The 323,416-nt window shown below is 64.1% G+C and carries 286 protein-coding genes, 1 tRNA gene and 2 pseudogenes (1 of these 289 running past the window's edge); 136 read left to right on the top strand and 153 right to left on the bottom strand.

All coding sequences use genetic code 11. The features are described 5' to 3' along the window. Nucleotides 1-531 precede the first annotated feature (531 nt). From AB0366_RS05010 to AB0366_RS04985, 6 genes are all read left to right on the top strand, one after another. Entirely contained in the window at nt 532-1,377 is an 846-nt protein-coding gene (locus AB0366_RS05010; protein ID WP_366242946.1) for a glycosyltransferase, read from the top strand. A gap of 48 nt (nt 1,378-1,425) precedes the next feature. Further along, on the top strand, nt 1,426-2,682 hold the full coding sequence (locus AB0366_RS05005; RefSeq protein ID WP_366242945.1) for an oligosaccharide flippase family protein: 1,257 nt from the start codon (nt 1,426-1,428) through the stop codon (nt 2,680-2,682). Beyond that, entirely contained in the window at nt 2,649-3,845 is a 1,197-nt protein-coding gene (locus AB0366_RS05000) for a glycosyltransferase family 4 protein (RefSeq protein WP_366242944.1), read from the top strand. The genes AB0366_RS05005 and AB0366_RS05000 overlap by 34 nt, the downstream gene beginning before the upstream one ends. Nucleotides 3,846-4,001: 156 nt before the next feature. After that, nucleotides 4,002-5,255: a hypothetical protein gene (locus tag AB0366_RS04995; RefSeq protein WP_366242943.1), complete on the top strand. Its 1,254-nt coding sequence runs from the start codon at nt 4,002-4,004 to the stop codon at nt 5,253-5,255. Between the two features lie 24 nt (nt 5,256-5,279). Continuing rightward, a complete protein-coding gene (locus AB0366_RS04990; RefSeq protein ID WP_366242942.1) occupies nt 5,280-6,311 on the top strand; it encodes a glycosyltransferase in 1,032 nt (343 codons plus the stop codon). After that, on the top strand, nt 6,308-6,820 hold the full coding sequence (locus AB0366_RS04985) for a DapH/DapD/GlmU-related protein (RefSeq protein WP_366242941.1): 513 nt from the start codon (nt 6,308-6,310) through the stop codon (nt 6,818-6,820). The genes AB0366_RS04990 and AB0366_RS04985 overlap by 4 nt, the downstream gene beginning before the upstream one ends. A gap of 799 nt (nt 6,821-7,619) precedes the next feature. Here the strand turns inward: AB0366_RS04985 and AB0366_RS04980 are convergent. Continuing rightward, nucleotides 7,620-7,736 (bottom strand): hypothetical protein, encoded by a 117-nt coding sequence (locus AB0366_RS04980; RefSeq protein ID WP_366242984.1) that lies wholly within the window; start codon nt 7,734-7,736, stop codon nt 7,620-7,622. Between the two features lie 1,102 nt (nt 7,737-8,838). Here AB0366_RS04980 and AB0366_RS04975 point away from each other — a divergent pair. Beyond that, nucleotides 8,839-10,467 carry a polysaccharide biosynthesis tyrosine autokinase gene (locus AB0366_RS04975; protein WP_366242940.1) on the top strand — a complete coding sequence of 543 codons (1,629 nt, stop codon included), beginning with the start codon at nt 8,839-8,841 and terminating at the stop codon, nt 10,465-10,467. A 435-nt stretch (nt 10,468-10,902) separates the two neighbouring features. Then, the gene (locus tag AB0366_RS04970) at nt 10,903-11,514 is read left to right on the top strand and encodes a Wzz/FepE/Etk N-terminal domain-containing protein (protein ID WP_366242939.1); all 612 of its coding nucleotides are present in this window, start codon (nt 10,903-10,905) and stop codon (nt 11,512-11,514) included. 7 nt (nt 11,515-11,521) lie between these two features. On the opposite strand, the gene AB0366_RS04965 is transcribed toward AB0366_RS04970, so the two are convergent. The 3 genes from AB0366_RS04965 to AB0366_RS04955 form a co-directional block, all read right to left on the bottom strand. After that, entirely contained in the window at nt 11,522-12,544 is a 1,023-nt protein-coding gene (locus AB0366_RS04965) for a hypothetical protein (protein WP_366242938.1), read from the bottom strand. Between the two features lie 76 nt (nt 12,545-12,620). Further along, nucleotides 12,621-13,385: a polyprenol monophosphomannose synthase gene (locus AB0366_RS04960; protein WP_366242937.1), complete on the bottom strand. Its 765-nt coding sequence runs from the start codon at nt 13,383-13,385 to the stop codon at nt 12,621-12,623. Beyond that, on the bottom strand, nt 13,382-16,492 hold the full coding sequence (locus tag AB0366_RS04955) for a glycosyltransferase family 2 protein (RefSeq protein ID WP_366242936.1): 3,111 nt from the start codon (nt 16,490-16,492) through the stop codon (nt 13,382-13,384). The genes AB0366_RS04960 and AB0366_RS04955 overlap by 4 nt, the downstream gene beginning before the upstream one ends. Nucleotides 16,493-16,639: 147 nt before the next feature. Here AB0366_RS04955 and AB0366_RS04950 point away from each other — a divergent pair, with 147 nt between their 5' ends. Next, a complete protein-coding gene (locus AB0366_RS04950) occupies nt 16,640-17,584 on the top strand; it encodes a glycosyl hydrolase (protein WP_366242935.1) in 945 nt (314 codons plus the stop codon). A 15-nt stretch (nt 17,585-17,599) separates the two neighbouring features. On the opposite strand, the gene AB0366_RS04945 is transcribed toward AB0366_RS04950, so the two are convergent. After that, on the bottom strand, nt 17,600-18,583 hold the full coding sequence (locus AB0366_RS04945; protein ID WP_366242934.1) for a glycosyl hydrolase: 984 nt from the start codon (nt 18,581-18,583) through the stop codon (nt 17,600-17,602). A gap of 215 nt (nt 18,584-18,798) precedes the next feature. On the opposite strand from AB0366_RS04945, the gene AB0366_RS04940 reads away from it, so the two are divergent. The 3 genes from AB0366_RS04940 (at nt 18,799) to AB0366_RS04930 (ending at nt 21,456) form a co-directional block, all read left to right on the top strand. Further along, entirely contained in the window at nt 18,799-19,131 is a 333-nt protein-coding gene (locus AB0366_RS04940; protein ID WP_366242933.1) for a type VII secretion target, read from the top strand. 73 nt (nt 19,132-19,204) lie between these two features. Further along, nucleotides 19,205-20,902 carry an alpha/beta hydrolase gene (locus AB0366_RS04935; protein ID WP_366242932.1) on the top strand — a complete coding sequence of 566 codons (1,698 nt, stop codon included), beginning with the start codon at nt 19,205-19,207 and terminating at the stop codon, nt 20,900-20,902. A gap of 8 nt (nt 20,903-20,910) precedes the next feature. Continuing rightward, nucleotides 20,911-21,456, top strand: coding sequence for an LppA family lipoprotein (locus tag AB0366_RS04930; RefSeq protein ID WP_366242931.1), 546 nt, complete (start codon nt 20,911-20,913; stop codon nt 21,454-21,456). Here AB0366_RS04930 and AB0366_RS04925 read toward each other — a convergent pair. From AB0366_RS04925 to AB0366_RS04910, 4 genes are read right to left on the bottom strand one after another with little or no spacing between them, the layout of a single operon-like run. Continuing rightward, entirely contained in the window at nt 21,395-21,886 is a 492-nt protein-coding gene (locus AB0366_RS04925) for a preprotein translocase (RefSeq protein ID WP_366242930.1), read from the bottom strand. The genes AB0366_RS04930 and AB0366_RS04925 overlap by 62 nt on opposite strands. Then, complete coding sequence (gene tatC, locus AB0366_RS04920; protein WP_366242929.1) at nt 21,874-22,650, bottom strand: twin-arginine translocase subunit TatC; 777 nt, start codon at nt 22,648-22,650, stop codon at nt 21,874-21,876. Before tatC ends, AB0366_RS04925 begins: the two co-directional genes overlap by 13 nt. Then, nucleotides 22,647-22,874, bottom strand: a complete 228-nt coding sequence (locus AB0366_RS04915; protein WP_366242928.1) for a twin-arginine translocase TatA/TatE family subunit — start codon at nt 22,872-22,874, stop codon at nt 22,647-22,649. The genes tatC and AB0366_RS04915 overlap by 4 nt, the downstream gene beginning before the upstream one ends. A gap of 31 nt (nt 22,875-22,905) precedes the next feature. Beyond that, on the bottom strand, nt 22,906-23,892 hold the full coding sequence (locus AB0366_RS04910; protein WP_366242927.1) for an intradiol ring-cleavage dioxygenase: 987 nt from the start codon (nt 23,890-23,892) through the stop codon (nt 22,906-22,908). 180 nt (nt 23,893-24,072) lie between these two features. Here AB0366_RS04910 and AB0366_RS04905 point away from each other — a divergent pair, with 180 nt between their 5' ends. After that, on the top strand, nt 24,073-25,104 hold the full coding sequence (locus AB0366_RS04905; RefSeq protein WP_366242926.1) for an ABC transporter substrate-binding protein: 1,032 nt from the start codon (nt 24,073-24,075) through the stop codon (nt 25,102-25,104). A gap of 170 nt (nt 25,105-25,274) precedes the next feature. Here the strand turns inward: AB0366_RS04905 and AB0366_RS04900 are convergent, their stop codons facing one another. The 7 genes from AB0366_RS04900 to AB0366_RS04870 all read right to left on the bottom strand — a co-directional run bounded on the left by AB0366_RS04900 (nt 25,275) and on the right by AB0366_RS04870 (nt 30,242). Further along, entirely contained in the window at nt 25,275-25,415 is a 141-nt protein-coding gene (locus tag AB0366_RS04900; protein WP_366242925.1) for a hypothetical protein, read from the bottom strand. Nucleotides 25,416-25,424: 9 nt separating this feature from the next. Beyond that, entirely contained in the window at nt 25,425-26,243 is an 819-nt protein-coding gene (locus AB0366_RS04895; RefSeq protein WP_366242924.1) for a hypothetical protein, read from the bottom strand. After that, on the bottom strand, nt 26,236-27,138 hold the full coding sequence (locus tag AB0366_RS04890) for an ABC transporter ATP-binding protein (RefSeq protein ID WP_366242923.1): 903 nt from the start codon (nt 27,136-27,138) through the stop codon (nt 26,236-26,238). Before AB0366_RS04890 ends, AB0366_RS04895 begins: the two co-directional genes overlap by 8 nt. Continuing rightward, nucleotides 27,138-28,070 (bottom strand): sporulation-delaying protein SdpB family protein, encoded by a 933-nt coding sequence (locus tag AB0366_RS04885; protein ID WP_366242922.1) that lies wholly within the window; start codon nt 28,068-28,070, stop codon nt 27,138-27,140. Before AB0366_RS04885 ends, AB0366_RS04890 begins: the two co-directional genes overlap by 1 nt. Beyond that, nucleotides 28,064-28,711, bottom strand: a complete 648-nt coding sequence (locus AB0366_RS04880; protein WP_366242921.1) for an SdpA family antimicrobial peptide system protein — start codon at nt 28,709-28,711, stop codon at nt 28,064-28,066. The genes AB0366_RS04885 and AB0366_RS04880 overlap by 7 nt, the downstream gene beginning before the upstream one ends. After that, nucleotides 28,698-29,420, bottom strand: a complete 723-nt coding sequence (locus tag AB0366_RS04875) for a hypothetical protein (RefSeq protein ID WP_366242920.1) — start codon at nt 29,418-29,420, stop codon at nt 28,698-28,700. The genes AB0366_RS04880 and AB0366_RS04875 overlap by 14 nt, the downstream gene beginning before the upstream one ends. Nucleotides 29,421-29,636: 216 nt before the next feature. Further along, a complete protein-coding gene (locus AB0366_RS04870) occupies nt 29,637-30,242 on the bottom strand; it encodes a GNAT family N-acetyltransferase (RefSeq protein ID WP_366242919.1) in 606 nt (201 codons plus the stop codon). Nucleotides 30,243-30,267: 25 nt separating this feature from the next. Here AB0366_RS04870 and AB0366_RS04865 point away from each other — a divergent pair, with 25 nt between their 5' ends. Then, a complete protein-coding gene (locus tag AB0366_RS04865; RefSeq protein WP_366242918.1) occupies nt 30,268-31,443 on the top strand; it encodes a GAF domain-containing protein in 1,176 nt (391 codons plus the stop codon). Nucleotides 31,444-31,550: 107 nt separating this feature from the next. On the opposite strand, the gene AB0366_RS04860 is transcribed toward AB0366_RS04865, so the two are convergent. Beyond that, nucleotides 31,551-32,240, bottom strand: a complete 690-nt coding sequence (locus tag AB0366_RS04860; protein ID WP_366242917.1) for a methyltransferase domain-containing protein — start codon at nt 32,238-32,240, stop codon at nt 31,551-31,553. Nucleotides 32,241-32,417: 177 nt separating this feature from the next. Here AB0366_RS04860 and AB0366_RS04855 point away from each other — a divergent pair, with 177 nt between their 5' ends. Together AB0366_RS04855 and AB0366_RS04850 are read left to right on the top strand one after the other, a co-directional pair. After that, entirely contained in the window at nt 32,418-32,849 is a 432-nt protein-coding gene (locus AB0366_RS04855) for a hypothetical protein (protein WP_366242916.1), read from the top strand. A gap of 112 nt (nt 32,850-32,961) precedes the next feature. Further along, nucleotides 32,962-33,774 (top strand): alpha/beta hydrolase, encoded by an 813-nt coding sequence (locus AB0366_RS04850; RefSeq protein WP_366242915.1) that lies wholly within the window; start codon nt 32,962-32,964, stop codon nt 33,772-33,774. 79 nt (nt 33,775-33,853) lie between these two features. On the opposite strand, the gene AB0366_RS04845 is transcribed toward AB0366_RS04850, so the two are convergent. Beyond that, entirely contained in the window at nt 33,854-34,252 is a 399-nt protein-coding gene (locus AB0366_RS04845) for a type II toxin-antitoxin system VapC family toxin (RefSeq protein WP_183130270.1), read from the bottom strand. Beyond that, complete coding sequence (locus tag AB0366_RS04840; RefSeq protein ID WP_121871152.1) at nt 34,249-34,482, bottom strand: type II toxin-antitoxin system Phd/YefM family antitoxin; 234 nt, start codon at nt 34,480-34,482, stop codon at nt 34,249-34,251. Before AB0366_RS04840 ends, AB0366_RS04845 begins: the two co-directional genes overlap by 4 nt. A gap of 159 nt (nt 34,483-34,641) precedes the next feature. Between AB0366_RS04840 and AB0366_RS04835 the strand changes: the two genes are divergently transcribed. The 3 genes from AB0366_RS04835 to AB0366_RS04825 all read left to right on the top strand — a co-directional run bounded on the left by AB0366_RS04835 (nt 34,642) and on the right by AB0366_RS04825 (nt 37,258). After that, nucleotides 34,642-35,586, top strand: coding sequence for a GGDEF domain-containing protein (locus tag AB0366_RS04835; RefSeq protein WP_366242914.1), 945 nt, complete (start codon nt 34,642-34,644; stop codon nt 35,584-35,586). A 214-nt stretch (nt 35,587-35,800) separates the two neighbouring features. Continuing rightward, entirely contained in the window at nt 35,801-36,127 is a 327-nt protein-coding gene (locus tag AB0366_RS04830; protein WP_121871150.1) for a hypothetical protein, read from the top strand. Nucleotides 36,128-36,289: 162 nt separating this feature from the next. Next, on the top strand, nt 36,290-37,258 hold the full coding sequence (locus AB0366_RS04825; RefSeq protein ID WP_366242913.1) for a diiron oxygenase: 969 nt from the start codon (nt 36,290-36,292) through the stop codon (nt 37,256-37,258). Here the strand turns inward: AB0366_RS04825 and AB0366_RS04820 are convergent. From AB0366_RS04820 to AB0366_RS04800, 5 genes are all read right to left on the bottom strand, one after another. After that, on the bottom strand, nt 37,231-38,451 hold the full coding sequence (locus tag AB0366_RS04820) for a Fic family protein (RefSeq protein WP_366242912.1): 1,221 nt from the start codon (nt 38,449-38,451) through the stop codon (nt 37,231-37,233). The two genes, AB0366_RS04825 and AB0366_RS04820, sit on opposite strands and share 28 nt — an antisense overlap. A 108-nt stretch (nt 38,452-38,559) precedes the next feature. Further along, the gene (locus AB0366_RS04815; protein ID WP_366242911.1) at nt 38,560-39,291 is read right to left on the bottom strand and encodes a TetR/AcrR family transcriptional regulator; all 732 of its coding nucleotides are present in this window, start codon (nt 39,289-39,291) and stop codon (nt 38,560-38,562) included. A 35-nt stretch (nt 39,292-39,326) separates the two neighbouring features. Beyond that, a complete protein-coding gene (locus AB0366_RS04810; protein WP_366242910.1) occupies nt 39,327-39,851 on the bottom strand; it encodes a copper resistance CopC family protein in 525 nt (174 codons plus the stop codon). Nucleotides 39,852-39,878: 27 nt separating this feature from the next. Then, entirely contained in the window at nt 39,879-40,235 is a 357-nt protein-coding gene (locus AB0366_RS04805; RefSeq protein WP_032396178.1) for a metalloregulator ArsR/SmtB family transcription factor, read from the bottom strand. 14 nt (nt 40,236-40,249) lie between these two features. After that, entirely contained in the window at nt 40,250-41,455 is a 1,206-nt protein-coding gene (locus tag AB0366_RS04800) for an MFS transporter (protein ID WP_366242909.1), read from the bottom strand. 27 nt (nt 41,456-41,482) lie between these two features. Between AB0366_RS04800 and AB0366_RS04795 the strand changes: the two genes are divergently transcribed. Next, on the top strand, nt 41,483-42,820 hold the full coding sequence (locus AB0366_RS04795) for a diguanylate cyclase (protein WP_366242908.1): 1,338 nt from the start codon (nt 41,483-41,485) through the stop codon (nt 42,818-42,820). Nucleotides 42,821-42,894: 74 nt separating this feature from the next. Here the strand turns inward: AB0366_RS04795 and AB0366_RS04790 are convergent, their stop codons facing one another. Further along, on the bottom strand, nt 42,895-43,188 hold the full coding sequence (locus tag AB0366_RS04790; RefSeq protein ID WP_366242907.1) for a hypothetical protein: 294 nt from the start codon (nt 43,186-43,188) through the stop codon (nt 42,895-42,897). A 93-nt stretch (nt 43,189-43,281) separates the two neighbouring features. Here AB0366_RS04790 and AB0366_RS04785 point away from each other — a divergent pair, with 93 nt between their 5' ends. Beyond that, nucleotides 43,282-43,494 (top strand): hypothetical protein, encoded by a 213-nt coding sequence (locus AB0366_RS04785; protein ID WP_366242906.1) that lies wholly within the window; start codon nt 43,282-43,284, stop codon nt 43,492-43,494. A 22-nt stretch (nt 43,495-43,516) separates the two neighbouring features. On the opposite strand, the gene AB0366_RS04780 is transcribed toward AB0366_RS04785, so the two are convergent. After that, nucleotides 43,517-44,398 (bottom strand): type IV toxin-antitoxin system AbiEi family antitoxin domain-containing protein, encoded by an 882-nt coding sequence (locus AB0366_RS04780; RefSeq protein WP_366242905.1) that lies wholly within the window; start codon nt 44,396-44,398, stop codon nt 43,517-43,519. A gap of 93 nt (nt 44,399-44,491) precedes the next feature. On the opposite strand from AB0366_RS04780, the gene AB0366_RS04775 reads away from it, so the two are divergent. Continuing rightward, nucleotides 44,492-44,914 carry a hypothetical protein gene (locus AB0366_RS04775; RefSeq protein WP_121871141.1) on the top strand — a complete coding sequence of 141 codons (423 nt, stop codon included), beginning with the start codon at nt 44,492-44,494 and terminating at the stop codon, nt 44,912-44,914. A gap of 131 nt (nt 44,915-45,045) precedes the next feature. Continuing rightward, on the top strand, nt 45,046-45,507 hold the full coding sequence (locus AB0366_RS04770) for an SRPBCC domain-containing protein (RefSeq protein WP_366242904.1): 462 nt from the start codon (nt 45,046-45,048) through the stop codon (nt 45,505-45,507). A 36-nt stretch (nt 45,508-45,543) separates the two neighbouring features. On the opposite strand, the gene AB0366_RS04765 is transcribed toward AB0366_RS04770, so the two are convergent. Beyond that, on the bottom strand, nt 45,544-46,029 hold the full coding sequence (locus AB0366_RS04765) for a hypothetical protein (RefSeq protein ID WP_366242903.1): 486 nt from the start codon (nt 46,027-46,029) through the stop codon (nt 45,544-45,546). A 240-nt stretch (nt 46,030-46,269) separates the two neighbouring features. On the opposite strand from AB0366_RS04765, the gene AB0366_RS04760 reads away from it, so the two are divergent. Together AB0366_RS04760 and AB0366_RS04755 are read left to right on the top strand one after the other, a co-directional pair. Continuing rightward, nucleotides 46,270-47,865 carry an ABC-F family ATP-binding cassette domain-containing protein gene (locus AB0366_RS04760; protein ID WP_366242902.1) on the top strand — a complete coding sequence of 532 codons (1,596 nt, stop codon included), beginning with the start codon at nt 46,270-46,272 and terminating at the stop codon, nt 47,863-47,865. Nucleotides 47,866-47,882: 17 nt separating this feature from the next. After that, nucleotides 47,883-48,317, top strand: a complete 435-nt coding sequence (locus AB0366_RS04755) for an SgcJ/EcaC family oxidoreductase (RefSeq protein WP_366242901.1) — start codon at nt 47,883-47,885, stop codon at nt 48,315-48,317. 44 nt (nt 48,318-48,361) lie between these two features. On the opposite strand, the gene AB0366_RS04750 is transcribed toward AB0366_RS04755, so the two are convergent. Then, entirely contained in the window at nt 48,362-48,694 is a 333-nt protein-coding gene (locus AB0366_RS04750) for a hypothetical protein (protein WP_366242900.1), read from the bottom strand. A 41-nt stretch (nt 48,695-48,735) separates the two neighbouring features. On the opposite strand from AB0366_RS04750, the gene lepB reads away from it, so the two are divergent. After that, complete coding sequence (gene lepB / locus AB0366_RS04745; RefSeq protein WP_366242899.1) at nt 48,736-49,473, top strand: signal peptidase I; 738 nt, start codon at nt 48,736-48,738, stop codon at nt 49,471-49,473. Here lepB and AB0366_RS04740 read toward each other — a convergent pair whose 3' ends face one another. Together AB0366_RS04740 and AB0366_RS04735 are read right to left on the bottom strand one after the other, a co-directional pair. Then, on the bottom strand, nt 49,474-49,845 hold the full coding sequence (locus tag AB0366_RS04740) for a PLD nuclease N-terminal domain-containing protein (RefSeq protein ID WP_094613338.1): 372 nt from the start codon (nt 49,843-49,845) through the stop codon (nt 49,474-49,476). Between the two features lie 217 nt (nt 49,846-50,062). Further along, complete coding sequence (locus AB0366_RS04735) at nt 50,063-51,400, bottom strand: glycosyltransferase 87 family protein (protein WP_366242898.1); 1,338 nt, start codon at nt 51,398-51,400, stop codon at nt 50,063-50,065. 286 nt (nt 51,401-51,686) lie between these two features. Here AB0366_RS04735 and AB0366_RS04730 point away from each other — a divergent pair, with 286 nt between their 5' ends. The 4 genes from AB0366_RS04730 to AB0366_RS04715 all read left to right on the top strand — a co-directional run bounded on the left by AB0366_RS04730 (nt 51,687) and on the right by AB0366_RS04715 (nt 53,758). After that, nucleotides 51,687-52,256 (top strand): cysteine hydrolase family protein, encoded by a 570-nt coding sequence (locus AB0366_RS04730; protein WP_366242897.1) that lies wholly within the window; start codon nt 51,687-51,689, stop codon nt 52,254-52,256. Nucleotides 52,257-52,268: 12 nt separating this feature from the next. Continuing rightward, nucleotides 52,269-52,823, top strand: a complete 555-nt coding sequence (locus AB0366_RS04725) for a hypothetical protein (RefSeq protein ID WP_366242896.1) — start codon at nt 52,269-52,271, stop codon at nt 52,821-52,823. Between the two features lie 191 nt (nt 52,824-53,014). Next, nucleotides 53,015-53,419, top strand: coding sequence for a hypothetical protein (locus tag AB0366_RS04720; RefSeq protein WP_366242895.1), 405 nt, complete (start codon nt 53,015-53,017; stop codon nt 53,417-53,419). 3 nt (nt 53,420-53,422) lie between these two features. Beyond that, on the top strand, nt 53,423-53,758 hold the full coding sequence (locus AB0366_RS04715; RefSeq protein ID WP_366242894.1) for a hypothetical protein: 336 nt from the start codon (nt 53,423-53,425) through the stop codon (nt 53,756-53,758). A 57-nt stretch (nt 53,759-53,815) separates the two neighbouring features. Here the strand turns inward: AB0366_RS04715 and soxR are convergent, their stop codons facing one another. Beyond that, the gene (gene soxR / locus AB0366_RS04710) at nt 53,816-54,319 is read right to left on the bottom strand and encodes a redox-sensitive transcriptional activator SoxR (protein WP_366242893.1); all 504 of its coding nucleotides are present in this window, start codon (nt 54,317-54,319) and stop codon (nt 53,816-53,818) included. A gap of 97 nt (nt 54,320-54,416) precedes the next feature. Here soxR and AB0366_RS04705 point away from each other — a divergent pair, with 97 nt between their 5' ends. From AB0366_RS04705 to AB0366_RS04695, 3 genes are read left to right on the top strand one after another with little or no spacing between them, the layout of a single operon-like run. Further along, the gene (locus AB0366_RS04705) at nt 54,417-55,049 is read left to right on the top strand and encodes a DsbA family protein (RefSeq protein ID WP_366242892.1); all 633 of its coding nucleotides are present in this window, start codon (nt 54,417-54,419) and stop codon (nt 55,047-55,049) included. Next, the gene (locus tag AB0366_RS04700; protein WP_366242891.1) at nt 55,046-55,978 is read left to right on the top strand and encodes an NADP-dependent oxidoreductase; all 933 of its coding nucleotides are present in this window, start codon (nt 55,046-55,048) and stop codon (nt 55,976-55,978) included. The genes AB0366_RS04705 and AB0366_RS04700 overlap by 4 nt, the downstream gene beginning before the upstream one ends. Beyond that, nucleotides 55,978-57,336 (top strand): MFS transporter, encoded by a 1,359-nt coding sequence (locus tag AB0366_RS04695; RefSeq protein WP_366242890.1) that lies wholly within the window; start codon nt 55,978-55,980, stop codon nt 57,334-57,336. Before AB0366_RS04700 ends, AB0366_RS04695 begins: the two co-directional genes overlap by 1 nt. 93 nt (nt 57,337-57,429) lie before the next feature. On the opposite strand, the pseudogene AB0366_RS04690 reads toward AB0366_RS04695, so the two are convergent. Further along, nucleotides 57,430-57,774 (bottom strand): annotated as a pseudogene (locus tag AB0366_RS04690) (helix-turn-helix domain-containing protein); the annotation flags it as partial. Nucleotides 57,775-57,848: 74 nt separating this feature from the next. On the opposite strand from AB0366_RS04690, the gene AB0366_RS04685 reads away from it, so the two are divergent. Both AB0366_RS04685 and AB0366_RS04680 read left to right on the top strand, forming a co-directional pair. Further along, a complete protein-coding gene (locus AB0366_RS04685; protein WP_366242889.1) occupies nt 57,849-59,276 on the top strand; it encodes an MFS transporter in 1,428 nt (475 codons plus the stop codon). Between the two features lie 238 nt (nt 59,277-59,514). Then, nucleotides 59,515-60,114 (top strand): putative glycolipid-binding domain-containing protein, encoded by a 600-nt coding sequence (locus AB0366_RS04680; RefSeq protein WP_366242888.1) that lies wholly within the window; start codon nt 59,515-59,517, stop codon nt 60,112-60,114. On the opposite strand, the gene AB0366_RS04675 is transcribed toward AB0366_RS04680, so the two are convergent. Both AB0366_RS04675 and AB0366_RS04670 read right to left on the bottom strand, forming a co-directional pair. Then, nucleotides 60,074-61,360: an alpha/beta hydrolase gene (locus AB0366_RS04675; protein ID WP_366242887.1), complete on the bottom strand. Its 1,287-nt coding sequence runs from the start codon at nt 61,358-61,360 to the stop codon at nt 60,074-60,076. The genes AB0366_RS04680 and AB0366_RS04675 overlap by 41 nt on opposite strands. Next, nucleotides 61,357-61,920, bottom strand: a complete 564-nt coding sequence (locus AB0366_RS04670) for a TetR/AcrR family transcriptional regulator (protein ID WP_366242886.1) — start codon at nt 61,918-61,920, stop codon at nt 61,357-61,359. Before AB0366_RS04670 ends, AB0366_RS04675 begins: the two co-directional genes overlap by 4 nt. Before the next feature lie 117 nt (nt 61,921-62,037). Here AB0366_RS04670 and AB0366_RS04665 point away from each other — a divergent pair, with 117 nt between their 5' ends. Continuing rightward, the gene (locus tag AB0366_RS04665) at nt 62,038-62,499 is read left to right on the top strand and encodes a GNAT family N-acetyltransferase (RefSeq protein WP_366242885.1); all 462 of its coding nucleotides are present in this window, start codon (nt 62,038-62,040) and stop codon (nt 62,497-62,499) included. Nucleotides 62,500-62,518: 19 nt separating this feature from the next. Here AB0366_RS04665 and AB0366_RS04660 read toward each other — a convergent pair whose 3' ends face one another. Then, nucleotides 62,519-63,664 carry a citrate/2-methylcitrate synthase gene (locus tag AB0366_RS04660; RefSeq protein ID WP_366242884.1) on the bottom strand — a complete coding sequence of 382 codons (1,146 nt, stop codon included), beginning with the start codon at nt 63,662-63,664 and terminating at the stop codon, nt 62,519-62,521. Nucleotides 63,665-63,753: 89 nt separating this feature from the next. On the opposite strand from AB0366_RS04660, the gene AB0366_RS04655 reads away from it, so the two are divergent. Then, a complete protein-coding gene (locus AB0366_RS04655; RefSeq protein ID WP_366242883.1) occupies nt 63,754-64,962 on the top strand; it encodes a citrate synthase in 1,209 nt (402 codons plus the stop codon). Here the strand turns inward: AB0366_RS04655 and AB0366_RS04650 are convergent. After that, nucleotides 64,956-65,594: a TetR/AcrR family transcriptional regulator gene (locus tag AB0366_RS04650; RefSeq protein WP_366242881.1), complete on the bottom strand. Its 639-nt coding sequence runs from the start codon at nt 65,592-65,594 to the stop codon at nt 64,956-64,958. The genes AB0366_RS04655 and AB0366_RS04650 overlap by 7 nt on opposite strands. Nucleotides 65,595-65,840: 246 nt before the next feature. Here AB0366_RS04650 and AB0366_RS04645 point away from each other — a divergent pair, with 246 nt between their 5' ends. The 3 genes from AB0366_RS04645 to AB0366_RS04635 are packed head-to-tail and all read left to right on the top strand — an operon-like array spanning nt 65,841 to nt 69,285. After that, on the top strand, nt 65,841-66,965 hold the full coding sequence (locus AB0366_RS04645; protein WP_366242879.1) for a DUF5938 domain-containing protein: 1,125 nt from the start codon (nt 65,841-65,843) through the stop codon (nt 66,963-66,965). A gap of 11 nt (nt 66,966-66,976) precedes the next feature. After that, nucleotides 66,977-68,533 carry a long-chain fatty acid--CoA ligase gene (locus AB0366_RS04640; protein ID WP_366242878.1) on the top strand — a complete coding sequence of 519 codons (1,557 nt, stop codon included), beginning with the start codon at nt 66,977-66,979 and terminating at the stop codon, nt 68,531-68,533. Next, nucleotides 68,530-69,285 (top strand): SDR family NAD(P)-dependent oxidoreductase, encoded by a 756-nt coding sequence (locus AB0366_RS04635; RefSeq protein ID WP_366242876.1) that lies wholly within the window; start codon nt 68,530-68,532, stop codon nt 69,283-69,285. The genes AB0366_RS04640 and AB0366_RS04635 overlap by 4 nt, the downstream gene beginning before the upstream one ends. 19 nt (nt 69,286-69,304) lie before the next feature. On the opposite strand, the gene AB0366_RS04630 is transcribed toward AB0366_RS04635, so the two are convergent. Both AB0366_RS04630 and AB0366_RS04625 read right to left on the bottom strand, forming a co-directional pair. Next, the gene (locus tag AB0366_RS04630; RefSeq protein ID WP_366242874.1) at nt 69,305-70,237 is read right to left on the bottom strand and encodes a TIGR01777 family oxidoreductase; all 933 of its coding nucleotides are present in this window, start codon (nt 70,235-70,237) and stop codon (nt 69,305-69,307) included. Then, the gene (locus AB0366_RS04625; protein ID WP_366242873.1) at nt 70,234-70,905 is read right to left on the bottom strand and encodes a TetR family transcriptional regulator; all 672 of its coding nucleotides are present in this window, start codon (nt 70,903-70,905) and stop codon (nt 70,234-70,236) included. Before AB0366_RS04625 ends, AB0366_RS04630 begins: the two co-directional genes overlap by 4 nt. Nucleotides 70,906-71,069: 164 nt before the next feature. On the opposite strand from AB0366_RS04625, the gene AB0366_RS04620 reads away from it, so the two are divergent. Further along, complete coding sequence (locus AB0366_RS04620) at nt 71,070-72,011, top strand: SMI1/KNR4 family protein (RefSeq protein ID WP_366242872.1); 942 nt, start codon at nt 71,070-71,072, stop codon at nt 72,009-72,011. A 67-nt stretch (nt 72,012-72,078) separates the two neighbouring features. Next, on the top strand, nt 72,079-72,489 hold the full coding sequence (locus tag AB0366_RS04615; protein WP_366242870.1) for an SRPBCC family protein: 411 nt from the start codon (nt 72,079-72,081) through the stop codon (nt 72,487-72,489). Here the strand turns inward: AB0366_RS04615 and AB0366_RS04610 are convergent. Continuing rightward, nucleotides 72,483-73,319, bottom strand: coding sequence for an aminoglycoside phosphotransferase family protein (locus tag AB0366_RS04610; protein WP_366242983.1), 837 nt, complete (start codon nt 73,317-73,319; stop codon nt 72,483-72,485). The two genes, AB0366_RS04615 and AB0366_RS04610, sit on opposite strands and share 7 nt — an antisense overlap. Nucleotides 73,320-73,528: 209 nt before the next feature. After that, nucleotides 73,529-73,924 (bottom strand): DUF1761 domain-containing protein, encoded by a 396-nt coding sequence (locus AB0366_RS04605; protein ID WP_366242869.1) that lies wholly within the window; start codon nt 73,922-73,924, stop codon nt 73,529-73,531. A 111-nt stretch (nt 73,925-74,035) separates the two neighbouring features. Here AB0366_RS04605 and AB0366_RS04600 point away from each other — a divergent pair, with 111 nt between their 5' ends. Beyond that, complete coding sequence (locus AB0366_RS04600; protein WP_366242868.1) at nt 74,036-74,884, top strand: helix-turn-helix transcriptional regulator; 849 nt, start codon at nt 74,036-74,038, stop codon at nt 74,882-74,884. A 66-nt stretch (nt 74,885-74,950) separates the two neighbouring features. Here AB0366_RS04600 and AB0366_RS04595 read toward each other — a convergent pair whose 3' ends face one another. After that, a complete protein-coding gene (locus tag AB0366_RS04595) occupies nt 74,951-75,361 on the bottom strand; it encodes a MerR family transcriptional regulator (protein WP_366242866.1) in 411 nt (136 codons plus the stop codon). Nucleotides 75,362-75,416: 55 nt separating this feature from the next. Between AB0366_RS04595 and AB0366_RS04590 the strand changes: the two genes are divergently transcribed. Then, nucleotides 75,417-76,283, top strand: coding sequence for an alpha/beta hydrolase (locus AB0366_RS04590; protein WP_366242865.1), 867 nt, complete (start codon nt 75,417-75,419; stop codon nt 76,281-76,283). 40 nt (nt 76,284-76,323) lie between these two features. Continuing rightward, on the top strand, nt 76,324-76,989 hold the full coding sequence (locus AB0366_RS04585; RefSeq protein WP_366242864.1) for a class I SAM-dependent methyltransferase: 666 nt from the start codon (nt 76,324-76,326) through the stop codon (nt 76,987-76,989). Here AB0366_RS04585 and AB0366_RS04580 read toward each other — a convergent pair whose 3' ends face one another. After that, a complete protein-coding gene (locus AB0366_RS04580) occupies nt 76,990-77,346 on the bottom strand; it encodes a hypothetical protein (RefSeq protein ID WP_366242862.1) in 357 nt (118 codons plus the stop codon). It lies immediately after the preceding gene. Nucleotides 77,347-77,491: 145 nt separating this feature from the next. Between AB0366_RS04580 and AB0366_RS04575 the strand changes: the two genes are divergently transcribed. Further along, nucleotides 77,492-77,956: a protein-tyrosine phosphatase family protein gene (locus tag AB0366_RS04575; protein WP_366242861.1), complete on the top strand. Its 465-nt coding sequence runs from the start codon at nt 77,492-77,494 to the stop codon at nt 77,954-77,956. 45 nt (nt 77,957-78,001) lie between these two features. Beyond that, nucleotides 78,002-78,304 carry a helix-turn-helix transcriptional regulator gene (locus tag AB0366_RS04570; RefSeq protein WP_032396143.1) on the top strand — a complete coding sequence of 101 codons (303 nt, stop codon included), beginning with the start codon at nt 78,002-78,004 and terminating at the stop codon, nt 78,302-78,304. Here AB0366_RS04570 and AB0366_RS04565 read toward each other — a convergent pair. Beyond that, on the bottom strand, nt 78,262-78,888 hold the full coding sequence (locus AB0366_RS04565) for an ATP-dependent Clp protease proteolytic subunit (RefSeq protein ID WP_366242860.1): 627 nt from the start codon (nt 78,886-78,888) through the stop codon (nt 78,262-78,264). The two genes, AB0366_RS04570 and AB0366_RS04565, sit on opposite strands and share 43 nt — an antisense overlap. Then, the gene (locus AB0366_RS04560) at nt 78,885-79,493 is read right to left on the bottom strand and encodes a ClpP family protease (RefSeq protein ID WP_121871106.1); all 609 of its coding nucleotides are present in this window, start codon (nt 79,491-79,493) and stop codon (nt 78,885-78,887) included. The genes AB0366_RS04565 and AB0366_RS04560 overlap by 4 nt, the downstream gene beginning before the upstream one ends. 99 nt (nt 79,494-79,592) lie before the next feature. Between AB0366_RS04560 and AB0366_RS04555 the strand changes: the two genes are divergently transcribed. From AB0366_RS04555 to AB0366_RS04535, 5 genes are all read left to right on the top strand, one after another. Continuing rightward, on the top strand, nt 79,593-80,060 hold the full coding sequence (locus tag AB0366_RS04555) for an SRPBCC family protein (RefSeq protein ID WP_366242859.1): 468 nt from the start codon (nt 79,593-79,595) through the stop codon (nt 80,058-80,060). Nucleotides 80,061-80,327: 267 nt separating this feature from the next. After that, nucleotides 80,328-80,816 (top strand): histidine kinase, encoded by a 489-nt coding sequence (locus AB0366_RS04550; protein WP_366242858.1) that lies wholly within the window; start codon nt 80,328-80,330, stop codon nt 80,814-80,816. Nucleotides 80,817-80,893: 77 nt separating this feature from the next. Beyond that, nucleotides 80,894-81,745 (top strand): DUF4097 family beta strand repeat-containing protein, encoded by an 852-nt coding sequence (locus AB0366_RS04545; RefSeq protein WP_366242857.1) that lies wholly within the window; start codon nt 80,894-80,896, stop codon nt 81,743-81,745. A 17-nt stretch (nt 81,746-81,762) separates the two neighbouring features. Then, nucleotides 81,763-82,701 carry an ATP-binding cassette domain-containing protein gene (locus AB0366_RS04540; protein ID WP_366242855.1) on the top strand — a complete coding sequence of 313 codons (939 nt, stop codon included), beginning with the start codon at nt 81,763-81,765 and terminating at the stop codon, nt 82,699-82,701. Then, nucleotides 82,698-83,498 (top strand): ABC transporter permease, encoded by an 801-nt coding sequence (locus AB0366_RS04535; protein ID WP_366242854.1) that lies wholly within the window; start codon nt 82,698-82,700, stop codon nt 83,496-83,498. Before AB0366_RS04540 ends, AB0366_RS04535 begins: the two co-directional genes overlap by 4 nt. Nucleotides 83,499-83,672: 174 nt before the next feature. Here AB0366_RS04535 and AB0366_RS04530 read toward each other — a convergent pair whose 3' ends face one another. Beyond that, entirely contained in the window at nt 83,673-85,136 is a 1,464-nt protein-coding gene (locus AB0366_RS04530) for a PLP-dependent aminotransferase family protein (RefSeq protein ID WP_366242852.1), read from the bottom strand. Between the two features lie 61 nt (nt 85,137-85,197). On the opposite strand from AB0366_RS04530, the gene AB0366_RS04525 reads away from it, so the two are divergent. Then, complete coding sequence (locus AB0366_RS04525) at nt 85,198-85,323, top strand: hypothetical protein (RefSeq protein ID WP_259468044.1); 126 nt, start codon at nt 85,198-85,200, stop codon at nt 85,321-85,323. Nucleotides 85,324-85,533: 210 nt separating this feature from the next. Here the strand turns inward: AB0366_RS04525 and AB0366_RS04520 are convergent, their stop codons facing one another. Genes AB0366_RS04520 through AB0366_RS04500 form a run of 5 tightly spaced genes read right to left on the bottom strand, consistent with a single transcriptional unit; the run spans nt 85,534 to nt 88,927 of the window. Further along, nucleotides 85,534-86,154 (bottom strand): TetR family transcriptional regulator, encoded by a 621-nt coding sequence (locus AB0366_RS04520; RefSeq protein ID WP_121871100.1) that lies wholly within the window; start codon nt 86,152-86,154, stop codon nt 85,534-85,536. A 10-nt stretch (nt 86,155-86,164) separates the two neighbouring features. Beyond that, nucleotides 86,165-87,373: an FAD-dependent oxidoreductase gene (locus AB0366_RS04515; protein WP_366242851.1), complete on the bottom strand. Its 1,209-nt coding sequence runs from the start codon at nt 87,371-87,373 to the stop codon at nt 86,165-86,167. Next, a complete protein-coding gene (locus tag AB0366_RS04510; RefSeq protein ID WP_027495558.1) occupies nt 87,370-87,543 on the bottom strand; it encodes a rubredoxin in 174 nt (57 codons plus the stop codon). Before AB0366_RS04510 ends, AB0366_RS04515 begins: the two co-directional genes overlap by 4 nt. After that, a complete protein-coding gene (locus tag AB0366_RS04505; RefSeq protein ID WP_128645885.1) occupies nt 87,540-87,704 on the bottom strand; it encodes a rubredoxin in 165 nt (54 codons plus the stop codon). Before AB0366_RS04505 ends, AB0366_RS04510 begins: the two co-directional genes overlap by 4 nt. After that, nucleotides 87,704-88,927, bottom strand: a complete 1,224-nt coding sequence (locus AB0366_RS04500) for an alkane 1-monooxygenase (RefSeq protein WP_366242849.1) — start codon at nt 88,925-88,927, stop codon at nt 87,704-87,706. The genes AB0366_RS04505 and AB0366_RS04500 overlap by 1 nt, the downstream gene beginning before the upstream one ends. A gap of 456 nt (nt 88,928-89,383) precedes the next feature. Here AB0366_RS04500 and AB0366_RS04495 point away from each other — a divergent pair, with 456 nt between their 5' ends. The 6 genes from AB0366_RS04495 to AB0366_RS04470 all read left to right on the top strand — a co-directional run bounded on the left by AB0366_RS04495 (nt 89,384) and on the right by AB0366_RS04470 (nt 95,248). After that, on the top strand, nt 89,384-91,213 hold the full coding sequence (locus AB0366_RS04495; RefSeq protein ID WP_366242848.1) for a DUF4012 domain-containing protein: 1,830 nt from the start codon (nt 89,384-89,386) through the stop codon (nt 91,211-91,213). Between the two features lie 34 nt (nt 91,214-91,247). Continuing rightward, nucleotides 91,248-91,916: a GDSL-type esterase/lipase family protein gene (locus tag AB0366_RS04490; protein ID WP_366242847.1), complete on the top strand. Its 669-nt coding sequence runs from the start codon at nt 91,248-91,250 to the stop codon at nt 91,914-91,916. Nucleotides 91,917-92,008: 92 nt separating this feature from the next. Beyond that, nucleotides 92,009-92,425 carry a hypothetical protein gene (locus tag AB0366_RS04485; protein WP_366242846.1) on the top strand — a complete coding sequence of 139 codons (417 nt, stop codon included), beginning with the start codon at nt 92,009-92,011 and terminating at the stop codon, nt 92,423-92,425. Between the two features lie 151 nt (nt 92,426-92,576). After that, nucleotides 92,577-93,440 (top strand): DUF559 domain-containing protein, encoded by an 864-nt coding sequence (locus AB0366_RS04480; protein ID WP_366242845.1) that lies wholly within the window; start codon nt 92,577-92,579, stop codon nt 93,438-93,440. A 387-nt stretch (nt 93,441-93,827) separates the two neighbouring features. Then, complete coding sequence (locus AB0366_RS04475) at nt 93,828-94,046, top strand: hypothetical protein (protein WP_037194183.1); 219 nt, start codon at nt 93,828-93,830, stop codon at nt 94,044-94,046. Nucleotides 94,047-94,138: 92 nt separating this feature from the next. Beyond that, the gene (locus AB0366_RS04470; RefSeq protein ID WP_366242844.1) at nt 94,139-95,248 is read left to right on the top strand and encodes a GGDEF domain-containing protein; all 1,110 of its coding nucleotides are present in this window, start codon (nt 94,139-94,141) and stop codon (nt 95,246-95,248) included. Nucleotides 95,249-95,311: 63 nt separating this feature from the next. Here AB0366_RS04470 and AB0366_RS04465 read toward each other — a convergent pair whose 3' ends face one another. Further along, nucleotides 95,312-96,028 carry a hypothetical protein gene (locus AB0366_RS04465; protein ID WP_366242843.1) on the bottom strand — a complete coding sequence of 239 codons (717 nt, stop codon included), beginning with the start codon at nt 96,026-96,028 and terminating at the stop codon, nt 95,312-95,314. 52 nt (nt 96,029-96,080) lie between these two features. After that, nucleotides 96,081-96,590: an alkane oxidation protein activator PraA gene (gene praA / locus AB0366_RS04460; protein ID WP_366242842.1), complete on the bottom strand. Its 510-nt coding sequence runs from the start codon at nt 96,588-96,590 to the stop codon at nt 96,081-96,083. Between the two features lie 446 nt (nt 96,591-97,036). On the opposite strand from praA, the gene AB0366_RS04455 reads away from it, so the two are divergent. Then, on the top strand, nt 97,037-98,251 hold the full coding sequence (locus tag AB0366_RS04455) for an EAL domain-containing protein (protein WP_366242841.1): 1,215 nt from the start codon (nt 97,037-97,039) through the stop codon (nt 98,249-98,251). A 144-nt stretch (nt 98,252-98,395) separates the two neighbouring features. Here the strand turns inward: AB0366_RS04455 and AB0366_RS04450 are convergent, their stop codons facing one another. From AB0366_RS04450 to AB0366_RS04435, 4 genes are all read right to left on the bottom strand, one after another. Continuing rightward, a complete protein-coding gene (locus AB0366_RS04450) occupies nt 98,396-98,614 on the bottom strand; it encodes an ANTAR domain-containing protein (protein WP_121871090.1) in 219 nt (72 codons plus the stop codon). A 120-nt stretch (nt 98,615-98,734) separates the two neighbouring features. Further along, nucleotides 98,735-99,043, bottom strand: coding sequence for a WhiB family transcriptional regulator (locus AB0366_RS04445; RefSeq protein ID WP_094613236.1), 309 nt, complete (start codon nt 99,041-99,043; stop codon nt 98,735-98,737). Between the two features lie 145 nt (nt 99,044-99,188). Further along, complete coding sequence (locus AB0366_RS04440) at nt 99,189-99,374, bottom strand: hypothetical protein (protein WP_366242840.1); 186 nt, start codon at nt 99,372-99,374, stop codon at nt 99,189-99,191. A 27-nt stretch (nt 99,375-99,401) separates the two neighbouring features. Next, the gene (locus tag AB0366_RS04435; protein ID WP_366242839.1) at nt 99,402-100,913 is read right to left on the bottom strand and encodes an AAA family ATPase; all 1,512 of its coding nucleotides are present in this window, start codon (nt 100,911-100,913) and stop codon (nt 99,402-99,404) included. Between the two features lie 207 nt (nt 100,914-101,120). On the opposite strand from AB0366_RS04435, the gene AB0366_RS04430 reads away from it, so the two are divergent. Further along, on the top strand, nt 101,121-101,489 hold the full coding sequence (locus AB0366_RS04430; protein WP_121871087.1) for a DUF5313 family protein: 369 nt from the start codon (nt 101,121-101,123) through the stop codon (nt 101,487-101,489). 8 nt (nt 101,490-101,497) lie between these two features. On the opposite strand, the gene AB0366_RS04425 is transcribed toward AB0366_RS04430, so the two are convergent. Beyond that, nucleotides 101,498-102,271 (bottom strand): sulfite exporter TauE/SafE family protein, encoded by a 774-nt coding sequence (locus AB0366_RS04425; RefSeq protein WP_121871086.1) that lies wholly within the window; start codon nt 102,269-102,271, stop codon nt 101,498-101,500. A gap of 131 nt (nt 102,272-102,402) precedes the next feature. On the opposite strand from AB0366_RS04425, the gene AB0366_RS04420 reads away from it, so the two are divergent. Then, the gene (locus AB0366_RS04420) at nt 102,403-103,782 is read left to right on the top strand and encodes a rhodanese-like domain-containing protein (RefSeq protein WP_366242838.1); all 1,380 of its coding nucleotides are present in this window, start codon (nt 102,403-102,405) and stop codon (nt 103,780-103,782) included. Between the two features lie 217 nt (nt 103,783-103,999). On the opposite strand, the gene AB0366_RS04415 is transcribed toward AB0366_RS04420, so the two are convergent. Then, entirely contained in the window at nt 104,000-104,878 is an 879-nt protein-coding gene (locus tag AB0366_RS04415) for a universal stress protein (RefSeq protein WP_366242837.1), read from the bottom strand. A gap of 259 nt (nt 104,879-105,137) precedes the next feature. Here AB0366_RS04415 and AB0366_RS04410 point away from each other — a divergent pair, with 259 nt between their 5' ends. From AB0366_RS04410 to AB0366_RS04390, 5 genes are all read left to right on the top strand, one after another. Further along, nucleotides 105,138-105,398, top strand: a complete 261-nt coding sequence (locus AB0366_RS04410) for a heavy metal-associated domain-containing protein (RefSeq protein ID WP_366242836.1) — start codon at nt 105,138-105,140, stop codon at nt 105,396-105,398. Then, nucleotides 105,395-107,401, top strand: a complete 2,007-nt coding sequence (locus tag AB0366_RS04405; RefSeq protein WP_366242835.1) for a cation-translocating P-type ATPase — start codon at nt 105,395-105,397, stop codon at nt 107,399-107,401. Before AB0366_RS04410 ends, AB0366_RS04405 begins: the two co-directional genes overlap by 4 nt. Then, a complete protein-coding gene (locus AB0366_RS04400; protein ID WP_366242834.1) occupies nt 107,398-107,823 on the top strand; it encodes a cupin domain-containing protein in 426 nt (141 codons plus the stop codon). Before AB0366_RS04405 ends, AB0366_RS04400 begins: the two co-directional genes overlap by 4 nt. 68 nt (nt 107,824-107,891) lie before the next feature. Continuing rightward, nucleotides 107,892-108,332, top strand: a complete 441-nt coding sequence (locus tag AB0366_RS04395) for a hypothetical protein (protein ID WP_366242832.1) — start codon at nt 107,892-107,894, stop codon at nt 108,330-108,332. A gap of 143 nt (nt 108,333-108,475) precedes the next feature. After that, the gene (locus tag AB0366_RS04390) at nt 108,476-108,841 is read left to right on the top strand and encodes a hypothetical protein (protein ID WP_366242831.1); all 366 of its coding nucleotides are present in this window, start codon (nt 108,476-108,478) and stop codon (nt 108,839-108,841) included. Here the strand turns inward: AB0366_RS04390 and AB0366_RS04385 are convergent. Together AB0366_RS04385 and AB0366_RS04380 are read right to left on the bottom strand one after the other, a co-directional pair. Next, nucleotides 108,809-109,681, bottom strand: a complete 873-nt coding sequence (locus tag AB0366_RS04385) for a universal stress protein (RefSeq protein ID WP_366242830.1) — start codon at nt 109,679-109,681, stop codon at nt 108,809-108,811. The genes AB0366_RS04390 and AB0366_RS04385 overlap by 33 nt on opposite strands. Then, nucleotides 109,678-110,088: a DUF1003 domain-containing protein gene (locus AB0366_RS04380; RefSeq protein WP_366242829.1), complete on the bottom strand. Its 411-nt coding sequence runs from the start codon at nt 110,086-110,088 to the stop codon at nt 109,678-109,680. The genes AB0366_RS04385 and AB0366_RS04380 overlap by 4 nt, the downstream gene beginning before the upstream one ends. A gap of 255 nt (nt 110,089-110,343) precedes the next feature. Between AB0366_RS04380 and adhP the strand changes: the two genes are divergently transcribed. The 3 genes from adhP to AB0366_RS04365 all read left to right on the top strand — a co-directional run bounded on the left by adhP (nt 110,344) and on the right by AB0366_RS04365 (nt 112,963). Then, a complete protein-coding gene (gene adhP / locus AB0366_RS04375; RefSeq protein ID WP_121872720.1) occupies nt 110,344-111,354 on the top strand; it encodes an alcohol dehydrogenase AdhP in 1,011 nt (336 codons plus the stop codon). A 139-nt stretch (nt 111,355-111,493) separates the two neighbouring features. Further along, complete coding sequence (locus tag AB0366_RS04370) at nt 111,494-112,225, top strand: GAF and ANTAR domain-containing protein (RefSeq protein ID WP_366242828.1); 732 nt, start codon at nt 111,494-111,496, stop codon at nt 112,223-112,225. A gap of 138 nt (nt 112,226-112,363) precedes the next feature. Continuing rightward, nucleotides 112,364-112,963: a hypothetical protein gene (locus tag AB0366_RS04365; protein WP_121871078.1), complete on the top strand. Its 600-nt coding sequence runs from the start codon at nt 112,364-112,366 to the stop codon at nt 112,961-112,963. Nucleotides 112,964-112,985: 22 nt separating this feature from the next. Here the strand turns inward: AB0366_RS04365 and AB0366_RS04360 are convergent, their stop codons facing one another. From AB0366_RS04360 to AB0366_RS04350, 3 genes are read right to left on the bottom strand one after another with little or no spacing between them, the layout of a single operon-like run. After that, a complete protein-coding gene (locus AB0366_RS04360) occupies nt 112,986-113,384 on the bottom strand; it encodes a VOC family protein (RefSeq protein ID WP_366242826.1) in 399 nt (132 codons plus the stop codon). Nucleotides 113,385-113,424: 40 nt separating this feature from the next. Further along, a complete protein-coding gene (locus tag AB0366_RS04355; RefSeq protein WP_121871077.1) occupies nt 113,425-113,868 on the bottom strand; it encodes a universal stress protein in 444 nt (147 codons plus the stop codon). Then, nucleotides 113,865-114,395, bottom strand: coding sequence for a flavodoxin domain-containing protein (locus tag AB0366_RS04350; RefSeq protein ID WP_121871076.1), 531 nt, complete (start codon nt 114,393-114,395; stop codon nt 113,865-113,867). The genes AB0366_RS04355 and AB0366_RS04350 overlap by 4 nt, the downstream gene beginning before the upstream one ends. Nucleotides 114,396-114,902: 507 nt before the next feature. Between AB0366_RS04350 and AB0366_RS04345 the strand changes: the two genes are divergently transcribed. After that, nucleotides 114,903-115,853 (top strand): carbamate kinase, encoded by a 951-nt coding sequence (locus AB0366_RS04345; RefSeq protein ID WP_366242825.1) that lies wholly within the window; start codon nt 114,903-114,905, stop codon nt 115,851-115,853. A gap of 16 nt (nt 115,854-115,869) precedes the next feature. Beyond that, the gene (locus AB0366_RS04340) at nt 115,870-116,766 is read left to right on the top strand and encodes an alpha/beta fold hydrolase (RefSeq protein ID WP_121872718.1); all 897 of its coding nucleotides are present in this window, start codon (nt 115,870-115,872) and stop codon (nt 116,764-116,766) included. Between the two features lie 45 nt (nt 116,767-116,811). Here AB0366_RS04340 and AB0366_RS04335 read toward each other — a convergent pair whose 3' ends face one another. Then, a complete protein-coding gene (locus AB0366_RS04335) occupies nt 116,812-117,723 on the bottom strand; it encodes a universal stress protein (RefSeq protein ID WP_121871073.1) in 912 nt (303 codons plus the stop codon). A gap of 193 nt (nt 117,724-117,916) precedes the next feature. Here AB0366_RS04335 and AB0366_RS04330 point away from each other — a divergent pair, with 193 nt between their 5' ends. The 4 genes from AB0366_RS04330 to AB0366_RS04315 all read left to right on the top strand — a co-directional run bounded on the left by AB0366_RS04330 (nt 117,917) and on the right by AB0366_RS04315 (nt 122,109). After that, nucleotides 117,917-118,582, top strand: coding sequence for a response regulator transcription factor (locus AB0366_RS04330; protein WP_094613350.1), 666 nt, complete (start codon nt 117,917-117,919; stop codon nt 118,580-118,582). Continuing rightward, nucleotides 118,575-120,278 carry a GAF domain-containing protein gene (locus AB0366_RS04325; protein WP_121871072.1) on the top strand — a complete coding sequence of 568 codons (1,704 nt, stop codon included), beginning with the start codon at nt 118,575-118,577 and terminating at the stop codon, nt 120,276-120,278. Before AB0366_RS04330 ends, AB0366_RS04325 begins: the two co-directional genes overlap by 8 nt. A gap of 107 nt (nt 120,279-120,385) precedes the next feature. Continuing rightward, a complete protein-coding gene (locus AB0366_RS04320) occupies nt 120,386-121,228 on the top strand; it encodes a universal stress protein (RefSeq protein ID WP_366242823.1) in 843 nt (280 codons plus the stop codon). Next, nucleotides 121,225-122,109, top strand: a complete 885-nt coding sequence (locus AB0366_RS04315) for a universal stress protein (RefSeq protein WP_121871070.1) — start codon at nt 121,225-121,227, stop codon at nt 122,107-122,109. The genes AB0366_RS04320 and AB0366_RS04315 overlap by 4 nt, the downstream gene beginning before the upstream one ends. On the opposite strand, the gene AB0366_RS04310 is transcribed toward AB0366_RS04315, so the two are convergent. The 3 genes from AB0366_RS04310 to AB0366_RS04300 are packed head-to-tail and all read right to left on the bottom strand — an operon-like array spanning nt 122,093 to nt 128,078. Next, entirely contained in the window at nt 122,093-124,777 is a 2,685-nt protein-coding gene (locus AB0366_RS04310; protein WP_366242982.1) for an HAD-IC family P-type ATPase, read from the bottom strand. The genes AB0366_RS04315 and AB0366_RS04310 overlap by 17 nt on opposite strands. 35 nt (nt 124,778-124,812) lie before the next feature. Continuing rightward, nucleotides 124,813-127,203 (bottom strand): phosphoketolase family protein, encoded by a 2,391-nt coding sequence (locus tag AB0366_RS04305; protein ID WP_366242822.1) that lies wholly within the window; start codon nt 127,201-127,203, stop codon nt 124,813-124,815. Further along, entirely contained in the window at nt 127,200-128,078 is an 879-nt protein-coding gene (locus AB0366_RS04300) for a universal stress protein (protein ID WP_121871068.1), read from the bottom strand. The genes AB0366_RS04305 and AB0366_RS04300 overlap by 4 nt, the downstream gene beginning before the upstream one ends. Nucleotides 128,079-128,229: 151 nt before the next feature. Here AB0366_RS04300 and AB0366_RS04295 point away from each other — a divergent pair, with 151 nt between their 5' ends. Both AB0366_RS04295 and AB0366_RS04290 read left to right on the top strand, forming a co-directional pair. After that, the gene (locus tag AB0366_RS04295; RefSeq protein ID WP_366242821.1) at nt 128,230-128,625 is read left to right on the top strand and encodes a DUF6153 family protein; all 396 of its coding nucleotides are present in this window, start codon (nt 128,230-128,232) and stop codon (nt 128,623-128,625) included. Between the two features lie 82 nt (nt 128,626-128,707). Then, the gene (locus AB0366_RS04290) at nt 128,708-129,328 is read left to right on the top strand and encodes a DUF305 domain-containing protein (RefSeq protein ID WP_366242820.1); all 621 of its coding nucleotides are present in this window, start codon (nt 128,708-128,710) and stop codon (nt 129,326-129,328) included. 83 nt (nt 129,329-129,411) lie between these two features. On the opposite strand, the gene AB0366_RS04285 is transcribed toward AB0366_RS04290, so the two are convergent. Both AB0366_RS04285 and AB0366_RS04280 read right to left on the bottom strand, forming a co-directional pair. Next, entirely contained in the window at nt 129,412-131,472 is a 2,061-nt protein-coding gene (locus tag AB0366_RS04285; protein WP_366242819.1) for a heavy metal translocating P-type ATPase, read from the bottom strand. 33 nt (nt 131,473-131,505) lie between these two features. Beyond that, a complete protein-coding gene (locus tag AB0366_RS04280; protein ID WP_310886825.1) occupies nt 131,506-131,742 on the bottom strand; it encodes a heavy metal-associated domain-containing protein in 237 nt (78 codons plus the stop codon). A 166-nt stretch (nt 131,743-131,908) separates the two neighbouring features. On the opposite strand from AB0366_RS04280, the gene AB0366_RS04275 reads away from it, so the two are divergent. After that, nucleotides 131,909-133,231 carry an NAD(P)/FAD-dependent oxidoreductase gene (locus AB0366_RS04275; RefSeq protein WP_366242818.1) on the top strand — a complete coding sequence of 441 codons (1,323 nt, stop codon included), beginning with the start codon at nt 131,909-131,911 and terminating at the stop codon, nt 133,229-133,231. Between the two features lie 79 nt (nt 133,232-133,310). On the opposite strand, the gene AB0366_RS04270 is transcribed toward AB0366_RS04275, so the two are convergent. Then, entirely contained in the window at nt 133,311-133,706 is a 396-nt protein-coding gene (locus AB0366_RS04270; protein WP_121871064.1) for a hypothetical protein, read from the bottom strand. A gap of 80 nt (nt 133,707-133,786) precedes the next feature. Here AB0366_RS04270 and AB0366_RS04265 point away from each other — a divergent pair, with 80 nt between their 5' ends. The 4 genes from AB0366_RS04265 (at nt 133,787) to AB0366_RS04250 (ending at nt 136,608) form a co-directional block, all read left to right on the top strand. Then, on the top strand, nt 133,787-134,401 hold the full coding sequence (locus AB0366_RS04265; protein ID WP_366242817.1) for a hypothetical protein: 615 nt from the start codon (nt 133,787-133,789) through the stop codon (nt 134,399-134,401). After that, nucleotides 134,368-135,063, top strand: a complete 696-nt coding sequence (locus tag AB0366_RS04260) for a hypothetical protein (RefSeq protein WP_366242816.1) — start codon at nt 134,368-134,370, stop codon at nt 135,061-135,063. Before AB0366_RS04265 ends, AB0366_RS04260 begins: the two co-directional genes overlap by 34 nt. Before the next feature lie 90 nt (nt 135,064-135,153). Continuing rightward, the gene (locus AB0366_RS04255) at nt 135,154-136,206 is read left to right on the top strand and encodes an alpha/beta hydrolase family protein (RefSeq protein ID WP_237669008.1); all 1,053 of its coding nucleotides are present in this window, start codon (nt 135,154-135,156) and stop codon (nt 136,204-136,206) included. Between the two features lie 105 nt (nt 136,207-136,311). Further along, nucleotides 136,312-136,608, top strand: coding sequence for a hypothetical protein (locus tag AB0366_RS04250; protein WP_121871062.1), 297 nt, complete (start codon nt 136,312-136,314; stop codon nt 136,606-136,608). A 460-nt stretch (nt 136,609-137,068) separates the two neighbouring features. Here the strand turns inward: AB0366_RS04250 and AB0366_RS04245 are convergent. From AB0366_RS04245 to AB0366_RS04235, 3 genes and pseudogenes are all read right to left on the bottom strand, one after another. Next, nucleotides 137,069-137,254 (bottom strand): annotated as a pseudogene (locus tag AB0366_RS04245) (CsbD family protein); the annotation flags it as partial. 143 nt (nt 137,255-137,397) lie between these two features. Continuing rightward, nucleotides 137,398-138,045 (bottom strand): TetR/AcrR family transcriptional regulator, encoded by a 648-nt coding sequence (locus AB0366_RS04240; RefSeq protein WP_366242815.1) that lies wholly within the window; start codon nt 138,043-138,045, stop codon nt 137,398-137,400. A gap of 71 nt (nt 138,046-138,116) precedes the next feature. Beyond that, a complete protein-coding gene (locus AB0366_RS04235) occupies nt 138,117-138,278 on the bottom strand; it encodes a hypothetical protein (RefSeq protein WP_366242814.1) in 162 nt (53 codons plus the stop codon). A 174-nt stretch (nt 138,279-138,452) separates the two neighbouring features. Between AB0366_RS04235 and AB0366_RS04230 the strand changes: the two genes are divergently transcribed. The 3 genes from AB0366_RS04230 to AB0366_RS04220 are packed head-to-tail and all read left to right on the top strand — an operon-like array spanning nt 138,453 to nt 141,606. Then, nucleotides 138,453-139,991 (top strand): NAD(P)/FAD-dependent oxidoreductase, encoded by a 1,539-nt coding sequence (locus AB0366_RS04230; RefSeq protein WP_366242813.1) that lies wholly within the window; start codon nt 138,453-138,455, stop codon nt 139,989-139,991. 20 nt (nt 139,992-140,011) lie between these two features. After that, a complete protein-coding gene (locus AB0366_RS04225; protein WP_366242812.1) occupies nt 140,012-140,833 on the top strand; it encodes an alpha/beta fold hydrolase in 822 nt (273 codons plus the stop codon). Next, nucleotides 140,830-141,606 carry a TetR/AcrR family transcriptional regulator gene (locus tag AB0366_RS04220; protein WP_366242811.1) on the top strand — a complete coding sequence of 259 codons (777 nt, stop codon included), beginning with the start codon at nt 140,830-140,832 and terminating at the stop codon, nt 141,604-141,606. Before AB0366_RS04225 ends, AB0366_RS04220 begins: the two co-directional genes overlap by 4 nt. Here the strand turns inward: AB0366_RS04220 and AB0366_RS04215 are convergent. From AB0366_RS04215 to AB0366_RS04160, 12 genes are all read right to left on the bottom strand, one after another. Next, nucleotides 141,543-142,661, bottom strand: a complete 1,119-nt coding sequence (locus AB0366_RS04215; RefSeq protein ID WP_366242810.1) for an endonuclease/exonuclease/phosphatase family protein — start codon at nt 142,659-142,661, stop codon at nt 141,543-141,545. The two genes, AB0366_RS04220 and AB0366_RS04215, sit on opposite strands and share 64 nt — an antisense overlap. Nucleotides 142,662-142,853: 192 nt before the next feature. After that, nucleotides 142,854-144,278 (bottom strand): AarF/UbiB family protein, encoded by a 1,425-nt coding sequence (locus AB0366_RS04210; protein ID WP_366242809.1) that lies wholly within the window; start codon nt 144,276-144,278, stop codon nt 142,854-142,856. Further along, entirely contained in the window at nt 144,265-144,864 is a 600-nt protein-coding gene (locus AB0366_RS04205; protein ID WP_366242808.1) for a hypothetical protein, read from the bottom strand. The genes AB0366_RS04210 and AB0366_RS04205 overlap by 14 nt, the downstream gene beginning before the upstream one ends. A 42-nt stretch (nt 144,865-144,906) precedes the next feature. Continuing rightward, nucleotides 144,907-146,064: an MCE family protein gene (locus AB0366_RS04200; RefSeq protein ID WP_366242807.1), complete on the bottom strand. Its 1,158-nt coding sequence runs from the start codon at nt 146,062-146,064 to the stop codon at nt 144,907-144,909. Continuing rightward, a complete protein-coding gene (locus tag AB0366_RS04195) occupies nt 146,061-147,209 on the bottom strand; it encodes an MCE family protein (RefSeq protein ID WP_366242806.1) in 1,149 nt (382 codons plus the stop codon). The genes AB0366_RS04200 and AB0366_RS04195 overlap by 4 nt, the downstream gene beginning before the upstream one ends. Beyond that, on the bottom strand, nt 147,206-148,303 hold the full coding sequence (locus AB0366_RS04190) for an MCE family protein (RefSeq protein ID WP_366242805.1): 1,098 nt from the start codon (nt 148,301-148,303) through the stop codon (nt 147,206-147,208). Before AB0366_RS04190 ends, AB0366_RS04195 begins: the two co-directional genes overlap by 4 nt. After that, nucleotides 148,300-149,310 carry an MCE family protein gene (locus tag AB0366_RS04185; protein ID WP_366242804.1) on the bottom strand — a complete coding sequence of 337 codons (1,011 nt, stop codon included), beginning with the start codon at nt 149,308-149,310 and terminating at the stop codon, nt 148,300-148,302. Before AB0366_RS04185 ends, AB0366_RS04190 begins: the two co-directional genes overlap by 4 nt. Then, nucleotides 149,307-150,332, bottom strand: a complete 1,026-nt coding sequence (locus tag AB0366_RS04180) for an MlaD family protein (RefSeq protein WP_366242803.1) — start codon at nt 150,330-150,332, stop codon at nt 149,307-149,309. Before AB0366_RS04180 ends, AB0366_RS04185 begins: the two co-directional genes overlap by 4 nt. After that, entirely contained in the window at nt 150,329-151,600 is a 1,272-nt protein-coding gene (locus AB0366_RS04175; RefSeq protein WP_366242802.1) for an MCE family protein, read from the bottom strand. The genes AB0366_RS04180 and AB0366_RS04175 overlap by 4 nt, the downstream gene beginning before the upstream one ends. Before the next feature lie 8 nt (nt 151,601-151,608). Continuing rightward, entirely contained in the window at nt 151,609-152,475 is an 867-nt protein-coding gene (locus AB0366_RS04170; RefSeq protein WP_366242801.1) for an ABC transporter permease, read from the bottom strand. 1 nt (nt 152,476) lies between these two features. Next, on the bottom strand, nt 152,477-153,217 hold the full coding sequence (locus AB0366_RS04165; RefSeq protein WP_366242981.1) for an ABC transporter permease: 741 nt from the start codon (nt 153,215-153,217) through the stop codon (nt 152,477-152,479). Nucleotides 153,218-153,297: 80 nt separating this feature from the next. Next, nucleotides 153,298-154,386, bottom strand: coding sequence for a ferredoxin--NADP reductase (locus AB0366_RS04160; protein ID WP_366242980.1), 1,089 nt, complete (start codon nt 154,384-154,386; stop codon nt 153,298-153,300). A 111-nt stretch (nt 154,387-154,497) separates the two neighbouring features. Between AB0366_RS04160 and AB0366_RS04155 the strand changes: the two genes are divergently transcribed. The 7 genes from AB0366_RS04155 to AB0366_RS04125 all read left to right on the top strand — a co-directional run bounded on the left by AB0366_RS04155 (nt 154,498) and on the right by AB0366_RS04125 (nt 160,635). Next, the gene (locus AB0366_RS04155; protein ID WP_366242800.1) at nt 154,498-155,502 is read left to right on the top strand and encodes an alpha/beta hydrolase; all 1,005 of its coding nucleotides are present in this window, start codon (nt 154,498-154,500) and stop codon (nt 155,500-155,502) included. Next, the gene (locus AB0366_RS04150) at nt 155,502-156,380 is read left to right on the top strand and encodes an SDR family NAD(P)-dependent oxidoreductase (RefSeq protein ID WP_366242799.1); all 879 of its coding nucleotides are present in this window, start codon (nt 155,502-155,504) and stop codon (nt 156,378-156,380) included. The genes AB0366_RS04155 and AB0366_RS04150 overlap by 1 nt, the downstream gene beginning before the upstream one ends. Nucleotide 156,381: 1 nt before the next feature. Then, nucleotides 156,382-157,302 (top strand): ferritin-like domain-containing protein, encoded by a 921-nt coding sequence (locus AB0366_RS04145; RefSeq protein WP_366242798.1) that lies wholly within the window; start codon nt 156,382-156,384, stop codon nt 157,300-157,302. Beyond that, nucleotides 157,299-158,822: an NAD(P)/FAD-dependent oxidoreductase gene (locus AB0366_RS04140; protein ID WP_366242797.1), complete on the top strand. Its 1,524-nt coding sequence runs from the start codon at nt 157,299-157,301 to the stop codon at nt 158,820-158,822. Before AB0366_RS04145 ends, AB0366_RS04140 begins: the two co-directional genes overlap by 4 nt. Nucleotides 158,823-158,988: 166 nt before the next feature. Next, nucleotides 158,989-159,726: a MerR family transcriptional regulator gene (locus AB0366_RS04135; protein WP_121871055.1), complete on the top strand. Its 738-nt coding sequence runs from the start codon at nt 158,989-158,991 to the stop codon at nt 159,724-159,726. Between the two features lie 76 nt (nt 159,727-159,802). Then, the gene (locus AB0366_RS04130; protein WP_121871054.1) at nt 159,803-160,009 is read left to right on the top strand and encodes a hypothetical protein; all 207 of its coding nucleotides are present in this window, start codon (nt 159,803-159,805) and stop codon (nt 160,007-160,009) included. Nucleotides 160,010-160,059: 50 nt separating this feature from the next. Next, nucleotides 160,060-160,635, top strand: coding sequence for a YdcF family protein (locus AB0366_RS04125; protein WP_366242796.1), 576 nt, complete (start codon nt 160,060-160,062; stop codon nt 160,633-160,635). A gap of 10 nt (nt 160,636-160,645) precedes the next feature. Here the strand turns inward: AB0366_RS04125 and AB0366_RS04120 are convergent, their stop codons facing one another. Together AB0366_RS04120 and AB0366_RS04115 are read right to left on the bottom strand one after the other, a co-directional pair. Continuing rightward, nucleotides 160,646-161,011: a CrcB family protein gene (locus AB0366_RS04120; protein WP_128644961.1), complete on the bottom strand. Its 366-nt coding sequence runs from the start codon at nt 161,009-161,011 to the stop codon at nt 160,646-160,648. Then, nucleotides 161,008-161,403, bottom strand: a complete 396-nt coding sequence (locus AB0366_RS04115; RefSeq protein WP_237669011.1) for a CrcB family protein — start codon at nt 161,401-161,403, stop codon at nt 161,008-161,010. The genes AB0366_RS04120 and AB0366_RS04115 overlap by 4 nt, the downstream gene beginning before the upstream one ends. Nucleotides 161,404-161,553: 150 nt before the next feature. Here AB0366_RS04115 and AB0366_RS04110 point away from each other — a divergent pair, with 150 nt between their 5' ends. Genes AB0366_RS04110 through AB0366_RS04100 form a run of 3 tightly spaced genes read left to right on the top strand, consistent with a single transcriptional unit; the run spans nt 161,554 to nt 164,181 of the window. After that, the gene (locus AB0366_RS04110) at nt 161,554-161,886 is read left to right on the top strand and encodes an STAS domain-containing protein (protein ID WP_032396377.1); all 333 of its coding nucleotides are present in this window, start codon (nt 161,554-161,556) and stop codon (nt 161,884-161,886) included. Nucleotides 161,887-161,907: 21 nt separating this feature from the next. Further along, the gene (locus AB0366_RS04105) at nt 161,908-162,363 is read left to right on the top strand and encodes an ATP-binding protein (protein ID WP_121871050.1); all 456 of its coding nucleotides are present in this window, start codon (nt 161,908-161,910) and stop codon (nt 162,361-162,363) included. 30 nt (nt 162,364-162,393) lie between these two features. After that, nucleotides 162,394-164,181 carry an ABC transporter ATP-binding protein gene (locus tag AB0366_RS04100; RefSeq protein ID WP_366242795.1) on the top strand — a complete coding sequence of 596 codons (1,788 nt, stop codon included), beginning with the start codon at nt 162,394-162,396 and terminating at the stop codon, nt 164,179-164,181. A gap of 16 nt (nt 164,182-164,197) precedes the next feature. Here the strand turns inward: AB0366_RS04100 and AB0366_RS04095 are convergent, their stop codons facing one another. After that, nucleotides 164,198-164,596 carry a hypothetical protein gene (locus AB0366_RS04095; protein WP_366242794.1) on the bottom strand — a complete coding sequence of 133 codons (399 nt, stop codon included), beginning with the start codon at nt 164,594-164,596 and terminating at the stop codon, nt 164,198-164,200. A 90-nt stretch (nt 164,597-164,686) separates the two neighbouring features. Continuing rightward, nucleotides 164,687-165,196 (bottom strand): low molecular weight phosphatase family protein, encoded by a 510-nt coding sequence (locus tag AB0366_RS04090; protein WP_366242793.1) that lies wholly within the window; start codon nt 165,194-165,196, stop codon nt 164,687-164,689. A 143-nt stretch (nt 165,197-165,339) separates the two neighbouring features. Here AB0366_RS04090 and AB0366_RS04085 point away from each other — a divergent pair, with 143 nt between their 5' ends. Beyond that, nucleotides 165,340-166,698, top strand: coding sequence for an Hsp70 family protein (locus tag AB0366_RS04085; RefSeq protein ID WP_366242792.1), 1,359 nt, complete (start codon nt 165,340-165,342; stop codon nt 166,696-166,698). A gap of 10 nt (nt 166,699-166,708) precedes the next feature. On the opposite strand, the gene AB0366_RS04080 is transcribed toward AB0366_RS04085, so the two are convergent. Beyond that, nucleotides 166,709-167,647: an endonuclease/exonuclease/phosphatase family protein gene (locus AB0366_RS04080; RefSeq protein ID WP_366242791.1), complete on the bottom strand. Its 939-nt coding sequence runs from the start codon at nt 167,645-167,647 to the stop codon at nt 166,709-166,711. A gap of 358 nt (nt 167,648-168,005) precedes the next feature. On the opposite strand from AB0366_RS04080, the gene AB0366_RS04075 reads away from it, so the two are divergent. Then, entirely contained in the window at nt 168,006-169,010 is a 1,005-nt protein-coding gene (locus AB0366_RS04075; RefSeq protein ID WP_366242790.1) for a DUF1839 family protein, read from the top strand. Continuing rightward, a complete protein-coding gene (locus AB0366_RS04070) occupies nt 169,007-171,412 on the top strand; it encodes a glycoside hydrolase family 2 protein (RefSeq protein WP_366242789.1) in 2,406 nt (801 codons plus the stop codon). Before AB0366_RS04075 ends, AB0366_RS04070 begins: the two co-directional genes overlap by 4 nt. 58 nt (nt 171,413-171,470) lie before the next feature. Here AB0366_RS04070 and AB0366_RS04065 read toward each other — a convergent pair whose 3' ends face one another. From AB0366_RS04065 to AB0366_RS04010, 12 genes are all read right to left on the bottom strand, one after another. Next, entirely contained in the window at nt 171,471-172,433 is a 963-nt protein-coding gene (locus AB0366_RS04065) for a glycosyltransferase family 2 protein (RefSeq protein ID WP_366242788.1), read from the bottom strand. Beyond that, complete coding sequence (locus AB0366_RS04060) at nt 172,430-173,287, bottom strand: glycosyltransferase family 2 protein (protein WP_128646749.1); 858 nt, start codon at nt 173,285-173,287, stop codon at nt 172,430-172,432. The genes AB0366_RS04065 and AB0366_RS04060 overlap by 4 nt, the downstream gene beginning before the upstream one ends. Before the next feature lie 213 nt (nt 173,288-173,500). Beyond that, nucleotides 173,501-175,753 carry a hypothetical protein gene (locus AB0366_RS04055; protein ID WP_366242787.1) on the bottom strand — a complete coding sequence of 751 codons (2,253 nt, stop codon included), beginning with the start codon at nt 175,751-175,753 and terminating at the stop codon, nt 173,501-173,503. Next, on the bottom strand, nt 175,734-177,020 hold the full coding sequence (locus AB0366_RS04050) for a glycosyltransferase (protein WP_366242786.1): 1,287 nt from the start codon (nt 177,018-177,020) through the stop codon (nt 175,734-175,736). Before AB0366_RS04050 ends, AB0366_RS04055 begins: the two co-directional genes overlap by 20 nt. A 48-nt stretch (nt 177,021-177,068) precedes the next feature. Further along, entirely contained in the window at nt 177,069-178,055 is a 987-nt protein-coding gene (locus AB0366_RS04045; protein WP_366242785.1) for a glycoside hydrolase family 16 protein, read from the bottom strand. Further along, nucleotides 178,052-178,747 (bottom strand): DUF998 domain-containing protein, encoded by a 696-nt coding sequence (locus tag AB0366_RS04040; RefSeq protein ID WP_121871039.1) that lies wholly within the window; start codon nt 178,745-178,747, stop codon nt 178,052-178,054. Before AB0366_RS04040 ends, AB0366_RS04045 begins: the two co-directional genes overlap by 4 nt. After that, complete coding sequence (locus AB0366_RS04035) at nt 178,744-180,024, bottom strand: hypothetical protein (protein WP_366242784.1); 1,281 nt, start codon at nt 180,022-180,024, stop codon at nt 178,744-178,746. The genes AB0366_RS04040 and AB0366_RS04035 overlap by 4 nt, the downstream gene beginning before the upstream one ends. Further along, nucleotides 180,021-181,718 carry a lipopolysaccharide biosynthesis protein gene (locus AB0366_RS04030; protein WP_366242783.1) on the bottom strand — a complete coding sequence of 566 codons (1,698 nt, stop codon included), beginning with the start codon at nt 181,716-181,718 and terminating at the stop codon, nt 180,021-180,023. Before AB0366_RS04030 ends, AB0366_RS04035 begins: the two co-directional genes overlap by 4 nt. Next, nucleotides 181,715-183,487 (bottom strand): alpha/beta fold hydrolase, encoded by a 1,773-nt coding sequence (locus AB0366_RS04025; protein ID WP_366242782.1) that lies wholly within the window; start codon nt 183,485-183,487, stop codon nt 181,715-181,717. Before AB0366_RS04025 ends, AB0366_RS04030 begins: the two co-directional genes overlap by 4 nt. A gap of 41 nt (nt 183,488-183,528) precedes the next feature. Further along, complete coding sequence (locus AB0366_RS04020) at nt 183,529-184,476, bottom strand: amino acid--[acyl-carrier-protein] ligase (protein WP_128646741.1); 948 nt, start codon at nt 184,474-184,476, stop codon at nt 183,529-183,531. Then, the gene (locus tag AB0366_RS04015; RefSeq protein ID WP_121871036.1) at nt 184,476-185,630 is read right to left on the bottom strand and encodes an acyl-CoA dehydrogenase family protein; all 1,155 of its coding nucleotides are present in this window, start codon (nt 185,628-185,630) and stop codon (nt 184,476-184,478) included. Before AB0366_RS04015 ends, AB0366_RS04020 begins: the two co-directional genes overlap by 1 nt. A gap of 4 nt (nt 185,631-185,634) precedes the next feature. Then, nucleotides 185,635-185,892, bottom strand: a complete 258-nt coding sequence (locus AB0366_RS04010) for an acyl carrier protein (protein WP_032396368.1) — start codon at nt 185,890-185,892, stop codon at nt 185,635-185,637. 268 nt (nt 185,893-186,160) lie between these two features. Here AB0366_RS04010 and AB0366_RS04005 point away from each other — a divergent pair, with 268 nt between their 5' ends. Together AB0366_RS04005 and AB0366_RS04000 are read left to right on the top strand one after the other, a co-directional pair. Further along, nucleotides 186,161-187,582 (top strand): hypothetical protein, encoded by a 1,422-nt coding sequence (locus AB0366_RS04005; protein ID WP_366242781.1) that lies wholly within the window; start codon nt 186,161-186,163, stop codon nt 187,580-187,582. 175 nt (nt 187,583-187,757) lie between these two features. After that, nucleotides 187,758-189,656: an Hsp70 family protein gene (locus AB0366_RS04000; protein ID WP_366242780.1), complete on the top strand. Its 1,899-nt coding sequence runs from the start codon at nt 187,758-187,760 to the stop codon at nt 189,654-189,656. Nucleotides 189,657-189,662: 6 nt separating this feature from the next. Here the strand turns inward: AB0366_RS04000 and AB0366_RS03995 are convergent, their stop codons facing one another. Then, entirely contained in the window at nt 189,663-190,187 is a 525-nt protein-coding gene (locus AB0366_RS03995; protein ID WP_366242779.1) for an Lrp/AsnC family transcriptional regulator, read from the bottom strand. 116 nt (nt 190,188-190,303) lie between these two features. Here AB0366_RS03995 and ald point away from each other — a divergent pair, with 116 nt between their 5' ends. After that, nucleotides 190,304-191,386 carry an alanine dehydrogenase gene (ald, locus tag AB0366_RS03990; protein ID WP_366242778.1) on the top strand — a complete coding sequence of 361 codons (1,083 nt, stop codon included), beginning with the start codon at nt 190,304-190,306 and terminating at the stop codon, nt 191,384-191,386. A 74-nt stretch (nt 191,387-191,460) separates the two neighbouring features. Here ald and AB0366_RS03985 read toward each other — a convergent pair whose 3' ends face one another. The 3 genes from AB0366_RS03985 to AB0366_RS03975 all read right to left on the bottom strand — a co-directional run bounded on the left by AB0366_RS03985 (nt 191,461) and on the right by AB0366_RS03975 (nt 195,270). Further along, the gene (locus AB0366_RS03985) at nt 191,461-192,819 is read right to left on the bottom strand and encodes a YibE/F family protein (protein WP_366242777.1); all 1,359 of its coding nucleotides are present in this window, start codon (nt 192,817-192,819) and stop codon (nt 191,461-191,463) included. A gap of 214 nt (nt 192,820-193,033) precedes the next feature. Next, a complete protein-coding gene (locus AB0366_RS03980) occupies nt 193,034-194,284 on the bottom strand; it encodes a pyridoxal phosphate-dependent aminotransferase (RefSeq protein WP_032396087.1) in 1,251 nt (416 codons plus the stop codon). A gap of 80 nt (nt 194,285-194,364) precedes the next feature. Beyond that, nucleotides 194,365-195,270, bottom strand: coding sequence for an SDR family NAD(P)-dependent oxidoreductase (locus AB0366_RS03975; RefSeq protein ID WP_347873272.1), 906 nt, complete (start codon nt 195,268-195,270; stop codon nt 194,365-194,367). A 52-nt stretch (nt 195,271-195,322) separates the two neighbouring features. On the opposite strand from AB0366_RS03975, the gene AB0366_RS03970 reads away from it, so the two are divergent. Beyond that, a complete protein-coding gene (locus tag AB0366_RS03970; protein WP_347873271.1) occupies nt 195,323-195,880 on the top strand; it encodes a helix-turn-helix domain-containing protein in 558 nt (185 codons plus the stop codon). Between the two features lie 41 nt (nt 195,881-195,921). After that, nucleotides 195,922-196,659, top strand: a complete 738-nt coding sequence (locus AB0366_RS03965; RefSeq protein WP_347873270.1) for an SOS response-associated peptidase — start codon at nt 195,922-195,924, stop codon at nt 196,657-196,659. Between the two features lie 7 nt (nt 196,660-196,666). Here the strand turns inward: AB0366_RS03965 and AB0366_RS03960 are convergent, their stop codons facing one another. Beyond that, nucleotides 196,667-196,894 carry a DUF3263 domain-containing protein gene (locus AB0366_RS03960; protein WP_347873269.1) on the bottom strand — a complete coding sequence of 76 codons (228 nt, stop codon included), beginning with the start codon at nt 196,892-196,894 and terminating at the stop codon, nt 196,667-196,669. A gap of 101 nt (nt 196,895-196,995) precedes the next feature. Between AB0366_RS03960 and AB0366_RS03955 the strand changes: the two genes are divergently transcribed. Continuing rightward, a complete protein-coding gene (locus AB0366_RS03955; RefSeq protein ID WP_347873268.1) occupies nt 196,996-198,909 on the top strand; it encodes a prolyl oligopeptidase family serine peptidase in 1,914 nt (637 codons plus the stop codon). Here the strand turns inward: AB0366_RS03955 and AB0366_RS03950 are convergent. Then, a complete protein-coding gene (locus tag AB0366_RS03950; RefSeq protein WP_128645592.1) occupies nt 198,902-199,171 on the bottom strand; it encodes a hypothetical protein in 270 nt (89 codons plus the stop codon). The genes AB0366_RS03955 and AB0366_RS03950 overlap by 8 nt on opposite strands. A gap of 293 nt (nt 199,172-199,464) precedes the next feature. Next, nucleotides 199,465-200,346, bottom strand: coding sequence for a LysR family transcriptional regulator (locus AB0366_RS03945; protein WP_347873267.1), 882 nt, complete (start codon nt 200,344-200,346; stop codon nt 199,465-199,467). Between the two features lie 96 nt (nt 200,347-200,442). Between AB0366_RS03945 and AB0366_RS03940 the strand changes: the two genes are divergently transcribed. After that, complete coding sequence (locus AB0366_RS03940; RefSeq protein WP_347873266.1) at nt 200,443-201,075, top strand: pyridoxal-phosphate dependent enzyme; 633 nt, start codon at nt 200,443-200,445, stop codon at nt 201,073-201,075. After that, a complete protein-coding gene (locus tag AB0366_RS03935) occupies nt 201,072-202,508 on the top strand; it encodes an L-lactate permease (protein ID WP_347873265.1) in 1,437 nt (478 codons plus the stop codon). Before AB0366_RS03940 ends, AB0366_RS03935 begins: the two co-directional genes overlap by 4 nt. 45 nt (nt 202,509-202,553) lie before the next feature. Here the strand turns inward: AB0366_RS03935 and AB0366_RS03930 are convergent, their stop codons facing one another. Next, entirely contained in the window at nt 202,554-203,537 is a 984-nt protein-coding gene (locus AB0366_RS03930; protein ID WP_347873264.1) for a hypothetical protein, read from the bottom strand. A 172-nt stretch (nt 203,538-203,709) separates the two neighbouring features. Then, entirely contained in the window at nt 203,710-206,955 is a 3,246-nt protein-coding gene (locus tag AB0366_RS03925; RefSeq protein ID WP_366242776.1) for a (Fe-S)-binding protein, read from the bottom strand. Between the two features lie 591 nt (nt 206,956-207,546). Between AB0366_RS03925 and AB0366_RS03920 the strand changes: the two genes are divergently transcribed. Together AB0366_RS03920 and AB0366_RS03915 are read left to right on the top strand one after the other, a co-directional pair. Continuing rightward, nucleotides 207,547-208,203, top strand: coding sequence for an ammonium transporter (locus tag AB0366_RS03920; protein ID WP_366242775.1), 657 nt, complete (start codon nt 207,547-207,549; stop codon nt 208,201-208,203). Nucleotides 208,204-208,475: 272 nt separating this feature from the next. Next, the gene (locus tag AB0366_RS03915) at nt 208,476-209,561 is read left to right on the top strand and encodes a GNAT family N-acetyltransferase (RefSeq protein WP_366242774.1); all 1,086 of its coding nucleotides are present in this window, start codon (nt 208,476-208,478) and stop codon (nt 209,559-209,561) included. Here the strand turns inward: AB0366_RS03915 and AB0366_RS03910 are convergent. From AB0366_RS03910 to AB0366_RS03885, 6 genes are all read right to left on the bottom strand, one after another. Further along, nucleotides 209,558-210,667 carry a S1 family peptidase gene (locus AB0366_RS03910; protein ID WP_366242773.1) on the bottom strand — a complete coding sequence of 370 codons (1,110 nt, stop codon included), beginning with the start codon at nt 210,665-210,667 and terminating at the stop codon, nt 209,558-209,560. The two genes, AB0366_RS03915 and AB0366_RS03910, sit on opposite strands and share 4 nt — an antisense overlap. 89 nt (nt 210,668-210,756) lie before the next feature. Beyond that, complete coding sequence (locus AB0366_RS03905) at nt 210,757-212,055, bottom strand: S1 family peptidase (RefSeq protein ID WP_366242772.1); 1,299 nt, start codon at nt 212,053-212,055, stop codon at nt 210,757-210,759. 75 nt (nt 212,056-212,130) lie between these two features. Continuing rightward, on the bottom strand, nt 212,131-213,786 hold the full coding sequence (locus AB0366_RS03900) for an Hsp70 family protein (protein ID WP_366242771.1): 1,656 nt from the start codon (nt 213,784-213,786) through the stop codon (nt 212,131-212,133). Beyond that, nucleotides 213,783-214,937, bottom strand: a complete 1,155-nt coding sequence (locus tag AB0366_RS03895) for a hypothetical protein (RefSeq protein WP_366242770.1) — start codon at nt 214,935-214,937, stop codon at nt 213,783-213,785. The genes AB0366_RS03900 and AB0366_RS03895 overlap by 4 nt, the downstream gene beginning before the upstream one ends. A 43-nt stretch (nt 214,938-214,980) precedes the next feature. Next, nucleotides 214,981-217,491 carry a helix-turn-helix transcriptional regulator gene (locus AB0366_RS03890; RefSeq protein ID WP_366242769.1) on the bottom strand — a complete coding sequence of 837 codons (2,511 nt, stop codon included), beginning with the start codon at nt 217,489-217,491 and terminating at the stop codon, nt 214,981-214,983. A gap of 7 nt (nt 217,492-217,498) precedes the next feature. Continuing rightward, nucleotides 217,499-219,268 (bottom strand): Hsp70 family protein, encoded by a 1,770-nt coding sequence (locus AB0366_RS03885; RefSeq protein ID WP_366242768.1) that lies wholly within the window; start codon nt 219,266-219,268, stop codon nt 217,499-217,501. A 261-nt stretch (nt 219,269-219,529) separates the two neighbouring features. On the opposite strand from AB0366_RS03885, the gene AB0366_RS03880 reads away from it, so the two are divergent. From AB0366_RS03880 to AB0366_RS03870, 3 genes are all read left to right on the top strand, one after another. Beyond that, nucleotides 219,530-222,013 (top strand): IniB N-terminal domain-containing protein, encoded by a 2,484-nt coding sequence (locus AB0366_RS03880; protein ID WP_366242767.1) that lies wholly within the window; start codon nt 219,530-219,532, stop codon nt 222,011-222,013. 148 nt (nt 222,014-222,161) lie between these two features. Then, complete coding sequence (locus tag AB0366_RS03875; protein WP_366242766.1) at nt 222,162-223,970, top strand: dynamin family protein; 1,809 nt, start codon at nt 222,162-222,164, stop codon at nt 223,968-223,970. After that, nucleotides 223,967-225,427 (top strand): dynamin family protein, encoded by a 1,461-nt coding sequence (locus AB0366_RS03870; RefSeq protein ID WP_366242765.1) that lies wholly within the window; start codon nt 223,967-223,969, stop codon nt 225,425-225,427. Before AB0366_RS03875 ends, AB0366_RS03870 begins: the two co-directional genes overlap by 4 nt. Here AB0366_RS03870 and AB0366_RS03865 read toward each other — a convergent pair. Both AB0366_RS03865 and treS read right to left on the bottom strand, forming a co-directional pair. Further along, the gene (locus AB0366_RS03865; RefSeq protein ID WP_366242764.1) at nt 225,416-225,976 is read right to left on the bottom strand and encodes a hypothetical protein; all 561 of its coding nucleotides are present in this window, start codon (nt 225,974-225,976) and stop codon (nt 225,416-225,418) included. The genes AB0366_RS03870 and AB0366_RS03865 overlap by 12 nt on opposite strands. A gap of 39 nt (nt 225,977-226,015) precedes the next feature. Further along, nucleotides 226,016-228,196: a maltose alpha-D-glucosyltransferase gene (gene treS / locus AB0366_RS03860; RefSeq protein ID WP_366242763.1), complete on the bottom strand. Its 2,181-nt coding sequence runs from the start codon at nt 228,194-228,196 to the stop codon at nt 226,016-226,018. Nucleotides 228,197-228,493: 297 nt separating this feature from the next. Between treS and AB0366_RS03855 the strand changes: the two genes are divergently transcribed. The 6 genes from AB0366_RS03855 to AB0366_RS03830 all read left to right on the top strand — a co-directional run bounded on the left by AB0366_RS03855 (nt 228,494) and on the right by AB0366_RS03830 (nt 234,553). Further along, complete coding sequence (locus AB0366_RS03855) at nt 228,494-228,994, top strand: Pro-kumamolisin, activation domain family protein (RefSeq protein ID WP_366242762.1); 501 nt, start codon at nt 228,494-228,496, stop codon at nt 228,992-228,994. Nucleotides 228,995-229,297: 303 nt separating this feature from the next. Beyond that, nucleotides 229,298-231,142, top strand: coding sequence for a molecular chaperone DnaK (gene dnaK / locus AB0366_RS03850; RefSeq protein WP_121871010.1), 1,845 nt, complete (start codon nt 229,298-229,300; stop codon nt 231,140-231,142). Then, nucleotides 231,139-231,786 (top strand): nucleotide exchange factor GrpE, encoded by a 648-nt coding sequence (gene grpE, locus AB0366_RS03845; RefSeq protein WP_121871009.1) that lies wholly within the window; start codon nt 231,139-231,141, stop codon nt 231,784-231,786. Before dnaK ends, grpE begins: the two co-directional genes overlap by 4 nt. Nucleotides 231,787-231,817: 31 nt before the next feature. Next, nucleotides 231,818-232,993, top strand: coding sequence for a molecular chaperone DnaJ (gene dnaJ, locus AB0366_RS03840; RefSeq protein ID WP_121871008.1), 1,176 nt, complete (start codon nt 231,818-231,820; stop codon nt 232,991-232,993). Next, entirely contained in the window at nt 232,993-233,409 is a 417-nt protein-coding gene (locus tag AB0366_RS03835) for a helix-turn-helix transcriptional regulator (protein ID WP_366242761.1), read from the top strand. Before dnaJ ends, AB0366_RS03835 begins: the two co-directional genes overlap by 1 nt. Before the next feature lie 397 nt (nt 233,410-233,806). Further along, nucleotides 233,807-234,553, top strand: a complete 747-nt coding sequence (locus AB0366_RS03830) for an FAD-binding oxidoreductase (RefSeq protein WP_366242760.1) — start codon at nt 233,807-233,809, stop codon at nt 234,551-234,553. An 11-nt stretch (nt 234,554-234,564) separates the two neighbouring features. Here the strand turns inward: AB0366_RS03830 and AB0366_RS03825 are convergent, their stop codons facing one another. Together AB0366_RS03825 and AB0366_RS03820 are read right to left on the bottom strand one after the other, a co-directional pair. Continuing rightward, nucleotides 234,565-234,969, bottom strand: a complete 405-nt coding sequence (locus AB0366_RS03825) for a MarR family transcriptional regulator (RefSeq protein WP_366242759.1) — start codon at nt 234,967-234,969, stop codon at nt 234,565-234,567. Then, nucleotides 234,966-236,381 carry an MFS transporter gene (locus tag AB0366_RS03820; RefSeq protein ID WP_366242758.1) on the bottom strand — a complete coding sequence of 472 codons (1,416 nt, stop codon included), beginning with the start codon at nt 236,379-236,381 and terminating at the stop codon, nt 234,966-234,968. Before AB0366_RS03820 ends, AB0366_RS03825 begins: the two co-directional genes overlap by 4 nt. Nucleotides 236,382-236,535: 154 nt before the next feature. On the opposite strand from AB0366_RS03820, the gene AB0366_RS03815 reads away from it, so the two are divergent. Next, on the top strand, nt 236,536-236,766 hold the full coding sequence (locus AB0366_RS03815; RefSeq protein ID WP_121871004.1) for a hypothetical protein: 231 nt from the start codon (nt 236,536-236,538) through the stop codon (nt 236,764-236,766). A 1-nt stretch (nt 236,767) separates the two neighbouring features. Here AB0366_RS03815 and rsgA read toward each other — a convergent pair whose 3' ends face one another. The 3 genes from rsgA to AB0366_RS03800 all read right to left on the bottom strand — a co-directional run bounded on the left by rsgA (nt 236,768) and on the right by AB0366_RS03800 (nt 239,605). Further along, the gene (gene rsgA, locus AB0366_RS03810) at nt 236,768-237,784 is read right to left on the bottom strand and encodes a ribosome small subunit-dependent GTPase A (protein ID WP_366242757.1); all 1,017 of its coding nucleotides are present in this window, start codon (nt 237,782-237,784) and stop codon (nt 236,768-236,770) included. 147 nt (nt 237,785-237,931) lie between these two features. Beyond that, nucleotides 237,932-239,380 carry a trehalose-6-phosphate synthase gene (locus tag AB0366_RS03805; RefSeq protein ID WP_314145796.1) on the bottom strand — a complete coding sequence of 483 codons (1,449 nt, stop codon included), beginning with the start codon at nt 239,378-239,380 and terminating at the stop codon, nt 237,932-237,934. Between the two features lie 51 nt (nt 239,381-239,431). Continuing rightward, nucleotides 239,432-239,605, bottom strand: coding sequence for a hypothetical protein (locus AB0366_RS03800; protein ID WP_008710019.1), 174 nt, complete (start codon nt 239,603-239,605; stop codon nt 239,432-239,434). 105 nt (nt 239,606-239,710) lie between these two features. Between AB0366_RS03800 and AB0366_RS03795 the strand changes: the two genes are divergently transcribed. The 4 genes from AB0366_RS03795 (at nt 239,711) to AB0366_RS03780 (ending at nt 244,330) form a co-directional block, all read left to right on the top strand. Next, nucleotides 239,711-241,459, top strand: a complete 1,749-nt coding sequence (locus tag AB0366_RS03795; RefSeq protein ID WP_366242756.1) for an ABC transporter ATP-binding protein — start codon at nt 239,711-239,713, stop codon at nt 241,457-241,459. Next, nucleotides 241,456-243,204: an ABC transporter ATP-binding protein gene (locus tag AB0366_RS03790; protein ID WP_366242755.1), complete on the top strand. Its 1,749-nt coding sequence runs from the start codon at nt 241,456-241,458 to the stop codon at nt 243,202-243,204. Before AB0366_RS03795 ends, AB0366_RS03790 begins: the two co-directional genes overlap by 4 nt. Nucleotides 243,205-243,273: 69 nt before the next feature. Continuing rightward, nucleotides 243,274-243,840: a TetR/AcrR family transcriptional regulator gene (locus AB0366_RS03785; protein ID WP_366242754.1), complete on the top strand. Its 567-nt coding sequence runs from the start codon at nt 243,274-243,276 to the stop codon at nt 243,838-243,840. Nucleotide 243,841: 1 nt separating this feature from the next. Then, a complete protein-coding gene (locus AB0366_RS03780) occupies nt 243,842-244,330 on the top strand; it encodes an FBP domain-containing protein (RefSeq protein ID WP_366242753.1) in 489 nt (162 codons plus the stop codon). Here the strand turns inward: AB0366_RS03780 and AB0366_RS03775 are convergent, their stop codons facing one another. Then, a complete protein-coding gene (locus AB0366_RS03775) occupies nt 244,331-245,098 on the bottom strand; it encodes an NAD(P)H-dependent oxidoreductase (protein WP_366242752.1) in 768 nt (255 codons plus the stop codon). A 71-nt stretch (nt 245,099-245,169) separates the two neighbouring features. On the opposite strand from AB0366_RS03775, the gene AB0366_RS03770 reads away from it, so the two are divergent. Beyond that, the gene (locus AB0366_RS03770; RefSeq protein WP_366242751.1) at nt 245,170-246,114 is read left to right on the top strand and encodes a helix-turn-helix domain-containing protein; all 945 of its coding nucleotides are present in this window, start codon (nt 245,170-245,172) and stop codon (nt 246,112-246,114) included. An 88-nt stretch (nt 246,115-246,202) separates the two neighbouring features. Here AB0366_RS03770 and AB0366_RS03765 read toward each other — a convergent pair whose 3' ends face one another. Both AB0366_RS03765 and AB0366_RS03760 read right to left on the bottom strand, forming a co-directional pair. Continuing rightward, nucleotides 246,203-246,835 carry a hypothetical protein gene (locus AB0366_RS03765; RefSeq protein ID WP_366242750.1) on the bottom strand — a complete coding sequence of 211 codons (633 nt, stop codon included), beginning with the start codon at nt 246,833-246,835 and terminating at the stop codon, nt 246,203-246,205. 51 nt (nt 246,836-246,886) lie between these two features. Next, nucleotides 246,887-247,414 carry a general stress protein CsbD gene (locus AB0366_RS03760; protein WP_366242749.1) on the bottom strand — a complete coding sequence of 176 codons (528 nt, stop codon included), beginning with the start codon at nt 247,412-247,414 and terminating at the stop codon, nt 246,887-246,889. A 92-nt stretch (nt 247,415-247,506) separates the two neighbouring features. Between AB0366_RS03760 and AB0366_RS03755 the strand changes: the two genes are divergently transcribed. Together AB0366_RS03755 and AB0366_RS03750 are read left to right on the top strand one after the other, a co-directional pair. Beyond that, the gene (locus AB0366_RS03755) at nt 247,507-248,316 is read left to right on the top strand and encodes an alpha/beta hydrolase (protein WP_366242748.1); all 810 of its coding nucleotides are present in this window, start codon (nt 247,507-247,509) and stop codon (nt 248,314-248,316) included. Between the two features lie 90 nt (nt 248,317-248,406). Continuing rightward, nucleotides 248,407-248,667, top strand: coding sequence for an MbtH family protein (locus AB0366_RS03750; RefSeq protein ID WP_008710007.1), 261 nt, complete (start codon nt 248,407-248,409; stop codon nt 248,665-248,667). A 10-nt stretch (nt 248,668-248,677) separates the two neighbouring features. On the opposite strand, the gene AB0366_RS03745 is transcribed toward AB0366_RS03750, so the two are convergent. Beyond that, nucleotides 248,678-250,141, bottom strand: coding sequence for a threonine/serine exporter family protein (locus AB0366_RS03745; RefSeq protein WP_366242747.1), 1,464 nt, complete (start codon nt 250,139-250,141; stop codon nt 248,678-248,680). A 92-nt stretch (nt 250,142-250,233) separates the two neighbouring features. Here AB0366_RS03745 and AB0366_RS03740 point away from each other — a divergent pair. Beyond that, nucleotides 250,234-250,308: transfer RNA gene (locus tag AB0366_RS03740), tRNA-Thr, on the top strand. Nucleotides 250,309-250,463: 155 nt separating this feature from the next. On the opposite strand, the gene AB0366_RS03735 is transcribed toward AB0366_RS03740, so the two are convergent. The 6 genes from AB0366_RS03735 to AB0366_RS03710 form a co-directional block, all read right to left on the bottom strand. Continuing rightward, nucleotides 250,464-251,462 carry a DUF368 domain-containing protein gene (locus AB0366_RS03735; protein WP_347873383.1) on the bottom strand — a complete coding sequence of 333 codons (999 nt, stop codon included), beginning with the start codon at nt 251,460-251,462 and terminating at the stop codon, nt 250,464-250,466. A 235-nt stretch (nt 251,463-251,697) separates the two neighbouring features. Beyond that, a complete protein-coding gene (locus tag AB0366_RS03730) occupies nt 251,698-253,014 on the bottom strand; it encodes a helix-turn-helix domain-containing protein (protein ID WP_347873382.1) in 1,317 nt (438 codons plus the stop codon). Then, complete coding sequence (locus AB0366_RS03725; RefSeq protein WP_347873381.1) at nt 253,011-254,444, bottom strand: NAD(P)/FAD-dependent oxidoreductase; 1,434 nt, start codon at nt 254,442-254,444, stop codon at nt 253,011-253,013. Before AB0366_RS03725 ends, AB0366_RS03730 begins: the two co-directional genes overlap by 4 nt. Further along, nucleotides 254,441-256,318 carry a DUF3556 domain-containing protein gene (locus tag AB0366_RS03720; protein WP_347873380.1) on the bottom strand — a complete coding sequence of 626 codons (1,878 nt, stop codon included), beginning with the start codon at nt 256,316-256,318 and terminating at the stop codon, nt 254,441-254,443. The genes AB0366_RS03725 and AB0366_RS03720 overlap by 4 nt, the downstream gene beginning before the upstream one ends. A gap of 94 nt (nt 256,319-256,412) precedes the next feature. Beyond that, the gene (locus tag AB0366_RS03715; RefSeq protein ID WP_347873379.1) at nt 256,413-257,897 is read right to left on the bottom strand and encodes an AMP-binding protein; all 1,485 of its coding nucleotides are present in this window, start codon (nt 257,895-257,897) and stop codon (nt 256,413-256,415) included. Nucleotides 257,898-258,106: 209 nt separating this feature from the next. Beyond that, nucleotides 258,107-259,021, bottom strand: coding sequence for an aldo/keto reductase (locus AB0366_RS03710; RefSeq protein WP_347873378.1), 915 nt, complete (start codon nt 259,019-259,021; stop codon nt 258,107-258,109). 116 nt (nt 259,022-259,137) lie between these two features. Between AB0366_RS03710 and AB0366_RS03705 the strand changes: the two genes are divergently transcribed. Further along, a complete protein-coding gene (locus AB0366_RS03705) occupies nt 259,138-259,560 on the top strand; it encodes a phosphate acetyltransferase (RefSeq protein WP_347873377.1) in 423 nt (140 codons plus the stop codon). Between the two features lies 1 nt (nt 259,561). Here AB0366_RS03705 and AB0366_RS03700 read toward each other — a convergent pair whose 3' ends face one another. Genes AB0366_RS03700 through AB0366_RS03690 form a run of 3 tightly spaced genes read right to left on the bottom strand, consistent with a single transcriptional unit; the run spans nt 259,562 to nt 262,645 of the window. Further along, nucleotides 259,562-260,830: an alpha/beta hydrolase gene (locus AB0366_RS03700; RefSeq protein ID WP_366242746.1), complete on the bottom strand. Its 1,269-nt coding sequence runs from the start codon at nt 260,828-260,830 to the stop codon at nt 259,562-259,564. Nucleotides 260,831-260,867: 37 nt separating this feature from the next. Next, nucleotides 260,868-261,842, bottom strand: coding sequence for a phytanoyl-CoA dioxygenase family protein (locus AB0366_RS03695; protein ID WP_366242745.1), 975 nt, complete (start codon nt 261,840-261,842; stop codon nt 260,868-260,870). Then, a complete protein-coding gene (locus AB0366_RS03690; protein WP_366242744.1) occupies nt 261,833-262,645 on the bottom strand; it encodes a class I SAM-dependent methyltransferase in 813 nt (270 codons plus the stop codon). The genes AB0366_RS03695 and AB0366_RS03690 overlap by 10 nt, the downstream gene beginning before the upstream one ends. Before the next feature lie 63 nt (nt 262,646-262,708). Between AB0366_RS03690 and AB0366_RS03685 the strand changes: the two genes are divergently transcribed. Next, a complete protein-coding gene (locus AB0366_RS03685) occupies nt 262,709-263,569 on the top strand; it encodes a class I SAM-dependent methyltransferase (RefSeq protein ID WP_366242743.1) in 861 nt (286 codons plus the stop codon). 87 nt (nt 263,570-263,656) lie between these two features. On the opposite strand, the gene AB0366_RS03680 is transcribed toward AB0366_RS03685, so the two are convergent. From AB0366_RS03680 to AB0366_RS03660, 5 genes are all read right to left on the bottom strand, one after another. Further along, nucleotides 263,657-265,303, bottom strand: coding sequence for an AMP-binding protein (locus AB0366_RS03680; RefSeq protein WP_366242742.1), 1,647 nt, complete (start codon nt 265,301-265,303; stop codon nt 263,657-263,659). A 28-nt stretch (nt 265,304-265,331) separates the two neighbouring features. Next, nucleotides 265,332-266,156, bottom strand: coding sequence for a sugar phosphate isomerase/epimerase family protein (locus tag AB0366_RS03675; RefSeq protein ID WP_366242741.1), 825 nt, complete (start codon nt 266,154-266,156; stop codon nt 265,332-265,334). 63 nt (nt 266,157-266,219) lie between these two features. Continuing rightward, nucleotides 266,220-267,998, bottom strand: a complete 1,779-nt coding sequence (locus AB0366_RS03670) for an ABC transporter ATP-binding protein (RefSeq protein WP_366242740.1) — start codon at nt 267,996-267,998, stop codon at nt 266,220-266,222. Continuing rightward, nucleotides 267,995-269,728 carry an ABC transporter ATP-binding protein gene (locus tag AB0366_RS03665; protein WP_366242739.1) on the bottom strand — a complete coding sequence of 578 codons (1,734 nt, stop codon included), beginning with the start codon at nt 269,726-269,728 and terminating at the stop codon, nt 267,995-267,997. Before AB0366_RS03665 ends, AB0366_RS03670 begins: the two co-directional genes overlap by 4 nt. Continuing rightward, nucleotides 269,725-270,588, bottom strand: a complete 864-nt coding sequence (locus AB0366_RS03660) for an ABC transporter ATP-binding protein (RefSeq protein WP_366242738.1) — start codon at nt 270,586-270,588, stop codon at nt 269,725-269,727. Before AB0366_RS03660 ends, AB0366_RS03665 begins: the two co-directional genes overlap by 4 nt. A 155-nt stretch (nt 270,589-270,743) precedes the next feature. Between AB0366_RS03660 and AB0366_RS03655 the strand changes: the two genes are divergently transcribed. Further along, a complete protein-coding gene (locus AB0366_RS03655; RefSeq protein ID WP_366242737.1) occupies nt 270,744-271,736 on the top strand; it encodes an ABC transporter substrate-binding protein in 993 nt (330 codons plus the stop codon). 84 nt (nt 271,737-271,820) lie between these two features. Here the strand turns inward: AB0366_RS03655 and AB0366_RS03650 are convergent, their stop codons facing one another. Continuing rightward, on the bottom strand, nt 271,821-298,172 hold the full coding sequence (locus AB0366_RS03650; RefSeq protein WP_366242736.1) for a non-ribosomal peptide synthase/polyketide synthase: 26,352 nt from the start codon (nt 298,170-298,172) through the stop codon (nt 271,821-271,823). A 250-nt stretch (nt 298,173-298,422) separates the two neighbouring features. On the opposite strand from AB0366_RS03650, the gene AB0366_RS03645 reads away from it, so the two are divergent. After that, nucleotides 298,423-308,019, top strand: a complete 9,597-nt coding sequence (locus AB0366_RS03645; protein WP_366242735.1) for an amino acid adenylation domain-containing protein — start codon at nt 298,423-298,425, stop codon at nt 308,017-308,019. Beyond that, entirely contained in the window at nt 308,016-308,252 is a 237-nt protein-coding gene (locus tag AB0366_RS03640) for a phosphopantetheine-binding protein (RefSeq protein WP_032403517.1), read from the top strand. Before AB0366_RS03645 ends, AB0366_RS03640 begins: the two co-directional genes overlap by 4 nt. On the opposite strand, the gene AB0366_RS03635 is transcribed toward AB0366_RS03640, so the two are convergent. Then, nucleotides 308,246-310,057, bottom strand: coding sequence for a siderophore-interacting protein (locus tag AB0366_RS03635; RefSeq protein WP_366242734.1), 1,812 nt, complete (start codon nt 310,055-310,057; stop codon nt 308,246-308,248). The two genes, AB0366_RS03640 and AB0366_RS03635, sit on opposite strands and share 7 nt — an antisense overlap. Nucleotides 310,058-310,186: 129 nt before the next feature. On the opposite strand from AB0366_RS03635, the gene AB0366_RS03630 reads away from it, so the two are divergent. Then, a complete protein-coding gene (locus AB0366_RS03630; protein ID WP_366242733.1) occupies nt 310,187-311,236 on the top strand; it encodes an iron chelate uptake ABC transporter family permease subunit in 1,050 nt (349 codons plus the stop codon). Next, on the top strand, nt 311,233-312,315 hold the full coding sequence (locus tag AB0366_RS03625; protein ID WP_366242732.1) for an iron chelate uptake ABC transporter family permease subunit: 1,083 nt from the start codon (nt 311,233-311,235) through the stop codon (nt 312,313-312,315). The genes AB0366_RS03630 and AB0366_RS03625 overlap by 4 nt, the downstream gene beginning before the upstream one ends. A gap of 28 nt (nt 312,316-312,343) precedes the next feature. On the opposite strand, the gene AB0366_RS03620 is transcribed toward AB0366_RS03625, so the two are convergent. After that, nucleotides 312,344-312,637 (bottom strand): hypothetical protein, encoded by a 294-nt coding sequence (locus AB0366_RS03620; protein ID WP_366242731.1) that lies wholly within the window; start codon nt 312,635-312,637, stop codon nt 312,344-312,346. Between the two features lie 137 nt (nt 312,638-312,774). Between AB0366_RS03620 and AB0366_RS03615 the strand changes: the two genes are divergently transcribed. Continuing rightward, nucleotides 312,775-313,953, top strand: a complete 1,179-nt coding sequence (locus AB0366_RS03615) for an acyl-CoA dehydrogenase family protein (RefSeq protein ID WP_366242730.1) — start codon at nt 312,775-312,777, stop codon at nt 313,951-313,953. A 19-nt stretch (nt 313,954-313,972) separates the two neighbouring features. On the opposite strand, the gene AB0366_RS03610 is transcribed toward AB0366_RS03615, so the two are convergent. The 7 genes from AB0366_RS03610 to AB0366_RS03580 form a co-directional block, all read right to left on the bottom strand. Then, a complete protein-coding gene (locus tag AB0366_RS03610; protein WP_366242729.1) occupies nt 313,973-315,478 on the bottom strand; it encodes a protein adenylyltransferase SelO in 1,506 nt (501 codons plus the stop codon). Nucleotides 315,479-315,539: 61 nt separating this feature from the next. Further along, nucleotides 315,540-316,361 (bottom strand): ABC transporter ATP-binding protein, encoded by an 822-nt coding sequence (locus AB0366_RS03605; RefSeq protein WP_366242728.1) that lies wholly within the window; start codon nt 316,359-316,361, stop codon nt 315,540-315,542. Continuing rightward, on the bottom strand, nt 316,358-317,323 hold the full coding sequence (locus tag AB0366_RS03600) for an iron chelate uptake ABC transporter family permease subunit (RefSeq protein ID WP_366242979.1): 966 nt from the start codon (nt 317,321-317,323) through the stop codon (nt 316,358-316,360). The genes AB0366_RS03605 and AB0366_RS03600 overlap by 4 nt, the downstream gene beginning before the upstream one ends. A 98-nt stretch (nt 317,324-317,421) precedes the next feature. Next, complete coding sequence (locus tag AB0366_RS03595) at nt 317,422-318,468, bottom strand: ABC transporter substrate-binding protein (protein ID WP_366242727.1); 1,047 nt, start codon at nt 318,466-318,468, stop codon at nt 317,422-317,424. Between the two features lie 211 nt (nt 318,469-318,679). Continuing rightward, nucleotides 318,680-319,207: a flavin reductase family protein gene (locus AB0366_RS03590; RefSeq protein WP_366242726.1), complete on the bottom strand. Its 528-nt coding sequence runs from the start codon at nt 319,205-319,207 to the stop codon at nt 318,680-318,682. Further along, nucleotides 319,204-320,622 (bottom strand): dienelactone hydrolase family protein, encoded by a 1,419-nt coding sequence (locus tag AB0366_RS03585; RefSeq protein ID WP_366242725.1) that lies wholly within the window; start codon nt 320,620-320,622, stop codon nt 319,204-319,206. Before AB0366_RS03585 ends, AB0366_RS03590 begins: the two co-directional genes overlap by 4 nt. Nucleotides 320,623-320,652: 30 nt before the next feature. Next, entirely contained in the window at nt 320,653-321,897 is a 1,245-nt protein-coding gene (locus tag AB0366_RS03580) for a hypothetical protein (protein WP_366242724.1), read from the bottom strand. A gap of 241 nt (nt 321,898-322,138) precedes the next feature. Between AB0366_RS03580 and AB0366_RS03575 the strand changes: the two genes are divergently transcribed. After that, nucleotides 322,139-323,098 carry a LysR family transcriptional regulator gene (locus AB0366_RS03575; RefSeq protein WP_366242723.1) on the top strand — a complete coding sequence of 320 codons (960 nt, stop codon included), beginning with the start codon at nt 322,139-322,141 and terminating at the stop codon, nt 323,096-323,098. On the opposite strand, the gene AB0366_RS03570 is transcribed toward AB0366_RS03575, so the two are convergent. Beyond that, nucleotides 323,071-323,416, bottom strand: the end of a protein-coding gene (locus tag AB0366_RS03570; protein ID WP_366242722.1) for a LysR family transcriptional regulator. The gene runs 599 nt beyond the window's last position; 346 of the gene's 945 nt are visible here — the last part of the coding sequence; its start codon lies beyond the right edge, outside the window — the gene reads right to left on this strand; the stop codon is at nt 323,071-323,073. The two genes, AB0366_RS03575 and AB0366_RS03570, sit on opposite strands and share 28 nt — an antisense overlap.

Below are 323,416 nucleotides of genomic sequence, written 5' to 3'. Positions count from 1 at the left end.
GTGTCCTCGGCTGGAAACCGAAGGTCGGGTTCCCGGAGCTGGTGAAGATGATGGTCCGCAGCGACCTCGACGAACTACGAACGGAAAACACGTGATTAAAATCCCGACGCAGGCCACTGCAGCTTGTCGGGGCAATTTTGGAACCGCGGGAGGTCGGTTGTGAACGGCCCGTATAGCACAAATTCCAAGCGAGCGGCCCGTGGAAGTGTGCCCATTGTGATCCTTTCTACAGCTGACTTTGATGCAGCAGTCTGGACCAACAAGCAACACCTCGCCCTCGGACTCGCGAACTACGCACCCATCTACTATGTGGAATCATTTGGCTTACGTGAGCCAGGCGTGAATCCAGTTGATTTGAAGAGAGCGCTCTCGAAGATTAAGTCGGCGACTAATACTCGGCGGAGGGCCGGACACGATCCAACTAAGAGTCACTCAACACGGTATCCGATTAAGATAATCACGCCACATATTCTTCCGCTTCACAGATTCCGCTGCGTTCGGTGGATCAATCAGCAAATTATCAACCATACAGTGCGTGCCAAGCTTAGGGATCTGGGCGAATACATATTTTGGACTTTTTCTCCCATAACCTACCGCCTCGAATCGGAAGCATCCTTGGTCGTTTACCACTCTGTGGACTTACTCCATGAAATTCCCGGGGTACCGAAACGTGCACTAGTCGAATCGGAGAAGTTGCTTATCGCGGATTCGGACTTCGTTGTCGCGAGTAGTATTGGCGTGGCGCAACATTTGAAAGATTTGGGAGGTGCGACACATCGTCTGTGGGAAAACGTAGCGTCCGTCGAACTTTTTGGTAGCTCCCGAACCGATCGAAAAAATCGAGCAATATTCGCAGGAAACTTGACTCCGACGAAGGTTGATGTGGAGCTGCTCAAGGGTATTGCGTCAGAAGGGATGGAATTGGCGCTAGCGGGCCCACTTTCCATTGACGGAATAGATTCGGATAAAGAGTTTACGGAGCTGTTTGACCTGCCCGAAGTTACTTATCTCGGAAATTTGGCACTTGATGATCTTGCGAGAGAAGTCGCAAATTCGACGGTTGGCCTCATCCCATACAACATCAATTCGTACACAGACGGAGTATTTCCGATGAAGGTATACGAGTACCTTTCAGCAGGTTTGCAGGTTGTCAGTACCCCATTGCCAAGCCTGCGAGAAAAAAAGATCGACGGTCTGAGTGTCGTTCAACGGGTGGATTTCGTCGCAACTGTCAAAGAGGCCTACGAGGGGTTCACCGAAGATGCGGCAACCGAACGGGCGAGGAGTGCGCAACCCTACTCATGGACACAGCGCATTTTTGATGCAGCAACGCTGCTCGGCTATGAGCCGAACAAGCAAGAATCAGGCAGAGTCTAGAGTGAGGCGCTCCAGTGGTGGGTGGCGTTCCACTGAGCGCACGGTCAAATGATTCGGAGCAGAATATCCTCCCCCAAAATTTTCGGAAAACTCGGGAATTCCGAAAATCTGGGGCGCCTACGCGGGGTAATCGCCTACAGTATGGGACCTGTCCTAGGACTGCTTAGTGGACCAATCCTTGCTCGTTCCCTCGGACCAGATGGACGCGGCCAGTTCGCAGCAATAATGCAACCGATCTCCGTTGCCTCGGCAGTTGCCAGCGTAGGAATTCCAACTGCTGTCACCTACTTCATAGCAAAAAAGTTTGACCGGAAACGCACACTCAAGTTGGGGCTGTTGTTGTGTGCGCCAATTTCAACGATTACCTACCTGGTCATGGCCTGGTATGCAACCGTAGTGAGCGCAAACCAAGGCGTCAATTTAGTGTTGCTCTGGTTCACGTGGTCCGCAGTAATCGCGTCAGCCTTTGTCCAGATCCTCAGGGCTTACTGGCAAGGTGTTGGAAATTGGCGCAAACTTGACTGGGAACGCGGTTTGTTCGCTGTTCTTCGCTTTGTCGCAGTGTGCGGAGTGGCAATTGCGGGGATTACTGTCGCCGGGCCATACGCCATTGCATCCCTGACCGCATTCGTAATTGCGGCTGCCCTGCTCTACGTTCCCCGTCGAAGCTTGACGAAAGAAGTTGAAGTATCACCGTCTGTTCGCGCTGTTTGGAAGTACTCTGCGAGTGCGTCAATCGGCACCGTCGCCGTCGTGGCAAGTAGTCGACTGGACCAAGTCGTTCTCCCCGCCGCCACCACATCAGTCGAACTTGGCTATTACGCTGTTGCCGTAACTGTGGCAGAGGTACCAGTTGTTTTTGGTACGCTTGCAGCACGAAACCTCCTACAAACTTCTGCTTCAGGGAAGTCACTCCGGGAAAGCTTTCTGGACGTTCGATTGTATTTGGTTGCAGGTGTACTGAGTTGCGGTGCCGCGGCCCTTCTGTCACCTTCAATTGTGCCTCTAGTTTTCGGAGAAGACTTTCGCGAAAGCGTCCTGTCTGTGCAGATTTTGGCAATTTCGTCGGTATATACGATACTGACAGTTTCCGCTATATCCTTGATCGCAGGGAAAGGGCATCCCCTGGTGTCGTCGTTAATTCCTCTTACTGGAGCAGTCCTTACGGCAGTCCTGTTCTGGTGGGAGTGGGAAGAGATGAGCAGCATTGTTGCAGCCAAGATATCGTTGATCAGTCAGCTTGGTACCCTGTTTGTGGCCACGATTGCCATATGCTGGATATGGAAGAAGAGAGCGAATCAGTAATGGCTAGAGTGCTGCTGATCTCCCGAATATCGCTCGGCCACGGGAATGGAGGGGGGATGGAGGTGTCTCTACAGAGCCTCGCAACTCTTTTGACACTTTCCGGTCACCGCGTGTCGTTATTGACGACCCCCGGAATCGTCCGACAAGACATGATGCAGGTGTTCGAGAACGCATGGCTAATTCGAGGAGCAAGGCCCGGCAAGTACTCGATGCGGTGGTGGCTTGGTTCATTCCGGCACAGCCAAGCTCACCTCTGGAAACCTGACATAGTTGTCAGTATCAGCTCTGCTGGCAGCGCATTCCTGCTTGGTAATTCATCTCTAACTCACGTTGCCCAGTGTCACGGTACAGCGCTGGCCGAAGTTAAGTCTTCCCTCAGGACCGGTGGACTGCGCGAATACGCGAAGGTAGCGTTAAACTGTGCGCGCATTGTACGTGAAGTGCTTGCGTACAAAGCGTTTCGTGAAGTTTGGGCGGTATCAGATGAAGTTTCCAAACAACTTTTGAACTTTCCGTATACGGTATCAAAAAGTCGTTTGGTAGTAATAAGTAATGGTGTTGACGTTGACCGATTTAAATTTGATCTCAATGCCCGAGCGAGTCTCAGACGTCAACTTGGTATAGATGAAGGCGTAAGTGTCGGGATCACACTGAGTCGTTTGCATTCGCAGAAGGGTGTGGACAAAGCTATACTTTCTTTGGCTCAGCCGGGCAGCAGTCACCATGTTCTGATTGTGACTGGTGATGGTGGTGAGCTCGTTTCCCTTGAACGGCTCGCGCGTGACGCAGGAGTGTCAGACCGTGTCCATTTCGTTGGCCATCTTGACACAGTCAGTGTATCGACTTACCTATCCGCCGCTGATATTCTCGTATTCCCGACTATGCGAGTGGAGGGACTACCGCTGTCCCTACTTGAAGCATTGGCCAGCGGGCTATCGGTGGTTACGAGCCGGGGATGCAATGTTCCGGTAGACTTACAGAAGTGTGTGTCAATTGTCGACACCACGCCCGCCGCAGTTGCAAAGGGTTGGCAGCAGGCGGTTTCTGAGTCGGCAGGTAGTCCGGCTGAGCGGCTTTCGTTGCTTCCAGGAAGGTTTGGTGCGGCGCATATGGCCGAAATGTATTTGGATGGTGTGGTTCGAGTTATCCGGCATTCAGTCTAGTGGCGGAGAAGAGAAGCGAGGTGGGAGATGGCAGGACATCTACTATTTCTATTAGTGTCAGCGGTCGCGATCATCCGAGTAGTTTCGGGATTTAGGTCAGGTAGCCTTGAGAGGTCGGTTTTGTCGGCTGCGGCCTTGTTTATTTATGGGTTCTGCATGTGGATTCCCGCGTATCTCCAGGAACGAGGCACGCTAGAAAGCAAGCTTCAGACCGCCGGATTTTTGGCACCGCCGACTTCAGCTGAGTTTGCTAGTTTGGCGTTTAGGTGGTCGCTCGAGCTCGGGGTGATTGTCCTGGCGGAAATTTTGGTGATTTGGTGGCTGGAGATCCGCCACAAGAAATACCACCAGAAAAGTGCCGATTTTGGTCTTGATTCCCGTCTCAAAGTGGACATTCAGTGGTCGAATGCGCGGACAATTGCGATAATATTGATTTTGGTTGGCTTCGTTTCGACAATTGTTTTACCTGCGCCCGGTCTTGAAAGCCGGGGGTTGGGCGGCCAAGGTATCCAGACTATGCTCCGAACATGTCTCGTGAGTGGTCTCGCACTATTAGTGTATTTTAGATGTTTTCAAAGCAAGCTCTACTTCGCGATACTGATCGGTGGGACGACAGTTCTAGTTTTGGCGAACGTCCGCAGTCCCTTGGTCGTCCTATTTTTGGCCTACATTGCCTCGGAAATATCAATACGAAGAAGTGGATTTTCGGGCCGAAGGTCTGCGGCACTGTTGATTTTGCTAGCTGCGGTAGCGCTGCTGGGTTCGTTTATGTCAACAATGAGAGCTAATATCACACGAAACCTAGGTCTGTCTTTTTCCGACGTCCTGTCAGATACATTCGGCAACCCGCTGATTGGTATTTACCAATCAGGTGTCGACTCGCTGGATGGCTACCGATTTTCATCAGCGATAGCTCAGTATGAACTGCCCCGCCCGTCGGACCTTGCTTTGGCCATAACAACCTTCATACCACGCTCGATTTGGACCGACAAGCCAAATGCAATAGGAGTCGATGTCAGCACCAAGTATCTCGGATATCAGTCAAGCGGGCAGTTCCTATCCCCGGTTGGCTATTTCAACTTGGTGTGGGGTAGTTACGCTATGGCGGTGCTGTCATTGTTTCTGATTTCTTTGATTTTTGCCGCCTTGATTGCCAAATATTACTCGTCTTTTTGGTTGTGCATCCTTTTGGTCGTAGTGTTCCGCTTCCTAATTGGTGGGTCCTCGTTTGATATCTACTACGGATTGGTTCTGGTAATTCCGGTTGTGCTGGTCAAATGTGTGGTTTCATGGGAAGCAAAGAGCGCTGCGTCGACTGCGATTTCGGGGAAAAGTCGGACCGGTGTTGAAAATCCGAAACGTATTGCGCTAACGCTGCGAACATCCACAGGTGCCCGGAGGTCTCGATGAAAGATGCTATGAAAGGTAGGGGAGTTGCGTTCTCTTAACATTATTGAGCCGGGCGGTCAGGGGGGCGTGTATCAAAGTGTACTTGGCGGAATTCAGCAAGGTGCCTACCGCGAGTATGACCGAGTGGTTGTGCACACCGCAAAGGACTGCGAGGCCGCGCCTGAAATTGATGGAGTTTCCTACTGCTTCTGCATGCGATACCAGCGAGGTGGTCCCCATGTGTTTCGGGCCGTCGTCTCATTGATGTGGGTGATGCTCCGATTGATCCCTCATGTTATCCGGGTGGCGTCGACCAGTCAGGGATGGGAGGTTCAGGGACTTTTCGGCAAGTATGTGTTTGTTCTTCTCATAGCTATACCCAGATTGTTGAGAAATAAGGTCACCTGGGTCCCCCATAACAGTTTCTCAAGGGCGGGTGGACGGCTTGAGGTTTGGGCGCAGCGTCTGTCATCGAGGTTGTGTAACGAGTTGGTTGTCTTCGTAGACTCTGAAGCGCCGAAATTCCCCTTTGCTAAGGCCGTGATTAAGCGAAGGCTCTTTATGTTCACGGTGGATGTTTCGTCGCAGGTGCGTGAGCGATGGCGGTTGGAGCTTGAGTCTGATCTAAGACCTGTTATTCTCTTTGTTGGCCAGCTGAGGTCTGACAAGAATCCGAGAATGCTACTTGAAGCTGTTAACGGTTTGGACTTCGCGTGCACTTTAGTCTTCGCTGGGCAAGATAAGGGTGCGTTAGATTCCATACATGCGTTTAGGTTGGCATCTATTCACACGCTTGTTGTCGAGAGTAGATATCTAGATATCAGTGACTTTCAAGGCCTGATGCGGATTAGCGACTTAATAGTCTGCCCATACGCAGTAGCGAGTCAAAGTGCGGTACTCGCCCTTGCATCGCAATTTGGTGTTTCTTCGATTGCGTCAGATGTGGGCGGGTTGTCTGAGCAGGCCGATCGTGTTTTCGAGTTGGACTCTGTTGATCCAGTTGGTCGATTGCGGGCGCTGATTTCTTCCAGTCTAGAGCCGAAACTGACTTTGCTTGCAAATGGCGATGAAAAATGAGCGCTACCTTGAGATCGTTAGTTGTTGATGTTCTTTTTTCGATGGTGAACGCTTTGTGTGCTGGCCACTTGGTTCCAAGTCGAATTAGAATCCTAGTTCTTAAGCTGGTAGGTGTAAGCATTCCGATAAGGTCTAGGGTTTCCCCCGGCGTTATCATTCGAACCAGACTGTTGTCAGTGGGACGTAACTCGACTATTAATTATCGTTGTCTTTTTGACAACCGAGCTCCAGTTACTATTGGGTCTCGGGTCGGGGTGGGTCCAGATGTCCTATTTTTGACGAGTAGTCATGACTGGCGCGATCCCAGGTGCCGGGCCGGTACCTCGGAGCTGTCGCCAATAACAGTTGAAGATGGGGTCTGGATAGGTGCCCGTGCCGTCCTTCTTGCTGGGGTAACTGTAGGACGCGGCGCAATTGTAGCGGCCGGATCGGTGGTCTCCAGAGATGTCGAGGCTAATGTTATGGTTGGTGGAATCCCTGCAAAGGTAATTAAGAGACTCGACTCCTAGTTGGCCGCGTTTGAAGTGGTGGCCGATCGGAATTTTGAGGATTGGCTTTGCAGTCTTATTCCAGAGGAACGGTTGAGCGTGTGGGTTTCAGCCCTTGATGAACGTGTGCATGTTGGCGGTGAGGTCGCGGACGTTGCGGAAGGTTCCCGTTCGACGATATCGAACCAGACCTCCACGAGGTTCATCCATGTTGCCCATATGGGACCGAAATGCGCTGTGATGCGAGCATTGTCGGCGAGTGAGTCTCGTACATTCTGCTTCTGGTGTTTGGCGTAATTGTCTATCGCCGGGTGTAGTTCCTGAGCCGGATACGCCTTTGCGACGCGTGTTAGGGCATAAGAAACTTCTGATGTCGGGCACGAGGCTTGCACATCCCGGTGACCTTGTCGGTGAAGACCTCAAGTACAGCGAACAGTGTGGTCGTGCCGTTGAGGACGTAGTCGTCGGTTTCTCTCGGGGATGCCGATCTGCATCGGCAGTGTCGGTTTAGTGCGACCCTAGGCCCGACATCTGCGACTTCTCTTCTGCACACAACACGATCGCGTTCTCCGGTGGTTCGAGATATACAGGCCGACGATGTCCGTGACTTTTGCGACCAATTGCGGGCGGTCGAGAATTTGAATGTCTGACTGCGCAAGGGCTGAACCCAGTGATCACGCCCCACTCGTGCCACGGTGGCGTGCCCGATCTGCAGACGTTCGGCGAGCAAGCTCGAGCTTCAGTGCTTACGCCGTACTTCGCTCGGTGTGATTCCAGTGTGACCCAGATTAGATTTTTACGGTCGAGAGTGCGATGGCGGTCATGTTCGCTCCTCGTCTAAGAGCCCGTTGACGCCGAACTGTTCGGACAGGGCGCGCCGAGCGATCACCGCTTGCCGTGAGATCGAGAAGCGTCGAGCGATCTCCGCATGCGCCACGCCATCGGCGGCAAGTAAGACGGTCCTCGCGCGCCGCACCAACCCGGCCTTTGCCGATGTGGATCGCCTCCAGTTCTTGAGCCCGGCAGGGTGGGAATCGGCGATCGACAGCGGCGAGGCGTTCTAGCTCGGCGAGCCGCACCGTTCACCCACCTGATCAGCGTTGTGACGTCCGGTGGCGGATCGGCTGAATCCCAAATCTGTGTGGCTGCAGATTCAGGTCTGCATCAGGTGTCACCGCCTTGATCGCGTCGAAGAGCGACGATTCAACCGCTCCAACGACGATTGCGGTGCTGACCTCGTAGTCGTTCCGGCCAGCGGGTACACAACGGTGTCCGGCTGCGCCGCCGCAATCCTTACGAGCCATGATTGCCGCCACCGGGCCCGAAACATGTAAGTTGCTCCTCGATCCCCGTACTTTGTCGGCAGTGCTTTGTCGATCGCGATGTTTATACAGCAACGGATTATTGCGCGATTATTGGAGTACCTGAATAGCCCTGTACAAGAAAAACTTTCGGCTGAGGGTCTGGGGCTCGGTGTGTCGACGCCATTCCAGGACTGTGCAAGGAAGCGTGCTGACATCCACACGAGCCGGTCCGAACTTTCTTTGAAATCGCTAGGCTTGGTTTGTGCCCACTTCGGGGAGTTTCACGGACGGCCGTATGTCGCGAGACGATCCGAACGAGGCCGGTTGGGTGGCCAGGTGTCAGCGCGTTCGAGAGCGGATTGGTGTACCGATCCGACGGTCCCGGCGGATCCGGCCTCACGAGTACTTAGGGTCGACGATCAGTCCGATGAGTGTCGAAAATCACCTCGGTTGTTGCGGGAGCTGCATCTCTGACTACTGTCCCTGTCCAGCGGGTCGAATCCAAAAGACGGGCCGAAGTCCAACAGTGTGGTTTGGATGCCGTAATCGGGTGCGGCTGATGTAGTGACACCTAACAACGGGGCAATCGCTTGATTGTGTTCGTTTATCGCTCGAAGGAATTGACTTGTCCTGCGCCCAGGCTCATCCGGTGCACGGAAAACAATCAGCTATGTAACGATTGAGCCACGCAGTAACACGTTGCGCGCTGGACAAAACGAACGAGGAGCTCGAAGCATGGAGATACAGGATTATCTGAAGATCCTGAAGGCGCGATGGATCATCATCGCCGTCACCGTGATCGTAGCGATCCTGGGGGCATTGGCTGCGTCCCTGCTGACGACGCCGCTGTACGAGTCGAGCGCCAGAATGTTCGTCTCCACGTCCGGTGGCACTTCGGTCAGTGAGACGTACCAGGGCAACTTGTTCTCTCAGCAGCGTGTGGCCTCGTACTCGGAGTTGGTGACCAGTGAGGCTCTCGCTGCCCGAGTTCTCGAAGTTCTGCCGCTCGGTCTGACCCCGTCGCAGCTGGCTGCAAAGGTCACGGCATCATCGACTCCCGACACCGTTCTGTTCGACATCACCGTCACCGACTCGTCCCCGGCGCAGGCTCGCGACATCGCCAATGCGATGGCATCGGAGTTGACCACGCAGGTACGCGATTTGGAGACCCCAGAAGACGGCGGCACTCCGTCGGCGGGCGTCAAGACATTCCAGGAGGCCGACGCATCCACATCGCCGGTCAGCCCGAACACCAAGCGAAACCTCGCCCTCGGTGCCGCCGTTGGCCTCTTGCTCGGTATCGCACTTGCAGTGCTGCGTGATCGTCTGGACAACACCATCAAGGACCGTCGAGAGATCGAGGCGATCTCCGGCAAAGCTTTGGTCGGCACCATTCCGTTCGACAAGGAACGCAAGACGCATCCGGCTGTCGACTTCCAGGACTTGGCGCAGTCGTCCAGCGCGGAGGCTTTCCGCGAGCTCCGCACGAACCTGCAGTTCCTCGAAGTCGACCATCCTCCGCGCGTCATCGTCGTCACCAGTGCAATTCCCAGCGAGGGCAAGACGACCACAGCGGTGAATCTGGCCGTCGCGCTCGCCGAGGCCGGACACCACGTCGTTCTCGTCGAGGGAGATCTGCGTCGTCCCCGCATCTCGAAATACATGGGTCTCATCGGTTCGGTCGGTCTGAGCACCGTCCTCGCCGGACAGGCCAAGGTGGACGAGGTGCTGCAGCCGACCAGGTACGAGGGTCTCCAGGCCTTGGCGTCCGGCCCGCTGCCGCCCAACCCGTCCGAGCTGCTGGGTTCGGAAGCATCTCGCGCACTGATGGTCGAGCTTCGCTCCAAGTTCGACTACGTCATCGTCGACGGCGCTCCGCTGTTGCCGGTCACCGACTCGGCCGTTCTCACCACCCACAGTGACGGCGCTCTTCTGGTAACTCGCTACGGGCATACCAAGAGCAACGAATTGTCCAGAGCCATCGGCAATCTCGAAACCATCGGCGCGCACGTCCTGGGGGTGGTGCTGGCATTGACACCTTCGAAGAAGGGCGATATGTACAGCTATTCGTACAACTACTCGGCCGACACCAGCTTGCCGCGGCAGACGGCACCGCCGGTTCCCGCGCCGCAGGCCCCGGTTGCACCGCCGGCTCCTCCGGTTGCTCCCCCAACCCCAGCCGCGGCACCTGCTTCGCCGCAGCCGGCGTCAGTGCACGGATCGATCCAGACTGCATCAGCTGCACCGAGCGCAGCTGCACGTACCGCATCCCCCACCACTGCGCCGCACTCTCGGGCACGTCGCCCCGAGGCACCGGGCGACGTGCCCAGAAATGGCGTCGAGAACCCCGGTCTGAGGAAGTAAGCGCTGGGCGATCGTGAACATTACGATCGCTCAGAATCCCGCTTGGTCCGTCCACTCGCGCCGATGACAACCCCTGCAAGGGTCATCGCAGCGAGCATGACTGCCGTCCAGGCCGAAGCTACACCCTGCGCACGCCATGAGAATCGTTCGGTTACAGCGCATTCGGGTGTTATGTGCCGCAGCGAAGAGGCACTCGACAAACGTTATGCGCCCATTTTCAGAGAGATGTTCGTAGATCTTCGGCCGGTCACGTCGAGTAGCGCAGTGGCTGAATTGGGGCGCATAACACGAGATATGCACCGCGACCGAGCCAGCCGATTCCAGGGCGAAAGTTCATTCGACTGAACGACGTCAGGGGGTGTCCAGGCAGGCCTGGTCGGTGCGTCGAGGAGTTCCATAGAGTGACGCGAGACGGGAAGGGGGAGAGGGCTCGGGATGTGGGTGCGTAGTTTCGGGAAGATCGTGATCGCGGGCTGGCGCGTCGTCGCCGTATCCATCGCGCTGTCGATGGCGACGGCGTTCGGAATCACCTTGCTGGTGACACCGGTGTACGAATCTCGCACTCAGATGTTTCTCTCCACCTCGGGGTCGACGTACAGCTCTGATACGTATGTGGGCAACCTCTACTCGGTACAGGCGATTCCGGCGTATGCGGAATTGGTGACGAACCAGTTGCTGACATCGAAAGTAATCGCCGACCTCGCGCTCGATCTCACACCGGCGGAGTTGGCCGACAAGGTGACGATGACCTACTCGCCGGAGACCGTGGTATTCGATATCGTCGCCACCGATACCTCGCCGGAGCTCGCGCGAGACATCGCGAACACCATGGCCACTGAACTGCGTGCAGTAGTTGCGGACCTGGAGGCCCCCGGGGATGGCGAGCCCCCATCGGTGACGTTGAAGGTGCGCAGTGTGGCCGAGGTACCGGATGCACCGATCAGCCCGAACACCGTCGCCTTACTCGCGTGGGGTGCTGCGGTGGGGTTGCTCATCGGAACTGCGTTGATGCTGGTCCGCCACCGCTCGCGTGGGAACGCACGGTAGTTCGGAACTACACCCGATCCATTCCCGCCTTGTGGGTCGGATCGATCAGAAACAGGCTGCTGCCGTCCAATCCGTCTCTGCGGTGGATGTTTCCGCGCAATCCGGCTTCGACCAGTCGTACCGCGATTTCGTAGATTTCCTCGAGACGATCGTCGGTGAGGTCGGGCCTGATCGCGAGATGGATTTCGTCGCCGATGTGGCGCAGTACCGCCTGAAAGGTCGGACTCACTGCGCTGTAGAGCTCTTCGCATTGGATCACCAACGCGTCGGACATCACGAAGTCGTCCTCCGCCCCGAGCAACGGCATCACACCGAAATCCTCGAGCAGATTGATCAGCTGCACGGCACTGCGGCCGGCTGCCGTCGATCGATCCGCCTGCTTGCCCGATTCCACTTCCTTGGTCGTGAAGATCAGTGTTGCTTCGGCGCTGGGATCGAGCAGACCCAGATCGGCGCGCATCGCCTTCAGCAGCAACGAGTGCATCCTGGTGATGTACGCGTGCTCGCTCTGCAGACGTTCGTGTGCCGGAGCAGGGATTCCGGTTTCGGGAGCCAGCGGAGCGAACACCCGACGATCGATGCCCGTCGACAACTCCAACGCCAACGGATGGACCCGTCTGCGCGCGACCACCAGTGCAGCAGTGAGCGCCAGATTCAGCTGGTCGTATGCCTTGTCCAAGGCCCGCGTCGCAGCTTTCAGGTCACCGACCGGCGTCGAGACCACCGCTGCCGAAATCTCCTCGGCCACAACCCGATCGACGTTGGAGAGCGCGAAGAGTAATTCCTGGTATCGCGCGGTCACCTGGTCGCGGTTCCACGAGTCGTTGTCGCTGGACTGGCGCACCTGACGATCGACGGAGGTGTGCAACGCCGCCAACTCCCGCGACATCACATCCTCGTTCGCGCCGACCCGTCGGACACTCATCGCCGCCCACGCGGCACCGAGCGCAGCGATGACGACGACGATCAAGGTCCATACCTGTATCGACGTCACACCCGACTCGGTAGCAGCTACGACGCTGGTAGTCATGGGCTACATCATGCACGAATGTGTTACTCATCGTTCTTCTTTCGCCGCTCTAACCGCCAGGTATGTGTTCGTACGGTTATCGGCTTTCGGATTCAGCGGTGCGTGCCGTGGGCTGCGACGATCTCTGTCGCCATCCCCAGATCGTCGTTTTCCACAGTGCTTCGACGACGACGGCGCGGCTCATCTTGCTCGTGCCGGACTCGCGTTCGCGGAAAGTGATGGGAACTTCGCTGATCTTCTTTCCGGTATCGGCCACCAGCAATGCCATTTCGATCTGGAAGCTGTACCCGCGCGAGGTGACGGAATCGAGATCCATCACTCGAAGCGCATCGGCGGTGAACACTCGATATCCCGCGGTGGCGTCTCGCACCGTCAACGGCGTGAGCAGTCGTACGTAGGTGTTTCCGGCTTTGGAGAGGATCTTGCGACTCAGCGGCCAACCCTCGGTGCGCCCGCCGGGTACGTAGCGGGATCCGATGACGAGGCCGACCTCCGGAGCGTGGGAGGCCGCGATCATCGCCGGCAACCGTTCGGGAGGGTGACTGCCGTCGGCGTCCATCTCCACCAGTCGAGTGAATCCGTTCTCGAGGCCGTATCGGAACGCATCGAGGTAGGCGGTGGCCAGACCCGATTTGGCGGGGCGATGCAGAACTCGCACGTCGGGATGCTCCGCCGCCAGTGCGTCCGCGATGTCCCCGGTGCCGTCGGGACTGGAATCGTCGATGACGAGAATGGTGGCACCGGCAACGGAATCCAATGCCCGACGCACCAGTGGAACCAGATTGGCGGACTCGTTGTAGGTCGGGACGCACACCAGGACGTCCGGGTAGGTGATGGTCATCGCGCCAACACCTTCGGGGTCCAGATCAGGTAGTAGCCCGCGAACTCGCCGTGCCGCGTGAAGGGCACCTTGTTCGACAAGCGATACGGCGTGTCTCCGGTGGTCAGATACTGATTGATCGATCGTCCGTTGTCGGTGTTCAGACTCAAGTAGATCGTCCCGAAATGTGATTGGTCGATCGCTTCGCGGTAGGCGTCCATGCCGTTCTTGTTTCCGTAGTTGAGGCTGAACGTGTCGGTCCACAAAATCGGTTCCACCTCACCGCGCAGGGCGTAGCGCTGCGCCGACGGCTCCTCGCCGAGGATGGCTTTGTTCGGCGAGACGGCGATCTCCTCACGCAGGGCCTCGACCACCGCGGTGTCGTCGACCCACGAGGTGAGGAACTCCTGCGATTGAGTCCAGCCCAGCACCAGCTGCATCGACAGTGCAGCGGCCGCGAACGGAACCCCGAACCACTTCGAGCGAGCGATGAACCAGGCGAGCAAGTACCCGGCCAGTGGGGCCGCGAACACCATGCCGAATGCGACGTGTTTGGACAGCGACGTTTCCTCGCCGATGCGAATTTGCTGCGCAGGCCCGATGACGCTGAACACCAACAACGTCAGGACCAGCGTCCAGCGACGCCACTGGAGGGCGGCCCCGAACACCGCCAGGATCAGAATCACCCCGATCCACATCGCAGCGTTGGTGAGCAGCAGCGACGCCGAGGCCGGAGAGATCGGTGTGCGGTTGGTGGTGGTCGAGACGATGCCGGGCACCAGATCCTGGGCCCAAAACACCAGAACGAAGAAGGACACCGCGACGGCGGACAACACCATCAACAAGGCCTGCCGAACGGCTCCCCATCGAATCCTGTTCCACGTCAGCAACATTCCGATCACGGCGATACCGGGAAGGTAGACCGCCGTGGCGTACTTGGTGAGGAAGGCCAGAGCCAGTACCGCTCCGATGATCGGAGCCCAGAGCAGTGAATCCTGTTGCGCACTGCGCACTGTGAGCCACAGTGCGACGGCGACCAGGCTCATGGCCATCGCATCGAAGGTCGCCATGTGAGACAGGAAGATCACCGAGCCGCACAGCAGGAAGACCGCGGCACCGAGCAGGCCCGCGAGCCGGCCGAAGAGCTGGCTGCCCACGCCGTACGTCGCGACGATCGCCACCCAGACGAACACCATGCTGACCATGCGTGCCGCCTCGAGGCCGCCGACGGAATCGGCCGCCGCAGCGAGGATCGGGAACAGGCCTGGGGCACCTGAGAAGTAGGCACCCGGATATTCGGTGACGTTGACGCCGTCGGTGATGTGCTCGATCATCCGGTGTCCGACGAACACGTAGAGGCCCTCGTCCTGGAAGGCCGTGGTGTTGGAACCGGGCCGAAGCGACAGAGCCGAGGACACCGCGCACATCAGAACCAGCCACGGCCACGACGACGTCAGCCAACTCCGGGGCGTCGAGGATGTGCGCCGTGTGGAGCGATCGGGTGGCATCTGGTGCACGAAGGTCGAGATCTCCGAGCGAAACAGCTTTCGCCGCAACGTCATCGGATCGAGGAGTGTGGGGAATTCGGTACGCCAGAACATCAGTGGATAGACCACGACGAGGTTGAAGACGGCGAACCCGATCATCGGTGCGTAGTTCGACCAGCCGTACTCGGGAGCCCGCCAGAAGATGCCGATCCACATCGCGACCTGGACGAGTATGAGCCACGTGGTCATCAGACGTTTGACGCGCAGAGCGGTGGTGGAGCGGGTCTTGATTCCCGTCGCCTGCCACGCGTCCGTGCGACCCCGGATGACGTCGAACACCGCCACGGAGTGGATGTAGGAATAGAACGTCTGCACGCGGTCGAGTCCGATGGCGCTCTCGCGGCCCATGGTGACGACGGGGACGATGGCGATGCGCACCACCATGGCCAGGAACACGAACAGGTAGTTGTTGATGGACACGTCCTCGGGGGCGAGGAAGGCCATCAGAATCGGCGGCAGCGCAATGGCATAGATGTTGATCGCCGTGTCGATGTAGTACATGAAGCCCGACCAGAAGCACAGGCGTTGGCGCAGTGAGAATTTCACCGCATGGAAGTCGCGAGACTTGAGCAGGCTCATCGACCCGTTCGCCCAGCGGTACTGCTGATTGGAGAACTGATCGAGCGTCTCCGGGCACAGTCCCTTGGATACGACCACCGGTACGTAGCGAGTTCGGTATCCGACGCGCATGAGATCGACACCGGTGTAGACGTCCTCGCTGTGTTCGATGGCCGAGAAGCCGCCGCCGACCTCGAGTGCGCTGCGCCGATAGACCGCGCAGGTACCGACGCAGATCGACGCATCGCTGCGATCACGCGCCGCCTGAATCCAGCGGTAGAACAACACCTGCGTCGCCCCTGCCGAGTACTCCATCCACTTCATCCGCAGCGTGGTGTCGAAGTACTGCGGACTCTGCACGATGGCCACGTCTTCTTCGGTGGTGTACGGCATGAGTTGATGCAGATAGTCCGGCCGCGGTACGAAATCTGCGTCGAGAATCGTGATGAAGTCTCCGCTGGACTCGTCGAACCCGAATCGCAGGTTGCCTGCCTTCTTCAGATATCCGCGATTGGGCCGGACGCGATACTCGTAGCCGAAGGCGTCGGCCAGTTCGCGAACGCTGTCCCGATCGGAATCGTCGAGCACGTAGACGGTCAGCTCGCCACTCCACTGGAGCTGACTCACATGCCAGAAAGTGTTGTGCAACACAGTGATGTCTTCTCCCGCGCTCGGCAGGAACACATCGACGCTCGGGTAGTGCACGGGCCGATACGCACGTACTCGCTCTCGGTGGCCGGCCAAAGTGTCGCGGCGCGGCTGCACGGAGGTCAGCAGTGAGAGGACCATCGCCGCCGTCGTGATGGCGAGTGGAACGAGCAACGGAATTGCCCACGCCTGCCCCTGCACCAGGTACAGCAGGCTGACCGTGGTGAGGAAGCCACCGAAACTCGACGCCAACGGAATCCAGCGGTGCTCGCTCTGCAGGTACGAGTCGCGTTCGATATCCGTTGGTGGAGAGGGCAGTTCGTCGGAATCCGGTGGGGAGAAGCGCACGGTATGGCTCTGGAAGATAGACGTCATGACGACCAATCGGCTCACGAGCGCGGCAGTGAAGATGGAATGAGGTCGTCATTGACCTGGTGTCCCCCGACCACCAAAACATACCTCGAGATTGCTTAGGGCGCCGTTTTCAAACTGTCCGTCGTTTGATCTAATCTGGGACCCCTTATGACCCGTTTCCGGACCTCGTTGCTCACGCTCATCACTGTGCTGTCCGTCGCGGTCGGAGGTTGCTCCTCAGCGCCCGATCGCCCGGAGCGCACGTTCGGTTTGTCCTCGGACGGCGAAAATGCCGGAGTGAAATCGGCTTTCGCCACCGGTGCGGAGCTGGGGCGAGAGCCCGAGGTGGTCAACTTCTTCGAGGCGTGGGCGTGGCAGCGTCCGCTACCGGTGGACACGCTCTACGAGATCCACAACCGAGGCGCGATTCCCGCCGTCACCTGGGAGCCGTGGGATCCGAACGCGGGCGAGTATCAGGACGGCTATTCGACGTCCCGTATCGCGGCGGGGGAGTTCGATGCCTACATCACCCAATGGGCCGACGCGGCAGCACAATTCGATCAGCCCATGCAGATTCGTTTTGCGCACGAAATGAACGGATCGTGGTATCCGTGGTCTGTCGACGGTTCGCGAAGTACCGCTGATGACTACCTCGACGCCTACCGACGCGTTCACGACATATTCATGCGCACCGGTGCCAACAAGGTGCAATGGGTGTGGTCCTTCGATGCCAGTAGTGGCCGAGCGGAAGGGTTGCCCGCCGCCGAGGCGTCGTACCCCGGCGACATGTACGTCGATCTGATCGGCATCGACGGATACAACGGAGGCGGCGAGGCGACGTTCTGGCAGACGCCGGACGAGGTCTTCGGCGGGGCGCTCCAGACAGCGAATGCAGTTGCGCCGGGCAAGCCGGTCTGGATCTACGAAACCGGAACCGGAGACCAGTTGGGCGACAAGCCCGCCTGGATCACCGACCTGTTCGAGTACCTGGACACGACCTCGGTCACCGGAGTGCTGTGGTTCGATTTCGACAAAGAGGGCGAGGCGAACTGGCGTCTGGACAGCTCGCCGGCCGCACTCGACGCAGCATCGGCCGCACTGTCTGCTTGGTAGTCAGTTTCTGGGCGCTCAGCTTCTGGGACGCGCGGCGAGAGCCGATGCCATGGCTGCGGCGGAGGCGGGACTGCTGTCGATGCGCCAGTCCACTTCCTTGTCCATGTGGAACCACAGGAACCCGGTGACGTCCGGTTGCGCGGCCAGGTACTCGATCAACCGGGTGATCCAGGCGGGCTTTGACCCACCGGCCTCGGCAGACGCGACCTCGCCGACGACGATGGGCTTGCCCGGGGCGAGTGCCCGCACCTGCGTCAGCCCGTCGCCGAACAACTGATCCGGGGTCTGCCATGCGCTCCACGACTGACTGGTTCCCCAGTTGTAGCCGTCGAGCCCCACCACGTCGACGTACTGGCTGCCCGGATAGACCACCGACATGGGAACCGCGTTGGGCACGTTGGGATTCCACACCCACTCGACGTTGACGGCACCGGCTGCGGTGAACAGATCGTGGACATGGCGATAGGCACGCACGTAATCACCGTCGGTGTTGCCGTTGACCCGATCTGCCCACGGATACCAATTGCCGTTCATCTCGTGCGCATACCGAAGCATCACCGGCTTCCCCCAATTTGCCAGCGACCGAGCCCATTCGGTGATGTAGGCGTCGTACCGACCCGAGGTGACGTCCGAGGACTGAAACTCGGGCTGTACGACGCCCGCACCCGCTGCCCAGGGCTCCCACGTGAGGAGAGTCGTCGACCCGCGTGCATCGGCGGCGTCGAGCTCGGCGATCGGAGCGGGCTGTGCGAAGTCCTTGTAGATCACCGCGAGCGACGCACGCTCACCGAGGACGGATTCGATCTGCTCCAACTCCCAGGTGGCGGACGGGCCGTTGGGATTGATGATGCCCAGACGCAGTGGTGCCGAAGAGATCTGTTGAGTTCGCGGAGTCATCGGAGACGACGATGCCACGACAGTCGAACCGAGGACGAGCGGGATGACGAGTGCGGCAGCTGCGACGCCGATCGTCCGCGCCAGCGACCTGGTGTTTGTCATGCTGTGACGGTAGTACTCCGGGCGTTGCCGCAGGTGGGAACCGATGCGTCAATTATGGCTCATAGCAACATGTTTGGCTGATTGATGGTTTCAGTCGGGCCGCGATACCGGTTTCGACGCACGAACGGTCGCAGGGACTGTTTGCCCGCACTCGTACGGACCGCGAGTATCTCGCCTGCCGTCTGTACTGTGGGCCCGGACATGATGGGGGAGTCATGACCGATGAGGTAACAGTCGATCCTGCGGTGCTATGGGCGGCCGCGTCGAACACCCGCTCTGTGGCCGACGACGCCGATCAGCGGCTCAGAGCCACCGAGGACGCGATGGCGGGATGCGGGCAGGGTTGGGGTCCGAGATCGCGTCCGGCATTCGTGGGGTTTGTCGACGAACTCGCGGTGCGTCGCCGCGCACTCGCGGATGCCTGCGAGAACCTGGCATCGGGCCTGGCGAGTGCAGCTCACGGCTACGAACAGGCCGACGATCTGACGCAGAGCAACGTCGTGGACGCGGCATCGGCAGGCCCGTCGGATTCGGGTTTGCGGTTGTAGACCCACACTCGCCCGGACGCGAATGATCTAATGTTCGGGGCCTGTGGGGACAGGCGAGGTGCTGGGGGGAGCCATGGATCTGACCGCGATCGACAACTGGGACATCGGCGCGCTCGAAGCAACCGAATCCTCGCTCACCACGCGAGTGGACGCACTGACCACTGTTCAGGCGGATCTGGCACACCTGTCGACGTTGCCCGGTTGGAACGGTGAGGCCGCCGCCACCGCCCGCGGCGCATACGGGATGACCCAGGACGAAGTGAACCGAGAAGCCGTCGAACTCGGTGCGTGTCGAACACTCGCCCGGCGGACTGCCGATGCCGTCGCCCACCTCAAAACGCAACTCGCCGCGCTGCGGGCCACGGCCACAGGCAATCTGATGCTCATCGCCGCAGACTGCTCCGTGATCGACGCGTCGTTCGCCGTGCTGCCGACCGACCCTGTGGCCCTCGCCGCTCGCGAGCAGATCAAACGAGAGTTGCACGACGGTGCGCATGCGATCGTGATGCAGGCCGCCGATATCGATTCCGATGGTGCACAGGTACTTTCGAGCATCGCAGCCGGGACGCTGCCGCCCGGCGGAACCGACCTGACCTCGAGTCTCGATGCGGGCTCCCGGTTGGGCGAGCTCTCCGCACCGTACCCACCGGAGGGTGCGAGTCCGCAGCAGATCGACGCGTACTGGGATGCTCTGCCGCAGGTGCAGCGCGCCGAGATGATCGCCGAACATCCCACTGTCATCGGCAATCTCGACGGCATCCCGTCGGCCGCGCGCAGTGAAGCGAACATCGGTCAGATTCCCGGCGATCGCGAGCAACTGCAGAAACTCGAAGCAGAGCTTCGGGCCAAGGTGGACGACAGCATCGGAGGCGGGCTGTTCTCCAACGACGACGCAGGCCTGAAGCTGGTGCAGAACAAGCTCGCCAGTCTCGACGCCATCGACCGGACGCTCCGCGATCACCCCGATGCATTGCTGACGGTGTACGACGTGAACAATCACGAAAGAGCCCTTGCCGCAATCGCTATCGGCAACCCCGATACGGCCGACCACGTCACCGTCACCACTCCCGGGCTGAACACGACGGTGAACGGATCTCTGACGTCGATGGTGAGCGAGGCGGATCTGCTCAACACCGAGATGACGACTCAACTCGACCGCGCGGGTCGCCCCGACGAGAGCGTCGCCACCATCGCTTGGATCGGCTACGAACCACCGCTGGGGCAGGGTCGTCCGGGTCTGTTCGACGCAGCCGACGGATACACCGACGTGATGTCCGACGACATCGCGACGCAGGCAGGTGCCACGCTGGCGTCGTACTATCAGGGCCTCGACGCGGCGTCCACGGTCGGTAATCCGCACATCAGCGCGTTCGGGCACTCCTACGGATCGTTGACCACCTCGGAAGCCTTGCAGCAAGGCGGTTCCGAGGTGGTGGACAATGCCGTGTTCTACGGCTCACCCGGCTTGAACGCGGCCGGCACATCGTCGATGGGAATGCCGTACGAGCACGTGTGGGCGATGGACGCCGACTCCGATCCGGTCACGTGGGCGGGCCACCTCGGCCCACTCTCACCCTTCGAAGCCGGACCGTACAACAACAATTACCAACAACTCTCGTCCGACGCCGGCGTCAGCGCAGACGGAATGCTGCGTGACGGAGCATCGGGTCATTCCGAATACACCAGATCAGGGGACAATGGCATGCTACGAACGTCGGGATACAACCTCGCGGTCATCGGAATCGGAAGACCGGATCTGGTGATGCAGTGAGAAGCGCAATGATTCGCGTCGCCGTGATGGCGCTGGCAATGGCCGGTCTCGTCGCCGGATGCAGTACCGATGTCGAGGAGCCGACGGTGAATGATCAGGACGTTGCAGCGATCAAGGACGCGTTGTATGCGAAAGGCACTGCAGAAGAGGAACTTGCGCGCCTCGAACCGCTGGTGATCGAGATGGCGGACGCCGTTGTCGGCGTGGTGCCGAACCTGACGTGGTTTCGCAACCGCGACGAGCGAAGGATTTCATGCGAGGCCGTTCCCGGTGACCCGAGCAGCGCCTCGGCCCTGACGCTACGCAACGTCGTGTTCGATGGACCGATCCCCGACGACGCATGGCCGCAAGCACTCTCGCGGGTACAGGACATTGCTGCGCGCGTCGGGGCAACCGAGCTGCAGGTGCGAGCCGATGGTCCGGGAAACCACGATGTGCTGATGGTCGGCGACGACAAGGTGCAGTTCGGTCTCGGGACCCTCGAGGCCGGTGTCATCTCCGCTCGAACCGGTTGTCATCTGACGTTGTCGGATCAGGACCGGTACTCGAAGTAGCGGCTTCGGGCTGCCGTTGTGCGGCGATGCGACGGGGATCGTCCTGGGGTAGTGAGTCGATGAGGATGCGTCGGGGATGCGACGACGGCCCGGTGATGAGGTATTTCTGGCCGGGTCGTACGCGGGCTGCTTCGGCGAGCACCTGTTCCGATGGGGGATCGGTGTCACGCAGGGGTTCGGTGTCACGCAGTGCGTCGTGGACGATGCGGCGAGGGTCGTACTGCCGCAGGTTCATCGATTCCCATTCGGAGCGTCGGAGCGGAACACCCATGTCTGCTTCGGCGGCGGTGCGGGTGGTGTCGACGAAGTGGCGCACGGTGCGGACGGCGCGAGTGAGTTGGTGGGCGTATCCGGGTAGTCGGGAGGGGCCGAGGACGAACCCGGCGATGATCGCGACCAGGAACAGTTTTTCGAAGGTCAGGCCGAACATGAGGTGAGCTCCGGTTTCGGTGATGTCAGGGCGCGTCTGTCGTGTACTTCGGTGATGACGATTGCTGCTCCGAACAGTGTTGCCATCGGAACTGCGACGAGGAACATCGACAGGACGTCGGCGGCGGGCGTGACGAGTGCACTGAACAGTGCGATGGCGACGACGCTGATGCGCCAGCTGCTGCGTAGCCTGCGTGCGGAGAGGATGCCGAGGCAGTTGAGCATCACCAGTAGGGCCGGGAGGACGAAGGCGATGCCGGTGGCCAGCACGATCTTCATGACGAAGTCGACGTAGTACGAGGCGTTGAGGATGGTGCTGTCCTGGTCGGAGGAGAAGCCGGCGAGGACGCTGACCATGCGGGGGAAGATGGCGAACCCGAACACGCAGCCGGCGACGAACAGCGGGGCTGCGGCGGCGGAGAATCCGTACACGTACTTCTTTTCCCGACGCGTCATGCCGGGGGTGAGGTAGGCGAAGATCTCGCGCAGCCATACGGGTGACGAGACGATCACGCCGGTGAACAGCGCGATCTTCAGTTCGAGATCGAAAGCGCCGGTGACGGTTTCGAAGTTGAGGCTGGCCTGGCGAGTGAGGGCGAGCTCTTCGACGGGTGCACGCAGGATGTCGAGGATCTGATCGGAGAGAGCGAATCCGATTGCAATGCCGACGAGCAGCGACACCGCCGCGCGTATCGCGCGACGACGTGCCTCGCGCGCATGCCCCGCAAGAGGCATCACTCCCGGCGCGGCGGTGGCTGTGCTCATGACGTGTGTCGGTACGGAACCGGCGTGGACGCAGCGTCGGCGAACACCGGTGCCGTCGTGTCGTCACGTGTTGCGGACTTCTTCTCCTCGCGCACTTCGTCTTTCAGGATTCGCAACGACTGGCCGACGCCCTTGGCGAGTGAGGGGAGCTTGGTGGAGCCGAACACGAGCAGCAGGATGGCGAGGACGATGAGAGCGTGCCAGCCGGTGAGGTTGTGCAACATGGTGATTCCTTCGATGGTGTGAGGTTTGTGATCAGTTGGTGGGTGCGATGCCGGCGGGTGGGCCGCCTGCCGGGGGTTGTCCGCCGTTGGCTCCGCCGCCGCCGGATGGGGCTGCGCCGGCGGTGGGTTCGGTGGTGGTGTCGATGGCGACGGCGAGCGATCCGACGTAGCCCGCGGTGGGGTCGCCCGAGAACGATCCCATCTGCAGGTCGTAGCCGTCGCCGAACACATTGTCGTTGTCGAGGCTGCCGAGCTGGGCGAGGTTCTGCGCCGATCCCGGGTAGGTGTCGAGCTGGTAGATCGCGTCGAGCATGTCCTGTGGAAATGCGATCTGGGAGGTGGCGATGGCATTGTCTGCGGTGGTCGCCGAGGCCGCGTCGGGATAGACCTCGAAGTGGATGTGGGTCCAGCGGCCGCTGTAGCAACCGGGGACGATGGTGTCGAAGGTGGCGGTGCCGTTGGCGTCGGCAGCTTGAATGCCGCGCAGGTACGTCTCGTCCTCGACCCCTTCGGAGTACATCGAATACAGGCCTGCCGCATCGCATTGCCACATGTACACGGCGGCGTTCTCGAAGGGGCGATTGTCGTTCGCCATGTCGGTGAGAGTGAGGCTGAGCGAGAGGGGCACTCCGGTGACGGTGGTGCCGCCGTCGAGGCTGGAGGTGATGTCGCGGCGAACGATGCCCGATTCTTCGAGCACGTTGACGCCGTTCGAGCCGTCGGCCGGGTAGGGGCCGTTGGTCTCGTCGGGGATCTCGCTCGTGGCAGCGGTCGTGGTGCTCGACGCGGTTGCCGTTGTGGCGGTGGTACTTCCAGAGCTCGACGTGCTCGAGCAGGCAGCCAGGGCGAACGCGCCCGCGCCCGCGCCGACGAGGGCAAGAACGCGGCGGCGGGTCACGAGGGTGGTGATATCGAATCCTGCACCCTGGTCGACGACCTCCTCGGTGGGGCGATCGAGCAGCCGGCCCTCGTAGGCGGGTCCGTCGGGTGTGGCGGTGGGCTCGGGGATACGGGTCATCGTCGTGGGTCTCCTTCGATGTGGCACTGAATGATTCGGTAGTGCCAATACTCTGGGACGTTGCGGTGAAGACCCTGAACCTCCGCTGCGAGGTTCCTGTGAGCGGTGTAGCCGGGTTTTGCTACGGAAGTAGCTAAGGCTAACCTGAGTACTAACTGCTCTCCGACTTACAGGACTTCGATGACTCACCGTGCAACCACACGCTTTGCTGCCGTGTTCACCGCAGTGGCCGCCGCCTCCATCGCGCTGTTCGGCTGCAGCTCCACCGATACTGCGGAGGACCCGGCCGACGCGTCGTCCAGCGGCTCGTTCCCATTGACCGTGCACCACATGTACGGAGACACCACGCTGGACGCGGTGCCCGAACGCGTTGCGACCTGGGGGTTCGGTACCACCGACGCGGTGCTCGCCCTCGGGGTCGTCCCGGTGGCGATGCCGTCGGCCGAGTACGGCGGAGGTGACGATCTGATCTATCCGTGGGTGTCCGACGCAATCGAGTCGTCGGGCGGTCCGGCCCCGGTTCTGCTCGACAACGTCACGGACGCACTGTCCGTCGAGAAGCTTCTCGCCACCGACCCCGACGTCGTACTCGCCCCGCACTCCGGACTGACGCAGGCTGAATACGACGCGGTGACCGCAGCCGGAGTTCCCGTCATCGCCCCGCCCGAGGAACTGTGGTCGACGCCGTGGCGCGATGTCATCACCACGACGGGTGACGTCCTCGGCGTGCCGGACAGGGCACGTGATCTCATTGCCGATCTGGACCGCAAGGTTCAGGACGCAGGCGCTGAGCATCCCGAATTCGACGGGCGCACAATCGCATACGTGTCCGAGGCTGCCGACGTCTACTACCTGCTGCTGCCGTCGGACCCGAGAGTGGAGCTGCTCGAGAACCTCGGCTTCGCCTCGCCGGCATCGGTGACAGGCCTCGCGACCGACGATGCCACCTATTCGACCACGGTCTCGGCCGAGAACATCTCGAAGATCGACGCAGATGTGGTGTTCACTCAGGTCGACACCGATGACGCCCTGCAGCAGTTCCTCGATTCGCCTGTCTCACGGCAGATTCCGGCAGTCGCCGCCGGTGCAGTGGCAGGATTCGTCGGCCAGGAAGCCGGAGCTGCAGTGGGCCCGACGGCACTGTCGATTCCGTACTTCCTGCCGACCCTGGTCGACGGACTTGCTGGGGCTATCGCGGTATCCGCGAACTGACCCGAACTACTGCGTCGCGCAACGTCTTCGAGTGCACACCGATACCGCAGTCGGTCCTGGAACGCTCGTGAGAGGTCGTCGCACGACGACACACTGCTCCTGCTGATGGCATAGGTCGGCGCGTTTCGTCGTGGCAAACCTGCCGTACTCGTGACGAATCAACTGTTTGCTCAGTTGAATACTGTCGTCGTGACAGTGACGATCGCGATTACTCCGATGACCAGAATCGTCCAGCCTTCCCATGTGTGTGGGCTGATGCCCCAGCCGACATTCTTTGCGCCGAACCATTCGCGGGGTGGGTTGAATTTCATTGTGCTCTCCTAGTTTCCGATGAACTTCTCTGATTGGAACCGTGTAGTCGCTATGAGGTATGCGGCTACGGTGACGGCAGTGAGGATGACGATGCCGACGATACATCCGGCTCTGATCGAGCTAGCGGGGACGATGAGGTAGACAACTGATGCGAGGATCCCCGGTGTCATTCCCACTGCTGCTACCGGCCCGCGTCCGCCGGTGACGTTTCCACCGCTGGGGAGGGCGAATGTAGGGGCGGCGCAGCACAGGGCGCAGGTTGTGGTTGCGCTGCATATGGCAGTGACAAGCGGTAGGACGATGAAAAGGACGAGATACCATGGGTCCGGCGCGATGGTGAGCGAATGTGCTGCCAGCGTTATTGCGATCAGCGCGGTGCCGAGGATCATTGTTGTTGTCCACAAGAGTGTCGCGAGTATGACCGAAAGCCCGATCACGGCCGTTGCTATGTCTTTGGTTCGATAGCGTGCAGCGAGCAGAATTTCGACTTCCCCCCGTGTCTGCTGGGTGGACAGGAACGTGTGAGTTACAGCAGCTGCTCCAATTCCGGCGAGAAACCCGGCCAATAGAGGCACCATCTGGATCGCGCCACCGATGTTTGCGGCGTAGGGCTCGGCAATGCCGTTCGCGTAGCCGGCTTCGGCCATCACTTCGAGACCGTTTGTTCCGGCGTCGTTTCCGTTGATTCGTGGCATGAAGACGAGCAGGAGAACGCCTCCATAGGGCAGTAGGAATCTGAGTAGCTGAAACTTTCTCTCCTTACTCGTTCTCCACAGATAGGCACGTGCGAGTGACCGGGTGGACGGGGCCGTGCAGGCGTCAGTCATGGAGGTTCCGGTGCTCGAGAAGGGCACTGAGCGCTTGCCCTGGGTCGACGCGGTACAACGGGAATCCCGACTGCACAGAGGCCTCGACGAGATCGGCCACGGCACTGCGTGTCTGGACTTCGACGGTGCAGGATGAACCGCTGTCGGAGCGTGTGATGAGCATTTGGTGTAGCTCGTGCTCGAGGAAGGACGCGAAACCTGGTACCGACTCGAATTCGACGATTGCCCCCACGGTCGGTGATGTCACGAGGATGTCCTCGAGCGCTTGGTGGAGCACAACGTGTCCGGCGTCGAGAACGAGGATTGTGCTCGCAATGCTCTTTATCTGATCGAGATCGTGAGAGGACACGATCACAGTCGCAGCGGCATCGGTTGCGATGCGGAGAAGAAGCCGGCCGATAAGTCCACGGGTGGGAGGATCGACGTTCGCGAACGGTTCATCGAGTACGAGCACGTGCGGATCGACGAGGAGCATTCTGGCCAAAGCAACCCTCTGACGCTGCCCTCGGCTCAATGTCGAGACCAGTTGTTCGGCGATGCCAGCCAAATCGAGGCGATCGAGTGCCGTTGCGATCGCCCCATCGGCAGTCGACTTCTCGATTTCTGTCGCTCTGGTCCAGTATCGGAGATTGTCGGTGACGGTGAGGGTTTCGCTGAGAGCCGGGCGATGCCCGAGGTAGCCGTAGCGAGTGTGCGTCGCACCATCGACCGTGACCGCTCCGGAGCTCGGTTGGAGGACCCCGGCAAGTATGCGCAGCAAAGTCGACTTGCCTGCCCCGTTGGGGCCGATGATCCCGTGGACGCCCGGCCCGAAAGAAGTAGTGAATCGGTGAAGTGTGTCGCTGCTGTTGGCGCGGTATCGGAATCGCGCGTCGCAGGCGGTGACAGCCGTCATCAGCGCACTCCTGTAGTCGAACAGGCCGAGGGTGCGATGCCGGTCGATGAGGTCGAAGGTTGCGGTAGTCGGCGTTGTCCGTAAGTTGCGACCACCACGGACCCGATCATCACCAAGGCGAAACTCCATAGCCCCAAGGTGACGATGATGCCGATGTGCAGGAACAAATCCAGCCCCAGAGCAAGTCCTCGATAGCGGTGAACGACCAGCAGTACACCGATTGCAATCTCGACCAACAGGCTTCCCCATGTCATTGCCACGGTCGCAGCTGCATTCATGGTGAGGGCGTGCCACAGACCAGCGCCGATTCCTTCTGCACCGAACAGTCTGTCTCGGACGTAGTAGTACTCAGCCGACCCGTCGGCCCATTCTGCGACACCGAATTTGGCTATGGCCGAGTAGATGTAGATGTAGCCCAACTGGAGCCGCAACAGCAGCATGCAGGCGTATGCGATCGATCGCACGGAGTCGCTCGAGGGTGCTTGCGTCGTGGTCCAGTGCCAACGGCGTCCGTCGATCAGGGCAAGCGGCACCAGTAGCGCGGTGACGATCTGCGCGATCGAGTCACCGCCGTCGGGTAGAGAGATGCTGGAGAGAATGGAGAGCGATATCCACGCATGGGGGATTCCGGTCAACCGCGGTCTCCAGCCCGACATGACGACGGCGAGTAGGGCCGCTGCAATGTACTGCTTCGCGACAAGGTGAGTGTCGCCAGCGACACAGAATAGCGACACGCTGTTCATCCCCGCGCAGTGTGGAGCTGGGGGCTGGTCGAGTAAGGATGCGAACAGCGCGGGCGTGGTCGTTCCGAGAAGCACCGTCAACTGTGCAAAGGCAACGAGAGAGCGTCCGATCCCGAACCCCAGCGTGCGGGAGTCGAATGTGTGAGCACGGGCACCGAGAGTCCTCAGCGTGTCAGCAGCGATCAACATTGGACTCGAACTCGTGCCGTACGGAGAACCCAAGGTTGATCTTGGCGCGACTGTTCGCGAAAGCTCCACGGAATCAATTTCTCCTCGGTAAGAAGCACTTCCCCGCACACCGTGCGCGTCCGTGTCGAACTGTCGATGTTCATCACGTCCGCTGCCTGGTCTATGCAGCTGTCGAGATAGTCGTTGCAGTCGGACCACGTTGCCTGGTGACCCAGGATCGCCAACTCCGCGCCTTGGGCACGTTGAGTGCGCGATAGCCCGAAAGCGTTGCGGGGCAGGGACTGCGGTGTAGAAAGCAGGCTCTCGGTTGAGCCTAGCCGGTAAGCGCCGTACTGAGACGATTGCGGGTCCTTGGTGAAGAAACCCCACTTCTCAGGTATCTGAGTTGCGAAGAAAGTACCCACCCCAGGGGCAGTGGTCGGTGTCCACAGCAGATTCGCTGGAAGCGAGAAGAACACCGCAGTGCCGAACAGAGCAGTCAGCACTGTCATCGACAGCACGAAGATCGAACCTGTACGTACCGAGCGGGTTGCGTCGCCGTGCCCGTACTCCTGCTCGCCAGCAATTGTCTCTGACGAGCAGGAGGTGTCGCGGGCAGTCTCGGGTTCGAGATCCGCGTGTTCAGAATCAGGCAAAGACATCAGCCACGGTGGAGACGGCTCGGCTCTGTTCGAGGTCACTGACGTTGCCGGTGAAGCGGTAGAAGACAACCCCGACGAGCTCGAGGGCTCCGACCACAGTGGTAACCACTGAGATCGCTTCCACCGCCTGGTTGGAAATTGCAACGTTGTCGTGGATGTAGAACGTACCGTCGGCGCGTGCTGCCTGGTCGGTACTGGCTGGTTGCTGTTCGGCCACCGCTGTCGTGTCGGTAGCGAAACTGCGCAGCGCGGCCTGTGTGCGCATGGGGTCATGCGACGTCAGTCCGGGTATGACCTTCGACTCGAAGGTTGGATCCACCTGTCGGAGAAGTTCAGTGAACGCGTCGACGTCTTCAGGGGAAGGGGTCGACGCCGGGGTTCGACCAAAAAGCGCTCGCACAGCATCGGGATGCTGATCGGCAAGGGGGCCGGAGCCGAACGCGAAAAGGTCGACGAGATCGTGGGTGCTGTACGGCGCGGCCGGTGCAGCGGACTGAGAAACATCGGTGTTTGCAGGACTGGCCTGTGCGGTTCCAGTACTCGCAGCGAAGGCTCCTGCGGCAGCGAGAATCGCCAATCCGGCCGCGGAGACGCGGCGACGGTTTTGTACTCGGATCATTGTGTCGTAGACCTTTCGTCGAAGCGATAAGGCACGTCGCAACTCGGGCTGGTCAACTGGTGTCACATTGCACCCGGTGGTGAAGTACACAGGGTGGGAGACAACAGCATTGACCCCAGGGCTGGACATACCGAACAATTCCGCAACGTCCGGGCCGTCTGAGACTGGATCCGGGAAACCCTTGATGGGCGCGTGGGCCAACCATACAAAAGACGATGACAGTTCGCAACAGTAAAGACTTGGTTTCGCTAAGCACAACGATAAGTCATATATGAGAACTCGACCTGGGTGGGAACGGTGATCCTTTTAACGAGGGCTTCGCCACATTGACGCCAAATTGCTTCCGTTGGGTAGTGAAAACCGTTCTGAGACAGTGAATCCAAACTTCTCATAGTAGGTGACATTGGCGGGATCAGTGCACACCAGATATGCCGCGAGGCTATTCTCGTCGCATTGGGCGAGCTTATCGGCGATCAGCTCTTTCGCTGCACCGAGGCCGCGATGGGCGGTGGCGCTACCCACGTTGGCAAGGTACCAGTGCCTCGCTACTGGATGGTGTGCATCGAGTATGGCCCGAATCCTCAATGCCATCGCAGTTCTCGCTCGGAGCGCTGCCACCAATCCGGGTAGTGCACGCAATGTCGTCGCTGTGGGCGGCTTCCACAGCGACGGGCCGTCCCACACCGACACCGCTGACACTTCGCCTGCCTCGGTCGACGCGTACCGAACACCGCCGCCGGACAGATGGAAGTGCCGGAGAGAGGTCGCGAAGTACGACGGCAATGCCGTATGGCGTGCACGCTCACGAGGCCAGATGCCGACCATCAAGGGATCGTCGCAGAACGCTTCTGCCAGGACGTGCGCGCACCGATCGATATCGTTGGGCCGGGCAGTGTAGATGCGGTAGACCATAGGCTCATATTGCCCGCGGACGGCAGTGGCCGCCAGATCGACGACGAACCTGTGCGAAACCCGCGCTGCAATGGTTCGAGATATTGTGGCGAACGTGACCGACCTACATGATGGGGACCAACCATGGCTACTACTGGAGACCTTGCAAGCGGGTCAGCCCACAGTCGTTGCCTCAGAGGGGCGTTCACGGTCCAGATCATCATTGGCCCGCGCGCTGAAGAGTCGGCTGGGGGGTAAGTCCGCTGCGCAGTTATGGAACGAGATCGTTGCCACCGTCGAACGTGTCCGAGTCCAGTCGACGACTGTGGAGGTAATTGTCGACATTGCCAACCGTGCAACCAGGATCGCTGCCCATCCGGTGACTGGAATCGACGGTGTCGTTCACGGAGTGCAGCTATTGGTCGCAGACGCCCGGTTGGTCTCTCCGCCCATTGGTCCCGAACGCGCGGTAGCGATCATCTTCGAGCCGCAGACCCGCTCGGTCGTCATCCGGCCCGACATCGCCGCCTCTGTGATCGACGCAGGTGAGCGAACTTCGTTCACCCTCCCAGAGCTGTTCAGGCACATCCATGTCGATGACTCTCTCGCAATGATCACCACATTGCTCGCCCGGCCCCAGAACACCGGCGACACCTGGGACGGTCTCATGACAGCGCGCATGGGCAACGACGACATAAGACTTCACGCCGTCCTGAGCGCCACGGATGACGCGCGCTGGCGAGGGCTTGTCCATATCGTGAACGACGATCACGGCGCCCCACCCACACTGGAAACCGCAGCCTTGACCGCCCTTGGAACAGTCACACCTCATACAGCTCTCGCATTGATCGACATCACCCATTCGCGGTTGGTTCGCTGGCTGACTGATCCGGTACCTGGAATTCAATGGAAAGGAACAGTCGACAACCGCGATACGCCACACCCGGCAGACGTCGAGCGCATCTTCGTGGCAGCTCGAGAAATCTATACAGACAGGGCCGCGCGCGTCGCAGTGGACAACATCAGACTTCGACGCGTGGATGGTGGCTGGACCGTCGTGGATGCCGTCTGCTCGATTCTGCCGTCCGCCGATGCTCGAGACAACGAGTCACCCTTGGCCCTGGTGCATTTCACCATCAAGGGTCATAGAGACGACCCAGACCCTGTCCCGTCGTCCGACCAAGGCCGACCCAGTCCTTTTCTCGCTTCCAAAGTCCAATGACCACGGACTGTCGCCTGGAAAAATTCTCCAAGGCGAGTAGTGCAGTCCAATGCTTGCATCGTGCAGTCGTCTTCTGAAACTTGCAGATAGCTTCGAGAATGTGGAAATCAGTAGTTTTTGTCACGTAAGACTGCTTTCGATAAAGATTTTGGAATCCCAAGCGATGCTGCTGGCCTTGTGTAAGGGGTGGTGCGCGTGACCCGAACCACCGCGTCGCGCAACGTTTTCGAGTGCACACCGATACCGCCGACGGTCCTGGAACGCTCGAGTGCGGTGTCGATGCGCCACGAGGAGGCGTCGAACAGGGCGGTGATGTCTTTCGTGGTGACGGTGGCCTCGTGCGGTGGTGCGCCCTCGTGTGAATGATGTTGTGCGCCATCGTGCAGATGCCCGACGATGAGCAGTGAACCGCCCGGCGCAACCCACTGCGCGATGTGTCGATAGAAGTCCAACTGCGGAATCGACGGATGCGCGTAGTGGGTCATCACCAGATCCCATCGCTCGGTCGGGTTCCATGACGTCAGGTCGGCTTCTATCCAGGTGACGTCGACACGAGCCGACTCGGCCTGCTTCGCGGCGGCGTCGAGGGCAGCGGCGGAGATGTCGGCACCGGTGACTTGCCAGTCCCGCTCGGCGAGCCAGATCGCTTCTGCTCCGGTGCCGCATCCTGCGTCCAACACGGTGCCGGGCGTCAATCCGGCTGTTTCCTCCACGAGATACGGATTCGCGGCGACGGTATTGGATGTTCTGTCATCCCAATGGTGCTGCCAATAGTCCTTGTCGAATGTGTGCGTCATTGCAGGGTCCTCTCGGTTCGATGTCCTCGAGTCGAGAGTGGCAGCCCATCGCTCATACGGCAAGCTACCTTGCCACTTCGGCAAATCGGTACGAATGTACGACTTTCGGGAACCATCCGTCGTCGCCGAGCGTCGAAGGGGTGGGGGTAGTCGGTCGACGATGGGGGACGTTCGAGCATGACGAAGTGGCGAGAAGTGACGAGCATCGAGTGCCAACAGGATTTCGACGACCTGCTCGACGTCTGTATCGACATCGCAGCCGAACGGATCAGTGAGAACTGGGGACTGCACCCGGTGGCCGTCGTCAACGCCATCTCCGGCGGGCAGCGGGTGCTCGCGCCGCTGCAGTCGGAGGGAGGCGGGGCATCGAACACGGTGATGCACGAGCAACTCGTGCACGACCTGCGAGCCGTCGCCGGAGATCTGCGGTCGTACGCCATCGTCTCCGACGTGACCGGCGAGGAGGCGTCGGGCACATATCTCGAGGTTCTGCTCGAACACCGCGAATACGCGATGCGGATACTCGTCCCGTACCTGATGCCCGACGCCACGACCTTCGATCTGGGTCCGACGAAAGCCTCGATGGGTCAACGGCTTCTGTGGGGCTGAGCGTGAAGATGGCGCAGGATCGAAGCCGGTCGAACCTGCAGGCATCAGCTCATCGGGATTGCGATACCAATCGGTATGCTCGGGCACATCGGGGCTCGAAGGGGCAGGCAGAATGCGGAGGCGATCGATGTCGAATCAACCCGTTCGGATTGTCGGCGACGGCGGTCCTTCGGTCGTTCTATTGGCCGGAGGGGCTGAATCGGTCTCGGATTTCTTCCCTGGTCTGGTCGACGAACTTGTGTCGAATCGTCGGTGTCGGGTTGTGCTGTACGACCGACCGGGAGTGGGTCGCAACACAACTCCTGGACAACTGTCCGGTGCGAGCGCTGCGCTGCATGCGATGCTCGAAACGAACGGTCTCGGTCCTGCTGTGCTGATCGGCCAAAGTCTCGGGGGTGCTGCCGCGCTGCTGCTCGCCAGGGATTATCCCGAGGATGTTGCAGGTCTCGTCCTGCTCGATCCGTCTTTGGTGAACGATGTGAACCTGGCGAAATCGACCGAACGTGCGGCCCGTGCGGCGGCCTTCCTCTGCCGCGTACCGCTGGTCGAGAAGCTGTTCGACGCCCAGTTCCGTTCGTACGGTGCCAAGTTGGCAGACCGACGCAACCTCAGTTCGGACGATCGGTCGGCGTATGCCCAAGCCGCCGCGGTCGATATCCCCAAACTTCGTGAGGCAGTGCAGGGCTTGGCAGAAATCGCACAGGACTTCCGCGAGAGCGATCTTCCGCGCGTGCCGTCGGCGGTCGTTACCGCCGATCGAAAGAAGTCCTCCAAAGTGTTCAGGGCGCATGCACGCTTGGCCGAGGCTCTCGGTGCCCACTTGCATCAGTGGCCGGGTGCAGAACACGCCGTTCATCTGACCAATCCTTCAGAGGTTGTCGACGTCTGCAGACAAGTTCTAGGAGAAGTCGATCTCAGGACCTGATGCCCGACGCCACGACCTTCGATCTGGGTCCGACGAAAGCCTCGATGGGACAACGGCTTCTGTGGGGTCGTGAGTGCTGTCAAGCGCGCGTATCGAGTGTCGACGTCAGTGCCCCGTCGAGGACGACTCGGTCGCTGGTAGCGATAGTGAGGTTTCGACGTAGTGCCTGGGCCACGATCATCCGGTCGAACGGATCGTTGTGAGCCCAGTCGAGTTGGCCGGCCGCCGACGCGTCTGCGGAGTCGATGGCGAGTTCGGTCGCGTTCATCCCGGTCAACCTTTCGGCCCACGTCGACAACAGAATCTTGCCGTCGAAGCGCCCGATTCGAGTCTTGATCGCGATCTCCCATGCCGAGGCCGCCGAGACCACCAGTTCGTTGCTCTGATCGGCGAGTGTGCTCCGCGCGTCGTCGGACATCCTGCTGGAATCGGTGACGAGCCACAGCAGTGCGTTGGTATCGAGAAGGAACGATGTCACGCCGGCGTTTCCCAATCGGACAGTTCTGTCGGGGGCAACGGTTCGTCGAACGATTCCGGTACGACGAGACCACGCAGCTGGCCGAAGACGCGAGGCTTGGGTCGAGTCGGTGTCAGTACCGCGACGGGTCGGCCGTGATTGGTGATCGTGATCGAAACGCCGGTTCGCTCCACCTCGGCCAGAATCGCATTCAGCCGCGTCTTGGCTTCTGTGCTGGTGATCGTCCTCATGTCGCGAGTTTAGACCAGTGCGACTGGTCCGAATAGTGTTGTCGTCGAATTCGACTTCTCGTCGGGTGCGAAATGTGTCACTCGATATACCTCGACGGGTAACGCGGTCGGTGTAACAGCGATGGACGGTCTGTGATCCCCCGGCGAGAGCGGCAAGCGATGCCGAATGCTGTCGCGTCGGTGATGGACGGACGTCGCCGAGTTCTCGCGTCGCTGCTCGCCTTGCTCATGGTGGTGTATCTCGTGGCAGTCTTCGCATCGAGGTTCGATACCAACGGGGCCGGTGCAGTCGGCGAGATGTGGGCCTCGGCAGTGGCCGCAATCGGATTGCTGGCGCTGGCAACTCAGCGGCCCAACCCCGTGCGGCAGGGAATTGCCATCGCGTGTGCAGCGGCGGCACCGGCCCTGACCATGGTCTTCCACGAGTACGTCGAAGGCCAAGTGTGGGCGCTGATACCGGCGATGTTCCTCGCGCTCTACCTGCGGGCGACCTACCGCGTAGTACTGGCTCGGGTGCTGTGCATCGCGCTCGCCGCGCTCTCGACCACAGCGCTGCTGCTCTCTCCGGCCCCGGTGCCGATTCTGTGGGCAATCCTCTACGTGGTGTGCATCCTCGGAGCTGCCGAGATGTTCGGTGCCCTCGGTGCCGACCTCATCGCCGGCGCTCTGCGAGACCCGCTGACGGCCACGTGGAACCGCGCAGGATTCACCTACGCGGCGGCGAACCTCGCTGACGGCGCTGCCCGTCGGTGGGAGAACATCGCAGTCATCGTGTTCGACGTGGACCACTTCAAAGCAGTCAACGACAGACAGGGCCACGCCGCCGGCGACCGCGTACTCACAGAAGTGGCCGAGCGACTGACGAACAAGGCCCCCGCCGGAAGTGTGGTCGCCAGACTCGGCGGTGACGAATTCGCCGTCCTCGTCGCCGGACACGACGCAGAGCAGGTCGACGCTCTCGCCCAGGAACTGATCGAGGGACACCCGGTGGGAGTCACCTACGGAGCGGCGCTCGGTGATCCGAACGCCGACGTCCTCGATTCCTTGCTGCCCCTCGCCGACGCCGACATGTATCGACGAAAGGCACTGCGCCGCAGTGGTTGATGTGTTCGGCCCGGATTTCCCGCAAACGCGCGCGCATTCGCCAGATGCGCGCGAACTAGGCCCGGATCGGTGGCGAATCCGGACGCGTTTCGGAAGTGCGCGCGCGTTTGCGGAACCGGGGCCGAGCGCGCCCATCGGCCCCATCCAGGGGATTGGCACTCTCAACCGCCGAGTGCCAAAATGGAGGCACATTCTCACTCGAAAGGAGTCCGCAGTGACCGTCACCTCTCCCCACTTCGATACACGTGATTCGGACGACGACATGCCACCGAAGTGGTGGAATCGGCGCATTCGTACCCGCGCACAGGTGACCGAATACGCCGTGATGTTCGGTGCGCTGTCGATCGTCTCGTTCTGGGCCGCGGGCCTCGGTATCGCGGCAGGACTGATTGCCGTCGCCTCTGCACTGTGGGCCGATCGCAGCCCCGACCTCTCCGGCCCGCCCGCCGATCGCAGCGACACTGCGCTGGCTATCGGCACCGGAATTCTCGGAATCATCGTCGGCGTGGGATTCGTGGTGATGGTGCTGCCGCACTGGTGATGGAGCGCCTGCCTCGAGGCCGGTCGACCGCAGTGCGGTCGGCCGGTTTCGTCGTTTCGAAGAACATTTCTCATGTATCTGCGACGGAGCGTTGCACCAACCCGTTTTATGTGTGACGCTGTGTTGCGTACACATTGTTCGGACGCAGGCGGAAGGACCACCATGACTGCAGTCGACGACGCACGGACGCTCTACCGAGACAGGCTGCACGCTCTGTCGACGGCATCGGTGCATCAGCACTTCGACGCCTTCCTCGACATCCCCTGGGATGAGCCCGAATACGCGATCGTTCCCAACGATCCACGCTGGGTGCTACCGGACGCGGACCCGCTCGGCCACACCGACTGGTACAAGTCGCTTCCCCTGGACCGACAGATTCACATCGGGATGTACCGCCAGGCCAGCATGGTCAAGGTCGGCCTGCAGTTCGAGCAGATCCTCATCAGCGGACTCATGCAGTACGCCCTCGCGCTGCCCAACGATTCACCCGAATTTCGGTACTCGACGCACGAGGCAACCGAAGAGTGCCACCACACCCAGATGTTTCAGGAACTGGTGAACCGCATCGGCATCGACGTGCCGGGTGGGCCCGCGTGGTTCCGTAAGGTCGTGCCGATGCTCACGGTGTTCGCCGCTCGATCGGCACCGTTCGGATTCTTCGTCGGCGTCCTCGCGGGAGAAGAGCCGATCGACCACATGCAGAAGGGCGTCCTGCGCGCCGGTAGCGTCGGACACCCCTTGGTGCAGCGCGTGATGCAGATTCACATCGCCGAGGAAGCCCGTCACATCGGCTTTGCGCATCAGTACCTCGAGCACAAGGCCCCGCGGCTCGGACGCTTCGAGAAGGCATCGATCTCGATACTCATGCCCGTCATCATGCGACTGCTGTGCGACGTGATCATGAAACCGAGCAAGCAGATGCGACGCGACCTCGACATCCCCGACGAGGTAGTAGACGCCGTCTGGTGGGACAGCGACTCCTCGCGAAAGGCATTGCGCGACACCTTCGGTGACGTCCGAATGCTGGCGGGCGAGCTCGGGCTGATGAACCGCGTGTCCCGACGCGTCTGGCGCGCCCTCGGCATCGACGGACGCCCCTCGCGCTACCGCAGTGAGCCGTCGTTCGGCTGAGCTGATTGTGGGGGGATCGAGCGTTTCCCGATGGTGAGGCTGAGCGCATCGAGTTCGGCCAGCACAGCCGTGGCAGCCCAGATCTGGTTGCGCTTGCTGGCTGTCAGTACCTCGAGCACGCCTGCCTCGGTCAGCCGAGCGAGGGCGCGATAGGTACTCGCATCGGTAGTGCCGGTGATCTGGCCGGCCGTGTCCGCGTTCAAGATCGGGGTGTCGAGCAGGGCGTCGATGATCTTCGCGTCCGCCGAATTGGCGCGGGGTCGCGCGGTGGCGCGCCAGTGTTCGGGAAGTTCGGCCAAGGCCTGGGCCGAGTCCTGGGCGGCGTAACTGGACACGGTCGCCGCGTGCGCGACGTACTCCACGAATCCATCTGCGTCACCGGCGCGGTAGTCGGTCAGTCTGTCGAAGTAGCGGCCTGTGTCCGCAAGCATCACCGATGCCAGAGGGACGGTCACTCGTCCGGTCAACCCGCGTCGACGCAGGATCGCGCTGATCAGAGCGCGGCCGATGCGGCCGTTGCCGTCGGTGAACGGGTGGATGGACTCGAACTGGGCGTGCGCGATCGCGGCCTGAGCGAGTATGGGCAGATCTGTTCGATTGGCAAAGGCGAGCAGATCGGTCATCAATTCGTGGACGAGTTCAGGCGGAGGTGGCACGTACAGGGCGTCGATCGGGGTGTAATCGCTGCCCCCGATCCAGTTCTGCACGTCGCGAACGATGCCCGAATCGCGCGCGGTGTAGAAATCCGGTGCCATCAATAATCTGTGCGCGGTCGTGAGATTGTCACCGGTGATCGGACCTTTGCCTGCGGCGTCGACCATCGCCGCCAATGCATGCACGGCCGCAAGTTGAGATTTCGCCTCGGCGTTGGATTTACCTCCTGCGAACGCCTTGCCGAACGCTCGCCAGCCGGCGTCGATGTGCTCGATCTTCGACGATGCCACCGACTCGCTTCGGAGCAAAAAATCGGACAGAGGAGCCAGGTGCTCGCCGAAACCCGCCTCCAGTCGTGCAACTGCAATGATCGCCTCTTCGTTGGCCCGAGCAACCGAGCCGGACAGATCGCAGTGCGTTTCGCCGATCATGGGTGGAATGGACACTTCGACGTGTTGCAGCGTGCGATCGGCCCGCGAACCTTGACGCCGACTCGGCTTCCAGGCCCGCGACTCGACGCGGTGTGGCGACCAGATCATTGCTGCCCCCATCGTCAGAAAACGCGATCAGTCCGGCCTTAAATATACTTTGATAATATCAAAGTATTCTATGCGGCCGAATGGTTGCGTTTCCCGCCGCTTTCGGTGCTACCGCAGTAAGCCGTCGTTCGGCTGAATCTCGTCGACGACGCTTTCGAGAGGCACCTGCGGGATCGCGATCCCGCGGGATGCTCCGAGGCCCTTGACCTGCAGCCAGATGGTGTCGGCCAGGAACGTCGCAAAATGATCGAGCCCGGTACGTGATTCGGTCTGCCCACTCCAACTGCGCACCGCACCCATGCAACCGGAAACGAGGCCCGCCACCCACGGCCGCACCAGCGACCAGTCGTCGGTGGTCAAGTCTGCGTGCACCAGCGACAGGAACGCGGCGACGCTCACTTCCAACTGCTCGGCCAGTAGAGCGTTGGTCTCCTCGAGGGGCGTGGGCGACTCGGCACTGACATCCTGCTCGACGAATCGCGTCCACGCGGGATGCTCGGCCACCCAGCGCACGTACGTGCTCACCACTCGATGCACCACATCGCGAGGCGTTCCGGTCAACGCGAACGACGTGACCAACGTGGCCGTCAACTCCGAGCAGATGGCCCGCTGAATGGCCGTGTCCAAGTCGGTGCGATCACGAAAATGCCGGTACAGCCCGGTGCGATGCACCCCGGCCTCGGCGGAAATCTGAGCGGTGGTGAGCCGCTCACCAGGAGCGATATCGCGCGCCAGAACCGTCATGGCCGCGTCGATGATATGGCGTCGACGATCGGTGTTGTGCTGTTCCCAACGCCGCTTGCGGCCATCGGACGTCGGGCGGGGGCCACCGTCACTCATGCTGCATGGTCTCACGTCCATATCGGATGAGGACGTCAGTTGCTGCGATTACGAAGCGCGAACAGAACCCCCGCTGCGGCGACCACGGCCACCGCTGCCCCGATGGGCCAGAGAGGGAATCCACTGTCGGTCTCTTCCACGGCGGTTGAGGTTGTTTCGGTTGTGGCCGGCGCTGCGGGTGCTGCCGACGTCGGGGACGATGAGGTGACTTGGAACGGAATGCTGCCGGTGATCGGATGCCCGTCGGCGGAGACCACTCGGTAGCCGATGGTGTACTCGCCGCCGGCACCGAGCCCGTCCAGATCGACGGTCACCGTGCTGCCGTCGACGACGGGATCCGATGCGGCCCAATTCATTCCGTCAGATCCGACGACGGTGACGGTGGCGAAGTTCTGTGAGACGGACTGGTTGAACGTCAGGGTCACCTCGTCCGGCGCGGCGTCGAGCACGGAGTTCTCGGCAGGGTTGCTGGACTGCAGAGTTGCATGCGCAGCTGCTGGGGCGATCGACAGTGCCGTCGCGGTGAGAATGGCGGCTGCGATCACGGCGAGGCGTTTCATCGGGTGCTTTCTTGTTGTGGTCCAGGGTTATTCGTGCGGGGGCTCGCCGGTGACCTTGTGGTCGGCGAAGTTGAGGCCCTCACGAACGAGACGGGCGAGGTGACCGTCGGCCAGGCGGTAGATGACGTTGCGACCGTCGCGTCGGGTCTCGACAAGTCCGGTGAACCGGAGCTTGGCCAGATGCTGACTGACGGCGGTGCGGGAGGTTCCGGTGGCTGTGGTCAGTGCGCTGACGTCCGCGGGGCCTCGGTCGAGTAGCCAGAGGATGTGCAGTCGGGTGGGGTCGGAGAGCATCCGAAAGGTGTCGCTGGCCGTGGCCAGGCGCGCGGAGTCCGGTTCGACGGCATGGTCGAGACTGATGCGCGGTTCCTTCTTCGGTGGCATCGAACGTCGTCTCCCTACGCGGAGGCGACCACCGACATTCGGGAGCGACTCCACAGGCGTGCTGCGGACAGTGCCGCAAGTGTAGCCAAGCCCGTGAGCGCCATCGCCGCGGCGAACAGTCCGAACTGCGCCCCGACCCATCCCGCTATCGGATAGGTGAGCAGAAACGCCGCGTGCGACAGCGAGAACTGCGCCGTGAAGATGGACGTTCGGGTGCTCTCGTCGGATTCACGACGCAGAATCCTCGCCGACGGCGTATTGATCATCGACGTCCCGACGCCCAGCACCGCCCACGTCGTGGCCAGTGCAACCCAGGCGGCCGACCCACCGTTCAGGGTCGTCACGAGTGTTGCTGCGGCAGTTCCCGTCACGGCTACCGCGGCCCCGGTGAGCATGAGGGTGTGATCGCTGATGGATCTGACGGCTCGCGGGATGAACAGTGCGGCCACCATCGAACCGGCACCGTAGAAGCCCAGAGCGATGGCCAGCTGGCTGTTCGATCCTCCGAACAGATCGCGGACGTAGACCACGGAGTTGACCACCACGAGAGCTGTCGCCGCCGCGACCACCGTGTTCAACGCGAGCAGTCCCTGCAGTTCGGGATTTCTGACGAACCTCGCGACGCCTGTTGTCGGTCTTTGGATCTTGGTTGCGACGTGTCTAGGTAGTGCGGTGTTGACCACCAACACCGCGGAGACGACGAACCCCAGAGCTGTGCCGACGAACAGCGTGTGGAAGCCGATGACCGTCAACAATGCAGCGGCGATCAGTGGGCTGAGCAGTGATTCGAGGTCGTAGGCGAGTCGCGAGAGCGTCAACGCGCGGGTGTACTGCTGCGCGTCGGGCACCACGGACGGAATGACGGCCTGGAAGGTGGGAGTGAAGGTGGCCGACGCCGCCTGTAGAACGAAGATGAGTACGTAGACCTGCCACACCTGATCGACGAAGGGCAATGCCAGCGCGGTGAGCGCCCTGACGACGTCGGCGGTAACGAGTACGAGCCGGCGGGGGAGCGTGCTGGTCAGTGACGAAACAATCGGAGCGACAAAAACATACGCGATCATCTTGATCGCGAGAGCGGTGCCGAGCACTGCGCCGGCGGCACTGCCTGCGATGTCGTACGCGAGCAGCCCCAGCGCCACCGTCAACAGTCCGGTGCCCAACAACGCGACGACCTGTGCGGTGAAGAGGCGTCGGAACGCGGGAATGTCGAGCAGCATGGCTTCAACATACACACGTGTGCGCAAGTGCGCACTCATAATGGGTTCGGGTGTCGGGTTCTTCGTGCCCGGTTCACTCGACCAGCCGCACGTGAACGGGCATTTTTCGGTACATTCGGGACACAATCGAGCATCCGGGGGTGGTTCACGGCCGACGCATTTGTGGAGAGTGCGTGCCGAGCCATCAATCAGTTGCCCTCGATGATCGGATACTGGGATCGCTCGCAGCAGAACGTTTTCGCCAATCGGGTCTACGCCGAGTACTACGGCATCGAGCCGTCACGAATGCTCGGCATGCACATCAGCGAACTGTTCGGCGAGACTCTGTACGGGCTGAACTCGCCCTACATAACCGCGGCGCTCGCAGGTGAACAGCAACAGTTCGACCGCACGCTCATCGATGTCCACGGCGCGGTTCGCGTCACGCAGGCCACCTACGTTCCCGACATCGTCGACGACACCGTAGTCGGATTCACCGAATTGGTGGTCGATATCAGCGCCCGTGCCGAAGTGGAACGGCAACGTGACCGAGCGATCCGGCTGTTCCAGATCGCGATGGAGAACGCCCCGATCGGCAAAGCCGTTCTGACAGTGGACGGACGCTGGTTGCAGGTGAACAAGGCCCTGTGCGAACTGTTGGGATACACCGCGGAAGAGTTGCAGCAGAAAACCTTTCGCGACCTCACTCATCCCGACGACATCCCCATCGCGGACGAACACCTTCGCGCGTTGGCAGAAGGAACCCTGACCACCGTCGCGTCGGAGAAGCGGTACGTCCGGAAGGACGGTGCAACCATCTGGGTGCAGCGAAATGCCACACTCGTACGCGACAGCGAAGCCGGCGACGTGATCATCGCGCAGATCCAGGACATCACCGCACGAAAAACAGCCGAAGCCGACCTCGAACGACAAGTGCTGATCGACGACTTGACCGGGCTGGCGAATCGTCGACGATTGATGGCCGAACTGCACTCGCTCAGGGAGTCGGCAGGCGACCGCCCCGTCGGAATACTGTTCGTGGACGTCGACGGCTTCAAGTCCATCAACGACCGATTCGGCCATGCAGTGGGGGACACCGTGCTGCAGGGAATCGGTCGGCGCATCCTCGACAACGTCCGCTCGGACGACGTCGCCTGCCGCATCGGAGGAGACGAATTCGTCGTCCTGCTGCGCAGTGCCCGCTCACTCGAAGGAGTCGAGCGACTGGCCGAACGAGTCGTCGGCCTACTCGCCGGGCCGTACGACATCGCCGGGGCCGCAATCCAGGTGACAGTGAGCGTCGGATGGAGCTGGGAGCCGACCACCAGCCCCGACAACCTTCTCCGCATCGCAGACGAACGAATGTATTCCTCGAAGCGCGCCTGAGATCGGGATCAATGTGGGTTTCAGTCGCTCAGAATGCAACAGAGTCGCATTGATTCGCTGGAGCGGGGCGCACTTCAGAGCCGTGTGGGCCGAGCACCCAGCGGCGACGCAGGGGTAGGCCCGCGGTTCTTACGTGAATCGACTCGATACGCGATGTAGAGATACAGGAAGCCGGTGATGGCACCGCCCAGACACCCTGCCGCAGTGTCGAGAGCCGTCGAACCCGAGTCGACTATCAACTGGATCAGAAGGAAGCCGATACCGACTGCGGGGGCAAGAGCCAGTGCATTGATGTAATCGGCTCGGGTTGCGCCGCACTTCTTGCTCAGAGCCCCGGTCATGACCCACTTGCGAAATGGCTTCTGCATCTCGGCCTCCGGTTTGGTGTGGTCCACTTTGCCCGTTTTCTCCACGGTACCGGATAGTTCGCGTCGCTGACGATGTCGTGGGAGGGTGCAGGTATGCGTGCTCTGGTGTTCCTCGCGGTCCTCGCAATTCTGTACAAGTGGCCTCTGTTCGGAGACAGTCCCGGCCAGTGGTCGGCACTGCTGCAGGGCGTCATGTTCGGCGCGATCATCAGCACCGCGGTGACGCCCGCGGGATGGAAGGCGATCCGACGCATCAAGGGTCGACTCGACGGGTCGTACAGTCCGCCACGGTCCCCGCGGCCATGAAATCGGGTGCAGCTGACCGCGCTCAGCGCGGCTGGCTGCACCGGATTCGATCGAGAGTGGCGACAATTTCGGCGATCACACGATCCATGTCTTCGGTCAGGTCGATCCAGGTGTAGCGAAGGATCGTCCAGCTCTGAATCATTCCGTTCTGCCTGGTCCGATCCCGTTGGAATGCATCGTGATCGGAGTGAAATGCCCAGCCGTCGATTTCGATGGCGACCATCTCGGCGAGGAACGCGATGTCGAGTTCGTAGTCGCCCCATCGATAGTTGACCACCCAGCCGCTGATCTTGCGGGCCCGGAACTCTCCGATCAAGAGTCGCTCTCCCTCGGAGCGGGCACCATTCGCTGCGATCTTCAGTAGCCGCTTCGCTTCGGGAGCACCGGTGCGACCGGGGTTTCGCGCATGGGCTTGCTGCAATCGCCCGAGGTCGGTGTGGCGCTGAAGTGCCCGATCCATGATGTGCGCCTTGCCGATCGAGGCTTCGAGAACAGTGAGTTCGAGAGACGTGACCTGAAGCCCGCGGCGCTCGACGATGTCCTTGCTGTGGATATCGCGGCGGCGGAGTCGGCATCCTTCGGCGCGGCTGCGCCCCTTGCGCGGGGTGGTGACCTCGATGATGTTCGGCATCTCGGCTATCACCCGATGCCAGAAGGCCGCGGCTTCCCCGCTGAGCACAGCGTTCTGCCCCGCACCCCACACCGCGCACCGAATGCGCGCGTCCGCAGTGAACGGGCGGTCGACGACGAAGTACACCGCTCGGTGAATCGTTCGCCACGCACCCGCGCGCACCAAACGGTCCACGGCATCGCCGCTCAGGCCGCAGAACCCCGCCTGCGCGCGAGTGATCACGCCGTCGTGCTGCGCCAACCATTCATCGAGCATGTCCACTTGGACGTTCACTGCGCCGGAGCGGTTCCGCGGAGCGAATCGGGTGCACTGGACCGCGCTCAGCGCGGCTGGCTGCACCGGATTCTGTGTGTTTGAGTTATCTGCATGGATTGGGTCGCCAAAGAGCTTTGCGTCGCAGCGGCCAGTGGTGCGTGTACGGCTGCGGCGCTCATCTGGTCGAGTGCCAACGGTCGGTGGTGGGACCTGACCCTTCCTGCTGTGATCGGCGCAGTGGTCGGACTGATCGTTGGCCTCGTCGCGGTCGCAGGTGGGCATTACGCAGCGCGGACTGCGGTGTTCTGGCCGCCGCGCACTCGCAACCGGTGGAGACATCGATTCGCGCTGTGTTCGGCAGCGGCCGTGATGCTGGTGGTTGGGGGACTGCTCGCCTGGGCCGAGGCGGCATCGGGAAATCCTTCTCTGCACCCGGAGTCGTTGATAATGCTCGCAACACTGACGTCTGTGAGCTATGCATTCGCGTACCTTCTCGCGCCTGCGGATCCAGCGAAGCTGGGGCCCACCGCTTGAACGTCAGACGCTTGCGGTCGGTCGGACTACTGTCATGCCTTGGTAGGCGCGCGGTCGTCGTGTCGGGTCGTACGCAACAAGGGCGGATACGGATGGAAGTCTCGGAGGAACTCGAGGATGCGGAGTAGCGAGTGAGCCCGGAGTTCGATTTCGAGCCGGATCTATCACGCGTCGAAGTGGGCAGTTTTTACGCCCAGCAACCGGAGGCTGTCTGGAACGCGATCACCGATCCGGCAGCGCTCGAGCGGTGGTTGATGCCGTCGACCGGGTACATGGGTGCCATCGTCGGTTCTCACTTCCTGTTGTCCGTTCCGTCGAGTTCGTCGGCCGAAATCGCGTGTGAAGTGTTGGCGACTACTCCCGACAGAGCCATGACCTGGAGCTGGATGGACCTGCGCTCGGTTCGCCCCGTGCGATGGTTCTTGAGCTGGGAGGTCCATTCACATGGGCGTGGTACTCGGCTGCTGTTGACACACAGTGGTTTCGATGTAGACGACAAGCGGCAGGTCATGGCGCGCAACGCATTTGCGCGAGGGTGGAATCAAGTCCTATCGACCAAATTGCCCGACGTCTTGGCTCGACCTCAGTTATAGCCCACCGCTCGCTCGGTCCGCGAAATCCACCTCGGCTCACGAGCAGGTGTCGGGGCCATCGAGCGCCCGGACTATTCCGCAGGCGTAGGCGCGGGAGACCTTCCACGCGTTGTCGAACCGCACGAAGGGAATGGGACCGACCGAATAGGGTTCGAGGCCGCGGAACGATCCTCTTCCGCTTGCATCGACGGTGTCCGGGCCGGTGACTTCGACTGTAGTGAAGTCGATGTGTTGTGGATTCGGCTGCGCACCCCAGGCGCGCGCGAGCGACACGTTGCGTTCGGTGGGACCGTCGAACAGTCGCGCCCGATCCTCCTCCCGTACCGAATAGTTCAGGCTGGCTGCAAGCAAGGCGGTCAACTGCTCGGCGCTGGGAAAGGCATCGGTGACAGGCGGTGGGGGAGCAGCAAACTGCGTCGACCGAACCGATGCGATCGGTAGTCGAGGTTCGTCGACTACGACAGGTGCGCAGGCGCAGCCGAAGACAACCAGGGTGATTGCTCCGAATCCGGCTCTTCTCACCGGAACAGTATGGACCGATGCTTGCCGAGGCCGCCAGCAGCTGACGAAAAAATCGATGGCGGACCGCCGACTCGGCTTGCTACCGTGCCGGCATGCATTTGATCTTCGAATGACGGTCTTCATCGGCGAGTCGAACGTGGGGAACTACCCGCGTTCGACCGTGCCGTCGATTCCGGACCTACCCGGTCCGTCCGTCATTCACGCGCAGTTATGTTGCTGCGCTTATTCTTCGGAGATCTCATGGCATATTCTGCAACTATCCCTGCGCGCGCCGACGCGCAACTCATCGCCTCCGACATCGCAGTCGCCTTCGGCGGCTCACCGGTGTTGACCGGTGTCGACATCGCTGTGACACCCGTATCTCGGTGGGCAATCGTGGGCGAGAACGGACGCGGAAAGTCCACCCTCCTTCACGTCCTGGCCGGACGGTTGACGCCCGACTCGGGAACCGTGTCACGCGTCGGGACCCTCGGTGTTGCCGAGCAAGAGATGGTCACCGCGGACGAACGCACTGTCGGAGAGGTCCTTCGCGAATCCATCGCCGAGTCGATATCGGCGTTGGCGAAGCTGGACTCGGCATCGAACGAATTGACCTCTGGCGGAGCAGAAGCCGAACAGAGGTACACATCAGCGTTGGAGCGCGTCGAGGCTCTCGACGCATGGGACGCCGAGCGGCGACTGGACATTGCGCTCGACGGACTCGGAGCAGTGACCGACAGATGCCGAGTTCTTTCCACACTGTCTGTTGGACAACGTTACCGAGTGCGACTCGCCTGCTTGCTCGGCGGAGATCACGACTTTCTGCTCCTCGACGAACCGACCAATCACCTCGACCGAGCCGGCCTGGACTATCTGACCGGACGGCTTCGAGATCGGGCCGGTGGCGTCGTAGTGGTCAGTCACGACCGAGCTCTTGTCTCCGATGTAGCGCAACAGATTCTGGATCTCGATCCGACTCCGGACGGTCGACCACGCGCCTACGGTGACGGCTATGCCAGCTATCGGGCCGGTCGCGCTGCCGAGCGGATCGCGTGGGAGCAGGAGTACGAACAGCAGTTGGCGATGACCGTCAAGCTCCGCGAGGATCTGAGCAAAGCACAGAACAAGCTGGTCAGCAGCTGGAGGCCGAGCAAAGGTACGAACAAGCATCAACGAGCCACGCGTGCAGGCGGTCTCGTACGAAACGTGCACCGCAGGCAGGAGGACCTGGAATCTCAGCTGCTCCCTGTTCCGGAACCACCTCAACAACTACGGTTTCCGAGGATCGTTGCAAGGCGGGGAACGTTTTTGGTTGCCGAACATGTGATGGTGGAGGGGCGACTGGGTGTGCCTGTATCGCTGACCCTGTCGGCAGGCGTCAAGCAGGTGGTGACGGGGCCGAACGGATCCGGGAAGTCCACACTCCTGTCCGTGCTCGCGGGACACGAGAACCCGACGGCCGGTCAGGTGCGGGCAGCGCACGACGCGCGAGTCGTTCTGCTGCGTCAGGAATCGGCACTACCGCCGGAAAGTCGAGCGGGAGAGTACTTTCGATCGCGCTTCGACGGGACGGTCTCGTTGTCTTCGCTCGGCCTACTGCGGTCACAAGAGATGAACAAGCGGATCGGCGAACTGTCGATGGGTCAACATCGCCGCCTCGACCTCGCACTGGCTCTCGCCCGCCGGCCGAGCGTTCTGCTGCTCGACGAGCCGACCAATCACCTGTCCATCGCGCTGGTCGACGAATTGACCCAAGCCCTCGACGCGACCGATGCCGCGGTGGTGGTGTCCACACACGATCGACAGATGTTGCGAGACACAAATTCCTGGGAAACTCTTGACCTCGAGTGCGGTTGATGTTGTGGAGTGTCGACATGACTATATCGATCGCACCTCCGCACCCGTCGGAAGACGATGTGGACGAACTCGTAGCCCGTGTCGCTGAACTGGAGCGGACCCAACGGACCGAAGACGTGGAGGGTTTTCTTGCGTTGTTCGACGCGGATGCTGTGTGGGTGAGCGCCGCGGGCGTTCGATTGATCGGTCGGCGACAGATCGAGGAATTCACCAGCAGGGTGCTTCCGGGGGCATTCGCAGACGGATCGGTTCGGTACGACGTCGAACACATCCGATTCATCACCGGCGACGTCGTGCTGACAGGGGTCAACCAGGAGTATCTGGATGCTGCCGGACGACCCATGTCGCCCCCGGTCAAAGGACGCCCGAGTTACATCTGGCGCAGGCAGGATGGTGAGTGGTACATCGCCAGTGGTCAAAACACACTTGTCCCGACAGAAGGAACCGACTGATTTTCGTCAGCTACGGGTAAACCTGGAACAAGGAAGCAGCCGACTCACCGTCCCGGGGCCGGCAAGTGTCGATTGTGCGTCAAGGCTATGACTATGACTGGAATTGCAACTGGCGCAACGAGAGTTGCGATGGTGAGAATGATCGATGGCCAGGGTGCGGTGTAATCCCACGTCGCATTCATGACGATCAGCGCAGCGACGAGAGCTGCAGTCTGAGCTCCCACTCGAAGCGCTGTGGCTGCGAACGGGGAACGGACTGCAAATCTCCCGATGATCATCGGGAGATGGTGGCCTTCGTTGACGCGCGACAGTTGTCTCGTCGCGACGGTCATCATCACCGCGCCGAGGACAGCGACCACAAGGCCCAGAAACAACATGCTCAGTACGTTACGCAACTGCCGGGCTCTAGGCTGCCAGGATGGCAACGGCACGCGATCCGCAGCGACGCAGAGTCCCGTCCTGGCTTCGCGAGATCGCAGTCCTCGTCGTCGTTGCGCTGGTGTTGAGCGTTTCTCTGCAGACTTTCGTCGGTCGCGTGTACTTCATACCGTCCGAGTCCATGGAACCGACGCTGCACGGGTGCGCGGGATGTACGGGCGATTGGATCGTTGTGGACAAGATGACCTTTCGCTTCGGTGACCCGGAGCCGGGCGATGTGGTGGTGTTCCGTGCACCGACCTCGTCGTGGAACGTCGGGTACAGCTCCGGGCGGTCGACCGACCCGATAGCGAAGGCGCTACAAGACGCCGGTTCGTGGGCTGGACTGGTTGCACCCGACGAGAACGACCTCGTCAAACGGGTCATCGCCACCGGTGGGCAAACCGTGCAGTGCTGCGATGCGCAAGGTCGCGTCGAGGTGGATGGTCAGCCGCTCGACGAGCCATACGTCGTCATGGACTTCCCGTTCGTCGAGAACACGCTCACCTGCGAGACCACGCCCCAATCCGGACGCTGCTTCGGGCCGGTGACCGTGCCCACCGGAAGTCTCTGGGTGATGGGCGACAACCGCAGCGGTTCAGCCGATTCCAGAGCTCACCGCAAAGACGAACTGGGCGGCACTGTCCCCGGCGGAGATGTCATCGGCAAAGCGCGACTGATCGTGCTGCCGCCGTCGCGGTGGGGCACCATCGAGTCGCCGTCGATTCGGCAACACTGATCAGAATCCGAGATCTCGCTTGCGACGCTCGCGCTCGAGTCGACGTTGTTCCTCAGCGCGCTCTCGGCATTGCCGAAGAAATTCCGCATCGGCATCCGGATTTTGCGCCGCCTGACGACCAGGGCGCGTCTCGTACTCCGGAAACGCAGAATTACTCGCCCGCCGGTTGCCGCCGCCGGAACCTCCCCAGATTCCGCCACCTATCGGACGCCCCGCGAACAACCATGCCAACGAGCCGGCCAACGGGAGAAACACCACCAACAGCAGCCACACGATCTTCGGGAGGAAGCGCACTCCACCGTCGTCGGCCGTGATCACGTCGATCAGACAGAACACCCACAGCAACATCACCAGCAGACCGAGATACGGCATGTGATCCTCCATGTTCAAGACCGTTCGGTCTGATGTACCGAGCATCGTAGCGGGGTTGTCGCGAATTCAACAGTTGTGGCCTCGACATGGTCGTACGGGGCTGTCCCCTCCCATCGGGGTGTGTAGTAGACGGCGCCAAGCTCGTTGGCGGTCGAAATCGGGTGCATCTGACCGCGGTGAGCGCGGTCAGATGCACCCGATTCGGCCTATGGTCGGTTCAGTGCAGCGATCGGTGCCGAGAGTGACGAAGGGTCGAGATCAGAGTGAGTGTCACTGTTCCCAGAAATACCGCCGGGTAGGTGAATTGAACGGCCGCCTCGAAGGCACGGGACCCCTCGAACATGAAGATTCCGATTGCCTTGATGCCGCGGTAGTCGGTGAAGTACCAGGCAATCATGGGCAAAGTGGCCGCTACTGGTGCCAGCCAGCTCCACCACGTGCGGTGTCGATTCGCGTAGTCGAGGGCGACGATGGTCAACGGTATGCACCACACCCAGTGATGCCCCCACGCGAATGGTGAGACCATCGGCGTTGCGAGTCCGCAGATCACCAACGCCAGCAACGTCTTACCCGCTCGGTGAGCCCGCGCAGCTGTCCACAATGCCAGGGCGGTGATGGCTGCGGCACAGAGAAGCCACACCAGGAACGGCGGCGTGTGGCCGGGCCACAACCGCGCCAGTGCGCCGTGGATCGACTGGTTCGCCGGTGATGCCAGTGCCCCGATCCGCTCGGAGTCGACCATGGTCGTGGTCCAGAACTTCCAGGAATCGGAGGGGATGACCAAGAATCCGGCTGCAACGGTGATCGTGAAAGCGGCACCCGCGGTGAACGCCGCACGCCACCGTCTGATAGTCAGCAGGTAGAGCACGAAGAAGGCGGGCGTCAGCTTGAGGCCCGCGGCAATTCCCACACCGGCACCGCGGAGACGACTACCTTCCCCCCGGCTGAGATCGAGCAGAACCAACACGAGCAACAGCAGGTTGATCTGCCCGAGCCAGATGGTCATCCGTACCGGTTCGAGCCATGTGAACGCAATTGCCATCGGTGCGCTGACGAGATACATTCCGCCGCTGCGATACCCGAGAGCACGCCAGCTCAGAACAACCGCGGCGTAGACCAGCAGAACATTGATCACCTGCAGCACGGTCACGGCACTCGTCACGGTGAGCAATGCCAGCGGGGTGAAGAACAAGGCCGCGAACGGCGGGTAGGTGAACGGCAATCCGATGTCGAACAACGCGAACTCGTACAGGGGCTGGCCTTGCAGAACGACGTCGCCGCCGTGTCTGTAGACAATGGTGTCGATTCCGTTGCCGAAAAGACCGAACGGAACCGTCCACCCCAGGAAGAACGCATGCGCTGCGATCGCGATGCACGCTGCAAGTGCCGAACCTGCCAGCCACCACCGACCGAAACGATTCGGTGTGATGTGCGCAGATGAGTCCGGTGCGCCCGGAACGACCTGTGCTCGTGCGTCTCCGGTGATCGATCGTTGCTGAGCGTGCGTGCGCTGTCCAGTTCTGGTCCGTAGCGGCGTGAAGCTGGACGACGTCATGCATGTGACGATAGAACGTGCCGGTTACAACAACGGATTCGACACGGACTGACTGGTCGCTTTATGGTCTCGTCTGCGCGGCGAGCTGAATGCAGACCCTGAATTGGAGCCGCATCCAGACCTTGGACTCGTTTCCAGCGGTCAAAAAGACACTCCGTTGGTATCGGTGATGGTTCGACGAGTTGCGTTTCACGTCAGCAGAATCGGCATTGGCGGCTTTGGGGGGGGCGTGCAACCCGTCGAGTTGGATATTCGGCAGTAGGCACCTCGTCGTATCCTTGGCCGCATGGGCGCAGCGCAGATCGACCTTCGAAGGCCCGCTCTGATCGTTGTCGATGTACAGGCGGGATTCGACGATGCCGAGTTCTGGGGTCCGCGGGACAACCCGTCGTGCGAGGGCAATATCGCTGCCCTCGTTCGCTTGTGGCGGTCCGAGTCATGGCCGGTGGTGTTCGTTCGACACGACTCCGACAACCCTCTGTCTCCGTTGTCACCGAGTAGTTCCGGGCATGCGTTCAAGGACGTTATCGAAGGAAGTCCAGATCTGCTGATCAACAAACGAGTCAATTCGAGCTTCTACGGCACCCCTGATCTCCATGCCTGGCTGGGTGCCGAGGGCATCGACCAGGTCGTCATCTGTGGGATCACGACAAATCATTGCTGCGAGACGACGGCTCGGATGGCCGGAAACCTTGGATACGACACGTACTTCGTCATCGACGCCACACACACCTTCGATCGCGTCGGGCACGACGGAACGACCGTGTCCGCCGCCACCTTGTCGGCCATCACCGCGACGAACCTGCACGGGGAATTCGCAACTGTTGTCATGACAGGAGACCTGCTCTCGGACTGAAGAAGGTGCGCAATGGAAGTGACAGGGCGACTGTCCCCGGACGAGTTCTGGGAACACACGAGCGAACTCGAGAGCCGAGTGCTTTCGGAAGCTCGGCAGGTTCGCGTGTTCGGGCTGAAGGAGTGGATCGGCCCCATCATGATCGGGGACTGGGGATGGGTGGACGACAGGCTCTCATCCGCCGGACTGGTGCACGGCACCCCTGACGGCGACCTGTCCTTGCAGATCAGCACGGTGGTCGGAGATCCTCGGCGGGAGGTGGTTCGAGCGATCGAACGCGCTACCGGAATTTCCCCGAGGGAGCCCGACTACGAGAACCGGCACCGGGCAGTCCGGGACTCGCCCGGGGTCGCTGTGTCGATACCCTGCGACGGCGTGAGCGTCGAGTTCTCGAAGTGGGGTGGACCCGACCGATGGTGGGCCGCCGGCGGGGTCGACGGCGTCTCGATCGTCATCGAAAGTCGAAACTACCCGGTCGAAGATGTCGCTCTGATCGAAACCGATGATGTGAAGCCCTATCTGGAGGGATGGCGAGACTACATGCGACGCGTTCGAGGTGGAATCTAGTCGGTCGTGCGTCTACTTCGATTGTGCACCAACGTGAGTCGAACCAGGTGGGTATCGCGAGGGCGGTCGAACGGCGAGACAGAACTGGCAGAATCGCGGCCCTCGGTACCAACGCCTGCCGACATTCGAGCCGTTTGATACCGTTCGGTATGGCGAATGGGCGGACGGCTGTGGGTCTGGCGGGACCAATCGTGTTGCTGTACCTGGGTTACTTTGCTTCGGTCCCCACCCTCCAGGCGTTCGTTCGCGGGCTGTTCGAGCCGCGGTTGAACTGGGCCGAGATCGGTTGGGGTGGAACGATTGTGTTCGCATTCATGGTCGTTGCAGGACTGGTTGCATGCGTCGCGGCGGTACGGATGCTCGTCGACTCGCCGCGATTTCCCGGAATCGTGGCGACCTCGGGTTCGTCTATCGGCCGAAAGATCGATTTGATTGGTGTCACTCTGATCGGGTGCGCAGTCGTCGTGATCTCGCTGATGGGTGGGGGCCTGACACTCGGATTCTTCGCTCCCATCGTCACTGCGTGGTTGTGCGTCAACACGATTCGAAACTATAGAGCGCTATCCAAGTCCGGCCGAGCTGTAGCGGGACGGTGATCCGTGAACACTGCGCTCGCTCTCGGGCTGATCGTGGGAATTTTCGCGTTCGGCTTCGGCTCGTCAGTCGGGTTGCGAGGCAAAGTTCTCTATCCGGACTACTACGGCAGCGACGTACCGGACCGGGTGAAGACCACCCCACACCTGCGTGCACGGGCGAACAGGCTGTTCGTGATCTGCGGTGTCGCTGCCGCCATTTGGCTGCTGGCTCCGTTGCTTTGGATATTCTCCGACTTCCAGCGCGAAATAACGACGTGGGAGTTGGCCGGGCTGGCAGCCTATGTGTTCGTCGCTGTGGTGATCGGTGGCTACCCGTTCGCCAAAATCAAGACCTTGTGACCATGTCGATTGGTGACTCTTGTTGCCGAAGGCACGTCGCTCGTTCCACGATCACGATCACGAAAACAGCGAGGTTTCGGTTCCTGTGCGTGTCGTCGATTGCGTCATCCGGGCTGTGAGGCGTCGTGCTCCCGTACCTTGTTGTCCGAGAATGTCATTGGGGTTCGAGTAGGGGCACGATGTCAGCGACAGGCATCCGCATCCGATGCAGTCGGAGAAGTTGTCTCGCAGCGCAGTCAATTCTTCGATGCGAGCAGTGAGTTCGTCGCGCCACTGTCGAGATATCCGCGCCCAATCGCGTTTTCCCGGTATGGCCTGTTCCGGCAGTTGGTCGAGCGCATCCTTGATCTTCTCCAGGGACACGCCGAGACGCTGAGCTGTTCTGATGAAGGCGATAACCCGCAGCACGTCGCGCCGGTACTCCCGACGGTTTCCGCTCGTGCGGCGACTGGAAATCAATCCAACCTGTTCGTAGTAGTGCAGGGCCGATACTGCGACCCCGGCACGTTCTGCGACCTGGCCTGGCTTGAGCCATACCGCGTCCGCATCCAGTTGTGTCATGACCTGCCCCTCCGGATTCGCTCACTCGCCTTGACGTCAAGTGCACTTGATGAAGTGCACTGTACATCGCAGTCTTCAGCGAGGTCAGGAGAGACAATTGACGACAACGATCACGAATTGGGCGGACCTACGGTGCCCGTGGTGCTGGATTGGGCATCGACAACTGGGCCGGGCACTCGGCCATCTCGAATCCGGCACGCGGGTCGAGTACAGGAGCTTTCTGCTCGAACCCGCCGGTCCAACTCGCTCCGGCATCACCGTTCGGGAAGCGGCGCTGTCCTCGTGGGGCTTCGACGAAGCACGATGGGCGGCTCACAGCAGGAAGATCGTGGCGGGCGGTACATCGGAATCGCTCACCATCAACATCGACACCGCGTTGGTAGTCGACTCACGCAATGCGCACCGACTGCTGAAGCTGGTGGCGGATCGAGAGTTGAGCAGATTCGAGGCGTGGGATTCCTTGTATTCGAGGCACTTCGAGTTCAACGACGATATCGCGGATTGGACGGTGCTCCGCTCGGTCGGCGAACAGGTGGGCCTGGCGGGCGGCGACATCACGATGCTCGTAGAGACCGACGAGTACTCGGCCGCTGTCGACGACGACATTCGCGATGCGGCCGCGCTCGGCATCAGCTCGATTCCGACTGTTCTTGCCGATTCGGTAAGAATCACTGGTGATCCGAGCGTCGGTCTTGATCGGATCGAAGGCCGCCCGGCGGTTGGCCGATGATCAACACGATGCGCGCCGTTGCGATCGACGAACACGGACCCGCATCGGTGCTGAAGACCAGAACGCTTGCCCGGCCGACTCCGAATCCTGGAGAGGTGTTGGTCAAGGTTCGAGTGGCCGGTGTGCAACTGACCGATGCGGCGATTCGGGAAGGGTGGGTACCGCCGGGCGCGAAGATCGAGTTTCCGCAGATTCTCGGCAACGAATTTGCGGGAACCGTCGAGGCGCTCGGTGCAGATGTCCACCAGTTCGCGGTCGGTGACGACGTCCTGGGATATCGAGTTCTCGGCTGCTACGCGGAGAACGTGAGCGTTCCGACCGACCAGATTGTAGCCAAGCCCTCTCACGTTTCCTGGCGCACGGCGGGGTCGCTGTCCGCGTCGGGTCAGACGGCCCACACCGCCCTGGAACGGTTGGGCGCGCGGGCAGGTGAAACTTTGCTGGTCCATGGGGCAGCGGGTGGGGTGGGTTCGATGGCGGTTCAGTTGGCGCTTCATCGAGGCCTGCGGGTGATTGGCACGGCAAGTCGAGACAACCACCCGTATCTGGAGCAGATGGGCGCAGTCGCAGTAACTTACGGTGAGGGTCAGATCGAACGAATCGTGGCAGCGGCTCCGGAGGGAGTCGATTTGGTGCTCGACGCGGCCGGACATGAGAACCTGGGCACCGCAGTCGATCTGACGTCCGACCGTTCCCGCATTGGAACGATCGTCGACATGGCACTGGCAAAAGAGCTCGAGTGCCAATGGATTTCGAGCGATCGATCGGCCGAGCGTCTGCGCGAACTCGTCGATCTGTGCGCTACCGGACAGTTGCGCGTCACAGTCAGGGCCGCGTACTTGCTCGACGAGGCCGGCCAGGCGCATCGTGACGTCGAGACCGGACACGGGCGCGGCAAGGTCGTGTTGCTCGTCGATGAAGGAAGCTGATGACCGACAGGGTGGACCGTCCTCCGAACCTGCTGTCGGGAGAGCATCGGCCGCTGATTATCGGCCTGCTGGGAACGATGACGTTCATTGCGTTCGAGTCGTTCGCAATCACCACTGCTCTGCCTGTGATCGTCGATGACTTTGGTGCCGATCGCTGGTATTCACTCGCGTATGCCTCGACACTGACCGCAGCTCTGGTGGGGATGACCATTGGGGGAAATTGGGCCGACCGACGCGGTGTCAGGGTCCCGATGGCAGTGGGCGGTACTGCCTTTCTCATCGGGATTGCGCTCTGTGTGGTGGCACCCACGATCGAGCTCTTCGTGGCAGGCCGGCTGCTGCAGGGATTCGGCGGCGGAATCAACTCTGTCGTCCTGTACGTAGTTATTGCACAATGCATCCCAGCCGAGCTGCATTCTCGAACCTTCGGGCTGTTGACGGCTGCGTGGCTTCTACCCGGAATCTCGGGACCGCTGCTCGCCGGTGTACTCGTCGAGTTCGTCGGTTGGCGAACGGTGTTCGCGCTGGCTTTGGTCGGATCCGGGGTGTCCTTGATATTGCTGCTTGTTGCGGTCCGTGGTTCGGTCCAGTTACGTAATGGCACAGCAGTATTCGGAAGTCGAGGAAGATGGGCCATGGTTGCAGCGGCGGGCGTGCTCGCGCTGCACCTCGCCGGTCAGCAAACAGTTCCCATTCTTGTCCTGGGCAGCTTGTGCGCCGTTTCGCTGATCGGGTTGTCGGCAACACGCCTTCTTCCCCAGGGCACGTTCAGGATTCGACCGGGCATTCCTCGAGCGACCGTGCTGCGCGGATTGCTGGGTGCGACCGTTGCGGCAACGGACATCTATCTGCCTCTCTACCTCCAGCGCCAGCTCGGCTACAGTCCCAGTTCGTCCGGCTTGATCGTTGCCCTCGGAGCGATCGGATGGATTTTCGGAGCCTGGCTGCAGGGTAGAAGCTCCGGCGGCGACGGTGGTTCCGCTCTGGTACCGAGAGCGGTAGTGCTGGTGTTCGTCGGTCCTGTCGGCGCGTGGCTGTTCGTCGCCGGAGCGATACCGGTACCTGCGCTGGTGGTCGCATGCATTGTCATGGGAACAGGTATGGGGCTGGCGTACCCGCGAATCACCGCCACTGTTCTGGCGGAGTCGACGGAGGCCGAATACGGTGCCAACAGTTCCGGTTTGCAGATTTCGGAGTCGATGAACCAATCGATCCTGATCGCGGTGTCAGGAGCGGTGTTGTCGCTCGCGATCGCGCACGAGTTCCTGATCGCCTACACGCTGATTGCTGGTGTCGGCGGTGCCGCCGTTCTCGTTGCGCGTCGACCCGCCTCGAACCTGAGACGGAGTCACTGCTGACGCGTCGTCGAATACTGCCCGAGCGTGGGCAATTCGTTGCTGATTGTGTTCGGTCCATTCGACGAGAGCTTGGATGGTTCCCAGCAACGTTCGGCCCAGGTCCGAGAGTCGGTATTCGACGCGCGGAGGAATTTCGGGGTACATGCGCCGGTCGATCAAGCCGTCGCGCTCGAGGTTGCGCAGAGTCACGGTCAACATGCGAGTGCTGATCCCGTCGATCTCTCGTCGAAGTTCGCCGAATCGAAAGGTTTGCTCGTCCAACAACGCGATCACCAGAAGGGACCACTTGTCGGCGACACGATCGAGAATCTGCCTGACGCCACAGTCCTCGCGGGCATCCCATTGGTACGCGTCACGGCCATCGCGGCAACATCCGTCGGCCACCTGGTCACTTCCCTGCGGGGAACCGACTGACTCCAAAGTGCCTTCTTGTGTCATGCACTCATGATGACCCAGGCTGCAGTCGGTTACAAGAAGTAACCAACTGATGTTTTGTCACCGAGGAGAGTGTTGTGACCGAATCCGAATCAGCAATCGAAGGCCATGTGTCGCTGCTGCCGGGCCGTGCGTGGGTCGTACTGAGTGTCGTGACCGGAGCGTTGTTCCTCGAAGGGATCGACATCGCGATGCTGAACGTGGCAGTGCCCAGCATTGCTGCCGATATCGGCCTCGGCACCGGTTCGGCCCACTGGGTGATCAGCGCCTATGTGCTCGCGTACGCGGGGTTCATGATTCTGGGTGGTCGCGCCGCCGACGTCCTCGGACGACGACGGGTGTTCTTGACGGCTCTTGCCGTGTTCGCGGCTTTCTCTGCAATCGGTGGGTTGGCGCAAGAATCATGGTTGTTGATCGTGGTCCGGTTCATCACCGGCGCAACTGCCGGTTTCATGACACCCGCTGGATTCAGTCTCCTTACCACGACATTTCCAGAAGGAGCGCTGCGCAACAAGGCCCTTGCCATCTACGGAGCTATCGGGGCCTCCGGATTTCTCCTCGGAGTGTTCGCCGGAGGCTTGCTCACGTCACTGGACTGGCGGCTGGTCTTCTTCGCCCCGGCTTTCCTGGGGCTCGGATTCCTCGTTGCAGGAGGGCTTTTCATCGTGCGCGACGCAGAAGAGACCGAAGATCGAGCCCGCGAATCGTTCGATTTTGTTGGAGGCGCGACGCTCACTGCAACGATGGTCAGCCTGGTGTACGGGATTGTCACCGTAGGAGAGAACGTGTCCAACGTACTGGGGCTCAGTGCATTCGGTGCCGCCGCTCTACTCGGGTGCGCCTTCGTCGCCATCGAGAGGCGAGCGGAAAACCCGTTGATCCCCGCAGGAGTGCTGACAGCCGGACTGCTGCCGTGGGCAACGTCGGTGGGATTGCTGTTCATCGGAGCCTTCTTCGCATGGCAATTCGTCCTGACGCTGTATCTCCAAGAATTGTTGGGTTGGACTCCGCTGCAGACAGGCACTGCATTCGCGGCGATGGGGATCGAGTTGGTCGTTGCACCGTTCCTGACACCGAAGTTGGTCGCCCGATTCGGCAACGTTGCAGTGATGCTTGCCGGACTCGGGGCGGTGGCACTCGGGTTCGTTCTGACCCTCCGGTTGGATCAGGGCTCGGGATTCGGCGACCTGCTGCCATCGCTGCTCCTGCTGGGCTTGGCATTCGCATTCATCTACGGCCCGCTGACTGCTGCTGCAGTAGAAGGCGTCAGCGATGACAAGCATGGATTGGCGGGTGGAGTTGTATACACCGGATTCCAATTCGGTGCTGCCCTGGGCGTCTCGATCGTGACGGTAGTGCTCGTCGGCGGAAGTCTCGGCGAGCCGTCGGTCGAGGACTACCAGCGTGCATTGATCGTCCCCGCCGTGGCAGCAGGACTCGCCCTGAGCATCGGAATACTGCTGTTCGTTCGTCAGCGAACGAGCGTGGGTCAGGACGCGGATTGACGTGCATCGGTGGCCGAGTCGCGACGGGCGATAGCTTCGGTGATATCGGCAATGGCCTCGCGGATGCCTACGCCGTACGAATCGTCCGGAAGGTCCTGGAGCGACGCATGATGGCATCGAACTCGGTTGTCGGTAAGGGCATTTGCAGCATCGAGAGCCCGAGTATTCCATGCCAAGGGATGCAGCTGTTGTCCAGGTAGTCTCGACCTTCGAGCGCACATCGATACGGAGTCCCGATATGACGATCGAGAAACACGACCTCCACGAACTTCCCGAGACTGCAGCGTGGCGGCACCGCGGATTGCGCGACGGCTTCGAGGTGGCGTACTTCGCTTCGAACCCTGCGGACGGCACGACTCGTATCTGGGGTAGCAGTGTCGCGGTGGAAGGATCCACGAGCTATGCAGTGTCCTATCGCGTGATCGTCGACGAACAGTGGGCAACGCGTGAGGCCACTGTCGAAACGCGGACCCGCCACGCGACGTGGAGCACTGACATCGCTCGTGACGAGAACGGCACGTGGTTCGTCGACGGTGAAGTGCGCACTGATCTGGCTGCATGCGTAGACATCGATCTCGAAGCTTCTGTCGTCACCAACACCATTCCAGTCCATAGACTCTGGGCAGAACCCGGTTCGCACGAGGTGCGCGCGGTGTATGTGCGCGCCACTGCGAACGTGGTCGAAGTGCTCGACCAGAGGTATGACATCCCCGCGACCGCCACATCACCGTTCTCGCTCGGCTACACCGCCCCGCAGTTCGACTTCTCCGCAGATCTTCGTTATGACGCTTCAGGACTCATCGTCGAGTACCCGGAGCTCGCCGTCCGAATGGACTGAGTCGGCTCACACGTCGAACAGCAGTCCAGGCCGTGTCGAGCCTGAGTCTTGCCGAAATAATATGCGGCAGAAAGCGTGTGGCAGAACCGCGAACGGCCAGTTGTCGGATGATCTGTGTGTCCGACGGCCTGGTCAACCTGTTGGACTGATTCTGAGCCATACGTTCGATGACGTGCAGAGCCACCAGCTGGTGCGTATCGAGCGCACTGTGGCCGTTGTCGATTCCGAGCAGAATCGAACCGGGGATCGAAGCGTGGGCGCGCTCGGCTATCGGTCGGGGAGTGCGTAGATCGCGACTTCCGGTGATGATCACCGTCGGCCACCGGAATCTCGAAAGATGCGCGGGAATGTCGAATGGCTCCTTGGAGAACGGTGGGTATTTGGCTGCAGCAGAAATGAATTGAGTTGCCGGATCGAACGGGCCACCGTCGGGCGGGGGTGCGTAGTTCAGTTCGGTGAACGCGATGCCGGCGACCGGCCCGAACTCCATCCAGAAACGCGTCGCGACCTCGTCTTCGATTTCGCTTCTTCCGAGATTCGACACGAAGGCCCAGGTTCGCTGCGCTTTTCCGGACGTCGCCTGCTTCAGAAATCGTTGCAGCAGTGCGGGTCCGCCGAATTCATAGGTGAGTCGCGCAACGTCGCTCGCGTCGTCCTTGGTGTGGGTACCCCCGGCGATCAGATCGCGCAGTAGCCGCGCACTGGACTCGGTGTCGGGGTGCTGTCCGTCCCAAAGCAGTGATCGCGCGTGTGACCGAACCGCATGGTGATCGTGCGCCGACAGCACTGTCGAATCGAGGATCATCCCGGCTACCGAGTGTGGGTGCTCGATACCGAAGCCACACGCGAGGTATGTACCGTACGAAGAGCCGTACAGCACTGCAGCATCGATGTTCTCGTGCTCGAGCACAGCTGCGATATCGCCGATCACCGCTGAGATCGTGATCGCTGCACGCGGAAGATCGTGTCCGGTGGTGTCGGCGCGGGAAAGGCCGATTCCCCGATGCTCGATCATGACGACGTCCAACCCACGTGCGGTTGCGCGCCGACGGAAGCGTCGATAGGGGAGAACCGAGGCCAACCCTGGTCCTCCAGGGAGAACGACGACAGGCCGGGGTGACGGCGGTCCGGTGCGGGTGTATGCCAGATCGAATTCAGGGCAGTTCGTGGTCGCTGGGCGGCGGAGACTGCGAAGCCCGGGACTTGTCGATGCAAGTCTGCGTAGTTTGTCTTGGTCTCTTGTCACTGCACTGCCTTGGCCAACAATTCTGAGAAGTGCTGTGCGAGCAATATTCTGCCGCGCTCGATGGTCATCGGGGATCCAGGAGTCAACGCTTCGAGGGTCAGGCCGACGGTCAACGCAATGGCAGTCTCGTTTGCATCGTCGATCATGTCGTCGGCCACGAGACCCTCGTTGGCGAAGTTCCGCAACCATCGGCGCATGTGCTGGTGCGACCGGCGTGCCGCAGCGGTAAGGAGTTGCTGGCTCGCCACGGATGGAGTTGGACCCAAGGCAGTGGAATAGTAGGCGAACCACAGACCCAGCGCTCCGGGCTTGTCAAGGTCGGCCGGCAGGAACTGCCTGACCATGTCGGCGATCCGTGCATCGATTGGTGCTGTCGAATCGAGCACGATCGAATCGTCTATCACCGCGTCGACCCGACGCTCGACGATCGCATCGAACAGATCCCTCTGTGTCGGAAAGTAGTGTCGCAGAGTTCCGATTCCCACACCTGCTTCGTGCGCAGCAGCTCGGACGGTGACTGCCTCGAGACCGTCACGGTCTGCCAGGGAACTTGCAGCCAAAAGAATGGCGTCCCGTCGGCTACTCCGTCTACTGTCAGGCACAGAACCCAAATTAGCACAACGTACTAGGACGATGTACCAGTAGTGGCGACCGTGGGCAGAGAAAGCAGGACGAATGTGAACGAGGTGACAGTTCGACGGGCACGCATCGGCGACGTGGATGATCTCGTCGAGTTGCGTACCGAAATGTTTCGATCGATGGGCAGCGCCACTGGCGGCGAACGTTGGCGTGCAAATGCATTCGACTGGTTCGTCGACCGATTGGACGATGCGGACTACGGCATTTTTGCCGTCGAACACGACGGTGTCATCAAAGCATGCGCCATGGGTGCCGTTCGCGACGCGGCACCCTCGCCGCTCTCGCCGAATGGGCGTGACGTCTTGATCAGCAACATATGCACTGCGCCCGACGCCCGAGGTCAGGGATTCGGTGGCAGAGCGTTCGATGCGGTGATGGACTGGGCTCGTCAGACTGGGATTGCGCGGGTGGAGTTGATGGCGACGCACTCCGGGCGCGGAATCTATGAGCGGAGCGGATTCACTGCCAACGCCTTTCCTGCTATGCGGGCGAGGTTGTGACTGCTCCGCAGTGGCGTGCTCAAGTGCCCTGGGCGGCACTTTTTCGCACCACTGCCGAAGACACTGGCCCGTCGTAGCGAGCGATCGGCCGGATGATCTTGCTGTCGTGCGACTGCTCGACGATGTTGGCGCACCACCCCACCATCCGACTGCACGCGAAAGTGGGTGTGAACATCGACCGAGGAATTCCGCAGAGCTCCATCACGACGCCTGCGTAGTACTCCACATTGGCGTACAGCTTGCGGTCCGGCTTGAGATCCGCGAGCGCAGCAGCGATGACCTTCTCGACCTGCACGGCCTTGTCGATCAGGTCACCGCCCAACTCCTGTGCCGTATCGCGAAGCATCACCGATCGGGGATCGTCGGTTCGGTACACCGGATGTCCGAATCCCATGATGCGTTCGCCTGCAGTAATTTTCGCTCGTGCCCACGCGTCTGCAGAATCGACGTCGGCAATCTCGTCCAGCCCGTCGAGGGCACGATCCGGGGCGCCTCCGTGCAGCGGTCCGGCAAAGGCACCGATCGCAGCGCACACTGCCGATGCGATGTCCGACCCCGTCGACGCCACGACTCGCGCCGTGAAGGTCGACGCATTGAACCCGTGATCGATCGTGGCGGAGAGGTATCGGTCGATCGCTCGGGCGTGGTCGGCCTCGGGTACCTGCCCGGTGATCATGTACAACCAGTTCTGAGCCGTCGTCAGATCATCGCGTGGATCGATGGGTTCCTTGCCGGCCCGAATCCTGTGTACGGCAGCCAGAATGGTCGGCGTCATCGCGCACAGACGCAGGGCGGTCGCACGTTTGTCCGATTCCGAAGACTCGTACAGCGGCACAGCACCTGCTATTCCCGACAACACCGTCCGCAGTGCGAAGAGTGGTTGCTCGGGACCCGACAACGCCACCGTCTTCACGTCCGCTGCGACGTCCTTCGGCATCATGCGCAGCGGGGCCACCGTACGCAGGAACTCGGCGCGCTCGGCGTCGCTCGGCAGCCGGCCTTCGACCATCAAGAACCAGGCGTCTTCGAACGTGCCCGTCAGGACCAGGTCGATCGCCGAGTACTGGCGGTAGTGATAGAAACCCTCGTCGCCTCGTACATCTCCGATCGATGTGGTGGTGACGACGACGTTGTGGAGCCCTCGTGGGGCGTCGAGAACGGTCATGGCTGCACTCCTTTGCGCTGGTCAACCCCTACGATCCGCGTTAGTGTTGATTCTTGTCAATGTTGATCGAGTCAATGTGAAAGGTGGACATGACGCACGCCGACGGTCGAAACATGCTCACCACCGTGCAGGCCGCCGCACGGCTGGGCGTCAAGCCGGAAACGGTGTACGCCTACGTCAGCCGTGGTCTGTTGACCAGTACTCGACTTCCCGGAGTGCGGGGGAGCGTGTTCGACGTGGACGAGGTGGAATCTCTCGCCGGACGCGATACCGCTAGGCGCACCGATATCGGTGCCGTGGAAAGAATTCGGACTCGGATCACGCTGATCGACGACGGGCATCTCTACTATCGGGGGCGTGATGCCGTCGAGCTCAGCTCACGCACTTTGGAATCGGTTGCACATTTCGTGTGGACAGGTGAGCTGGTGGACGGAACCCAGTTCGTCGCCGATCCCGTTGTGGTACAACGATGCCGAGATGCACTGGGGCTGATGGCACCGGACTGCCGGTCCATCGATCGGATCCGCATCGCCGTCGACATTGCCTCCACCTACCGACCGATGCGATTCGACACCGGGTCCACATCCGTTGTCCGCGAGGCAGGGCAGCTGCTGGTGACGGTCGCAGCAGCCCTCGGTTGTGGTTCCTCTGAGCTTCCGATCGCCGAATCGGTCTGGGAGGCAATCACGTCCGACGAGTCCGATCCGAACGGTCTTGTGGTGCTGCAAGCTGCGCTCGTCCTGATGGCCGATCACGGTCTGGCCGCGTCGACGCTCGGAGTTCGGGTTGCTGCGAGCACCCGAGCGAATCTGTACTCCATAGTCTCGGCGGGGCTCGGCTGTATCGACGGCCCCCTGCACGGCTCCGCCGCCGATCCCGTGTACCGGTTCCTGACGACGGCGATCGCCGATCCGATAGGCGCTCTCGCAACACATTTGAGGTCGGGAGAGCGGGTGCCCGGCTTCGGGCACGTCATCTACACCGACCGAGACCCGCGTGCCGAGGAACTACTGCGATTGCTTCGGGACCCAGCTCACGGTGCGGACCTCGTGGTGGTCGCTGCTGCGGACGTCATCATCGAGGAGGTGGGGAACAGATTCGATACGTTTCCCAACTCGGATTTCGCTCTTGCCACATTCACCCTCGCCTACGGGCTCAGAGCTGACACGCCGGAAACGGTGTTCGCCCTCGCCCGAATTGTCGGGTGGACCGCACACGCCCTCGAAGAGTACGACGAAGCGCCCCTGCGCTTTCGGGTTCCCGGCATCTACACGGGAACTCGGCCGGGAACCTACTGAGGCGTCGGGCAATCCAGTAATGCGAACGCTGCGAGTAGTTGGCGACGCGCGGCGGTGATCTCGGCTGTGTTGCCGGCCAGGTGGTGCAGTAGAGCGCGCTGAAAGATGCCGTCGAGAAGGATGTACGCGGAGGCCTTGTCGAGTGCAGGCGTGGTGCCGCGAAGTTCGCAGTACCGAGCCACCACTCGCCAGATCATGTCTTCGCGACGCTCCTCGATCTCGAGCACGTCGCTGCGGAACGAACCGTCGAACAGGGCCTGATTGCGGAGGTCGTACCAGAGACGGTGAATTCCGGCGTCCGCGGCCAGCGTGGCGAAATACTTCTCCTCGAAGTCCGCGTACAAGCCGGCGGCGTCCACCGCGTTGGCCACCACCTCGTCGTAACGAGTGACACAGATGGCCTCGTACTGGCGGACGGCGTGCGTGATCAGGTCGAGTTTGTCGGTGAAGTAGTAGTGGAGCACGCCGTGCGAGTACTCGGAATTCTGCGCGATCTCCCGCAGGGACGTGCGCGCATAACCCAATTCGGCCAATGTGTGCAGCGTCGCCTCGGCCAGCTCGGTCCGCTTGGACTCGAACTTGTTGCGGGCGCGCTCCTCGATACGCGCGCGCGGATCAGCGGTTTGGGTCATGGTCCGTGTCCTTTCCGCGCGTGGTCGTCACCTCAGTGTATGCCCGACGGCCGATCGAGGAACCTCGGCGTCGGCCAAATCCTGGGCAGTTGTCCAGAAAAAACTTGACGTCTGTACAAATTCTACCCTAGTGTGATCCACGGCACACGTCAGCAGGGCGGATGTTCCCTACGTCCCCTCCGGTGCCCGGAGTCTCAACCCATCTCGGTCCGCCGTGCGGACGGGCCGATCACGAGAGGACTTTTCATGCCAACCGACAAGCGCGTCGTCGTCTACGGAGCGTCGGGATACACCGGCCGACTGATCTGTGAATACCTGCGCGAGTACAACATCCCGTTCCTGGCCGCCGGACGCGACGAAGGCCGAGTCAAGGGCATCGTCGACGTGGTTCCCGGAATCGAGACCGTCGAGTACGACGTAGTCGAGGTCGACCACACCGCAGCGGCTCTCGCCGAAGCCTTCCGGGGCGCCGAGATCGTCCTCAACACGGTCGGACCGTTCTCGCGATACGGCCACGAAGTTGCGCAGGCGTGCATCGAGATCGGTGCGCACTACACCGACACCACGGGTGAGCAGGACTGGATGATCGACGCCGAGGCGAAGTACGGTGCCGAGTTCGCATCCCGAAACCTCGTACTCACACCAGGTTTGGCACAGATGTACAGCATCGGTGAAATCGCTGCGAACATCTGCCTCGAGACGCCGGGGCTGGACACACTCGACATCGAGGTGTTCTGGAAGGGACACCCGACGGTCGCGTCGACGAACACGATCCTCACCAACGCTGCGTTCTCCAAGGCCTACTACCTGGAGCAGAACGAGTACGTCGAATGGCCGGACGACGGCGTCATGCAGGTGGTTGTGCCCGGCCAGCACGACCTGGGCCTGGCTCTTCCCTGGGGTGGGACATCCCATCCGGTGTGGTTCAAGAACGATCCGCGCGTAGCGAATGCTCGGGCCCTGGGCGGTGTGATCAACAAGCCTCTGATGCTGGCAGTGCCTCAAATCATCTCTGCCGCAATGGCTCAGATGGAGGGCAAGTCCGATGCGGAGAAGTACGAGATCATCGACACGGTGTCGTCGTCGGTGCGCAGCGAGACGCCCCCACGGGAGAACCCGCGCATCAACACCTCACTCGACTCGGTCTACGCGTCGGGACCACTCGGTCGCGTGCACACCGTGATTCACGGCAACTGCAACTACAAGCAGACCGCACTGCTCAACGCCTACGCGGCGGCGCATCTGCTGCAGGGACCGCCGAAGAAGGTCGGATTCGCCTCGAGTTGCCAGGCATTCGGACATCGGGAACTGCTCGGCGTGCTCCGCGCGTTCGGACTGGTGCTCGAACCCATCGTCACTGCACACAGCTGAGGACAGGGCCGATGCGGCTGTCCGACTACCTCGACAAAGGTGTGTCACTGGGCCGAGACGCACCCTGTCTCACCATCGGTGACACCACCCGAAACTACGGCCAGGTGTACGACGACACAGTGGCCATCGCCGCTGCGTTGCAGCACAACGGGATCGAAGCAGGTGACCGGGTCGCCGTGCTCTCCGCCAACGACCCGCTGGCGTTGACCTGTGTATTCGCGATCTCGCGGGCAGGGGCGGTGTGGTGCCCCATCAATCCACGCAACGAAGCAGACGAGAACCGTCAACTGTTCGAGCTCTTCGGCTGCCGATTCCTGTTCTTCCAGAAAGCCTTCGCCGATGTCGTCGGTCGCATTCGCGAGCAGCTTCCTCGGCTGGAATGGCTCGTCTGCCTGGACGGCGACGTGCCGGGAGCGCTCTCGTACGACAGCTGGCTCGTCGAACACGGCTCCGATTCTGTTGCGGAGAGACGACCGGCGGACGGGTTGTGCATGATCGCCGGCACCGGCGGTACGACCGGAAAACCCAAGGGGGTGAGGCTGACCGAGGAGAACATGATGACCTCCACGGCAACGGCACTCATGAGCTACCCCTTCGGGGATCGACCCAGATACCTGGCTCTCGCGCCGCTGACTCATTCTGCGGGCGTGCTGACGTTTCCCATCCTCAGTCTGGGCGGACACGTCGTTGTCATGGGTGCTCCCGACGTCGGGAAATTCCTGTCGCTCATAGAACAACACGGGATCACCCACGCGTTTCTGCCGCCGACGGTGATCTACGGCGTGCTCGATCATCCGGATCTCGACGTCACGGATCTGTCGTCGCTGCGGTGCCTCTGGTACGGGGCCGCGCCGATGTCGCCGACTCGACTGGAAGAGGCGCTGACCCGCATCGGGCCGGTTCTCGGACAGCTCTTCGGGCAGACCGAGGCACCGAACATGATCGCAACACTCGCTCCGGCCGATCACTTCCGCAGCGACGGATCGATCGCCACCGAGCGACTGAGTTCGGCAGGCAAGCCGACTCCGCTGACAACGGTGGCGATCATGAACGACGACGGTGGACTGGTCGAGCGCGGCGAGCGCGGCGAAATCGTCGTTCGCGGTCCCCTCGTGATGCAGGGCTATCACGAGAATCCCGACGCCACAGTCGAAGTCGGTGCATACGGGTGGCACCACACCGGTGACATCGGGTACCTCGACGACGACGGCTACCTGTACGTGGTCGATCGTGCCAAGGACATGATCATCACGGGCGGGTTCAACGTCTACTCGGCCGAGGTGGAACAGGCCCTGCTGTCGCATCCGTCGGTGAGGGAATGCGCCGTCGTCGGCCTGCCCGACGATAAGTGGGGCGAACGAGTCACTGCGGCAGTTCTGTTACGGCCCGGCCGTGACGCGTCCGACGAGGAACTGATCACCCACGTGAAGGCGCGAATCGGAAGCATCAAGGCACCCAAACAGATTCAGATCTGGACCGACCTTCCCCGCTCGAAAGTGGGAAAGATCCTCAAAACCGAAGTACGCAGCACCATGTCTCACTCATCATCGAAGGGAAGCACATCATGACCGAGTTCGAGGGCAAGCGAGTATTCGTGACCGGATCCGGAGCCGGCATCGGAAAAGCCATCTCTCAGATGTTCATCGAGCGCGGCGCTCGTGTCGTCGTCAGCGACATCGACGAAGGCGCAGCAGCGAAGACGGCCGAGGAGATCGGTGCCGCCGGCATCGCGAACTGCGATGTGTCCGAGGAGAGTCAGGTGCAGAGTGCGGTGGCGCAGGCCGTGGAGATTCTCGGTGGACTCGACATCGTCGTCAACAATGCGGGAATCGAAGTGTCGTCGCCGCTGCTCCAGCAATCGACGGAGAGCTTCGACAAGATCTACGCCGTCAACGTCAAGGGCACGTTCCTGGTGATGAAGGCCGCGATCGGTGCACTGGTCGAGTCCAAGGGAAACATCGTCAACATCGCCTCTCTCGCCGGGGTGGGCGGCACCGCATTGCTCGGGTCCTACTGTGCCACAAAGGCTGCAGTCATCCAGCTCACGCGCGTCGCTGCCATCGAGATGCGCGCATCGGGAGTGCGGGTGAACGCCGTCTGCCCCGGATTCGCCGATACCGCAATGGTCGATCGATTGGTCCCGGACTTCGAAGCAGCGACCCAGATCCCGTTCGGTGACCTCGTCAAAGCCAAGCAGGGACGGCTGGGAACACCGGAGGACATCGCGGAAGTGACGCTGTTCCTCGCCTCCGACCGGGCGTCATGGATCACCGGAAGCCATTACATCCTGGACGGAGGTTTGTCTGCGTCGCTCGTCTAGGTTCGAGGGTGCCCCGTCGTCAGCCGAGGGCGACGGGGAGCAATCCCCGGGGCGTCTCGGACGCGATGTCGACAAGCGCATCGTCCAGCTTGGGATACTGGAACTCGAAACCACTGCCTGTCAACACATGTGGCTCCACCCATCGGCTCTTCAGCACCAGTTCGGCCTCCGTTCTAATCACCCGTGCACCGAACTGGAGCAGCCACGCCGGTGTCGGTAGACCGTGACTGCGGCCGAGAACATTCCTGACCTGCTGCATCATGTCCTCGTTGGTTACCGGGAAGGGAGTAGCAACGTTGACCGGCCCGGAGATACCAGTGTTGTCGTAGAGATGATCGAGGGCACGAGCGACATCGGCGACATGAACCCAACTGAACATCTGGCCACCGTCGCCCATCTTTCCGCCGAGCCCCACTCTGGCCAGGTCGATGATGGGGTTGATGGCTCCGCCGCCTGCGCCCAGCACGATCGACATACGTAGCGCCACTTTGCGAACGGCCACATCGGCGTCGAACAGCTCACGCTCCCAAGCGCGGGCGACCTCGACGGAGAATCCCGACCCGATGTCGCCGGATCGTTCGTCCATCGGCCTGTCGCGCGAATCGCGATAGATAGTGCCGGTGCTGGCGTTGACCCACAATCGAGGTGCGTTTTCTACGTCGGCGATGGCACGGCCGAGTTGCGCCGTCGTCTGGATGCGCGATGACATGATCTCGTCCGCGTTCGTCTTGTTGTAGCGACAGCTCACCGAGCGGCCCGCGAGATTGACGACCAGATCGGAACCGTCGAGTACATCGACGAGGCTGCGATGATCGGACCACGTTGCATCGCTGGATGTTCCGCGTCCGACGGTCCTGACGCGAATACCGCGATCTTCGTAGGAGCGACGCAGGTACCGCCCGATGTAGCCGGAGGCACCGCACAGGACGACGGTCGATGGTGAATCACTCATTGTTCGAGCCCTTCTGGGGACGTCATTCGTCTCAACAGGCCGGCCACGTCGGTGACCAGCCCCCGCGCCACCGGGAGGCGAGCGAGGCGTACGGCTTTGGCCACCACCGGCACGAGCCCGTCGACCAAGGTGCGGGTGCGCGCCTGGTTGTCCGAAGAATCGGTGACCCAATGGAGGGTGACACCCATGTAGATCATCCAGAGCAGCTGTGGCAGAACATCCTTCAGAGAGGCCGGAACCTTCTGTTTCGACGTCTCCAGGGTGATTTGCATGAGGTCGATGGCCATGGACCTGGCGTCGGACGATTCCTCCGAGAACGGACTGGAACTGGACCGGGTGGGCAACGCCAACTGCAGGAAGGATCCACCGAAGGCGTGATACGGCTCCATCACGTCCAAACCGGAATGCAGAACGGCAGCAAGGTTTTCGGACAGTGATCCGCCGTCGACGAGGACGTGGAGCGCACGCTCGCGATGATCGCGCTGAATCACGATGTACAACTCGTTGACCAGTTCGTCCTTGCCGGCGAAGTAGTAGTACGCATTCCCGAGAGAGATGCCCGCTTCGTCGGCGATACGACGCATCGTGGTTGCTTGAAACCCTTCCTCGCGAAAGAGGCGTAGAGCTACCTCGACCACCTTGTCGCGAGTCTCGGACGTGCGAGCCATCGATTCACCTCAATTCTGAACGTGTTCAAAATTGACCGTAGACCTAAATTTGAACATGTTCAAGGTCTCGCAAGCGGGTCGCAGCGGGAGGTGCTCAGTCGTAGACCCGGCCGCGTGTGCCACCGGGGCGTAATGTCGCACTCGGCGGGCTTTAGGGTGCACGCATGGTCTATTGGGCGATGTCACAGGTCGATTCGGCGGCTGTAGTCGTGATTCGAGACGGTTATGTCGACGGCGACGATGCCGCGTTCGGAGAGGTTGTCGATACTGCGTTGTCATCGCTCATGGAGCGGCCAGCGGCTGCCGTCTGGGCGACATTGAGCGCGACGCACGTCCAGGTACCCGAGTTCGGTGACGTGTCCAAGTCTCGCATGGACCTTATTGCAGACGTGAAGCGAAGAATCCGCGACGAGGAGAACCGTCGGCGAGCCAGTGGATCGGTGCCGTCGAGCAATCTGCATGAGACGCGACCAGGATCGGTGCGCGAGCAGTGGGCCCGCATCGCGACATGGCTGCACGAGCGTTTTCCGGAGAACTCGATCTCGGGGGCCGAAGCCGAATCGATCGAACAGGCGATATCCGCGACTGGGCAGAAGTGGCCTGCGGAGCTTGTCGAGTTCTTCGAGCTGGTCGACGGCGATACCTCAGGGCCCGCATTCGTCGCGATCTTGCCCAGCTACCAATTCCTGACTCTCGACGCGATGGTCGAGGAGCGAGCAGAGATGATTCAGATCTGGGCCGACGTGTGGAGCTCACGTGGGTTGGAAGTGCCGCCTTGCGCGGGGGAAATGTCATTCACCTTCGCTCCTGCCTTCGTTCCGTTTGCAGGCATGGACGGCAACTTCTTGTTCGTCGACACCCGTCCCGGCGAGCTGTATGGATGCGTTTCCGAATTCGACAAGTCGGGATCTGACGAACGCGGTCCACGTTGGCTGTCGATCAGCGCCATGCTGAGAGATCTGGCAGACAGTCTCACTCAGAACAAGGAGTTCGACGAGTGTTGGCAGTGGTCCATCGAGGGCGCTGCCCTTCAATGGGATTGGAGCCGCGCGAACTCTGTTGCGCGGGACATTCGGCGTGCGCTTCGCTCCGGCCGCAGCTGGTGAATTCACGATCTCGACGCCGGTCCGATTTCGGGAGAGCGCCGCGGAACCTTTGCGTATGGTCCCTGGTATGAATCGAGAACCCGTCGTGGCAAGTCGGCACGTCAGCCAAGTTATTGGGTGTACACCGGATCAGGTCTACGAGTTCGCAGCGAATCCTGCGAATTTGCCCCAATGGGCAGCAGGATTGGCGAACAGCCCCGTGACCATCGACGGTGATCGGCTTCTCGCTGAATCGCCGATGGGGCAGGTGACAGTACGTTTCGTGCCACACAATGACCTGGGCGTCCTCGATCATGACGTGACGCTGCCGTCAGGGACGATTGTGAACAATCCCGTAAGGGTGCTGAGCCATCCGAATGGCGCGGAAATTCTGTTCACGGTCCGCCAGATCGAGCTCAGCGACGAAGAATTCGAGCGCGACCTCGGTATGGTGGCCGAAGACCTGAGACGACTCAAAGACGTGTTGGAAGCTCACTGACCACTCGCGTTCATCAACATGGAGATGTACGCGTCCAACCGGTCCTCCACAACTCCTGGCGTCAAGTCGACACGGCCCGCTTCGCGCCACGGGGCAGCCCACGACTGCACCTCCTCGGAGCACGCTAGTGCATCGCGCACGCGCCAATACTGCCGCGTCCGAGTGCTTTCGGAGAGTACGCCCCCGGCCTCTTCGTATGCAGAGGCGAACCGCGGTCCCCACTGTGGCCCGTGCAGTAGAGCAAGATTGGTCGAGCAGTGCGCTACATCGAGGTCCGTTGGCCCCCACGATGCCCCCGCCCAGTCGACAACTCCGGTGATGCTGGGCGCGGCGTTCTGCGATACGTCGAACAGAACGTTCCCGGGTTGGAAGTCGCGATGCAGAACTCGTCCGTCGTATGTCGGTACAGGCCCGCGTAGTACGTCGATCGCGGCGGCCCATACTTCCGCGTCGGCTCGTGCGGGCACCACGACGGTATCGGCAGTCGTCATTGCCTGATACTCACGGGGCCTGGGCTCGGCCTTCACGGCATGAATCTCGACGAGTTGCCGAGCTAGGAGGGGGACCCGATCGTCCACGCCCGCGTCGGCGAGAACCGTCGAACCTGGGAGATGGGTCATCAGGAGCGAGGGATACTCGCAATGAGTGGCTGTGGAATCGAATGTCACTAGTTCGGGGACCGGTACGGCTGACCCCGAAAGCGTTGTCAAAGCGGTGCTTTCCCGCTCCAAGGAGTCCTCTGCGTGCTGCAAATTGGCTGGATCTGTATAGGTACGCAACACGAGGTTCCGGCTGAATCCATCGGCGGTCCAGATGGTCAGCTTTCGCATCTCTGCGGTGATGCCGCCGGACAGTGTTTCGGATTCGATGATTCGTTCACCGGCGTTCAGGTGTCGACTCACCCATGCACGAGTAGACGGACCCACTGCCGAGGGTGGTTCGGGTTCGGTCACCACGTCACTGCATCAGACGATCCGACCATGTGCAAGGTTGTTTTCCTGACGGGAAGGCAACGAATCGATATGGCACGGAATGAACGTCAGCGAACCACTCCGAGGATCGCGCCCGCTACTGTCGCTCCCGTGAGGTGGTAGCTCGCGGTCACGACTCCGAAGACGAATGGTTGCGGAGTATGGGGCGTCAGCGCGTTGGTCAATGATGCTGCAGCGGAGGCTGATCCAACGCCGAGTCCGACGAGCACGCCCGATGTCACGGCGTCGGCGTCGATGACATCGATAACGAGAGCGATCACGATGGTTGTCACCGCCGAGCAACAGAGCGGAACCACATAGTAGGACAACGGGAATCGGCCTCCCGTCTGCGCCCGCTCATGCCCGATCGAACGATCCCACGCGCGCCCGAACAGGGGGCCGAACCAGAGCGCGCCGAGGGCGTAGTACACAACCGCCGCCACGGCTACATACAGCCAGTTCACGACACCGTCCTTCGGCCCGGTTGAGTCGCTCGGTCGACAACGGTCCAAGAAGTGGTGGTCATGATGTGATCGTCTCGAGACTGGAGGCCGGTTGTATTGCAGAATTGCGACATGCAAGAAAGGCAGGTCGCGTCCAAGCCCATCGACGTTCACGAACGATCCGGCGTCATGGCTCCTTCTCTTCTTCGTCGCTTTGACGCAACCTGGCACGAACCGGCTGCAGAGGTTCGAGATGTCGTCGACGCGTACTGGAGTGTGCGATGGGAATTGGCCGCGGACGAAATCATCGAGCAGCGAGTCCTCGAGTTTCCGGCAGTCACGATCAGTGTGGAGACCGGTGCAGTGCCTGCGCCGTTCATGCTCACCAATGTTCAGCGCAGGGCGTGGTCCCGGACGATCGAAGGTCGAGGCTTCGTGTTCGCCGTCAGACTGCGTCCAGCTGGACTGGCTGTCGTGTCCAGCCTCGATCCCACGAGACTTCAGGCGACGCAACCGATCACGAGAGATCTCGATGACCGTCTATTCGGCATGCTCGGCGCCGTCTCCGGGCATGACTCGGCTGCCGACCATGCTCTTCGGGCAGATTCGGTGATCACCGAGATGCTGGCGAAACGACCACCCACTCCCGAACACCGTCTCGCGAACGCCGCAGTCGACGCACTGGCACAAGGGTCCGTCAGGAAATCCGGGCAATCCGTGGCAGCAATACTCGGGGTCAGCGAACGTGCCGTGCAGAGGGCACTGCGATCGACACTCGGGATGGGTCCCAAAGCAGTCGCCCGACGGGTTCGACTACAGGAAGTGCTGCAAAGACTCTCGCTCCCCGATGCCGACGCTGCCCACATTGCTGCGGACCTCGGCTACGTCGATCAAGCTCATCTGATCAACGACTTCCGCGGCGTCGCCGGAATTACACCGGGCGCGTACCTCCGTGAGCTCGCTGCACTTGCCCGCGCCTGAGTGAGGTTGTTTCAAAGGTCTTCTGCACATCGATACTTCAGCCTTCGTTGCCCTGTCGAATACCGGTTATTCGGAATCGACCGGCGCGCCGGCGTCCAGGGGTGACCGTATCTGCGTAATGGAGTATTCGCTGCACTGCGCGCATCGGGTGAGCAGATCATGTGTGCACGAGACGACGTGCGCGAGGAAGCGCTCGGCATGGTCGAGTTGGGCTTGTTGCCGTCGTATTCGCGTCAGTTGTTTTTCGATGACTGCTGTTCGTTCGGGCTCGTCTCGATGGAGTATCAGCCGAATATCGGCCAAGCTGATTCCAACGCCTTGACAGGCTCGCAACACCTGTAATCGTCGTACATGTTCCTCGCTGTAGTCGCGGTGGCCCGACGGTAGGCGCTCGGGCACAACAACACCGGCGTCATCCCAATGTCTCAAGACATGGGTCGGAACGTCGATCTCCCGCGCAACCTCTCCGATCTTCACCCGTCGATGCTCTCACGTTGACTTCAGGTCTACCTTAAGTTTTAAGGTCATCGTCATGACGACCGACAGATTCGATCTACCGGAGCCGATCTTCGTGTCCGTGGGCGGCGATCTGGTAGCGACCTACGAGCTGACCCCCGAGGTGGACGCGCCATCCGCGGACGTCGTGTTCTGCCATGGAACTCCTTGGTCGGCGCAGGTTTGGGCGCAGGCCGCTCGCCAACTCAGCGTTGGGCATCGGGTCTACCTGTGGGACATGCCCGGATACGGCCGCTCCGCGCGGGGATCTCAGGTGCGGACCGACCTGGCTACTCAGATGTCACGGTTCGCGAAGTTGCTCGACCACTGGAAGCTGGAACGGCCCTTCGTCGTCGCGCACGATATCGGCGGCGCAGTCGCCCTGGGAGCCCACCTGATACACGGACGCGACTACGGCAGTTTGTTCCTGTGGGACGTGGTGACCCTGGACCCGTGGGGATCTCCCTTCTTCCGGCTCGTTTCGGAGCACAGGGACGTGTTCGCCGCGTTGCCGGCTCCCCTGCACGCAGCACTGGTGTCCGAATACATTGCAGGAGCAGCACATCAGCGGCTGGACCGAGACATCGTGGCGACGTTGACCGAACCCTGGATATCCGACGAGGGGCAGCCTGCCTTCTACCGACAGATCGCCGAACTGCGGCCCGAGCACACGAGACCGATCGTCGACGCAATTCCCCGAGTCCGCTGCGACACCTCCATCGGATGGGGTCGACAGGACCCCTGGATTCCCGTCGAACAGGCACATCGACTGCGGGAGTTGTTGCCGGGGGAATCGTCTGTGATCACAGTTCCGGATGTGGGGCACCTGAGTCCGCTCGAAGCTCCATCACGCGTCCAACAGGCCTTGGATGTGTGGTTGGGAACTTCCGAGCAACTGTTGTAGCTGTGCTTGGTGGATACTGGGCTCCGTGGTGCTGAGACGAATGGGAACGTCCCTTATCGGAGGTCGAGGGGCCCAGTGGGTTCGTGAGCTGAACGCGCGACACCCATGGAGTCACAACGACTACTTTCACAGCTGGATTCTGGCGAATCTGCCGGACCGGCGTGGCCGTGCGCTCGATATGGGTTGCGGACGGGGTGGCCTGGTGCGAGCCTTGTCTCCTCATTTCGATCACATCGTCGGGGCCGACGCCGATGGGGAGATGCGCCGAATCGCAGAGGCAACTTCTGCCGCTGTGGACAACGTGTCCATCACCGATCGCCAACTCGACTCCTGGGCAGACGATTCGATCGATCTCGTGACCATGGTGGCAGTGCTGCACCACCTCGATATCGACGACGCACTGCGTCACGTCGAACGAATTCTTGCGCCGGGCGGGCGTGCGCTCATCGTCGGGCTTGCACCACCGCGAAGCGTACGAGACTTGCTGTGGGATTCGGTCTCCATCGTGACCAATCCCCTGATCGGTTTTCTGCACCACCCATGGCCGAGCCCGGTGCCAGCGCCGCCTCCACCGTTCCCGGTCAAGGACCCCGTGGTGAGCTTCGACGAGATCGAGGACTTGGTCGACCAGTGGCTACCGGGTGCGATGATGCGACACCGCATAGGTTTTCGCCACACCATCGAGTGGACGAAGCCGCCGCGGTAGTCACACCCACGGTGCTCGGCGTTCCCACCACGGCATCGTCCTGGACTTGTCGACTTCGACGGTCACGTCGCGATACCGCTGATCCAATCGAGCTACTGCCGCGCGTAATTGGTGGGCATGCCGTCCCTCGCGGCGCATGAGTCGTTCCAATGCATCGCGCGGTCCATCGCCATAGAAGTGGGCGTCGCATGCGGGGCAGCCGGTGAAGCCGGCCAAGATCGGCACCCGATCATCGAGCGTTGATCTGTGCTTGCCATCGACGCGTTCTTCGAGATACTCAATTCGTCGACGCCACTGCACCAGATAGTGCAGGGCCCAACCGTCGCTACGGGCCTTGCGCGGCCTGTGGGGGTTCATCGAACGAACGGGGGCGTTGCCCTCTCGTGCAGAATTATCATCATGTGCGCCATGTCGGAGGCGGGCCGGTGAGTGCTTCGGTTTGGTGGAGTGGACGATACCGCAGTATCGGTACTTTCAGAAGACGAGTGGGTACAGCATCGGGATGTCGGTCCCGGGGAAGGGCGAGTACGTGTGGGAAGTAGACAGCCCGGGCACACTGCAGTTGCCGTCGGGCAGCGTAGTTCGTGGACGTGCCTTGCGTGACCCGATGCCTGACGGACCTTCGCCAGATCTCGGGGTCTACCTGCAGGGCAAGGATCCCGGCGGGTTCGACTGGGACAGTCGATGGGTTCGCTGGCCGGATTTCTGGCTCCCGTCCAGCTCGACGGAGCTCGAGGTCGTATTGCGAGAAGCATTGCGCCGCTCTGCAACCGAGAGAGTCGAGATCGCGTGTACCGGCGGAGTGGGGCGAACGGGCACAGCGCTGGCGTGTCTCGTGGCGCTCGACGGTACGACCGGCAGAGCGGCCGCCGACTACGTTCGCCGTAACTACTCGCATCGCGCCATGGAGACGCCCTGGCAGAAGCGCTTTGCGAAGACATTCGCGAAACCAGCCTCTCTGCTCTGAGCAGAATTGCCGACCCGTCATGGATTCGAGGCCTAGGCTCCGATCATGGGCGAGGTCATACGAATCGACGAACGTCGAGCAGCGCGCGCCGTGGAACCGTTGTGGCGTGAGGTGGTCGGCCGACGGTTGCGCGAGCGCAGACATGCCCGCGGCGACACTCTGGCCGACACCGCTGCCCGCGCCGGCATTGCACCGCAATACCTTTCGGAGCTCGAACGCGGCCGCAAGGATCCGTCGAGCGAAATCCTCGCGGCCGTCGTCGGTGCACTGGGCACGTCGATGGCGGAGATATCAGGCCTGGCGCATCACGACCTGTCACGCGGCGACGCGACGTTGATGGCGGCCTGACGCCCTTCGAGTACCTGATCGACGACGCCGTACTCACGGGCAGCCGGTGCCGTCAACACCAGATCGCGGTCGGTGTCGTGGCGGAGTTTCTCGACGTCGCGTCCCGTGTGCTTCGCGAGAATTGCTTCCATCTCGGCCCGGACGCGCACGACTTCATCGGCAGCCAGAATCAGATCGGGGATGGTGCCGCGTCCCTGCGCAGCCGGCTGATGCAACACCACCCTGCTGTGGGTCAGTGCGGAGCGTCGCCCCGGTGCTCCCGCCGCGAGCAGCACCGCACCTGCCGCAACGGCTTGCCCCACACATGTTGTGGCGACGGGTGATCCGATGAACTGCATCGTGTCGTAGATTGCGAGCATGGCAGCGGTATCACCGCCCTCGCAGTTGATGTACATCGAGATTTCCTGGTCGGGGGCGTCGGCCTCCAAGTGCAGTAGCTGCGCGATCATCGCGTTGGCGACTCCTGCGTCGATACCGGTACCGAGGTAGACGATGCGCTCACTGAGCAAGTGCGAATAGACGTCGACGACGCGTTCGCCGCGCGAATCTCGCGTGATGACATTGGGGATCGTGTACGTACTCATCGCGCCAACTCCATTCCGAACGACACCCGTCGCGCAGGCATGACCTGATCGAACGAGTCGACGATCGCGTCGACGAACCCGTACTCGCGGGCAGCCTCCGCGGTGAACCAGCGATCGTGCAGAGAGTCGTCGAAAATTTGCTCGCGTGTCTGCCCGGTGTCGTCGGCGATGAGACCGAGCACCGTATCTCGGGTATGCCGCAGATCGTTGGCCTGTACTTCCACTTCGACAGCCGACCCACCGATGCCGGCTGACCCCTGATGCATCAGTATTCGCGAATGCGGCAGGGCATACCGCTTTCCGCGCGTGCCCGACGACAGTAGGAATTGGCCGGCGCTGCAGGCCAATCCGAGTGCGAGCGTAGACACGTCGCAGGGGACGAGTCGCATCACGTCGCGGATGGCGAGCATCGCAGGAACCGAACCTCCCGGTGAGTGAATCCACAGGGCGATGTCGGCGGAGGAATTCTCGGCCGCCAACGTCAGCAGATGAGTGGTGAGGACGGTGCCGTTGTCGTCGTCGAGGGCACCGTCGAGCACGAGAACCCGATGACGGAGAAGTTGGTTGCGGAGTTCGGGCGGGAACATTCGAGGCGATTCGCTCATGATTCGAGTGTGAATCCGAATACGGTTGCACGCCAGTGGTTCTGCTGTGGGCAGTGAGTCTGCTTACAGCTTCGTTGTGCCCAGGGTGACAATGGTGAGATGACTGCACTCGAGTTCTCCGAATCCATTGTCGTCGCTGCGTCGGTCGACGACGTGTACGCCGTTGTCTCCGACGTCACCCGAACGGGCGAATGGAGCCCGATCTGCCAGGAGTGCTGGTGGAACGAACCCGACGGCGGTGGCGTCGGATCGACGTTCACCGGCCGCAACGTGGTGCCGGGTCGTACGTGGGAGACCGTGTCGACGGTTGCTGCAGCCGAACCCGGCCGTGAATTCGCGTGGGTGGTGGGCGACAACTTCGTTCGCTGGGGCTACACCCTCGAGTCGGTGGACGGTGGCACACGCCTAACCGAGAACTGGAACTTCCTGCCCGACGGCATCGCCCACTTCCACCGCAAGTTCGGCGACGACGCGCAGAAGGAAATCGACACTCGTAGCCAGGCAGCACTCGATGGCATCCCGCGCACCCTGGCGGCAATCAAGCGAATCGTGGAAGCCGAGGCCTGACCGCGGGGGGTCGGCGAGGCAAACGCGCTCGCATTCGTCAGAAGTGAGCAGAATCGTGGGCGAATCCGCGCGCGACTGGCAAACGCGCTCGCGTTTGCGAAAGCCGCCGCCCTCGGTACCACCCGGATTCTGTCGGTTCGGTTCACCATCGGTGGCCAGGCGATACGTGGGCGCATCGGCCTTATGGGGGTCGGGCGAAAGCCCTCGTCAGAGCAAGTGACACCACTAGGCCTTGACGTGACACCATTGTGGTGTCACTCTTGATGCATGGAACTCGGGCAGTACGTCAACGACCTCCAACGCCGGTTGGTCGAGTCGGCAGCAACCGGAGACGAGAACACTCGCGCCGCTGCTGAACGACTCGTCGACGGGATGGATGCGGCAACGCGTCTGGTGATGCTCGACGTGCTGTCGGCCGCGGTCGGTGACATCAACCGCGACCTTGCCCCTGGTTCCGTGGACATCAGGCTCCGCGGACGTGAGATCGACTTCGTCGTGGCGGCACCCGAAGCGGGGCCGGATGATATCGAACAGCACTCTCCCGCTGTCGATCTCGATGACACGAGCACATCCCGCACCACTCTTCGGCTGCCGGACGCGCTCAAATCACGGGTGGACGAGGCCGCGGCATCGGACGGGATGTCGGTGAACACCTGGTTGGTGCGAGCCGTCGCTGCTGCACTCCAACCCAAACAACGCCGTGCCGCGCAACGCACGGTTCGCACCGGCGACAATTTCGCCGGCTGGGCGCGCTGATCGTCCGGTCTATCAACGCTTTTCAGTAACTCTGCGCCGAGCAGAGTGTCACAACCATGCCCATAGGAGGCTTCGCCATGCCCGAATTCGCTACCCTGTCGCCGATAGACCTGGCCATCGATCTGCAGGTCGGGAGCATCGAAGTCGTTGCGTCTGAACGTGTCGACACGCTCGTCACCATCGCGCCCACCAATGCGTCGAAAGCTGTCGACCGCAAGGGGGCAGAGAACACCAAGGTCGACTTCGACGGTCGACGGCTCACCGTAATCGGCCCCAAGGCGCGCATCAGCTTCTTCGGACCGACAGAGTCCGTCGAGTTGAAAGTCGAATTGCCGCAGGGATCTCGACTCACTGCGGAGATTGCAGCCGGCAGCCTACGCACCAAGGGCGATCTCGGTGCCGTGCGGATCAAGAGTTCGATGGGGCCGGTCGAACTCGACACCACCGGGGACCTGTGGGTGCGGGCGGGCCACGGCAACGCGACCGTCGGCACTGTGTTGGGCAATCTGGACATGACCGCCGACCATGGGCAGATTCGGATCGGCACCGTCGTCGGTGATGCGGCACTCAAGGCGTCGCACGGCTCGATCATGGTGCGGGAGTCGGGCACCGATCTCGACGCCAAGCTCTCTTACGGTGATCTCGATGTCGAGAGATCACTCGGGGGAGTGAGTGCGAAGACCGCCTACGGCAGCATCACCGTCCACGAAGTCAGTAGTGGTGCAATCCAAGTCGAGAGCGGATACGGCCAGATCACCCTGGGTGTGCGACGCGGCGTGCCCGCGTGGCTCGATCTGTCGTCGAAAGACGGGCACGTTCGCAACGAACTCACGCCCGAAAGCGCACCGGACGAAACAGAAGAAAGCGTGACTGTTCGTGCTCGAACGCGCTACGGCGACATCGCCATCCGTCATACACCGCACAGCTGAAAGCGAAGGCACAGTCAATGAGAACATCCGCAATCGATGTCCGCGGACTGCGAAAGTCCTATGGCAACAAACGTGTACTCGACGGCGTCGACCTCACCGTCGACGCCGGCACAGTCACCGCCCTGCTCGGCTCGAACGGGGCAGGCAAGACCACGGTGGTCCATATTCTGTCCACTCTCGTTCGGCCGGAAAGCGGTTCGGTAACAGTAGCTGGCTGCGACGTCGTCCGTGATCCTGACGGCGTACGTGCAGCAATCGGTCTCACTGGCCAGTTCTCGGCGGTGGACAACCTCCTGACCGGTGAGGAGAACCTGATGCTGATGGCCAGACTGCGTCATCTCGGGTCACGCTCCAAGCCGCGCGTCGCAGAACTGCTCGAGCAGTTCGACCTCGTCGAGGTCGGTCGAAAGCCGTTGTCCACGTACTCGGGTGGTATGCGCCGACGGCTCGATCTTGCAATGACTCTCGTCGCACCGCCACGCGTCATCTTCCTCGACGAGCCGACCACCGGTCTCGACCCACGGAGCCGACGCACCATGTGGGACATCGTCCGATCCCTCGTGGCCGACGGCACCACGGTGCTGCTCACGACCCAATACCTCGACGAGGCAGACGAACTCGCCGACAGAATAGCCGTGCTGAACGACGGCCGGATCGTCGCCGACGGCACCCCGGACGAGCTGAAACGTCGCATGCCCGGCGGTCACATCCGTCTTCGATTCGCCGACGCAGCAGCGCTCGGCAACGCAACCAGAGCCTTCGACGGCGCGGTGGTCGACACTGACGGCCTGGCGCTGTCGGTACCCACCGACGGAAGCGTCGACACCCTGCAGACCGTGTTGACCCGGCTCGATACGGCGGGCGTTGCAGCCGAGGATCTGAGCATTCACACCCCTGATCTCGACGACGTGTTCATGGCACTGACAGGCCGGACCGACAGCAAGGAGGCGTCATGACCACAGCGATGACGTACACAGTGGGCGACTCGATCACGATGCTGCGCCGAAGTCTTCTGCACATCGTGCGGTATCCAGGTCTGACGATATTCGTCATCGGAGCACCGGTGGTGTTCCTGATGTTGTTCGTCTTCGTGTTCGGAGGGACGCTCGGGGCAGGGCTTCCTGGTGTGAACCCGGAAGGTGGACGGGCCGCTTATCTGCCGTACGTGATGCCGGGCATCCTCGCCATGACGATCGCAGGCACCGCCGGTGGGACGGCGACCACCGTCGCAATGGACATGACCGAAGGCATCACCGCGCGGTTCCGAACGATGGCGATCTCGCGGGCTGCGGTTCTCGCCGGCCACGTGCTCGGCAATACCGTGCAGGCCGTTCTCGGAGTGGTGGTCGTACTGGCAGTGGGACTCGCCGTGGGATTTCGACCGAATGCAGGCTTGCTGGAATGGATCTCGGCGGTGGTAATGGTGGTACTCATCGCGTTTGCCATCAGTTGGCTGGCCGTGGCGATGGGAATGGCGTCGAAGTCGGTCGAGACCGCGAGCAATTTGCCGATGTTGTTGCTGCTGTTGCCGTTTCTGGGCAGCGGGTTCGTCCCGACCGACACGATGCCGTCGGGACTGCGATGGTTCGCCGACTACCAACCGTTCACACCGTTCGTCGAAACCCTGCGTGGACTGTTGACAGGGGAGCCGCTGGGCTCGAATCTGCCACTCGCACTGGGATGGTGCGCGGTGATCACGGTGATCGGGTATGCCTGGTCGATGGCGATCTACGAGAAGAAGTCGGTGCGCTGAGGCCGTCGGACATCGGAGGTTGGGTGTTGGCGTCGCAAACGCGCGCGCATTCGTCAGGTGCGCGCGATTCAGCAAGCGAACAGGTGGCCAATTCGCGAGCGTCTGGCAAACGCGCGCGCGTTTGCGGGCCGGGGGTTGGACGCGCGATCGGGGTAGACGGTGCGGCGCCGCCACTCACACCACCGCCGCGGGTCTGCTCGACGCGACGGCCGGCGTCGGGGTGTGCTCCGAAGACAGACGCGTGAGGATCTCGACCGCCGAGGTGATGTCGGGAAGCGAGCGGGTGAAGGGTATGCGCTGTCGATCGTCGAAGGCGTAGCCCGTTCCGAATCTGAGTCCGGGTGCCAGCAGTAGTCCCTGCGACTGGGCGTCGGCGACGAGATCGCTGGATCGAATTCCGTCGGGTAGAGAACACCACAACGCCAGACCACCGTTCGGTACTCGAAAGTGCCAGTCCGGCAGATGATCACGCATCAATGCGACGGTGTGGTCTCGGGCGATTATCGACGCCTCAGCGCGTACCCGACGGACCTCGTCGTATCGGCTCAGTAATTCGGTAGCGGCCAGCTGATCGAGTATGGAGACCGAAAGTTGGCGTCGCGCATAGGTTGCAGCGATTCTCGCCACCAGACCTGCCTCGGCCCGAACCCAGCCGACCCGCAACCCTCCCCACACCGTCTTGCTCGTGGACCCGATCGTCACCGTCGCCACATCCGGGGTTGCCGCCCCAAAGGGTTCGATGTCGGGTGACCCGTCGAGAGACAGGTCCGCTGCTACCTCGTCGACGATGGTCAGTACGGCATGGCGATGCATGGTGGCGGACAGCTGCCGGCGAGTGCGAAGGGGGAGTCGCGCACCGGATGGATTGGAGAAGTCGGGCATGAAATACGCAAGCGTAGGTGCACTCTGGCGTGCGGCCCTGTCTGCTGCAGCCACGAACTCGTCGGTGTTGTCGGGATCGATCGGCACCGGGATGCAACGACCACCGAGAGAGTGAACGAGTTCGACGACACCCGGATACGTGGGGTGCTCCACCAACACGCGGGCCCCGGGCTCGGTGAACGTGGCCAACACCGCGTGGATGGCGTCGGTGGCACCGGAGGTGATGAGGATGTTGTCTGCGGTGGTCGGTACGCCACGCCCTCGGTAGTACGCGGCAATGGATTCGCGGAGCTCGAACAGGCCGGACGGGGCATATCCGCCCAAGGTGAAACGGTCTCGAATCTTCTCTGCCGCAACACCGTACGCCTCGGACAGCAGGGGCGAGGCGGAGGGCGATGCGTTGACGAATTCCAGATTCGCAGTCTCACGGTCGCCGGCCAGCGAACCCCACGACGGCATCGAACCCGTCGGGGAAACGAAGGTGCCGGAGCCTCGCTGGGCGCTGATCCACCCACCCTCGCGCAGATGTCGGTACGCCGATGCCACCGTCACCCGACTGACGTCCAAGCTGATCGACAGCGCGCGCTCCGCAGGCAGTCGCGTCTGGGCCGAGACCTCACCGTTCTCGATGAGCCGACGCAGTTCGTCGGCGATCTCGAGGTAGAGAGGACCACCGGATCGGTTCCGCAACGTCGATGGGTCGATCCGTGCGGCCAGATCCGGGGCCGAGATCGCAGAAGCGTCGAACGAGTCCATGCATGCCACTCTCGCATACTGGACTGCGCAATTCCGGGTGAAAGCAGTCCATTGTTGGTCCATGATCGCAATTGGAGCTGTATTGGTCCTGTCCGTCATGGGCGCAGGGTGGACTGTGGTCGCACTGCGCGAAGGTGGAAGAAGCGCGCCCGCCGGGCCGCCGCGGAGTCGAATCGACGTCGACTGATCCGTCTGTACTTCGACAAACGCGCGCGCATTCGTCAGAGGCGTTCGGATTCGCCATCGATCCGGGCCTAGTTCGCGCGCACCTGGCAAACGCGCGCGCATTTGCGGGATCCGGGGGCGGCGGGATCCGGGGGCGGCTGCGGGATCCGCGGGCGTATGGGAGCGAGGGGGTGGAGAGCAGTGGAGCAGGGGAGTGCTGTGGACGTCGAGGTCAGTTGTCGCCGGTGATGGAATCGATGAACGGCGTCAACAGCAGCGCGATGTCGTCTGCGGCAGCGGCGATGTCGTCGGGCGGCTCGGGGATGTAGCTCAGGGCCAAGCGCACGATTGCCTTGCTGGCGATGTCGGCGTGTCGTGGACTCGCACCGACCCAGCCGTGTTGGAGTGTTTCTGCGAGACGGTCGCCCGCACGCTCGATGAGCACGGCACTGTCGGTGGTGATGAGTCGGAGCAGATCCTCTGGCGCGTCGTCGCCGTGCAGCGATCGCACAAGCGGATCGAGCACGCTCAATTCGAAGAACGCGGAGAAGCCCTGCTGCAGTGCTGCACGAGCATCATTGGGATGTTGGTACAACGCAGAACCGCACAGGTCCACGAACATGTCCGTCAGCCTGATCGCGTATCCCTGTGCGACTCCGCGCCGCGAACCGAACTCGTTGTACAGGCTCTGTCGGCTCAAGCCCGCGGCCTTGGCGATGTGACTCATGGTGACGGTGCGCCAGGTGCGCGCGTGCAACAGTTCACGCAGGGCATCGAGCGCGGTGTCGCGTGCGAGGGTGGAGGCAGCCACGCGGTATCGACCGGGGGTCGACGTCTGTTCGGCTGCGGGCATGAGCACGACTCTATCGAACGACGGCCTGTGGACCGTCCAACCAGGCCTCCGTCAATTGATCACGTTGGACGGGACTACCGGTCGCGATCGCCGCCCTGACCTGCCTGATGTCCTTCGGGTATCCCACTCCGATTGCCCCGACGAGTCGGCCGTCACGCAGCGCGCATGCGGTGAAGCGACGGTCGGCGATGCTGCCGCGGGCAATGACGTACTCGTCGTCGGGGCCGGTCCAACCCGCGAACTGGAGGTTGACGCCGTGTTGGGTGGACCAACCCCACGGGACATCGAGATCGCCGGGCTCTACGCCCATCATCGAACGGGCGGCCCGGGCGGCCTGATCCAACGCGCCGTTCCAGTGTTCGCTGCGATACGTCCCGCCGAGGATTCGATTGGGTACCTCTGCCACGTCGCCCGCCGCGTACACGTTCGGTGTCGAGGTGCGCATCCCCGCGTCGACCAGAACGCCGGATCCGATCTCGAGGCCCATGTCTGCGCCGAGTTCGACGTTGGGCACCGAGCCGACGGAGACCAGCACCGTGCCGGCCGACCACGAACGACCGTCCGCTGCGGTCACGAGAGTTGTTCCGTCACGTTGCTCGGTGAAGTCGGTGACGGCGACGTCGCTGTGGAACGCGATTCCGTTGTCTGCGTGCAGGTCGACGTACATCTGCGAGATCGCGGCCGGAGCGATCCGGTTGAGCGGTGCCGCTGCTGCTTCGAGGACGGTGACCTCTGCGCCGAGAGACCGAGCAGCCGCGGCCGCCTCGCATCCGATCAGTCCACCGCCGATCACCAGGAGTGATCCGGTGCGCAGAATGTCGGCGTGCAAGGGCTCGACATCGGCGACACCGCGGAGGGTGAACACGTGGCACGGCAGATCGAGTTGCCGTGCCCGAGAACCGGTTGCCAGCAACAGCGCGTCGTACGGAACCGGGTCGCCGGCGTCGAGCAGCACAGTCGAATCGGCGACGCCGACAGCCGTGACACCCGAGCGAACGTCGACGCCGTCGATGGCCGACCCGAGCTGGACTTGCTCGATCGACTTGGTTCCGGTCAGCAACTCCTTGGACACCGTCGGTCGTCGGTACGGCGCAGCCTGTTCACTCCCGATCATCGTGATGGACCCGGTGAAACCCTCTGCGCGTAGTACTTTGGCCGCGGTGTATCCGGTGGCACCCGATCCGATGATCGCGATCGCGTGCGGAGCGGACGTACTCACCCGCGTTCGACCTCGACCATCTCGAAATCGGCCTTGGCAGCGCCACAGTCGGGGCACGACCAGTCGTCGGGAATATCGTCCCAGCGAGTGCCGGGTTCGATCCCGTCCTCGGGCCAGCCCAGTTCCTCGTCGTACTCGAATCCACACTGAACGCAGCGGTAGAGCTTCATGCCTTACTCCTGAAGTCGATCTTCTCGCGGACACCGCAGTCTGGACACGGCCACTCGTCGGGTACCTCGGACCATGCGGTGCCGGCCGGGAAGCCCTCGCGCGGAGCGCCGTTGGTCTCGTCGTAGACGAACTCGCACACCGGGCACTCGAAGGCGGCCATCACTTGGCTCCGTGCCGGGCGAGGATCTTCTCCCGCTTGGACGGCTGGATGTTGACCTTCGTGATGTCACCGTCGTAGTGGTCGAGAACGCGGTGGTCCATCACCTTGCGCCACACCGGCGGGAAGTACGCCAGCGAGATCATGCTCGCGTATCCGCTGGGCAGATTGGGTGCCCCGTCCATGCTGCGCAAGGTCTGGTAGCGGCGGGTGGGGTTGGCATGGTGATCACTGTGTCGCTGAAGGTGATACAGGAAGATGTTGGTCACGATGTGATCGGAGTTCCAGCTGTGTTCCGGAGTGCACCGCTCGTAGCGGCCGTTCTCCTTCTTCTGACGCTGCAGTCCGTAGTGCTCGAGGTAGTTGACCGTTTCCAGCAGTGAGAATCCGTAGATGGCCTGAATCACCAGGAACGGCAACACGATCGGACCGAACACCGCGACGAGCACCGCGTAGAGAACCACGGACATCAGCCACGCGTTGAGCACGTCGTTCTGAATGCTCCACGTGCTCTTGCCCAATCGCTCCATGCGCGTCTTCTCGAGCTCCCACGACGACTTCAGGCTGCCCCAGACGCTGCGAGGGAGAAAGGCCCAGAAGCTCTCGCCGAACTTCGAGCTCGCCGGATCCTCGGGGGTGGCGACGCGAACATGGTGACCGCGATTGTGCTCGATGTAGAAGTGGCCGTAGAACGTCTGTGCCAGTGTGATTTTCGACAGCCAACGCTCCAGGCTGTCTTTCTTGTGACCGAGCTCGTGCGCAGTGTTGATGCCGACGCCGCCCATCACGCCGATGCTGATCGCCAGACCGATCTTGGAGATCAGCCCCAGCCCTCCGTCTGTCCCGAGCCAGGACAGGTTGTCGGCCGACCAGAGGTAGCAGGCGAACACCAAGCTCGCCAGCTGGAACGGAATGTAGGCGTACGTGCAGTAGCGGTAGTACTTGTCTTCTTCGAGTGCCTTCATCGCCTCGTCGGGCGGGTTGTCGCCGTCGGGACCGAAGAACCGATCGAGAATCGGGAGCAATCCGTAGACCAGCAGCGCGCCGATCCACCACCACACCGGAGACACAGCGTTCCAGCCGAGCTGGTTGAAAGCCCAGACCAGGCCGGTCGCCAGGAACACCGCCGTCGGCGGAATCAGGCCCATCAGCCAGAGGTATCGCTTGCGGTCGTGCCACGCGTCGACCGGCGCCTGCGCCTGATCGTCGACATTCGATGCGGTCATCGTCACTCCTTGTGTAAGGCCGATCACTATGGATTGGACAATACACGGAATTTGTCATCGTGTTGGACAAATTGAGAAATTTGTACAAACGGGTGCAGCGCTGTGGCTGCGCCCACAGCACCACCGTTCGGACAGATCCAGCTGCTACCTTCCGTCTCGTTGTGGCCGGTCACAAACGGCCGCAGCACTCGTAGGTCCGTCTGTATCCCGTCGGGGGTACTTCACAACAGGAGTAGCTATGGACGTATTCATCGCCAAGATCATCGCCGAGGTCATCATCCAGCTGATCAGCAGCGGAAGTGCCGAGAGCGGCACCACCGCGGTGAGCGCACTCCTCGGATCCTGACGTCGACGGCTGCGCCGGTCGTGCACCGGCGCAGCCCGCCCGAGAGTCGTGTCGCGGTGAGAGGACGTCGTTTGTAGTCTTAGCCGCAACGAAAGGGCACCCATCCAGCCATGAGCTACGACAACGACTACCCGTACGGCGACCATCGCAGCTCTCGTAGTCGCAGCAGGCGTCGTCGTTCCAAGAAGAAGACCGGTCGACGCATCCTGCTCGGTGTCGGTGTGTTCGTCGTCGTTGCGCTCGGACTCGGTGCCTGGCTCGCCTACACGGCCAATACCGCGTACACCTACCTCAATCAGGCTCGCGACTACGCCCAGGCAGCGAAAACTGCACTGCTGGCAGGGGATACGCAGAAGGCCGAGACCTCCGTGGACGACGCGGTGCGTACCTCGACCCAGGCGAAGGACGCCACCGATTCGCTGATCTGGAAGGCCGCCGCCGCGATTCCGTACGTGGGCCAACCGCTGGACGTCGTCTCGCAGATCACCGACGTCGTCAACGGGCTGACCGTGGACGTGCTGACGCCGTCGGTCGAGGTGGGGGCCACACTCGATCCGAGTCAGCTGCGCGGTCCCGACGGTGCCATCGACATCGCCGCCCTGCGCGACGCCTCGCCCGCGCTGTCTCAGGCAGCGGCTGCGGCGGACGTACTGAACGCGCAATCCCGGGCGATCGAAGAACCGACGTTCGTCGCGCAGGTCGGCGACGCTCGGATTCAATTGCAGGATCAGACGCACGAGCTGACGACCCTGTTGACCAACACCGACATCGCCGCCAAGGTGCTCCCCGCGATGCTCGGTGCCGACGGCCCCCGCAATTACTTCATGGCCTTCCAGACTCTCTCGGAATCTCGCGGAACAGGTGGATTGATCGGCGGATTCGGCATCGTGCGCGCGGTCGACGGCAAGGTCGCGGTCGACTCGCTGGCCAGCAATGCCGAGCTCCGAATTCCCTACGACCCAATCGATCTCGGGCCGGACTTCTTCAACTTCTACGAGAGCCGCTTTCAACCCACCCAGAACTGGCAGAACAGCAACGTCAGCCCGCACTTCCCGTACGCGGGTCAGATCTGGCAGTCGATGTGGGAGCAGGAGACAGGAGAACGTGTCGACGGCGCTCTGGCCACCGATCCCGTTGCCCTCGGCTACATCCTCGACGTCGTCGGCCCCATCACGATGGGCGACGGCGAGGTGATCGACGGATCCAACGTCGTGCAGATAACGCAGTCCGACGCCTACTTCCGCTTCGAGGACGACAATGCCGCGCGCAAGACCTACCTCCAGGACATCGCCGCCCGGGTAGTCGCGAAGATGCAGGGCAACATCGGATCTCCCAGTGCGCTGCTCGAAGCACTCGGCAAAGCCACCAGCGAAGGCCACATCGCCGTGTGGAGCGCGGACCCGGCACTGCAAGCGATCCTGGGTCCGACCAAGATCGGCCACGAAGTTCCCGACAGCCCCGACCCGTACGCCGCGGTGGTGGTGAACAACGGTGCAGGCGGCAAGCTCGACTACTACCTGCAGCGCAAGGTCACCTATTCCGCGCAGTCCTGCGACGGCCCGACTCGGACCACCCGCGTCGTCGCCGAGATCACCAACAATGCCGCACAGCAGGACTACACCACCTACATCGCCGGCCGACAGAACGACTCCACCCGGTACGACGGACCTCCGGGAACCAATCGATCGGTGGTGGCGCTGTACGCAACTCAGGGCGCAACGTTGACGAATGCCACCATCAACGGAACTCCCCTGTTCCTGCTGACTGCTGCCGAGCGTGGCCATCCGGTGTTCTACGTGCCGGTCGTCATCGAGCCGGGACAGACCAAGACCATCGAGTACAACCTCGTCGAACCGACCGTGGCCGGCGAGGCGCAGGCACCGGTTCAGCCGCAATCGGTCCCGGCAGCGACCGAAGTGGACTTCCCCGACTGCAACTGATTCCCCGCGTCACCCGTAGGGCAGAATCCCCGGCGTGCGAAGAACTCGACTGTGGATCGCCGGGGCACTCGGGTTGGCGCTCGCCGCCGCGCTCGTGGCAGGGCCACTGAAGAAGCCGGTGCTGACGGTCCGCAACGCGCACTGCTTCGGGTGGAGCGTCAACGACACCGGGCCACGGTTGGTGACGCTGGGAGACTCTATGGCGCAAGGTAATTCACGCGTCGACTGGGGAATTCACGGCAACACGTCGTGGTATTCGTACCTCGTGTGCGGAGACAATGCTCCCGCGGCCGACGGCGGCAACTTGGGAATCAACGGCGCGACGACGACGCAGATCCTCGCCCGAACCGACGACGCGCTGGCAGCGAACCCGGACATCCTCGTTGTCAACGGCGGCACCAACGACCTCGCCAGATCGGTACCGCTGCCCCGGATCATCGACAACCTACGCGCGATTTTGGACCGGGCCCACGAGGTCGGCACGGTCGTGATCGCCACGGTGCCGTCGTCGCGCAAGGTCAGCGCCGACGATCTGAACGACGAAATTCGAGCACTGGCCGCCGAGCGCGGCATACCCGTCGCCGAATTCGCGCCACTGCTCGATCGGCCCGGAGCCACCTTCGACGGCGTGCACCCCACCTCGAGCACCGCTGCAGCCATGGCGGCCGAGGTTGCTGCAGCGGTCGGCGCATCGATGCCGTAGCCGTGCTGATTCTCGGGCGAGCTGCTAGATTCGCCCGATATGCACCGAATGTCGGGGAGGTATTCGGTGGAATTGTAGAAAGCTGGCAATCGATGACCACACGTCGTCAAGACGCGTGCATCGATATCTCGTCGACGATGGCCGTTCAGGATCTCGCCCGAACGGTCGTCGACACCGCCGAACGTAGTTTCGGTCGATGGGGCATCGAGTATCTGGGACCGGACGGCACCCGCCTCTGGTTCGGAGTGCACCGTCTCGTATTGGGGAGAAAACGCGACACGGTGATGCGGTTCATCGTCACCGTCGACGCCGATTTCGATGGCGCACAGGCGCGTTCGCAGATCGAGCAGTTCGTTCGCAACCCGGCATCGGGCACGTTCGTGCCCATCGGCCCGCGACAACTGCGCGGGTACCCGACTTATCTCGCGTATCTGCGTGCGATGAGGACGGCGGTACTCGCTGCGGATCCGGGGGCACACGTGACGATGGTGCCCGAAGTGCGGACCTGAGCGTTCGGAAGCGTGCGAAGAACGCGGAATGCCGCCTCGCGGAGTCGATAGTGAACGCTCAGGTGCGGGCCGCCTGTGGATAACCCGCAACTATCCACAGGTTTCGAAAACGGCACTGGCGCAGTCGTCGTCGATCGTTCACCGTATCGGTATGGGGGTACACACGGCGGTCGATCTGATGGCTCGGGGGATGAGCCGCAGCACCATCACGCGCAGAACTGCCTCCGGGCAACTGATTCGAGTGCTGCCTGGAATCTATGCGAAAAACGAGCCCGACTACCTGGACCTGTGCACGGCGGTGACTCTGTGGAAGCCCGACGCTGTGCTGAGCCATCTGACCGCGGCGTGGGTGTGGGGATTGGTCGAGGAGGAGCCGCCGCAGGTCACGGCGACAGTGCCGCCCTCGGCCAGGCAGCAGGCACCGTCGTGGGTGAAGATCCATCGACGACGCCTCCCCGACTCGGACCGTTGCCGAGGTCTTCCGGTGGTGACGTTGGCGCAGGTGTTCGTCGACGTGGCGGCAACTCTGACGGGTGAGGAGTTGGAGAGGTTCTTCGACACGGCAATCGCGCGGCCGGCTCTGCGGCGTCGGATCGCGACGGTCTGCGAGCAATCTCGCGGGATGCACGGCATGAAAGCCGTACGGAGACAACTGCGTCTGTGCTGCCTCGGCACTCGATCCGAGGCCGAGCGAGTGGTGGCACGGGCACTGTCCGCTCGGCATTTCTTCATGGAGATCAATGCGCGGGTAGGGCCGTATTTCGGCGACCTCGTGGACTTTCGGGCTCGGGTGATCGTGGAGATCGACGGACGCGAGTTCCATACGTCCGGCCAGGCCTTCGACAGCGATCGTCGCCGCCAGAATCGGCTGGTCCTGGAGGGGTGGTTGGTTCTGCGCTACTCGGCTGTGCAGGCGATGGGCGATACGCGACGCGTGGTGGACGAGATCATCGAGGTGGTCAGGCGACGTCGACGTTCGATCGATGCCGTCGGCCGGGCATTGCCGCGGACCTGAGCGTTCGGAAGCGTGCGAAGAACGCGGAATGCCGTCGAATGCAGTCGATAGTGAACGCTGAGGTTCGTGATCAGAGGCGGCCCTGTTGGATCGCAACGACGACGAGAGCGATCACGGCAATCGTGAGGATTGCTAAGAGCGCCAAATGAATTGGATCGGTCGAACCCGGTGGTCGAACCCCGTTCGGACCCCTTTTCTGGAGCATGTCACAGACTGTAGGTCACTTTCTCGGATTGTGCACAGGGTAGGTGGTATAAACCGAGAGCTAGCCTTCAGAAATTCGCACATGTGTTCGATCGAGAGTAAGGTCGGGCTCGGCGGAGTTGGGAGGGAAGCCCGGCTCCGCCGCCCAAATTTGGTAGGCCCAGTGAAGTGGACGGTGATCCGATGGACGACGTACTGCGCAAGGTCGAGGAACTGAAGGCGTTGGTCGTCGAGCTCGAGGCCCTGGACCGACAACGCGTCGGACTGGGGGATCGACTGGTGGATCTGGAGCATTTCTTTCGCAGAGCCGGGTGCCCCGAACTGTCCCAGCAAGCCCTCGATGCGTTCATGGTGACCTACGCGGGCCGAGTGTTCGAGTTGGCCGACGGTATGCGGGGATAGGCGCAAGTTTTCCAGTTTGCGGACCAGGTGGTTTCGTCTGTGGTTGACTTGTCCATCCGCGTCGTGACCCTCAGGAAAGCTGCTCGAGACCTGTGAACAGTCTTCGCCAATGGTGGTCGCTCCCGGTCGACTACGGGTGGAACGTTGCGTATGCACGGTCCCAGCAAGCACTGCACGTCACCCGGATTCTCATCGGGATCTTCTGCTTCTTCTACGCGGCGGCTGCGGTGATCGCCCTGACGATCCCGGGTCTCGCAGACAGCGGCCCGGGGCAATGGGCGTTGTGGTCGACCATCGTCACAACGCCTCCGCTGGGGTTGGCCTGGCTGATCGGCGGCTGGCCGAGCTGGCGCATGTCGATCGCATTCGTGATGTACGCCGATATCGTGCTCGCCGCAGTACTCCTCACCCTCGACGAGTCGTCCGAGATGCTGCCGATGGCCGCACTGTTCACGGTGATGGGCAGCTACGTCGTGGGTTTCCACGGCCCCAAGGTGTTCACCGCTCATCACCTCTTCGCCTTCGTCACCCTTGCCGCCCTATACGTCTCGGCCATGGTCGAGGAACCGGCGCAGCGTCTGCAGACCAATCTCTACCTCGTGATGCTGATCCTGGTGATGTTCTCGGCCCCGCTGATCTGCCACTCGTTTCTGATGCTGTTGCGCCGCGACGCCACCGGCGCGTTCTACGACCCGCTCACCGGACTGCAGAACCGCCGGGGATTCGACGCGGCGATCGGCAACCTCGATTTTCGATCCGGGATCGAGACAGTGGTGGCCGCCGTGGTGATCGACATCGACAACTTCAAGGCCGTCAACGATCGATACGGCCACGAGCACGGAGACACGGTCATTCGCCTCACCGCGAACCGCATTCTCGATGTGTTCCCGGCGCCGGCCGTCACGGTTCGACTCGGCGGCGAAGAATTCGCGATCGTCTGCCTGGGCGAAGTCGACTCGGTGATCGATCGATCCGAGGAACTGCGAATCCGCCTGTGCGACGCGACCGACCGGTCCCCCTTGACGGCATCGATAGGCGTCGCCCACATGGTTGTCGAGGCGCGGGACATCGTAGGGGACGTCGATGTGCTGCTCGGCCGAGCCGATCGAGCCATGTATCGGGCCAAGCGGATCGGCGGCAACCGCGTCACGGAGTACGAAGACGGGGAGCCGTCCGTCCACCCGGTCGACGAACGGCAATGAACGACGGCGTCGACCGAGTTCCGCGATGGAACCGGTCGACGCCGCCGATCGAGGTGCGAACTGCTACGCCACCTCTGCCGCAATCGCGGACCGGGTGCCGATGTCGAAGACCGGGTCGGTCAGGTGCACGTCGAGAGTGTTGCCCGGACCGGCGATGATCGCGTTCAGCACCGAGGTGAACGCGCCACAGTTCTGGAACTGCGGAATCGTATACGTGCCCTTCACGTGTGCATCGGCCTGGTTGTTCTGAATCAGGTCGATCGCATCGAGCGAACCGGACAGGTTGGCGGTGGTCTCGGCGGTGACACAGTTGCTACCCGCCGGGATCAGATCGACCGCGGCCGATCCGGCCGACCCGGTGTCGATGCCCAACGGCTTCACCGAATCGATGCGGATCTTGAAGCTCTGCGCGACGTCGAGGTCCAACGTCGGTGCCTCGTCCGGTCCACCGCGGACGATGGTGCCGGAGACCGGCGTCGCGTCGACGATCGAGATCGTGAAGTTGGCCAGCGTCGCCGGTCCGAGTTTCAGGTCGGCCGATGCCTGCGGGAGTGCGAGTGTTCCGGTCACCGTGCCTCCGACCAGATCGACGTCCGTGGCGAGGTCGGTGGTGGGAAACACCACCGGCTGGCCGGTCTTGGCGATGATCGTCGTCGTGTCGGCCTGAAACGTGATGGGAAGCGTGTCGGCAGCGTTCGCCGGGGCGGCGACGAGCGTGCCCAGGGCGATGCTCGACGCCAATGCCGTCATCGTGACGACAGTCTTGTTGCGGATCTTCACGTGTTCTCCTTGTCGAGAATGGGTGGTGCGGAACGAGATGGGACGGGAGGAGTCAGGACAGGGTGAAGGCGGGGTTGGGCTGGACCGACAGGCTGTTGACGGTGCAGTTGCCGGACATCGGCTGGTTCGTCGCGGTGAGCGTGTTGGTCATGTTGTCGAACGATCCGGCCAGCGTGGCGGGCCCGCAGTTGTAGCCGACCAACGAGAAGCCCACGTTCGAGACCTCTCCGGTGGTGGCGCTGGTGGGGGTGAGAGTCCAGGGCAGGTTCTTCAGCTGGGGCAGGCCGCACAGACGGTTGGAACCGCTGATCTGGGCGTCGGTGATCGATGCCGAGGAGCCGTCGGCACTGGTGGTGCCGGACAGTGAGATGGAACAACTCACCGGCACTCCGAACGAAGCGGGTGTGCTCACGACGATCGTGCCGGGTGCCGTGAAAGCGGTGCCGGCAGGGGAGATGGTGGCGGCACCGGCGCTGGCGGCACCGAGTGTCGCTCCGGTGATGGCAAGAGCGGCAATTGCGGCGGAGAGCGTGCGTGAGCGGGTCGGCGGGTTGAGCGTCATCGATCGATCCTCCAAGTCGGAAAGCGGCTTCGGGCCCCCGCGAGGGTCCGGCGGTGCCGGTGTTCCGGCAACCGGGAGGGACGTTAGGGCGACGAAACTTCTGCAGAAATTGCTTCGAGGCAAGTCTGTGACAAGTCACAATCCGGTCGGTATGTTTGTTGTATGCAATGGTAACGGAATCCGGCGGACGTCTCGGAAATGCACTGCGACATCGGCTTTCGGACCGCTTTCGTGGCGACCGTGGGCCTTTCGTTCCGAGGGGTAGAGGCGGCCCCGTTGTTACCGTTGCGTTATACAAAGTTACCCAAACGAGATAGTTGTGATTGCGTCGATGACACCTCCGACGGCGAGCATGGGAGAAGCGAAGAGAAGAGCATGCTCGACAGGTTTGGAAATGGATGTGCCCCCGCGTGACGGGGGTCCTTTTTTCGTGTCAAACTTCAGGTGTGACGTTCGCGCTGGCCGAAGCAGGATCTGCAGTCGACACGGACACGGGAGAGCTGACGGTGCATCCGTATTTCGCCCCGGTCTGTCGACTGGACAACGGCGCGCTCGCAGCGATCGAAGTTCAACTTCGCGGTCCCGAGAACGGTCCGCTCGCCTCGGCCGACGCGCTCAAGCGTGCAGCCAGAGCAATGGACGCCAAGCGCGAACTCGACGCTCTCGCGTGGGGAGTGGCTCGAATCAACCAGTCGGTGCGGTTGCCGATGCTCGTCTCCATGGACGTCGACTCCCTGGCCGCACTCGATTCCGCCACCGAAGAACAATTGCGCCGAGACATCGTGGTCGTCACCGAAGCGGCACTCGTCGACAGTCCGGCCCGCACCCTCGCAGCGATCGACAAGGCCAGGCGCGACGGCAAAGTGGTGGCCGTCGACGACGTCGGTCGTCGGCCGCAGTCGATGACTCTCCTGCCGCTCATCGAACCCGACGTGATCATCCTCGCCGGATCGATGGTGACCCGGCGCCCCGATCTCGCCACTGCTCGCACCGCCCATGCCGTCTCGGCTCAGGTCGAACGAACCGGAGCGGTGGTGGTGGCCAGCGGAGTCGACACTGCACTCCATCGCACCCGCGCACTCGGACTCGGAGCGACCTACGGGGTGGGCGAGTTGTATCCGGCGGCGGAAACGACGGAGGAGCTTCCTGCCGACGCGGCCGAGGTGATGCCCCCGTTCCCGACCTGGAGCACACCTGCTGTCGCCGCCGAATCACCGTACGCCATCGCGTCCGCAGGCAAGACCGCCACCCGCAGCACCAAGCGTCTGCTGGTGGCGATGAGTACGTCTCTGGAGATGCAGGCCGCGGCCGCTGGTCCGGAAACGTTGGTGCTCGGCACTTTTCAGCGGGCGGAGCACTTCACCGCGACCACCCGTGGGCGGTGGGTCTCGATGGCCGAGCAAATCTCGTACGCAGGCGTCTACGGCGTGGGCATGGGATACGTGCAAGAGGGCGGCATCATGCACGCGCCCCTCGATCCGACGGATCCGCTCGTGGAGGAGTGGAACGTGGTGGTGCTCGGCCCGCACTTCTGTGGGGTGCTCGCAGCGATCGATCTGCACCGCGGCGAGGTCGACGCCGACCGCGAGTTCGATTACGTGATGTCGTACGATCGCGCAACCGTAGTGCGTTGTGCCCGAGCAATTCTGGCGCGCTTCTGAGCCCTTCGCCGAGGGTGACGAACGACGATGTTTCGGGTAGCCGCGTCAGGGCATACGGCACTCAAGCGATTGTGTAGTCCGGACTGCTCCATCGCCTAGGCCCCGCACGTTGAAAAAACAGCGTGTGGGGCCAAACCTTTTCGGCTACCCAGCCGATGCCCAACGCACGTGGTCGAGTGCCACCTCGCGAAGTTTGCGATTGGTGCGTTGCGACTGCTCGGCAAGCATGTCGAATGCCGCCTGCGGCCCGATGCGATGCAACGACATCAAGATCCCTTTGGCCTGCTCGATGGGTGCACGGTTGTCGAGAGCCTTCTGCACATCGTTCGGCTCGAAGCTGCGAAGAGCCTGACCTGCATCCATGCGCACTATTGTCACCCGAGGCGGAACGCCCCAGGTCAGACACTCGCAGACGCGCCGAAAACGCGTCGAACAGAGCTGTTGGCGTGACCTGATTCGTAGCGATCCGTTACTGTCCCGTGATCAGGCGGCAGGGTTGGCCAGCGGACGCCCGATGAGAAACTCGAGTGTGCGGTACGCGTCCGTGCGACGGCCGTTGCTCGCGTTGTCGTGATACGCAGCACCGGCGACAACCACTCCCACCGGAATGCGACCCGATTCGATATCGCGAGCCGTCTGCTCGGCGCAGTCCCGCAGCACCGGGCAGTCGGCGCACAAGCGCCATGCCCGCTCTGCTCGCTTGCGTCCGTGGCGGGGAAGTTGCTGCGAGTCGTAGGCATCCATATCGTCGATGCACGCACCCTTGAGGCGCCAGACCTGGTCATCCGTCATCGTCGTGATCCGTTTCGCGTCGTGCCGATCGTTCCACGACCTTTGTTCCCCGTCACGTGGTACTCGAAACACAAGTCCGAGTGAAAAATTCACCGGACTCGAGCGAAAAGCCCGGAGGCTCGGATCGGGGGTATTACCGCTTCGGCTACAGGAGAGCGGCGAACCGGGGTGCCGCGACGAGATCCCGGGGACGGGTGGCCCCCTGGACCCGCATCATCAGTCGGATTCGATCCTGCACGAACAACAGCTGCGCCTCGAGAGGACTGCGCATGATCTGTGCGTCGAACCTGTCGCCGAACGACGGGCCAGCGCTCGATACCAGAAGTGTCATGTCGATGTCTCCTGTCGGGTGGGTGAATCAGCCGATATCGGCGAGGATCCGGTGAATCGCGTTGATGCCATGATCGTTTCGGTCGATCCCGGTGTCGATCCCGGTGTCGATCACAGTGGCTTCCGGCCACGGCAGATCGTTGCGCGCCATCGCGTCGTACACGTCGGGTGAAGCGTCGGATGGACCCGGAGGGCGGGACTCGATGCGATCGAGTGCTATCCGTTCGGGCGCTCGGCACACGTACTCGCGCAGGTCGGTATGAGCTAGGGTTGCGAGTGTCCGCACACGCCTGCGTTCTTCCGGATCGGTCCACGACGCGTCGAGGATCACCGACCTGCCCATCGCGACGAATTCGCGGGCCCGACGGAGGAGTTCCGCGTACGTATGGGTGGTGACGCTGTGCGTGTATAGCCCGCTTCGGATATCGGCAGGACGGCGGTCGTGGGGGTCCAGGCCGGCGAGTTCCTTGCGAACGACGTCGCTGGAGAGCACCAGGGCACCGGTCTGCTTCGACAGCGCTGCTGCCAAGGTGCTCTTTCCGGTCCCGGGCAATCCGCCGATCAGTGTGACGGTGACCGACGAGGACTGCAGATGCGCGAGAGCGAGCCGCAGGTGGGCACGAGCGTCGTCCTTCGATGTGGTGTGGCCCTGGCCGAACCGTATGCACGCCACTTTGGCGCGAACGAGCGCTCGGTAGGCAATGTAGTGGTCGATCAGTGACCGTGGGGGACTGTCGGCAGCCGCCTCCACATACGAGTCGAGGAAGAACCGAGCGGCGTCCGGTCTACCCAGGTACTCGAGATCCATTGCCAAACAGGCAACGTCGTCGATTCCGTCGATGAAGCGCAAGTGATCGTCGAAGTCCAGACAGTCGAGAATTCGGGGTCCGTCGGGCAGGCAGAAGATGTCGTCGGCCAGGAGATCACCGTGACCGTCGACCACCCTTCCCTGAGCAATTCGGTGCTCGAACAGATGCGACCGTCCGCTGATGAAGTTCGACGCCAACCCGGCGATTTTCTCGATGAGATCCGTGTCGACGACGCCGATTGCGACCGTGCGCATTTCGTCGATATTGTCCTGCCAGCGTTGCGCAATTGCCGTTCGATGCCCCTCGTGGTCGATGCGGGCGCTCCTCGGCCCGCTTCGGTGGGCGGATGCGATGACCCTCGCGACTGCGTTCAGGTCGCTCGAGAGATTCTCGCCGGCGAGTGCGCGGGTCGACAGCCTGGTGGAATCGGGGAGTCGACGCATCTTCAGCAGTGGCTCGGCCGGACCACCTGCGAGGTCGGTGAGTTCCGCGATCCCGAGGTAGACGTCCGGTGCGAACCGGGAGTTCAAAGTGAATTCGCGATCGCATGCGACCCAACGTGAATCGACCGAGCGAAAGTCCAGGAAGTCGGTGCGGATGGGCTTCTTCATCTTGTAGGCAACATCGCCCACCATGAAGACATAAGCGCTGTGCGTCTCTCGGACCGTAGCCGGCATCGGCGGATCAGGGTCGATCGAACGAACACTGGTGGAATCGGCGACTGCGGTCATGAAGCGTCCTCGGATCGGCATTCGGTGAACGAGCCGATGTGGCCTCGAAATCACGACGCTACGGCGGCCGGCGGCGTATGGCTGGGGACCTTGTGCACCAGTGTCGATGACCAAAGGTTCGCATTCGGGCGAGAAGGGACTTTCGTCGACATGCCCGTTACCGATGGCACCTGCAGGCGTTGACCGTCACGCAATAGCGTCGTTCTCATGCTCGAGCCGACAGCACGACAATGGATTTCCTACAACCTGGGTGGAACGCTGCCCGCGGACTTGAATCCGTGGGTGCACCACGATCTCTTGGGACGGGGATCTGCTGTTCGGCACGTCCTGCGTTTCACGATCCCACTCGTTCCGCTACTGCTGCTGTTCCTTCTCTTTCCCGGACCGGTGTGGTTGCCGCTGCTGATGATGTCCCTGATTCTGCTTCCGGTGCTCTACTTCGCACTGGGTCTGATGAATGTGTACCGAGGATTTCGCCTACGGCAACACGGCATGGCGGACGACCCCGCGGAACGGAAACGCGAAGGCACCGAGGAGAAGCGCCGCGAGTACGAGGCACGCTTCGGGCGCGAATAGAGCGCCGATCAGCCGAGGAACAGCACGTCGACGACGACGTAGCCGGCGACCACGAAGACCAGGTAAGCGAAGAGTCGCTGCAGGCGGGCGGTATCGACGCGGGTGCCGAAGTGTCCGGCCAGTAGCGAACCGGCGATCGCCGTGCCCGCGAATGCGGCGGTGACGGCCCAGTCGATGCTCGTTCCGCTCAGGTGCGAGAAGAGGCCTGCAGCGGAGTTGGCGACGATGATGACCAACGAGGTACCGACCGCGACCGACATCTCGATACCCAGCATCAGCACCAGAACCGGAATGATGAGGAACCCTCCTCCCACGCCGAACAGTCCGGTCACGAAGCCTACGGCCAGTCCTGCCGGGATGGATCGCGGGGCGCATCGCCTCCAGTTGATCCCGGATCCCGATGTCCTACAGGCTGTTCCGGTGTCGCTCCGTTCGGCGAGCATGCGTGCACCAGCGGCCACCATCACCGCTGCGAACCCGAGCAACAGCGCTGTGTCCGGAAGCAGGCGACCCACGGCGCTCCCGGCGAAGGTGGCAGGAATCCCGGTCGCCGCGAACACGCCGGCCAGACGCCATTCGACCTTCCGTGCCCGCAGTTTCGGTAGCACCCCGACGGCCGAGGCAGCGCCGACGACGATCAGCGAGACGGCGACCGCCTCGGTGGGCGACATTCCCAGCGCGAACACCAACACCGGAACGGCCAGGATCGAGCCGCCGCCACCGAGAAGTCCGAGCAGGATGCCGATCACCACGCCGAATCCCAGCGCCAGTGTCAACGTCATCGTGGGTCCACCCCTATCAGCTGTTCTTCGTTGGATACCCCAGGGGGTACTTGACATACCCTAGGGGGTATTGCACACTGTGTCTACCACCCAGCGAAACTCGCCCGGAGACTTCTCAGACGGAGGAACCCATGATCCTCGAGCAGTACTACCTCGAATGTCTTTCCCACGCTTCGTACCTGATCGGAGATCAGAGCACGGGGCGCGCGATCGTCGTCGATCCGCGTCGCGACATCGCTGAGTATCTCGACGACGCCGCGAAGTACGGACTCACCATCGAAGGGGTCGTCAACACGCACTTTCACGCCGACTTCGTCTCGGGCCACCTCGAACTGGTCGACGCGACCGGTGCCTGGATCGGCTTCGGCGAGGCCGCCGAGACCGACTACCCGATCCGGCGACTGCGCGACGGGGAGCGGTTGTCCCTCGGCGACGTCGAACTCGAGATCCTCTCGACGCCAGGTCACACCTGGGAGTCGATCTCGGTGCTGGTGCGGGAGCGTCCCGGTGTCACGCCCACCGCGGTCCTGACCGGTGATTCCCTCTTCATCGGGGATGTCGGACGTCCTGACCTGGTCAATCTCGGGGACGGGTCCACCGCCGATCTCGCCCGTGCAATGTATTCGACGATCCACGAGAAGCTGCTGACGCTGCCCGACGAGGTCACCGTCATGCCCGCTCACGGTGCCGGCTCGTCCTGTGGAAAGAACCTGTCCTCCGAGCTCACCTCCACCATCGGTGAGCAGCGCGCGAGCAACCCGTCGGTGCAGCCGATGAGTGCGGACGCCTTCGTGGCACTCGTCACCGAAGGCCAGCCGGCAGCGCCGTCGTACTTCTCCGCCGATGCCGCCATGAACAAGCGTATACACCCGCTCCTTCCGCAGGGCCGGACAGTTCCTGAGCTGACACCCGAAGCGATGAGGGCCGAACTCGCCGCCGGCACAAGGGTGCTCGACGCAAGAAGTGTGGACGATTTCGCGGCCGCTCATCTACGCGGATCGGTCAACGTGGGATTCGACGGTCGCTTCGCCGAGACCGGCGGCATGGTCGCGGAGGTCGGTGGTCGCATCGTGCTCATCGCCTATCCGGGCGAAGAGCAGGAGGCAGCACTGCGGCTGGCCCGAATCGGATCCGACAACGTGACCGGTTACCTCGGAATCGGCCGTGACGGTGTGTTTCCAGCCGAGCTGGCGACCTTGGTCGAGACGGCACCGCGCACCACGGTCGAGCAGCTCGACGCGATGCTCGCCGCGGACGAGGTGACACTCATCGACATTCGCAACCCGGGTGAGCGCGACTTCGGCACGATACCGGGAGCGATCCCGATCCCGCTGGCCCAGTTGCGAACTCGACTCGATCAGGTGCCGACCGGCAAACCGATCGTGATGCACTGCGCCGGAGGATGGCGCTCGAGCGTGGCTGCGTCGCTGCTGCGTGCTCAGGGATTCGACGACGTCTCGGACCTGCTGGGCGGCTACAACGCCTGGGCCGACGCGCACGTTCCGGCCTGACTTCCGACCGACTCGTACCAGGAGGATTCTCATGTGTTACCCCGTCACCTGCAAGAAATGCCACAAGACCGGCTGGGGCGGTTGCGGCAAACATGTCGACTCCGTCATGCGGACGGTTGCGGCATCCGATCGTTGCACCTGCAGCGAGGATTCGACGCCACCCACGAAGGAGCGTCGAAGCATGCGGTCGTTGTTCGGTCGCTGAGCGTCCGGCAACTCACCGGTCGGTGGGGACGATGATCGCTGGGATGTCGACGGCGTGGAGAACGGCCATGGACGTCGATCCGAGAAGCAACGACGCCATACCGCCCCGTCCGCGGCTACCCATCACCACCAGTTGCGCACGCTCGCACTCTCGGGCGATTTCGCGAACAGGCTGATCGCGCGCCACTACACGTCGGATCGTCACATCGGGATAGTCGTCCGCGAGGCCTGCGAGGGCCTCGGCAAGCGAAACATTGGCGGCTACTTCGTCTTCCCACCAATCCACGATGAGATCGCGCGTCAGGGTGCTGCCCCGATCGGCGTCCTTCCATGCGTGAACCGCGACGAGATCGACGCCGCGCAACGATGCTTCCTCGAGCGCGAGGGCTACGGCGGGTTGGCTGTTCGGTGTGCAGTCGACACCGACCACGACCGGGCCGTCCCGGTCCGAGTCCGACTTGACCACGACCACCGGGTACCGGGAGTGCGTCACCACCGCGGTGCTGACCGATCCGAGCAGGGTGTCGGCCACCTCACTGCGGTCCCTCGCGCCGACAACGATCATCTCCGGACGCCGCGCGGTATCGGTCAGAACGGCTGCAGCCGAACCGTGTTCGCGTCGAGTATCGACGTGCGTTCGAGTCGGCCCGGCACCTTCGTGCACGACGCCCACCGCGTCGGCCAGAATTCGGTCGGCGGCTGCGTCTCGGTCGCCGAGAGCGTCGGTCAGCACATCGAGCGCCTCGAGGGGCGTGTGAGGCACGATCGAGGTTGCCGTCACCAATTCGATCGATGCCTGGCGGCGCGCTGCCTCGAACGCGGCCCATCGCACTGCGTCGAGCGATGCCTCGGATCCGTCCACGCCCACAACTATTCTGGCCGATTCGACCATGTGATTTCCTGTTCTCTGATTTCTCGACACTGCACGTTCACCTCCATGTTGGCCAGCGCCGGGTCGCGTGGACAGGGGCTGAAGTCACCGGAAACCGGGACGAAGTCACGACGAACGCTCCGAGTGGACATGGCATCGACGTACCAGGACCTTGTACCCCCGATTCGGGGCAGTCCGGCCGTGTGCCGCACCGGTCGGGAACGCGCATGCTCGGTTCGAACCCCGAGTTTCGAGGGCTCTGCAACCGAAACGAGTACTTGTGACGAACGAAAAGCAAGAAAACCCAGCATCCACTGCAACACTGACCCACACGGTCTTTCGCGCCGACGGCTTCAGCTGTCCCTCGTGCGTGGCGAAGGTCGAGAAGCAGGTCGGCCGACTCGCGGGTGTAGATAAGGTCCAGGTGCACTTCGCCTCGGCCCGCATCGAGGTCGACCACAACGCGGACATCACCACCGTCGGTGACATCGTCGCTGCTGTAGCGAAGGCCGGTTTCACCGCGCGTCCGTCGGCGTTGTGACCACGTTCAAGCGATGGGCACTGAGCCAGTGGGCAATTCCCACGGCCGCCGGTGCGCTCATCGCCCTGTCGTTGCTGCTCGATCACGTCTTCGACGCGACACTCGATCCGATTCTTCTCGACCACTGGTGGATCGATACCGGCGATGACCCGAGCGTGGATTCATCGATCACGCTGGCCAGCGTCTTCATGCTCGCCGCGGCTGTCCTCGCGGGCTACCGGATCGCGATCGCAGCCTATCGGGCTCTGATGGTCAAACATGTGGCCATCGACCTCCTGGTGTCGATCGCGGCAGTAGGCGCGATCGTCATCGGAAATTTCTGGGAGGCCGCAGCAGTCACCTTTCTGTTCGCCATCGGTCATGCTCTCGAAGCCGCCACGCTCGACAAGACGCGTTCTGCGCTGAGCGAATTGGTTGCCGTCGCACCGGACTTCGCCATCGTCGTTCGTGACGGTGAGCAGCAGCAGATTTCGGCATCCGAGGTTCGGATGGGCGAGCGGGTTCTGGTGAAGAACGGCTCCAAAGTTCCGGTGGACGGACTCGTCGTCGCCGGTACGGGAGTGATCGACGAGGCGTCGATCACCGGTGAGTCCATCCCGGTCGAGAAGACCGAATCGGACCGAGTGTTCGCCGGCACGGTGTCCCGTGGCGGCTTCCTGCAGGTCGAGGCCACCGGTGTCGGTACCGACACGACACTGGCGCGCATCGTCCATCGCGTCGAAGAAGCACAGGATGCGAAGGCCAAGACACAAGCGTTCATCGACCGGTTCTCCACCTGGTACACCCCGGCCGTCATGGTTCTGGCAATCACGGCTGGAATCGTCTCCGGCGACATAGTGCTGGGATTGACTCTGCTGGTCATCGGTTGCCCTGGTGCGCTGGTCATTTCGATTCCGGTCGCAATCGTGTCCGGCATCGGAAGGGCCGCTCGCAACGGCATCCTCATCAAGGGCGGCGAGTTCCTCGAAACGTCGGCCAAGATCTCGGCCGTCGCGGTGGACAAGACCGGAACGCTGACCGAAGGCCATCCACAGCTGACCGATATCGCCGTCCTGGCGGACGGCCTCGGGCGTGGCGATGTACTCCGGTGGGCAGCGTCCGCGGAGCTGGGCTCCGAACATCCTCTGGCGCAGACAATTCTCGATGCCGCTCGACACGAGGGGGTGTCGCCTGTCGGTACCCCTGGCGAAGTGACCCCGGTGCCGGGCAAGGGAATCGCGACCCGATTCGACGGCACGCGCATCCTGGTCGGAAACGACGCGCTGTTGGCGCAGTACCGCATTGCCGACGATCGCGGCGCTGCAGCAGCGGCAGCCGAGTTCGCCGGTCAGGGCAAGACGCCCATGATCGTGGTGGTGGACGGGTCCGTCGTCGGTGTTGTCGCAGTGGCAGATCGAATCCGACCCAAGGCTGCCGAGATGGTTCGGCAACTGCACTCTGCCGGCGTCGAGAAGGTCGTCATGCTGACCGGCGACACCCGTCTGGTTGCCGCGGCAGTGGGCTCGGCGACGGGCATCGACGAGATCCACGCGGGACTTCTCCCGGAAGACAAGCTCAACGCGGTGTCGGAGCTGCAACGCAGGGGTCACACGGTTGCGATGGTGGGCGACGGCGTCAACGACGCTCCAGCTCTCGCAACAGCCGATATCGGAGTGGCCATGGGTGCCGCCGGTTCGGCGGTGGCAGTCGAAACAGCGGACATAGCCCTCATGGGCGACGATCTGCTCAAGCTGCCGGAATCCATCCTGCTGGCCAAACGAACCGTTGCCGTCATGCGCCAGAACATCGCAATTGCACTGTTCACAGTCGCAGTGCTGCTGGCAGGCGTCTTCTTCGGCGGCGTGACGATGTCGATCGGCATGCTGGTCCACGAGGGTTCGGTTCTGGTCGTGATCGCCAACGCCATGCGGTTGCTACAGAGGTCGCCGACATCACCCACGGCCGTAGAAGACGACCTGACCACCACATCAACGGAAACACAAGAGAACAGGATTTTTCAATGAGCACAGATCAATTCACCATCGAAGGCAATGTGGCCCACTACACGATCGAGGACATCGCCCGGGCCAACCCGGACTTCCGCAAGGTGTTGTGGACCGGCAAGTACGCGCAGATCGTGTTGATGACGATTCCGGTCGGCGGCGAAATCGGGGACGAGGTACACGAAACCACCGACCAGATACTGAATTTCGTTGCCGGTACCGGAGAAGCAGTGCTGAACGGCCAGTCGCATCGCGTCGAAGCCGGCGATCTGTGTGCCGTCGCTGCGGGTGCCCAACACAACTTCAGGAACACCGGTGACGAGCCGCTCGTCCTCTACACCGTGTACGGCCCGCCGGAACATGCAGCAGGCGCGTCCTATGCAACCAAGGTCGATGCCGATGCGGCCGAGTCGGCCGGCCACGACGAGCCCCCGCGCGTCTGATCCGCCCGCATTCGATCAAGGGCTTTGTGCCCTAGAGATATTGGACGATCATCGGTCAAGCTGGAACGATGATATCGACAACGCGGATGGCCACCGAACGCAACCGACGATGGCCGTGGCTCGGTGCAGTCTGCGGAGGAGTGTCGATCAACGCCTTCGGCGGAGCGATCGGATTGGCCTCGGGTGCAATCGATCTGAGCCCCGATGTACAGGCCAGTCTGCCCATGTCCAGCACCGCGCTCGCTGCACTCGTGCTGGTGCTCGTCGTCGGTATTCCGATGGGGCTCGCTGCGGTGTCTGCCTTCGCCGGCGGCGGAAGGTCGGGTCCGATGGCTCACATCGCCGGTGTGCTGTTGGTTGCCTGGATCGTCGTGCAACCGGCGGTGACCGGTGAGACGAGTTGGTTGCAAGGATCGTTCGGGGTACTGGGATTCGTCATTGCGATCCGCGGATGGCGGATGACGGTGGCTGCGGGTAAGTCCGCATACCTCATTTCGGAGGAGACATGAGAATACTTGTCTCCACCGCCGGTCGCCACGGCGCGACTGCGACACTCGGACAAGAAATGGCGTTGGTGTTCGCGCATGGCTGTGCGCACGTCGATGTGCGCACACCGGATTCCGTACTCGAAGTGGATGACTAAGACGCTCTGGTGATCGGCAGTGCCGTCTACGGCAATCGATGGATTCCGATGGTCAACGACCTGGTCGCACGGTTGTCCGACAAGCCGCATCCGCCCGTATGGCTGTTCTCGTGCGGACCGTTGCATTCGTTGGACAGGCCCGTCAACGACACGTCCGATGCGGCGCGAGCAACTGCGGCCTTGAATGCATTCTCGCACTGCACATTTCCTGGCAAGCTCGATGTGGCGGAGCTGTCGCACGGTGAGCAGTTGGTGTTCGCCTCGTCCGGTGCCGCCGAAGGGGACTTCCGCGACTGGATTCGAGTATGCAACTGGGCACGAGACATACTGGCTTGCCTCGCCTCAGTGGACCACGAGAACAGGGCAGTGCGATGAGTGCACGAGCGACTGCCCGATCGATCCGAGGAGCGGCCCGGTAATCGGTCCCAAGCCGCGGCTTCCGACGACAACCAGCTGCGCCGACGCCGAGGCGCGAACGAGCGCGTGCTCCGCAGAGGACTCGATGCAGTGCAGGTGCACTGTGACATCGGTGAACCTGGAAGCGGCGGGCGCGATCCTCTTCGCGAGCCGGTCGAGCGGTGGCCGGTCATGGCCGGCATTCGGGCCACGGTGGTGCGAATCGAGATGGATTGCTGTCAGTGGAAGTCCGAGCGTGTGGGCGAACCAGAACGCTCCGTCGATCGCCCTGGTGCAGGACTCCGAATCGTCGACGCCCACCACCACGGCAGGCCTCCTGCTCGCGGCAGCGGAGTGAGGTCGCCAGACGACAACCGGGCAGTCCGACTCCGCAACGATACGGGTTGACTTGTAACCGAACAGGACATCGCTGAGTGGGCCTGATCGATGCCCGCCGATGACCGCCAGATCGGCGGTCATCGAGACCGAGCCGAGGAACCTGGCGATGGGCGAGCCGGACAGAATCGAGTCGACCACGACATCGGGATCGACGCCGTGAATTTCGGCGCGGGCCGAGCGCAGGAGTCGACGGCCCGCTACGCGATTCTCCGAATCGTACTTCTCGCGATCGGTATCGGCATGCGAGAGGTGTTGCTGCAGAGCATGAACAAGCCGAATTCGGGCGTTCGTGACATGGGCAAGATCGGCCGCCCACCTGCTCGCACCTCGGGATGCGTCGGATCCGTCGATGCCGACGGCAATGTCACCCAAGCCGGTCCGTGACCAGAATCGGCGCTGTGTGTGTTCGGCCTCGGTCATCGTGACCGCATCGCGGACGGGCAGACATGCTCGTGGATCTCCGATGCCAACTGCGCCACGGATTCGGTGAGGACGGTGTTCGCCTCGATCATCTCCTGCAGCAGTGCCGTATTCGAGAGAGTGTGCACTGCAACCTCGCTGCTCACCGAGTCGGCACGCTTCGCCGAGATCAGCAGAATCGCGCCCTGGAGTCCTGCGATCATGGAGAGGAAGAGGTTGAGCAGAATGAAGGGGTACGGATCGAAGCCGTCGCTCTTGTTGTATACGGCCCAGAGCGCCATCAGTCCCAGGAAGAAGAAGACGAACGGCCATGAGCCCATTCCGTTTCTGACGTAGTCCGCAGCTCGTTCACCGGTGGTCAGTGCGTCGCCGGTACGGACGCCCGGGTGTTTGCGCCACAGACTCATGGGCCGCAGGTGTTCGGTTCGTGATGGGTAGCAGCGGTCATGAGCATCAGTGTGTCCCGCGCGGACGGTGCGCACCAGGGACGAAAGACCACGATGGGCGGGAACTTCGCCCGCCAACCGACAAACCGGGATCTGTCCTCGCTCCTCGGTGACTTCCGGCCCTACATCCGAGTATGCAGTAGTCGCCATGATCGACATCAGTGCATCGCTCGAGCGTCGAGAACGGCACGGTTTGCACAGTTGGAGGAACTCACCATGAAAGCTGCAGTCGTCACCGAGTTCGGCGGGCCTCTGGTCGTCAAGGACATCCCGATCCCGACACCCGCACCCGAGCAGGTGCTCGTGAAGATGGAGACATGCGGGGTGTGCCACACCGATATCCATGCGGCGCAGGGTGATTGGCCTGCGAAGCCGACTCTTCCGTTCGTTCCGGGACACGAGGGCATCGGCGTGATCGAGGCAGTGGGATCGCAGGTCGATGCGAGTCGAATCGGCGAACGCGTTGCGATCGCGTGGCTCGGGTCTGCATGCGGGGAATGCGATCACTGCGTGTCCGGATGGGAGACGCTGTGCGAGAAGCAGCAGAACAGCGGCTACTCCATCGACGGCGCGTACGCCGAATACGCAGTGGCACATGCGCGATACGTCGTTCGCGTTCCCGACAGCATCTCCTCGTTCGATGCAGCCCCGTTGACGTGTGCCGGCGTCACCACCTACAAGGCCGTGAAGGTCGGCGGGGTAGCACCGGCTCAACGCGTTGCGATATTCGGTGTCGGTGGATTGGGACACATGGCCGTGCAGTACGCCAAGATCGCCGGCGGATTCGTCACTGCAGTGGACATCGAGGACGACAAGCTCGAACTTGCTCGTGAACTCGGTGCCGATCACACCGTCAACTCGTCGAAGGTCGATCCCGTCGAGGAGATCAAGGCACTCGGCGGAGCCGATGTGGCCATCGTGTTGGCCGTCATCCCGAGCGTGTTCGATCAGGCCTTCCGTTCGCTTCGCCGCGGCGGCCGACTGGTGTGCGTCTCGATGCCCGCTCACGGTGTGTTCCCGGTCCCGATCTTCGAGACGGTCGTCGGCGGAATCTCCGTCCTCGGTTCGATCGTCGGTACCCGAAAGGACCTTCGTGAAGTGTTCGCACTGCACGAGGCCGGGCGGACCACGGTATCTGCGGTCTCGCGCAAGTTGGACGAAGTGAACGAGTGCTTCGACGACCTCATGGGTGGCCGCGTCACCGCTCGCCAGGTCTTCGAGTTCTGAACTCGACATCGTCGGTCACTGCGGGGCTGACCGCGGTGTTCCCTTCGGCCGAACGATTCGCCGTTCGGTGAGGCCGTAAGGTCGGGGTGGGCAGGCGCATACCCGAAAGGTATGTGTGCCCACAACGGAGTGAGCAGTGATGAACACCGACGAACACGAAGACGATCTCAGGTCGAGCCTGGCCGACCTGAGTAAACTGTCCATGACCAATCTGTCTCTGTCCGACACCCTCTCTCACGTAGCGGAATTCGCTGTTCGGGCCATTCCCGGTGCGGACGGTGCCGGATTGACGCTGCTGCATCCTGGCCGCCCCGACACGATTGTCGCGAGTGCAGATTTCGTCCGCGTCGTCGACGACATCCAGTATGGACTCGGCCAGGGCCCCTGCATCACGGCAGCTGCCGAGGGCATCACCGTTCGATCGGGTTCACTCGAAACCGATCCGCAGTGGCCGGAGTTCGGTCCGAAGGTCGGTCGGTTGGGAGTGCACAGCGTGTTGTCTCTGCCGCTGATCACCGCAGGCGGTGTGCTCGGCGCGATGAATGTCTACGCGCACCGGCCCGACGCGTTCGATGCCCGCGCTGCCGAGTTGGGCGAACTGTTCGCGGTACCGGCTGCGATCTCGGTGCAGAACGCGCGCGCACTGGCCAGTGCTGCCCGGCTCACCGAGCAACTGGAGAGGGCACTGAACAGTCGGGCGGTGATAGACCAGGCGATCGGGGTGCTGATCAGCCGAAGTGGATGCACCGGCACCGAAGGGTACGACAAACTCCGATCACTGAGCCAGAGCGAACACAAGAAGGTCGCAGTGGTCGCTGAGTCCATCGTGGGCGAGGCGATGAAGGCAGCCCGCTCCCGTTCGCGCAGATAAGGGCGTAGCGTTCAGGTCGCACGCGCATTCCGAGGAATCGAGTCCGACTTTTCCTCGCGCTGGCATATCCACCCGGGCACGACGTTGCGGGTGAATCGGAAGAATCGAACAGGCGATCGGGCCGCACCTGGATTCTCGATGGAACTTCAGCCTCGATTACTGGACGATCTTGCGACGCTGACCGAATCACTGGACAACTCGACCGTCGATCTCGCGCGCTTGGCGAGGCAGTTGGCAGCCGACATCGATGTGGCCGTCTCGGCTGTCGTCTCGATCACCCTGACCCTGATCGTCGACGGTGAACGGTTCGACGTTTCGATAGCGACGAGCCGCCCGCATCAGGGGGTCGTTGCATCGTCGCTCGAATTCACCCTCGCGGGTCTTCCGGATTCGCCTTCGGCCAGACAACTGCTGATCCTGTCCGGTACAGCCGGAGCACTTGTCGACTTCGCAGCGGATGTGGGCTTCGCGCTCGGGCTATCGGAGGGTTCGGCTGTGCTGGACCGACATCTGGTCCGCAGCGGCGGAACCGACTTCGTACCCGCCGACCCGCGCCTTCTTGCCGATGTGAGCGAGGTGAATCAGGCAATCGGTGTTCTCGTTGCAAGCGGCCGCACGGTTGCCGAAGCGCGTACCGAATTGGGCAGACTCGCCGAGCGATCGAATCGGTCTACTGTCGCCGAGGCCGGCCGCACCCTGCGCGATGCCCGCGGCTGGTTTCCGCCTCGGCTACCGTGAATTTCCGCGGCCGATCGACTGCTCAGCGAAAGCGATGGGCAATGACGCTGCGCGGCAACCCCAATGGGCTGGGATACGCGACCAGTACTCGGTTTCCATCCGGGTCACAGCCGTCGACGTAGCTGACGCCGCCCTCACTGTGCGCGAACGTCGACGGATACCACTCCCGGAGCCGAGCACCCATTTCGTTGAGCGACTCCATGCGCTGGGCAGACCACATGATCTCGTTGACGCCGAGAGCTCCTATCGGTCGCTGCACGGACATCGGATCCGCGTGCAGGTAGATCTCAAAACCGTTTCGGGCCAATAGAAGAGCTGCGTCCTCCTCCTTGATCGAGACGGTGAACTCGAACACCGAACAGTAGAAGTCGATCGATCGCGACAGTTCTCGTACTCGAATCAAAGCGGATGCGACTGCCACCGTGGCGATATGCGATGGGATCGCCCCGGTGGTGCCCGGACTAGAGATGATCCCTCGAATGAACCACAAGCACTGGGCAGTGGGCATGTTCGGCACATTGCGAGCTGACAGAACCGAGAAGCAGTCCGACGAAGCCGCCGTGACCGCGGCTTCCGACAACGAGAATCTCGGCGTCATGGCTGGCTTCGAGTAGAACCTTCGCCGCAGAACCCTGCCTCGCCAGCTGTTTCAGACCTGCGGGGAGATCGGGGCCGAATGCAGCAGCCGTAGCCTCGGCGAGAATCGTCTCGGCGTTCTTCGCGGGCTCGACCTCGATCACATAGCCGGTGTCCATGTACGGCTGGTACTGCCAGACATGGATTGCTTCCAGCGTGGTCGACAAGGCAGCGGCCAAATGCTGCGCACGTTGCAGGGCAAGGATCGAGGAAGGTGATCCATCGACCCCCACCACAATCGGGCGGCCGGTCGGCTCGGTAGCGGTCATGAAGATCGGCCTTTCTCGGGTGAGGGCACCAGTCGTTCGGTGAGGATTCCGCTGATGTCTTCGGCCCATCGGGCAACATCTGCGGGTGATCTGCTGTCGCCGTCCGCAGCCTTGATCAGCCGAACGACCGCACGCTCGAAGCGTGACAACTTCGAGTGGTCCAGTTTGCCTCCGAACACACGATGCTCGATCGCCCAGGCGGCTTTCGTCTCCTTCGGCTGAGTTTCGGCCGGGGTACTGCCGTCCACCGGGCCGCTCGAGAACAGCCACACCGGCATGGTCTCCAGTTCGGCCTGTTCCCTGGCGATCAGTGAGCGTGCGTCTCGGAGCCATCGGCCCATGTAGACGCCGCTGCCGATGATCGCGGCGTCGTACTCGACAATGCTGTCGACGTCGGAGGCATCACGAACATCGATCGTCGTCGCGCCGTCGACGCTGGACAGTTCGTGCGAGAGGTTCGAGCCCAGCCACCGCCCGATCTCTCGGGTGGCACCGTGGCGGCTCGCTGTTGCTATCAGGATTCGCATGTGGACGTCCTGTCAGTGTTGGTTCGGGTTCGGTTGAATCGCAATGCAAGGCCATCCATCTGTGTCAGGTACTGCACTCGATCCAAGTCGCCGCGCGCATATCGCGCGGCGAACAGTTCTTCCAACGTGTTGGGTCCGGCACTGTCGAGTGAAGGAACGAGAATCATGCCGGGTGGTCCTTGTCGTGGAGGGAGACTGCTCGATGATCACTCTGCGCTGCGGGTCCGCCGCCGAGTAGGGACTTACGACCCACAGGGACGGCCGAAGGTGATCGACATATCGGGTCCGCGGCATGGACTCCGAACGCGCTCCACTCGAGTTCGTAGAAAAGGACCTTCGGCAGCGGTGCGGGGGCATCCGACCGTGGCCCGGAGGCAGTCACAACACGCACGCTGGTGGCGTGCGCAGATCCGACGGTCTGCCGCACCCGGCTACGAGGAGACCTGTTGACCATGGACCTGAAGCACATCACTCGCGTAGTTCTCTTCACGGCAGTGAGTAGCTGACATGCGCATCGTCATTGCTGTCGGCGGAAACGCGTTGCTTCGTTGCGACGAGCGCTCCGATACCGCCGAACAACTCGCGCATGTTCGTTCCGCGGCAATCGCTCTCGCGCCCATCGTTCGCGAACACGAGGTCGTCATCTGTCTCGGCAACGGACCTCACGTGGATCCACGTGCACCGGAAAGCAGCTTGCACGCGGCATTGGTGCACCCTTACCCGCTGGATGCAGTCGGAGCTCAGAGCCAAGGCATGATCGGTTACTGGCTGTCGCAGGCATTGCGCAACGCGGGCATCGTGAAACCGATCGTCAACCTGACCACGCAGGTACTCGTCGACTCGGACGATGTGGCGTTTTCCGATCCGACCACGTTCGTCGGGGCCGTCTACACCGAGTCCGAGGCCCGCGCCGCAGTGGACGAGCACGGTTGGTCCATCGCTCCCGACGGCACAGGGTGGCGTCGAACAGTACCGTCGCCCAGTCCGATTCGCGTGATCGAGCAGGAATCGATCACGCGCTTGGTCCAGGCCGGCTCCGTCGTACTCTGTGGCGGCGGCGGCGGCGGCGGTGCCCCTGTCGTCGAGGCAGCGACTGGACAGCTGCGCGGAGTGGATGCGGTCATCGACAAGGACCTGACCGCGACGCTGATCGCCCTCGATTGCGACGCCGATCGTCTGCTGATTCTCACCGATGTGCCCGCTGTCGTCGATCACTTCGGAACCGCGCAGGCGGAGCCGCTGGGCAACGTCTACGTCGACGAACTCGACCCCACCGCCTTCGCGGCGGAGTCGATGGGCCCGAAAGTGCAGGCCTGCAGCACCTTCGCCTGGGCGACCGGGCACTTCGCATCCATCGGCGCCCTCGACGATGCACAGAACGTGCTCGACGGGATATCGGGCACAACGGTTCTCGACCGTCGAACCGAGGACATCGCGGCCGGACGGCGTGCAGTATGAGCCAGGCGGAACGCCGATGACCGTCCTCGTTCGGACAACAGACGGCCGCAACCTCGAAGTACTCGACACCGGCCCCGCGGACGCCTTTCCGCTCGTCTACCACCATGGCACACCGCAGGGCGCGGTGCCTTTCCCGACCCTCGAACGTGCTGCTGCAGCTCAAGGATTGCGGGTCGTCTCCTACTCGCGGCCAGGGTACGGAGCGTCGTCTCCGCGCCCGAACGGTGCCACCACTGCCCAGGTCGCCGACGACGCCGTCGACACCGCGGCGGTGCTCGACTACCTCGGGATCGATGAGTTCCTAACGATCGGCTGGTCCGGCGGGGGACCGCGCGCACTGGCGTGTGCTGCGATGCTGCCAGGACGCTGCCTGGCCGCTGCCTGCTGTGTCGGGATCGCGCCGGCCGCTGAGTACGACGGTGACATTCGCGATGGGATGGCCGAAGAGAACATCGACGAGTACACGGCCGTCTTCGCCGGTGTCGAGGCACTGGAAACGTTCCTCGATGTCAGAAAGGGTTTCTTCGGTGTCACGCCGGACCAGGTGGCGGCAGGATTGGGAGCATTGGCTCCGCCGGTCGACCGTGCTGCACTGACCGACGAATTGACGAATTATCTCGCCGCGTCGGTCAACGCCGCCGGCCGTCAAGGCATCGTCGGGTGGCGTGACGACGACCTGACCCACACGCGCCCATGGGGTTTCGATACGAGCCGCATCACGACTCCGGTGTCGATCTGGCAGGGCAGCCTCGACACGATGGTGCCGTTCGCGCACGCTCGATGGCTGGCGGCGAATGTTGCCGGCGCGCAGGCGCATCTGATCGAGGGAGAGGGACATATATCTCTCATGAGTCAGCTCCCGGCCATCCTGAAGGACCTTCGGGGGTTGGGCGGGTCGGTTCGACCGCGGTGACGGCTGGCTCGACTCACGTGTAGATGGCTCCCATCCATATCGTCGTCACAGGTATTCCTTTGTCGCAGTCGTTCTGTTGCGGGCTGCGCTGGGCACGACGGTGACAGGACACGACGCGCGTGCCATCACCGAGCGGCTGGTGGAGCCGAGCATCATTCCGGCGAATCCTCCGCGACCGTGACTGCCCAGCACCAGTAACTGGGCGCTCTGCGCGTGGTCCAACAGTGCGTGGACCGGACGGTCTCTGACCGCCACATGGCGCAGCGCCACCGTCGGATGACGGCGGGCGCAATCGTCGACGGCCCTTGCCAATACGTCGTCTGCTTCGGGGCGGTGGACTGCCCATTCGAGGCCGGGAACCGACATCCCTATCGACAGATCGGAATCGGCCCATGCGTGCACTGCGGTGACCGGAGCGCTTCGCACTTCGGCCTCCTCGAACGCCCACTCAACCGCGGCCATGGCGGCCGAGGTTCCATCGACTCCGACCACGACCGGTTCGGACTGTGTGTAGCCACCCGTCGGCCACGCATGTACGACCGTGACCGGGCAGTGCGAATGTGTGCTCAGGGCAACGCTGACCGAACCCAACGACATGCGTTGTGCCGCACCGAGTCCGCGCGTCCCGATCACGACCATCCGCGACGTCTCGGACATCTCGAGCAGGGTGGCGGCGGCGGGCCGGTCCGACAGAACTACGTCGACGGCGATGGTCGACACGACCGACCCCCTCGGCTGAGCCATCGACATCGCCTCGTCCAGAATGCGATTCGTCTCGAACCTCAGATGCGCGGATGTCCGTTCGGGCAGGGCATCGAGACCCGTGAGAACCGTCGGGACGGCCGAGACGATCGTCAGGTCGGAGCCGTGCAGTTCGGCATCGAGCACGGCCCACCGGACAGCGTCCAGAGACGCGGCTGAGCCGTCGACTCCGACGACGGTGTGGGAAATGCCCATCTGTTGTGTCCCTTCATGGCGGTGTCAGAGCTCCATCAGACGCTTCGGACCGGCATCCGCGCACCAGGACAACTACACCGACGGCAGGGACTTTCGACTCCACTTTCGATGACCAAAGGTGAAGCTCCCTCGCCCGTGGGTCCGTAGTGTTGGGGGAGATGCGCCCATCGAGGACGCGGGTGAGGGGTTGGACGTGGTCACAGTGTTTCTGGTCGACGATCACGAGATCGTGCGTCGAGGTCTGATCGATCTCATCGACTCCGACCCCGATCTCTCCGTGATCGGTGAAGCCGGAAGTTGCGCACAGGCACTCGCTCGTATTCCCGCTTTGCGGCCGGACGTCGCCGTTCTCGATGTTCGACTGCCCGACGGCAACGGCATCGAGCTGTGCCGCGAATTGCTCGACCGACTCCCCGATCTCAAATGCATGATGCTGACCTCGTTCACCGAGGATCAAGCCATGCTCGACGCGATCCTGGCCGGCGCGAGCGGATACGTCGTCAAGGACATCACCGGTATGGAGTTGACCCGCGCGATCAAGGACGTCGGCTCTGGTCGGTCGCTGTTGGACAATCGCGCGGCGGCAGCGCTGATGGACAAGCTGCGGGCGGGCACGGCCGCTCCCGGACCGATCGACCACCTCACCGGGCAGGAACGGACACTGCTCGACCTTCTGGGGGAGGGACTGACGAATCGGCAGATCGCCGCTCGAATGTTCTTGGCGGAGAAGACAGTGAAGAACTACGTCTCCCGGTTGCTCGCCAAGCTCGGGATGGAGCGCCGCACCCAGGCAGCGGTGTACGCGTCGAGGCTGGCCGAAACGCATCCGCGAACGCAATCCGGGCCGTCGGATGGATGATCACCGCGCATCGGGTCTCCCGCAGCTCCGACTCGGTGAACTGCTGGCCGAGGTACAGGACCGAATCGGGCGCATCGCGGATGCGCGCGTGCAGGCGGACGGCCTGCTCGACGCGATGTTCGTCATCACCTCCGGCCTCGACCTGGAGGTGACGTTGCGGTCGATCGTGGAGTCGGCAGTCAACCTCGTCGGTGCCCGGTACGGGGCCCTCGGTGTCCGAGGCGACGGTCACGGTCTGAAAGCGTTCATCCATCACGGTATGGACGAGGAGGTACGCGAAGCCATCGGCCACCTGCCCACCGGCCGAGGTGTGCTGGGTCTGCTGATCGATCAACCCCATGTCCTGAGACTCGACGACCTCTCGGCACATCCGGAGGCGGTGGGCTTTCCGCCGAACCATCCGCCGATGAAATCTTTCCTCGGCGTACCCATTCGAGTGCGCGACGAGGTGTTCGGAAACCTGTACCTCACCGAGAAGAAGGACGGAGGCCAGTTCACCGAGGACGACGAGGTGGTGACGCGCGCTCTCGCCTCGGCAGCCGGAATCGCGATCGAGAACGCACACCTGTACGAGGAGTCGCGGATCCGTCAATCGTGGATGGAAGCGATGCGGGACATCGGGACCGAACTGCTGGCCGGGAGCGATATCGACGAAGTCCTGCACATGGTGTCGAGACGAGCATTGCATCTGACCGGGGCCGACAGTGCGTTCATCGCTGTTCCCGCCGACGCGGCTCCGAACTCGGAGACGGTCTCTCGGTTGGTCATCTCGGTCGCCGAGGGGCACGACGCAGACGCTCTGGTGGGTTCACTCATCCCGATCGAAGGGTCGAGTTCCGGTGCGGCATATCGTCTTCGGACCGCTACCCGCAAGGAGGAGCTGGATTACCGGCCCAACGAGCACGTGGCGAACACCTTCGGCCCGGCGCTGATCTCGCCGCTACGGGTCGCCGACGGCGTGCGAGGCGTCCTGGTGACGCTGCGCCGAAAGGGCGCACCGGTCTTCAACGACTCCCAACTCGATCTCATTTCCAGCTTCGCCGACCAGGCCGCGCTCGTCATGCAGATGGCCGACACCACACGGCGAATGCACGAGCTGGACGTCCTCGCGGACCGTGATCGGATCGCCCGGGACCTCCACGATCACGTCATCCAACGGATCTTCGCGGCCGGATTGTCGCTGCAGAGCACGTTGCAGAAGACCGAGCTCGACGATATTCGTCAGCGTCTGGCTCGCACCATCGACGATCTGCAGGACACCGTCCAGGACATCCGTACGACGATCTTCGACCTGCAGAGCGCGACGCACTCGACCACTCGTCTACGGCAGCGCGTCAACGGAGCCGTCCTCGAACTCACCGAAAGCGTTCCCATTCGCGCCGTGGTTCGCATGTTCGGGCCCCTGTCGGTCATCGACAGTTCCCTCGCCGACCACGCCGTCGCCGTCATTCGTGAAGCAGTGAGCAACGTCGTCCATCACGCTCGGGCCGAGACCGTCAATGTCACCCTGGCGGTCGGAGACGATCTCCGCATCGAGGTCTCCGACGACGGAATCGGATTGGACGAGAACATCACTCGTAGTGGACTGGCGAACCTCGAGGCGCGGGCAGTCGATTGCGGTGGCACGATGACTCTCAGGCCGTCCGCAGCCGAAGCAGGTGGCACCGAGCTGATCTGGTCGGCACCGCTGCCCTGACGGCGGACGACCTTGGTCACTCGTTCCGATGACCTCGGACTGCTGTGTCAGGTGTGCCTGCGCTCGTAGCGTTCTCGTTGTAGACGCGCACCATCGAGAGGCATCTGATGAACACTTCACATTCCACCGGACCGGTCACGGTCGGTATCGACGGATCGGAGACCGCACTCGATGCGGTCCGGTTCGCCGTGCAGGAAGCACGCGGGCGGGGCACGTCACTTCGCTTGGTCCACGTGATCGACAGACACGCAATGGCCGAAACGGTATACGGAGCGCCGGATATCGACGGTGACTACGCCCGTGCGGCGTTGAATCGCGCAGCGGACGTCGCTGCCGCGACCGATCCGGCGGTTGCTGTGGAAACGGCCGTTCTACAGGGTCGGCCCGAATCGGTGATGTCGACCGAAGCCGGATCTGCGTCCCTGCTGGTACTGGGGACCACCACCGGCAGTGCAGTGGCCGCCTGGGTACTCGGATCGATGGTCGGTGCCGTGGTCGAAGCATCGCCCCACCCCGTGGCGATCGTCCGGCACTTCGACGCGCAAGGGCACGGCCCGGTAGTCGCAGCGCTGGGTGATTCCGAAGTATCGGCGACCGATGTCGTTGTGAATCAAGCATTCCGCGAGGCATCGATACGAGGGACCAGCGTGCTGGCCGTGCATACCCAGGCTGTGTCCTCCATTCTCGCGTCCGCTCTCAGTGGTCCGGGCGACGGGCTTCATCCCGAATCGGCAATGGATGTTCGACTCGAACCCTTCGGCGCGGACTACCCGGACATTCGCGTGGCGTCGGTGTACGCCGAGGCCGACTCGGGATCGGAGCTGGTCGCCATGTCCGAGACAGCCCAACTGATGGTGGTCGGTCACGAACGAGACCGAGTGCCGGGACGAACACTGACCGCCGTACTGCGGCATGCCCATTGCCCCGTCCTCGTCGTCCCGCACGCATGAGTACCACGAGGCAGTCTCCGATCGTCGTCGGTGTCGACGGCTCCGGCTCGTCGCTCGACGCAGTCGGATGGGCCGCGCATGCGGCCGAGTTGCGTGGGCTACCGGTGAAGCTGGTATCCGCCTACCAAGTCAAAGCCCTGTACACGAGTTTCGTCGCGCTGCCCACTCACATCGGCTCCGAGGAGCACACAGCCGCAGAGTCGATCCTGGCCTGGGCGACGCTGGTTGCTCGACGCTCGGTGAAGAACCCGGACGCGCTCACCATCATGAGCGAATCGATTGTGGGACCGACCATTCAAGCCATGCTCGATCAGAGCTCGAATGCGTCGATGATGGTGGTCGGCTCGCGCGGCAACGGCGAATACTTCGCCGAACTGCTCGGCTCGGTGAGCACCGCAGTGGCGGTTCAAGCACACTGCCCGGTCGTCATCGTGCCGGGAAGCGTCGAGTTGGATTCGTCACGAGGCCCTGTGGTCCTCGGAATCGACGGGTCGCCGCACAACCAGAAGGCTGTTCGGTTGGCATTCGACGAAGCCTCACTACGGGGAACAGAATTGGTTGCAGTCCACGTGTCGACGGACGAACTGATCTCGTCGCCCGACGCGTCCGAGACCGACAGATCCGACGCTATCGTGTCGAACGGTCGAACCGTGTTGGCAGAGAGCCTGTCCGGCTGGAGCGAGCAGTATCCGGACGTAGTGGTTCAGCAAAAGGTGTTGCGCGGCAACGTGGTCGAGAAGATTCTCGAGGTATCACCGCGGGCGCAGGCCGTCGTCGTCGGTTCGACCGGCCGCAACGGTTTCAGCGACCGACTTCTCGGATCCACGGTGCGTTCGCTGGCCCACCGCGTCGACTGTCCGTTGATCATCGCCCGCGGGTAGCGAACGTCCTACGGTTGTGGACCCGCTTGTCGATCCCGACGACGAGCGACAGCACGACGGCCACCGCACCGATCAGCAGCCACGAATCGATGCCGATCGGTGCGGTACCGAACAACGCGTTCATGGCCGGAAGATACGTGAGCGCGATCTGGCCGGCTGTTTGGGTGAGCACCCCGACAACGATCCACCGGTTGGTGAACAGACCGAGCTGCCAAGCCGAACGTGTCAGTGATCGACAGCTGAACAGGTAGGCGATCTCGGCAGCGACGAACATGTTGAGCGCGACAGTGCGTGCCTCGTCGAGGCCGGCCCCGCGGCTCTGCTCCCACTCGAAGATCGCCCAGGCACCGACCACGAGCACGGTCGACACCAACAGAATCCGCACCATCAGGGCCCGCGTCAGCAGCGGCTCGTCGGGTCGGCGCGGCAACCTCGACATGATCCCGGGCTCTTTGGGCTCGAACGCCAACATCAGGCCCAATGCGACGGCAGTGGTCATGTTGATCCACAGAATTTGGGTGGGCAGGATCGGCAGAGCGGTGCCGAACACGATCGCGACCAGGATGACGAGGCCCTCGGCAAGATTGGTGGGCAGCGTCCACGCAATGAACTTCGTCAGGTTGTCGAACACACCACGGCCTTCTTCCACCGCGGCCTCGATGGTGGAGAAGTCGTCCTCGGTCAGCACGACATCGGCCGCATCCTTGGCCACCTCGGTTCCGCTGTGGCCCATCGCGACCCCGATGTTCGCCCGGCGCAGTGCAGGCGCATCGTTGACGCCGTCACCGGTCATGGCGACAACGTGGCCGCGCGACTGCAGGGACTCGACCAGCTGAAGCTTCTGTTCGGGGCTGGCCCTGGCGAAGACGACCGCACGATCTACCGCGTCCGGATAGTCGTCCGCGCTCAATGACGACAGATCGGATCCGGTCAGCACCGACCCGTCTGCGTCACCTCGATCCAGCAAACCGACCTGCTGGGCAATGACGGTCGCGGTTACGGCGTGGTCACCGGTGATCATCTTGACGGAGATCCCGGCGGAGCGGCAGGCCTGTACAGCGGACGTCGCGGCCTCACGGGGCGGGTCCATCATGGCTTCGAGGCCCGTGAACACGAGCGTCCCCGGCAGGCCGTCCACCGTGAAATCCACTGCCGCTCCGGCGGTTGTGCGCGCAGTCGCCAACACGCGGAGTCCGCGTCCTGCGAGGTCTTCGGCTGCCTCGGATATCCGATGACGATCGATCGGACGCAGCCGGCCTTCGGAATCCATCATCGTCTCGCTCATGTCGCTGACGCGCTCCACGGCCCCCTTGACGAGGGCGAACCCGTGCTCGTCGCTGCTGGAACGATGGAGCGTGGCCATGAACTGCCGGTCCGAGCTGAACGGAATACTCCCCGATCGCGGATGGCCATCGAGGAAGCTCGGGGTGTCGATATCGGCCTTGATCGCAGCCACGATCATCGCGGCTTCCGTCGGATCTCCGACAATCGTCCACTCATCGTCGATCTCTCGCAGCGACGCGTCGTTGCACACGGCACCGGTGAGAAGTGACCACCGCAGTGCGTCGTTGTGGTCCACGGAAACGAGATCACCGTCCTCCGTCAGGTCACCGACAGGCTCGTATCCCGAACCGGTGACCACGACTTCGCCGTCGATCGTCCACAGAGCCCGCACCGTCATCTGATTCTGGGTCAACGTGCCGGTCTTGTCGGAACAGATGACCGTGGTGCTGCCCAGGGTTTCGACAGCGGGCAGCTGCCGGATGACAGCACCATGCCGCGCCATCCGGGAGACCCCGATGGCCAGGGTGATCGTCACTGCTGCGGGCAAGCCCTCGGGAATCGCGCCGACGGCGAGTGCGACTGCGGCGACGAAAGTTTCGACGGTGTCCTGGCCTCGGAGCAGTCCGACTCCGAAGGTGACAGCGGCCAGCCCGAGAATCGCGAACGTCAGGATCCTGCCGAACTCGGCGAGTTTGGCAGTCAGCGGTGTGGCCAGTGGCCGAGCTGACCCGACGAGACGGTGAATGCCACCGAGTTCGGTATCGGACGCGGTGGCGACGGTGAGGCCGGTCCCCGTTCCTGCCGTGACGAGGGTGCCGGAATAGCCCATGTTGGATCGGTCGGCGAGCAGGGTCGACGGCGGCACTGCTGCAGTGCCTTTGGCGGAGGGTTCGGACTCACCGGTCAGGGTGGACTCGTCGACCTCCAAGCCGATCGTATGCACCAGCCTGAGATCGGCAGGGACCTTGTCTCCGGCTTCCAATCGCACCAGGTCGCCCGGCACCACGTCCTCGGACGACAGGGAGTGCACCTCCCCGTCGCGCACCACCCGCGCCGGAGTTCGGGCCATCGATCGAAGAGATTCCAGCGCCGAACCGGCCTTGGACTCCTGAACGAACTCGATCGCTGCGTTGAGCACCACGACAGCGAAAATGACTGCGGAGTCGACGTATTCGGCCAGCCCCGCTGTGATCGTGCCGGCGACGATCAGAACGTAGATCAGCGGATTGTGGAACTGACCGAGCAGGCGTCGGGGCCATCCGGGGCCGGCTCTGGCCGGGAGGACGTTGGGTCCGAACCGGAGAGTTCGTCGGGCCACCTCGTCCACGCTCAGACCGCGATCGAGGCTCGAAGCGACAGAGGCCACCACCTCGTCGACGGACAGAGCGTGGCGTTCCCCAGTGTCTCCGCCCACGAGTGTCACGACCACCGCCACTGCCGAATCTCCGGGAGGTCCTCGAAATGCTCTCGGATGTAGGCGTCGTGGCGTGCGAGTTGGTCCTGGCAGTGCTGCCGCAGTTGCTCGGCACCGGCCGGCGCAGTGCGCGCTCGGTCGAGTGCTGCGAGCGTGAGGTGATAGCGACTGATCTTGTTGAGCACCACCATGTCGAACGGTGTTGTCGTGGTGCCCTGTTCGATGAATCCGCGAACGTGGAACCGTTGGGCGTCGGGTCGGCCGTGCACCAGTTGGTGTACCGCACGGGGATAGCCGTGGAACGCGAAGACCACGTCGACCGAGGCGGTGAACAGTTCCACGAACTGCTCGTCGGAGAATCCGTGCGGATGATCGACGACGGGGAGCAGCGCCATCAGATCGATCACGTTGACCACGCGAACCCTGAGCTCGGGAGTCCACGTAAGCAACAATTCTGCTGCAGCGAGGGTTTCCTCGGTCGGCACGTCGCCGGCACACGCCAGAACTATCTCGGGGTCCTCGTCGGTATCGGCCACTTCGGTGCCGGCCCAGTCCCAGCGGGACGCACCAGCCGCGGCATGCGCCCGCGCCTCGGGAAGCGTCAGATACTGCGGGTGATTCTGCTTGTCCACCACCAGAACGTTGACGTGGCCTCGACTGCGGAAGCAATGATCGGCAACGGCGAGCAGAGTGTTGGAGTCCGGTGGTAGCCACACGCGCACCACATCCGGCGCCAGCGGAATCACCGCGTCGATCAGTCCAGGGCCCTGATGGCTGAATCCGTTGTGGTCGTTGCGCCAACACGTGCTGGTGAGCAACACGTTGAGCGACGCGACGGGAGCCCGCCACGCGAGTGTGGCCGCATGCTGGAGCCATTTGGTGTGCTGGATCAGCATCGACACGCTCACCATGGCGAAGGCCTCGTAGCTCGCGAACAGGCCGTGTCGACCCGACAGCAGGTACGCCTCGAGCCAGCCCTCGCACAGGTGCTCACTGAGCACCTCCATCACGCGGCCGTCGGGACCGAGGTTGTCGTCGAACTCGGTGGTCGGCAACTGCCAGCATCTGTCGGTGGCCTCGAACACGGCCTGCAGGCGGTTGCTCGCGGTCTCGTCGGGACAGAACAGACGAAAGTTACCGCCGCCGTTGGGCTGTGCGTTGTCGAGGTAGATATCGCGCATCATCTCCCCGAGCACCGTGGTCGTCTCGTGCGACGTGCGCCCCGGGGACTCGACGGTGAGCGCATAGTTCTCGAGGTCTCGAATGACCAAGGGCTGCAACAGCACACCGCCGTTGGCGTACGGAGTGGCCCCGAGACGTTCGGTGCCCGACGGTGCGAGCTCGCGAACGGCCGCCACCGGGGCACCGTTGTCGTCGAACAACGATCGGGGATCGTAGGAGAGCAGCCACTTCTCGAGCAGATCCAGATGTGCTGGGTTCTCGCGGACGCCCGACAGCGGCACCTGGTGCGCCCAGTGGGTGCCCTCGATGAGTTTGCCGTCCACCTCGTGCGGTCCGGTCCAGCCCTTGGGAGTGCGGAGAACGATGGCGGGCCATTCGATATCGTGCTGTGGCTCGCCGTTCCGGGCGGCGTGCTGGATTCTCTCGATCGTCTCGTGGGCGCGGGTGAGGGCGCTTTCGAGAGCCGGGAACACCTCTCGTGGATCGTCGCCTTCGACGAACAGTGGTGCCCACCCCTGGCCGCTGAGGTAGTCCGCGATCGATTGATCGGTGCTGCGTCCGAGAACCGTCGGTCCGGAAATCTTCCCGTCGTTCAGGTGCAGGATGGGCAACACGGCACCGTCGCGAATCGGATTGAGAAAGGCCGGGATCTTCCACGAACCGGACAGGGGACCGGTTTCGGCCTCACCGTCCCCGACGACACAGGCGACGATCAGATCGGGATTGTCGAACGCTGCACCGGCGGCGTGGACGAGGGCGTAGCCCAGCTCGCCGCCCTCGTGAATGCTGCCCGGAGTCTGGACACTCACGTGGCTAGGAATGCCACCTGGAGTGGAGAATTGACGACACAGACGCTGGACGCCGTCGTTGTCGAGCGAGATGTCCGGGTAGATCTTGCTGTAGGTGCCCTCGAGGTAGGTGTTCGCCACCAACGCCGGACCGCCGTGGCCCGGACCGGTGACGTACAGCCAGTCCGAATGGGTTCGACGAATCACGCGATTGAGGAGGGTGTAGATCATCGACAGGCCGGGACTCGTGCCCCAGTGCCCGAGCAGCCTCGGCTTGATGTGTTCCGCCTCCAGAGGCCGACGCAGCAATACGTTGTCCTGCAGATAGATCTGCGCCACCGTCAGATAGTTCGCCGCGGCCCAATACCGTAGGTCGGCGTCCAGTTCCTCGGAGTTGTAGGTGGTTTCGGTGGTGGACGCGGTCATCGGTTCGTGGGTACGACGACGACGGGAACATCCACCGAATGCAGCACCGCACGTGAGGTGGAACCGAGGAGCATCGACGCGAATCCGCCCCGACCGCGGCTTCCCACAACGATCAACTGCGCTGTCTCGGAAGCGCGGACCAGTTCACGAACCGGCCTGTCCTGAACCACCACACGGTGGATGGTGACGTCCGGGTAGTCCTCCGACCATCCGGCCAGGCTCTCCGCCAACGACGTCTTCTCGGCGAGTTCGGAATCGACCCACGGACCTTCGTCGTCGCGCGTCAACACGCTGCCCAGCTCGAGGTCGCTCCAAGCGTGCACCGCGACGAGGTCGACGCCTCGCAGTGACGCTTCCTTCAGAGCGAAGCCGATGGCGGGTTGGCTGTTTGAGGTGCAATCCACGCCGACGACAACCGGACCGTCGCTGATGATGTTGGATTTGATCACTGCCACAGGGCATGTCGCATGCGAGACGACCGCGGTGCTGACCGATCCGATCAATCCACCGGTGAACTCGCCGAGACCTCTCGACCCGACGACGATCATGGCGGGCGCGACGTCGAAATGCGTCAGGTTCCGTGCGGCAGAGCCATGTTCGAGACGAGTATCGAGAATCAGTGAATTGCCTGCTGCGGCCTTGTGTGCAACATCGACCGCGGCGGTCAGCACGCGCTTGGCCTCGACATCGGGGTCCGAGAACGAACCGATCCGAAGACTGATGGCATCCCCGTAGGTTCCCGGCGCAAACAGAGACGACGTGACCAACTCGAGCGGAGCGTGGCGTCGAACAGCCTCGCGTGTTGCCCAGCGGACCGCGTCGAGCGATGTGGCAGATCCGTCGACTCCGACGACTACCCGGCTCGATGCATTCATGACGAATTCCCGTCCATTGACTTACGTGTGCAGATACACAGCGAGCATGGCCCGAATCGGACCGCCACAGACAGAGGCGGAAGTCCTTCGGTGCGGGGCGGAAGTCCCTGCCGGCTACCCCTAGGGGGTATGACTTGCTATCGTCGGTGACATGCACTCAGTGATCCGACGCAGACGCCCGGGCGTTGCCTCGGCGACCGGATTGCTGATCGCACTGACGATCTTCGGGGTGCTGCTGATGCACTCGGTGACACCGACCGCGTCAGCAAGCAACGAACACGCCGCCATGGCGTCGGCGACCCACCACGAGGATCCGGTGCAGGTTGCGACCGGTGAACACGACTGCCCGTCGGCACATCAGATGATGCATCCGTGCGCGGGAACCACGGTGTCGTGGGCTGCGCTGACGGTCCCAGCGACAACCGTCGATGTCGTCCACTCGCAGATGTCGGAGGACGGTATCGGTGGTCGCACCGACTCCATCTCGGAGCGTGCGCCGCCGTGGACCCTCTGGGAGCTGGACAGATCGGTGACCTTGCGAGTGTGACAGGGAGCCCGGTGGACGCACGACCACCGGCGGATCGCCGTACCCAGATCCCTGTATTTCGCACTTGTTCAAGGAGATTCACATGCGTACAACACTCGTCGCTTCGCTGGCTGCCGCCACCGTGAGCGCATTCCTTCTCGCCGGCTGCAGCAGCGACGACTCGTCGATGGACGGCCATTCGATGGGCTCGCCGAACTCGTCGTCGGCGTCATCGGACCAGGCCGACGCGTCCGCAGAATTCAACGATGCGGACGTGATGTTCGCTCGGATGATGTACCCGCATCATGCGCAGGCGGTCGAGATGGCGGCAATGGTCGATGGCCGCACCGAAAATTCGGACGTCGTGGCCTTGGCGTCGGCGATCGAAGCCGCGCAGCAACCGGAGATGGACCGGATGACGGCCTGGCTCGCCGAATGGGGTCAGCCCGCACCCTCGTCCGACATGGGTGAGATGGGCGGAATGGACCACAGCTCGGGCATGGGCATGATGACCCAACAGGACATGGACGCGTTGAGTGCGGCCACCGGTGCCGAGTTCGACCGCCAATGGTTGACGATGATGATCGAGCACCACGAGGGCGCAATCGAGATGGCGAACATCGAGATCGCCGACGGCTCGAACCCCGACGCGCAGGAGATGGCGCGCACGATCGTGGCCTCACAGCAGCAGGAGATCGACACCATGCAGGCGTTGCTCGGCTGATCTGCACAGACACCGAAGGCCGCACCCTCTCATCGGGGGTGCGGCCTTCGGCCGTGCCGGGACGATTCGGCGTCGTCAACGGCTCAGTGCACAGGTCGGCCGGTCACCGCGTCGGGGGAGAGGTCGAGTCGACGGAGTAGCTGCGCGTTGGCGGCGACGACGATCGTCGACAGTGACATCAGGACGGCACCGATCGACATGGGGAGCACGAAGCCGACCGGCGCCAGAACTCCGGCAGCGAGCGGAACCGATATCAGGTTGTATCCCGCTGCCCACCACAGGTTTTGCTTCATCTTGCGGTACGAGGCCCGGGAGAGTTCGATCACCGACAGCACGGACCGCGGGTCGTCGCTGGCCAGGATGACTCCGGCCGACGCGATCGCGACATCGGTACCGGCTCCGATCGCGATACCCACATCGGCCTGCGCCAGCGCCGGGGCGTCGTTGACCCCGTCGCCGACCATCGCGACGGTGCGCCCCTCCTGTTGCAGGGTCGCCACAGTGTGCGACTTGTCCGCCGGTTTCACTCCTGCGAAGTACCGGTCCACACCGAGTTCGGTGGCAACGGATTTCGCGACGGCTTCGGCGTCTCCGGTGATCATCACCACCGTGATTCCTCGGGCGTGGAGTGCGTCTATCGCAGTGCGTGATTCGGGTCGAATCTCGTCGGCGAGGGCGAGCGCTCCGATGACGGTGTCGCCGGCGAGGACATGCAGGATGATCGCCCCGCCCTCGCGCCATCGATCGGCGACAGAGAGTTCGGTTGCGTGTTCCTGCTTCAGTAGTGCAGGCCCGCCGACCTGGATGTGGAGTCCGTCGACGTCGGCGGACACCCCGATCGCCGGGGACGATCGGAAGTCGGTGGCCGCAGGAACGGTCAGCTCTCGGTGTCTCGCAGCGGCGACGATGGCGCGCGCCAACGGGTGCTCGGAGTCGGCTTCCGCGGCTGCAGCCAGCGCCAGGACGTCGTCGGGGCTGCGGCCGGCGGTCACCTCGATCGCGGTGACGGTGGGTTCGCCTTTGGTGAGGGTGCCGGTCTTGTCGAACAGCACGGTGTCTACCGTCCTCATGGTTTCGAGTGCGAGCCGGTCCTTGACGAGCACGCCGCCGCGGGCGGCTCGTTCGGTGGCGATGGACACGACCAGCGGGATCGCCAAACCGAGTGCGTGCGGGCAGGCGATGACCAGCACCGTGATCGTGCGGACAACGGCGTCGTCGGGCATCCCGAACAGTGTCCACGCGGCGGCGGTGAGGCCGGCCGATCCGAGGGCGAACCAGAACAACCATCCCGCTGCGGTGTCGGCAATGCGTTGAGCTCGCGACGTCGAGTTCTGGGCGTCGGCAACCAACCGGCCGATTCCGGCGAGTGCGGTGTCCTCCCCGATGGCGGTGACCTGTACGCGAAGACCGGAATCGCTGGCCACTGTTCCCGCGACGACCTGATCGCCTTCACGGCGACGGACCGTCTTCGATTCACCGGTGATCATCGATTCGTCCATGCTCGCCGAGCCGGCGACGACAGTGCCGTCGGCGGGCACCCGTCCTCCGGGACGGACGACGACGACATCGCCGAGTCGGAGCTGGTCCGGGGATACCTGCACGACATCGTCGTTCTCGACGCGTTCAGCGGTGTCGGGCAGCAGTGCTGCCAGAGAATCCAGCGCGGATGTGGTCTGCGCCAGCGATCGCATTTCGATCCAGTGCCCGAGCAGCATGATCACGATCAGCAGGGCCAGCTCCCACCAGAAGTCGAGCTGATGATCGAGGATTCCCAGGCTTGCACCCATCGATGCACCGAACGCGACGGTGATCGCCAGTGCGATGAGGAGCATCATGCCCGGAGCGCGCGAACGGATTTCGCTCACTGCGCCGGTGAGGAACGGCCAGCCGCCCCAGGCAAACATCACGGTGCCCAGCACCGGGGAGATCCAGGCGATCCATTGCTCGTCGGGCAGTGAGTATCCGACGAGCATCGCGAACATGTCGGACGCGAGGACGACGGGGACGGCAAGCACGACCATGATGGCGAACAGGCGTCGGAACATCCCGACGTGATCGCCGTGCCCAGCATGGTCGCTGTGTCCTTGGTGGCCTTCGTGTTCCGAATGTGTCGAGTGTTCCGTGTGCGTGTGCGTGTGGGTCATCGTGCTGGTCCTTCCCGCTGACGAGTTCGGCGGCTACGAATGGTGTGAACTGGAGGGATCCGCGACGGCCGAATAGCCGGCCTGTCGGACCGCGGCGATGACGTCTGACTCGTGGAGCGCCGGCGTACCGACCACGGTCAGTGTCCCACTGGCGGCGGACACGACCATGGACTCCACCTCGGCGAGCTCGCCGACCTCTTCGGTGATCGACGCTTCGCAGTGGCCGCAGGTCATGCCGGTGACTCGATAGTTGCTGGTGAACAGTTCCATTTCTCCGCCTTTGCTCGCATACCCCCAGGGGGTACCTCGGGTGACGGCTCGAACATACCCCCTCTGGGTATGCTTGGAAAGGGGCGGGCCGAATCGAATTCTGCTCGAGTAGGCTGCGATATCGGAGAGTCCTTCTCTGCGGGTCCGTCCGAGGGAGAGCGTTCACATGGCACGTCCACGGGTATTGGTCATCGGCGGGGGATTCGGTGGGCTCCACGCGGCCCGTCGCCTACGCGGTGAGGACGTCGACGTCACCGTGCTCGAACGCGGCACCTCCCACGTCTTCCAACCGCTGCTCTATCAGTGCGCCACCGGTCTGGTGTCCGAGGGATCGATCGCCAGCCCACTGCGACACCTGCTGCGCAAGCAGAAGAACGTGCATGTGGCACTGGGCGAAGCGACGTCCGTGACCCCTCATGTCGACGGCTCGGCGGGTGACGGCGGAGTGGTGACAGCGAGTCGGTTCGACGGCTCGACGTTCGAGCTGCCCTACGACTACCTCGTCGTCGCCGTCGGAATGCAGCAGGCCTATCACGGCCACGACGAATACGTGCAGTGGGCACCGGGAATGAAGACCCTCGACGATGCCCTCGCGATCAGGCGAAAGCTGATCTCGGCCTTCGAGATGGCCGAATCCCTGCCCACCGCCGACGAACGCCGACCCTGGCTCACGTTCGCTGTGGCAGGGGGAGGTCCGACCGGAGTCGAATTGGCCGGGCAGATAAGAGAACTCGCCACCAGGGCATTGGCGAAAGAGTTCGACGCGATCCACCCGTCGGAAGCGCGAGTGCTGCTCTTCCACGGCGGCGACCGCGTACTCGAATCGTTCCCCGATTCCCTGACGAAAAAAGCGCAGCGCACCCTCGACGCGGTAGGCGTGGAAACCCATCTCGGAGTTCACGTCACCGACGTCACGGCCACCGACGTCGAGGTGACGGCCAAGGCCGAACCCAAGACCGTCACTCGCTACGACACCCACACCGTGCTGTGGACCGCAGGCGTCGAAGCCGTACCGTTCGTGAAGCAACTCGCCGACGCGATGGGTGTGGAGCAGGATCGATCGGGACGTATCGCCGTGCAGCCGGACCTGTCGATTCCGGGACACCGCAACGTCTTCGTCGTCGGAGACATCATGTCGCTGAACAAGCTTGCGGGAGTAGCCGAAGTGGCGATGCAGGGCGGCCGAGCGGCGGGTGCGGCGATCGCAGCAGACCTGTCCGGTTCTGCGCGAGAGGATTTCAAGTATCGAGACCTCGGCACCGCGGCCTACATCGCGCGCGGTCACGCACTGGTACAGGCCGGGCCGCTACGGATGTCCGGATTCCTCGGCTGGGTCTCGTGGGGCGTCATCCACATCGCGTTCCTGGCCGGCAACCGCAATCGCGTCGGGACGCTGATCAACTGGGCCGCAACCCTGGCCACCGGCACCCGACGCGAACGGGCCATCACCTACGGCGACCCGGAAACGGCGCGTAAGCCGTACAACTGAGCGCACCCCACTGTTCAGTAGCGTCGCCGATCTGCGGGAATCCGCGATCGGTCGACGATAGTGAACGGTCAGGTGCGGATCAGCCGATGCCGGGGATGAAACCGGGGTAGACGAAATGCCCGGGCCCGCCGCCGGGCAACAGCTGACCCGTCGAACCCGGATAGTTCATGTTCAACGGAATCAGCTTGTGCGGGTTGCCGTTCGAGTCGGCCTGCCAGCACTCGAGCAACACGCCATGGAAACCGGTGCACACGATGCGAGTGCTGTTGCCGTAGGGCGAGGTCAGTCTGTTCTTGCTGACGAAGGGGTTCCAGTAGTCCGGGTCCTGAGGAGTGAGGAAGCCGGTGACATCCTGTGGGGCCGTCGGACTCGGATACGGCGGCGGAGTGGGCCATTCGTCGGCGGCGGCCGTTCCCATTCCGAGAGCGGCGGCACCTGCAATGACGCACGCGATGACGGCTGTGCGACGAAACATCTCGATCGACTCCTTCGCTGGGGCTGGCACCCAATAGACCACAGACACCCGTTCCGAGGGAATACCTCTACGTTGAAGACATGATCGCGGATCGGTACGGGCCAGTTGTGGCAACGGTATGCGGTGGATTCGTTGCCGGATACTCGATTCGCGAATCGCTCGGCCAGGACTTGTTCCACATCGAGTCCTCGGGCAAGTGGTACGGGGCATTCGTCACCGCGCAGTGGGCGGGCACCCTCGCGGTGATGGCCGCTGTGGTCGTGCTCGCGGTAGTTCATCGCCGACGCCCCCGGGTGTCGTCTGCAGTGGCTGCCGTGCTCGGGGCGGCAGTGATTGCGCTGCCGTCGTTCGCACCGATCGCGTCCAACCAAGCGGTGACGACCAACGCCCTCGGCGCGGGCGTTCTGGTCGGCATCTGCGGATTCGTCGCCGGTGGACGCAGACTTCCGTCTGCAGGCATCGCGGTCGGGCTGCTGGCTCGATGTTGTTCTACCACGCGATCTCTGCACTACGCGGACCGCGTGAGGGACGGTGGATGGACAATTTGGCACCGCAGCACGTCGAATCGACCGTCCCTCTACTTCTCCTGCTCGCAACCACTGTTGTGCTGCTCGTGGCCGTCCGGCGCGCACCCGTGGGCCGATTCGAATCCTCCGACGCGGTGGCCGCTCTCGTGCTGGGATTCGTCTGTCTGACGGCCTATGCCTACCTCGGCAACACGACGTCGACGGTGACCATGTGGATGTTCGCCGTCGCGATCGTGGTCCTCCTTACCTACGCCGTCGCGTTCGACCTCGGTGGCCGCGACGGCCGATACATGATGCTGGGGTTGGCGATCGCGGCGTCCGGGGTCAATTCGCTGGGATGGTCGGACGCGTCGTGGTGGGTGCTGCCGATCTCTGCGTCGCTGTTCGTTGCGGCGGTAGGGGTGGGCCTGCGCCGAGACCTGTCGACCCCCGCGCTCGTGCTGCTGGCCGTGGTCACGGCCACGGGTCTGCTTCCGATCGGCGACAGTGCGGTCAATGTCGTTGGAACCGTTGCCTATTGCACTCTGTATCCCGTCGCCCTCGGCCTGGCCGTCGGGTCGATGCAACCCACCCGCACGGTGGCGTCGAGCATCGGTCCGCTGATTCCGTTCGCGCTGACGCTGTTCTGGGTGTCGGCTCCGGTGCCGCCGCGGGAATTCGGATGGACGGACGGCACGCCCGACGACTATGTGCGGCCCATCGTCTGGCTGTATTCGCCGCTGCCCGTGGGTGTGGTGACCGCGATGATCGTCATCGTGGGTTGCCTTGTCGTCATTCGACACGACGACCGCGAGCATCACGATCGAGTCTCGGATTCGTCCGGTCCATAACTTACCGGTCGGTTGCTCGAGGTAACGTCACCTCATCTTCGGCCGATGTAGAGACTCGACCGGTGTAACTCGACGAAAAGGTGAAACAGCGTGCCACGATCTCGACGACACGGCTTCCGGCGAATCGGTTCGGCTACGGCCGTCGCCCTCGCAGTGGCGATTCTTCCGACCGCGCTGATGACGCCCGTCGCGTCCGCAGACGAACTGCCTGCGGCCACGACGCAGTCGAGCAACGGATCGCGGATCGAATCGGTGAACACTCTCGACAACCGCCAGGTTCAGCTCCAGGTGTTCTCGGCGTCGATGAACCGCACCATTCCGGTGACGGTGCAGAAGCCGGCCGACGACAGCGTGTCCCGCCCGGTGCTCTACCTGCTCAACGGCGCAGGCGGCGGCGAGGATGCCGCATCGTGGCAGTCGCAGACCGACGCCGAGGCCTTCCTCTCGGACAAGAACGCGTACATCGTGACTCCGCAGAAGGGCAAGTGGTCGTACTACACCGACTGGATCCAGGACGATCCGAAGCTCGGCAGCAACAAGTGGAGCACCTTCCTCGGTGAAGAACTGCCCCCGCTGATCGACGCCCAGTTCGACACCAACGGCCGCCAGTCGCTCGCAGCACTGTCCATGACGGGCACCTCGGTTCTCAACATCGCGATCAAGTACCCGGGCAAGTTCACCGGCGTCGCTGCGTACAGCGGCTGCGCTCAGACCTCCGACCCCATCGGTCAGCAGTTCGTCAAGCTCGTCGTCGAGACCTACGGCGGCGGCAACGTCGAGAACATGTGGGGACCGCTCGACGGCCCCGTATGGCGCGAGAACGATCCGCTGCTGAACGCCGAGAAGCTCCGCGGAACGCAGATCTACATGAGCACCGGCAGCGGCCTGCCCGGTGCACCGAACGACACCTACGCCAACCCGCGTCTGAAGAACGACCCGGCGACGCTCGCCAATCAGGTCATCGTCGGCGGCGGCATCGAAGTTGCCACCAACTTCTGCACCTCGAATCTGGCCAAGCGCCTCGACCAGCTCGGAATCCCGGCCACGGTCGACTTCCGCCCGATCGGAAACCACTCGTGGGGCTACTGGCAGGACGACCTGCACAACTCCTGGCCGTTCCTGGCCGGATCGCTCGGCATCTGATCCTCGTAACACCGAACAACGGCCACTTGCACCTCGCGTGCGGGTGGCCGTTCTTCGTTCTCCGGGGCGGTGGATCGGTGTGGAAATCGAACGTATGATCGAACGATGGCACGGCGCGCGCAACCTCGACCGGCGTCTGCCGTGCGGCCGTTCAAGCTGCTCCGACCACCGCTGAAGGTCTGGATCGACCTCAACATCCTCTACCCGCTTCCGCCGCACCACTCGTCGAAGTTCAACCCCGAGGGATTCGATGTGCGACGCGTGGTGCCGGGAGATCTGGTCGAATGGTCCATCACCGTCGACGGGGATTGGCTCGGTCGCGTCACGTACGAGTTGATGTCACGAGACCGAAGCGAAACCGTCACGCACTGGGTGCCCAGCCGGGCACTCAAGCCGCTGTAGAGACGAGAGAAGCCCCGCCTCGAACGGGAGGCGGGGCTTTTTCGTGCAATTGCCGTCAGAAGCTGTGCTTGCGGGCCTTCTTGGCGAGCTTGCGGGTGGTGCGCTTCGACGGCACGAACAGGTGCGCAGCGCTGTTGCGACGGTTGCGTCGACGGATCAGCACGAAGGCGACAGCACCGGCAACGGCTGCGATGGCGGCGATGACGGGAGTACCGACCTTCGCGGCCTCGGCCACATCCTCGCTGTCGATGTTGCGAACCTTGTTCTTCACGTCGTCGGCGACGGCGGAGGCCTTGTCGGCTGCCTTGTCGGCGACCTGGGAGGCCTTCTCCTTCACGTCGTCGGCATCGACGTTGCCGACCTTGTCCTTGACGGTGTCCTTGACGTCTTCGGCCACGTCGGCCGCCTTGTCGGCGACGTCGGAGGCGGCATGCTTGGCCTCCTTGGCTGCGCCGGCCGCGGAGTCGGCGACATTCTCGGCGACGTCGGAAGCCTTGTCGGCGGCCTGGTGGGTGTTGGCCTTGGCCTGGTCGGTGGCACCTTCGGCGCGAAGACTGTCGTCACCGGTTGCCTCGCCGGCCTTCTCCTTCGCAGTCCCGGCCAGTTCCTCTGCCTTGTGCTGAGCCTTGTCGATGAAGTCGGCCATCGGTGCGTACCTCTTTCGTGTAGGTCGTCTCCGGACATCCGGAGCTGGGGGCGTCGCGGACGACGCCGATAAGTATGAGTCGATCCAGCTGCTCCGAAACATACGTCGAGCAGGAGTGTGATGGGTCACTATCGATGGTCGGGCTATACGGGTCGGGGCGTCCGCAGCGCGGCGGTGACCAGTTCGACGAGGGTGTCGATGTACGGGGTGAAGGTGTCATCGGTCGGTTCGGCACTCGAGCTGCAGCTCAGAGCCCACTCCTGGGCGAAGATATTGGCGGCACCGATGATCGCGAGAATGACCAGACGATAGTTTCTGTCGGGCAGTTCTCCTCGTGCTGCGGCGGCAGTTGTCAGGGAACCGAACATCTCGACGATGACGTCTCGCTGATTCATGCGCCACAGCTCGATATCGGTACTGACTCCGACCACCTCGACGTAGCAGACCCGAGCCGACATCCGGGTGCGACACGTGACGCCGAGGTACGCCCGGATCGCGGCGTCGATCGACGCCACCGCCGATTGCTGACCGTCGTCCGACAGTGCGTCTCGCGCAGCGCGCTCGCCGTCCTGATTCAAGGTGGTGACGATCTTCTTGAGCAGCTCCGTCCGGCTTCCGATCTCGCGATAGAAGTGACGGGTCGACACGTTCGATTCCGAGCACAACATGCCGATCGTCGTCGCGGCGTATCCGTGCGTGCCGAACAGACCGATCCCGGTATCCATCAGACGGGTAATACGTTCGGAGGAACGCTCCTGTGGGGATCTGCCTGCGTACTTCCGATCGGGCATGGGTCCGAGCGTACTGATCGAACTCGCCCACGTCGGGTGATGTCACAGAACGGAACGGACCGCTCCCGAGCTCACCACGTGCGTCGACGCGTCCGCAGTCGCTTCGACCACGTCGAGCGCACCGGCTTGTACGCGCCGGCCAGAGAGCGTCGGTCGAAGTCCATGCCTGCGCCGCGTGAAGTGAACAGGACGAGGGCGATGACTCCTGCGGCCCCGACCACCACAGGAGTCATCGGGCGCTGCTTCCAATGGGACGTGTGCGGTTCATGAGAGTTCCTGTCTTCGGTGTACCAAAAGACTGGCATTGACATCACCATTCGTCAATGGCACATTATGTGATGTAAGTCGCGGTGCCGCTGCTCCCGGCGCGAACCTCGATGGAGTTCGGCAAGACAGCGAGGTGCGACGTGAAGAAGAGTCCAGGCCAGTGGCCCGAGATCGGCAGTTCGATCGAAGACGACTTCAAGGACGTGCTCATCATCGGAGCCGGTATCTCGGGGGTCGGCGCGGCATATCGCCTGCAGCAGATGGCGCCCGAAATGACCTACGCCGTTCTCGAAGGGCGCGAGCGAGCAGGTGGCACGTGGGACCTGTTCCGCTACCCGGGTATTCGTTCCGACAGTGACATCTTCACCTTCGCATTTCCGCACACTCCGTGGCAGGGCGACACCCTGCTGGCTCACGGCGAAGACATCCGCAACTACATCGTCGACACCGTCGAATCCAACGGCATCGACGAGCACACGCATTTCTCGACCATGGTCACCGCGGCGAACTGGGACTCGTCGACGGATCTGTGGACCGTCGACACCGTGTCCAACGGCGTGCCGAAGCGCTACCGCAGCCGATTCGTGTTCCTGTGCACCGGCTACTTCGACTATGCGGGCGGATACTCTCCCGACATACCCGGACTGGACGACTTCGCCGGACAGGTCGTGCATCCGCAGCAGTGGCCGGAGGGCCTCGACCACTCCGGCAAGAAGGTCGTCGTGATCGGAAGTGGTGCAACCGCAATCACGTTGGTGCCATCGTTGGCTGCCGATGCGGCATCGGTGACGATGCTCCAGCGTTCACCGACCTACATCGCGTCACTGCCGATGACCGATCCGTTCACCACGATCACCAAGCGACTACTGCCGGACACGCTCGCCCACAGCGCACTTCGCTGGCGCAACGCCCTGCTGATGGTCGGTTCCTACCAGCTCTGCCGCCGCGCACCGAAGACGGCCCGCAAGGTCTTTCGCGCGATGACGAAGGCTCAGCTGCCACGCGGGTACGACGTCGACACGCACTTCAACCCGACCTACGACCCCTGGGACCAGCGACTGTGCGTCGTGCCCGACGGCGATCTCTTCAAGGCCATTCGCTCCGGTCGCGCGACCGTGGTGACCGACAAGATCGCCGAGATCACCGCCGATGGGATTCGGTTGGAATCGGGTGACGAGATCCCGGCCGACATCATCGTCACCGCAACGGGATTGAAGCTGCAGGCGTTCGGCGGTATCGAGTTGTCGTTGGACGGCGCGCGCGTCGAAGTGCACGACAAGTTCGTCTACAAGGGCCACATGCTCGAGGACGTACCCAACGTGGCCTGGTCCATCGGGTACACGAACGCATCGTGGACGCTCAAGGCCGACATGACCGCGCAAGCCGTGGCGAAACTGTTGATTCACATGAGATCTCGCGGTCATACCCGCGCGATTCCGAACCGGCAGGACAAGAAGCTGACCGCCCGACCGGTCGTGGATCTCGCGTCCGGATATGTCACCAGGTCGCTCGACCAGTTGCCGAAATCGGGAACCGAACGCCCGTGGTCCGTACGCCAGAACTATATTCTCGATCGAATCGACGCTCGATTCGACGACCTCACCGAATCCATGACGTTCGGACGGACCGTGCCGAGCCAGGTGGCCGGTCCCGAGGCAGTAGACGTTTTCACGGCGTAGACGACAGAGAGTGGACTGCAGTGACTTTCGATATCGATGGCCGGGCTCTCGCGCACACGATCCGAGGGGAGGGGCCGACGTTGGTACTCATCCACGGCATCGTGCACCGGCAGCATGCGTGGGACAGCGTCGTCGACGCACTGTCGCGCCATCGGCGAGTGGTGACCGTCGACCTGCCCGGACACGGTGATTCGCCCGAACTGCCCACCGAGGACTTCGATCTCGGTCCATGGATCGTCGTCGAACTCGAGCGATTCCTCGAGCAGATCTCGGTGGACGGAGAAAAGCCGCACGTGGCCGGCAATTCTCTCGGCGGCTATTTCGCCCTCGAACTCGCGGCCCGAGGGTCGGTGGCCTCTGCCACCGCACTGTCGCCTGCCGGTTTCTTTCGCGGACACTGGGATCAGACGCGGGCACTGCTCGTCTTTCGCTTGCTGAGGGCGTTGTCCCGACTGATCGGTCCGATCGCGCCTGCCGTCATGAAGAGCGTCGTCGGTCGTACGATCGCGAACTCGGTCTTCTATGCCAAGCCGTGGCGAGTTCCGGCGGCCACGGCCACGATCGACGCGTCGAGCATCACCACCAACAGGGCGATCGACGCGGCTGGTAATGCAGTGCCGCGCTTCAGCGTTCCGGTCGACGAGAGTGTCCCCGTCACCGTCGCATGGGGCCGTCGAGACTGGGTGCTGCCGGTGTATCAGGCACCGCTGGTACAGCAGACCTTTCCGCAGGCGGACGTCACGACCTATGCGGGGCTGGGGCACGTGCCGATGACGGACGACCCGGAACTGGTTGCCTCCATTCTGTTGAACGGTTCGCGGGCAGTCGCGCAGCGGGCGTGACCGCAGCGACGAAGGTGGACGGGCGCAGTCATCGGTGGCGTGATCACCGGATCACGCGGCGTCGTGAGCTGCTCGACGGCACTTTGGCAGCGATCCGCAGGCATGGGCACGCCGTTGGGCTGGACGAGATCGCGATGGAGAACGGCGTCTCGAAAACTGTTCTCTACAAGCACTTCACCGACAAGAAGGGCTTGACCGACGCCGCGATGGAACGGTACATCGAGACGGTGCTGGTGCCGCGGATTCACGAAGCACTCTCCGAGGATCTCGACGAGTATCAACTCACCCGTGCAGTGATCGCGGCATACGTCACGACGGTAGCCACGGATCCCGAGATCTACATCTACGTCCATGCCAACAACTCCGCAGCGAACAATCGCGAGATCATCACCGCGTCGGAGCAACTGATCGCGGACGTGCTCAGCGCGGTGACCGCCGACAGGCTGCGAACTCGGGATTTCTCGACGGCAGGAGCAATGCCGATCGCCTTCGCCATGATCGGCGCGGTTCGATTGGCATCACATTGGTGGATCTACGACCGGACCATGTCGGCCGACGAACTCGTCGACTACCTGACCATGATGGTGTGGGGCGGTATCGCGGGTATCGCACGCGCCCAGGGCTCGGTCGGACGATTCGCGGCGGAACCTCACCCGTTGGTCGAGGCGAAAGAGGATCGGTCGCTCGCGATCTCGCTCGCGACTTCCGGTCACCGACCGCCGGACGACCCGAAAGTCGGAGGCAAGCCGATCGGGCCCGAACCCAGTCCATAGCTCGCGATGACTGCCTTGTGATCGGTCGGCCACGGCAGCGGTGAGGAGACGAAGTTGTCGGCCGTCGATTCTTCGACCCGCTGATTGCGGACGATCGATCCGCGTGGGCCCACGATGCCTGCCGATGTCAGCGTCAGCTGCGGTGACGGGCGAGCGAAGATGTAGTCGATTCGGTCTCGCTCGTCCGCTTCCGGTGTCCACGTGAGTGACGACACCGAGGCATCGGGATTGTCTGTAGGCCAGGTGAATCCGGGATGAGTGACCGGATCGGGGTACAGGTGTCGGTAGGCGTCGACAAAGCCTGCATCCTTCAGTCGCTGGGTGGAACCCCACGGCAGTACCACTCCGTTGTGGTCGAACAGATCCTTGGTTGCCGGGGTCCAGTCGAGTGTCGACGGTTCGTTGAAATCGCCACCGAGAATGACGGCCCGACCTTTGGCCTGTTCCAGCGCGGCGTCGGCGATGAACTCGGCGATCTCGGTCGGACGTCCGGACTCGTCGTTGATCTGGGTGACCGCCGCTACGTCGGTGACCGGGCCGGTCGGTATCTTGTCCCAGCCGTACTCGGAGAACCGGCCGGGTTCGGGCACTCCGGCCCCGTAGCCGCGCGGCAGGTAGGTTGCGTACCACTGGTACTGGAGGTGGGCGGCGTACACGGCGATGGGCACACCGCCCGGCGCGATCACTGCCTTGGTCATGTACTCGAACAAGCCGGTTTCCTGGATCGGATACAGGGACAGCACGGCGGTGTCTTCGCTGGGTGCCGAATAGAACTTCAACCCCAGCCTTTCCAGGATGACTACCAGATCCGCTGCGGCGGTGCGAGCTTCGGAGAGCAGTACCACCGATGCGCCGGTCGATTGGATGATGCCGGCAACCAGTTCGAGACCGTTGTCGATCCTGGTCCCGTTGAGCCAGGTGTTGATTGCCAGCACTCGCAACTCCGTCGGTGAAGGTTGCGCGAACGCGAGACCCGCACCGGACGAACCGAGCGTGACCAAGCCCGCCGCCAGGCCGAGGCCTTTCAAAGCGCTGCGTCGTGAAATCGGATCCATGTAAACCCCCAGGAGCATTGTCGAACATCGACGGTCGAATCGATTGTCGACGTCGACAAGGATCGGTGGAACGCCGTAGCCGATTGTTCAACGAGCGGTCACGCGTTCGGGGTCAGAACGACGCCGAATATTTCGCAAAACTTAGAGTTTCTCGTACTCGGCCCGCCCGCCCGAACTACCCGTGGAACGAACCTAGTCCGGTAGCACGATGTTTCTCGCGGCCACCGCTGCGGCCACTTCTTCCGGGAGAATGTTTTTGAACAGGAACAGGTCTCGACCCAACACCCACTCCGGTGCGAGTGCGGCCGAGTAGCGCTCGAAGTAACCGAGCTGCTTGCCGAACAGCACCAGTTCCTCCGGAGTCGCGACGCCCCAGCGTCTGCCGGTCTCGACGAGAGATGCGACCAGCTTGCTCAGATCGAGTCGGGCGGCTCCACGGCCCAGAATCGGCTCGAAGAGCTTCCTCAGTTGAAACCCGATCAATTTGTCGCCCAATGTAGTTCCCTCGGTGACCCCGAGCATGCGGATGCGCCTCGCAGCTTCGGTGTAGTTGCCGTCGAACAGCGACGCACGAAACATCTCACGCAGTACGATGCGCCACTCCTCGGGCAATTCGCCGACGATCCCGAAGTCGAGGAATCCCACGCGACCGTCGTCCAGCGCCCACAGATTGCCCGCGTGCACATCGCCGTGGAACGGGCCATGCAGCACAACGGCTTCCAACCAGACTTTCACACCACGACGAAGCTGCAGCTCGGAGTCGATCCCGGCAAGTTCACTCGTCGTTATTCGGCCGACCGGAGTGCCGCGAACTAGCTCCATGCAGATCACGCGCGGACCGCAATGGCTCCAGTAGATCTCCGGAACCATGACGCCCGCATTGTCGCCGAAGACATGCACGTTGTTGCGGAAGTTCTGCTGCCGCAGTGCCTCGGCGGCACCGTTCAATTCGTGAGCCGTCAGATCGTTGAGCTCGCGGACGATCACCGTCGCGTTGGCGATACGAAAGAACTCGAAGAACCGCTCCAACAGCGATGCGCCTGCGAACGCCACCCGAAGATCGACGCGCATACGACGCCTGATTTCCGGACGCTGCACCTTCACGACGGCGTCTCGTCCGTCGCGCAACACACAGGCGTGGACCTGAGCCACCGAGGCAGCCGAGAGCGGTACGTCGTCGAACGAGTCGAAGAGGTCCTCGATCCTGCCGCCCAAGTCGCGCTCGACCACCCGCCGAGCTTTGTGCGCCGGAACGGGAGGAACCCCGTCGAGCAACCGCAGACAGGCGTCGGCAAGCACCGGAGGGAAGACCCCGGGCGACGACGCCATCAGCTGACCCAGTTTGACGAAAGTGGGCCCCAACGCCTCGAATCCCTTGACGAGTCCCTCGGCCAGGGCGACCGAGAAGCGTCGACGCTTTCGCACCCAGGACACCGGCCAGCGAAGGACGGCTATCCCCGTGGCTGCGGCGAGGACGACGGTGATCATGACCGCGCGCGCCAACTCTTCGAGACCGAACCGGGTGAGGTCGGAACAGTGCACTTCGAGTGCCTCGGGCGGAGGACCTTCGGAGTACGGACCGACGAACGGTGTGTCGTGGTCGCTATCGTCCGGCACTGGGATTGGTGACGTCACTGGTCAACCACCTGCCGTCCTCCTGCCGTTCGAGTGTCATGATCACCGCATTCACCGCCTGACGCGGTTCGGTGACCGTGGCATTCGATGCCGTCTGATCGATGATCACCAATACTTCCACCCGATCGAGGGTCGTGGATTTCGCAGCGATATCGAGGATCTGCGCGGACGACGTCGCACCGGCTTCGACGAGAGTCGCCTGCAGATCGCTGCTGGTCTCGACAAATGTATCAGCCAATGAACCTGTGGCACCGGATAATACGTCGTCGACATAGGTGTCGAACGTATCCGCGCTGTAGGTGAACAGGGTGATGGCAAATGTGCGAGCAGTGTCGACGGCCTCGGAGCGGGACGTGTCCACCGAGCGTCGGTTTTCGAGCTGATACACGAACAGGCCGGCAACGGCAAGCACGGCGAACAACAGGACGGCGAGAACCGACGTGGTGACCGACGGCCGCCGACGCGTCGGCGAGGAAAGTTCCGGTTCGGCTCGGCCTTCCGCGGATTCGGCGTCGAGTGTTGCGCCGTCCGGTGTTTCGGCGTCGTCGTTCGTCTTCAGGTCCGACATCGTCGAGCTCCTTCGTGGTGAGACTTGAATGGGTGGGGCAGGTCAGCCGCCTGTCGTGCGCTCTTGTCCGGTGGCCCCAGGAGGAGGACCTCCGGTGTCGTCGCCGGGTGGACGCGGGACGTTCTGCGCCCCGCGCACCTGCAGCCCTGGGTCGGTGCTGTTGCAGTACATGTACTTCAACGGCGGTGCCATGGCATCGATGGACGGCGACACCGTCGGGTTGAGGTAGTCGCAGGTGGGCCGCGGATAGGGATCCGCGACGACGTTCAGTTGGTTGTCGCGCCCTGCGAGTCCGAACGCGCCTGCACCGGCAGACATGGCGGGGAACAGCGCCTCGATCGCGGGTGTGCGTAGCCGGGCGGCTCGGGCGATCCGCGCCAGGTTCTTCAGCAGGTCTCCGCCCGCGTTGCGGTTCTCCGCGATGGCCGTCCCGGCGGAATCGAGTCGGGCCGGTGTGTCGTCGAGCAGAGCCCTGACCTCTGCATCCGAGGCTGCCAACTGATCCGCCAGCGATCTGCCGCCGATCGCCAGCCTGGTGATGTCGAGCTCGATGTCGGACACCGTCCGAAGCAGCGTCCGGCCGGTCCGAATCAGCGTGATCGTCTCGGGAAGAACCGAATCGAGTCCGGTCAGCAATGCCCCGCCGCCGTCGATGATCGCCTGCAGCTGCGCGGTGCCTCCTGCCGTCGCGGCGTCGAGTTCGTCGATGATCGACGACAGCTGCGTAGGGTCGATCTGACTCACGAGATCGGTGACACCGACGAGCATCGTCGCGAACGGCACCGGGGTACTCGTCCGATTCCGTTCCACCACATCGCCGTCGACCAGATATGGGGCGTCGTTCGACTCGGGACGGAAGTCGACGTATTGCTCGCCTGCCGCCGACAGAGCCGCTACGACGACGGTGCTGTCGGCCGGAACGAGATGTCCGGCGGCGATGTCCAGCGATGCCTCGACGCCGTCCGCGGTGATGTCGACCGAGGCGACTCGACCGATGCGCAGTCCGCGTAGTGAGACGTCGCCGTTCGCCTGCAACCCGCCGGAGTCGGAGAGCCGCAGCGTGATTCGGTAGTCCTGTGCGAACGGATCGATGCGCAGCGCACCGATGGTCAGGTAGGCCGCTCCCACGGCAAGAACCAGCGCGAGTGCAGTGTTCGAGACGAGGACCCGGTGCCTGTGGGCCCAGCTGCGCAGCGTCATCGGCCCGTCCCGTCCGAATTCGGTGTACCGGTCGGAGTCGGCTGCTCGATGGTGGGTGCCGGAGTCAGGCCCTGCCCGGTGACGCGCCCGTACACGCGGTTCAGGGTGTCGGTGAGGCTCCCGACGAAGTCCTCGCCGTCCTGGGCACCCGGCCAGTGGCTCGACGGGTCGTCGAGCGCAGCCAGACTCAGCCACGACAGCCGGACGTAGATCGCGATGGAATTGCCCTTGGTGTTCGATGTCAGCTTCGGGGCGAGTTGCTCGAGCTGCTTCATCGTCGCGTCGAGGTCGTCTCCGATCGCCGCTACGTCCGCGAAAGTCTGCTCGGTCCCGACGAGCAACTCACGCAACGCCGAACCCGCTTCGTCGGTGAAGATACCGAGCTTGTCGGCAGCGCCGCCGGCGGCAATGAGGACATCGATGATGCCCGCGCTGTTGTCGGCCAGGGTGCGCGTGAGTTCGGGGAGCTGCTGCGCGATTGCGTCGATCGCCTCGGTGCGGGTGCCCAGAACCGAGCTGAGCTCCTGCGTCCTACTGAGCATCGAATCGATCTCTGCCGTGCGCTGATTCAGATCCGCTACGGTTGCGGTGAGCTCTGTGATGATGTTCGACGCGTCGCCGCTGTGCCCCGCCGTAGCCGTGTCCAGTTCTCCGATGATGGTCTGCAGTCGGTTCACACCACCTCCGTTGACGACCATCGACGCCGAGGCGAGCAGTTCCTCGACACTTGCCCCCGCCGACGTAGACGCCACATCGATGGTCGAGCCGGGCTGCAGACGCGCGGTGCCGGGCTGCGCGATCGACGATGTCGACGACAGCGAGACGAACACATCGCCGAGTGGGGTCGCCTGTCGAAGTTCGGCGCGAACGTCGGCCGGAAGTACCACGCCCGAGCGGATACTCATCGACACGACGGCCGTGTAGTTCGACGCGTCGATCTGCTCCACCTGCCCCACGTCGACTCCGCCGAGTTTGACCTTCGCCTGCTGCGGCAGGTTGAGGGCATCGGTGAAGACGGCGTCGATGCGGTACGAATCGGAGCCGACACCCGGACTCGGTAGGGGTAGGTCCTCGAGAGTGGTGCTGCACCCGGCCAGCAACGCGGCGGCGGCAAGGGTGGTGAGCGACTTCGTCCACGACGTCATGGTCGGCTCAGCCCCAGCAGTGCAGCCGAGATTCCGAAGTCCGGCCCGAAATCGTAGACACGCCCGGTGCGGCAGCCCTCCGACTTCAGTTGGATTCGCTGACAGAACTGGTTGACCAACTCCGTGTCGAACAGCGTTCTGTCGGTGAGGAAGTGCACACGCAGTGCTCGCGACACCGGGTCCGTCGCGTTCTCCAGATTGCGAAAGAGTGTCGGTGCCGTGTCGATGGTCTCGGAGAGTTCGCGGCCGTGATCGGTCAGCCCGGAGACGGCCGTCTGCAGATCCGCGAACAGAGTCGGGAACGCGGACCGGTTGGTCTCGATCAGACCGGCGAGTTGACTCGCGATCCGATTGACCTGTGCAACGGTATCGCCCAGCGCGACCGACTGATCACCGGCTTCGCCGAACACCTGCGCCATGTCGGCGGAGAAGTCGCGAATCTGCGTATCGTTCTCGGCCGCAACGCGGCTCAGATCACTGACCGAGGAGATCAGGCGAGTCAACGAATCCTCGTTGTCGACTCCGACCGCGAGCGCTGCGGACAGGTCGTCGAGGGTGGTGCGAATCCTGCCGCCGTTCCCCGTCAAACCCTCGTCCGCCAGTGCCAACAGATCCGCGACGGGACGATTGCCGTCGCTGCTGTCTGCGAGAGTGGTCGATAGTTCGGTGACAGCGGCGAGCACCCTGTCGATCTCCACGGGGACATGCGTTCTGGCCAGCGGCACGTGAGCCCCGTCCTCGACGACAGGCCCGGAGCCCGAGTACGGCGGCGTCAGCTCGACGTGCCGGTCGGTCACCACCGACGTCGAGATCGTCGCCACTTCGAGATCGGCAGGTAACTGCACCGACCGGTCGACGGTCATGGTGATCCGAACATGTGGACCCTGGGCGTCGATGGTGTCGACCGTTCCCACCGCCATACCCAGCACCGAGACCTCGTTTCCCTCGTAGAGTCCGGCAGCATTGTTCAGATCTGCGGTGATCGTGATGGTTCCGCCGGTGGCGTCGGATATCGATCGAGGCAGGCCACAGCCCGCGCCCAACATCAACACCACTGCGCACGCGGCTCCGGTGATACGAATCCTGGTTCTCATCGGCATCCCTGCACTACATCGGCGGCGCACAGCCAGTTGTCCGGGAGCAGCGACCACGGAGTGGCGATGTCGACGTACGGACCGTTGCCGGAGGCGTTCGTCAGCTGTCGTACTGCAATCGGCAGTCCTTCGTAGACTCGTCGCAGTGTGTCGTCGTTGTTCGCCAAACCTCGGCTCAGTGCTGTCAATTCCGTGATCAACGGGTCTATCGCAGCTCTGTTCTCGGCGAACACGGCATCGAGTCGAGCGGTGAGCGCGTCGGTGGTCACGATGAGGTTCGCCACTGTTTCTCGCTGCGAGACAATGGCTCCCGACACCGCTGCGCCTTGTCCCAGCATTGCCATCAAAGCAGTGCTGTTCTCCGACAACCGTCCGGTCACCTGGTCGGCGTTCTCGAGCAACGCGGCTATCTGGTCCCGACGATCGGCGATGACCCTCGACAGCGCCGAGATGCTCTCCAAGGCCTGACCCGTCAGTTCGGGGGTGCCCTCGAGTTGATCGGCCAGCGTGGTCAGTGACTCACGCATCGCCCCGGCGTCGATCTGCTCGATCACCGGGGTTCCCGTCTCGATGGTCTTCTGCAGATCGAAGGGAACTCGGCTGTGCGACAGAGCGATCGGGTCCTCGCCGAGCGGGGTTGCACCGTCGGGCGAGAGTGAGACGTAGCGCGAACCCAGGATGGTGGACAAGGTGATCTCGGCCGTGGTCTCCGAGCCCAGGCTCACGGACTCGTCCACCTGGAGTTCGACCACGACGTGATCACCTGCCAATGAAAGTGCGTCGACCTTGCCCGAAGACACACCTGCAATGCGTACGTCGTCGCCCACTCGCAGCCCGGCGGCCTGAGCGAACAGGACGGCGACCGTGCGTGTTCCGACTCCGGCGTGTTGGTAGGCGATCACCGTTGCGAAGACCAGGACGATCACCGAGATTCCTGCGATACCGCGCCAGAAGTCCGCGCCCATGGTGGGCGGTGACAACCGAAAACGTCCGAGTCGAAGCTTCATTCGAGACATACCTCCGAATGCTGATTGCCGCCGATCTGGCTGAAGATTCCTGGTGGGAGGAGCACACCGGCGAAGCTCACATCCAGATTGCAGGCGTACATGTTGATGAAGCTGCCGTTCTCCGTGATGCGTGAGAACGAAGCCAGCAGCGCGGGCAGAACTCCGATCGACGTCCGTAGCTGTGCGCCGTCGCCGTTGACGAGATCTGTTACGTCTGCGAGCCGGTCGATGGTGCCCGCGAGCGACGGCCGCAGATCATCGACCATCTCGGCGACGGGACCGGCGGTGTCCCCCAGAGTGCGCACGGTGTTGGTCAACGGCCCTGCCTGTGCGTTGAGATCGGTCATCAATCGCTCCGTGGACTCGATCAAGGTGGTCGTCTCTGCACCGCGATCGGCGAGCCCGGCGAGTACTTCCCCGAGGTTGGTCACGATCAGCCCGAGTATCTCGTCCTTCTCGGCGAATTCTGTTGCCAATGCGGTGCTTTGAACGATGAGACTGCTGATCGAGACGCCGTCGCCCTGCAAGGTCGCCACGATCGACTCCGAAAGTGAGTTGACCTGCTCGGGATCGAGCACGCTGAAGAGCGGTTGAAAGCCGTTCAGAAGAGCTGAGACATCGAACGACGGCTCGGTGCGATCGGTTCCGATGGTGGTGCCGGGATCGACGGTCCTGCCTCGTTCCCCGGTGGTGTCCAATGCCAGGTACCGCTGACCGATCAGGTTCTGATATTTGATCGAGACGATCGTGTTCTCGAACACGGTCTGGTCCTGCTCGAGGACGAAACGTGTTCGAGCCGTGTGCCCGTCGAGCGAGACGTCCTCCACTTTGCCCACCCGAACACCTGCGATGCGGACGTCGTCACCGCTCTGTAGCCCGGACGCATCCTCGAACAGTGCCGAGTATGTGTTCGTCTCGCCTGCGACCGATCGTCCGAGTGTGGTCCAGATGAGGGAGGTGACGGCAATGGCACAGACCATGAAGATGCCGAACCCGATGAGTGGCCTGCGGATCGACGTCATCGCGCACCGACCGGATCGGCGTCGACGGCGATGGTCTGGCCGCGCAGCAGCGGCCCGAGCAGGATCACCGATGTCGTATCGGCGGGCCTACCCAAAACTTCGCCGATGACCGACTTCTCCTGGTCGCTGCCGACGGGTCCGATGTTGCCCGGCGAGTAGACGATTCCTTCGGCCGACGCTCCCGTGCTGCCGGTCGTGACAGTGCGACCACCAGACGCCCCCGGTGCCGTGGTGCAACTGGCTCCAGCCATGTCGCCGTAACGCGGGCAGTCTTCGCGGGTGTACGGAGTGAAGGGGGTGGCGGTGATGTCGATCGACCAGATCAGTCGGCCGTTGGGGCCTGTGAACGCCTTGTTGAATCCTTCCAGCGTCTGCCCGAATGCGCGCACGCCTGCGGGAAGGTCGTCGCCGTTGACGGCCAATGCGCCCATCACGGGATCGAGGTCTCGAACCAGTGAGATGGCACCCGAGAGGTTGGGGGCCAACGCTGCGTCCAGACCCGACGTGGCACCCGCGGCACTCGTCAGGAACGCGGCCAGCTGAGCACGTTTGTCGACGAGTGTCGCGGCGGGAACCAACGAGCTCTCCAAGGTGTCCAGCAGCTGCGGTGCAGTTCTGCTCAGGCTGCCGATGGAGGCGTCGAGCAGGTCGATATCCGCTGTCAGATCGGGGATCTCGGCGCGCAGCGTCGTGAGGTACCTGCTGGCTGTCGAGATGGACGTGCCGATGGATTCTCCGCGGCCGTCGAGGGAATCGGCCAAGGTAGTCAGGACCGAACTCGACTTCTCCGGGTCGATCGCCGTCAGCACATTGCGCAGGCTCGTCATCGCGGTCTGCAGTTCGAGTGTTTCCCGAGAAGAATCACCGGTGATGATCGATCCCGATTCGATCCCGCTGCCCGGGCCGGTGTCCACCAACTCGATCGAGGAGACCGCGAAGATGTTGCTGGGAACGACCCGCGCGGTGACGGTGTTCGGGATCGTCTCGGCGCGTGCAGGATGCAACCGAATGGTCACCGTCGTCGTTCCCGCAACGCGGTCGACGCCTGCGACAGCACCGACCAGCACGCCTCGGAACTTCACGTCCGCGTTCTGCGGGAGGCCGTCACCGAGCGAGGGGAGCATCGCGACGACATCGACTGTATCGCGCCAGATTCCGGTGTAGCGCGCGAGCAGAGCGCCGGCGATCGCGCTCATCGTCAGGAGCACACACAGGCCTCGAAGCACGAGCGTGGACAACGTGGGTGACCTACCTCCGACATCGAACATGCGCGCCCCTATCCCGAGATCCGAATGCCGGGATCGGATCCCCACATCGCCAGTGTCATCAGAGTGTTGGCGAAGATGACGACGATGATGCTGGTGCGGATGGCCTTGCCCGCCGCAACACCGACACCCTCGGGCCCACCGGAGGCGTAATAGCCGTAGTAGCACTGAATGATCGTCGTGAGGAGCACGAACACAACGGCTTTGGATACCGAGTAGAGCACGTCCTGGACGGAGAGGAACGAATGGAAGTAGTGCAGGTAGGTGCCGGCCGACTGGCCGCTCTGGACACCGACCACGATCTGGGCCGTCAGATAGCTCGCGCTCAAACCGAGCACGTAGAGGGGCAGAATCGCAATGACGGCGGCCATCATTCGGGTGCTGACGAGGTAGGCGAGGGGATCTATGGCAAGTGATTCGAGCGCATCGATCTCTTCGCCTATGCGCATGGAGCCCAGTTGCGCGGTGAAGCGGCAGCCGGCCTGCGCGGCGAAGCCGATCGCCGCGATCAGCGGTGCCAGTTCACGGGTGGTTCCGAAGGCGGACACTGCACCGGTCAGTGGGCCCATACCCAGGAGATTCAGGGCGGTGTATCCCTCTATCCCGACGGTTGCTCCGGCGAATGCCCCGAGCAGAACGATGACGCCGATGGTGCCGCCGCCGACGACGATGGCACCGTTGCCCCAGCTGACGTCCGACAGCAGTCGCCACAGCTCCGGTCGATATCGCCGCAGCGTGTAGGGCATCGAGGCCACGGATCGGCCGAGGAAGGTCGCCTGGTGACCCATGGTGGCCAGCGCGCGGGTCGGGCCTGCAACAGCGGTTTTGGCCGTGGCGACGACCGGCCGGACCAATGGCGGTGTGTACCGGGAGGCCATGTCAGATCAACCGCGCAGGGAAGACGATGGTGTAGAGCTGAGTGAAGAGCACGTTGACCGCGAAGAGCAGGATCACCGAACTGACCACGGCGGCATTGACCGAATTGGCCACACCGCCCGGGCCACCCCTGGTGTTCAATCCCTTGTCGCAGGCCACGATTGCGACGATCGCGCCGAACACGAGCGATTTGATCAGTGCGAGTACCAGATCGCCGATGGTGGCGAACGACGCGAAGGTGCCCAGATAGCTGCCCGGTGTGCCGGATTGAACGAAGACATTGAACATGTAGCCGGTAATGAATCCGACGAAACACACGCTTCCGCAGAGCAGGACACTGACCAGCATCGCTGCCGCCAAGCGCGGCACCACCAGGCGCTGCAGGGGCGAGATCGCCATGACTTCCATGGCGTCGATCTCGTCCCTGATGGTGCGCGAGCCCAAGTCTGCGCAGACCGCGGATCCGACCGCGCCGGCCAGGAGCAGTGCGGTCACCAGTGGCGCACCCTGTCGGATGATTCCGAGTCCGTTGGCGGCCCCGGCGAAAGACGTGGCACCTACCTGACCGGCGATGGCACCGACCTGGACCGAGACGATGACGCCGAAGGGGATGGCCACGAGCAACGTCGGGATGACGGAAGTGTTTGCCATGAAGGCGCATTGACGGATGAACTCGGCGAAGGGAAAACGGCGGTGTGCGATGTCCGAGGTCAGCGATCGACCGGCCTTGACGCCCATCGACATCTGACGTCCGAAGGTGGAGACGGCGACAACAGGGTGTCGCCGCAGGTAGTTCGAGGCCGTACGGCCGATCCCCGTGGACATCAGCGGTCGAACACCGCACGAATCGGCTCGGCGGCGGGTATCGACTGGCACGCCAACCGGACCCCGTGCCCGAGTTCGTACTCGTCCAGTGTCTCGTTCGCGAGCATCGTCACCGACCCCGCCGTCAAGGTGTAAGCGCAGCCGCCGCAGGTGCCTTCACGGCAGACGTACGGCGGATCGAGTCCGAGCTCGAGCAGGCGGTCGAGTAGCTTGGTGTCTGTATTCCACTCGAATTCGGTTGCCGTCCCATCGATCTCGACCTCGGCGGTAACGAAGTCCGCAGTCGATCCGGACGTGGCCGGGGATTCGCTGGGCTGAAATGGGTTCGACTCGAAGGAAGCGAACAGCTCGCGGTGGGTACGGCGAACCGTCACGCCGGTGCCCGCGAGCCATTCTTCCGCGACGTTCATGTACGGCGGCGGACCACAGAGGAAGGCCTCGCAGTTGTCGGTCACCTGGGCCCCCATCGAGGCCAGTCCTGCTGCAGTGGGGAGTCCCGATTCCGAGGTGAACCAGTGGTGGACGTCGAGTCGATCGGGGAACCGAGACTGCAACTCTGCCAACTGTTCCGCGAAGATCACCGACTCGCGGTCCTGGTTCGCGTAGACGAGGGTCATCCGGTTGCCGTGTCGGAACAAGGCGGTCTTGATGATCGACAGCATCGGGGTGATTCCGCTGCCCGCGGCCATCAGCACGAAGTCGGAGTCCCAGCTCTGTGGACCGAACATGCCCGACGGTGCCAGCGCGTTCAGTTTCATCCCGCGAATTGCGTTCTCGTGCAGCCACTGTGACGCGAGTCCGTTCGGGATCCGCTTGACGGTGACGGTCGGCTGGGTATCGCGGACCGGGGAGCTCGAGAACGAGTAGCAGCGCGCCAGGGATCCCTCGTCCGAGCAAGGGATTTCGAGGGTGAGGAACTGCCCCGCTTCGTACGAGAACTGCGTGGCCAGGTGTTCGGGGACGGTGAAAGTCAGCGAGATCGCGTCCTCGGTCTCGTGCGCGACCTGGTCGATCTCGAGTGCGACGATCCTGGTCGCGGTGTCGTCCTCGCGTGCTGCGAGGTTTGCCGGTGGTCGGCTTCCGAACATCGTCACCAGCTGCTCCTCAGGGCTCGAAGTGTGTCGGTCGTCACTGTTGCACACTTCGCCACTAATTAATAGGCCATTGACAAATGGCGAATAGGGAGTGAAGGTGACGTCGTGAGTTCAACCACAGATGTTGCCTTCGTGCCCACCGGTATCGCAGCCGTCGGGTCACCGCGAGCCCGAGTGGCAGCCTTCGCCACTCGATGGTCCCTGCGGCCTCTGACCAGCGCCCTACCGACGAACCGCAGAGGTATCAGGGTCTCCCGACGCATCGTCGCCGCATCGATGAACCTGTTCGGTCCCGTTCCGAGAGGAACGTCCGTGGACCTCGTTGCAGACGGTTCCGTCCGCGGCGAATGGGTCCGCGCAGCCGGTGTGACACCGGGGGAGCGCGTGATTCTCTACCTCCACGGCAGCGCGTACGTCATCTGCTCGGCCCGCACGCATCGTGGGCTGACCGCGAGGTTGTCGAGGTCCACCGGCCTGCCGGTGTTCACGGTGGACTACCGGCTGGCACCGGAACATCCGTTTCCCGCAGCGGCCGACGACATCGAATCGGCCTACCGCCGGCTCCTCGAACAGGGGTACCGCGCAAAGAACATCGTCATCGCGGGAGACTCGGCAGGCGGCCACCTCGCCGCAGACCTGATCATCGAGAACGACCGAACCGGGACGCCGCAGCCGGGTGCAGTGGTGCTGTTCTCGCCGTTGATCGATCTCGACTTCGAGCTCTCGGCGCAGACCGAGCGAATCCGCAAGGACCCGATGATCTCTGCGGCATCGGCGCGAGCACTCGTAAAGCTCTACACCGACGGCAACGCGGCCGACCTTCCGCGGCTGCGGCTCGACCTCGCCCTCGTGCGAGACCTGCCACCCACGTTGATCCAGGTGGGTGGAGCCGAGATGCTGCGCGCCGACGCGCGGCACCTGCACTCGATGATCGACATGGCCGGCGGCAGCAGCGAACTCGAGATCTGGCCCGATCAGATGCACGTGTTCCAAGCTCTCCCGAGGTTGATACCCGAGGCCGAACTCGCGCTCGAGCGTGCAGCCGAGTTCATCGCCCATACGCTCGACAACCAAGTCGTACAGGATGATTCGAAGGAACAGGTGAGCTGATGAGGACCAAGGCCGGAAAACCCTCGTACGGGTCGAGAGCGGTGGTGACCGGCGCAGGTAGCGGCATCGGCCGCGCCTTCGCACTCGAACTGGCCCGCCGCGGAGGCGTCGTCATGTGCGCCGACATCTCACTGCCCAGAGCGCAGGAGACGGTCGCCATGATCCACGCACTCGGCGCCGAGGGATACGCCGTCGAGTGCGATGTGTCGATTCGTGAGAACGTCGAGGAGCTTGCGCTCCGTGCTGCCGTCGAATTCGACGGACCGACGACTGTGGTGATCAACAACGCCGGAGTCGGGATCGGCGGAAAGCACGTCGGAGAAGTCGGTTTCGAGGATTGGAACTGGGCTCTGGGGATCAACCTGTGGGGCGTGATCCACGGCTGCGAGGTGTTCACCCCTGGGCTGCGTGCCGCAGGCGAGGGCGGGATCATCAACGTCGCCTCCGCCGCGGGCTTCGCCGCCGCACCGTTGATGGGGCCGTACAACGTGGGTAAGGCCGCGGTGATGTCGCTGTCGGAAACGATGGCCGCGGAGCTGTCGGGTACCGGTGTGCGCGTGTCGGTCCTGTGCCCGACGTTCGTCAAGACCAACGTGGCCGTCGACGGCCGAATCACGTCGAGTTCATCACGGTTGGCCGAGTTCGCGATGCGCTGGACCGGACGTTCACCCGACAAGATCGCGATCAGAACCCTCGACGCATTCGACCGGGGTCGGCTGTACGTGGTGCCCCAGTTCGACGCCAAAGCCGTCTGGCGGTTCAAGAGACTGCTGCCTGCGGTGTACGTGCGAGTACTCGGATTGTTGAACCGCGTGATGCCCGCCGAACAGGTACCCGCGAAGACCGAAACACTCACTTCCACAACCTCAGGAGCCTGACATGGCAATGGATTTCGACGACATGCTGACCAAGATCAAGGACCGTCAATGGGCGCTGGCCGATATCGATTGGGACGGACCGGGTGCCGAGACGATCAGCCCTGAGCTGCACGCCAAGCTCAAGCCTTTCATGTCCGATCTCATGTGGATCGAGAACGTGGGAGCACGGGGTTTCGCAGCGATGGCGCTGAAGGCACCGACCGAGACGCTGGCCGAGATCTATCGCTACTTCCACGCGGAGGAGCAGAAGCATGCCAACGCCGAGCTCGCTCTCATGCGACGTTGGGGCATGCTCGACGGCGACGAGATGCCCGAGCCCAACATCAACGTCAAGCTCGTCATCGACTGGCTCGACAAGCATTCCGACGGGCTGTCGCTGGCCGTGTTGGGGACCGTCATACCGATGCTCGAGGTGGCGCTGGACGGCGCACTGGTGAAGTTCATCATGGACGAGATCAACGATCCGGTGTGTCAGGCAGTCTTCAAGAAGATCAACTCCGACGAATCACGCCATCTGGCAGTCGATTTCGCCGTCATAGAACTGCTCGGACATTCACGGATGCGCAAGATTCTGGTCGACACCGTCGGTGCGTGGATGAACCCGGCCCTCATCGTCGGAACGCTTCGCTACATCCCGCTGCTGAACAAGATGCGCGACAACATCGTCGAGATGGGCGTCGACGAAGAGCGGCTGTACACCGCGATGAAGCGGTTCAAGAGTGTCGGCGAACGCAGTCCTCAGGCGCTCCGGGTGCCGATGTATCGAATCGTGCAGTGGCACGGCAGCATCGTGATCAATCGCAAGCACCCGTATCACCTCCTGGCGGACGGACTGGTGAAGCTCACTCGCCGGTACCCGAGCAAGACCCTCAATTCCGAGCCCACCTGGGCAAAGGAACTGACCTACGAGCCCGTCGCATGAACGGATTCGATGTGCGTGAAGGTGTGTTGGACGCGGTGATCGTCGGTGCAGGATTCGCCGGAATCGGTACCGCCATTCGATTGCGCAACAGTGGAATCGAGGATTTCGTCATCCTCGAACGCGGTAGCGCGGTCGGTGGAACCTGGCGAGACAACACCTACCCGGGCGCAGCCTGCGACATCCCGTCCCGGTTGTACTCGTACAGCTTCGCGCCCAATCCGAACTGGTCGCACACCTACTCCGGTAGCGGTGAGATTCTCGACTACATCCACACGATGGTGGACGAGTTCGATATCGAGTCGCGTATTCGATTCGGACACAACGTAGTCGACATCATCTGGAACGAGGCGTCCGGGCATTGGCACCTGAGCATCGACGGGCGCGCCGATGTTCGAGCGCGCACGGTGGTGATGGCGTCGGGTCCGCTCGCCAATGCCAGCCTGCCGAACATTCGCGGCATCGACACCTACGAGGGGCACAAGATCCACAGTGCGCGGTGGGATCACGACTTCGACTTCGCCGGCAAGAAGATCGCCGTCGTCGGAACCGGAGCCAGCGCAGTGCAGATCGTTCCCGAACTTGTGAAGATCGCCGATACGGTCAAGGTGTTCCAACGCACCCCGGGTTGGACGTTGCCCAGAATGAATCGAAAGACGCAGCCGGGCACCAAGCGTCGATACGCGCGATACCCGCAGACACAGACGCTGGCACGTTCGCTGTGGTTCTGGGGACACGAGTCCGTCGCACTCGGTGTCGTCTGGAAGACCCCGTTGACCCGGATTGTCGAACTCGTCGGTCGAGTGCATCTGCGTCGTCAGGTGCGCGATCCCTGGCTGCGGCGGCAACTGACACCTCGCTTCCGGGCCGGGTGCAAGAGGCTGCTGATGACGAGCGACTACTACCCGGCGCTGCAGAAGCCGAACTGCACGCTGGTGACGTGGCCGATCGCGACGCTCTCACCCAAGGGAATTCGCACCGTGGAAGGCGTCGAGCATCAGTTCGACGCGATCGTGTTCGCCACCGGATTCGACGTCTCGAACACCGGGACCCCCATACCGATCACCGGACGCGACAGCCGTGTGCTGGCCGACGAATGGAGCGCAGGGGCCAAGGCGTACAAGAGCATTGCCGTGTCCGGCTACCCGAACATGTACTTCACTTTCGGCCCGAACTCCGGTCCCGGCCACAGTTCGGCACTGGTGTACATGGAGGCTCAGATCGACTACATCGTCGAGGCGATCTCCCTGGTGCTCGACGGCGATCTGCACAGCTGCGACGTTCGGCAGGACGTGCAGGATTCCTACAACGCCGAACTGCAGCGCAAGCTCGGCAAGACCACATGGAATTCCGGCTGCAGCAGTTGGTACCTCACCGAGGACGGCTTCAACGCCACCATGTTCCCCGGGTTCGCGACGCAGTACGTCAACCAACTCCGACGCGTCGAGCCCGGCGATTACACCACCATCCCGCGCGGCGTCGGCCTCGATTTCGAGCCCACCCCGGCCGTCGCACACTCCTGAAGACACGAAGGAATCAGAGAATGGGCATTCTCCCGAAGAATCCGGCCGAGGTGCACAAGCTGCCGAGCGCGCATCCCGTGCGATGACGTACCGACCCGGCTCCCTCTTTCGTCGCGTGATCGGTGTATATCCTGTGGGTCGACGCGCGGCGGAGGTAGGGAGCTCGGTGGAGTATCGAATCGACGACTTGGCCCGGGAGGCCAAGACGACCACTCGCAACGTGCGGGCGTACCAGGAACGCGGACTGTTGCCGCCGCCCACGCTCCGAGGACGAGTCGGCATCTACGGCGACGACCATCTGACGCGGCTGAAGATGATCGATTCGCTGCTGCAGCGCGGTTTCACCTCGGCGCACATCGCCGATTTCCTCTCGGGCTGGGAGCAGGGCAAAGACCTGAGTGAAATCTTGGGCCTTCAGGAAATCGTGACCCGTAAATGGTCGTCGGGCGAGACCACGGTCATTCCCGTCGAACTGATCGCTCAATTTCTCGGCGAGGACAACGACCACATCGTCGCGCGACTGATCGAAGCGAAGCTGATCAGAATCGACGGCGACCAGTGCGAGATTCTCGACCCCACTCTCCTCGAAGTCTTCGTCGATCTGAGCCAGTACGGCTTCACCCTCGAACAACTGCTCGACCAACACGAGAGAACCGCGTCGAAGATGAACGCCATCGCCGAGTCGATGGTGGGGAGCGTGACCGACCACTTGATCAGCCAGCACGGTCCGGGTTGGCTGCCGAAGTCGGGGGAGGTGGCCGAGACCACCGAGATGTTCGAGAAGATGCGCAGTCTGGCGATGAAATCTGCGCAAGCAGAGTTGGCCCGTGCCCTCGATCGCGTCCAGGAACAGGCGCTGAGCGACTACCTGTCTCAGACACTGTCCAGGCAGAACGACCAGTAGCGGTTTGAAGACTGCGACAATCGGACATACCTGGCTCCCGACAGCCGAACGGCGGCTGACCGCCTAAGGGGGCACCATGAGATTCGTGACATTGATCGTTCTCGTCTGGCTGATAGTCGGCGCATTCGCGTCGTACCAGCGTGGAGACTTCGAGAGCACACCCGAGAACTGCGCAGGCGCGGGCACCATCGCCCTCACCGTCGTCGCAGGACCGCTCAACTACTTCGGCGTCAATCCCGAGGTCTCCGACTGCAACGTCACAGTGCCTCAGCCGAGCGAGTGATCTGAGTCGCTGATCGCGCGCCCGCGGTGCACCTTCCCTAACCTGGTGAGGTGTTCCGCGGACGGTTGCTGCTGTTTCTCGCCTTCGCGATTCCTGTTGTCCTGGTGTCTGCGATCGGTGTCGGCGGCTACGTCGCGTTCACCAAGGCTCGCGTCGATCCACTGACCACGGCCGACGCCATCGTCGTACTGGGCGGCGAACACGACGGCCGCGAGGCATACGGAATCTCGCTCGCCGAGCAGGGTCTGGCGAAGACGGTGGTGCTCTCCGATCCCTACGGGTCCGGTGACTCGACGATGAAGAAGGCGTGCGAAGCATCCTCGCAGAAGTTCGAGGTGCTGTGCATTCCACCCGTTCCGTCGACCACGCGGGGAGAGGCGATCTTCACCCAGGAACTCGCCCGCGAACGGGGCTGGAACCACGTCATCGTCGTCACCTGGCGCTACCACCTACCGCGCGCCCGCTACATCTTCGATCAATGCTTCGACGGCACCGTCACCATGCGTCCGACGCCACGCACCTACGACTTCTCGCTCGTCGAGTGGGAATTCACCTACCTTTATCAGATCGCGGGATTCGTCAAGGCCGGAGTGCAAGGGCCGTGCGAGGACTCGACGAGCGACTGACGGATCCGAGTCAGAAGATCTTGTGATAGAGCGTGATGCCGGACTTCCACGCCAGGAAGCCGAACATCACCGCGGCGACACCGCCCACCACATTCGCAGCGAAGAACGTTGCAGCGCTGCGATACTGCTGGGTTCGAGTGAGCCGGAGCGTAGCCAGCACCACCGTGGCCATCGGAGCCACCGACGCCAGAAATCCGACGCCCACCAGCGAACGAAACCGGTCCGGGGGATCGAGAGCGAACACCAATCCCAACGCCGCGCACGCCACCAGATTGAGTGCGGACAACCGTCGCCGAGACCTGATCGCGTGCGCGAACACGAACTGCCCGAGCGCAGCGAGTCCGCCACCGGCGGCCACCAGGAGCATCGTCGTCATCGTGTGCTGCCCGGCCTGGGCCTGGTGATCGCCGCACCGAGTGCCATTGCCACGAGCGCCACCACCGGTGTGGCCAGCAGGTAGACAACCGAATTCCAGGCACCGCGATGCGTCACGGCGTGGAATGCGTACAGGCTGAACGTGGTGAACCCGCACGCCAGCCCGAACACTCCTGCTCGGGCAACCGGAGCCGGACGACCCCACAGGTATCCCAACGCCGCACCGACGACGAGACATCCGAACACGTTGACTCCGAACGTGCTCACCAGCAGCCACCTCGGCGATGCCCGCCACGTCCAGACCTCGTACCGCAACGCCGCACCGACCGCGCCGCCGACCGTGACGGCAACATATTCGCCGACCGAACGACGGCGAGATCCGCGACGGTTCACGTCAATGCTGTCCCTCGATCACCGAAGCGAGCCTAACGGGAGTCGGGCCACTCGGCTGAGTGGAAGAAAGTCTGCCAGGGTGCGCCGAGGTAAAGTCTTCGTGTGACTGCGGACGACACGGGCCTCGGGCCCCAGCACTTCGATGTGATTGTGGAATGGCGTGATCAGGACGTGGTTCTTGCAGTGTCCGGTGAACTGGATCTGGTGACCGCTCCTGATCTGTCCGAGTCGGTTGCTCTCGTGCTCGAGAAATCGCCGACGGCTGTGGTGATCGACCTCAGCGATGTGGGATTTCTCGCCTCCGCGGGCATGTCTCTGTTGGCGTCGACGCATCAGCAGCTCGGCGGCGAGGCCGGGTTTGCGGTGGTCGCGGATGGTCCGGCCACCGGTCGTCCCCTCACTCTCGTCGGTTTGGACGAGGTGTTCGGAATCTATGCAACGGTCGACGAAGCATTCGTTGCAATTCATGCGGGTAGATCCTGAACTTTTGGGTAGACGGGATTCATGATGGCGACTCTCTTCGGAGGTGACGACTCACGTACCGACAGTTCGATCTCGACGGCAGGTGCGCGAATGGAAGAACTGCTGTTCACCGGCGAACCTGCCGATGCGGATCGAGCGTCGGAGCTTCGTCGTGAGCTCGGTGACTGGTTGGGCACTGTGGGCGTCGACCCCGATCGTGCATACGACGTGGTGCTGGCCACGTACGAGGCGATAGCGAACAGCGTCGAGCACGCGTATCGAGACCACACCGATCGCGGAACACTCGACATTCGGGTTTCGTGTGCCGCGGAGGGTCGAATAGAAGTGAAGGTGACCGATCGCGGGGACTGGGCATCGCACAACTCCGATCCCAACCGCGGGCGAGGGGTGCCGCTCATGCGGGCGTTGGCCGACAGCGCCGCCGTCACCTCGGACCAGAACGGTACGACCGTGCACATGATCTGGGACGCGATCTAGACCGACCCTTCCATCCGGCACACTGGTGCCATGGTCGACGTGCAGATCGCTACCGCAGAGAGGAAGAAGATCACGGTCCCGAATCTGCGCGTGCTGTGGCAATTCGTCCGGCCGCACCGTCGGACCCTTGTCCTGGGCCTGACACTCGGCCTGATCGGCACCGGGGCAGCGCTGGCGACGCCGATGGTCGCCAAAGGAGTGCTCGACGGCCTCGGCACCGACGCATCCCTGATCCAGCCGGTGCTGATCCTGGTGGGTCTGCTGGTTGTCGGTTCGCTGGTGCTGTATCTGCAATGGATCGTGCTGGGGGTCCTCGCCGAACGCGTGGTCCTGGACGCCCGTAAATCCATCGTGCGCAAGTACTTCGGTGCCACGGTGGGAAGTCTGGGAACTCGGCCCACCGGAGAACTCGTCACCCGGGTCACCTCCGATACCGTTCTGCTCCGCGAGGCCACGTCGAATGCGTTGGTGGCCATAGTCAACAGTGTGGTCGGCCTCGTCGGCGCACTGATTCTCATGGCCGTGCTCGATCTGGTGCTGCTCGGCGCGATCGCCTCGGCCATCATTGCGATCGCGGTGCTGTTCGCGCGCCTGATGCCTCCGATCGCCGTCGCGCAGCGGCAATCCCAGGAAGCGGTGGGCCGCCTCGGCGGAATTCTCGACGGCACGCTGCGGGCCATTCGTACCGTCAAGTCCAGCAGGGCCGAGGCCCGCGAATCGGAGCGAGTCATCTCCGAGGCGCGAATCTCCGCCCAGCACAGCGTCCGGGCGGTCAAGATCTCCGCGTTGGCATGGACGTTCGCCGGGGGCGGAGTACAGCTGGCGATCATCGGAATCCTCGGTCTCGGCGGCTATCGCGTCAGTACCGGGGCATTGGCCGTGTCCAGCCTGATCGCGTTTCTGCTGTACGCATTCCAGGTGATGGGACCGGTGTCCACGCTGGCCACGAACATCACCGCACTGCAGGCCGGAATGGCCGCGGCTGCCCGTATTCGCCAGATCGACGATCTGGTCACCGAAAAAGGTGAGACGGGTTCGACGCGGTCGGCGAAGAGCGAAGCGCCCGCTCCGGCTCTCGAATTCCGCAGCGTCACAGCCCGATACGCACCGGGTAGGGAGCCGGCCGTGCGCGGAATCGACCTCGAGGTGCCCGCGCGTGGACACACCGCGATCGTCGGACCGTCGGGAGCGGGCAAGACCAGCGTCTTTTCCTTGATCCTGCGCTTCCTGACGCCCGAGGCCGGCGAGATCAGGCTCGGCGGAATTCCGTACGACGAGCTGACCATCGACGAGGTGCGAGCCCGGTTGTCCTACGTGGAGCAGGAGACGCCGGTGCTCCCCGGCTCGATCCGCGAGAACCTACTGTTCAGCCATCCCGAGGCCGGCGAAGCCGACATCTGGGCGGCGCTCGAGTCGGTGCATCTGGACTCGGCGATCCGCGCGCTGGACGAAGGACTGGACACCGACCTGATCGGATCGACCGTCTCCGGTGGACAGCGTCAACGAATTGCGTTGGCCAGGGCCATCGTTCGACGTCCGGAAATTCTCCTGCTCGACGAGGCAACCGCTCAGGTCGACGGCCGCACCGAGGCGGCAATCCACGAGGTGATCCGATCGATCGCGATCGACTCCGCTGTGGTGACCATCGCGCACAGGTTGTCCACCGTGCTCGACGCCGACACGATCCTCGTGATGGAGGACGGAGTGGTCCGCGCCAGGGGCACGCACTCCGAGCTCATGAACACCGACTCGCTCTACCGAGAATTGGTGGCCGCGTTGCGAATCGGTGACAACACGGCGCTGACGAAGCCCGGCTGACGACCTCTGCCGGTGCCTAGCGCCCGGAGTCGGATTCGGTTTCCGTGGTGCTGCTTTCGTCGTCCGAATCATCCGAATCATCCGAATCGTCCGCGGAGGTGGTGGTGGTCGTCCGGTCCGAGGACGGGGTTCGGCGCGGGCTTCGCGTCGTGGTCTCGGGCCGATCCGGAGTGGTCGTCGTGGGGCGAGCGGTGGTGGGTACCGCGACCTGCCAGGTGGGTGACGGCGGGACGATGACGATCGTCGAGGCCGGCGTCGACTCGACCGAACTCAGGCTGTCCGACTTCAGAGCGGGCGGACGAACCGTCTGGCTCGTGTCGTCGAACGCGCCACCGAGCGCGCCGATGGTCAAGCCCACGGCGACTGCCAGGCCGGCGCTCGCCACTGCTGCCGACGCGATGACCTTGTCGCGCATGCACAGACCCTAACGCCGTGGCCGGACCCGGATGGTCGGCAATGATGCGAGAACGTTACCTCAGCGAGCGGCTCGGTGAGAGATGGACGTTCACTGCGTCGACAACCGCAGAACCTGGGGGAGCGTCTCCGCGATCAACTCCCCGGCCTCCTCGTACACCGAGTGATCGCGCCGATACGGATCGCCGATGTCGAGTGTGTCGACACGGTGCACCGCCCGTGCGTCGGCCAGGGTCGCGATGGAGTGCGCGCCCGACGCGGCGGCGAGACCGGCCGCCTCGAGCAGCGTGAAGGTGCGACGCATCTGCCGCGGTGCAAGCGCCAGGACGGCATCGCGATGTGCCGCCGTCATCGTCAGAACGAGATCGGCGTCGGCAGCGATCGCGGGCGTGAGGCGTCGGGCAACAAAACCGTCCGGGTCACCGCCGAGCTGCGTCAGCACCGTCGCTGCCGTCGGGTCCATGGCGTGTCCGGTCAAGCCCTGCGTTCCGGCGCTGCTCGCGGTCAGCTCGAACCCACCTTCACGCGCGAATGCGGCAGCAAGTCGCTCGGCTGTGGGCGATCGGCAGATGTTCCCGGTGCAGACGAACAGAACGCGCATGGGCGCAACTGTAGTGCTGTGGTCGGGTGCTGCACTGTGCACCACGGGACGCGCTACAGTGAGCCATTGGCAGGGGGATCGAGACTTGTTCGTGACAATGAGTCTCGGCGTGTGTTCACGGGGAAGTCGACCGAAGGCGGGTAATGACCGAAGTTCTCGGTGTGTCGGTGGGGGCCAGTGCAGTGCGCATGGCTCGTCCCGACGCGCGCCCTCAGGATCCGGGTCGCCTCGATTTCCACCACGACACCGTCGACGCCTACTGGGACCGCGCGGAGGAACTGGCCGCCGAATCGATCGGCGTCGTGCTCTCGCAGCCGGGCGACGGTGGACCGGTGCAAGCGACAGGTGTCGCGTACCGGGACCAGCAGCAGTTCGGCGAGATCCAGCAGGCGATGGCGAGTCAGCGGCTCTACAACTACCGGCTGGTTCCCGAGGCGCGAGCAGCGTTGCAGTACCTCGAGGCGTCGGGAGAGCTGGGACACTTCGGCACCATCGCTCTCTACGATCTCGGCAGCTCCGGATTGACGATCAGCGTCATCGACCGCGGTACCGGGCAGGTTCTGCTCGCCGAGCGCACCATCGACATCAGCGGTGACGATTTCGATCGCCTCATCTCGGACAATCAGCTCGCCAAGCAGGGCGTCGACATTGCCGACAATCAGGAACTGAGCGAGTTCACCGCACGGTGCCGCGTGGCCAAGGAGCAGCTGTCGACCAGCGGCGCGGTGTGCCTACCCGGTGACGGCGGCGTGATCCTGATCTCGCGCGAGGCGTTCGAGTCCCTGGTGACCGTTCCCATCGAGTACTCGGCGCGGTTGGTGCGTGACGTGATCGGTCGTTCACCCAAGCACGTCGACGCTCTCTTCCTCATCGGCGGCGGAGCGCGCATTCCGCTGGTCGAATCGATTCTCAGTGCGTGGATCGGCCTCCCCGTCGTCACCCCGGCGAACCCGGAATCGGTGGCCGCACGCGGCGCAGCGCTGCTCGCGACCCCGGTGGCCGATGCACCACGTCAACCGAACCCGCAGCCGGGCGTTCGGCAGTCTCCGTCCGGTCCCGCATCGTTGACCGGGGCTCCGGATTGGTTGAGCCCCGAGCCCACTGCCGACAAGCCCGCCGATTCCAAGCGCAAGGTGCGGGGCGCAGTGCTCGTCGCAGGTGGCCTCGTTGCCGTCGCTGCGCTCGGGTTGTCCCTCGGGTACGGCGGCAGTTCCACGGAACCGACGAGTGCACCGGCGGAGACGAGTACGCCTGCCACCGCCGATCCCACAACGCCGAGGACGAGCGCGCCGCCCACCACCGCGCCGCCGACCACCACCGTTCCGCCGACCACCGAGGCCGCTCAGGCCCCGGCCCGCACCTACTCCGAGCCGGAATACGTGCCGCCCGTCGCACCCGCGCCCGCGCCCGCCCCGCCGCCGCTGATACCCGGCCTGCCACAGATTCAGCTGCCGCAGATCCAGCTGCCCCCGCCACCGGTGATCGAGTTGCCCCGCTTCTAGACACCCGAGGTCAGGGCAGCTGCAACTCCGCGAGAACCGCCAGGTGATCGCTCTCCGGGATCGCCACGGGCTCGACCGACCGGGCGCGGACGTTCTCACTCGTCACCACATGGTCCAAACGCGCGAGCGGACGCTCCGACGGGAACGTGCGGAACAGTCCCGCGCCCGCCCCGTCTGCCGCGTCGGAGAACGGGGACGACGCCAACGTGCGGAACTGCCGATGGTCGTTGGTGGCGTTGAAATCGCCCGCGACGAGCACGGTGCCCTGGTAGGTGTCCATGATCGACCGCATCCGGGCCAGGTCGGCGTCCCACTCGGTGGTGTGGCGCGGCGTGGCAGGAGACATCGCGTGGAACGAGACGACGGTCAGATCCTGCCCGTCGACGGTGGTTTTCGCCTGGACCGGTACGAATCCGAAGTTGTCGAGGCGGGTGCCGTCGGTCAACGGGGTGCGGCTCCACAGCCCGGTGCCATCGGCCACCGGCAGTGCAGCGGTGAAGGAGAACGGTAGTAGGTCGTCGATACCCGCGGCCTGGAGATCGGTCACTTCCTCCGGGGTCAGTTCCTGTACCGCGAGAATGTCGACGTCATTGCTGCGCACCGCGTCGACGATGGACTCGGCGTCTGCGTCGCCGTGCGCGACGTTGATCGTCAGGACCGACAGTTCAGGGCCGGTGTTGTCCGGGCCGTCGGCGAGGAACATCGGCACCTGGACGCCGACGACGGCGACGGTGAGCAGTACTGCGACTGCCGACCCGATGCGGGAGCGCGCTGCGGCGAACAGGATCACGGCGATGATCGAGGCGACACCGAGATACGGTGCCCCGACGACGAACGCAACAAAAGTGATCTCCGTCACACCAATCTGGCGAACGAGGAACATTCCGAATACGACAGCGAGCAGAGCCCAGCCGATGACCAGCGCTGCGCTGGACGCGAAACGGCGCATCGCGCTCGTGCCTCCTATTGCGTGCCCGAGTTGGGCGTGGATGTGTCAGGTGTTGTCTACACTCGGCATGTGCCCAGCTCAGAGCCTCTATGCAAGTGCCATCACGAACAAGCTGCGCACCAGCATTACCGGCGCGGAACCGACTGCTCGCTCTGTGATTGCCCCCGTTACCGGGGGCGGATGTCGTTGTTGTCGAGATGGTGGCCCAGAAAATAGTTTGCCCGGGCAAAAACAATCCTACCGTCCGATCGAGTGCGAAGAACAAACCGATTCGTTAGGATTAGGGGCCTGGATACAGGCAATACGGACAAATGCGGCTCGGGGACCGTCCGACATTCGATCCGGTAGGAGAGGCTTCATGTCGAACGATGCAGTGCTGGACAGGCTCGGGACCAGCCTACGAGTCCTCGAACTCGACCCCATCAGTTACCGGCCACACCCGATACACAATCACGACCGCATCTGGACCGAAACCAATTGCTACGTCGACCTGTGGATCGAAGTTCTGCACTCCTTCGGTGCCGATCCCACTCCTGCGCTCGCCTTCGTGCTGAGCGCGGGATGCGACGGGCGACAGTGGGACTTCGTGAAGATCGCGCCCGAGGACCTCCGCGCCCTGTACGGCATCGGCGTCGCTGAGATGAACGTGTGGCGTCCTGTACTCGAGCACGTCGTCGAAGGCCTGGAAGACGGCATCCACGTCACCGTGGAGGTCGACGGCTTCTGGCTGCCCGACACCGCGGGGACCAGTTACCGCAATCAGCACACCAAGACCACCATCGTGCCGAACCTCGTCGATCGCGAGGGCAAGGTGATGGGGTACTTCCACAATCGCGGCTACTTCGAGCTCACCGGAGCCGATTTCGACGGGATCTTCAATCTCGCTCCGGAACCGCATGCCGAGGTGTTGCTGCCGTACGTCGAGCAGATCAAAGTGGACTCCACCGTGCTCGACGCCGGTTTCGAGGATCGTGATCTCGATGTCGCTCGCGCACACCTGGCCCGCCGCGCTCCGGGCAATCCGGTCGATGCACTGGCCCGCCGCGTCATCGCCGACATCCCGCTCGTGCAGACCGCGGGTCCCGACGCATTCCACCTGTGGTCGTTCGGCCTGCTCCGCCAATTCGGTGCAACGGCAGAACTCGCGGCCAACTACGTGCACTACCTCGAAGGCAGAGGCGTGACGGGTGCCGCCGCGGCCACTCCGTATTTCCTCGACGCGGCCTCCGGTGCCAAGGCCGTTCAGTTCCGGATGGCCCGCGCCGCACGTGGCCGGGATGTGGTGCTCGACGAGCCGCTGATCGAGATGAGCAAGAACTGGACGGCGGCCATGGACATCGTTGCAGGTGCATTGGGCACGTGATCGATCTGCTCGACGGCGCTCGGTGGCGGCTGGCCCGAACCGACGCCGGTTCCGTTCTCGCCCCCGGCGACCTACCGGACGAGCTCGACTGGATCGACGCGGTGGTGCCGGGCACGGTTGCCACCGCGCTGGGGCACGCACTCGCAGTGAATCCGGACGACCACGACTGGTGGTTCGTCGCCGACGTCTCCACCGGCGGCCATCGCCGGGTGCGAGCGAGATTCGGTGGCATCGCGACCCGTGCTCAGATCTGGATCGATGGTATTCATCGCAGGACCGTGACCTCGATGTTCGTTCCCGAGACTCTCGATCTGTCGGACTGTGGTGACACCGTCACCATCGCCGTCCACATCGAATCGCTGGCAGCACATCTGAAGTCTCGACGCCCCCGCGGTCGGTGGCGATCGTCGCTGATCGCTGCCCAAGGGCTGCGACACGAGCGGACGACCATGCTCGGACGCGCACCCGTGTACGGGCCCCTTCCGGTACCCGTCGGACTTTGGCGCCCGGTGTCGATGACGGTGATCCCCGAGGTTCGTCGCGTCGCCCTGTCGACGACGGTATCCGGTACGGACGGCATCGTCGCACTGCGCGCCGACCTGGATGCTCCGGGGGTGGCTCGAATCATGATCGACGACAGGGCCTTCGAGCTCGGAACCGTCGAGCGTATCGACTCGGCGGTGACGCTGCCCGACGTCGAACTCTGGTGGCCCCACACACACGGCCGACCGCGAACGTATCGCGTCGCGCTCGAGGTGGACGGCACCCTGCATTCCATGGGCGTCGTCGGGTTTCGTACGGTGGATCTGGACCGTACGGCCGGCGGCGCAGTACTGACGGTCAACGGCGAGAGCGTCTTCTGCCGCGGAGGAACGTGGACCCCGCTGGACCCGGTGCGGTTGTGGTCGCCGGAGCCCGATCTGCGGGCGGCGCTCGAGCAGTTCCGATCGGCGGGCCTGAACATGGTGCGCGTCGTCGGCACCCTGGTGTACGAGCAGCCCGAATTCTGGTCCCTGTGCGCAGAATTGGGCATCATGGTGTGGCAGGACGTCATGTTCGGCACCATCGACCCGCCCACCGATGACACGTACACCGCAGCGGTCACCCGCGAGCTCGGCGCATTCGCAGACGCCGTCTCGGCCAACCCGGCCCTGGTTGTCGTCAGTGGCGGAAGTGAGACTCAGCAGCAACCCACGATGTTGGGGATTGCAGCCGACGATCAACGAATGGTGATGCTGGACAGCATTATTCCCGAATTCCTCGCCGATCGTGTACCCGGAGTCGCATACGTGACATCGAGCCCGTCCAGTGCTCAGGGCGAGTTGCACACGCATGTGGGCGACGGCATCGCGCACTATTTCGGGGTGGGCGGCTACCTCCGACCATTGTCCGATATCCGCACTGCCGGAGTGCGTTTCGCGGCAGAGTGCCTGGCCTTCGCAGTCCCCCCGGAACGGGCGCAGGTGGAGAAATTCTTCGGGTCCGCGGCCGTCGCCGGTCACCACCCGGACTGGAAGGCCGCGATCCCACGTGACCGCGGCTCGTCCTGGGATTTCGAGGACGTGCGAGATCACTACGTACGCCAGATCTTCGGCGTCGACCCCCACCTGATTCGGCGCGACGACGCAGAACTGTACCTCGATTACGGTAGGGCGGCGATCGTCGAAGCGTTCACCGAAGCGTTCGGCCATTGGCGTCGAGCATCCTCGGGGTGCGCCGGAGCCCTCGTGCTGACGCTACGAGACACCGTGCCCGGCGCAGGCTGGGGCATCGTCGATACCGCCGGCGTGCCCAAGGCTCCCTTCTACGCGTTGGCTCGGGCAAGCGCCCCGGTGGCACTGCTGTTGTCCGACAACGGACTCGACGGCTATTCGGTGGAGCTGGTCAACGACGGACCGGCGCGCTCGGGCACTATCCGAGTGGTGTTGCACGCTTCTCGCGGCAGCCACGAGTTCGAGCGCACGGTGAACGCCCCGGCGAACGGGTCCATCGCACTGACGGTGGATTCCATCGTCGGCACCTTCACCGACGTCAACCACGCCTACCGCTTCGGCAGTCGAACCTACTCAGCCGTCACGGCCGCGTTCCTGGACGACAGCGGCGTGGAGGTGACGCGAACCACCGCGCTCGTCGGCGCGCAGACCCGTCAGAACACGGTGGGATTGACCGCAAGTGTCACCGAAACAGGTTCTGGAACATGGGAATTGACTGTCCGGTCCGACTGGCCGGCGCAGTACGTCTGCGTCGACATCGACGGCTTCGAGGTGTCCGACTCGTGGTTCCACCTGGCACCGAACGAACCTCGTACGCTGACTCTCGTGAGCCGAGGGCCAGCCGCGCCGCGCGGCCACGTTCGAGCACTGAATTCGATCGAGCGGGCCTCGGTGGCACCGCGGCCGTGAGCAGCCTGGGTCGTGAGCAGAAATTCGTAGTGGGCTACGAAGTTTCGTGCACGTGCCGCTAGCGGCTCGTGCTGAGTTTGCCTCGGGCATAGCCGATTCCGGCCGCCCCGACACTGGCGACCACGGCCATCGCACCCCACGCGCGTGCCGGGTTGCCGCGCGCAGCGGCGCTGGTCTCCCGGCCGACTGCGCGAGGCAGGATCTTGGCGGTGTAGGCCCGCTCCGAGGACAGTGCGTCCTCGGCCCCGATCAACCGGGCGATGGCGGCCTTGGACACGCCCTCGGCGTAGCTGCGCGTGATGAGGTAGCGCGGTCGAGTGCGGTCTGCGCTGACCGTGTGATCGACGACGATCGAGGGATCGAACACGATCTGCGCGTCCGGATGCGTCTGGCGCAGTCGGATGCACAGCTCCGTCTCCTCGCAGCCGAGCGGGACGCGTCCGATCCGGCCGATGCCGGAGACGAATCCGCCGAGTGCGACGACGGGCTCACGGCGGAACGACATGTTCGCGCCCATGAGATTGCGGACCTGAGCGGTTTCCGTTGGCTGCCCGCGGTAGGTGCACCCGACGACCCAATCGAGTTCGCCGGGTTCACCCACTACCTCGGCCGGTAAGAAGGCCGGACGCTTGTCCGGCCATACCGGGTATGCAGAGCCCCCAACGGCGTACACGGCATCGTCCGAGTAATGGGACAGAATGGCTCCGAGCCACTCTGTGGTGCGCGGTGAGGCGTCGTCGTCCAAGAAGACGACGATCTCACCGGTTGCAAGATCGAGCGAGGTGTTGCGCGCTCCGGAGAGGCCGCGAGGGTGGTTGTTCTCCACCACGTTCACGGTCCGGTGCAGCGGCGAGAACTCGTCGCGTGCACGTGCGGCCAGTTGCGCATTGTGATCGATGACGATGATCAGTTCGTCGGCAGGCACATCCTGATCGAGGACGGCCGATACGGCGGCCCGGAGTTCGGACCATCGAGCCAACGTGTACGCGCAGATGACAACCGAGGAAGTCGGCAGACTCACGCCGTCTTCTCGCGGAGTTCGAGAACCTCGTTGTACGACTCCAGAGCCTCGAACTCGAGGTCCATGTCGGTACGGGCGTCGATCGACTCTCGCAACGGACGGGCGATGGACTTGCGGGCGATCTTGCGTGCCCGCATGCGCTCGGTCATCAGGGTGCGTAGCACCCGGAAGCCGTCGGAGAAGGTGCGCAGATTGCTCTGGCCGTAGATGCGGGCCAGCTCGACGCTCGGCACTTCCTCGATGCGCACGGACGCCTCGGCGAAGCGGCAGTTGATGATGGTCTCGATCTCGAAACCGTCGCCCCAGAGCATCATGCCCTCGGCACCCGGCTGATCGACGACGGGCAGGTCCAGGACCGGCACCAGATCGCGCCAGAAGGCGTTGTAGCCGTAGCAGAGATCCGAGAAGCGAGTTCCGAAGAGCGTGTTGGCCACGAGGTGCAGGCCACCGTTGCCGGCGCGGCGCAGCGGCGTGATGTCGTGGCTTCCGCCACCCTCGCAGAACCGGCTGCCCTTGGCGAAGTCGGCACCGGCGATCAAGGCGTCGACGAAGCGCGGGATCTCGGCAGCATCGGCGGAACCGTCGGCGTCGAACATGACGATGATGTCACCGGTAGCGGCCTCGAAGCCGCAGGCGAGCGCGTTGCCCTTGCCCTTGCGGGTCTGCTTGATGATGCGAATGTCACCGCGGATCTCGCGTGCCGCGTCGATGGTGCCGTCGACGGATCCACCGTCGACCAGCACGAGCTCGTAGTCGTGAGAGAGCAGGGGGAGGACGTGGCGAAGGTTCGCGGCCTCGTTGAGCGTCGGGATGACGACACTGACGCGGGGATTCTGACGATTCAACATATCCATTCCACATGGGTCGAGTGCGATGGGCAGATGTCTCCGAACTCCGTGAATCGACCCCCGCCGCATCCACAGACAGTGTCCTGACGTTCGTTCCGAAGCGTAAGAACCTGTTTCCTTTGACTGAAAGCAAGCTTAAAAGAAGCTACGAGTTTGTCAAGCCGCAAACAAACCAACTGGGAGATTGTTTGGAGATTCACGTCATAGTTTGTGACACCGTCAACGAGACTGGTACTGGTAAACGATCGTGTCGGGGTCCTGATACCGCACCGACCACGCCGAGTTGGTCGAGAGCCACTGCCGGAAACGGGCGACCTCATCGTCGGCAACGAACCCGTAGTACTGCATCGCCTCGAGCGACTGACGGGTGAGGACCATGTATGTCGGTGTGTCGCTGACCGACGCGTTGTAGTCGATCTCGCCGAGCTTCTCGGGCGTCGGGAAGCCTTCCATGTACTCGGGGCCCAGCGCGTAGAGCGGGACGTCCCAGTACTCGTTCGCCTCGGTCAAGCGTCCGTAGTCCGACGTCGACCGGGCCGGGTAGCCCGAGGAATACAGCATCGTGATCGAGGTGCCGGACGGCGACTGCGCGGCCATCGCTCGGGCGTCGTCGATCTGCTGCCGATGTTCGAGCACGATCGGCCACAGGCCGAAGTAGCTCTGCAAGCCCAGCACGGCACAGCTGATGGCACCTGCCGTGGCGACCGCAACCGAGGTCCGGGCGGTGATCCTGCGGGCCCGGGACGGACGATCCTGGGACGGCTTCCGATCGAACAGGGCCAGGAACAACGGCGTGATCAGCAGCACGCAGCCGGGAATCGCGTACAGGTACACCCGGAAGATCGCCTCACCGCCGTAGCTCTGGCCGGCGAGCAGCATGATCGAGCCGAACGCCATCACCATCGGAGCCCAGAACGTCTTCTTGGTGCGCCAGGCGTAGATCGCCGAGACGAACGCCAACACGAACACCCCGCCGGACAGTGCGCGGCAGACCAGAGACGTGATCTGTTTGCCGAGCACGCCCTCCTCCTCGACGTTGCTCGCGGCGTTCTGGACGGGGTCGAACCCCTGGAAGAGTCCGTACGGTGCCACGATCGGCAGTCGCGGATACAGGTATCCCAGCAAGATGATGCCGAGCGGAATCATCAACCACCACGGCTTGGCTCGTCGCGTCACCAGCAGTACGCCGGTGACGGCCATCAGCCAGTAGGGCGTCAGCTGGTGCGTGGGGACCAGTGCCGCGAACGGAACGATCGACACGTAGGCCGCTGACCGGGTGAGTGACGAGGACATCAACAGCGCCAGGAAGCCGACGGCGAGCAGGACGGCCCACGCCTGCGGTGAGTAGTAGTCCTGGCCCACCCAGTTGATGACCTCGGCGAGCATGGCCGCGGTGATCGCCGCGCGTTTGTCGAACTTCATGACCCGCGCCAGTCCGTAGACGGCCGCCGCGAGCACCACGTGGATCATCGGCGCGAACACGTGCGCCAGAGACAGGGTGTCGTATCCGGTGACGTGTTGGAACCAGGCCGAGACGAGGAAGAAACTGGGCCACTCGCTGTAGATGTCGACGCCGCTCGGAGCCAGCCGGTTCAGATCGAGCACGAACTCGGTGACGGCGACGTGCTTGTAGGTCCAGTCGTAGATCGGAGCGGAGGTGACGAGGGTGACGGTGAATCGCTGCACCACGATGGCCAGGCCGATGGCGACCAGCATGGTGCGCAACTGGTGACGCCGCAACGCGATCAGGAACGCCGCCATGATCAGAACCATGCACAGCACCAATCCTGGGCCGGTTCCGGCGGTCAACAGTCCGAACTGCGAGTACGTCGCGCGCTCCAGACCCGGCAACAGCGGCAGCCACAGGAAGAACGCCAACGCCAGAATCAAGCCGGCAACGTTGCGTCGCAGCGTCTCTCGGTCGGTCAGCACGAACTTCAACGAGGCCAGGGCGGACGTTCGCGACGACGGAGAGACGACCTCACGTGCGCGCGATATCCACACCGGCAGATCAGGACGGCCGTGCTTGCGGTACCAGAGCACCGACGACCCGATCAGGGCCACACACAGCCACAACGTCCACATCCGGGGCGACCAGCGGTATCCCCACATCGCCACCGACACCATCAGTGTCACCACCGAGATGCTCAGAATCGGCAGGGCAGCAGGAACCGCGGTGCGTGGGATGCGCACCCACGACAGGATGGCAGCGCCGGGTCCGAAGAACAGCAGGACCGTGAGCAGCACGACGCGAACCAGCGTCGGCAGCGCGATCATCGAGGCCAGGCCGGACAGTGCGGCGAGAACGCTGATGTCGGAGTAGCGCAATCGGCTACCCGCGCGCCGCCGCGTGCCTGCAGCGGAGTCGGTGGTGCCGACGGGCCAGTCGACGGTCCAGTCGGACGGGACGAACAGCTTGTGCCGGAGATCCGCGATGGACCGGTATCCGGAATCAGTCGAGGACAGGTTCACGGCTCACCCCCGCCAGAGGAGTGCGCTCGCGACCTTCGCGCCTGCTGCGCCGGATGGCCGCAGGGCCCTTGGCGATGGACAGCAATTCCATCCGGCCGATGCCGTCGGGCAGGTCGGCGGCGAGATCGTCGGGAGGGGAGGCGACCTTGCTCATCTTGGCGGACAACCGAATCGCACTGCCGAGTCGGCGGACGGCCACCGTGGCGGCCAGCGTCGCCGACCTGCGGTCGGTGGCGACGGTGTACAGCCACGCGCCGAGTCCGAGCCCGTACCCGCGCGCCTGCACCGCCAACGCCTCGGAGTCGGCGCGGTGGCGGTGCCACACGATGGCCGCAGGCTCGTACACCAGCTTGTCGCCGGCCATCAGAACCCGGAAGAACATGTCGAGGTCCTCACCGCCGTTGGTCGGGGATCCCACCCCCAGTGCCTCGTCGAAGCCGCCCAGATCGAACATCCGTCCGCGGTCGACCGCGAAATTGGCTCCGGTTCCGTACATCCCGACCTGGAACGGAAACAGCGGAACGTCGGCCGGTGGTTTCTTCAGGTCGTAGACCCGAGGCGTCACCGAACTCGCCCACCCGACGCGGCGATCGAAGTACGCCTGCGCCTGAGTCCTGATCTCCCCACTCGGCACGATGCCGGACACACACGTCACCCGATCGGCCCGCCCGAAGCCGCGCGCGATGCTCCGCAACCACCTGGCGTCGACGGCGACGTCGTCGTCGGTGAAGGCGACGATGTCGTGCCGCGCTGCCCGTAACCCGGTGTTCCTGGCCCTCGACAGACCCGCCGTCGGCTCGGACACGACGCGCACGCGGGGGTCGCCCAGCCCGCGAACGTACCGTTGCGTGGCATCGGTCGGGGACGCGTTGTCGACGACGACCACCTCGAAGTCGGGGTAGTCCAGAGCGGACACCGACGCAAGCGCTCCCTTCAGATGGTCGACTCGGTCGCGAGTGCAGATCACCACGGTGATCGGCGGCAGTGCCCGATCGGTGTCGGGCAGCGCGTCGGGCATCGGAACCTGCGCGAGCGACATGGCCGCCGCGCGTACATCGGCTGACGCCACCGCTCCGTCGACGACATCGAGCTCGACGAAGCCGAGCGGGTCGAGTCCGCGTCGGATCAACAGCCGGGCACGGCGGTAACCGTCGGAATCGTCGAGGTCGAGAGACTCCGGCAGATCCAGCTCCAGGTCGATGTCACCGATCCACACGGCACCGTCCCACTCGGGAGACTGGAGTCTGGGGAGTGCGGGAGGTAACACGGGGAGGGTCCTTTCGGGGTTACACGTACGGGCAGGTACAGCGGAGTCTCAGTCGGCGCGATACCGCACCCAGTCGACCGTCATGGTCGCCGGGAACGGCGTGGAGTTGTCGGTGGGACCGGGCCAGTCGCCGGCAACGGCGACGTTGAACAGCAGGAAGAACGGCTTGTCGAAGACCCAGTAGTCGTCGCCGCCGATCAGGTCGTCCGGAGTGACGGTGGCCAAGGTGGTGCCGTCGATGCCGGTGGTCACGCGCCCCGGTGAGCGTTCGACCCAGTAGGTGTGGAAGTTCTCGGACAGCGGCTCCGGGGGAATCCCGCCCGCGTCCACCTTCTGGCTCGTCAACGAATCGGGCTGGGGGGCATGAATTCCGGTGTGGTACTGATCGGCCTGGTTCAGCGTCTCCATGATGTCGATCTCGCCGGACAGCGGCCAGCCGACGGAGTCCAGGTCGGTACCGAGCATCCAGAACGCCGGATGCAGTCCGGCTCCGGCGGGCATCTTGATCCGAGCTTCGATGCGGCCGTAGGTGAACTCGAACTTGTCCTTGGTGGTCACTCGGGCCGAGGTGTATCCGTCACCGTTGCGCATGGCCTTGATGACCATGTTGCCCTCGCCGTCGAGAGACGAGTTCTCGGTCGAATCGGTGTAGTCCTGCTTCTCGTTGTTGCCCCAGCCGGTCCGGCCGACATCGTGACTCCAACGGTCGTTCGCCACCGCGTCGCCCGCCGTGCCCGAGAAGTCGTCGTAGACGGTGAATCCGGGCTTGGCGGCTGCCGTGTTGGACGCCGACGTCGTCGACCTCGCGTCGACGGTGCCCTGCGCGGTGGAGTCGGGATCGATGTCGGCTCCGTCCGAGCGGTGAGAAAGCCCGTACACGGTGCCGGCGACGACCAGACCCAGCACGACGAGGAACGCCAGAACGGAAGGCCAGCGCCGTCGTGGAGGCTCGACGATGAGTCCGGTTCCGGGAAGCCGCGAAACCTCGACGGTCCCCGCTCCGGACTCTCGGCTGGACGCGGAGTGACGACTCACGCGGTCTCGTCGACGTTCTTCGGCACTCGCGTCGCGTTGAACTGCGAGACCGACAGTACGACTATGCCCACGAGCAGTGCATAGGTGGCGATGCGTTCCATGGTGCCGATGCCGAGACCGAACTCGTGACCGCTCATGTAGGCGAAGTATCCGGCCAGGCCGACGGCACCGAGTGTGGTCACCACGATGCGGATGGGGCGTCGCAGACTCCGGTGCCCGCCGGCGATGACGAGGCCGAAGTTGCCGAAGACGAAGAACGCGGTGGCACCGAACGAATGGATCGGGTAGTTGACGCCCTGGTTGATCACGCCGGCGGTGATGGCACCCGCGCCTGCGACGAGGAAGAACGACGCAGCCCTACCGTCGATCCGGCGGACGATGTACCAGGATCCGCCCACCGCCGCGATCGCCACACCGAACAGCACCATCGAGGCGTTGAGCAGGACGTAGAGCTGGCTGCACGGCCAGTTGCCGGTTGGCCCACAGAAGGGAACGCCGAGCTCGCTGATGTAGTTGTTCCGGTAGCTGTAGAGCCCGCGCCACGTGGCCGAGACGATGTACTCGACGAGGACGAACTGCACCACCGACAACCCGGCCCAACGAGCGACATGGGCGACGAAACCCGATCGCACCGGTGCAGACGTCGTGGGCGCGATGGAACTCGAAGTGGGACGCTTCGCTTCGGTGGTCATGCAGTCTTCTCCTGAGGGGCCAGCAATGTGAGGGGGTTCGCTGCTACGAGATCGAGTGCGGCTTGCACGGTGTGACTGTCGAAAACATTGTCGTGGAACGACGCCGAGACGAACACGACCGAACCGATGGTCTCCATCGTGATCATCACCGACTCCGGTTGGCCCGGATCGGCGATCACGAAGAAGGCGCGGTCGGCCGGCTCGGCAACCCAGGAGACCTGCTCGAGCTGCCTGACTCTACCGAGATCGGAGTACATGAGCTGGATCTTCGGTTCCATTGGGACCTTGTCGCCGAACACCCCGGAGACGGCTTTGTGTTCACGCTTGTACTTGATGGTGCTGATCGTCGCCGATGCAATCGGACGACCCTTGGCGATGGCACCGGACAGTGCCCCGTGCACCTCCCCGGCCGAGGTGGGATCGAGGTCGGAGAACCGGATTCCGGCAGCGAAGTTGCCGAGCACGACCGTCGACGGCGGAAGATAGCGGCGGCAATCGAAGAGAAACGCTGCGGACCGATCGAGCGAAAACGACGTGCGCGCGAACGCCGCGGCCACGGCCGCGCACATCACCGAGCTGACGCTCGCGCCCGGCAGGTGGGTTTCCCGCCACCGCCGGATCGCATCGGTGGTACCCGACTGCGTCACCGCGGTGGCCACCGCAGCGGACGGAGCCCACGGCCGAAATGCCGTCGTCGACGCGGTGTCGGGTGCGGTGGCCATGGTCTTGGATTCGGGGTTCGTGCCGGGACGGACGCGGTCGTAGATCGTGTCGACGACTTTCCTGGGATTGCGAACGACCCAGCGCAGCAGTGCTTTTCGAAGAGGATGACCGTCGACGGGACTGTCTGCCCACGCCGGAAGCGGGGCGTCGGGACGTGCGTCGGCCAAATACGCGAACAGGTCGACCGGTAACAGCGCGTCGCCGAGACCGTGATTGAGATCGAGGAACAGGTAGCGACCGGCCAGACGAATACGAAGAGGAATTCCAGGCACGGACGCGTGCGAGAACTCGGTGAGCTCCTTGGTCAACTGCTCGTGGCCGACGGCGGTTCCCTCGGCGATGTGCTCGACTACCCGCTCCGGCTCGTAGACCCAGCCCACCGAAGACTGGTCGGCGCGCAGGCCCAGCCGCGTGGCAGGACCGATCGAGGCCAGTGCGAGCACCCGGCTCTGCACCCGTGCGAGATCGCCGAAGTCCGCGGGTCCCAGCACGGTCACGATGCGCGAATCGGACCGAAGCATGTCCAACGAACTGGCGCGATAGGTCTGAGTCATGGTGCCGTCCTGTGTTGGGCGTGGACCGGAATACGACGCGGTGACGGTTCGTCGAGCTGCGGTGGACCGTCCTGTGGGTCGCGGCGAGGCTCGTCACGGTGTCGGGGTTGGGCGTGTCGGGGTTCGCCGCGGCGAGGCTCTCGATGACGCGATCGCGGTGGACGGGCGTCGCTGTCGTCGATCGGCCGGCGGGGGCCGGGGGAGCCCGACGGGCCCTGGTCGTCACCGGACTCACCGTTGCTGCCTGCGGACAGCTCACGAATCCACCGCACGAGCGGCACGATCAGGACGACGGCACCGAACGCCTCGGCCGCGAGGTAAGCCCAGCCGACGGCCGCGATGCCCATCGACGACGACAACGCCACCGAGCCGCCGATGATGATCGAGGTGGCCACCACCTGCACGATCACGGCGAGTCGCATGCGTCGACGGACGCGAGCCAAACCGTCGTACAGGGAACCGACGACGGAGAGCGGGATGGTCAGCGCGGCCAGCTGCACGATGATGGTGCCCTGATCGCGATAGCCCTGGCCGATCAATCCGAGACCGAACGGCGCAACGAACGCCAGGAAGATCGACCCACCCACCGCGACGATGCACACGAGGCTCATGAACCGCTTCGTCAGGCGGTGGAACTGTTCGGGGTGGGCGGCGACCTCGGCGACGTACGGTCCGATCAGCACGCTGATCAGAATGTACAGAGCGCTGACGATCGACCAGGTGAGCGAGAAGTAGGCGTTCTGCTCGGCACCGAGGGTGGCGACGACGATCATCGGCACGAGCAGCGGAGCGAGGGATCCCAGCGCGGTGATGCCGTATGCCGAGCCGAAGTAGGCCCACATCTCGCGCCTGGGCGGCAGGTCCGGCTTGCCGGCGTACCGCTGTTCGGTGCGGACGTTCTTCATGATCGCGCGCAGGACGAAGATCGACGCCACGATTGCGGGGACTGCCCAGGCCGAGATGATCGAGGTACTGCGCTCGGTCGAGAACAGCGCCAACAGCAACACGAACTTGAGGACGGCGTGGAAGACGTTCTTGGCGGCCGCCCAGCGTGCGACGCCCAGGCCGGACGAGGTCTGATCCTGCAGCGCGAACACCGCGAGCACCGCGACGAAGAACGGGAACGACACGATTTCAGCGGTGTTGGTGAACATCTCGTCCACCGGCGCAACAAGCAGGAAGCCGCCGCCGAGCACGAACGCGAACGCAGTGACAGTGAGGTAGCCGCGCACGATGAACGACATAGCCAACCGGCCCGAGATCGGGAGGAATCGCTCGTACATCGAACCGAGGCTCAGATTGGACAGCGTCGAGAGCATCACCGCGGAGGTGATGACCGCCGACGCGCTGCCCACCTCGGCCACGGGATAGAGCCGACCGGCCGCAGCCCAGAACAGCAGGCCGAGTGCGCCGGTGATGGCCGTCGAGAGCATCAGGGCCATCGAGTTGAGCGCGAGGTTACGATCGGAGGCCTTCGAACCCGGTCCGGTCTCGGGTGCCGGTCGTTCGACGACGTCGGCGACCGGAGAAACGTCGACCGAGTGCACGGGATCGTGCCGCGGCACGGTCGGCACCGGCATCGTCGGGCTGTTCATCAGACCCAGGTCGAACCGAGCCGGTTCGACCGGATACCACCGAAGCTGTTCGAGCTGTTCGTGCTTGGGCGGCAGGATCCGGGGAGCGCGGTGCTTCACAATCGAACCTTCCCCACCGGCACGGGAGGCGACGGTGCGGCGATCTCGATATCGAAGGCAGCGGAGGCGGCCATCACCAGCTCGGCTCGCACGTTCTCTCGGAGATCGCGACCGTAGAGCGAGTGATCACCGGACGCGAAGGAGGTGACGGTCGGTACGGACGATCGGCGCTGGAGCCGGCGCATTCCCTCCGGGCCCCGATTGGTCTCGAACCAGGCGGTATCGCTGGGGGAGAGCAGAACTCGCGTCTGCACCCGACGGTCGCTGAGAATGCGCAGCGAGATCTCGGGAACCTGGATCAAGCCGCGTCGCCCTAGCCAGATCCACAGCGCGTACGGAATCCGCGGCTGCAGTGCATTCTTGGTCCGCACACCCCAGTGGTGCAGACGGTCGAGTGCGCGGGCCTTCAGCCCGGTTTCCTCGATGTGCATCGAGGAACGCTTGACGAATTCGAGACGACGAGTGGTCCAGTCCAGGGTGTTGAGCAGCACTGCAGCGCGAACCCCCAGTTCCCGGGCTGCGAAGCTGGAATACCACGAGCCGGAGCACATTCCGGCCACCAGGACGTTGTCCGGGGTGGTCCCCGACTGCTGGACGGCGGTGAGGGCGTCCTCGTTGCCCTCGTCGCTGTAGAGCCGGGTCAACTCCCCATCGCCGACGCTGCCGCTTTCGCCGGTACCGCGCCGATCGAAGCGCACCGTGGAGACCCCGAACCGGGGCAGGAGCCGGGCCAGTTCCACCCACATGCGCACCGGGCCGACGCGATGCTCGTTGGCGGTGGGGTACAGCACCACGGTCGGTCCGCCTGCCCGGCATCGATCCGAGGTTGACCGAATCGCGAAAAGCTGCTGCGCGCCGAGGTATTCGATGTTCTCGTGGATTCCGTCGACCACGAACGCCGAGCGACGCTGCAGCTCGATTTCGCTCGAGGGCTCGACGGGGAACTTCGATGCCGTCCACGTCGCGAGGTATGCGATGTCGGCCGTCGGGATGATGACCTCGAAGTCACTCGGCTCGAGGAAGTCGTCGTGAGCGGTCAACGTGTGCTCCTGAGCCGAGAGTGTCTCGACGAGCTTGCGAACCGGCTTCGTATCGCCTCGCTCGGCGCGCGTGGCGACCAGCACCGGCGCGTCGGTTGTCGTCTTCGCGGCGTCGAGCGCGGAGAAGTCCGCAGCCGAATCGGGATGCAGCACAGCGCCGATGATCGACACCCTGGGATCGGTGTCGGAGTCGGTGGTGACGCTCACCGAATACAGCGCGCGCTGCTCGTGCAGATACGACCGTCCTTTGACGACCGGATCCCACAGCGTCATCGCGGTGAGCGGCCCGCACTCGGCGGCGACCGAACACGCCAGCAAGGCACCGACGCGCAGACCGACGAGGCCGACCTCGCTCACCCCGCAACCGCGAACATAGTCGACGGCCTCGACGATGCTCCGCCGCCAGTGTTCGACCGCGCCGGGCCGATCCTGATCACCCCACGAATCGCCGGTGCCGCGGTAGTCGAACCGCAGCACCAGAAGTCCCTGCGCACTGAGCTTCTGCGCGAGCAGGGTCATGCCGCGATACGAATCGACCTGCTCCTTGCCGAGCGGCGGGCACAGGACGACACCGCCGCGCGCCCGACCGCCGGACGGCACATGGACGGTGCCGAACAGCGGCGCGTCGGACGGGCCGAACCACGTCGGGTACTTGCCGCCCGCCGTACGCGAAGAGGACTCGGCGGGAACTGAGCCGATGCGCCGGGGAGCGGTGCGGGAACTGTTCACAGATTTGGTCCTTCGTGTACACGCGGGTGAAGCGGTATCGATCAGTTGCGCAGTGCGGCAGGCCAGCTCGATCGATCGAGACCGTGGGTGCGGAGCATCGCCAGTGCGATGCGTTCCATGCCGAACCCGACGCATGCGCTGTGGGCGGGTTCGCCGTCGACGGTCTCGATGCCGAAGGTGTGCCCGAAGTGATCACGGTGGCAGTTGCACGAGACGACCGCGGTGCCCTCGTCGAGATCTCCGTAGAGCTTGACGACCAGTTCGGTCTTGAGGTTCTCGTTGCGCTGGTTCGCCGCGAGCATGCGTCCGGCGCGACCGAAGAAGGGGTCGTTGGCGATGACCGCCTCGGCTTCCAGTCCCAGATCTGCCAGTACCTGCAGACCGCGCGGTACCCAGCGTTCGCGGTGCGCGATCGCATCGTCGGGGGTGCCCACTCGAACGAACTCGTGCATCCGAAATGCCTGCATCCGAGCCGGATCCACCGCGGGCTCGTGCCGGAAGCAGTAGCCGTAGATGTCCATCAGCGTGCCCTCTTCGGGCAGTGTGCCGGTGAGCATCGAGTAGGACGGATGGCACGCAGCCGAGACCAGCATGGTGCCCGCGGACTGGAGGAAGTGATCCCAGTCCTTACCGTCGGAGCGCTCGGCCAACAACGCCGCGTGTTCTTTGTTGTCGCCCTCGAACGTGTTGATGGCACCGGTGAGGTTGGGGAACGACGCGATGTAGTCGGTGCGCTCGAACGCTTCCCGGGGGAAGACCGGAGCGAACCGGAACCTGGTGGCCTGACGACCGTGTTCGGCAACCCCGGCCTCGGTGACTCGGGCGTCGACGAACTCGATGATGTCCTCGAATTCGCCACTGCGCCCGTACAATCCGGGAATAGAGCTGGGTACCAGCAGGCCGGCGTCGATGAGCTCGGCGCGGAATGCTGCTCGGGCGGAGTCGAGTTCGCTGATCTCTGTCTCCGGTGCGGAGTGCGTAGTAGTCATCACTTGCCCTTGTAGACGAGGGAGAGCTGGGCGTTGTGCCCCAGAATGCGTTCGTTGCTGACCATGATCGCGGACCCGTGCGCATCACGAAGATGACGGCCGATGCTCATCTCGCCGCCCTGTCGGTAGCCGGAGATGCCACAGATCTGCAGTGCCCTGCCGACGATGTCGATGACGAGCGTCGACGCGGTGACCTTGACGTTGTTGATCTTGAGCGCGAAACCGATGGCTCCGAGCTCGGCGGGGCTGTCGGCGACCGCCTCGAACTTGGCTGCGGCACCGAACACCGTGTCCACCAACTGCTCGTGCACCACCATCAGCTCCGCGAGACGCAGCGCGCTCGGCGGCGGCGTTCCCGGAGTCTTGCGTGCGGCCTTCTGTACCGACTTGCGGGCCTTGGTGACCGCCGCGTCGGCGATGCCGAGCCACGCAGATCCCCACAGCACGTGCGCCACCGGAAGCATGGTCTGAGCGGAGATGTCGCCGTAGTTGTCGCCCAGGATGTTCGACGTCGTCGTGCGCGCGTCCAGCATGAAGCCCGGGCTGCAGGTGCCACGGAAGCCGAGGGTGTCCCAGGTTCCGGTCTTGACCAGCGTCACGTCGGGCTTCTCGCACACCACGAGCACCTGATCGCTCGGCGGGCTGTCGACGCTGCGCCGCGCCGTCGCCAACACGATCTGTGCGTACTCGCCGTAGGAGATGACCGGTGCGTTCTTGCTGAGCGTGATCTGCTCGCCGTCGTACTCGACCGCGCAACTGCTCGAGCGGACGTCGCCGCCGATGTTGATCTCGGTGGTGGCGGACGCCACCAGTATGCGATCGGTCACGATGCGACGCTGCAGGTCGGCCATGGCGTCGGACTTGCCGTGACGGACGATGCTGAGCACCTGCGACTGGTGCATCACGAAGATCATCGCCGTCGATGCGCACTCGGCACCGAGGGCACGCGAGATCCGGGCTATGTCGGTCAGTGTTGCCCCGCCGCCGCCGAACTCCCGCGGAATTCCGACCCCGAGCAGGCCGGCGTCGCGCAGCGCATCCACCGATTCGGTGGGAAAACGGGCATCGCGGTCGACCTCGTCGGCGTAGGTCCGCAGTACGGCCAGCACGTCGGTGATCGACTGGTCGATCGAGCTCTCGTAGACGGTGGTCATGGCCTCAGTCCGTCAGCTGGGCGATGGCCGCGGCGATCGCGTTGATGCTGCCGAACGTCGACTTCTGCAGCATGGTGTCGGGGAATTCGACGTCGAACTCGTCCTCGAGCGCGATCATCACGTTGACGCTGGCGTGCGAGGTGAGGCCGCTGTCGTAGAGATCGGCAGCTTCGTCGATGCCCTCCACGGGGACCGGCAGCTTTCCGAACTTCTCCAGAACGGTTCGCACTCGAACCACGTCGTGAGCATTGAGCGTCTGCATCGAAACCTCCACCGATCGCGTTAACCACGAGACCGGACGGCCTCGTCGTCGACTCAGGGTCGGCTGGCTGTGCGCCTTTTCGACCCAAAGTCTCCCCAGACCCTCTTAAACAATATCGTAGATTGTTTAGTAGCGTTACCGGGATGCCCGCATCGGGCATCTCGACCGCCGTACACTTCGAGTGGAGCGGGGGCTCGTACGGGCGCCGGATCGGGCGTCGAAACACAATCTGCGAAGGACTGTCTGGTCGATGGGTGGAGTCTGCGGGGTGTCAGTGGGTACCGGTGCCGTGCGCATCGCGTACATCGCCGACGGCCGCCGCGTCGAGGACTCCATCGACGCAGAGGGCGCACACGACCTGCTGCCCGGCAAGCTCGTCGACCTCGGGCCCTTCGAGGACATAGTTCTCGCCGGATGGGACACCGCAGCGGTGACGGCGCTGCTGGAGACCCTCGGCGACGGCACCGTGCCGAAGGCTCGCATGGTCGAGGAGTCCCGCGCCCTGCTCGCCTACGCCCGCACCGTTCCGGAACTGGCCGACAAGGACTACGTCCTGGTCGTGGACCTGGGCAAGAAGGGCCTCTCGGCCACTGCACTCGATGTTGCCGGCGAGTACGTCGAGTGGACCGCGCGCACCGTCGACATCAGCGGCGACCGCTTCGACGAAGTGGTCCGAGGCATCGTGATGGCGAAGGGGATTCTGCCGGCTCCGGTCGGACCCGAGGGCGATCAGGAGTACCAGGCCTTCTTCCGTGAGCTCAAGGAGCTGGTGAGCTCGTCGGTGGGCGTCAGGGCACCCAACCGCGGCCCGATGTTGCTCAGCCGAAAGGAATTCGAGCGAGAGATCACCCCGCTCGTCTCCGACGCTTTGGACTGGGCCTCCAAGGAGGCTCCCGATGCAGTACTGCTGATCGGCGGCGGTGCAGGCATCCCCGCAGTGCGCACCATCATCGAAGACAAGTGGAACGTTCCCGTCCATGTGCCCGACGCACCTGCGATGGCCATCGCCAAAGGCGCTGCCCTCGACGAGAGACCCACCGAAGCCGCCCTCGACCTCGATGTGGGAATCATCACCGTCCCGGACGACGCGTCGGAACTGCTCGATGCACCCGAGATACTCGCCGCTCCCGACACACTCGATGCACCGGAGACAACCGGCCTCGACACCGTCGAGGACTGGATGGTCGACGACCTGACCGTCGACCAACTCGCGACCGAGGATCTGACGATCCCGTCGACCACCTTCGAGACCGACCTCGTCGAACCCGCGCTGCTGCAGCCCGAGGTGCTCGAACCCCAGGCGCTCGAACCCGCGGTCCTCGAGCCTCAGGTACCCGAGCCCGGCGTCGTCGCCGAGCCGGTTCGCCGCGGCCCGCGCACCTGGTCGATTCGTGATGCTTCCGTACTCGCCGCCGTGAGTCTGCTGGTTGTTGCCGTGGTGGGACTGGTGTTCACCCGGGGAAACACGCCGCCACCCACTCCGCTGATCGACCAGCAGATCCCCTTCGATTCCACGTTCGCCGCGGCGCTTTCTGCCGCCGCGGGTCCGGCCGACGCGGCCGTTCCGGATCCCGCCGAGTTGCCCGTCCTGGGGCCCGTTCGATTGTCCGACGCAGACCTGTACGAGCGTGTGTTCAGCTACGACGGCGAGTTGTACCAACCGGTCGTCGATTCGGAACTGCCGGAATAGACCGGAGGTCCGGTTCGCGCGGGCCGGCTAGGGAGCGGGACCGGTTCCCTCACGCCCGGGTGCGCCCACCTCCGGGGCGCGCTCCCCGCCGATTCGGCCGAGGCGGTAGCCTGGCGCTCTGGACGAGCTGAATCGCGTCCGAAGACTTTTGCCGATCGAAGTGAGGCCGAACACCGTGACTGTGCTGCTTGGGGTGTCCATGGGGACCCGAGCCGTGCGCACGGCGCAGCCCCGAGCCGAGCAGTTCGGGGCACCCGCCTCCGACCCTTCCGGCCTGGTCACCGACATCGACCGGCCTCTGTTCTTCCGCAACGAACTCATCGACAGCGTCGGCGGAGACCTTCCGCATCTGGCCGCCGAATCGATCGGTGCCGCAGCCGAAACCGAGCCCGAACTCGCCACCGGCGTCGCCTATCGTGACCCCCGTCAGGCCGACGCCCTGCGCGCTGCCCTCACCGGTGCGCATCTGCACAACTATCACCTGGTCCACGAGGTGGAAGCTGTCGTCGAGTACCTGGCAGCGACGGGCGAAGCCCGCAACTGCAGTTCGGTCGCCCTGTTCGACCTCGGCAGTTCCGGACTGACCGTCAGCGTCGTGGACCTGGTGCAGCGCACTGTCATCGCCTCGCAGCGATCCGGCGAGTACAGCGGAGATCTGCTCGACGCGTACGTCCGCAACAATCAGCTCCAGCGCCTCGACAAGAACCCGACCGATCCCGACATGCCGCTGTTCGAGAAGCGCTGCCGAATCGCCAAGGAACGCCTGTCCACTCAGGACGCGGTGTGTCTGCCGGATGCGAGCGGCATGATCCTGCTCTCCCGTGAGAACTTCGAGCTGCTCATCACCGACCTACTCGACGAGGCCATCGAGTTCGCGCGTGAGGTGATGATCGGGGCCAACGTTCCGATCGACGCCGTCGTACTGATCGGCGGCGGCGCACGCATGCCTATCGTGCAGAAACGCGTCGGGCCGCTGCTCGAACTGCCGTCGATCGTGCCGACCGAGCCCGAGACCGTTGCCGCACGTGGAGCGGCACTGACTGCGCGACCGCATTCGCGCACGCGAACCGGAACACGACGAGCACCGGACGCCGGCGGGCCGGCGGAGTCCGCTGCGTCGATCGCATCCACGTCGCAGGTTCGCTCGGAACCCGTGTCGCCTCCGGTACCGCTTCCGCTGCCTGCGCCGGTCCGACCGGTTCCGGCTCGCACGGAATCTCAGCACGCCGCCCCGCCCGTACCTGTCCAGGCTCCTGCGGTAGCGCGACCTGTGCCCGCCCGTCCCTGGATCGCGGCGGCACCGATCAGCGAGGGCTCGAAGGCTCAGGACACGGTTGCCGAGCCCACCGGCACGGCGGGAGAGTTCGCTTCCTCGAGATTCACCGACTCATCCGACTCCGGTGCAGTCGATTCGGTTCCGGAGACGTCACCGGTAGTGGAAGATGTTCTCGACGACCACGTGCAGGGGGTGCGGGTCGACGGGGAGGTCGTTGCGTTGAGCGCGAACACGGGGGATTCGTCTGCCGAGAGTTCTGCTGCCCGGTCCGAGGCAGCCGACGACGGCAAGCCCGTTCCGTTCCAGCTGAAGAACGTCTACTGGCTCGACGCCGATTACGACGACGACGACGGCGAGGACGATCGCACCCGGGCCCGGCGCAAGCTTCGCACCGGAGGTGTTCTCGCGCTCGGTCTTGCGTTGGTGGTCGGCCTTTCCGCGTTCATGCTCACCCAACAGAACACACCGCAGGTGGTCGACACCTCGGTCAGTCGCAGCCAGACCGAAGCTCCTGCTGTCACCACCACGGTGGCTCCCACACCGGTGATACCCGCTCCTGTCCTGCCGCCGCCCGCGCCTGCACCGACCACGACCGTCGAACCGACCACGGTGCCGCCGGAGACCGAGGTCTACCAGGAGCCATGGACGCCGGAGCCGACTACGGCCACGGCCGAGCCTGCTCCGCCGCCGCCCGTCGAGACCGTTCCTCCGACGACGCAGCAGCCGCCTCCGCTGATCCCGGGTTTCCCGGACTTCACGTTGCCGGTGTTCCCGCCGGTTGCTCCTCCCGCTCCCTGATCGAACTCACTTGTCCGCGTGTGTGTTTCGCGGTCGGATGTGCTCGAAGATGAGGATGGTCTCGGTGGCGGCCACGGCAGGGTCGGCGCTGAGATTCTCGACGACGAAGTCACGAAGGGTGGCGGTGTCGACGGTCGCCACATGCACCAGGAAGTCGTCCGCACCGGCAATGAAGTAGATGTTCAGCGTCTCCTTCCGCGATGCGATCTTCGATCCGAATTCGCTGATGCGCCGTCGAGCATCCGCTTGCAGCCGAACCGAGATCATGGCCTGGATGCCCTGTCCGAGAGCCTCGGGATCTATCTCGGCGTGAAAGCCGCGGATGACGCCACGTTCGACGAGGGCACGAACTCGGGCCAGCGCGGTGGATGGAGCTACACCGGCCGCGGCAGCGAGTGCGTTGTTGGGTGTTCGGGCGTCGCGGCGGAGCTCGTCGAGCAGGATGTGGTCGATTCGGTCCAGTGGGATCGGCCGAACATCGTTCGGCTGGGACCCTTTGCTACCCGTCTCGAACGAACTATTGCTCACCATTTTCGGAGTGTACAGAATTATATTCACTTCCGTTGCGGCTATTTCGTAGATAATTCATAGTTGGCCTACACGGATGGAGCCCCGGCTTCACGCCACCCACTACCGAGGAGGCCGCCATGAAGATCGGAATTCCACGCGAGATCAAGAACCACGAATACCGGGTGGCCATCACCCCGGCGGGCGTGCACGAACTGGTCTCGCGAGGACACGAAGTGATCATCGAAACCGAGGCAGGGTCCGGATCGTCGTTCACCGACACCGACTACAAAGCCGCAGGCGCACAGATCCTCACCGATGTCGACGAGGTCTGGGAGTCGGCCGACCTCCTGCTCAAGGTCAAAGAACCTATCGCCGAGGAGTATTCGCGGCTACGCAAGGGGCAGGTGCTGTTCACCTACCTGCATCTCGCCGCATCCAAGGAATGCACCGATGCGCTGCTGGAGTCGGGCACCACAGCCATTGCATACGAAACCGTCACTGCCGCAGACGGTTCGCTTCCGCTGCTCGCTCCGATGAGCGAAGTTGCCGGACGCCTCGCCCCGCAGGCCGGTGCCTACCACCTGATGTCGAGTGAAGGCGGCCGCGGAGTTCTGATGGGCGGAGTACCCGGAGTGCGCCCCGCCAATGTTGTGGTGATCGGAGCCGGCGTCTCCGGAAGGAACGCCACCGCAATAGCTTTCGGCATGCACGCCGACGTCACCGTGCTCGATCTCGACGTGAAGGCGCTACGCGCCATCGACGATCAGTACCGCGGGGCTGTCAAGACGCTGGTATCGAACGCCTACGAGCTCGAACAGGCCGTTCTCGCAGCGGATCTCGTCATCGGCGCAGTGCTGGTGCCCGGTGCCAAGGCACCGAAGCTGGTGTCCAACAGCTTGGTTCAGCGCATGAAGCCGGGTTCGGTTCTGGTCGACATCGCCATCGATCAGGGCGGCTGCTTCGAGGATTCGCACGCCACCACCCATGCCGATCCCACGTACAAGGTGCACGAGTCGGTGTTCTACTGCGTCGCCAACATGCCCGGTGCCGTTCCGCGCACCTCCACCTACGCGCTCACCAACGCGACCCTGCCGTACGTCGTCGCACTCGCCGACAAGGGTTGGGAAGCCGCATGCGAGGCGGACTCGGGTCTCAAAGCCGGCCTGAGCACGCACAACGGTGCCCTGCTCTCGGAGACCGTCGCGGCTGCATTCGCCTGAGGAGCGGCTGCGCCGCACGTGCATAGAAACTCGTAGCAGGGGTCGAGTTTCCGCTCACGTGCGGCGAAGCTGCTCTAAGCGCTGTGGCGGCCGGAGCGCCGGGTTCTGCGGGTGGCTACCGCGGCCCGGCGCTCTGCTCGGTTAGAGGTTCCTGTGACGTTGATCGGACGTGCGAGCAGTACGGCGATGGCCGTGGTCAGCGGAACCGACAACGCCAGCGCCACACCGCCCACCGCGGAGCGGACGATCTCGATCGCCACCGAATCGCCGGTGAGCACGTCCTGGATGGACCGGTCGGCGACGCTGAAGAGCAGCAGCAGCGGCAGCGCGCCACCGGCGTAGGCGAGCACGAGCGTGTAGACCGTGCTGGCGATGTGGTCACGCCCCACCCGCATCGTGGCGGTGAAAATCTCCCGTCGCGATGCCGTCTCGTCCACCGAGGCGAGCTCGAAGGCCGCCGACGCCTGAGTGATCGTCACGTCGTTGAGCACTCCGAGCGAGCCGATGATGAAGCCGGCCAACAGCAGACCGGTGACGCTGACGTTGCCGATGTACGTCTGCACGGCGGTGTTCTGTTCCTCGGACAACCCGGTCAGGTGGGTCATGCGGATGGCGACGTAGGACAGCACCGCCGCCACCGCCATCGAGGTGAGAGTGCCCAACAGCGCCGAGCTGGTGCGCAGATTCACCCCGTGAGCCAGATACAGCACGGCGTAGAGGATGATCGCTCCGGCGACGAGGGCGACCGGAATGGCGGGTGCACCGTCGAGCAGGGCGGGCAGCATGAATACCACCAGCACGGCGAACGCGATGAGCAGGCCCACCAGTGCGCGGAATCCCCGCCAGCGGGCGACGACACAGATGACCACGGCGAACACACCGACGATCAGTGCCAGCGGCAGCCCGCGGGAGTAGTCGTTGAAGGAGTAGCGGACCCCACCGGCGGGGTCGGTCTGCACAACCAGCCGGATGTCCTCGCCTGCGCTCAAAGTCGGTTGGCCGGGCCCCGGCGCGATCTCGAGTACCGTCCGCTTGCCTGCGTCCTCACCGGTGGTGATATCCACGATGCTGCGCTGACATTCGTACGAGTCGTTGACCGCAGGCGTCGGGTCGCCGGTGAACGCTCGGCCTGCGTCGGGACTGCCGCAGGGCCCGATGCTCTGCGAGGTGATGGTGCCGGCCTCGGTGGACACCGCACCTCCGCCGGAGGTCTGGAACGGCAGCGGGATATCGATGCTCTGCTGGCTGGGCCACAGAGCGATGGCACCGCCGATCACGGCGATCGCAATGGCAACCAAGAGTCCGACGACGACCTTGGCCGCTACCGGCCCCAACGGCACCGGTGTGTCGCTGTGGCCGTGCCCGTGACCATGCCCCACATGAGATCCGAGGCTCGGCTTGTTGCCGTCGGGAGGATTGCCGTGTGATTCCACGGTGCCAGGCTAGTGGCCGATGCGAGGAGCTCGGTGGCGGGGAGCAGGGGGGGCGTCCCCCGCCACCACCTGACCGACCCGGGGGGGAGGGGTACGACCAGGGCTCGCGGGCACCGAAGTGCCGTCCGCCAATGTACAGATCATTCGTCGTTCAGGCGTGATCGCCCCGATGTTTTGTGCATCACTTTCAACTACTTTTCGGTAACTTGGCGTCTCACTGCTTGTACGACGCGAGGAAGTTACCGAACCTCTCGATCGCCACGGCCAGATCCCGTGCCCACGGCAGCGTCACGATGCGGACGTGATCGTGGCCGGGCCAGTTGAATCCGGTGCCCTGAACCACCAGGATCTTCTCCTGCAGCAGCAGATCCTGGACGAGCTTCTCGTCGTCGTAGATCTCGTGCACTTCGGGATCGAGTCGCGGGAACGCGTACAGCGCACCCCGTGGCTTGACGCACGAGACGCCGTGGATCGCGTTGAGCTTCTCCCACGCGACGTCGCGCTGCTCGAGCAGGCGGCCGCCGGGCAGGATCAGATCCTCGATGCTCTGATATCCGCCGAGAGCGACCTGAATGGCATGTTGCGCTGGCACATTGGGGCACAGCCGCGTCGACGCGAGAAGGTCGATGCCCTCGATGAAACCTGCGGCGTGCGCCTTCGGTCCGGTGATCGCCAGCCATCCGGCGCGGTAACCGGCCACTCGATACGCCTTGGACAGTCCGTTGTACGTCAGGCAGAGAAGATCGGGAGCCAGGCTCGCCAGCGAGGTGTGCTCTGCGTCGTCGTAGAGGATCCGGTCGTAGATCTCGTCCGCGAGCAGCAGCAGCTGATGCTTGCGCGCGAGGTCGACGATGCCCTGCAGCACCTCCTTCGAGTACACCGCGCCGGTCGGGTTGTTGGGGTTGATCACCAGCAGTGCGACGGTCTTCGGGGTGATCTTGGACTCGATGTCGGCCAGGTCGGGATTCCACCCGTTCTCCTCGTCGCACATGTAGTGCACGGCCTTGCCGCCGGACAGCGTCGTCATCGCCGTCCACAGCGGGTAGTCCGGGGCCGGGATCAACACCTCGTCACCGTCGTCGAGCAACGCCTGCATCGTCATCGTGATGAGCTCGGACACCCCGTTGCCGAGGTAGATGTCGTCGACGTCGAGCTCCGGGAAGCCCGGTTCGAGTTCGTAGCGCGTCACGATGGCGCGGCGGGCCGACAGGATGCCCTTGGACTCCGAATACCCCTGGGCCACCGGCAGCGCCGCGATCATGTCCCGCACGATCACATCGGGAGCTTCGAATCCGAACGGTGCCGGATTGCCGATGTTGAGCTTGAGGATGCGGTGCCCCTCGGCCTCGAGGCGGGCGGCGTGGGCGTGTACCGGTCCGCGGATCTCGTACAGCACGTTCTGCAGCTTGGTCGACTGCTGCAACGTGCGGTAACGCGGCTGGGAATGGATCTGCGGAGTGGTCACCCGTCACATCGTGCCAGGTGGGCGGTATCGGTTTCCACAAGGTTGTTTCGCGCGGGGTTGTTTCGCGCGCGAACGTGCGGTCAACCGTGAGCCGGATCGGGTCGACCGGACCACCACGGTGCTGCGGCGGTCGGATCGAGGCCGACCAGGCTGTTCAGCTCGTCGAACAGCTCGAGTTCTCTCGCCTCGTCGTAGGACTCGTCCGAGGATGCAGTCCGACGGTCGATCTCGACGTAGTCTCCACGCGGCCCGGTCGCCAATGCGAGGGTGGCCAGGTTCCGGCCCGACAGCTCGGGCGTGGACACTCCGGGCAGCGGTCGCAGGATCGGCATCACCCGCTTCCACGCGAATTGGGCGACGGTACCGCGATACCTCGCGAGCTCGGTCCCCGGCATCATTCCGGGATCGAAACAGATGGGGACGACAGATTTCGGTGCGCGTCGCGCAAGCTCGTGGGTGTGGTGCAGCAACGCGAGTTTGCTCGTGGAGTACGCGACGCCACCGCCGATCCCGCGGATGGTGGCCAATCGTCCAGCCGATGCCCATTGCGGCGCGGGCACCATCGCGTACGAGCGTCGAAATTGTCCGTAGTGCGTGCCGGATCCGACGTGCACGACTGTCGTCTCGTGCACGTGCGGCGACAGCATTCCCAGAAGCAGATGTGGCGCAAGCACATTGACGGCGAACGTCAGCTCGTATCCGTCCGAACTTCGTGCCGAGGTGTCCACCGTCTGAATCCCGGCAGCCAATACGACTGCGTGCAGTGGCCCACTGACCTGCTCGGCCGCGGCGCGTACCGAGTCCAGGCTCGACTGGTCGCAGACGACGTACGTCTGGCCGGGAATCGCTCTTTCGAGTTCGGCCAGCCGTCGGTTGGACCGTGCGGTGAGTATTAGGGGGTGACGTTCGGCCAGGCGCAATGCTGCCTGCATGCCGAGGCCGGAGGTTGCACCGGTGATCAGAATAGGTCTGTCAGTTGATGTCATATTGGCACACTATGACATTATTGCGCGCAGTGTCGAGAGGTGGTGTACTCGAATGGTGTCTGCGCCCGCCTCCCGACGTCAGCTCCGCACGCGAGATCGGCTGGCGTCCGCGGCAGTGCGACTGTTCGCGGAGCAGGGCTACGACAACACCACCGTTGCGCAGATCGCAGACGGGGCCGACCTGTCCGCCCGCTCGTTCTTTCGCTACTTCGCAGACAAAGATGCGGTGCTGTTCTCCGGAGAAACTGCGTTGCTCGATGCGGTGGCGCGGGTCGTCGAGGATTACGCCGACGATCTCGGGTCACTGATGCACGATGCGCTGCACGCCGCTGCGGACGCGCTCGACCTCGACCGGGACGGCTTCGTGGTGCGTCACCGTGTCATTGCTGCGAGCGACCGACTCAGAGGGCGTGAACAGGTGATCCAGCTCGACATGCAGGCGGCGTTGTCTGCTGGGCTCGTCGCTGCCGGTGTCGAGCGCAACGAAGCCTCGCTGACGGCGCGAATGACGATGGCCCTGTGGAACGAGGCATGCGAACGGTGGGTCACCTCGGGAATGCGTCTTGGCGATCACCTCGACGCCGTCCTGGCGGAGTTTCGCAACCTCTAGTCCGTAGTGGTTGTCGGTGCCGGGTGGAACAATCTCGTTCCATGTGCGGACGGTATGCCAGTACCCGGAGTGACAGCGACCTGCAGGCGGTGTTCGACATTGCCGAGACCGTCGGTCCGGAGGTGCCGCCGTCCTACAACGTGACCCCCACACAGACGGTGCGGACGGTGCTCGAACGGCCGCCGAAGGACGAACCCGAGGCCGACGCCGTGCGGCAACTGCGGTCGGTGCGCTGGGGCCTGATCCCGTCGTGGGCGAAGGACGCGAAAATCGGTTCCAGGCTGATCAACGCCAGGTCCGAGACCATCACCGAGAAGCCGTCGTTCAAGAAGGCAGCAAGCCGTCGACGATGCATCGTGCCTGCCGACGGCTACTACGAGTGGGAGAAGCGCGACGGAGCGAAGGTGCCGTACTTCTTGCACGACGGTGACACGGGTCGTTCCGCAGGCTCCACTCCTGGTGCCGTGCTCGCGATGGCCGGCTTGTACGAGCTGTGGCGAGACCCCACCAAGGCCGAGGACGACGAGGCGCGTTGGGTCTGGTCGGTCACCGTGCTCACCTCGCCGGCCGCCGATGCTCTGGGACACATTCACGATCGCTCTCCGGTCGTGCTGCCTCCGGATCTGCGCGCCAACTGGCTCGACCCCGGCCTGACGGACCTCGGTGACGTTCGGGACCTGCTCGCTGCGATTCCCGAGCCACGGCTCGAGCCCTACGAGGTGAGCACCGCGGTGAACAGCGTGAAGAACAACAGCCCGGAGCTGCTGACGCCGGTGTAGCGCCGGCTCAGGCGAGTCGCAACCGGCAGATGTCGGCAATCGCGGCCCGCTCGTCCGGCGACAGCTCCTCGGCGACCGGCGAATCGAGGATTCGACGCAATCGCTGGAAGTAGGTACGCGCGTCGACGCCGAATGCCACGTAGATGTCCTCGTCGCTGCCACCGCCGTACCCACGCCAGGTTCGGCCGAATGTCAGAATCTCGTGGTCCACCGAATGGGTAGTGGTCCGGCGCATGGTGTTCCCCCTAGTGCTACTTGACTCCTATCATCCGGGTCACGGTTGAAGGGCCGGTGAACAACGCGTTACGTGCACGTCAGTTCACTAGGGTGGACGGCGTGACTGCTCTCGCCTTCGGATCCTGGCCCTCGCCCATCACCGCAGCAGATCTGTCGTCGGCGGGCCACCCCGTCGAGGGTGGGTGCTTCGTCGGCAGCGAGATCTGGTGGTCGGAACTACGGCCCGCCGAACAGGGCCGGACGGCCATCTGCCGCTATGTCGACGGAGAAGTGCAGCCTGTTCTGCCCGCGCCGTTCAACGCCCGATCCCGCGTCCACGAATACGGCGGGGGAGCCTGGACCGCGACGGCGGCCGGCGACCTGGTGTTCGCCGAATTCTCCGATCAACGCGTCTACCGACTCACCCCCGGCGGCGCACCCGTACCGCTGACTCCGAAACCGGCTGTGGCGTCGAGCATCCGGTACGCCGATCTCTCGGTGGTCGGCACCGACGTGATCGCAGTTCGCGAGATGCACGACGCAGGTGCGGTGTCACGAGACATCGTGGCGATCGATCTCGGCGGCAGCGGGGTGCGTTCGCTGGTGGCGGGCTCGGACTTCCTTGCGTTCCCGAAACTTTCACCCGACGGCACCCGCATCGCATGGATTGCGTGGAACCACCCCCAGATGCCCTGGGACGGAACCGAACTACGCGTTGCCTCCCTCGCTGATCCCGGCGCATGGACCGTGCTCCTTGGCTCGACCGAGGAATCGGTGATGCAGCCGGAATGGATCGACAACCAATCGCTGTACGCCATCAGCGACCGAAGTGGTTGGTGGAACCTGTATTCGGTCACGCTCGACGGATCGGTCACACCGCTTCGGGCGCTCGACGCCGATTTCGGGGCTCCGCTGTGGCGATTGGGATCGAGCTGGTACTCGATGCTCGACGACGGGAAGCTGCTCACCGTGCGCACCGTCGGCACCGACACCCTCGCGGTACTCGATCCGGCGTCCGGGACACTCGAGGACGTCGCGCTCGACGGTGTGACCTCGGTGGGGCTCGGTGGGCGCTCCGGGTCGACCGTGCTCCTCAAGTGCGGCGGAGCTCGGGTGGCCGCCGGTTTGTTCGCCCTCGACCTGGAATCCGGCGAACTGACCTCGGTACGTTCGGGTTTCGAATCCGTACCCGACAGCGCATACCTGCCCGAGGGTCGTCAGGTGACGTTCCAAGGGCCGAACCGTGAGGTGCACGCCATCACCTATGCGCCGCGCAACCCGTCGTACGAGGGGTTGGACGGCGAACTGCCACCGTACGTCGCGTTCGTTCACGGCGGCCCGACCGCGCACGTCGCCCCCGCTCTGAACCCGCTGTTCGCCTACTTCACCAGCCGCGGCATCGGCGTCGTCGATGTGAACTACGGCGGGTCGAGTGGATACGGCCGCGAGTACCGCAACCGACTGCGCGGGCAGTGGGGAGTGGTCGACGTCGAAGACACCATCGCCGCGGTGCAGGGGTTGGCCGACAGCGGACTCGCCGACCCACGCCGGTTGGCCATCGAAGGCGGCTCCGCAGGCGGTTGGACGGTGTTGGCTGCGCTGACATCCTCCGACGTGTTCGCTTGCGGCGCATCGTACTTCGGTGTTGCCGAGCTGGAGCTGTTCGTTGCCGAGACCCACGACTTCGAGTCCCGCTACATCGACGGGCTCATCGGACCGCTGCCCGAGGCAATCGACCTGTACCGCACCCGTGCGCCGGTCAACAACGTCGACGGACTGTCCTGCCCGGTGCTGTTGTTGCAGGGGCTCGACGATCCGATCGTGCCGCCGTCGCAGGCCGAACGGTTCCGAGATGCCATGGTGAAGAAGGGAATTCCGCACGCCTACCTGGCTTATGCGGGGGAGTCGCACGGATTCCGCAAACTGGAAACACAGGTGAACGCGCGAGAATCCGAACTGTCCTTCTACGGCCAGGTCATGGGCTTCACGCCGCCCGGAATTCCACAGCTGGAGCTGTGGCGTCCCTCTAGCTGAGTGGCGGGTGCGCGCGCTTCGCTTCCAGAAATTCGAGGAGCGCGCTGGGGATCGCGCAGTACTTGCTGTTGCCCTCGGACAATTTGCTGCCCGCCTCGAACGCTGCCTTCGATGGGCCGTCGTGTTCGCGGATGAGTGCACAGAGGCGCTCGTCGGTGCGGCCGGATTCGCAACACTGCTCGACGTGCGCTCGATCGTCCGGTGACAGAGCGGTCCACCACTCGTCGTAGCGGCGAAAGAGCTTGTCCGCGTCGTCGGTCATGCCTGCTCCCTACTTGTCGGTACGCCTTCGAGTCCGACCATACTCACGATGTCCGATTCGGCCACTTCCGAGGGGGGATTCAGTGGGAGTGGGGGTGACCTCACACCCCTGTTGACGACTGCGCGCCCCTGCTCTGACGTGAGCGGGGGCGCGCGGTCGGTAGAAAGGTCGCTCGGTTGCCACTTCCCGCTCTGTCGGCAGCATCGCAGTCGTCTGAGCTGGTTGTGCTGCTCGAGGTCAGACGAAGTCGATTCCTTATCCATCCGCTTCGGACATGCCGCTGACGCGCAGGCCTAGGAACTTTCGGATTTCGAGGTGAGCTGGTGTTTGTGAACCGTCCGAACCATTGCGCAGAATTCGGTAGCGACCGGGGTCAAGTGGGGACTGTCCCAGATGCAGAAGACTTCGATACGCGGCGTCGTCGCTTTCATGGGTACGTAGACGATCCCTGGATAAGGGTGCATGTGTGGCGTCGACTCGGCTGTGATTCCGATTCCGTGGCCCAGCGACACATGATGGTTCCATTCGTCCACCGATCCACATTCGATCGGTCGACTGAAGGGACGGGTATGGGCAGGCCATAGGTCCATTGTGGTTGTGCCCGACATGATATCGAGCACGATGATGTCGTCCGAAAGGTCGGAGAGTGCGAGCTCCGGACGGTCCGCCAACCGATGCCGCTGGGACAGTGCGACGACTCTTGCTTCACCGAACAACGAGCTGGAAAAGCTGACCGAGGCGATTCCCTGCCGAACTATCCCCAGGTCGGCCTCTCCCGATTCGACACCGGAGGTGCGGCTCGCGAACCTCTTGAGCATCAACTGCTCCTGTGGTTTGGTGGCATTCCACGTCTCGAACACTGTGTTGGTCAGAGATCCCAAGGCCGACCACACGTAGCCGACTGTGACTGTGCCCACCGACTCGGGAGGTTGCACGGCCAGATCGAACGCCGAGATCGCCCGCGAGGCCCTGACGAGGTAGGCCTCACCGGTTGTCGTCAGCGTCGCGCCGGCAGACGTTCTGTCGAACAGTCGAGCTCCGATTTCGCGTTCGAGCTGCGCAATGGAGCGAGAGAGAGCCGGCTGTCCAACATGCAAACGGCGCGCAGCACGAGAAATGCTGCCCTCCTCGGACACTGCGATGAGTGCCTGCAGGTGACGAAGTTCCAGTCCCATGTTTTTGAAGCATAGTGCGCACTGATCCGGCATTACCCCCAGATCTGCCAGCTGAGCTAGTTTCGTTCCTGCAGCGAAACCGGGGAGGGATTGACCTTGGCCGTCCGGCAGGAAGAACTGACGACATTCGATCCATATCTTCAGCTACCAGGAGTCGTATACACGGATGAGTTGTACCTCAAAGTCGAGCACTTGAACACTGCTGGATCAGTAAGAATGAAGGCCGCTCGATATCTGATCAGCGACGCCGAGAAGAAACACGGAGACCTTTCGGGAAGGTTGATTATCGAATCGTCGTCCGGGAACCTCGGCATTGCTTTGGCGATGATTTGTGCCGCTCGAAAGTACAAATTTCGGTGTGTCGTCGATCCCAATAGCAATGTGACTGCGATTGCAGAAATGCAAGCCTACGGCGCAGAGATCCACCGTGTGTGTGATCGCGATGAAAACGGGGGGTATCTCGGTACGCGTTTGGCTGCTATCGATCAGATCATAGCTACCGACTCAACCGCGATCTGGCTGAACCAATATCAGAATCCAAGTAACCCGATTGCACACAGCGCTGGACCCCAGTCGATATGCGTTGTCGGGCCACCTGCCGAGGGGTATTCGTACTACAACCACTACATTCCCTCGCCGGCAGTTCCGTCTCGAGCCCACCGAGAACTCGACGTGATCCTCATGAAGTTGGTGGGCAGCGTGCAGCCCAGAGTTGCGGTCGAACTATGACCCTCGAACTGATGATCGTCCTTGTCCCGGCCGTCATCGTCGTGGTCGGTGTACTGATCGTCCGACGTGCCGCGTGGCAGGTCGCGCTGGCTTCGGTCCTTGCTGCCGCCGCAATGTTTGCCGGCCTACTCGGTACTGCCGCACTCGTGGAGGCATCCCCACCTGCGCTCGAAGCAGGAATCCTGTTGACCGCCGATGCAGGACTCATCATCTTCCCAGGACTGCTGCTCAACGAAGTGCTGCGTCGCAACGGCACGCACGCGACAATCGTCGGGTGGATCGAGCGCTGGCCCGTCAGTCCTGCCACCGCGACCGTCATTCTCACCGTCGGATTTGCACCGGCACTCGAATCGATCACGGGCTTCGGCGTCTCGCTCCTTGTCACCGTGCCGGTCCTGTTGCAACTGCTACCCCGAGCGAAGGCCTTGCTGGCCTCAATGCTCAGTTTGACGATCATGCCCTGGGGCACCGCTGGTTTGGCAACAACGGTGGCTGCCGACTTGTCGGGTAACACCGCCCGCGACATCGGCTTTCAATCATCGTTGTTCAGCGCAGCCATCTTTCCGGCCTTCGCGATCGTGACTGCGCTGCTGGTCTCCGATCGAGCCGAACGCACCCGAACCATCGTCGTTGCGGCAGGATTGGGCATCACGTTCGCGCTGGTGCTCATAGGTATGAACTTCGTCGGGTTGGTGCCACTCGCCGGCGTCACAGCAGGGGCGGTCACCGGCGTACTCGGTTACATGCTCCTGGCAGCTCGTCGTCAGGCCGCCACGGCACCACCGTGGCGAGCCTTGTCTCCGTTTCTTGTGGTCGTGGCACTTATTTTGGTTGCGCGTGTCGCCGACGCTGCAACGGGTTGGGGAACCGCGGTAGCGCTGCACGCTGGGCGAGTTTCGTTCGAGCCCTTGCTCTCTCCCGGTCTCGCGTTGCTGATCGTGTCCGTGCGTTTCGGTTGGCGCTATGTGAACGTCAGCGCTGTCCGGATTGCCGCGCAAGGCGGTTGGAAACCGCTGGTTGCCTTGTTCGGGTTCGCCGCGGCTGCTCAACTCATGAATTACTCTGGGGCGGTTGGTGATCTCGCTGCATTGGTTGGTCGAGCAGGTGACATCGGTTTCGTTGTGTTCGTTCCCTTGCTGGCCGTGATTTCTGGTTACCTGGTGGGATCGAACACCGGTGCCAATGCGTTGATGGTCATTCCGCAACAGAATATCGGTGATTTCTTCGGTGCTGGCTCCGCTGCAGTCGCCTTGCAGAACAGTGGCGCTGGGCATTCGATTTTTGCGTCCGTTCCCGAGACTCTTCTTGTTCTCGCAGTGGCAGGCAAAGGAACTCGCGACGAAGAGACACGCATGCTGAGGTTCGGTTTCAAAATTCTTGGCCTCGTCGTGCTGATCATGGTGATCGGTGCTGCTTTGATGATCGTTTTGTGAGCTCGCTACGCGAGCGAATCAGATGGGCAGAGCCGGAAGTGGACCTCACACCCCTGTTGACGACTGCGCGCCCCTGCTCTGACGTGAGCGGGGGCGCGCAGTCGGTAGAAAGGTCGCTCGGTTGCCACTTCCCGCTCTGTCGGCAGCATCGCGGAGCATCCGATCGACGAGCTCAGGGTGATCGAGATCCGACCAGGCGATGCGCACCACCTGGCGGCCGGTTGCGCGGATGCGATCCTCGCGACGCTTCTCGTCCCACAACACATCGGCCGCAGACTTTCCCTCGGGCACGTAGCGTCCGTACTTCACCTTGCCGTCGAATTCGAGAACGGTCTCGATGTCGGGCAGATCGAAATCCACGCGCCCGACGAAGCCGCGATCGTCGACTATCTGCACCTGTAGTTGCGGGCTGTAACCCAGCTGATGCAGCAACACCCTGGCGCGTGATTCCCCGACACTGCCGTCCATGAATTCTGCGACTCGACGGGCCATCCGATTGCTGGGGTGGTTGGGGCATGAATCCAATGCTGCAAGAACATCTTCGGTGGTGAGGCCGCGGGTTCTCGCAGCGAAGTCCACGACGCAGACGGCCGTCTCGAACGGAAGTGAGCGAGCACAATCGGCAACGGTGCGCGCCAGAGCTGTGACTCGCACGCCGTCGAAGTCCACGACTTCTGCGTCGGTGTACGGCGAGGTGTGCACTGCTCGAACGGCGCTGCTACGACCGCCGCCACGGGCACGATTGCGCGTGATGTGCACTCGGCTCAGGTCGGCATTCCATACGTCGAGACAGTGGAATATTGCTGCGCTCACATGGCTGACCACGGCATCGGGGGCGATGGTCGCGTCGAACACGGCCTCGGCGATGACTCGATGCTTGTCTTCCCTGGGCAGCGCGTCGAATTCGTCTCTGCTGACGAACCTTCCGGGACGGAGTCGACGCCACGCTCGCGTTCGGCAGTAGCGCTGCAGCTCTGCGTCGGAAATTCCGCGGGAGAGTGCGTCGGATCGCGAGACTATGCGGGTCATGAAGAAATGCTCTCGGGCGCAATCGCTTTCGACAACCCCCAAGTGGCCGATTGTGGATAACCGGTGTGCCTGTGGATAACCGAGCGTTCTGGAACCTCACACCCCTACTGACGACTGCGCGCCCCTGCTCTGAATTGAGCAAGGGCGCGCAGTCGGTAAAAAGGGTGTGAGGTTACTTCCGGCGACCCGGAACCTTGGCTCCCGGAGCGAATCCGAGTCCACCGGCCTTCGGCTTGGGCGGAGTCCGATCATCCGAACCATTGGATGCGGCCTCACCGGCAGTGTCCGACGCCTCGGCCTTCGGGGCCTCGGGTGCAGCGGCTTCCTGAGTCGGCTCTGCCTTCTCGGGCTCTGCAGTCTTCGGCTCAGCGGGTGCAGCGGCCGCACCGGGCGTGCGTGCACCCGGCTTCTTGAATCCGGACTTCACGGCCAGGCCCTTGGGCTGGACGGTCGGCTTGGATTCTGCTGCAGCCTCGGTAGCGGGTGCCTCCGATGCCGTGGCCTCGGCAGCCGGTGCCTCGGCAGCAGGAACCTCTGCCGCAGGTGCTTCGGAGACCGGCGCTTCGGCAGCAGGCTTACCCGGTGCCTTGGCTCCCGGCTTCTTGAATCCGGACTTCACGGCCAGACCCTTGGGCTGAACGGTCGGCTTGGATTCGGTTGCAGCAGAAGCCGATTCCGCAGGTTCGCCAGCGGTTTCCGGTGCTTCGGAGACCGGCGCTTCGGCGGCAGGCTTACCCGGTGCCTTCGCGCCCGGCTTCTTGAAGCCCGACTTCACTGCCAGACCCTTGGGCTTGACCGACGGAGTCGACTCCGAGGTCTCTGCGGTAGCAGGTGCTTCGGTCGCCGCGGGAGTCTCGGCAGGTGCAGGTGCAGCCGCCTTCGCGCCGGGTGCCTTGCCCTTCATCTGCAGGCCCTTGCCGCCGGGTGCCTTGCCCCCGGCCATGCCGAGACCCTTGGGCTTGGCGGCGGGTTCTGCGTCGGCAGTGTCGGCCGGTGCAGCGGAACCGGGTGCCTTGGCTCCCGGAGCCTTGGCCAGACCCTTCATCTTCAGTCCGCCGCCGGCCTTCGGAGCCGGAGCTGCCGGAGCGGACTTCGCCTCGGCCGGCTCCTCGACGGGTGCGATGCGTTCGGCCTCTTCGACCTCGGCGGCGTTCTCGGTCGCCAGCTTCTCCTCGGGAGTGCGCTCGCGGGGGATGACCTTGATGTTCTCGGCCAGCACCGAGGACTCGACGCGGGTGATCGACTCGAGCATCAGCTGCGCGACATCGACGACCTCGACGCCCTCGTGTGCGCCGCCTTCCTGACGTGCGGTGACACCGTCGGTGAGCATCACTCGACAGAACGGGCAACCCGTGGCGATCTTCTTCGGGTTGGTCGCCAGTGCCTCGTCGACCCGGTCGATGTTGATGCGCTTGCCGATGTTCTCTTCCATCCACATGCGTGCGCCACCGGCACCACAGCACATGGACCGCTCACCGTGGCGCGGCATCTCCTTGAGGTTGGAGCCCGACGCGGCCATGAGTTCACGCGGGGCGTCGTACACCTTGTTGTGACGGCCCAGGTAGCACGGGTCGTGGTAGGTGATGTCCTGGCTGACCGAGGCCACCGGGATCAGCTTCTTCTGCCGCACGAGGCGGTTGAGCAGCTGCGTGTGGTGGACCACCTCGTAGTCACCGCCGACCTGCGGGTACTCGTTGCCGAGTGCGTTGAAGCAGTGGGCGCAGGTGACGACGATCTTGCGCTTGTTCTGCTCGACACCCTCGAAGACGTTGTTCAGCGTCTCGATGTTCTGCATGGCGAGCTGCTGGAACAGGAACTCGTTGCCTGCGCGGCGAGCGGAGTCGCCGGTGCAGGTCTCGTCCGCGCCGAGCACCATGAACTTCACGCCTGCGGTGGCGAGCAGCTCGGCGACGGCCTTGGTGGTCTTCTTCGCGCGGTCCTCGTAGGCACCGGCGCAGCCGACCCAGAAGAGGTACTCGTAGTCCTGGAACGAATCGGCGTCCTGGCCGAAGACCGGGATGTCGAAGTCCATCTCGTTGATCCAGTTGAGCCGGTCCTTGGAGTTCTGACCCCACGGGTTGCCCTTGTTCTCGAGGTTCTTGAACAGACCTGCGAGCTCGGACGGGAACTCCGATTCGATGAGCACCTGGTAGCGGCGCATGTCGATGATGTGGTCGACGTGCTCGATGTCCACCGGGCACTGCTCGACGCAGGCACCGCAGGTGGTGCAGCTCCACAGCACCTCGGGATCGATGATGCCGCCCTCGATGGCGTCGGCGACGAGCTTGCGATCGGCCTCGTCGCGAGCGTTCTGCGGGATGGCGTCGAGCGCCTTCTGGTCGACGTTGCCCTCGGCGTCGACGAGTCCGACCTCGTCGCCAGCCATGTCCTTCTTGCCGCCGGCCAGCAGGTACGGGGCCTTGGCGTGGCTGTGGTCGCGCAGCGACATGATCAGCAGCTTGGGGGAGAGGGGCTTGCCGGTGTTCCAGGCGGGGCACTGCGACTGGCAGCGGCCGCACTCGGTGCAGGTGGTGAAGTCGAGCCAGCCCTTCCAGCTGAAGTCCTCGATCTTGCCTGCGCCGAACGCGTCGACGTCGGGGTCGGCCTCTTCCATCTCGAGGACCTTGCCGCCGGACATCATCGGCTTGGCCGGGCCGAGGGCCACGGTGCCGTCGTCCATGCGCTTGAAGTAGATGTTGGGGAACGCGGTGAAGCGGTGCCACGCGATACCCCAGTTGATGCGCGAACCGACGATGTAGAGCCAGATCATGCCGGACATCAGCTTGATGAACGCGAAGACTGCGACCATGTTCGAGTTGGCGGGCAGCAGTTCGGCCAAGCGGATCGTGAAGAAGTCGGTGTACGGGTTCCCGTGCCCGTAGGTCGCGATCTTGCCTGCCTTGACGAACACCATGCCCAGGCCCTCGATGAGCACGACGGCCTCGACGAAGTAGGCGGCCTTGAATCCGGAGCCGGCGAAGCGCGACTGACGCTCGGGCTTCCGCGGGTGGTTGAGCTGGCGAATGATGATCAGCGTGGTGATGCCGATGACGGTGCCGAGTCCGAGGAGCTCGTCGATGAGGTGGTACGCCGCGGTGTCACCGATGATGGGCCAGTGGAACTCCGGATTGAACGTCTGACCGTAGGCCTCGAACCAGACGACGAAGCCGAGCATGAAGCCGATCATGACCAGCCAGTGCGCCCAGCCGACTGTGCGGAACTTGACCATCTTGGTGTGGGCAAGGAACTCGATCATCATCTGCTTGAAGCGAGGGACTATCGGTCGCCAGCGGTCGGGTGCCGGCTGGCCGATGCGCACGATGTTGAACATCCGCAGGCCCCCGCGAATGAAGACGTACCAACACACGAGGCTGAGCAGAGCACCGACTGTGCCCAACGTGATCGTCAGGGCGTTCATGTCGCGGCCTTTCGCTAAAGGTGGCAGCTGGAAGGGCTACCGCGGGTTCAGCCCGTAGAGCTGGATGACGGTCTATGTTACTCGCCAGTAGCAATTTCAGTGTACTGACGGGTAACTTAGCATCACCGGGTGAAGCGATGCTGGTGGGTGCTGAAATGAGGCCGTCCGACGGGCGGGCTGAACTCGTCAGTAGGTTGTCTCGCAGATCACCGTATGCGTAGGCCGTCGAGGTGCTGTCGAGAAGGCAGTCCTTACCTACTCCCTGCGCGCGGCCGTATGTCGCGGAAGATCCACCTGTGGCCGGTGGGATCACGCGCCCGGTGTTCCTCGATCGTTCGAACGATCGACATCTCCGACCTCAGCATGACGTGACTCGAGCCGCTGTGCTGCGAATATCCAATATGTTTGTGACAGTGGGTAACTGACAGGCAGCGGATGGGTTGCAAAAGGACAACGACCGGTCCGATTCGTACGTTACAATTCCTGAGCGCACCATAAGTCGCAGACGCGTCATCGGGGTGACTTTGCGTTTGACGGTTGCCTAGCGGTACTGCCAAGCACTCAATGCACAGAAACGGAACTGAACTCCACATGAAACTCAGCAAACTGGTCGTCACGTCGGCCCTCGTCGCAGTCGCGATGGGCCTGGCCAGCGGAACCGCATACGCACAGCCCACCGATGAGACGGCCCCCGGTGACACCAACTACACCGTCGATCTCGAAGATCGCACGATCGTCACCACCATCGACGCAGGCGTCTTCAAGGTCGCCGACGACGGCAAGACGGTCGACGTCCTCGACGCTGCCGACAACACCCTCGTGACGCTTCCGCTCTCGTTCAACCTGGGCGGACTCAACTTCCCGTACGAGCAGAACGTCGACGACAACGGCAAGACCCTGCGTCTGGTTCCGAACCTCGACTTCACGAAGGCATCGGCCAACTCGCGCAGCATCGGCGCAACGACCGTCGCTTCGCCCGAGGAGAACCTCAAGGCGCAGCAGAACTTCGCCTCGCAGCTCGGCATCGCGACCGCGATCGGTGGCTTCACCGGTACCGCGATCGGTGCTGTTGTCGGTGGACTCGGCTTCCTCGGCGGACCCGTCGGATTGGCGTCGGTACCTCTCGGTGCAACGGTCGGCGGCATCGCGGGCACGATCATCGCCGGTGGCCCGACTCTGGTCGTTGCCGGAATCGATCTGATCAACACACTGAACGCGGCACCCGGCACCACGGTCTGGGCCAACTAGCCTTCAGCTTCTATACCAAGCAGGGCCCGCACTCTCGACGAGAGTGCGGGCCCTGCTTCGTTCGATGCGCCGGTTCCGCGTGTCGTCGAGGTGATCGCACAGGAATTGTGTAGTGCAGCAGGGCTTCGCGTAGGCCGAGGCGGCGTCGACAGTCGAATGCCATCAGCCGAGCGAATCGACGAAAACAAGTCTTATGCGGAGTTATGCGTTTTAAGTAAACCGACCGTAAAGTAAAACCCATGAAAACCGACTGTGAACCCCTTTGTGGGGGCATGGACACAAGGCTCACCGACGAGCTAAGCGATGAGTGGGATGCGTTGGCGGAACGGGTCGGCACGGTCTTCTCCTCCCGTCCCGGTTACGCACTGAATGCCCCACGGCCGGCGGGAAGTGAGCTCGCCTTCGTGCATGTACGTCGAGGTGGGCGTCTGGTGGCACTGGCACCGATGTTCGTCACGCGAGTGGGTCCGGTGAAGGTGGCGAAGATTCTCGGGACCGGGCAGGGCGTCCCGACCGAATTGCTCAGTGAGGACGACGCGTCGTCTCGCGTTCTCTGGGATTCGATCGACGATTACGGTCTGATCTACTATGCGGACTCGATGATCGACAACCGAACTGCCATCGAGGCGCTCGGTGCGCACCCGCGGTGGCGTTCGGACTCGCTCGTGCGGGAGCGAGTTCCGGTTATCGACGTACCGCCGGGCAGTACCGCACGCGATGTGCGTGGGCACAAATCACTGAAGCGGCTCGAGAAGTACAGACGTCAGGCCGAGCGGTCCGGGAGTCCCCTGGTGGTGGAAACCATCCGCGATGCCGAGCACCTCGAGCTGCGTTGGGCGGACATTTCCAGGTTGGCTGCCGCGTCGACGCGTCACACCGATCGCACCGACTACCTCGCGGAGAAGTCGCCTGCCGATCCCTCGGCGTCGGCCAAGGCCTTTCTGCTCGGTGAAGCAGCGGCCGGCAGATTGGCTCTTGTAGGAGTGAGCGTCGACGGGCGATGGTGCGCGCACGAGATCTGCATCCGCACAGGATCGCGACTCGAGTCGTGGCTGACGCACCACGATCCTGCAGTTGCGAAGTACCAACCCGGTCATCAGATGGTGGAATGGCTGATTCAGACGCACGACGAACTCGACGTGACCGTGTTGGACCAGGGTGTAGGTGTCAACGACAACAAGAAGGCGTGGTCCACCTCTGGCTACGACGTGTTGGCTGTGGTGGGCGTACCCAGCCGCACGGTCGGCTCGCCGATCTTGGTCGATTTGCTGCTTCGCTGGGAGCTTTCCCCCCGGGTCGCGTACGCGCGGAAGGTCGCCTACGCGGTGCTGTCACGTCTGCGCCCGTCGAACAACTAGGACGTACGGATGGTCAGACCGGGGTTCTCGGCGATGACGTCGTTGATGGGGGTCGCGAACAACTCGGGCCGCTGACCCTGCAGCATGCTGACGACGGTAGCGACCTCGCAGGAGGGCTGATCGCCCACGTTCGAGGCACTGGCGATCCCGACGGCGAGGGTGCCGCTGACAACGGGGCCGCCGCTGTCGCCGCGCAGCGCGCAGATGGAGGTGGAGAAACCACGGTCCAGGACATTGTCACCCAGTACGACGTGCTGGCCCGTGGAAAGAATGGTGCCGCAACTGAATCCGGTTCGGGATCCGGATTTGCAGACCGGAGCGCCCACGATCGGATCGACTGTCCCGGTGACGTGCAGTGGTGCCGCTCCGGGGACTCGGACGGCGTTGCTCTCGAATTCGGCGACGTTGGCATCGTCGATGTCGATCAAGGCGTAATCGTTGCGCGACTGGCTGGTTCGGTAGAAGGTTCCGAATTTCGAGCCCACGAGACTGCCGAACATCGGGTACGCGCCCGTCACTGCCGCCGAACCGGTATCGGTGGTACTCGGATTGCAGTGGCCCGCAGTGATGTTGACCGATCCGTGCGTCGGGTCGACGGCATTGAACCCGAGTGAGCAGCGCTGACCGAGGCCGGCCGGTGTACCCGCGAGAAAGCTGTCGCCGCCCAGATACGAACTCGCACGGATCGGGCCTGCGATCGGTGACAGATCGAACGGGAGCAGGTCCACCAGCGGCTGGACGGCACTGTGCACCGCCGGCGGGAGCACGATGCCGGATGCGTCGATCCCGAAACCGCTGGCCGACGCGGCGTCGGCCACGTCGGCGTGGGTCGGTCCGTCCGCCACCGCGACGACTGGCCGTCCGTCCGCATCCAGCCACGCACTCGTGACCCCGTCGGAACCTACGGTGTCGGTGAACTCGGCCAGCCGGCGCGCCGCGTCCGCCCGGTCGAGAAATTGCTGCGGAGTCAGCCCGAGGTCGCGGGCCACGGCGTCGGCGAGCGCGGGAGGCAATAGTGGGTCTGCGCTCGCGGTCGGTGCGAACACCGCCATCGTCGCCAGAAGCGGAACTGCGACGATCGACAGCCGGAAAGCACGGCGACGCATAGAAACCTCTCCCCCGGGCATCTGAAGATGTGATGCCGTTCACCCTGACGTACGACTATAGGCGGTGAACGGCTCCCGAAGTACCCGACTCAGTCGGTTCGCAGCGTGGCTCCGGTTGCGCGGGTGACCTGATCGATGGGAATGCCCAGGCTGGCAGTGCCGCCGTACTGCGCCAGCGCGAGGTTCGCTTCGTTGCAGTCGGGTGCGCCGCCGCTGTTGGATCCGCTGGTGATGCCGAGCGCGAGCGTTCCGGTCACGATGGCACCGCCGCTGTCGCCGGCGAGAGTGCATGCGGTGCTGGCGAATCCGCGCACGGTGCGGGAGGTGCCATCCTCCATGTAGAGCTGTGTCTCGACGCGATCGGCCGCAACCACTCCACAAGTGAACGACGACGACTGACCGGACTTGCAGACCGGCGCTCCGATGACCGGTGCCGCGGTTCCGGTGACGGTGACGGTGCTGCCGTTCGCTCCACGGACAGTGGGGCGGTCGAGTCCGGATGCGATCCCGGTGTCGTTCAGGGCGATCACCGACCAGTCGAGGCCGTCCTCCGCGCCCAGGCTGGACCGGTCGAACGACCCGATCTGCGTGCTGCGCGAGATGTCGGCCGGATCGGGAAGGTAAACCGGTGCGCCGCCGGATCCGGTGGCCTTGTTGGGATTGCAATGGCCTGCAGTGAGATTGACGGCGGCACCGGAGGAGTCGACGGCGTTGAAGCCGAACGAGCAGATACTGATGTCGGTGGCCGGAGCGTCGGCGATGGGTCCCGAGGTGGTGACATAGGTGTCGCCGCCCATCGGAGTCGGGTCGACCGGCTTGTTTCCGCCGGGGGAGAGGATGACCTTGATGTTCGCCAGCAGGGTCGGCAGATTCAGTGCGCTACCGATCGGGCTGTTCGCCAGGTCGATGACGATCTGATTGTCGATGAAGTCGATTGCGGTTCCGTTGATCTGCTCGGAGATCTCGCGGGGGAGGCCTGCGATCCAACTGTTGAGGTCTGCCAGCGACTTCTCGAGTCCGTCGGCCGACACGGGCGACTGCGCGGTGGCGTATCCGTCCTTGGCGACGGCCTGCGCCGCAGCAGGCGAGGTGACGGCGACGACGGCATTGCCGTCGGGTCCGATCCAGGCACCGGCGAAATCTGCGGGACGGCTGGCGCGGAAGTCCGATGCGTATGCAGACAGTTCCTGCGCGCGGGCGGCACGATCGAGGTATTCCTGCGGGGAGATCTTCAGATCTCGCTGCACGGCTTCGACGAGCTCGCGGGGAAGCTGATCGGCGGGTGATTGGACGACGGGGTCCGCTGCTGCTGTCCCGGAGAACGAAGCAAGAAGAACAAAAGCCGTCGAACACAGCACTGCGGCACGCAGCGCCCCGGTGTTACGCATGAAATCCCTTCATCGGGTGCTTGGCATCAGCGACCCACCATATGGCATCAGGCGCAGAATCCGTGTTCGCGCAGCTCAGGGCTCAGTGACCGGTTCGGTCGTGGTTGTCACCGGAGCTGAGGTCGTGGTGGTGGTCGTAGCCGTGGTCGTGGTTGCGACGGGGGTGGTCGTCACCGGAGTCGTGGTGACCACAGGCGTCGTGGTGGGCACCACGGGTGGAGGGGCAGGCACCGGTGCGGGCGGCGGAACAGGCAGGGGAGCGGGCTCGGGTGCGATGTTCGGCTCGTTCGGCGTCTGTTCGACGACCTCGGGAACGAAGACGGGTTCGACGGGGGTGGCGGTGGTGGTCGAGGGTGCGCGCGTCGAGGTGACGATCGGCGAGCCTGCATCGGTGACGGTCGGAGGTGTCGCGGCGGGAGCGTCACCGAACACTCCGCTCAGTGCTGCGATCGCGAGGACGATGACCACGCCTGCCGCTGCGCCTGCGACGATGGTGGCGATCGTCCGCGAACGTTCGCTGCGTTCCTTCTTCGTCCCTACCGATCCAGCGGCAACGGCTGCAACGACGGGTGCGTAACCGGTGTTCGACGCGTTCTCGTCGACCGGAACGATCGGCTCGGATCGAAATTCGGAATGGTCGAACACCGGAGCGACCGCGGGAATTGCCTCGGAGAACGCGAGGGACGGCTCGGGTGCGACGACCGGGATGGCGTCGGTGTCGAGGGACTCCGTGCCGTCGTTGCGGGTGACGACCGGCGCGGCCCCGGTCACCAGAGAGTTGCCGTCGACGTCCTCGACCTCGGCGAGCAGCAGTGCGCCGCGGGTCGCAGCGAGCGGCTCGACGAGCACTCGGCCCGACGAGCGTTCGCCGATGTCGGTCGCTATCGACGGGAGTGCAGCGCTGCCGCCGGTGAGTATCACGGTGCCGGTCCCTGGCACGTGGAGCCGGCCGAGCAACGGCGTGACGAGGTCTGCGAACTCGGCTCGTGTCACGGTCGTGGACTGCGAGACACCGGGGAGGTCGACCGAGATCGTGGCGACGTCGGCCGTGCTCAGGGTCTGCTTGGCCGCCTCGCACGAGGCGACGACGCTCGCGAGGGCCGCCAGGACTGCCGCGTCGGACAGGTCGATGTGCTCGCGATTGGTCACCACGTGATCGAAGAGTGCGTCCGTGAAGGCGTCGCCGCCGACGTCGGTGCTGCGCGCCGTCCCACCTCCGGGATAGGTGGAGATGTCGGTGCCGGTGGCTCCGATATCGACCACCGTGACCGCCGCTCCCGGGCTCGGCTGCGCGAACGCGCTGGCCGCTTTGGCGTCGGGCACCAGGGCGACATCGGTGAGGCCGGTGTGATCGAGGGCGTCACGCAGCAGGGCGACGGCGGCGCGGGTCCACCGCGTCGGGTACGTCATGGTCGTGACAGGCAGGTCACCGGACACGCCGGCCTTGGCAGACACCATCGTGACGAGGCAGTTGGCGGCGTTGGCCATCAAGTCCTCGGCGCGGTAAGCGTCGGCGTCGGGCTCGAGATCCTCCTGCTGACCGACGAGATCGACGAACCGGGTGAACGGGGCCGTGTCGGCGGGCTCACCGAGGTGGGCTCGGCCGTCCTCGTCGAATCGCAGGGTCGTCGGCAGGACGACGATCGTCGGTTCGTCCTCCACCGATGCGCGGTAGGCCGCGACGGACCTGGTGTTGCCCACGGTGATTCCGAGATGGCCGACACCGCTCATGGAGTTGCCCCTGTCGATCGGTCGTTCGACGCTCGGTCGGCGGGTGTGCCGCCGCGGGCCGCCGGACCCTGCTCGGATGCGGGCTGCTCGGCGTCCTGGTCGGATTCGGGAGTCTCCACGGGCTCGTCGGTGGGCTCCTCGACCGGCAGTTCCGGCTCGACCGGTTCGCCGACGATCGGAGGCTTCTCGGAGTCGGTGTCCTCGGCTGCCTCGATCGCTGGGCGCGTCTCGACGTCGGTCTCGGTCGGCTCGCTCCGCGGGAGGTCGGAGGCTTCGGTCGTGGTCGTCTCTTCCGTCGTGGTCGCCGGCAGCGGAACGACGGGAGCGATCTCGGCGGCCGGCTCCACGATCACGGTGGGGAAGTCTATCGGGCCACCCGCTCCAGAGCCGATCGACGACGTGGGCGGCACCACCTGGGCGTTGTCGATGGTGGGGACTGCGGTGTCGGCGGACGTACCGAGTTGCAGCGCGACGAGTGCGGCACCGACGGTCAACGCGGCGGCGAACGCTGCCGCAGCGAAGAGTGGGCGACGGTCGGCCCTCGTCGGGCCGAGCACCGCGAACCGCTCGGTGACGGCGTCGACGGGGAACTGCGCAGCCAGAATCGCAGCACCGCGTGCGGCGGCGACGGCGGTGTCCTTCTTCTGCAGGGTCTGCAGGACCGATGCGTTCCACGCGGCGAGCGCCTCCGCTTCGGCGACCAGCGAAACGTGGGCGAGCCCGTGCGCGTTCATCGCCGAACGCAGCGCGAATACCTGCTCGGCCGTCCACCGGGCGGGGTAGGTTGCGGCAGCGGCCAGATCACCGGGCCGCAGACCGATGGACGACGCCACCTCGGTGAGCAGGCACAGCAGGGCCATCGACGTCAGTTGCTCGGCGGGGAAAACGGTGCCCTTGCTGCCGGTGACACCCACGCCGTCGGCGAGGGAGTCGAGAAAGTGGGTGTAGGCCTCGGAGTCGTCGTCGGTCGCATCTCCGAGCGAGACGGTGCCGTCGGGATGAGTGTTGAGCACGGTCGAGTGCAGTGACGCCAGATGCAACGACGGTCCGGGCGCAATCGGATGGGACACGGCGGCGACGGCTCGCTCGTCGTCCAGGTAGAGGCCGACATCCGGTGCGCCGACACTCGCACTGCCGGGCTGCTCGGTCATGGGGCTGCTACCTGTTCTCGACTCGGGGAGTTCTGCTCGGTCGTTATGTCGCTCCCGGTCCTCGCACAGTTACAGGGTCGACGCCTGTGCTGGTCGAGGCCCCGTAGCCCATGGCGCGCAGCATCGAGATCAGCTCCGACCGCGACTGGGCACCGAGCCTGCGCCTGATACGGGCCACGTGATGCTCGACGGTCTTCGGGGAGATGTAGAGCCGGCTGCCGACCTCCCGATAGGTGACTCCGAGGACGAGCAGTTCGGCGACCTCGGCCTCGCGTTCGCTCAGCGAGCCCGTCGGCTGCGGCGTCGATCTCGGGCTGTCGCGCTGAGTCGAGCTGGGTTGGCGCAACGATCTGGCGATGTGCAGCAGCGAGGTTGCCGTCGCAGTGTCGGTGACGGTCAGGGCGGCCTCGCTGGCCAATCGGGCTCCGTCCCAGGGCAGTCCGAAGGCGGTGAGTGTGCGCGCGGAATTTTCCACCTCGGTCGCGTCGGGCCTGCCCTGCAACACCCCGAGCCATGCGCGACCGGCAGCGGCGAGTGCGGCGCTGTACGGATGGGTCGGAGCGGCAGCGGCCAGAGCCTTGGCGTGCGGCACCAACGCGTCGGGAGTCTGGGCCACGATCGCCGCCTGAACCTGGTACCAATGCAGCGCCGACGCCCAGACGGGTGGGTCGCCGAGCGCCGCGAGCAGATCGGTGGCCTGCGCCACCAGATGCTCGACGCGGTCCACCTGGCCGAGTCGAGTTGCGGCCAAAAGCAATTCGCCCAGGGGTAGCAGCGCGAACAGGTCAACGGAGTACTCGGCGATCACGTTCTGCGACTGGGTCCATGCCGTGATCAGCGACCCTGCGTCGCCGGACCTGCGAGCCAGGCCCACCCGAATCGCGTGCAGGAAGAACTGATTGCGCACGTGCGACACCGGAATCCGCAGTGCCTCTATCGCGGCACCTGCATCGGCGGTATCTCCCCGCAGCATCGACGCCCAGGCTCCGACGAGGCTCAGCCTGGTGTGCGCCTCGGATCCCGGACGGTGTTCGGGAAGTGCTCGCGCCACGATGGAATCGACGCGGGGCAGGTCGCCGCAGTGCACCGCGTGCAAGGCCGAGACGGCAGCGGCGGTATCCGGGGTGCACGAGCGATCGGAAGTGTTGCCCGTCAACGTCATTGCTCGCATCAGTGCATTTGCGGCAGCGCTCGAGGCTGCTGCGCTCCGCGAATCGATCGACCCGATCACTCCGGTGACAAGCAGACTGCCCGACGCGATGCTCGACGTCGGCGCGAGTGCGGACACGGCAGTGATCGAACGGTCGGCGGCGGCGCGATCACCGGCCGCCGCGGCGGAGAGGGCGGCCCACACGGCGTCGGGTCCGAGCCGGTCCTCGCCGAGCCACGTGAACAACTGCGCACTGCGCGAGGCCATTCCGCGTTGCGCTGCAACCGACGCCGACACGCGCACCGCCGTCCGCAGATCCGTCGCATCGCACCCGGCAGCACCGTCGAGAACCACATCGGCGAATCTCGCAGCCTCGTCCAGATCCCCGGTGGCCGCCGCGACCTCGGACCTTCTCGCAGCCAGCACCACCGCATCGAACCCTGCATCGACCGCCGCGTCGTACAGGGCACCGGCGGCATCGACAGGGGCCGAATCTGCTTGCTGGACAAGTAAGTCGGCGAGACCGGCATGAACGACGCCCCGCTCGGCCAACGCACGGGCCGCGGTGGCGTCGAGCAGGCGGGATCGGGTGGCTACGTCGGTGACGGCCGAGAGCAGGACGCGGCAGCGCCCGTCTCCGATCATCTCGATCAGTGGGGCCTCGGCGGACGCAATCAGCGTGCCCGTGGTGTCGAGCATGCCGGAGCTGCAGGCAAGGTCGACGATCGACTCGACATCGGTCGCGCGCGGCACGATCTGCGCGGCCGATGCAGGGTCGGGTGTGACGCCGAATCGAGCTGCGAGCAGCAGTGCCCGCGTGTCGTCGGTGGTCTCGATCAGCATCCGACGGTGCTGTTCGGCAACGGTTTCGGTGACCACGCGGAGCGGAGCCGGATCGGAACGGTCGCCGCCGAGCGCGCCGAGTGCCGCGTCGACAGCGGCGAGGATTCCGCCGGTCGCCTTGGCAATGGCACCGGCGAGCGACGCGGAGATCGGCCGGGCGGTCGCTGCTGCCCGCGCCGCGATGGCCACCTTGTCCAGCGGAACCAGTGTCAATCGGTTGGAACCGGCGGAGGCGATCAGCTTCTCGATGCGCGAATCGAAACTGCGCGGCGCAGTGGCGACGATCAGGGTGATGTCCGAGCGTGTGGCAGCCGCGGCGATCTCGTCGAGACGCTGCTCCGGCAGCAGGTGCGCATCATCGACGAGAACCGTCGAACCGGACGGCGCGTCGGCGATGGTGCCCGTGTACGCGTCCACCGACGCCGCAACGGACGCGAGAACCGCGGATCGACCGGAGCCGTTCACACCGACGACGATATGGAATCCGTTGGCGTCGAGCGCATCACGGACGAAGCGATCGGCGCGCTCGATGCCGACGAGTTCGGAACGGGTACTGGTCACGGTCGACCTATCGGCCGGTCAGGCCGCCGAGGGCTCCGCCGAGTCCGTCAGTGACTCCTCCTGTTATGCCACCCACCGCCTGCCCGGTCTCACCGACCACGCCGCCCAATCCCCGTCCGACATCGCCGAGGGTGGGGCCCTGATAGCTGGGAACCTGCACGTTCGGTGCCGGGGGAACCTGCACGGCAGGCGGCTGGTAGTTGGGAACAGTCGGAGCAGTGACCGGTGGGATGGTCGGCACGGTTGCCGCGCCGTTACCCGCGGGTGCCGGGGCCGGGGCCGCAGCGGGCGCTCCCGCGACCGGAGCGCCGGTGGCGGGGTCGATCTGTGTCACCGTGCCGTCGGCGTTGACCACCGTGGTCGGAGCACCCTCGGATCCGGCTGCGGCAGAGCCGTTCTCGCCGGTGGCCGCCGTTGTCGTCGCGGCGTCCGCCACCGCCGCGGTGGTTCCCGGTGTCTCGGTGCTCGAGACAGCGGTCTCCGCATTCGATTCGGCCGGAGTGGTGTTGTCGGAGGTCAATGCCGTCCCCACCGACAGGCCTCCGCCGGCGAGAAGCGCGAGGACGAGAACGGATCCGGCCACGACTCCGGCCTTCTTACGGCCGGACATCCCTGCGTCGGATTCGACGGCGGTGGGCGTCGGTGCGGGCCGGGGAGTGGGGCGAGGCATCGGCGCGGCTGCCGCAGCGGACGCCACGGCCATGGTGGGCACCGCAGCCAGGGCTGCGGCGTTGTCGGCGGCGGTCGCGTCGGCGATATCGCTGCCGAGAATTGCGGCACCGACGGCGACGGTCAGTTCGGGCCGCGGTCCGGCCACCACGGGAGCGCGCAGTTCGGACGACATGAGCTCGGCGACCAGCGGGATGGCCGAACTGCCACCGACGAGGACCACCTGGTCGATGTCGGTGACGTCGAGGCCCGCGGCCGTGACGGCGTCGCGTACCACTCCGATCGACCCCAGCAGTGATGCACGCACCAGTTCTTCGAGCTCGGAGCGCACCAGGCGAACCTCGGTGTGCAGGCCCGGCAGGTCGACCGTCAGTGACGTCGACGTGTCGTAGGAGAGCTGTTCCTTCGCCTCGCCGCAGCGGGCCCGCAGTTCCACCAGCGCGCCGACGGTATCGGGATCGAAAGGATCGAACTCGAAGGACTGGCTTCCCGAAACGGTATCGAGGACGTGCTGCATGATCGCGTGATCGAACTGCGCTCCGCCGAACTCCTGCGAGTGAACTCCGGTGCCGACAGGGCCCGCCTCGGAGCCGGTGCGCATCAGTGTGACGTCGAGTGCAGTCGCACCGAGGTCGTAGACCACGGCCAGGCCGTCGGACTGTGGTCCGCGGGTGACTTCGAGCCACCGCATCGTGGCGACGGACTCCGGGACCAGCGTGACGTCGGTGAGCCCGGCGCGGTCCAACGCTTCACCGAGAACCTCGGCTGTGTACGCCGTCCAGCGGGTGGGATGGGTGACGACGACGGTAGGAGCGGCGTCGGTTCCGGCGGAGACCTCGGCGACGAGGGCGCGGGTAGCGGTGGCGTAGAGATCCTCCGCGCGGTGACTGCGGCCGTCGTCGTCGATCAGTTCCACCGGATCGCCGACGCGGTCGGCGAATCCGCTGATCAGATTCCGCGTCGAACGGTCCCACAGCTCTGCCAGACGCGGGGCTTCGCCCGGACGGAGGTCGAGTGCCGAACGCTTGACCACCGAGGTGACGGGATCGGTGTCCAGTGCAGCCACCGCCATCACCGAACCGATGCGTATGCCGAGCCCTGCGTTCATTGTCGTGTCGCCGCCTTCGTCTCGCCCTGCCGTCGGTACAACTGCCGTCACTCGCACTGTCGGCAGCGGCCACCTATTCGTTACGTCTCACAGCAGGTTAGAGCGCACAACGAGTGAAATCCCCTAAAGCGCCAAGATCCCCTAATCGAAGTCCCCTGGCAACCCCCGGGGGAGTAGGGGGATCGGCCCCGTTGGGCGGGGGCTCTGAAGTGCATAGCTTTGTGATCAACCACGAAGTACCACTCGTCAAGGAGACCCAAGATGGCTACCAACGCCGTACTCGATTTCATCCTCAGCCTGCTGCGCGACGACCAGGCCGCAGCCGCCTACTGCGCAAACCCCGAGATGTCGCTGGCCGCCGCGGGACTCGGCGACGTCACTCATGCCGACATCGTCGCGGTGGCACCCCTGGTCGCCGAGTCGGGTCTGTTTGCCGGCGCGGGCAGCCAGCTCTCGGCCATCCTGGGCGCAGGCGGATCCGCAGGACTCGACGGCGCACTCGCCGGAGGCGCGAGCCTCGGCGGCGGACTGTCGGCCGGACTCGGGCTTGCCGCCGGCGCAGTGGCAGGCGGCGGACTCGCAGCAGGCGGCAGCCTGACCGGCGGCGTCGATGTGACGGGCGAGATCGCAGCTTCTCTCCAGGCAGCACTCGCCGCAGCACTGGCAGTCGGCGGCCAGATCGGTCTGGAGCTCGGCACCGCCTTCGGCGGCGCATTCGACGCCTTGCTCGGCGCAGGCATCGAGGGCGGCCTCGGGCTCGGTGGCGGTCTGGATCTGGACCTCGACGGTCTGCTCGGCGGAACCGTCGGACTCGGCGCTGCGCTGACCGGATTGATCGGAGCAGGCGCAGGCATCGGCGGAGAGATCAGCGGAGACATCGCCGCCCAGCTGCAGGCAGCACTCGACGCCGCCATCGGCGCGACCGGTGCCGTGGACCTCGGCGCACTGGCCGACATCCAGGGTGGCCTGGCCGGCGCTCTCGGTGCGGTCTTCGGAGTCGGCGGAACCGTCGGAGCAGAGCTCGGCGCGGCCCTCGGTGGAGTCTTCGACGCCGCACTCGGTGCCGGAGCCGGACTGGACATCGCGGGTGACCTCGGAGCCGCTCTGACCGCGGGAATCGGCGGCGCACTCGGCGGACTCGGAACCATCGGAGCAGATCTGACCACCGACATCGGAGCCGCGCTGGACGGCGCGCTCGGTGCCGGCGGCGCACTGGTGGGCGATCTGGCCGGCGGAGTCGGCGCGAGCCTGGGTGGTCTCTTCGCGGCAGACGGTGCCATCGCAGGATCCATCGGTTCCGCACTCGGAGCCGTCCTCGACGCCGGTGCGCTCGCTGACCTCGATGTCGACGCTCTGCTGGCTGCGGGCGGCGACCTCGGCGCAGTGGTCGGCGGCGCACTGGGAACAGCGCTCGACCTCGACACCAGCGCAGTCGGCAGCCTCACCGCCGCTCTCGACGCTGCACTCGACGGCACGATCGGAGCAGGCGCGGGCATCGGCGGCGGACTTGCCGGCGGAGTCGCCGGTGGCCTCGAAGGCATCCTTGGAACGGCATTCGGCGTCGGTGGAACAGCCGGAGCCCAGCTCGGTACTGCCCTCGAATCGGTACTCGACACCAGCGCAGCACTCGACCTCGGAGCCGCACTCGGTGCCGGAGCCGACGTCAGCGCCGGACTCGTCGGAGCGATCGACACAGCGGTTGCCGCCGGAGCAGATCTCTCGGGCACCGTCGAAGCAGCACTCGCCGGAGTCGGCGGAGTGGGCGCAGACCTGTCGGGCGGCCTGGCCGGACTCGGTGGACTGGGCGCGGGCCTCACCGGAGGACTCGCGGGCCTCGGAAACGTCGGTGCTGATCTGACCGGTGGTCTGGCTGGTGTCGGAAACGTCGGTGCTGATCTGACCGGTGGTCTGGCTGGTGTCGGAAACGTCGGTGCTGATCTGACCGGTGGACTGGCGGCCGTCGGAAGCGTGGGTGCCGATCTGACCGGTGGCCTGGGAGCCGTCGGAAATGTGGGTGCCGATGTGGCCGGCGGGCTCGCCGGTGTGGGTGATGCAGGTGCGGGCCTGACCGGTGGACTGGCCGGACTCGGCAGCCTCGGCGGCGGCATCGCAGGCGGCGTGGCAGGCGGCGTGGCAGGCGGAGTCGCCGGCGGCGTGGATGCTGCGGCCTCGGCCGGTGCCGGACTCGAAGGAGCCGTGTCCGGTGGCATCAGCACCGGAATCGATGCGGCAGCGTCCGCAGGTGCAGGCCTCGAAGGTGCCGCGGGCGGAGTCGTCGACGCCGGAACCTCGGTGGGCGGAGAGTTCGCCTCCAACGTCGGTGCAGGACTGGACACCGGTGCCTCGATCGGAGGCGACTTCGCGTCCACTGTCGGTGCGGGTTTGGATGCTGGTGCGGACGCTGCGGCTTCCGCGGGCGGCGGGTTTGATTCCGCTGCCGACATCGGTGGCCAGGCCGCGGGCAGCCTCACCGGTGGCCTGCAGTCGGGTGCCGAGGGACTGGCAGACGCCGGCGGCAGCCTTTCCTCCGCGGCGTCGGGATCGTTCGATCACTCCAGCTCGTTCGATTCCACGGCTACCGCGACCGGCACCGGCTGGTCGAGCGTCGACTCGGACGTCTTCGGTCAGGGCGAGACCGAGTCCGATCTGTTCAGCGAGTCGAGCCTGCACGGTTCGGTGGATTCGGCAGCGAACTCTCTCGGCCATGTGACCGTCGACCACGACTTCGACCCCACGCAGCCTTGATCCTGTCGCCTACGGGCGGGCATTGACACGATTCGGCCCCGAGTGTTCACCGACACTCGGGGCCGAGTCGTAGCTAGAGTTCGTTCCTGGGCGGATGTTGAGCCCAGGTACTGCGGAAGTCGAAAAGAACGGTTGTGAGCACGAGCGTATGGACGGGCAATCTACGGAGCTGGCCGAGCTGCTGAGCCGTACCGCGGCGGTGGCGACATCGGCGGGAAGATCCGACCTGGTGGATCGAGTCGAGGCGGCGCGCTCGCGAGTGTTGGATCCACGTCGACGCATCATCGTGGTCGGACCGCTCAAGCAGGGCAAGAGTCAGTTCGTGAATTCGCTGCTGAATCTGACGGTGTGCTCGGTCGGTGACGACGAGACCACCGCCATCCCGACTGTGGTGTCCAATGCCGAGAGTCTTTCCGCGCAGCTCGTACTCGCGGATCCCGGCAACGAGCCCATCCGGGTGGATGTTCCGCCCGAGGAGATCACGACGGTCACCCCGGCCAGTCCGCTGGCCCAGGGCCGTGAAGTGTTGCGTCTGGACATCGGGGTGGCGAGCCCGTTGCTCGCCGACGGCCTGGTGTTGGTCGATACACCCGGGGTAGGCGGGCACACGAATCCCCATGCCGCAGGCACATTGGGTCTCATTCCGTCGGCCGACGCGGTGCTCGTCGTGTCCGACGCCTCCCGCGAATTCACCGAGCCGGAGCTGTCCTTTCTTCGCCAGGTACAGGGACTGTGCCCGGCCGTGGCGGTGCTGATCACCAAGATCGATCTGTATCCGCACTGGCGGCAGATCGTCGAGGCCAATCATGGACACCTGGACCGCGCAGGCATCGACGTCCAGATGTTGCCGGTGTCGTCTCTGCTGCGTTCGCACGCACTGCGTTTGAACGACGAGGAACTCAACGCCGAGTCCGGCTTCCAACAGCTCTACGCGTTTCTGCGTGACGACGTGGTGGCCCGGGCGGATGTGCTGGCACGCTCCTCGGTCTCGCTCGATGTCCGCTCGGTCACCGAACATCTGACGCTCTCGTTCGGCAGCGAGCTTGCGGCACTGAAGGATCCGGAGCGGGCAGCCGCTGCCGTCGCCGGTCTGCAGCGCGCCAAGTCCGCCGCCGAGGAGCTGCACAAGCGTTCGTCGCAGTGGCAGCAGACTCTCGGTGACGGAATCGCCGATCTCGCCTCCGACATCGATCACGATCTGCGCGACCGGTTGCGGCGCGTCACCCGGGAAGCGGAAGAGACCGTCGACGAGGGGGATCCGGGCAATGACTGGCCGCAGCTCGGCGAGTGGCTCGAGGAGCAGATCGCCGCGTCGGTGGGCGACAACTTCGTCTGGGCACACGAACGGGCACTGTGGCTTTCGGAGTTGGTGGCCGAACACTTCGCCTCGTCCGGGGCGGCAGCGCTGCCCGATCTCGATCTCGGCGATCTGGACAACGTCCTCGATCCCGTGTCGTCCCTGGCCGAGCTGGAGTCCGGTCGCGTCGGGATCACCCAGAAGCTTCTCGTGGGAATGCGCGGGTCCTACGGCGGTGTGCTGATGTTCGGTCTGATGACCACGTTCGTGGGGCTGAGCCTGCTCAATCCGATCTCCATCGGCGCGGGAGTGTTGCTCGGTACCAAGGCGTACAAGGAGGACAAGGAGAATCGGATCAAGGCACGCCGGTCCGAGGCCAAGATGGCGATCCGCCGTTTCACCGACGACGTCAGTTTTCAGGTGGGCAAGGAGTCCAAGGACCGACTGCGGCAGATCCAGCGCGTCCTGCGTGATCACTTCACCTCGATCGCCGAGCAGACGCTGCGTTCGCTCAACGAGTCGCTTCGCTCCGCGCAGGAGGCTGCGGCCGCCGACAACACGGACCGCACCGCTCGCATCGCTGCGCTGGAGAACGAGATGCGGGTGGTGGCCGAACTGAACTCTCGGGCAGTGGCACTCGTCAAGGACGCCGCGGTATGAGTGTGGCGGCTCTGGCCCGGGCACGCGACCTCATCTCGGCGGCACGATCGACGTACTCCGGTGATGCCGAAGCGTCCTGGATGCTCGACGAATGCCTGTACCGTCTGGACGAGCCGCTGCGGGTGGCACTCGCGGGATCGCTCAAGGCAGGCAAGTCCACCCTGCTCAATTCTCTTGTGGGCCAGGATATTGCCCCGACCGACGCGACGGAGTGCACGAAAGTCGTCACGTGGTACCGCAACGGCGTCGCTCCCGCCGTCACGGCCTGGTACGACGGCGACCGGGCCGCGAACGTGCCGGTGCAACGGCGCGACGGGCGATTGACCTTCGACCTCGGGTCGTTGACGGCCGCGCAGGTCGATCGACTCGACGTCGAATGGCCCGCAAGCGCTTTGGCGCAGACGACGATCATCGACACCCCCGGTACCTCGTCTCTCTCGCGAGACGTGTCGGCGCGTACGTTGGCGATGCTCACGCCCGAGAACTCGTCCTCGGGCGCAGACGCCGTCGTGTATCTGCTGCGCACCCTCAATGCCACGGACGTGTCGTTCCTCGGGCAGATCGGCGCACATGTGGGCGGCGATTCGGGGCCGCTCGGCGTGATCGGTGTCGTTTCGCGGGCCGACGAGGTGGGTTCGGGGCGGATGGACGCGATGATGTCGGCCAAGGAAGTCGCTGCGCGATTCGCGTCCGAACTCGAGGCCACCGGCCTGTGCCAGGCGGTGGTTCCGGTCGCTGGATTGTTGGCGCTCGGCGCTGAAACGTTGCGGCAGAACGAGTTCGCAGCGTTCGAGATGCTCGCTACCGTGCCGACCGAGGATCTGCAGTTGGCGATGCTCTCGGCCGATCGGTTCGTACGCGCGGAGAGCACGCTGCCGGTCGACGCATCGCTGCGGGCCAGCATCGTCGACCGTTTCGGGCTGTTCGGCATTCGGATGGCAGTGACGTTGATTCGGCTCGGGGTGCGCGATTCGCCTACGCTGGCTGCCGATCTGGTCGAGCGCAGCGGGCTGACCGAACTTCGGTCGGTGATCGACGTGCAATTCGGTCAGCGCGCCGACCAACTGAAGTTGCATTCGGCTCTGGTTGCCCTGCAACGGATCCTGGAGTTCAGGCCGGAATCTCGCGCGCTGCGCACCGAGGCCGGTCGAATGCTCGCCGACGTGCACGGTTTTGCCGAACTGCGTCTGCTCGGCCGATTGCGCTCCACCACACCGAAACTGCCCGACGGCGCGCTGCTCGAGCTGCAGCGCATCATCGGCGGCTTCGGTATCGCCGCCACCGAACGTCTCGATCTGCCTCCCGATGCCGGACGCGCTCAGCAGCGCGACACCGCGCTGGCGGCCGTGCACAAGTGGCGAGCACTGTCCGAGCATCCACTGCTGGACCGGTTCACCTCGACCTCGTGCGCCACGGCGGCCCGCAGCGCCGAAGGGATACTCGCCTCACTGGCGTGAGGATCCTCGGGGTATGAGGGCCACGATCGTGGCGGCCGCAGCAGTGCCCGCCACGACGAACGGCCCCCACTGCAGGACGCCGCCGAGCAATGCGGGAGCGTCGGAGACGAACGTCGAGAACGTGACTGCCGCTCCGATGGTCAGGAGTCCGACCGCTCCCATCAAGACCTTGGACGACATCGCCGCGTTGCGCAGTAGATTCAGAGCGACGAATCCCAGCAGCACGAGCACTGCCGCTGCAGCACCACTTGACATCAGTGTGGCCGAAGCGGTGTTGCGGACGTCGGCGGCACTGGCCGTTGAATCCTGTTGTGACACTGCAGTTTCGACGCCGGAGAGTACCGAATCCCAGTTCAGGGCGACGGCGGCGGCCAACGCCAGGATGAGTGCCGCTGTCAGTGCCCACAGGACACTCGCGACCTTCGGCAGGACCGAGGAAGTGGGCTCCTGCCGTGGCCGCAGCGGTTCGACGGCGACATCGGGCCGCGGTGGTTGCGGACGGGGAGGCCGAGGCTTCCGCGATGTCGGGTCGTTCTGCTCATCGGCCACGCGCAGAAGTCTATCCGTCGGCGGTGACGGGCCGCTTTCTCAGCGCAGCACCACCGGCACACCCTCGTACGGACGCAGGGTCATCGGGAAGCTGTTCAGCTCGTCGACGGTGGCGATCTCGTTGTCGTCGGAGACGTCGACGGCAGTAGTGCCGGGCACCAGATGCTTCGACTGGATGGTCGCGCTGATCTCCTCGGACGAGAAGTTGAGCACCGTGGCCTGGATGGTTCCCTGCCCGAGCTCGTGCACCATCACCAGCAGGCCCTTGTGCGAGACCGTCGGAATGTCGATCTGCTGGGCGGTGGCGATACCGAACTTCTTGCGCAGCTCGATGATTCGCGCCAACTGGCGGGCGAACGACTGCGGATCCGCCAGCTGCTCCGGGAGCGAACCGTACAGGCTGCGACCACGAGGGATGCCCGATTCCGACCGCACGGCCTCGGGGAAGTACCCCATCAGATCGTGTGCGCCGCGGTTGATCCAGCGGGTGTCGCCTTCGCGAATGAGGTCGTCGACCTCCTCGGCTGCGATCGGCAGGATGCCCAGCAGATCCCAGCCGGACAGTGCGAACACGCCCGGCTGCAACGCGTTGTACATCGCGAGCAGTAGGTGGGCCCGCTTGACCGTCTCGATGTCTCGCTCGTCCATCCGGTCCAGATCGCGGATGCCGAGCGATGCGGTGATCACACTTGCTGTGGTGCAAGCGATTCCGTTGGTGGTGAACGTCCGGTTGTACGGCGCCCAGCGCCCGGTGAGTCGATCGGTCAGTTCACCGCGGATGCGATCGCCCAGATCGCTGCCCTTGACAGCCTCGCCGCCGTAGGTGAACTCGTCCTCGGCGTGCAGGGTGGCGAAGTGGATCAGCTCGAACGTCATCTCGTCGTGGTTCTGCAACGCGTGTACAAGAGACGCCGTGTCGACGCCGTGATCGCGGGCCAGAGTCATGGTGAGCCTGAGGAATTCGGTGTTTCCCATGACGAGCGCATGCTGATAGGCCGGGCGATTGATGAAGTCGTACGACAGATCGGCACCGTTGGCTCCCATGGCCTTGATGTCGTCGATCGTCAGGTTCAGCTCCTGGAAGGTGAACCCGCCCATCTTGCGCACCACGCTGGCGATCAGGTGGTTCGCCGCCTCGGACAGCGGATGGCCCTCGGACCAGCCCGGTCCTTCGGCTCGACGCTCCACACCGAGAAAACCGTTGGCGTCCAACCGCAATGCACCTGCACCCAGATCGGCGATGGAATGGCATGCGTCGCCGATCACCAGTCGCATTCCAGCGAAGGAGGGATCGAGCCAGTTGATCGACGGCTGACCGGCCTTGAAGTAGTGCAGGTACACCCAGCGACGCTCGACGCCGTCGATGCCGACGACGGGAGGCGTTGCGCTCCAGTTGGTTTCCTTCACGCCGAGCTCGTAGAAGATCACGCGCTGCAGCTGACCGATGATGTATCCGGCGCGGGCGAGATTGGCCTCGGCCTCGGCGTCGATGTTCTGCGAATCGGCCCCGGCGCGCACTCGCGGCAGCAGATGCCAGTCCTGCGGTTCGATCTCGACCATGTGGTAGATACCGGGGTAGTCGGCCACAGCCATCTCGGCGAGTCGGAAGTCCGCGCCTTTACCGGTGTGGCCTGGCACGATGTCGTCGATCACGATGCCGTCGTACGCCGAGGCCACCACGCAGAGGCGTCGGAACTCTTCTTCCGATCCGAACGCGGGGTCGATCTGCATGCCGATGCGGTCGAAGTGTCCGTCGACCGAGGGAGTCGGGCGCCAACCGTGGATGCCGCCGGCCACCTTCACCGGGCCGGTATGTACTGCGGTGACACCGATTTCGGAGAAGGCCTGCCACAATTTCTCGTCGCCGAGAGTGCTCAGGAAGCTCGTCTGCGGGGCGTTGATCACCGAGATGGGGTACGCGGTGAACCACACCGGTGCGCGCTCGACGGCGGCGCGAGGATCGGGGTCGGCATACGGGTTCTGCCACATGCTGCCCTTGCCCGAGAGTTGCTCGGCAATCAACTTGGCGTCCCGCAACATCGACTGTTCGGTGAGCCAGTCCACGTACTCGGGATTCGACGCCACCGGCTCGCTGTCGGGGGTGGGACTGTTGCTCCGATTGGCGCGACGCACTGATGGTCGAAGTGGTTTCGGCCGAGCCGGATAGAACTTCTCGTCGTAGGTGATCTCGCTCGGTTCGTGCTGCACTTCGGGATCCATGTGCCTCCGTAGCCTCGCTTTTCTTCAACCCTACGTAGGGCGCGGCCGATCCGCAGGGTTGTGGTTCCCCTAATCGACGACCGGTGAAACCTGGCTCGCCGACCGGTGAAACCTACGCCGAACTACACGGATGTGATTCGTCAGGGGCCTTTTCCTTCGATATGCGAACGTCATCGAATCGAGACCGCCTGGTGTGGAATGTCTGATTCCTTTAGGACATAGTGAGTCAGGTACCAACTGACCCATCTGTCACACCAGACTCATGAGTCACATCCCCTTCAGCTACAGGAGTTGTTCATGCGACGTCTTGCCCGCACATCGATCCTGGCCTCGACGGCCGCTCTGGCCGCCGCCATCGGTGCGGTTGCCCTCGCACCTGCCGCATCGGCCGAACCTGACCCCGAACCCGTCGGCCCGCTCGGCTCGGTGGTTCTCGAAAGCCCCGACCTGGTGGTGACCATGGCCGCCGTCTGCGACACCACGGTCGAGGACGCACCCGAAGGTGGCGTCGTCGCACTGCAGGTCAAGGTCGACAACGTGGGCGCAGACGATGCGTCGAACGTCAACGTCAACTACGGCGCACTGCCAGGCGTGCAGGGTCAGAACTTCGAGGAGACCATCGAAGCGGGCCAGTCCGTCACCTACTCGGTGCCCAGCGTCGACCGCGAATGGGTTGCTCGCCCCGCAGGTGCCGCAGCGTTCGCCAGTGCACTCGACGCCGATTTCATGAACAACATCACCGCCGGCCTGCTCAGCTACAGCTGCATCCCGGTGCCCGTCGAGGAGCCTGCCGAGTAGTTCCTCTCTCCACGCTTTCTCCCCGCTGCGCCGCGACGATCCCTGCTGATCGTCGCGGCGTACTGCTGTGGAGGGGCTTCGCCCCACGTGAGCAGAAGCTCGTAGCAGGGGTCGAGTTTTCACGCACATGCGGCGTAGCCGCTCTCCGGGGAACAAATTCGCCACACCCTCCGTTGTGCAGGTCAGCAGCCTTGAGTGGATGAGGCTCAAGTTGGAAGTTGACGCGACAGATCGCGTTGTGCAAACTTGAGCGGAGTTCGCTCACCCAGGGACTGAATCCACGCAATAACAGGAGGAAACATTATGGCTCGTGCGGTCGGTATCGACCTCGGGACCACCAACTCGGTCGTGTCCGTCCTCGAGGGCGGCGAACCGGTTGTCGTCGCCAACTCCGAGGGATCACGCACCACCCCGTCGATCGTCGCTTTCGCCAAGAACGGTGAAGTGCTGGTCGGCCAGCCCGCGAAGAACCAGGCGGTCACCAACGTCGACCGCACGATTCGCTCCGTGAAGCGCCACGTCGGCACGGACTGGAACGTGGAGATCGACGGCAAGAAGTACACCCCTCAGGAAATCTCCGCGCGCACGCTGCAGAAGCTCAAGCGCGACGCCGAGGCCTACCTGGGTGAGGAAATCACCGACGCGGTCATCACCGTTCCCGCCTACTTCGAGGACGCACAGCGTCAGGCCACGAAGGAAGCCGGCCAGATCGCCGGCCTCAACGTCCTGCGCATCGTCAACGAGCCCACCGCGGCAGCTCTCGCATACGGCCTGGACAAGGGCGACAGCGAGCAGACCATTCTCGTGTTCGACCTCGGTGGCGGCACGTTCGACGTCTCGCTGCTGGAAATCGGCGACGGCGTCGTCGAGGTCCGTGCGACGTCCGGCGACAACCACCTCGGTGGCGACGACTGGGACGAGCGCATCGTGACCTGGCTCGTCGACAAGTTCAAGGCTCAGAACGGCATCGATCTGACCAAGGACAAGATGGCGCTGCAGCGTCTGCGTGAGGCTGCCGAGAAGGCGAAGATCGAACTGTCCTCCGGGCAGAGCACCTCGATCAACCTCCCGTACATCACGGTCGACGGCGACAAGAACCCGCTGTTCCTCGACGAGCAGCTCAGCCGCTCGGAGTTCCAGAAGATCACCTCCGACCTGCTCGACCGCACCCGTGCGCCGTTCCAGGCAGTGGTCAAGGACTCCGGCATCGCCGTCAAGGACATCGACCACGTCGTGCTCGTCGGTGGTTCGACGCGTATGCCCGCAGTCTCCGAGCTGGTCAAGGAACTCTCCGGTGGACGCGAGCCCAACAAGGGCGTCAACCCGGACGAGGTCGTGGCCGTCGGTGCTGCACTGCAGGCCGGTGTCCTCAAGGGTGAGGTCAAGGACGTTCTGCTCCTCGACGTCACGCCGCTGTCCCTCGGCATCGAGACCAAGGGTGGCGTGATGACCAAGCTCATCGAGCGCAACACCACCATCCCGACGAAGCGGTCCGAGACCTTCACCACCGCTGACGACAATCAGCCCTCGGTGCAGATCCAGGTCTTCCAGGGTGAGCGCGAGATCGCCTCGCACAACAAGCTCCTCGGCTCCTTCGAGCTCACCGAGCTGCCCCCGGCTCCTCGCGGCGTCCCGCAGATCGAGGTCACCTTCGACATCGACGCCAACGGCATCGTGCACGTCACGGCCAAGGACAAGGGCACCGGCAAAGAGAACACGATCAAGATCCAGGACGGTTCCGGCCTGTCCAAGGAAGAGATCGACCGCATGGTCGCCGACGCGGAAGCTCACGCAGACGAGGACAAGGCTCGTCGCGAAGAGGCCGAGGTCCGCAACCAGGCCGAGTCCCTCGTCCACCAGACGGAGAAGTTCGTCAAGGACAACGAGGACAAGGTCGACGCCGAGCTCAAGGGACGCGTCGAAACCGCCATCGCCGACGCCAAGACGGCTCTCGCCGGCAGCGACATCTCGGCAGTCAAGACCGCCGTGGAGAAGCTCTCGACCGAGTCGCAGGCTCTCGGCACCGCCATCTACGAGGCTCAGGCCAAGGAGCAGGGCGGCGCAGAGGGTGGCGCGCAGGCCGCTGACGACGGTGTCGTCGACGCAGAGGTTGTCGACGAGCCCGCCGACGACACGGACAAGAAGTGACGTCGGGTAACACCGAGCAGGAACCGGTCACTTTCGTGGACAAGCGAAAGATCGATCCCGAGACCGGTGAAGTACGGGAAGGTGACGCAGTTCCGGAGCCCCTGGTGGGCACCGGGACCGCGCCCCAGCCCGACTCGGTGGACGAAGGGACCGTCGACGGTGACGTAGTGGAGGACCCGCGTGATACGCAGGTCGCCGAACTCACCGCAGATCTGCAGCGCGTCTCGGCGGAGTACGCCAACTACCGGCGTCGCACCGACCGTGAGAAGCAGACCGGAGCGGAGAACGCGAAGGCGTCCGTCGTCTCGCAGCTTCTTCCGGTTCTCGACGACCTCGAGCGAGCCCGCCAGCACGGCGATCTCGAAACCGGACCGCTCAAGGCAGTGGCAGACAAGTTGGCAGGGGTGTTCTCGAACATCGGCCTGACCACTTTCGGAGCCGAGGGCGACGCCTTCGACCCGGCCATCCACGAGGCCGTCTCCCACGAGGGCGACGGCAGCAGTCCGGTCGTCGGAACGCTGATGCGCAAGGGCTACAAGCTCGGCGAGCGCGTCCTGCGGACCGCGATGGTCGGCGTCGTGGACAGCGCAGGTCAGGACACAGCAACACCAGAATCGGATGCACCCGCGTCCGACGAGCAGTAAACAGAAATAGCGCGAGAGGAGGAAACGCCCGGTGAGCCAGCGGGAGTGGATCGAGAAGGACTTCTACAAGGAGCTGGGCGTTTCCTCCAGCGCGACTGCAGAAGAGATCAAGAAGGCGTACCGAAAGTTGGCCAGGGACAACCATCCCGACGCCAATCCCGGCAACGCCTCGGCCGAGAACAAGTTCAAGGCGGTCAGTGAGGCGCATGCCGTTCTCGCCGACCCGGCCAAGCGCAAGGAATACGACGAAGCACGACGGCTGTTCGCCTCCGGCGGCTTCGGTAGCCGTGGCGGCGGTGGATTCTCACCCGGCGCAGGCGGATTCGGCGGCGGTGGCCAGACCTTCGACGTCGGTGACATCTTCGGTCAGGGCGGCGGCGACGGCGGAATCGGCGACCTCTTCGGTGGCCTGTTCAATCGAGGCGGCGCACAGCAGCGCCCCCAGAACAATCGGCCCCGACGGGGCAGCGACGTCGAAACCGAGACCTCGCTGCAGTTCCGTGAAGCGGCGCAAGGCGTGACGGTCCCCTTGAAGTTGACCAGCCCGTCCTCGTGCACCACCTGCCACGGCAGCGGCGCGAAGCCCGGAACCAGCCCGCGGGTGTGCCCCAAATGCAACGGCCAAGGCGTCGTCAACCGAAACCAAGGCGCGTTCGGCTTCAGTGAGCCGTGCGACGACTGCCGCGGAACCGGATCCATCATCGACGACCCGTGCGTCGACTGCCGCGGAACCGGAGTGCAGAACCGCACCCGCACCATCACCGTGCGTGTCCCGGCCGGCATCAGTGACGGCCAGAAGGTGCGCCTCGCCGGTCAGGGCGAAGCCGGCCTGCGCGGAGCGCCGTCGGGCGATCTGTTCGTGACGGTTCGCGTCAAGCCCGACAAGGTGTTCGGCCGCACGGGCGACGACCTGACGGTGACCGTTCCGGTGAGCTACGGAGAACTGGTGCTCGGTACCACGCTGTCGGTGCCCACGCTCGAAGGTCGCGTCGGCGTGAAGGTTCCACCGGGAACCGTCGACGGCCGAGTGCTGCGGGTGCGTGGCCGCGGTATCCCGAAGAAATCCGGTACCGGCGACCTGATGGTGACCGTCAAAGTTGCCGTGCCGCAGAAACTCGACGATGCTGCTACCGACGCTCTGAAAACTTATCTGGAAGCCGAGAAGGCCAGCGGATTCGACCCGCGGGCCGGGTGGGCAGGTGTGTGATGTCGGTCCCTCCCGAGGGCGGATCTGCGAAAGCCGGTGGCGGGCAAGCTGACCCCGACGCCCAGGTCTTCGTGATCTCGGTCGCGGCGCAGTTGGCGGGCATGCACGCGCAGACGCTGCGTACCTACGATCGACTCGGCTTGGTCACCCCTCATCGCACCACCGGCGGTGGGCGCCGCTACTCCCCGCGTGACGTCGCACTGCTTCGTGAAGTGCAGCGACTCTCGCAGGACGAAGGCGTCAACCTCGCGGGCATCAAGCGCATCATCGAGCTCACCAACCAGGTCGAGGCACTGCAGGCTCGGGTTTCCGAGCTGGCCCAGGATCTGGCCAACGTGCACGCCAGCTATCGCCGCGACCTGGTCCCGATCCAACGCAATGCCCTGGTGGTCTGGAAGCCGAAGCACCAGCGCTAGGTTCGAGGCTTCGCCCTCGACTATTCGCAAACGCGCGCGCATTTGTCAGGTGCGCGCGTTCTCGCTTGTCATTCGGTCACTATTCCGCGCGCGTTCAGCAAACGCGCGCGCATTTGCGGCGTCGACACGGGCTGCGGTAGCGAACCTGCGCGGGGCTGGGCCATTGGGGTCGAGTCCGTCCGTGGAAGCTGAGTCGCGGGTCTCCTGCTCACTTCTTCGCAAACGCGCGCGCATTTGTCAGGTGCGCGCGGATTCGCCAGCGATCGGGTCACTATTCCGCGCGCGTTCAGCAAACGCGCGCGCGTTTGCGGGCTCGACCGGGGGTGGCGGTACCGGCAATGGGCGAACCGCGCGCGGGTTTGCGAGCCACCCGGCGTCGGCCCCTATTCTGGTCCACATGCAGGCGTGGAGTTCGACGGTCGTTCAGTATCATCGCCTTCGGAACGATCTCGCGGTGATCAGACTCGAAGGCGACGCGGTGCCGTTTCAGGCCGGACAGTCGGTGTCGGTCACAGTTCCCCAGAACGCTGCGCTGACGCGGCGCTACTCACCCGCACTCCCGCCGTCGCGAGACGGCAAGCTGGAGTTCCACGTTCGAGCCGTTCCGGCCGGTTGGGTGAGCGGATCGATCGTCAACGAGACGCGGCCCGGTCATGTGTGGCAGATCAGCGATCCGCAGGGCAGTCTCCACGTCGACGATTCGGGGCGCGACGTCGTCATGATCGCGGGCGGCACCGGCCTCGCTCCGTTGCGCGCGATTCTGCTCGACCTCACGCGCCGCGAACAGCCGCCGAACGTAACGTTGTTCGTCGGCGGCAAGTCTCCCCGCGACCTGTATGCCGGCGACATGGTGTGGTTGATGGCGGCGGAGTTCCCGTGGTTGACGGTGGTACCCGTGGTCGATCAACTGCACGAGCCGTGGGCGTCGGATCGATGGAACGACCGCATTCATGCCGAAATCGGTTCCAGCGCATCATTCTTCGAGCCCGAGCATTGCTGGGAGGGCAGTGTGGCCGACGTCGTCGCCACCCAGGGGCCGTTCCCGGATCGCCAGATCCTGGTCTGCGGCTCACCCGGAATGGAAGCGGCGACCGTGCGCGCGCTCGTCGAGATCGGCACACCACTCGACGCCATCCGCCGCTGAACGCTCAGAAATCAGGGCAGCTGCAGAATCCGTCGCAGATGCGCCAGGTCTTCGGCAGATATCGTCGTGAATTCCGGCGGCGGGGCGTCGGCGATGGCTCGGGCCCTTTCGGCGAGGAGGCGTCCGGCATCGGTCAGTCCGATGATGCGGCGTCGGCGATCGGTGGGGTCTTCGGTACGGACCACCAATCCGCGTTTTTCCAACTCTCGAACGTTGAGCGAGACGTACGGCGCATCGGAGGCGAGGATCTCGGCCAGCTCGGTGACCGTCCGATCGCCCGTGAGCAACCTGGTCAGCAGCTTGGCTCGCAAAAAACTCATCCCGGTGGCGTCGGCGACGGCTCGGCGGGTGTCGTGTTTCTCGAGCATCAGCGCGCGCATCTCGCGCCAGACGAGGGCCGCCTCCGAGCCGGTCATACGAGCACCGGTTGGTCGATTCGATCGGCGGTCGCGCGTGCCCATCGGCCGGTGGTGACCACTGCGAGCACGGTGACCACCACGCCTGCGCCTGCGATGACGAACCACGCTGGGACTGCGGCAGCGGTGAAGCCGTCGGAGATCTCGCCGACGATGCTCGCCGTGACGATGGATCCGACTACGGCCACGCCGAGCGATTGGCCCACCTGCCTGCTCGTCGACGCGACGGCGGATGCCACTCCGGCCTGACTGCGCGGCATTCCGGACACCGCGGTGTTGGTGATCGGGGCGTTGACCATGCCGAAGGATATTCCGAAAATCACGTACGCGACGGCCAGCCACGCGAACGACGTCGTCGGAGTCAGTCGGGTGAGCATCAGCGCCGAGGCCACGAAGCCGATTCCCGCGACGAGCAGCGGAATGCGCGCTCCCAGGCTGCCGACGATGCGACCGGAGATCGGCGCGAAGATCAGCGTCATCAACGCCATCGGCAGGGTGTAGAGACCGGCGTGCAGTGGTGAGTATCCGCGCACGTCCTGCAGGTAGAGGGTGTTGAGGAACAGGAATCCGCCGAGGGACGCGAACGCGCACACAGCGATCACCGTCGCTCCGCTGAACGGCGCGCTCCTGAAGAACTTCAGTTGGATGAGCGGTTCCTCGATTCGCGACTCGACCACCAGCAGCCCGACGAGAGAGCCGACGGCGACGGCACCGGTGAACACGATCAGCGGCGATCCCCACCCCTTCGCGGGACCTTCGATGATGGTGAACACCAGAGACGCGAGGAACGCGAAGATGAGGAACTGGCCGGCCGGATCGAACTTGCGGGAGTGCTCGGCTTTGGATTCCGGGACGAATTTCAGTGTCATCGCCAGCGCGAAGATCCCGACGGGGACGTTGATCCAGAAGATGGACTGCCAGCCGGCACCGGTGACGAGGATGCCGCCCAGCGCTGGACCGGCCGACATCGAGATTCCGACGACGGCACCCCACATGCCGATGGCTCCTGCGCGTTCTTTCGGATCGGTGAAGGTATTGGTGATGATCGACATCGCGACGGGATTCATCATCGAGCCACCGATTGCCTGGAGCATGCGGAAGGCGACGAGCCAGCCGAGCGACGGTGCGACGCTGCACAGCAGGGAACCGAGGACGAACGTTCCGGTGCCGATCAGGAAGAAGCGCTTGCGGCCGTACTTGTCGGCCATCGAGCCGCCGAGCATCAGCAGTGATGCCACGACCAGCGTGTATGCATCGATGATCCACTGCAGCCCCGAGACCGATGCATTCAGATCTGCGCGCATCGACGGCAGCGCGACGTTGACGATCGTGTTGTCGGTGCTGACGAGAAACAGACTCAGGCAGCAGATGCCGAGCACGAGATACCGGTGTCGTCGAGTCAGCTCGGCCACGTTCACCTCCGCGATAATGCTTGTATATATACAACTATTACATGAGTACTCCTAAATTGTTCGACGAGCAAGTGAGATGCGGGCAGTACATGCCCGATAGGGTGTGTGTCACAGACTTGCTCGAACCCGATTGCTCGCTGAATGGAGAACAACAGTGGCTTCCGAGATCGCACCAGGCGACCTGGTTCAGGCGTCCGGGCACGCCGGCCCGTGGAAGGTGCTCGAGATCCGTCAGGGTCTGGCGTTGCTCGAGCATCACGACGGCCATCGGTTGTCGGTACGCACCACCACGGTCGAGGTGGTGCGCAAGGCGTCGAGCAGTGAGGGTTCGGCTCGGCAGGACGAGACGGAGACCGACAGCCCCTCACTGTTCGACGAGAGCTGACTTACCTCTTCTTTCCGTCGACGGCGTATTTCTGGCGTAGCGACTTCGAGATCTGCTTGTACTCCCGAAGCTTCTCGCTGCGTGCTCGGGCGTCGTGCCTCGAGGTGGCCCAGGCGTTCTCCCGCAACAGTTTTCGGTAGTTGCCCAACCTTCTCTCGGTGAGCTCACCCGCGCCGACGGCGGCAAGCACCGCACATCCGGGTTCGTGTTCGTGCGCGCAATCGCCGAATCGACACGACGCGGCGAGTTGATCGATGTCGGAGAAAGCGCTCGCCACAGCGTCTTCCGATCCCTGGACGCCCACCGAACGCAAACCCGGGGTGTCCAACAGCACCAGGCTCGAGGAAGGAATCGGCACCAATTCCCGATGCACCGTCGTGTGCCTGCCTTTGCTGTCGCCCTCGCGGGTAGCACCGGTAGCGAGAACCGAACCACCCAACAGGGCGTTGCCGAGTGTCGACTTTCCGGATCCCGACGGCCCGATCAGTGCAACCGTCCCGCGCAGATGTGCTGCCAGCGAATCGATTCCGCCGTCCGACACCGCACTGGTGCTGCACACGGTGACGCCCGGCGCGGCGGCCAGCAACAATTCTTCGGCGACGCTACCGCTGTCGGTCTTGGTGATCGCGAGAACAGGAACAGCGCCGCTGCCCCAGGCGAGGGTGATGTAGCGCTCGACGCGACCGAGATCGAGGGCGGTGTCCGACGCGACCGTGACGACAACGGTATCGACGTTGGCCGCGAGAACCTGTGTGTCGGATGTGGTTCCGGCGGAGGCGCGTTCGATGGCCGTCCGGCGCGGGAGAATGGCGATCAGCCGGAACGATTCTCCGTCGAGTGCCACCCAATCCCCGGTACAGGTGCCACTGCCGGAGCAGCGGATGAGGCCGTCAGCGGTGACGGCGTCGAATCCACCGCGGTCGACGCGAACGACGCGGGCGAGAACTGCGTCCTGAGTGAGCTTTTCGAACTCATCCAGCCAATGCTGATCGAGGCCGTAGTGAAGTAGAGAAGACATGCGAGGGTTCCTTCGGAGAGGAGTGACGTGGGCTCGGGTGTGCGCTCGTCCAGGTGGCCACGATGCCCACCTCCTCACTGTTGGAATGCATAAAAAGAAACCGCCGACGGCAAAGTTACAGCCGTCGACGGTGTTGGGAAAGCGAATTTATCGGGTGAGGTTTGTGCCCTCCGCCGGTGCCGCGAGCGCGGTCAGGAAGGAGCGGGCCCAGCGATCGACGTCGTGGGCGAGAACCTGCCTGCGCATGGCGCGCATCTGGCGCTTGCCCGACTCCGGTTCCTGTTCGAGGGCTCCGATGATCGCGTCCTTGACGCTGTCCAGGTCGTGTGGGTTGCACAGGTATGCCTGGCGCAGTTCGGCTGCGGCACCGGTGAATTCACTGAGCACCAGGGAACCACCGAGATCGCTGCGGCAGGCCACGTACTCCTTGGCGACGAGGTTCATGCCGTCGCGCAGCGGAGTGACCAGCATGACGTCGGCGGCGACGAAGTAGGCCAGCAGGTCGTCGCGGGGGATCGGCCGGTGCAGGTAATGCACCACGGGGTGGCCCACCTGGCCGTACTCGCCGTTGATGCGGCCCACCTGCTGCTCGATTTCGCCGCGCATCGCGACGTAGCTCTCGACGCGTTCACGGCTGGGCGTCGCCAACTGCACGATGACGTTCTCGGCCGGGTCGACGCGGCCCTCTTCGAGCAGTTCGCGGAACGCGTTGAGCCGAACGTCGATTCCCTTGGTGTAGTCCAGGCGATCGACGCCGAGCATGATGCGCTTGGGGTTGCCCAGATCCTTGCGCAGTTGCTTGGCGCGATCGCGGACGGCCTTGGAGCGCGACTTGGTGTCGAGGTCACCGGAATCGATGGAGATCGGGAACGCGCCGACACGCACGGTCCGGAAGCCGACCTGCACGACGCCCAACTTTGACCGCACTCCGACGGTTCCGCGGGACGTGGTTCCCCCGGCGAGGCGTCGGGCAAGGTAGAGGAAGTTCTGCGCGCCGCCGGACAGGTGGAAACCGATGAGGTCGGCACCGAGCAGTCCTTCGACGATCTCGGTGCGCCACGGCATCTGCATGAACAGCTCGATCGGCGGGAACGGGATGTGCAGGAAGAACCCGATGGTCAGGTCGGGGCGCAGCATCCGCAGCATCTTCGGGACGAGCTGGAGTTGATAGTCCTGGATCCAGACCGTCGCGCCCTGTGCTGCAGCCTCGGAGGTCTTCTCGGCGAACCGTCGGTTGACCTCGACGTAGGCGTTCCACCAGTCGCGGTCGTACTCCGGCTTGACGATGACGTCGTGATAAAGCGGCCACAGCGTCGCGTTGGAGAAGCCCTCGTAGTACTGGGTGTATTCCTTCTCGCTGATCGTGACCGGACGCAGCTGCAGACCGTCCTCGACGAAGGGCTCGACGTCGACGTCCGAGACGCCGACCCACCCCACCCACGCACCCTTGTTGGCGCGCAGAATCGGTTCGAGAGCGGTGACCAACCCGCCAGGGCTTCGCTTCCATCGCGTGCTCCCGTCCGGGAGCTTTTCCATATCGACCGGCAACCGGTTGGCTACGACGACAAAATCCGAACCCTGCGAGGCGTCAGCCACAACTGTCCAATCCGCTTGTAGATCCTTGGGTAAACAGTCCTGCGAAGAGTGTCAGTCGGTCTTCGCTACGGGATCTATACCCAACATCGACAGCAACATGCGGCATTCGTCGGCATCGGTCGCGTAGGCCGCGACGACGCGCTGAGCCTGGCTGGCCGTCTCGTACTCGAGTGGGACGATGTCTTCGTCGGCGATGTCGTTGTCGGTGGAGGTCTTGGCAGGCATGGTGTTCTCCGTACTCTCTGCTGGGCTTACACGGTGTTCGTTGGTCCCGACTCTATGTAAATGTGGCGCCCCATCGCCAGTTCCCGATGCCATAGGCTGCAGCAAATGACCGATTCTGTGCCGCTCCGCCATGCTCGGACAGTGGTGGAGGTGCCTTCTCCGGCCACCGGCTCTGCGATTCTGCGCCGCACCGTACGACGGCATCGCACCCGCCTGATCGTCTCGTCGCTGCTGTTCGGGGTGCATCAACTGTGCGAAACGATGGTCCCGGTTGCGATCGGACTGATCGTCTCGCGGGCCATCGACACCGGTGATGTGACCGCGATGATCGTCTCGTTGGTCGGTCTGGCGGCCTTGTTCGTCACCCTGTCGTACGCGTGGCGTATCGGTGCCCGCATCATCGTCGTCGCGATCGAGCGGGAGGCGCATCTGGTGCGCGTGGAGGTCGCAGGCCGCGTCCTCGATCCGCGGGGTGTGCGTACCGAGCTGTCGGCGGGGGAGCTGCTGACGGTCTCGACGTCCGACGCCGAGAAGGAGTCGTGGATCCTCGATCTGATCGCGCGGGTCTTCGCATCGGCCGTGGCGGTCGTCGCGTCTGCCGTCGCGCTGATCGTGATCGACGTTCCGCTCGGTCTCGCCGTGGTCATCGGGACGCCGGTCATCCTGATCGCGCTGCAACGTCTCGCTCCGTTGCTCACTCGTGCGGCCACCGCGCAGCAGGCCGAGGTGGCCACCGTGTCGGGTATGGCCACCGATCTGGTCAGCGGTGTTCGGCCGCTACGCGGAATCGGTGCCGAGAATGCCGCGACGCAGCGATTCGTGACGTCGAGTCGAACGGCGTTGGCCGCGACTCTGAAGCTGGCTCGCGCAAACAACGTCTATCAGGGCCTGTCGGCGACGGTCAACGCGTTGCTGGCCGTCGGGATCGCGGGTACCGCAGGTTGGTTCGCGCTGCAGGGCCGCATTTCGGTCGGTGAGTTGATCACCGTCATCGGCCTTGCGCAGTTCGTCATCGAACCCCTGACCGGATTGGCGAGGATCCCCGGCGTCGTTGCGATGGTGCGCGGATCGGCCGACCGGCTGGCCCTGGTGCTCGGTGCGGATCACGTTCTGCCGCAGTCGGAATCCGCGGTGCCCGCAGGCTCCGACCTCGGAGTCGACGACGTTCGGTTCCGATCGCTCGACGGCCTCACGTTCCGTGCAGAACCGGGCGAGATGCTCGGCGTCGTCGCCTACCGGCCGCAGGACGGGGAAGCGCTCGCTGCGCTGCTGTCCGGTCAGATCTCCGACGCCGATTACACCGGATCGGTTCGTATCGGCGGCATTCCGGCGGGAGAGATCGATCTTCGACGCGCCCGTGAGACCGTGCTCGTCGAACCCCACATCACCGACCTGTTCGCGGGCACCGTCCGCAGCAACGTCACCGCAGGCCGGGAGCGGCCCGACGCCGAACTCGATGTCGTGCTGCAGGCCTCCGCGGCCACCGACGTCGTCGAATTGCACGCGGCCGGTCTCGATCACGCCGTCACCGACCGCGGAGCCAGCCTGTCCGGCGGCCAACGCCAGCGAGTCGCGCTGGCGCGAGCACTGTCGGTCGACGCCCCGGTTCTGGTACTGCACGACCCCACCACCGCCGTCGACGCCGTCACCGAGCACGCCATCGCGCGCGGTATCGCCGAGCTCCGGCACACCGAACGAGCTTCGCAGACAACGATTCTCATCACCACGAGCCCCGCGCTGTTGTCGGTGACCCATCGCGTTCTCGTCGTCGACGACGGCCGCGTCGTCGCCGAGGGAACGCACCACGATCTCGCGTCCTCGGACGCGCAGTACAAGGAGACGGTGCTGCGATGACCACTCCCGAACTGCTTCCCATCGCCACCGGTGCGCGCTCGGGTCGGTGGCTGTTGGAACAGCTGCGCATGCGGAAAGTTCGCACCGCGGTGACGCTGCTGCTCGGCGCAGTTGCCGCGGCCATGTCGTTGGTACCCGTCTACGTACTCGGTGTTCTGGTCGACCGCGTCCGCGACGGTGCAGACACCTCGGCGATCGTCGGGGTCGTCGTCGTGATCTCGGTGGCCGCGGTGATCGGCGGCATCGTCACCGGCTTCAGCGGCTACCTCATCAGCACTCTCGGTGAGGGCATTCTGGCGTCGCTGCGCGAGGCCGTCGTGCGACGCGCACTGCATCTGCCCGTTGCCACGCTGGAGCGAGTGGGCAAGGGCGACTTGCTCTCCCGGGTGGGCGACGACGTCGCGGTGATGGCCAAGTCGATCGGTGAGGTGATCCCACAGCTGGTCGGGGCGTTCCTGCTCGTGTGCCTGAGCATGATCACGATGCTCGGCATCGATTGGCGGCTCGGCCTGGCGGGGCTCGTCGCACTGCCGATGTATGTCCTCGCGCTGCGGTGGTATCTGCCGCGCTCGGCACCGAAGTACGCGGCCGAACGCGTCGCGATGGGCGAGCGAGCGCAGTCGTTCGTCAGCAGCATGCAGGGCGCGAAAACCGTTCGCGCGTACGGACTCGAGTCGGCGCACCTGAGCGAGATCGACAGAGCGTCGGCGAAGGCCCGAGACATCGGCGTCGACGTGTTCCGGTTGTTCACCCGATTCGGATCGCGGAGCAATCGCGCCGAATGCGTCGGACTGTCGGTGATCCTGTTGGCCGGATTCCTGCTCGTACGAGGCGATTACGTCACCGTCGGCGAGACGACAGCGGCAGCGCTGCTGTTCCACCGCCTGTTCAATCCGATCGGCACCCTGCTGTTCACGTTCGATGACATCCAGTCCGCAGGAGCGTCGTTGGCGCGGCTGGTCGGTGTCATCGACATTCCTGACGAGCGACCCGTCGGCGACGGGTCCGCGCCCGCCGACGCCGCCTTGGACGTCATCGATCTGCGGCACGAGTACGAGTCCGGCCACGAGGTGCTGCACGGAGTGAACCTGCGGATCGACGCGGGCGAGACCGTCGCACTCGTCGGATCAACCGGCGCAGGCAAATCCACGATCGCGGCCATCGCGGCCGGTTCGATGACGTCGACGTCGGGGACGGTTCGGGTCGGCGGCGCATCACTGGATGCGCTGGGTAGTGAAGGGTTACGACGTCACGTGGCGATCGTCAGCCAGGAGGTCCACGTGTTCGCCGGCCGATTGATCGACGACGTGCTGCTCGCCGCCCCGGATGCCGGTCGCGACAACGTCGAAGCCGCGCTGCGCACCGTCGGAGCGTGGGCATGGGTCGAGGCGCTCGAGGACGGCCTCGACACCGCGGTCGGGGAGGGCGGACACCAGCTGACCGCGGCCCAGTCGCAGCAATTGGCTTTGGCGCGACTTGTTCTCGCCGATCCCGCCGTCGCCGTGCTGGACGAGGCCACCGCAGAAGCCGGCAGTTCCGGCGCGCGAGACCTCGAAGCGGCGGCCGAGGCCGCGACCAGGGGCCGCAGCACGTTGATCGTCGCGCATCGCCTAACCCAGGCTGCCGCCGCCGACCGCGTGGTGGTCCTCGAACACGGCAGAATTCTGGAACAGGGTCCGCACGAAGAGCTGGTCGCCGCCGGTGGGCGATACGCACAGTTGTGGGAGGCGTGGCAGGGTCGCTGATGGCCTTAGGGATTTGCCTAAAGCTATTAGGTTTGGTTACGGTGTCCTCGAAAGAACGAGGAGGCCGGCATGGCACGCGCAGGATTGACCGCGCAGCGCATCGTGGCAGTGGGAGCGGATCTGGCCGATGAGGTCGGTTTCGATCGCGTCACCGCCAGTGAGATAGCCAGACGCTTCGACGTCAAGGTGGCGAGCCTGTATTCGCACCTGAAGAACGCGCACGAGTTGAAGGTCGGGATAGCGCTGCTGGCGTTGGAGGAACTGGCCGACCGGGTGTCCGAGGCCCTTGCAGGCCGAGCGGGCAAGGACGCGTTGGTCGCCGTCGCCGACGCGTACCTCGACTACTCGCGCGAACATCCAGGTCGATATGCAGCGACGCAGTTTCCACTCGATCACGAGACCGCTCGTGCGAGTGCGGGAGTGCGTCACTCGGCGATGATGAAGGCGATTCTCCGCGGGTACGACCTGGGCGAAGAGGATCAGGTACACGCAGTTCGATTGCTTGGCAGTGTCTTTCACGGCTACGCCAGCCTCGATGCGTCGGGCTCGTTCGCTCACAGTGCACCCGACTCGCAGCAGTCCTGGGTCCGCATCCTCGACGGAATCGACACACTCTTACAGCACTGGAGGCAGTGACATGGAACCGATCTCCGAACGCGACATCAGGTCGTCGTTCGTCAACTCGTCCAAGGGTGACGCCGGTCGGCTCTCCCTTCCCGAAATGTTCGACGCTGTGCCGTGGGACGATCTCGACTTCTTCGGTTGGGTCGATCCCAAGCTCGCCGGGAGGAGCTACATCGTCGTTCCTTCGGAAGATCGCCTGCGTGGAATTTCGTTGCGCTACAAAGTCGGTGGGCCGCGCACCGCACAGATGTGCAGCATCTGCCTCACCACGCACGCCAACGGTGGAGTGTCGCTGATGGCTGCCGCGAAGGCCGGAGAATCCGGCAGACGCGGCAATACGGTGGGCACCTACATCTGCTCGGACCTCGCGTGCTCGCTCTACGCACGAAAGAAGAAGACCCCGGCGTTGGGTCGTCAGTTCAAGGAGGACTTCGACGTCGAGACACGGACCGCGGCAGTCGAAGACAACATCGCCGCATTTCTCGCTCGCGTTCTCGATTGATCAACGTTCGGTGTGTACTCGCAATCCGGTGTTTTCGGCATCGATAGTGCTCCGCAGCACGAATCGCCTGTCGTAGTCCCCGCCGTTCTGGGTGCGGTAGGGGATGGGCCGGTCGGTGGGCAGGCCCTTCACTCGCTGTAGTAGCTCAGATTCTGCTGCAGCATAATCGGTTTCGGTCATCCGGTCGGCGCTCGCCACCAGAACGGGCGGCAGTACGGACATGCCGGTGTAGAACAGGATGCCGTGCTGAATCGGGTACAGCATCTCGTCCAGATCGCCGTTGATGCCGCGTGGGGAAACGGTGTGTTCGCTGCCGCCCATGCTGAGGACGACCATCGCCCGCTTGCCTGCGAGCATGCCGTCGCCGTAGCGCAGGGACCTGCCGTCCGGCCGTTTGATGCCGTAGCCGAGCCCCTCGACGAACACGCGATCCACCCAGCCCTTCATGATCGCGGGCATCGAGAACCACCACAGCGGAAACTGCAGCACCACGGCATCGGCCCGTAGTAGCTTCTGTTGCTCGGCAACGATGTCCGGGGTCTGGGTGCCGGCCGCGAGGGCCGAGCTGGATGCGGTCGCCACCTTGAATCGCTCAGCCGGATCGTGGTCGTAGTCCGCTGGCTGGACCACTGGATTCCACTGCATCGCATACAGATCCGATTGCTCGACGGTATGGCCGTCGACGAGGAGTTGTTCCAGGGCTGCGTCGCGCAGGGAACCGTTGAGGGAGCGGGCGTCTGGATGGGCATAGACCCACAGGATGTTCATGCACTCGATCCTGGGCTACGCCGCTGTCCGGAACCAGTGGCAGGAAAGACAACATGTGAAAGAATTCGGCCATGACGCATCGCATCGCGGTCTATGTGCGCGACGGTCTCCTCGCCATGGAACTGGGCATCGTGCACCGTCTGTTCGGGCAGGCGCGCTCCGAGTCCGGCGAGTTGCTGTACGAGGTGATCACCTGCACCGACGTGCCCGGTCCGGTTCGCACCGACTCCGACGTCGAGATACTCGTCGAACGCGGGCTCGACGCCGTGGCCGAGGCCGATACCGTCATCGTGCCGGCGTCCGACGCCGACTACACGTCCGATGGCGCTGTCTCCACCTTGTTCGACGCGGTGTCGACCCAGAGGTTGGCGTCGATCTGTACGGGATCGTTCGTGCTGGCTGCGGCGGGTCGGCTCGACGGCAAGCGGGCCACCACCCACTGGAAGTCGGCCGCTCGATTCGCCGAGCTGTATCCGCAGGTGCTGCTCGACCCCAACGTTCTCTACACCGAGGACGGCAACGTGTTGACAGCGGCAGGGGAGGCCTCGGGAATCGATCTGTGTTTGTACATGATTCGACAGGATTTCGGTGCGGCAGTGGCGCATCGGGTGGCGCGCGGAACCGTCGTTCCACCCCATCGCAGCGGTGGTCAGGCGCAGTACATCGACACTCCGGTGCCGCGGACGCACAGTACGTCGACGGCCGACGCGCAGGAATGGGCGCTGCGCAATCTGGGGTCGGCGTTGTCCGTGGAGGATCTGGCCCGGCATCAAGCGATGAGTGTGCGGACGTTCTCACGCAGGTTCGTCGCCGAAGTCGGTGTCTCCCCGGCTCGGTGGATCGTGGCGCAACGCGTGCGACGAGCGCGTGAGCTGCTCGAGAACACGGACCTGACCATCGAACGCATCGCCCACGACACGGGATTCGGCACGGCAACCTCGCTGCGAAATCAACTCGCTGCGGAGTTGGGGGTCTCGCCGAGCGCGTATCGGGCGACGTTCAGGGTTGGCGGTTGAGGGGTTCTTGCCAACGAACAGCGAAAGCCGCTGCATCGAATGGAACCGATGCAGCGGTTTTCGTTTTCATCGAGTGCGGACTGACCTGTCAGTCCTTGTTCTTCTCCGCGATGAACAGCTTCTCGATGCGCTCCGCCTCGTCCTTCTTGGCGGCGGCTTCGTCGGAACGCTCAGCGGCCTCGGCCAATTCGGCCTCGGACGGCGCTGCGGCCAGCTTCTCCTGCTTGTCGACCTGAGCCTGCTGAGCCTTCTTGCGATCCTCGGCGGCCTTTGCGGTGGCAGCGGCCTGCTCGTCGGCCTTCTTCTTGTCCGCAGCAGCCTTGCGCTCGGCGTCCTGAGCGGCCTCGCGCTTGCGTTGCTCGGCCTCCTGGCGGGCGTCACGTGCGGCTTCTTGAGCTGCGGCGTCGGCTGCGCGGCGATCCTTCTCGGCGGTCTCGCGAGCCACCTTCAATTCGTCGTTGGCCGCTGTCTTCTTGGCCCGAGCCTCGGCGTCGAGGCGCGCTGCCTCGGCACGGTTCTCGGTGCTGTCGACGAGAGTCTCGCCGCGATCGGCGAGGCCCTTGTCTCCCAACAGGTTTCCGACGGCGCGGTCCAGCGATCCGAGCGTGTGCTCGTACACCAGGCGCGCGGGTGATTCCGCATTCATCTTCTCGACGACGTTGGTCTCGATGAGCTGCAACGGAATTCGAGCGATCTTGTACTGAATGCGAAGAATGGTCATCGGTATGGCTAGGACACTCATAAGGCGAAACTCCTGTTTTGCGGTAGTGGTTCAGGCCTGGTTGCGGAGCTCTTCGGCCTTCTTGCGATCGGCTTCGGCCTGACGAAGTGCTTCCTGGTGCTTCTGTGCGGCCACCATCTCGTCGGAGTCCGCTGCGGCCTGCTCGATGCGTCGCTCGTCCGCGGCCTCGATCTGCTCGGCGGTCGCGTCTACCTCCGCAGCAGCACGCTCCTGCGCCACTGCCTCGCGCTTCTCCTGCTCGGCGGCGACCACCTGGGTCTGGCGAACTCGGTCGGCGTTGGCCTCGGTGACCGCGGCGTTCTCCTCCGCGGCCTCCCGACGGCTCTCGGCCGCGGTCCGGACGTCGGCCAGTTCCTCCGCGGCTTCGGTGGCCTGTGCCTCGGCGACTCGGTCCGTGGCCTGGGCCTCCTTGTGTTCACGAGCCTGAGCGGCCTGCAATTGGCCCTCGGCTGTCAACGAGTCGTTGCCGGTCACCGCGCCGACGACCTCTTTGGCCTTGCCCTTGATTCCGTCGAGCAATCCCTTGCGTGCTTCGCCCGCTACGTTCTCGTCAGTCATGTAACACCAGGTACCCACTGGCTGTTCGAGTAACCCCGCGTCGGCGCCGAACGATACGATCGCCGACGAATACATCAGCAGTGAGGAGACGTATGCCTATCGCCAAGATCAACGGCATCGACGTGAATTACCAGGTCAAGGGCAGTGGAGACCTGGTAGTTCTGATCATGGGCACCGGCAGTCCCGGTCGTGTGTGGGAGCTGCATCAGGTGCCCGCTCTCACAGCAGCGGGTTACCGGGTGTGCACGTTCGACAATCGAGGCATCGCTCCGTCGTCGGAGAGCACGCACGGCATCACCATGGAGGACATGGTCGCCGACACCGCCGGCCTGATCGAGCTCGTCCGCAACGGCGACGAGAAGGCCTATGTCGTCGGAACGTCGATGGGCTCACGCGTCGCGCAGGAGCTTGCTCTGAGCAGGCCCGACTTGGTTCGCAAAGCCGTGTTCCTCGCAGGCCACGCCCGGGTCGACGAGTTCCAGAAGACTCTCGCCCACGGCGAACGAGCGCTGTACGACAAGCGTGTCGAGCTTCCCGGCACCTACTCGGCCGCGGTGACAGCGGTGATGAACCTGTCGCCTGCCACGTTGCGTGATTCCCGCGGGGCACGCGACTGGCTGGACCTGTTCGAGTTCTCCGCCTCCTCGCCGTCCGCCGGAGTGCGTGCTCAGCTGGGCATGGAGGACGATTTCGATCGGACTGCGGCGTACCGCGGCGTGGCGGTGCCGTGCCTGTCGGTCGGATTCGCCGACGATCGAATGATCCCGCCGTACTTGGGCAAGGAGTTGGCCGACGCCATCCCCGGTGCCCGGTACGTGGAGATAGCGGACGCCGGGCACTACGGATATCTCGAGCGTCCCGAGGCCGTCAATGCGGAACTGCTCGGCTTCTTGAAGGCCTGACGGCACCACGGCCCGACCTGCGTTGCTAGGGTCGTGTGGCACCTCACGGTGCAGACTTACCAACCAAACGTTCGCGACGAGTGAGGCGAGATGAGTACCAACCCGTTCGATGACGAAGACGGACGCTTCTTCGTGCTGGTCAACGACGAAGACCAGCATTCGCTGTGGCCGACGTTCTCCGAGGTCCCTCAGGGATGGCGTGTCGTCTTCGGTGAAGACACCCGCGCCGCGTGCTTGGAGTACGTCGAGAAGAACTGGACCGACATGCGTCCGCGCAGCCTGCGTGAGGCCATGGAGGCCGACGCAGCTGCACGCGCATCCGCTGAGGGAACCCCCAGCACAGAGGCCTGAGTTCCGCCTTCTACGAAGGACTAGTACCGCGCCGCCGACGAACAGTCGGTCGGCGCGGTTCTTCTGTGCGGCGAAGCGTCGGGCGTAGTAGTTCTTCGGTACGCGCGATGATGCGTGGTCGACGCAGAGTGCGGGCACCCCACTCGCCCAGTGTCACACCCGCGGCCAGGCCGCAGCCGACGCCGAATGCCGCGAACAACGAGCTGATGCCGAGCAGAAGCTGGTCGTTGAGGATCGCGTACAGACCGCGGTACAACGCCAGGCCGGGGAGCAGTGGAGTGATGCCCGCGACGGCGACGATCAAGGGCGGAATGAGTGCACGACGAGCCAACAGACCACCTGCGAAGCCGACGACGGTAGCAGCGATGGCCGAGGCGATGATCGGTCCCACGTTGAGGGTCTGCGAGAGCAGATACACCAGCGAGCCCGCGAAGCCGCCCATGAATGCAGCCGTCAACGCACGACGTTCGGCGTAGCAGGCCAGTGCATAGAACAGTGACGCTGCCGCGCCGGCGATCACCTTGGTGGGGACCTGCAGGATGTCCGGTGGTGCCAGGTTGCTGATCTGCGGCAGATCGCTACCGATCAACGCGGCCAACCGCAGAGACGTCGCAACGCCGGCGATGATGCCGCCGGTCATCATCAACACTTCGAAGAATCTCGACACCGCGGTGATCGGGGCACCGGTAATCGCGTCCTGCACCGAGCCGACGAGTGAGAGCCCCGAGAGCAGCACGATCACACCGGCCGCGATGACCTGCGACGGTGAAATATCGATGTTCAGCTGGTCCTGAAAGTTGTAGAGCGTGATCGCCGGTGTCGCCGCCACGAAGCCGCCGACAACCTGCTGAAAGAAGAACGGCAACCCGGCGCGGTTCAGGACGCGCCCGATGCGGTCGATCACCATCGTGGTCAGGAAGCTGACAACAGCGACCAAAGGGCCACCACCGAGAAGCACACTGATGGCCGCGGCCATGCCCGACCACGCCAGCGTCGCAATCCAGCGGTTGTAGGGGTGCGGAGCCTTGGTGATCTCGTCGAGGCGTTCCAGCGCCGCACTCGGCGGCACCATCTTGACGCGCACGGCGCGAATGAGACGGTCGACCTCGGCCAGCCGCGTGAAGTCCATCGACCGGTAATGCACGATGCGCATCGTCGACGCAGGCGGTCGCGTCGGGCCGCGGTGGGCACTGAGAGTGATCGAGTTGTATGTGACGTCGACATCGCAACGTGCGAGGCCGTAGGTCGCGGCGATGTACTGCACCTGCGTCGCCGTATCCATCGCAGCCGTTCCCGATGCCAACAACACCTCGCCGACGCGAACCGCGAGGTCCAGGACTTCCGCAACCGACGCATCGTCGGTCAGATCGATCGGACGAAGAGGCGACGGTGCTGCGGTCGGCGTATCGATGGTGGCCCGACGCTCACCGGTGAGACGGCTCAGCGAAGCCGTCAGGTCTTGCAGGAAAGTCATGACCGTCTTTACACGTTGCTGGGGTGATCCACGGACAAGGTACCTGTTGTGACTGAGCGTCCGATGAACGGATATGCTGGCTTCGCTTCACTGCCTCCTTAGCTCAGCGGTAGAGCACTCGCCTTGTAAGCGAGCGGTCAACGGTTCAATCCCGTTAGGAGGCTCCACTGCTCCGATCCCGCTGCTGGGGTCGGAGTTTTTGTGTCTGTGTGGGCCGGTGTGGAGGGTTCGCGCGCAAATACGCCCCTCGTCGGAATTCACGGTGCCTGCAGGCGGTGCGGATTCCGACGAGGTGCGTATATGGCCGGCAACGCCCGCCGTTTCAGGGCGTACGCGTGGATGCCAGTCGATGCTGAGCGATGGCGACCACAGCCACGACCGCAACTCCTACGGCGAACAACCCCAAGGCAGCGGGCCATTCGTTGCCGACGGCCAGCAGCTCTCTGTTCTCGCCCTGCCACGGCCACAGTGCACGCAACGATCCCAACAGCAGACCGGCAGCGGCGACCATCGCCAGATTGTGGTAGTTCGCCAGCAACCACTCGAGCACTCGAACGAAGCTGACCAACCCCACCAGAGCGCCCAGGGCGAATACAGCAAGGTACGTCAGGTTCCGCTCGTCGACGGCCGTGAGCGTCGGCGCATACAGGCCGATGACCAGCAGAAAGAACGACCCCGATACGCCTGGCAGCACGAGCGCACAGATGGCGATCGTCGCGGCGAAGAACACCAGGATCAACGACGGATTCGACGCTTCGGCCCCGGGTAACGACGTGAGGACGACGACAGCGACAGCGAGAACGACGAACAGAGCCACGGCAGACAGTCGGGACCGGGTGGTGGGGAACGCACCACGCGTGATCTCCATGAACGGGATCGCCACCGACATCGCGATCATGCCCATGAACAGCGCTTTGGAGTAGACGGGCTGATTCGTGACGAAATCCGCCATGATCCCCGCCACCGAGAACACCATCAACAGCATGCCGACGCCGACCGTGACGAGCAGCCACCAATCGACCTGACGGACCTCGGCGCGCACGTCGGACCGCGTCACCGCGGCCTTGGGGATGTCCGTCAGATGCTTCGCCGACGCGATGGCCCTGGTGTAGATGCCGGTGACCAGGGCGACCGTACCGCCGGAGACCCCGGGGACCGTTTCCGCCAGACCGATCAGACCGCCGCGAACGACGTTGACCGCCAATTCCGTCGCAGGCGGCCGCCCCCTGGCAACTTCATCGAGTTCGGGTCGCTGGTCCAGCCCGGGGCGACCCTGGTCCTTGTCCCCATGGTCGGAGGGCGTCTGCCGGTTCGTCGTCATGCCCGAATCGTCCCAAACACTTCTATGCCGCTTGACACCGGCTCGGCAAGCTCAGGTACGACCCATCTGCAGTGCCCGTACGGCGGGCAGCATCCACTGTGCCTCACCAGCCACACCGCCGCTGCGGATCAGCTCCTCGCATTCGTGAATCCGACGCCGATCGGAGTCAGATATTCGAATGTGAGGGGCCGATTCGGCTCAGACAGCCGAGGCGGCTGTCGTGGCTGTCCAGGGGTCACATCGGCTTGAGCACCGATGGGCCGAGGAATTCGCAGACTTGAAGTGCGAGGGCGAGGTCGAGTTTGTCGGCGCTCACAGTGTGTTGGTCCAGGGCTTTGTTGATTCGGTACTTGACGGTGTTTCGATGCAGGTTGAGGTGCTGTGCTGCGCGCAGGTGGCTTTCGTCGTGCGCGAAGTATGCGTTCAGGGTTGTCCGCAGAATGGCGGCAGCCGGTGTGTCCTCGGCCAGTGGACCGAGTCTCTCCCACACCCACGCTCGGGTCGAGTCCAGATTCTGGGCGAGCAGCGACACGATCGCCACTCCCTTGTCGCCGAATCCGACGATCGATCGAGTGGGGGTACCGGGGACGGTTGCGACCGAGTACGCCGCGCGGGCTTGCTCGTGCGAGCGACGAAAGCCCTGAATTCCGTACGCGGGAAGACCCGCGGCAAGGCGGGTCGAGTCATCGAGGTCGAGGACGGAGGACAACTCCGAGGTATCGAGTGCGGATGTTCGTGAACCGAGTGGAATCCATGCCCACACTGTTCGCCGATCGATCGCCGTGATGATCGGAGGACCATTGGACTTGGCGAAAGCTGCAGTGCGGCGAGCGATGTCATCGATCGATCCGAGTGTGGTTGCGGCGTCGGGTGCGCTGTCCCAGACCACGACCGCAAGGTGTTGTTGATCGAGCCGGTAGCCGGTCTGATTCTCGAATGCTGTCGAGTTCTCGCCCTTGTCGGCCAGCAAAGTGTGAATGGTGGAGGAATGCACGTTGCCTTGGGCACCGATCCACCGTCTTCGCTCGCTTTCGTATGCATCGAAGACGAACAGGGTGATCCAGTCGATGTAGTTGTAGATCACGTCTGAAATATGTTCCAGCACAGGTAGTTCGAGGCTCGAATCGAGTTCGAGCTTGTGGATCTCCTCGAAACACTGGCGCATCATGTCGTTCTGTCCCATGTGGTACGCCCGCACCAGGGAGTTCGACGGCACATCCCGTTGAGCGAGGCGCAGAGCGTACTCGACCGCAGCGGTGGTGGGCTGAAGATGGTCGACGGGTATGTCGTTGGCCAGCACGTGGATGATGGTCGAGACATTTCCGTGCACGGATGCTTCGAGGAGCTCGACCAGAACAGGGTCCTCGTCGAGTTGATCGATGTCGTGTGCGAGAAGACTGGTCATCGAGCGCACGATGTCGCTTTCCCTGGCCGCCAGCGACCGGGCGATGCCGGCGGAGGCGATCAGGACATCGTCGGCGGCGGTTGCAGGTACTCGTGCCAACCGCCCACGTGCCACCGCCCTGCGTTCCTGGGAGCCCGGGCTCGTCATCGCAATACCCTCGCGGACTTTCTCAGGTACTTCAAGGCAGATTCGGCGGCGTTGAAGCCGCACATGCCGTGCGCGCCTGCTCCGGGTGGGGTCGACGCCGAGCACAGGTAGACCCCGGGGACGCCGATACTGTAGGGATCGAGGGCGATTCGCGGTCTGAGCACCACCTGCAGCTCGGTGTTCGCACCTCCGATTATGTCTCCACCGACGTAATTGGGGTTGGAGCGCTCGAGATCTGCCGGTGACGTCACGGTCGTTGCGACGATGATGTCGCGGAAACCCGGTGCGAACCGCTCGATCTGGGCGATGACGGCTTCCGTTGCATCCCCCGTGTACCCGTTGGGCACATGCGCGTAGGCATACAGCGGATTGATCGTTCCCGCGGACCGCGTCGGGTCGGCTACATACTGCTGACCGACCAGAACGAAGGGGCGCGACGGCATCCTGCCCTGGGTGATGTCTTTCTCGTTCGCTGCGATCTCCTCGAACGTTCCACCGAGGTGGACGGTACCGGCACGAGCGCAGTCGGAGTTGGTCCAGGGAACGTCACCGTCGATGGCGAAATCGACTTTGAAGGCTGCTGGGGCTTTACGGAACTTACTGTAGGCCTTGGCAACACGGTTCGGTACGGCGTCGCCGTAGATCTTCAGTGCAGCACTCGGTGACGTATCGAGAAGAACGATATCGGCCCGGGGAATGTCGGAGGCAGTCCGAACGGTGATCCCCGTGTCGATCTTGCCGCCCCAGTCGCGCAGCATCGATGCCAGCGATCGGGAGATCGCCTCCGAGCCGCCCTCTGCCACCGGCCAACCGTAGCGATGCCCGGACGCGGTGATCATCAGTCCGACGGCCGAGGTGGCGGGTCGGTCCAGCCGGTAGAACGTATGTGCCGCAACACCTCCGAACAAGGCCCTCGCCTTCTCTGTGCGCCACCACCGCGCTGCGACCGTGGCAGGCAGCAAGGCGCGGGGACCGAAAGCGACGAGAGGCAACGGGTGTCGGGGCACGTTCGCTATCGGGCGCATCAGTTCTGCCGCAAGGACATCGAAATTGCGTGCGATATCTCCGAACATTCGCTTCCAGCGAGTCCCATCGGGACCGAGCCCGTCTGCGGTGGCGTCGATGGAGCGGTAGATGAGCCCGGCGTCACCGCCGTCGAGCGGATGGGCGCAATCGACCTCGGCCCACTTCCAGTCGAGGCCGTAGCGCTCGAGATCGAGAGTGGCGAGGTACGGAGAACCTGCGCCCATCGGGTGAATCGCGGAACACAGATCGTGAATCACACCGGGCACCGTCAGCTCGCCGCTGCGGGTGCCACCGCCGATCGTGTCGGCTGCCTCCAGAACCTGAACATCGACTCCGGAGCGGGCGAGGTGTACCGCGGCAGCGAGCCCGTTGGGCCCGCTGCCGACGACTACGGCGGTGGTCATACTCGGTGACCGCGCTGTGATGTGGGTGCGACGACGGAGTCGCCGGACTCGGTTGCGGTGGTGTCGCGCATCTTGGGTTCCTCTACGGTGCCGGGGTCGGTAGCGGCGCGGTTGGCGTCGATGTCCAGTGTCCATGTCACATCGACCGGAATGGGGCCGTTGGGCAACCACGGTTGTTCGTTGATGGCATCGGCGACCTTGTATGTGCCGCGTTCGATGACTCCCAGCGCGGCGTCGATGACCTGATATTCCTGATAGTTTTTGTGAATCGGCTGCGATTCGATCCACACCACCAGGAATTCTCCCGGGGCGAAGTTGCATCGGCGCTGAATCGCGGCGATGAGCTTGTCGTCGTGCAGGTGCCCGTCACCGAAGTTGAACGCGACGATCGAGTTGCAGGAGAATTCTCCTTCGCGGAGCGTGTAGGTGTCGATGTCGTCCCCGAGATGGTTCATCATCAGTGAGAACAGGGCGCGTCCCTGGCTGTGCAGCGAACGCCATCCGAGAAGCTGGTGCATCACCACGTCGGCGACCTCGGGTGGGTAGCTGGCCAGGAGCTGGGTGCGAGTGTTCTGGCTGGGACGCTCGATGAACTGATCGAGCTTGTCCTCGCATCCCGGGGCGAACGCCCACGTCGCCGAGGCCCAGTTGCCGGCGTACTGCCGCATCGAAGGCAGGAACGAGACCAGATCGGGTCGAAGATTGCCCAGGATCGGAAAGAACACCAGACCCGCGACGATGAGTGCCAGCAATGCGGGCGACGAGAAGTCCCACACCGCGTAACCGCCGGCGTTGGGGAAGCCGAGGAACAAGAACACCGCAGCGAAGGCGAAGAGCAGGTTCCACTCGAGGGGAACAGCCAGTGGGAACGTGGAGGTGATGAACAGATGGAACGCCACCATCAATCCGGCACCGGCAAGTGCGACAACAGCATTGGTGGTGAACAGAAGAACCAGAGGGGTAGCGACCTCGACGAGGGTTCCCAGGACGTGGCCGACCCCGCCGGCAACTTTGGAGGGGCGAAGGTCGTGGGGGAAGTTGCGGTAGTGCGCTCGCTTGAGAGCCTTCGAGGGAATCCACGGCGTGTTCGAGAGCATGGGAGGGATCACCATGGAGAAGTGATGGCCGAGCTTGGAGATGCCGGCACCGACCCACACGGTCACGATGAGCAGTTTGAGGGCGATGATCATGTCGACGAAGGGCAGGAAGCCGAAGAACAAGACCGCGGGAAAGTACTGCTCGCCGCGGGCGGCGATGAAGATGACCTTGTCTCGCAGTCCGATCAGAACCAACAGGGCTGCGAGCGACATCATCAGTGCGGGGCGCACCAGGCCGTTGTTGTCCGCGAGGGCGGCGTCGATCGAACCGGTGTGTACACCGGGAAGTGCAAGCGCAACAACGATATTGACCAGTACAGCGACATATACGACGACGTCGAAGACGGTACGGCTGTCACCTGTGGTCAGTGGCACCTTGCCCGGCCACGGTGGCAGGCGAATGGTTCCCGGGCGAAGCCAGAACAGCGCACCGCCCATCATCGGCTTGAAGTGTCCGGCAAGCGGACCCCAGGATCCGCCCAGTCCCACGGTTTCGAGTAGCAGAGTCCAGAGCAGCAGCTTCTGGTAGACGATCGGCTCGTTCCACCATGCCGAGATGTCGAGCGGATTGTGGCCGGAGGTCAGGGTGGCCACTGCCACTCCTGCGCCGATGTAGAGGACCAGCAGTTTGAGGAGGTAGATGGTGTGGACCATCTTCGGAGTGCCGAATCCGTGGTCGGCCCAGTGGGTGGACATGGCCCGCAGTCGTTCGCGGAACGGTAGATCGAGAAATGTCGCAGGGTCGACCTGCGGGAAGTTTCCTTCTTTGAATCCCATGAGTGCTCCTGTTCGGGAAAGGATTTGGGCAGCAACGATCACCTCGTCCGGGAATTCGGACCAGGAGTGACGCGTGTCGTACGGCGAGTGGAGTTCAGCCCACGGGCGTGGCCGAGGGGGTTCGGAGGGTGCGGCGCAGGCCGGGTTTGTCGATCTTTCCGACGGGGTTGCGTGGCAAGGCGTCCACGACGTGGATCGCAACGGGCAGTTTGACTTTGGTGAGGCGGGCGCGCAGATGATCGAGCAGATCGGTAGACGTCACCTCCGAGTTCGGATAGGTCACGACGTAGGCGACAGGGACTTCGCCGTAGACGTCGTCGGGTGCCCCGACGACGGCGGCTTCGAGGATCTCGGGATGAGTGGCGAGTGCGTTCTCGATCTCTTTGGGGTAGATGTTCTCACCCCCGCGGATGATCATGTCCTTGATGCGGTCGACGAGAGTGAGGTACCCATCCTCGTCGAGGCGGCCCACGTCGCCGGTGTGCAACCATCCGTCGACGACCGTTCGCGAGGATTCGTCGGGACGGTCGAGATACCCGCGCATGACATTGGGGCCGGAGATGAGAACTTCACCGACGGCACCCACCGGCAGGAGTTCTCCGTGTTCGTCGGCGATCGCAATCGATTGGCCGGGGAGAGCAGGGCCTACGGTACCCAATTTGCGAATGCCGTTGGGGGGATTGCACGCCGACGCACACGTCCCTTCGGTGAGTCCATACCCTTCGACGATCGTGTAGCCGAATCTCGTTTCGGCCCGATCGAGTAGTTCCTTCGATATAGGAGCGGCACCGCATACTGCGAATCGAAGAGAGGAGGTGTCGGAGACGACGTCATCGGCCTGAGCGGTCAGTAGCGCATAGATCGTCGGGACGGCCGAGAAGTACGTCGGGCGCAGCCGCGCGACGTCGTCGAAGAATCTCGACGGCGAGAAGCGTCCGGTGATGCTGACCTGACCGCCCACCGACAGCGGGGCGAGCACGCTGACACAGATCGCGTTGACGTGGAAGAGCGGAAGGATGAGCAGGCTGTGGTCGTCACTGGTCAAGCCGAGGTGAGTGGCCATCGCTCCGGCCATGTATTGCAAATTCGAGTGGGTCAGTTCCACACCCTTCGGGCGTCCGGTGGATCCCGATGTGTAGATCAGTAGGGCCAGATCCTCCGGAGCCGGGTCGACCGGCTCCACACCGACGAGTCCGACTGTGCGAGAGGCGATGTCATCGACCGAACGGGTGACTTTTCCTTCGACCGGAGACGCACCGTCCTCGACGATGGTCATGGCCGCGCGTGCGTCGTCGATCTGATAGCCGGCCTCGGTGTAGGTGAAGGTGGGGTTGACCGGCGTTGCTGCTGCACCGATCCGCCACGCTGCCATGATGGCAATCAACAACTCCACGCGATTGGGCAGCATCACCGCGATCACATCGCCCGCCGTGATTCCATCGGCCAGCAGGCAGGAAGCGAAACGATCTACACGCGTGGAGAACTCGGCGTACGTCAACTCTTCGTTGTCGTCGCGAATGCATGGTAGGTCCGCTCGTTCTGCGTCTGAGTTCCACGGTAGATAGTCAATGCCGGACACGATGTTCGATCCCCTCGCTAGTGCTGTGATTCAAGACACTAGTGACCCCCGCCATAGGGTGATACGGCCCGCGAGGCCAGACTTTTCGGACTCCGTTGTCACCGGAGCACAACGACCCTGTGAACGCGTCGTGGATTTCGACTCACCGTCCGGCACGGCGGTCGGTCGCATCGCTTCGTGAACTCGTCCTCGAGACCCCGTTCAGGGGATCACGTCCATGCCAGGCGAGAGCGGTTGTCCCAGTAGCTCTCCGGGTTTTCTGCAATGTCCGAACCGGCCGCTGCGATCAGTTCGCGGTCGATCGACAGTGCAGCGACATTCTGTTCGAGTTGCCCCGCGGTGGCCGCGCCGGAGAGCACGACATCGGCCCACGGTTGCGCGAGTGCACTCGCCAATGCGAGGGCGTCACGGCCGACCCCGGCCGAATCCGCCACCCGGGCAAGCGCAGAATCCTCCGCGACGAGTCGGCCATTGGCCATCGCCTCTTTGACGACAACGAACCAGCCGGCCTCGTGTGCGCGTGCCAAGGCCGGGCCGACGGACGGCTCGAGTGGGTTCCACGTCGACTGCACCGAGCTGAACACCCCGATGTCCAGCGCTGCACAAACCACATCGGCTTGATGCGGCCCGCTGGTGCTGATGCCGATTCGGGTACCGCTCTCGGCTATTGCGCGCAGGTCGTCCAGCAGTGCAGTGTCGCCGAGAGCTGGACTGTCCGGGGTGACGCTGTGAATCAGGTAGTGGTCGGGCGCACCGCCGAGGTCGCGCAGAGTCTGCGGCCACTGCTCGGCCAAGCGTGCAACCGAGTGTTCTTTGACCTCGTGAACTTCGGCACCCCGCTGAAAATCGGCGACGTAGGCGTATCCCCACTTGGAGCCGATCACCAGCTCTTCTCGCCGATGGGGGTGTCGGGACAGCCAGCTGCCGAGGAAGCGCTCGGCAAAACCGTAGGAGCGCGCGACGTCGAAGTGTCGAACTCCGCGGTCCCACGCGGCGTCGAGTACTGCGTGGCACAGCTGCTCCAGGGCCGCCGGATCGAATCGCCCGTCCACAGCGTCCGAGTGCCCGACCGTCAGGTACTCGGGCCGTCCGAGTGCGGCAAGGCCGAGACCGAGTTGCGTCATGTCGTGGATACCTTCGTTCTGTCCGGGTTGGAAATGCGCGCACGCACCTCAGGTATGGATACCATTGCCCTCGGGTGCTGGTTCAGGAGTTCACTGCCGTAGGGCATCATGGGTCGATGAGCGATCTCGAGTACCTCGCCACTTTGCTTGCTGGACTGGATGCTGAGATCTCGCGACTCTCAGCTGCCGAATCGGGTTCCGACGAGCAGTCGTCCGCCGTCGATGACGCGGCCGATGCGGTCTTGCGGCTGCGCTCGAAGGTCAAGGCCGGTTACTCGGGCAAGAAGGCCTACTACCTCGCGGTGTCGACCGATCCGAAGGGAATCAGGGTCGAAGGGATTGCAGCGCTGCAGGGCAAACGGCCCCACGAATTGGTGCGAGACGGCGGTTGGATGCATGCGGATTCCAGCACGGTGCTCGATCTACTCGATGACGATCAGATCAGTCGGTACCGAGCTATAGCCGGGCGCGGTGTGGCGCAGACGTTTCGAGATTCGCGTGAATATCTTGCTACGGCAACAGGTCTGGCCGAAAAGTAGATCACGGCCGGGATCGATCGACCAGGATTTTTCGCATCCAGCCGTACACTCTCTCGTCGTTGAGCAAGGTGAAGTGATGCGCGCTGTTGATCGCCAGCCCGTCGTCGGGACGAAGTCCTATGTTGCGCAGTTTGTTCCGTCCGCCGGCGCTGTCGGTGCGAACCAGGCCGTCGCCCACGAATATTCCGACCGGGTGTCGCGGGTTTCCGGTGACGACCGCGGACGCGTGATGATGCCGTACCCCCTCCGGAACCGAGATGTCCGCGGCAACTCCGACGTCGAATCCGTCGGCGTAGCTGGCATGTCCCTCGTCTGCGGTGATCGATCCGTGGATGAGGTCGCGGACTCCGGCGCTTCGACGCGCCAATAGGTTTGCGAACGGCCGGGTCTCGGGCGCGAGTGCCAGCGCTGCGGTGGCGACGTGAACGCCGCGTGCGAGCGGCGCACCCAGATGTGGTGTTCCCAAGGTGAATACGTCAGTCAACAGGTCCACCCATCGGCGGCCGTTCTCCGCAGCGTGGTGTGCTGCGCTGCGCGAGACCAGGCCTCCCATGGAATGGCCGACCAGGGTGATGCGATGAACCCGTACGGGCCATGCCTGCACGAGCTGTTCCAGCAGGTCCGATAGGTCCGCGCCGTTGGTGGCGATGCGACGTCCGGTGTTGTAGCGCAAGAAGATCGAGGTCGTGTCGGCTTCGGAATCCAGCCGCTCCCCGTACGTGGGTCGCCCACCGAGCCGCCATGCCGATTCGGTTTCGACCAGACCGTGCAGGAACACCACGAGGTGTGCGCCCGCATCGGGAAAAGCAGTGGCCAGAGCGCGGTACTTCGGGGGCACAGGGCGTCCGTCGACGCGTATCGACATCGGGTAGGCGAGGACTCGGGCGGTGCGCTCCATGTCGTCGCCGATGAGCCCGTGCAGGATCGCGATGGTCTGTGCGCCGTACGTGGTGTGCGACGGCGACGGCCGAGGGTCGTCCTCGGTCGCTTCGTCGTCGGCCACTTCGGAACTGCCGGTCAGCGCACCGACTGTTTTGGCTGCGCCGGTGCAGGCGGCCGCGATGGTCGCGTAGGTGCCGGCGGCGATCGCGTCGTGCATCAGCTGTGTCGGTAGGACGGCGGGGCCGACGCCGAGTCGCACGGCAGCGAACGTGCGTCGTGCGATGGCCGAGTGCACTTTGCGAACACCACCCGCGGCCGACGCCAGCTCGCGAAGGGCGAGCTCACCGAGCTCGCCCCACTCCTGGGTGCTCTGAGATGTGGTCCCCACGCAATCGAGTGTACGTGTGTCCACTGAAACCGTCGGCTCAGTCTCGGCGGCCGACCACCGGGTTGAGTTCGGAGGCCGCAAGACCGCCGGGCTCGACGCCGGGTAGGAACTCGCGCCACGTGCCGCTGATCAGCGTCGGCGATTCCACGACACGAGCCCCGTCGGCGAAGTAGGTGGTCGCCAACGCTCGGCGCGGCTGTGTCGTCCGGTTCGGCCCGGCAGTGTGGAAGCACAGCGCGGAGTGGAAGGACACGTCTCCCACCTCGAACGGCTCCGAGGCCACCGCGACGTCACGCTCGACGAAGCGATGGGCGACGGCCTCGTCGTACGACGTGCCGACTTTGTCGAACTCCAGTTCGGCGACCTCGGCCAGCACCTCCCGGCCGCGGGCGAAGGACAGCGGACCCATTAGGCCGGGGATCGCCGACATCGGCATCCACGCGGTGACCGCCTGGACGGTCTGCAGCGGGAAGTGCTCCGCGTCGTGGTGCCAGGGTGTGCGGCCACAACCGGGCTCCTTGGACAGTGCATTGTCGTGGTAGAGCCGAACGGCCGGTTCTGCGAGCAGGGCTGCGGCCAGGCCGCCGATCCGGGGAGACAGCGCCACGGCGCGCATCAGGTCGTCATGGAGCCACATCTGCTCGAGCGCGGTGAACCGGCCTGCGACGTTCTCACCATGCTCGGCGCGCAGCAGATCCTCCAGACGCTCGGCGAGGCGTCGTACCACCGCAGGCGACAGGACGGCCGGCAACTTCACGAACGCTTCCCGAGCGAAGGACTCGACCGCGGCAGAGTCGAGCTCGTACGGCTCGGCGAGCTCACGCTCGACCTGCTCGTCGGACGCCGCCGGGGCGTCGGGTAGGCCGGGCCCGTCGACCAACTCGGTGGGTGCCTGGTCGTTGGCAGCGAGCGTGACGTACCAATCCCACCAGTCCTGATCGTCGCCGGCCCAGTCCTGGTCGATACCGCCATCGCGGTTCTGCTCGGGGAGTCGTTCGTTCGTCAGAGCCACAGCAGGGCTGCCTCGTGGGAGAAGGTGTAGGAACCCGACTCGTCGCGGCAGGAGGCGAGGTAATCGCCCAGCACCGGCGCTGCTTCCATCTCCTCGAGCGACACGGAATCGTCGAAGGCGCAGCGTTGCAGAAACCCTTCGACGACAACGCGATCGGACGTACCGGTGGTGTACGTGACGCGCTGGTCGCGCACGTCCGCGCCGGCTCGGATCAGCGCGTCACGCACCTGCTCGGCCGTCGTGTACGGGGTCGCTTCGCGGACGCCTGCCCGGAAGGCGTCGTAGAACGCCAGGTAGTGGGAGGCCGCCGTGGCCTGCGCGACCAGACCGAGGCCGCCGGGGGCGAGCGCAGCCACGAATCGTTCGGCTGCGGCGTCCAACTCGGCAGGCGGAAGGGCGTACAGCGCGTGGGTGGCCCACACGATGTCGTACCCGGTCCGTTCGGCGGGCAGGTCCTGCAACGTCATCACCAGCTCGTCGCGGGGTACGAACGGCGCGTCGAGCGCCCCGCGTGCCTCGGCCACCGAGAACGCAGACGGGTCGAGCAGGTCGTAGGCCACCTCGGGAACGCCGGACAGATCGGTATAGCGACGTAGCGCGGTGGGAAACTTGCCGCTGCCGCAGGCCACGTCGAGCAGCGACCAGCCGTCGTGCGCGTGCTCGGCCAGCAGGGCGGGCCAGTCGGCTGCCAGTGCCAGTTGGTGGTAGTCCTCGGTGGCCAGGGCGTAGAACGCCTCCATGCCCGTTCGGCCGGCCTCACTCCAGTGGTCGAGACTGCGCTCGGCTGTGTCTCCGTTGCTCATGGCACTCCTCTCGGGAAGCCAACCGCAACGCATTCCTGGGTGCGTCGTGGTTCACTCGATGTGGTGTCCAACATAGCTCCGACTTCGTCGACCGACACCGTGGCCGGGTTCCTCGACGCGTTGCGCGCCCTGCGGCGTGGCACCGGGCCCCTTGCCGGTCTCGAGCCCGACTCCTACGCCCGAGACCACGCCGCTTTCGAGCGACTGTCCGACCAGCGCAGTCTGATCGCCGAAGACCTCGCAGGCAGGCTGGCGAGGATGGGGGACCGGCCGATCTCGGTGCTGTCGGTGGGGTGCGGTGACGGGTCGCTGGACGGCCGGCTCGCCGCTGGTCTCGTGCAGCGGAAGTCCGGCCGACCGGTCCGGTACGTCGGCATCGACCCCTGGCCCGGGAGCGTGGAGCTCTTCACCGCCACGATGGCCGCGCTGGGGGCCGACGAGCTCAGCGTCGAGGCGCACGTGGCGTCCTTCGACGACGCCCCGGTGGACGAGACCTTCGACGTGGTGCTGTTCGTGCACTCGATGTATTACGTCGCCGATGTCGGGGCAACTTTGCGTGCCGCGCTGAACCTGCTGCGGCCCGGCGGTGAGCTGTGGGTGGCCATCGCACCGTCGGCAGCGCTCAACGCGCTGGTCGGGGTCCTTGCCCCGCCTCTGGAGGGCCACCGGCAGTGGTTCAGCGCGGATGTCGAGAAGGCCTTCGTCGACGGCGGGATCGCGGTCGACGACGTGGTCACCCTCGACGCGCTGGTCGACCTCGCCTCCGCGAGCGACGAGGTACTCGACTTCGCGGTACAGGCCCGGCTCACTCCCGAGTTGTACGGCCCCGTGCGGGCCTATCTCGGCGCGGTCTCGGTGCCGGGCTCCGACGGCAAGCTTCGGGTGCCGCATCCGGTCGACGTGTTCGCCGCAACCCGTCGTTGACCGGCCGCCGTGAATCAGCTCCTCGGACCCGAATACCCGACGCCGATCGGAGGCGTATTTCCGAAAGCGAGGAGCCGATCCACGACGCTAGCTGCGCTTGCTGATCTTGCCCACCGCTGTTCGCTCGAAGGCGTCGACCACCTCGACGACGTCGGGCATCTTGTACGAGGCGAGGTTTCGGCCTCGAAGGAACTGGCGAATACGGGGGAGTGTCAGCTCTTTTCGGTCGGCACCGTCGCGGGGGAGGACCGAAGCCTTGATCCGTTCGCCGAGCATGTCGTCGGGAATTCCGACGACGGAGACCTCGTGCACTGCCGGGTGGGCGAGCAGCAGGTCTTCCACCTCGGCCGGTGCGATCTTCTCGCCGCCGCGATTGATCTGATCCTTCGTCCGTCCGGTCACCGTCAGGTATCCGCGCTCGTCCTGGGTCACGATGTCGCCGGTGATGTAGAACCCGTCGGGTGTGAAGCTCGAATTGTGTTCGGGAGCGCGGAAATATCCGCGAATGGTCGACGGCCCACGGGTCCACAGATTCCCGGACGTACCCCGCGGCACCTCGTTGCCGTTGTCGTCGACGACCTTGATCTCGTCGGCCGATGTCGCCGGTCGCCCTTGGCGGGTGGTGATCGTCTCGTCGTCCTCGTCCAGACCGGTGAAGGTGTGCAGGCCCTCGGACATTCCGAAACTCTGCTGCAAGGTGGTGCCCAGTTCGCTGCGGATCCGAATCGCGGATTCTCGCCCGAACTTCGCGCCGCCGACCTGGACAACCTCGAGGGAGGACAGATCGTGCTCTTCTTTGCGGGTCGAGTTCAGCCACGCGAGAGCGAGCGGCGGCACCAGGGCGACGTGGGTGACACCGTGCTGCGCCACGAGCGGGAACGCGACGTCTGGACTTCCGTTCGGCGTCAATACAACTCGCCCACCGACGCTGAGAACGCCGAGGAATCCGGGCGACCGCATGGCGAAGCTGTGCGACATGGGCAGCACGATGAGCTGGACGGTCGATTCGCTGACGCCCGCGACACTCACCGCTGCGCGCACCGACGCGAGGTAGGTCTCGTGGGTGTGCGCGACGATCTTCGGCCGACCCGTCGTTCCACCCGACAGCGCCAGAAACGCAACGTCCGATGGCAGCGAACGCCGGGTGTGCTCCACCGAACCGTGCGCGAGCAGTCGCTCGAGGTCGGCACCACCGCCGTCGCGGGCGACAATGATGGTGTGCCGCAACGACGCCGACGATCCAACGAGTTCGGCTGCAAGTGCGGCAAGGTCGTACCCGTCGTGCGAGTCGGCGGTGATGTATCCACGAGCGCCGGTGGTATCGACGATGTACTCGATCTCGTGTTTGCGCAACGCCACCGGTGCCAGAACCGGAACGGCACCGATCTCGTACAGCGCGAAGACGAGCGAGACGAACTCGACGATGTTGGGCAGGTGGACCACCACCCGATCGCCCCGTTCGATGCCCTCGTGCTGCAATCCGGCAGCGAGCCGAAGAACCCGCTCACCCAGCTCGGCGTAGGTCGTGTGTGCATCGCCGCTGCTGAAGGCAATCCGGCCGGAGGAGCGCTCGATCGCGTCGAACAGGAACTCCGAGAACGTCCGATCGATCCAGATGCCCTCTGCCCGGTACCGTTCGGCGAATTCCTCCGGATACGGAACAACACCGTCCAGACGGAGAGGCTCGACGGGCGGGATCGAACTCTGTACGACGGAATTCTCGGTCACCGACATCGCGAAAAGGTCCTTCTCTCGTGTGCTGTTACGCGGGCAGGGTGGAGGTGGCCAGCGTGTCGACGTCGGCCAGCAGGCGTCGGAGCGATTCCGCACCGTGCCGTGCGACGTCTGCGGCGGGGCGCTCGCGGTATCCGGGATTGAAGATCTCCAGCGACACCGGTCCGCTGTAGCCCGAATTCAGAACGGAGGCAACGGGAGTGACGAGGTCGAATTCGCCCGCTCCGGGGAAGCATCTGTAGTTGCGACTCCACGTGAGTAGGTCGAGCGGCATCCAGGGGGCGTCCGCGATCTGGAGCAGACCGACCGAACCGGGTTCGAGGTCGGCGACGGCCTCGGCACCCTCTCCGCCCGCGACCAGATGAAACGTGTCGACGGCGAGCAACACGTTCGGATGGTCTGCCCGCGTGAGTACATCTCGCACGTGTGCGACGCGGTTGATGTGGGTGCCCCACGCCAATGCCTCGAACATGACCGTGACTCCGTGTTCGCCTGCAGCGCTACCCAATGCGGCCACCTGGGTGGCCGAGAGGTCCCGGCTGCTGTTCGCGTCGTCGTCGGTGTTGGAGACGACGAGAATCGATGTCGCGCCGAGCGCTTCCATCACGTCGAGTTCGCGATGGAAGCGAGCGAGGACGTCGGGAAACTCGGTGGGCGTGACCCCTTCGGCCCTCCGGAACGGCTGGTACAGATCGATTTTCAGACCGAGAGCTGCGCATCGATCGGCGATGTCACGCGGGGACAGCGCCGACGCGTGCACGTCCGTGCAGAGCAATTCGAGACCATCGAAGCCCGCTGTCGCGATACCGTCGATCTTCTCTTCCAGCGTCCCGCCGAGCGACACGGTTGCCATGCACGTCTTCAACACACGCTCCTTCTCGGGGGACCGATCGGCCGAGATTTATCTTAGCCTTACTTAACTCGAATTCTCTACGGCGTGCTCGACGCCGGTTCTTCCCGCGCTGTACACGGCCCACAGGTCTGCGTACCGGCCACCCGAGGCGACCAGGCCGTCGTGCGTCCCCTCCTCGACGACCACGCCGTGCTCGAGCACCATGATGCGATCACACGCACGAGCCTGTGAGAGGCGATGTGCGATGACGATCGCCGCGCGCCCGTCCAGGGCTCGAACCGTGGCGTCGTCGAGCACCGCGGCGTTTCGTGAGTCCGCTTCTGCGGTCGCTTCGTCGAGAATGGCCACGGACGGATCGTGAAGCACCAACCGCGCCAACGAGATCAGCTGAGCATCGGCTGCGACGAGGCGATGGCCCTCTTCGCCGAGCAGGGTGTCGAGACCGTCGGGAAGCGAGGCGAATACCTCGTCCGCGCGGACGGTTCTCAGTGCGTCGAGAAGGACATCGTCGGGGGCGTCGGGCGCGGCGAGCAGAAGGTTCTCGCGAAGCGTGGCCGCGAAGATGCGACCCTCCTGGTTGAGGTAGGCAATGCGCGTCCGATCGACCGCGGTGTGGATGACGCCTGCGACCGGCTCGCGTACACCCGCGACGAGACGGGCGAGAGTCGTCTTCCCGGACCCGCTCGAGCCGACGATCGCCAGATGTTCACCGGCCGCCAGGGTGAGGTTCAGTCCGAGGAGCACCGGATGCCCTGGACGGTAGGAGAATTCGACGTTCTCGACGCGGACGACGGGGCCTTCGCTGCGCCGGACCGCAGAGCCGAGTTCACGCGTATCGACATCGGCCGTCGTCCGTGTCACCCCGACCACCCGCGCGAGTGACGCAGCGGCAGACTGCAGATCGTCCATCACGAACATCAACCCGGCGATCGGTCCGGTGATCTGCAGGAAGAGCAGCGAGGCCGAAGTGATCTGGCCGAGTGTGGTGCCGTACCGCGCTGCGAGGACGAAACCGCACACCAGGACCAGGAGCAGTCCGACGGCCTCGGCCAGGTTGATACGTCCGAAGAACCGGTTCTGCATGATGCGAGCGCGCATCTCCCACCGCGCCACTTCCCAGGTGGCAGTGCGGATCCGGTCGACTCGACGCGGTCCCGCGCGGAAGGCGGTGACGGTGGGAAGTGCCGTCAGCGTGGTGAGTACGCGTTCGCCGCGGGTACTGTCGGCCGATCGCAGTTCGGCGTAGACCGGAGGCACGGCAGGCAGATACCACTGCAGTGCCCGTGCATAGAGCGGCACGGCCAACAGGAACGCGATGGTGAACCGCCAGTCGATCACCACCGTTCCGACCACGGTCAGGGCGATGGTGAATGCGGCCGACGCGACGGTCGGCAGGATGCCGGGCAGGTCATCGGAGACGTTGCGGGTGTCGGTGGCGGCGCGGGTGACGATGTCGCCGACGCCCACGCGTTCGATCTCTCGCTCCGGGAGGTCGAACGCGGAGGCCATGAACTTCTCGCGCAACTCGGCAACCATGGTGTCGATGACCCGGCCGAGTGCGACGATCCCCGAGAACTGGACGATTCCGCCGACCACGGCCGCGCCGCCCAGGGCGCCCAATTGCCACCAGAACACGGTGGGAATTCCGGAACCGCTTCGGTCGGTCACGGTGTCGACGATCCAGCCGATCGTCAAGGGCAGCACGAGAGTTGCGGCCGAGGCGATCAGCAGCAGAAGCAGGATGCCGCCGATGCGCCACCACCGTCCCGCCGCGAGATGGGCGACCTCGCGGCGCATCTCCCGCCAGTCGGCGACCGGAAGACGGGCCTGGTCTGCGGTCACGACTGCATCACCTCGTCGCGGCCGATACTGCGTTCGGCGACCGCGTGAAACGCCGGCGACGAGGTGATGACGACAGTGGTGAAACCGGAACGGGCACTGCGAAGTCGGTGTGCGATATCGTGCTCGGTCGCCGAATCGACCGAGTTCGTCGGATCGTGCAGCACCAGCACCGGTGGTTCGCGAAAGAGGGCGCGCGCGAGCGCGACTCGCTGTCGTTGTCCGCCGGACAGCGTCCGACCGCCGTCGCCGATGGCGGTGTCGTACCCGAGCGGCAGTTCGTGTTCGAGGCTGCCGCAGCAGGCCGAGTCCAGTGCCGCCCGTGCGCGGGAGACGTCGTCTGAGTCGTGCAGAACGTTGGCGAGCACGGTGTCCTCGAGCAGGTCCGCTCGATGGGGTGCAACGAGAATCGTACGGCGGACCTCGGTCGGATCGTGCTCTCGCAGTTCTCGACCGTCGAGGGTGATGTGAGGTGCGGTGCCGGCCCGGGCCGTCATGGTGAGGGCAGCCGTCAGAACGTCGGCGTCCACTGCGGTCGGATCGATCACGACGAACTCACCGGCACGGATGTCGATCGAGTCTCCGGTCGGGGAGTCGATGCGCAGGTGTGGCGTCGGCGCGACCGGTGCGGCACCGAGTGCGTCCGGATTCGGTTCGGTGAACAGCAGATTCAGCACGCGCCGCGCGGATGCGAGAACTTCCGCACCCAGCGTCGCTGCCTCCTCGATGAGGATCTTCAGCGGGTCCAGCAGCATCTGTGCCATCGCGGCAGCGGCGATGAGTCCCCCGACCGAGATGGACCCGTCGAACGTCAACAGCGCCGCGACGACGGTGACGATCCCGGCGAACAGGGCGGTCAGGGTTGCGTTCACGCCGACGAGAGCACCCTCGGCGGTATTGCTCGCCAATGTGCCCCGCAAGGCGGAGCGAGAAACTCCTCGATAGTGGCCGGCGGCGGCGCGCTGTGCGTGGATCCCGGCGATGACGCGGTAGCCGGAGACGAGATCGGCGGCGGTGCCTGCCGCGTCGGCGATGGCCTCCTGCTCGCGCTCGGTGCGCGCCCGAAGCGGGCGTGCCGCCAGGGCCATCAGTACGAGCAGCAGTGGTGCCCCGACCACGACGGTGATTCCGAGGATCGGGTGGATGACGAACAGCGAGACCGCGGCCACCACGATGGCGACGAGATTTCCGAGTGGGTAGATCGCGAAGTACAAGGCGGCGCAGGTGCGTTCACTGTCGGATGTGGCCACCGACAGCAACCGTCCGGGCAGCTGCGGTCCGCCCGCCGTGCCGCGGACGTCGAGGATCCGCTCGACCACACGGGCGGACAACTCGTACTGAGCGCGCTGCACCGAGTACCACCCGATGCGACCGCCGAATCGGTAGGTCAGGTTCATCACCACGTAGAGACCGGCGATGACCGACACCCAGATCGCGAACCCGCCGACCGCGTCGCCCGCAGGCGTCCCGGTGGTGACCGGGCCGATGCCCTGGTCGATCGCCGCACCGAGGGCGAGCGGGACCAGTGTCGTCGCGATGTTGAACACGACGAGGAGCAGGCAGCCCAGAACAGCGTGCCACCCCGCGGACCGGACGATGGACGCCGCGAGTGCCAGGGGAGACATGTCCTCGCGAATGGTGATGCGCTGCTTGGGGGGAGCCGCGGGAACCTCGAAGAAGACCGGGAGACGGCGGGGTGGATTCCAGGCCGGCGAGTTCGGGTTCGGGCTCACCGCTCGAGACTCTTCGAGGTCTCGGGCGCGAGGGGATAGACGTTGGGTGTGCCGGTGATCGGGTCGGGGGCGACCATGCAGGGCAGCTCGAACACCTCCTCGACCAGTTCGGCAGTGATGACGTCGGCGGGTGCCCCGGTGGTGACGATGCGGCCGTCCTTCATCACGATCAGATGCGAGGCGTATCGGGCCGCCTGGTTGAGGTCGTGCAGAACGGCGACCAGCGTCTTGTGTTGCGAGTGAAGCGATTTGAGCAGCTCGAGGAGTTGGAACTGGTGAGCGATGTCGAGGAATGTGGTGGGCTCGTCCAGTAGCAGCGTCGGTGTCTCCTGGGCCAGCAACATGGCCAACCACACGCGCTGGCGCTGTCCCCCCGACAACTCGTCGACGAAACGACCCGACAGCTCGGTCACTCGTGTCGCCGCCAGGGCGTGCGCAACGGCTCGCTCGTCGTCGGGCCGCCACTGCTGGAACAGCGACTGGTACGGGTGGCGTCCACGTGAGACCAGGTCGGCGACGCGGATGCCGTCGGGTGCCAGGGGGCTCTGCGGCAACAGCCCCATCCGCCGTGCGACGTCCTTGGACTTGTATGCGTCGATGTCCTTGCCGTCCAGCACGATCTGTCCGCTGCTGGGGCTGAGCGCTCGACACAGGGCGCGAAGCAGGGTCGACTTTCCGCAGGCGTTCGGACCGATGATCACCGTGAATGATTCGGCCGGAATCTCCACGGACAACGCGTCGGAGATGACCCGCTCGCTGTATCCGAGGGTGACCTCGCGTGCTTCGAGTCGCGGCTGCCGCGAAACAGGTTGCCGGTCCGCGCGATTCGCTGTGCCGTCGATTCGTCCGGACGTGGTCATCCTCGGGTGTCCTATCGACTCGGTTCGGGCAGTTGGGCTTGACGAGAGCTTTGGCCCGTTATTAACGTACAGCAGGCATATTAGCGTAGGCAAACCTTTGCGCGTCGGTGAGTGCCGATGCGAGGACGCCGCACTGCGGCACGGAAGGCAATCGAGTGACCTCGAAAACGTACAAGAAGAACCGGCTGATCGTGGCCGGCCTGTCGGCCGCGTTGATGCTGGCAGGATGCTCATCCTCGGGTGAATCGACCGACGCGACGGCAGGTGCCGCAACGGGCGACGGCGCGTTCCCGGCCACGGCGGAATCGGTCTACGGACCGGTCACGGTGGAGAGCAAGCCCGAGCGGATCGTGGCCACCGGATCGACGGTAGCGGCCATCATGGTTGCGTTGGGCGAGCAGCCGATCCTGATCGGCGAGGACGCACCAGACCCCGCGGACTACCCCTGGCTCGACGGTGTGTTCACCGGGGAGTTCGAGGACATCTGGACCGACGCGGGTACGAGCCTCGAATTGATCGCAGGCCACGACCCGGACCTCATCCTCAACACCGGTTCGTTCGAGGTCGACGAGGGCATCTACCCCGACTACGAGGCCATCGCACCCACGTTCGTCGGCACCCAGGAGGGCATCAGCCCGGCCAACGATCTGCTGCTCGCATACGGCAAGTTGGTCGGCAAGGAAGCCGAGGCGCAGAAGACGCTCGACGACCTGAACGCCAGCTTCGATCCGCTCAAGGAAGGTGAATTGGCCGGGTTGCAGGGCAAGACCTACAACTACGTCTCCCTTCGAGACGGCGCAGTGTTCAACATGCCCAACGGATCTGCCGTCGAGTACTTCGGACTCGAGCCGGCCGCGAACCAGGACAACAGCTGGTCCTCCAACGGCATCTCCTACGAGAACATGCGCGAATTCCAGGCGGACGTACTCTTCGTCGGTCTCGCCGCCGACGAGGACCGGGCTCGGTTGGAGCAGGATCCGCTGTTCCAGAACCTGCCTGCGGTCAAGTCCGGATCGGTGATCTTCTTCGACACGACGAACGAGCCGATCAACGGTTCGGTGCTCGAAGCCTCACCGCCGGCCGTCGACTACATGCGCGAAGAGCTCACACCCCTGCTGAGCGGTCTGGGAGCCAACACCGCTGCCTGATTTTGCTCGAGCACCATCGATAGCCACTGCGCCGCCGCCGGGTCCAACCCGGCGGCGGCGCAGTCGTTTTCGTATCGACCGCGCTCAGCAGACCGGGGCTCGATCGAGTGACGACGAGAGGGCGTCGCGCAACTCGGCCACCGCCTCGTCGGACATGCCGATCACCGTGACGGCCACCGACGTCGACTCGATTCGATAGCGCACCACACAGCGGTACTCGTCTTCGACGCCTTCGCGTTCTCCGGACGCGACGAGGCCGTAGGTTCGAGTGACCAGAACATCGGAATGTTCCATCCTGCGGAGCGCTCTACGACCGGTTCTGTTGTGGAACCGAAGAAGTGGGAATTCTCGCGGGTCCACGTCCGCCGCGGCGAGCCGGGCCCGTGACGGCCACGTCGCCGTGAACGGCCCGACGGGTATCCCCGCAGCGGTGTCCCCGGTGAGCATGTCCACCTCGAGATCGACGCGCAGATTCTCGGATCCTCCGCTCGTGACTTCGCGGAGGGCACCATCGATTACCGCCTCTACATCTCCGTCGAGGTCGAGGTCGATCTCGAAGTCGATTCGGACATCGGACGCCCACATCGAATCATTGTGTGTCGTCGGACGTTCGGACGCGACCACCCAGGCTTCGACGTGATCGGCATCGAGTTCCTGCCCGTCGTTCTCGATGGCGTCGAGGGCTGGGGCCAGCGGCGATGACGGCGCTTCGGTGTCGTCGGCCCCGATCAGACAGCGTGCCATCCGGTGGACCGAGCGTCGATCTGCGACAGTCGAGTGGACTGCCAGCACGAACGCGACACCGGTGCCGTCGGCCCACGCGACCACCGCCGCCGAATGCCCTGTGCCCACGTCGATCATCGAGAGGGCCTGTGCTGCAGCGTTGTCGAGGTCGAGCGCAGAAGGGTGCGCAACGAATCGCCCTGCGGGATCGACGGCCTCGGCCGGTCTCACCTCCGAAGTCCACAACCGGCGACTCGCAGTGGTCACCGATATCCGCAATGCATCGGTGGTCGACACCAGCCGGACGAACGACGACCGCAACGAGTCCAGATCCTGTGCAGGAGCGTGCACCACCTCGGTGTACACCCAGCTGTCGACGCCATTACCGGACTCGCGCAGTCGTTCCAGGGTCGACGACGGCACCAGCGGGATCGGTTCTGCGGTCGGCGCGACAACGGTCATCGATTCGGCCAGCTCGCCGATCGTCCGCTTCTCGAACACGTCCCGGATCGTCAGCGGGAGGTCCTGTCGCCGGGCGAGTGACACCAGTCGCGCGGCGAGGATGCTGTCACCTCCCAGTCGGAAGAAGTCCTCGTCGACGGACAGGTCAACGGCGTCCGGTGTGCGGAGTACATCCCGGAACAGCTGCGCCACAGCCAGTTCGGTTGCCGACTCGGGATCCCGACCGCCGGTGGACAGTGAGGCAGCGAGGTCGGGAGTGGGGAGAGCTCGTCGGTCCAGCTTTCCGTTCGGGGTGGTCGGGAACCGGTCCAGTTCGGTGAACGTGGCGGGCACCATGTACTCGGGGAGACGAGACGCGACGAACGTGCGTAGGTCGTCCGCGGTGACGCCGGTGCCGGTGAGGGTGAAGTACGCGTGCAATGCCCTCCCGCCGGCAGGGTGATCGGCCGCGGCGAGGGCCGCACCCGAGACCCCCGGGTGGAGCTCGAGGGTGCTGCGGACTTCGTCGAGTTCGATACGGAAACCGCGGATCTTCACCTGATCGTCGGATCGACCGAGATACTCGAGTGCGCCGGATTCGTTCCACTGCACCAGATCGCCGGTGCGATAGAGCCTGTTGCCCGGTGCGCCGAACGGGTCCGGAACGAAGCGCGAGGACGTGAGCGCCGGCCGGTCGATGTATCCGTCCGCGAGCTGTGTACCACCGAGGTAGAGCTCTCCGGCGACCCCGATCGGCACCGGACGCAACCATGCGTCGAGTACCCGCGCCCCCGTATTGGAGACCGGGGTACCGATCGGAACCGACGACGCCTCGGCCAGCTCCTCCGCAGTGACCCGGTGCGCAGTGATGTTCACCGTGGTCTCGGTGGGGCCGTACACATTGAGCACCAGTGCGCGCGCCCGAGCCAGCGTGCGTCCCAGCGGGCCGGGGAAGAGCTCGCCACCCACCGCCAGATATCGCAGTCGGGTGTCGTCCGGATCGAATCCTTGATCCACCATGGCCTGCAACGCAGTCGGAACGAAGTCCGCGTAGGCGATCGGTTCGTCACGGAGTACCTGCGCCAGGTAATCGAGGTCCTTCTCGCCTCCGGGCCGGATCAGTCTGATCGCACCCCCGGTGATCAACGGCCAGAAGAACTCCGGCACCGAGACGTCGAAGCCGACGGAAGTCTTCTGCAGCACCAAGTCCCCGTCACCGATCGGGAAGACGGACTGCATCCACCGATTGAGGTTCACAGCGGCGCGGTGCGAGACCACGACTCCCTTGGGGCGTCCGGTGGTGCCGGAGGTGAACAGAACGTACGCGGCGTCCTCGGCCGATGGCGGGCAGAGCCGCTCCACGGAATGTGACGCCGCCTGCGGCAGTGGGTCATCGAGCGTGATGACACCGACCTCGGAGAGCCCGGCCGAGTGATGGCGATCGAGTGTCGCGAGGTCCGTGACGACGACCGTCGGAGTCGCGTCCTGGATGATCTGCTCGACGCGCACGGTCGGGTTGTCGGGATCGATCGGGACGTATGCGGCCCCGGCCCGAACGATCGCCACGATGGTCACGACGAGGTCGAGCGAGCGAGGCAGGAGGACAGCGGTCCGGGTGCCCCTGGTGACGCCGTGCTGCAGGAGCGCTCGCGTGAGCTCCTGAACTCGAACGTCCAACTCTCCGTAGGTCGTGTCGACGCCGTCGTCGCTCCGCACGGCGATCGAGTCGGGAGTTCTGGTGACCTGCGCGCTGATCAGTTCGCCGAGGGTCTCGCCCGTGTCGGGCACCTCGGCTCCGCCGGCCCACCGCGCGATGCGATCGAGATCCGATGCAGGCGCGAGATCCAGCTCCGCGACACGGGTGCCCGGCCGCGAAACGAACGCATCGAGAGTGCGGGTGAAGATCGTGGCGATGCGGCTCACGACCTCTGGCGTGAGCACGCCTGCTGCGTAGGAGAATTCGAACGTCGTCGACTCCTTCCCGGGGATGACCGCGAGGGTCAGTGGGTAGTGGGTCGAGTCGCGACCGTCCACCTCGGTCAGGGCGAGACCGTCGCCGGCGTCGGCGGCCTCCTCGTCGATCGGATAGTTCTCGTAGACGACGAGGGTATCGAACAGGGTGGGCAGCCCGGCGATCCGGTGCAGATCCGGCAAACCGACGTGATGGTGATCGAGCAGAGCGGTGTTCTGGCCGTGAACTCGGCCCATCACTTCGATCAGGGTCGGGTTGTCACCGATCCGGACCGGGGTGGGGACGGTGTCGACGAACATGCCGACCGAGTTCTCGATCCCGTCGATGCCCGCGGGACGCCCCGAGACGGTGGTCCCGAACGTGACCGTGGACAGACCGGTGACTGCATTGAGCGTGACGGCCCAGGCGGATTGGACGAGGGTGCTGAATGTCGACCCCTGCGAGCGCGCGAGTGCGAACAGTTCGGCTGTTCGGCCCGGTCCTTCCTCCAGGACGAGCTGATCGGGAAACTCGGCCGACGACGCGGTCGCGGTAGGAGCGATCAACGTCGGTTCGGTGACGGAGGCCAGGGCGTCGGTCCACGCCCGCGACGTGGCTCCGGTGTCCCGGGTCCCGAGCCAGCGAAGGAAGGCGGGATGAGCGCGGTCGGGGATCACCGGCGCGTCCGGGTTGCGGTACGCCTCGAGGAGGGTGGTGATCAACGACGGCGTGGACCACCCGTCGGCGAGCACGTGGTGCATCGTGACGACGACGCGGTGTTCGGCCGGAGCGAGTGTGAGGGCCGTGAGCCGAAGCAGCGGCGGTCGGTCCAACACGAACGGAGTTGCCCTGTCCTGCTCCACGATACGGGCAGCTTCCGCGGCAGGGTCGTCCTCGGTGGTGAGGTCGATGTGCTCGATGGTCGCCGACACCTGCGCCGGAACGACTGCGACCTGGTCACCGTCCGAGAGCCCGGTGACTGCGGCCCTGAGGTTCGGGTACGTCTCGAGTACGGTGTCCAGCGCACTCGACAGTCTCGTGGGATCGAGTGTGCCCGTGAGGTGCACGACGTTCTGGGTGACGTAGACGTCGACTCCCGATTCGGCACCGACGAGCGACTCGAACACCATGCCGTGTTGCAGCGGCGTCAGCGGATGGACGTCGGCGATGTCGCCGTACCGCTCTTCCCAGCCGGCGATGTCGGCGAACGTCACTCCGGACGCGATCATGTCCGACGGAGATCGGCGTATCCGCTCGGTGGTGGCCGCATACTTCGCCAGCGTCGTCAGGGCTTCGACCCAGAGATCGGCCAACTCCTGTGCGTCGCTCTCGGTGACGAGCTGCCCCGCGTACGTCCAGGTGCCCTCGATGACCGTCGTCCCGTCGATGCCCGGTACCGCAGCGACGTTGATGTCGATCGCCGCGGCCGCAGGGGACAGATCGGACGCGTGCCCACCGATACCGGGGAGTTCGGGTGCGCTGCTCCACAATGCTGGGCTACCAGCGGTATCGGCGGAGTCGGTGAACCGTCCGAGATAGTTGAACGCGAGGTCCGGCACCGTCGAGACGGTGAGTCGCTGCGCGCCAGACGAATCGAGGTAGCGCAGGACGCCGTACCCGATTCCGTGTGCAGGTACCGAAGCGAGCGATTCCTTGACCCGCAGTATCGCATCGGCTGCGGTATTCGGATCGGTCAGCGCCGCAACGGGATCGACGTTCCCGATGCCAGCGGCCACGGGGTACCAGGTGGTGAACCACCCGACCGAACGAGACAGGTCGGACCCTGGCACCGTGGTCTCGTCACGTCCGTGCCCCTCCAGGCCCACGATGGGGCTGTGGACACCGAGGCCTCGACGGGCGCGCCAGACCCCCGTGGCGACGGCCAGAGCGCCGACGAGGATGTCGTCGACGCCGGCGGACAGCGCCGTCGTGAGTGGGCCCAGCACGGTCTCGGTGGCCTGCGCGGGGACCGTGACGTGGATGTCCGCGGTGGTCGCCACGGTGTCGCGGGACGGATCGAGTGGCCGGTCGGTGATCACCGGAACGATGGCGTCGACGACGCTGGCCCAGTAGTCGAGTTGCGACGCGATGTCGACGTCGCGAGCGCGGCTCTCGAGCGCCGCGGTCCAGGACGTCACATCGGTTCCGACGCCGAGCAGTTCGTCCGTCGTGCTGCCGGATTCGATTGCCCACGCCTGCGCCAGGTCGTCCTCGAGGATTCGCCACGACACACCGTCGACGACGAGGTGGTGCGCAACCACGACCAGCCGGCCGGTGCTCTCGGCGGGATCGGTGACCGCCACGGCGCGCCACATGACGGACGTGTGGGGGTCGAGTTCACGGGAGAGCTCGGTGACGAGCGAGTCCACTCGGCTCGTCCACCCGGCGGATTCCCAACCGCCGGTGAAGTTCTCGGACTCAATACGGCTGTCGGCTGCGCTCGGTTCAGCGGGGATGGTCATGAACCACGCACCGGTGTCGTCGCGCTCGATCCCGGCGTGCAGCACCCGATGGTGCGCCGCCACTCGGGTCATGACCCGTCGCACCGCGTCGACCGTGATCTCTCCCGGAGTGACGAACACGTAGGACTGCGTGAACTCGTCGAAACCTGATTCCTCGAGATGCGCTGCGGCGATCGGCATCACGCGCGATCGACGAACCTGGCTCGGCCCCGTCGCCGTCGACCGGGTCCGATGGTCCACCGAGCGTGCGAGGGCAGCGACGGTACGGGCGGCGAATACCTCTGCCGCGGTGACCGTCAGGCCCGCCCGGCGAGCAGCCGACACCACCTGGATCGAGGAGATGCTGTCGCCGCCGAGACCGAAGAAGTCGTCGTCGACCGAGAGTACGACGTCGTGGCCCAGGCCCAACACGTCCCGGAAGATCTGTGCCAACGCATGTTCGGTGTCGGTCGAGGGCGCGCGTCCGCTGCCCGTGCTCGGCAATTCGGGGGTTGGGAATGCCCTGCGGTCCAGCTTTCCGTTGGCGGTGGTGGGGAGGGCGTCGAGACGGACGAAGGCGGTCGGGACCATGTAGTCGGGCAGAGCCGCCGCGACGTGGGCCGTCAACGCGTCACGGTCGACGGATCCGCCGGTGTGGTACGCCACCAGGAATGCGCCGCCGCCCGGACGATCTGCAGCGATCACGACTGCCGCCGACACTGCGGGATGCGCCTCGACCACCGTTCGGACGTCGTCGAGTTCGATGCGGAAGCCGCGTATCTTGACCTGATCGTCCGAGCGACCGAGATACTCGAGGGCACCGGAGGAGTTCCACCGCACCAGGTCTCCGGTGCGATAGAGACGCAGGCCCGGAGTGCGCGGATCGGCGACGAACCGCTGCGCCGTCAGTGCGCTGCGTCGAATGTATCCGGCAGCCAACTGAATGCCGCCGAGGTACAGCTCGCCCACAACACCGACAGGGGATTCTCTGAGCCACGAATCCAGAACGCGCACGGACGTGTTGGTGACCGGTCGGCCGATGGGAACGACGGTGCGGCCCTCGAGTTCGGCGGCCGAGACCGGATGAGCAGTGACGTCGACGGCGGCTTCGGTAGGCCCGTACAGGTTGTGGAGTTCGGCGCGGCCGAAGAGCTCGTCGGCTGCGATCGCCGCGGATGCGGGAAGAGCCTCACCCGAGAAGAAGACCCGGCGCAACGACGCGACTCGACTCGGAGCCGGCGCGGCGGCGAGGAAGGCCGCGAGCATCGCCGGAACGAAGTGGGCCACCGTCACCCGATGCCGTTCGATGACCTCGGTGAGGTAATCGGCGTCCTTGTGGCCCTCGTCGCGGGCAACGACCAGGGTGGCACCACTGACGAACGGCAGGAAGAACTCCCACACGGACACGTCGAACACGGCAGGGGTCTTCAGTAGAACTCGATCGCGCTCGGTGATGCCGTAATCGTCTCGCATCCAACGCAATCGATTCACGATCGCCTCGTGCGAGACCATGACCCCTTTCGGGCGACCGGTGGTTCCCGAGGTGAAAATGACGTACGCCGTGTCCGATGCGGACGGCGACACCGAGTCGACAGTGTGGACGTCCTCGGAGTCGAGGCGGGCCCGTACGGTCGGATCATCGGTAACGACAACCGAATCGACGAACATACTCGGGTGTGCTGCCAGTGCGGAGCTGTCGCTGACAGTGGCACGCGGGGTGGCGTCGTCGAGAATGTGCCCGATCCGCTCCGACGGATATGCCGGGTCGATCGGCACGTAGGCGGCACCGAGGCGGACGACGGAGTGCAACGTGACGACGAGATCGATCGAGCGAGGCAGCATCACGGCAACCCGGTGGCCTCGGGTCACTCCCATACCTACCAGGACGGCAGTCATGGCGTCGATGCGGATGTCGAACTGTCGGTAGGTGAGTGCGGTGCCGGTGTCGTCGATGACGGCGACCGCGTCGGGTGTGGCCTGGATCCGGTTGCGCACCAGCGAGTCCAGTGTCGCGTCGTCGACACTCTGCTGAGTACCGACTTCCCACAGCGCTGTTCGCGCTCGATCTGCCTCGGGAATCAGAGTGGCGTCGACGATGCGGGAGTGGGGTGCATGCGCGATGGCACCCATCACGGCGGTGAGGACGTCGACGAATCGTTGAATCGTGGCTGCTGTGAACAGGTCCGCCGCGTAGGCGATCGAGCCGGCGATTCCGTTCGGAACGTCTTCGATGTCCAGCTCGAGATCGGTCTTCACCGTCGATGACGACACTGTTCCTGCGGGTACGACCTGTACCCCGGGAAGGTCGAGATGGTCCTCGTCCGATTCGGTGTCGATCGCGATGTGGGTGAGGAGGATTTGGAACAGAGGTGTGCGGTCGGTGGAACGGGTGATGCCGAGTTCACGGACGATTCCCTCGAACGGTGCGCTCTGGTGGGCGAATCCGTCCAGGACGGTCTGCCGGACGCGAGTGAGCAGCTCGGCGAAGGTCTCTCGCGGGTACAGATGGTGCCGCAGCGGCAGGGTGTTGACGAAGTACCCGACGACGTCTTCGAGGCCGTCCTCGGTACGCCCTCCGACCGGCGATCCGATGACGACGTCCGAAGCCGAGCCGAGAAGCGAGACCGTCGCAGCGGTTGCGGCCTGCGAGATCATGAACATCGACACGCCAAGGTCTGCCGCCGTGCGGCGCAGACCGTCCACGGTGTCGGTGTCGAGGACGAACGACAGATCGCCGCCGCGGTGGGTCGGTTGTGCGGGTCGTGGATGGTCGGTGGCGAGCGTCGACTCCTCCGGTGCGTCTGCGAGGGTGTCGCGCCAATAACGCAGGTGACCGGCCAGTGTCGACGACGGCTCCATCGGATCGCCGAGCGTGGCGCGCTGCCAGGTCGCGTACTGCGCGTACGTGACGGGCAGTGGGGACCAGTCGGGCGTCCCGCCCGCGAGGCGAGCGGAGTACGCGATGGACAGGTCGCCGAACAGGGACGCGGTCGACCACTCGTCGATGGCGTGATGATGGACCGCGATGACGACGGTCCACTCCGCATCGTCGACGCGAAGCACGGCCACCCGGATGGGCAGTTCGATGGCCAGATCGAAGCCGACATCGATCACCGTCCCGATGTGATCGTGAACCTCCTGCTCGACGGCGCTGCGAGGACCGACCCCGCGTAGATCGGCGATGTCGATCGACGCGCGTTCGGTTGTGGCGACGATCGTTTGGGTGAGTTCACTGTCGTGTTCGACCAGCAGAGTGCGGAGGGTGGCGTGTCGTGCGACGACGTCGTGGACCGCTGCTGTGAAGGCCGTGGTGTCGAGGGAGCCGGTGAGCCGTAGGACTGTGGGCACGATGTACTGGGACTTCGGTGCTCCGAGTCGATCGATCACCCACAGCGACTGCTGTCCGTAGGACGCCGGAACCCTATCGGGCACAACGACATCGGACAGTGCCGCTCTGTCCCCGACGGCAGCGTCGGCAAGAACGGCGGCAAGACCGCCGATCGTGGGTGCGTCGAACACCGACCGAAGAGTCAGCGCGGAACCGAACTGTGCGTTGGTGCGGGCGATGAGTCGGGTGGCGGAGAGGGAGTGTCCGCCGAGGTGGAAGAAGTTGTCGTCGATGCTCAGGGTGGTGTCGTCGGGTAGGTGGAGTACGTCTCGGTAGATCTGGGCGAGTGTGTGTTCGGTGGCGGATTCCGGTGTTCGGCCGGTGCTGGTGGTGGTGATGTCGGGGGTGGGGAGTGCTCGGGTGTCGAGTTTTCCGTTGGGGGTGGTGGGGAAGGTGTCGAGGTGGGTGTAGGTGGTGGGGACCATGTAGTCGGGCAGGTGCAGGCCGAGGTGGTGGCGGAGTTGTTCGGTGTCGGTGGGTGTTCCGGTGTAGTAGGCGGCGAGGAATGCTTCGCCGGAGGGTCGATGGAGGGCGATGACGATGGCGGTGGTGATGTGGGGGTGTTGTTCGAGGGTGGTGCGGATGTCGTCGAGTTCGATGCGGAAGCCGCGGATTTTGATTTGGTGGTCGGTGCGGCCGAGGTAGTCGAGGGTGCCGCCTGTGTTCCAGCGGGCGAGGTCGCCGGTGCGGTAGAGGCGGTGTCCGTTGTGGGTGGCGGTGAAGCGGGTGGCGGTCAGGCCGGGTTGGGTGATGTAGCCGTCGGCGAGTTGGGTTCCGCCGAGGTAGAGCTCGCCGGTGACGCCGATGGGGACTTCTCGGAGCCAGGGGTCGAGGACGTGGACGGTGGTGGCGGTGACCGGTCCACCGATGGGGACGGTGCCGGTGGCGTACTCGTTGATCTCGCCCTCTACGAGGTGGTGTCCGGTGACTTCGACGGCTGCTTCGGTGGGGCCGTAGGTGTTCCACACTGCAACGTCGCTGCCGACCAGATCCCGGGCGAGGGAGACGGGGAATGCTTCGCCGCCGACGGAGAGGGATCGGAGTTGGGTGTCGGCAAGGTCGAATCCGGTGTCGAGCATGGCGTGCAGGACGGTGGGGACGAGTTCGACGAACGCGATGGGCTCGTCGCGCAGAATCTCCGTCAAATAGTCGGGGTCTTTTTCGCCGTCGGGTCGGATCAACCTGATGGTGGCTCCGACGGTGAGGGGCCAGAAGAATTCGGGGACGGAGACGTCGAAGCCGACGGAGGTTTTCTGGAGTACCCGGTCACCGATCTCGAGGGTGAAGACGGATTGGCGCCAGGCGATGAGGTTGACGATGGCGGTGTGGGGGACCATGACGCCTTTGGGGCGGCCGGTGGTGCCGGAGGTGAAGATGACGTAGGCGATGTTGTCGGGAGACGGTGCTGTCACAGTGCCCGGAGCTGAAGCGTCGTACGAGTCGAGGGAATCGCGAACGGTCGAATCGTCCAGTTCGAGAACAGTAGTGGCGACAGCGGCGGCATGTGCAGCGTGACCGGCGCTGTCGGTGACGATCACGGTCGGTGCGGCGTCGTGCAGGATGTGCCCGACCCGCTCGGTGGGGTAACCGGGGTCGATCGGGACGTACGCCGCCCCGATCCTGGTGACGGCGACGAGCGTGATCACCAGATCCGTACCGCGAGGCAGCATCACCGCCACCCGATGCCCGACCGTCACATCGCGGGTGAGAAGCATCGCGGCCATCGCGTCGACGCGGGTGTTCAGTTCTTCGTAGGTCAGGGATGTTCCGTACTCGTCCGTCACGGCCACCGCGTCGGGTGTTGCGCGAATCTGATTGCGTATCAACGAGTCGAGCGTCGTGCCCGAGGTGGGTATCTCGAGACCCATGGCATCGGAACCGGTCGACCAGGACTCGATCCGACTCAGTTCGTTCTCGGGAACAGCGTTCACCGACGCGATGCACGCGTCGGGTGTTGTGGCCAGAGAGTGGATTACGCGCGTGAGGGTCAGGACGAAGCGGTCGATCGTCGAGCGGGAGAACAGATCCGTCGCGTAGGTGATGTAGCCGGTCACGCCGGACGGAGTGTCCTCGAAGTCGATCTCGAGATCCGTCTTCGCCGCAGCCAACGATGCCGGGTCTTCGCCCGCGGTCTCGGGAAGGGTGATCAGTCCTGGAAGGCGGAAGAGATCCGACTCGGTGGCATCGGACACCGTGTGGGTCAACAGAATCTGGAACACCGGGGTTCGGCCCGTGTCTCTCGGTGCGTTCACCGCACGGGCGATCTCCTCGAACGGTGCGCTCTGATGCGCGAATCCGTCCAATACCACCCGATGGGTGTCGGTGAGCACCTCGCTGAGCGTCCGGTTGGGGGACAGTCGGTGTCGCAGGGGAACGGTGTTGACGAAGTACCCGACGAGGTCTTCGAGTCCGTCTTCGGTGCGTCCACCGACGGGGGAGCCGATCACGACGTCGGTGCCGGCACCGAGGAGAGATGCGGTGATCGCGGTGGCGGCGTGGACGGCGGTGAACATGGTGACGTCGAGCGAATCCACGGTGCGGCGCAGGGCATCGACAGTCTCCGCGTCGAGCTCGAACGTGAGGTCTTCACCGCGATGAGTCGGGTCCGCGGGGCGAGGGGAGTCGAGCGCGATGATGGATTCCTCGGGTGCGTCGCCGAGGATTGTGCGCCAGTAGTCAAGGTGCCCAGCGAGTTCCGATGCCGGGTCTTCTGCACGGCCGAGTACGGTCCGTTGCCACGTGGCGTACTGCGCGTAGCTCACCGGTAGCGGATCCCAGTGGGGTGCCGATCCGGCGATTCGCGATGCGTATGCGCTCGAGAGGTCGCCAAGCAAGGACGGGGTCGACCACTCGTCGACCGCGTGATGGTGAACAGCGAGGACGATCACCCACTGAGAGTCCTCGCTCCTGAGCACGGCAACGCGGATGGGGAGATCCGTGGCGAGATCGAACCCGGTACGGACGAGGGAGCCGATGCTTTCGTCGATGCCTCGCCGGTCCGTATCGCGAAGGTCGTTCACCTCGAGAGTGATTCGAGCTGCGGCGTCGGCCGGGGGAACGATCACCTGCACCGGAACGCCGTCTTGTTCGACAAGGAGTGTGCGCAGCGTGGCGTGTCGTTCGACGACATCGTGCACAGCCGCCGTGAAAGCGGGGACCTCGAGATCGCCGCTGAGCCTCAGCACGGTCGGCACCACGTACTGCGACTTCGGGCCGCCGAGCTGGTCGATGACCCACAGCGACTGCTGTCCGTAGGACGCCGGAACCTGTTCGGGTACAACCATGTCGGACACCCGCACACGATCGATTCCGGTGGAATTCGCGGCGTCGGCGAGGCTTGCGATGGTCGGCGTCTCGAACACGTCGCGCAGCGTCAGATCGGACCCGATTGCCGAGTTCACGCGGGCGATGAGTCGGGTGGCGGAGAGGGAGTGTCCGCCGAGGTGGAAGAAGTTGTCGTCGATGCTCAGGGTGGTGTCGTCGGGTAGGTGGAGTACGTCTCGGTAGATGTGGGTGAGTGTGTGTTCGGTGGCGGATTCCGGTGTTCGGCCGGTGCTGGTGGTGGTGATGTCGGGGGTGGGGAGTGCTCGGGTGTCGAGTTTTCCGTTGGGGGTGGTGGGGAAGGTGTCGAGGTGGGTGTAGGTGGTGGGGACCATGTAGTCCGGTAGTGCTGTGGCGGTGTGGGTTCGGAGGTCTGTGGTGGGTCGACCCGTGTAGTAGGCGGCGAGGGTGGTTCCGCTTTCGGGGTGGTCGAGGGCGACGACGATGGCGGTGGTGACGTGGGGGTGGTGTTCGAGGGTGGTGCGGATGTCGTCGAGTTCGATGCGGAAGCCGCGGATCTTGACTTGGTCGTCGGTGCGGCCCAGGTACTCCAGTGCGCCGGCCGTGTTCCAGCGGGCGAGGTCGCCGGTGCGGTAGAGGCGTTGGCCGTCGGTGGTGGCGGTGAAGCGGGTGGCGGTCAGGCCGGGTTGGGTGATGTAGCCGTCGGCGAGTTGGGTTCCGCCGAGGTAGAGCTCGCCGGTGACGCCGATGGGGACTTCTCGGAGCCAGGGGTCGAGGACGTGGACGGTCGTGTGGGTGACGGGTGTACCGATGGGGACGGTGGGGGTGGCGGTGTCGGTGATGTTGTCGGTGGTGACACGGAAGCCGGTGACTTCGACGGCTGCTTCGGTGGGGCCGTAGGTGTTCCACACCGCAACGTCGCTGCCTACCAGCGCGTGGGCGAGGGTGGTGGGGAATGCTTCGCCGCCGACGGAGAGGGATCGGAGTTGGGTGTCGGCGAGGCGCAGACCCTGCTCGAGCATGGCATTGAGGACCGTGGGGACGAGTTCGACGAACGCGATGGGCTCGTCGCGCAGAATCTCCGTCAAATAGTCGGGGTCTTTTTCGCCGTCGGGTCGGATCAACCTGATGGTGGCTCCGACGGTGAGGGGCCAGAAGAATTCGGGGACGGAGACGTCGAAGCCGACGGAGGTTTTCTGCAGTACTCGATCACCGATCTCGAGGGTGAAGACGGATTGGCGCCAGGCGATGAGGTTGACGATGGCAGCATGCGACACCATCACGCCTTTGGGGCGTCCGGTGGTGCCGGAGGTGAAGATGACGTACGCGGTGTCGCCTGGTGCGGGCGGTGAGGGGATCGAGGCGGTGGTGGTGGAGTCGAGTGCCGCCCGGGTTTTCGGATCGTCGATCACGACAACGGAATTGGAGACCGTTGTGCGGTGGTTTTCCAGTGTTGTCCGGTCGGTGACGATCGTGGTGGGGGTGGCGTCGTCGAGGATGTGGCCGACTCGTTCGGTGGGGTATGCCGGGTCGATGGGGACATAGGCGGCACCGAGTCGGATGATGGTGTGGAGGGTGGCCGCGAGGTCGATCGATCGGGGCAGTATCACGGCAACCCGGTCGCCGCGTCGAACTCCTGTGTCGAGTAGGACGGCGGTCATGGCGTCGATGCGGGTGTCGAACTGCGCGTAGGTCAGTGCGGTGCCGGTGTCGTCGACCAGAGCGATCGCGTCGGGTGTGGCCTGGATCTGGTTGCGTACCAACGAGTCCAGGGTGGTACCTGCGGTGGGAATCTCGAGACCGGTGGCGTCCGACCCGGTCGACCACAGGCCGAGTAGTTCCTCGTCGCGTGCGGGACGAGCATCGATCGCCGAAACACGGGTGTCAGGTCTCGTCGCGATTGTGCCCAAGACCCGAACCAACACCTCGACGAATCGATCTATCGTGTTGTGCGAGAACAGGTCGGTCGAGTAGGTGAGGTAGCCGGAGATGCCTTCGGGGTCGTCCACGAAGTCGAGTTCCAGGTCGGTCTTGGCGGCACCCAGCTCAGCCGCGTCGACGTCGGTCGAAATCGCCGTGATACCCGGCAGGCTGAGGACGTTGCTTTCTACGGAGCTCACCGGGATGTGGGTCAGCAGAATCTGGAAGACCGGCGTGCGATTGGCGACGCGAGAGATGTTGAGCGAGCGGGTGATGTGCTCGAACGGTGCACTCTGATGGGCAAAGCCGTCGAGGACCGTTCGGTGCGATGCGGCCATCACATCGGACAGTGCATCGGTCGGACTCAGGCGGTGCCGAAGCGGAAGCGTGTTGACGAAGTACCCGACGAGGTCCTCGAGTCCGTCCTCGGTGCGTCCGCCGACCGGGGAGCCGATCACGACATCGGTACCGGCACCGAGCAGAGATGCGGTGACCGCTGTCGCAGCGTGCACGAGGGCGAACATGCCGACACCGTGCGCTTCTGCGGCACCACGAATCCCGGTGACCACGTCGCCTTCGAGGACGAACGACACGTCACGGCCCTCGTGTGTCGGATGCGTGCGCCGCGGGCGGTCGGGAGTGATGATGGATTCGTCGGGAGCATCGGCGAGGGTTGAGCACCAGTAGTCCAGGTGTGCCGCGAGTTCCGACGCGGGGTCGGTTCCGTCACCCAGGACGGTCCGCTGCCAGACGGCATACTGCGCGTAGGAAGCGGAGAGTGGACTCCATTGGGGAGCAACGTTATCGACTCGCGCGGAGTAGGCGGAGGACAGATCGCTCAGCATCGCCGGGGTGGACCAGTCGTCGATCGCATGGTGGTGGACCGCGATGACGACCGCCCATCGAGAGTCGTCCACTCGAAGAACGGTCACCCGGATGGGCAGGTCGACAGCGAGGTCGAAACCGGTGCGCACAACAGATGCGATGGCATCGTCCACCTGCGTGCGATCGGTGCCGCGCAGATCACTCACCTGAACGCACGCCCCTGCCGCCACGTCTCCCATAGACACGATCACCTGTGTCGGTTCACCATCGTGCTCGACGAGGAGAGTGCGGAGGGTGGCGTGTCGTTCGACGACGTCGTGCACGGCTGCGGTGAAGGCGGTGGTGTCGAGGGAGCCGGTCAGCCTCAGGACCGTGGGCACGACGTACTGCGACTTCGGTCCGCCGAGTTGGTCGATCACCCACAGAGACTGCTGTTCGTAGGATGCGGGAATCACCTCCGGCAGTTCGACATCGGCGATCCGGATCCGCGCACTCGACGACACCGGACTGGATCCGACCGTCGAGTCCACCGCGGTAGCGAGAGCCTTCACAGTCGGTGAATCGAACGCGGTGCGCAGCGACAGTGCCGTGCCGAACTGGGCGTTGGTGCGGGCGATGAGTCGGGTGGCGGACAGGGAGTGTCCGCCGAGGTGGAAGAAGTTGTCGTCGACGGTGAGGGTGGTGTCGTCGGGTAGGTGGAGTACGTCTCGGTAGATGTGGGTGAGTGTGTGTTCGGTGGCGGATTCCGGTGTTCGGCCGGTGCTGGTGGTGGTGATGTCGGGGGTGGGGAGTGCTCGGGTGTCGAGTTTTCCGTTGGGGGTGGTGGGGAAGGTGTCGAGGTGGGTGAAGGTGGTGGGGACCATGTAGTCGGGCAGGCGCAGGCCGAGGTGGTGGCGGAGTTGTTCGGTGTCGGTGGGTGTTCCGGTGTAGTAGGCGGCGAGGAATGCTTCGCCGGAGGGTCGATGGAGGGCGATGACGACACCAGTGGTGATGTGGGGGTGTTGTTCGAGGGTGGTGCGGATGTCGTCGAGTTCGATGCGGAAGCCGCGGATTTTGATTTGGTGGTCGGTGCGGCCGAGGTAGTCGAGGGTGCCGGCCGTGTTCCAGCGGGCGAGGTCGCCGGTGCGGTACAACCGCCGTCCGTCGGTGGTGGCGGTGAAGCGGGTGGCGGTCAGGCCGGGTCGGGTGATGTAGCCGTCGGCGAGTTGGGTTCCGCCGAGGTAGAGCTCGCCGGTGACGCCGATGGGGACTTCTCGGAACCAGGGGTCGAGGACGTGGACGGTAGTGGCGGTGACCGGTCCACCGATAGGGACCGTCGCCGACTCGTTGATCTCGCCCTCTACGAGGTGGTGTCCGGTGACTTCGACGGCTGCTTCGGTGGGGCCGTAGGTGTTCCACACCTGAACGTCGGTGCCTACCAGTGCGTGGGCGAGGGTGGTGGGGAATGCTTCGCCGCCGACGGAGAGGGATCGTAGTTGGGTGTCGGCGAGGCGCAGGCCCTGTTCGAGCATGGCGTGCAGGACGGTGGGGACGAGTTCGACGAACGCGATGGGTTCGGTGCGGAGTATGTGGGTCAGGTAGTCGGGGTCTTTTTCGCCGTCGGGTCGGATCAACCTGATGGTGGCTCCGACGGTGAGGGGCCAGAAGAATTCGGGGACGGAGACGTCGAAGCCGACGGAGGTCTTCTGGAGTACCCGGTCACCGATCTCGAGGGTGAAGACGGATTGGCGCCAGGCGATGAGGTTGACGATGGCAGCATGCGACACCATCACGCCTTTGGGGCGGCCGGTGGTGCCGGAGGTGAAGATGACGTACGCGGTGTCGCCTGGTGCGGGCGGTGATGGCACAGGAACGGACGCAACCGAATCCAGTAGTAGTCGGGTGTCCGCACGGTCGACCACGACGATGTCATCGTCGAGGGTTGATCGGTGGGTTTCCAGTGTTGTCCGGTCGGTGACGACTGTCGTGGGGGTGGCGTCGGTGATGATGTGTCCGACTCGTTCGGTGGGGTAGTTGGGGTCGATGGGGACGTAGGCGGCGCCGGCGCGGATGATGGCGTGGAGGGCGGCGGCGAGGTCGATCGAGCGGGGCAGTATCACGGCAACCCGGTCGCCGCGGGACACTCCCCGGTCGAGGAGGACGGCGGTCATGGCGTCGATACGGGTGTCGAACTGCGCGTAGGTGAGCGTGGAACCGCTGTCGTCGATGACGGCGGTGGCGTCGGGTGTGGCCTGTATCTGGTTGCGCACCAACGAATCCAACGTTGCATCGGATGTGTCGAGACCGGTGGCGTCCGACCCGGTCGACCACTCGGCGATTCGTGTGCCGTCGTCCTCGGGCAGGAGGTTCAGATTCGAGATGCGGGCATCGGGCGTGGCAGCGAAGGCGTGGAGCACCCGCTGGAAGATCTCCGCAATGCGTGTCGTGGTGGCGCGGTCCAGTTGCTCTGGGCGATAGGAGAACTCGAAGGTCGTGTGCTCCGGCGTAGGGATCACGGCGAGCGTCAGTGGGTAGTGCGTCGAGTCGAGTCCGCCGACACCGACGAGCGTGATGCCCGTGCTGTCGTCGGCGTGCAGAGCTTCCTCGTCGATGGGGTAGTTCTCGTACACGACGAGGGTGTCGAACAACGTCGGGAGTCCGGTGAGCCGGTGTAGCTCGGGCAGTGGAACGTGGTGATGGCTCAGCAACGCGGTGTTCTGTTGCTGGGCGCGGTCGAGCAGCGCGGTGAGAGTGAGGTTGTCACTCAACGTCATCGGCGTCGGAATGGTGTTGATGAACATGCCGACGGCGCGCTCGATGCCGTCGATCTCGGCGGGACGGCCCGACACCGTGGTGCCGAAGACGACGGTGCCCAGGCCGGTGACCGCGTTCAACGTCACGGCCCAAGCCGTCTGCACCAGACTGTTCACCGTGGCACCTCGGCCACGAGCCACACTGTCGAGGTGCGCGGTCAGGGCCGCGTCGGCGAAAATCGAGATCTCGTCCGGGAAGACATCGGACGTCGCGGGTGCAGTGGGGGCGATGATCGTCGGTTCGGTGACTGCGTCCAGTGCAACTGCCCACGCCCGCAGTGATTCTGCACGGTCCTGGTCCGTGAGCCAGCGCAGAAACGCCGGATACGAGGTGTCGGGAACCGCGGGCACTGCCGGCGCGCGATAGGCGTCGAGCAGCGTCTGGACCACCGAGGGAGTGGACCACCCGTCGGCCAGAACGTGGTGCATCGTCAACAGCACCTCGTGCCGTTGTGGCGCAGTGCTCACCGCCGTGATCCTCAGCAGCGGTGCCCGATCGAGAACGAACGACGTCGCGCGGTCGGCGGCGACGATCTCCTCGAGTCGCGCGTCGGAGTCAGCACCGGACGTCAGATCGATGTGCTGTACCGGCACCCGGAGTCGAGTCGGCACGACCGCGACGTGATCGCCGCTGTCGGTCGTGGTGATGGCCGACGTGAGGTTGGGGTAGGTGTCGAACACTCGCGAGAAGGCGCGCTCGAGTCGGGGGACGTCCAACGGACCGGTCAGCGTCAGAGTCGTCTGTGTGATGTAGACGTCGACATTCGCTTCGCTCGGAGTGTTCAGTCCCAGCAGCGATTCGAAGACCATCCCGTGCTGCAGAGGCGTCAACGGCTGGACGTCGGCGAGGGCGCCGTAGCGGGACTCGAATGCGGCGATGTCGGCGAAGGTGACGTCGGGTGCAGTCAGGTCCGACGGCACTCGTCGTACGTGATCGGCCGCGGGTACGTACGTCGCGAGGGTGGACAGTGCAGCGATCCAGAGCGTCAGCAATTCTTCTGCGTCGGAGGATGATACGGCGCCTGTCGCATAGGTGAAGATTCCGTCCAGGACGGTTGCGCCGTCGGGGCCGGGGACGGCAGCGATGTTGATGTCGATCGCGGCCGCCACGGGCAGGTCTGCCGGGGAGTAGCCGCCGAGACCCGCTGATTCGGGAGCGGTTCGCCATGCCGTCGGCTCGGAGTCGGCCGTGAAATGGCCGAGGTAGTTGAATCCGATGTCCGGGATTCCGTGTGAGGAGAACCGATCGGTGGTGTCGGGGTTGAGATGCCGGAGCAACCCGTATCCGATGCCGCGGTCCGGTACGGCGGCCAGAGATTCCTTGACGCGGAGCACCGCGTCTGCGGCAGCCTGCGAATCCATCAGTGCTGCTTCGGGATCGATATCGCCGGTATCGACGATCACGGGGTACCAGGTGGTGAACCACCCTATGGTGCGACCGAGCTCCGCACCTGGGATCAGCGTCTCCTGCCGCCCGTGTCCCTCGAGCCCGACGACTGCGGGTTGTCGACCGAGTCCACGCTTGGCCCGCCACGCGCCGACCGCAATCGCCAACGCGCCGAGGAGAACTTCGTCGGCCCCCGCCGACAATGTCCGCTGCACATCCTCGAGCACGGCACGGGTCACGTCCGCCGGCACCGAGATCGGCACGGTTGCAGCGGTGGCACCGGTATCGAGAACCGGGTCGACGCTTCGACTCGCCACAGTCGGTGTGACGTGCAAAGCGACATCGGACCAATACGATTCTTGCGCAACGATATCTGCGTCGGTCGATCGTGCCCACAGGGCGGAGGACCACGACGTGATCGAGGTTCCGACCGCGAGTAAGTCATCGGTGGCTGAGCCGGTTTCCAGAGCGTAGGCGTGTGCCAGGTCGTCCTCGAGGATGCGCCAGGACACGCCGTCGACGACGAGATGGTGAACGACGGTCACCAGACGACCCGTTGCCTCACTCGGATCCGTGCACCACGCCGCGTGCCACATCACCCCGTTGTGCGGGTCCAGCTTCTGCGACAGTTCGGCGACGAGGTTGTCGATCCGTTCCGTCCACGAGGGGTGCGCCCACCCGTTGTCGGTCGTCGACATCGCGATCCGGTCGCCGACTGTCTCCAGCGGCACGTCGGCTGGCGGCAACATGAACGTCGACAGCCCGTCTCCACGACCGACACTGCCCCGCAACGCGGAATGGTGCTGGACGACGCGAGTCAGGATGCGATCGAGCTGACTGCCGGATATGCCAGCGGGAGTGACGAAAACGAAGGACTGGCTGTAGGAATCGAAGCCGGGCTGATCGATGTGGGCGGCGGCGATCGGCCACAGGCGCGATGTCGGGACCGCGACCGGACCCGACGCGATGGGGTCGCCGACACGCTCGTCGATCAACCGTGCGAGTCCCTCGATGGTACGGCGATCGAATACCTCAGCGGCAGAACAAGACAGCCCCGCCCGTCGCGCCTTGGACACCACCTGAATCGACGAGATGCTGTCACCACCGAGCCGGAAGAAGTCGTCGTCGATGCTCAGTGGTGTGTCGTGGTCGAGGTGGAGTACGTCTCGGTAGATGTGGGTGAGTGTGTGTTCGGTGGGGGTGTTGGGGGTTCGGCCGGTGCCCGTGGTGATGTCGGGGGTGGGGAGTGCGCGGGTGTCGAGTTTTCCGTTGGGGGTGGTGGGGAAGGTGTCGAGGTGGGTGAAGGTGGTGGGGACCATGTAGTCGGGCAGGTGCAGGCCGAGGTGGTGGCGGAGTTGTTCGGTGTCGGTGGGTGTTCCGGTGTAGTAGGCGGCGAGGAACGCTTCACCCGAGGGTCGACGGAGGGCGATGACGATGGCGGTGGTGATGTGGGGGTGTTGTTCGAGGGTGGTGCGGATGTCGTCGAGTTCGATGCGGAAGCCGCGGATTTTGATTTGGTGGTCGGTGCGGCCGAGGTAGTCGAGGGTGCCGCCTGTGTTCCAGCGGGCGAGGTCGCCGGTGCGGTAGAGGCGGTGTCCGTTGTGGGTGGCGGTGAAGCGGGTGGCGGTCAGGCCGGGTTGGGTGATGTAGCCGTCGGCGAGTTGGGTTCCGCCGAGGTAGAGCTCGCCGGTGACGCCGATGGGGACTTCTCGGAGCCAGGGGTCGAGGACGTGGACGGTCGTGTGGGTGACGGGTGTACCGATGGGGACGGTGGGGGTGGCGGTGTCGGTGATGTTGTCGGTGGTGACACGGAAGCCGGTGACTTCGACGGCTGCTTCGGTGGGGCCGTAGGTGTTCCACACTGCGACGTCGCTGCCTACCAGGGCGTGGGCGAGGGAGACGGGGAATGCTTCGCCGCCGACGGAGAGGGAGCGGAGTTGGGTGTCGGCGAGGCGCAGGCCCTGTTCGAGCATGGCGTGCAGGACAGTGGGGACGAGTTCGACGAACGCGATGGGTTCGGTGCGGAGGATCTGGGTGAGGTAGTCGGGGTCTTTTTCGCCGTCGGGTCGGATCAACCTGATGGTGGCTCCGACGGTGAGGGGCCAGAAGAATTCGGGGACGGAGACGTCGAAGCCGACGGAGGTTTTCTGGAGTACTCGGTCGCCGGCGGTGAGGGTGAAGACGGTTTGGCGCCAGGCGATGAGGTTGACGATGGCAGCATGCGACACCATGACGCCTTTGGGGCGGCCGGTGGTGCCGGAGGTGAAGATGACGTAGGCGGTGTCGCCTGGTGCGGGCGGTGAGGGGATCGAGGCGGTGGTGGTGGAGTCGAGTGCCGCCCGGGTTTTCGGATCGTCGATCACGACAACGGAATTGGAGACAGTTGTGCGGTGGGTGGCGAGGCCGGTGCTCTCGGTGACGACGGTAGTGGGGGTGGCGTCGTCGAGGATGTGGCCGACTCGTTCGGTGGGGTAGCCAGGGTCGATGGGGACGTAGGCGGCGCCGAGTCGGACGATGGCGTGGAGGGTGGCGGCGAGGTCGATCGATCGAGGCAGTATGACGGCGACTGTGTCGCCGCGAGTGACTCCCATACCTGCCAGGACGGCGGTCATGGCGTCGATACGGGTGTCGAACTGCGCGTAGGTGAGTGCGGTGCCGGTGTCGTCGACCAGAGCGATCGCGTCGGGTGTGGCCTGGATCTGGTTGCGTACCAACGAGTCCAGGGTGGTACCTGCGGTGGGTATCTCGAGACCGGTGGCGTCCGACCCGGTCGACCACTCCGAGATGGATGCGGTGTCGGCATCGGAGACCAGTGCGGACACCCGACTCGACGGTGCGTCGACGATTGTCTGCACCACTCGGATGAACGTCCGAACGAAACGGTCGATGGTGCTCGGGGAGAACAGATCCACAGCGTAGGTGAGGTACCCGGTGATGCCGTCCGAGGATTCTTCGAGATCGAACTCGAGGTCGGTCTTGGTGGCCGTCGACGAGGTCGCGCGAATGGAACCGGAGTCGTCGCCGACGAGACCCACTAGGTCCGGGCCCGTGGATCCGACGTCGGTGTGATGGCTGAGCAGGATCTGGAACAACGGGGTGCGCCCGGTGACCCGGGGGACGTCGAGCGCGCGGGCGATGCCCTCGAAAGGTGCGCTCTGATGGGCGAATCCGTCCAGAACGGTGCGGTGGACCTGAGTGAGAACCTCGGCCACGGTGTGGTGCGGATCGAGTGTGTGCCGGAAGGGAAGCGTGTTGACGAAGTATCCGACGAGGTCTTCGAGTCCGTCCTCGGTACGTCCACCGACCGGGGAGCCGATCACGACGTCGATGCCGGCACCGAGCAGAGATGCGGTGAGCGTGGTGGCGGCGTGGGCCACGGTGAACATGGTGACACCGAGATCGGTGGCAGTGCGGTGCAGACCGGCCACGACGTCGCGATCGAGCTCGAAGGTGACGTCACGACCGCGATACGTCGGCTGCGTGGGCCTGGGCCGGTCGAGGGCGATGATCGACTCGGCCGGAGCGTCCTCGAGGGCACCGCGCCAATAGTCCACGTGGCGTGAGAGTTCCGACGTGGGATCGGCGGCAGATCCCAGAACGGTGCGTTGCCACGCTGCATACTGCGCGTAGGTGACCGGCAACGGCTCCCACACCGGTGCATCGCCGACGACCCGCGCCGCATACGACCGGGACAGATCACGGAAGAGGCTCGGTAGCGACCATTCGTCGACGGCGTGGTGGTGGATGGCGAAGACGAGCGTCCACGCGCGTTCTGCAGTACGCAGGATTTCCACGCGTATGGGAAGGTCCGTGTCCAGATCGAAGCCGGTGCCGACCACCTCGCCGATACGGTTGTCGATGCCGTTGGCGGATTCGGTGCGTAGATCGGCGACCGCGATGTGGGCCGATGCGGCGGCGACGTCGGCGGGCACGATCACCTGAATCGGATCACCGTCCCATTCCACGAGTCGTGTGCGTAGGGGTTCGTGTCGGCGCACCACGTCGCGAACCGACTCGATCGCAGCGGCCACATCGAGCTCGCCGGTGAGGCGGACGACGTTCGGCACCACGTACTGCGATCGCGGACCACCGAGGCGATCGATCACCCAGAGGGACTGCTGACCGAAGGAGACCGGAACATGCTCGGGGACAACGATGTCGGAGATACTCTTGCGGGCCTGTGAGACGCCGACGAGCGCGGCCAGTCGGGCGACCGTCCGGGCGTCGAACACCTCCCGCAACGTCAGTGCCGAGCCGAATTCTGCGTTGACCCGCGCGACGAGCCGCGTCGCGGACAGGGAGTGACCACCGAGGTGGAAGAAGTCGTCGTCGGGCGACAGGTCGACGCTCTCGGGCAACGCCAGAACATCGCAGAAGTACCGCGCCACCGAGTGTTCGGCAGGAGTGGCGGGTGCACGGTGGGTTCCGCCCGTGGTCAGTTCGGGAGCGGGCAGTGCGCGTCGATCCAGCTTCCCGTTGGGTGTCGTGGGAAGTGAATCGAGAGGAAGGAAGACTGTCGGCACCATGTAGTCCGGGACTGCCGCGGCGACGAACTGCCGCAGTTCGTCGGTGTCGACGGCGTCCCCGGTGTGATAGGCCGCCAGGAAGTGCCCGCCTGCCGGATGGTCGACGGCGAGAACGACTGCGGCGGAGACGGCGGCATGTCGCTCGAGGACGACGCGGATCTCGTCGAGTTCGATGCGGAACCCTCTGATCTTGACCTGATCGTCGGTTCGGCCCAGGTACTCCAGTACACCGGACGCGTTCCACCGCACCAGGTCTCCGGTGCGGTAGAGGCGTGCACCGGCCGGGGATGCAACGAACCTGGAAGCGGTGAGATCGGCTCGGCCGATGTAACCGTCGGCCAGCTGCACTCCGCCGAGGTAGAGCTCGCCGACCACACCGTCGGGCAACGGGCGCAGCCAGGAATCGAGCACCTGCACAACGGTATTGGCAACCGGACGACCGATCGGCACGGCAGCGGTGTCGATCGCCACTGCCGAGTTCACCTGCTGTGCGGTGACGTCCACCGCGGCCTCGGTCGGCCCGTACAGATTGTGCAGCTCGGCCGCTGCGAAGAGGGTCGCGGCGGCCTCTGCGGCCTTCGCGGGGAGCGCTTCACCGGAGAAGAAGACGCGTCGCATGCTGGAGAGTCGAGCGACCTCGGGATCCGCGTCGAGAAATGCCTGCAGCATGGCGGGGACGAAGTGTGCGACGGTGACCGAGTGACGTTCGATGACGTCCACCAGATAGCCGGGATCCCTGTGGCCCTGGTCTTTCGCGATGATCAACGACGCTCCGGTGACGAACGGGAGGAAGAACTCCCACACCGACACGTCGAACACGGCGGGTGTCTTCTGTAGTACCCGGTCGCTGGGGGTGAGCACATAGTCGTCCCGCATCCACTGGAGTCGGTTGACGATCGCTCGGTGCGAGACCATCACACCTTTGGGACGCCCGGTGGTACCGGAGGTGAAGATGACGTACGCGGTGTCGGACGCAGACGGCGGATGAGCGACGACAACCGGCGCGTCGGAGGTGCCGAGACGGGCTCGGACGAGCGGATCGTCCACTGCCGCAACGGTCTCGGAGAGAACGGCGCTGTGCCGTGAACTCCCCGCGACGTCTGCGATCACGAGGATCGGCGCAGCGTCGTCGAGGATGTGGCCGATGCGTTCGGACGGGTAGTCGACATCGATGGGGACGTATGCCGCGCCGATCCTGATCACCGCGTGCAGCGCGAGAACGAGGTCGACCGAGCGCGGCAGCATCACGGCGACCCTGTCCCCGGATGTGACTCCGTGCGACAACATTTCGGCCGCCATCGCGTCCACCCGGGCATCGAACTGACGGTACGTCAGAGAGACACCTGCGTCGTCGACCATCGCGATCGCGTCGGGCGTCGTCGAGATCTGTTGCCGTACTTGCATATCGAGTGTCGCGGTCGCATCGTCGCGGGCAATCATCGGGCCGGTCGACAGAGCGTCGACGCGATCGAACTGCTCGGTGCTCAGCAAGCCGACGGTCGACACAGCGTCGTTCGGTGATGCAGCGAACCGGGTGAGATAGCCGAGGAACTCGTCGAGCATGTCGGCGATCGAGTCGGGAGTCTGCGCGGGGTCACTCGACGACAGATCGAGACGGAACCCGTGGATTCGATCGCGATACACCATCAGATCCAGTCGGCCGGCGGGTCCGCTGGTCACGGTTTCCTGCCGCCCGGTGATCGAGCCGAAGGCGTAGTCGTAGTCGAACGCCTTGACGTTCAGTTGTGGCAACGCGGCGTAATCGTCCTGGCCGTTCGGCCACAGCCGGGCGAGAGCCTCCCCGGCCGTGTGGTGGCGTGAGCTCGCCCGCGTCTCGTCGCGCATGCGGGTCGCCAACTGCACCACGGTGTTCGACGGGTCCACCCGGAACACCACCGGTGCCGCATCGACGAGCATTGCGGGTGTCCGCAGCGCCGCGGCACCGAACCGGTTCATCCGGGGCAGCTGCAGAGCGAACAGATCGCGTCCGTCCCGCGCCGCGGTGAACAGCCCCCAGCCCAATGCCACGACGTCCGACCACGATGCCCGCGCCGAGCGGGCGAGTGCGTCGATCGCCTCGGCGGTAGGCGGTGCGATCGCACCTCGGCCGTGAGAGAAGGGTAGTGAAAAGCGCCGCGAGGCGTCGAACGTCACCGCGGTCGTGCCCTCGGCTTCGGCGCACCGGTCGACCCAGAATTGGTTCGGAACCGAATCCTGCTGTGATGCAGCAGTACCCGCGAGCTCGGCGTAGTCGCCGAACCATCGATCCGGTACCGAACTTTCGGTGACGAGCGCCGAGTACACCTCCGCGACGCGTCGGGTGAACAGTCCCAGGCCGTAGGCGTCGACGAAAAGATGGTGGGTTGCAAATTCCCACGCCCACCCGCCACTGGTTCGACGGTGCAGGACCGACAGTGACTCGTACCGGTTCTGTCCCACGCCGTCGGCGCGGCAGCGATCGGCAGCGACGGCGCGGATGGCCGCGTCCTCGCACTCGGACGATACGACCTGGAGGACGCCGATCGGCTTGTCGCCGGCTGCGAGCCGCGGCACTCCGTCCGGGCCGATACTCGGCCGCACACCGAACACCTCGGCCTCGGAGCCCGCCACGCTCAACGCGCGAGTCAACGCGGCCACGTCCACGTCCTCGTCCAGCCACACCAACTGCGAGATTCGGAAGGCGTCTGCGTCGGGGCTGACCTGCTCTGCGGCCCACACACCCAGTTGCGCTGCTGTCAGCTCCAGAAGACGGACCGTCACGTACACCCCAATCGCGGAACCCAAGACGCACCTGGGTTGTTCTTGACTTACCGCTAGGCAGTGTAGCTCAGGCAACCCTAACCTAAGGTGTACTCCCTCGAGGTGCGGAGACAACGGCAACGATGCGTCGAAACCTGTTCGGGCAACGGTGAACTGCGGTAGAACCGCGACCCGATCTGCACCACGATTCAAGACTGCATTAGGTTAGGCTAACGTATTCTTTGTCGTTGCGAGCGGGGTGAGGTGCACTATGGGTCGACTTCGGCTGACGCCTGCGCAGCTGGGTGTCTGGGCTGCGGAGCAGGTCACTCCGGATGCGGATGCGTTCCGGATTTCGCAGTTGGTCTGGCTGGACGGCGAGGTCGACCCTTCACTTCTCGCGCGCGCTGTCGCCCTCGCCGTCTCCGAGGCCGATGTTCTGGAGTGTCGACCCGTGGTCGGCGACGACGGCGTCCCCATGCTCGACGCGGTATCGGCACCGTCTGTCGAATCAACGGTCGTCGAGCAGGGTCGTTCCGACTCGGAGATTCGGTCGGAGGCATTGGCCCGATGCCGCCGTCGTGGCCTCGGCTCGTCGCGATTCGAATCGCAGTCGTCGATTCATCGCAGGTCCGGTGGCGGGTGGGCATGGGAGTTCTCGACTCATCACCTACTCCTCGATGCCTACGGCCTTGGGCTCGTCACTCGTCGGGTCGCAGAGGTGTATACCTCTCTGGCCGAGGGTCTTTCGGTGCCCGAGCGGTGGTTCGGGGACTATGTGTCGATGGTCGACGGTGTCGACGCGGGCGATTCCGAACGATTCTGGGCAGCGAAGTTCGAGGAGGTCTCCGAGACCTCGGCCGTCGGATTCGATTCCTCGCGCCAGTTCTTCCTCACCGACGCACGAGGACACGGCCGCGTTCCGGACGAGGTGGCGGCGTCGGTCGACGCACTCGCGCGTTCGGCGCGGGTCACATGGTCCGAGGTCGTGGCGTTGGGCTGGGGGCTGTTCACGTCCGCGCGCGACGGACGGGACCTGTTCGCGGTCCGGTTGCCGCAGATGAACCGCTCGGGCGGTGTGGCGCTGCGGACTCCGGCAATGCTGGTCGGTGCCGCGCAGGTGACGTTGCGGATTTCTCCGTCCGAGACGGTCGCCGAGTTGGTGCAGCGGGTCCGAGGCGAGATGCGGGAGGTCGTCGGTCATCAGATGGCGGGGGAGACCCTTGCGCGATTGTGGCCGAACGGGCCGGAGGACTACGCGGCATTGCCGCAGTTGAACGTGAAGGCCTTCGACTACGACTACGGCTTCGGGTCGATCGCCGGCCGCCAGGAAACGGTCACGAGTGGACCGGCCGGCCGACTGGACCTGATGGTGTATCGCGATCGGGTGCACGGATTCGCGATGGACCTGACATCGAGTGACCCTGCGGCAACTGCCGAATCGGTCACCGACACCGCCACTGCCTTCGTCGACTTTCTCGGCAGACTGTCCGAGGACCCCGGTGCGAGGGTGGCGAAGCTGGATGCACTGACCGGCCACGACCGAACGATGACAGAGCAATGGTCGCGCGGTGTCGAGGTGCACGCGGATGGCGCGACGCTCGATTCGCTCGTCCGCCTGCAGATGTCGAGAACGCCCGACGCAGTGGCGATCGTCGATCACACCGGTGCGGAGTTCAGCTTCTCCGAGATCGCAACCCGCGTCGAGGCGATGGCCGCGCAGTTGTGCGCCCGCGGTGTGACGCGAGGCGACCGCGTGGCAGTCATGCTCGAGCGTTCGGTGGATCTGGTGGTGACACTGCTTGCCGTCGTGCGAACCGGTGCCGCCTACGTTCCGATCGACCCGGAACACCCGTCCGAACGCATCGGCCGCATCCTCGACGACGCCGCGGCCGCGGTGACGGTCACGGACGTGGCGGGGGCGGACCACCCCGCCGTACTCGAGACCGTCGTTCTGGTCGATTCGCTGGAACGATCGGACTCGATCGTTGCCCCGGTGCCTCCGACAGCGTCGGACATCGCATACGTCATCTTCACGTCCGGAACCACGGGACGACCCAAGGGGGTCATGGTCTCTCATCGCGCAATCGTCAACAGATTGCTCTGGGGCGAGACGGTCCATCCGGTTGCCGGGGAACGCGTCCTCGTCAAGACTCCCGCGACGTTCGACGTGTCGGTCCCGGAGATATTCGGACCCCTTGCCTTCGGCGGCACCCTGGTCCTGGCGACCGGCGACGGCCACCGCGACCCGAGGTATCTCAGCGACGCGATCCGCCGACACCGCATCTCGCGGGTGAACTTCGTACCCGCCATGGCCCATGCCTTCGTCGAGGCCGAGCTGGGATTCCATGACACCCTGCGCTTGACTGCGCTTGCGGGAGAGGCATTTCCGACCTCTCTCGGCACCGCTCTCTCGGGCGTCGTATCCGGCGACATCGCCAACGTGTACGGCCCTACCGAAACCGGAGAGATCACTTTCCACCGTGTCGATCCGACAACGATCGAAAACTACGGTGCGACGGTTCCCATCGGCGCGCCCGTCGCGAACACTCGCGCCCTCGTTCTCGACACGTGGCTGCGCCCGGTGCCCGCCGGTGTGGTCGGCGAACTGTACTTGGGTGGAGCACAACTCGCCGATGGATACATCGGACGCCCGGAGCTGACCGCGGCACGATTCGTCGCCGATCCGCGATCCGGTCTGCGGCTGTACCGCACCGGAGACCTGGTGCGGTGGAACGATTCCGGAGCGCTCGAGTACATCGGCCGCACCGACGATCAGATCAAGATCCGCGGAATACGCATCGAACTCGACGACATTCGCGTCGCACTCGAACGCCACCCCGCCGTCTCCGCAGCCGTCGTCGTCGCAGTCGAGCATCCCGCAGGCGGGTACTACCTCGCCGCTTATCACACCGGCGGAGCCGTCGATGGCGATGATCTCCGCGACTTCGTGGGAACCCAGGTTCCGGATTACATGGTCCCCACGGTCTTCGCGGCTTTGGACTCGATCCCGACCACCGCCAACGGAAAGATCGATCGCCGAGCCCTGCCTCGTCCCTACCTGGCGGCTGCGAGCACGCCGACCGGCCGCACACCCCGGACGAACACCGAACATGCGCTGGCGCAGATCTTCTGCGAGGTACTGAACCTGCCGAGCGATATTTCTCTGTCGGTGGACGACGACTTCTTCCGGCTCGGTGGACACTCGCTGTCGGCGGCCCGCATGGTCGCGCGCATCGGCGCGGCGACGGGCGGAGCGCTGACCCTGCGCGATGTGTTCGACGCACCCTCGCTCGGTGGGTTGGCGGCATGCGTCGACGCCGCCAGGAGTGGAGCCTGCGGAATGACCCCGGTGCGCAGGGGGTCCACCTCGAAGCCGATGTCGGTCACCGACATCGAGCGGACCGACGCCGTTCCGGCGTCGTACGGGCAGCAGGCACTGTGGATCAGCGAGCACATCGACTCCGACAGCTTCTATCGCACGGGTGAAATCCTGCGCGTCGTCGGTCGGTTCGATGTCGATTCCCTGCAACGAGCTGTCGCCGGGTTGGTACACCGGCACGAGATCCTGAGGACCACCTTCTCGCCGGACGAGAACGGCGAGCTCCAACAGGTCGTCCACCCGGTGCCGGATCCGGCAGACCAGGTCCGGGTCGTGGACGCGAGCCCGTCCGAGACGACAACCTTGATCGAACAGTTGCTCGACGAACAGCTCGATCTTGCAGCAGATTTCGGTATGCGGTTCACCATCGTCGCGTCGGGTGACTCGGGGTTCGTGGTGTTCCAGCGCCACCACATGGTGACCGACGACAGGTCCAATTCCATCCTCCTGCGCGATCTCGGTGCGCTCTACCGACAAGAACTCGGTCTAGGCCGCGCCGATCTACCCGAGCTCGCAGTCCAGTACGGCGACTTCGCGGTGTGGAATCGCATCTCGCTCGGAACGCAAGCCGACCCGCAGTCGCAGTACCGGCGTGAACTCGACTACTGGAATGCCACCCTGGACGGGTGCCCGGCCGAGACGCGTCTACCGCTCGATGCCGATCGTTCCACGGTCACGACCCGAACACGACGGTCCGTCACACTCGCGTTGTCGGACAACGATTCCGCAGACGTCGCGAAGTTCCTGATCACGTCGGCATCGACGCCTCTGCAGGCGATCATCGTGGCGGCGGCGCTGGCGCTGTGGCACGAGGGTGCGGGGACGTCCATTCCGATCGGATCGCCCATCGACCTCAGGGACGATCCTGCCCTGGCCGACCTGATCGGGTATTTCATCAACACGGTCGTCATCCGCACCGACCTCGACGAGGCAACAGGATTCGGGGCCGCACTCCGACGCACGCGCGAGCGGGTGCTCGATGCGCAGGAGCACAAGCACGTTCCGTTCGACAGCGTGGTCGATCACGTCCTGACGGGTAGGCGGTCGCAGGCCTCCCCGCTGTTCCAGGTCATGGCGGTGTACACCTCTGCAGATGCCCATACGCCGGATACGGACCGGCCGTTCGAGATTCACGACCCCTGGGCGTCCGACTCCGAGGACGACACTGTCGCAGCATTGTTCGATCTCGTCGTCGGCATCGAACAGCGACCGGATGGGCGATTCGCCATCGGGGTGGACGCCGTGGACGGGCTGTTCGAGGTGGCGACGGTCGAACGGCTCGCACACGAGATCCGTGCGTTTCTGGTGTGGGGCAGTCGATACCCCGATGCCCCCATCCCGATGCTGTCTCGATTTGCTTCCACCGACGTTCCCTCCGCGGCTGTCCCGTGCACGACGCCGGGCGCAGTCCTCCGCACAGCCCTGCCGTCGGTCGACGCACGTCGGGCAGAACTGCGGCGCATGAGCGTCGATCAGGTCGCTGTGTCGCTGTTCGGTCAGGACCACTACGAGCGGCTGCGCATCGAGGACACCGGGGACCAGGCCTGGCTGGTTGGGTTCGACGTGTCGGAGCCGCACTGGCTCGACGCGATGGCCGCGGTGATCGAGCAACTCGTCGACGGTTATGCGGACGGAATCACCCTGGCGCTCAGTGCACGTGAGACCCCGCCGCGTGACACCGATGCACCGGATGACCTGTCGCAGCTGCTCGACGACCCGTTCTGGGAGGACTGGGTCGACTCGCTCGCCGATCTCGATGTCGCCGATCCACGAGCCCGTGATTCCAGTGGTCCCAACCGAGGGGCGGCTAGCGCCCGGTGCCGAATCCTGAGCGATGTCGACGAGCCGTCGCGTACCCGTGCCGTTCTCCTGGCTGCGGTTGCCCGCGCGTACGCCGACCCCGATCCCGACGGTGCACTGATCGTCGAGTTCGAGGAGTCCTTCGCGGGTGGCGCGTCGACGTTCCTCACTGCCATCGACGCGGACGTGCTTGCCCTCGCTGCCGACGGCGACGCCGCGATCGTCGATCGGCTTGTGGCCGCGGCCGAATGGGACCCTCGGCGCAAGCACGAATACGAGCTGATATCCGCAAGCCCCACTCACCGCCGGTTTTTCGACGACCTCCCCGATCCGGCGGTCACCGTGTCGGTGCGCCGAACGGATTGCGAAGCAGTCGAATTGCCGAACCCGGCAGGAGCGAATCGGATCCACGTGAGTCTGTGGGTCGATCGTCGCACTGCAGACGACAGCGTCGCAGTGCGCGTGCACGTCGGAGTCGGCGACCGACTCGAACTCGACGCCGAGCAGTTGGCTCGCGGCATCGCCGGAGTCCTCGAAGAATCCGGAGTTGCGCTCAGCGGGTTGAATTTCGAGAGCCGGCTCACGGCCGGGCGGGTGGACCGGATATCGCTGCCGCCGGCCGAGGTTGCGCGCATTGTGCAGCGGTACGGCACCGGTGTGGAGATACTGCCGCTGTCGCCGCTCCAGAGCGGCCTGCTCTATCACATCATTCGCGCCCGCGAAGCCGACGATCACAACGCCTACATCTCGCAGATCTCCTACGACCTGACCGGTGACGTCGACCCGGACAGGATGAGGTCGGCCATCGCCACTGCCCTCGACCGTTATCCCAACGTGCGCGCGGGGTTCGTCTCGACGGCCGACGGTGAGGTTCAGGTCATCCCGTCGCGCACCGAGCTCCCGTACCGCGTGGTGACGGCTCGTCAGTGGGCGGAGGAACACGGATCGGCTGCCGAACTGCTCGAGGCCGAACGCGACACACCGTTCGATCACGAACGGCCACCGCTGCTGAGATTCGTTCTCGTCGAGCTCGATTCCGACCTGTGGACGCTGTGCATGACCACCGAACACATCCTGATGGACGGCTGGTCGCTCTACGCGTTCCTCGGGGAGATCCTCGACATCTACACCGATCCCGGGTACGCGGACCGCGTCGCGCCTGCCTCGTTCCGCGACTATCTCGATTGGGTTGCGCACCGAGACCACGACGTTGCGGCAGCGGCGTGGTCCGACTACCTGGCCGACCTGGCCGGACCGTCCATCGTGTGGCCGGGTGGCGGTGACCTCATCGGTAGTCGGGTGGATACCGCGGACCTTCACCTCGACCTCGATCCCGCCGTCGCCCGCGATGTACACGAGATCGCACGCGAGGTGGGGGTGACCGTCTCGACTGTTCTGCAGGCTTCGTGGGCGATGACTCTCGGCCGGTTGCTCGGGACATCCGATGTGGTGATCGGCAACAACGTGTCGGGCAGGCCGCCGGAACTGGTCGATGCCGACCGCATCATCGGACTGTTGTTCAACACGTTGCCGTTTCGCGTTCGCTCGAGCCCGTTCGAGTCGGCGGCGACGATGCTGCGGCGCGTTCAAGCCGAGCAACTCGACGTGATGGAGCACTCCTACGTCGCATTGAGCGACATTCAGGAACGCGCCGGCTCGGGTGCGCTGTTCGACACGCTCTTCGTCGTCCAGAATTTCGGGTACGAGGACTCGGGTCCGGGGGAGGACACGGAGATCGACGTCCAGTCCGGATCGTCGACCGACGCCACTCACTATCCGTTGACCTTCGCAGTCAGTCCCTCGGCGGAGGACGGCAATCACGCTGTGCACGTGCGGTTGTCGTATCGACGAGATGCGTTCGGCGACGACGACGCCCAGCGCGTTCTCGGCCGGTACGTGTCGATCCTGACGGACATGGTCTCGGACACCGCCCGGCCGGTGAGCCGGATCTCGGCGTCGCTGCCCGGTGAGGAGGCGCTCGTCCGCGTCAGCGGTGAAAACCGTGTCGTGGTGGACGAGACGGTCAACGATCTTCTGCGCCGCCAGGTGTCGCGGACGCCGCAGGCAACTGCTCTGGTGTCGGGGCACCGGGAGTACTCGTTCGCCGAGTTCTTCGCGCGAGTCAACCAGTACGCGCGGCTGTTGCTCGCACACGGGGTCCGGCCGGAACACCGGGTGGCTCTCCTGCTGCCGCGGGACGAGCGCATGGTGATCTCGATGTTCGCCGTGTTCGCAGTCGGCGCAGCCTACGTTCCGATCGACGCCGAACACCCGGACGACCGGATCGACTACATGCTGGGCGCTGCGGAACCGACCGTCACTCTCGTCACCTCGAGGGACCGGTCCCGGATCGGCGAGGTCGCCGGGATCGTCGTCGATCTGGACGACGCCGGCGTGATCGCCGACATCGACCGTCGAGCCCCGGCGGCGATCACCGACCACGAACGCGGTGGGGCCATCCGGCCGGACAACCTGGCCTATGTCATCTTCACCTCCGGCTCGACCGGCAGGCCAAAGGGTGTTGCGGTCGGGTATCGGGGACTGACCAACATGTACGTCAACCACGTTGCCAAGATCTTCGACCGAGTCGTCGCTCACCAGGGTGGACGCACGATGCGGATCGCGCACACCACCTCGTTCGCCTTCGACGCCTCTTGGGAGCAACTGTTCTGGATGCTCGACGGGCACACCGTCGACGTCATCGACGAGGAACTGCGGCGCGAGCCCGGTCGGCTTCTGGCGTACTACGATTCGGCTCGCGTCGACGGCTTCGACGTCACACCGTCCTACGGTCAGCTTCTGGTCGACGAGGGTCTGCTGGACCGGGACCGGCCGTCGGGACGCTCGGTGGACGCCGAGGCGGCCGGTGTGGTGTTCGTATCGCTCGGCGGAGAGGCTGTGCCCGAACGGCTCTGGCAGCAGTTGCGGAACGCACCGGGAGTCGAGGCCTACAACCTGTACGGCCCTACCGAATACACGATCAACGCTCTGGGAGCCGATCTGGCCGACAGCGAGACCTCGTCGGTGGGAACGCCGATCTGCAACACCCGCGCGTACATCCTCGACCACAGCCTGCAGCCGACGTTGCCGGGCGTGGCAGGCGAGCTCTACCTGGCCGGTTCCGGTGTGGCACGGGGCTATTGGGGTAGGCCCGACGCGTCGGCCGAGCGCTTCTCCGCATGTCCGTGGGAGAGCGGAGCTCGGATGTATCGCACCGGGGATCTCGTGCGGCGCACCCCCGAGGGGACGATCGAATATCTCGGTCGCGCAGACGATCAGGTCAAGATTCGCGGGTACCGCATCGAACCGAGCGAGGTCGCCGATGTCCTCGCCGACGATCCGTCGGTCGCACGCGCAGCGGTCGTGGCTCGTCCCTCGCCGTCCGGGGCCGTGGCGCTGTACGGCTACGTGGTTCCTGCGCCGGGCACGGTGGTCGATCTCGATGATGTGCGCGTTCGCGCCAGGGGCATTCTGCCCGACTACATGGTTCCCTCGGGACTGGCTGTGCTCGAGTCGATTCCGCTCACGGTCAACGGAAAGGTCGACGCGCGTGCGCTTCCCGAGATCGTCGGTGCGGACGACGTCCACGTCGCCCCCGACACCGCCGAAGAACTTCTCGTCGAGGCTGCGGTAACGGATCTGCTGGGACTGGAACGGATTTCGACCACCGCGAACTTCTTCGAGTCGGGCGGGAACTCACTGATCGCGATGCGTCTGATCGCGCGCTTGCATCGAGACACCGGTCGCGACCTCAGGGTGAAGGACATCTTCGCCCGGCAGACGATCGGCGAGATCGCGCGGCTGTTGGAGGAGGATTCGCGCGAGGTGCCGCCGTCGGAGGCGATCACGGTGCCGTTGCGTCCTGGTACGAGCGGCAGAACCCTGTTCTGTATTCACGAGTACAACGGGTTCGCGACCATCTACTCGCAGCTGCTCGACGGCGTGCCGTCCGGGTGGGCCGTGGTGGGCATGCAGGATCCCGTCCACGGCGGAAGTCTGGTCGTCGCAGACGGTTTCGATGCACTGTGCGACGTCTACGTCGATGCCGTCCTCGCTCGACAGCCGGACGGGCCGTACGACATCCTGGGCTGGTCCTACGGCGGACACCTGGCTCTCGGCGTCGTCCGACGGTTGGTCGACCGAGGTCACGACGTCGCCACGTTGACGATCCTCGACGCCGTTCCCACCGTCGACGGAAGGCTGCTCGACGGATCGCTGCGCGACGACGACGAAATAATGCCCGAGGGTGTCTCGGCCTACGACATGGTGCACGACACCGACGTGCAGGACGAGTTCATGGCCCGATTCGCGCGCCGGGAAGAGGGCATCGGCAACATGTCGCCCGGGGAGATCGACACGCTCAGTCCCACCCAGAAACGTACGTGGGCGACGGCGGGAATGCGGGCCGAATTCATGCAGAGACAACCTACTCGAGGTCGATTCGACGGGCCGACGCTCCTGGTCACCGCCAGCGCAGGCAAGCCCGTCGGGCACTCCGGTCGGGTGGCCGAGATGTGGCGTGACTTCGTACCGGAACTCGTTGTCGTCGATGTCGATTCGACACATTCGGGAATGCTCGACGATGCCCGCCCCCGACGAGAATGGCTGCCTGCGCTGAGCCGTCATCTCGTGACCGACCGCGCCATGGTGACCACCACGGCGACTTCCCAGGAAGAAGGACGATGATCGTTACCGAGGAACAAGCACTGACCGATATCGCGGAGATCCTCTACGTCGACGTGGCCGAGCTCGAACGCGACGTGGATCTGCGAGACCAGGGTATGGACTCGGTCCGCATCATGGCCCTCGTGCAACAGTGGCGGCAGGCGGGGTTGCCGGAGGTGGACTTCATCGCGCTCGCCGAGGACCAACGGATAGAGCACTGGCTGACGGTGCTGAAGACACTGCAGAATCAGTAGTTCGGCGCGAGCCGGAACACCACTTCTCCCCAGCCGATCGTCACGCGTTCCAGCACGCGCAGACCGGCGCGTCCGAACAGGTCGTCGTACTCGGCGTTGGTTCTGGTTCCACCACCGGTGAGCGCGAAGTGGAGCAGATCGTCTTCGTACTCGTAGTCCTCGGCGGTGGCGTGTTCAAGCGGTGCCGCGAAGACGAAGACGGACCCGCCGGCACCGACGCTGCGGCCTGCACGGTCGAGTACGTGGACCGCGTCCTCGTCGGGCATCAGGTCGAGTAGGTTCGCCAGCAGCACGCCGTCCGGTGAATCCGAACGGGTCTCGAGCATGCTGGACGGTTCGAGGACCACGCGAGCCCGATCACCCTGCAGGCGGCGAATTCCGGCGAGTTCGCTCGGGTGTCCGGCGACGGTTACCGTGACGTCTGCTCGGGCGTCGACGAACGCACCCGCGAATCGCCCGGCTCCGCGCCCGGCGATCACCAGTGTCCTTATGTCGGAGAACAACTCGGATTTGGCCAGAGTGTCGGCGATGACATCGGCTTCGTCCTCGTCGGCTTCCAGGGCTGCCGGTTCGGATCGAAGGAGTTCGCGGAACGAGGTACCGAACCAGGACTCGTAGTCGCCCCTGCCCGTTCGGACCGCAGCGAGCAGTGCGAGTACTCCGAGCTCGCGGCGAGCGGGGATGCCGCCCAAGTCGAATTCGGTCGCGTGCCACTCGTCGGTGAGTTCGAGTCCGGCAGCGGTGAGGCGGTAGGTGTCGCCGTGGCCCGGTTCCAGAGCGCCGGCCGCGGCGAGGTAGCGCACCAGCTTGCCCAGCCCCTGCTCGTGGGTCTGCGTGGCGGCCGCCATGGCCGGGATCGTCAGTGGGCCTCGTTCGAGAGCGTCGAACAGTCCGACGGTGACGCCGACACGAACGGCGAACGGAGGCAACAGGTCCAGTCGGTCGTGAAGATCGTCGTGCTCGGACGGCTCCGACTCGGCGACATCCGGCTCGTCCGCGCTTCGGCGCCAGTAGCCGACCACATCGAGATGGTCCTTCGGTACGTTCCTGTTCTCACGCAACCATCGGCGGATCGGGGTGAGGGACGTCGCTTCTCCTGCGACCCAGACGAATACGGATCCGTCCCACCACTGCGCTGCGCGGATCGCGTCGAAGAGCAGAGGCGTCGAACCGGCAGGTGCGCCGTCGCGGCTCAGCCATGTCACCGTGATCCCGTCGCGGACGGGCAGTTCCTGCCGATGCGCGGGCTCGGCTACCTCGACGAAAACCTGTGCCCGCAGACCGGCCGGACTTTCCTCGATCCATCTCCCGATCGCAGGCAACGCGGTCTCGTCTCCGGCGATCAGCGCCCAGTCGACACCCTCGGGGTAGCTCCTCGACATCTTGGGCCCCGCCACGTGCACTCGCTCGCCCGGTGTCGCCCGGTAGGCCCAGCTGGTGGCCGGTCCACTGCCGTGCCTGACGAAGTCGATGTCGGCCTCACCGGATACCGGGTCCCAGCGTCTGATCGTGTACGTGCGGGTGATCGATCGTGGATCGCGCGGCCACGCGAGAGCGCCGTCTCCCTGCGTGGGAACGAGCGGCTCGTCCAGATCCGGATGGCAGAACACGATCTTGAGATTGTCGTCGAAACCCGAGGATCGGAATTCGGCCACCGGATATCCACTGTCGGAACGAAAGGCGCGGAGTTGCTCGCCGCCGAGGGTCACCCGTCGCATTCCGGGTGTGACGTCCTCGACGCGAAGGACCTCCAGAGCACGGGTGGTGATGGGGTGGACGTCGTTCGTCCTGGTGCTGCGCGCCACTGTTCCTCCGTCGATTGCCGCCTTAGTGAGGCCAGCCTAGCCTGATAGGCTCCCTCGGTCGGACGCCTCGTCCGGCAGCCGGGTAGCGATCGAGGCCCGGCCGAGAAGACCCACGGAAGGCCGATACCGGTGAGTGCACCTGCCGTCGACGCGACGCTTCCGGACACCGAAGCCGGTCGGGCGAGTTCCGGTCGCCGAGCTCTCGGGCTCGTGGTGTTTCTCGCGCTTCTCGCGGTTGCCGTCCTGGTCAGCTTCATGTTCGGCTCGAACCCGCTACCGCTGGGTGAGGTGTGGCGAGTCCTGTGGGACAGGGACAACTCGGAGGCGTCCAGCATCGTCTGGACACTGCGTATGCCGCGCACCGTGATCGGGATCGTCGCAGGCGCGGCGTTCGCCGTGGCGGGCGCGCTGATTCAGGCATTGACTCGAAACCCGTTGGCGGACTCCGGACTTCTCGGGGTCAACGCGGGTGCGATTTTCGCCGTCACCCTGGGCGTCGCCGTCTTCGGGGTGGCGTCGATCTCCGGGTACATCTGGTTCGCATTCGTCGGTGCGGCCGCAGCCACCGTGCTCGTGTTCTTCATCGGGGCGGCCGGGGGCGGTACCGCATCGCCGGTGCGGCTGATCCTGGCGGGCGTCGCGCTCGGTGCGGTGTTGCACGGCATCACGACATTCATGCAGTTGATCGACCCCGACACGTTCGAGCGGATCAGGCGGTGGGGTGTCGGGTCGACGGCTGCGACCTCGCTTGAGCAGATGCGGACGGTGTTGCCGTTCCTGGTGCTCGGCTTCGTGCTCGCCGTCGCGATCAGCAGGCAGCTCGACGCGGTCGCCCTCGGAGACGATCTCGCGTCGTCCCTCGGGGTCAAGGTGACGCGAGTTCGGATCGTCGGTCTGATCGCCATGACACTCCTGGCCGGCGGCGGGACGGCGCTCACCGGTGGACTGGCGTTCGTCGGATTGATGATCCCGCATATCGTGCGGTGGTTCGTCGGACCGAACCAGCGGTGGATCTTCGCGTATTCGCTGATCGCGGGTCCGATCATGGTCCTGCTCGCGGACGTGATCGGACGTGTACTCGGACGACCGGGCGAGATCGAGGCCGGCGTCATGTGCGCGGTGATCGGTGCCCCGGTCCTCATCGTCCTGGTGCGGCGCCGGAAAGCGAGTGGACTGTGACGATCGAGGCCGAGACGGCGAAGTCGGAGATCGACTACGGCTACCCCGCCGTCACTGCACGAACGAAGCACTTCACCGGACGGTTCCAGGTTCGCGCGCTCGTCGTGTGCGCAGTTCTAGGGGTCCTGTCCGTGGTGTTGGCGATAGCCACGTTGGGGATGGGGCAGTACCCGATCGGTTTCGGGGAGGCGCTCGACATCCTGTTCGGCGGTGGGGGCGAGGAATTTCGCCGAATGATCGTGCTCGAGTGGCGGTTGCCGGTGATCCTCGCAGCGCTGGTCCTCGGTGCGCTTCTGGGCATCGGTGGAGCCATCTTCCAGTCGTTGACCCGAAATCCGCTGGGCAGCCCCGACATCATCGGGTTCGACGCCGGGTCCTATACGGCGGTCGTTGTGGTGATGCTCGTGGTCAACACCCGCAACTACAGCGTCGTCGCGGCAGCGTCGTTGATCGGCGGACTGCTGACCGCCTTCGTCGTCTACCTACTGGCCTGGCGCGGCGGCGTGCAGGGATTCCGGCTGATCATTGTCGGCATCGCCGTCTCGGCCATTCTCGGTTCGGTCAACTCGTACCTGATCACCCGCGCCAACGTGCGTGACGCGATCTCCGTCGGCTTCTGGGGAGCCGGGTCGATCGCGCGCGTTCGCTGGGACTGGTTGCTGCCCACAATCGGGGTTCTCGTTGTCGTCATCGTGTGTTGCGCACTTCTCTCGTCATCTCTGAGACTCCTCGAACTCGGAGACGACGCCGCGAAAGCATTGGGCGTCAACGTCAATCGCTCCAGGCTGCTGCTCATCGTGCTCGGGGTGTCGACCACTGCCGTCGTCACCGCGGTGGCGGGCCCCATCGGTTTCGTGGCGCTCGCGGCACCACAGTTGGCGCAGCGTCTGATCAGAAGTCCGGGTGTGTCGATGGCCTCGGCGGCGTTCATGGGAGCGGCGCTGCTGATGGTCGCGCACTTCGCCGCCCTGACGATCGAATCGTTCTATCGCGCAATTCCAGTGGGGTTGGTGACCGTCTGCATCGGCGGAATCTACTTCATCTACCTACTCGTTCGAGGTGCGCGACAGCAGGTGTGAGCGGTGGTGGAGCGCAACCGGCCGAAGATCACACGAAGGTCGCCACGTTCGCCAGAAACACCACGAACAACGCAGCGCCGCCGAGGGCTGCGCCGATCACGGCGTCGCGCCCGTTGGTCGCGATGCCGTCTTCCGACCGGGACACCCCGACCCATCCGCACACCACGGCGAAGACTCCCACCGGGGCAGCGACGAAGTCCCCGATGAAGGGCACGAACGCGCAGATCAGGGCAACGATGCCCGCAATCAATGCGGCGCTTCCGGCACCGTTGCGATACAGCGGCCGGGTGGAGTGTCCTTCTGCCATATCGCTCCGGTTCATGGGTTTCGATGCTGCCGATTCCAAGTTATCGCAACTACCACGAAAAGGACTCCTGACCATCGGTGACCACGATCGGGCTTCGGTCGGCCAGGGCGGGTGATTGACCGACGTCGATGCCTCCCGCGATAGTTGTCCCCATGGACACGCTGAATCCCGATGTACCCGACGACGTCTTCGCGGACGTGCTGAAGCAGATCTCGCGTTTCGTTCGGTCACGGGTGGTTCCGCGTGAACTCGAGATCATGAACACCGATGCGATTCCTGAGGACCTGCGCACCCAGGCTGCGGAGATGGGACTGTTCGGCTACGCGCTTCCGCAGGAGTGGGGCGGTCTTGGCCTGAACTTGATTCAGGACGTCGAGTTCGCGATGGAGCTCGGCTACACCTCGCTGGCATTGCGGTCGATGTTCGGCACCAACAACGGGATCGCCGGGCAGGTGCTGGTCGGCTTCGGAACCGAGGAGCAGAAGTCGACGTGGCTGCCGGGCATGGCGTCCGGCGATATCGTCGCCTCCTTCGCGCTAACCGAGGACGGGGCCGGATCCAATCCGGCGGGCCTGAAGACCACCGCGACGGTCGACGGCGCCGGGTGGGTCATCAACGGCAGCAAGCGGTACATCACCAATGCCCCGATCGCGAACATGTTCGTCGTATTCGCCAAACTGGACCCGAAACCGGAGAGCGGCAACGGGATCGCGGTGTTCCTGGTTCCTGCCGACACAGCCGGTATCGAGGTGGGCGTCAAGGACGCGAAGATGGGTCAACAAGGTTCCGGCACGGCCGACGTTAACTTCACCGACGTGCGGGTCGGTGCCGACGCGTTGGTCGGCGGCAACGGTGACATCGGCTACAAAGCGGCGATGACCTCGCTCGCGCGGGGACGGGTACACATCGCGGCGCTGGCCGTCGGCCAAGCGCAGCGCGCGCTGGACGAATCTGTGTCGTACGCAGCCTCGTCCACTCAGGGCGGCGAGCCGATCGGAAACTTCCAGCTGGTGCAGGCCATGATCGCCGACCAACAGGTCGGTGTCATGGCGGGCCGGGCGATGGTCCGAGAGGCCGCAAGGGCGTGGGTGCAGAACACCGATCGACGCATCGCTCCGTCTGCCGTGAAACTCTTCTGCACCGAAATGGTCGGCCAGGTCGCCGATCTCGCCGTCCAGATCCACGGTGGCGCAGGGTATATGCGCGAGGTTCCGGTCGAACGCATCTATCGCGATGTGCGACTGCTGCGCCTGTACGAAGGAACCAGCGAAATTCAGCGGCTGATCGTCGGAGGCGGCTTGATCCGCGCCGAACAGAAGCGCAACCGCTGAGCGGGCCACCTGCCGCGGGTCAGGTACCGCAGAAGGTCTGAAAGCCGGCGCTGAAGTTCTCGGGCGCAGGCAGGGCGTAGTCCGACCTGTCCTCGCGTCGGTCGAACGGTGACGTGACGACCTCGAGCAGGCGCTCGAAGGGTCCGAGATCGCCGTTCGTCGCAGCCTGGAGCGCAGCGTCGACCAGGTGGTTGCGGGGGATGTATGCCGGGTTGACGCGGTCCATGCCGTCGGCGACCGATGAAAAGTCCTGTCCTCGAGCCGAAACCGCGGCCCGCCAACCCTCCAGCCAATCCCTGGACGCATCGGGTGGGACGAGGGAGTCGAACGGTGCCGAGTTCCCGCGCAGTTTCTCGGCGAGGGCGCGGAAGGTCAGGGTCCAGTCGGCGCGGTGGTCCGTGAGCAACCGGTGCAGGTCGTCGACGAGCGCCGCGTCCACGGCGTCGTCTTCCAGGCCGAGTTTGGCCGCCATCGCGGCAGAGTAGTACTGCCGGTAGCGGTCCCCGTACGTGTCCAGGATCGCGGTCAGGGCGGAGATGGCGTCGTTCGGCTCCGAATTCACCAGTGGCAGTAGTGTTTCGCCGAATCGCGCCAGGTTCCACCCGAGAACGGCGGGTTGGTTGCCGTAGGCGTAGCGTCCGCCGTGGTCGATGGAGCTGAACACCGTGGCGGGATCGTAGGCGTCCAGAAAGGCGCACGGCCCGTAGTCGATGGTCTCGCCGGAGATCGTCGTGTTGTCGGTGTTCATGACACCGTGCACGAATCCGACCGACATCCATTGTGCGACAAGGGACGCCTGAGCATCGACGACGGCCTCGAAGAATGCGAGGTAGCGATCCTCGGGCGCTTGCTCGACGAATTCGGGGTAGTGGCGGGCGATCGCGTAGTCGGCGAGGGTCTGCGCGAGTCCTTCCCGCCGGGCAGCGAACTCGAAGGTGCCCACCCGTAGATGGCTCGACGCGACCCTGGCGAGCACAGCGCCGGGTTGCGGACCTCCCTCTCGCACGACCTGTTCCCCGGTCGTGACAACGGCGAGTGAGCGGGTGGTGGGGATGTGCAGCGCATGCATCGCCTCGCTGATCAGGTATTCGCGCAGCATCGCTGCCACCACCGCGCGTCCGTCACCACCGCGTGAGAACGGTGTTGCGCCGGACCCTTTGAGATGCAGATCGACCAGGCGGCCCCGATCATCGCGAAGTTCGCCGAGGAGCAGCGCTCGCCCGTCGCCCAGCAGTGGCTGGAAGCTGCCGAACTGATGACCCGCATAGGCCATCGCCACGGCGCTTGTCTCGGCCGGAGGAATGGACCCGGACAGCACGCCTGCGCACTCGGCGGTGGCAAGGGATGCCGGGTCGAGCGCGAGTGACCGGGCCAGGCCGTCGTTGAGGACCAGCACGCGAGGATCCGGTGCGTGGGCACCCTGCCACGGCACGGTGACGCCGGGAACCTGGTCGGCCAAGGTCGACTCGAACCCGAATGCGGGCAGACTCGTGGTCGAAACGCCCGGTCCGAAAGATTCGCTCATGGTTCAGGGGTACCACGAATCGTGACACCCAATCCCCCGGGGCTCTGGAGTCCGAGGCCGATCAGGGACGAGAGACTGCCGTCACGCTGGTGTTCTGCTTCCCCTCTACGGTCTCGAACCCGGCCGCCGCATCGAAACGGATGTGCACCCGTCCGTCGTCGCCGTCGACGGATACACGCGCCCGCACTCGATACACCTCGGCGATGAGTTCTTCGGTCAGCACCTCCGCAGGTGTGCCGCCTGCGACGACCTTGCCGTCCTGGAGCACCAACACCTCGTCGCAGAACATCGCGGCCAGGTTCAGGTCGTGCAGCGCGACGATGCTGGTGATCGGCAGACGAGCGACGAGGGCCAGCAACTCGAGCTGGTGATGGATGTCGAGGTGGTTGGTCGGCTCGTCCAGCAACATCTCGCGGGGCTGCTGAGCGAGTGCGCGTGCGATATGTGCCCGCTGCTGCTCACCGCCGGAGAGCGTGCGCCACAATCGATCCGCTTTGTCGGTGAGTCCGGTCTGCGCGAGCGCATCGTCCACTGCGTCGTCGTCCAGGTCGCTTCCACCGAAGGCCCCGCGATGCGGGATGCGTCCGAGACGCACGACATCGCCGACCGTCACGTCGACGTCGGTGTGCGCGTGCTGTCCGACGACCGCGACGGCGCGGGCGATGTGTTTGCGTTTGAGCGAACCGAGCTCTGCACCGTCCAGTTCGACGACACCGGAGGTGGGCGACGCCGCCCCGGCCAGCAGGTGGAGCAGCGAGGACTTGCCGGAACCGTTGGGCCCCAACAACCCCACCGTTCGGCCGGGCGCGGGGTGCAGCGTCACCCCGTCGACCACCAGAGCGCCACCGCGCTTCCAGGAGACGTTCGACGCGTGCAGGGTCATCGAATTCCTCTCTTGCGGGCCATGATTGCGATGAAAGCGGGAACGCCGACCAGTGCGGTCCCGACGCCCACCGGCAGTGGGGTAGGGGCGAACGCGACTCGGGAGACGGCGTCGACCCACACCATGAAGATGGCACCGATGATGGCAGTGGTGGGCACGAGGCGGCTGTGGTTGGGCCCCACCAACAGTCGTGCTGCGTGCGGAAGAATGAGGCCGACGAAACCGATGGCACCGGCCACGCTGACCAACGTCGCGGTGATCAGGGCGGTTCCGACGAGCAGTGCCAGGCGCACCTTCTTGACGTCGAAGCCCAGCGAGGACGCCACCGAGTTGCCGAACGCGAACGCGTCGAGCACATACGCGTAGTAGCAACACACCACCGCGCCGATACCCGCCACCGTCACGCACAGCACGACGTCGTTCCATCGCACCCCCTCGAACGATCCGAGGAGCCAGAACATCACGCCGCGGGTCTCGTCGGAGTCCGCGAACGCGAAGATCACGAACGAGGTGAGCGCAGAGAACAATTGGGTGGTCGCGACACCGGCGAGGATGACGCGGTCGTTTCCGCTGCCGGACATGCGGGCGAGGAAGAGCACCAGAGCGAACGCGACGAGCGCGCCGATGAACGCGCCTCCCGACAGTCCGAGTGCGGCACCTCCGACACCGAGAACGCCGACGACGACGGCTCCGGTCGACGCACCCGAGGACACCCCGAGCACGAACGGATCCGCCAGTGGATTGCGCAGAAGCGACTGCATGATGACGCCGCAGATACCGAGCCCGACGCCACTGGCCGCGGCGACGAGCGCCCGGGGCAGCCGTTCCTCCCAGACGATCGCGTTCTTCGACACTTTCACCGGCACGTCGGTGACGCCGAGATGATTGAGCACCACATCGCGGACGTTGACGAGCGAGATGTTCGCCGGCCCGAGCGTGATGGCGACGAGAATCGACACCACACACAGCGCGACACCGCCCAGCAGGGCCAATGCCCAACGCCACAGGTGGCGGGAGGTCTGCGAACGCTTGGCGGTGCGCCGGGGGGTGATGGTCGCGGTCAGGACGACAGTCCCAGGTCGCGCAGTCCGGCGGACACCTTCTCGACGCCGTCGACGGCCCGGATCGACGGGTTCATCTCCGCACCGTGCAGCGAGATGTAGCGCTTGTCACGGACGGCGGCCATCGTGCTGGTGACGGGGTCGGACTCGAGGAATGCGATCTTGTCGGCGAGCAGGTCACCGGGAAAACGGTTGCGCGCCAGGTCGCCCAGTACGAGGACGGTCGGATCCCGATCCACCATGGTCTCCCAGCCGACGGCTGGCCAGTCGTCGTCGGTATCGGCGAAGACGTTCGTCATCCCGACCGTTCGGGCGAGCAGATCGGCCGAGCCGCGTCCGCCTGCGATGTACGGGCTCTTGGTGTCCGCGAACCAGAATGCCACGGAGACATCGGATTTCGCCGTGATCGCGGTGGCGTCGGACATGCGGGTCTTCAGTTCGTCGACGAACTCGGCACCGCGGGCGTTGACGTCGAAGATCGCCGCGAGTTCGGTGATCTCCTGGTACAGGGACTCCATGGTGAGTGGCGTCGTTCGGGTGTTGCCCCCGTTGACGCTACGACCGGCGTCGCAGTCGGTGGGTGAAAGATACGTGGCAGCACCGGTTTCGGTGAAGCGCGAACGCTGCGCGACGCCGCCCTGCTCGAAGTGGCGCCCGAACGATGCGGTGACGAGGTCGGGTTCTTTGTCGACCACGACCTCGTAGGTGGGAGCATTGTCGGCCAGCCGGGGAACCGATGCGTTCGCGTCGGCGAGGTTCTCGCGGACCGGATCGGTCCAGGACGCGGTGCCCACCATACGGTCCTGCACACCGAGCGAGAGAAGAATTTCGGTGGAGTTCTGATCGAGCGAGACCACTCGCTGCGGGGCGGAGTCGAAGGTGACCGACTCGCCGCAGTTCTCGATCGTCAGCGGATACGACGTTCCGCCATCGGTGGCTTCCGCGGCTGCGTCGGGTACCTCCTCGGATGCTCCGCACGCGACGAGCGATCCGACCAGGGCGGCAGCGGCGGCGAGGGTACCTGCGCGGCGACGAACGTTGAGCACGTGGAATGTCCTTCGGGTTCAGACAGCAACGAGCCGCCGGGGATTACCCGACGGCGCAGCGCGCCCGAGGCGCGCATGAGCACAGGCTAACCTTTGGTCGACGGTGATGGAAATCGTCCCCGCTGGGACGCCCGATTCCATTTCTCTCGGCTCGCTCCCCGCCTGAGTGAGCCGAACGTATCGAATACGCTCGGCTACTCGGCGATCTCGGTCACGCGATCAGAGAGTGCCGACCCAAGGTGTGCCATTCGCGTGCGTGGTAGACGAGTGGTGTTCGGTCGTCACCCTCCACCCTGCCCTCCAGGGCACGCGCGATGACCAGCGTGGATTGTCCGGCCTCCACGAGCGAAACGATCTCGCCCCGAACCCACGACGTGACGCCGTCGTAGACGGGTTCTCCCGTGGGCAGCTCACGCCACGGGACGGAGAAGCGATCCGTGGCCGACGCCGCTCCGAGCCTGCCGATCGGGAGGTTGTCGCCGTGCAGGATATGTGCCACAACGGTATCGGCGGCAAGGATCGGCGGCGAGGCCGAGGACAGCGAGGATGCGCTGAAGGCGAACATCGGAGGCTCGGCGCTGACCGAGAACAGTGAGGTGACGGTCATGGCCACCGGCCCGTCGGGCCCTGCAGCGGTCACCACTGCCACCCCCGCCGCGTGGTGACGGAACACCGCGACGAACTCGTCGATCTTCATGGCCTGCGCCGTTCCGTCCACACCGTCGCCGACGGCTGTCATCGGTATACCGGACCTTCGTACACGCGCATGGCCTGCAATCTGCCGTCCACGAATCGGTACACTGCAACGCCGCAATGAGGTGGGCGACGCCAGCCGATGAACTCGCACGCATAGGTTCCCGACTCGGCGGTCACGGTGCAATATTCCACCGGCGCACCGCGTTCGGGGCCGCCGGGTGCCGTGGCGAATTCGTCCACGAAGCGACCTCGGTCGATCACGCCGTACGGTGACTGGATGCGAGCATCCGAGGCGATGATCTTCTCGAGACTCTCGCGGTCACCGCTGACGAGAGCGCGGTGGTACTCGGCGAGGTCGGGTGGTAGGTCGTCCGTGCCGGGTGCCAGTATCGGTCGACGAGGCTGGTCGGATCCGAACAGTGACTTGTCGAAGTAGATTCGAGCGCGCCGATCGCTGCCGTCCCGGTCGACGACCACGGCAATCGGGACCTCGACCGGGGCCGGGTCTGCACGTCGTAGAAGGTACTCCCGTACCTCACGCCGGTCGTTCCGAACGTGCATCGTCAGTTCGACCGTTGCCCAACGCGAATCGGGCCACACCGGAGACGAGGAACGGACAGTGTCCGGTGTGGCGAAGCCTGCGATCGGGTCGTCCACCCAATCCTGCTGCGACAGAACGGCGATCAGTTCCTGCCGGTCGTCGCGCCGAAGGTGCAGGTTCAGAAACTCGATGGCCCGTGACCGGGCGTTCGCCGCAGCGTCGGCATCGAACGCGCCCGGTGCCTCGGGCACGTCCACGTCGAAGGAATGCTGGACGCCCGGGTATCGGACCAGCGACGTTGCGACCGGAGCGTTGCCCACGAGCGTCTCGAGTAGATCGAGCTCGCCCTCACCGATGAAGTGATCGGCTTCGCCGAACAGCCCGAGCCATGGTGTGCGAAGAGTCTTGCCGCGCAGAGCTGCCAGATCGGGATTTCCGACATGCAGGTGGCGTCCGATGCCGCCGGCGTAGTAGGTGACTGCGGCGGCGAACGGCCATGTCGCTGCGGCCAGATACGTGGCGCGGCCGCCGAACGAATATCCCATGACACCGACGTGGCCCAGATCGAACCCGTTGTCGCCGAGGTGATCTGTCACTGCCGACAGGTCGGTGAGCAGGTCGGAGTCACCCGGTAGCCAAGCATCGAATGCGGGCAGCATCGACGGGTCGGAGGGGAAGGGCACCGGTTCGTTCTTCCTGCGGTAGAACAGGTCCGGAGCCACCGCGTAGTAGCCGAGATCGGAGAGATCGGCGATCACTGCGTCGATGTGCGGAGTCGGCCCGCTGGCCTGATGCAACACGATGATCGCGGCGTCGGCGGCCGGGTCGCCTGCGGTGCGAACCGGCATCGAGCCGTCCGCCGTCGTGATCTCGATGAGGGCGGGCGTGGTGGTGCCGTCGGGGACGAATGTGGTCATGTCGGTGACGCCTTTCTGTCGAGTGGCCGGTCAGCTGGGAACGGCGATCAGTGACCGGTCGCCCCAGACGAGGTTTTCGGGCGCGCCGAGCAGTTCCCAACCGATGTCGACGTACTGCGCCTCCGTGGCAATCAGGTGCTGGCACCCCGCCAGTGCGTCACGAATCTTCCGTTGCAGCGGGCCGTCGTGCAGCGTCGTGCCGCTGCCGCGTTTGAAGGCGAACACTGCGAGGTCCCGGAGCACGTCGTGCATGTTCACGGTGGCTTGGCGCAAGTGAGTGAAAGTGCGGCGCGGCAACGGAACCGATCCGGACTTCAAGTGCTGGTCGGCCTCGCGCCAATACTGGTAAACAAGGGCCCTCGCCGACGCGACCGCGATGTCCTGGTGTGCGTAGGCGTCTCGGAAGGAGCTCTCGTCGGCCAGCTTGTCTCCCCTCGAGTTCGGCGTGCTCGCAAGAGTCGCGAGGTCGTGCAGAATGCTCTCGGCTGTGCCCAACGCGAACGAGGTGTGCAAGAGCGGCAGGAACGACAGGAAGGAGCCGGAGATCTGCCTGCCACCGCGCTTGGGAGCGGCGAACATATCGGTGCGGTAGCGGTTCGGGACGAAGTGCTCGGTGATGGAGAAGTCGACGCTGCCGGTGCCGCGCAGGCCGAGTACGTCCCAATTTCCGAGCGTCTCGATCGCTGAACCCGGTACGCCGAACGTGGCAATGGTGGGGCCGCCGCCGGGTCCGGAAACCGGTGTGCCGTCGCTGTCGAGCAGTCGTGCGTTGACCAGCACCCACGCAGCATGGAGATTTCCACTTCCGAACCCCCATTTTCCGCTGAGCACGTAGCCGCCGTCCGTGATGCGAGCGGTTCCGGTAGGAGCCCCCGATACGCCGAAGTAGCCGACCCCGTCATCGAGGATTTCGTCGACGGCGTCCGATTCGAGGTAGCTCAGAAACACTCCGGAACACGACCAGTTGCCGCCGATCCATCCGATGGACGAGTCGATTCGTGCCAACCGGACCAACACCGGTAGGGCATCGATGGGAAACATGCCGTACCCACCGTGCTCCTCGGCCAGCATCATCTGCGGAATACCCAAGTCCTGCAACAGATCCAGCGATCGTTGGCTGAGTCGTCCGGCCTGTTCGTTGCCGGCGATCTCGGCCACGAAGTCCGGTTCGAGTCGGTCGATCTCGGCCAGCAGGCGGCCGGTCGTCGCAGCGCTACGGACGGCGGCGTCGTCCGGCGTGCCGGAAGCGATGGGGTCCAGGGTGAGTGTGGTCATGGAGAAACCTTTCGGGATTTTCGCGAGTGCGCATCCACCGCCGACGAGTGCGACAGGTGTTGTGCTCCTCACAGTAAGGCCGTTGGGCCCGGTGGTGTTGCCCCCTTCGGTGATGCCTGCTATTCGATACGCCGATGCTCGAAACTTGCTCGTTCCATCGCCGAGCGGGCTATGCGCGTAGTGTCACGAATCGGCGGCATCGATGCGAGTTGCGTTCAGGCGGAGAGGGTGTCGAGGGAACATGACCGATCGGGTAGCAGATGCGCGCTTCGCCGAATCGTCCCTTCTTCGGCTCGATCTGAATGTGATCGACGCACTGGTCGCATTGTTGGACGAGCAGAATCTCACGAATGCTGCCGCGGTGGTCGGCACCTCTCAACCCGCGATGAGCGCCACTCTGACGAAGCTACGACAGTATTTCGGCGACGAACTGCTCGTTCGGATCGGTCGAGAATTTCGCCCCACGTCGTTCGCGCGACAGTTGTTGCCGGCCGCACGGGCGGCGAGTGTGCTCATCCGTCAGGTGCTCGAACTCGACGCTGCGTTCGATCCTCTCACCGAAGATCGAGTGTTTCGCGTGGCTGCCAGCGATTACGCCGTCGCGGCACTGCACGAACCGTTGACGACACTGCTTCGCGCGCGCGGGTGCACGGTCACGATCGAATTCGTCGACATGTTCGCCGGTCTTGCCGACGGAACCGAAGCGTTGCTGGAGTGCGACGCTGTCGTGTCTCCGCTCGGTATGGGGGTCCAGGGCAATCACACAGTTCTGTATCGAGACCGGATCGTCGGTGTCGTCGATCGCGACAACCGGTTCCTCCACAACGGAACCGTCGATGCCGAGAGCTACCAGCAGATGCCGACGATCGGTATTCGGTTTCCCGGATCGTCGACGACGGTGGTCGACCGGTGGATCGACGACACGGGCCCCGATCATCGCCCTGTGGTCGAGGTCCTCGGAGGGCTCGCATCGTTGTACGCCGTGAGTCGTTCGGATGCGCTGGCGCTCGTCCCCGAACGCGTCGCGCGCCGCGCCGCGAAGACCGGTCGGTTCGTCGTGATTCCCCCGCCGTACCCGCTGTTGGACCTGCACGAAGCGCTGCACTGGCACCCGGTCAGAGATCTCGACCCCGCGCACTCCTGGCTGCGTTCCACCGTCGCGGCAGCAGTGGTTCAGGACGAGGTCGCATCGTCGATCTGATGCTCGCGCCAGATCTTCGCTGCATCGACCAGGATTCCGATCAACCACTGGACAGCTGCATCGCCGTCGCGGCTCGGATGCCAGTACGCCGAATGCACCAGGCGGGGCAGGTCGAACGGAACGCTCACGTGCGTGAGCCCCAGATCGGCCGTCCAGCCCCTGGCCACGGACTCGGGAACGAACGCATACGACGCTGCCTCGGCCAGTACGAACGGAAGTATCAGATCGTTGGCAACGACGGTGTGCCGTTCGGGACGGACTCCCGCTTCGTCGAGCACTCGGTGCATGACGGCGGATCCTGCAGACCGTCGAGCCGAC

It is taken from the genome of Rhodococcus sp. NPDC076796 (assembly GCF_040702765.1).
In the GTDB taxonomy this organism is placed as follows: domain Bacteria; phylum Actinomycetota; class Actinomycetes; order Mycobacteriales; family Mycobacteriaceae; genus Rhodococcoides.
This window is presented reverse-complemented; position numbering and strand designations above follow the sequence as displayed.

Coding starts and splice junctions, on each gene's coding strand:
- AB0366_RS05005 (WP_366242945.1), top strand. CDS start 1,426: ATGATTCGGAGCAGAATATCCTCCCCCAAAATTTTCGGAAAACTCGGG.
- AB0366_RS05000 (WP_366242944.1), top strand. CDS start 2,649: ATGCTGGATATGGAAGAAGAGAGCGAATCAGTAATGGCTAGAGTGCTG.
- AB0366_RS04995 (WP_366242943.1), top strand. CDS start 4,002: ATGTGGATTCCCGCGTATCTCCAGGAACGAGGCACGCTAGAAAGCAAG.
- AB0366_RS04985 (WP_366242941.1), top strand. CDS start 6,308: ATGAGCGCTACCTTGAGATCGTTAGTTGTTGATGTTCTTTTTTCGATG.
- AB0366_RS04975 (WP_366242940.1), top strand. CDS start 8,839: ATGGAGATACAGGATTATCTGAAGATCCTGAAGGCGCGATGGATCATC.
- AB0366_RS04970 (WP_366242939.1), top strand. CDS start 10,903: ATGTGGGTGCGTAGTTTCGGGAAGATCGTGATCGCGGGCTGGCGCGTC.
- AB0366_RS04965 (WP_366242938.1), bottom strand. CDS start 12,544: ATGACTACCAGCGTCGTAGCTGCTACCGAGTCGGGTGTGACGTCGATA.
- AB0366_RS04960 (WP_366242937.1), bottom strand. CDS start 13,385: ATGACCATCACCTACCCGGACGTCCTGGTGTGCGTCCCGACCTACAAC.
- AB0366_RS04955 (WP_366242936.1), bottom strand. CDS start 16,492: ATGACGTCTATCTTCCAGAGCCATACCGTGCGCTTCTCCCCACCGGAT.
- AB0366_RS04950 (WP_366242935.1), top strand. CDS start 16,640: ATGACCCGTTTCCGGACCTCGTTGCTCACGCTCATCACTGTGCTGTCC.
- AB0366_RS04945 (WP_366242934.1), bottom strand. CDS start 18,583: ATGACAAACACCAGGTCGCTGGCGCGGACGATCGGCGTCGCAGCTGCC.
- AB0366_RS04940 (WP_366242933.1), top strand. CDS start 18,799: ATGACCGATGAGGTAACAGTCGATCCTGCGGTGCTATGGGCGGCCGCG.
- AB0366_RS04935 (WP_366242932.1), top strand. CDS start 19,205: ATGGATCTGACCGCGATCGACAACTGGGACATCGGCGCGCTCGAAGCA.
- AB0366_RS04930 (WP_366242931.1), top strand. CDS start 20,911: ATGATTCGCGTCGCCGTGATGGCGCTGGCAATGGCCGGTCTCGTCGCC.
- AB0366_RS04925 (WP_366242930.1), bottom strand. CDS start 21,886: ATGTTCGGCCTGACCTTCGAAAAACTGTTCCTGGTCGCGATCATCGCC.
- tatC (WP_366242929.1), bottom strand. CDS start 22,650: ATGAGCACAGCCACCGCCGCGCCGGGAGTGATGCCTCTTGCGGGGCAT.
- AB0366_RS04915 (WP_366242928.1), bottom strand. CDS start 22,874: ATGTTGCACAACCTCACCGGCTGGCACGCTCTCATCGTCCTCGCCATC.
- AB0366_RS04910 (WP_366242927.1), bottom strand. CDS start 23,892: ATGACCCGTATCCCCGAGCCCACCGCCACACCCGACGGACCCGCCTAC.
- AB0366_RS04905 (WP_366242926.1), top strand. CDS start 24,073: ATGACTCACCGTGCAACCACACGCTTTGCTGCCGTGTTCACCGCAGTG.
- AB0366_RS04900 (WP_366242925.1), bottom strand. CDS start 25,415: ATGAAATTCAACCCACCCCGCGAATGGTTCGGCGCAAAGAATGTCGGC.
- AB0366_RS04895 (WP_366242924.1), bottom strand. CDS start 26,243: ATGACTGACGCCTGCACGGCCCCGTCCACCCGGTCACTCGCACGTGCC.
- AB0366_RS04890 (WP_366242923.1), bottom strand. CDS start 27,138: ATGACGGCTGTCACCGCCTGCGACGCGCGATTCCGATACCGCGCCAAC.
- AB0366_RS04885 (WP_366242922.1), bottom strand. CDS start 28,070: ATGTTGATCGCTGCTGACACGCTGAGGACTCTCGGTGCCCGTGCTCAC.
- AB0366_RS04880 (WP_366242921.1), bottom strand. CDS start 28,711: ATGTCTTTGCCTGATTCTGAACACGCGGATCTCGAACCCGAGACTGCC.
- AB0366_RS04870 (WP_366242919.1), bottom strand. CDS start 30,242: ATGGTCTACCGCATCTACACTGCCCGGCCCAACGATATCGATCGGTGC.
- AB0366_RS04860 (WP_366242917.1), bottom strand. CDS start 32,240: ATGACGCACACATTCGACAAGGACTATTGGCAGCACCATTGGGATGAC.
- AB0366_RS04855 (WP_366242916.1), top strand. CDS start 32,418: ATGACGAAGTGGCGAGAAGTGACGAGCATCGAGTGCCAACAGGATTTC.
- AB0366_RS04850 (WP_366242915.1), top strand. CDS start 32,962: ATGCGGAGGCGATCGATGTCGAATCAACCCGTTCGGATTGTCGGCGAC.
- AB0366_RS04840 (WP_121871152.1), bottom strand. CDS start 34,482: ATGAGGACGATCACCAGCACAGAAGCCAAGACGCGGCTGAATGCGATT.
- AB0366_RS04835 (WP_366242914.1), top strand. CDS start 34,642: ATGCCGAATGCTGTCGCGTCGGTGATGGACGGACGTCGCCGAGTTCTC.
- AB0366_RS04825 (WP_366242913.1), top strand. CDS start 36,290: ATGACTGCAGTCGACGACGCACGGACGCTCTACCGAGACAGGCTGCAC.
- AB0366_RS04820 (WP_366242912.1), bottom strand. CDS start 38,451: ATGATCTGGTCGCCACACCGCGTCGAGTCGCGGGCCTGGAAGCCGAGT.
- AB0366_RS04815 (WP_366242911.1), bottom strand. CDS start 39,291: ATGAGTGACGGTGGCCCCCGCCCGACGTCCGATGGCCGCAAGCGGCGT.
- AB0366_RS04810 (WP_366242910.1), bottom strand. CDS start 39,851: ATGAAACGCCTCGCCGTGATCGCAGCCGCCATTCTCACCGCGACGGCA.
- AB0366_RS04805 (WP_032396178.1), bottom strand. CDS start 40,235: ATGCCACCGAAGAAGGAACCGCGCATCAGTCTCGACCATGCCGTCGAA.
- AB0366_RS04800 (WP_366242909.1), bottom strand. CDS start 41,455: ATGCTGCTCGACATTCCCGCGTTCCGACGCCTCTTCACCGCACAGGTC.
- AB0366_RS04790 (WP_366242907.1), bottom strand. CDS start 43,188: ATGCAGAAGCCATTTCGCAAGTGGGTCATGACCGGGGCTCTGAGCAAG.
- AB0366_RS04785 (WP_366242906.1), top strand. CDS start 43,282: ATGCGTGCTCTGGTGTTCCTCGCGGTCCTCGCAATTCTGTACAAGTGG.
- AB0366_RS04775 (WP_121871141.1), top strand. CDS start 44,492: ATGGATTGGGTCGCCAAAGAGCTTTGCGTCGCAGCGGCCAGTGGTGCG.
- AB0366_RS04760 (WP_366242902.1), top strand. CDS start 46,270: ATGGCATATTCTGCAACTATCCCTGCGCGCGCCGACGCGCAACTCATC.
- AB0366_RS04755 (WP_366242901.1), top strand. CDS start 47,883: ATGACTATATCGATCGCACCTCCGCACCCGTCGGAAGACGATGTGGAC.
- AB0366_RS04750 (WP_366242900.1), bottom strand. CDS start 48,694: ATGTTGTTTCTGGGCCTTGTGGTCGCTGTCCTCGGCGCGGTGATGATG.
- lepB (WP_366242899.1), top strand. CDS start 48,736: ATGGCAACGGCACGCGATCCGCAGCGACGCAGAGTCCCGTCCTGGCTT.
- AB0366_RS04740 (WP_094613338.1), bottom strand. CDS start 49,845: ATGCCGTATCTCGGTCTGCTGGTGATGTTGCTGTGGGTGTTCTGTCTG.
- AB0366_RS04735 (WP_366242898.1), bottom strand. CDS start 51,400: ATGACGTCGTCCAGCTTCACGCCGCTACGGACCAGAACTGGACAGCGC.
- AB0366_RS04730 (WP_366242897.1), top strand. CDS start 51,687: ATGGGCGCAGCGCAGATCGACCTTCGAAGGCCCGCTCTGATCGTTGTC.
- AB0366_RS04725 (WP_366242896.1), top strand. CDS start 52,269: ATGGAAGTGACAGGGCGACTGTCCCCGGACGAGTTCTGGGAACACACG.
- soxR (WP_366242893.1), bottom strand. CDS start 54,319: ATGACACAACTGGATGCGGACGCGGTATGGCTCAAGCCAGGCCAGGTC.
- AB0366_RS04700 (WP_366242891.1), top strand. CDS start 55,046: ATGATCAACACGATGCGCGCCGTTGCGATCGACGAACACGGACCCGCA.
- AB0366_RS04695 (WP_366242890.1), top strand. CDS start 55,978: ATGACCGACAGGGTGGACCGTCCTCCGAACCTGCTGTCGGGAGAGCAT.
- AB0366_RS04680 (WP_366242888.1), top strand. CDS start 59,515: ATGACGATCGAGAAACACGACCTCCACGAACTTCCCGAGACTGCAGCG.
- AB0366_RS04660 (WP_366242884.1), bottom strand. CDS start 63,664: ATGACCGTTCTCGACGCCCCACGAGGGCTCCACAACGTCGTCGTCACC.
- AB0366_RS04655 (WP_366242883.1), top strand. CDS start 63,754: ATGACGCACGCCGACGGTCGAAACATGCTCACCACCGTGCAGGCCGCC.
- AB0366_RS04650 (WP_366242881.1), bottom strand. CDS start 65,594: ATGACCCAAACCGCTGATCCGCGCGCGCGTATCGAGGAGCGCGCCCGC.
- AB0366_RS04645 (WP_366242879.1), top strand. CDS start 65,841: ATGCCAACCGACAAGCGCGTCGTCGTCTACGGAGCGTCGGGATACACC.
- AB0366_RS04640 (WP_366242878.1), top strand. CDS start 66,977: ATGCGGCTGTCCGACTACCTCGACAAAGGTGTGTCACTGGGCCGAGAC.
- AB0366_RS04635 (WP_366242876.1), top strand. CDS start 68,530: ATGACCGAGTTCGAGGGCAAGCGAGTATTCGTGACCGGATCCGGAGCC.
- AB0366_RS04630 (WP_366242874.1), bottom strand. CDS start 70,237: ATGAGTGATTCACCATCGACCGTCGTCCTGTGCGGTGCCTCCGGCTAC.
- AB0366_RS04625 (WP_366242873.1), bottom strand. CDS start 70,905: ATGGCTCGCACGTCCGAGACTCGCGACAAGGTGGTCGAGGTAGCTCTA.
- AB0366_RS04620 (WP_366242872.1), top strand. CDS start 71,070: ATGGTCTATTGGGCGATGTCACAGGTCGATTCGGCGGCTGTAGTCGTG.
- AB0366_RS04615 (WP_366242870.1), top strand. CDS start 72,079: ATGAATCGAGAACCCGTCGTGGCAAGTCGGCACGTCAGCCAAGTTATT.
- AB0366_RS04610 (WP_366242983.1), bottom strand. CDS start 73,319: ATGCGAAAGCTGACCATCTGGACCGCCGATGGATTCAGCCGGAACCTC.
- AB0366_RS04600 (WP_366242868.1), top strand. CDS start 74,036: ATGCAAGAAAGGCAGGTCGCGTCCAAGCCCATCGACGTTCACGAACGA.
- AB0366_RS04590 (WP_366242865.1), top strand. CDS start 75,417: ATGACGACCGACAGATTCGATCTACCGGAGCCGATCTTCGTGTCCGTG.
- AB0366_RS04585 (WP_366242864.1), top strand. CDS start 76,324: ATGGGAACGTCCCTTATCGGAGGTCGAGGGGCCCAGTGGGTTCGTGAG.
- AB0366_RS04580 (WP_366242862.1), bottom strand. CDS start 77,346: ATGAACCCCCACAGGCCGCGCAAGGCCCGTAGCGACGGTTGGGCCCTG.
- AB0366_RS04575 (WP_366242861.1), top strand. CDS start 77,492: ATGTCGGTCCCGGGGAAGGGCGAGTACGTGTGGGAAGTAGACAGCCCG.
- AB0366_RS04570 (WP_032396143.1), top strand. CDS start 78,002: ATGGGCGAGGTCATACGAATCGACGAACGTCGAGCAGCGCGCGCCGTG.
- AB0366_RS04565 (WP_366242860.1), bottom strand. CDS start 78,888: ATGAGTACGTACACGATCCCCAATGTCATCACGCGAGATTCGCGCGGC.
- AB0366_RS04560 (WP_121871106.1), bottom strand. CDS start 79,493: ATGAGCGAATCGCCTCGAATGTTCCCGCCCGAACTCCGCAACCAACTT.
- AB0366_RS04555 (WP_366242859.1), top strand. CDS start 79,593: ATGACTGCACTCGAGTTCTCCGAATCCATTGTCGTCGCTGCGTCGGTC.
- AB0366_RS04550 (WP_366242858.1), top strand. CDS start 80,328: ATGGAACTCGGGCAGTACGTCAACGACCTCCAACGCCGGTTGGTCGAG.
- AB0366_RS04545 (WP_366242857.1), top strand. CDS start 80,894: ATGCCCGAATTCGCTACCCTGTCGCCGATAGACCTGGCCATCGATCTG.
- AB0366_RS04540 (WP_366242855.1), top strand. CDS start 81,763: ATGAGAACATCCGCAATCGATGTCCGCGGACTGCGAAAGTCCTATGGC.
- AB0366_RS04535 (WP_366242854.1), top strand. CDS start 82,698: ATGACCACAGCGATGACGTACACAGTGGGCGACTCGATCACGATGCTG.
- AB0366_RS04530 (WP_366242852.1), bottom strand. CDS start 85,136: ATGGACTCGTTCGACGCTTCTGCGATCTCGGCCCCGGATCTGGCCGCA.
- AB0366_RS04525 (WP_259468044.1), top strand. CDS start 85,198: ATGATCGCAATTGGAGCTGTATTGGTCCTGTCCGTCATGGGCGCAGGG.
- AB0366_RS04520 (WP_121871100.1), bottom strand. CDS start 86,154: ATGCCCGCAGCCGAACAGACGTCGACCCCCGGTCGATACCGCGTGGCT.
- AB0366_RS04510 (WP_027495558.1), bottom strand. CDS start 87,543: ATGAAGCTCTACCGCTGCGTTCAGTGTGGATTCGAGTACGACGAGGAA.
- AB0366_RS04505 (WP_128645885.1), bottom strand. CDS start 87,704: ATGGCCGCCTTCGAGTGCCCGGTGTGCGAGTTCGTCTACGACGAGACC.
- AB0366_RS04500 (WP_366242849.1), bottom strand. CDS start 88,927: ATGACCGCATCGAATGTCGACGATCAGGCGCAGGCGCCGGTCGACGCG.
- AB0366_RS04495 (WP_366242848.1), top strand. CDS start 89,384: ATGAGCTACGACAACGACTACCCGTACGGCGACCATCGCAGCTCTCGT.
- AB0366_RS04485 (WP_366242846.1), top strand. CDS start 92,009: ATGACCACACGTCGTCAAGACGCGTGCATCGATATCTCGTCGACGATG.
- AB0366_RS04480 (WP_366242845.1), top strand. CDS start 92,577: ATGGGGGTACACACGGCGGTCGATCTGATGGCTCGGGGGATGAGCCGC.
- AB0366_RS04475 (WP_037194183.1), top strand. CDS start 93,828: ATGGACGACGTACTGCGCAAGGTCGAGGAACTGAAGGCGTTGGTCGTC.
- praA (WP_366242842.1), bottom strand. CDS start 96,590: ATGACGCTCAACCCGCCGACCCGCTCACGCACGCTCTCCGCCGCAATT.
- AB0366_RS04450 (WP_121871090.1), bottom strand. CDS start 98,614: ATGGATGCAGGTCAGGCTCTTCGCAGCTTCGAGCCGAACGATGTGCAG.
- AB0366_RS04445 (WP_094613236.1), bottom strand. CDS start 99,043: ATGACGGATGACCAGGTCTGGCGCCTCAAGGGTGCGTGCATCGACGAT.
- AB0366_RS04440 (WP_366242840.1), bottom strand. CDS start 99,374: ATGACACTTCTGGTATCGAGCGCTGGCCCGTCGTTCGGCGACAGGTTC.
- AB0366_RS04435 (WP_366242839.1), bottom strand. CDS start 100,913: ATGACCGCAGTCGCCGATTCCACCAGTGTTCGTTCGATCGACCCTGAT.
- AB0366_RS04430 (WP_121871087.1), top strand. CDS start 101,121: ATGCTCGAGCCGACAGCACGACAATGGATTTCCTACAACCTGGGTGGA.
- AB0366_RS04425 (WP_121871086.1), bottom strand. CDS start 102,271: ATGACGTTGACACTGGCGCTGGGATTCGGCGTGGTGATCGGCATCCTG.
- AB0366_RS04420 (WP_366242838.1), top strand. CDS start 102,403: ATGATCCTCGAGCAGTACTACCTCGAATGTCTTTCCCACGCTTCGTAC.
- AB0366_RS04415 (WP_366242837.1), bottom strand. CDS start 104,878: ATGGTCGAATCGGCCAGAATAGTTGTGGGCGTGGACGGATCCGAGGCA.
- AB0366_RS04400 (WP_366242834.1), top strand. CDS start 107,398: ATGAGCACAGATCAATTCACCATCGAAGGCAATGTGGCCCACTACACG.
- AB0366_RS04395 (WP_366242832.1), top strand. CDS start 107,892: ATGATATCGACAACGCGGATGGCCACCGAACGCAACCGACGATGGCCG.
- AB0366_RS04385 (WP_366242830.1), bottom strand. CDS start 109,681: ATGACCGAGGCCGAACACACACAGCGCCGATTCTGGTCACGGACCGGC.
- AB0366_RS04380 (WP_366242829.1), bottom strand. CDS start 110,088: ATGAGTCTGTGGCGCAAACACCCGGGCGTCCGTACCGGCGACGCACTG.
- adhP (WP_121872720.1), top strand. CDS start 110,344: ATGAAAGCTGCAGTCGTCACCGAGTTCGGCGGGCCTCTGGTCGTCAAG.
- AB0366_RS04370 (WP_366242828.1), top strand. CDS start 111,494: ATGAACACCGACGAACACGAAGACGATCTCAGGTCGAGCCTGGCCGAC.
- AB0366_RS04365 (WP_121871078.1), top strand. CDS start 112,364: ATGGAACTTCAGCCTCGATTACTGGACGATCTTGCGACGCTGACCGAA.
- AB0366_RS04355 (WP_121871077.1), bottom strand. CDS start 113,868: ATGACCGCTACCGAGCCGACCGGCCGCCCGATTGTGGTGGGGGTCGAT.
- AB0366_RS04350 (WP_121871076.1), bottom strand. CDS start 114,395: ATGCGAATCCTGATAGCAACAGCGAGCCGCCACGGTGCCACCCGAGAG.
- AB0366_RS04345 (WP_366242825.1), top strand. CDS start 114,903: ATGCGCATCGTCATTGCTGTCGGCGGAAACGCGTTGCTTCGTTGCGAC.
- AB0366_RS04340 (WP_121872718.1), top strand. CDS start 115,870: ATGACCGTCCTCGTTCGGACAACAGACGGCCGCAACCTCGAAGTACTC.
- AB0366_RS04335 (WP_121871073.1), bottom strand. CDS start 117,723: ATGGGCATTTCCCACACCGTCGTCGGAGTCGACGGCTCAGCCGCGTCT.
- AB0366_RS04325 (WP_121871072.1), top strand. CDS start 118,575: ATGGATGATCACCGCGCATCGGGTCTCCCGCAGCTCCGACTCGGTGAA.
- AB0366_RS04320 (WP_366242823.1), top strand. CDS start 120,386: ATGAACACTTCACATTCCACCGGACCGGTCACGGTCGGTATCGACGGA.
- AB0366_RS04315 (WP_121871070.1), top strand. CDS start 121,225: ATGAGTACCACGAGGCAGTCTCCGATCGTCGTCGGTGTCGACGGCTCC.
- AB0366_RS04305 (WP_366242822.1), bottom strand. CDS start 127,203: ATGACCGCGTCCACCACCGAAACCACCTACAACTCCGAGGAACTGGAC.
- AB0366_RS04300 (WP_121871068.1), bottom strand. CDS start 128,078: ATGAATGCATCGAGCCGGGTAGTCGTCGGAGTCGACGGATCTGCCACA.
- AB0366_RS04295 (WP_366242821.1), top strand. CDS start 128,230: ATGCACTCAGTGATCCGACGCAGACGCCCGGGCGTTGCCTCGGCGACC.
- AB0366_RS04290 (WP_366242820.1), top strand. CDS start 128,708: ATGCGTACAACACTCGTCGCTTCGCTGGCTGCCGCCACCGTGAGCGCA.
- AB0366_RS04285 (WP_366242819.1), bottom strand. CDS start 131,472: ATGACCCACACGCACACGCACACGGAACACTCGACACATTCGGAACAC.
- AB0366_RS04280 (WP_310886825.1), bottom strand. CDS start 131,742: ATGGAACTGTTCACCAGCAACTATCGAGTCACCGGCATGACCTGCGGC.
- AB0366_RS04275 (WP_366242818.1), top strand. CDS start 131,909: ATGGCACGTCCACGGGTATTGGTCATCGGCGGGGGATTCGGTGGGCTC.
- AB0366_RS04270 (WP_121871064.1), bottom strand. CDS start 133,706: ATGTTTCGTCGCACAGCCGTCATCGCGTGCGTCATTGCAGGTGCCGCC.
- AB0366_RS04265 (WP_366242817.1), top strand. CDS start 133,787: ATGATCGCGGATCGGTACGGGCCAGTTGTGGCAACGGTATGCGGTGGA.
- AB0366_RS04250 (WP_121871062.1), top strand. CDS start 136,312: ATGGCACGGCGCGCGCAACCTCGACCGGCGTCTGCCGTGCGGCCGTTC.
- AB0366_RS04240 (WP_366242815.1), bottom strand. CDS start 138,045: ATGCCCGATCGGAAGTACGCAGGCAGATCCCCACAGGAGCGTTCCTCC.
- AB0366_RS04235 (WP_366242814.1), bottom strand. CDS start 138,278: ATGACTCCTGTGGTGGTCGGGGCCGCAGGAGTCATCGCCCTCGTCCTG.
- AB0366_RS04215 (WP_366242810.1), bottom strand. CDS start 142,661: ATGGATCCGATTTCACGACGCAGCGCTTTGAAAGGCCTCGGCCTGGCG.
- AB0366_RS04205 (WP_366242808.1), bottom strand. CDS start 144,864: ATGTCGGACCTGAAGACGAACGACGACGCCGAAACACCGGACGGCGCA.
- AB0366_RS04200 (WP_366242807.1), bottom strand. CDS start 146,064: ATGACGCTGCGCAGCTGGGCCCACAGGCACCGGGTCCTCGTCTCGAAC.
- AB0366_RS04195 (WP_366242806.1), bottom strand. CDS start 147,209: ATGACGTCGTGGACGAAGTCGCTCACCACCCTTGCCGCCGCCGCGTTG.
- AB0366_RS04190 (WP_366242805.1), bottom strand. CDS start 148,303: ATGAGAACCAGGATTCGTATCACCGGAGCCGCGTGCGCAGTGGTGTTG.
- AB0366_RS04185 (WP_366242804.1), bottom strand. CDS start 149,310: ATGAAGCTTCGACTCGGACGTTTTCGGTTGTCACCGCCCACCATGGGC.
- AB0366_RS04180 (WP_366242803.1), bottom strand. CDS start 150,332: ATGACGTCGATCCGCAGGCCACTCATCGGGTTCGGCATCTTCATGGTC.
- AB0366_RS04175 (WP_366242802.1), bottom strand. CDS start 151,600: ATGTTCGATGTCGGAGGTAGGTCACCCACGTTGTCCACGCTCGTGCTT.
- AB0366_RS04170 (WP_366242801.1), bottom strand. CDS start 152,475: ATGGCCTCCCGGTACACACCGCCATTGGTCCGGCCGGTCGTCGCCACG.
- AB0366_RS04165 (WP_366242981.1), bottom strand. CDS start 153,217: ATGTCGATGGGCGTCAAGGCCGGTCGATCGCTGACCTCGGACATCGCA.
- AB0366_RS04160 (WP_366242980.1), bottom strand. CDS start 154,386: ATGTTCGGAAGCCGACCACCGGCAAACCTCGCAGCACGCGAGGACGAC.
- AB0366_RS04150 (WP_366242799.1), top strand. CDS start 155,502: ATGAGGACCAAGGCCGGAAAACCCTCGTACGGGTCGAGAGCGGTGGTG.
- AB0366_RS04145 (WP_366242798.1), top strand. CDS start 156,382: ATGGCAATGGATTTCGACGACATGCTGACCAAGATCAAGGACCGTCAA.
- AB0366_RS04140 (WP_366242797.1), top strand. CDS start 157,299: ATGAACGGATTCGATGTGCGTGAAGGTGTGTTGGACGCGGTGATCGTC.
- AB0366_RS04130 (WP_121871054.1), top strand. CDS start 159,803: ATGAGATTCGTGACATTGATCGTTCTCGTCTGGCTGATAGTCGGCGCA.
- AB0366_RS04120 (WP_128644961.1), bottom strand. CDS start 161,011: ATGACGACGATGCTCCTGGTGGCCGCCGGTGGCGGACTCGCTGCGCTC.
- AB0366_RS04105 (WP_121871050.1), top strand. CDS start 161,908: ATGATGGCGACTCTCTTCGGAGGTGACGACTCACGTACCGACAGTTCG.
- AB0366_RS04100 (WP_366242795.1), top strand. CDS start 162,394: ATGGTCGACGTGCAGATCGCTACCGCAGAGAGGAAGAAGATCACGGTC.
- AB0366_RS04095 (WP_366242794.1), bottom strand. CDS start 164,596: ATGCGCGACAAGGTCATCGCGTCGGCAGCAGTGGCGAGCGCCGGCCTG.
- AB0366_RS04090 (WP_366242793.1), bottom strand. CDS start 165,196: ATGCGCGTTCTGTTCGTCTGCACCGGGAACATCTGCCGATCGCCCACA.
- AB0366_RS04085 (WP_366242792.1), top strand. CDS start 165,340: ATGACCGAAGTTCTCGGTGTGTCGGTGGGGGCCAGTGCAGTGCGCATG.
- AB0366_RS04080 (WP_366242791.1), bottom strand. CDS start 167,647: ATGCGCCGTTTCGCGTCCAGCGCAGCGCTGGTCATCGGCTGGGCTCTG.
- AB0366_RS04075 (WP_366242790.1), top strand. CDS start 168,006: ATGTCGAACGATGCAGTGCTGGACAGGCTCGGGACCAGCCTACGAGTC.
- AB0366_RS04060 (WP_128646749.1), bottom strand. CDS start 173,287: ATGGATATGTTGAATCGTCAGAATCCCCGCGTCAGTGTCGTCATCCCG.
- AB0366_RS04040 (WP_121871039.1), bottom strand. CDS start 178,747: ATGACCACCGAAGCGAAGCGTCCCACTTCGAGTTCCATCGCGCCCACG.
- AB0366_RS04035 (WP_366242784.1), bottom strand. CDS start 180,024: ATGACTCAGACCTATCGCGCCAGTTCGTTGGACATGCTTCGGTCCGAT.
- AB0366_RS04020 (WP_128646741.1), bottom strand. CDS start 184,476: ATGACTACTACGCACTCCGCACCGGAGACAGAGATCAGCGAACTCGAC.
- AB0366_RS04015 (WP_121871036.1), bottom strand. CDS start 185,630: ATGACCACCGTCTACGAGAGCTCGATCGACCAGTCGATCACCGACGTG.
- AB0366_RS04010 (WP_032396368.1), bottom strand. CDS start 185,892: ATGCAGACGCTCAATGCTCACGACGTGGTTCGAGTGCGAACCGTTCTG.
- AB0366_RS03995 (WP_366242779.1), bottom strand. CDS start 190,187: ATGGTGAGCAATAGTTCGTTCGAGACGGGTAGCAAAGGGTCCCAGCCG.
- ald (WP_366242778.1), top strand. CDS start 190,304: ATGAAGATCGGAATTCCACGCGAGATCAAGAACCACGAATACCGGGTG.
- AB0366_RS03975 (WP_347873272.1), bottom strand. CDS start 195,270: ATGACATCAACTGACAGACCTATTCTGATCACCGGTGCAACCTCCGGC.
- AB0366_RS03970 (WP_347873271.1), top strand. CDS start 195,323: ATGGTGTCTGCGCCCGCCTCCCGACGTCAGCTCCGCACGCGAGATCGG.
- AB0366_RS03965 (WP_347873270.1), top strand. CDS start 195,922: ATGTGCGGACGGTATGCCAGTACCCGGAGTGACAGCGACCTGCAGGCG.
- AB0366_RS03960 (WP_347873269.1), bottom strand. CDS start 196,894: ATGCGCCGGACCACTACCCATTCGGTGGACCACGAGATTCTGACATTC.
- AB0366_RS03950 (WP_128645592.1), bottom strand. CDS start 199,171: ATGACCGACGACGCGGACAAGCTCTTTCGCCGCTACGACGAGTGGTGG.
- AB0366_RS03945 (WP_347873267.1), bottom strand. CDS start 200,346: ATGGGACTGGAACTTCGTCACCTGCAGGCACTCATCGCAGTGTCCGAG.
- AB0366_RS03935 (WP_347873265.1), top strand. CDS start 201,072: ATGACCCTCGAACTGATGATCGTCCTTGTCCCGGCCGTCATCGTCGTG.
- AB0366_RS03930 (WP_347873264.1), bottom strand. CDS start 203,537: ATGACCCGCATAGTCTCGCGATCCGACGCACTCTCCCGCGGAATTTCC.
- AB0366_RS03925 (WP_366242776.1), bottom strand. CDS start 206,955: ATGAACGCCCTGACGATCACGTTGGGCACAGTCGGTGCTCTGCTCAGC.
- AB0366_RS03920 (WP_366242775.1), top strand. CDS start 207,547: ATGAAACTCAGCAAACTGGTCGTCACGTCGGCCCTCGTCGCAGTCGCG.
- AB0366_RS03915 (WP_366242774.1), top strand. CDS start 208,476: ATGGACACAAGGCTCACCGACGAGCTAAGCGATGAGTGGGATGCGTTG.
- AB0366_RS03910 (WP_366242773.1), bottom strand. CDS start 210,667: ATGCGTCGCCGTGCTTTCCGGCTGTCGATCGTCGCAGTTCCGCTTCTG.
- AB0366_RS03905 (WP_366242772.1), bottom strand. CDS start 212,055: ATGCGTAACACCGGGGCGCTGCGTGCCGCAGTGCTGTGTTCGACGGCT.
- AB0366_RS03900 (WP_366242771.1), bottom strand. CDS start 213,786: ATGAGCGGTGTCGGCCATCTCGGAATCACCGTGGGCAACACCAGGTCC.
- AB0366_RS03895 (WP_366242770.1), bottom strand. CDS start 214,937: ATGACCGAGCAGCCCGGCAGTGCGAGTGTCGGCGCACCGGATGTCGGC.
- AB0366_RS03885 (WP_366242768.1), bottom strand. CDS start 219,268: ATGAACGCAGGGCTCGGCATACGCATCGGTTCGGTGATGGCGGTGGCT.
- AB0366_RS03880 (WP_366242767.1), top strand. CDS start 219,530: ATGGCTACCAACGCCGTACTCGATTTCATCCTCAGCCTGCTGCGCGAC.
- AB0366_RS03875 (WP_366242766.1), top strand. CDS start 222,162: ATGGACGGGCAATCTACGGAGCTGGCCGAGCTGCTGAGCCGTACCGCG.
- AB0366_RS03870 (WP_366242765.1), top strand. CDS start 223,967: ATGAGTGTGGCGGCTCTGGCCCGGGCACGCGACCTCATCTCGGCGGCA.
- treS (WP_366242763.1), bottom strand. CDS start 228,196: ATGGATCCCGAAGTGCAGCACGAACCGAGCGAGATCACCTACGACGAG.
- AB0366_RS03855 (WP_366242762.1), top strand. CDS start 228,494: ATGCGACGTCTTGCCCGCACATCGATCCTGGCCTCGACGGCCGCTCTG.
- dnaK (WP_121871010.1), top strand. CDS start 229,298: ATGGCTCGTGCGGTCGGTATCGACCTCGGGACCACCAACTCGGTCGTG.
- AB0366_RS03835 (WP_366242761.1), top strand. CDS start 232,993: ATGTCGGTCCCTCCCGAGGGCGGATCTGCGAAAGCCGGTGGCGGGCAA.
- AB0366_RS03830 (WP_366242760.1), top strand. CDS start 233,807: ATGCAGGCGTGGAGTTCGACGGTCGTTCAGTATCATCGCCTTCGGAAC.
- AB0366_RS03825 (WP_366242759.1), bottom strand. CDS start 234,969: ATGACCGGCTCGGAGGCGGCCCTCGTCTGGCGCGAGATGCGCGCGCTG.
- rsgA (WP_366242757.1), bottom strand. CDS start 237,784: ATGTCTTCTCTACTTCACTACGGCCTCGATCAGCATTGGCTGGATGAG.
- AB0366_RS03800 (WP_008710019.1), bottom strand. CDS start 239,605: ATGCCTGCCAAGACCTCCACCGACAACGACATCGCCGACGAAGACATC.
- AB0366_RS03795 (WP_366242756.1), top strand. CDS start 239,711: ATGACCGATTCTGTGCCGCTCCGCCATGCTCGGACAGTGGTGGAGGTG.
- AB0366_RS03790 (WP_366242755.1), top strand. CDS start 241,456: ATGACCACTCCCGAACTGCTTCCCATCGCCACCGGTGCGCGCTCGGGT.
- AB0366_RS03785 (WP_366242754.1), top strand. CDS start 243,274: ATGGCACGCGCAGGATTGACCGCGCAGCGCATCGTGGCAGTGGGAGCG.
- AB0366_RS03780 (WP_366242753.1), top strand. CDS start 243,842: ATGGAACCGATCTCCGAACGCGACATCAGGTCGTCGTTCGTCAACTCG.
- AB0366_RS03775 (WP_366242752.1), bottom strand. CDS start 245,098: ATGAACATCCTGTGGGTCTATGCCCATCCAGACGCCCGCTCCCTCAAC.
- AB0366_RS03770 (WP_366242751.1), top strand. CDS start 245,170: ATGACGCATCGCATCGCGGTCTATGTGCGCGACGGTCTCCTCGCCATG.
- AB0366_RS03765 (WP_366242750.1), bottom strand. CDS start 246,835: ATGACCATTCTTCGCATTCAGTACAAGATCGCTCGAATTCCGTTGCAG.
- AB0366_RS03760 (WP_366242749.1), bottom strand. CDS start 247,414: ATGACTGACGAGAACGTAGCGGGCGAAGCACGCAAGGGATTGCTCGAC.
- AB0366_RS03755 (WP_366242748.1), top strand. CDS start 247,507: ATGCCTATCGCCAAGATCAACGGCATCGACGTGAATTACCAGGTCAAG.
- AB0366_RS03750 (WP_008710007.1), top strand. CDS start 248,407: ATGAGTACCAACCCGTTCGATGACGAAGACGGACGCTTCTTCGTGCTG.
- AB0366_RS03745 (WP_366242747.1), bottom strand. CDS start 250,141: ATGACTTTCCTGCAAGACCTGACGGCTTCGCTGAGCCGTCTCACCGGT.
- AB0366_RS03735 (WP_347873383.1), bottom strand. CDS start 251,462: ATGACGACGAACCGGCAGACGCCCTCCGACCATGGGGACAAGGACCAG.
- AB0366_RS03730 (WP_347873382.1), bottom strand. CDS start 253,014: ATGACGAGCCCGGGCTCCCAGGAACGCAGGGCGGTGGCACGTGGGCGG.
- AB0366_RS03725 (WP_347873381.1), bottom strand. CDS start 254,444: ATGACCACCGCCGTAGTCGTCGGCAGCGGGCCCAACGGGCTCGCTGCC.
- AB0366_RS03720 (WP_347873380.1), bottom strand. CDS start 256,318: ATGGGATTCAAAGAAGGAAACTTCCCGCAGGTCGACCCTGCGACATTT.
- AB0366_RS03710 (WP_347873378.1), bottom strand. CDS start 259,021: ATGACGCAACTCGGTCTCGGCCTTGCCGCACTCGGACGGCCCGAGTAC.
- AB0366_RS03705 (WP_347873377.1), top strand. CDS start 259,138: ATGAGCGATCTCGAGTACCTCGCCACTTTGCTTGCTGGACTGGATGCT.
- AB0366_RS03690 (WP_366242744.1), bottom strand. CDS start 262,645: ATGAGCAACGGAGACACAGCCGAGCGCAGTCTCGACCACTGGAGTGAG.
- AB0366_RS03680 (WP_366242742.1), bottom strand. CDS start 265,303: ATGTCGGTGACCGAGAATTCCGTCGTACAGAGTTCGATCCCGCCCGTC.
- AB0366_RS03675 (WP_366242741.1), bottom strand. CDS start 266,156: ATGGCAACCGTGTCGCTCGGCGGGACGCTGGAAGAGAAGATCGACGGT.
- AB0366_RS03660 (WP_366242738.1), bottom strand. CDS start 270,588: ATGACCACGTCCGGACGAATCGACGGCACAGCGAATCGCGCGGACCGG.
- AB0366_RS03645 (WP_366242735.1), top strand. CDS start 298,423: ATGGGTCGACTTCGGCTGACGCCTGCGCAGCTGGGTGTCTGGGCTGCG.
- AB0366_RS03640 (WP_032403517.1), top strand. CDS start 308,016: ATGATCGTTACCGAGGAACAAGCACTGACCGATATCGCGGAGATCCTC.
- AB0366_RS03620 (WP_366242731.1), bottom strand. CDS start 312,637: ATGAACCGGAGCGATATGGCAGAAGGACACTCCACCCGGCCGCTGTAT.
- AB0366_RS03615 (WP_366242730.1), top strand. CDS start 312,775: ATGGACACGCTGAATCCCGATGTACCCGACGACGTCTTCGCGGACGTG.
- AB0366_RS03610 (WP_366242729.1), bottom strand. CDS start 315,478: ATGAGCGAATCTTTCGGACCGGGCGTTTCGACCACGAGTCTGCCCGCA.
- AB0366_RS03605 (WP_366242728.1), bottom strand. CDS start 316,361: ATGACCCTGCACGCGTCGAACGTCTCCTGGAAGCGCGGTGGCGCTCTG.
- AB0366_RS03590 (WP_366242726.1), bottom strand. CDS start 319,207: ATGACAGCCGTCGGCGACGGTGTGGACGGAACGGCGCAGGCCATGAAG.
- AB0366_RS03585 (WP_366242725.1), bottom strand. CDS start 320,622: ATGACCACATTCGTCCCCGACGGCACCACCACGCCCGCCCTCATCGAG.
- AB0366_RS03580 (WP_366242724.1), bottom strand. CDS start 321,897: ATGACCACACTCACCCTGGACCCCATCGCTTCCGGCACGCCGGACGAC.
- AB0366_RS03575 (WP_366242723.1), top strand. CDS start 322,139: ATGACCGATCGGGTAGCAGATGCGCGCTTCGCCGAATCGTCCCTTCTT.